The organism is Clostridium sp., assembly GCF_022482905.1.
Classification (GTDB): Bacteria; Bacillota; Clostridia; order Clostridiales; family Clostridiaceae; genus Clostridium_B.
Window position 1 is genome coordinate 2941246 of record NZ_JAKVOI010000001.1, and the last position, 461373, is coordinate 3402618.

Consider the following 461373-nt stretch of genomic DNA (forward strand, 5'->3'; position numbering starts at 1 on the left):
ATCACCATCTGATGCCTTGCTTTAAACGACTCAAGTATATCTTTCCATCTCTTTTTTACAATATCCAATGTCAGCTTCGAAGAGATATTGCCTTCATCTGATATATCTTTATCCTTAACAGTATTATTATCTTCAGATTCAATATTATCCATATTGTCGTTCAGTTTTGGTTTTGATTTAATATCTTTTACAGAATCGGACTTTATTTTTTTCTCTGGAACTACTTTTACATTTCCTCTTTTTATATACTCCTCAAGCCTGTTCAATCTTGCCAATATAACTTCTTTTGAGGTATCATATTCTATTTTGCACATTTTTATAACTGAAAGTTCCAGATATATCCTGTTCTGCTTCACCCACTTTGACTGCTCTTCTGCATCCTGAAGAATTCTTATATTTCTCATTATTTCTTCTACTCTTATTTTCTGGGACTGATCCTTGATCAATTTTATATTTTCTTCCGACATATCCAGTACTTCCTCTGGATCATTGGATACCTTTGCCATTAAAAGATTTCTAAAGTGAGTTATCATATCCCTTATAAAATTATATATATCCTTTCCACTCAGAACTATATCATCAATCACCTTCATACAGTCTTCCACATCTTTTTCTATTATGCTGTCTACAAGCCTGAACAAATTGTCATTTGTAACCAGTCCAAGCATATCAATTACATTTTCATATTTGACCTTGCTGTCTCCCATGGCTATTGCCTGATCAAGTATGCTGAGTGCATCCCTCATAGCTCCGTCACACATTCTGGATATTAAATTCAGACTTCTATCGTCTGCAAATACACCTTCACTATCTACAATATGTCTAAGTCTTTTAAATATATCACTACTTTTTATTCTCCTGAAATCAAATTTCTGACATCTTGATAGTATAGTAACCGGAAGCTTCTGGGGATCGGTAGTCGCAAGTATGAATATAACATTTTCAGGAGGTTCTTCCAATGTCTTCAGGAAAGCATTTACTGCTTCCTGGGTGAGCATATGTACCTCATCCATTATATAGACTTTGTATTTTCCCTCCTGCGGAGGGTACTTTACATTTTCTATTACATCTTTTATATCCTCAAGCCGTCTCTTTGACGCAGCATCCATCTCAATTACATCAATTGCAGTTCCAGAATTTATTTTCCTGCACATCTCACATTCATTGCAAGGCTCTCCATCTTGTAGATTTTCACAGTTTACTGCCTTGGCCAGAATCTTTGCCGTGGAGGTTTTTCCTGTTCCTCTTGTCCCTGAAAACAAATAGGCATGTGCTATTCTATTGTTTAATATCTGATTTTTCAGGGTTACCGTTATATGCTTCTGACCTACAACATCATTAAATATTTTAGGTCTCCATTCCCTATATAGTGTGGTATAAGCCATGTTATCACCCTCTTCTATATATTATAACCTTATAATATCTATAAAACAAAAAGATACCCTAAGGTATCTTTAAAAGCAATTAATTTATTAAAGTCGTGCACCTTGCTTCGTCTAACAAGCTATAGGCGTTACCCATATAGTTAACTCAAACCAGGTTTTTCCACGGCACACGAAAATTACCACTTACCGCTGCTTCCTTCCGGACCTGACGGGGTTCATGAGTTTCCGTTGCGTGGGACCCAGTTCTCAACGCCACTTTTATGGGCCAGACCCCACAGTTTGCAGCCTAGGCAAGGAATTAAATCCTGCTGTAGCGGATTGCAGGTACAGGGCACCGCTAACTCCCCATCTAGCACGACAAAGTTTAAATGGCGGAGAGAGGGGGATTCGAACCCCCGGTAGAGTTTCCCCTACACACGCTTTCCAGGCGTGCTCCTTCAACCTCTCGGACATCTCTCCACGGGTTTACTCATGAAATAACACAATATATTCAATTATGTTTAAGCTATAACACGAACAATCAATATTATACTAAACATACAACAATATTTCAATAGCTAAAAAAATTTTTTTTGTGGCTATCATTTTGTATATATTAAAAATTGCTGCCGTTCCAGCCCCAATGATCCACCTCTTCGTACTTAATATAAATCCATGATGGATCTATATCCAATTCTTCATTCAAAATTCCTGTAATTGCTGAAGTCAATTTATCATATGCAGTATTTTCTGCTTTCCCAAATATTTTAACTTCCACAAAGGCAATTTTCTGTTTATTGTCACCTTTGAAATACAAATTACATTCATCTTCAAAAGAAAGTATAAGCCAGTTCTCTGACTTTCCTGGAATAAGTTCTATAGCTTTACCAAGCTTATCTTTTATAATTTCTTCCTTATCTTTTGTTATTCTTACATTAACTCTCGTTTGAATACAAGGCATAATCATTCCTCCAAATCATTAATATTTACTTACCAAATCATTTTATCATGGCAAAACTTAAATATCAAAATACTTTCATATTCTAAAAGCCAATTGCCAATATAATTATTGAAGATGTATACTTTTTATAGGCCAAAAATTATTAAAACTTTACATAGGAGGAATGAAACTTGAAAAATTATAGTGAACTTCAGAGAATATTACATTCAATAGACGGAAATGGATATTCTTCTTATAAAAAAATAAAAGGGGCATATGACTTCGGGAAGTACATATTATTTATAGATCACGTCCAATCCGATCCATTTGCACCACCTTCCAGATGTCACATAAATATTTCCCGGAAAACAGCTGGTTTTCCTGATGAACTTATAAACTCAAAACACAAGATAACAGCAGTATGCGACTTTTTAACACGAACTTTTGAAAACAGCATGAAGCATTTAAACAATAAAAAAAATGGCTCTGGAAAAAGTAACTTGATAATTATAGATAAATGTAGTCAGGAAATGCTTGAAAGGACATCAATAATGATAAAAAGGGACTACATTGAAACCAGGTTTGAAATAGGTCTGCCTGCTGCAGGAAGAAGGGTTCTGGGGAAAACGGCAGACAATATTTTTTCTAATATTATACCTAAAATAGTTGATAATTCACTTGTCTACAAAAATATCAACCATAAACCCCTGAAAGATCAGGTAACCTTAATTCTGGATCAGGAATATATAAGAGATGAATTAATAAAAAGAAAACTTGTAGCTTTCATAGCCAATGGATCTATTCTGCCCCGTGAAAGCGGCGTATCAGATAAACCACTGATGAGTAAAGCGGTACCATTTAACAGTCCTGAGAATTTTGAAACGGAAATGCTGCTTCCAAGCAAAAAAACAATCAGAGGAATGGGAATTCCGGAGGGAATAACCTTGATTGTCGGTGGTGGTTATCATGGGAAATCAACTTTATTGAAGGCCCTTGAACTCGGCGTATACAATCATATACCAGGAGATGGCCGTGAACTTGTAATTACAAGGAACGATGCAGTTAAAATACGTGCGGAGGACGGACGCAGCATTAAAAAGGTAAATATAAGTCCATTTATAAACCACCTTCCAAATAGCAAGGATACCCTGAAATTTTCTACGGAAAATGCAAGCGGAAGTACTTCCCAGGCTGCGAATGTAATGGAAGCTCTCGAAGCAGGCACAAAGCTTCTTATGATAGATGAAGATACTTCTGCAACAAATTTCATGATACGTGACGGAAGAATGCAGAAACTCGTATCTAAAGAAAAAGAACCCATCACTCCTTTTATTGATAAAATAAGGCCATTATACAAGGAGCATGGAGTTTCAACTATTTTGATTGTAGGAGGATCTGGCGACTATTTTGATGAAGCGGATCATGTTATAATGATGGATGAGTACATTCCAAAAGATGTTACAAAATTGGCAAGGGAAATTACAAAGGCAGAAGGTTACAAAAGAGAAAAGTCAGGAGAAAATAACTTTGAGGATATTACGCAAAGAGTAATTGCCAAATGTGGATCAATTCATAAAGAAACCCATAATAAAATCAAAGCCAAAGGCAAACATCTTATTATATACAATAAATCTGCAATTGATTTAGGCGGATTGGAACAGCTTGTAGATGACAGCCAGACAAATTGCATCGCGGCAATGCTGGAATTTCTCGAAAAGAAAATAGTGGATGACAAGATAACAATTTCCCAAGCTGTAGATAAATTATTTAAACAGATAGATGATTTCGGAATGGAATCCATTTTCCCATATCAGAATTGTCCGGGTAATCTGGCATTACCAAGGAAATATGAAGTCCATGGGGCGATAAATCGATACAGAGAACTCAATATTAAATAACCTGCAATAATTTTACACTAACCTTTGACTTCGGAACTTAAGAATAAATTTTTTAATTCTTATCATAATCATTTTGCGTAGCAGGTACTTGCTGATGTTGTCCAGCACTGATTTACAGTAGCTATCGAACATTTCACAAAGCCGCTTTTCTCCATCCGAGAGAGTCGACATACTTGTTACCCCCTTCCGGTGCTAAATAACCGGTGCTTGCCCATTGCCCTCCTTATGTTTATATAGGTTGCAGCAGGCACCCGAAATCGGAAAGGTATTGTTTATATTTTTAGAAAATAAAGGCGACGAACTGAATCATCAGCCACCGCTTTTCTATCCCATAAAGAGTATTCTACAACTATGTCGATTACAAAGCACTTTTTGAAGCGATTACCTTGACCTTCCTATCGTTCTTTAATATTGCTTGTCCAGCGATTCGCTCTTTACAAGTGGTCAAATGACTTGTTTCAATTCTCTTTCTGTGGTGTCCGGATTTTTATCATCGTATTAGCGACTTCCTGTCCACTTATCAAAAGCACAATTCGATGATCGCCCGATAATGGCGACGGGTTGTCATATCTTACCAGTTGTGTGTTCACATTCCGGATCAGTGTGCGGCAGCCCTTGAGTGGCAGTTTGTCCCATGTTTCATCCATTACGGATGCGATAAAATCTGCCGTATGAAAAGCGCGGTATGCCGATTGAATTTTTCTACCAAAGTCCAACAAAAAATCTCTCGTATAAATATCTTTTAATCGTTCCACCAGCCTTATCGCTTCCCCTCAAACAACGATTGCATAGGTTACAGCAGCTTTACCGCTACAAATTAGGAATATCTCAGACCGAATGAGGCAGAAATAATCCTCATTCACGCTGTTTCATTATTGCCAGGTAATCTGCAGAGGATTTCTGTCTACCAACCGTTTAAAAGTATAGATCGGATATCCTACTAAAAAAGTACCCGTGATAGTTCTGTTTTCCGGAAGCTTCAAAAGTTCAAGAAGTGGTTCATATCCCGCTGCAGCGCAATATTCGAACAACCCTGACCAGCAGGTGCCAAGTCCGAGTGTCGGTGCGTAAAGCTGAGCATACGTGAGTGCAAAATGGGTGTTGTCTCGCCCGAGAGCGAACCTGTTTTTTTCCGCCGTGGAAATGGTCAGGCAAGGCGTGTCCCTTAGAATGGTATCCTCGCCGTTTTCACGGTAGCAACGGATAGTATTGGCGATATTCTGCGCCCACGGGGATTTTCCCAAGGCCCCGTGTTTCAGATCCTCCCCCGCCCAATCGGCGACTACGACCTTCGGGTCGTGTTCCCCCATGTCAAGGGTCCCCCGGCAGACTTCTACGCAGAGCTCGCATTGCGTGCATTTGTCCTGATCGACCTGTATGAAACTCTCTGTTTCCATCAACCTTATTCACCCGCCAATACAATATTTAACGCCTTGATTTTCCCGCTTTCGAGGGCAAAATGAAAATCCAGGGGAATTGGGCTGCCCTCGAAGCTGCCAGAAAGCGTGGCGGTGACAACCGTTTCGCCGTTTTTCTCCACACAGCCGGTGATTTCAGTCATGACCTGAGCACCCTTGTTTGCCTCCAGAATATGTCCACTGACGGCTTCGGGACCATGATATTCCTTTGCCTCGTCAACCAACACGACATCCGCTGCAAAGCAGCCTGCAAGCAGTGTGTCGTCATAAACATCGGAGGCATGATAAAAGGCTGCAATCGGTTGCGGCAACGGGATTGACCTGCCGTTGGAGGAAAGAACGATGCGCAGGCGCGTGACTTTATCCCCCTTCACCGTAAAGTGAAAATCAAGATATAGCGGGTCCGGCAGCCCGGTCTTGTCATAGTCTCCGTCTGATTTTGCAGTGACCACGATCTCTTCTGCATCCTGAACGGCATTCGTGACTTCCAGCATCAGATGGTCGCCGAAATAATCGCGGTCGCTCCACTCTTTGATGGCGGTTTTCCCTCGATATTCCCTCCCCTCATCTATGACGACAGCGTCCTCGGCAAAGGTTGAAAGGAAGGTCACAGAATCGCCCGTGTTTGTCGCCTGAAAATGTGTCTCTATCGGTTTTGGTAATTGAAATTTATTGTTTGTCATGATCATCATTCTCCTGTTTTCATGATTTATAGGGCTATCCACCACTATATTTCAAGTATACCGGCCATAACATGACGACATCGGGTCAAGTTATCATTTTTTATTTTTATATTTCCAAATGACTTCGTCCAGTTTATTCTGAATCATTTCGCGTATATTCTGTGGAGCCAGAACTTCAACATCAGCTCCAAAAGAAAGGATATAGTTAAACAGCCACTTACTTTCCGGCAAAGCGGTCACAATCGTAAAAGATCCGTCTTGATTTTTAGTGATCTCCTTTTCATTAAATTCATCAAATACCCGGTAGGCTCCATGGGGAGAAATCTGCAATTGTACATCGATCCACTTTTGGGTTCTCTGTTCCTTTTGATCTTCTGGCAACTCTTCCAGTAATCGATCTGCAAAAATCTCTTGCGTTATCTGGACATCGGACATACGTGAGATTTTGAAAGTTCTATATTCATTTTTGGATAGGCAGAAGCCTTGCAGATACCATGCATGAACCTTAAAAAGGAGTTTTACAGGTTCAACCTTCCTGTGACTTTTTTCCCCGGATGCATTAAAATAGTTAAATTCAATGATCTGGTGATTAAGGATGGCATTTTTGAGGATCGTAAATTCACATGTTTTATTTTTATCACTACCCCAGGGCGATCGATCTACCTCAATCCAATTGGTTTTGCTTTTATTAAACAGACTGCTTAATTTTGAGAGCACCCTGTCTGTTTCCGGATTCTGTGTTATGGTTAAACTCTGCAATGCAAATAGTATCTCATCCTGCTCAATTTCCGAAAGGACAGATTTATTAAGGACATAATCATCGAGCAACGATATGCCTCCACCTTTTCCCTGACTTGCATAAATGGGTATTCCCGCTGAAGACAGCGTATCAATATCTCGATAAATTGTTCTTACGGATACCTCAAAGCGTTCAGCCAGTTCTTTGGCAGTAGTTATTTTTTTCCCAAGCAGGATATATACAATTTCAAACAGCCTATTAATTTGCATATCATCACCTCAGCATTATTATAGATTTTATAACTTGACAATAATATGTCATGTTATAAAATTCAATATTATTCAAAATTACAGAATAAGCCAGAATAGTTTCTGCTTTTTTGATGCTTCTTAAACTTTTACACAAAAGGTAAGGTATTACCACAGGGGGTTGTGCATCTTATCACAATATGGGTTCAAAAAACAAAAAAGCCGCCTTTCGAGACGGTCTAAATTTTATATAGAATGAGAAAAAGCCAAGTAATACTCAACTTTTCTGCACATCAACATTGTATCAATATTAACGTTTGTTTTTGGTGGAGACAGGGGGGCTCGAACCCTCGACCTTACGGATGTGAACCGTACACTCTAACCAGCTGAGCTATACCTCCAAATACATCAATTTATCTTTTATTAATCAGAACTGTTTTACATCTGGCGGAAGCGGTGGGATTCGAACCCACGAGACGTTGCCGTCTACCTGATTTCGAGTCAGGCCCGTTATGACCACTTCGATACGCTTCCATATTTAATTTATTGCATAATTAACATTTCTGCAAAAATACTACTTATTTATTATACAGAAGAAAAGTAGATAAATCAAACTAATTATTTTATCCTCTTTGATTTAAAAAATTTTTCGAGAATCTCACTGCAACATTCACTATAAACCCATTTGACATCTACAAAACTATTTATACTATCATTTTGAACCAAATTTAAAATAGATCCACAAGATCCACAAGTCGGATTGAATGTTCCTATATAAAGTTTATTAATTCTGCATTGAACTATAGCTCCTGCACACATTGGGCATGGTTCTAAAGTTACGTACATGGTGCAACCACTTAATCTCCAATTTCCTATTCTTTTAGAAGCAGCTTTTATGGCAAGTATTTCAGCGTGACAGGTAACATCCTTTAATGTCTCTTTAAGATTATGAGCTCTTGATATTATTTTATTATCTCTGACTATAACAGCACCTACAGGAACTTCTCCCAACTTAAATGCACAATTAGCTTCCCTTATTGCTTCTTGCATAAAATCCATTTTATCTCCATATATTATTATAATGTTAACTTTCTATATATTATATTGAAACTTCTACCATTTTAATTTAAACTTAGGTTATGAGAACATTAATTTTGCATAAAAAATCCTGCAAAGTCAATTTACAGGAGTACAGTAGTTAATTTTATGTGGTGCACCCGAGAGGAGTCGAACCTCCGGCACGCGGTTTAGGAAACCGCTGCTCTATCCTACTGAGCTACGAGTGCATGGATGCTATTACTCTAATATTCTATTATATATTATTAACATTGTCAATTTTTTTGTAAATTTTTATTATTTTAAATACAATAAAGGAGGATTTAACCCATGTTAAATGAATTAAAAAGTCTGTTCCTAGCTGGTATTGGTTCTGCAGCATATACCTATGAAAAAGCAGTAAAATTAATTGAGGAAATGGTTAAAAAGGGGAAAATAACTGTAGAAGAGGGAAAGCAACTATCTGAGGAATTGAAGAAAAATGTTTCTGCAAAGAAAGAACAGATAAAACCTTTAAATAAAGAGGAACTTCTTTCTATATTAAACAACTTAAATTTTGCTTCAAAGGAAGACATAGCATCTATAGATGAGAGATTAAAAAAAATAGAGGAAAAAATAAATAATAACTAAAGTCCAGTTGGACTTTAGTTATTATCTTAAAAAATGCAAGAAAAATCATCCAAACGCTTTAAAGAAATTATGAAGGTATTAGGAAAATACGGATTCAAATTTGTAAGCACCAGGGGAAAAAAATCTCCTGAAAATTTAAGAATGGCCTTTGAAGAACTTGGCCCAACCTTTATAAAAATAGGCCAAATTCTTAGCTCAAGACCTGACATGCTACCTTCAGAATTTATCAACGAACTCTCAAAACTCCAAGATGATGTGCCACCTGAAAAATTTGAGGATATAAACAATGTTTTTTTCAGCGACTTCAATAAAAATATAGAAGAATGTTTTTTTAAATTTGATGAACATCCTTTTGCTTCTGCATCTATTGCACAAGTTCACAACGCAATTTTAAAGGATGGCAGACATGTAATAGTGAAAATTCAGAGGCCCAATATTAAAGAAAAAATGGAAACTGATATTTCTATACTCTACAAGATAATAAAATTTACTAAAAACAGATTTGAAGATTCAATAATTGATCCAGAAGAAGCACTTGATGAATTAAAATTTTCTACAAGCCAGGAACTTGATTTCAATCTGGAAGCAAAAAATATGATAAAATTCAAACGATTAAACAGCAATGTTGCATTTTGTCATGTACCTTATTTAGTAGAAAACTTATGTAAAAATAAAGTAATAACCATGGAAAAAATTAATGGATTTAAAATAAACAATATAGAACTACTGAATAGAGATGGTTATGATTTAAATGATCTTGGGAAAAAACTTGCTACTTCTTTTTTTAAACAAGTTTTTACAGATGGATTTTTCCATGCCGACCCACACCCTGGCAACTTATTGATACAGGAAAATAAAATATGCTTTTTAGATTTTGGAATAATGGGCAATTTATCTAATTACCTAAAAACATGTTTGAATAAAATAATCATCTCAATAGTATACAAGGATATTGACACACTTGTATCAGCAGTTATGTCCGTAGGTATAAAAAAAGGTATTGTAGATAGAAATAGATTATATGAGGATATAAAAACACTACTTGACAATTATCTGTCTACTTCACTTGAAAATATAAAAATTTCTGCTTTAATAACACACATTTTTGAATGTGCCAAAAATAATAATATAAGATTGCCAAAGGATTTAATACTTTTAGTAAAAAGTTTCATTATAGTAGAGGGAATAGTAAGTGAATTAGCTCCAGAAATTCAAATTCTGGACGTTGCAGTACCTTTTGTTAAAAATAGCAGCAAATCTTATTTTTTAGATAGCCTTAATTTAGATGATGCATTAATAAGCTATTATAACTTTACTAAGAATTCAGTAAAAATACCTACAAAAATAGTAGAATTAATCGACGGTATTTTAAATGGAAGAGCCAAACTTCAGCTCAAATTCAGTAAAATGGATAATTCTATAAAACAGTTAAATAAAATGACAAATAGGCTTTCCATTTCACTTATATCTTGTTCTATGCTAATAAGTTCATCTTTAATTTTAAATTCCAATATAAATCCTAAAATTTATACTATACCACTATTGGGGTTTATAGGGATAACAATTTCTCTAACTCTAAGCTTAATAATAATAATATCGATAATAAAATCTGGAAAACTCTAGGATAAATGCTGGTAAAACACTTTATCAGCATTCTTTCATCACTATAATGTATGTTTTATTATACCATTTAGTGCATAATTTATAATATTATCAGCCATATCATTATAATTTTTTCTATCACTGTTTAACTGTTCTTTGACACCATTCCCAAGTTCATATACAGCAAGAGAGCACACTGTACCAAATAATGAATATGCCATGGAATATGTATCTCCATCTTTTATAGATCCTTCATTTATACCATCATCCAAATACTTTTGTATATATAAGATATAACTATTTATAGCTTCTCTAAGTTCCTGCTGTCTTGTTTCCTGTCCCCAAAGCTGGCTCATTATTTGTTATGTCCTCTATTTCCTTCTTTACAATATTCATACCTTCCTGTATTATATACTTAAATATTTCTTCCTTACTCTTAAAATGATAGTATAAAGTTCCCTTGGCAACTCCAGCATCGGCAGCTATTGCATCCATAGTAGCCCCGTTATAACCATTTTTAGAAAATATCTTTATAGCTGATTTAAAAATCAAACTTTTAGTATTACTCATAGATATCACTCCAGATTTTATTATATTATACTAAAATGACTTATTTATCTTTTCCACTAACAATTTTAATATAAACAACTATTAAAATCTATATGAAAATTACAATAATACAAGAGGTTAACCATAATGATAAAATATTATAATAGAAAATCAAGAAAATACGAGGCAGAAAAAATTGCTGGCGATACATACCTAAAATGGACTTATTCCTCCCCTATTGGAATGAAACTTTTAGATATTATAATCAAGAAAAAAATTTTTTCCAAGTTATATGGATATTTTTGCAGCAGTATTTTCAGCAGAAAAAAAATAAATAAGTTTATTAATGATTTTCATATAAATATGAATGAATCTATTAAAAATAAAGATGACTTCAAAGATTTCAATGATTTCTTTACACGAAAATTGAAAAAATCGGCAAGACCTATTGATCAAAATAGTAGTAATTTGATTTCTCCTGGTGATGGCAGACTTCTAGCCTATTCAAATATAAATTTGAATAAAATATTGCAGATAAAAGGATTCACCTATAAACTGTATGACTTGATCGGAGATAAGCATAGTGCTGAAAGGTTTAACTCTGGAAATTTAATTGTATTAAGACTTGCACCTACAGACTACCATAGATTTCACTTTATAGATAGTGGTATGTGTGATCCTGTAAAAAAAATTGAAGGGAATTATTACTCAGTAAATCCTATAGCACTAAAAAAAATCCCAAATCTATTCTGCCAAAATAAAAGACACTGGAGTATTTTCCACTCCAGTAATTTTGGAGACGTACTTTATGTTGAAATAGGTGCAACCTGTGTAGGTTCTATAGTACAGACGTATAGTCCGGGCAAAAATATCTGCAAAGGTGATGAAAAGGGATATTTCAAGTTTGGTGGGTCGACTGTAATTTTATTTTTTGAAAAAAACAAAATCATAATTGATAGGGATATATTAGTGCAGAGCAAAGACGGTTATGAAACAAGGGTATTAATGGGAGAAAAGATTGGAACAAGGTATATATAATTTGAAAATCAATCTACGATTTTCTTTATATGCCTTTACAACCCCACCGTGGTGTTTGATTATTTCTCTTACAATTGACAAGCCCAAGCCGCTGCCTTCTTTTTTTCTGGACAAATCCCTTTTATATAGTCTTTCAAAGAAATTCTCCACATCTTCATGGTCAACTGGTGTTTCAGGAATATTTGAAACTGAAATCACTGCATAAAAATTGTCATTGTATTTTTCCTTATCTACATTGAATTCAACAGTCGTATCATTTTTAGAATATTTTAGGGCATTGCTTAAAAGATTATTTACCGCTCTTAAAAACAAATTTGGATCTGCCTTTATACCAATGGATTCCCTAGGTAATTTGAGAGAAAGCTTCAAACCCATCCGTATAAATTCTTCATCCTCTTCTTCATATACCTGCCTTGCAAGTTCATTTAACTGTAGATATTGTTTTTCCAGTATTATATCATTGGAAGACAACTTTGAATATTCAAAGAAATCATCCAGCATGTTCTTTAAATACAATCCTTTTTTGTGCATTATGTCTATATAATTATTGAACTCATTCTCTGAATTATATTTACCATTTTTAATCATATCTATATATCCCAGTATAGTGGTTAAAGGCGTTCTCAGATCATGAGATATATTTGTGAAAAATTCATTCCTGTTTTTCTCTTCTTTTTCTATTTTTGAAGCCATATAATTTATGTTTTCAGACAATTCCCTAAGTTCATTTTTATATTTAAGTGGAACTCTATCAGATAAATTACCCTCAGCAATACTTCTAACTGTTGATTTTATTTTTGATATATAAGATATACGTCTCCATATGAGCAGGAAAAACACAATTATGAAAATTGAAATTGCCATTACACCTACAATATTGCTATTATCCAATTTACCATAACCGATATATATATAATACAGATAATACCCGTCTTTTAGATAATCACATCTGGTTATTTTGACCAAATTATCCCTATCAGTATTTAAAAATTTGAAAGTGTTCTTACCATTCACAATCTGACGCTCATCTACACTTTTAATTTGCCTATTGTTGGAAGCTATTACATTTCCATCTTTTCTCACTATAAAAATAAAATAGGTCATACTAAACTCTCCATCCATGTATTCCTGTAATTTCCCAATGTCTTTCATATTCATATTTTTCAATTCATTCTCCGTTGGAGCAATCATATTCTCATACACATATTCAGGAGTATCATTATAGCTGTTCAAAAAAGAACCTAAAACAAATTCTCTCAAAAAAACTGCAAGTACAAGGGCTATAATTACTGAAATAACTGCAGAAAAAGCAAGCTCACTCCTTAGTTTAAATATTTTTTTCAATCTTATAACCCACTCCCCATATGGTTTTTATATATTTGCCCTGCTTCACACTGTCACCTAACTTTTCTCTCAGATTCTTGATATGCATGGTTACAGTGTTGTCATTTTCCAGAAAGGTATCTTTCCAGATTATCTCATAGAGCATTCTGGTGGAATATACCCTTCCTTTATTTGATGCCAGTGTGTACAAAATCTCATATTCCTTTGGAGTAAGCACAATTTCCACATTATCTTTTTTTACTGTATGTTCCAGGGTATTTATTTCTATATCCTTAATTTTCATCATGTGTTTTTGCAGTATATTATCGGACTTAGATCTTCTGAGTATAGCTAATACCCTTAGTGAAAGTTCTGTAAAATCAAAGGGTTTTACTATATAGTCGTCACATCCAGCTATGAATCCCCTTATCTTGTCCATTTGCTGGTCTTTTGCAGTGAGAAGTATAACAGGCAGGCTTGAGAATTCTCTGAGTTTAGACAGCATGGTATACCCATCCATCTTGGGCATCATAATGTCCAGAATTATCAGAGAAACTGACTTGGACTTTAAAATTTGCAGTCCTTCCTCTCCGTCAGAAGCATTATATACCGGATAACCTTCCTTTTGAAAATAATTTACAATCATATTCCTTATGTCATTGTCATCATCTATTATCAATATATTTTCCTTCACAACAATCACCTAACTTAAAATTATAGCACTTTGGACTCTCAATCAAAATCCCTTTTACCAAAAACGTAACCGCTTAAAAACAGCATAGCTAAAGTCCATGCCAAACAGATCATCAATACAAAAAACACATTTACAGTGCTGGTAAGCTGCACGGAAATGTCACCGCTTAAAGTTCCCACTGCATCAGCTATATATGGAACAGGCAGAAATTTTACAAAAGCTCCATATTTGGCTGATACAACGTATCTGCCTGCAAAACCAAAAAGATACCAGACAACTGTTCCTCCAATCAATATAAAACTTACAAGGGAGGAAACAAGCGAATTTCTGCAGAAAACTGATATGAATAAAACTATTGATATAATAGCCATTGATATAATTATTGCAATCAGCACCAATTCAATAATTGCACTCCAGAGAGGAATAATTGATCTGCTCCCATCTACATACTTCATCTGTGAGGTTATGGGAGTCAATGTTATGGATTTATCCATAACATATTTTGCACCTACGTCAAAAGGCAGTCTATGATCTGAAAGACCAAGATGAATGCCAGCTTCTACTATAAATATTATGGTACTCAAAATCAAAGTACCTGCACTTAAAATCATGGAGGCGGCAAATTTGGACATAATGATTTTCTTCCTTGAAATAGGCTTTGTAACTAAATTTTTAATTGTATTTGCGGAATAATCTCCCGACACTATATCGGATAAAAATACAATGAGGATAAGCAAAAAAAACATCGGTATAAAATACGCCAGAATTTCCATAGCCGAATACATCCCCTTTGGTATAAGCTCACTTTTTTCTATATTATATTTTTTTTCATATTTCAATTGGAGTATCTTATACTCATTTTCAGGATTATTTTCTTTTTCCAGTTTTTGAATTTGTTCACCTAATTTTGATCTATCATAATTGTTTATTTCGTTCAACTGTTCTTCTTTGTCCTTTATCTCTTTTTCAGTTCCAATTATATCTCTTGAAAAATCCGCCTTTTTAAATTGTGAAGCTGCTTTATCCCTTCCCATTTTCTGAATGTTAAGAAGCTCTTTATCTTTTTGAATTTGCACGTCCAGAGTATTTGTTTTTAAAGTACTTGCCAATCCGAAGATAACTGTAATCATAAGAATAATAACAATTGAAGATTTCTTTTTAATTATTATTCTTTTAAGTTCCTCCCATATATATTTATTCATCATCATTTTCCCCCATCATCTTTATAAATTTATCTTCCAGGTTTTGCTTTATTTCAAAGCATCCTTCTACAACTATTCCGCTGTCATGTAATTTTTTTAATATATCAAATGTATCATGCAACTCGGTATTTATTAAAATTGAAACCCCCTCATCTTTTACTTCCAACAACCTTACATCAGATATATTTTTTATAATTTCCCATGTTTTTTCAGGTAAATTTGTTTTTATAAACATGTTTTTTACACTACTGGCTTTGGAATTTCTGCCTATTTTTTCAACACCTGCAATTTTACCTTCATCTATAAAAACAACCTTTGTACATATACTCTCTATTTCACTCAAAATATGTGAAGATATAAAAACACTTACTCCCTTCTCTTCAGCCAAAACCTTTATAGTATTTTTAAGTTCCACAACCCCAATTGGATCCAAACCATTCGTAGGCTCATCCAATATCAAAAGAGATATATTGCCCATAAGAGCCTGTACAAGACCCAGCCTTTGTCTCATTCCCAGAGAATAGGTTTTTACTTTTTTATTAATTTTTGCACCTAATTTAGAATATTTTATAACGTCTTCTATCTTATCTTTTGTCACATTTTCCATCATGCTGGCTATATAATTTAGATTCTGTCTTCCTGTCATATAGCCGTAAAACTCCGGTGTTTCCACTATGGCTCCCACCTTCTGCAGTACTTCTTTTCTTTCGGTTTCAATGTTTTTTCCGTCTATTATAATTTCACCTTCATCCGGGAACAACATACTGGTTATAATTTTGATCAATGTAGTCTTTCCAGCACCATTTTTCCCTACAAGACCGCAGATTTCACCTCTACTTATAGAAAATGAAATATCTTTCAATACCTGAACTCTCCCTCTTTTTTTAGAAACATTCCTTAATTCCAGTACTTTTTGTATCAATGTTATCATCCCCTTTAATATAATCTATTTACTATATCCATTTAAAATTGTAAAATATAAAAGTATAATTAAAATATATTAAAAATAAAGAAAAAATAAATTTTGAATTTAACATGAATAACTTCCACTGAAAACTTTAGGAGGGAAATAACTGAAATCTCTAAAATTGAGCAAAATAATAGCCGCTGAAACTTAGTGTTTTCAACGGTTCACTAGAGAAGACTTAAATTTCCGGAACACCGGAATATTTTTAATAAATTTATATTGCAATGTCACTATGTCTGACCTTGTTCTTCCCATTTTGGTGCAGGTCCCCTAAGATATGATATGAAAGCTGCAATGAGACTAAATATAAATGAAATTGTAAAAGCTGTTCTAAGTCCACTCATAAACTGAATAGAAGCTATACCATTTGAAGATACATGAGAATGTACAAATAATGCCTGCATGACTGAAGGCGATATGCTCGAAGATATTATAGCCATCGATATGGCAATACTTAACACCATACCAGCATTCATAAACATTACCCTTACACCTGCAGCAATTCCTCTCTTATCCTCCGGTACATTTGCCATTATTGAACTCGTATTTGGAGAAAAAAACATTCCAGAACCTATTCCTGTGAATATCATACATACAACTAGGTAAAATATAGATGAGCTTGTCTTTATTTCCATAAATCCAAGCAAACCCACCGCGGATATAAGAAGTCCTATTGAGCTCAAGATTCTTGCACCATATCTGTCACACAATACACCACTTATAGGAGATACCGCCATCATCGCAGCAGCAAATGGACATAAAAGTATACCTGCTGTAATCGGATCAATCCCTCTATCACCTTCAAAATAAAATATTAAGAGAAAAGTAACAGCTCCTCTTGCAATGCCATTTAAAAGCGTGCTAATATAAGCAAATGAGAGAATTCTTGTTTTTAGAAGAGTCATATCCAGCATAGGAAATCTTGTATGATTTTCGATATATGCAAATGTTCCTATAAGTATTGCTGCAATCGTAAATAGTATTATTACAGTTCTGCTAAACCACTGGCCAAATCCACCTATAGTAAGTGCTACAAGTAATGCCAGCATTCCAAAAGTAAATGAAAAAGTACCTTTGAAATCAAATTTTTCATTACTACCAGATTTGTGGAGTTCAACAAGTGATATTGCAGCCCATATGGTTCCAAACAAACCTATAGGAATATTTATATAAAATATACTTCTCCAACTGAAATTTATAAGGATGCCACCTAAAATAGGACCTATGACTGCAGCTACACTTACAACCATAGCATTTATACCGAGAGCTTTTCCAAGCTGTGATTTAGGGAAGACATCTGTTATTATGACAGTACTATTTGCTATCATCAAAGATGCACCTATAGATTGTATCATTCTAAATACAAGAAGCTGTATTCCACTTTCAGACATTGCACAAAAAAGCGATGCAACAGTAAATACGGCAAAGCCTGAAACATACAGTTTCTTTCTTCCAAACATATCAGCTATTCTACCTATTGAAGGGACAAATATTGTAAGTGACAACATATATCCCATTATTGTCCACGTTATTATACCTATGCCTGCATTTAAATCCTTCATTATTACAGGAAGTGCAATCATAAGCGTACTTGCACTAAGTACCGAGAAAAGGACTCCTATGGTAGTACAGGATAGTGCAATCCATTTGTAATTTTTCTTTTTCACTAAAGTCATCTCCATTTAATTGATTTATTTTAATTTTAGTTCCTCCAACTTTTCAAAAACTTGGAAGCTCCAATCTTTTACCCTATTCAGAGTTTCCTGCTTTTTATTTATAAAATCTATCTGGGATTTTATCTGTTCTATATATTCTTCTATATTTGAAGTATTATTATTTTTAAACATGTTCATTATACATGTCCTTAAAATCAGAAAATTTTTTACTTCTTTTAAAGAAAACCCAAGGTTATCTTTCAAATTTTTTATTATTTTAATATTTTCCAAATCTTCGTCTGTATACAATCTGTAACTACAGGCAGTTCTCTTTGGGACTACCAGTCCTATATCTTCATAATATCTGATGCATCTTTTGGTAAGTCCTGTCCTTTTAGCTACTTCATCGATTTTGTAATAATCTTTCTTCATAGTTATAATCCACCTTTCTGCGAAAGGCACCGATGGGGTTATGAAACCCTTCAACTTCCATCTTCCTTTCGCTCTTTTTTGTGTTATTCTTCTCTTGTAGGTCGCTGGCACACTACAGAACCTGAGGAGGTGAGTGGCGAGGCTGTATAGCGGCAACCCCGTATAGTTATATAGGTCGGTCATCCGTTAAGGCATCAATGAATGGCGCAAAACAGTAGCCCGTAAACTTATCTCTTCCGAAGTTGACTCGATTTCGCCGGATGACCAGTCCCTGCCAGCCCTACCATTCTTTTTGTAGGAGGAACTCTATGTTTAAAATCTTTCGTAAAAACTGCTGTGGACTTGATGTCCACAAAACCTGGATCTATGCCTGCATCGGAATTACCGATACCAATGGACGTACTGAGTACAAACAGGCTCGTTTTTCTTCCTTTTCTAAAGGTCTAAAAGAATTAGCGGAATGGCTTGCTAAATACTCCTGTTTGGATGTCTGTATGGAATCCTCCGGCAAGTATTGGATTCCTGTATTCAACATCCTTGAGAAAACCTGTTTTGTTACCCTTGCACATCCGAAATATACAAAGCCTCAAAAAGGAAATAAAACCGATGTCAAGGATGCCAGATGGATCTGTGATCTTTTTATGTGCGATATGATCAAACCAAGCTTTATTCCTTCCCCTGAAGTTCGTCAGCTGCGTGACCTGATACGTTATCGCTTTAAGCTGACAAATATGCTGTCCGGTGAAAAGAACCGTGCCCAGAACTGTCTTACTGTCTCAAATCTAAAGCTTGATGATGTTTTCAGCGATGTATTTGGTAAATCTTCCAGATCTATCACCAACTACATGCTCGACCATCCGGGTGAACGCTTTGACGTTGCTCCTTTTGTCGATGGACGTTGTAAAACTCCGCTTGAAGAAATACAGTCAGCTGTCGATGGTGCCATTCTCTCTGAGATTGGTCCCGATATGTCGGTGTTCCCGTCATCCAAACATCTGGTTTCCTGGGCTGGTTGTTGCCCACGTAACGACCAAAGTGCTGGTAAAGTGAAATCCACACGTATTTCTCGTGCTGGTTGTTATTTGAAGCCTCTTCTTGTTCAGCTTGCCAGCGCATTAATAAAATCCAAAAAGCATCCTGAATTCAAAGAGAGGTATCACAGAATCAAAACCCACAGGGGACACAAAAAGGCTATCATTGCTGTTTGCAAGATGCTTCTGACCGCTATCTGGAACATCTTAAGCAAACTGGAGCCATATACTCCGGAAGGGTTTTTGGAGCATCGCCCTGTCAAGGAATCCAAGATTCTGACAAGGTCACAAGCTCTGGAACTGTTCAGGAAAAGAGGTTACACAATAATTGATGATCCTGTTGTGACTGCGTAAGCCTGATTTTATAATGGCAATTTATTCCATGCATTACTTGTGAATGGCTTGTTTGTTATGCACTTTTTTATTGGCCACCCACTACTTTTAGTTTCAAACTTAATACCTTCTTTTAGAATATATGCATTGTTTAGTAATAAAATATATTTTAGTCTACTATAACATTAACGTCAAGGTTAATCAATTTTAAAATCATAAAAGTTCAACAGTATGATTTTATGATTTAGAACAATCTATTTGTAAATCATAATAATGTGTAAAAAGATATTAAATTAAAAATATAAGCAAATTTCCAACTTTGGAAACCTGCTTATATCAATATTTTGGTGCGCTAGAGAGGATTCGAACCCCCGGCACGCTGGTTCGCTTTTAATAAATTAATATTTTTTATTATTTATTAAAATGGCTTAATATCAATACTTTACACTTTATTATGTATTATTTAAAATTAATATATTTTAAGTCCAACCAAAACTTTGGGGACAAAATGGGGACAATTTTTTATGTATACAACATAAGTAAAATCAATGTTTTAGGTGGGTAGTAAAATGCGACACACCTAAAGTATTTATGATTGAATTATATCTATATTAAAATTATGTATTTACATCTTCCGTATTGCCCGTATAATTAACTTTTCTATATCTAGAAATATAATTATATATTTAAATATAAAATGCTCTTAAAATAGCTTTATATCAAATATAAATGGTGGGTGGTATTTTGTCAAGTACGTAACATTTTGCTACCCCCCTACATAAGTGGAAATTCCCTTTTTTAAGTTTTCAGTAATCAAAGTATGTGATATAATCTAAAATATACAATTCAATAAAGTTGCGTGTGGGCAACTGGTATTGCCATCCCTTTAAGAAGGGAGGTGATACATATGTACGAAATGTTTATAGTAGTTTTTGCTGCTCTATCGTTTTTGATAGCTTTGATAAATTTAATTATCGTGCTTATAGATAATATAAAAAAGTAGCCCACCGACGCAATTGGTATGGCCACTTTCTTATAAGTTTAAGCTTTACTAGTTGCCTTAGCAACTGAATTGTATACTACAGGATGTTGACAGCATCCTGTTTTTATTATAGCTACTCTTTTACTGATATTATACCATAGAATTTAAAATTTATACAAATAAAATAAAAAAGAGGACAGCCAAATTTTTCGCCGTCGTCATAATACATATGTTGATGCTTAACCGAGATGACAAAGGAGTCGGTAAAATGCAGACCCCTGCCCTCATAATACATATGTTGATGCTTAACCCTTGATTTTATGCAATTCCCCTTTAAAAGGGTGTAACTTATAATTAACCTACACCATAATAAGTGGAGTTCTCCACCAACTGACTAATAGTAGGTTGGTTTTACATTCCCCGCTTTTGGGGAATCAGCCGACTATTAGTAGATAGGTTCTACATTTATGTCGAACCCTTCAAAATTGAGGACTCTCCAACTGTGGGTTGTCCTAATATACGAATAAGAAAGGCATGGCTATTTTAACCACACCTTTCTTTATCAAGCTGAACCATCAAAGTTTTCTCTACAAATTCTGGTACTCTGAATTTCCCAACTTTACGTATATAACCTTTCTTATAGTGTCTATATAGCTTCAATGCTTCTTCATAGTCAGCTATCATGTATATATCTTTAACTTTTCCATCACTTATATCAAATATCTTATGGCAAATGGTCTTAATCCTTACATTCGATACATCAAAAGTGTATCCTGATGCAAGTAAAAAGGCTTCATTTTCAGTTAAAACCATAGCATGCACCTTTTAACGATGTTTATTTAAGTAATCAATTATATCTTTTCTAAAATCAGTTAACATATAAAACATATTTCTACATATATTATCCAATTCATATCCATTTACAGGTCTTTTTTCAGATATAATTTCATCCGTTATATCATGTGCATCTTCTGAAAATTTATTTAACGCCAGCTCCAATTTTTCATCTAAACTTCTTAAATCATTCTTTTTATCTAAATTTTTAATATCCATTTTTATTCCTCCAATATTTATTATTCTATCGCTCTCAAGAATTCCTCATAATGCTCAAATAGTCCTGTATAAGCATCTAACATTGAGGCCATACCATCTATTCTCATTTTAGCAGCTTGATTTTTTATAGGAACTATATTACCATTTCTATCTGTCTGAACCCCTGTATTAGTCAGACACCATTTTAGCATTGGATTATTATTATAATTTATTTTCTTAGCCTGTAAATCAGCACCCATCATCTGCATTGGCAATGATAAAGTCTTTGCACCCTGGATACATCTTTCCATCTTAAAACCATTGTTTTTCATTTCTTCAACCCAGTATTTAGCTGAATAAGAATCGTAATATATCCACAATGGAGTTATTTCTTTATCGTTTAGCATTTCAAGGAACCATGCTGTAACATCTCTATAATCAATACTATTTCCTTCACATAGTCTCAACAAACCACGTTGAAGCCATTTATCATATGGTATTTTGTCATGCTGTACTCTTTCATTAAAGCTTTCTTTAGGAAGCCAATACATCTGAGTTACATATCTTTTTTGAGTTTCTGCATCCATCATCAATAATGTTGCTGCTGTTAAATCTGTAGTAATTGATAAATCTGCCCCACCTATAGCATAACAATTATGAAATTTACTTATATCAAATATTTCTTCATTATTTATAGCATCAAAAGTAAGCCATGCAGTAGATACGGTACATCTTATATTAAAATCTTTAGTAAGTATTCCAGATACATCTTTTGGATTATTCTTTGCTCTATCAACCTTAATCTCCAAATCATTAACTTTTTTAATACTTCCTAATCCCGGATTTGATTTTATCCAACATTCTGGATTTGTCCATTCTTCTTTCTTGTCAAGTTCATAAAGTATAGGTAAAAATGTATCATCTGGAAAATTACCATCAACTACATTGCAAGCATACTCGTATATATCATCAAATATATTCTCTCTTAATGTTCCTGCTGTAGTTATCATAATTAATAAGGGCTCACGTCTTGCACTCTGTGATTGCTTCATAACCTCATATAAATTTCTATCTTTAATTGAGTGTAATTCATCTATAATAACACAGTGGCTATTTAATCCATCTAGTGTATCTGAATTTTTTCCCAATGCCTGAAACTTGGACATTGTAGCAGGAAAATATAAATCTGTTTTACGTTTTTTTAAGTGTTTGGATAAATAGGGACTTTGCTTCACCATATTAAGAGTTTCATCAAAACATATCTTGGCTTGATCCTTCTTACTTGCACAAGAATATACCTCTGCTCCTGCTTCACCATCTGCAATAAGCATATATAATGCTATGGCTGATAACATTACAGTCTTACCGTTTTTTCTGGCCACATAAAACATAGCTTCACGGTAACGCCTTAGTCCTGTATCCTTATCAACAAACCCGAATAGAGCTGATATGAAAGCTTTTTGAAATAATTCTAATAGAACTGGCTTTCCTGCCCATTCGCCTTTGCTGTGTTTACAAAATCTTTCTATAAATTCTATAGGTCTGTTGGCTTTATCTTTATCAAAGATATATTTATCTGGATGCTTGATATCATGTATAAGCTTTTTATACTGCTTTTCTACTCTCTTAGATACAACATACTTACCTGATTTAATTCCTTTATAATATTCTTCTATATAATTCATATAATCACTTCTTTATAAAATCTAGTAATTCATCGTCTGTCTTGCCATCATCTTTAGGTAATAAACTCACTACTTGCTTATATACAAGAGCGTATCTTTGAATAGTGGTATTATAACCTTTCAATGCTGGGCTTTCCCTCAAGAACTCCTGTTTGCCTTGTTTAAACATTGCTGTAGGTCCTACCTCGTCAACTTCATTTTTTAATGTTCCTAGTGTTCTTTCCATAAACTCAAGTTCTTTAAATAATGGTTCTGCAACTGCTTTCTTTTCTTTTGGTAATTTTCTCAATATTGTTCTAAGTTTTTTCATATCTGTAGATATATCTATAACTTTTGTTTTTTCCATAAAACTTCACCTTTCTTTTATATGGTATTCAATAACTCTTTGTAAAGTTTCCCACCCTTCATATAAATACTACGGGAGGGGTTAAGAAAGCTCCCCCATGTGGTCTTAGCCACAACGTTACTTTTTTGGCTTATGGGGGGACTTTATAAGATCTCCATTTTCATCAAATTTTGTTTCTTTTGTGGTTATTTGATGGTTTCTATTGTGTATCTGGTCATGACAATCTATACATAGGGCTTCTAAGTTATCCCAGTTTAATGTTATTTCTGGATTATTTATATTTCCTGGATTTATGAACTTTTTATGATGAACTATTGTTGCAGGCCCTCCACATCTCTCACACAAGTAATATTTACTCTCCATATAACCCTTTCTACACTTAACCCATTCCTTACTATGATAAAATGCTCTACTAAATTCCCTAGCCATTTCCCATACTTCTTCCTATTGCCTCTAATGCAGTCAATAATGAATCTATTGCATTTCTTAACTTATCTATATCCCTATCCATTGGATCAAACCACAATATCAATATAAATTGTGCTGCTGTCTTTGCCATTGGATGTATTGTATCATCATCTACCCATGTCCTGCCTGTTGTTGCTTCTAGGTATGGTGGTATAGCATCTATCAATGCCTTTATCTCTATATCTAGTTCATCACCATCAACCCTCAATATGTTATGTGCTTCATCCATTGTAAGTATATCCATATATACATCACCTCTTATAGTAAAAGGTGTAGCACTAAATATTGTACTACACCAACTGTTAAGCCTCTATAAAAGCTACTGCCATTCAAGTGTTATACTCTTATCTGTTACAGAAGTAGCCTTTAATCCTTGAGGCACGTTAGGGTGTTACTGTCTTTGATAGTTTAAGAAATGCTTCTGGTACTATTGGCTTACAGTCAGCTATTGCTAACGCTCTATAATCTATAAGTCCAGACTTAAAGCTTGACTCCCTGCTTACTTCTAGCAATATACCCTCTGGTATGTTATATCCCATATAACTAAAGTCACCCAACAATATAGTATCATCTGGTATATTATCATCTACTATTATTGGTTTCCCTAAAATAAATCCTATCTGCTGTTGTTGTGGATCTGCTATAAATAAAGGTCTCTTATTATTATCAGTCAAGCTATATATAAGATTGTATAGACTAGCATTGTTCATAACAAACTTTGCATTAGCACCATATCCTCTTTTTAACATTCCCAGCATCTTAGTAAAATCTGTATATGCTGGCTTATCTGCATATGTGAAACTATTACTTCCATCCCATGTAATACCTGTAAGTAATCCTGTCCCTTGTCCTGAGCCTGTCCCATTTACAAGAGCATCATTTAATGTATCCATTACACAATTATTAAGTTCTGTTTCAAGATAACTTTCAAAGGCTTCTAATGTCATTTTATTTGATACTGCTGACATACTGAATATTTTGATTATTTCATATGCTGAAAAACTAACTGATGCAGTATCTACAGTTTCACTCTCAACATTTGCACCTTCTACATGCCAGCTTGCCTTCGAACTTGGTGTTCCCACTGGTACTTTTAAATTACTTGGTATATTGAAGTTTCTACAAGCTGATATTAAACCGCCCTGTTTACGTGCCTTTTCAATTATTTCATTTAATGTCTGTGTTGGTAATACCGCAGCACTATTTGTCATTGTTGAGAAACTATCTGCTCTTTTTTCCATTTTTGCCTTGTTATATATATTTTTTTCAGTTTCAGTTAACTTCTGACCTAACATTGACTTGAAGAAGGCACTTCTATATTCTTTTGCTTTAAATAAATCTGATCCTTCTGGAATTACTATCCCTTTATTAAAGTTCATTCCTGTTATAGGATTAAATCCTTTATTTGATTTACTTCTTTTTTCAATAATGTTTTCTTTGGCCTGCTTTAATCCATCAAGTTCAATGTTTAATGCTTCTATATTAGCACTTGGATCACTATCTATTAATTTTCCTATTTCTGATGCTCTTGTTTCAATTTCCTTGATTTCTTTAGTTCTATAATAATTAAATGCTTCCTGTACTGTTTTAAATTTCATTTTACATACCTCTTTTCAATATTTGATTTACTTTATTCTTTAACTGTGAACCTAAAATTTTATTTACTTTTGCTTTCGCCTTTTGAGCTTGTATATTTCTTTTACACATATATCCTGACCTTGCTTCAACACTTGTTTCTGCATATGCTGGAAATGGTGTAACGCTTACCTCATACAACTTTTCAATTTTATTTATTGTCCTTGTATTAGTTTCAGCATCATATTCATCTCCTCCGTTTGGAACCTGAAAGGCAAAACTCATACCTTTTATATCTCCCCTAGAAACACTTGAATATATTTCCTTTCCCGTTGGTGTATCTGAAAGTATAGCCCTCATCTCTATACCTACATCAGTTTTAATCAAATTCATCGTTTGTGGACTTCGTGCTAATGGAATTGAATTCACATCATGGTTATACAACAAAGGGATATCTCTTAAAAGCTCATTATTTATTGCATCTCTTTTAATAATCTCTGTGTAACTACCATATTTACTATTTATTACTGTTGGTTTATCAAATACTATTGGAATACCTATAAGTGTATTATTCTTGTCCTGTGTCCTATCGGTTCGTATCTCCGCCATTCTTATTTCCTTCAATATTCTTACCTCCCATCTGATATTTATTTACAATATTTGTGTCAGCAACATTCAAAGTCTGTAATCTCTTGTCACCATCTTCAATTCCAGGTAAGTTCAATATTTCAAGTGCCTGATTTATTGTAAGTAGCCCCAATGGCATCAATTCCTTAAGTGCTGTTATTTTAGTTGTATTTGATGTAAATTGAAGTTTATCACTTTCAAGTAATATTGAGTTTCCAAAGGCCTGTTCCCGTTGTGTGAATAACTTCCCTGTAAGTTCTAAGCTCATTTGAGTTGATAGAGGTTCTATTGTGCTTTCATAAAATGCTGACCACTCATCCTCTGTATATGTGCAATTTATAATACTTTCGCTTACACCTAGATATCCATATATTCTATTTTTAATTGCATCAAGCTGTTGTCCATTTATAAATGCAGGTTTGTTTTCTATTGGCTGGTAGTCCATTTTAGTATCTAGTGCAGCAATACCACCATTATTCTCAATGCTTAAATAGTCTTTTATAAAATCTTCTTTTGCTTCTTTCAATTTTTCACCAGATAGAACTTGATTATATTTCAACAATCCACGTATTTGTGCTGAATTCTTGATTGAATTCTCCATACCCTGGTTTTGAGTATGTGCCAAATCCAAAGTAGGCATTATTGCCCTGTTATCATCACCTAGCAAATCATTTGAATTATAAAACCGTCTTAATAATATTACTTGACTGTATTCAATTATAAATTGCCTACCTTTTGAAAATAAGAACTTACAATATACTGTACCTGTTGTATCCGTCATGAATTCCACACTTAATGGTGATAGTGGATATATGCCATCAAGGTTACCTTTATCATCTAATGATAGATATGCAAATGAATTGTTAAATAAAAAGTATCTTGTTGCCATTTTATATAAAAAATCATAGGTACTCATATATGGATTAGGTCTTGTTTGTAATATATAGTTTAAAGATGAATCACCATCTTTTCGTTGCCCTGCCTGTGTTACAACATGACTTGGAACTAGCTTTGCAAAGTTTTTTGCTATAGCGTCAACTGCACTTCTATATAGATCATTTGCATAAGCATCTCCTGAAAATGGTGTAAAAATCACAGGACTTCCACTCATAACGTCTATTCTCTGTATGTTTTTATCTGCTGGACTTTTATTTCTATGAAATAACTTATCTAATAAGTTCATATGTTCTCCTTTCATAATCTAAAAAAGGCACAAGAAATCCGATAGCCCAATTTTGGACTTTCAAAACTTCCCGTGCCTTTTACAGCTTCCACATTATAAAATGTAGGGTACTCTACTATATTTATCTATAATAATATTATACTATATCACTAATACAATAGCAACCCTCCCCTATAATATTTTCATAGTTTCTTCTGTAATTTCCTTTATTTTATAAATAAAACTTTTTAATCTAATATTCTCCATGATTGCTTTTTCAAGCTCTTTCTTATATCTTTCCCTTTCCTGACGCTTACCCAATATAACACCATAGTTAAAACATGATGTAGCTACTGTGAAACTATCTGTATTTTTAAATCTTTTCTTACAATACTTTCTTATGTCATTAATATACTCCATTGGTATATTTTGATGTTCTAATGCCTTTTCATCAACTTTATTCATAATATCAATCTCTCCTTATCTATGATTATATAATTTTTTCCATTGGTGTAACTCATGTAGGTTAGGCTTTTTATGGTGCATCCTGCAATAATCCATATAAGCTATAAATACTGGTACTGACACAATATCACCTCTTGACTTTCTATCTCTTGGAAGTTAAACTATAAATATATCTGTTTATTGTTAATATTCTGTACTCGATTTAAATAGCTTAGATTCTTCAGGGAAAGTTTTTAGTTTTTTACTCGAAGGTTCACGTAAATTCGTTTATGTGAGCCTTTTCCATTTACTTTTGATGCACTTAGTACAGTAAATCCTTTTTTAAGAGCATTAATAATACTTTCTCTTTCTAACTCAGGTGCAATGCCTGGCAAATCTACTCTAATTCTAAAATATCTAGCCTTTTTAATATATTTCATTACACTATTTGATAGCCTTTCAGCTTCTGACTTTGATAAAATTTCCACCTGCTTGTACCTCCTTATTATTTTTTAAAAGATCATCTAATTGTTTTAAAAATGATAGATTTGTTAGACCAGCTATTACACCTTTTTTAAAGAAATACTCTCTATAAGCAACTATTATGTTATCTTGAGCAGTAATTAAATCATCAATCAAACTATATGCTTCTTGTGAAATCTTATCTTTTAAGACATTTAAAATGAACTCAGTAAGTAAATTAGCTTCTTTGACCTCTTTAGAATTCTCCAACTCTTGTATCTCTTCAAAATCAGCAATACAATCTAATTTAAATCTTATAAGTTTATCAATAACTTTATCCATTATTTTCAACTCCTCCTATCAAATTCCCCATTGTCCTTTTAGTCTATTTATAAATTTCATCATATCGGCATCACCGTTATTTATATCCGGATGAAACTTCAATGCCAATACTTTATATATTTTTTTAAACTTAGCTTTTTCATCTTTTGTGTAGGTACTATGTCCAATATCAAAGTAACTACTATCATTATTACTTTTGTAGTTACTCTTAAAATTTTCATAGTAACTACTGTAATATTCTTGCCTGGTTTTATATTCTTCATGGAGCTGATTTAAGTATTCTTCATTCCTCAGAATTCCAAACACATCATAACAATAATCATAGGTGTCTTGTCCATATTTTGCTTCAAACTTTCCTTTAGCTGTAAAGTACTTTGACAATATTTTATTATTTTTTACTTTGGTTTTATATTCTTCTGTCTGCTCATACTCTTCAGTAATCTTTGAAATTATAGGATCTAATTTCTTATATACTATGTCATATATATCATCAGCACTAACTCCTGTCTCTTCTGAAACTCTATCTATTTTACCGCCAGCACAGTCATATAAAGACCAATCCAATAAATCATAATATCCCATGGTACATAATACCCGTTGTTTTTTGTTAACTTTGCCATTTTTCCTATAGCTTTTATGAATACTTATCTTAAATGCTTCCTTATGATTTCTAACAAAATGTCCAGTACATTTATAACCATAATGTATATTAGGTTTATTGTCTCCAATACCCCAGTTATACTCTGTTACCTCAATTTTTTTTGACTCTCCAAGTGAATTACACTTTTTATTAAAAACTTTCTGTATTACACAATACAATCATTCTCACCACCCTAATATAAATGTGGTTACTATATAATTTCACGGAGTAACTACAAACTATATATCTAATGTGCCTTTAGCAAATCTTACATTTATTTACTCCTTTCCTTTTGGTGTATCTATTATTTAAGGTCTACACCGTAAAATTGACGGGTTAGGTCAAAGTAGGAATGCTTTCGGTATATCTTTATTTAAGTCCTACACATTACCATGTTTAGTCCTTTTCTTCTCAAGTTCAAGTTCTACAGATGCATCTTTAAACTCTAATGCAAACTTAGTAGTCGAAATATTATTACTATTCCAATTATTGAAAGCCTGTGTCAGCTCCTTATTGCTTATAGATATATCACTCTGTAAAATACACTTTTCTTTTATAAACTGCCATATAGGGTCACTATTCTCTTTCAATTGTCTAGCCTTCTTTTCCCAGTAACGCTCTACATACTGTTTTACCCTATCTTTGTTTTCAGACCTCCATTTATTCTTATAGTCTCTGAGCTGCTGTCTATGTGTCTCTCGATATTTTCTATCATAGTTTCTCTTATATTCCCGTCTTGCTTTTTTAGCTTCTTTACTTAAAGCCATATTTCCACTCTCCTTTATCTAATATAATTCTTAAATATAGTAAGTAGTTGGTCAGTTACTCATACAAGTTCTATAATAAAGGTGCTATTTTAAAAACACTGGTATGGTAATAATTAATAGGTGTGTAATTCTGTCCCTAGCAGTAAACTTTTGGTAAATAGCTTATAAGTATTGATATTGCTAGTTTACAGTACAAAATCAGTATGTGTAATTTTGTCCCTAGCTCACAAATTTTAAGTTATTTTTATAGCCCAGTATGTGTAATTCTGTCCCATACTAGTGTGTGTAATTTTGTCCCTATGTTTCTATTTTCTTAGCTCTTCAGTCAGGTCTATAATTTTATTATGTTTATTAGGTTTAAGACTAAAATTCATATTACCTTTTCTAGTATTTTTAGCGGGTACATACAACTTAATAAATTCATCTAAGCTAAGATTACCTGTCCAGTTTCTCCATATATCAGTAGGTTTGAGACATACAGTAGGCTTAAATTCACTCATATACATATATCCAACAACTTTAATAAATCCATGATATATCAAGTCATCTAGTGCCCGTAAATAGGTTTTAGGGTTTATATGTACTTTTTTAAGTTCATTTCTATAAAAGAATACATAATCATCATCCATATTCATTTTTGCTATTAGTTGTAAATATACATCTTTACTGCTATCCTTTAGTGCATACCATGCCTGGCTAGTTATAAGACTTATATATATACCTGCATTTCTAGGATGCTGTTCTCCTGCATATTGATATGACCGTAAATAAGGACTTTTCCTTTTCCTGCTCATGTACATCACCTACTGACTGAAAATTCTGTATTTTATATTTGCTTCCCAATTAAACTCTCCATGAATTCATCAACTTTGCTACGAATAAATAATATCTTGCGACCATTGAATATTACAGGTGCCCCCTTTTTGTGAGCCAGGTTATACGCCGCCGACTTTCCTAACTCATATTCAGCTCTAAACTCGTCAATATCCATCACCTTCTTAGGGCTTGGCTTGCTCTGTAAAACCTTGTATTCCTCCATTGCAATTCCCCCTTACACCGATACTACATTTTTATTTTCCCTAAGATTAAACATTTTCTGTTCTAACTCTTTTATATCGCCCTCATACAACACGCAAGCTATTTCAAATAATTCGGGTATCATATCCAACACTTTATCAACGTAATCAAGCTTGTACTTTAATTTTGGCTTTTCATCAGCTTCAACATAATTTTTATATCTTTTCTTAACATCTATGCCATATTTATCTTTAAATTCTCCATATAATAAATTCCATCTTGCTTCAATCTGTGTACCATCAGAACAGCCATACCTTACAGCCTTATTTACAAGCTTTCTTTTACTCGCCAGTGGTATATCCTTTGTTAATCCGTCAATTATACTTTGTTTATGGGTATTTTCAATTTGTAGCTTTTCACTTCGCTCATATTCATCAGCATATAATCTTAAAGCTTCTGGATAAGTCGGTATCTTATATTGATTTTGCTCCATTTCATAAAATCTTTTTATATACGTTGCTGTAAATTCTGTTCCTTTAGTTCCATTCAGCTTATGGGCTATAAAATCACATCCCATTTTAGATATTTCATAACATGGTTGTCCTTTATTCTGAGAATTAACATAAGTACTCTCAACAAAGTAATCGTCAGGTTTTATAGGAGTGCTCACTTTTGAGCCGTCCTCATTTTTTGAGTTAGCCTTTAAAATTTCTTTATTGGCTTCTCCCATCTGTTTTATATAAGTATCAATATCTCTTAAAAGGTTCTTATGACTTTTCCCTACCATTTTCGCTACTTCTAGGCTGTCCAATGTTTCAGGCTTATTTTTATCTATTGGTTTGTCCATATATCACACCTCCTATTTGTTTAACAGCCTGTTTCGTTGCTTCAATAGCTTATCAAGTGCCATCCGATGTATTGCCTTATCTTTTGGATTGTCCTTTGGTAACACTGCTTTCAGTGCTTTTATAGAACGATTTACTTTTTTCAAATCATCTGGTGGTATAAATTCCAGCATTCTTATTCCTCCTCACTATTTAAAATCAACAATCTGTTCTACATCAACATTTAAAGCCTTAGCAAGCTTGCCTATTGTATCCGGTCTTGCACAAGCTTTATTATTTAAAATTCTTGATACTGTTGCTTTTGCTAGTTTCGATTTTTCAGCTAACTCAGTTACAGACATTCCTTGCTTTATTCTAATTAAATTAATTTTTTTGACATTAGATTCCATCTTATTTCACTCCTTATGTACCTATCTGGTACTTTTATTATAGCGTACCTATTCGGTACTTTCAATAGCTTTTTATAAATTTTTACGAAAAATGTTCCATTAGGGTACTTAATGTGATATTATCTTTAGAGAGGTGGTGGTTATGGAATCTATTTTTTCTAAAAGATTAAAAGAAGTAAGATTAAAAAATAATCTTACTCAACAGAAATTAGCCAATTTAGTAAATGAAGAACTTGAATCTTGTAATATGTCCGATAAAAAAGTATCTAGAGTTTCAATAACAAGATATGAAAATGGTACTCGTACCCCAGATTACGATACATTATGTATTATTTCACAGGTATTAGAAACTGACCTTGAATATTTATTAGGTAAAAGTAATAAAAAATATTATGTAGCAGCTAATGAAGAATTAAATAGTCTTATGGGAAAAATTACTGATGTTATCGAAGAAGATGATAAAAAAACAAATGACTTATTATGGAATATAACTTATACTTTTGAAAAACTAATAGATTATGGCATAGAGAATAACGCTTTAACTAATATTAGAAATATTTTTGATGCAATTGAAAGAATTGTAAATATGTCTATTAATGAAAATAAATCTAACATCGTAAAAGATGCTTATATAATGTTAATGTTATATGCTAAATATGTTTTTTACAATATAAATCCAGATTATTTGAAAAAGTTGATAGATAGATCTAAAAAGCATGAAGAATTTATAATTAAAAGTATATCACATGAGAAATATAGAAAAGATCATATAGAATTAGAAAATGAATTATTAAAAGAAAATCCTATATTAAAAAAAGTATTAGAAAATAATTCTGAATTTGGAGACACTTATGAAGAAAGATGTGCCAATCTAAAAAAAGAATTAGAAAATGATAAAAAAGAACAAATTAGATTAAAAAAACTTATACCATACATTGCTGAAGAACAAAAACTTATTTATAAATTACTTCATCATGATGAGCAGCATGAATAGTATTCCTATTGTACGAAATTCGTACTTCTGAGCCTGGGATTTCCCACCGTCAAATACAAGATACCTCGTTCAGTTTGAACTAGGTCATTATTTATTACTGACAACCAAATGGTGGTGGTTAATTGATTTAAAATCGACAAACCTAATAAATTACAAAATATATCAATAAGTATACCTCACTTTGAGGGGTACTGAACTCACTTTTGAGCTTAATATTAAGTTTTCTCATTTCAAATGAGTAAACCTAAATTTTCCATAAGGGTTACATTTGAAATGATACCCTACGACTCCGATATTATCGCATTCGTACTTAAAGACGAATCGAATAACTAGGGCTTTAAAAGTTCTGGCTATAAGTTTCTTGGAAAAATCCAATAAACTAGGTTTTACACAAATAAGTGATAAACTAACTGTACTACGTTTCCGCAGTATAACAAAATTATAGAAAGAGAGGACAAGGAAATTTTTCCCCGACCTCATACCAAAAAATTATGGAATGAAAGGAAGTGATACTATGGCAAATAAAACTAATTGTATACGTAACGGTAAAAAATATTATAGACTTCGTGTTGATCTAGGTAGAGATTCCAATGGAAAACGTATTAGAAAAACATTCTATGGTCAAAGTAAAAAAGATGCTGAGAATAAGCTAGAAAAATATAAGAATGGACTTAATAGTGGATTAACTAATGATTATGATAAACTCACCTTAGGTAATGTATGTAAATTGTGGCTATTTGAAAAGGTAAAAAATACCGTCAAGCCTAGCACTTTTGAAAGATATGAGGGCATTTACAGGCTTTATATTGAACCTTCACCATTATACCCTATAAAATTGAAAGACCTTAAATCACTAGATATACAGCGATATTACAATGATTTATTTAACTCTGGTAAAAGCAGCAGTGTAATCAAAAACTTGAATAAACTACTCAAGTCTTTTTTTAATTACTGTATTGATGAAGGATACATTGTAAGAAATTACTGTATAGGAAAATCTATAACTATACCTGAAAGCAGCTCCGTAAATGAAAATAAAAAAGATGATATAACTGTATTTACATTAGATGAACAAAACCAATTTATAAATGCAATACAAAATCATAGATTAAAAGCTTTATTTCTCCTGGATCTAGGAACTGGACTTCGTGAAGGTGAAATAATAGGTTTAAAATGGAATGATATAGACTTTAAGAATTGTACTGTATCAATAAAACGTGCTATAAAGGGTGTTACCCTTATTGAAGGGAATAAAAGACAATACCATCTTATAGAGCAAACTCCTAAAACTAAAAATAGTATCAGAACTATTCCTTTCCCTGAAAATTTAGTACCAATATTAAAAAAACATAAATTACAGCAAAAAGAAGAGCAAATCAAATCAGGATCAGCTTATACAAAGAATGATTATATATTCTGCACTGAATTAGGTTTGCCTATAGATCCACGTAATTTAAGACGTTCTTATGAAAGAGTATTAAAAAAATACAATATACCATATAAAAAATTTCATAGCCTGAGACATACTTTTGCTACACGTCTATTTGAAAATGGTGTACCTTTAAAAACAGTTCAAATGTTACTTGGCCATAGCAATATAAACATTACTGCTAATATCTACACTCATGTCATGCCTCCTGAAAAATTTAAAGCAATTGATAAGATAAACTCTATCTTTGATATGAAATAAGTGCTTATTGAAAACTTTGGGGACAAAATGGGGACAATTATCTAAAATCAAGCAAAATAATAACCGCTGAAACTTAGTGTTTTCAACGGTTCGTGGTGCGCCAGAGAGGATTCGAACCCCCGGCACGCTGGTTCGTAGCCAACTGCTCTATCCAACTGAGCTACTAGCGCATATTAAGTTATTTTTACCAACATTAATTATATATTATATAAATTACATAGTCAAATTATTTTAATGATTTGGATACATAAATTATTTTTTATACAGTATCACAAAGTTCTATCTAATACGTTTAATTAAAAATTTAAAAACTATTGTTAAAAGCACAAATATTATTAATACAACTATAAATGTAATAGTTCTCTCTTTAAATGATCCATCAGCTAAAATTACTGGACCAATACCAAAAAAAAACAGCTAAAATATAAAGTATAACAAAACTTATATACAATAAATATTTCATAAATTTATAGTTTTAGTAGAAATTATATCCACCTTTGTATTAAGTATGTTCTTACAAATTATATCCCCTATGTTTATAGGTATCCCTATATGAAGTCTACTTAATGCTTTAGAACATTCTATCCATAAATCTTTATTTATAGGCTTAGTACTTTTAACAGGAACTACATTACAATTGGCTCCTTTTATCCTTACAATGCTCGTAAATATATCATGTTTATCATTATCCATATTCTATTCCTCCCGACGTTAAATTTGATCAAACTCTTTTATTCTGCTTAATATTATTTTTGAATTTCTAGAATCTTTAACTATATCTGTTATATTTTTATTAGTTTCTCTCGCCAATATAGAACATATCTTATATAAACATTGCGATCCTAGACAATTTCCAGAAGTAGCTCCCGTTCTCCTTTTTATACCTTCTATAGTACGTGCACCGAGGGGTCTTCTGATTGAATCTATAATTTCACCTTCACTTACTTTCTGACAATAACATACTATTTTGCCATATTTTTTATTTAGTTTTATTAATTGATTTCTTTCCTCATTTGACATATCTTTAAATCTATAGAATTCTCTTCTCCTGTCTATAAAATCTTTTTTGGGAACACAATTTAAATTATTAACTATAGTTTCACAAACTATCCTTGCAATTGCTGGAGACATGGTTATTTGTCCCCAGTTTTTTTCAATAACTTTTATATATCCCTTATCTATCAAACTATCATCTATAATAAGATCATCATTATAATATTTGGATTTGTAGAATATACTTATTTTATTTTTGTCTATATTTCCAAAATACTTTTCTATTATTTTTAATCCTTCAGTATAATCTATATCACTATTTGTACTTATTTCCACCATTAATGAATCATTATCAACTGAAATAATATATATTCTCTGACCTTTTTCCCCTCTTCTAACTAAAATATTATGATATTTATTTCTTATATTTTCTATTAAGAAATAATTTATATATCCTACTTTTCTTTCTCTATTAATTCTATTATCTATATTATATCTGTTCCGTGGAATAGTATTTAATACCATACTACATGTAAACTTATTTTTATTTGTTACAACTTTAAATCCTTTAGACATAAATTGTATATCCAATACTTCCTCTTCAAGCTTAAAATTAACTCCATTATCAAATGCAACTTCACCATAAGATATAGCAAGATCATAAGGCGATATAATACCTACATTTTTAGAATATACAGCTCTTTTCTCTTTTATATTCAAATTAGGTTCAAGTGCTGAAACTTGTTTTTGATCAAGTATATGTATATTTTTTATTCCTCTTTCCAACGCTCTATCATATATTTTTATTAATTCTTGTTCATCTTTTTCATTGTCTGAAACTATAAGATAACCTTTTCTTGTAAAATTTATATTGAACTTAGGAGCAATTTCTCTTATAATGCTGTTCCCCATAGATTCAAGTCTTGACAACAGATTAGTTCCACATTCAATTCCATCATATACCACACATGGATTTATAAGAGCTACATCATCTGCTATATCATAATCCTTCTCTATTAAAGCTATATTTAAATTATACTTTGAAAGCTCATAGGCAACCGCACATCCTATTATACCTCCACCTAATATAAGTACATCGTAGTCCATAGCATAACATTCCTTTCAAAGAAATAAGCATAATTCTATCTTAAATTGCCAATGCAACACCTATATTATAGTACCTTTTACTAGCTAATCATAGATATATTTACAATTTTTCATAACTTAAAAAGCTGCCTTAAATTTCATAGACAGCTTTTTAAATTACACTATTTACTCAGTTCATCTATTAGCTTTCCAAGTTGGTTTATATAGTCACCATATTTAGACCAATCTCCATTTTTTTGTGAATCCAAAGCTTTGTTGTACAAGTCTTTTGCTTCTTTTAATTTTAAGGATTTATCACTTGTATTTTTTACATCTGATTCATTAGAATCTGAATTGTTCTGATTATCTTCCTGATTAATATCAAATATTTCTGATATTGCTGTATCAATATTTTGAGATAATAGTATTTTGTCACCATAGGAAACTATTACTCTTTTCATTTCAGGTATACTATCTTTCCCACTCGCCCTTAAATATACAGGCTCTATATATAAAAGAGAAGTATCTATTGGAACTATTATAGTATCACCAAACTGTACTTTAGAACCATCCTTATTCCAGAGAGATAATTCCTGTGATATTGTAGTATCTTGATTTAATCTCTGTTTAAACAAGTAAGGGCTATAAACAGTCTTTTCAGGTGGAAATTTATATAATACCATCTTTCCATAATTATCTCCATCCATTCTAGCTCCAAACAAAGCTGCCATATTATCTTTATTTCTCATGTTCAAATATTGAAGTAAAATCATCTCTTCTTTTTTCTCACCTGGAAGTTTCATTACAACATATGGAGATTCCATGGAATCTTTATTCCCATTAACTTGTTTTTGATTTTTAGCAATTTCCCATACATCTTCACCGTTATAAAATACACTTGGATCAGTAACATGGTATTTCCCAATAACATCACATTGTATGTTGAACATATCTTCTGGATATTTAAAATGCTTTTTTATATCAGGAGATAAACTGCTCAAATCTTTAAATAACCCAGGAAATATTTTAGAGTAACTTTGAGCTATAGGGTCATTTTTATCCATCATATAAAAATTTGTACTTCCATCAAAGGCATTCACAACTACTTTAAATGAATTTCTTATATAATTTATTCCATTACCCTGCGGCTGTGAATATGGATATCTATCAGAAACAGTATATCCATCTAATATCCAGTATAATTTCCCACCACTCATAACTATATAAGGATCTGAATCATAACTTAAAAATGGTGCTATTTTTTTAACTCTATCTTTGATATCTCTATTTATTAATATCCTACTCTGGCTGTCTATATCTCTTGAAAGTAGAAAATTTATACTCTTTTGGTTTAATGAGAACAATATTCTATTTAGAAAATTCATTTTTATTCCAGCATTGCCTTCATACTTATTAGTGGCATTATCACTACCTTTTGGATAATCAAATTCATTTATTTTAGTATTTACTACAGCATAATCATCAGTACTCTCTCCAAAATATATTCTTGGATTATCAAGTTTTATATCTGTAGAATTTTGAGGAGGCATATCCTTTATAACAAAATTAGGCTGACCTGATGAAGTAACAGAATTAACTTTGTTCATTACCAATCCATATCCATGTGTATAAATAAGATGTTTATTCTGCCATGTATTAGGATCTATAGAATTACTATTTATTTCCCTGGCACCTAAAAAAACCTGTGTGAACTTTCCATTTATATCATATCTATCTATATCTATATTATTAAAATTATAATAGTATCTTATGATTTGAACTTGATTGTAAAACTCAAGTGTTGGATCATATGAATTTACTCTTATATTATTTATGGTATCCATATTATTTTTTATATCATCTTTTGTCAGAGTATCTTTAACAGGAAAAAATTTAGAATCCGCATTTTCAATATTAAATGCTTTTCGTGTATAATCAATATTACGTTTTATATAAGGCTGCTCCAAAGTTTTCTGATTTGATTTAACTATAAAATTCTGAAATACAACAGAAGATATATTTTCAATAATAACTAAAGCTACAATAATCGATATGGATATTACAATAGGCTTAATTTTTAATTTGACTACGCTCACGAATATTACAATTGCAGAAATTATTGATACTACACATATAATTTTATAAAAAAGAAAACTTATATGTATATCTGTATAACCGGCTCCAAAAGTTACTCCTCTAGTACTGTAAACAAGATTTACTGACTTTAAAAAATATCCTATGGACACACATATCATTAGAAGTGCGGCTAAAACAGCTAATTGCTTTCCAGCAAATCTTGTAATGCCACTTCTAATGTCATAATCACTAAATCTATTTTTAAAATTCCTTTTAAATCCTTTTTGGGAAACAAATCTATCATTAAGACTTAGACCCATATAAATGAAGAAAGTTAAAATTCCAAGAAAAATAAGCAAACTTACTAAAGCACTGTATATTGATTGTATAAGTGGTAATCTAAATATATAAAATGATATATCTAAATGTAAAATTGGATCCTTTATGTTAAAAGGAACTGAATGTGTAAATTGCAAAATTCTATACCAATAAATGGATGAAAAAAAATAAGAAATAAAAAGAGAAACTATAATATTGAAAACTATAACTATTCTTTTCTGAATAATATCCTTATTCTTATTTACCTCAATAACTTTTTTATATTTCATTATACTTAATCTTATACTCTTGTAATAAAACCATATACATAAAAAACATATTATAAAAGACGGTATCATTAATTTTAATGTAGCTTTTATTTGTGTAAAGTAAATAGACAAATACCCTACTTCTTTAAACCACTCAATATTTATTATGAAATTTACAATTCTATCTAAAAATGCTGTAACTAATGCCAAAACTGCAAATATAATTATAAAGCTTGTAATTCCTTTTCTTTTCATAGATAATCACCTCTTTTAAATTTTATTTTAGTTGGAAATTAAATAATTTTTCTTTTTCAACTCTCTCCTTATATTATCTATAATAAAAGAATTTTCTGCAGAAATAGTATGAAGATGTATTCCTCCTGTCAATACTAAAAGAGGTTCTGATTTTGTCTCTCTAACCTTAGAAATAAAATTTTTAACATCATATATGGATTTTATCATAAGCATTCCCTTAATTTCACCATATATAGAATGTTCTATTATAACATCTTCAACAACTCCACCAAATTTAACTATAGTTGTCAATTCATCTTCCATTTCATCTGATTTATGTAAAACTGCAATTACCTGCTTGATTCTGTTGTGTTCACTTTTAGGAATTAAATATCCTTCTGGTGTTGCTATAATATCCTTACCCTCCGCCCTCAAAATAGCTATATCTTTAACTATAACCTGTCTTGTAACTCCAAGTTTTTCTGCTAAAACATGTCCCTTTTGAGGTTTATTATTACTTTTCAATATATTTTCTATATGTGTCCTTCTTTCTTCAGAATTCATAATTGCCTCCATTATCATATTTATAATTATATCATAAAGCTCAAAAAATTCCTTGTAAATTTACCATAAATTTACCACAAATCTTTTTTACAATTAGAATTTTATTTAATTATTATTATCACAATACTTAAGTATATCAAGATCGCTATTATGGTATGTATTTTTATTATCATGATTCTTTACCAGATAAATTAAATATTTATCGCAACCAATTTTGTTCAATAAATCAGCACCTAATGTAGCATGATGATAATATATTCCTATTTTAGAAATCTTAGATACATTACAGATTTTTTCCATTTTACCTCTTGTTAGCTTGTCTAGTAGAACCAATATAGATTTATCAATAATATTCAGTCTTTTATATATCTTACCTATATCATGCAAAAGTGCAGCTTTTATAAGTAACCCGGAATTTATATTTCTTTCAATGCACATTTTTTCTACACTATAAGCAACTTTAACAGAATGTTTTTGTTCGGAAATTGATAATCTATTAAATAACTTTAATTCTTTATCATTTAAAATATGATTTAAAAAAAACAAATCATATTCATCTAAATTAGAACTTAAATTCCAGTAAAACTGTTTTAATCTATAAAAAAACACTTTTACCCCTCTTTTTATATTTTATTTTGAACTTATTATATCATAATATAAAGATAATTTAAAAAGCGACTAACAATTTTATTGTTAGTCGCTTTGGTGGAGATAAAGAGATTCGAACTCTTGACCCTCTGCGTGCAAGGCAGATGCTCTCCCAGCTGAGCTATACCCCCATATGGTGGACCTTCAGGGACTCGAACCCCAGACCTACCGGTTATGAGCCGGTTGCTCTAACCAACTGAGCTAAAGATCCTAATTTAAAACCCGGCAGCAACCTACCCTGCCACAGGGCTTCCCCTGCAGTACTCTCGGCACAATGAAGCTTAACCATCCTGTTCGGAATGGGAAGGGGTGTTACCTTCACGTCATAACCACCAGATATTTGACATAAATCATTATCAGCTTCATATCTCTGCGTCAAAGTTCTCACTGCGGTGCTCATTTACGTAAGTAAATTCCGCTCCTCCTTCAAGCTTTTCCTTGATCTATTCGCTGCTAATAATTTATTTACTGTAAACTCTACAGCAAATATTGAAAACATGTGTATTCCATATGGAATACTGCTCTGTTCCCTGAAAATTGCACAGTAAGATGAATGTTTGGTCAAGCCCTCGACCTATTAGTATCAGTCAGCTGAACATGTTGCCATGCTTACACCCCTGACCTATCAACCTCGTGTTCTCCGAGGGGTCTTACCAGCTTACGCTGTGGGAAATCTAATCTTGAGGTGGGCTTCACGCTTAGATGCTTTCAGCGTTTATCCCTTCCCGACATAGCTACCCAGCCATGCTCCTGGCGGAACAACTGGTACACCAGAGGTCAGTCCATCCCGGTCCTCTCGTACTAAGGACAGCTCCTCTCAAATTTCCTGCGCCCGCGACGGATAGGGACCGAACTGTCTCACGACGTTCTGAACCCAGCTCGCGTGCCGCTTTAATGGGCGAACAGCCCAACCCTTGGGACCTACTTCAGCCCCAGGATGCGACGAGCCGACATCGAGGTGCCAAACCTCCCCGTCGATGTGAACTCTTGGGGGAGATCAGCCTGTTATCCCCGAGGTAGCTTTTATCCGTTGAGCGATGGCCCTCCCACGAGGTACCACCGGATCACTAAGCCCGACTTTCGTCCCTGCTCCACCTGTATGTGTCGCAGTCAGGCTCCCTTCTGCCTTTGCACTCTTCGAAGGATTTCCGACCCTTCTGAGGGAACCTTTGGGCGCCTCCGTTACTTTTTAGGAGGCGACCGCCCCAGTCAAACTGCCTGCCTAACAATGTCCCGTGACCAGTTTCATGGCCGCCGGTTAGAATTCCAGTACTGTCAGGGTGGTATCCCAACGTTGGCTCCGCCAGGGCTGGCGCCCCGGTTTCCATGCCTCCCACCTATCCTGTACAGACAATACCGAAACTCAATGCTAAACTGCAGTAAAGCTCTACGGGGTCTTTCCGTCCAATCGCGGGTAGCAAGCATCTTCACTTGCACTACAATTTCGCCGGATTTGTTGTCGAGACAGTGCTCAAATCATTACGCCATTCGTGCGGGTCGGAACTTACCCGACAAGGAATTTCGCTACCTTAGGACCGTTATAGTTACGGCCGCCGTTTACTGGGGCTTAAGTTCATACCTTCGCTTGCGCTTAGTATTCCCCTTAACCTTCCAGCACCGGGCAGGCGTCAGCCCCTATACTTCAGCTTTCGCTTTAGCAGAGACCTGTGTTTTTGATAAACAGTTGCTTGAGCCTATTCTCTGCGGCCCCTTTCGGGGCACTCCTTATCCCTAAGTTACGGAGTTAATTTGCCTAGTTCCTTAACAACAATTCTTCCGATGGTCTTAGGATTCTCTCCTCACCTACCTGTGTCGGTTTGCGGTACGGGCACAAACTTGCTCCATAGAGACTTTTCTTGGCAGTGTGAAATCGGATACTTCTCCTTAATTGGATCCCTGTAACACCTCAGCATTAACCGGATGGGTTTTCCTCCCCGGCCTGCCTCAGTGCTTAGACACACATCCAGTAGTGTGCACATCCTATCCTTCTGCGTCATCCCTTCTGTCAAACGCCAGTTTGCGGTATCGGAATATCAACCGATTGTCCATCGCCTACGCCTTTCGGCCTCGGCTTAGGTCCCGACTAACCCTGGGCGGACGAACCTTCCCCAGGAAACCTTAGGTCTTCGACCAATAAGATTCTCACTTATTTCTCGCTACTTATGCCAGCATACTCTCTCCTGTACAGTCCACAGCTCCTTACGGTACTGCTTCTATCCGTACAGGATGCTCCTCTACCACCCTTTCGGGTCCATAGCTTCGGTGGTAAGTTTTAGCCCCGGACATCTTCGGCGCAGGATCTCTCGACTAGTGAGCTGTTACGCACTCTTTGAATGTGTGGCTGCTTCTGAGCCAACATCCTAGTTGTCTTCGAAATCCCACATCCTTTTCCACTTAACTTACACTTTGGGACCTTAGCTGATGATCTGGGCTCTTTCCCTTTTGACCGAGGATCTTATCATTCCCGGTCTGACTGCCGTGATTCAAGTATATGGCATTCGGAGTTTGATAGGGTTCAGTAACTGTTGTCAGCCCCTAGCCCATTCAGTGCTCTACCTCCACTACTCATTCACGACGCTAGCCCTAAAGCTATTTCGAGGAGAACCAGCTATCTCCGAGTTCGATTGGAATTTCTCCGCTATCCACAGCTCATCCCATGGTTTTTCAACACCAACGTGGTTCGGTCCTCCACGGAATTTTACTTCCGCTTCAACCTGGCCATGGATAGGTCACCCGGTTTCGGGTCTACTGCATGCAACTAGACGCCCTTTTAAGACTCGGTTTCCCTTCGGCTCCGCACCTTAAGTGCTTAACCTTGCTGCATACCGTAACTCGCTGGCTCGTTCTACAAAAAGCACATCGTCGCACGTTAAAGTGCTTCGATCGGTTGTGGACACACGGTTTCAGGTTCTCTTTCACTCCCCTTCCGGGGTTCTTTTCACCTTTCCCTCACGGTACTTCTTCTCTATCGGTCACCAGGTAGTATTTAGCCTTAGGAGGTGGTCCTCCCTCTTTCCCACAAGGTTTCTCGTGTCTCGTGGTACTCTGGTACAGACTGGAACTTTTTCAGCTTTCACCTACAGGGCTTTTACCTTCTATGGCGGAGCCTTCCAGCTCTCTTCACTTAACCTATTGTTCTCTCTGTCTGCCCGAACCCCAGAAACAAGTTCCTGGTTTGGGCTCTTTCCCTTTCGCTCGCCGCTACTTGGAAAATCGATTTTTCTTTCTCTTCCTCCGGGTACTTAGATGTTTCAGTTCCCCGGGTTTACCTCTATAAACCTATGAATTCAGTTTACAGTTCAGTGCTTCCACTGTGGGTTTCCCCATTCGGAAATCTTCGGTTCTCAGACTATTTGCGTCTACCCGAAGCTTATCGCAGCTTATCACGTCCTTCGTCGGCTCCTGGTGCCAAGGCATTCACCATGCGCCCTTTGTAGCTTGACCTAAAGAAAATCCATATTAGCTTCGCATTTCATCGTCAAGTCTTTCGCTGTGGTGCTCACTTACACAAGTAAGCTCCGCTCCTCGCTCAAGCCTTTCCTCGAACTGCTTGCTACTATTAATTTTCCACATATATCTACAAAGGTTATTTCATTAACCTCAGCTTTACTTTACTTTCATGAAGTCTTTCGACTTCTCTTTTTTCTTACTGTACAATTTTCAAGGAACAATTTTGAAGAATATTGAATAACCTGATCCTTCAAAATTAAACAGAATAAAAAATTGTTATTAACTTCGCATCTTTTCGTCAAAATCACTCACTCCGGTGCTCATTTACATAAGTAAACTCCACTCCTCGTTCGCGTTTTTCCTCAATCTGCTCGTTACTATCAATTTTTCAAGTTACTTGCTCAAACAAAATACCAACTTTTATGGAACAGTGTCCTGTTCCTTTTCTCCTTAGAAAGGAGGTGATCCAGCCGCAGGTTCTCCTACGGCTACCTTGTTACGACTTCACCCCAATCACTAACCCCACCTTCGGCCGCGTCCTCCTAAGTTAGACTACGGACTTCGGGTGTTGCCAGCTCTCATGGTGTGACGGGCGGTGTGTACAAGGCCCGGGAACGTATTCACCGCGACATGCTGATTCGCGATTACTAGCAACTCCAGCTTCATGCAGGCGGGTTTCAGCCTGCAATCCGAACTGAGAGCAGTTTTTGAGTTTGGCTCCTCCTCACGGTCTTGCTTCTCTCTGTTCTGCCCATTGTAGCACGTGTGTCGCCCTGGACATAAGGGGCATGATGATTTGACGTCATCCCCACCTTCCTCCGCGTTAACCGCGGCAGTCTCGTTAGAGTGCTCATCTTTCATGTTAGCAACTAACAACAAGGGTTGCGCTCGTTGCAGGACTTAACCTAACATCTCACGACACGAGCTGACGACAACCATGCACCACCTGTCTCCCTGCCCCGAAAGGCTTCGCCTGTCTCCAGGCTATTCAGGGGATGTCAAGTCCAGGTAAGGTTCTTCGCGTTGCTTCGAATTAAACCACATGCTCCGCTGCTTGTGCGGGCCCCCGTCAATTCCTTTGAGTTTTAATCTTGCGATCGTACTTCCCAGGCGGAGTACTTATTGTGTTTACTGCGGCACAGAAGGGGTCGATACCTCCTACACCTAGTACTCATCGTTTACGGCGTGGACTACCAGGGTATCTAATCCTGTTTGCTACCCACGCTTTCGTGCCTCAGCGTCAGTTACAGTCCAGAGAACCGCCTTCGCCACTGGTGTTCTTCCTAATCTCTACGCATTTCACCGCTACACTAGGAATTCCGTTCTCCTCTCCTGCACTCCAGATATCCAGTTTGAAATGCAGCTCCCAGGTTAAGCCCGGGTATTTCACATCTCACTTAAACATCCGCCTACGCACCCTTTACGCCCAGTAATTCCGGACAACGCTCGCCACCTACGTATTACCGCGGCTGCTGGCACGTAGTTAGCCGTGGCTTCCTCTTCTGGTACCGTCATTATCGTCCCAGAAGACAGAGCTTTACAATCCGAAGACCTTCATCACTCACGCGGCGTTGCTGCATCAGGCTTTCGCCCATTGTGCAATATTCCCCACTGCTGCCTCCCGTAGGAGTCTGGACCGTATCTCAGTTCCAATGTGGCCGATCACCCTCTCAGGTCGGCTACGCATCGTTGCCTTGGTAGGCTTCTACCCCACCAACTAGCTAATGCGCCGCGGGTCCATCTCAAAGCGGATTTCTCCTTTTATCCTGAATTCATGCGAATTCAGGTCTTATGCGGTATTAATCTCCCTTTCGGGAGGCTATCCCCCTCTTTGAGGCAGGTTACCCACGTGTTACTCACCCGTCCGCCGCTAAGTCTCCCCCGAAGGGGTTCCTTCGCTCGACTTGCATGTGTTAGGCACGCCGCCAGCGTTCGTCCTGAGCCAGGATCAAACTCTCAATTTAAAAGTTTGCTTGCTCATCTAAAAATTGTCATCAGCTTCGCATTACTTCGTCAAAACTTTCACTTCGGTGCTCATTTACACAAGTAAACTCCGCTCCTCCTTCAAGTTTTTCCTCGTCCTGCTCGCTCCTGCCAATTTTGGCATGTTACAAATTGTAACATACTGGTTCGATTTCTTAATTACTGCATCTCTGCAGCTCAAAAAAATTGCTGGTTTATTTCTTCAAGTTTTCACTTGTTTCTATTCTGTTTAATTTTCAAGGATCATGTCTCTTCTTTGCTGTCGCAATTCCTGCGACTTTTATATAATATCACCATATAAGATTACTGTCAATACTTTATAATAAATTTTTTTACTTTATTTTAGAAATAAAAAATAGATATTGCAGTGAAAGTAGTTACTCTACTGCAATATCATAAGTAAGATCATATACTATTTTTCAGCTTCATCGCCTTCTATATCATCATTACAATTTATTTTAGCAATTGCGACTATCTTTTGCTCTTCTTCATTTTTCATAAGTGTTACTCCCATAGCATTTCTACTAGTTATAGATATATCCGAAACATTAATTCTTATTGCAACATTACTGTTGTTTATAAGCATCATTTCATCCTCATCTTTTACCACTCTTGCTCCTACAATAGGTCCTGTCTTATCTGTTATTTTATAGGTTATAATACCCTTGCCTCCTCTTCTGTGAAGGGTATATTCAGATATTGGCGTCCTCTTTCCAAAACCATTTTCACTTACTACCAGAACATCTGAATCCTTATCTACAATATCCATAGTTACTACTATATCATTATCCCTCAAAGTTATGGCCTTTACTCCAGATGCAGTTCTTCCCATAGGCCTTACATCTTTTTCACTAAACCTTATTGCGTAACCATTTCTTGTAAACATTGTAATCTCACTATCACCTGTAGTCATTCTGACACCTATAAGCTCATCCTCTTCTCTCAAATTTATGGCATTTAGTCCATTCTTTCTTATAGAGGCATATTTACTTATCTCAGTTTTCTTAATTATTCCTTTTTTTGTTCCCATTATAAAATAATTATTCTCATCAAAATTTTTAAAAGTTATAACTGCTTGAATTTTTTCATCTCTATCTATAGGTATCAAATTAACCAAATTAGTACCCTTAGCAGTCCTACCTGCTTCTGGAATCTCATATCCCTTTAATTTATATACTCTTCCCTTATTTGTAAAAAACAGTATATGGTTATGAGTTGATGTTATGAACATATGTTCCACAAAATCATTTTCTTTTGTAGTAATCGCCTGTATTCCTTTTCCACCTCTTCTTTGAGAAGAATAGGTATCTGCTGCAATTCTCTTTATATAGCCTGAATGTGTAAGCGTTATTACTACATCTTGCTCTTGAATAAGATCTTCAATGTCTATATCATCATTGCTTAATTGTATATCTGTTCTCCTGTCATCTCCATATTTATCTTTTATTTCATTTAGCTCACCTTTTATTATACCTAACAACAAATGATCATCTTCAAGTATATCTTTTAGATGCCTTATATTCTTAATAAGTTCATTATACTCATTCTCTATCTTTTCTCTTTCAAGACCAGTAAGTCTTTGTAGTCTCATATCCAAAATAGCCTGAGCCTGTTTTTCAGATAATTCAAATTTTGACATCAATCCATTTCTGGCATCTTCCGTAGTTTTTGATGATCTAATTAAGTTGATTACCTCATCTATATGATCAAGTGCTATCCGCAATCCTTCAAGAATATGTGCACGTGCTAAAGCTTTATCCAAGTCAAATTTCGTTCTTCTTCTTATTACTTCCTTCTGGAAATTCAAGTAGCACTCTAATATCTGTTTTAAATTCAATATACGGGGTACATTATCTACAAGAGCAAGCATTATAATTCCAAATGTATCTTGTAATTTTGTATGCTTATACAATTGGTTTAAAATTACATTAGAATTTGAATCTCTTTTCAATTCTATGACTATTCTCATGCCTTCTCTATCAGATTCATCCCTTATGTCAGATATTCCTTCAATTCTTTTATCCTTTACAAGTTCTGCTATACTTTCTATGAGTTTTGACTTATTTACCTGGTATGGAAGTTCATTTACTATTATCCTTTCTCTTCCCTTTTCCTCTTCAATTTCCGCTTTAGCTCTGACTAGTATCTTACCTCTCCCAGTCTCATATGCATCTTTTATTCCTGATGTTCCAATTATTATTCCAGCTGTAGGAAAATCCGGACCTTTAATTGAATTCATGATTTCAATTATGCTAGTGTCAGGATTATCTATAAGCATATTTACACCATCTATAACTTCTCTAAGGTTATGTGGTGGTATGTTAGTAGCCATTCCAACTGCTATTCCTGCAGATCCATTTACAAGAAGATTTGGAAATCTTGAAGGCAAAACTGATGGTTCTTTTTCTTCACCATCAAAATTTGGTACAAAATCAACTGTATTTTTATTAATATCTCTGAGCATTTCTATAGTTATTTTACTCATCCTTGCTTCAGTATATCTCATAGCCGCAGCACTATCGCCGTCAACTGAACCAAAATTTCCATGTCCATCCACCAATGTATATCTAATTGAAAAATCCTGTGCCATTCTAACAAGTGCATCATATACTGCTGAATCTCCATGAGGGTGATATTTACCTAAAACATCTCCTACTATTCTAGCACATTTTCTATAACCTTTATCCGGAGACAGTCCTAATTCGTACATTGAATAAAGTATTCTTTTATGAACAGGCTTCAAACCATCACGAACATCTGGCAGCGCACGACCTACAATTACACTCATGGCATAATCTATATAACATCTCTTCATTTCGCTACTTATATCTACGGGTAAAATTTTTCCTTCATCAAACATGAATTACACCTCTCTACTATATATCTAAGTTGACTACTTTCTTAGCATTCTCTATTATAAAATTCTTACGAGGCTCTACTTTATCTCCCATAAGTATAGTAAACATTTCATCTGCAATCATGGCATCTTCTACATTTACTTGAAGGAGAGTCCTTGTTTCAGGGTTCATTGTAGTATCCCAGAGTTGTGTGGAATCCATTTCTCCAAGTCCTTTATATCTTTGTATATTTACACTATTATCTTTTCCTCCCATGTCATTGAGAATCACATCCAATTCCTTGTCTGAATAAGCATAGATTTCTTTTTTCCCCTTGCTTATTCTATAAAGAGGAGGTTGAGCTATATAAACGTGTCCCTGCTCTATAAGTTCCTTCATATACCTGTAAAAAAATGTAAGCAGCAGGGTTCTTATGTGTGCACCATCCACATCCGCATCTGTCATTATTATTATTTTATAGTATCTTATTTTTGAAACATCAAATTCTCTTCCTATTCCACCACCAAAAGCAGTTATCATTGCTCTTATTTCTTCATATCCAAGTATTTTATCAAGTCTTTGTTTCTCAACATTCATTATTTTTCCTCTAAGAGGGAGTATAGCCTGGAATTTTCTATCTCTTCCCTGTTTTGCAGAGCCTCCTGCTGAATCGCCCTCTACCAAATATATTTCACATTCGGAAGGATGTTTAGAAGAACAATCTGCAAGTTTCCCGGGCAATGATGTATTTTCAAGTACAGATTTACGTCTTGTTATTTCCCTTGCTTTTCTGGCAGCCTCTCTTGCCCTGAATGCCATTAATGATTTATCAAGTATAGTCTTTGCTATCTGGGGATTTTCCTCAAGATAATTACTCAAGGTTTCTCCCATTATGCTGTCTACTATGCCACGGACTTCGCTATTTCCAAGTTTCGTCTTTGTCTGACCTTCAAATTGTGGATTAGCCAACTTTATTGATATAACTGCAGTAAGACCTTCTCTTATATCTTCTCCTGACAAGTTCTTATCATTTTCTTTTAAAACTCCATACTTTTTAGCATAGTCATTAAATACCCTTGTAAGCGCAGATTTAAAACCTGCTAAATGAGTTCCGCCTTCTACTGTATCTATATTATTCGCAAATGCAAATATATTTTCCGCATAACCATCATTGTATTGGATAGCAATTTCCAGAGAACAGTCTTCCTTTCTCCCTTCAACATAAATGGGTTCTTTTTGGATTACCTGTTTATTTCTATTAAGGTATTTTACAAAAGATTTTATTCCACCTTCATAGTGAAAAGTTTCATATTTTTCATTTCTTTCATCTTGCAAAACTATTTGTATTCCTTTATTTAAAAAGGCCAATTCCCTAATTCTATTTGCAAGAGTATCATAATCATATTCTATTTCGTCAAAAATATCAGAATCAGGTTTAAAATAAATTTTAGTACCATGCTCATCACTGTCACCTATAATATCAAGTCCAGTTACTGCCTTACCCTTTTTAAATACCTGCTTCCATATATGTCCTTCTCTTTTTACTTCTACTTCGCAAATTTCCGACAGAGCATTTACAACAGATGCTCCAACTCCGTGGAGACCTCCTGAAACTTTGTATCCACCTCCGCCAAATTTTCCACCTGCATGAAGAATTGTCATTATTACTTCCACTGTCGGTTTTTTCATTTTTGGATGAATACCTACGGGCATTCCTCTACCATTATCAGATACAGTTATTGAATTATCATTATGTATAACAACTTTTATTTTGCTGCAATAACCTGCTAAAGCTTCGTCTATACTGTTATCAATTATCTCATATACCAGATGATGCAAGCCTCTTGAACTCGTACTTCCAATATACATACCCGGTCTTTTTCTTACAGCCTCCAACCCTTCTAATACCTGTATTTGATTTTCATCATAAATTTGTTTATTATTTTCTGGCATTTATATCCTCCTATCCTTTAAGATTCGTAATATATAGCTTCTGATCTTTTAGTTAATGTGGACGAAGATATTGGAGATAAATAAACTTTACTTTTTTTATCTACTTCAGCAATAATAAATGATTTTGGTTTGTCTTTTGTAATTCTATGTACAAATCCATCTTCTTCAGCCATTCTTAAAAATTGGCTTGTATCAGAGCTATACATCGAGGCCTCGACATCAAATATGCCAATTATATCTTTTATAGGTACAACTATATTTTCACCTAAATGTAAAAACATAAATAATCTCCTTTCATCTGTTAAATCCTAAATATGCCGCCATTTCTAACTTTAAATAATTGGTTTTCTTTTTTTATATAATTTTTTATATCATTTATCCCTGTACATGTTATAAAGGTCTGAAATTTTTTTATTGAACTTAATATATATTTTTGTCTGCTTTTATCCAGTTCAGATAAAACATCATCAAGTAACAAAACTGGGTATTCACCTGTTTTGTCTTTTATTATTTCAAGAGAAGCAAATTTAATAGTTAAAACAGACGTTCGCTGCTGTCCTTGAGATCCATAATTTCTAACATCTACTCCATTTATACTGATGTTAAAATCGTCTCTGTGAGGTCCAGATGAGGTATTTCTTTTTTCTATATCATTTTCTCTATTTTTTACCAGATCACATAATAAATTTTTTCTGATATGGCTTAAATCTATTACTGAAGTCATGTATTTAAATTCTATCTTTTCAATTCCTGAAGTTATATCAAAGTGTATTATTTTACCTTTTTGGTTCAATTCACTTATATATTTATTTCTAAAAGCTATAATTACTTCTCCATATTTTGAAAGTTGTTCATCGTATATATCAAGAATACTTTTATCATTGTAATTTAATTTTTTAAGTAGGGCATTTCTTTCATTTAGTACTTTATTATATTGTATTAAATTAAAATAATATTTTCTGCTTAATTTACATAACTCCATATCTAAAAATTTTCGTCTGAATACAGGAGACTCCTTTACTATTTTTAAATCTTCAGGTGAAAACATTACTACATTAAAAATTCCCATCAAATCAGACAACTTATTTACTTTTATAGAATTTATATTTATCCCTTTTTTACCTTCTTTAAAAATTTTTATCTCTATTTTTTTATTTAATCCATTTCTAACTATGTAAGATTTTATATATGCTTCTTTCCCATTCCAATTTATAAGCTCTTTATCCTTGTTCGTTCTAAATGACTTACCTATGCTAAAATAATAAATACTTTCTAGTATATTTGTTTTTCCTTGAGCATTATCACCTATAAATATATTCATATTTTGGTTTAATTCAATGTTCAACTCTCTGTAGTTTCTAAAATTGATAAGCTGCAAATATTTTATATACATATAAAAACACCTAGTTTTAATTATATCACAATATAACTATTGCACAATTAATGATATTTTGCTGTTATATAATTTTATAGCATATACCGTTTATCTCAACTATATCTCCTTTGGATAATTTTTTACTTCTTCTATTTTCAACTATATCATTTAATTTAACTTTCCCGTTCTGTATGTAAAATTTTGCCTCTGAACCAGTAAAAACAGCACCACACCACTTTAAAAAAGAATCCAATTTTATTATATCAGTATTTACTTTTATTTCTTTCATTTTCTATTATCTCCAATATATTGATTTTTATTTTTATTAATTATTTAAAAGTCTAACTGGAAGAATTAAATAAATACAGTTATTTTTATTTTCATCCTTATTTTTGATAATACATGGACTCACATTACTTGAAAACTCTAACGAAATTTCTTCTTCCTGCATTATTTTCAATACATCCATAAGATATTTTGAATTAAATGCAATTTGTAATGGCTGTCCTTGCAAAATTATATTTGTTTCCTCTTTAACCATTCCTAATTGAGAATTAGAGGTTATTATAATACTTTCTTCATCTATGTTCAATTTTATAAGATTGGTATTACTATCTTTAGCTAAGAGTGATGCTCTTTCAATAGAATCCAAAAGTTCCTCTCTTTTAGCTATGACTTTTGAGTTAAATTCTTCAGGTATTATAGAATTATACTTTATAAACTCGCCTTCTAAAAGTCTTGAAACTATTTTTGTTTCCTCTAGGTTGAATAATATATGATTTGGTGTGAAGGTTATATTTACATTCTGTTCATTATCCTCTAATATTTTCGAAACTTCATTTAAAGTTTTTGCCGGAATAACGGCATTTATTTCATTTTCATTTTTTAGAATTTCTGACCTTAATGCCAATCTGTATCCATCCAATGCAACTAAATTTAAAGTTTCATTTTTTGTTTCAAATAAAACTCCAGTAAGAATTGGTCTTGTTTCATCTTGAGCTGTTGCAAATATAGTTTCTTTTATCATATTTTTAAGTATATTTTCAGATATTGAGAACATCATATTCTCATTTATCTTTGGAAGTTCCGGGAAATCTTCAACATTCATATTTATTATATTAAAATTTGATTTTTCACATAATATTTGAGTTGAATTATTTTCTGTAGTTTCTATATATATATCACTATTTGGCAATCTTCTAATTATTTCTCCGAATAATCGTGCGTTTATTACAATTGAGCCTTTCTCATGTATTTCAGCTGAAATTGTTGTTTCTATAGTTAAGTCTATATCTGATCCGGTCAATATAATTTTATTATCGATTGCTTCGATTAATATTCCATTTAAAATAGGCATTGAGGATTTCCCTGTAATTGCTTTTTGTACTGTGAAGATTGCATTTTGTAATTTTGATTTGGTACAATTAAATTTCATTTTTTCCTCCTGTATAATATATATTTTTTCTTTAAGAATAGATAATTTAGATAATTATCTTTAGTAGTAATAGTAGTAGGGCATGTGAATATGTTAATAACACTTGCAGGTGTTGATAAACAACAGAAAAACAAGAAAAATAATTGTGGATAAATAATTTAAAAAAATTGATTTTATCCACATATTAATATAAATAAACAAATATAATTTTTTATTAACAGGTATAGCTTGAAAAATTATTAACATATGTTTATAACTATGACTGATTTATTCTTTTTGTCAATTCATTTAGTGCATTTTGAAGGCTTTCATCTACTTTTAAATTTCCAGATATTTTTTCATAAGCATGAATTACAGTAGTATGATCTCTTCCACCAAATTCTTCTCCTATTTTAGGAAGTGACATATCAGTTAGTTTTCTGCTTAAGTACATTGCTATCTGCCTTGGAAAGGCAACATTTCTTGTACGTCTTGAAGATTTAAAATCATCCATTCTTAAATTATAATAATTTGCTACAACTTCTTGTATAAGTTCTATTGTAACTTGTTTGGATTGTTTATTTGAAATGATGTCTTTTAATGCTTCAACAGCTAAATCTATGCTTATTTCTTTATTTGTAAGAGATGAAAAAGCAACTATTCTTATAAGTGCACCTTCTAATTCTCTTATATTTGATTTAATTTTGGTTGCTATATATACCATTACTTCATTTGGTATTTTTAATTTTTCTACATCTGCTTTCTTTTTTAATATTGCAATTCTTGTTTCAAAGTCTGGTGCTTGTATGTCTGCTATAAGGCCCCATTCAAATCTAGAAATTAATCTATCTTCAAGGGTAGATATTTCTTTTGGAGGTCTATCGCTGGAAAGAATAATTTGTTTGTTCGCTTCATATAATGAATTAAATGTATGAAAAAATTCTTCCTGTGTTCTTTCTTTGCCTGCTATAAATTGAATATCGTCTATTAATAATACATCTATATTTCTATATTTATTTCTAAATTCAACATTTTTATCATCTTTTATAGAGTTTACAAGTTCGTTTGTAAATTTTTCTGATGAAACGTAAACTACTTTTGAAGATGGATTGCTTTTTAGTATGTAATGTCCTATAGCATGCATTAAATGGGTTTTTCCTAAGCCGACTCCTCCATATATGAATAATGGATTATATGCTTTTGCAGGGGATTCTGCTACTGCAAGTGATGCTGCATGAGCAAATCTGTTGCTGTTTCCTACAACGAACGAATCAAATGTATATTTGGGATTTAACATGTTTATAGATTCTTTTTTTATTTTTGATGTTTTTTTTGTATCATTTGATTCATCTAAAGTTAATGCTTCTTCTTCAGATACTAAGAATTCAATATTGTATTTTTTTGATGTAATAATTTTTAATGTCCTTATTATTTGATCTTTGTATTTGTTGTTTAGAACGCCTCGCGTTAAGTCATTTGGTACGCTTAATTTTATTGTATTGTTTTCTAATGATAATGGAGTAATGCTTTTTATCCATGTATTGAAACTTACTTCTGTAATACCATTTTTTATAATATTTAAAGTTTTGTCCCATAAATCTTGTAAGTAGGCATTCATCCTCTATCCTCCTGTCTTGCATAATAAAAGCACAATATATAAACAGTATATAAACAATTTATTATAATTACTTTCCATGTGTTTATAAAAATATTCACATGTTTATAACATTGGTAATATTTTTTTTGGATATTATATTATAAACAATGAAATAATAATAAAAATAACATTATCAACATAAATTATTAATATAATAAGCCTTGATATAACTGACATTAGAAAAGTGAAAAAAATATAAAAACATGTTATCCACATATTTATCCACAGCTGTGGATAAATATTATTAAAATTGACTTATACACAATTCTCTATTTATAATATCAAAATAAAGATACCTATTCAAGAAGTTATCCACAAAAATATATGCTATTGATAGTTTAAAAATTAACAATGATTTATTTTTAAGTGTTTATGGTTTATGAATGTTCAAGAAATTGTGTTGACATTAAAGAGTAGTGAATATATAATTTAATAGTAAAACTTTAAAAATTAATAAATAAAATAAAGTTTAAAACTGTTTTAGCAGATAAAAATAATACAGTAGTATATATGATATAGAAGGGAGGCAGAACTGCTGCTAATATTTATTTAAGTAGTAGTTAAATTGTTATGTGGATGACTTATCAGCCAAAGAAAAAACAGAGAAAAAGAGAACATGGTTTCAGAAAGAGAATGAGAACTTTATCTGGAAGAAATGTTATTAAAAGAAGAAGACAAAAAGGTAGAAAGAGATTATCAGCATAAGGGCCACTTTTTGGGGCCTTTTTCTGCAATGTAGAAAAAAGAGGAGTACAGTATATAATGATTTTTGGATTAAAAAAAAATGCAGAGTTTAGGGTCGTCTATAAAAGAGGCAAATCTTTTTCTAATAATTTATTAGTACTTTACATATATAGAAATAATAAGAGTTTTAATAAATTAGGTGTATCTGTAAGTAAAAAAGTAGGTAAGAGTGTCGTCCGAAATAGGATTAAACGATTAATAAAGGAAAGTATTAGGTTAAATTGTGATAATCTAAAAGTAGGATACAATATGGTTTTTATAGCTAGAAATGCATCAAATGATAAAAGTTACAGAGATATAGAGACTAGTGTTAAATATTTAATAAAAAAGGCAGGTTTGTATAAATAAATGAAAATACTTTTAATTTATTTGATAAAATTTTATATAAACTATATTTCACCTTTAAAAAGACCATGTTGTAGGTTTTACCCAACTTGTTCACAATATTCTTTAGAGGCTATTTATAAATATGGGGCTATAAAGGGTGGTTTTATGTCTATAATGAGAATAATAAGGTGCAATCCATTAAGTAAAGGTGGATACGACCCGGTTAAATAATTGCCAGGAGGTTAATATGCAATATCTATACAAGGCTTTTGTTCAATTTTTTGAGTACCTACATAGAGGAGTAGTTTCGGTAGTTCCAGATCAAAATATTTCTTATGGTTTGGCTATAATTTTAATGACTATAATAATTAGGGTGTTAATATTACCTTTAGGTGTAAAACAGATTAGATCTTCATTAGTAATGAATAAAATTCAACCTGAAGTTAAAAAAATGCAAGAAAAGTATAAGAAAGATCCCCAAAGAGCACAAAAGGAAATGATGAAACTTTACAAAGAAAAAGGTGCTAGTCCCTTTAGTGGATGTCTGCCACTTCTTATTCAATGGCCGATACTTTTAGCATTGTACTATGTATTTAATCATTTAACGGGAATAAATGGTATTGGTTTTCTATGGATAAAGGATTTAGGAAAACCTGATATGGTTCTTGCAGTTTTATCAGGATTGACTACATTTCTTTCAGGATGGTTAATAATGCCTTCTGATGATAGTGCCCAAGCGAATCAGAGTAGAAAAATGAACATAGGTATGGGAATATTTATGATTTTTATAAGTTGGAAGTTAAAATCTGCACTAGTACTTTACTGGGTAGTTAGTAACTTGATTCAAATTGCACAGAATTTTGTAATAAAGAGAATTGAAGAAAAAAGGGTTGGCTAGTAAGTTTAGGGGGTGACTGATTACGGCATGAAGGTTTTGGAAGTAACCGGAAAAACGGTAGAGGATGCTTTAAATAATGCATTATCAGATTTGAGGGTAACTAAAGATAGAGTTGAAATTGAAGTTTTGGATTCTGGTAATAAGGGTTTTCTAAATTTGATAGGCTCTAGGCCGGCTAGAATAAGGGTTAAGTTAAAGAGAGATTATATAAAAGAAGTCCAGGTTTTTATAAGAAATATTTTAGATTGTATGAAGATAGAAGCAGAGGTTATAATAAAAGAAGAAAACAATACAGTAAAAATAAATTTATCTGGATCGGATATGGGAATACTTATAGGATATAGGGGTGAAACATTAGATGCCCTGCAGTATATTATAAGTCTTATAGTCAATAAAGATCACAATATGGAATATAAGAGGGTAATTTTAGATACGGAAAATTACAGGTATAAAAGAGAGGAAACTTTAAAAAGACTTGCCAAAAGGGTTGCTGAAAAGGTAAAAAGGACAGGAAGAACTGTAAAGTTTGAACCAATGAATCCCTATGAGAGAAGAATAATTCATTCTACGCTTCAAAATGATTATTATGTTAATACTTATAGTGAAGGTCAAGAACCTTTTAGAAGAGTTGTAGTAAGTTTGAAGAAAGCCTAATTTGGCTTTCTTTTTGTTTAGATTCTAGTTTTAAAGGAGTGAAGTTAATGAGGGAGTTTGATACTATAGCGGCAATTTCCACGTCTCCTGGAGAAGGTGGTATATCCATTATAAGAGTTTCTGGAAGTAGAGCTCTTGCGATAGTAAATGATATATTCAAGAGTAAAAATAATAGAAAGTTACTAGATATAAAACCTTATTCCATGAGATATGGATTTATATTTGAAAAAAATACAGAGGAATTATTGGATGAAGTAATAGTAACATTTATGAAAGCTCCGAGAAGTTATACAACTGAAGATACTGTCGAAATAAATTGTCATGGAGGTATTGTAAGTACAACTAAAATATTGGATGAAGTTATCAAAAATGGAGCAAGGCTTGCGGAACCGGGAGAATTCACAAAAAGGGCATTTTTAAATGGAAGAATTGATTTAAGTCAGGCAGAGGCTGTTATAGACATAATAAGAGCTAAAACTGAAATATCAATGAAATCTGCACTTAATCAATCATTTGGAAGTATTTCAAAGAAAATAGATCCATTAAAGGAAAAGCTACTTAATTTAATTGCGAGTATTGAAGTTACAATTGATTATCCGGAGGAAGATTTGGAGGAAGTAACTTCTAATGAAGTTGATTCACAATTGAAGGTTGTTATATGTGAGTTGAATAACATTCTAAAAGGTGCAGATGAAGGAAAAATAATTAGAGATGGTCTGAGTACTGTAATAGTTGGAAAACCAAATGTAGGAAAATCATCTCTTTTGAATGCTCTTACAATGGAAAATAGAGCAATAGTAACAGACATTCCTGGTACTACAAGGGATGTTATAGAAGAACATATAAATATAGAGGGTATTCCAATTAAAATAATTGATACAGCAGGTATCAGAAAAACTGAAAATATAGTTGAAAAAATAGGTGTCAAAAAGTCTAAAGAGAAGATAAATGAAGCGGATTTGGTTATACTGATGTTAGATTCCAGCAAACCGCTAGATGATGAAGATAGGGAAATAATAGAGTATATAAAAAGTAAAAAATATATTATAATGTTAAATAAAAGCGATTTGGGCAATAAAATAGATTTACAATATATTCAAGGCCTGAATTCAAATTTTATAGTAAAGACGTCTTTGAAAACTGGTGAAGGTTTAGATAGTATAAGAACTTTTATAAAAAAATTATTCTTTAATGGCCAAGTAAAGTTTGATAGTTTTGTTGTAACAAATTCAAGGCATAAAGAAGCTTTAATTAAGGCTAAAAATAATTGTATTCAAGCGCTTGATACTTTAAAAAACACCAAGGCAATTGATCTTGCTTCTATTGATCTTAGAAATGCATGGTCAAGTCTTGGAGAGATAACTGGTGATACTCTTCAGGAGGATATAATTAATAAAATATTTTCAAAATTTTGTTTAGGAAAGTAGGTATATTGCATGGAATACTTTTCAGGGAAATATGATGTTATAGTAGTAGGTGCAGGTCATGCTGGATGTGAGGCAGGCCTTGCTGCAGCTAGAATAGGATGTAAAACTTTGGTTTGTACTATGAATTTGGACAGCGTGGGATTTATGCCTTGTAATCCAAATGTAGGAGGTACTGCGAAGGGACACCTTGTTAGGGAAATAGATGCATTGGGTGGTGAAATGGGAGTAAATATTGATAATACATTTATACAATCCAGAATGTTGAATATTTCCAAAGGACCGGCAGTACATTCTTTGAGAGCCCAAGCTGATAAGAAACGTTATTCAGAAAGAATGAAATTTGTACTTGAAAAGCAAGAAAATCTGTATTTAAGACAATTAGAGGTTATTAGTATAAGGACAGATGATAATAATAGAGTATGTGGAGTGCTTACAAAAAATGGTGCTTATTTTGAAACTAAAGCTGTTGTTTTGGCTACAGGAACTTATTTGAAAGGTAAAGTGATTATTGGAGATGTAAGTTATAGTTCTGGTCCAAATGGATTTATGCCAGCAAAGGATCTGTCACAAAGCTTAATAGATTTGGGTATAGAATTAAGGCGTTTTAAGACTGGTACACCTGCAAGAGTAAATAAAGAAAGTGTAGATTTTTCTAAAATGGTGGAGCAAAAAGGAGATAGAAATATAGTCCCATTTTCATTTATGAGTGATTCAATAGACAGGGAACAGATATCCTGTTATCTTACTTATACTACTCATGATACATTAAAAGTTATACGTGAAAATATAAACAGATCTCCACTTTATAATGGTTCTATTAAATCTGTAGGTCCAAGATATTGTCCATCTATTGAAGATAAAATTGTTAGATTTCCTGATAAAGAAAAACATCAAATATTTATAGAACCTGAGGGAGAGAATACGAATGAATTATATGTCGACGGGGCATCTACATCAATGCCTGAAGATGTACAAATTGACATGTATAGGACAATAACAGGGTTAGAAAATGTGGAATTCTTAAGGACCGGATATGCTATTGAATATGACTGTATAAATCCTCTACAGTTAAAACTTTCATTGGAATTTAAAAATATTGAAGGTTTATTTGGAGCAGGTCAGTTAAATGGAAGCTCAGGTTATGAGGAAGCTGCTTCCCAAGGATTAATAGCAGGAATCAATGCTGCTCTAAAGGCAAAAGTGGAAAATCCTTTTATTCTGAAGAGATCTGATGGATATATAGGAGTTTTGATAGATGATTTAGTTACTAAAGGTACAGAGGAGCCTTATAGGATGATGACATCAAGAGCTGAATACAGGCTAATACTTAGGCAGGATAATGCTGATTTGAGGCTGACACAGCTTGGATATGATATTGGGCTTGTAACTGAGTTGAGATATAAAAAATTTTTAGAGAGAAAAAAAGCTATATATAGAGAAATAGATAGAATTAAAAATGTAAGTATTACACCTAAAAAGTTTGTAATTGAATTTCTTGAATCATTAGGTTCATCTGAGCTGAAAAAGCCTGAGAGTCTATATGATCTTATAAAAAGACCAGAACTTGATTACTTTAAATTAAAATATTTGGATGAAGATAGAGAAAACCTGAATATAGATGTTCAGGAAGAAGTAAATATAATTTCAAAGTATGAAGGGTATATTACAAAGCAGATGGAACAGATAGCTCAATTTAAAAAATTTGAAAATAAGACTATTTCTCAGAATATAGATTACGATAAAGTAAAAGGTCTTAGAATTGAGGCTATACAGAAATTGAAAAAAATAAGGCCTGTAAGTATAGGTCAAGCTTCTAGAATTTCAGGAGTTTCACCAGCTGATATTTCTGTCTTGATGATTTATCTGGAAAAGATGAGGAGAAAAAACAATTAATATTGGAGAAAAGTATATTATGGATTATTTTAATGTTATGGAAAAGGCATGCTTGGATGTTGGTGTTGATTTTAATCTGCAAAAGTATAATAAGTTTATTAAATATAAAAATTTACTGCAGATGTGGAATAAAAAAATAAATTTAACAACTATAAGCGAAGATAGTGAAATAATAAAAAAACATTTTATAGATTGTATAAATGTTTTTAAGTTCGACCCTTTAAAAAGTGCATTGAATTTCATTGATGTTGGTACCGGAGCTGGTTTTCCCGGAATACCAATGAGTATAATTAGGCCGGAGGCAAATTTTGTTTTACTTGATTCTCTAAATAAAAGAATAAATTTTTTAAATCAGGTTCTGTGTGAATTGAATCTACATAAAGTTTATGCAGTTCATGGAAGAGCTGAAGATATGGCAAGAAAAAATGAATATAGAGAATGTTTTGATGCAGCAGTTTCACGGGCTGTAGGAAATTTGGCAATTCTAAGTGAATTATGTATTCCTTATATAAAAGTAAATGGTTATTTTGTGGCACTGAAAGGACCTTCTGTACAGGATGAAATTAAGGAAAGTGAAAATTCTATTGCCTTATTAGGTGGTAAATTAGAAGATATTATTAAAATAGAGGATAGTGAATTAAGGCATAATTTAGTAATAATAAAGAAAGTAAAAACTACATCCGTTAAATATCCGAGAAGATCAGGAGTTATTTCAAAAAAGCCGTTAAAATAAAAGTATTAATTTGTCGTACGAAAACTATAAAAATTAGAAGGATTTTAATAAAAAAAAGAGAAATGTTAACAATAGGAAGTGTAAGAGGGATGGTTAAGCATGCAAAAAAATATTAATTATATATCTGTTGATTTAATTTTACCTAATGTATATCAACCACGTAAATATTTTGATGAAGAAAGTCTATATGAATTAGCTCAATCTATAAAATCCTATGGTATAGTTCAACCGCTTTCAGTTAGAAAAATAAGTAATGATAAATATGAATTGGTAGCTGGTGAGAGAAGACTTAGAGCAGCAAAAAAAGCAGGTATTAAAGAAGTACCTGTTATAGTAGTTGATATAAGTGATGATGAATCAGCGGCTATAGCTTTACTTGAAAATCTTCAAAGAGAGAATCTCAATTTTTTAGAAGAAGCAGAAGCATACTATAATTTGATAAAAAATCATTCCTATACTCAAGAGAAATTGGCTGAAGTTATAGGAAAAAAACAGTCTACTATTGCAAATAAGATTAGACTTCTTAAATTGGATGAGGAAATAAGGTATATATTATTAGAAAATAATTTAACCGAAAGACATGCTAGAGCCTTATTAAAGCTTCCAACTGTTGAAATTCAAAAGAATGTGCTCAAAATTATATTGCAGAAGTCACTAAATGTGAAGAAGACTGAGGAATTAGTTGAAAGGGAACTTGAAAAATTAACGGAAGGACAATTGAAAAAGAAGAGAAAGAAAATAAAGGGAATATTTTCACCAAGGGTATATGTAAATACTGTTAGACAAGTATTTGACAAATATGGCTTAAAGGCTAAATATGCATCTAAGGAACTGGACAATGAAATACAAATAACTATAACAATTCCTAAAAAATAATATTATTTATAGAATGGATGTTTAACAATTTTTATGTGAACATCCATAATTTTTTTGCAATAATGTTTCATGTGAAACATTATTGCAAACATAATAAAGTTGTTTTATCAAAAACTCTTTAATTATGTCTAATAAAAATATATAATTAAGAATAAGTACTTCTAATAAGGATGGTGAATTATGTGAGAGTGATTTCTATATTTAATCAAAAAGGTGGGGTTGGAAAGACAACTACAAGTATTAATTTATCTACATATTTAGCTATTAAGGGATTTGATATATTAAATATTGATATTGATCCTCAAGGCAATACTACCAGCGGTCTTGGATTCGATAAGAATATTATTGATGAATCTATTTATGACATACTGTGTTCAAATATACAAATAGAAACAGTTATGAAAAAATATGAATTGATTGATAATTTCTATATAATTCCATCGAATATGGAATTAGCTGGTGCAGAAGTTGAATTGATTAATATGGAAAATAGAGAAAATATATTAAAACATAAAATTAAATCTATGAATAAAAAATTTGATTTTGTTTTCATAGATTGTCCTCCATCTTTAGGAATATTGACAATTAATGCTCTTGCATCATCAGATACAGTCCTGATTCCGATTCAGTGTGAATTTTATGCATTGGAAGGTGTTGGACAACTAGTAAATACGCTGCAGCTTGTAAAAAGGTCTTTAAATCCAGAGTTGAAGGTTGAAGGAGTAGTCATGAGTATGTATGATGGTAGAACAAAATTGTCCAATGAAGTATTAGCTGAGGTAAAAAAATATTTTAAGGATAAAGTTTATAATACTACTATACCAAGGAATATAAGATTGGCAGAAGCGCCTAGTTTTGGGCTTCCAATATCCCTTTATGATGATAAATGCAGAGGTGCTAAAGCATATGAAAAGTTAGCAGATGAATTTTTAAAGAGACAGGAAGGATGAGTTTGTTGAAAAAGAAATCTGGATTAGGTAGAGGACTTGGAGCATTGATACCAGAGAATATATCAGATAATTCTTTAGAAAATATAAAAAAAGTAAGGATTACTTCCATAATTCCAAATGAGGATCAACCCAGAAAAAAGTTTGATGAAAACAAAATTGCTCAACTGTCACAATCAATAATAGAACATGGGATAATACAACCTCTTATATTAAAAGAATATGGAGAAAAGTATATTATAGTTGCTGGTGAGCGGAGATGGAGAGCTGCTAAACTTGCAAATATTGAGGAAGTTCCTGCCATTATAATGGATTTATCTGACAGTGATATTCTTGAAATTTCTCTTATTGAAAATATACAAAGACAGGACTTGAATCCTATAGAGGAAGCAATTGCATATAAAAAGCTAATTGAGGATTTAGGACTAAAGCAGGATGAATTGGCTAATAGAATAGGAAAGTCGCGAACTGCCATAACAAATTGTATGAGACTGTTGAACCTGGATAATAGAGTTCAACAATATATAATTGATGGATTTATAACAGAAGGTCATGGTAGAGCTATTTTATCTTTAGAAGATAGTAATTTGCAGTATGAATTAGCCGGTAATATAATAAAAAAGGGCTTAAGTGTTCGTCAAACTGAGAAATATATAAAGAATATTAATTTGGATAATAAACATAATAACGAAAATGTAGAAAAATATAATTTATATTATAAAGATATACAGGAAAAATTAGAATATTTATTTGGAACTAAAGTTATATTAAATAATAAAAAAAACAAAGGTAAAATAGAAATAGAGTATTATTCCCAAGAGGATTTACAGAGAATAATAGATATTTTAAAGATATGAATTTACTATGATTTATACATTAGATGTTTCACGTGAAACATCTTGACGGAAGGAGAAAAATATATGCAGGATGTTTTAAAAATTGTAGAAGGATTTCAATTATACATTTTAGCTGCACTTTTTGTATTAATTATAATATTATTTATAATGATTATTACAGCATTTAAATCCCTGAATAGAGTAGAGAAGAAATATAGGAAGCTTATGAGAGGAGTAGATAATAAAAATTTAGAACAGCTTATAATGGGTTATCTTGATAATATAGATGATGCTAAAAAGGAAACTGATTTTATGAAACAAAAATTCGATGAATTAATCCTGGAGTCAAAAAAATGTATCCAGAAATTTGCTATTGTAAGATACAGGGCTTTTGAAGATGTAGGTAGTGATTTGAGTTTTTCTATAGCACTCTTAGATGGGAATAATAATGGAATTATAATTACAGGAATATATGGAAGAAATGAAAGTACAACATATGCAAAGCCTATAGACAAAGGAATGTCAAGGTACGAATTGTCAGAAGAAGAAAATCAAGTTTTACAGGAATGTATTAATAAAAAGATGTAATATATTATACATTAAACAACCTCCAGATGGGAACAATTATCCTTAAGGAGGTTGTTTTTATGAAGATTTATGTTTCAGAGGAACTTTGTAAATTAAAAAATGAATTAAAAGAACGAGGATATAATATAATATCTAAAGAAGAAGATACATTTGATGCAATTATCTGCAATTTAAAAGATGGTGAATTAAATAATCTAAATATAAATATAAAAATAGGAGAAACGATAATAATAGATTATGGCAGCAAAAAAATAGATGATATAGAATATATTCTTAACAACAGAACTTACAATAGTGAAATAAGTTAATTAAATATTTTCCATTATTTTATTTTTTGAATTTTCAAGTGATCTGCCGCCTACAGTTTTCAATATTGAATGATATACACCTCTGGATATTACTTCTGCAAGTTGCATAACTACGAACAAACGTGTGTTTTGTAAAACCATGAATTCCATAGTGCCGGATATATTTACTATTCCAGTTATGCTTAAATCTCCTACAGTTGGAAGGGATTTATTTACTGCTGAACCTGGATGGAGAGGTTTGTTTTCTATGATTATTTTACCAACGTTTTGGAGACTTCCTAAACAAGCATCTATTGCTATTATATAATTATTTTTATGTTTTAGATTTATTTCCTTAATAGTTTCGTTAAGATTTTTTGCATGTACTGGTGATTCAAGGTTACCATACACATGTATTTTATCTCTCACTAGAAATTTTAATTTATCACCTACTAAAGGTCCCAAACTATCACCTGTAGATCTATCCGTTCCAATACATAGTATTATAATGGTTTTACCTGATTTTATAATTGGATATATTATATTGCTCAAATTGTCTCTTAAAGTAAATATTGAATTTCTTGAACTTGAATCTATAATTATTTTCTTAAGCATCTGAAAACCTCCTATGTTACAAATTATAACCATAGGAGGTTTTATTATACGTCTCAAATGTAAAATTAATATTACAGTAAGTCTACTTTCTTGAAAATATTATAAAATACAACTAGAAATATACAAAATATCATTCCTATAATCCCATTTATTTTTAGACCGATAAAAAGAGATGCAAGTACGGCTACAGGATGTATTCCAAGTGAAGAAGATACGATCTTTGGCTCAATTATCTGGCGTACTACTGAAACTATAATATATGATATTATAAGACCTAAAGCAGTAACATAATTTTTAAATATTATTGAATAGATTAGTGCCAATGGTATGTATATGGTACCTATGCCCAGTATTGGCAATATATCTGCTATTGCGCATATTAAACTTAATACCAAAGAATATTTTACTTTGAATATCAGAAATACTATAAGTGTTTCTATAAATGTAACAGAAATTATTATAAGATATGATAAAAGATAATTTCCAAGCATTTTTTTAGATTCTGTATATATAGATATCAATTTATTTGTTTTACTAATTGGAAGAAAACTAAACAATTTACTTTTTACTTCAACAAAATCCTTCGTAAAAAAATATGTAGAAAGTAGTGTAAATAATATTACCATGATTGCGTATGGTATTATAGCTGCAAAATTTATTATATAAGATACCAGCTTTCTAGAAATAGATACAGTTATATTTGATATATTATTTAAAATACCGGAAATATTTTTATCTATTGTACTTATTATATATGGATCAAGGTTATTATAATATTTTTGTAGTTTATAAAATGAATTTATAATATTATCTGAATTGTTTGTTACATATATTTGAGTATTTTTACCAAATTGTATTAATTCATGTGATATATTTATTATTGCAAGTAAAATAACAAGTGTTATTAAAGTAAAAAATATTATTGTAGTAATCAAAGATGATATTGAAGAATTAATTTTAAATTTATTTGAAATATAAATTGTAGGTTTTTTCAATATGAAAGCGCATATTATTGCTAACACAAATGGAAGTGTATAATTAAGGGTTCCAAAAAAAATAATGAATACTGCAGTATATATAATAAAAAATAATAATATCTTATCTAATTTAGCTATTATTTTATCCATTTAGTATATGACAACTCCGTTCTTTATAAAATTTATTTTTAGCTTAAGTACATTATTATGTTATGATAGAGTATATAATACATATTATTGTTTGTCTACCTATAGAATTTTAAAATTTAAATTAAACTGTAAATCAAAATATTCGTATATGATATATTATATATCAAGTTATATTATATGTATACAATATATGGCAATTTCAAGAGGAGGATTCAGTTTTTAACTGTGATATGATTATGAGCAGATATTATATAATAACATTTAAGAATACTAATGATGCTATAAGTGGTGAAGAATTTTTAAGAAAAAGGAAAATAAAAATAGACGTTGTACCAACACCTGTTGTTATAACTCAAAGTTGCGGAATAAGTATAAGATTGAATTTAGAAGAAATGGATAAGATCAAATTGTTAATCTATAATAGTGAATTTTTATTTAAAAATATATATTTGAGAGAAGAAGATGGTTATAAATTAATCCATATTTAAGGGGCGGGAGAAATTAATGAAGGATGAGTTACTATCTATTTTTAATATAACTACCTTTGAAGGTGGAATAAAAATAGGAACTTTTTCAATATCTGAAGAAAAAGTGTATAATTTTATTTATAATATAATTACAGTGGCTGTTATAGTATTCTTGATGTATATTGTCATAAAAGTTGGAAATGTAATTATAAATAGATATGTAAAAAAACAGAAAAATTTTAGAATTTCTTTAGACGATAGAAAAGCAAAAACGATAGGTGCTATTTTAAAAAGTATATTGAAATATTCTGTATATTTTTTTGGCATATTTAGTATAGTTGCAGTTATATCACCCAAAATAGGGGCAACAGGCCTTACTTTTGCTGGAATCGGTGGTGTTGCATTAGGATTTGGTGCACAAAGTTTAGTTAAGGATGTAATAAATGGATTTTTTATATTATTTGAGGACCAGTTCTCTGTAGGTGATTATATAAGTATTGATGATAGAAGTGGAATCGTTGAGAGTTTTGAGTTAAGAATTACCAAGATAAGAGATTTTAATGGAGATTTACATATAATACCTAATGGGCTTATATCTAAAGTTACAAATCATTCAAGAGGAAATGTAAGAATGACAGTTGAGGTAGATATTTCCTATGATGAGGATTCAAATATGGTAATATCTAAGATTTCTGATTTGTGTAAAGAATTTGCACAAAATAATGAATTTATTACGGAAGGCCCAAATGTTTTGGGAATAACTGATATTAAAGACGGTGTTATTACAATAAGAATTATAGGAAAAACTAAACCAATGAAACAGCTGGATATGGAAATAAAGTTAAGAGAACAAGTTATGAAAGCTCTTAAAAAAGATAATATAAAAATACCATATAAGGAAATTAAAATTGTAAAGGGGGACTGACAATTGAAAAAAAATTTTTATATCGGCGACACAGTTGAAATGAAAAAGGGGCATCCTTGTGGAAGTAATAGTTGGGAGATTATAAGACTGGGAGCAGATATAAAGATAAAGTGCCTGGGTTGTGGCAGAATAGTAATGCTTCCCAGAAATAAATTTGAAAAAAGTGTAAAAAAAATTGTAAAGCAAAATATTCCAGAAAAAGATTAAAATATTATTGATTAAATTATAAATTTGTGATAAAATAAAGTCTTGTAATCCCTGCTGTGGAAATAATACAAATCACAGCCGTTAGTCCAGGGGGAGGAGGTGAAAATCTAATGAGAAAATATGAAACTATATTTATATTACAGCCATCATTAGACGAAGAAGCATTTAAATCTAATGTTGAAAAGTTTAAGGGTGTAATAGAAAATGGTGGAGGAGTAATAGATAACGTTGATATTTGGGGCAAGAGAAAACTTGCTTATGAAATAAATAAGGTCAATGAAGGATATTATACCTTGATAAATTTCAGTGCTGAACCTGAATTGCCAAAAGAATTAGACAGAGTATTTAGAATTACAGACAGTGTTATAAGACATATAATAGTAAATGATGATAAAAAATAGGTGGTGTTTTGATTGAACAGAGTTGTTTTAATTGGGAGATTGACTAAAGACCCCGAGTTAAGATTTACACCAGGAAACGGTACGGCGGTTACCACCTTTACATTGGCCGTTGACAGAAGATTTTCTAAAGCTAAGGATGGACAGAGAGAAGCTGATTTTATACCTATTGTTGTATGGGGAAAGCAAGCTGAATCTACCGCAAATTATATGAGTAAAGGTAAACTCATAGGTATTGGTGGCAGAATTCAGACTGGAAGTTATGAGGCTAAAGACGGCACGAGAAGATATACTACTGAAGTAATTGCAGATGAGGTGCAATTTTTGGAATGGGGAGATAAATCCCAAGGTGTTTCTGATAGTATGAAACCTTCTCAATCTGATAATTTTGGGAATACTCAAGGATTCAATAAAAGTTTCAATGAAGCTGATTATGGAGATGATATAACTCCAGTGGATGATGGAGATATACCATTTTAACATTTGTGGTAAGGAGGGAAAGGTATGCCTAATGGTAGAGAAAATGGTGGAAGAAGAAATTCAGGAAAAATGAGAAGAGCAAAAAGAAAAGTTTGTGCATTTTGTATGGATAAATCTGAATCTATAGATTATAAAGATATAAATAAGCTGAGAAAGTATGTAACTGAAAGAGGAAAGATTCTTCCAAGAAGAATTTCAGGTAATTGTGCTAAACATCAGAGAGAACTTACTGAAGCTATAAAAAGAGCAAGAAATATAGCATTATTGCCATTTACAACAGAATAACAATGTGTATTGTAATGGATCATTAGCTTACATGTATGCTAATGATCTTTATTTTTGTAATAAAGACTAAAAAATGGGTATAATTAACTATACAAATATTATAAATAGATGTAGTTTTGTTGCATAAAGCTGTAAAAATTATTAAAATGGATAATAAGAGAAAAAAGGGGATGATCAATATGAAGAGGGAAGATTTCAATATAATGTATAATGTAAAGATAATAGAAGAATTAAAGGCAGATCTTCTATGTACTATAGGAGATTTTTTTAAACTACTTACAAAAGGCAGTAATGTAATGAATCAAACTATACTTGACTGCATTTCCGGGGCAATAATATTATTGTATTTACTTTCAGATAGACTGGGATATTCACATACTGCAGTAGATGAAACAATGAAAAAGAAATTAAAGACTGGTATAATTGAAGAGGATGATATAGAAAAAAATGGAAAAGACCTTACTAAATTATATAATCATATCAAAGAAAGATAGCGGAGGTAGATATGCAAAATAAAAATTATAATGTAAAAGCCATAGCAGAAGCAGGATTGATTACCGCTTTTATAATAGTACTGATGCTTATATGTATATATATACCTGTATTTTCAATTTTTACGAATTTTATTCTTCCCATACCAATATCAGTATTATATATAAGACAAAATTACAAAGTTACTTTAGTTTCTATGGTAGTTAGTGCAATCCTTGTATCTATGTTATATAATCCAATATCGGCAATATCCACTATATTCCTTGTAGGCCTGGCAGGTATTACATTTGGATATTGTATTAAGAGTAAAAAAAATTTTACCATCACAATTTTATTGACATCCGCAGCCATTTTTGTGGGAATGATTATTTTTCTGTCAGTTTATATATTAATCATGAGCAACCATGGAATATACAGCTTTATAAGTGACAGTATAACAAAATTAATTATAAATCCTTTAAAAGAATCTATGGCAATGAATAAAGAAATATATGCTAAAATGGGAATATCTACAGATCAGCTCAGTTATATGGAAAGTATTGTGTCTTCAATTACCCCTGAATATATAATGAGAATCATTCCAGCATTTATACTGATAAATTCTGTTTTTACAGCTTATCTAGATTATTTAATAGGAACCAGTGTACTTAGAAAATTAAATTTTGATACCATACATATAAAACCATTTAAAAATATATACATGAGTACAAGAATAGGAACAGCAGCAGCAAGCATGCTTGTTATAGGCTTGATACTTGATAGAAATAATATGGAAATAGCACATTATTTTATAAATTCCTCAGCAATATTTCTACAATTTATATTTATGATAGATGGGCTTGCTTTAAGTGCATATTATTTTGCACATAAAACCAACATGTCAAATAAGGTTGTTATTATAATTCTAATAATAACATTGCTTATTGGAGCTTATTTTATTTATATAGTTTTGGGATTTATAGATATGATAATGGATTTTAGAAAGTTAGATCCTTATAGAGTTCAGAAAAAATAATAACAGGAGGCTTACCTTTATGGAAAGCGGTGATAATCATTTTATTAGGAATAATAGAATGTATATGATAATAATTGCAGTACTTGTAGTGATTATCATAATGTATAAGCATATATTTATTGGTATAGTGGCTTCAAGCCTGTATATGTTTCTTGTAGTTTATAATATAAAAAATACCGAGAAGAAAAAAAATGAATGGAGAACATTTATTGAAGATTTTTCTTCCAAGTTGGATATAGCTACAAGAAATATTCTTGTGAAATTACCATTCCCATTAATTATAATAAAAACAGATGGGGAAGTACTTTGGTATAATCAAAAATTTTCAGAGGTGCTGGAAGGTAGAGATATACTGGGAATAAATATAAATAATATTATAGAAAAATTCAGCCTAAACCAGGATGTATTTAGAAATGAAAAAATAATTAATAGATATTATGATATATATACACATGTAGTAAATACTTCAGAAGGACATAAAGATAACATCATATTGTTATATTTTTATGACACTACAGAATTAGTTAATGTCATGAATTCCATGGAAGAAGAAAAGTGTAATGTAATGTTAATCGAAGTTGATAATTTTGATGATGTGCTTAAAACTGTTGAGGAGGATAAGAAACCTCTTGTAATAGCAGAAATAGAAAGAACTATAAATACTTATGCCCAGCAGCTTCAAGCTATGATTAGAAAATATGAGCCGAATAAATATATACTTTCAGTTCAAAACAAACATATAAAGCAGCAAATGGAAAATAAATTCAAAATACTAGATGCTATGAGAAAAATAAATAAGGGAAACAAGATACCCATTACTCTCAGTATTGGTGTGGGATGCAAAGGAGAAACACCTTCTGAAAGTGAAAATTATTCTGTATCGGCAAAAGAGTTGGCTCTAAGTAGAGGAGGAGATCAAGCTGTTGTTAAAATTGAAGATAAGCTCCTGTTCTATGGTGGTAAAACTAAGGAAGTAGGAAAGAGAACAAAAGTAAAGGCAAGAGTTATAGCACATGCTCTTGTAGGAATAATAAATGACAGCAGCAATGTGTTTGTAATGGGACATAGAAAACCGGATATTGATTGTCTGGGAGCTGCAGTTGGAATTTATAATATAGTAAGTACTTTAAATAGAGAGTGTTACATTATATTGGATGATGTAAATTTGAGTATAAAACCTATATTTAATAAAATAAAAGATGATATGGATTATAAAAACGCATTTGTACATAGTAAAAGCTGTTATGAAAAAACAAGTAAAAGAAGCCTTCTAATAATAGTGGATGTTCACAGCAAAAGTTATGTTCAAGACATGAAATTGGTTGAAAAGTTTGATAGAATAGTTATTATAGATCATCATAGAAAAGCACCAGATTTTATTGAAAAGAATATAATCAGCTATATTGAACCATATGCATCATCTACTTCTGAAATGATTACAGAGATGCTTCCATATATGGTAAGCAGTCCTAAATTGAAAGTTATAGAAGCAGAAGCTCTTTTAGCAGGTATTTGTGTTGATACAAAAAACTTCTATTTTAAAACTGGAGTGAGAACTTTTGAGGCTGCTTCATTTTTAAGAGAAGCAGGAGCTGATACTATTGATATAAAAAAATTTTTTTCTTATGATCTGGAAACTTATCTAAGTAGAGCTGAAATTATACGTTCAGCTCAAATTTATAATAATATTGCTGTAGCTATATGTCCAATAAAAATAGAAGATACTGTACTAGCAGCACAAGCTGCGGATGAATTACTAAATATTACAGGTATTCAAGCATCCTTTGTTCTTGTTAAAATAAGAGATGAGGTATTCATAAGTGGAAGATCTCTTGGTGATGTTAATGTTCAGCTTATACTTGAGTCTTTAGGAGGGGGAGGACATATAACAATGGCTGGAGCAAGATTAAAATCTTCCAATACGGAGGAGGCTTTAAAAATATTGAAGAATGCTATTGATAATTATACTAGGGAGGTAAAAAAATAATGAAAGTTATACTGATAAAAGATGTAAAATCTTTAGGTAAAAAAGGAGATGTAGTGAATGCCTCTGATGGATATGTGAGGAATTTCTTATTTCCAAGGGGATATGCAATAGAAGCGAATCAAAAAAATCTTCATGTTTTAAATAATCAAAAAGAAGCAGAGAGGAAACAGAAACTTGAAGAAACGGAAGATGCACAGAAATTAGCTCACAGATTAAAGGGAAAGGAAATAAAGCTTCAAGTAAAATCTGGAGAGAATGGTAAATTATTTGGAGCCATAACTGGTAAAGATATAGCCGATAAGTTAAATGAAGAGTTTGGGATAGAAATTGACAAGAAAAAAATAGTTATGGATAATATAAAAAAAGTTGGAATTTATAATGTTGAAGTAAAATTATACCCTGAAATATCTGCTAAGATAAATGTAGTGATTGAAGGTAAATAAGGAGGAAATTGGTGAAATTGCAATCTATTGATGGATTAAATAAAGAGATAGAGGGGAATGATATACCCTTGGAAAGTCAAGTCAATATGCTGTATGATATAATGAGCCAGGTAATTAACGAAAGAACTATAAAATCTAGGATCGGTTTATATAAACTTCAAAATTATATAAAAAGTAATAATATATACAAAAAACTATATGCAATAAATAAAATAGCAAGTAATGGAAAAGGAATTTCAGAAATACCTGATGCATCCAGTATAGATATTGCTGTTGAAAATACCAATAAATTTTTGGCAGATCTTCTTACAAGGAGATACGTAAAAAATAGAATCGAGCAACAAGTAGAAAAAAATCTTGTTGAAAGACAGGAACAGTATATGGACGAGGTTAGACTCAATATAATAAAAAAACAAAAGGGCCCTGAAAATGCAAAAACATTGAAAAGATATGCCCAGCTTGAAGTGCTTGATGCAAAAACATTGAATAAAACTATACAGGAGCTTTTAAGACCTGAATCTTTTAATGAGATTGTTGGACAAAAAAGAGCGGTTCAATCTATATTGTCAAAAATAGCTTCGCCGTATCCACAGCATATAATACTATATGGACCTCCAGGAGTAGGAAAGACAACTGCTGCAAGGATTGCACTTCATGAAGCTAAAAAGTTGAAATATACTCCATTTAATAGAGATGCTAAGTTTGTTGAAGTTGATGGTACTACTTTGAGATGGGACCCGAGAGAAATTACCAATCCTCTTTTAGGTTCTGTGCATGACCCTATATATCAGGGTACAAAAAGAGATCTGGCAGAAACCGGTATACCCGAGCCTAAGCTTGGCCTTGTAACTGAAGCCCATGGTGGTATTTTATTCATTGATGAGATAGGAGAACTTGATGACATGCTTCAAAATAAGCTTTTAAAAGTTCTTGAAGATAAAAGAGTTGAATTTTCTTCCTCTTATTATGATCCAGATGATGAAAATACACCTAAGTACATAAAGTACCTATTTGAAAAAGGAGCTCCGGCGGATTTTGTACTAATAGGAGCTACTACGAGGGAACCGGGAGAAATAAATCCGGCATTAAGGTCAAGATGTACGGAGGTCTATTTTGAGCCGCTTACTGCTTTAGATATACAGACTATTGTAAAAAATGCAGCACACAAACTTAATATAAGCCTGGAGCCTGGAGCAGCTGAACTTATAAGCAGATATACCATTGAAGGAAGAAAGGCCATTAATATATTGTCTGATGCGTATGGATATGTTTTATATAAGCACAACTTAGACAATGATTTTAAAGTGGGTATGAATATAAAGATCTCTTTGGAAGATTTGGATAAGATTATATCCATAGGAAGGCTTGTGCCGTTTGACAGTATAAATATAGACAAGAAGTATGAAGTAGGACATATTTATGGATTGGGTGTAAGCGGGTATATAGGATCAACTATAGAAATAGAAGCCGTTACTTTTCCAGCAAAGGAGAAGGGAAAGGGAGTAGTTAGATTTAATGATACGGCAGGGAGTATGGCAAAAGATTCTGTATTCAATGCGGCATCAGTAATAAGAGAAATAACAGATAAGGATATAGGTGATTACGATATACATGTCAATGCTATAGGGGGAGGAAGGATAGATGGGCCTTCTGCTGGGGCAGCAATAACGATTTGTATTATAAGTGCACTTTTAAACAAGCCTTTGAGGCAGGATATGGCTATTACAGGTGAAATATCTCTAAGAGGCAAGGTAAAACCTGTAGGAGGAATATTTGAAAAAGTTTATGGTGCCAGAAGAAAGGGAATAAAATTAATAGTCCTGCCAAAAGATAACTTGAAGGAAGTGCCATCGGATATTACAGATATAAAGGTCAAAGCGGTAGACAATATTAATGAACTCATTAAAATAGTTTTTAAATAGCTAAGTTAGTATAACTGGGGAGAGATGTTTTTATGGATGCACCTTTTAGAAGTACGCCTCATAATATAGAAGCCGAACAGAGTGTAATAGGTTCAATGCTTATAGATAAAACGTCTATTGCACAGGTTGTGGAGATTTTAAGGCCCATAGATTTTTATAAGGATGCACACAAAGTTATATTTGAATCAATATTGGATTTATATCAGAAGGATACTGCTGTAGATATAATAACCCTGACTGAGAACCTTAAGTCTAAAAATAAGCTGGAAGATGCAGGAGGAATAACTTATATAAGTGAACTTGGAGGGTCGATTATTTCTACTTCTAATTTGCAGTCTTATATAAAGATTGTAAAAGACAAGTCGACACTTAGAAATCTTATTAAATCCTGTACCGGTATAATAGAGGAAAGTTATAAAAGTCAGGATGATGTGCCTGGCATTATCGATTTTGCAGAAAAATCTATTTTTGATTTGTCAAATGACAGGGATACTTCTGATTTTGAGCCTATGAATGTAGTACTCGAAAGAGGCTTTTTAGAAATAGAAAAACTATTTAACAACAAAGGTAAAACTACAGGTGTAGTATCTGGCTTCAGAGAGTTGGATGCCAAAACATCAGGATTTCAAAAGGGAGATATGGTGCTTGTAGCGGCAAGGCCTTCTATGGGCAAGACAACGTTTGCTTTGAACATAGCAGAATATGCGGCATTAAGGGAAGGAAAGAAGGTAGCTGTTTTTTCTCTTGAAATGTCAAAAGAGCAATTGGCCTATAAATTATTATGTTCTGAGGCACATGTTGATATGTTGAATCTTAGGACGGGAAATCTAAGTGACAAGGATTGGGAGAATATTGCAAGAGCATCGGGTCCTCTCGCATCAGCTGATATATTTATAGATGATACAGCAGCAATATCAATTATGGAAATGAGGTCAAAATGCAGAAGGTTGAAAATAGAACATGGAATAGATCTTATAATTATAGATTATCTTCAGTTGATGAGTGGTGGAAGGGGTTCTGAAAATAGACAGCAGGAAGTATCTGAAATATCCAGGTCGATTAAAGCACTGGCAAAGGAAATGCAATGTCCGATTATTGCACTTTCACAATTGTCCCGTGCTCCAGAAGCAAGAACGGATCACAGACCTATGCTGTCTGATCTTAGAGAGTCAGGTTCTATTGAACAGGATGCCGATATTGTAATGTTTTTATATAGGGATGAGTATTATGATAAGGAAACGGAAGACAGGAATGTGGCTGAATGTATTATTGCTAAACAGAGAAATGGCCCGACAGGAACTATAAAATTAGCTTGGCTTGGACAATTTAGTAAATTCGGAAATCTTGATGTAGTTCATCAGGAATAAATTCTAAAAATTAAAAGCTGCATATCACTGTAGAAAAATAGTATACAGTGATATGCAGCTCATTAGTAGATTTTCTAATTTATATTAATTTTAGTATTCTTTTTAGGACCTTTTTTAAGTTTTGGAAGATTAATTTTTAAAACTCCATTTTCAAAGGATGCAGATATAGTGTCTTTATCTACATTATCAACATAGAAACTTCTTTTGAATTCTCCATAACTTCTTTCACGTCTTACATAATTTTCATTTTTTTCTTCTTTAGAGTCATTTCTTTTAGCTGATATTGTCAAGTAATTGTTAGTGTAATCCAGATCTATAGCTTCTTTTTTTATTCCAGGAAGATCAGCTTCTACTAAATAGGCATCATCAGTTTCTTTAAGATCAACTTTAAATCCATTACCGAATCCATGTATATTTAGTGGTGCAAAGAAATCATTGTTGAAAAATGAGTTAACAAAATTGTCGAAATCAACTCCTTTTCTTAAAGAATTATCTTTTCTAAATGGAACCATATCAAACATATCAATTACCTCCTGAATTTTATTTTTTGTATTAATTAATTCTTATTACAGTATTATAGTACAATAATAGTCAAAGAAAGTCAAAGTCGATAAAGTGATGATCTGAGCTAAAATAAGACAATAACTTAAGTAATACGTATATAGTTTATTATTAATAAATTATATACGTATATATTGTAATATTCTTATAAATTTAAATATTATACATATTTTTAAGGTATAATTTATTAGGATTTAAAGAAATAATAATGTCATCTAAAAATTTTTTGATTAAAATCATTTTTTGTATTATAATTATAATGTTATTTGCTCCTATAGCTCAGTTGGTAGAGCAATTGATTCGTAATCAAGAGGTCGGAGGTTCGACTCCTCTTGGGAGCACCAGTTAAATCAACGGTTGTGGAATTTTAGATGTATGAGAATATCTCAAATACACCTAAAAATACACCTATTAGGATTTTTAGAGTTTAATTTATCAAAAAAATAAAGGATTGAGGATGCCTTTTTATAAAGTATATACTCAATCTTTTATTTTATCTAGTTTGCTATTTTAGTAATTTATCTAATAGCGCATTCATTTTGTTAGCTGCTTCTATATGTTTTTCTTCAGAAGGATGTACATATATATCCATAGTGGTTTTAATTGAGCTGTGTCCCATAAGGGTCTGAATAGTCTTAGGATCTGTATCTAAATCGTTCAATCCGCTTCCATATACGTGCCTGAGTGTATGAAAGGTTATACCTTTAGTATTAATTCCAGATCGTTTTAATATCCGCTTATATACTCTCATAAGGTTGCTTACATCTATTGGTTTCCCAAGGTCAGTGCAGAATACTAAATTATTGTCGTTATATAAATTTCCTGCTTTTAATTTTTCTTCAAGCTGTCTTTTTTTATGGTTATATAATTCTTGCATGGCTACTTTTGGTACATCTATTATTCTATTACTTGAAGAAGTTTTAGGCTTTTTAAATATAATCTTTGTTTTATTTCCTGAATTATTAAATGTCTTAACTCTTTTAACAGTTTCGTCAATACGTATTTTATTTTTTTCAAAATCTATGTCATCCCATTTTAAGGCTAATATTTCACCTTCACGAGCACCGCAGCTTGGTGCCAGCATAAATAGTGCTCTTAACCGTTCATTACCTATAGCATTAATAAATTTTTTTTGCTCTTCCAAGGAAAGTACCCTCATTTCTTTTCTGATTAATTTTGGTGGTGTCGTAGCTTCAGCCACATTTTTAACAAGTAATCCATTTTTTATTGCTTGTGCTAAAGCTTGTCTTATGATTATATGAATATATTTAACCGTTCTATTAGAAAGACCACCTTTTTTATCTATTCTTCCAGATTCAAGCTTATTATTGTAAAGTCTTTGAAGGTCATCTGCTTTTAACTTTGTTAATTGCTTTTTACCGATATATGGAATAATATGAATCCGTATTATTGATTCATAACTTTCAAATGTTGTGCTTTGTAATTTCAATTTTTTATAATTCCAAAGCCATATGTGAAGCCATTGTTCTAAGTTTAATTTTGATGGTTCAATATAATCTCCATTTTGAAGTTGTGATAAAATTTTTATTTTTTTATCTCGAACTTCCTTTTCAGATTTTCCGTAAAACCACTGCTTTTTCTGTTTTCCGGTTAAAGGATCTTTTCCTATTGTAATTGATGCACGCCATCTACCACTTTTATCTTTAAATATTGAACCTTCACCATTTGGACCTTTTCTTCTTGACATCTTACCATCTCCTTAAAAATACCTGCTATTTTGGTTGCAGGTATTTTAATATTTATCAGTGTTTAGTTGTTTGGATTATTTTTAATGTGAGCAAGTAGATAATTAAGTAAATCTTTTTTCCGAACCCTTAAAGATTTTCCGATTTTAAAGCTTGGGAATTCTTGCTTGCCAAAAATTTCGTAAGCCTTGGTGCGGCATATCTTTAAGAAAGCAGCAGTTTCTTTTACTGTTAAAATTTCATCATGATTTTCCTCCATAGATCTATATCCTCCTCCAGGTATATAATATATAAATAATTCAAAGTATTTTGCCAAAGTTAAAATGTCTATTGAATTTTTTTGTGCAATGTAAATACCTTGTCTTTGATTTCTATTTCGTAATTTAAATGATATTTAAAAAAAATTGCTCGCATTTTGGTTGCCTTATAGTTAGGTCTATCTGGGCGATCACCAAGTTGTTTACCATAACAATTGTTAGCTAAAATTTTAAATTGTTTCTCAAAATAGTCGAGTTCTTCACCAGATAATGTTCTATTGCAGTAACTATTTAGGAAGATTTCGAATTTGTTTTTGGTGTTATCTGAATTTATATGAGATATATCTAGATTGGGATTATATGATGCTTTTAAACCAAGCCAATCTAATTGTTGTAGTATAAATATATCCTTATTTCCAGAATTAAATTGTATTAAAAGTTTTTCATAAAATAGGTTAATATCTAATAATTCTGATCTAGATATTGGGTTAATAATAGGTTTTAAATATTGATCAAAATATAAAAGTCCTTTATAGATTTCACTATTAAAAAAATACTTATTTAAAAAGTTTATAGAGTTAATTTCAAATTCATTTATAGCATCAATTTGTTTTTTTATAATGTGTAAATTTCTATTAATTTCTATTGCATTACCGCTATATAGATACAAGTTGATTTTTTCACCATTTGAGATTCTTTTCCTACCAAGTACCTGTAAAAATTCGGTTTTACTATATGTGAAAATAACTATATTTTTTAAAAGATTGTCCTTGAAGTTTACTGAATTATCCATGACACTTGTAGTAATTAAGATTTTACAATTGAAAGATTCTTTATTTATTATTTCATTGTAGAATTTACCATCAGTACTATTTGAATTTTTTGATTCTGCCGAGATAAAAATAGTATGAGGTGAATGTAGCTTTTCTATCAATTTTTGTCCAGCATTTTTATTGTTCAAAAATATCATCCATTTCATATTTGAATTATCATTATTAATCAAATGCAAAATTTCTTCTTTTTTATGAAAGTATTTGATATTTATATATTCATAATTCCTTTTAAATCTATAGTATAAAAATTCTTTAGGATTGTAGTAATATTGGCTAAATATTAGATTATCATCAAATTTTTTTTCTTCATTTAAAATTAATGGAAAAACTTGATCAGGAGTTGAAGTCATAAAAATTCTGATACAATTTTTGAATAGTATAATTCCTTCATTTAGTATTTTATAGGTGAAATTATTGAATAAGAAGTCATTTGTAAAAAAATGGCATTCATCAAAAACCACTATATCATAGTTTTTTAATATGTTAGCTTCATTAAAAGAATTAATGTATTTTTCAAGTTTTTGATACGTCATTATTCGAACATTTTTAAAATATTCGATATCATCCAAACCGTAAGGCTTATGTTTTTTCAATATATCGGGACAGTTAGTAATTTTTATTATTCTGTATTTTTCTTGTCTACAGGCTGTAATTCTGTTGGTAATAATCAAAATTTTAAGATCATTTTCTATACAATATGGTATTATTTTATTTTCAATAAATGTATTTTTACCACTACCTGTCTGACTTGAAATGAAAATTGGATTTCTATGACACCAGTATTGATATTCATCCCCTATTCCATCACTAACATAGGTAGAGTCTAGATCTTTAAGAATTACCATATCATCCTTTAAAGCATCATGAATATCGTAAAATTTTATACGAGATTGTATTTCTTGATTCATTTTCTTAATCTCCTTTAATAAAGTTTTATTTTTGTTTATAATTATTACATAAAGGATGAAAAAAAAATAACATCTGTTAAACAAATGGGTTGCTTGACAAAATATAATATTTTTTTTTATAATGAAAGGATATGAAATTATGAAATTGTATGACATGATATTTAGATCTCAAAATGATTTTTCTATAAATGTGCCAAATGAAATAAAAAAAAAAATAGATTATATGAGCTTAGATAAATTAATTAATAAATATAATAGAAAAGAAGAATATTTTATTTTAGATGATATTTGGGAAAAAACTATTAATTTATATAAAGCTCATTTTAAAGAAGAGAATGAGTACTTGAAATTTAATGAATTAATAGATTATCAGAAAGATAAATTGTTTGAAGATGTAAAATTTCATAGTATTTTTATTATATATTTATCTATTGTATACAACAATAAGGATAAAATTTTAATAGAAAAATGTCCTGAGCTTTATTTGAATAATATCGAGCCAAATAGAGATACAAGAACTATATATAGAAATTTTAGTACAAATTGTAAAGACGCATTTGAAATTTATAAAAATAATAAAGAAAATATAGACTCATTATTTGAGTTTAATAAATGTTTTTTTGAAGAAACATCTACATTGAATAAAGGTAAAAAATATGATAAATATGAAACTAATTTAGATCCATATATTTTTTATATAACGTATAAGAATTGGAAGTATTGTCCTTATAATCCTAAATATAAATTTGGAATGAAGTTTACAGATATAATACAGTTTTATAATAAATGGAAAGTATTTATGAAAAAAATCTATGAAAATGAAAATTGTGATTTGCTTATGGACAAACTTATAAAGGCATACTTAATAGAAAGATTTTTTAGTATTTCCTTTTTATTTGAAGTAACCAGGAAAGTACGAGATTATGATAATTATGAATCAATGTGTAATAAATTAATGGATTTATGTCCAATAATAAATTTTCCCATGGTATTTTCTAGGAATAAGTATATAGAAAGGCTTGATTTATTAACAAATAGATATATTAGTGGTTATTATTATCTTTCAACTGAAGCAATTTTAATTTATTTAAGTAAAACAATTATTCCAATCCTCATAAAAATATTTTATAGTTTAATCTCAAGGTATATAAAAATTAAACTGAATTGTAAAAGTGAAAATGATATCATATCTTGTGTTAAGGATTTAATGAAGACATATATTTATAAAAATTTAGATGAATATGATTATCAGCAATTTTATAAATATAAAGGTGATGAAGAGTTTAAAGATACATTTGGTTTGGAGGCATTACAGATTAATATATCCTATGTTGTATACAAATATTGCAATAGTTATTTTAATAAAAGTCTAAATTATATAAATTCTGATATATTTAGAAAAGATATATTGAAAGAAGATACATTAAGGACTAGAATAAATAATAAGGATTTTCCTTTTAATGATATATATTTTACATATAAAAGATATAATAAGGATGGGGGTTTCAGGGGGAAGGGAAAATCGAAAAATCCATAGGATTTTGAGATTTCTTTCCCTTCCCCCTGAAAAAAAAGTAGAGGCTTCGCCTCTACTTAGTTATAAGTTTTATCTATATGTTAGTGTAGTAAAAAAATAAATAATGTATTTTAATCACAAATAATTATGATAAAGTTTAAATTAATTAGTTAACATTTTTTATTATATAGCAGTGTGACAAATTGATTTGTCATGACAAATCAGAAAACGATTTGCAGTAACAAAATGTTACTGCAAATTACTATTTTCTAATATATATTTTTCTACAGCTATTTTAGGTATTTTCCATATGCGCCCTATTCTAAAAGATTTAATTTTACCTGAATTTAGTATTTTGTAAGCTTTATTTTTGCCAATTACTAATATATCACAAAGTTCTTCTACACTTAATAAGTCATCGTATTGGTTAAACATAGTTTTTACCCTCCTTTACAAGTTATATTTATGTTCTTATATAAAAACGATAGATAACTTAATTAAGGGAATATTAATAATTTTAGTTTATATATTATATAATTGATATAGGCATTGTGAATGCATCACAAATGCACTGCAGGTTCATAAAAGTACTTAATTTTTATATGAGTTGTCCTATTTGTATAATATAGTAATTTCTATATTTTAAATACTAATCTTTTTAGCAGCTTTTGCACCTACTAGATAATCAGGATTAGTACGGTTATTTGAAAATTTAATAATAAAATTATTAAATTTTATTATGCATCACTATCTTTTTCTGTTTCATCAGCGTGTTCCAAGAAGAATTCAATTTCTTTTTTATCTTTTAATCCCCCATAAAATAATTTCTTAGATAAAATGGAATACATTGTTTCTACTTTGAATCCGTCTTTATAACAAAACTTTCTTGGTCTATTATCTTCATATAATATAACATTTGAAGATAATTGCATTATCTTCGTTTTGCCTTTCTTACGCTCAAAATATCTTTCTTCATTTTCCAAATTTTGAAATATATTTTGTCTACAATTTATAGATACATAATCAAGATCGTTTTCTATGCCGTAGAAAACTAATGCTGATTTATTGGATAACCAAAAATCATCAGCCTTTATTATATCTTTCTTTATAATATTATCTAGTGCTTTAATTATATCATCTTTGTTCATTTATTATTCTCCTATCTCAATAATTTTAAATTATAATATTTAATTATCTTAATTTTCCGATTAACTTTGCTATAATCCATACTGGAATAATGATCAATCCAAAAAATAATGAGATAACTAATTTCCCGAAGAAGTAATCGCTAAAAGTACCAAAATAGAAAACACCTGCTCTATTTTGTAGAGATGTAAGACAGCAATATGCAATGATTAAGTAGGCTATTACAAACATTCATTTATCTCCTTTTATTTTTTATATTTATAATTAGGCATTCCTTGTAAAGTATCATTAGTAGTATCAATGTCAACTGATATAGATTTATCAGAAGTCTTGTGTGAATACACATTATATAGTGAATCCAATTCCAATTTTATATCGTAAGCTTCTTTTAACGGTTTGTCATTAAGTTTTAAGAAAATAACTTTAAATGTGTTATCTTTGTGAACTTCAAATTGAAGACGAATTTTTGTAGTATATCCATAAAGAGATTCTTCCATATCCGCTTGTACAACATTCTTATTTTCTTGGGATTCGAAGCTTGTCCAAGTACACTTACTAAAATCAGTTTCTAATACTTTGGCTACAGTAACTGATTTATAATTTCCGAGATATCCTGTTTTTACTACATCAACTAAATCATCATTGTCAGAGCCTAAAGAACTTATAGCTGCGATAAATATTATAAAAATAATTGTAACTATACCAAATATTTTTAATTTTGACCTTTTATTTTTTGCGCCACAATAGGGGCAAACTTTTGCTGACTTAGCAATTTCTTTTTTACATGTTTTGCATAATTTCATTTTGGACATAATATCACTCTCCTTAATTCGTGAATTTTTGATGAACAATTTACCATTATATAAATAATATAACAATATACAACTAATAGTCAATATAAATAATACTAATAGCATATTAAACATACTACCAATTACCGCTAAATTATTAGGTGGAGGTATGCATATGGATCATGTTGCTTTAGGAAAAAGAATAAGAGAAGAAAGATTAAAGTTAAGGTTAACTCAAGAAAAACTTGCTGAAGATGTTGACGTGAGCAGTTCCTATATAGGCCAGGTAGAAAGAGGAGAGAGAAGTGTTACACTTGATACATTAATTAGAATTACAAGAAGGTTAAGTGTAACAATTGACTACCTCTTAAAAGATTCAATAGATATGGACAATGATACATATATAGACCAAATTAAACAATTATTACATGGTAGAAATGCAAAGCAGAAGCAAATGGCTTTGGATGTATTAAAAGTTATGTTTTCCAATATGGACAATGAATAAAGTTTTATATCTTAAGCAGAATAAATATATACTATCTCTCATTTTTATCAATGGATCTTATATTATGAACAAATTTTATATCATAAAGCAATTTATTAATGGCATAAGTAATAAATTGGTCTAAAGTTATAGAAAGTTCTATACATATTGTATTAATTTCCAGCAGTAATTCTGTATTTGTAATGTCTACTTTTATATTTACACTTGAATTTAAATTCTTCACATGAAACGCCTCCCAAATTTATTTTTTATTAAAAATAATCTTACTAAATTGCAGTATAAATTTTTAAGTACTTAATAAAATCATTTGACTGTATTGATGAGAGGTTCTTACCTTCTGAAATTTTATAACGTTTTTTCATAAGTTCTTTTACTTTATTAATTGGTATATTATTTTGTTTTATAATTGATATAAGTGTATATTGCTGATCCTTATTCATATATTTTTTTACATGAGATGAATTAGAATTTATTGTGTTGGAAGATTTATGTTCAGTATAAGGCTTTTTATTTTTAGCATCATTACCAGATGGAAAGTATGAATCTTCAATATCCTGAGTAAATAGTCCGCTTGAACGGGTAGCGGAAAGCACAGCATCAATGAAAGCTCTTTTCTTAGCCATTTTTAATATAGTATTTATAATGCTGTAACCATCTTGTGTTTTATATTTGCGTTCTCTGTTATTGCAGCTTCCTATTCCTTCAGCTTCAATTAAACCAGTTTTTTTATTAATAAGAGTAGTCTTTATTTCATAATGAAATAAAGATTTTTCCCAATTTTCAACTCGATTTATAACCTCAATCTTTTTTGAGAAACCAAAAATATCACAAAGTTTTTCAGCACCGGATTTGAATAGGGATGGTTTGGTACAGTTTGGTATAAAGCCATAATCTATATTTACAATCATCATTTCCTTAACAAAGTTCTGAAGCATTAATATTCTGTTTTTAGCTTCATTAAGTGATATAGCAAGGTCAGGTACAATAGAAATATTTTTATCACTTTCAGAATTATTAAGTAAAATTATATTATTGGAATTTTCTTTAGGTAGCTTATTGTTATCATTAGATTCAATTAAATTTATTTTCTTAGCTAATTTACCTTTAAGATCTGCCATCTTGTATATCTCCTTTTATTAGAATTTTTAAATAAAAAAATTCTGATTGTAAGATTTGAAACTTATAATCAGAATTTTCATGATACTTATTTTACAGTAAATCGTCTGAATGTGGATTTAGTAATGTATTTTTTATAAATTTCAGGTTCTGCATCTTTCAATTTTTTTGAGTCAAGTTTTTCAGAGAATATAGTTTTCCATGTAATAAGTCTATCTTCTATTACAGCAGTCTCGTTTTTGCCAATTAAAGATTTTAATTTATTTATTACAGTATTTTTTATCTGGCAAATTTCTTTCTCCTTTTCTTTATAAATGTCATATTGGTTTAACAAATCCAAAGATTCATTTGGAAGTGTTATTTTGCTTTTTTCATGACAATTGGGGTACAGTCTGTTTAGAAGTTCTGTAGAGGCTTTTGAACCATCAATTTCAAGAGGAACATTATCAATTACATGATTCCAGAAATTATTTTCTAGCTTTGTTATCATATTTATTAACTCATCATCTCTTTTTATAAATTTAAATTTAAAATGATTGCCTCCGATTAAAACTGCAATGTAGGCAGCTTTAAAACCTGTAACGGCCATATAGTGCTGAATTTGAAGCATGTATTCTTCTGGTATACTATTTTCCCATTGATTTTGTTTAAAGGCAGAAGCTGTTTTTGCTTCAAATATACAATTGCCGTAGTTATCATCATAAGTAATACCATCTACATTGGCAATCATAAAGTTGTACTTTTCATGTTTTAATATGGAATTGACAATATCTATTTTGAGATTAGTTCTGTCTGTAAATTCTTCACGTATTATAGGCTCCATTTTTGTGCCCCAATAGGCCGCTTCACCACTTTCAGCTGGTTTAATTTGTCCTGTTTTCTCCATCCAGAGTTCAACGGGGGATTTGTATTTATTTATACCACAGAGGGCGGCTACATCACTACCGCCGATACCTTTATTTCTAAAATTCAACCAATCTTTTTTTGAAATATTTTTAGTACTTATAAATAGTTCAGCCATAGTAAAAACCTCTTTTCTTATATAAATGAAATAGAACGCACCCTATATAACCTCTTTTATAAGTTCATATGCTTTATCTATTATAGGATTACCATCAATAGTTTTGTAAAATAAATTTCCTCTATAGTTCTTAGTTTTACGTAAAGGTTCAATATGAGTGGCAAAGTCGGATACGGCATTTATGAATCTCCATGGTGTTTTAGGTAAATCTATGAGATCAGGAGCGTCAAAATATCGCAGTTTCATATCATCTCTTAGCATATTTATATTTTTCTCCTGATTTTTACTTACAGCATCAGGTAAAGGTAAAAGTTCTTTTATAAATTCCAATGCCTTTTTATCACTTATGGTTTTCCTGCTTAGATAATGAGCTTCATAATCAAGATTTTTCATATAATTTTTTGCAAGAAATAGAGTCTTTACGGCTTCATTAAGTTTAGCATTAATGTCTCCTGTATGAATGACTGACCAAATTCTTTTGGCATTTGAAAGAGCTAGATTTAAAGTATTATTACATACAACTCTTATAGGGGTCATAGCAACTTTGATGGCACCAGTACCATCATGACAATTCGAGAATACTATATAAGGCATTATGTCATCATCAAGTATCTTATATTTGTCTGGCAAGATGGCAAGCAGCCACACCTTTCTGCCATTTTGTAAACTACCTGCCGTTTCATATTTGCAGCCTTCACCAATTAAACTGTCTGTGAAAGAAAAGGCTTCTTTATTCTGTACTATTTTGTATCTATTAGTTACAACGCCAAGTATTGAATTGTCACTTTCTCTAATATTAGCTTTATAATTGGGAATAGGTATATTGTCAATTGTACAAATAGGTTCTTGAATGACATTCCAATTAAGACCTGACAATTCAAGGGCCTTTTTTGATGATAGAGATTCATCTACCTTTGTTCCTAGCCCATGCCAAGGTGTCTGTCTTACATAAAACATAGTTTCTACGTCTGCTGACATAATAATCAACTTCCTTTCAAATATATTTATTAATTTTTATAAGTTATATAAGTATTCAAAGTTATAATATATATCTAAAATTTTTGAATAAGTCATTTGAATAAGTCTTATGTAAATTATTCTGGATTTATTAAAAATTTTGATATAATATGGAAATAGTAGTGATATTATATATAGATATTAATGATTAAAAATTATTTTTATTGGTGCTTAAATTTTTAATGTAATAATATAAAATGAAGTAATTAATTTTAGGGGTATTTTTATGAGTAATAATATTGATAAATTTAATTATTATATAGGCGAACTTAGAGGAAATGCAATATTATATTGATAACAATAAATATATATATTCTGACATAGTAGAAGATTGGGTAAGAAGATTAAATCAACTTATTTGGAAATATTCTTTGTTAATTAATATAAAATTAGACAAGTTCTATTTAAATTCATATGATTATTCTGATAGTAAAAAAACAATAAGAATGTCTTCAATTGAAAGGTTAAAAATTTTTATTAGAAAAATCATTAATTTAGTTATAGAACAAAAGGATTTTGAATTAAGCAAAATTGCTAATAAAGAAATACCCGTATATTAGATGAGAAAATGTTTAAAAGTAGGATCAAAAGGATGCCCGTTAAATCCAAATTTAGATAGTAGAGAAGTATTTATTGGAATGCCTTTCGATGATAAATACTTTGATAGCTATTAGTGGGGAATAAAAATTGTTTTAGAAAATTTAGGATTTAATATATATAAAGCAAATAAAGAAATTGAAAATAGAGATATAATGTGTAAAATATGCAATGAGATGCAGTCAAGTAAATATCTAATATTTAATATATCGGGAATGAATCCAAATGTTATGCTAGAATTAGGATTATCATATGGACTTGGTAAAGAAACAATAATAATTAGAGATAAGGAAACAAAAACAGTTTCAGATATAGCAGGTATTGAATATATAGAATATAATCATGCTTTTGATTTACAGAAAAAATTAGGTGAATATTTTGAAGAAAAATAAACAAACAAGAGGTGTATGGTTAGGATATATGGATAAACAAGATCTTGAAAAAGAGTGTAATGATTAATTTAATAATAATTTTTTATTTGATAATATTGTTTCATTTACAGAAGATGAATTAGAAAAATATATAAATGAGTTAGAGTTATCATTAATATATGAATTAGGACAATCTGTAGAATATTATATCTTGGTAAAGCAATACTATAATAAATCAATTACTAGAAAAAAAAGATTATCACTGATAAATTTGGTTAAAGAGAATTTTGTTAATAAATAGTTTAGGATGTATGTTTATATAAACTGGGATCATGATATAATATTAATAAAGGATACAGTGAGTATATAGTGAATGATAGATTTGTCATTAAATATAACACTGTAGTTTCAATATATAATCAAAGTGTTCAAGAATATGAAAAACAAATAAATGTATTGCCATTTTTGACGAATGTGGAGAGAAAAGGAATGAACGTACATTTTATAATTATGAAAGTAAAGAATGATTTGTAAACTTTAAAGAAGCTATTAAAAAATAAATTATAAGTATAATAATTTATTTAATCATAACTTTATTAATGAAAAGCAGTAACAGAAGAGAATATTATTTACTTAAGAGGAGAAATTATATTGGACCTTAATATATATAACATAAGACAACTTTTAAAATCTAATAAAGTACAATGGCGTGGTCATATACTTATCCGAATGCACCAAAGAAAAATAAAGATAAAAGATGTTATTGATTGTGTGATGAGTGGTGAAATAATAGAGTATTATGAAAGTGACTATCCATTTCCAAGCTGCTTAATATTGGGATTTAATGATAAAAAGAAAGGAATTCATGTAGTATGTGCCGTTGGCCAAGGATATGTTTGGATGATAACAACGTATTATCCAGATAGTGGTGAATGGTATGAAGATTTAAGAACAAGGAGGAGGTAATTTATATGAATTGCATTTTATGTAAGTCTAAATTAACTCGCGGCAAAGTTAATCATATTGTAGACTTAAATGGACATATTATTATAATTAAAGATGTTCCAGCAAATGTTTGTAAACAATGTGGTGAGTATTTCATTGAAAATGATGTAGCATTAAAGTTAGAAAAAATAATTGAAGAAGTTGTAAAAAATAAAGCTGAAATATTTGTTGTAAATTATTCAGAAATGGCAGCTTAATACACCTATTTATACACCTAATACGATTTATAATAATGTGATTTAATAATACTAGATATAATCTAAATAGGTATAATACTGAGGTAATATAACGAAATATAATTATAGATAATGCAATAAAACCTACCTTACCGGATTCGTAATCAAGAGGTCGCAGGTTCGACTCCTCTTGGGAGCACCAGTTATAGATATATGAATGGTTTATAAGCATTTCATAATATTGGAATGTAAAAATCACTCACTTGTTTACTATGAAAAATTTGGTAAATAGGTGAGCGATTTCTTTGTCAGAAAAGAAAAAATTGAATTAAACAAATGTTATTTAAAAAGGGGAGATAGATGGATGACTTATGCAACAAAAACAAGAACTGTCCTAAGTTTGTAAGATTACAAGCGGAGAATGTTGATTAAGTTTTGAAAAACAGAAAAAAAAAAAGGCCCTCGAAAGGGCAAATAAATGAATTTTACGTTAATAATTACGTCAACAAATGGTATGACATCATACTATCAAAAAATGAGGAATATGTCAAATAAGGATATAAAAATGCTTGTAGCAAAAGTAACAAGGTTAAAACAAGAATCCAAAAAAGATGAAATTCTTATGAAGTCAGAAGTACCAGTTCAATATAGAGCTGAAAAGCCCAACTATTTATTGTAGATTTTTTACGGTAAATAGCTGGGCTTTTTTTAATACAGTGCAGTTTTTTTAATTGTTCGATCAGAAATTGTTATTAGCAATGCTATTCCACTTACAATGATCATGATGACTGCAATGAGGTGGAGTCCGGAATCCGCAACTTTTGTATGAAATACTATACCTACTAAAGCTGAGGAGGCAATAGAGCCTATATATCCAAAAGTACGAAGAAGACCTGAAGCTGTGGCAATCTGCTCTGCAGTGACCTGAGTGTATAGAGCAATTGAGCTGCTGCTGGTCATTGTTCCCATAGTTATACCAAATATAAGGGTAATGATCATAATATAAATTATTGGTGTATCTGAATTTAAAAACAGAATACCAAAAGAAGCTGTAATTGAAGATACTGCAGATAAAATTAACGGGCCGCGTATAAGATTTCGTCTTGAAACAGGTGAAATCACTATTGCTGAAAGTATGCTCATAGGCAGCAGTAGCAATCCAGCTTCTGAAGAACTAATTCCATGATCGGCTTCAAGCCATTCGGTGAAACCATATAGCACTGTATAGATACATAGAGTAAGCAATGCAAGACGTATATAAGTACGAGTAAGTGCAGGATTTTTGCTAAGCATGCGTATATCAATAAATGGATGCTCTACTTTAAGCTCCCACAAAATTAAGCTTATGCTGCATATGATGACTATACCCAGTGCAATTAAATTCACTTTTGGTATAGAAAATAAAAACACAAGAAGAGAGATCATGGTTACTGCAAATGCAATAATACCAATACAGTCAATTCGTGATAATATTTTGATTGCATTTTTTTCGGCCTTTATTGGTGTATCCTTTGGTATACATAATACAGCCATTAAAAACGCAATAAATGTGACAGGAATATTGATGAAAAATGTTGAACGCCATCCAAATACCCCTACTAATACTCCACCTATTGGAAGCCCCACAACACTTGATGCTATTCCGGCAATTTGAAGTGCACCAAGTACGTTGCCGGGAGGTTCAGACAATTCAGCTTCATCAGCTCGACGTCGGATTAGCAGCATTGCAGATGGATAAGCAGTGGAAGTTCCTATACCTATGAAAACTCGTGCTGCAATCAACATGGTTAAGCTTTTGCCAAATCCACCAATTATTCCGCCCAATAGTACTAAAAAAATTCCAGTTAGGAATATGTGCTTTGGTCCGAATTCCTCTGACAATTTGCCTGAAGTAGGTTGAACTATTGAGCTTGCAAGGTAAAGTGCTGAAACTAGTATTGTGGTTTTAGCAGCAGATACATGCATGAATAAAGCAATCGGTACTAGTGCAGTTGCAAGCAGTGAACTATTTATCGGATTAAGTGTAGATCCCATATAAAGAGGGGCTACAAATCTCAATGGGAATGGATTTTTACCTTGCATTATTAATTAACTCCTTTCATTTTTGCAGTTTTTAATTGAGAGTACTTGTCCAGGAATCAACAGTAAGCACATCTGACTGTCTAGGAAATATTTTTTCCATGAGAATACGATGAACCTCGTTATCTGAATCAATGCATGCATCTGAAAGTACCTTGAGTTTATAGTCTTTATCTGAAGCTTCCCTCAATGTCGATAAAATAACACCGCTTGTAGCAGCTCCGCTTAAGACTAAAGTGTCAATCTGTTGTGAACGCAGTATGATTTCAAGATTACTCCCGGTAAAGGCACTGACTCTGAATTTTGTAACTATTGGTTCATTTGGCTTAGGTTTTAAAGATTCATGAATTTGTGCCGCGATATCATATACCGTCATTCTGCTGGATTCAGAAATTATTGAGAACGACTTGTTTTGAAAATTGATTTCCGGATATCCTTGACTGAATGCAACTCTCACGAAAATAATTGGAACAAGATGTCTTCGTGCGGCTTCGACAGCTTTTTGGAATGGAAGCACCACCTTCTCATCTTGTAAGAAACGTGATATTATACCATTTTGCATATCCATAACCAATAGTGCTTCTTTACTTTTATGATTTTGCATTGATTTTACAACTCCTTCTTTTTATGTTAGAATAAACGGAGAGCTCCCCAGTTATATATTAGTATAAGCGGAGACATCTCCATTTGTCAAGGGGATTTTATAATTAATTTTAGGAAGTGATGGTAAAATGAATTCTAAATCAACCAAATTTAAATTTTATTCCGAACGTCGTGATGCAGCCGAGAATCGCCAGCGAATATTGAATGCAGCTGTAAAATTATTTGAAGAATATGGTGTAGAACAAGTTAGCATGAATCAAATTGCCAATGAAGCAGGGGTTGGTTCCGGAACACTTTATCGACGCTATAGAAATAAAGGTGAATTGTGTCTTGATTTAATTAAAGACAATGCTGATTTACTTTTTGACGGCATTCAGGAATATCTGGATCAAAATCACTCTGATCCTCCAAATCAGCGGTTAAAAGAGGTGCTCAGATTATTTATCTGTTTTAGGGAGAAAAAAGCTCAATTGCTTACAGGAGTCGAGGCAGCGCCGTCAAATAATTCACTTAAATCAAAAATGACCAATCCTCTGTTTGATGAATTGCATCAAATATTAGTAAAATTATTTGATGCAATGAATGAGAATGATCATACGCATTTTGACAGTATATTTAGGGCAGACATGTTATTAATGGCTTTAAGCAGAGATTACTATTCATTTCAAAGAGATGTACGTCATTATACACCTGAGATGATTCTGAAACAGCTTTGTGAAATATTTATATAATTTCAGCTAATGGTATTTTAAGGGCATTGTCACTAACTTGACATATAGATGGGATAATATATAATTGCATGTATTACTAAATTACTTTTGTAAAATAACCAAGGAGATGCTGTAATTTGTATTTTAACTCAATACAATTTTTGATTTTTTTCCCTATTGTAACTATTATTTATTTTATTATACCGCATAGGATACGATGGATATGGCTTCTTATAGCAAGCTATTATTTTTATATGAGTTATAATCCTAAATATGTGGTTCTGATTGGTATATCTACAATAATTACATATGTGGGTGGGTTGTTAATAGAAAAAGCAAATGACATAAAGACAAGAAAGACATTGGTTTTTTTGAGTGTATCAAGTAATGTAGGTATTTTGGCGCTGTTTAAATATTATAATTTTTTTATTACAGCTACTGAAAGATTTTTTTCACATTTTAATATCATTATGGATGTACCGGAATTTGATTTTCTGCTTCCACTGGGGATTTCGTTTTATACATTTCAGGCTTTAAGTTATATAATTGATGTTTATAGAAAAGATGTCAAGGCAGAAAAAAATTTAGGAAAGTATGCATTGTTTGTATCATTTTTCCCCCAGCTATTATCGGGACCGATTCAAAAGTCAAAGAATTTTATACACCAAATTGATGAAAAGCATTATTTTGATTATAATAGAGTGAAAAATGGATTGCTTTTAATGCTGTGGGGATACTTTCAGAAAACTATAGTTGCGGATAGAATAGGTCAAGTAGTAAATACAGTATATAATAATCCAGGAAATTATAAAGGATTTCAAATAATAATAGCTACGATATTTTTTGCATTTCAACTCTATTGTGATTTTTCGTCATATTCCAATATAGCGATAGGTGCGGCAGAAGTTATGGGATTCAAATTATCAAAAAACTTTGAAAGACCATATTTTTCAAAATCAATAAAGGAATTCTGGAAGCGCTGGCATATGTCACTTACAGGCTGGTTTATGGACTATTTGTATTTCCCATTGGGAGGAAGCAGGTGTAGTAAACTAAGAACTTACTTTAATGTTATGGTTGTGTTTTTGGTAAGTGGTCTATGGCATGGTGCAGGTTTTACTTTTATAATTTGGGGATTCTTGCATGGCATGTATTATATTATTGGAAAAGTGCTTAATCCTGTAAAGAAAAAGCTGATCCATAAATTCAATATAAAAGTATATACTTTTACATATAAATTGACTCAAGTACTGATTAATTTTGTGTTGATTGATTTTGCATGGCTATTTTTTAGGGCAAATTCTTTTGAAAGTTCTATAATACTAATTAAAAATATGGCATATTTTAATCCATCGATATTTACAGATGGTTCATTATACAAACTTGGTTTGGATTCACCTAATTTTTTAATTGGAATATTGGGATTGATTGTAGTTTTAATAGTTGATTTAATGCAGAGAAAAGAAGATGTGAGAGATGAATTATTAAAAAAGAATGTTGTATTGAGGTGGTCTTTATATGTGACTTCAATAATAGTTATATTGATATTCGGTATATATGGAGATGGATATAATGTTCAAGAATTTATATATTCTAATTTCTAGGAGGCATATTTGTGATTAAAAAGGCAATTGTAAAAGCTCTGCTTCTATTTACTTTTTTAATGGTTATAATTAATCTTATTACTCCAATATTTATATTGAAAACAAATCATAGAGGTAAATTAATTGAAGGTTTATATAACCATACTGGAAATGAATATGATGTTGTCTTAATGGGAGGAAGCCATATGAATAGTGGCATAGATCCAAATGTATTATGGCATGACTATGGAATAACAAGTTTTAATTATGCTACAGGTGGTCAATCAATAGATATAACTTATTATATTTTAAAAGAAGTTTTAAAAAATCATAAAAATCCTATTGTAGTGGTTGATGCTTATTACTTGACAAGAATAGCAGAATATGGTGACAAAGGATATATAAGTAATGCCATTGACAATATGAAATTTTCTTTGAATAAATTAGATACAATTAAAAATTGTGTACCACCCAAAGATATAGTAAGCTATTTATTTCCGCTCTTAAAATATCATTATAGATGGAATGAATTAATATATAGGGATTTCAATTATAATAGTGCTGAGGAATATTATGCAAAAGGATTTGCTGCTGGAACTAAAAAATATGGAAAGGACAGTTCAACTTATAATCAAACTTCAAATACAATTTCTGGGACAGTAGATCTTGCACCTAAAGCATCACTTTATTTAGATAAGATAATAGACTTATGTAAAAAGAATAATTTGAAATTGATTTTAGTAAATACGCCCTGTGATTATAATGCGGATTCTAAATCAGATGCGTGGTCTAAGCAAAAAGCCAAATTGTTTAATAAAGTTGCAGAAGTTGCAAAGAAAAATCATGTTCAATTTATAAATTATAATGATAAAATGGATGAAATAGGATTTGATTTCAAAAATGAAATGTACAATTCAGGTCATTTAAATATTAGCGGTTCTACTAAGGTAAGTAAAGATTTTGGAAATTTTCTAAAAGAAAATTATAAACTGGAGGATCATCGCAGTGATAGCAGATATTCTCAGTGGAATACAGACTATAAGCGTTCACAAACGGCAAAATACATGTCAGATGAAATAAAGCAATAGAGAAGTAATTAATTTATTTAAATCAAAAAAAGGTTTTTATTGACATAAAAATTTATTTCATATATAATTAAGGCAAAAATTAATTGGCCTATGAAGAGTTCAGTAATAATACTACAAATTCAAGAGAATCAGTATTTTGGTGGAAACTGGTATTGTAATATTATGAATCCAGCTTGGAGGTAGCTGTCAAATTCAGTTCGGTATAACCGTTATATTTTAAAGAGAGTCAGATATTAGTCTGATTAATTAGGGTGGCAACGCGGAGATTTTCGTCCCTTTGGAGGGATAGAAGCTCCTTTTTTGTGTTTATAAAGTTAAGGAGGACTGTATAATATGTTGGATTTAAAGAGAATAAGAAATAATCCAGAAGAAATAAAAAAGCTTTTATCAAATAGAGGAGAGGATTTTGATCTATCTGATATAGATGAAGTTGTATCATTGGATCAAAATAGAAGAAATATCTTAGTTGAAGTTGAAGAATTGAAAAAAAATAGAAACGAAGCTTCAGCCAATATAGCCAAGATGAAAAAAAAAGGTGAAAATGCAGATAATCTTTTATCTGAAATGAAAAGGCTGTCTGAAAAAATAAAGGAATATGATGTGAGTCTTTCAAAAATTGAGGATAAAATACAGCATATAATGCTGAGAATACCTAATATACCTAATCCTCAAGTTCCAGAAGGAAAATCTGATGAAGATAATGTGGAAATAAGGCGATGGTCTGAACCAACTCAATTTGGTTTTGAACCTAAAGCGCATTGGGATATAGGTGTGGATTTGAATATATTGGATTTTGAAAGAGCCGGAAAAGTTTCAGGTTCAAGATTCACTTTTTATAGAGGATTGGGAGCAAGGCTTGAAAGGGCTGTTATAAGTTATTTTTTGGATGTTCATACTGTAGAGCATGGTTATGAAGAAATATTACCTCCATACATGGTTAATAGAACAAGTATGACAGGTACAGGTCAGCTTCCAAAATTTGAGGAAGATGCTTTTAGAATTGCAAACAATGACTATTTTCTAATACCTACGGCAGAAGTTCCAGTAACAAATTTATATAGAAATGAAATTTTAAAAGGTGAAGATTTACCTATAAAGCATGTGGCCTATAGTGCATGTTTTAGATCAGAAGCAGGTTCTGCAGGAAGAGATACCAGAGGACTTGTAAGACAGCATCAATTCAATAAAGTTGAGCTTGTTAAGTTCGCAAAACCGGAACAATCCTATGAGGAACTTGAAAAGTTAACAAGGGATGCTGAAGATGTACTTCAGGGATTGAAATTGCCATACAGAGTAGTAAGAATATGTAAAGGTGATCTTGGTTTTACAGCTGCACTTAAATATGATATAGAAGTTTGGATGCCAAGTTATAATAGATATGTAGAAATATCCAGTTGCAGCAATTTTGAAGATTTTCAGGCGAGACGTGCAAATATAAAATATAAGGAAACTCCAAAAGATAAACCAAAATATATTCATACCTTAAATGGTTCGGGAGTAGCTATAGGAAGAACCGTTGCAGCTATACTTGAAAATTATCAGAAACAGGATGGAACTGTTGAGATACCAGAAGTACTTAAGCCTTATATGGCAGGAAAAGAAATAATAAAATAAATTAATGAAAGTCCATTAAAGAGTAATACTTTTTTGGACTTTTTTTAAATTTGGATTTTAATTATCAGAAAACTACAGAAGAAGGTGATGGCAAATATAATACCGGGTACTCACCACTTCAATGGAACGGTGGTATTACGTAGTCCCTGCCTTATCTTACCTTCATTACTCCAGCCTGGCTTTTTAGTCTTGTAAAACGTCAAGGATGTCTGGTTTGGAGTGAATATTATATTACTGGAGTCAGGCTGTTCTGGCTCAAGTGGCGGTGTGCCTGGTGGAATACATTGGAAATTGCTGCCGATACTTTAATTTTGAATGATGTTGATTGTACTATACCTGGTGGTGTCACATATTGCTGTAAGCAAGAGTTTGGTGTTCCTCTTACTTCTGGTGCTTCTGGCAATGCACAGTAGTGTATATCCTGGCTTAGAAGCTCCGTTTGCAGGGTCTGATACCGTTATTTCCTTAACATATCCAATCTTAGCATCAGCTTCTGTTATATCAACAGTGGATTGCACACGTGAAAAGTAATCCACTCCAGCGTATGGTCCTGATGTTTTGTTAACCACTTTCATGGATTTAGGGTCTAATACGTGGTGGCCTGCTATTATAGTTACCTGATCAATTGGATTTGTAGGTTCGCTGTACTAAAAATAAACAGCCTTGCTCTCATTGCCAATTGTAACACTTACTGACTTATCTGCCCCTCTAATACTTTCATTCTCCTCGAATGTGTATCCTTGGTACACTTGATTAGTATTAGATGGTGAAGGTGCATTGACTGTCAATTTCTGTCCTGCCGATACCACCTGCGGTTCGTTGTGCCATCTTTATGAATAGTGCCAGCATAAACAATCAGAGTTAGGTTTGCGCTGGCTTTTGTATAATACATCATAGCTCTTACTGGGTTATAGACTGTGTTAGCTGAGGTTACTGTCACACTTAAAGATTCTGGTTGCCCTTTATTTGTACCGTCTACAGTAACATGTTCAATGATGTATCCGTCTATGCCTGGTACTGGTATATTGTAGTTGGCGGTGGTACCAACGTTTAAGTTAACAGGAATAGTCTTAAATTGGTATATATCTGTATCTTGGTTGTCTACATCTACACACCTGTAAACTATATATCCATATCCATATTCGCCTACAGCACTTACATTATCTAAAAATCCAGTCCCTACGAGCAGGACAACCAAGCTTAATATCCACAATCTTTCTTTGCTGACTTCATCTAAACCTGTTTACCGCATTGTCTAGAACTACTGCGGTACCTCCGAGCTTATAGACACCTTTTCCTGCACCTGTCTCTCTATATATGGATAAATAAGGACTCTCTCTGCTTCACTGGCAGTTTCTTTGTCTGCCATAATACCACCACTATATGGTATATTGAATGTATAGGTTTTTCTCATGTCTGTTCCAGTAAAAAGAATTGGTGCCTGTAGTTTTCCTGCTAGGGCTGCTCCGCCGAGGGCATCTGGGAAGTTTTGTCCGTTGGCTACTATGAAGGTCGATGTATCAATTATATTTGTAAAAGTTTTATTTATAACCAAGTTGCTCAAATACTTATCATGGTCTATATCACTGCTCTTACCGCCTGATTCAGACCTTGGCAATTTCTCATACAAACTATAGTTTATGTTTCCTGCCACGTATGTCGAATATCTATTGTCGCTAAGGTCTTTTGGCACATACTTATTAAGGTATTCCTGCAATCCTGGTGTATTAGATATTTTGGTTACATCTGACTTGACTAGAACTATTGGTGCGTCAAATCCACATGATACCGGTGCTAGGGAAAGGACATCTGTGTAACTTGGGTTGCTACCAGTGTAGGCTTCTACTTTCTCCGGTGTGGTTGTTGTATAATTATATCCTAGAATTGTTCCACAAACTGCTATATACATAATCGTCTACGGAGGAGGTAATCTTTATATTGCCTGACTTCAGAAGTTTAGATTTTTTTCTTGACAGTTTAATGTTTCTATATTATAATAATTCCTGTTGTGGCTGTTACAGTTGAAGTAGTCGGATTGTGTAAAACAAATGTGGAAAGATGGTCGAGTTGGTTTAAGGCACCGGTCTTGAAAACCGGCGTACGGGTGACCGTACCAAGGGTTCGAATCCCTTTCTTTCCGCCATTTAATTTATTTGTAGGACATGGAGAAATACTCAAGTGGCTGAAGAGGCGCCCCTGCTAAGGGCGTAGGTCGGGTGACCGGCGCGAGGGTTCAAATCCCTCTTTCTCCGCCATAGGTTTTATTAAGATTTATTAAGCTTCAAGAATGGCATAAAATCAATGGCTTAAGGAAATAACGTTTCATTAGGATTTATTAAAATGTAGTACAAATGTAGTAAAAACTGTAGTAAAATAAATGTAGTCAATCAAGGAAGTTATCCAGTAAACTGGTTGCTTCTTTTTTTCGTTCTTCAGATACATGAACATAAGTTTTTCGCGTAGTATCTATGTCTATATGTCCAAGTAAGGCTTGAATTACATTTAAGTCACCATTTTGTTCATAGAGCCTAGTTGCATATGTATGTCTTAAACTATGGAAAGTCAAATCACTAGATATATTTAATTCTTTATATATTTTTTTTACTGCTCTGAGAGGAGTCTTGTCATTTAAAAAATCTCCACCCTTATTGCAAAATACTAGATCCATTTTTTTATATTTTTTAGGATTTTTAACTTTCTCTTTTAAAAATTCTTTATATTTGAACTTTAATAAACTAAACAATTTTTTAGGAATTGGTACAGATCGCACTTCATCATTTTTGGTATCTGCAAGAGTTTTTACATAACCGGTAACTTCGTTATTTTCGTTATATATAGCTTGTTTACTATAAGTTGCAGGATATAAATTCATCATAGAGAGCAGGGAGTTCTGGATGGAGAGAATATCCAATGAACAGGTCATAGCACTAATATACAGCTGCTTAAGAAGAATAGAAGGAGACAACCTGATAGATCCTAATGTGAGATGATGGAAAGAGGTAATAGGAACATTGGGGTATGGATAGATACTGCCAAGAAGTTGAGAGATAAATATATAAAGGAAAATGGACTTGATAAGAAGGAGGATATAAGTAACTCAAATGGCAATATTATATAAAAATTCTACAATAACATTGTGCCAAGGACTTCACTCCCTGGCACAATGTTATTTGGTATAGGAACTATCAACGAAGGAAATTAGGTACTGGGGATTCATCATCCCCAGCATAAAGTAAGTATCAATGTACCGGGAGACAAAATATTCTAACTCACATAAACTTCCTATAGATTTATATAACTTTAAATATTCTAACTAATATCTTGAGTACATTGATATCCTTATATCAATAGGATGTGCAGAAATCAAATAATCATACTGGTAATTTTTAAAATAAAAAATAGCCAGGGATAAAAGTCCCTGGTAAAAATAAAATATAGAAATCATTGGAGTATGTCGAGTAGTATATACAGAAATTAATTTATTATACATGGAAAATCTTAAAAAGTAGGTGGTGAAATGCTTGAGAAAGTTCAAATTGAGATAATCACAGTACCCTCTTGTAGTTTTAAAGAGAAAATCAGGATTACCAGAAGATTCGAGAGAAGATACCACATAGATGATTTGGCAGGAGATGCAGTGTGCGGAGTTTTGTATATCGAGAGGAAGTTGCTAAATGAATGAACTAACTTGCAGAGAAAAGGCTATTTTGACATACTGGATTTTGCAGAGAAGGAAGGCCGGGAAAGCAAAGGACAAAGAAAATATGGTATTTGAAGTTGTGGACATGGCTGTGAACAGGTGCAGGAAGATGATTCTGTTAAGTAGGGAGGAAAGATATGCAGCAAAGTTTTTTATAGACATAAGTAATAAATAGGCGGGAGGGAATGTTGGTGCCTGATAAAGAGACATTTAAAAAGACTGAAGGAGAATTATATGGCTATTTTAGGGATCTTAAGGAAATGGAGCTACTAGAAATTGACTGCAGGGATCTTCAGGACCAAGTCGAAAGTATTGAAGGGACATAAAACACTGTAATGTATGTATCAGCTCAGACAGCCATATGAGTCCTACTTTCGGAGAAAAGGTACAGACGAGCTCTACAGGTGAAGAAGCGTCAGAAAGGGGCATTATATGGGAAATTGAAAAGCTGGAGTATATAGGTGGAAAGCTCAGCAGAAAGAGGGCTCGAATAAGGCAGCTGAAAAGAAATGATGGATTTTATTACTTATAAATACAAGCTGGATAAAGGCTTTGGATTGATAGCCAGTAAATGTATGGCGGTATCAGGAGTACTGCTTACAGGAGACGTGAGGACATATTAGAGGATATTGTGAAGTGGAAAAGTTTGTATGGTGATAGTTGTAAGTAGAAAGCTATCATTTTTTTTACTTAAAATATGTTGACATCATAATATATTAATAGGAGGTATATAAGAAATGCCAACATTTGATAAGCTGATAAAGGAAATAAAAAATATTTCAACTGATATGAGATTTTCAGAGTTGAAAAAAAGTTTTAGAAAGTTATGGCTATGAGGGAAAATCTCCTAAAGGTGGTAGCAGCCACTGAACATTCAGAAAAGATGGAAAGAACCCAATTACCATACCATACAAAAGGCCAATTAAAGTTACATATGTAAAACTGGTAAGGAACATAGTAGAATCCGAAGAGAGAAAAGCATAGAATATTACATGAATCTTAACTATAAAATTGAAATTATAAAAGATGAAGAGGGTGGATATGTATTAAAATATCCAGAATTAAAAGGATGCATTACTTGTGCAGATACAATTGACGAAGGGATAAATCTCTTAAATGATGCAAAAAGAAATTGGCTTGAAGCAGCGTTTGAAGATGGAATATTCATACCAGAACCATTGGAGGAAGAAAATTTCTCAGGACAGTTTAAATTAAGAATGCCTAAATCACTTCATAAAGAATTAATGGAGAGATCTAAAAATGAGGGTATAAGTATGAACTAATATTGTGTATATCTTTTAAGCAAAGGTACGGGAATTCAGAGTAAAAGTTAATTAGTAAAAAATCGTGAGACAAATTTGGGACAAAATCCATGTAAAAGTAGTATATACTATAGATAATCGATCGTGGCTAAGATGAAAGTTCTCTTTTATAACAGAACCCACCAGGCCTCCTGACAGTGCCTAAATGGGCAGGGGATTTATAAAGCAGTAGATTAATTCCGGGTGCCATCAATTTAACCTGAGGTTAATATGCTCTTAACAGCGCAAAGATAAAATAATAATCGAAGTTGTAATTCAGATAAGTTTAACACAATAGTTCCCTATATACAAATAAGCATTTTGAGCCAGCCCCTCAGGTGCTTATTTTGTTGTTCATAAAAATAATATATTTTGTTACAAATAATTAATGAATATGACATCAAATTTCAATAAATGACTTGTAAAATAATAAACATATTAAGAGATATCTTAAAAATAATAGTTCCCCCTATTATTACAATCAGGTGTCTGTGGTTGCGGGGCACTATAAACTTAAGTGCAACCACCACTGGGTTATGTTTTAATAGATCTCCTTTTTAAATAAGCATCCGTTATTTGGGGTGCTTATTTTGCGTGGGGAAAAGTTTAGAGTAATAAGCTTGAAACGTGATAAAACATACGGAGTTCATTTTTATGCTAATTTCCGTACTTATTTATTTAAGAATCTTTGTAGGAACCATAAACGTTGGCTCTGGTTACAGTATCGCCGGGAGCAAGTGGTGGTACTACAGGAATTGAGTATGTTTTGTTTATGTTAAGAGGTTCACGGGATGGATTCACGTATTCATCTGAAACATAATATTTGTCTATTGTGCCACTACTTCGAGTTACAATTACTTCTATCATTGCCACAAAGGTGGACTGGCTGGCAACTGTTCCTGTTACTGTAACTTCTACAAGGCTTGAATCTGGAGGAATTGGGGAAGTGCCTGTATTGCAGTTGTTAATTATTTGTAGTGCCAGATGAAAATTATAATCACAGTGAGATTTTTTGTTTTCAGGTGGCAAGGTGCACTTTTTATGTTTGGCCTTTATAGTTATAAACGGGACCATCTGTTGTTCTTTTGCAAGTTCCGATCCAAAACTTGCCATACAATTATTCCATATGTTATAGATTATTATACCCTTGTTAGATGAGATATTTTCAATCCATGAAGAAACTATATGTGTTATATCTATGACAATTGCTGCCTTTGATGTCATTGGGCAGAATTTGGCCTGGCTAAAATTATTGAATGAGGGAATTCTTGAATAGGTGGTGTATATGCTGAAATAATCATATATTGGAGAGATTGTAAATTCAACATTTTTATTATTGTGAAAACCATCGCATTTAAATAGTACTAATTCAGCCTTGTCTACTGTAATATTATTTGGTAATGAAGCAATGTTGAAATAAAGTAAACTATAATATTCAAACTGACCGTCACATCCTACTGTTAACTTGTAACTATGAATATTGCCATTTGAAATTTTATCTGTCACTGTAAGGCTGTTACTTGCTGGAATCATAAATGAATACAAATATATCACCCCAAATTAAATAATATAATAGATGACCAAGAGCATTTTCATGCTCTGGCCATCTGGTTTATATTATGCCTCAACTATTTGAGCTTCTAAAGCTCCATAGCTAGTTAATGTTACGGTTTCAGTTGCTTCTAATTTTGGAACTATAGCAAGATTTACGGTATCGTTAACTGCTAGTACAGCTGTGCCTGATGAATTGTCATAAACATTTGATATAGAAAAGTATTGATGACTAGAGTCAGCTCTGAGAACATCTAATTGGATAGCTTCAACGTAGATTGAACCTACAGGTACAGTTCCAGTTATATTAACCACTTGTCCAGAAGCTGTTTGTGGTGTATCAAAATCCACTGATAATGCAGCCATATATTATGCACTTCCTTTGTTTTTATTTATTATAGATATAATCTTCTGTCCAATAATTATAATATTCGGCACTCGTAAAATTGATACTATCTTTTAAAAACGTAAAAATATGTAAGATGATAATAATCAATAAATATGAGCAATACAGGATAATTGACAGTATGCCGGTTCCAGTTTGTGAATTTGGAAGAGCCCATTTCCATAGAGCATTTAAGCCGAAAGTTGCCTACAGCAGGTGTGCCTCTTCAAGAAGGAAACCTACTATGGCTTTAAATTGCATGCCCTCACAACACTTGATGGATATCTGACTGATTTTATTTTAACTCCTGTCAATATTGATGATAGGGCAGCAGTATGGGATTTAACATCCTATCTATCGCCAGTAACTATAATAGGTGATAAAGGATATATTGGAGATAAATTTATTTCAGAACTAAAATTTGAAAAGAAAGAAAACTGTAAATCAATTTTCAAAAGAATTCAGACAAACAATATTTAAAGCCAATGGAGTATATATCCTATTTATGAAAGTTTATCTTTTAGCACAACAGGTTAAGTTATGCACAATATACTGTTGATAATATGTGCATAACACGTGAATATTTTTAATAAGTATATGATTTGAATTAAAATCTGGCAAAGTATTTTTAACAATGTATCAATTTATTCAAAGCGGATACATTGTTAAAAATTAGGCAAATTGAGAAATCAATGGAATTGAGATATTTGCAGCATCATAATTCAGCTATGATGTTGCCTGTTTCCGTTAAATCATAACCACCTATTCCTAGTAACTCGGATTTGAATTCATCGGAACGTATTATATCTATTATTGTTTTGAATGGAGATTTATCTATATCTTCTTTTTTTATGACCAGTTCATATCTTTCTTTTTGAAGAGGTATGAAATCTACATTCTTGACTTGAAGACTTGTTTTTTCATTGCCTATGGCTAAATCTGCACCGCCTCTTGCCACAGTGCTTGCTACAGCAAGATGAGAAAAGCATTCCCGGTTGTATCCATTTATGGATTTTCCATCTATATTAAGTAGACGAAGATGTTCATCCAATAAAATTCGGGTGCCGCATCCTTTTTCCCTGTTTATTATAGTTAAGTCAGGCCTTTTTAAATCATCCCAGCTCTGAATTTTTTTAGGGTTTCCTTTAAGAACATAAAATCCCTGCATTCTACAGGCTAAATGAATTATTACTGTGGGAATACCGGGAATCAACCTTCTTACAAAAGGAATATTGTATTGTCCGGATTCTCCATCCCATAAATGGGCTGTAGCCACCTGTATTTTACCAAGATAGAGAGCCAATAGTCCATTGTAGCTTCCTACATATGAACGAAAAGTTCTAATATTTGGGGAGTAAAGTTCTATATATCTTGACAAAATATCGAGAAGTACATCCTGACCGCATATTATAAAATCATTATTGTTATTGACAATATTCTGCTGGGAAAAAATATCTATATATTCCAGACTGTCATTTTTGACGGGATTAAATTGAATGGACTTGGTATTTTTAGTTTTATTTTTATAATTTTCCACATCCTTTAAGTCTACTCTTATTTTTTTACCGACTTTGTACCCATTTAATTCGCCTCTTTTAATTAATTCATAAACTGTATTTTTAGCTATTTTAAGCATTTCAGCTACTTCTTGTGGAGTTAAAGCTGTATTATCTAACATAAAAAGTACCTCCTCTCATTTATGAGTGTGGTAAGAATCAATCATTATTTATAATGATTTTAATACACATTCCATAAAAATACAACTTTATTTAATTGAAGTTATATTTTTTATAATAAAAATAGTATCTACATATTATATATGTTATATAAGATTATAAAAAGTTATAAAACGTAATAATTTATGATTTTATCATTGTATAACTAAATATAACTAAACATATTTTAACATTCATCCACTGATAGCTGAGAACGATTATCAGTGGATGAATGTTAAAATAATAATTATCAGGGCTCTATTTAAAATAATAACATTTTCAATAGCATTATTTTAATAGATTACTAAAAAAGTGTTGTGTTTTTGAATTAAATGTGATATATTGTGTTATAAATTATTAAAGACTTGATTTTGAAATACGAAATTCAGGTCTTAAAAAATCTAAAAATAAGGGAGAATGGAAAATGAGACAAGTAGCTATTTATGGAAAAGGTGGAATTGGAAAATCCACAACGACACAAAATCTTACTTCAGGATTAGCAGAGATGGGAAAGCACATAATGGTAGTAGGATGTGATCCAAAAGCAGATTCTACCAGATTACTTTTAGGTGGACTAGCTCAGAAGACAGTTCTTGATACATTGAGGGAAGAAGGAGAAGATGTTGATCTTGAGTCGATCTTGAAGACTGGGTTTGAAGGAATAAAATGCGTTGAATCCGGTGGACCTGAACCAGGAGTTGGATGTGCAGGAAGGGGAATAATAACTTCAATAAATATGCTTGAACAGTTGGGAGCATATACTGATGATTTGGATTATGTATTCTATGACGTACTTGGTGATGTTGTATGTGGAGGATTTGCAATGCCAATACGTGAAGGAAAAGCGCAGGAAATATATATAGTAGCCAGTGGTGAAATGATGGCAATGTATGCAGCAAACAACATATCGAAGGGTATAAGCAAGTTCGCAAATGCAGGTGGAGTTAGATTAGGCGGTATCATATGTAACAGCAGAAAGGTTGCAAATGAGCAAGAATTGCTTGATGCATTTGCTAAAAAACTGGGAAGTCAGTTGATATACTTTGTACCGAGAAGTCCTGAAGTCACAAAGGCAGAAATAAACAAGCAGACTGTTATACAGTATGATCCAAAAGCTAAACAGGCAGATGAATATAGATCACTAGCCAAGGCTATAGATGGAAATGACATGTTTGTAATACCAAAACCTATGGCACAGGAAGAACTGGAAGCAATCATGATGGAATATGGTCTTATGGATGCATAAAATGAGTACAGAATGCGGAAAGGAAAAAATTAAGAAAGAGTGTATCTCTTAAAAACAAGCCAATTAAAGAGATACACACAAAAAATATTAGAATCGACTAAATTCTAATAATGTTTATATTTTAACATAAAAAAGGGGAGTGTTCAACGATGTTAATGGTAAAAGCTATCATAAGACCGGAGAAGGTTACAACTGTGCTTTCTGAATTATGCGATGCTGGATTTCCAGCAGTTACTAAATTTGATGTGGTTGGTAGAGGTAAACAAAGAGGAGTAAAAGTTGGTGAGATTTTTTATGATGAAATTCCAAAACAAATGCTGCTTATAGTAATAAAAGATGAGGATAAGGATGATATTGTAAAAATTATTACAAAAAACGCCAAAACTGGAAGCAAGGGAGCTTTTGGAGATGGAAAGATATTTATATCTCCTGTAGAAGAGGCATACACGATAAGTTCTGGTACAAGCGAATTATAATAAGGAGGAATGCAGTATGAAAGAAGTTGTTGCTATCATTAGAATAAATATGGTAGGCAAGACAAAAGATGCTCTTGCAGAAGCTGGGTTTCCTTCTATTACATGTAAACCGGTACTTGGACGTGGTAAGAAGAAGGTAGATTTTTCTGTAATAAAAAATTATATATCCGAAGAAGATACAGCAGTTGAAACTGATGAAAGAGTTATGGAACAGCTATCTGAAGTTCATAGATTGGTTTCAAAGAGGTTGATTGTGATATTGACAAAAGATGAAGATGCAAAGAAAGTTGTGGATACCATAATAGCTACAAATAGAACAGGAAATCCTGGAGATGGAAAAATATTTGTATCAAGTGTTACAGATGCTGTAAGAATAAGAACAGAAGAAACAGGAGACGCAGCTATTTAGTTTTTATGAAAGGATGATTTTATGAAAAAGGAATTGAATCAAATAATTGATGAAGTTTTGGAACCATATCCGGCTAAAACCTATAAAAAAAGAAAACAGCATATTGTTGTGAAGACAGAAGAAACACCTAATCCGGTTATTGCAGCCAATATAAGAACTATACCAGGAGTAATTACAGCAAGAGGCTGCTGCTATGCAGGGTGTAAGGGAGTTGTCATGGGACCTATCAAGGACATGGTTCATATAACTCACGGTCCGGTAGGATGTTCTTTTTATACCTGGGGCGGAAGAAGATTTAAGTCAAAAGCTGAAGAAGGCGGACAAAATTTCAATGAATATGTTTTTGGTACTGACATGCAGGAGCAAAATATAGTATTTGGCGGAGTTGGAAAACTACAGAAGTCTATAGACGAGGCAGTTGAAATTTTTCATCCAAAAGCCATAGGAATATATGCAACATGTCCTGTTGGACTTATTGGTGACGATATACAGGCAGTTGCAGCTGCATCGCAGAAAAAGTATGGTATACCGGTACTTGCTTTCAGCTGTGAAGGTTATAAAGGAGTAACACAGTCGGCAGGTCATCATATAGCAAACAATACTGTTATGAGTGACATAATTGGAACAGGGAATCATGAACACAAGAAATATTCAGTAAATGTGCTGGGCGAATACAATATTGGCGGTGATTCCTGGGAAATTGATAGAATACTTAAAAAAATAGGCTACAATGTTGTAGCAACACTTACCGGTGATGCAAGCTATGAGCAGATTCAGAATGCACATATGGCAGATGTAAATCTGGTTCAGTGCTACAGATCAATCAACTATATAGCCGGCATGATGGAAACAAAGTATGGAATTCCATGGATTAAGGCCAATTTTATAGGAGTTCAGGCAACAAGCAATACTCTGAGGGATTTGGCAAAAGTTTTTGACGACCCATATTTGTATAAGAAAACAGAAGAAGTTATTGCAGAAGAAGTGGGAGAAATTGATGCCGATATACAATATTATAGAGAAAAGCTCCAGGGAAGAACGGCTTGCCTCTATGTAGGTGGATTAAGAGCCCAGACTTATCAGGAACTGCTCAAGGATCTTGGAATAAAGACTATTCTTGCAGGTCATGAGTTCGGACACCGTGATGACTATGAAGGAAGTGATGTTATTCCGACGATAAAAGTAGATGCAGATAGTAAAAATATACCTGAAATAACTGTTCATAAAGATGAAGAAAAATATCGTGTTATATTGCCAAAAGAAAGGGCAGAAGCTCTTAAGGCAGAAGGTGTACAATTGGACAGGTATAATGGACTTGTAGCAGAAATGGAAGATGACACTATAATGATAGATGATATAAATGGACATGAATTGGAGAAATTTATAAGAGAATTGCATCCTGACATGTTTTTGACAGGAATAAAAGAAAAGTATGTTATTGAGAAAATGGGAGTGTTGTCAAGACAGCTTCATTCCTATGATTATACAGGTCCATATGCAGGATTTAAAGGTGCAGTAATATTTGCAAGAGAGCTTGCAAGAGGAGTTTATACACCGGCATGGAAGTATTTGACTCCACCATGGAAAAAGGAACCATTGATAGATGGAGAAGTAGCAGAAGAAGTAGCCGTTTCAGGAGGTGGAAAGTAATGTTAGATGCAACGCCAAAAGAATTAGTAGAAAGAAAGGCTTTAAGAATAAATCCAGCTAAAACCTGTCAGCCGGTTGGAGCTATGTATGCAGCTTTCGGAATTCACAACTGTCTGCCGCATAGCCATGGATCGCAGGGATGCTGTTCCTATCACAGGACGGTTCTTTCAAGACATTTTAAAGAGCCGGCAATGGCTTCTTCTAGCTCATTTACTGAGGGAGCTTGTGTATTTGGGGGAGGAGCCAATATCAAAACAGCTGTAAAAAATATATTTGCAATGTATAATCCGGATATAATAGCTATACACACAACATGCCTTTCTGAAACAATAGGAGATGATTTGCCTACCTATATGAGAGATATGCAAATACCTGAAGGAAAGCTTGTTATTCATACTAATACCCCAAGTTATGTTGGATCACATATTACTGGATTTTCAAATATGGTAAGAAGTATGGTTGAATATCTTTCAGTTAACAGCGGAAAGAAGAATGGTAAGATCAATATAATACCTGGATTTGTAGGACCGGCCGATATGAAAGAAATGAAGAGAATATTCAAGCTTATGGATATCCCATATATAATATTCCCTGATACCAATGGAGTATTTGATGTCCCAAATACAGGGGATTATAAAATATTTCCTAAAGGCGGAACAAAAATTGAAGATATAGTAGATACGGGAAATTCAGATATAACTATAGCTTTTGGAAATTTTGCTTCAGAGGATGGAGCCAAGAAGCTGGAAACCAAATGCAAGGTACCTTTTAAAACACTGGAGACTCCTATCGGAATTGATGCCATGGACGAACTCCTGATGACATTGGTCAAATTAACGGGGAAATCCGTACCTGAAGAGCTGGAGGAAGAAAGAGGGCAGTTGCTTGATTTGATGCTTGATAGTGCCCAGTATTTCAGTGGTAAAAAGATAGCTATAGCTGGAGATCCGGATGTCGTTATTTCGCTTACTCAATTTGTCATAGCATTGGGTATGATACCAAAGTATGTTATAACAGGGACCCCGGGTAAAGCGTTTGAGAAAAAAATCAAGGCAATGATGGATGAGGCCGGTATAGATGGGGTTGTGAAAGCCAATACCGATTTGTTTGAATTGCACCAGTTGATAAAAAATGAAGGAGTAGACTTGCTTGTTGCAAATACTTATGGGAAGTTCATTGCAAGAGAGGAAGATATACCGTTTGTCAGGTTTGGATTCCCGATAATGGATAGATATGGACATCAATATACTCCGAAAATCGGATATTCAGGTGCAATAAAGCTGGTTGAATCAATGTGTAATGCTATGCTTGACAAGGTAGAGAGAGAATGTGCAGAAGAAGACTTTGAAGTAGTAAGGTAGAGAAAATCAATTATTTTGAATTCAGGATGACTTCATCCTGAATTCACTTTAAATAAGGCTTTTGGAGGCGAGTTTATGGAAAATAGAAAAGCTGAAATTATAGAAGACAGAAAAGAGTTTGTCTGTTACAATTCCAAAGATAATGAAAATAAAATCAAATGTGATCAAAATAGTGTATCTGGTGCAGTAAGCCAGAGAGCCTGTGTGTATTGCGGTGCCAGAGTAGTTCTAAATCCTATAACTGATGCCTTCCATCTGATTCATGGACCAATAGGATGTGCAGCATATACATGGGATTTAAGAGGCAGCTTGAGCAGCGGTTCTGAATTGTTTAGAAACAGTTTCTCTACGGATTTAGGTGAAACGGACGTCATATTTGGAGGAGAAAAAAAGCTGAAGGATTCTCTGGACGAAATTGTAAAAAAGTTCAGTCCCAAGGTTATTTTCATATATGCAACCTGTATAGTTGGTGTTATTGGTGATGATATAGATGCAGTCTGTAAAATGGCCGAAAAAAAATATTCAATAAGAGTTATACCTGTAAAGTCCCCTGGATTTTCGGGAAACAAGTCAATGGGATATAGGGCTGCCTGTGATGCAATAATAAAACTTATAGGTGATAAGAAGAGCTCAAAAAAAGTAAATGGGATCAACTATCTTGGTGATTTTAATCTGGCAGGGGAAGTATGGGTGGTAGAAAATTACTTGAAAAGAATAGGCATTGATATTGTATCCAAGCTAACAGGTGATGGAAAATATGATGAGATAATAAAAGCTCCTGAAGCTAAACTGAATATAGTTCAATGTGCGGGCTCCATGGGATATCTGGCAAAGAGAATGGAAGAGTTGTATGACATTCCATTTATAAAAACAAGTTTTGTCGGATTGGAAGATACAGAGAACTCACTGCTTCAGATTGCAAGTATCATGGGTGATGAGAGTACAGTACGAAGAGCAGAAGAACTTATAAAATATGAAGAGGAAAAAATACAGCCTGAACTTGAATATTACAGAGGAAGGTTGAAAGGTAAAAAAGCTGCCATATATGTAGGGGGTGGTTATAAAGCCATATCTCTTATAAAACAGTTTAGGGATCTCGGAATGGAAACTGTCATGGTTGGAACCCAGACAGGTAAGCCTGAAGACTATGAAATAATTGAAAAGATTACAAATGAAGGTACTGTAATACTTGATGATGCAAATCCATATGAACTTGAAAAATTTATGGTTGAAAAAGGTGCGGATATTCTGGTAGGAGGAGTTAAAGAGAGACCTCTTGCATATAAACTCGGAGTTGCATTTTGTGACCATAATCATGAGAGAAAGCATATACTTGGAGGATTTCAGGGAGCAGTAAATTTTGCAAAGGAAATAGATTTAACTATAAACAGCCCTGTTTGGCAGTATATATAAAATAAATTTTTGAGGAGATGATTGGGAATGAGTAACAAGAAACTGGTAAATGTAGATATAAACCCATGTAAAATGTGTATGCCTATGGGCGGGGTCATGGCATTTAAAGGTATAGAAAACAATATGGTAATATTACATGGGTCCCAAGGCTGCAGTACTTATATTAGAAGACACATGGCTACCCATTACAATGAGCCTGTTGATATAGCATCATCTGCTCTTACTGAACAGGGTACTGTATATGGAGGTACTAAGAATCTAAAAAAAGGTTTAAAAAACATGATTAAAATGTATAATCCGTCTACTATTGGAATACTTACAACTTGTTTGGCAGAAACCATTGGAGAAGATACTAAGAGAATAGTAGAAGAATTCTATGAAGAAGAAAAGAATAATGAAAAAGTTAAAAATATAAGGATAATAACTGCACCTACACCTGGTTATGGTGCTACGCAGGCTGAAGGATATTTCGTTGTATTGAGAAAAATCGTAGAACAAATCTGCGAAAAGTCAGAAAAGAATGGAAAATTAAACATAATATGTGCTAATTTGAATCCAGGAGATGTAAGGAACATAAAGAGAATATTGGATGATTTCAAAATAGGATATACTATTTTGCCGGACGTATCAAATACGCTTGATTCCCCGCATAATGAAAAATATAGGAGAATACCTAAAGGTGGTACCAGGATAGATGACATAAAAAAAATGTCGGGAGCTTTAGCTACAATTGAAATGGGAAGTACAATATCAGATGAGAACTCACCGGGAGTATATCTTAGAGACAAATTCGGGGTGCCGCTTTACAAATGTGGAATACCAATAGGACTTAGGAATACAAATGAATTTGTTTCATTAATATCGAAAATAACAGGTTTTTCTATACCTGAGGATTATATAACTCAAAAAGGCAGATATTTGGATGCCATGATAGATAATCATAAATATACAGGTGAAGCACGGGTGATTTTATATGGTGAACCTGAACTTGTATATGCAACTGCAAGACTATGCTTGGAAAATGGAATACTTATCAAGATGATTGGAATGGGATCTAAAAATGAAGCTTTAAGAAAGAAGCTTAAAGAGGAACTAAAAGTTCAAAAAGAGGATTCTATTGTGCTGGATGATACTGATTTTGGAACTATGGAGAGTTATGCAAAGAAGTTACAGGTAAATCTATTGATAGGAAATTCTGATGGAAGAAGGATGGCTGGAAAATTAGGACTTAAAATAGTAAGAATCGGATTCCCAATTCATGATAGAGTTGGCGGACAAAGACAAATAATAACGGGATATAATGGTTCGGCTTTTTTAATAGACAGTGTGGCAAATATCATGCTTGAGCATACACAGGAGACCTATAGGCAAAAGGCATATGATGATTTTTATGCACCTATTGCAGAAATGAAAAATAAGGAGAAGGAAGAAATGAAGCCAGTAGCTGAAGTAAAGTTAAATAATGACAAGACCTGTACTCATCCGTGTTTTGGGGACAATGCACATAAATTTGCCAGGATGCATATACCTGTAGCCCCGAAATGCAACATAAGTTGTAATTATTGCAGCAGAAAATATGACTGTGCAAATGAGAGCAGGCCTGGAGTTACAAGTGAAGTTCTGAGTCCTCGACAGGCCCTTGAAAAATTCAAATTGGTAAAAAGCAGGATGAAAAATTTAACTGTCGTGGGGATAGCAGGTCCGGGAGATGCACTGGCAAACTTCGATGAGGTAAAAGAATCTCTTGAACTCATAAGAAAAGAATCACCTGAAACTACATTTTGTCTGTCCACTAATGGGCTTATGCTTCCTTTTTATGCAAACCAGCTTGTAGAGCTTGGAGTATCACATGTCACGGTAACTATGAATGCAGTAGATAAAAAAATAGGAGCTAAAATATATAGAGAAGTCAATTATCTGGGACATAAATATATAGGGGAAGAGGCAGCAGAGATACTTTTAAATAACCAGCTTACAGGACTCAAGTATTTGTGCTCGAAAGGTATAATTTGTAAAGTGAATATAGTTATGTTGAAAGGAATAAATGACAACCACATCAAGGAAGTTGTCCAGAAAGTAAAAGAATGTGGAGTATATATGACAAACATAATGCAGATGATACCGGTTCAGGGAAGTAAGTTTGAGGATCTGCCTCTCGTGTCGAATGTAGAATTGAATGAAATGAGAAAAAAATGTGAAATAGACGTGAAACAGATGTATCACTGCAAGCAGTGCAGGGCAGATGCAATAGGAACTCTGGCACAGGATTGTTCTATAGATTTTAGAAATATGGGATGCGGAAGCTGTGCAGGAAAATGTTCAAGTAAAATGGAGAAAAATACAGATGAAAATGTAAAATATAAATTTGCAGTTTCATCTAAATCCGGTGTCAATATAGACCAGCATTTTGGACATACTACAGAATTTTATATTTATTCTTATACTTCCGGGACCATAAGATTTTTAGAAAAAAGAAATGTTGATAAGTACTGTACAGGATCTGATGATTGTGATGAGCATGAAGACAAGATTTCAAAAATTATCAGAACCATAGGTGACTGCAATGCTGTACTTGCACTTCGGGCTGGATTTGAGCCAAAGGAAAAATTGGGGGCAAAAGGAATCAAGCTTATTGAAATGTATGACTCCATAAACAAGGGAATTTTGAAAGCTGTTAAAGAAATGAAAGAAAATAAAATATTAGAGGGAGAAATTAATGTGAGATAATGAATTGATTTTTTATCCTCTAGGATTGAGAAGGTGATATATATGTCCATTATTATTAAAAATAGTGAAAAAGTTATTATAGATAGGACTTTACCTGAGGTTGTAAAGAAATTAAAAGAAGTTGATGGCGGTATTTCAATAAAATTTCTGACAATGCTTAAAGATCTAGGAGTAAATATGATAGAGGTTGACAGGGATGTTTTAAATAAAATAAGAGATATTCCGAAAAACTTGGACTATATATACAGAATTGAGGATGCTTCAGACATATATTTTATGGATAAATATAAAATTGATATTAAATATGCAGCTATAGATTATAAAAAAAGTCTGACCTTAAATGAAAATGCCCTGAATATCTTAAAGGATAAAAAAATAATGCTTGAAGTGGATATTAAAATTTTAGACGAATTTTATGAAAGAGAAGATCCTTCAATTTTAGATAAACTTAACTTGGAATGTTTAAGAATAAAACATGTAGTAAAATATAATATTTGCGGTTGGAAAAGATTAATAAATAATATAAAAGAAAAATTTCATGTGAAGGTGGATATGTGTGCAGACAGCATATATTGCATGGCTACAGCCATAAGTATTGAGGCTTGTATGGACGGAGCGGATTCTGTAACTGCAGCTTTCAATGGACAGATCTACGGACTTGCATCTTTAGAGGAAGTTATTGTGGGGCTTAAAGTTATAAAGAACGGGAAAGTATCCGGAAACCTAAAATTGATAGGTGAAATAGCAGAAATCTATACTGAATTGACCCATGAAAAAGTATATCGCATGAAAGCAGTAATAGGAGAGGACATTTTTAAATATGAGTCTGGTATTCATGTAGATGGAATCGAAAAAAATCCAGTTACGTATGAACCCTACAATCCTTATGATATTGGAGAAAAGAGGACTATGTATATAGGCAAGCACTCCGGGAGAAAAGCTATAATAATCAGATTAAATGAATTAAATATAGATTGTGGAGATATAGATATGGATGCTTTTTTGAAGAAGGTAAGAGAATTGAGCATAAAACTGAAGAGAAATATTTTTGACGACGAATTAATCCAAATCTATAATGATTTTAAAAATACATGTTTGAGATGAGGTGATGAAGAATGGATATCAATATTGTAGATACAACTCTGAGGGACGGCGAACAAAAAGCCTGTGTTGCTTTAGGAGTAGATGAAAAGGTAAAAATAGCAGAAATTATAAATGATATGGGTATTAGTCAAATAGAAGCAGGCGTACCGGCCATGGGTGGAGATGAAAAGAAGAGTATAGAAAAGATTGTGGAATTGGGGTTAAATAGTAAAATATCCTCATGGAACAGAATGGATATTAAAGATATAGATGAATCTATAGATTGTGGAGTTGATATAATTCATATATCCATTCCGTCATCTGATATACAAATTAAATCCAAATTGGGAAAAGACAGAAGCTGGGTTATGAACACAATAAAAAGATGTGTTGCCTACACTGTAGATAAAGGATTTGAAGTAACCATAGGACTGGAGGATGCAAGCAGAGCAGATATAAATTTTTTGATTGAGCTGTGTCAGGTTATTTCCGAACTGGGAGTCAAACGGGTGAGATATGCAGATACTGTAGGAATTTTGTATCCGCGGAAAATATTTTATCATATAAAAAAGCTTATGCAGGAAGTGCCGGTGGAAGTGGAAATACATGCACATAATGATTTTGGTATGGCAATAGCGAATTCTCTGGGTGCCGCAGAGGCCGGAGCAAAATTTGTAAACTGCACCGTTACAGGAATTGGAGAAAGAGCGGGTAATTGTGATTTTATGAAATTTATTACGGTACTTGATAAACTGGACGGTGAAAAGGCATCTTCAAGGAGCTTCGAAGACTTGATCAGGATGGAGCAGGATATAAGACGGATAATAAATTGTGCTTAATACAATTGAATCTATAATCATATAATAAGGCTGTGGAAGAAATATTATCCACAGCCTTATTGTAGTGGTACGAATTTTAACATCAATTTTACAATAAACATTCGTATTTTTGTTGACGGAAATACTGACTTCTGATACCATATTAATGGAGTGATGCGTTTTGAAAGATAGATACGATATTATAATAGTCGGCGCGGGACCGGCAGGAATATTCACTGCTTTGGAAATCACAAAGCTGAATAAGGATTTGAATATAATTATAATAGATAAAGGTAGAAATATAGAAGAAAGAAAGTGTCCTGAACGAATAACCGGCAAGTGTCTTAGATGTAATCCATGTGCCATAACCTTTGGCTGGTCGGGAGCTGGAGCTTTTTCTGATGGGAAGCTTTCCCTGAGCCCTGAAGTAGGGGGCAGAATATTGGATTATTTTTCGGAAGATGACTGTAGAAAGTTGATAAAATATTGTGATGACATATATTTGAAATTTGGAGCCAATAAGACAGTATATGGCTTGAATAATGAAAAAGTGGATAAAATCAAGTATGAATCCAGTAAGCACAATATAAGGCTTATAGAATGCCCTGTCAGACATCTGGGAACAGAGCTTGCTTATGATGTTCTGAAAAGAATGTATCATCATCTATTGGGAAATACCAATACGGAATTCAGTGAACTTACAGATGTCCAGGAAGTGCTTGTAGAAGATGGAAAGGCAAGGGGAGTAAGAATTAAAAAGAAAGGTGAAATCAAGGACATAGAAGGCAGATATGTAATTGTTGCCCCTGGAAGGGGAGGTGCTGAATGGTGGAGTTCGGAATCAAAAAAACTCAACGTGAAGACCGTTAATAATGCTGTGGATATTGGAGTCAGAGTAGAAGTTCCCAATTCTATAATGGATCATCTTACAAAGGATTTATATGAAGCTAAACTAGTATATTATTCGGATACTTTTGATAATAAAGTCAGGACCTTTTGTATGAATCCGGGAGGAGTGGTTTCAGAGGAACATTATGATGATGGAAATATAGCAGTTGTAAATGGACACAGTTATTCAGAAGAAAAACTGAGAACAGACAATACTAATTTTGCAATGCTGGTGTCCACAGCATTTACAGAACCATTTGACAGACCGATAGCTTATGGAAAATATATTGCAGAACTTGGAAATATGCTGACCGGAGGCGGGATAATGGTTCAAAGGTTAGGTGATCTTTTAAATGGAAGAAGAACGGATTATTCAAGATTGAAAAAATCAACTACCATTCCCACATTGAAATCAGCGGTACCTGGAGATCTCAGTTTTGTACTTCCACAGAGACACCTTACATCCATAGTTGAATCATTAAAGGCTTTTGATAAGATAGCTCCAGGACTCTACAGCAAAAACACTCTTCTCTATGGAGTTGAAGTAAAGTTTTATTCAAGTAAATTTGAAACAAACAATAAGTTTGAAACCAAAATAGAAAATCTCTATACCATAGGTGATGGAGCCGGAATTACAAGAGGGCTTATGCAGGCATCTACCACAGGAGTAGTAGTAGCAAGGGACATATCGGAAAAGGAACAATAGAGTATGGTATAAAGATATATAAATCAATGAGGAGGAAATTTTATGTCGGCATTTATTGTTTTAGGATCCCAATGGGGTGATGAAGGAAAAGGGAAAATGACGGATTACCTAGCTGAAGGAGCAGATGTAGTTGTTAGATTTCAAGGAGGTAATAATGCAGGCCATACAGTTGAAGTAGATGATAAGCAGTATAAGCTTCACCTCATACCTTCCGGAATACTTTATAAAAACAAACTCAATATAATAGGAAATGGTGTGGTTTTAGATCCAAAGGCTCTTTTTGAGGAAATAGAGTACCTGGAGAAAAATGGAGTGGAAGTTACAAGCAAGAATCTTATGATAAGTGACAGAGCCCATCTTATAATGCCGTATCATAAAATACTGGATGGTGTCAAGGAAAAATCCAGAGGGAAAAGTGATATAGGAACTACAGGAAAGGGAATTGGTCCTTGTTATACTGACAAGATGGAAAGAAGCGGCATAAGAGTATGTGATCTGTTTCACAAAGATGTATTTTATGCAAATTTGGAGAAAAACATCCGTATAAAAAATGAAATAATATCCAAAGTATACGGCGGTGAGACACTTGATTTTGAATCCGTATACAATGAATATTCTGTTTATGCGGAGAAACTGAAACCTTTTGTCAAAGACATATCAGTGGAAGTATATAACAATATAAGGTCGGGAAAACAGATATTGTTTGAAGGAGCTCAGGGAACTTTCCTTGACATAGATTATGGTACATATCCTTATGTAACTTCTTCCAGTACAATTGCCGGAGGAGTTTGCATTGGAGCTGGGATCGGACCCAATATGATAAGTGGGGCCGTAGGTATAGCAAAAGCTTATACAACAAGAGTTGGAAAAGGACCTTTCCCGACAGAATTGAATGACGGCACGGGAAACTGGATAAGAGAACAGGGACATGAATATGGAGTGACTACAGGAAGGGCAAGAAGGTGTGGATGGCTTGATCTGGTAATACTCAAAACCAGCAGCAGGGTTTCTGGACTTACAAGCTTTGCGGTCACAAAAATTGATACACTTGCCGGACTGGATAAAATAAAGATATGTACTGGTTACAAATTCAATGGAGAGATTATAGACTATGTACCGGCAAGCCTTGAGGATCTTGCACAGTGTGAACCTGTATATGAGGAATTTGACGGTTGGGATGAGACCATAAAAGATGCAAGAGATTATGCGTCCCTCCCTGAAAATGCAAAGATATATATAAAAAAGATAGAACAATTCACAGATACGAAGGTTTCAATAATATCTGTAGGTCCTGGAAGAGATCAGACTATAAAAATATCTGAAATATAGAGATCGATTTTAAAGAAGTTTTTGGCATGAAATTTCAGCTGGAAGCTTCTTTAATTGTATATATAAAAATTTCATGATAAAATTATTATTATATTTTATTTAGGGGAGGTAGAAACTTTGAACACAACATATAAAGAAAAAGAATTTCAAGTTAACTACTATGAAATAGATTTTAAAAAAAGGCTGCTTATAACAAGCATCATGAATTATTTTGATGATGTTGCTACCGAGCAGTCACAGAATATGGGCGGAGGACTGGATTACATGGAGCAGCACAGAGTAGCCTGGGTAATCTACAAGTGGGATATATATGTGAATAGATATCCGAGTTTTCGTGAGAAGTTAAAAGTTAGAACCTATGCAAGATCGTTTCTAAAATTTTATGGTTACAGAACTTTTGAAATTATTGATAAAAATCAAGATATAGTCTGCAGGGCAAATTCGGTATGGTTGCTTATAGATATTGACAAGAGAAGAGTTAAAAGGATAAGCAGCGATATGTATTCTATATATGGGCTTACTAAAGAGGACAATGAACCTCTTGTAATAGATAATGTAAATCTGCCGGACAAATTTGATTTTGAAAAATACTTTGATGTAAGATACAGTGACATAGATACGAACAGGCATGTGAATAATGTGAAATATGTTGATTGGGCAATAGAAACAGTGCCTTTGGATATTGTAGAAAATTATTCAATAAAAAATATAAATATAAGTTATAAAAAGGAAGCAACTTATGGCGGGAAAATAAAGTCTTCAACAAAAATTGAAGAACAAAATGGCAAATACCTGGGACTGCACAAAATATCAGATAATGATGGAAATGAATTGTGTATTGTCCAAACATTGTGGGTAAAATAATTACATTGGAAGTTACAATTTCCTTGCAGCATTTCTAGCAGATATGACTCCAGAACTCCAGCACCATTGGAGATTGAATCCGCCGCAGTCACCGTCCACATCCAGAATTTCACCTGCAAAATATAGATCCTTCACTATATTTGATTCCAGTGTTAAAGGATTTACTTCAAGAGTATCTATTCCTCCGGATGTTACTTGAGAATTTTTAAAGGAATTGGTGTCATATACGATAAAGGTCCACGATTTCAACAGAGAATATATTCTGCTTTTTTCTTTCCAGGTTAGATCTGATGCAGGTTTATGTATATTATCCAACAGTGCTTCCTTTAAGATGACAGGTATCATCCTTTTATTTATGATTCCTATAAGGGAATCGCAGACACTTCTGTACCCGAGTATACCCCAATGGTTTTCAAAGAAAGATATCAGCTTATTTTCCGTTAAGTCAGGAAACATGTCTATTTTTAGTGATATATTTTTTTCCTGCAATAGGCCTCTTGAAGCAAGACCGCTTATTTGAAGTATTGGGGGGCCTGATATTCCATAGTCTGTGAAGAGTATTTCACCATAGTCTTTTCTCACTGATTTTTTGTCTATTGATAATTCGCAGGAACCATCAAATTTTATTCCAGACAGGGCTTTGAGGTGATTGTATTTCAATTTTAACTGTACAAGAGAGGGCACGGGAGTTATTATATGGTGGCCTAGTTTTTGTGAAAGTACAAAGCCAGAACCGTCTGAACCGGTATTGGCGGCAGATTTGCCTCCAGTACATAATATAAGTCCATTACATTCAAAATTTTGATTGTCACATATTACTTTGAATATATCTTTTCCTTTAATTATTGACTTAACTTTGGAATTCAGGTATACGGGAATTTCTCTATCTTCAATGGCCATTCTGAATATATCCAGTACAGAAGAAGCCTGCAGTGACATCGGGTATGTTTTGCCGTCATCCAATGTAATTAGCGGAAGGCCGAGTAAATTAAAGAAATCAATAGTATCCCTGTAATTGAATTCATCAAGTACATGCCTGAAAAAGCAGTTATTGAGGCTGTGATAGTTATTCATGGACAGATTTTTATTTGTTATATTGCATCTGCCGTTTCCGGTAGTCAGAATTTTTTTGCCGATCCTGTCTGAGCCTTCCAATACAGCGACATCCTTCCCCATATCATTTGCAGTAATTGCTGCTGTCAATCCTGAAGCACCGCCGCCGACTATGATTATTTCATGAAACAAATTGAACACTCCTTCCGTAGTATATTGTACTTTAATGTGTTTGATAAGTAAATATATCAATGGAATTTTCAAAACATAAGAGTTATATGGTATTATGTAATTAACTGTTTACTTAGGAGATGAATAATATTGTTGAAAATATATGCTGTGTCAGACTCTATTGGAGAAACTGCCGAGCAGGTGGCAAGAGCTGCTGCATGTCAGTTTTCTGAAAGTGTACAGGTTAAAAAAGTACCGTACGTTAAAAGCTATGAAAATGTGAATGATTTTATAGATGGTTTAGAGAGCAAGGACGGCATACTCATAATATCTACTATAGTTCTGGTAGATGTAAGGGAGTTTTTGACCCGCAGATGCATTGAGAGCGGTATACCTATAAACAATATACTCGGACCGTGCATAAGCATGGCTGCGAGAATTTTAAAAACAATACCTGACTATAGACCGGGAGCTGTCTGGCAAATAGATGCAAAATATTACAAGAAAATCAAGGCAATGGAGTTTGCAGTCCAGTATGATGACAGCAAGAATAATGCAGGTATAAAATATGCAGATGTCATATTGATCGGACTTTCCAGAACTTCCAAGACCCCTCTTTGCATGTATCTTGCAAATAAAGGAATAAAAGCTTTAAATATACCCCTTATGCCGGAAGTCCCAATTCCAAAAGAGTTGTTTGAAGTCAGTCGGAAGAAGATAGTAGCACTTACAATTGATCCAATACAGCTTATAGAAATACGAAAGCGCAGATTGGACAGCTATCATAGGTGTTTTATAAGTATAAAGTATGCAGATGAAGAAAGGATACTTCAGGAACTGGAGTTTTCCGATAAACTTATAAAAAGATTAAACTGTAAAGTAATAGATGTAACTAAAAGGGCAATCGAAGATACTGCATTGATGATAATGGATTATATAGGCTATGCAGATGAAAATTCCTATTAAATTCGAGTACTTTATACAAAATTTTAAGGAAATGATAAAAAAAAGTGTTGACACTTTAGAAAATATTTTGTATTATAAGATATGTCGGGTCACGAGAGAGGCTTGGCAGTAAAGGCCCCTTGGTCAAGTGGTTAAGACACCACCCTTTCACGGTGGTAACAGCAGTTCAAGTCTGCTAGGGGTCACCATTGTATGTGGGCGCATAGCTCAGCTGGGAGAGCATCTGCCTTACAAGCAGAGGGTCACAGGTTCGAGCCCTGTTGTGCCCACCACATAGCAATTATAATGGCTCAGTAGCTCAGCTGGTTAGAGTGCCGGCCTGTCACGCCGGAGGTCGTGGGTTCGATCCCCATCTGAGTCGCCATTTGTATTTTATGTTTGAAGTATAGATGTGTTAAGTAAGGGCCCCTTGGTCAAGTGGTTAAGACACCACCCTTTCACGGTGGTAACAGCAGTTCAAGTCTGCTAGGGGTCACCATTGTATGTGGGCGCATAGCTCAGCTGGGAGAGCATCTGCCTTACAAGCAGAGGGTCACAGGTTCGAGCCCTGTTGTGCCCACCACATAGCAATTATAATGGCTTAGTAGCTCAGCTGGTTAGAGTGCCGGCCTGTCACGCCGGAGGTCGTGGGTTCGATCCCCATCTAAGTCGCCAATATGCTGGCATAGCTCAGCTGGTAGAGCAACTGACTTGTAATCAGTAGGTCGTGGGTTCGATGCCTACTGCCAGCACCAGAGGTCACTTTATTTTAAAAACATTTTTTAAAATAAAGTGATTTTTTTATGTTGTTTTAAAATAAATATTGAAATAATCAAGCATATCACTTATAATTTAATAAAAAGTTATGAATGGGGTGAAATATTTATTAAATTTATAATATAAATTTAATAATACAACTATGAATAAGGAAATTGCGGTATTGGTGGACAATGAAGGAAAAGTAACATCATTTTTAGAACCTTCATTTGTGAATGTATATATAATGGAAAATGATGCCTGGAAAATAAAGAATAGAATAGTATATCAGATTGATAGTACATCTGATATAAACTTAATCAGACGAAGAATTGATAAAATGATTGAATCACTTGGAAACTGTAAAATTTTTGTGGCAACCGAAATCGCAGGGATACCTTACAACATTCTTGAAAGGTCCGGAATCAATTCATGGGAAATAAGTGGAAAACCTTATGAGTTTTTGGATTATGTAATTGAAAAAGAAGAAGAGGAGGAAAAAAAGTTAATAGAAAGATCCTTTAAAAGTAAAAATGATGAAATGCATTATATTGTTGAAAATGGTGGCGGCGGAAAGTATTTTGTAGATTTTATCGAAATACAAAATAGCAACTCCAACATTACTACTAAAAAAGTATTAATACCGTTTTTTGAAAAGAAGGATTTTTCCGAGTTGACCATAAACTGCAGCCACATCCCAGGATGGATGCAAAGAGAGCTCAATAGATTTAAATTAAAGTTAGATGTACAACAGAATGGTGTGAATAAATTTAAAGTTATCGTAACACATGAAAAATAGAGAATATATACAGGGCAGAAAGTAATTCTAGAGCTTCCTTCCCTGTATATTCTGCTTTATTCGTATATCTTCACCAAAAAATTTACATAGAGTAAAGTTCCCAAGAAGTCTTGAAGAAATTCTTTCAGAATATATCTTTAATATTTCTTCTAGGTCGCAATTTGTAGATATAAGTATTTTTTTTTCATTCAATAATCTGATATTCAATATGTTAAATAACTCAGTTTTAGAGAAATCAGTTATTTGTTCTGACCCGAGATCATCTATTATCAGAAGATCACAATCTAAGATGAGATCCTTAAGATCTCTGTTGTTTCCAAATCGTATATCTCTTAGATCCTGGATCAAGGTTTCTGCAGTCCTATATACAACTAGACAGCCTTTATCCAGCAGTTCTTTTGCTATACAATTTGACATAAAGCTTTTTCCAGTTCCGGCAGTTCCATAAAAGAACAGATTTTCTTTTGAAATATTAAAGTTTTCAATAAAGTTCCAGCATTTGGAGGCGATATTTTCCATGTTTTTTCTTGGACTTATATGTTCTCCAAAGCTTTTATCAGAAGAGAATAATTCCGGATTATAATTTTCAAAGTTGTTTTTTTGCAGCATATTTGTCAGATGAGAGTTTTTGTAGTATAGATTTACTAATTTTTGATTGTAGCACGTGCATTTTTTAGTACCTATAAAACCAGTGTCTTTACACTTTGGACATCTATAGTGGATTTCTAGATAGTCCATAGGATAGTTGTTTGCAACCAACAATTCAGATTTTTTTATTCGCAGCTCTGTAATTTTTTCTCTCATCTGCTTTAAGTGAAATTGGCTGCTCTCGGGAGTGTTTACAAGTTGTGTAGATAATTTGATTGAATATAAACCTATCTGTCTCTCTATATCCAGGATTTCCGGCAAATTTTCCTGTATTTCCCTTCTCCTGTTGTCCAGAAGTTTTTTTTCTTCACTCCTTATACTTTCATATATATTCATAATAGCAGAATGATAACCTTTAATCATTATTATCCCATCCTAACAATTTCTTTTCCAGGTCTTTGAAGTCGTAGCTTCTCTGTTTGAAGTTATTAAAAGTACTGTTTTTAGAATTAGTATTACTGGTATTTGAATAGTTTGACTTCTTGATTTTTTTCTTGTCCTTTTTGTCGATATCGTCCAGTGTCTTGATTTTTTCCTTGTTCCAGCTGCTGAGTATCCCATCTATATATTTGAAATCGGCTTTATTGATCCTTTTAAAACATATATCACAGGCTTTGAGTATGACTTCCACGGGAAACTTGTATGTATACAGCCATTTGGTGAAAATTTCTTCCTGAGGTTTCATTATTTCTGCATCCTTTATTCCTAAATAGTTAAGTATTTTGTGAATATTTATCCATTTATCTTCATGTTTCTTGATAAATGACTGTGCATCGTTTATATTTTTTATTTTTGCATCAAACCAGGAAATGGCAATTTTTTCAATATATCTGCTGTCGGATTTGCCTTTCAGGACACAGTATTGAATTAAAAGCAATATGATTTCGGGAGAAAAATTAAAATCCTTCAGCCAGCTTATGTACATTGTAATTTCTTTTGAGGAGAGAGGCCTTCCCAATAGTTTTTCTATATCATTAAGCATTTCTTTTGTAGAATTTCTATTTAATTCCTCAACTATATCAATACTGTCATTGGGTTTTTTATTGTTATATTCGCTGAGATCCAGAAATTCTATACTGTAATTTCCCATCTTGTCTACCGGGACTATTTTAACTACGTTTTCTTCATCCCAGTAATTCCATGCATTTATTACATCCGTTTCCAAAAGATGAAGTGCAGTTGCTATAACTTCGGAACTTACGCCCAATTCACCGGATTTACAATATTTTAGCCCCAGAAGATATACCTTTACAAATTCTCCCCGGGCTTTCGGCATAAATTTATCTATGAAAATGTTATTAACAGGAGTATAGTTTGAATCTCTGTTATTGAATATAAAAGTACTCATGTATTAATACCTGCCTTGTATGGTTTTTATACTTTACGATATATCCTAATAACTAATTATATCAAATCATGAAGGCTATAACAAATTATTTGAAGCATTTGACAGGTAAATTCTTTTAATATATACTTTGATTATCAAATTATTTGACAATCAAAAATTATTTCAAAGGAGAGGATCAAATGGGATTACCTCCGCTTATTATAGGAAATTTAATTGCGGATGTTCCAATCATACAGGGCGGCATGGGTGTTGGAATTTCGGGATACAGACTTTCCCAGGCTGTAGCAAATCAAGGTGGAATTGGGGTAATATCCGGAGTTCAAATAGGATACAGAGAACCTGATTTTGAGACGAATACAAAAGAAGCCAATGTAAGAGCTCTGAGAAAGGAAATAAGAAAGGCCAGAGAATTAAGTCCTGATGGTATAATTGGCGTAAATATAATGGTAGCCGTAAGTGATTATGATGAAATGGTCAGGACCTGTGTGGAGGAAAATGCAGATATTATAATATCCGGTGCGGGAATTCCTCTTAAATTGCCTGCACTTGTAGAAGGAAGCAGCATAAAGATAGCACCTATTGTATCTTCTGGAAAAGCTGCATCAATTATAATAAGGCACTGGATAAAAAAATATTCAAGGATACCTGATATGATAGTTGTAGAGGGACCTCTGGCAGGAGGACATCTTGGATTTCATATAGAACAACTGGAATCAGGAAATGAGAGTCTCGAACAAATTGTACCGGAAGTTATTGAGGTAGTAAAAGTATTTGAAAATAGATATGATAGAAAAATTCCAGTAGTAGCTGCCGGTGGCATATATACGGGAGAGGATATTGCAAAATTTTTAAAGCTGGGGGCATCAGGGGTTCAAATGGGAACACGCTTTGTAGCCACAGAAGAATGTGATGCAAGCATAGAGTATAAAAAAATGTATGTAAACTCCAGGAAGGAAGATATAAAGCTGATTAAAAGTCCCGTTGGTCTTCCGGGAAGGGCAATAGAAAATAAGTTTATTAAAATTGCGGAGCAGCATAGAATTGTCCCTGATAAGTGTTATAACTGCTTGAAGAAATGTAATCCTAAAAACACACCTTACTGTATATCAAGGGCTTTGATCAATGCTGTTGAGGGTAAGGTAGATGATGCACTTATTTTTGTAGGAAGCAATGCTTATAGAATAGATAAAATAGTAAAAGTGAAAGATCTTATTGAGGAACTGATTTTCGAGGCAGAGAAGATGTATAATATTTGAACTTGGAAAAGTAATGGCTGTGGGATATTTGAATCATTCGCTTAGAAAGGTGATTTGGTGAATAAAGATATAAATATTATAAATAAATTGTTGGTGGATATTTTTTATGACATATTACAGATAGAACAGAAATCTCTCCAGTATGCATCTTTTAAGGATCTGTCAATTTCAGAAATACATACTATAGCTGCCATAGGCATGTATGTACCAAGGCGAATGACGGAGGTTGCAGGTGATCTTGACATAACTTTGGGAACGCTGACTACGGCTGTAAAGCATCTTGTAAAAAAAGGATACGTAATTAGGGAACGGAGTGAATTGGATAGACGGATTGTGCGTATAAATCTTACAAAAAAAGGGAAACTTGCCTATAGAATCCATCAAAAATTTCATTCTGACATGGTTAAGGAATGTATAAGCGGTTTAAGTGAAGAAGAGAAAAAAGTTTTGAAACGATCTCTTGAAAAATTAAATGAATTTTTTAAATCGAAATATGATATTGATGTTAAGGTCAAGTAGTCATAATGAATCTATATGCGAAGAAGGGGAAAAATGAATAGCGTAGAAATCATTGGTACAGGGAGTTATCTGCCAGATAATATAATAACAAATGATGATTTGAGTAAAATCGTAGATACTAATAATGAGTGGATAAGGAATAGAACAGGTATAAGACAACGAAGGATATCACAGGGTGAAAACACGTCTGATATAGCAACTAAAGCTGCCCTTGAGGCGATAGAAGATGCAGGCATATCTGCAGATGAAATTGATTTTATAATAGTGGCTACAGCTACACCTGATAATTTTTTACCGTCTACAGCCTGTATTGTGCAAAAGAATATAGATGCGATAAATGCAGCGTGTTTTGATGTATCGGCAGCCTGCTCCGGATATATATATGCCATGGATATTGCAGCCCAGTTTATAAAATCCGGAAGGGCAAAAACTATTTTGATTATAGGTGCGGAAACTCTTTCAAAGATAATTGATTGGAAGGATAGAAGTACCTGTATTTTATTTGGTGATGGAGCATCAGCCGCTGTACTGAAAAAGGGGAAAAGGAACAGTATACTTGCAATTAATACAGGGGCTGACGGAAAATTGGGGCACTTTCTAACTTGTGCCGCAGTTCCTGTAAATAATCCATACAGCATTGACAAACCAAAATTGACCAGGTCCATAGTAAAGATGAATGGGAAGGAGATATTTAGATTTGCCGTAAAGATTATGGAAAAGTCCTTGAACAAACTTCTTGAGGAATCAGGTATTTCCATAGATGAAATAAAATTTGTAATACCGCATCAGGCGAATTACAGGATAATAGAAGCTGCTTCGAAAAGATTGAATGTATCATTGGATAAATTCTATGTAGATCTTGACAAATACGGAAACACATCTGCTGCTAGTATAGGCATAGCTTTTGATGAAGCAAGAAAAAAACAGCTGTTTAGAAGCGGTGACAAGATAATACTTATAGGTTTTGGAGGCGGCCTTACCTATGGCGGTGTAGTTATTGAAATTTAACGGGAGGATGCGAATGATATTTGAAAAGGTAAGGGACATAATTTCAGAACAGCTTGGAATAGATAGAGAGAGTATAACCATGAATACTTCCTTTAATCAATTAGGAATGGATTCACTTGAATTATTCCAGATAATAATTGAAATAGAAGAAGAATTTGAAGTCCAGATAGAAGATGAAGAATCAATAAAAACTGTAGAGGAAGCTGTAAATTTTGTAAGAGAATATAAAAGGAGGTACCATATGATTAATTCTACATTTTGTAAAATGCTAGGTATAAAGTACCCTATCATACAGGGAGGAATGGCATGGATTGCGGACAGTTCACTGGCGGCGGCAGTATCAAATGCGGGAGGACTGGGCATAATTACAGGAAATGCACCCCTTGACTGGGTAAGGTCTGAAATAAGAAAGGCAAAGGAACTTACAGACAAACCTTTTGGAGTGAATATAATGCTCCTTTCAGATACGGCGGAGGAAGTAGCAAAAATGGTCTGCGAAGAGGGAGTCAAGGTAGTTACAACGGGAGCAGGGAATCCAGGTAAATATATAGATATATGGAAGGAACATGATATAAAAGTGATACCTGTGGTAGCATCTGTAGCTCTGGCAAAAAGGGTTCAGAGATCGGGCGTTGATGCTGTTATTGCAGAAGGCTGTGAATCAGGAGGACATGTGGGAGAGTTGACAACAATGACACTTGTTCCACAAGTAGTAGATGCTGTAGATATTCCAGTTGTTGCTGCAGGAGGCATAGGAGACGGAAGAGGATTAGGTGCAGCTTTAATGCTTGGAGCTTCAGGAGTTCAGCTTGGTACTAGATTCCTGGTTGCAAGAGAGTGTACTGTAAGCCAGAATTACAAGGATAGGATTCTGAGGGCCAAGGATATAGACACACAGGTTACGGGCAGGGCTACAGGACATCCTGTAAGGGTAATTAGAAATAAGCTCACGAGAAAATTTCAACTTCTTGAAAAAAATGGAGCACCTTTAAGTGAGTACGACAAACTTGGGAGAGGTGCACTTTCAAAAGCTGCAAAAGAGGGAGATATAGAAAATGGATCTGTTATGGCAGGACAGATTGCAGGGCTTGTAAATAAGGAGCAAAGTGCAAAAGAAATAATAGAAGAAATTTTTAATGAATGTGAAAGTAATTTAAATAAATTGATAAATATGTTTGAGAATTGACATAGGGAGGATAAAATGGGAAAGGTAGCATTTTTGTTTTCGGGACAGGGAGCCCAATATGTGGGAATGGGAAAAGAACTTTATGACGAGGTAAAACCTGCAAGGAGGATATTTGAAGTTGCAGATGAAACTTTGGGAGTTTCTATAAGTGACATGTGTTTTTCAGGGCCTAAAGAGGATCTGGACAGAACTGAAAATACTCAGCCGGCAATTTTAACTACAAGTGTAGCTGCACTTAGAGCTTTGGAGGATCATGGCATAAAACCGGACATTACAGCAGGATTGAGTCTTGGAGAATATTCTGCACTTGTTTCAAGTGGTACACTTAAATTTGAAGATGCAGTTGTCTTGGTGAAAAAGAGAGGCAGATACATGCAGGAGGCCGTACCTGAAGGTATTGGAGCCATGTCTGCTATTATGGGCCTGGATACTGACAAGGTCCAGGATGTATGCAGCCGGTGTTCCAGTTTGGGAATCGTTGAAATAACCAATTTGAACTGTCCCGGACAGGTCGTAATTTCGGGAGAGAAAAAGCCGGTAAAAGAGGCTTCCGGATTGGCCCTGGAGAGAGGTGCGAGGAAAGTCATAGAACTTTCTGTAAGTGGGCCTTTTCATACTTCCATGATGAAACCTGCTGCAGAAAAACTTGAGAGACAGCTGGAGAGCATAACTTTTTCAAGCTTTGAAATACCGGTTATTACAAATGTAACAGGTGATATAATAGAAGATGAAGTCCACATTAAGGATTATTTGAAAAGACAGGTAATGAGTACGGTCTATTTTGAAAGAACCATACGCAATATGATTGATACCGGAGTAGACACTTTTGTGGAAATAGGTCCTGGAAGGGTACTAAGTGGTTTTGTGAGGAAAGTTGATAGAAAGGCTGCTGTATTGAATGTTCAGGATGTCAAATCTTTGAACTCTACTATAGAAAAATTAAAGGATAGAATAGGAGTAGATTGAATGAAGGGTATAGAGGGAAAAGTTGCTGTGGTTACAGGGGCATCAAGGGGAATAGGAAGATCTATTGCACTTAAACTTGCGGAAGAAGGGGCAGACATAGTAGTAAATTATAGAAAGGATTCAAGTCCCCTGGCTGAACTTGTAGAGCAGATTGAGAAATTCGGGCGCAGGGCTGTTGTGGTACAGGGCGACGTAAGCCTATTTGATGATGCCAGGAAGATAATTCAGGCAGCAGTTGAAAATTTTCAGACTGTGGATATACTTGTAAATAATGCGGGAATAACAAAAGATGGATTGATACTGAGAATGAAGGAATCGGATTTTGATAAGGTGATAGAAGTTAATTTGAAGGGAACATTCAACTGTATAAGGCATGTAAGTCCTATTATGGTAAAGAAGAGAAGCGGAAAAATAATAAATATATCTTCCGTAGTCGGCATAACAGGGAATGCCGGTCAGGCAAATTATTCTGCGGCAAAGGCAGGAATAATAGGATTGACTAAATCCGCAGCCAGGGAACTTGCAGTTCGAGGTATAAATGTAAATGCAATAGCTCCGGGCTTTATAAAAACAAGTATGACGGAAGTTCTTTCAGACAAGGTTAAAGAAGGTATATTGTCAGGCATACCTCTCAGAAGAATTGGAACTGCAGAGGATGTGGCCGAAGCAGCAGCATTTTTGGCTTCCGCAGGTTCTGATTATATTACAGGCCAGGTAATAAACATAGATGGTGGAATGGTAATGTAGGAATATAGGCTGTTTAAAATTGATTTAAGGTTGGTGAAATATATGAAAAATAGAGTTGTAATTACAGGACTTGGAGCAATTACACCTGTGGGAAATGATGCCAATACTTTTTGGCATAATATAAAAAGCGGAGTTTGTGGAATTGATTTTATCAAGGGATTTGATACGGAAGGCTTCAAGGCAAAATTGGGAGCAGAAGTCAAGGACTTTGATCCGATAGAAGCTTTGGGAAGAAGAGAAGCAAGAAGATTGGATAGATTTTCTCAATTTGCACTGGTTGCAGCAGATGAAGCGGTGAAAGACTCAAAGCTTGAAATAGACAATATGGATAAGAGCAGGATCGGGGTTGTAGTTGGTTCCGGAATAGGTGGAATAGGAACTATAGAAAAAGAAAATGAAACGCTTATAAAAAAAGGCCCAAATAGAATTCACCCACTTTTCATACCTATGATTATAGGGAATATGGCAGCAGGCAACATAGCTATAAAATATGGTACCAGGGGTATATGTACTACAGTTGTTACAGCTTGTGCTACAAGTACGAATTGTATTGGAGAAGCATACAGGATGATTCAAAATGGACTGGCGGATGTAATAATTGCAGGAGGTGCTGAGGCATCCATAACACCTCTGTCCATAGCGGGCTTCATATCCTTAACAGCACTCAGCAAAAGTACTGATCCCAAAAGGGCATCTATTCCCTTTGACAGGGAAAGAAACGGATTTGTCATGGGGGAAGGTTCAGGAATTGTAATACTTGAATCACTGGAGCATGCAAAAAATAGAAATGCACGAATATATTCGGAAGTAGCTGGATACGGCTCAACTTGTGATGCCTATCATATAACGGCGGTGGATCCTTCAGGAGAAGGAGCAGCAGCTGCAATGGAAGCTGCTATTAAAGAAGCAGGAATAGATAAAAGTGACGTATCATACATAAATGCACATGGAACAAGTACCGTATCCAATGACAAAGGGGAGACATTTGCCATAAAGAGGTTATTTGGAAATGTTTCCAAAAATATACCGGTAAGTTCAACCAAGTCCATGACGGGACACTTGCTTGGAGCAGCAGGTGCTGTTGAAGCAATAGTATGCGCCAAGTCACTTGAAGAAGGTTTTATTCCTCCTACTATCGGATATAGGGAAAAAGATGAGGAATGTGATCTTGATTATGTTCCCAATGTAGGTAGAAAGGCAGATGTTGAATATGCAATGTCAAACTCTTTTGGATTTGGCGGACACAATGCCGTAATTTTATTAAAAAAATGGAGTGAGTAATATGGATTTTAAGGCAATTGAAGATATGATACATGTAATGGATAATTCAAGCCTTGGATACTTGGAAGTTAAATGGGATGAAATCTCAATAGTAATGAAAAAGAAGGGTGAATCGGGAGTAGTTAAATCATCTGTCAGCGAAGCAACAAAAGTAAGGAATGATTCAGGCGAGGTTGAAATTTTCAATGAGACAGATGAAAAATTGGATCCGGCAGAGAAAAATTATAAGACTCAGGAGAAAGAAGAAGCTGAGGAAGACAAGAATATAAAAGAAATCACATCACCTATAGTCGGTACGTTTTACGATAAAGCAGCTCCTGATAAGCCTGAGTATGTAAATATTGGAGACAAGGTAAAAAAAGGTGATGTACTGTGTATAATAGAGGCAATGAAGATTATGAATGAAATACAAAGTGATGTTGACGGTGAAATTGTAGACGTACTTGTAAAAAATGAAGAAATGGTAGAATACGGACAGCGATTGTTCAAGATAAAGGTAAACAGCTGAATATGTGTTTATAAGGGTGTATATCATAAAACAAATAAATGGTAAAATCTATATTATGTCGGATTAAGCTTTCAGGAGGAAATTATGGAGAATACGGATTTTAATGTGAAGTTGGGTATGGAAGAAATCAAGAAGATTATTCCGCATAGATATCCATTTTTACTTATAGACAGGGTAACTTACATGGAACCAGGGAAAAAAGTAATTGCTTATAAAAATGTAACGGCAAATGAATATTTTTTTCAGGGACATTTCCCGGAGATGCCTGTAATGCCAGGTGTACTTATAATAGAAGCATTGGCTCAAGCAGGAGCTGTAGCTATATTGAGCAAGGATGAGTTTAAAAACAAGATAGCATTTTTCGGCGGCATAAATAAAGCTAAATTCAGGCATATGGTGGTACCGGGTGATACGTTGACTCTAACCGTTGAGATATTGAAGATAAAAGGGCCTGCAGGTATAGGAAAGGCAACTGCCTATGTAGAAGAAAAAAAGGCCGCTGAAGCAGAATTGATGTTTATGATAGGAGACAAAAACTAGAGTATTAGGAGTTGAATTTTTAAAGTGTTTAGTAAAATTTTAATTGCAAACAGGGGTGAAATAGCTGTAAGGATAATAAGGGCCTGCAGGGAAATGGGAATTCAAACTGTAGCTGTCTACTCGGAAGCCGATAGAAATGCCCTTCACGTCCAGATGGCTGACGAGGCAATCTGTATAGGGGCTGCTGCACCTAAAGACAGTTATCTAAACGTTCAGAACATAATAAGTGCTACTGTTTTATCAGGAGCCCAGGCAATTCACCCCGGCTTTGGATTCCTGTCTGAAAACAGCAAGTTTGCCAGAATATGCAGAGAGTGCAATATTACTTTCATAGGTCCAAGTCCGGAATGTATTGAAGACATGGGTAACAAGTCAAATGCCAGAGAGATAATGATAAAGTCAGGAATACCTGTTATACCTGGTTCTGACGGGGCTATTCTGGATGAAGAGGACCTTATTGAAACTGCAAGAAATATTGGTTATCCTGTTATGATAAAAGCGTCTGCAGGAGGTGGCGGCAGAGGAATAAGGATTGTATACAAAGAAGAGGATATTATAAAAAATTATCAAAATGCAAAAGCTGAAGCAAAGGCGGCGTTTGGTGATGATACTATATACCTGGAGAAATTTGTTGAAAAACCCAAGCATATTGAATTTCAGATACTTGGGGATGACTTTGGCAATGTAGTGTATCTTGGTGAGAGAGATTGTTCCATGCAGAGAAGAAACCAGAAGCTTATGGAAGAATCACCCAGCCCCATAATGACGGAGGAACTCAGAAAAGCAATGGGAGAAACTGCGGTTAAAGCTGCAGAGGCAGTGGGTTATAATAATGCAGGTACTATAGAGTTTCTTCTGGATAAAGATAAAAACTATTATTTCATGGAGATGAATACTAGAATTCAGGTGGAGCATCCCATAACTGAGATGGTAACGCAAATAGATCTTGTAAAGGAACAGATCAAAATCTCCGCAGGAGAACCACTCGGGTTCTCACAGGAGGAAATATGCATAAATGGTCATGCAATAGAGTGCAGAATAAATGCGGAAAATGTCAGCAGGGATTTTATGCCTTGTCCTGGCAGGATTACGGACATATATGTTCCAGGTGGATTTAATGTCAGAGTTGACAGTGCAGTTTATGCCGGCTATGAAATACCTCCATACTATGATTCTATGATAGCTAAGCTTATAGTATATGGAAAGAGCAGGCAGGAGGCAATTGCAATCATGAGAAGGGCTCTGGGGGAATTCATAATAGAAGGTGTCAGTACTAATATAGATTTTCAGTATGATCTTGTTAATAGTGAAGAATTTATAACTGGGACCTATGACACAAAATATGTAGAAAAGTTTATAGAGGAATTATCTTAGGAAATTGGTTCTCCGGGGAAGGAGTTGAGTAGGATTTGTTAAATAAATTTTTCAAGAGAACAAAATATATTACTGTAAGTCATGAAACTCTTAAAAATATTTCGGAAGATGAGGACAACAAGCCGTATATACCAAATGGCATGTGGATAAAGTGCAGTGAATGCAAGAGAGTGCTGTATAAACCGGATTTAGATAGAAACAATAAAGTCTGTCAGCACTGCGGACATCATTTTAGAATGAACGCATGGGAAAGAATAAGACTTATAATGGATAAGGACAGTTTTGAGGAATTTGATGCCGACATGCAGTCAGACAATCCAATAGAATTTGATGGCTATGAAGATAAGCTGGATAATATGAAGAAAAAAACAGGACTTAATGAAGCTGTAGTAACAGGCAAGGGTACCATAGGGAAAATGCCTGCGGTAGCATGTTTTATGGACAGTAATTTCATGATGGGGAGTATGGGTTCTGTAGTAGGAGAAAAGATAACAAGGGCGATTGAGAACTCAATAAAGCTGAAACTGCCCATAATTATATTTACAACTTCAGGTGGAGCCAGAATGCAGGAGGGCATATTTTCTCTTATGCAGATGGCAAAGATAAGTGCTGCACTGAGCAGGCTGGATAAAGAAGGACTCCTTTATATAACGGTACTTACAGATCCTACTACAGGTGGGGTTACTGCCAGTTTTGCAATGCTAGGAGATATAATACTGGCGGAACCGCATGCACTGGTTGGTTTTGCAGGCAAAAGGGTAATCGAACAGACTATACATCAGAAACTTCCTGAAGGTTTTCAGAGTGCCGAGTTTTTACTCCAACATGGTTTTATAGACAGAATAGTTTCAAGAGATAATTTAAAAAGTACTTTGAAGGATATACTTGTTATTCACGATAGGGGCAGATAATGTAACTATTTTGATTGAAAGGGGTGAAGTGTTGTGGAGAAAATAGGAAAACTCCAGAAGATTCTAAATCAAAAATTTGATTCCAGGACTGCATGGCAGAGAGTTACTCTTGCAAGGATGATTGAAAGACCTACTTCCCTTGACTATATAGACAGAATCTGTGATTCTTTCATGGAATTTCATGGAGATAGATATTTTGGAGATGATCTATCTGTAGTAGGTGGTATTGGAATGTTGAACGGGGAACCTGTTACAATAATGGGACAACAGAAAGGAAGAAATACCGCTGAAAATATAAAGAGAAATTTTGGAATGCCTGAGCCCGAGGGGTATAGAAAGAGTCTGAGACTTATGAAGCAGGCCGAAAAATTCGATAGACCGATTGTATGCTTTGTGGATACTCCGGGGGCATTTTGTGGAATGGAAGCGGAAGAAAGGGGACAGGGTGAAGCAATAGCCAGTAATTTGATGGAGATGTTTAATTTAAAAGTTCCTATAATATCTATAATAATAGGTGAAGGGGGAAGCGGCGGTGCACTTGCTTTTGCTGTGGCAAATTCTGTATGGATGCTTGAAAATTCAGTTTACTCCATACTTTCACCGGAAGGTTTTGCAGGAATATTGTGGAGAGATGCCTCACGTGCGGAAGAAGCAGCTGAGGTTATGAAATGTACTGCAGGAGATTTGAATAAATATGGAATAATAGATAAGGTTTTAAAGGAACCCCAGGGTGGGGCTCATAAGAACGTAGATAAAATGGCGGATGTTATAAAAAGTGAACTTATAGAAACTATAGGAATATTAAAGAAATACTCTCGGGAAGAGTTGTTGAACCAGAGATATGATAAGTTTAGAAGTATGGGAAAATATAAACAGCAGCTATAGATAGTGTTATCCATAGCTGCTGTTAAAGCATCTAATTTAAAGCTGTGGGAGCTGGAGGTACGAAGGTTCTTGACTGAAGTTCTGTATCCAGCATATAAAGGGCAGCTGAATTGTCACCTATTCTCTGTAGTTTTTTAATCAATTTTGTAAAAGTATCTTCCTCTTCAACCTGTTCGTCTATGAACCATTTAAGCAAACTCATTGTAGCGTGTTCTTTTTCCTCGGTTGCTATGTTCATCAGATTATAGATTCTTTTGGTAACTTTCTTTTCATGTTCCAGTGCTTTTTTAAAAGCATCTAAAAGTGATTCATAGTTGTTGCTCGGTGCATCTATGGCCCCAATATTTATTCTTGCATCGGTTTGATTCAAAAAATTATAGAATTTTGTTGTGTGAAAGTTTTCTTCCTGTATTTGGACTTTAAAGAAGTTGGAGAATCCATCCAGATCCAATGAATCACAATATGCCTGCATAGCAAAATATATGTTTGCTGAATACATCTCGAAATTTATCTGGTCATTTATAGCATCTACGAGTCTATTACTTAACATAAAAAATCCTCCCTTTATAATCTTTTGTAAAAAATAATAATCTATTAATATAGATTATTTGTTATCTAATATTATAATAACACACTTTATAGAAAATTTAAATAACTCTAGAATTATTTGTTATTTACAATGCAAATTTCTCAAAATCAATCATACCAGAACCCTGACACCATTTTGGGAGATTTAAAAATTTACAGGATATCCTGAGTAGTGAAACAAGATCGTTGAAGTTCAGATCAGGGTTATTTTCGTACAATAATGAACATATACCACTTATGTAGGCAGCTGCACAGGATGTACCGGTATAACAGGTATATGGTTCATTTAAAGCAGAAGGATATAATTTTTTTCCACCTTTTTCAGATATATAAGCTGTATTTGAATTTATGGAGCATATATCTACACAGGCGGCAACCAAATCCGGTTTCTGGATTTTGCAAAATGGACCGCAGGATGAATATTCATATAGCTCTATATTATGGGAAGTTGTATCTATTCCACCAACAGTTATGCAATTATTCAAAGTTGAAATGCCTTGAATACTGCCCTCAAAACTTCCGCTATTTCCAGAGGCTGTAATCACAGCTATGTTATTTTTTACAGCTATATCGAATAGTTTTTGAAATAGTGACAGAGTAAATTGATCTCTTGAATTTATTTCAAAAGGAAGACAGATTATTTTTAGATTTAGATCTTCTGAATCTTCAATTGCACATTGTATGCCGAATAATATATCTCCTATATATCCATATCCAATTGAATTGAAAGCCTTTATGGAATATATAGAACTGTTTTCTGCTATTCCGCAGTATGTTCCATTGGATAATTTCCCATTTCCTGATATTATTCCGCTCATGAAAGTACCATGTCCGTTATCATCATAAGGATATTTTAAGTTGTTTATTAAATCAAGGAATTTTTTTATCCTGTTTTTCCCGGATATTAGATCAGGATGAGGATAGGTACCCGAATCTATAAGTGCTATGCAGATATTTTTACCTGTAAGTTTATATTTATCGGAGAAACCCACTCTATTTGCAGAAAATACATTTTTGCCACATAAAGTTGCCTTGATATCCCAGGTTATATATTTTACTTCAGGAAATTCTATTAATCTGTCCAAAATGTGAGTGGATACTATAGCACATATGCAATTTACATAGGGAATGGAACGGATAACACTGCACCCTGATCTTTTTATCTTTTTTTCGATCTTTTCCATTATGGAATTGCACTGTATTATTATTCTGTAGTTTTTATAGTATTTTTTATTTAAAGCTAATTTTAAACTCGGTTCCAGCTTGCTTTTTATGGAAAACATTTTATTCTCCTAAAAATTTATCTCATTATATATTATATATTTAATATGCAAATGTGATATCTATATGTAGAAAATTATTTATATCAACCCTTCCATTTTAATATGACCATTCCTGCAATCAACATGAATATGCCTACTAATTCATGTAAGTTGAATTTTATATTTTTGGAATCAAATAGTCCGAATAGATCTATTAAAAAAGCCATTATAAGCTGGGAAACAAGTATTAAAGCTATAGAATGAGTGGGACCAAGTGATTTTATGCCGTACATTACAGTATAGGTTATTATTACCCCAAGCACACCACCTAACAGGTATATTTTCTTGCATATTTTGATGTTGTGTACATCGCCTTTCCCAAGGCAGAATGCTACTATTAAAGTTATTAAAAATGCAGTACCCTGAACTATTGCATTTGTTTCCGCAAGTCCTATTTTTTCTCCCAGTCTAGTATTGAATACACCTTGAATACTCATTGTCATTCCAGATATTATGGAGGATAAAATACCTAACATGTATAACACCTTCTTCCTTATTGAATATAAAGTAGTTTAACCGGAATAAGTGTATATTATAAGTAAAATCTAAGTACCCCTAAAACCGTAATTTTAGGGGTATAAAAAAACCAACTATGAGTATTGCTTCTCGCTTATATAGTGTGTATTCATATAAATTTTGTTATAGCACTTTTTTATTTCATTAGGGGTAAATCCAAGACTTGAACCAAGGCTCAGAAAATCTTCAAATAGAGTTATGTAATGATCCTTTGAAGAACAGACTAGAAAATCATTTATATCTACATAGAGATTTAAGAATTGTGAGGTTATATTGCATCGACTTTCTTTAAGCTTTATATCAACTATGTCATTGAATTTTTTCTCCAGACCTAAAGATAGCATGAAATACAGTGAATTAGCGAGTTGTTCTAAAATTATCTTATCATTTAAAATTTTATTATTACTCCAGAATTTAAAACATCGTGTTGCATTAGCCAGTTCGCCTATTTCAACTTGAAGTGCCAGTGTTTTTTGTGAAAGAAGGGATTCCCCTTCAAGACCATGCTCTTTTCTAATTACTTCATCTAAATTTTCTTGTAATTCAAATAAATTTATAAGATTCATTTATAGAGCCGCCCTTTCTATAACTTATAATTAAATAATTTTTATTACGGATTAAATCCGCTAATTACCCACATCTATATTTTAACTAAATTCAAAAGATATTGAAATAAGGTGCAATCCTTTACAGATAAATTTCTTTTAAAAAAGTTAAAAAAGTTTGTCTGTAAAGGATAATCAATAATAATAATTATTTTTTAGTTATGGCTGTTTTTACAGTTACCCCACTAATTTTACCAAGTTTGCCTGTCATTGCACTTATGTCATCTGAAGTTCCATCTACAATTACAGATATTATTGAAATATTTTTCTCCCTATATGGTATTCCCATTCTGCCAACTATTATGTGGGCAAAAGAATGAAGTATCTGATTAACGGTCTTTGAATTCTCAAGATCTCTCACTACTATTCCAACGACACCAATTCTTGTTTGCATACATTATTACCTCCAAGTTATTTTAAATATTTGAGCTTATAATTATATTTTCAATTATATCTAATATACTTTAATATATAAAATAAAATAATATGGGGTCCAAAAATTTTATGAAAATAATTTTTCCCGAGATGCACATTTTATGTATTTTTAGCAGGTGAAACCGAAAGTAATGTAGAATTATTTATACATATAGAAAGTTGTAAGAAGGTGGTGTATAGAGTGGTTGATAAAGACATAAGATCCTTCTATAAAGGTAAAAATTATAAGGCCTATAATCTTATGGGATCTCATTTTACAAAGGAAAGAGGAAGGCTTGGTGCAAGATTTACTGTCTGGGCACCTAATGCGAGGAGAGTCAGAGTATTAGGTGATTTCAACAATTGGAAATCAGAAAGCCAATTTGAATTAAAAAAAGTATTTGGAACCAACCTTTGGAGTATATTTGTAATGGGAATAAAAAAGGAAACATTGTATAAATATGAGATTGTAGATAAATCAGGAAATATAGTCTTAAAGAGTGACCCCTATGCAAGATATTCTGAAAGACGGCCAGGTAATGCTTCTCAAATAGTGCATGAAAAGATATTTAAATGGGGAGATCATAAATGGATAGCCAGACAGAAGAAACTAAATGTATATGAGAAGCCTATAAATATATATGAAATTCATCTTGGGTCATGGAAAAAAGAAAAAGATGGCGAGTTTTTAAATTACAGACAGATAGCAAAGCAGCTTGTAAAATATTTAAAAATCATGAACTACAATTATGTAGAAATAATGCCAATAATGGAGCATCCATTGGATGATTCCTGGGGATATCAGATTACAGGATACTATTCAGTAACAAGCAGATATGGGAGCATACAGGATTTCAAATATTTTGTGAATATGCTCCACGATAATGGTATAGGAGTTATATTGGATTGGGTACCAGGTCACTTTTGTAAAGATGAGCATGGCCTATATAAATTTGATGGCACTCCTACGTATGAATATTTAGACGAAAAGCAGTCGGAAAATAAAGGATGGGGAGCTGGAAATTTTGATTTGGGCAAACCTGAAGTAAGGAGCTTTCTCATATCAAATGCTGTTTTCTGGATTAAGGAATTTCATATAGACGGGCTCAGAGTGGATGCTGTTGCAAATACACTTTACCTTGATTATGACAAGGGACCGGGAGAATGGACACCAAATGAAAATGGGGGAAATAAAAATATTAAAGCTGTGGAATTCTATCAGCAGCTGAATGAGATGCTTTTTAAAAAGTTTCCCAATTTGTTGATGATTGCAGAAGAATCTACGGCGTGGCCTCTTGTTTCAAGACCTGTATATGCAGGAGGGCTTGGATTCAATTTCAAATGGAATATGGGATGGATGAATGATGTGTTGAAATACATTAAAATGTCACCAGAAGAAAAGAGGTGCAACCACAAATTAGTTACTTTTTCAATTATGTATAATTACTCCGAAAACTTCATACTCCCTATATCCCATGATGAAGTCGTTCACGGGAAAAAATCTTTAATAGATAAAATGTGGGGGGACTATTGGAATAAATTTGCCGGGTATAGAGTATTTATTACCTATATGTATACTCATCCGGGGAAAAAGCTTATATTCATGGGAACGGAATTTGCACAATTCTCTGAATGGGATAATTCTAAAGAATTGGAATGGGAACTTATAGACAAATTTCCAATGCATAATGACATATTGAATTTTTCAAAGAGTATTAATAAATTTTATATTGATGAAAAAGCTCTTTGGGAACTTGATTACGATGAAAAAGGTTTTACATGGATAGATGCAAACAATGCCGGGCAAAGTATACTGGTGTTTATGAGAAATTCAAGACAGAAGGAGGACACTCTTATAGTACTTTGTAATTTCACTCCAAAAGTATACTATGATTACAATATAGGGGTACCGTATCCAGGGGAATATAAAGAGGTATTTAATACAGATAAAAAAGAGTTTGGAGGTTCAGGAGAAACAATTCAGGGCATTTTGTATTCCAAAAGTAAAGCATATCATAATCAAAAATACAGTCTTACTATAAAAATACCACCTATGGCGGCTGTTATAATAAAACCTACGAAGATACTTGAGAATGTGGAGGAAGACACTGAACCAAATTCAAAGTTGCCTAAGATTAAATTAGAATAAATAATAATTGGGGGAGGGAAATTTTATGAATGTATTATTTGTTGCTTCTGAAGCGGAGCCATTTATAAAAACAGGAGGACTTGCTGATGTAGTTGGTACGCTGCCCAGGTATCTTAAAAAAATCGGGGTAAATGCGAGAGTAGTAATACCTAAGTATAAGAACATTAAGTCGGATTTGATCAATAAGCTGAATTTTATAAAGTACTTCTATGTTCCTGTAGGATGGAGAAGTAAATATTGTGGGATATTCCAGTATGAATATCAGGGTGTAATTTACTATCTTATAGATAATGAATACTACTTTTATAGAGATGACCTTTATGGATATTATGATGATGGTGAGAGATTTGCATTTTTCGACAGGGCGGTTCTCAATATGCTTTGGGAAATTAACTATAAGCCAGATATAATACATTGCAATGACTGGCAAACGGGGATGATACCAGTATTATACAAAATTGAATATAAAGAGGATGAGTTCTACAGGGGAATCAGATTTTTGTTTAGTATTCATAATCTTCTGTTTCAGGGTAACTTTGATAAAAATATTTTAGGGGAACTTTTCAATTTAGATAATATTTATTATGAAAATGGCAGTGTTGAACTGAACGGGGCTGTAAGTTTTATGAAAAGTGGAATAAATTATAGTGATAAAATTTCAACGGTAAGCTGTTCTTATGCCAAGGAGATACAGACATCATATTATGGAGAAAACCTTGACGGGCTTCTTAGAAGCAGGGGCAGTGATCTATGGGGGATATTAAATGGAATAGATTATAATGCCTATAATCCGGAAAATGACAGCATGATATTTAGAAATTACAGTAAAGAAAATTTAAGAAACAAGATGGTAAATAAATTGAAATTACAGAAGGATCTTAATTTAGATGTGGACAGGGAAATACCTATGTTTGCAATAATTTCACGATTTACACCGCAAAAGGGTATGGATATTATACAAAATATAGGAGAAAGGCTCGTCTCGAAACATATTCAGTTGGTAGTACTGGGAACAGGATATAAACAGTATGAGGATTATTTTAGATATCTGAGTTCAAAGTATCCAAGGACCGTATCTGCAAATATATATTTTGATGATATACTGGCACATAGGATTTATGCTTCATCTGATATATTTTTAATGCCCTCGCTTTTTGAGCCGTGTGGACTAGGACAGCTTATAGCTTTGAGATATGGGACAATTCCAATAGTAAGGGAGACCGGAGGACTTAAAGACACTATACAGCCGTATAATAAATATACAGGCGAAGGTAATGGATTCAGTTTCACAAATTTTAATGCAGATGATTTCTTTCATGTTATAAATGATGTTCTGGATTATTTTAGTGAAAAGGAAATATGGAGTAATATAGTAAAACATGCCATGGAAAGTGATAATAGCTGGGATAATTCAGCAAAGCTTTATAAATCGCTGTATGAAAGTTTGACATAGTTATTTAAGCAAAATGTAGTGATATCGTTAGGAGGAGTTTTATGCTAAATATAGACAAGGAAACTTTCAAAAAAGATTATAAGGAAAAGTTCATGGAGATTCATGGTAAGGAGCTGGAAGAGGGTACGGACTATAATAAATATGAAGCACTTGGAGGTCTTGTAAGAGATTATGTAACAAAAATGTGGATAGAAACCAACAATAGTTACAAGAAAACAAGTAAAAAACAAGTATACTATTTTTCCATGGAATTTTTGCTTGGCAGGCTTCTTGGAAGTAATCTTCTCAATCTAGGTATAAGAACTATATGTAAAGAAGCTTTGAGTGAATTGGGAATAGATCTGGAAAGATTGGAAGAGCTTGAAGAGGACCAGGGACTTGGAAATGGCGGGCTTGGAAGGCTTGCAGCATGTTTCCTGGATTCAATGGCAACTCTAAGTATACCTGGGCATGGATGCGGCATAAGATACAAGTATGGTTTTTTCGATCAAAAAATAATAAATAATTCCCAGGTGGAAGTTCCAGATGACTGGCTTAAAAACGGGAATATATGGGAAATAAAGAAATCAGATAAATCCCGGGTTGTAAAATTCGGAGGAGATGTAAAAATAGAATATATAGATGGGAATTTAAAATTTCGACATGTCAATTATGAAACAGTATTGGCTGTACCCTATGATATACCTATAGTGGGATATGACAACAATGTAGTGAATACATTGAGGCTCTGGAGTGCAGAACCACTGTCCAATGAGTTTGACTTTTCATCTTTTAACAGAGGGGATTTCAGAAAGGCTATGGAATATAAAGATTCTGTAGAATCCATTTCGCAAATTCTATATCCTGATGATAGTTTTTACGAGGGAAAGCTTCTAAGATTAAAACAACAGTATTTCTTCGTATCCGCCGGACTTCAGAGTATTATACACCATTTCAAAAGTTCAGGTGGCGATATTAAGGAGCTGGATGAAAAAATAGCAGTGCACATAAATGATACTCATCCTACGCTTGCTATTCCCGAATTGATGAGAATACTTGTAGATGAAGAAGGTGTTGGATGGGATGATGCATGGAGAATGACCCATAATATCATGTCCTATACAAATCATACAATAATGGCAGAGGCATTGGAAAAATGGCCTGTAGACATGTTTAAGAAGCTTCTTCCAAGAATTTTTATGATAGTACAGGAAATAGATAGGAGATTTTGTGAAGAATTAAAAGCTAAATATCCGGGACAATGGGATAAAATAAGGCGGATGACCATAATAGACGGAGGCTATGTCAAGATGGCTCATCTTGCCATAGTTGGAAGCCATAGTGTAAATGGAGTAGCCAAACTTCATACTGAAATATTGAAAAAGCAGGAGATGTCAGACTTTTACTACCATTATCCAGACAGGTTTAATAATAAGACAAATGGTATAACTCATAGAAGATGGCTCATGAATGCAAATCCAAGTTTGACAAATCTTTTAAAGGAAACTATAGGTGATAGTTTTATAACACATCCTACAGAGATGGAAAAGTTTGCGAAGTTTGCCGAAGACAAGAATGTTCAGGGGAAACTTGCGGAAATAAAATTAGCCAATAAAAGAAAGCTGGCAGATTATATATATAAAAATCAGGGTATAAGAATAGATGTCAATTCCATATTTGATGTACAGATAAAAAGAATTCACGCCTATAAACGGCAGACATTGAACTGCCTTCGAATAATGGATTTATATAACAGACTTATAGAAAATCCAAATCTGGATATTGTGCCGAGAACTTTTATATTTGCAGGAAAATCAGCACCCGCATATCATCTGGCAAAAGATATAATTACACTTATAAATGTAGTGGCGAATAGAATAAATAACGATGACAGGGTCAATAAAAAAATAAAAGTGGTATTTATGGAGAACTACAGGGTATCGCTTGCTGAAGTTATAATACCTGCCGCCGATTTGAGTGAACAGATATCTACAACTACAAAGGAAGCATCCGGAACCAGCAATATGAAATTTATGATGAATGGAGCTGTTACTATAGCAACATTAGATGGAGCCAATGTGGAGATAAAGGATGAAGTTGGGGATGATAATATAGTAATATTCGGACTTACGGAAAGAGAAGTATTGAACTATTATAAAAATGGTGGTTATAGTTCACAGGAAATTATAAATGGAGATTCCAGAATAAGAGGGATTGTAAATTCTCTGATAGATGGTACTTATTCCAGAGACGAATTTAGAGACATATATGAAAATCTGTTTACCTATAATGATGAATTCTTCGTATTAAAAGATTTCTATTCCTATCTGGAGGCCCAGGAAAGGGTTGATAGATTATATAGGGATAGTTCAAAGTGGCAGAAGATGTGCATTATAAATATAGCTCATTCAGGTATATTTTCCAGTGATAGAACTATAAGAGAGTATGCTACGGGAATATGGGGCTCCAAGTGTTTGTATAAAAATTTGCAGTAGAAATTTCTGGATTTCATTATCTGAGAAGAGGTGCAGGATGAATTTTGAATTAAAACATGATTCCAAGGATACTTATTATAGAAAGCCTTTTGGAGCAGTAGAAAAAGGAGAAACAGTATATATATCCATATCAGCAGACAGGCATTTGGAGGTATATCTTGATTTAATATATTTTGACTACAGTGAAAAAGCTGTAAAAATGGATATTTTAAAACGTACCGACAATGAATATATATATTATTATTATATAAATTTGCCAAAAAATTATGAGGGAATTATAAATTACTATTTCAAGGTACAGCTTGAGGAAGAAAGATATATTTACTACGGTAATAAATATGATGGATTGGGAGGGGAAGGGCAGATTTATCATAATAAACCCAAACCCTACCAGATAACAGTATATGAGCCATTCAAGGTCCCCGAATGGTTTAAAGAAGGTATTGTGTATCAAGTATTTGTAGACAGGTTTAAAAACGGGAATAAAGATGGAAAAGTACTGAGTCCCAAAAAAGATATTTTTATCCATGAGGATTGGAATGATGAACCTCACTATATAAGAGATTCATACGGCAGCATATTAAAGTGGGATTTCTTTGGAGGAAATTTGCAGGGAGTAATTGAGAAACTTGGATATATAAAAAGCCTGGGAGCAAATTCCATATATTTAAATCCTATATTCGAATCTGACAGTAACCATAAATATGATACGGGAGATTATAAGACAATAGATCAGATGTATGGAGATGAAAGTATATTTAAGAGGTTATGCCGGGAAGCTGAAAAATTGGGTATAAAAATTATTCTAGACGGGGTTTTTAGTCACACTGGGGATGACAGCATATATTTCAATAAATACGGTAATTACGATTCCCTGGGTGCATATCAGTCAAAGGATTCTCTCTATTATAACTGGTACAGGTTTAATGAATATCCAAACAAATATGACTGCTGGTGGGGAATAAGTAATATGCCGAATGTAAATGAGATGGAGAGCACCTATGTAGATTTCATTATTTCAAATGAGAATTCAGTATTGAAAAAGTGGATGGATAATGGAGCTTCTGGGTGGCGGCTGGATGTTGCGGATGAATTGCCTGATGAGTTTATACATAAGATAAAAAGCAGGATGAAGGATATTTCACCAGATTCCGTACTTATAGGAGAAGTATGGGAAGATGCATCCAACAAGGTAAGCTATTCAAAGAGAAGAAAATATGTATTCGGACGTGAACTCGATTCTGTAATAAATTATCCATTCAGAGACGCCTTGATAGATTTTCTGACAGGGAACACAGGGGCGGTAGCCTTTGAAAGAAAGATGTTGAGCTTGTATGAAAACTACCCCGGAGAAATATTTTACTCCAATTTAAACGTCATAGGAACCCATGATACAGAGAGAATTCTCACTTTATTAGGCAGAAATGGAAAAGATGGTATCAAGCTCTTGAATATCGCAGTAGCAATTCAAATGACAATGCCAGGTGTCCCTTTAATATATTATGGAGATGAAGCAGGAGTTTCGGGTGGAGATGATCCTGAAAACAGGAAAACCTATCCATGGGAGAATGAAAACAAATATATATTGAAGTTTTATAGGTGTATTGCTGATTTGAGGAATAAATTGGACTCATTGAAAAAAGGCGATATAAGATTTTATGACATAAATGAGGATGTATTGTGTTATGAAAGGGCTTTTAAGGATGAAAGAACTTTCATAATAATAAATAGGAGTGAAGATAAAACATTTGAGGTAAGAGTAAAGGAATTGTATATAAAAATTTTTCCTTATGGAGTAAAGATATTTAAGAAATAAGAATATCATTTAAAGGCTTTTAACAGAAAAGGGGGATGGGTTATGAAAAAAAAGGAAGTAGTATCAATGATATTGGCTGGTGGACAAGGTTCAAGATTGGGAATACTGACTAAGAGACTGGCAAAACCAGCTGTACCATTTGGCGGGAAATACAGAATAATAGATTTCGCTTTAAGCAATTGTTCTAATTCGGGTATTTATACCGTAGGAGTATTAACACAGTACAAGCCATTGGAATTAAATTCACATATAGGCATAGGAAGCCCCTGGGATCTAGATAGGAGAGATGGTGGTGTATACATACTCCCACCTTATCAAGAGGAAAATGGAGGAAATTGGTATAGAGGAACTGCAGATGCCATATATCAAAATATGTCATTTATAGATAACTACAATCCAGAATATGTTCTTGTACTTTCGGGAGATCATATATATAAAATGGATTATTCACATATGCTTAATTTTCATAAGGAAAAGGGTGCAGATGTAACTATAGCAGTAATTAAGGTGCCTATAGAGGAGACATATAGATTTGGAATAATGAGTACGAGAGATGACATGAGCATATATGAATTTGAGGAAAAACCTAAAGCTGCCAAAAGCACCAATGCTTCTATGGGGGTATATATTTTCAATTGGAAGCTGCTGAAGAAGTTTTTGAGATCGGATCATAATAACAAGAATTCCAGCAATGATTTTGGCAAAAATATTATACCAAACATGCTTGATTCAGGCTTGAATATATATGCATATCCATTTAAAGGATACTGGAAGGATGTTGGTACTGTAAAAAGTTTATGGGAAGCAAATATGGATCTTCTAAGAGAAGATAATGAGCTCAACTTGAGAGATCCCAAATGGAGAATATATTCAGTAAATCATATGGAACCGGCCCAGTATATAGGACCCAATGCAAATATTAAATCATCAATAGCAGTAGATGGTTGTGAAATCTATGGTAAAGTGCTTCATTCAATTATATTTTCAGGAAGTGTAATTGGTAAAAATTCTGAGATAATAGATTCAGTTGTAATGCCCAATACACGAATAGGAGATAATGTTATAATCAATAAGGCAATAATAGGAAGCAATGTAATAGTGAGAAGAGACAGTGTAATAGGAAATGGGAATGAAATTACTGTAGTGGGTTCGAATGTGGACGTGAAAGCAGGATCTATATTAGTAAATTCATGAAAGCGTAAGATAAGTTATGTATTGATGGGAGATGATATTTGTGTATGAAAATTTCATGGGTATAATAAATTTGGATGAGAATGAGGGTAATATAAGGGAACTGACAAGAAATAGACCTTTAGCGTCGGTGCCGATTGGAGGAAGATATAGAATTATTGATTTTATAATGTCAAATATGACCAACTCTGGTATAGAGAATATAGGCATATTTACAAAAATAGAGTCCAGGTCGCTTATAGATCATATAAGCAATGGAAGACCATGGGATCTGAACAGGAAGATAGAAGGTCTGAGGGTATTTAACTTTACCGATAGAAGTCCGAATTTTGACGATATATATAATTTTGCAAAGAATATGTCATATTTTAAAAAGAGCAAAGAAGAATATGTGATTATTTCACCGTCTTATATGGTGTGCAATGTAGACCTGGATGAAGCAATGAAATTTCATGTGAAATCCAAGAATGATGTTACTATAATATATAAAGAGGTGAAAAATGCAGATACAAATTACATCCACTGTGAAACATTGAATATAGACAGTAGTGGTAGAGTTGCAAGTGTAGGAAGAAATATAGGTATAAACAGCAAAGCCAATATATGTATGGAAATGTATATGATGAGCAAGAGTATATTCATGGATATAGTAAATGAGTGTATATCAATAGGAAGCTATAGAAAAGTGAAATGTCATATATATAACTGTCTTGACAGTTTGAAAGTAGGAAGTTTCAGATTTGATGGGTATTTGAGCTGCATAAATTCTATTAAGGAATATTATAGAACAAACATGGAGCTTTTGAAGCATAATGTAATGAAAGAATTGTTTTCAAGTGAAAGGCCCATATACACCAAGACAAACGATGAAGTGCCAGCGAGATATTCCCAATGGAGCGATGTAAAAAATTCTATAGTCGGGAATGGATGTTTTATAGAAGGTAAAGTTGAAAACAGCATAATATCCAGAAGAGTTACTGTATCTAAAAATGCAGTACTTGAGAACTGTATAGTACTTCAAAATTGCAATATAGGCAAAGGTGTAAAACTCCAACATGTAATTTTGGATAAGAATACATCTGTAAAGAATGGAAGAGAGCTTAAGGGCGATGAGGACATGCCCATCGTAATAGAGAATCAGGAAGTATATTGAGGAGATATTAAAGTATCTCCTTGTTAATTTACAACAGCTAAAAGAAGGGAATTGCGTAATATGAAGAATAGAAAAATTATAATCATGTTGTTTGTGTCTGTTATATTATTTACTTGTGTGATTATATATTTTCGAAGTCCACTTAGAGCTAACAAGAATTACCCTATACTGGCAGGTTCTTTTATCCAGATTGATTTGACCCAAAATTGGGATGAAGATAAATGGATGAGTGAATTAAAGTGCTTAAAAGAGAATAAAATGGAATATGTCATATTATCGGGAATAACTTTTACGGCAAATAATGTAACAAAAACGGCATACAGCAGCAATATACAAGGTACCGAAAAAGTTTATGGCAGCAGAGATGAAGTGGAACTGTGCTTGAAATCTGCGGAAAAGTTGGGCATGAAAGTATTTTTAAGTACTGATTTCAATAGTGAATGGTGGAATAAATCAGCCAATGATACAAACTGGTTGGATAACCAGATGAATCGTACAAATTTAATTTGTGATGAGGTCTATAGAAAATACCATTCTAAATATAAAAATTCTTTTTATGGATGGTATTTCCCATATGAAATAGACAATGTCAAATTTGATACTGATGAAAAGTTTGCCATTCTTGCCAATGCAATGAATATAACTTTAAACTACCTTGAAGCAAAAAAGGAAAGGCTGCCATTTTTGTTATCACCTTTTATGAATTCTGCATTTGGTACACCGGATAAATATGCAGATAACTGGAAATACTTTTTTTCAATTACCAATTTAAAAGAGGGTGATATACTATGTCCTCAGGATTCAGTTGGAGCTGGTGGACTTGATATAAGTGAGGTAAATCAGTGGTTTACTTCACTTAGGAAAGCGGTGGACAGCAAAAGTGGATTGAAACTCTGGGCTAATGTAGAAACATTTGACTATGTAAACAATTCTACCGTTACCTTGGACAGGCTTCTTCAGCAGATGGAAATGGAACAACCATGTGTAGATAAGATAGTAAGCTTTTCCTACAGTCATTATTACAGCCCCAATAATATTGATCCAGGTTTTAATCAAGCATATTCCGAGTATGTCAGGAAGGGAAAGCTTCCACATAATAAGATAAATACTCCTAAAAATCTAAGAGTACAAACTATAAATAAAGATGAATTCAAATTGATCTGGGATAAGCCCAAAAATGACAAGAATATATGCGGATATAAAGTATATAGAGATGGAATCCTTATATATAATCCCATGGTCCAGAGGAAATATGGAGGGAAGAAAAAGGAGTTCTATTTAAGTGTAATAGATAGGCCCATATTAAAAACCAATACTAAATCATATACATATGAGGTAAAGGCGGTTGATTTTTCAGGAAATATGTCTGAAGCCTCTGAAGCGGTAACTGTTAATGTAGATGAAATAAAAACTTTACCTGAAGTGTTGTCAGTAGGATGTAAATATAATTTAAGTCCAAGACCTGACTTTAACTATGACGATAATGGAGTTAAACTTACAGATGGCAGGTACGCACTTCATAATGTAATAAAGGACAAATCATTTTCAGCATGGTACAATGATCCTTTTAATGTGGAAATAGATTTGAAAAATGTAAAAAAGACTCGGCAGTTTATGATAGATTGCTATAGGAATCCGAGAGCATGGGCAATGCTGCCTAAAGCGGTGTCTGTTGCAGTATCACAGAATGGAATTGATTTTACTCCAGCAGGACTCTTCAGAATACCATCTGTTCCATTTTCAGATAGAAAGGGATCCAAGTATCCACTCTACATTATATTGGATAAATCAGTGGATGCAAGATATGTTAGATTTACCGTGATACCCGAACCTAATTATTATACTTTTATAGATGAAGTCCAGGTCAGGAATTAAAAAATGGCAGATAAAGCCATTCAATAAGTTAGATAATTATTGACATAAAATTATATAAATATTATAATTTTAAAGTATAGTCCTATGAATTGCAGCTCTTTTGTCCCATTATGGATAGAAGGGCTTTTTTACGAAAAAACATTACGGAGGGGTTTATTCATGGAAATAACGTTAGTTAGGTCTATTTATAAAGATATTGAAAAGTTTGCAGACAAAGACATAAAAATTTCAGGATGGATTAGAACGATAAGAGACTCAAAATCATTTGGATTTATAGAGATAAATGATGGAACATTTTTTAAGAATATCCAGGTAGTTTTTGATGCTGGTCTTGACAATTTTAAAGAGATATCAAAATTGCCCATAAGTTCTTCACTGTCAGTAGAAGGTAAGCTGGTAGTTACACCTAATGCAAGGCAGCCTTTTGAGATTAGAGCAAGTAAAATAAATATAGAAGGCAAATCGTCATTGGATTATCCTCTTCAGAAGAAAAGACACACTTTGGAGTACTTGAGAACTATTGCCCATTTGAGGGCAAGGAGCAATACATTTTCCGCAGTATTCAGAGTTCGTTCTCTGGCGGCTTATGCTGTACATAAGTTTTTTCAGGATAGAAATTTTGTATATGCCCAGACTCCCCTGATAACGGGAAGCGATTGTGAAGGCGCAGGAGAGATGTTTAAAGTAACAACTTTTGACTTGAATAATGTTCCTAAGAATGAAGATGGAAGCATAGATTATTCAAAGGACTTTTTTGGTAAAGAAACCAATTTGACAGTAAGTGGTCAATTATCTGCAGAGACTATGGCACTTGCGTTTAGAAATGTATATACTTTTGGACCTACTTTCAGGGCAGAGGAGTCAAATACTGCAAGGCATGCTGCAGAGTTCTGGATGATAGAACCAGAAATGGCATTTGCCGATCTGAATGATTATATGGATGTTGCAGAGGAACTGGTCAAATACATAATAAAATATGTTCTGGAAAATGCGCCTGAAGAGATGGAATTCTTTAATTCATTTATACATAAGGGGCTGTTTGAAAGATTAAACAATGTGGTAAATTCAAGTTTTGGAAGAATAACCTATACTGAAGCAGTAGATATACTTAGAAAAAGCGGGCAAAAATTTGAATATCCGGTAGAATGGGGAATTGACCTGCAGACGGAACATGAGAGATTCTTGACAGAAAAAATCTACGGGAAGCCTATATTTGTAACTGATTATCCAAAAGATATAAAAGCATTTTATATGAGAGCAAATGATGATGGCAAAACTGTTGCTGCAGCTGATTTACTTGTGCCAGGAGTAGGAGAAATAGTAGGAGGAAGCCAGAGAGAAGAAAGATATGATGTTCTCGAAAAGAGAATAGAAGAACTGGGGCTTAGCAAGGAAGACTATTGGTGGTATCTGGAATTGAGGAAATATGGAGAAACGAAACATTCTGGATTTGGGCTTGGTTTTGAAAGAATATTAATGTATATTACGGGTATGTCTAATATAAGGGATGTAATCCCATTCCCTAGAACTACAGGTTCTGCTGAATTTTAAGGTAACTTTAAAGAGACCTTATAGCTGTTTTTATATAAGGTCTCTTTTTATTGAGTATTTATACTAAGTTGTTTTTCCACAGCAGTTTTTATATTTTTTACCGCTCCCACAGGGACAAGGATCATTTCTACCAATTTTGTTTTTATTTATTATTGTTTTGGAAGAAACCCAGCTTTTATGTATGCTTTTCCTCTTTTCCTTTGAAAAAATCGATTCCCACTGTGGCAGTTTATAGAGATAATCCGCTTTGGCATCCAGCATATTGAAATACAGCTTTTCAAAATTGATTTTCACATCAATATTTGAATCCCGATCCAATTTTTCAAGCTCAATAGAAATTTCAAGACTATCATTTATTCCATCCAAAAAACCTATGAAAACTACTGGAGAAATATTAAATTCTTGTGATAAATTTTTTATGTTTCCATTTAAAGAAGTTCTATGATCTGTTAATATCTTAGTGTATATATTCTTCTCGATGGAACCGTATTCTTTCCAAAATTCAGCCTCACCTTTTGTTTTAACTAGCTTTACAACTGTATCTGTCCAATCTTTATATAAACTCATATTATGTCCTGTTAAAAAAACAGTACCTCCTTCATTTTTAGTTTAATATTAAGAATATTAAATTTATCTATTACCTGAATTATTATAATAAATATTGCAGTGGTTTGCAATATTATGGCTTTAGTTTTAAAATATAGACTGCATCCTTGGAGCAATAGCTGCACTTTGGTTTACTGCATTGATTATCTACATAAAACATATATGGAAAGGTTTCATTTTCCACTAAAAAGTCGTCAATAGCGATGTCTATATGGTCATTACAACTGTATTTAGTCTGCTTTGATATTTTTAAGATCCTCCTTTCCAATAGGTTTGGATAAATCAAAATTGTTTCCAAACAAATTAGTATCCTTATTATCTATAAATATCTTTACTTTGTCAACAGAGGATAGTTGGGTTAGAGATAAAACAATGCTTTTGATGCAGGCCTCTTCTTTCCTGGCATTCATTTTTTGATTTGTATCTTTGCTTAAATTTACATAGGCTATTTTGTCCTTTATAGATACACTGATAAGTCTTGCACTTTTATCAAATACAGGAGATAGATTACTTTTTACAGAAGGACCTTTTATAAGTTCATTTATTATAGTTTCGGCAAGAAGTTCATCTTTCTTTATTATTCTCTGCTCCTTTGATAATTCCAGCGCACCATCCTTTTTAGTAGAATCAAAATATATATTTAATTCTATTAAATTGTTTTTTTCCTGGGGGAATGCTATTTCTTTTTCCTTCTCACTATTATTTATACTCAGATTATCTTTTTTTTCACATGAAGTCAGTGATAAATTAAGAAACATGACTGTGGAGCACAGCAGAATACTAAAAATTTTTTTCATGACTTTATCACCTTTTCTATTAAAATTGTGTATAGTTACTTGGCATATTACGACTTGCCATTGATACACTTAAATCCTTATCAAGCTCTATTCCTTCTTTGGCTAAGACATTCAATACAGTTTTGTAGGCTAATTTTGGATAGTTGTTTATTTTGCTCAAATGTCCTAAGATTATTTTTTTGAATTTATTGGTCGAAATATCCAATATAGCTTTTCCACAATCATCGTTTGACAAATGACCAATTTTACTAAGTATTCTCCTTTTTAAGGCATACGGGTAAGGACCAAATTTTAACATCTCAACGTCATGATTACTTTCCAGTAGTATTATGTCTGCCTGACTTAAAATTTTCTTTATTTCTTCCGAGAAAAATCCCAGATCGGTTGCTATGCAGGCACATTTATCTTTGCTGAAGATTTTATATCCCCTGGGGTCTGCTGCATCATGAGATATTCTATAACTAGTTACAGCCATGTCATTGATTTCAATATAATCATTGGAAATTACTTTTATATTATGTTCCTTGATTTTACCTATGGATTTAGACATAGCATTCCATGTAGATTCATTGGTGTATATGGGTATATCATATCTCCTGGATAGTACACCAACACCTTTGATATGGTCAGTATGTTCATGGGTAACTAAAATGGCATCTATATCCTTTGGCTTTTGACCAATACTCAGTAGAGCATTTTCTATATTTTTACCGGCAAGGCCTGCATCTACTAAAATTTTTGTGTTGTCAGAAGCTATAAATGTACTGTTCCCGCTGCTTCCGCTAAATAAAGGGCAGAAAATCATGATAAATCTCCTTTAAATTAAAATTCAGAGGATCTATTCGGATACTTTGATTATGTCAGCTCCAAGATCCTTAAATTTATTTTCTATATTTGGATAACCTCTATATATGTGTTCAATGCTGAGAACTTCCGTAGTGCCCTCAGCTATAAGACCTGCTATAACCATTGCCGCACCGGCTCTTAAATCTGTGGCTTTTACCACTGCTCCTGTTAACTTATCTATTCCGTCAATTATAGCAGTTCTGCCTTCAACTTTTATATTAGCACCCATTTTTTTTAATTCATCTACATGTTTGAATCTGCTTTCCCATATGCTTTCATTTATTATGCTCCTGCCTTCTGCTATGCTCAAAAGAGCACTCATGGGCTGCTGGACATCCGTAGGAAAACCGGGATAAGGCTGGGTTTTTATGTTGATTCCCTTCAGGCGTCCCTCGGATTTTACAGTAATACAGTCACCATCTTCTTCTATTTCCACACCCATCTCTATCAACTTTGCAGATATGGATTCAAGATGTTTGGGTATGATATTTTTAATAGTAACTTTGCCGCCGCAGGCAGCTGATGCAATCATGTATGTACCCGCTTCTATCTGATCTGGTATTACGCTGTAGGAGCAGCCGCTCAAGCTGTCTACACCCACAATTCTTATGACATCTGTGCCTGCCCCTTTTATATTTGCACCCATACTGTTTAGAAAGTTTGCTACATCTACTACATGAGGTTCTTTTGCTACATTTTCAAGAGTGGTTACTCCTTTAGCCAATGTTGCAGCCAGCATTACGTTTATAGTTGCACCTACACTTACAACATCGAAAAATATATTTGTTCCTACTAGTTCCTTTGCTTGAACTACAACACATCCATGGACAATTTTTACTTCTGCACCTAGCGCTTCGAAACCCTTTATATGCTGGTCTATAGGTCTAACCCCTATAGGACAACCACCGGGTAACTCAACTTTTGCCTTTTTAAATCTTCCAAGAAGTGCTCCTATTAGATAATAAGATGCCCTCATTTTTCTGACATCATTTGTACTGGCACTTAAGCTGTCTATATTAGTACTGTCAATTACTGCAGAATTTTTGTTGGTTTTAATGTCACAACCAAGGCTTTTGAGTATTCTTTCAATACAATGGACATCTTCTATATCAGGAATATTATCTATTATGCATTTATTTTTACTAGCCATTATTGCTGCAGGTAGGATTGCAACAGCAGCATTTTTTGCACCATTTATTTCTATAGAACCAAACAGAGAGTTCCCTCCGTTAATTACTAATTTATTCATCTATGTACCATCCTTATCAATTTATATTTATATAAACTTTAGAAAATATCAAAATTAATTCATATTACACAAAATTTATTATATCATAAATCAATAACTTTTTAACATAAAATTGTTAAATAAAAGCCAGAAACCCAGTTCTATTGACAGAACTGGGTTTCTGGCTTTTATGGAAGGATAAAGCTATTGTTGTTTTGCAAAACTTCCACAGTCAGTACATTGTACATCCTTTGCTACAGATTCATGTTTGGTTACCTGTATCTTATCCAGTGTACAATAATTTTCATTACCTGAGTGGAATCTACACTCATTTACTATACATCCTATACTTTGATTTTTCTTATTGTTCATAATTTGTCTCTGCTGTTTTCGCAATTATTTTAATTTATACAATTGCATTCCGGCAGAATTCACCCCTTTCATGATTATTTATCAAATATATTATGTGTATGAAGAAAAAAATTATACTGGAGGTTTTTACAAACAAGTTAAAATACTAAGCGTGAAAATTATATGATATAATTAATAGAGGGATAAGTTATATGAATTGGAGGATTGAGCAATGAAATATTATTTAGTAGCATTATTTGATAGAAATTCCTATTCTTATATTGAACGTATCCAAAGAAATATGTGTAGAAAATATAGACTATACAAACATATGCCTGTTTTACATATAACTCTTTCGGTAATAGACAATCCAGATGTAGATAAGTTGGACAAAATAGTTTCGAAATTACTAAATCCGTATAAAAACTTTAAAGTAGAGATCAATGGTGCAATATGTTTTGAACCACCGTATAAGTCCGTTAATTTGAAAATAGAAAAAAAAGGATATATAATGAGACTTGCCAGACAGCTGAATGATCTTCTTATAATGCATAAATTTAACGTTGTGGAGAATATAGAAAAATGGGATCTTCATGTCTCACTTGCAAATACCAACTATGCAATAAGGGAATGGAGTAGTAAGGAATATTCTGCAGCCTGTGAAACGGCTAAAAGAGAGAATATACATAGAATGGCAACTATTGACAGGATAGCACTCTGGAAACCTATAAACAATAAAAAAGAAATGGTTGTAAAAAATTTTCAACTTAAAGATTATTAATTGAAAAACTCCTGAAAGTCAATTCATCTTTTCAGGAGTTTTTTAAATCCTTAGATTCTATATATCAAGTAAATTTTTCTTGTAATCGGAATACAGTGCTCTAAGTTCAGCTATATTATTTTCTATTTCAATCTGCAGCTTTGACACTTCTGCATAATCTTCTTTTTCAGTAGCTTCCTTTATTTTTGTAAACAGGCTCTTCTTTGTATAGGAATCCTTGATGAGATCATGTCTTAAAGCATCTATTTTCATCCATGTTGCCACATCGATGTCAAGTGCCTTTCCACTGCAGTGAAGCAGCTTGAAGCCTCTTATTTCCTCAGTGTACTGGTTTATGATTCTGTGGTTCAGTTCAACTATCCACTTCTCCAGGAATGCTTCCTTGAAGCTTTCTATATATTTATCCTTCAATATACCGCTGCCTGTAAGTACTGCAGTCTTCTCAGGATATTTTTCAAATGCAGACAGGTTGTCATATACTGTAGCCGGTGCCTTGCCGTAAAGTTTTTCCCTTTCCTCGTCCGTATAGGATTCGAATACGTCGATTTCACTTCTGTAAGCCCTGTCTTTTTCAAGGTAGTCTGCATCATCACCGTATTTCTTTGACAGCTCGGCAAGAAGATCATCTTCTGTTTTGCCGTTCTTTACTGCATATGCTATACCATCAACCATGGCAACATAAATTGCACCTACGGCAAGATAAGTGTTTGTTCCGGGATTTGGCGCCCTGAGTTCAAATCTTGTTGCAAGAGGGCTCTGAAGTTCCCTTACTACTCCGAGAAGTACCGACCTGTTCCTTGAAGGGACTTCTACAGAACGTCCTATTGAAGTTACTATGCAGACTGGAGCCTCAAAGCCCGGTTTCAATCTTCTGAGGGCATCTGTTGTAGATGAAACGAATGGGTTGAGGACTTCATAGTTCTTGAGTATTCCCATTATGGAAGCATATCCGAATATGCTGAGAAAGCTTTTCTTTGAGGAGAACAGGTTTATTCTCTTTCCCTCTTTAAGCTTCAATGCAATTCCAATATGTGTATGTTCTCCGTTGCCTGCTATACCCTCTACAGGTTTGGCCTTGAAGGTTACATTAAGTCCGTTTTCCTTGAAAGTCTCTTCTATTATGTTCTTTATGAAGGCCTCATTGTCGATTGCCTGTACTGCAGTAGAATACTTCCAGTCAATTTCAAGCTGCTCCATTATCTGATAGTCTCCATTTTCATCTACCTTTGCCTGTATGCCTCCAACTTCCTTGTGTCCCATCTCAGGCTCAAGCCCGTACAGGTCCATTACAAGCAGTGACTGCTCCAGTGCTGTCTTTACCGCACCTTTTGTTCTTGCCCAGTACTGCTCCTTGAGTACCTGTGAAGTTGAAAGTGCCTCCACCTCGGTCTTGTTGTTCGGGGTGTTGACCCAGAATTCAAGTTCTGTTGCGCATGTGCCTACTACATCTTCTATGTCATCATATTTTATTCCAAAGGAAGATAGTGATCCGGGGTACTGCTTGAACAGATCAAGAAGATTTGATTTGAGGTACTCTATGGAATGTTTCAATACATACCTGGAATCCACTGCTGCACTGCTGTGATACAGAAAGCAAGGTATTCTGAGTGTGCCTACAGGTTTTCCGGTTCCGGGGTCTATGTTATCCTTGTTGTAATCAACATACCAGTTTACGTCAGTATCAGGAAACATATCAACCTTGGCGTCATCCAGTGTTGCTATTCCCGGAAGTACTATTGATGAACCGTCTGTCTGAACTGATCCTTTGAGAAAACCTTCTATATCATCCAGAAATATTTTGATGGGAATTTTTTCGTCTGTATTGTTGCCAGAGAGATCGACACCTACAGCCGATACAAATTTTATTTCGGGATGGGAAGTTAAAATTTCCTTCAGATCTTTTTTGGAATGTTTGTTGTCAGGTATTGTGTAAACTAAATCTTTTGACATTTTGTTGCCCCCTTGTAAAATATAATAAAAAAATAGTAATTATCCAATATTTATAATTCTGATTTTATAATTTATGTCCATAGATGTCAATAAAATTAAATTTAAGTTTGTATAGTTTATTTTCATATTATATAATAATAATAAGGTTTTGTGCTATAGTTTAACGAGGTGATAGAATGGACTTTAAGGATAGACCGATAGGATTTTTTGACTCCGGGGTTGGGGGCATAAGTGTACTGAAACAGGCAGTGAGGATACTTCCAAAAGAAAATTTTGTCTATTTTGGGGATTCACTTAGAGCGCCATACGGAATAAGGACTTCCAGTGAAGTTGAGAAACTGACTTTTGATGCTGTAAAATTTTTACTTGAGAAAAATATAAAAGCATTGGTGATTGCATGTAATACAGCTACTAGTGTATCAATAGAAGATTTAAGAAGAAAATATGGCGGCTCAATGCCTGTAATTGGTATAGAACCGGCACTTAAACCGGCAGTTCAATATGGAAGGGACGGAAAGGTCGTAATAATGGCAACACCTGTGACCCTTGCTGAAAATAAGTTTGATAATTTAATGAAAAAATATGATCTTAATAACAATGTAGAGTCCATGCCTTGTCCTGGATTGGTTGAGCTTATAGAAAGTGGTATTATAAGAGGAGAAAGGGTGGAAATGTATTTAAAGGAAAAATTTTTACCACTCAAAGATGATAAAATAGCTGCCGTAGTTTTGGGATGCACTCATTATCCTTTTATAAAAGAAGCATTAAATAAAATACTGAATGAAATGAATAAAGATGTTGTAATAATAGATGGAAGTATTGGCACTGTGAATCAGCTTAAAAGACAGCTTCTAAAACATAATATGATGTCTTCCGCACATAGGGCTGGAAGGGTTGAAATGTTCAATTCGTTGAATACTCACGAGATAATAGAGTTAAGTTACAAACTTTTGAATACATGATGGAGGAGATGTTGGATGTGTGTCAGAAAGTTGACAGATGTATAGTAACTTACGGACTGGATGATGAAGAAAATAAATTTATAGATTCTGTGAAAGTTAATAGTTGTTTATTTAATCATATAGTTATTCGAAAATCCATGGTTAATATGAAGATAAAAAGTATAATAGATAAAAAAAGCGGCAGTTATAGTTCAAATGATTCATCAGATGAGAAAGTAATTTTATTTAATGGACTGGATGAGGGAGAGATAAGTTCTTTAATGAACTCTATTAAAGATAAATTTGACAGAATTCCTATATTTGCAGTGGTTACAGAGACATCTGCCAATTGGACATTTGATTATTTAATTGATCATCTTATTCAAGAGAGGGAATGGTTTAAGAAACAACAGAAAAATAGAAAATAATGTATTTGGAAAAGGATGATTAGAATGAGCAGAATAGGAGATAAAGTAAAAGCTGCACGACAGGCGAAAAATTTGAGTCAAAAGCAGCTTGCAAAAAAATTGGGCGTTTCAGAAAGCTTTATAAATGATGTGGAAATAGGAAGAAAAATAGCTAATCAAAGCATAATCGATAGATTGTCTAAAATTTTGGGCAAGGAAATGAATGATTTAACAATGTCCTTTGAAGAACAGGTTTATAAAAAAGAGGATAATAAAATCAAATATTCAGTTCTGGATGAAAAGAAAAAAGTAAATGAAATTTGGAGTGATGCATTTTCAGATGTGCTTAAAAATGTACCTGTATATAACTACGATTTAAATAAGCCGGCAGGTTTTAAAAAATTGCCTGTAATTGGTAATAAAATAGAAGGTCAACCTAAGGATAAAGTAGTATATTTAAATATAGAGGATGACGACATGATTGGATTCAGGATACAGAAGGGTGACATAGCTCTGGGTCATATGACCCAGCAAATTGACAACAATGGAATATTTCTTCTGGAATACAAAAATACAAGAGCTATAAGACAGGTCAAGAAGCTGGATAATAGCAAGGTACTGCTTGTAAGTAACAAAGGCAGCTTAAGAACTGAAACTGCTGAAATAAAAAACTTAAAAATAATTTTAAAGTTGGATAAGGTTACCCTGCTGTTGTAATTGAAAATATGTCCGATAATTATGTATGAAGGAGTGTGATGTTATGAAAGGAACTGTTGTTTCTACATGGATGAAGACATGCAGAAAATTGTATGGGGACGAAATTGTAGATAAAGCTATGAATTCAGTCGGATGGGAATCTTCAAAAATATTTTTACCGGTTGAAGATATAGATGACCAGAAAGTGAAAGACCTAATTGCCAATATATCAGGGGCGGCTGGTGAATCAATAAATGTATTGTGGAAAAAAATAGGACTTGACAATATAAATTCATTTCATAGTGATTATCCAGCATTTTTTAAACATGAAAATCTTTATTCATTTTTTAAATCAATGTTTGATGTACATGTAGTTATGACAAAAAAGCTCCCCGGTGCAAAGCCACCTATTGTAAGCATAGCTCCAATATCAAGCAGAGAGGCTGTATTTGAGTATAAGTCCCAAAGAGGTATGTTTGATTATCTTATGGGAATGATAGAAGGAAGCGCAAAATTTTTTAATGAAAAATTAGGTATAGAACAAATTGAAAAGACAGATACATCTGTAAAATTAAAGTTTGCATTTGAAAAAGATATATACTATAAAAAAGTATATAAATTTAATAAGTTACTCTCACTTGGATTTATAAAAAATGTAGGTGTAAAAATTGGAACTTTCAATTTTGTCTGTTGTTTTATAGTATCTACTCTGCTCTCGGGCTTGGACAATATAGTAAATAATATAATAATTTCAATTATAGCTTTTATTGCTTCTTACATATCGGCATCTTTGATTGTAAGACCAAAATCCATTATAATGGATAGTATTTCAAAAATAAATGAAAATAGTTATTTAGAAGATAGCGATATTGAAACCGGTGATTTTTTTGAAGATATATACAAGCTATTGAACCTTCACAAGAAATCAGTAAGAGCAGATTTTGTAGGATTTAATGGTATTACTGATGAAATGGGTACATTTGTAAAGAATATAGATAAGATAAGTACTTCGATGAGTAATACTTCAAGTGACATATCAGGTGTAGTGGAACAAGTAGCAGATTGTGCTGTAAGTCAGGCGGAAAATACTGAAAATGTAGCGTCAGTATTAAATGAAAACATAACTGATCTTAAAAACATAGTTGATAACGAAAATAGCAATAAAAAGGAACTTGAGGGAGCAATAGATAAAATAAACAACAGCTATGAAAATATAAATAGTACAAGCAAAAATATAGTCAATACACTTCAGCAATTTCAGGAAGTTAAAGATAAGGGAGTCAATCTCCAGTCAAAAGCAGCGGATATTACAGATATAGTTTCTATAGTATCAAGTATTTCGGAACAGACAAATCTGCTGGCTTTAAATGCTTCTATAGAAGCAGCTCGTGCAGGAGAACATGGCAGAGGTTTCGCTGTAGTTGCAGAAGAGGTAAGAAAATTAGCAGAACAGTCTCAAAGTTCGGTAGAGGAGATAAATTCCAACCTTGAAAAATTTGTTGAGGAAATAAAGGAACTTGTAGATAAAATAGAAGTACAATTCAATGTACTTAAGGGTGAAACTAAAAATCTAGAAGAAGTTAGAAATATAAGTTATGAGGCAACTACATCAATCGGTACTGTAGCATCATCCATGATAGAAACAATAAACAAACTCAATAATGAAGCAGAATCCATTTCCGGTATTTATAATAATGTAGAATCTCTGGCGGCTATTGCAGAAGAAAATTCAGCTTCTTCTGAAGAAGTAAGTGCAAATGTAGCCAATTATACAAACCAGATTAAAAAGCTTGTAAATGGGATCGGTGAGTTTAGGAAAATAACTAAAATATTTAAAAATGATCTGGAGAAGTATAAAATTTAATAATAAGTATGTCAGTAAGAGTAGAGAAAGTTCTACTCTTATTTTACACACCATCCAGATTAAAATCAGGTACAAAAGCTTCAGAGGAAGTGCCTGATTCCTGGATGAATCCATGGTTGAGTCCTATTGAGACACAATAATCTATCATGGAACTGTAATGTTTTGGATTTAAAGGCTTGGTCAGTTCAGGAAATTTATGGGCTTTATACATTGGAGTATATTGATTCATGAGACTTATATAAACTGAATCTGAAAAATTACTGCTTATATAATCCATTATTTTTTTAGAATCGAATAAAAGCCTCGGAAGCATCAAGTGGCGTATTATGACACCATGAGTGATAATACCGTCCTTGTTGAAAGTTGCTTTTCCCACCTGCTGTATCATTTCAGCAATATTTCTGGATGCATATTTGAAATAATCTGGTGCATTGGAGTATTTTATTGCGTATTTGTCATCAAAATATTTAAGATCGGGAAGATATACGTCTATATAGCCATTTAAGGATTTTATTGACTTAAGATTGGCATAACTGTTGGTGTTAAATAATACAGGTAGATTTAGTCCCCTGGATTTTGCCATATAAAGTGCACTTTTTATTTGAGGTATATAATGAATTGGACTTACTAAATTTATATTATGGGCACCCCTTTTCTGCTGTTCCAGAAATATATCGCTTAATCTTTCTGTTGAAATTTCCCTCCCAAAGTTTTCAGAGCTTATGGTATGATTCTGACAGAAAACACATTTTAAATTGCAATTTGAGAAAAATATTGTGCCTGAACCTCTGCTTCCCGATATGCAGGGTTCTTCCCATTTATGCAGAGATACTTTTGCTATCTTTATACCATTATTTGCTTCGCAGAAACCGAGTTCTCCCTTCAATCTATTTATACCACAATTTCTTGGACATAGTTTACAGCTTTTCAGTTCATCTAACATATAGAAACACCCCGAATAATTTCAAATTATCAACTACGATTTTTTATATAAAATATAATACAATTGAATATAAATATCAAGCTGACTATCCCGAAAGCAGGATATAGAAAAGAAATTAATTTTGTAAAGCCTATCTGGGATACGGGAATGGTTACAAGTATCACCAAGATTACAGATTTTTTATAAGATAAATTAAATATTTCCTCGAAATTTTTACCTATACTGTAGATGTTTGAGATTTCAGTTGAGAGCATTTCAAGCCATATGACCGCTAGAAGAACAATCTGAACAAGCTTGCCGAATCTATTTGAAATATATAGGAGAGGTATTTCATATTCAAATATGTAAGGTATGTTTAAAATCAGCATAAAGTTTATGATAAACGTGAGTATGGTCAGAACGCATGCTCCAAGTATAGCTCCACTTATAAGACAGCTCTTTTCTTTAATTTCCCTGCATAGAGGAACCAATACACCGCTGCAGCAAAGTATATTGAATCCTCCATATATAAGAGAAGAAAATATCCAGCTGTTTTTAATTGCAGGTATAGCTTTAATTTCAGATATACTTATACTTTTGTAGAAAAGAATATATAGTATAAACAGTGTAACTATAATGGTTATTAGACAGGGGACTATGAAAGAATTTATTTTTATAAGTCCCTTTGTATCCTTAAAAAGTATAAGTAAGGATATACATATCATAAATCCCATTCCTAGAAGGTTAGATACTTTGAAATATTGATGTATTAAAGCACCACTTCCAGCTAATATTATTGATGAGCTGCCAATTAGAAAAAATGTAGTCAAAGAATTTATCATAATTCCTAAAATTCCAGGATTTACAAGGGAAATTAAACCATCATATGAATTCAGGTTGTATTTTAAGCTTATATTTATTATGAACAATGATACAAATATGTATATAGATAAACAAATCAAAATACCAAAAAAGCTTTTGTAACCGTATATGGAAAAAAAGCTATTTATTTCCTGACCGGATGCCAGGCCTGCACCTACTATCGTACCTATAAATACGGCAGCTATCTGTAAGGACGTTGATAATTTTCTAATCAAGGTATTTCCTCCTGTAAATTACTAGTTAATTAAAGACCTTCTTATATAAATATATATGTCTAATCTGAAATTAATGTATTATAAATTAAATTTCTATTTAGGGGAAAAATAAAACTGATATGAATCTATTTTTAAAAAGCTGTATGGAAGAGGTGAAATTTAGATGAAAAAAAGAAGGGTATTTATATATGCGGCAATCATACTGTTGATTTGTGAAGCTTTGACAGGATGCAGATCCAATACAAACAATAGTTTACAACTGAAAGAAACATTTGATATGAAGGCAGCTTTGAATGTAGTTGATACTTATATGAATTATATGATAAAAGGACAGGTAGCAAATGCTGAAAAATTGTATTCAGAAGATCTTTTAAAATCACAGGTAAAAACTCAGGATAAAGATTTAAAAATTTTTGGGTACAATCTGGCCGATAGTAATCAAGTCGGTAAATCGGGGATATTTACACTCAATATTTCAAGAACAAATACGGGTAAACCTTTTGCAAGCTTGGATCAATATTCTTTGAAAGTCATAAAGAAAGACCATGAATATAAAATATCGGAAATTAAGAGTATAGTTCAAGAAGAAGCCTTTATATATAAAAATAAGATAAGAATGAAAAGCAAAGATAAAGCGGATACAAAATTAATAATGTCTTTTAGGTCATTCCCGGGTTATGTGTTTTCAAAAGATGATAAGGCGAGCATAGATAAATTGCCTGTACCTAGACGAAATGTGGGAATATTGAATTTTTCCTATGAAGGAAATATGCTTGCAGTTACAACTTGTGATAGTAATTGTTATATTGGAGTAATAAATATAGATCAATCACTGGCCGTTCAAGGCGGTCAGGATGCTCAAGGTCAAGGTGATGGAGGTACTGCTGGTGGAGGTATGGAAGATGAAAGCGAATCAGACTCAATTGTAGAAGTCCCCATTGGACAGGAAATAGTTACTCTGGATCTTCTAAAAGGTGGCAGGGTTGATTTCATGGAATTTTCCAAAGATGAAAAATTTTTGGCAGTTCAATATTCAAATGCTCAAGTAGACAACTGTATTAGAATGTATAAGGTTGATGGAGGAGATATGATAGATTATAAATTTGAGGAGAAGTTTCCTCTTGATAAAGTAAGTATAGTATTTTCATCTTTTGATGATGACATATTAAATTTTGATGTTATTGCGAAAAAAAGCCAGGATATGTCTCTTTCAAATGTTATAGGCAAGTGGCAGCTGGATCTGAAAAGTTTTGAGGCAGTAAGAATGTGATATAATATATTTATATTGAAAGGATTGATATTATTGCTTTGGGGTGATAAAAGATATTATAGTCTAAATTACTATTTGAGACATAAATTTGGATGCAAGGTATTCAAGATATCTCTGGATGCTGGTTTTTCATGTCCCAACAGAGATGGTACTATAGGAACGGGAGGCTGTATATTTTGCAGTGAAAGAGGATCGGGAGATTTTGCAGGCAGCAGGGAATTTTCTATCCACGATCAATTTCAGAGTATAAAGAAAATGATGAGTAAAAAATGGAGTAATGGAAAATGTATTGCCTATTTTCAGGCATATACAAATACCTACGCTCCTGTTTATGTATTAAATCAAAAATACAGGGAGGCAGTAGAGGAAAATGACGTAGTAGGCTTGGCAATAGCAACAAGGCCGGATTGTCTGGATGATGATGTACTTGATTTGATTTCAAAATTTAATGAAAAATTATATACATGGGTTGAACTTGGACTTCAAACCTCAAATGAAGATACTGCAATCAAAATAAACAGAGGGTATAAATTAAACGTTTTTGAAAAGGCAGTAAAAAATTTGAATGATAGGAATATTGATGTAGTTGCTCATATAATATTTGGACTCCCAGAAGAAAAGCATGAGGATATGATAAATACAGTGAGGTATGTGTCGGATATTAAGGTCCAGGGTGTAAAATTTCATCTGCTTCATCTTATGAAAAACACGCCTATGGTCCGTTTTTATAAATTAGGTCAGTTGAAATTTATGACAGAGGAGGAATATGTAAATTTAATATGCAGGGCAATTTCATATACCGATCCAGACATTGTGGTACATAGACTTACAGGGGACTCGCCCAGAGATACTCTGATAGGTCCAAAATGGAGTTTGAAAAAGTGGGAAATATTAAATGAAATAGATAAATCCCTGGCAGATAATAATATTTACCAGGGGATTAATTGCAGCTGATACATAGTAAAAAGCTATAATCAAGTAAAAACATAATCTACTGATGTATGTTTTTCAGCTTTTTCTTTAGTTTATTATTTTCATATTTTAAAAGTATAATTGTTTTCTTTTGAGCTGCAATTTCGCTTTTAAGCTTGTAAAAAGTTGCAAGAGATGCAGCTGTAATTGCAAATAATAGAAAAGCTATCATTGGCATGCTCCTAAAAATTTTACTCCTATATTATATTCATGATATGTAGAGATGTGACTACCTGATCTAATTGGATAATTACTCGAAGATAATTTCAGAAAAATCAGTAATACCTGCATCAGAATGATTGAGGATGCACTGCCAATCATGAGGACAATATTTGTCTTTTACGGCTATTACGTACATATTTGCCGACCTGGCTGCTTTTATAGCTGGTAGGGAATCTTCAAATACCACACATTTTTCAGGAGATATGCCAATTTTTTTGGAGGATAGAATGTAGATGTCGGGGAAATCTTTCCCTCGCGGGACTTCCTGGGTTGTAGTGATTGCATCAAATAGCTCATATATATTGTTCCTTTTTAAAGCAGCAATTGAAGTTTCCCTGTAATTGCTTGTAGCTAAAGCAATTTTTATATTTCTGGACTTCAATAATTTCAAAAGATTTTTTGCCTGAGGTTTTATCATTTTATTTTCTGCATATTTGTTAAAAGCCATATTGTACCAGTCTTTTTCTATAATTTCAATGCAGTCAGGTATATTGAATCTTGACTTAAAATATTCTGCTGTTTCCCTGAAGCTTAAATGTTCTATTTCAATTTTCAAATTCTCAGGTACTGGTATACCCCTGTTTTCCAGGTATTCTTTATCAATGTTGTCCCACATTCCCATGGAATCAAGCAGAGTTCCATCCATGTCAAAAATTGCACCATCTATATTTTTCAATATCTTGTCCCAAAAATTTTCCATAATAACCTCATCCCTGAATAATTAAAAGCCCTCCAACAAATTTGATGAAGGGCTTTTAATAGTATGTAGTAAATACCCGACAGTAATTAAAATTTTCTTTCGAATATATCTATTTTATTTTCATCTTTGAAATCCTCTATGGAGTTTATGCCTATTTTGTTCAATATACTATTCATACAGGCACTGTCTACGGCTACTTTAATATCAGAGTTTCCGGCAAATTCATTTACATGCTCTCTGCCTTCCTCTTTTGGAATTATGGCTTTTGGTCCACCAACGCAGCCACCAATACACCCCATGCCTTCTATAAAATTGGCATTTATTTCACCATTTTGAGCTTTTTCAAGTATGGCTTTACATTCTTTTATTCCATTGGCCTGAACTGCTTTTAAGAGATTATGTTTCTCGGGAAAAATTCTTTCCACTGCTTCGCTTACAGCAATAGATACTCCTCCTGTGCGGGCATAAAGTCTTCCACCTTTTGAAGCATATTCAGAGGACTCTTCATCTGGAAGCTCTGAAGGTTTTATATCCAGTGATTCAAATATATCTTTTACCTCCTGAAAAGTTAATACAAAATCTATGCTGCCTTCTATGTCCTTGTTTTTTGCTTCGGCTTTTTTTGCTATGCAGGGGCCTACAAATACAACTTTGCAATTGGGATTTAGCTTTTTAACAACTCTTCCTGCAGCTATCATTGGAGAAACGGATGGTGAAACATATTTTACAAGATCGTTGTAAATCTTTTTTAACATTCCAACCCACATAGGGCAGCAGCAGGAAGTTATCATAAGGTCATTTTCATTTTTGACATAGTGATCAAATTCTATAGCCTCTTTCAAAGTTAACATATCTGCAAAAAATGCGACCTCTATCATATCCGTAAAGCCTAGTTTTTTAAAGGAGGATCTCAGTTGACCGATTTTTACATCTGATCCAAATTGTCCTATTATAGCAGGTGCAACTACAGCTATTACGGGACGATCGTCTTTTAGAATATTTGCTAAAGGCAGAAACTGCACTGAATCCATTATTCCACCTGATGGGCAGGAATCTACGCATATGCCGCAGTCTGCACATTTATCGGCATCCAAAACAGTAGTATTGTTTTTTTTGTCAATTAGTATTGCATCAAAAGGACAGGATTTCTGACAGACAGTTTTCCCGTTTTCATCCACACAATCCAATGAGCAGTCTTTAACTTTATTGACTATCTTGCCACCTGAATTATATGATTTTATAGAGTTCTTTAATTCTGATATGAAATTGCTGCTGTTATAATCTATATCAACCCCACAGAGTAAGGAAACGATTGAGCATAATTCTTTCTTATCAATAGAATTTTCAGATAGAATTTCATTTACTTTTTTATCGAAATCACCATTATAATATGACTTTACAATAATCTTGAATAATTCCCTGTATTTTTCCTTCATTCCCACCAACTCCTTGAAAATTTGTTTTTACGCTATTATTATAGCATAGTAATTGTGAAATAATCTACAAGTATTGTAGATATCTCCTCTTAAGGAACAATCTATGGATTATACTTTATTGGGTGAATCGCCTGCACCCTTGGTAGGAACGGTTGATACAAGAAACCCTACAAGAATTGAAACCACAGCAGGAGCTATTATATTGATATAGGCTATGTACGAGGTCCTATACAGCAATATGGCAATAATAGCATTTATACCGATTGTTATTATAAATATATAGATTACAAATTTGGCAAAAGAACTGAACAACTTTTCATAGATTTTATGTCTGGTTGGTCCGCTCAATATGTTTTTAAATAAAAAATAGGATATAAAAATCAATATAATGTCTACTGAAGCTGATATCAAAAAGTTTCTCAAATTAAAAAACACCTCCGATGTAGTAATTATTTATAGTATTTACTATATTGGAGGATTTTACACATCTAACTATGATTATTTTTGAAGATACATTTCTCCTACTTTGAATACATCACCGGCACCTATTGTCAGGAGCAGGTCGCCATCTTTTAATGTGCTATTTAGATATGATACAATGTCATCGAAGTTATGGAAGTTTTTGCAATCTATACCTCTGGAGGAAATGCTTTTTGCAAGCATACTCGAGCTTACTTCATGTGTATCCTTCTCCCTTGCAGCATATATATCGGCCAGTATCAATTCATCTACGTTGTCAAATGCTTTTGTGAATTCATCATATAGATTCAATGTCCTTGAAAATGTATGGGGCTGAAATACACAGCATATCCTTTTATGTGGATAGTTTTGTGCTGCACTTAAAGTAGCCTTGATTTCAGTGGGATGGTGGGCGTAATCATCTATTATTGTAATTCCATCTTTTTCACCTTTGAGTTCGAATCGCCTGTGGGCACCTTTGAAATTGCCAAGACTTTCTATGATGTATTTATTGGATATATTCAAAATCAGGGAAACGGCTATGCTTGCCAGAGAATTCAATATATTATGTCTTCCGGGAATGTTCAAATTTACTGAAAACAGGAGTTTATCATATTTATACACGTCAAAACTTGCACATCCCTTTTCGTCATAATTGATATTTTTGGCTGTAATATCTCCGGTTTTAAGACCATAAGTAATTATATTGCAGTTCACGTTTGATATTACTTTGTTCATTTTGTCATCGTCACTGCAGCATACGAGATACCCGTCCCTTGGTATTAATTTAGCAAATTTTATAAAGGCATTTTGTATATCATAAATATCCTTATAGTAGTCGAGATGATCTGCATCTATATTCAGAATTACGCCTATATAAGGGAAGAACTTCAAGAAGGATTCCTTGTATTCACAGGCTTCGGTAATAAAGTACTGACTGTGTCCAACTCGCACATTCCCGTCTATTAGGTCCAGTTCACCGCCTACTAATATGGTAGGGTCCAATTCGGCTTTCAAAGATATGCTTGACAGCATTGAAGTTGTAGTAGTTTTGCCATGAGTTCCAGAAATGGCTATATTGTATTTGTGTCCTTTCATTATTTGCCCCAGAAATTCGGCTCTTACCATAAGGGGTATATTTAACTCTTTTGCCCTAACAAACTCAGGATTGTCTTTGGAAATGGCGGCCGTATACACTATCATATCTATATCTTCATCTATGTGTTCTTTAATTTGTCCTATAAATATCTCTGCGCCAAGGGATCTTAATTTGTCAGTTATAGGAGAAGCTTTTATATCAGATCCCGAAACATGAAATCCTTTTTTTATCAATATTTCTGCAAGTCCGCTCATGCTTATTCCACCTATACCTATGAAATATATGTTTTTGCTTTTATCTTTTATAAAATCAAATGACAATAAACTCACTCCTCATAAATTGCATTACTTTATCACCTAATAATTATATACAAAAATGGAGCAAAAAAACACAGGTTAAACTATATTTCCAAAACTTTTTGACTAATTTAATTGTTGATTAACTGCTTTTTTTAGAATACAATATGAATAATAGAATAAAATTTTAAGAAATTATTCGTAAATTTTAAAGTGATAGGTGATAAAATGCAGAAACTCAGTAGGAACCAGAGGATATCAGCTATAACAAAGATATTACTTGAAAATCCTAATAAAATAATAAGCCTGAATAGGTTCACAGAAATGTTCAATACTGCAAAATCAACTGTAAGTGAAGATATAGTCATGGTAAAGGATACATTTATCAGGCTTTACATGGGAAAGGTGGAAACTGTGTCGGGTGCAGCAGGAGGAGTCAAATATGTATGTGGTATATCAGCAGAAAAAAGCAGGGAGTTTGCCGAAGAATTATGTATTATTTTAAAAAATAGAGAAAGAATAATACCAGGTAATTTCCTTTATATGACTGATATAATGTTTAATCCTGAAATAATAAATACTGCTGGAATTATTCTCGCATCTGAATTTATACACAGCAATGTTGACTATGTAGTTACAGTTGAAACAAAAGGCATACCTCTTGCCTATGAAGTGGCAAGGATGCTTGGAGTACAGATGATAGTAGTAAGAAGGGAAACGAAATTTACCGAAGGATCAACCATCACTATAAATTATGTTTCAGGATCTACGGGAAGAATTCAGAATATGTCATTGTCAAAGAAAGCTATGAAGCCCGGCAGTAAGTGTATATTTATTGATGATTTTATGAAGGCTGGTGGTACGGCCAGAGGCATAATGAATCTCCTGAAAGAGTTTGAAAGTGAGTTGTTGGGAATTGGAGTACTTATGGATAATGTAGAAACTCCGAAAAAATTAGTGCAGGATTATATATCCATAGTTGACTTTAAAGGTATTATTGATGGAGAGAATGGTGCACGGTTATTTCCTTCCAAAAGATTTAACTAATAAAATTTTCAAAAAACTTAATGTTTTTTTAAAAATTAAGAAGGAAAAAAATAAATTTTAGAGAATAGTATATACATAAGCATCTTGGAGGTGGATTATATGCAAATTACAGACGTTAGAGTTAGAAAAATTGCTGCTGAGGGTAAAATGAAAGCTATTGTTTCCGTGACTTTTGATAACGAATTCGTTGTTCACGATATAAAAGTTATAGAAGGTCAAAATGGACTTTTTATTGCAATGCCTAGTAGGAAAACTCCTGATGGGGAATTTAAGGACATTGCACATCCAATCAATACTCAAACAAGAGAAAAAATTCAAAATGCAATTCTCGATGAGTATGAAAAAGTAAAGAACGAAGAAACTGTTACTAAAGATAAAGTACAGGAGTAATAAAAAGGAGTAGGAATACTCCTTTTTATTATTTTACTATAGTGTTGCAAATGCTTAATATATAAAATATAATATATAGTGGATATTTTATGTAATATAGGTTATAAAAATGTAGTTAATGCTATAAAGAGGTGTTAAAATGTATAATTGTGCTATAATATTAGCAGCAGGTGAGGGAAAAAGAATGAAATCTTCTACACCAAAGGTACTTCATAAAATATGCGGAAGAGAAATGGTCAACATAGTAATAGATGAAGTCAGAAAAGCACAAATAGATGATATAGATGTAGTTGTAGGGAAAGGTGCAGATGAGGTAAAAGAGGCTGTTAAATCAAGAAATGTTGAATTTTCGGTTCAGCATAAACAATTGGGCACAGGACATGCAGTTATCTGTGCTAAAAGTTTTTTGAAGGATAAAAGGGGAACTGTAGCCATATTTACAGGAGATGCACCTTTAATAAGAGAAAGTACCGTCAAAAAACTTGTGGATTTCCAAAATGATGGAGGGTATAGTGCAGTTGTACTGACTTCAATAGTTGAGGATCCCTATGGATATGGAAGAATTATAAGAGAAAAAAATGGAGATGTTTTAAAAATAATTGAACATAAAGATTGTTCAGAAGAAGAGCTGAAGGTGAATGAAATAAATTCATCTATGTACTGCTTTGATATAGAAAGCCTGGTTGAAAGTCTTGATAAGATAGACAACAATAATGCACAGGGGGAGTATTATCTTACGGATGTAATAGAAATATTGAAAAAATCAGGGAAAAAAATAGGGGCACTTCCAGTTCAATTTGATGAAACACTTGGAGTAAATTCTAGAAAGCAGCTTTCTCAGGCAGCAAGGATCATGCGAAAAAGGATAAATGATAAACATATGGAAAATGGAGTCACAATTATTGATCCGGATTCCACTTATATAGATATTGATGTAAAAATAGAAAATGATACTATAATATATCCTCAAAATGTTATTGAGGGTAATACTGTAGTAGGCAGAAATTGTATACTATATCCCGGTTCCAGAATAGAAAACAGTATTATAGAGGAAGGTGTCACTATTCAGAGTTCGGTTATATTGGAGAGCAGTGTAGGAAAGGGTACTACTGTAGGACCTTTTGCATATATAAGGCCTGAAAGTAAGATTGGAAATTCGGTGAGAATAGGTGACTTTGTAGAAGTTAAAAAATCTTTCATCGGAGATGGTACCAAAGTATCACATCTAACCTATATAGGTGATGCCGAGGTTGGTAAAAAGTGCAATTTTGGCTGCGGTACAGTTGTAGTCAATTATGATGGCAAGAAAAAGAATAAGACTTTAATCGGGGATAATTCTTTTATAGGATGTAATACAAATCTGGTGTCTCCGGTAAGAGTTGATGATAATACATATATAGCAGCAGGTTCTACTATAACAGATGAAGTTCCTGAAGGATCTCTGGCCATAGCAAGAGCAAGGCAGGTAAATAAAGAAGGCTGGGTATATAAAAGAGGAATGAATAAAAAAGATTGATAAAATAAAATTTAGGAGGGCTTAAAAAATGATAACCCATGGAAAAAGCATTAAAATCTTTACAGGCAATTCTCATCCGGATTTGGCTGAAGAAATAGCAGATATTTTAGGGATGAAAGTAGGAAATTCCAAAGTATCTACTTTTAGTGATGGGGAAATATCTGTGGATATTAATGAAACAGTACGAGGAAGAGATGTATTTATAATTCAATCAACAAATAATCCTGTAAATGACAATTTAATGGAAATTCTAATTATGATAGATGCATTTAAAAGAGCATCTGCAGGAAGAATTACAGCTGTAGTTCCTTATTATGGATATGCAAGACAGGATAGAAAGGCAAAGGCAAGAGATCCTATTACTGCAAAGCTTGTTGCAGATATATTGACTGCAGCCGGGGCAGACAGAGTTCTTACTATGGATCTGCATGCATCCCAGATTCAAGGATATTTTAATATACCGCTTGACAATTTGCTTGGAGCACCCATACTGGCAAAGTACTTTATTGACAAGGGATTTGACAGCAAAGAAGATGTAGTGGTAGTATCACCAGACCTCGGAAGTGTAACGAGGGCTAGAAATTTTGCAGATAAACTACATACTCAAATTGCAATTATAGATAAAAGAAGACCAAAGCCTAATGTATCAGAAGTAATGAACATAATTGGAGACATAAAAGGTAAAAGGGTCATACTGGTAGATGATATGATAGATACAGCAGGAACTATAACCAATGGTGCAAATGCACTGATGGAAAGAGGGGCAAAGGAAGTGTATGCCTGCTGTACCCATGCTGTTCTTTCGGGACCGGCAATTGAAAGAATAAAGGATTCTTCTATAAAGGAACTTGTCATGTTGAATACAATAAGACTTCCAGAGGAGAAAATACTTGATAAATTTACCATATTGTCTGTAGCACCTGTTTTTGCAGAAGCTATAAGAAGAATATATGAAGATAGATCAGTTAGCAAGTTATTTGAAAACTAATTTGAATCTGAATTCTGGCATGTAGAGAGCATTCTATATGCCTTTTAATTATTTGTAACTTATTTGTTACATTTTAAGATATATACTATTATGTTTTGTTAAGTATGTGGTAAATTAATATTATGTGGTGTCAGAGTTATTAATATATAGAGGAGAGGTAGCATATGGAAGGCTCGATTGGAAAAATATTAATTGTGGATGATGATGAAAATATATGTGAAGTTATAAAAATGTACGTTGAAAGCTCAGGGTATGATGTAAGAATAGCCAACGATGGAAAAGCTGCCGAAGAGGTTTTCTTAGAGTATAAACCGGATTTGGTGCTGCTTGATATAATGCTTCCAAATATAGATGGAATAGATGTATTGAAGTGGATAAGGAAAGATTTTGAAACACCTGTAATTATGCTTACGGCAAAAGGAGAAACTTTTGACAAGGTACTTGGACTTGAACTTGGTGCTGATGATTACATAGTCAAACCTTTTGAAGCAAAAGAAATGCTTGCAAGAATTAAAGCGGTGCTTAGAAGATATAATGTTGATAATGAAAACAAAGAGGTACTTAAATTTGAAGATCTAACAATAGATATAAATTCGTATACGGTTGTATATAAGGACAACGAAGTAAAAATGCCTCCGAAGGAATTTGAACTGCTTTATTATTTATCCAGCAACAAGAATAGAGTTTTTACAAGGGAGCAGCTTCTGTGTGAAGTTTGGGGATATGATTATCCCGGAGATTCCAGAACAGTAGATGTACATATAAAAAGGTTGAGAGAAAAACTTCAGGGAGGTCCAAACTGGCAGATAGAAACTGTATGGGGAGTAGGGTATAAATTTGAGGTGAAATAATATGAGGAGAAGCCTGTTTTCAAAGCTTGTGACAGCATTTACAGCAATTATTGTACTGAGCTTTGTCATGACATTTGCCTTTTTATCCTATTGGTTTGAGAGTTATTATTTTAATCAGAGGAAAGAGGAACTGCTGCGTGAATCTGAATTTATAAAAGAAAGGGCCATTCAATATTTAAATGGCAATATAACTTCTGATGATATAAATGATACTATAACGTACATAGGGAACTATTTATCGGCAGATATATGGCTTGTAGACAATTACGGTTATGTTTATTCTGTATCCTCAAGCAAGCATAAAAAATTAATAGCAACTTCCAAGCAGATAGTGACAAGTGACCTTAAAGAACTTAGAGAAAATAAAACAGTAGATAAAAGGGGAAATTACTCAGAGGTATTTAGTTCACCGGTACATACTTTTGAAATACCTATTTTTTCAAATGGAGTATTCAGAGGAGCAATAATGATGCATACGTCCATAAATGAATTGAAGGGTCCCCTAAAAAGGGTATACCAGATAATTTGGATATCCGCTGTGCTTGCAATTATAATTTCATGCATAGTCATATATTATTTGTCACAGAAGATAATTATAGAACCACTGGAGAAAATAAATTATGCGGCAGATAAAATATCCAAGGGAGAAGTACAAAAAAGAGTTCATATAAATTCTAAAGATGAAATTGGAGTACTTGCCAGATCTTTTAACAGCATGGCAGATTCTATAGAAGAAGTTGAGAAAAACAGAAGACAGTTTATATCAAATGTATCCCATGAGATAAGATCTCCTATAACATCTATAAAGGGCTTTATAGGTGGAATCCTGGATGGAGTAATTCCAGAACAAAAGGAAAACTACTATCTCTCTTTGACTTATTCGGAAATACAGAGGCTTACAAGACTTGTAAATGACCTTTTGGATTTATCTGCCATAGAAGCAGGCCAGTTTAAGATGAGGATTGAAGAAGTGGATATAAATGAAATTGTAAGATTATGTGTAATAAAATTTGAGCAGAAAATTAATAATAAAAAACTTAAAGTTGATGTAAATATGGAGGATGACAAATTGTATGTAGCTGCAGATAAGGACAGGATAACCCAGGTAGTTGTGAATTTGATAGATAATGCAGTAAAGTATGTTGGTTCAGGAGGAAATATAAAAATTGAAACGAAGACAAAATCAGATAAGGCTTTTATATCTGTATTTAATGATGGCCCGGGAATAGACAATGAAGACTTAAATCATATATGGGACAGATTTTATAAAGGTGATAAATCAAGAACTTCGAAAATAAGCACAGGCTTGGGATTGCCTATAGTAAGAAGCATATTGACCCAGCTTGGAGAAGATATATGGGTTAAAAACAGGGAAGGTGCTGGAGTAGAATTCACTTTTACTCTCAAAAGGATTTAATGGAATATTACAGTATTGTTCATATTTGCGTAAAAACTTGCTATTATAATGATGCTAAATTAAGTAATTATGAGGTGTAAATTTAATGGATGATAATAAAAATGACGGCGTAAGAGATGTTAAATGGCAAAGCGTTGACAATGGTATATCCAAGATAAAATTTGTGAATAACAGGAGAAAATCCAATATAAAAAAATTCTTTAAGCTGTGCTGTTTTATTTTGATAGCAGCATTTTCCGGTGGAGTATCAGGAGCTTATATAGCCAATAAGAAGGAAGTTAGTAAAGTCTATACGCCGAACGATCAGACATTAATGAATTCTAAAAAAAATGAAAGCGGCATTGTATCCGATATTCAAAGTTCATCTCAGGAAAAGGATTATGGAAAGCAAAATTCAATAACGAAAGTATCGGAATTAGTAGGACCTACAATAGTTGGCATAAGTAATAAAAGTCAAGGTTATTTTGGACTTCAGGATACGGGAAGTGGGTCTGGAATAATAATAGATTCGGAAGGATATATAGTTACAAATTATCATGTAATACAAAATGCAGATAAGGTGACGGTAAAACTCTCCAGCGGTAAAATATTGGATGCCTCTGTGAATGGGATAGATGAAGGATCTGATCTGGCAATAATAAGGGTGAGTGCAAAAAATTTACCTGTAGCCAAACTGGGGGATTCTTCAAAAATAAAAGTTGGAGATACTGCAATTGCCATAGGCAATCCTCTTGGCGAAGATTTTGCAGGGTCTGTTACAGCAGGAATAGTAAGTGCGCTGAACAGAAAGATATCCTATAATGGTATAGTATACAATAAATTAATACAGACTGATGCTGCAATAAATCCTGGCAATAGCGGTGGACCTCTTTGTAATGACAATGGTGAAGTCATTGGCATAAACAGTTTTAAGTTGAGTTCTTCAGGTAGCACGGAAGGTATGGGATTTGCTATACCTATAAATGATGCAAAAGATATAATAAAGCAGCTCATAAATACTGGTGAGGTTAAAAGGCCATATCTCGGCATATATGGTGAAAGTGTAATTTCAGAGAATGATAAAATTCAAGGCGTATATATTCAGGAGGTAAAAAAAGGAAGCGGGGCTTATCAGGCTGGTTTAAAGCCGACGGATATTCTTATGGAATTAGATGGGAAAAAGATTGCTCAGCTGCCTGATATTCAAGATATAATAAATTCACATAAAGTTGGAGATAAAGTTAAGTGTAAAATCTGGAGAGATGGAAATACTATAGAAACAACTGTAACTTTATTGGGTATTGAAGGTCAGAAATAAAATGGATATGGAAAAGAATCGAACTTGTAATTATGATTGTATAATGTTATCATAGTGCATATGTGAATACTAAGTGAAGATTTTGATGAGTTTTAACTCGGCAATGTTGTCGGGCTAAGACTTATATGTGCATATTTGTAAATTCAACTGGATAATTATACTTTATGTGCCAGATAATCACTTATATGAGCAAGTCATTTAGATGATTTCAGATTGGAGCAGAAATATGTTTTTAATAGTTGGATTAGGTAATATCGGTACTAAATATGAGCATACAAGACATAATGTTGGGTTCGATGCTGCTGATTTTATAGGCAGAAAGCATAATATAAATATAAATAAGCAAAAGTTCAAAGGCTTTTATGGAGATGGAATTATATGCGATAAAAAGGTAATTCTATTGAAACCTAGTACATATATGAATTTAAGCGGTGAGAGTGTAAAGGAAGCAGCTGCTTTTTATAAAATAGACAATAAGAATATAGTAGTAATTCAGGATGATATAAGTCTTCCAATAGGAAGAATCAGAATAAGGAGCAAAGGAAGTGCCGGTGGTCATAACGGCATAAAAAATATAATTTATAATTTAAACACAGATGAATTTGTAAGAATAAAAATTGGTGTTGGACATCCTGATAAGGATGTTATATCCTATGTACTTGGTAAATTTGAAAAAGAAAATAGCAATCATATAGAAAAGGTTTTTAAATTTGCATCAGATTGTGTTGAGTGTATTTTGAGCAAGGGCATATTTGAAGCTATGAATAGGTTTAATGGATTAAATATTTAAAAATCTTATTTTGTGCCGTAATCTCTTAAAGTAGAGATTAACGGTTATTGTGCGTTGATTTATATTTTTGGTTAGGGTGGTTATTGAAATGAGATTAAAGGGACTTATAAAACCTATTGAGGATAGTTCGGAATTTAAAGATATTATGGCTTCAGTGGAAAATAAAAAGTTTCCCATTGGAGTATACGGTCTTTCGGAATCAGGAAGAAGTTGTTTGATTGATACTGTATATGAAAATATGGATAAGTCTTTTTTGATTCTTACCCACAGTGATGTGGAGGCAAGAAAATTATATGAGGATTTATCATTATACGAAAACAAAGTATTTTATTTTCCATCAAAAGAAGTTGTTTTTTATAATATAGATGCAATATCAGGAGATTTAAGATGGGAAAGATTGAAAGTAATAAAACAGATGCTGAGCAGGGGCAAGAAGATTATAGTAACCTGTATAGAAACTCTGGCATCAATATACATACCGGTGGATCTGTATAAAAAGTATACTTTTAGATTATCTCCGGGAAAAAATATTGACTTGAATGAATTTGGAAAGAAATTAGTCCAGTGCGGGTATGAAAGAGTAGATATTGTGGAGTCCAAGGGACAATTCTCCATAAGAGGAGGGATACTGGACATATACTCGCCGGTTTTAGGTGAAGCCTATCGGGTGGAGTTATTTGGGGATGAAATAGAGTCAATAAGAAATTTTAATGTAGAATCCCAAAGGAGTATAGAGAAAGTAAAAAGTATAGAAATTTTTCCCGCAAAAGAAATTATACTGGATAGTCAAACCGTTGAAAGTGCATATGAAAGTATAAAAAGGGATAAAGATTTAATTATAGAAAAATTACGGAGAGGTAAAAATAACGAAGCTGCAGATAAGCTTGAGAAACTGATAGACAGGAATTTGGAGTTCCTCAAAGAAAGCTGGGGTTTTGAGACTATAGACAGCTTTATGCCGTACTTTTACGACAAGACTTCTTCATTTTTAGATTATGCAAAAAATTATTTTATAATAGTTGATGATGTTAAAAGGTGCAGTGGCAAGCTTGACAGTGTGTATTTTGAATTTGAAGAAAATTATAAAAGCTTTCTTCAACGAGGCGGTGTACTTCCCGGGCAGGCAAATCTTCTCATAAGTAAAATTCAAGTTATGAAATCTTTGGATTCAAGAGGAGTAATAATACTGGATTCAATTGCAAAATCCAGTGAGTATCTGAGGCCTAAATTCATAACGAAGTTTTCCCAGATAACGTTAAACAATTATAGTGGAAAAATTGACTTGTTAGTTGAAGAAGTAAAGGAGAAAAAAGATAATAGGTTTAAAGTTTTAATTCTTGCAGGAACAAGACCTAGAGGAGAAAGACTGGTTAAAAATTTAAGGGATATAGGAATAGAAAGCAGTTACAAAGATAATATAGATGAAATCATGAATGGAGAGGTTGTAGTAACTTTTGGAAATCAGCTGAACGGATTTCAATATACGGATCTTAGAATATGTATAATATCGGACAAAGAAGTTTTTGGATCGGCAAGAAGAAAAATGCTTAAAAGACATTCCAAAAAAGGCGTAGGCAAGATAAAAAGCTTTACGGAGTTAAAACCAGGTGATTATGTTGTTCATGTAAATCACGGCATAGGAGTATATAAAGGTATAAGGCAGCTTGAACTTCAAGGACATAAAAAAGATTATCTGGAATTGACATATTCGGGCGATGATAAACTGTATGTACCTGTAGAGCAGCTGGATATGGTTCAAAAATACATAGGAAGTGATGGAAAAACACCAAAGATCAATAAGCTTGGCAGTCCGGAATGGTCTAAAGCCAAGCGGAAGGTAAAAAAGTCCATAGAGGAAATAGCAGATGATCTAGTAAAGTTATATGCAGTAAGATCTACACTTAAAGGCTATAAATATTCAAAGGATACAATATGGCAAAAACAGTTTGAAGATGAGTTCCCATATGAAGAGACGCCAGATCAAATCACTACAATAAATGATATAAAGGCAGATATGCAGTCGGATAAAGTCATGGATAGACTACTGTGCGGTGATGTAGGATACGGAAAAACAGAAGTAGCAGTAAGAGCAGCTTTTAAAGCTGTAATGGATGGAAAGCAGGTGGCTTTTCTAGTACCTACTACAATACTTGCACAACAACACTACAATAATTTTATAAAAAGATTTTCTGATTTTCCAATAAAAATAGATATGATTAGTAGATTCAGAACGATATCTCAACAGAAGAAAACTATAAAAGCATTAAAAAATGGAGAAGTAGATATACTTATAGGAACACATAGAATACTCCAAAAGGATGTGCAGTTCAAAGATCTTGGACTTCTGATAATAGATGAGGAACAGAGATTTGGAGTTACCCATAAAGAAAAAATAAAGAAGATGAGGAAAAATGTTGATGTTCTTACTCTAAGTGCTACTCCCATACCTAGAACTCTTCATATGTCACTTGTCGGTGTCAGGGATATAAGTGTTATAGAAACACCACCAGAGCAGAGACATCCCATACAGACATATGTAGTGGAGTACAATGATCAATTGATAAGAGATGCCATATTGAGGGAGACTAACAGGGGAGGACAGGTATATTTTGTATATAATAGAGTAGAAAATATAAATAAGATGGCAGCTTATATATCCAAACTCATTCCAGAAGTAAAAGTTGCAGTGGCCCATGGGAAAATGCAGGAGAAAGAACTTGAAAATGTCATGGTAGCATTTATGAATAATGAGTGTGATATACTCCTATGTACAACTATCATAGAAACAGGTATGGACATACAAAATGTTAACACTATGATAATTTATGATGCAGATAAAATGGGATTGTCCCAACTATACCAATTGAGAGGAAGAGTTGGAAGAACAGATAAAATAGCCTATTGCTATTTAACTTATAGGAAGGATAAAATACTTACTGAAGTAGCAGAAAAACGTCTCAAGGCAATTAAAGATTTCACAGAATTAGGTTCCGGTTTCAAGATAGCGCTGAAGGATCTTGAAATACGTGGCGCAGGTAATATAATGGGATCATCGCAGCATGGTCATATGGCAGCAATAGGCTATGATCTTTACTGCAAGATGCTTGAAGATACTATAAAGACCATAAAAGGAGAAATAGAGGAAGAGCCAGTTGAAACTACTGTGGATCTAAAAGTGGATGCTTATATACCTAATGATTATATAGAAAATGAAGTCCAAAAGATAGAAATATATAAAAAGATAGCAGCTATTAATTGCTATGAAGATATGATGGATATAAAAGAAGAATTAGAAGACAGGTTTTCTACTATACCAAATCCAATATGTAATCTCATGAATATAGCATATATAAGGAGCATTGGCAAAAGACTCGGGATAGAAGAAATAAAAGAAAAAAAGGATGAAATTGTTTTTATTTTTAAAAGTAGAGAAAAAATCAACAATGATGTTTTAAAATTTGTTATAAAGAAATATGCGAGAAATATAGTCTTGAAAATGGATGATAAACCGGGATTTGGCTACAGGATCAAAGATTTAAAAAGAGACAATCTTCTAATAATTATAAAGGAATTAATGGAATTCATGATAAGTGTTCAAAAACAGGCACAATAATTTCCAGGGTATTACAAAAATATGAACAAAAATGGTTTTGTTATAAAATTGTGTTTGTGATAAAATGAATCTGTATTTTATGAAATACATACTGAATGATAAAAAATTCAATATACAAATAAGAGTGGAGGAATAACAGTGAATATAAAGAAAATCTTAGTTGCTGTTTTAGCATCTGCAACATTATTTTCCATTTCCGGGTGCAGTATGATAGAAAAGACACCAGAGGCTATAGCCAATAGTGCTGTAGCAATAGTTAATGGGGAGAAGATAACAAGGGCGGAATTAGATAAAGATCCTAATACACTTCAAGTGATTCAACAGGCAAAGCAGCAGTATGGAGACAATTATTCTCAAAATGAGGAGGCAGTAAGTGCAATAAAATCCCAAAAAGAGCAGATCTTAGACAACATGATAACTGAAAAGGTATTGAGTCAAAAAGCCAAGGAACTAAATATCCTTCCAAGTGATTCAAAAGTAAAAAGTGATGCAAAGGCACAGATAGACAAGATGAAGAAACAGTATTTTGGCGGTGACGAAACTAAATTTGCAGAAGCATTGAAACAACAGGGATTTACCGAGCAAGCTTTAACGGAAATGTATGTAGCTCAAATTAGAAATCAGGAAATACAGGAGAATATAGCTAAGAGTCTTACAAAAAATTTAAAGATTACTGATAAGCAGGTTAAAGATTATTATGATAAGAATAAAGATAAATTTACTGAACAGCCTACGAAAATGCATCTGGAACATATACTTGTAAAGACTGAAGATGAAGCTAAAAAGGTCAAGAAAAGACTTGATAGTGGTGAAAGTTTTGCTAAAGTAGCCAAGGAAGTTTCACAGGATACGTCAAACAAGGATAAAGGTGGAGATCTGGGAGAAATAAGTGTTGATGACACCAATTATGATGCACAGTTTATGGCTGGTGCCAAGGCATTGAAGGAAGGACAGATATCCAATCCTGTACAAAGCAGCTTTGGATGGCATATAATAAAATGTATAAAGAAAACAGAGTATCCTGTTAAAGAGTTTTCCAAAGTTAAATCACAGATAAAGAGTCAATTGGAAAATGATCAAAAGACTAAAATAATGAGCCAGAAAACCAGCGAATGGAAGAAAGCTGCAAAAATAGAGAAAAAGGAAAAGAATTTAATGTAAGTAAATTACATGTGAATAAAAATAACCTTAATTAGATGATTCTAATAAGGTTATTTTTTAATTTTTTCTAATTTTAATAACAATTGTGCATAAAATTTCATATTTAGAAAAATAATAATAATACAATTCATATAATTAAGGAGGAATACAGCATGAAAGCAACTGGAATTGTTAGACGTATAGACGATTTAGGAAGAGTTGTTATACCTAAGGAGATAAGAAGGACTCTTAGAATAAGAGAGGGAGATCCACTTGAGATATTTACAGATAGAGAAGGCGGGGTTATTTTAAAAAAATATTCGCCCATCGATGAATTGAGTGAAATATCCAAAGGATACACAGAGTCTCTTGAACAAACCATCGGAGATATTGTCTTGATATGTGATAATGATAGCTTGGTATCTGTGAGCGGTGCACCTAAAAAAGAGTATATAGACAAGAAAATAAGTGAGGAATTGGAGGAAATAATTGAAAATAGAAAATTGGTGTCACTAGGGGAAAAAGAGGTAATTGATTTATATGAAGACGAAGAAGCCGAAAAAAAATATAAAGCCCAAGTTATATCACCTATCATAGCAGGAGGAGATGCAATTGGAGCTGTTATAATAACTTCAAAGGAAGAAGTGGATTTTGGTGACGTAGAAGTTAAATTAGCGGAAACTGCATCATCATTTCTTGGAAAACAAATGGAGGAATAATGTAATGGCAGTTTTACTGCCATTACATTATTATAATTAGATTTCAAGTATAAACTTCATACTCATTAAATGATTATTGACAATAATAAAAAAAAATACTCACTGAAAGTAATAATAATTATAAATTTAAAGTAATTATAAATATGTATACTATATTGCAATGATTTATGATTATAGATATTCGGGGGTATTTTTATGATAAAGCAGTCACTTATGAAAGGTACTTTAATTTTAGGAATGTCGGGAATGCTCTGTAAATTCCTCGGGCTATTTTTTAGATGGCCACTGCAAATGCTTATTGGAGATGAAGGTGTAGGGTATTATCAGATGTCATTCCCACTATATATGTTTTTCATAGCAGCATCATCAGGTATACCTGTGGCAGTTTCTAAGATGGTATCAGAGAGTTATGCAACGGGAGATTATGTAAGAGTAATACAGATATTTAGAAAATCTATATTGCTGATGTTTATACTGGGCACAGGGTTTACTGCACTATTATTGATTTTTTCCAAACCGATAATATCATTTTTAAAATGGGACAGTAAATCGTATTACTCATTGATTGCTATTGCATTTGCACCTATGTTTATATCTATAATGAGTGCATTTAGAGGATTCTTTCAAGGACTGCAGAATATGAATTATACAGCAATATCACAAATAATAGAACAGATAGGAAGGGTTGTGGTGGGAGTTGGACTTGCTTATCTACTGCTGCCAAGAGGAATAGAATATTCAGCAGGAGGAGCAGCTTTGGGAGCTGCAGCAGGGGGATTGTTTGGTGGTATATATTTAATAAAGAAATATTTTGATATGAGACAGGAAATACATGTATATAATCCACCGGATAATCAAGACGTACTCACCACACTTTTATACATAGCCATTCCGGTATCAATAGGGGCCGCAGTAAGCAGCATAATGAGTCTTATAGATTCTGCACTTGTTCCACAGAAACTTCTGGAGGCTGGTTTTACATACAGGCAGGCCACTATACTGTATGGAAGACTTACGGGTAAAGCATTTATACTTATAAATGTACCTCTGACACTCTCTGTGGCACTGTGCTCTTCAATTGTCCCTATAATTGCCGAGTATCATATTTTAAATAGAAGGCTTGAATTGGAAGACAAGGTAGATCTTGCGTTTAAACTGTCTACAGTAATAGCGCTGCCGTCCATGCTTGGGTTATATACTCTGGCACATCCTATTTTGGAGCTTATTTTTCCTGGCCAGTCCCAGGGCTATGATATACTCCAGTATTCTGCATTATCTATTCCGTTTATAATAATTGCGCAGACTTCAACTGCAATATTACAGGGATCAGGTTATTATATCATGCCTGTTTTAAATCTGGCCGTAGGATGCGTCTTAAAAATAATATTTACGTTGTTATTAGTTCCGATTCCCGGTATAAATATATATGGAGCAATATTTGGCAGCACAGTTGGATATACAATGGCTGCAATTTTGAATGTTATTTTATTAAAACGAAAGTTGAATATAAGAATGAATTACTTTCAAACTGTAATAAAACCTGCTTTTGCTTCGATATTAATGATAATAGTGGTTGTAATTATCTATATTAATGTCTATAATTATACAATGAGCAGTAGATTTTCATGCTTTTTCTCCATATTAATTGGAATAATTGTGTACATTGTTCTTCTAGTTCTATTCAGGATATTTAAATATGGATATATTAAAAGCAGATTTTTAAGGAAATAGAGGAGAAGTTTCTATGATTAAGATAGTGGGGCTGGGACCTGGATCTATAGAATCCCTTACTTTAGGGACTGTAAATTTATTGAAAAGTTCGCCAAGAATTTATTTGAGAACTGAGAAACATCCTACAGTAAAATATTTGAGAGATTTAAATATAGAATTTGAAACATACGATATAACCTATGAGACAGAAAAAAGTTTTGAAGATGTATATGAAATCATATCCCATGACCTGATATTAAAGGAAAGTAAATATGGCGATATAGTATATGCAGTTCCAGGTCATCCTTTAGTAGCTGAGAAATCTGTAACCATTCTTCTTGACCTTTGCAGGGGAAATCATATAGAGACTAGAGTATATCCATCTGTAAGTTTTATAGATGCTATTTTTGAGGCACTGGGAATGGATATATTTGAAAATCTAAGAATTGTAGATGCGTTTGACATTAAGTCTCAGACTGTGGATAAAAGGTGTGGAATTATAATAACTCAAGTATATGATAAATTTATTGCTTCGGATGTAAAGTTAGCCTTAATGGATTATTATAAACAGGATATAAATATATATTTTATAAGGGCAGCTGGAATCAAAGGCTTGGAATCCATAAGAAAGATAAAATTATACGAGTTGGATAGACAATGCGATATAGATTATTTGACATCTATCTACATACCACGAAATTCAGAGGCCATATATAATTTCACAGATTTACTTAATATAATGGATACACTTAGAGGAGAAAATGGATGTCCATGGGATAGAAAGCAAAATCATGAGAGCTTAAAGAAATATCTTATAGAAGAAAGCTATGAAGTTTTAGAGGCAATAGAAGACAAGGATGATTCCGAATTGACTGAAGAACTTGGGGATGTATTGTTTCAGGTAGTTTTCCATTCGCAAATAGGAAAAGAAGAAGGCTTTTTTGATATAAATAGTGTAATCAATACTGTCTGCAAAAAAATGATAGAAAGACACCCACATGTATTTGGAAATGCTGAAGTGAAAGATTCAGAAGAGGTTTTGACAAACTGGGAGGAAATAAAGAAAAATCAGCAGGGCCTGACAACATATACACAACAACTAAAGCATATTCCGAAGATTCTTCCTGCTTTGATGCGGGCATATAAAGTTCAAGAAAAGGCTTCAAAGGTTGGATTTGACTTCAATTCAGTGGAAGACACGCTGGATAAGGTTGCAGAGGAATATCATGAACTCAGATATGTATATAATAGCAAGGAAAGGGTAAAAATAGTAGAAGAAATGGGAGATTTGATATTTGCATCAGTAAATGTTGCGAGATTCCTTGACATTGACCCTGAATTTGCATTAAATTATACTATAGAGAAGTTTATAAAACGATTTGCATATATAGAAAATAAAGCTAAATCAATGCAAATGAGTATGCAAGAAATGACATCTGAGGAGATGAATAAATTCTGGATAGAAGCAAAGAGTAAGTGATATGATTTTTTATATGCAAAAAAAAGGGTTTCTTTATACTGATGAAGAATATGCTAATATGCTAACTATATAAGCATGTTAATTATTTAAGGAGGTAAAAAAGGTGAACAAATCAGAATTAATTGCAAGTATATCAGAAAAATCTAAACTAACTAAAAAAGATGCAGAGGCAGCCTTAAAGGGTTTTATACAGAGCGTTGAGGAAACACTTGAACAGGGTGATAAGGTTCAATTAGTTGGATTTGGAACATTTGAAACAAGAAAAAGAGCTGCAAGAATTGGAAGAAATCCAAGAACTAAGGAAGAAATAAATATACCAGAATCAATAGTTCCAGTGTTTAAAGCAGGAAAGGAATTTAAGGATAAGGTAAATAAATAAAGTATCTTCAAGGAACCTGGGTGTAAATCTAGGTTTTTTGTTCTAGTAAGGAGAATTTTTATGAGATTGGATAAGTACCTCAAAGTATCTAGAATAATAAAAAGACGAACTATAGCAAAAGAAGCTTGTGAAAGTGGAAGAGTAAATATAAATGGCAAAATTGCAAAACCAGGTAGTGAAGTAAAAGAGGGAGATATAATAGAGATAAGATATGCAAATAATGTATTAAGTGCAAGAATTACAAATATCAAACAGCATGTTGTTAAAGAAGATGCCCAAAATATGTATGAAATAATTTCAAATACGAATATTAAGTAATAAGTATATATCCATCCACATATAATTAATACAGGTGGAGGGATGTTTTATGGAAAAGAAAGAAGCCAATTTAAGTGACAAAAAGAGTTCTTTAAATCTTGAAAACAGAAAAAAACTGGTTATAACTGGTATTATAGAGGTAATAAGTTTTAATGAGGATCATATAAGTTTAAATACAAATTTGGGTATGTTGGATGTTAAAGGTTCATCATTAAAAATGAATAAATTAGACGTACAAAATGGACAGGTAATTATTGTAGGGAGTATAGATTCATGCATATATACAAATAGCAAACCCAAGAAAAAGAAACGTAATATAATTTCAAAAATGTTCAAGTAGCAATTAAAGGTTAGGGTGAGTATAATGATTATGTCCATAGGTGCACAGATTAAGCTTATAGTATTTAGCATTGCGGCTGGGATTATAACGGGTATACTATTTGATATCTATAGAATTATAAGAGGATATACTAATATAAATAAGTTAGTTGTTTTTATAGAGGATATATTGTTTTGGATCTTTTCCGGAGTAACTGTTTTTGTATTTTTACTCTATACAAATTATGCATATACGGATATGTACGTATATCTATGGATAGTATTAGGAATAGTTCTATATTTTAAATTGGCCAGTAAGATATTTTCCAATTTAGAAAGGAAAATATTTAAAATTTTAGGAAGAATGTTTAGAATAACCTTGAACATAGTTCAATATCCTTTTCAATGTATTATCTATTATTCCAGAGCAAAAAATAATAAAAATTGCAAAAAATAGCTTGAATAAAACTAAAAAAAATTTTACAATATAAATGTATATATTTTTAAATGGTTTATTAATTTTTAGTTAATATGCCTATTGGTTATATTGATTTTATATTAGGAGAATAGGACTATGAGAAGAATAAAAATTAAGGTAAAAAATATAGCCGCACTTTTATTGACAATATATGTGTGCTATATATTTATAAATCAACAAATAACCATGTGGAATATAAAGAAACAAATAAATGATAAATATGCTGAAGAGCAAAAAATGAAAGAAAAAAACATAAAATTACAGGATGAAATTAAGATGTCTAAATCTGATATGTACATTGAAAAATTGGCAAGAGAAAGACTTGGTTTTATTAAACAAGGCGAAACTCCTGTAATAAACATCAAAAATTAATACTTAGCTTATAATTTATTATTATATATTATTTTTAAGGAGGAGTCTTTTTAATATGACCTTAAAGGCAGGAAGCATACTGGAGGGTACTGTAGTTAATATAACCAATTTTGGAGCTTTTGTTGAAGTAGATGGTAAGACTGGACTAGTGCATATCTCTGAGATATCTGATACTTATGTGAAAAATATAAGAGATTATTTGAAAGAAAAAGATAAAGTAACTGTAAAGGTAATTTCTATTGATGACAACGGTAAGATAAGTTTATCTATTAAACAAGCCAATATTGGTAAGAAAAGCTTTAAGCCGGTAGAAATAGATTGGCAGAAAGATCAAAATAAGCAAGTGCAGGGAAACTTTGAGGATAGGTTATCGAAATTTTTAAAGGATAGTGAAGAGAGATTTCAAGATATTAAAAAACATCAGGACTCAAAGGGAAGAGGATATAAAAAGTCTTCTAACTATTAAGTTATGAATTTAAAGAGGCTAATTAATTAGCCTCTTTAACTATATAAAAAATGCTTTATAAAATAGTTGACAGTAGTGTATTTATAATATATAATTGTTTATGTTGTCAAATCGGAAAGATTTAGGCAGATGCTGGAGTGGCGGAACTGGCAGACGCACAGGACTTAAAATCCTGCGGGCTTTAAAACCCGTACCGGTTCGATTCCGGTCTTCAGCACCAATAAAATATCGCGGGGTGGAGCAGTTGGTAGCTCGTCGGGCTCATAACCCGAAGGTCGTAGGTTCAAGTCCTGCCCCCGCAACCATTTGTTTATTGTGGCGGAATAGCTCAGATGGCTAGAGCATTCGGTTCATACCCGAAGTGTCATAGGTTCAATTCCTATTTCCGCTACCAATTTGTTTAAAGTGATTTTTAAATTGATAGATGTATATGATTTAAAATCTGTATCAGTTTGTTTCCGGTTTTCAACAATAATAGAGTGTCGCGGGGTGGAGCAGTTGGTAGCTCGTCGGGCTCATAACCCGAAGGTCGTAGGTTCAAGTCCTGCCTCCGCAACCAAATATATATGTGCTTGATTTAATATCCATGATTAGTTTCATGGATTTTTTGATTTTTTGAAGACTGTACTTTTGAAGTACAGTTTTTGTACAGCCTATTAAAAATAAGTCACATTGTGGATAATATTATATTGGATCTGTGTATAAAATGACATATAAAAATACAGAAGTTCATTTTTATAAGTATAATTGTCTAAAATAAAAATCATTAAAAATCATAGAAATAAATGTCCTAAAAAAAATAAAGGTACCCATCACCATATGACATTTATTTCCATAACAAATTGCTATAATAAAAGCAGTATTTTATAAGGTGGGTGATATGTATGCAATATGAATTAGAAGTGTTTCCTTATCAAAGGTCAGAAAAATTAAATAAGCAAGAAAGAAAGGGGAGGTTTAAAGACCCACAAGAAGTATTGAAGCTTGTATTTTACTTTTTGGCAGCATTTTTAGTAGCGAGAGTTATGATGGTAAATCTAATGGCACCTTTTGGAATAGCTTTTCTTACTGCTGTTGTAGTATCTGAAAAAAGGAAAATTGCATGTTTGTCAGCTTTGGGGACTATAATTGGTTATATTTCAATGTATGGTAATATAAAATATCCTGTCATGTACTGTACTATAAGCATAGTACTAATGGCTGTAAGCTACATATTGAAAGGGTTAGATAAAAGTAAAAAGCTGATTTTAATATTTGCATCTGTTTTGGCGGGAATACTTTTTTATAAGTTTTTAATAGTCAAACTTTCATTTTCAGTGGCGTTATTTAATGCCTTTTTTGAAATTTTATGTATATTCCCATTATATTTTATTATTAATTATTCTATAATATGTTTTAAAGAATTAAGAACAAGACATTTATACAGTAATGAGGAAATAATAAGCATGGCAGTTACTATATCATTTATAGTATCTGGCACCTGGGGGATTATGATATATGGAGTATCTTTTAGGAATATAATAGCGCTGACTTTTGTACTGATGCTTGGATATATAAAGGGAAGTGCACAGGGAGCTGCTTCCGGGGTAGCCATGGGAACTATTATAGGAATAACTTCAAATGAAATGCTTGTGTATATTGCAGTATATGGATTATGTGGTCTCATATCCGGTATCTTTAGAGAGACAGGGAAATGCATGAGTGCCTGCTCATATATGGTTGTTTTTATAATATTAAAATTATATTCTAATATAGGTCCACAATTTAAAGTTCCTGAAATACTAATAAGCTGTGCAATTTTTATAATAATACCCAAAACTATTTATAAACAGATGGAGACAGAACTGGATTGGCAGAAAAAAAGAGAAACTCAAAAAGAAAATTATGCTGATAAGATTAAATCCGTTCTAGTTGAAAGATTGGAAAATTTCGCCGAGGTACTTAGCAACATGTCACTGACGCTCGGAAAGTTGGCTGACAATGATAAGCTTGCTATGAAAAGTAAAAGTAGTGCTTTAGTTGAAAATCTTGCAGACAGGGTATGTTCGAATTGTTCCATGAGAGCGTTGTGCTGGAAAAGGGAAAGCTATAATACCTATAACACATTTGTTGAAATTATACAAAACTATCAAGAAAAGAAGGAGATCATCCCTCCGGAATTAGAGAGAAAGTGTATAAAGAGAACAATGCTTGTAGATAGTACTCATGATATCGTCAATAATTATGTTATAAATGAAATGTGGAGGGACAGGTTGAGCGAGTGCAGGGAACTGCTTGCAGACCAGATAGGAAATATGAGCAGATCTGTATCTGAGATTGTCAATGAATTCAATACGGATATAAAATTCAATACAGATATAGAAAATAAAATGAGAAGAATACTTACAAAAAATAAAATTCAATACAGGGATGTATTTTGTTTCAATGATAAGAATCAACATCTGATTATGAGAATGTCCATGGAGGCATGTGGAGGGGAACAGAAATGCATAAAACAAATACTTCCCCTTGTAAATAATGTTACTGGGAAACTTATGTGTGTAAGTGAAGACGGATGCAAAATAGACAAAAGTATGAAAGACTGCAGCATAACTTTTGAAGAGACTCCTAAATATCATATAGCTGCCTATGTAAGCAGAAAATGCAAAGATGGAGAAAAATACAATGGTGACAGTTATACTTATGGAAACTTGCCGGATGGAAGCTATATGACCATTATAAGTGATGGAATGGGCTCGGGACCGCAGGCATATAAAGAAAGCAGTGCATCAGTAGAACTTATAAAAAAATTTGCTGTAGCAGGGTTTAATAAATTAACAGCCATAAATACGGTTAATTCCATTATGAGTATAAAATTTACTCAAGATGAAAAATTTTCAACTCTGGACTTGAACAGTATAGATTTATATAAAGGTGAAGTGGACTTTATGAAAGTAGGGGCAGTTGCTAGTTTTATAAAAAGAGGAAATGAAGTGGATGTTATTAAGTCAAAAACACTGCCAATAGGTGTGCTTGATAAACCGGACATAGAAATAATAAATAGAAAAATTTTAAATGGAGATTTTATAATAATTGTCAGTGATGGAGTATTGGATTATAATGCAGAAGTTGCAGGCAGCTATGATTGGATGGTAAAATTCCTTAAAGAATTTAACTGTAATGATCCTAAAAAAATGGGTGAAGAGATTATAAGGAAGGCAGTGGAATTATCGGAGAATAAAGTAAAAGACGATATGACTGTAATAGTAGAAAAAGTTTATAGCCTGTATTGAAATAAGTTTATCTAGAGTGATGTTTGTGGTACAGTTATGCTATAATATAAATATTATTTCTAAAATAAATTATTTTTAGGAAGTGTTTGTTTTGCTTGAAACTGTACTGGATACTATAAGAAAAAATAATATGTTCAGCAGTATGGATAAGGTGATAGTTGCTGTATCTGGAGGACCGGATTCATTATGTCTTCTTCATATACTGTATACTCTCAGAGATGAACTGGGAGTATCATTATGTGCTGTACATTTAAATCATGGGTTAAGAGGAGAAGAAGCTGACAAAGACGAAGAATTTGTAAGAGATTTCTGTAGAAGAATAAATGTTGAATTCCGAAGCAGGAAAGTAGACATAAATGAAGAAGCAAAAAAATATGGCATTTCATCTGAGAGTGCCGGAAGAAAGGCAAGATATAAATTCTTTGATGAAGTAAAGAAAGAAATAGGAGCACATAAAATAGCTATAGCACATAATGCAAATGATCAGGCTGAAACTATTTTGATGAGAATTATGAGAGGTACCGGACTGGAAGGATTAATGGGTATAAAAGCAGTAAGAAACAATATATTTGTCAGACCGCTTATAAATAGTACGAGACATGAAATAGAACAGTACTGCAGCGAAAATAAATTAAACCCGCGAATAGATAAAACAAATTTCCAGGCTATATATTCAAGAAATAAAGTTAGATTAGAGCTTATACCATATATAGAGAGGAATTTTAACAAAGATATTATAAGAACATTAAACAGACTTTCTGATACTATTAAAGTGGATAATGATTATTTAAATAGAATTTCACGGGAAAAATTTAAAAAATATTGTGACATGACATCAGAAAAGGTTATAATATCTAAAGAGGCATTTTGTGAAGATAAATCAATATTATCTAGAATTTTGAGGCTGGCGCTTCAGAAAATAGCAGGTTGTCTGTATAATATTGAAAAAATTCATGTCATGGATATAATACGTATTCAAGCGTGTCCTACTGGAAAACAGATTATGCTTCCAAATAACATAATGGCATTAAATGACTATGGCAGCATAATTATAAAGAGGAATACAGAAACACATGTACAGGATATTGATAATTATGTACTGCACGAAGGTATTAATGATATTTCAGAACACAAATGCAGGGTATATATAAGAACTTGTTGTGGAAAATATAAAAAACATCACAATAAGTTTATTGAATATTTTGATCTGGATAAGATAAAAGGTGATATAACCATTAGAACCAGAAAGGAGGGAGACAGGTTCAAGCCATTGGGAATGAACGGAAGCAGAAAGTTAAAGAGTATGTTTATAGATCTTAAGATATCTAAAGATAAAAGAGAAAGTATTCCGCTCATATGTTTTGGAAAGGATATAGGATGGATAGTAGGATATAGAATAAGTGATCTTTTTAAAGTTGATGAAAATACTAGAAATATTCTAGCTATAAGTTTTGAAAGCGAGGAACTATGAGTTATGTATAATATGAGCGATGACATTAAGGAAGTACTTATAAGCAGCAATGAAATTGAAAAAAAGACTGAAGAACTGGGGGAAAAAATAAGTCAGGATTATAGAGGAAAGGATCTTATGCTGGTAGGTATACTGAAAGGTTCTGTTCCTTTTATGGCGGATTTGATGAGGAAAATAACTATTCCATGTACTATGGATTTCATGGCGGTTTCAAGTTATGGAAATTCAACCAAAAGTTCAGGAGTAGTGAGAATATTAAAGGATTTGGATTTTGAAGTTGAGGATAAACACATATTGATAGTTGAAGATATAATAGATTCAGGTACCACACTGGCATATCTTGTGGATTACCTCAAGGGAAGAAAGGTTGCAAGTATTGAGATAGCATGCCTTTTAAATAAGAAAGAAGCGAGAAAGATAAATATTAATGTAAAATACATAGGATTTCAGGTTCCTGATTATTTTTTGGTAGGATTTGGTTTAGACTATGCAGAGAAATATAGAAATCTTCCTTATGTGGGAGTATTAAAGGAGGAAGTTTATAAATAATGTCAAAATTTATTGTAAAGGGAAATTGCTTATGATACAATTTTACAGTGTAAAACTACAAAGAGAGGGGGGCCTTTAATGAAGAAATTTTCAAGTGCAACGGCCTGGGTGGTAATTTTTGTATTTGTAATTCTCGCAGCACTATTACTTGTAAGAACTAATCAGAGTTCGACTGCTATTAGCTTCAATGATTTTCAAAAATACTGGTTAAATAATAATATACAGAGTTTTCAACTTAGAGAAGATAAGATGACAGTACAGGGAAATTTAAAGAATGGTACCCAATACGAAACAATAGTGCCATCTGAAAGGTTATTTCAGTTTATAGGTCAGCATCCTAAAGATGGGCAGGTCAAGGAAATGTATGTTAAACCAGCTACAATTCCTATGTGGGTACAATATTTGCCTACAGTCCTATTGATATTGGTACTGGTGGCTTTTTGGTTTATGTTTATGCAGCAGTCTCAAGGCGGTGGAGGCAACCGGGGTGTTATGAATTTCGGTAAAAGCCGTGCAAAGATGGCTACACCAGATAAGAAGAAGGTTACGTTTAAGGATGTTGCTGGAGCAGACGAGGAAAAGCAGGAACTTGCAGAAATTGTTGACTTCTTGAAGCAGCCTAAAAGATACATAGAGATGGGTGCCAGGATACCTAAGGGAGTTTTACTTGTAGGTCCTCCTGGAACAGGTAAGACATTGCTTGCAAAAGCTATATCTGGTGAAGCTGGAGTTCCGTTCTTCAGCATATCCGGCTCTGATTTTGTAGAGATGTTTGTTGGTGTAGGTGCTTCCAGAGTAAGGGATCTATTTGAACAGGCCAAGAAAAATTCACCTTGTATAGTGTTTATTGATGAAATAGATGCTGTAGGAAGACAAAGAGGAGCAGGACTTGGAGGAGGACATGACGAAAGAGAGCAGACGTTGAATCAGCTTTTAGTCGAGATGGATGGATTTGGCCAAAACGTAGGGATAATTATGATAGCAGCTACAAACAGACCAGATATACTAGATCCTGCTCTGTTGAGGCCGGGACGTTTTGATAGACAGATACTTGTAGGTGCACCGGATGTAAAGGGCAGAGAAGAGATACTTAAGGTTCATTCTAGAAACAAACATCTGGCGGATGAAGTAAAGTTAGATGTATTGGCTAAGAGAACACCCGGGTTTACAGGTGCAGATCTGGAAAATTTAATGAATGAATCGGCACTTCTTGCCGTGAGAAAAAATAAAAATCTAATTGGAATGGAAGAATTAGAAGAAGCGGTAACGAGAGTGGTTGCAGGTCCTGAAAAGAAGAGCAGGGTAATTGATGATGATGATAAAAAACTTACTGCATACCATGAGGCAGGTCATGCGGTAGTCATGCAGCTGCTTCCAACAGCAGATCCGGTTCATGAGATAAGTATAATACCAAGAGGAATGGCTGGAGGATATACTATGCATCTTCCGGAAAAAGATACAGCTTATATGTCGAGGACCAAACTAGAAGAAGAGATTGTAGGACTTCTTGGAGGAAGGGTATCTGAAAAACTTATAATAGGAGATATAAGTACAGGAGCTAAAAATGATATTGAAAGAGCCACAACTATTGCAAGAAAGATGGTAATGGATTATGGGATGAGCGATCTTGGACCTATAGCTTTTGGATCTGGACATGATGAAGTATTTCTAGGCAGGGACCTGGGCAAGGGAAGAAATTTTAGTGAAGAAGTGGCATTTGAGATAGACAAGGAAATAAGAAATTTAATTGATGAGAGCTACAATAAGGCTGAAAAACTTCTGACTGAGAATATAAATAAATTACATGCTGTGGCAAGTAAATTAATAGAAAAAGAAAAGATAGACGCAGATGAATTCTTGAAAATATTTAATGAGGCTTAAAAGAAATCTACTTTATGGTAATAGGTACTGTAAAGTGGATTTTTTATTTGAGGTTTTACTTGAAAACTAAAATGATTTCTAGTACTATTAGAGTATGTTAAAAATTAAATAATTAAAAACTTGCAGATTTTAGATTTTAAATATTTTGTTGGAGGAAGTGAGATTATCAAATGGAATTTAATTTAAAAGAAGGAATATCTCTTATTAAAGAAATGAAGGTTACAAAAGATGATACAGCAATAAAGATGGGTTCAGGCACTTTAGAAGTTTATGCAACACCATCAATGGCTGCCCTTATGGAAAATGCAGCAAGTAATTCTGTGATAGAAGGACTCCCGGAAGGATATACTACTGTAGGTATTAGTATTGATATAAAACATATTAAATCATCTCCAGTTGGAGCAAATATAAAATGTAAAGCTACTCTTACAAAGGTTGAAGGCAAAAAACTGTTCTTTGATGTAGAAGCCAGCGATGATGCAGGTATCATAGGAAAAGGTTCGCACGTAAGATATATAGTAAATGCCAGCGATTTTATGAAGAAAACGAATAATGGATAAATAAAATTTTAACATATTCGCTAGATATGTGTATTATAGAGCTCTTGACAAATGAAATTTTATTGATACAATTAAGATATTAATTGACAGTATTGCAATCAGGGCAGCTTTAGAGCTGCTCTTTAATTATGTGATTCAAATTTGTATATTCTCAATTTAGTCTTGCTAAAGGTGGTGTTACCTTATGATTTTGGTTTTGGATGTAGGGAATACTAATATTGTTATTGGAATTTACGACGACAATGATTTAGTATCGGTATGGAGATTATCTACGGATTCAAAAAGAACTGCAGATGAATACGGCATTCAAGTTCTACAGCTTCTTCTTAGAAACAATTTAAATCCTCTTGACATCAAAGGTGCAATAATATCTTCTGTTGTTCCAAATATAATGTATTCTCTAGAACATATGATAATAAAATATTTCAAGGTCAAGCCCATTGTAGTTGGACCTGGAGTAAAAACTGGCATAAATGTAAAGTATGATAATCCGAGGGAAGTAGGTGCCGATAGAATAGTAAATGCAGTTGCAGCACATGAAATCTATAAACGGGCATCAATTATAATAGATTTTGGAACTGCAACTACTTTTTGCGCGCTTACAGAAGATGGTAACTATTTAGGCGGGACAATATGCCCCGGAGTTCAAATATCGTCGGATGCATTGTTTGAAAGAGCTGCAAAGCTTCCTAAAGTTGAACTTGTGAAACCTGACACTATCATATGTAAAAATACTGTTACAAGCATACAGGCAGGAATAATATATGGATATGTAGGACAGGTTGGATACATAATAAAGAAAATGAAACAAGAAATGATGGATTGTGGAGAAAAGGAACCCTTTGTTATAGCTACTGGAGGACTTGCAAAACTTATAAATGAAGAATCAGGCTCCATAGATATAATAGATCCAATACTCACACTTACAGGGCTTAGAATAATATATTATAAGAATAGGGAGCATATACTTAAATGCAAATAGGTAATTTGAAGTTTGAAAATAATGTATTCCTTGCTCCAATGGCAGGTGTTACAGATATTGCATTTAGAGAACTGTGCAGGGAACAGGGATGCGGACTTGTATATACGGAAATGATAAGTTCAAAAGCCTTGTTTCATGGGAGTGAAAGAACTAGAGACATGTTTGTCGTATCAAAAGCAGAGGCACCGGCTGCTGTCCAGATATTTGGCAGCGACTCCGTTTTAATGGCTCAAACCTGTGACTATTTCAATGATGTGGATAGCATATGTATGATAGATATAAATATGGGATGTCCTGCACCTAAAATAGTAAAAAATGGAGACGGATCTGCGCTTATGAAGGACCCAAAACTTGCAGAAGACATAGTGAAAGAAGTAAAAAGAGCTTCTTTAAAACCTGTTACAGTAAAAACGAGAATTGGATTTGACTCAGAGCATATAAATATATTGGACTTTGCCAAAAGGATGGAGCAGGTAGGTGCAGATGCAATAACGGTTCACGGCAGAACTAGCAAACAGATGTATATGGGCAAGGCAGACTGGAACGTTATAGGTAAAGTTAAAAAAGAAGTTGACATTCCTGTTATAGGAAATGGCGATATAAATAGTGCTGAAGAAGCTGAAAACAAGTTTAAAATGTATAAATGTGATGGGATTATGATTGGGAGAGGTGCACTGGGAAATCCGTGGATATTCAAGCAGATACGTCAGAGAAAATCAGGGCTGAATGTGCAATATCCTACAGATATTGAAAAAGTGGATATGTGCCTTGAACATTATAGTAAGACGGCGTTTTATAAGGATGAGAAAAGGGCTGTACTGGAAATGAGAAAACACATTGGCTGGTATTTAAAGGGAATCAGAGGAAGCAAGGAGATAAAGGATAAGATCAACTGTGAAAAGGATATAAAAAATGTTATTGAAATTCTAAGTATATACAAAAATTCTTTGTTACAACGGTAATGTTAATCTGATTAAAGTAATAATATATTTATGTAAGCAATTTATGGGAATAATTAAATGGAGCCAATTTTATACGCTAATGCTTATTCCAATGAAGTATACAGCAGCAGGAGTATTATGACAAAAATTAAGGATAGATTTAGCATAAGAATTAAAAAAAAGTATTTTATAGAGGATCTTGATTTAAAAATAACGGACGTTGCATTGCCACCTAATATAAACCAACTTTCATATCATAATAACTTGATGCGAGCTAAGAAAATATGTAGGTTTAAGGATTTAAAACTAGCTCCGAAGGTTTACAGATATCTGGATTACAATATGTATGATGAGTTTCAAAAAAAACTTATGGCATATGGAATTTGTAAGAGCACGGGTATGGTACTTAGAAATATCAAAAAAAATGTAAGAAGTAGCTGTATAGTAATATATGATGCAGCTGATAATATTCTTTTTGATATTATATGTTTTTTTGCCAGAGAGGCGAAATTTATTGTGCTTCTTTCAGAAAACATGCATAAGATAAATAAAATAAGGGAATATGTAATTGCAAATTATGGAGTGTCACCTGTCGTGACTTCAGATGAGGAATTCTTTTTTAAAATGTCAGATTTTATTATAACATCTAAAGACATGATTTTTTATAAAGACGCATGTGTGTGGTACGTTTGCAATAGTCCCATAGAAAATTTTGATCATGTAATCAATATCAATGATGTAAATTATAAAATTCCATGGAACTTTGAACGAGGAGAAATGTGTTTTGAAATTTTAGGTTCTATATTGAGCCAGATGGCTGAAAAAGATATAGTCAAGTCTTTAAAATATAATGGAGTATTTTTAAATGACATAAAATATAATGGACATATAATTAATTTTTGATATTGACATTAAAATAGGGCTGTCTTATAATTTATAGAAATCAAAGGGGTATGGTTTATAAATTTTTAAAGGGGAGAAGACATATGAGCAATCTGAATAAATATATAATGACTTATGATGGAGTAAAAAAGCTTGAGGATGAACTTGAATATTTAAGGACTGTTAAAAGAAGGGAGATAACGGAAAAGATCAAGTCTGCACTTTCTTTTGGGGACTTAAGTGAAAATTCAGAATATGATGATGCAAAAAATGACCAGGCATTTACAGAAGGAAGAATAGTACAACTTGAAAACATGTTAAAAAATGTTACTATAGTAGATGAAAATGAAATTCCACTCGATGTGGTAAGTGTAGGAGCAACTGTAAAAATAAAGGACTTTGATTTCGATGAAGAGGTCCAGTATACAATTGTGGGATCTGCAGAAGCAGATCCAATCAACAATAAAATATCAAATGAATCGCCTGTTGGCAAAAGCCTTCTAGGAAAGAAAATAGGAGATATAGTTGAAGTTCAAATTCCAGATGGACTCAGTAAATATAAAATACTCAGCATAGGAAGATAATTGGAGGATAAAGTTTAATGGCAAATGACAAGGAAAATTTTAATAAACTTGAGAAGAAGTTTAATGCACTTATAAATGAGAGAATAGATAAATTTAGACAGTTGAAAAATGATGGGAAAGACCCTTTTGAGATATATAAGGTTGATAGAACCCATACTTCAGATCAAATAAGGGATAATTATGATGAGCTTGAAGGCAGCACTGTTACTGTTGCAGGAAGGTTGATGTCAAAACGTGTGCACGGCAAGGCTGGATTTTCAGATCTGTATGATAGATATGGAAAAATACAGCTTTATATAAAAATAGATGATGTAGGGGAAGAAAAATTAAAGGAATATAAGACATATGATATAGGAGATATTTTATCAATAACGGGAAAGGTTTTTAAAACAAAAACCGGTGAAATTACAATTCACATTGAAAATTTCCAGTTAGTCTGTAAATCCCTGAGGCCTTTACCGGAAAAGTGGCATGGCTTAAAAGATCCCGACTTAAAATATAGACAGAGATATGTGGATTTAATAATAAATCAGGATGTAAGAGATACATTTATGAAAAGAACGGCTATAATAAAGGCTATGAGAGAGTTCTTAGACGATAAGAACTTTATTGAAGTAGAAACTCCAATACTGTCCACAATAGCAGGGGGAGCTGCAGCAAAGCCTTTTATAACTCATCACAATACATTGGATATGGATATGTATCTTAGAATTGCAACTGAATTGTATCTAAAGAGATTGATTGTAGGTGGATTTGAAAAAGTTTATGAAATAGGTAAGAATTTTAGAAATGAGGGAATGGATATAAGACACAATCCCGAGTTTACATCTATAGAATTATATGAGGCATTTGCTGATTATAATGATATGATGGAAATTACAGAAAATATGGTAGCTTATATATGCAATAAAGTTCTTGGTACTACTAAGGTTGTCTATGAAGACAAGGAAATAGATTTTAAACCTCCATGGGAAAGGATTACCATGGTTGATGCAGTCAGGGAATTTACGAATATAGATTTTAATGAAATAAAAGATGATGCAGAAGCACAGCAAATTGCAAGGGAAAAAAATATTCAGCTTAAAAAAGAATTGAAAGATTGTACAAAAGGATATATATTAGATATGATATTTGAAGAATTTTGCGAAGAGAAATTTGTTCAACCGACTTTTGTACTGGATTATCCAGTTGAAGTATCGCCTCTTACCAAGAAAAAAAGAGGAAATGATAACTTTACCGAGAGATTTGAGGGATTTGTATATGGAAGAGAAATATGTAATGCTTATTCTGAACTGAATGATCCTATAGCTCAGAAAGAGAGATTTGTCCAGCAATTGAGGGAAAGAGAACTAGGTGATGATGAAGCATATATGATGGATGCTGATTTTATAAACGCTCTTGAAATTGGAATGCCGCCAACAGGTGGCCTTGGAATAGGCGTAGATAGGCTTATAATGTTCTTGACTAATTCATCGTCAATAAGAGATGTTATATTGTTTCCTACTATGAAGCCGCTTTAATAGTAGAATTAAATTTATAATTTAATATTGCAGTAATGATGAAGATTAGTAGTAATGTGAAGATCAAAAGAGAGGCTGCGTTTGGTGGAAAACAGCTGAGATTCCATTGCGAAGGGAACTTTTAAACTGTTTATATTCAAAGATGAGCGTATGCTAAAAAGGGTGGAACCGCGGATAATGAATTCGTCCCTTTAGCTAGGCTCTTTTTTTATGTTTCAAAAAGAAGTATGGATAATTACAATAATAAAATTACAAAAGGAGATTAGCATATGGAAAAGAATATGGATAAAGTTGTTGCTTTAGCAAAGAACAGGGGATTTGTATATCCCGGCTCAGATATATATGGAGGACTTGCAAATACCTGGGATTATGGACCAATTGGAGTTGAACTCAAAAATAATGTAAAAAAAGCATGGTGGCAGAAATTTGTCCATGAGAGTAAGTATAATGTAGGAATAGATTGTGCCATACTTATGAATAATGAAGTATGGGTAGCTTCCGGGCATGTAGGAAATTTTTCGGATCCTCTTATGGACTGTAAAGACTGCAAATCAAGATTTAGAGCAGATAAATTAGTTGAAGAGCACATGACATCTCAGGGGGTTGAAAAGGCCAGCGCAGATGGGTGGAGCAATGAAAAACTTGAAAAGTATATAAAAGATAATGGAATAGTTTGTCCTAATTGTGGCAAAAGCAATTTTACAGATATAAGACAGTTTAATCTTATGTTTAAGACATATCAAGGGGTAACAGAAGATTCTAAATCGGAGATATATTTAAGACCGGAAACGGCTCAAGGCATATTTGTAAATTTTAAAAATGTTCAGAGAACAAGTAGAAAAAAAATACCTTTTGGAATAGCACAAATAGGTAAATCTTTTAGAAATGAAATAACTCCAGGCAATTTTACTTTTAGAACCAGGGAATTTGAACAGATGGAACTGGAATTTTTCTGTAAACCGGGAACCGATTTGGAATGGCATAGTTACTGGAAAGAGTACTGCTGGAATTTCCTGATTAACTTAGGATTAAATAAGGATAATATAAGATTTAGAGATCATGAGAAAGAAGAACTTTCTCATTATAGTAGTGCAACTTCTGATATAGAATATCTATTTCCATTTGGCTGGGGAGAATTATGGGGAATTGCAGACAGGACAGATTATGATTTAAAACAACATCAAAACCATTCGGGAAAGGATATGAATTATCTGGATCCGACGACTCATGAGAAATATATTCCCTACTGTATAGAGCCATCAGTTGGGGCAGATAGAGCAGTATTGGCATTTCTGGTTGATGCATACGATGAAGAAGAGCTTGAAGGTGGAGATATAAGAACAGTTATGCATTTTCATCCGGTAATAGCCCCATTCAAGGCTGCAGTACTTCCTTTAAGTAAAAAATTATCTGAACATGCTTTAAAAATATATGATTTATTGAGAGAAGAATTTAATGTAGATTATGACGAGGCGGGAAGTATTGGAAAGAGATACAGAAGAGAAGATGAAATAGGAACCCCTTACTGCATAACTGTTGATTTTGATACCCTCGAAGATAATACTGTTACAGTAAGAGACAGAGATACTATGAAGCAGTCCAGAATAAAAGTAGAGGAACTTAATAAATTTTTAAAGGAAAAGACGCGGTTCTAATTTAATATTCTTATAATAAAAGCATGCAGTTTGTGAAAATAACTGCATGCTTTTAATAACAATATATAAATAGAAATTTACCGGATACTTAAGTATCCGGTAAATTAGGGTTTAATCATGGGGATATGTTATATGTTTAATTAAAACTTGGGGAATTATATTAATGTTTCCTTACGGCATGTTTATAGTATAGCATATAGTATAAATGATTTTCAATAGTAAAAATAAAGTTGCTAAATTTAATATTTTCGCACAATTTTGATTTTATTCGTCATAAAATAGTATATTGTGTCATTGAAATTCTAAAAAAATTATCTCAATAGATGATTATAAGTGATATAATTGATTGGTAAAGATTATATACAGTTTATTGCGGAGGTTTTTCAATGAAAAATAATTTTGATACTTTCAAACAATTTATAAAAGGCAAAAATGTTGCTGTAGTAGGTATAGGAATTAGTAATAGGCCTTTAATAGACTTTTTATTGAGACTTGGTGCACAAATAAGTGCTTTTGATAAAAAGACTGAAAAACAGTTGGGTAATATTACGAACATATTAAGGAGTAAAGGAGTTAAACTTGTATTAGGAGATAATTATTTGGATAATTTAAATGGCTTTGATATGATATTTAAGACTCCATCTATGAGAATAGACAGTCCGGCACTTGTTAAAGCAAAAAATAGTGGTGCCTATATAACTTCTGAAGTTGAGGAATTTGTTAAATATTGTCCTGCTAAAATATTTGGTGTTACGGGAAGCGATGGTAAAACAACTACAACTACACTTATATATAATATATTGAAGGAAGAAGGCTTTAAAAGTTGGGTCGGAGGGAATATAGGAACTCCTCTTTTTGACAAAATAGAAAATATAGATCAAAATGACAGAGTTGTAATGGAACTTTCAAGTTTTCAACTCATGACTATGGAAGTTTCTCCACAGGTGTCCGTAGTCACAAATATAAGTCCCAATCATCTTGATATACACAAAGATATGAATGAGTATGTAAATGCTAAAAAAAGCATATTTAAATATCAGGACAAAGAGGACCTGTTAATATTAAATAGAGACAATGATTATACAAATAATATGGTAAAAGAAGCATTGGGAAGAGTGAGACAGTTTAGCATTAGAGAAAGGTTGGCTTCTGGAGGATGCTTGAAGAATGATGCTTTATATATTGACGATAGTGAAGTGTGTAAAATTGATGAAGTCAAGTTAATGGGAATGCATAATGTATCTAACTTGTTAGCTGCTTTTTGTGCTGTAAAAGATGATGCAGGTATTGACAGTATGAGAAAGATTGCCACTACTTTTAAAGGCGTGGAGCATAGATGTGAATTTATAAGAAGTCTGCATGGCGTTAAGTATTACAATGATTCAATAGCATCAAGTCCTACGAGAACCCTTGCAGGTCTCAAAGCTTTTAAAAAACCGGTTATACTTATAGCTGGCGGATATGACAAAAAAATTCCTTTTGATATACTTGCAGAAGAAGGGTATTCTAAAATAAAGACACTTATTCTGCTTGGGGCTACAAAAAATAAAATCAAGGCTGCATTTGAAAATCTACAGGCATCAAAAAATGTTCATGTTCCAATTGTTGAAGTTGATTCGCTTGAGGAAGCCGTCTTGAAAGCTGCAGAAATAGCTGCAGACGGAGATATTGTTACCCTTTCTCCTGCATGTGCTAGTTTTGATATGTTTGAGAATTTTGAAACACGGGGAAATAAGTTTAAAGATTTGGTGAAAGATTTAAAATAGAGTTAAATTTTTCATGTATGCGGATTGACTTTGTAAAAGTAATAATCTGCATATATGAAGAGTATTTTTATACAACCGTTAATTTAAAACTGTTTGCTTATTTTTCTGTTGAGATAGTACCTGGTTTCAAAAATGGTGGAAGTTCCTTAGCTGCATTCAGGTCAAATATCATGGCCTTATCCTTAGGGTGCCAAACTCCGGTAATATGATAGCGGTTTTTCTCTTGCCACTGTTCACACATGACGCCGCATATCATCCTGCGAATGGCACTGAAAGATGTGGCAATCGCATGTTTTTGCTCTCCTTTGGGTTTAGAAAAGCGAATGGTATGTTCGTTACCCACCTTGCAGGCTTTTATTGCAAATGCCTTTTTCTTGACATCAATCATAGGTATTATGTACTGAGGATATCCCATATCTTCAATACACTTAAGAGTAAAAGTAATACCGTTTTTTGTGATGTGTACGTCGGGAGTACCAGTAACGCAGACATCAATAACCTCAAAAGAAAAGTCCTCAAAATTCATTTCATCAATCATGTTATTATTCCTTTCCTATATCAATTTTTTAAGTACCTGAGTAATTTCTTTTTTGTTCCAGTTTGGATTAATATAAATAAATCCTCGTAAAGCACCTGTTTTCATTCGCTTTATAAAAATGCCAATATCCGGTTTCTCAGTCAGCTTTCTTGAAAAGTGGCATTCTTTGAGTGATTTCTGCACTGTCAGCCATTGGGTTTTCGGTATAATGGCTGGAATACCACCCTTTAAAAGATATTGAGGCCGTTGGCCTGTATTTCTCATCTTTTTATGCGTAAAGCAATCAACAGTAAATGTCTTTTGCATCAAAACATCACCGCAGTATTTCTCGTTCTTTAAAATACGAAGAATGCTGCTGCTTTTCCACATAGGTTTTCCAAGTACAGTAGGAATACAGGCATCTGTAAGGGCTTGCGCGATCTCACGAGCGTTAGAACCGCCTATATAGCTGTTATAAATATAGCGGATAATATTTGCTCCTTCCTCCACAACTATAATTTGCCCAAGATGGTCTTTACCAAAACCAAGAAGGTTGTGAGTAGGAATAATGGGTATGCCTTTTTTGAAGCGCTCAATGATGGACCATGTGACAGCAGCGCTTTTTTTGTTCGCTTTCACCCTGCGCCACTAAACTCATGACACCAAGGGTAAATTCATTTTTGTTTTCAAGTGTATTGAGGTTTTCAGCCTCAAAGAGGATAGCAATCTTACAGTTGATATGGACACTCATATTTTAGCGTGATAAATAGAGTTATTTTACAAATTTATAAAATTGTATAAAAATGAGTAGAATAGTTCAATAGTCTGATATAATGAATTTGCTACAAAACAATAATCAAACGTATTTTATTATTTATGATTTATTATAGCAGACTGTCATATTAAAATAAAAGAAAATATTAAACTTTTCAAATAAAACTTTAAAGAGAGTACCACGATTTATTTATAAATTTATTACATAGATGGGTCCATGCTTTTATCGTGAAGATATATGAAAAAAGTATTGACAGCCCCCAAAAAAGAAAGTATAATATGAAACTGTAGTAAAGAGGAAAAACCATGAAATCATCTGGTGATAATTATGTGAAGGTAACACCCCTTTCCATTTCGAACAGGCAAGTTAAGCTTCATTGTGCTGAGAGTACTGCAGGAGAAGTCCTGTGGCAGGGTAAGTAATTGCCGGGTAATATATAATGGATCTTTAGCTCAGTTGGTTAGAGCAACCGGCTCATAACCGGTAGGTCTGGGGTTCGAGTCCCTGAAGGTCCACCATATGGGGGTATAGCTCAGCTGGGAGAGCATCTGCCTTGCACGCAGAGGGTCAAGAGTTCGAATCTCTTTATCTCCACCAGGAAAGCCATGAATCGTTTATGATTATGGCTTTTTTTATAATAGAATATGATAACAACTATTCCCGGTGTATCATTATATGATAAATGTAGAAATATGGAGATTTATATAGAAAATAGAGAATACATTGGTGTATATTTATATTTAATCATGGAACAGTTTGTTTATTGATGATAGAATATCACTTGTTGTTTTGAGAATATATCGTAGAAATTAACTGTTATATAAAGAATTGTGTTGATTAGTATTGACATGTTTAGTATAATGTGTTAATATAAACGAGTTGTTGAAGTGAACAACATGATCCTTGAAAATTAAACAGAATAGAAACAAGTGAAAACTTGAAGAAATAAACCAGCAATTTTTTTGAGCTGCAGAGATGCAGTAAAGTAAAACAGTAATGAGTAGAGACAAACTTTTAAATTGAGAGTTTGATCCTGGCTCAGGACGAACGCTGGCGGCGTGCCTAACACATGCAAGTCGAGCGAAGGAACCCCTTCGGGGGAGACTTAGCGGCGGACGGGTGAGTAACACGTGGGTAACCTGCCTCAAAGAGGGGGATAGCCTCCCGAAAGGGAGATTAATACCGCATAAGACCTGAATTCGCATGAATTCAGGATAAAAGGAGAAATCCGCTTTGAGATGGACCCGCGGCGCATTAGCTAGTTGGTGGGGTAGAAGCCTACCAAGGCAACGATGCGTAGCCGACCTGAGAGGGTGATCGGCCACATTGGAACTGAGATACGGTCCAGACTCCTACGGGAGGCAGCAGTGGGGAATATTGCACAATGGGCGAAAGCCTGATGCAGCAACGCCGCGTGAGTGATGAAGGTCTTCGGATTGTAAAGCTCTGTCTTCTGGGACGATAATGACGGTACCAGAAGAGGAAGCCACGGCTAACTACGTGCCAGCAGCCGCGGTAATACGTAGGTGGCGAGCGTTGTCCGGAATTACTGGGCGTAAAGGGTGCGTAGGCGGATGTTTAAGTGAGATGTGAAATACCCGGGCTTAACCTGGGAGCTGCATTTCAAACTGGATATCTGGAGTGCAGGAGAGGAGAACGGAATTCCTAGTGTAGCGGTGAAATGCGTAGAGATTAGGAAGAACACCAGTGGCGAAGGCGGTTCTCTGGACTGTAACTGACGCTGAGGCACGAAAGCGTGGGTAGCAAACAGGATTAGATACCCTGGTAGTCCACGCCGTAAACGATGAGTACTAGGTGTAGGAGGTATCGACCCCTTCTGTGCCGCAGTAAACACAATAAGTACTCCGCCTGGGAAGTACGATCGCAAGATTAAAACTCAAAGGAATTGACGGGGGCCCGCACAAGCAGCGGAGCATGTGGTTTAATTCGAAGCAACGCGAAGAACCTTACCTGGACTTGACATCCCCTGAATAGCCTGGAGACAGGCGAAGCCTTTCGGGGCAGGGAGACAGGTGGTGCATGGTTGTCGTCAGCTCGTGTCGTGAGATGTTAGGTTAAGTCCTGCAACGAGCGCAACCCTTGTTGTTAGTTGCTAACATGAAAGATGAGCACTCTAACGAGACTGCCGCGGTTAACGCGGAGGAAGGTGGGGATGACGTCAAATCATCATGCCCCTTATGTCCAGGGCGACACACGTGCTACAATGGGCAGAACAGAGAGAAGCAAGACCGTGAGGAGGAGCCAAACTCAAAAACTGCTCTCAGTTCGGATTGCAGGCTGAAACCCGCCTGCATGAAGCTGGAGTTGCTAGTAATCGCGAATCAGCATGTCGCGGTGAATACGTTCCCGGGCCTTGTACACACCGCCCGTCACACCATGAGAGCTGGCAACACCCGAAGTCCGTAGTCTAACTTAGGAGGACGCGGCCGAAGGTGGGGTTAGTGATTGGGGTGAAGTCGTAACAAGGTAGCCGTAGGAGAACCTGCGGCTGGATCACCTCCTTTCTAAGGAGAAAAGGAACAGGACACTGTTCCATAAAAGTTGGTATTTTGTTTGAGCAAGTAACTTGAAAAATTGATAGTAACGAGCAGATTGAGGAAAAACGCGAACGAGGAGTGGAGTTTACTTATGTAAATGAGCACCGGAGTGAGTGATTTTGACGAAAAGATGCGAAGTTAATAACAATTTTTTATTCTGTTTAATTTTGAAGGATCAGATCCTTTCACAATAGTCAATTTAATAATTAATATAAGTTTTGGGGGTATAGCTCAGCTGGGAGAGCATCTGCCTTGCACGCAGAGGGTCAAGAGTTCGAATCTCTTTATCTCCACCATTGTATTTATGGGCTTATAGCTCAGCTGGTTAGAGCGCACGCCTGATAAGCGTGAGGTCGATGGTTCGAGTCCATTTAAGCCCACCATTATGTTCCTTGAAAATTGCACAGTAAGAAAAAAGAGAAGTCGAAAGACTTCATGAAAGTAAAGTAAAGCTGAGGTTAATGAAATAACCTTTGTAGATATATGTGGAAAATTAATAGTAGCAAGCAGTTCGAGGAAAGGCTTGAGCGAGGAGCGGAGCTTACTTGTGTAAGTGAGCACCACAGCGAAAGACTTGACGATGAAATGCGAAGCTAATATGGATTTTCTTTAGGTCAAGCTACAAAGGGCGCATGGTGAATGCCTTGGCACCAGGAGCCGACGAAGGACGTGATAAGCTGCGATAAGCTTCGGGTAGACGCAAATAGTCTGAGAACCGAAGATTTCCGAATGGGGAAACCCACAGTGGAAGCACTGAACTGTAAACTGAATTCATAGGTTTATAGAGGTAAACCCGGGGAACTGAAACATCTAAGTACCCGGAGGAAGAGAAAGAAAAATCGATTTTCCAAGTAGCGGCGAGCGAAAGGGAAAGAGCCCAAACCAGGAACTTGTTTCTGGGGTTCGGGCAGACAGAGAGAACAATAGGTTAAGTGAAGAGAGCTGGAAGGCTCCGCCATAGAAGGTAAAAGCCCTGTAGGTGAAAGCTGAAAAAGTTCCAGTCTGTACCAGAGTACCACGAGACACGAGAAACCTTGTGGGAAAGAGGGAGGACCACCTCCTAAGGCTAAATACTACCTGGTGACCGATAGAGAAGAAGTACCGTGAGGGAAAGGTGAAAAGAACCCCGGAAGGGGAGTGAAAGAGAACCTGAAACCGTGTGTCCACAACCGATCGAAGCACTTTAACGTGCGACGATGTGCTTTTTGTAGAACGAGCCAGCGAGTTACGGTATGCAGCAAGGTTAAGCACTTAAGGTGCGGAGCCGAAGGGAAACCGAGTCTTAAAAGGGCGTCTAGTTGCATGCAGTAGACCCGAAACCGGGTGACCTATCCATGGCCAGGTTGAAGCGGAAGTAAAATTCCGTGGAGGACCGAACCACGTTGGTGTTGAAAAACCATGGGATGAGCTGTGGATAGCGGAGAAATTCCAATCGAACTCGGAGATAGCTGGTTCTCCTCGAAATAGCTTTAGGGCTAGCGTCGTGAATGAGTAGTGGAGGTAGAGCACTGAATGGGCTAGGGGCTGACAACAGTTACTGAACCCTATCAAACTCCGAATGCCATATACTTGAATCACGGCAGTCAGACCGGGAATGATAAGATCCTCGGTCAAAAGGGAAAGAGCCCAGATCATCAGCTAAGGTCCCAAAGTGTAAGTTAAGTGGAAAAGGATGTGGGATTTCGAAGACAACTAGGATGTTGGCTCAGAAGCAGCCACACATTCAAAGAGTGCGTAACAGCTCACTAGTCGAGAGATCCTGCGCCGAAGATGTCCGGGGCTAAAACTTACCACCGAAGCTATGGACCCGAAAGGGTGGTAGAGGAGCATCCTGTACGGATAGAAGCAGTACCGTAAGGAGCTGTGGACTGTACAGGAGAGAGTATGCTGGCATAAGTAGCGAGAAATAAGTGAGAATCTTATTGGTCGAAGACCTAAGGTTTCCTGGGGAAGGTTCGTCCGCCCAGGGTTAGTCGGGACCTAAGCCGAGGCCGAAAGGCGTAGGCGATGGACAATCGGTTGATATTCCGATACCGCAAACTGGCGTTTGACAGAAGGGATGACGCAGAAGGATAGGATGTGCACACTACTGGATGTGTGTCTAAGCACTGAGGCAGGCCGGGGAGGAAAACCCATCCGGTCAATGCTGAGGTGTTACAGGGATCCAATTAAGGAGAAGTATCCGATTTCACACTGCCAAGAAAAGTCTCTATGGAGCAAGTTTGTGCTCGTACCGCAAACCGACACAGGTAGGTGAGGAGAGAATCCTAAGACCATCGGAAGAATTGTTGTTAAGGAACTAGGCAAATTAACTCCGTAACTTAGGGATAAGGAGTGCCCCGAAAGGGGCCGCAGAGAATAGGCTCAAGCAACTGTTTATCAAAAACACAGGTCTCTGCTAAAGCGAAAGCTGAAGTATAGGGGCTGACGCCTGCCCGGTGCTGGAAGGTTAAGGGGAATACTAAGCGCAAGCGAAGGTATGAACTTAAGCCCCAGTAAACGGCGGCCGTAACTATAACGGTCCTAAGGTAGCGAAATTCCTTGTCGGGTAAGTTCCGACCCGCACGAATGGCGTAATGATTTGAGCACTGTCTCGACAACAAATCCGGCGAAATTGTAGTGCAAGTGAAGATGCTTGCTACCCGCGATTGGACGGAAAGACCCCGTAGAGCTTTACTGCAGTTTAGCATTGAGTTTCGGTATTGTCTGTACAGGATAGGTGGGAGGCATGGAAACCGGGGCGCCAGCCCTGGCGGAGCCAACGTTGGGATACCACCCTGACAGTACTGGAATTCTAACCGGCGGCCATGAAACTGGTCACGGGACATTGTTAGGCAGGCAGTTTGACTGGGGCGGTCGCCTCCTAAAAAGTAACGGAGGCGCCCAAAGGTTCCCTCAGAAGGGTCGGAAATCCTTCGAAGAGTGCAAAGGCAGAAGGGAGCCTGACTGCGACACATACAGGTGGAGCAGGGACGAAAGTCGGGCTTAGTGATCCGGTGGTACCTCGTGGGAGGGCCATCGCTCAACGGATAAAAGCTACCTCGGGGATAACAGGCTGATCTCCCCCAAGAGTTCACATCGACGGGGAGGTTTGGCACCTCGATGTCGGCTCGTCGCATCCTGGGGCTGAAGTAGGTCCCAAGGGTTGGGCTGTTCGCCCATTAAAGCGGCACGCGAGCTGGGTTCAGAACGTCGTGAGACAGTTCGGTCCCTATCCGTCGCGGGCGCAGGAAATTTGAGAGGAGCTGTCCTTAGTACGAGAGGACCGGGATGGACTGACCTCTGGTGTACCAGTTGTTCCGCCAGGAGCATGGCTGGGTAGCTATGTCGGGAAGGGATAAACGCTGAAAGCATCTAAGCGTGAAGCCCACCTCAAGATTAGATTTCCCACAGCGTAAGCTGGTAAGACCCCTCGGAGAACACGAGGTTGATAGGTCAGGGGTGTAAGCATGGCAACATGTTCAGCTGACTGATACTAATAGGTCGAGGGCTTGACCAAACATTCATCTTACTGTGCAATTTTCAGGGAACAGAGCAGTATTCCATATGGAATACACATGTTTTCAATATTTGCTGTAGAGTTTACAGTAAATAAATTATTAGCAGCGAATAGATCAAGGAAAAGCTTGAAGGAGGAGCGGAATTTACTTACGTAAATGAGCACCGCAGTGAGAACTTTGACGCAGAGATATGAAGCTGATAATGATTTATGTCAAATATCTGGTGGTTATGACGTGAAGGTAACACCCCTTCCCATTCCGAACAGGATGGTTAAGCTTCATTGTGCCGAGAGTACTGCAGGGGAAGCCCTGTGGCAGGGTAGGTTGCTGCCGGGTTTAAATAAATTGTTCCGTGGTAGCTCAATGGTTGAGCATTCGGCTGTTAACCGAAGGGTTGGAGGTTCGAGCCCTCTCCACGGAGCCATTTTTATTTTTTGTTAGGTTAGACAGGAGCAGGGTAGACAATTTAGACTTCAATAAAAAATTAATTTTTTATTGAAGCTATTTTTTTTATTTGAAGAAAGCTTGAAATATGATACTATAAATTTAATATAACAGGTGTTATAAAAATTAATGATTAGTCGGTGATAATAATTATTATATATAAGAAAACTAAAGAAAAATTGCATTATATCGTGCTTTTATGATTAGAACACAAGATTCGGGATAATATAAGAGTTGAATAAAATAACAGGTAATAATATTATTTAAGTAAGGTCAAAGAAAGTCAAAGTGATGTTGTTGGTATTAAGAGGGTGATATGGTGGCAAGATTATCTGATATAATAGAAAATTTCATAAAGCAGATGATAGAAAGCAGTGATGAATCCCAGCTTCAGATTAGAAGAAACGAATTGGCTAACCACTTTAGCTGTGCTCCTTCGCAGATAAATTATGTTTTAACCACTAGATTTACTACAGATAAAGGTTATTATATAGAAAGCAGGAGAGGTGGCGGCGGATGTATAATAATAAGAAGAGTCGTTTGCAGCAGCAATAAGAATTTATTTGATATTATAATTGAAAAAATTGGGGATAGTATAACATATAATACTGCCCTCCAGGTTATAGATGGACTGTTCGAAGCTGATATTATTAGTGAGAGGGAAGCTAATATATTAAAAATAGCTATAAATGATAGAACTTTTAATGATTATGTTCAAAATAAAAACAAACTTAGAGCTTCTATACTTAAATCTATAATGATGGTGATATTTCATGATAGTTAGGTAAAATGAGAATCCTATGTATACAGAAAATTTTAATTTAAGAATTACGGGGTGATAAGATATTATGTTGTGTGATATATGTAAAAAAAATGAAGCCACTGTTCATATAACTAAGATAGTAAATGGGATAAAACAGGATCTTAATTTATGTGAAAAATGTGCTGTTGAAAATGGAGAATTGAGCTTTGTTCCAAAGATAAATTTTGTAGCCCCATTTAGCTTTCAAAATATTTTAAGTGGAATTATGGATTATATGAATAATTCAAATGAGGATACAGAAGATTTTGATATAATCTGTAAAAATTGCGGTACTTCTTATAGAGAATTTAAAAAAAGCGGATTTGTAGGATGCAGCGAATGTTATAAAGAATTTTCAAATATATTGCAGCCTGTTATAAAAAGAGTGCAGGCAAATTTGGAACATACGGGGAAAATACCTAAAAAGGCAGGAAAGGATATTATAGATAGAAGAAATCTTGTAAAATTGAAACAGGATTTACAAAAATCTATAGCTTTGGAGGAGTATGAGGAGGCTGCACGTATAAGAGATAAAATAAAGGAACTTCAAGCCGATAATAATCATGGCAATAAGGGGGAATAGGAATGGACAACTGGATAACAGCTCCTAAGGGAGATAATGAGGATCTGGTCATAAGCAGCAGAGTAAGGCTTGCCAGAAACTTGGCAAGAGTACCTTTCCCTCATAAATTAAGTGAGGAACAGAGTAAGAAATTAATAGAACTTGTAGATAAAGTTTTTTATGAAGATGATTGTACCACGAAGGAATTTACTACAAATTATTTGTGGGAGAAAAGTGAAAATGAAAGGGAAATGTTTTTGGAAAAACATCTTATAAGTAAAAACCTGATAGAAAATAGTAATAAGGCTGCATTTATATTGAACAAAAATGAAACAGTAAGTATAATGCTAAATGAGGAGGATCATATTAGAATTCAATGTATAACGTCAGGATTAAATTTGGAGGAAGTATATAATGTAAGTGATAATATAGATAATCTTTTGGAAGAAAATCTAGAATATGCTTTTGATGAAAGATTAGGATACTTGACTACCTGTCCAACGAATTTGGGTACAGGATTAAGGATGTCTGTTATGCTTCATCTTCCTGCAATATCCTTAAACAATCAAATAAATGGACTTTTAAATGCACTAAGTCAGGTTGGCATGACTGTTAGAGGTCTATATGGTGAAGGATCTAAAGCATTGGGCAATATATATCAGATTTCAAATCAAGTGACTTTAGGACGCAGTGAAGAAGAAATAATGATTAATTTAAAAGCTCTTGTATCACAGGTAATAAATGAAGAGAAGTTAGCACGCGAAAATCTCATAAAGAACTCAAGACATGAATTAGAGGACAGAATATATAGATCTCTTGGAATTTTAAGATATGCTGAACTTTTAAGTTCGAATGAGTGCCTAAAACTTTTATCTTATGTAAGGTTGGGAGTTGAAATGGGAATAGTTAAAGATATAAGCAAAGTTACGCTAAATAGTCTTTTGGTTGAAATACAACCAGCCACTATACAACAGAATCACGATAAAATTTTATCAAGCAGAGAAAGAGATTTTGATAGAGCAAAACTAGTAAGAAAGAAATTGGCAGAAACTACAGCCAAATAAAAAGGAAGGTGAAATATACTATGATGTTTGGAAGATTTACGGAAAGAGCTCAAAAGGTAATTATATATGCCCAGGAAGAAGCCCAGTCTCTAAAGCATGGTTATGTAGGAACAGAGCATATTCTGTTGGGAATACTAAGGGAGGAGGGTATATCCAAGAGCCTTTTGAATAGTATGAATATCACAGCTCAAAATGTAAAGGCTCTTATAGAAGAGTATGAAGGAAAAGGGGAAATAGAACTATACAATAATGAAATACCTCTTACACCAAGAACAAAAAGACTCTTAGAATTGAGTTTATTTGAGGCAAGGAATCTTAATCACAACTATATAAGCCCGGAGCATATACTTCTTGCACTTATAAGAGAAGCTGAGGGAGTTGCATTTACTATTCTAAATAATCTTGGCGCAGATTTTAATAAGTTGAGAAAAGAGCTGACAAATTCACTATCTGGAGAGCAGTCAGCAAATTCCAACAGTGGTAAAAAGGGTGCTGGAGAGCCAACTCCAACTTTGGACCAATTTGGACGTGACTTGACAGATATGGCAAGGGAAGGAAAACTTGACCCTGTAATAGGAAGGGAAAAGGAAACTCAGAGAGTGCTTGAGATATTGAGCAGAAGGACAAAAAACAATCCTTGTTTGATAGGAGATCCTGGTGTAGGTAAGACTGCCATAGCTGAGGGATTGGCTCAAAAAATAGTTTCGTCAAATATACCTGAACTCTTAAGGGGAAAGCGAGTTGTAACTCTTGATCTTTCTTCAATGATTGCCGGTTCCAAGTATAGAGGTGAGTTTGAGGAAAGACTCAAAAAAGTAATGGAAGAGATAAGAAAATCCGGTAATGTGATATTATTCATAGATGAAATCCATACAATAATCGGTGCTGGTGCAGCAGAGGGAGCTATTGATGCTTCTAATATACTTAAACCAGCTCTAGCTAGAGGTGAAATACAATGTATTGGAGCAACTACTATAGATGAATATAGGAAGTATATAGAAAAAGATTCAGCGCTTGAGAGAAGATTTCAACCTATAATGGTAGGTGAACCTACAAAAGAGGAAGCAGTGCTTATATTAAAAGGTCTCAGGGACAAATATGAAGCCCATCACAGGGTAAAGATAACAGATGAATCAATTGAGGCTGCAGTGAATATGTCAGATAGATATATAACTGACAGATATCTTCCTGACAAGGCAATAGATCTCATTGATGAAGCATGTGCTAAAATTAGGATACAAAATTTAATAGCACCGCCTGATGTAAAAAAAATAGAAACAGATCTTGAAAAGATAACGAAAGAAAAAGAAGATTCAATAAGGGTACAGGATTTTGAAAAGGCCGCTAAGCTTAGAGATAAGGAAAAAGCTTTAAAAGATAAGCTCGAAGGTATGAAAACTGATTGGAAAACCGAAAAGCAGGTATCTACCCTAAAAGTTACAGAGGAGCATATTGCATCTGTAGTATCACAATGGACTAATATACCAGTTCAAAAATTAACAGAAAAGGAATCCGAAAGGCTTCTTAAACTTGAAGATATACTTCATCAAAGGGTTATAGGCCAAGACGATGCAGTAAAATCTATATCCAGGGCAGTAAGAAGAGCAAGAGTTGGATTGAAAGATCCAAATAGACCTATAGGTTCATTTATTTTTCTCGGACCTACAGGAGTAGGAAAGACAGAGCTGTCCAAGGCATTGGCAGAAGCTATGTTTGGTGATGAGAATAATATGATAAGGATTGATATGTCGGAGTATATGGAAAAGCATACAGTATCAAGACTTATTGGATCGCCTCCTGGATATGTTGGACATGATGAAGGTGGTCAGCTCACCGAAAAAGTAAGAAGGAACCCTTATTCCGTAGTATTGTTTGATGAAATAGAGAAAGCAAACCCCGAGATATTCAATATATTACTTCAGATACTTGAAGATGGGAGACTGACAGATGGAAAAGGTAAGACTGTAAATTTTAAAAATACTATAGTAATAATGACATCAAATGTTGGTGCATCTACTATAAAGAAACAAAAATTTATGGGATTTACATCGGGAAGTGAGGAAAGTAATAGAGAAGATGATTACGAAAGAATGAAGGATAACATAATGGATGAACTTAAGAATTCTTTCAGACCTGAATTTTTAAATAGAATTGATGATATTATAGTATTTAGAAAACTTGAAAAAGATGATTTGAAGAAGATAGTAAAGCTTATGTTAAATGAAGTTTCTTCACGATTGAAAGAGCAGGATATAGAAATTGATTTTACAGAAAATGCACAAGAATATTTGACTAAGCAAGGATTTGATATAAATTATGGAGCAAGGCCGCTTAGAAGAGCTATTACTAAAACTGTAGAAGACAAACTTTCAGAAGAAATGCTAAAGGGAAACGTAAAGAAGGGAGACAAAGTAAAGGTAAGTGTAAATGATGATAAACTGGAATTTAGTAAAGTAGAATAGATTTTGGAATACCCCATGCTTTAGAGTATGGGGTATTCTTGATAATTTAAAAAGTTGGATAAACTACTGCAAAAGTTAGATTTTATAATGTATAATTATTGTTATATGGAGGAGATTATAAAGTGACAAAGATAAAAACTGTTTTTATCTGCCAGAATTGTGGATATGAATCATTAAAATGGCTAGGTAAATGTCCTAATTGTAATAAGTGGAATAGCATGGTAGAGGAAGTCAAAACCATTGATAAAAAAAGTAATCTTAGTGATTGCCATGGCATTGGAGGTAATGGCCAGCCTCAAAATATTAATAATATAAAGTCCGGAGAATATGCAAGGTTTGATACTGGAATAAATGAGTTAAATAGGGTATTGGGAGGAGGAATTGTTAAAGGTTCTCTAACTCTTATATCGGGTGCTCCAGGTATAGGCAAATCTACATTGCTTCTTCAAACGGCAAATAATATTGCAAAAAAATATGGAAAAGTGCTTTATATATCTGGAGAGGAGTCAGAAGAGCAGATAAAAATGAGGGGGGATAGATTGAATACTTTGTCAGACAATATCTATGTGCTTTCAGAAACAAATCTGGGGAAAATAGAGGAACATATAGAAAATATTAGACCCATATTTGTTATAATAGACTCAATACAGACATTGTTTAAAGATACTGTAGGATCAGCGCCTGGGAGCGTTTCCCAGGTTAGAGAAAGTTCTAATGATATTATGCGGATGGGAAAGGTGAATGATATATCTTTTTTCATAGTAGCGCATATTACGAAACAGGGAGAATTGGCGGGACCTAGGGTATTAGAACATATGGTGGATACGGTTCTTTTCTTTGAGGGAGAAAGAACTGAAGAATTTAGAATTATTAGGACTATAAAAAATAGGTTTGGTACCACAAGTGAAATTGGTGTATTTGAAATGAAAGAAAGTGGACTTTTAGAAATATCTAATCCATCCCAGGTGTTTTTGGAAGAGAAGAATTTTCAGCAGGAAGGTTCCATGGTTATTGGTATTATGGAAGGAACGAGACCAATACTTATAGAAATACAGGCATTGGTTAGTCAAACCAAAGCTGTAATGCCAAGAAGAACTGCTGTTGGTATTGATAATTCACGGCTAAATCTTATTTTAGCTGTACTTGAGAAAAAATTAAAAATTCCTTTTTATAATTGTGATGTTTATGTCAATGTAGTTGGAGGACTTGAAATAGAAGGTACCTATGGGGATTTAGGACTTGCGCTTTCGCTTATTTCAAGTGCAAAGTCTGCAGAATCGAGATTGAAAAATCTTCTTGTTGTCGGAGAAGTTGGACTTACAGGTGAGGTACGACCGGTATCATTTTGTGATAGAATTATTAATGAAGCTATGAAAATGGGGTTTAAAAACATATTAGTTCCAAATAGAAATAAAGAGAAAATAAATAGTAGCGAAATAAATATTATGGGTGTGTCTTCCCTTAAAGAGGCATTAAATAAAGTCTTTTGATTTAAGGTGATAATTTTGAGAATAGAAAAAAATAGAGAATTAAAAAGTATGCTTAAACTTCTTGCACCAGGTACACAACTTAGAGATGGGCTTGAAAATATACTTAGGGCAAAGACTGGGGGGCTTTTGCTTCTTGGAGATAGTGAGCAAATATTAAAAGTTGTAGATGGAGGATTTACTATAAATTCTGATTATAGTTCTTCATATGTCTATGAACTTGCAAAAATGGATGGAGCCATAGTTTTAAGCAGTGATCTCAAGAAGATATTATGTGCAAATGCACAGCTTATTCCTGATTCAGGTATTGTTACCTTTGAAACAGGAACAAGACATAGGACTGCGGATAGGGTGGCAAAACAAACAGGAGCCATAGTAATTGCAATTTCCCAAAGAAGAAATATAATAACCATATATAAGGGATATATAAAATATGTGCTAAGGGATAGTAGTATAATATTGGCGAGAGCAAACCAGGCGCTTCAGACATTGGAAAAGTATGTTTCTGTATTAGAAAGAGTTATAAATAATTTAAATATATTGGAATTTCAGGACATGGTCACATTGTTTGATGTTATGACAGCTATTCAGAGGACTGAAATGGTAATGCGTATAGTATCTGAGATTGAAATATATATATGTGAACTTGGCAATGAAGGAAGACTTATATCGATGCAGCTAAATGAATTAATAAAAGATATTGAGCAGGATGGAATATGGATGATAAGAGATTATTGCCAAAAGGATATTGATTACGATGAAATTTACAAGCAAATACAAGGAATGTCTCAAGATGAGATTTTAAATTTGGATTGTATTGCAAGGACTTTGGGATATACAGGTGTACCCCTTGTGGATACGTTAATTTCACCAAGAGGATACAGGATGTTGAATAAGATACCTAGAATACCAACGAATGTAATAGAAAATCTGGTGAAGAATTTCAGAGAATTGAAAGGTGCCATAGAGGCATCTTATGAAGAACTGGACAGTGTTGAGGGAATTGGAGAAGCAAGGGCCAGGGCTATAAAAAATGGACTTAGAAGATTGAGAGAACAGATGCTAGTAGATGACAACTTTAGCACAAAATAATAATACATAATTATTTTGTGCACAAGTTCACCTAAAGGAGTATTTCCCTAAAGTACTTATTTTATCGTGTTCCTTCAATAGTATATCATATAAATTTAGATTTAATATATTGCATAAAGAAGTTAAATAAAAAAGGTTATTACCTATTTCATCTGTGATAATTTCCCGGCAGGTATCACATAAATTACCATCCAAGTGGGTTTTTAGGCAATCCTTTAGGGAATCTATGTCAAGATTATCTTTATCACAAGGTAAATGTTGCTTTTCAGCAGAAATTTTTATGCATCCACAATTTGTAACTGATTTTGCTATTGCTCTGTTTATTCTTCCATTGGATTCCTGAAGTTTAGTTATTATATCTAAAATACTTTTATGTCTCAGTAATGATTCATTAACTGCATTTTGAAAATCGTCAAAGATTATATCCTTCATTCAGTTCAACTCCTTATTTAGAATTAGCGTACTTATCTATAGGTTAATTATAATTTTCGTTAGATAATTTTGTCAACAAGGCATATAGACATTTCCTTTTATAGATACATGATAATCTAATTATGGTATTATGAACAGGGGGATATTTACAAAGTTTTATTTAAGCATAATTACGATATTCTGATTAAAATAAGAAATTTTAGTAAATAATTTATTAAAAGAATGGAGTTTTATTGAAAAAAATATTTTGTTAATATATATTAGTATTAACGATGTATTAGCGATATAAACACATTTAATAGAGAAAATTTTATAAGGAGGTGAGTCTATTGCTAAAAAAAATACTGAGAGGACTTTTTACAATAATAGGCTTGATAATTGGATATTTGCTTGGAGAAGCTTTAATTCACAGTCATTACTTTGGTAGATTGGGTTATTTAAGTAATGGACCTGTAGGCACAGCTTTGTTTTTAATTATAATAACTGCAATTTTTGGAATTATATTATTTTTAATATCGCCGTGGATTAATTTGCTTATAATGAAGATTATGGATTACATTGAAAGAAGCCTTCAAAAACTTCCTGCAGTTGAAATCCTGATTGGACTTGTAGGTGCACTTTTAGGATTGCTTATATCAGCTCTGTTTGTAAATTTACTGGCTAGAATACCAGTTATAGGGACAATACTTGCAGTAGTAGTAGCTGTACTTATGGCTGCTCTAGGAGGAAATCTCGCAATAAAGAAAAAAGAAGAACTGATAAGTCTATTTGGAAGTATATCTATAAAAAGATCCCAAAATACTAAGGATAAGAAGAATAAAGGAGAGTTTGGTAGTGTATGTCCTAAGGTACTTGATACATCTGTAATAATTGATGGAAGAATATTTGATATATGTCAGACTGGTTTTATAGAAGGGCCGTTAATAATTCCAACTTTTGTACTGGCAGAACTCAGACATATAGCGGATTCTTCAGATGGCTTGAAGAGAACTAGAGGAAGAAGGGGGCTTGATATACTCAACAAGATACAGAAGGAATTGAATATAGCTGTAAAAATATATGAAAAAGATTTCCCTGATATAAAGGAGGTTGACAGTAAACTTTTGAAACTTTCCCAGGTATTAAATGGGAAGGTTATAACAAATGATTATAATTTAAACAAAGTGGCTGAATTCCAGGGTGTGCCTGTCTTAAACATAAATGAACTTGCAAATGCGGTTAAGCCAGTTGTACTCCCGGGTGAAGAGATGAAGGTACAGATAATTAAAGATGGTAAGGAGTCGGGACAGGGGATAGCCTATCTTGATGATGGTACTATGATAGTTATAGAAGGTGGAAGAAAATATATAGGGGATACAAAAGATGTAGTTGTGACTTCTGTATTACAAACGGCGGCAGGAAGAATGATATTTGCAAAACAAAAAGAGGAGTTCTGATATGGAAGGAAATTATGCTATTATAGTAGCGGCAGGAAAAGGAACTAGAATGCATGCTGATATAAATAAGCAGTTTATAAATATAGATGGGAAACCAATTCTTTATTATTCTGTAGATACGTTTTCTAAAAATAAATTTGTTGACGGCATAGTACTGGTTTGTTCAAAAAGTGAGATTGAATATTGTAGACATGAAATAGTTGAGAAATATAATTTTACAAAGGTTTTGGATATTGTTGAAGGTGGAGATGAACGACAGAATTCAGTTCTAAATGGACTTAATGCCTTGGAAAAATATAAATGTAATATAGTATTAATTCATGATGGAGCAAGGCCTTTTGTTACAGATCGAATGATAAATGATGGTATAAAGTTTTCTAAGCTTTATAGTGCATGTGCTTGTGGTGTAGAGCCTAAAGACACTATAAAAATTAAAAATAGAGAAGGGTTTTCCATAAGTACATTAGATAGGGGAAAACTCGCAATGGTACAGACACCTCAATGCTTCCACTATAAGCTTATTCTGGAATGTCATAGAAAAATTTTGGAGGAAGGCCTTAAAGTTACGGATGATACAATGGTAGTTGAGCACTATGAAAATAAAGTGTATTTATATAGAGGAAGTTACAATAATATAAAGATAACTGTACCTGATGATCTCAATACTGCTAAGATGATAGTTAAAAGTTTTATATAAGCTGAGTTTGGCTCCCCTGTCTCAAATACATGCGGCAGGGGATTTATTTTAAATGAAAATGAAATTTACAGACTTTATATTATATAATAATATGATAAAATGAATACTGACTATATATTAAAATTAAAACTGAATAGGGAGTGCAGATGTCTATGAAAATTTATAATACTATGACTAATAGAAAAGAGGAATTTATACCTCTGGTTCCCGGGGAAGTTAGCATGTATGTATGTGGACCCACGGTATATAACTTTTTTCACATAGGGAATGCGAGAACTTTTGTAGTATTTGATACAGTGAGAAGATATTTTGAATATAGGGGATATAAAGTAAAATTTGTACAAAACTTTACTGATATTGATGATAAAATGATTAGAAGGGCAAATGAAGAAGCTATAACAGTAGAACAGCTTGGAGATAAATTTATAGAAGAATACTATAAAGATGCAGATGCCCTGAATATAGAAAGAGCTACTGCTAATCCACGGGCTACAGCATATATAGATCAAATAATTTCATTTGTAAAAGATCTTATAGATATAGGATATGCATATGAAGTAGATGGAGATGTGTATTTTAGTACTAAGAAATTTAAAGAGTATGGCAAGTTATCCGGACAAAATATTGAAGATCTCCAAGCAGGAGCAAGGATAGATATAGATAAAAGGAAACAGGATCCTATGGATTTTGCAGTATGGAAGAACCAGAAACCTGGTGAGCCTGCATGGAAAAGTCCATGGGGTATGGGAAGACCAGGTTGGCATATAGAGTGTTCATGCATGGTATATAATTTATTGGGGGATACAATAGATATTCATGCAGGAGGAGCTGACCTGATTTTTCCGCATCATGAAAATGAAATAGCACAGAGTGAGAGTAGAACAGGAAAACCTTTTGCAAAGTATTGGATGCATTCTGCCTTTGTAAATGTCAATAATCAGAAGATGTCAAAGTCGCTCAACAATTTTTTTACAGTAAGAGAAATACTTCAAAAATATGATCCAGATGTAATAAGAATGTTCATGTTATCCGGACACTATAGAAATCAGATAAATTTTAATTTAGAACTTCTGGATTCAACAAAATCTGCTTTAGATAGGGTGTATAATTCTATTGCAAATTTAGAGAATCTTTTAGAAGAGACTTCAGTAGAAAATCTAATTGAAACTGAAAAAAATTACAAAAATAAATTGAATGAATATAGAAGCAAATACATAGAAAAAATGGATGATGATTTCAATACCGCTGACGCAATATCTGTTATATTTGATCTCATAAAGGACATAAATATTAATGTAAATAATAAGTCTTCCAAACAACTAATAAATTATTGCTTAGATATTATTAAAGAACTTGGTGCTCCTCTCGGAATCCTGCAGAAATCAAAAAAAGGTAATATTGAAGATTATATACAGCAGTTGATAGAACAAAGACAGCAGGCAAGAAAAGACAGGAATTGGGCTGTGGCCGATAAAATAAGAGATGAATTAAAAGATGAAGGAATAATTCTTGAAGATACACCTCAGGGAGTGAGATGGAAGAAAATATAAGATGGAAAATTTTTTGTATAACGGCGTATTTACCGAAAAAGAAGTTAAAAATCTTAACCCGCTTGTTTTGGCATTTGTAGGAGATGCAGTATATGAAGTCTTTATAAGATCTTATTTGGTTAGTAAAAATAGAGATATGCCAGTTCATAAACTTCATGTTAAAGCTGTGCAATTTGTAAAAGCACATTCTCAAAGTGAAATTATAAAAAGATTGTCCAGTGAACTTTCAGATGAGGAATTGTATTTTTTCAAACGAGGTAGAAATACAAAATCTGGCACTATTCCTAAAAATGCAGATGTTCAGGAATATAAATTTGCTACGGGTTTTGAAGCTCTTATTGGATATCTATATCTAACTAAAAAAATAGATAGATTAAAATATCTTCTGGATTCTATAATCAGTTTGAAGATTTAAAAGGGGTTGAAATTTTACAGCATGAAAAGAGATGGATTTATAAAAGAAAAAGGTACTAAAGATAATTTTGCAGAAGATATAATAGAAGGAAGAAATGCAGTTATTGAAGCATTGAAATCTGATAAAACAATTGAGCAAATTTTTGTTTCAAATGGTGAAATTACAGGATCGCTAAACAAGATACTTGCAATGGCTAAAGAGAAAAAGCTTGCAGTAAAAAAGATTGACAAAAGAAAGTTAGACCAAATGTCATATACAGGAGTGCACCAGGGTGTAATTGCAAAGGTTACTCCTTATAAATATTGTGAGGTTGAAGATATACTGCAATATTCAATGCAAAAGAAAGAAAAACCCTTTATATTAATATTGGATGAAATAGAAGATCCACATAATTTTGGCGCTATAATAAGGACTGCAGAGGTATTTGGCGTACATGGAATAATTATACCCAAAAGGCGTAATGTGGGAGTTACGCCTATAGTATACAAGGCATCTGCCGGGGCGGTTGAACATATGAAGATATGTAAAGTAACTAATATAAGTTCAACTATTGATAAATTGAAAAAGAGCGGAATATGGGTATATGGTGCAGATATGGAAGGTGAAGAATACTGTTTTAATACGGATTTCGCAGGGAATACTGCCTTGGTCATAGGAAATGAAGGAAATGGCATTTCAAAATTAGTTAAAGAAAAATGTGATGTACTTGTAAGAGTACCAATGATAGGCAATATATCATCATTGAATGCTTCAATGGCAGGGGGAATAATAATGTATGAAATTTTAAAGCAAAGGTTAAAAGAGAATAAAAAGTGAGAAATATTTTTGTAGACGGATATAATGTAATAAATAGCTGGTCTGTATTAAAGCAAACTAAAAATTATAGTTTTGAATCGGCAAGACAACATCTTATAGAACTTTTGACAAATTATGCTGCTTTTAATGGATATAAAATATTTATAGTTTTTGATGCACAGCTGGTTACTGGAAGTATGGAAAAAAAAGAAAAGGTTAGTGATAATGTAACCATAGTATTTACTAAGGAAGGTGAAACTGAAGATGCATATATAGAAAAAACTGTAAATAATATAGGGCGTAAAAATGAGGTGTTTGTAGTAACTTCAGATAAATTGGAGCAACAGCTTGTTTTTCAAAGAGGAGCAGTTAGGATGTCTTCTTTAGAATTTTGCAAGGAAGTTGAGGCCATAAATCATAAAATTCACAGTAAAATTGAAATTAATTACTCAGACAAAAAACATGCCTTAGAAGATAGAATAGATAAGAAGATATTAGATGAACTAGAAAAAATTAGAAGAAGTGAATAAAATCTATTGACTATGAATTTATTTCTAATGTATAATCAATATGTGGTGTATATTTGTTTTGGGGGGATAGGCTTGGAGAATAGGGGTTATATTAGTAAGAAAATTTCCTCCTTTAAAGAAAGTTTGGATGAGGAAGTAGTTGCTGAAGCTAAAAATGGAAATAAAAGGGCTCAGGAATATTTGATTAATAAATATGAGAACTTTGTTAAATCGAAAGCAAAGTCTTATTTTTTAATCGGAGCAGATAAAGAAGACATATATCAAGAGGGAATGATTGGCTTGTATAAAGCCATAAGAGATTTTAAGGCGGATAAATTATCATCTTTTAAGGCATTTGCTGAATTGTGTATAACACGTCAAATAATAACAGCTATAAAAACAGCTACAAGACAGAAACATATTCCGTTGAATACATATGTTTCCCTTAATAAACCTATATATGACGAGGAATCTGACAGGACTTTGTTGGATGTCTTATCAGAAGCAAAGGTAGCTGATCCTGAGGAACTCATAATAAGTAGAGAGGAATTAAACCATATACAGAGAGAAATAGGGGGTATACTTTCAGATCTGGAAATGGAAGTGCTTATGTCCTATTTAGATGGTAAATCCTATCAGGAAATTGCGTGTGATTTAGATAGGCATGCAAAATCTATAGATAATGCGCTGCAAAGAGTTAAAAGAAAATTAGAGAAATGTTTAATCCACAAATAAAATTAATATTGACAAAGAAATGCAGATGTATTAAAATTGATAATCGGTATGTAACTCATAGTTGTATATTTATAGGCGGGAGTAGTTCAGTGGTAGAACACTAGCTTCCCAAGCTAGTTGTCGCGGGTTCAATCCCCGTCTCCCGCTTCCAACTTAGATTGCCCATGTAGCTCAGTTGGCAGAGCGTCACCTTGGTAAGGTGGAGGTCACCAGTTCAATCCTGGTCATGGGCTCCAATAGAGTATAAAATTATATAAATGACATTGCAACACACCAGGGTGAGTTTACTTAATTAAAACTTAAAATTTTGAACAAACAGGGAGGAAGAAAATAAAATGTCAAAAGAGAAGTTTGAGAGAACGAAACCACATGTAAACATAGGGACAATAGGACACGTAGACCATGGTAAGACAACACTGACGGCAGCAATAACGACAGTATTGGCAAAAGAGGGGAAAGCAGCAGCAACAAAATATGATGAAATAGATAAGGCACCAGAAGAGAAAGAAAGAGGAATAACAATAAATACAGCACACGTAGAGTATGAGACAGACAAGAGACACTATGCACATGTAGACTGTCCAGGACATGCAGATTATGTAAAGAACATGATAACAGGAGCAGCACAGATGGATGGAGCAATCCTGGTAGTAAGTGCAGCAGATGGACCAATGCCGCAGACAAGAGAGCATATACTTCTGGCAAGTAGGGTAGGAGTACAGTATATAGTAGTATTTTTGAATAAGTCAGATCAGGTAGATGACCCTGAATTAATAGAATTGGTTGAGATGGAAGTAAGGGAATTGTTGAGTGAGTATGGGTTCCCAGGAGATGACGTTCCAATAATAGTAGGAAGTGCATTGAAGGTACTGGAAAATCCAGATGATCCAGAAGCAACAAAGTGTATACATGAGCTTATGGATGCAGTAGATAATTATATACCGACACCGGAAAGACCAATAGATAAACCATTCCTAATGCCAATAGAGGATATATTCACAATAACAGGAAGAGGAACAGTAGCAACAGGAAGAGTAGAGACAGGAGTGCTCAAGATAGGAGACGAACTTGAGATAGTAGGACTTAGTGAAGAGAAGAAGAAGACAGTATGTACAGGAGTGGAAATGTTCAGGAAGCTTCTTGACCAGGCAATGGCAGGAGACAACATAGGGGTACTGTTGAGAGGAATACAGAGAGAAGAAGTAGAGAGAGGCCAGGTATTGTCAAAACCGGGAACAGTACATCCGCACAAGAAATTTGTAGGGCAGGTTTATGTATTGAAGAAAGAAGAAGGAGGAAGACATACTCCGTTTTTCAATGGATACAGACCGCAGTTTTATTTCAGGACAACAGATGTAACAGGCTCGATAGCCCTTCCAGAGGGAGTAGAGATGGTAATGCCTGGAGATCATATAGACATGAATGTAGAGCTTATAACACCGGTAGCAATGCATGAAGGACTGAGATTTGCAATAAGAGAAGGCGGAAGAACAGTTGGCTCAGGTGTAGTTACTAAAATTGTAGAGTAGCTTTTTGGGAAAAGAGGACTGGGTTTCTTGGATCTGGTCCTTTTCAAAACTTATAGAAATATAAATTTTTCATTGACATAAAAACTAAGCTGTGATAAAGTATATAAGTAATGCGTAATTTTAGAATTATTAAGATACATATGGTTTAATTGTTTATGGATTCTAAATTAGGAACATAAATTTTTATTAAATGCGGTGTTGTCAATCATCGTCATAAACTATGTGAAGTTTTTGATATGTTTTAAAAAATAATTTTGTTAAACCCCATCTTCTATGGGGATTAATTGACATACATCAACGATATTAGGAGGTGTGATGGCAGTGAGAGTTAAAGTGACATTAGCATGTACGGATTGTAAGCAGAGAAATTATAGTACGATTAAAAACAAAAAAAATAATCCTGATAGACTAGAGTTGAAAAAGTATTGTCCATTTTGCCATAAACATACAGTTCATAAGGAAACAAAGTAAAATGGCATAGATAAATTAAATGTATGAAATATTTCAAGGGTGTGAATATAATGGCAACAAGCAATAGAAAGACTAAAAAAAATGCAGTTTCATCTAATAAAAAGTCCAATTTTTTTAAGGATTTAATTTTAGAATTTAATAGAATAACTTGGGCATCAAAAGAAAATGTAAAAAAAGCATCCATATCTGTTATTGCATTTTGTGCTGTATATGCCGTTATTGTTGGAATATTGGATTTTGGATTCAATTTTATAGTTCAAAACATGTTGAAATAATAGTAAAAGGAGGTAGGGACTAAGAAATATCATGTCCCTGAGATTATGGCAGATAAAGCTAGATGGTATGTAGTTCATACATATTCTGGTTATGAAAATAAGGTTAAAGCTAACCTTGAGAAAACCATAGAAAATAGAAACCTCTATGAGTGGATAGATGATGTTCAAGTTCCTATGGAAGAGCAGGTTGAAATTAAAGATGGAAAGAAAAAAATAACCCTTAAGAAAATTTTCCCAGGATATGTTTTGATACATATGGTTATGAGTGATGATTCTTGGTATATAGTTAGAAATACTAGGGGTGTTACAGGCTTTGTCGGACCTGGATCTAAGCCCGTTCCCCTTACAGATGAAGAAGTTAGAACCATGGGAATAAGTGAAAAGCCTGTAAATGTAGATGTATCAGTAGGAGAAAATGTAAAAGTTAAGTCTGGCCCTCTTGAAAATTTTTCGGCTGTTATCCAGGAAATTAATACTGAAAAGAAAAAGATTAAGGCATTAGTAAACATGTTTGGCAGGGAAACTCCTGTTGAACTTGATTTTAATCAAATAGAAAAGTTAGACTAAGGAGGTGTTATTATGGCTAAAAAGGTAGTAGGAATGATAAAGCTTCAGCTTCCTGCAGGTAAGGCAAGTCCAGCACCACCAGTTGGTCCGGCACTTGGACAGCATGGTGTAAATATCATGGGATTTTGTAAAGAATTCAATGCTAAAACTAATAATCAGGCTGGGTTGATTATTCCAGTGGTAATTACTGTATATCAGGATAGATCATTCAGCTTTATATTGAAAACTCCACCAGCAGCAGTATTACTTAAAAAGGCTGCAGGAATTGAAAGTGGTTCCGGAGTACCAAATAAGACAAAGGTTGCCAAGGTAACAAAGGAACAGGTTAAGCAGATAGCAGAAACAAAAATGCCTGATTTGAATGCAGGATCAATAGAGGCTGCTATGAGAATGGTGGCAGGAACAGCAAGAAGTATGGGAATAACTGTGGAAGAATAGCATGGATCAAAATAGTGGGAGGCAAAAGCCGTTAATTACCACAGAGGAGGATTTTAAATGGGAAAAAATTATGTAGAAAGTGTCAAGCTTATTGATAAAAATGTATTGTATTCACCAGAAGAAGCAATAGATATAGTTTTAAAAACAGCAAAGGCTAAATTCGATGAAACTATAGAAATTGCATTAAAACTTGGTGTCGATCCAAGACATGCAGATCAGCAAGTTAGAGGAGCTGTTGTGCTTCCAAATGGAACCGGTAAACAAGTTAGAGTTTTAGTGTTTGCAAAAGGCAGTAAAGTTGATGAAGCAAAAGATGCGGGAGCAGATTTTGTAGGAGCAGAAGAATATGTGGAAAAAATCCAAAAAGAAAACTGGTTTGATTTTGATATCGTTGTTGCAACACCGGATATGATGGGTGTTGTAGGCAGATTGGGTAGAGTGCTTGGACCGAAAGGCTTAATGCCAAACCCTAAATCAGGTACCGTAACTTTTGATGTAGCAAAAGCTATAAATGAAATTAAAGCTGGAAAAGTTGAATACAGGGTGGATAAGACTTCTATAATACATGTTCCAATAGGTAAGAAATCTTTTGAGTCAGGAAAATTGGTAGAAAATTTTCATGCACTGTTGGATGCTATTATAAAAGCAAAGCCATCAGCAGCTAAGGGCCAATATTTAAAATCTGTAGTATTGTCAAGTACTATGGGGCCTGGAGTAAAGGTAAATCCAACTAAAGTTTTGGATTAGTATTAAAATAAATTGATATTTTATTAAATAAGTAAATATTCCATAGACAGTAGGTGCGTGAGCATAACGGTTATCAACCTACCCAGGGTTCCAATATAAGAAAAGTAATTGGTCTCTCTTTTGTCTATGGAGGGATCATTTTTATAGTTGTAGTATAACCGTGAGGAGGTGTAATGCGATGACAAAAAATAGAGAATTAAAGGAAGCTAAGGTCCAAGAGATAAAAGAAAAGATGGAAAAGTCTAAAAGTATAGTATTCTCTAAATACCAGGGATTAACAGTAGAGCAAGATACAGAACTTAGAAAGAGTCTAAGAGAAGCAGGTGTAGAGTATAAAGTTTACAAGAATACATTATCTACATTGGCTGCGAAGGAATTGGGATATAATGATGCAGAACAAATCCTTAAAGGACCAATATCAATAGCATTTGGATATGAGGATGTTACTGCTCCAGCAAGAGTAATTAATAATTATGCAAAGGATCATAAAGCTTTAGAGTTAAAAGGTGGAATTGTAGATGGAGAATTCTTTGATGAGGATAAAATTAAAAAACTTGCCACTGTACCATCAAAGGAAATACTTATTGCGAAGTTGCTTGGAAGTTTCAAGGCTCCAGTATCAAAATTTGTATATTTATTAGATGCAATATCAAAACAGAAAGATTCGGCTTCAGAAGAAGCATAATTAAAGGAAGAAATTTCGGAGGTGTATATTAAATGAGTAAAGAAGAAATCATTCAGGCTATAAAAGATATGAGTGTTTTAGAATTAAACGAATTAGTAAAGGCATGTGAAGAAGAATTTGGTGTAAGCGCAGCAGCTCCAGCAGCTGCTGCAGGTGGAGCTGCTGCTGGAGATGGAGCAGGCGCTGCAGAAAAAACTGAATTTGATGTAGTTTTGAAAGAAGCAGGAGCACAAAAAATAAAAGTTATAAAGGTAGTTAGAGAAGCAACTGGCTTGGGATTAAAAGATGCTAAAGCTTTGGTTGACGGAGCTCCTAAGACAATAAAAGAAGCTGTAAGTAAAGAAGATGCAGAAGCTATGAAAGCAAAATTTGAGGAAGTTGGAGCTACGGTAGAATTAAAGTAGTATAAAAGTTATAGAATGAAGTTTATAAAAGGAACGCTTTAGTTTTAAAGCGTTCCTTTTATAAACCTTCAGATAATTTTTAAAAACCTTTAATTCATTGTTGACAAAAATTTGGTATTATGCTAATATAATAAATTGCATTGATTAATTAAAAATCAATAGGATAATTGCAAATTAGTATAATTTGAATTAATTATAAAAAGTAGGTTATACTAATTTGATATTAGTATGAAGAATCCATAAACATATGTAGATGTTTTTGGCTATTTTTAGTTTATGCAAGGGGTGAAAGTCAATGGTACATCCTGTCCAGGTTGGTAAAAGAACTAGAATGAGCTTTTCCAGACTTAAAGAAATAGGTCATATGCCTAATCTAATTGAAGTACAGCTAGATTCATATAATTGGTTTCTAAAAGAAGGCTTGCAGGAAGTATTTGATGATATTAATCCTATTCAAGATTATACTGCAAATCTTAATCTAGAATTTGTAGGCTACAAACTTGATATGGATAACATCAAATACTCGGTAGAGGATTGTAAAGAAAGAGATGCTACTTATGCGGCACCTTTAAAGGTGAAAGTTAGGTTATTGAATAAGGAAACTGGAGAAGTTAAGGAGCAAGAGGTTTTTATGGGGGATTTCCCTCTCATGACGGAACAGGGAACTTTTATAATTAATGGAGCGGAAAGAGTTATAGTAAGTCAGCTTGTAAGATCACCAGGGGTATATTATGATATGTCTTTAGACAAGACAGGTAAGAAGCTTTTCTCATCAACGGTTATTCCTAATAGGGGGGCCTGGTTAGAGTATGAGACTGATTCAAATGATATAATATATGTAAGAATTGATAAGACAAGGAAACTTCCCATAACTATTTTAGCTAGAGCAATGGGCTATGGTACAGATAATGAAGTTATTGAGTTTTTTGGAGAAGATGAAAGATTAAAAGCTACGATTGAGAAGGATAATACTAAAACTCATGAAGAGGCCCTGCTTGAGATTTATAAAAGGTTGAGACCGGGAGAACCACCTACAGTAGACAGTGCGCAGTCACTTATTGATTCTTTGTTTTTTGATGCAAAGAGATATGATCTCTCTAGAGTTGGAAGATATAAGTTCAATAAAAAGTTGGCGCTTTATCTTAGAATTGCCAATCAAATAGCAGCTAAGGACATAGTAAACCCACAGACGGGGGAGATACTGGTTCAAAAAGGTGATAGGATTGATAGAGATAAGGCTGTTGATATACAACAATGCGGTATAAATATAGTAGACATTCAGATAGAAGACGCAACTTTAAGAATAATAGGTAACAATTTTGTGAACATACATAATTTTGTTGACTTTAATATAGATGATTTGAATATAAAAGAAAGTGTTCATTATCCGGTATTAAAAGAAATATTGGATAATTACAGTGATGAAGAAAGTATTAAGGATCAGATAAAAAAGCATATGCATGAGTTGATTCCCAAACACATAGTCAAAGATGATATATATGCCACAATCAGCTATGAACTGGGATTGGCTTATAATATAGGTCATACAGACGACATTGATCATCTTGGCAATAGAAGACTTAGATCTGTAGGTGAATTGCTTCAAAATCAATTTAGAATAGGTCTTTCAAGGATGGAAAGAGTAGTAAAAGAGAGAATGACCATACAGGACCAAGAGGTAATAACGCCTCAGGCACTTATAAATATAAGACCTGTAGCAGCATCAATAAAAGAGTTTTTTGGAAGTTCACAGCTTTCGCAGTTTATGGACCAGACTAATCCACTATCCGAACTCACGCATAAGAGAAGACTCTCAGCATTGGGACCGGGAGGGTTGTCACGAGAAAGAGCCGGATTTGAGGTTAGAGATGTTCACAATTCTCATTATGGAAGAATGTGTCCTATAGAAACTCCAGAAGGACCTAATATAGGTCTTATTAACTCTCTTGCAACCTATGCAAAGGTGAATGATTACGGCTTTATTGAAGCTCCTTATAGAAAAGTGGATAAATCAACTGGAGTGGTTACTAATGAGATTGTATATATGACAGCAGACGAAGAGGATGAATATCTAATAGGTCAGGCGAATGAACCTCTTGATGAGGAAAGCAAATTTATTGATACTAGAGTTACAGTTAGAGATAAAGGTGAGGTTATAGTAGTACCTCGTGAAGATGTTGATTTTATAGATGTTTCACCGAGACAAATTGTTTCAGTAGCTACGGCCATGATACCTTTTCTTGAAAATGATGATGCAAGCCGTGCGTTAATGGGCTCAAACATGCAGAGGCAGGCTGTACCACTTTTGAAACCTCAGGCGCCTATAGTAGGTACAGGTATAGAATATAAAGCAGCTGTAGACTCAGGAGTCCTTCCAAAGGCAAGAAATGCAGGAACTGTAGTATATGTAAGCGCAAATGAAATCAGGATAAAGAGAAATTCAGATGCAGGAATAGACACCTACCGACTGATTAAATTTAAAAGATCAAATCAGGGAACTTGTATAAATCAAAGGCCTATAGTTAAAACAGGTGAAAAAGTTGACAAGGGAACTGTAATTGCAGATGGACCTTCAACAGACTTAGGTGAAATAGCTCTGGGAAAGAATATAAGAATGGGGTTTACAACCTGGGAGGGCTACAATTATGAAGATGCCATGCTTATATCTGAGGAACTTGTCAGGGATGATGTATTTACATCTATTCACATAGAAGAATATGAATCCGAGGCAAGGGATACAAAACTTGGACCTGAAGAAATTACAAGAGATATACCTAATGTTGGTGAAGATGCCCTTAAAGATATAGATGATAGAGGAATAATAAGAATAGGAGCAGAAGTAAGAGCAGGAGACATATTAGTTGGAAAGGTAACTCCCAAAGGCGAAACTGAACTTACAGCAGAGGAAAGGCTTTTAAGGGCTATATTTGGAGAAAAAGCTAGAGAAGTCAGGGATACGTCGCTTAGAGTTCCTCATGGAGAATACGGAATAATTGTTGATGTGAGAGTATTTACTAGGGAAAATGGAGATGAACTTCCACCTGGTGTAAATAAACTTGTTAGATGTTACATAGCTCAGAAAAGGAAAATATCCGTAGGTGATAAAATGTCGGGCAGACATGGTAACAAGGGTGTTATCTCAAGAGTGCTTCCAGAAGAGGATATGCCGTTTTTACCAGATGGAAGACCCCTTCAGATATGCCTGAATCCTCTTGGAGTTCCATCGCGTATGAATATAGGTCAGGTACTTGAAGTTCATCTGGGGTGGGCGGCAAGCAAACTTGGGTGGCATATAGCGACGCCTGTATTTGATGGTGCCAGAGAGGAAGATATTTTGGAGTGTCTTCAGAAAGCAGGCTATAAATCCCACGGTAAAACTGTACTGTATGACGGAAGAACAGGAGAACCTTTTGATAGGCTTGTAACAGTTGGATACATGTACATTCTAAAATTAGCACATTTAGTTGACGATAAAATTCATGCTAGATCTACAGGACCGTATTCACTTGTTACCCAGCAGCCTCTTGGAGGTAAGGCCCAATTTGGAGGCCAGAGATTTGGTGAGATGGAAGTATGGGCACTTGAAGCATATGGTGCGGCTCATACCCTTCAGGAAATACTTACAGTTAAATCTGACGATGTAGTAGGAAGGGTAAAGACCTATGAAGCTATAGTAAAAGGTGAAAATGTGCCGGAACCAGGAGTTCCAGAATCGTTTAAAGTTCTCATAAAGGAACTTCAGGCACTTTGCCTTGATGTAAAAGTCCTCAATGACAACAATGAAGAGATAAAGATAAAAGAGTCAATAGATGATGATGTTGAAGATTTGGGTGTTAATATAGAAGGAAATGAAGATTCAGTTCCACAGGAACAGAAGGTTGTAAAAGATGAACCTGAAGATATTAATGACGATGAAGAAGATGAATCTGAAGATGATTTGAATTTAGATGATCTTGATATAGACGATTTCAGCGATGAACATTAGGAAGGGAGGATTTACCCTTGTTTGAATTAAATAATTTTGATGCAATGCAAATAGGTCTTGCTTCTCCGGAAAAGATAAGAGAGTGGTCTAGAGGTGAAGTTAAAAAGCCTGAAACTATAAATTATAGAACTTTAAAACCAGAAAGAGATGGGTTGTTCTGTGAGAGAATATTTGGACCTACAAAAGATTGGGAATGCCATTGTGGAAAATATAAAAGAATAAGATATAAGGGAATAGTATGTGACAGATGTGGTGTCGAGGTAACCAAGGCAAAAGTAAGGCGTGAAAGAATGGGCCATATTGAACTTGCAGCGCCAGTATCTCATATTTGGTATTTTAAGGGTATTCCATCAAGAATGGGACTTATACTGGATATGTCACCACGATCATTGGAGAAGGTGCTTTACTTTGCATCTTATGTGGTTCTGGATCCGAAAGAAACTCCACTGTTAAAAAAGCAACTTTTAAATGAAAAAGAATATAGGGAAGCTGCTGATAAATACGGCGAAGAATCTTTTGTAGCAGGAATGGGGGCTGAGTCTATTAAAAAACTATTAGAGGAAATAGACCTAGAGCAGCTTTCATTGGAACTGAAGGAAAACTTTAAAAGCAGCACGGGACAGAAAAAGGTTAGAATAATAAGAAGGCTTGAAGTGGTAGAATCCTTTAGAAAGTCAGGCAACAAGCCAGATTGGATGATAATAGACGTGATACCTGTAATTCCACCTGATTTAAGACCTATGGTTCAGTTGGATGGAGGAAGATTTGCTACATCAGACTTAAATGACCTTTACAGAAGAGTTATAAATAGAAATAATAGACTTAAAAAACTTTTGGATCTTGGGGCACCAGACATAATAGTTAGAAATGAGAAGAGAATGCTCCAGGAGGCAGTTGATGCTCTTATAGACAACGGAAGACGTGGAAGACCGGTAACAGGCCCTGGAAATAGACCATTAAAATCATTATCGGATATGCTGAAGGGAAAACAGGGTAGGTTTAGACAGAATTTGCTTGGAAAGCGTGTTGATTATTCAGGACGTTCGGTTATAGTTGTAGGCCCTGAACTAAAAATGTATCAATGTGGTCTTCCTAAAGAAATGGCTTTAGAACTTTTTAAACCATTTGTGATGAAAAAGCTGGTTGAAAGCGGCCTTGCTCATAATATCAAGAGTGCCAAGAGAATGGTGGAACGAATTCAAACTCAGGTATGGGATGTATTGGAAGAGGTAATATCGGATCATCCAGTACTTTTGAACCGTGCACCTACACTTCACAGATTAGGTATTCAGGCTTTTCAGCCGGTTCTTGTAGAGGGAAAGGCAATAAAGCTGCATCCACTTGCTTGTACAGCATATAATGCAGATTTTGATGGGGACCAGATGGCAGTTCATGTTCCTCTTTCTGTTGAAGCTCAGGCAGAAGCTAGATTTTTAATGCTTGCTGCACATAATATATTAAAACCATCGGATGGTAAGCCGGTAGTTGTACCTACACAGGATATGGTTCTCGGTTCTTACTATCTCACTATAGAAGAAGATGGTGCAGAAGGTGAAGGAAGGATTTTTTCTAGTCAGGATGAAGTAATAATGGCATACCAGCTTAAACAGATAAGCATACATGCTAAAATCAAGGTAAGGATGACTAAGATAAAAGATGGAAAACTTATAAACGGCATAATTGAAACAACTCCAGGTAAGCTCATATTCAATGAATCGGTACCGCAGGATCTTGGCTTTGTAGATAGAAGCAAACCTGAAAATGAATTTAAGCTGGAAATTGATTTTTTGGTTGCAAAGAAAAATCTTGGCAAAATAATAAATAAGTGCTATATGAAGCATGGTGCCACTAAAACATCTATAATGCTTGATAAGATAAAGGCAAGGGGATATCATTATTCTACTATAAGCGGTATAACAGTCTCGACTTCTGATATGGTTGTACCTGAAGCTAAGAAACGACTTCTTAGTGAATCAGATGCAGCTGTTGATAAAATAGAGAAGATGTACAGACGAGGATTTATATCGGAAGATGAAAGGTATCAGAGAGTTATAGAGAAATGGACCAAAACTACGGAAGATGTCGCAGATGAACTTATGAACAATCTTGATAAGTTTAATCCAATATTTATGATGGCTGATTCTGGAGCCAGAGGTTCCAAGAGTCAGATCAAACAGCTTGCAGGTATGAGAGGGCTTATGGCAAATCCTTCAGGAAAAATAATAGAACTCCCAATAAGGGCATCGTTTAGAGAAGGATTGGATGTACTTGAATATTTTATATCTACCCATGGAGCTAGAAAAGGTAATGCTGATACGGCACTTAAGACGGCAGATTCAGGTTATCTTACAAGAAGGCTTGTAGATGTAAGTCAGGATGTTATAGTAAGGGAAGAAGATTGTGGAACACATGAGGGATATGAAGTATCTGAAATAAAAGAAGGAAATGAAGTTATAGAAAGTTTGTCAGAAAGATTAACCGGAAGATATTCGGCAGAAGATATTAAAGATCCAAATACAGGAGAACTCATAATTGCTAAAGATAGCTACATGGATTCAAAGATAGCTGAAAAAATAGAGAATACAGGTATTAAAAAGGTTAAGATAAGATCAGTATTTACCTGTAGATCTAAGCATGGAGTGTGCTCAAAATGTTATGGAATGAATATGGCTACTGCCAAAAAAATTGATATAGGTGAATCTGTAGGAATAATAGCGGCACAAAGTATAGGTGAGCCAGGTACGCAGTTGACAATGAGAACCTTCCACACAGGTGGAGTTGCAGGTTCGGATATAACTCAGGGACTTCCAAGAGTTGAAGAATTATTTGAAGCAAGAAAACCAAAAGGTCTTGCTATAATAAGTGAAGTATCTGGTACTGTAAAAATGGAAAAAACCAAGAAGAAAAGAACTATATCTGTTATTACGGATAGTGGTGAAGAGGTTACTTATGATATTCCATTTGGATCAAGAATTAAAGTATCCGATGGTGATGTTATAAGTGCTGGAGATGAAATAACAGAAGGATCTGTAAATCCTCATGATATTTTAAGAATAAAAGGAGTTCAGGGAGTTAAAAATTATTTGCTTTCTGAAGTTCAGAAAGTTTATCGGCTGCAAGGTGTTGATATAAATGACAAACATCTCGAGGTCGTTATAAGACAAATGACAAGAAAAGTAAAAATAGAAGATTCAGGAGATACGGAGTTGTTACCAGGAACTATGATAGACATATTTGACTTTGAAGAAGAAAATGATAAGGTGATTTCCAATGGAGGTAAGCCTGCACAGGGAAGAATAACGCTTCTTGGTATAACCAAAGCTGCACTTGCAACGGATTCATTTTTATCAGCTGCTTCTTTCCAGGAGACAACAAGAGTACTTACTGATGCAGCTATAAAAGGCAAGATTGATCCTTTGCTTGGATTAAAGGAAAATGTAATTATAGGTAAACTTATACCGGCAGGAACTGGTATGATGAGATATAGATCTATAAAGCTTGATACGGCAAATGACGCGGGAAATACTGATAATGACATTGTAAACAGTGAGGATAAAAAGGAAGCCTGAATATTGACATAACAGTACTAAAATGATAAAATACAGCTATGTGTTTTTAAAGAGGCAAAGTTTAAGAGCTTTGTCTCTATAACACTGTAAGGGAGGAAATAGGTTTATGATTTACAGACTTAAGGGAAAAAAGGTTGTTGGTATAAAGCAGACTGTTAAGGCCATTAAAAATGATGAGGCTAAAACTGTATATATAGCTAAAGATGCTAACGAGAGTCTGATGAAACCGGTAGAGATATTAGCTAAAGATAATTCCTTAGAAGTTGTATATATAGATACCATGAAAGAATTGGGTAGGCTATGTGGAATAAATGTAGGTGCGGCTACTGCTGCTCTGCTTAAGTAAGTTGTTAGTCAGCTTTTATGATATTTAATATAAATTTTATAGTTGTTTATATCTAATATTTTAATTTATAGATATTAGTTTAATAGTAAAAAGGAGGTGTAAAGATGCCAACAATAAGCCAGTTAGTTAGAAAAGGAAGAAAAACTTCAAATTTAAAATCACAGGCACCAGCATTAAGGGAATGTCCTCAGAAAAGAGGGGTTTGCACAGTAGTAAAAACAACTACTCCTAAAAAGCCTAACTCCGCACTTAGAAAAATAGCCAGAGTTAGATTGGTAAATGGTTATGAAGTTACTTCTTACATTCCTGGTATAGGACATAATCTTCAGGAACATAGTGTTGTTCTTATAAGAGGTGGAAGAGTAAAAGATCTTCCAGGTGTAAGATATCATATTGTAAGAGGAGCTTTAGATTCAGCAGGAGTAGCTGATAGATTGCAGGCAAGATCAAAATATGGTGCAAAAAAACCAAAGCAGAAATAGCATTGGTTATAACAATGAATTTAGTGCTATGTATTCAGCATTCATTATAAATTGATAGATATTTTTAACATTGATAAATTATTTTGCAGGAGTACAAAGCGCTTTGCGGTTATTGATTAAATATAATCGAGTACCTATGAACTTAAATTTTGAATTGTTAAGGAGGGAAGAAAAGTGGCAAGAAAAGGACATATAGGAAAAAGAGATGTATTGCCTGATCCAGTATATAATAGTAAGGTTGTTACTAAACTGATTAACAATATAATGGAAGATGGTAAGAAAGGTGTGGCTCAAAAAATATGCTACAGTGCTTTTGACATAATTCAAGGAAAAACTAATAAAGAGCCAATTGAAGTATTTGAAGAGGCTATGAACAACATAATGCCTTTACTCGAAGTAAAAGCTAGAAGAATTGGTGGTGCAACCTATCAGGTACCAATAGAAGTTAGACCAGAAAGAAGACAGACATTAGGTATCAGATGGCTTCTTATTGCATCAAGAAAAAGAAATGAAAAGTATATGAGGGAAAGGCTGGCTTCAGAAATCATAGATGCATCTAATAATACAGGAGCTGCTGTTAAAAAGAGGGAAGAAACTCATAAAATGGCTGAAGCAAATAAAGCTTTTGCACATTATAGATATTAATAATATTCAAAACTGTTTTGGTGGGTTTGCTAAAACAGTTTTGTCGAATTAAATTTACAGTTGCAAGGAGGAAGAGCAAGTGGGAAGAGAATATCCATTAGATAAATTCCGTAATATTGGAATAATGGCACATATAGATGCTGGAAAAACTACCACTACAGAACGTATACTTTTCTATACGGGAAGAACCCATAAAATAGGAGAAGTACACAATGGTGAAGCTACAATGGACTGGATGGCACAAGAGCAGGAAAGAGGAATAACAATAACTTCAGCAGCTACATTCTGTCAGTGGAAAGGTTATGCGATAAATATAATAGATACACCAGGACACGTGGATTTTACTGTAGAAGTTGAAAGATCATTGAGAGTTTTAGATGGTGCGGTTACTGTTTTAGATGCAAAAAGTGGAGTGGAGCCTCAGACAGAGACTGTATGGCGACAGGCAGATAATTATGGAGTTCCAAGAATGGTGTATGTAAATAAAATGGACTCTGTTGGAGCAGATTTTTATATGTGTATAAATACATTGAGAGAAAGACTTCATTGTAATGCAGTACCTATCCAGATTCCAATAGGAACAGAAGATCAATTTAAAGGTATAGTTGATCTCATAAAAAATGAAGCTATAATATATGAAGATGATTTGGGTACCGTTATGGATGAAGTGGAAATACCTGATGATTTGAAGGATAAGGCAAGTGAATACAGGACTGCATTAATTGAGGCAGTAGCTGATTTTGATGAAGATTTAATGATGAAATATCTGGATGGAGAAGAGCTGACTGAAGAAGAAATAATATCTACTCTTAGGAAAGGTGTTATTGCAAATGAAATAGTACCTGTTTTGTGTGGATCTTCATATAAAAACAAAGGCGTACAACCAATGATAGATGCTGTAGTCAATTTCATGCCATCACCTCTTGATATACCGCCTGTAAAGGGAAAAAATCCTGAAACTGGTGAAGATGATGAGAGACCTGCTGATGATAATGCACCTCTGTCTGCACTGGCATTTAAAATAGCAACTGATCCATTTATAGGAAAGCTAGCATTTACAAGGATATATTCTGGCATCATGAAAAGCGGTACTTATGTTTATAATTCAACTAAAGGTAAAAAAGAGAGAATTGCCAGACTTGTAAAAATGCATTCAAACCACAGACAGGAAATTGATGAACTCTATGCAGGAGATCTTGGTGCAATAGTAGGGCTGAAAGAAACAACTACCGGTAATACTCTTTGTGATGAAAATGATCCTATAGTACTTGAGAGCATGGAATTTCCAGAGCCAGTTATAGATGTAGCTATAGAACCTAAAACAAAAGCAGATCAGGAAAAGATGGGTATAGCTCTTGCGAAACTTGCAGAAGAAGATCCAACTTTTAAAACTTATACAGATCATGAAACCGGCCAGACAATAATAGCTGGAATGGGTGAACTTCATTTGGAGATAATTGTTGATAGACTCCAGAGAGAATTTAAAGTGGAATGTAATGTTGGTAAACCTCAGGTTGCGTATAAAGAAACCATTAAGAAGACTGTTAAGGCGGAGGGAAAATTTATAAGACAATCTGGTGGACATGGACAATATGGACACTGCTGGATAGAAATGTCTCCTTCAGGAGATGGATATTCCTTTGAAAATGCCATTGTAGGTGGAACTATACCTAAAGAGTATATCGGACCAATTGACAATGGAATACAGGAAGCTGCACAGAGCGGTGTAGTAGCTGGATATCCGGTTATAAATTTTAAAGTCAAACTTTATGATGGTTCATATCATGATGTAGACTCTTCTGAAATGGCATTTAAGATAGCGGCTTCCATGGCATTTAAAAATGCCATGAACAAAGCGGATCCTATTTTACTTGAGCCTATGGAAAAAGTTGAAGTTACAGTACCGGAAGAATATATGGGAGATGTAATGGGAGACATAAATTCCAGAAGAGGAATTATTGAAGGAATGACTCAGAGATCGGGTGCACAAGTTATAAGGGCATTTGTACCTCTTTCTGAAATGTTTGGATACGCCACAGTTCTTAGATCAAGGACACAGGGTAGAGGCGTGTATTCTATGTCATTTGACCATTATGAAGAAGTTCCAAAGAGTATTCAAGAAAAAGTTACAGGCGAAAGAAACGGTTAAATTTATTTATAATTTTAATTTGTGTTGAGGAGGAAGAAAATAAAATGTCAAAAGAGAAGTTTGAGAGAACGAAACCACATGTAAACATAGGGACAATAGGACACGTAGACCATGGTAAGACAACACTGACGGCAGCAATAACGACAGTATTGGCAAAAGAGGGGAAAGCAGCAGCAACAAAATATGATGAAATAGATAAGGCACCAGAAGAGAAAGAAAGAGGAATAACAATAAATACAGCACACGTAGAGTATGAGACAGACAAGAGACACTATGCACATGTAGACTGTCCAGGACATGCAGATTATGTAAAGAACATGATAACAGGAGCAGCACAGATGGATGGAGCAATCCTGGTAGTAAGTGCAGCAGATGGACCAATGCCGCAGACAAGAGAGCATATACTTCTGGCAAGTAGGGTAGGAGTACAGTATATAGTAGTATTTTTGAATAAGTCAGATCAGGTAGATGACCCTGAATTAATAGAATTGGTTGAGATGGAAGTAAGGGAATTGTTGAGTGAGTATGGGTTCCCAGGAGATGACGTTCCAATAATAGTAGGAAGTGCATTGAAGGTACTGGAAAATCCAGATGATCCAGAAGCAACAAAGTGTATACATGAGCTTATGGATGCAGTAGATAATTATATACCGACACCGGAAAGACCAATAGATAAACCATTCCTAATGCCAATAGAGGATATATTCACAATAACAGGAAGAGGAACAGTAGCAACAGGAAGAGTAGAGACAGGAGTGCTCAAGATAGGAGACGAACTTGAGATAGTAGGACTTAGTGAAGAGAAGAAGAAGACAGTATGTACAGGAGTGGAAATGTTCAGGAAGCTTCTTGACCAGGCAATGGCAGGAGACAACATAGGGGTACTGTTGAGAGGAATACAGAGAGAAGAAGTAGAGAGAGGCCAGGTATTGTCAAAACCGGGAACAGTACATCCGCACAAGAAATTTGTAGGGCAGGTTTATGTATTGAAGAAAGAAGAAGGAGGAAGACATACTCCGTTTTTCAATGGATACAGACCGCAGTTTTATTTCAGGACAACAGATGTAACAGGCTCGATAGCCCTTCCAGAGGGAGTAGAGATGGTAATGCCTGGAGATCATATAGACATGAATGTAGAGCTTATAACACCGGTAGCAATGCATGAAGGACTGAGATTTGCAATAAGAGAAGGCGGAAGAACAGTTGGCTCAGGTGTAGTTACTAAAATTGTAGAGTAGCTTTTTGGGAAAAGAAGGATAAGACTTGCTTAAAAAGTTTATAAGTTAAAGGGGAAGGGGACGCCCTTCTCTTTTTACGTGCATTTAAAAATTAGTTTTTATTTTGCTTGTAAAATAAAAATATTTATAGTATAATTAAGAAGTTGTGTTGTTATAACAGTGATGAAGTGAGAGGTTGCCGGGCTTCCGGGGAATTCTTGACTGAACAATCTAGGTCTTTGAACCAGATGACGGTGGTTCTGTATGTGTATTATTAGGCGAAATAAGATGAAACGCCAGGAACAGTTTACAGAATATATCCGCTGTTGTACGTAAGAAGCAAAGCGTGCATGAAAAGGAGGGAATATAAATGGCAAAACAGAGAATAAGAATAAGATTAAAGGCTTTTGATCATAGCATATTGGATCAGTCTTCAGAGAGAATTGTAGAAACAGCCAAATCCACTGGAGCAAAGGTGGCAGGTCCAGTACCATTACCTACTGAGAAAGATGTTGTCACAATACTTAGAGCTCCGCATAAATACAAGGATTCAAGAGAACAATTCGAGATAAGAACACATAAAAGACTTATAGATATTATAAGCCCATCACCAAAGACGGTAGATGCTCTTATGAGATTGGATCTTCCAGCAGGTGTTGATATAGAAATCAAGCTTTAGATTGTTGTAATAGATTTGACTATTACAAACTATTATGATTGCAATATGTGATCCGCTAATATGTTGAGGAGGTGTGTAAAATGAAAAAGGCAATAATGGGTAAAAAACTTGGCATGACCCAGATATTTGATGAAAACAGAAAGGTAGTACCGGTTACAGTTATTGAAGCAGGTCCTTGTGTGGTTTTACAGAAGAAAACTTCAGAAAAAGATGGTTATGAGGCTATTCAGGTAGCTTTTGATGATATGAGGGAAAAACTTGCAGGAAAACCTATGAAGGGACACTTTAAAAAGGCAGGAGTAGCACTGAAAAAATTTATAAGGGAATTTAGAATTGACGATATAACTTCTTATGAAGTCGGTCAGGAAATAAAGGCTGATGTTTTTGAGTCAGGTGAAAGAGTTGATATTTCAGGAGTTTCAAAAGGTAAGGGATTTCAGGGAACTATAAAAAAATGGAATGCACAGAGAGGTCCTATGTCCCATGGTTCAAAATTTCATAGAGCAGTTGGTTCAATGGGTGCAGCATCAGATCCATCGAGAACATTCAAAAACATGAAGATGCCTGGACATATGGGTAATGTAAATTCAACAGTACTAAATTTACAAGTTGCAAAAATTATTCCTGAGAAAAATCTTATATTGATAAAAGGTGGAGTACCAGGTCCTAATAAAGGATTAGTAATAATAAGAAATACTATAAAAGCGTAATATTTTTTTAGAAAGGAGGATACAGAATGCCTACAGTAGGATTATTTAATAAAGATGGTAAAAAAATTGGAGATTTGGACTTATCAGATAAGGTATTTGGAGTTGAAGTTAATGAATATGCAGTCCATGAAGTAGTTGTTGCACTGCTTGCTAATAAGAGACAGGGAACTCAATCAGCTAAGACCAGATCTGAAGTTTCTGGAGGTGGAATTAAACCTTGGAGACAGAAAGGAACGGGTAGAGCAAGGCAGGGATCAATAAGAGCTCCACAATGGATTCATGGTGGTATGGTTTTTGCAGTAAAACCTAGAAGTTACAGAATTTCTGTGCCTAAGTCCACTAGAAAAGTTGCAATGAAGTCTGCACTTACAAGCAAGGTTAAGGAAGATGAGATAATTGTTTTAGACAATTTAACTCTTGATGCTCCAAAAACAAAAGATATGGTAAGTATCTTGAATGCAATCAATACTCAAAAGACATTGATTGTTACAGAACAATCCGATCAGAATGTATATAAATCAGCACGAAATATAAAAGGTGTAAAAGTGATCCCCGTTAATAACTTAAATGTATATGATCTGCTGAAATTTGATAAACTTGTGATAACAAAGGATGCTGTATCAAAGATTGAGGAGGTGTATGCATAATGAAATATACAAATTATGATATCATAAGAAGACCTGTTATAACTGAAAAAACAATGGCTTCCATGAACAATAAAAAATACACCTTTATAGTTGATATACGTGCTACGAAAACAATGATTCGCACGGCTATTGAAGATGTGTTTGATGTTACTGTAGAGGACATCAAGACAGCTAGATATGTAGGAAAGCCTAAAAGGGTTGGAGTACATTTGGGAAAAAGACCGGATTATAAAAAGGCAATTGTCAAGCTTACAGGAGACAGCAAGACAATAGAGTTTTTTGAAGGAATGCAGTAGAAATAAAGCAGTTATTGGTTTGTAGACCAGATAAGCGATAAATAAGGAGGAAATACGGTAATGGCAGTTAAAGGATTTAAACCAACCACTCCATCAAAAAGAAATATGACAGTTAGTACATTTGAAGAATTAACTACAGATGTACCTGAAAAATCACTTCTTGCAACATTAAAGAAGAGTGGTGGTAGAAATGCCAACGGCAGAATAACAGTTCGACACATAGGCGGAGGAGAAAAAAGAAAATATAGAATAATTGATTTTAAAAGAGATAAAGATGGTATACCAGCTAAAGTTGCCACTATAGAATATGATCCTAATAGATCTGCATATATAGCTCTTGTGAATTACACAGACGGAGAGAAAAGATACATAATAGCTCCAGTTGGATTGAAAGTTGGAGATGTTATAGTTTCTGGATCTGATTCAGATATAAAAGTTGGAAATTGTCTTCCGCTTGTAAATATACCAGTTGGTACTATAATTCATAATATAGAACTTCAAAAAGGAAAGGGAGCTCAGCTTGTAAGATCGGCTGGAGCATCAGCACAACTTATGGCAAAAGAGGGAGAGTATGCTACTCTTAGATTGCCAAGCGGTGAAATGAGATATGTTAGAATCGAGTGCAGAGCTACTATTGGTACAGTTTCAAATTTAACTCATGAGATAATTAGCTTGGGTAAAGCAGGCAGAAAGAGGCACCTGGGTGTTAGGCCAACGGTAAGAGGATCTGTCATGAATCCTAATGACCATCCACATGGTGGTGGTGAAGGTAAATCACCAGTAGGTCATCCAGGACCACTTACTCCTTGGGGTAAACCGGCTTTAGGATATAAAACTCGAAAAAACAAAAAATATTCCGATAAGTTTATAGTTAAGAGGAGAAATAGTAAGTAGTTTGAAGAGAATGTACATTCTCTTCCATAAGCTATAGGGTAATGAAAGGAGGACAATAAGTTGAGTAGATCGGTTAAAAAAGGACCTTATGTTCAAGAAGCTCTTTTAAAGAGAATAAATGAAATGAATAAAAAGGGTGAAAAGAAAGTAATAAAGACTTGGTCAAGGAGTTCAACTATATTCCCACAGATGATAGGTCATACCATTGCAGTACATGATGGAAGAAAGCATGTACCTGTATATATATCTGAAGATATGGTAGGACATAAATTAGGAGAATTTTCATTGACTAGGACATATAGAGGACACGTTCAGAAATCAGAAAAAACAACTAGTGTTGCTAATAATGTTGCTAAGCCAGCTGCTAAATAGCAATGAAAGGAGGTACGAAAATGGAAGCCAAAGCAATAGTTAAATACGTAAGAATGTCTTCAAGCAAGGTAGAAATAGTTCTTGACTTGATAAGAGGCAAAAATGTAAATGAAGCCTTTGCTATATTAAAATATACTCCGAAAGATGCAGCTGTAGTGGTTAATAAATTGCTTAAATCAGCAGTTGCCAATGCGGAAAATAATTTGGATTTGGACGCAAATGATTTATATGTATCGGAAGCATATTCATGTCAGGGCCCAACTTTAAAGAGATTTCAGCCGCATGCTCAGGGCAGAGCATTTGGTATAAAAAAGAGAAGCAGTCATATAACTTTGGTAGTTAAAGAGAGAGAAAATTAAAAGGAGGGAAATAGATGGGACAGAAAGTACATCCACATGGTCTCAGAGTTGGTGTCATTAAAGAATGGGATGCTAAATGGTATGCAGACAAAAAGAACTTTGCGGATAATTTGATTGAAGATAATGTCATAAGAAATTTTGTAAAAGATAAAACTAGGATTGCAGGAATTTCTAAGATTCAAATTGAGAGAGCAGCTAAGAGAGTCAAGTTGAATATATTTACAGCAAAACCAGGCATGGTTATAGGAAAAGGCGGACAGGGAATAGAAACCTTGAAATCAGAACTTCAAAAGATAATTAAAGCAAAAACAATATTGATAAATATAGTTGAAGTTAAATCCCCGGAAGCAGATGCTCAGCTTATGGCAGAAAATATAGCAACGCAACTTGAAAAGAGGATTTCATTTAGAAGGGCAATGAAGCAGACAATACAAAGAGCAATGAAGACAGGAATTAAAGGAGTTAAAACGACTTGTGCAGGAAGACTTGGCGGTGCAGAAATTGCAAGAACTGAATCTTATCATGACGGAACAATTCCACTTCAGACTTTGAGAGCTGATATAGATTATGGATTTGCCGAAGCAAATACAACTTACGGAAAAATTGGAGTTAAAGTTTGGACTTATAAGGGAGAGATACTTCCAACTAAGAAAAAGGCTGAGAGTAAAGAAGAAGTTAACGCTTAGGAAAGGAGGAATAGAACATGTTAATGCCTAAAAGAGTTAAACATCGTAAGGTACAGCGTGGTAGAATGAAAGGTAGAGCTACAAGAGGTAATTTTATATCATATGGAGATTATGCTATACAGGCTACTGAATGCGGATGGATTACAAGCAATCAAATAGAGGCTGCCAGAATAGCTATAAATAGATATATTAAAAGAGGAGGAAAACTTTGGATAAAGATTTTCCCGGATAAACCAGTTACTGAAAAACCAGCGGAAACTCGTATGGGTTCCGGTAAAGGAACACCAGAATACTGGGTAGCAGTTGTAAAACCTGACAGAGTATTATTTGAATTATCGGGTGTTGGTGAGGATGTAGCTAGAGAAGCTATGAGACTTGCTGCATATAAGTTGCCTATAAAGACTAAGTTTGTAACAAGAAAAGATTTTGAAAAAATGGGTGGTGAAAGCAATGAAGGCTAAAGAATTGAAAGAATTAAGAAATGATAGCCCTCAGGACTTACAGACAAAATTAGCTGATTTCAAGTCTGAATTGTTTAATTTGAGATTCCAATTGGCTATTGGTCAGCTGGAGAACCCAATGAGAATAAAAGAAGTAAAAAAATCTATAGCTCAAGTTAAAACCATCCTTAGAGAGAATGAACTAAGGGCTTTGGAACAATAGACTGAAAGGAGGTTGCCATATGGAAAGAAATTATAGAAAAACCAAAATCGGAAGAGTTGTTTCTGATAAAATGGATAAGACAGTAGTTGTGGCTGTAGAAACGAAAGTACGTCATCCGTTATATGGTAAAATAATGAATAGAACCACTAGATTTAAAGCTCATGATGAAAATAATGAAGCTAAAACTAATGATAGAGTATTAATAATGGAAACCAGACCTCTATCTAAAGACAAAAGATGGAGACTTGTTGAAATAGTAGAAAAAGCTAAATAGTATAAAGCTGAAAGGAGGGTATTTCAATGATTCAACAACAAACATTGTTGAAAGTTGCAGATAATTCTGGTGCTAAAGAGGTTATGTGTATAAGAGTGTTAGGTGGTTCCAAAAGAAAATGGGGAAACATCGGAGATGTAATAGTTGCTAGTGTTAAAAGCGCAACACCTGGCGGTGTTGTTAAAAAGGGAGAAGTTGTAAAAGCAGTTATAGTAAGATCTGTAAAGGGATTGAGAAGAGCGGATGGTTCATACATAAGATTCGATGAGAATGCTGCAGTTCTGATAAAGGAAGATAAGCAGCCGAGAGGAACTCGTATTTTTGGACCAGTTGCAAGAGAGCTAAGAGATAAGGATTTTACAAAAATATTATCATTAGCGCCTGAAGTTCTATAAGATAAGGAGGTGGCTATAATGGCAAAAGTGCATGTAAGAAAGAAAGATACTGTTATGGTTATATCAGGAAAAGATAAGGGAAAAATCGGAGAAGTATTATCAGTAAATCCCAAATCAAGCAAAGTTATTGTTAAAGATGTAAATATTATTACAAAACATCAAAAACCTAACAGAGAAAACATGGAAGGCGGAATAATTCATAAAGAAGCGCCTATATATAGTTCTAAAGTAATGTTATATTGCAATAAATGTAAAGGTGTTACAAGAATAAGCCATAAAATATTAGATGATGGAACAAAGGTAAGAGTATGTAAAAAGTGCGGAGAGACATTTTAATCTTTGAAAGGAGGGCAAAATATGAGTTCAAGATTACAAGAAAAGTATAATAACGAAGTGATTCCTGCTTTAGTAGAGGAATTCAAATACAAAAATGTAATGCAGGCACCGAGATTAGAAAAGATAGTTATAAATATGGGTGTCGGAGAAGCTAAAGATAATCCAAAAGTTTTAGAATCGGCAGTAAATGATTTGACTATAATTACAGGACAAAAGCCTGTATTGACAAGAGCTAAGAAATCAGTAGCAAATTTTAAAATAAGAGAAAAAATGCCTATAGGCTGCAAGGTTACCTTGAGAAAACAGTATATGTATGAATTTGCTGATAAACTGATGAATGTTGCTCTTCCGAGAGTAAGGGATTTTTCAGGGGTTCCTGATAAATCTTTTGATGGAAGAGGAAATTACTCACTGGGAATTAAAGAACAATTAATATTTCCTGAAATAGAATATGATAAAATAGATAAAGTAAGAGGTATGGATATAATTTTTGTTACAACTGCCAATACTGACGAAGAGGCAAAGGAACTGCTTAAATTTCTTGGTATGCCGTTTGCTCAAAGATAAGGAGGGAAAAACGTGGCACGTAAGGCTTTGATTGAAAAATACAAGAAAGAACCTAAATATCCAACTAGAGCTTATACCAGATGCAGAATATGCGGGAGACCACATTCTGTATTAAAAAAATATGGTATATGTCGTATTTGCTTTAGAGAACTTGCATATAAGGGAGAAATACCTGGCTGTAAAAAGGCAAGTTGGTAATTAGTAGTTATAGATGAAAGGAGGCACACATAAATGGTAATGACTGATCCTATCGCAGATTTACTTACACGTATAAGGAATGCAAATATTGTTAGACATGAGACAGTGGAAGTACCTTCTTCAAACATTAAGAAGGCAATATTAAATATAATGCTTCAAGAAGGATATATTAAGGATTTAGAAGAATATACAGATGGTTCTGTTAAAATGATAAGATTTTCTATGAAATATATTGAAAATAAACAGAGAGTTATAACAGGTCTCAAAAGAATTTCAAAACCGGGTTTGAGAGTTTATTGTAGAAAAGAGGAAATTCCTAAGGTATTGAATGGTCTTGGGGTTGCCGTAATTTCGACTTCAAACGGAATTGTTACCGATAAAGAGGCGAGAAAATTAGGAGTAGGTGGAGAAGTACTTTGTTACATATGGTAATAACCTACGAATACCACAGGAGGTGTAATAATGTCAAGAATAGGAAGACTTCCAGTAGCTATTCCAAGTGGCGTGACGGTCACAGTAACGCCAGACAACGTTGTTACTGTTAAGGGGCCTAAAGGTCAGCTTGTTAAAGCTATGAGAAAAGAAATGAATATATCTATTGAAGATAATTCAATAATAGTTAAGAGAAATAATGATGAAAAAGAAATGAAGGCACTGCACGGATTAACTAGAGCACTTATAAATAATATGGTAGTTGGAGTTACGGAAGGATATTCTAAAGCCTTGGAACTTGTAGGTGTTGGATACAGGGCCCAATTACAAGGTAAAAAATTAGTAATGCATCTAGGATATTCACATCCAGTTGAAATAGAACCTGCCGAAGGAGTAACTTTTGAGATACCAAGCGCTACACAGGTTGTGGTAAAAGGAATTGACAAAGAGGTAGTCGGAGATATAGCAGCTGATATAAGAAATTGGAGAAAGCCGGAACCTTATAAGGGAAAAGGAATTAAATATGAAAATGAACATATAAGACGTAAAGAGGGTAAAACTGGTAAGAAATAATGGAAAGGAGTGAATATTTATGTTCAAAAAAGATGACAAGAAAAAGTTGAGATCAAAACGTCATCTGAGAGTTCGAAAAAAGATTTTTGGAACCTCTGGAATACCAAGACTTGCAGTCTATAGAAGTGAAAAGAACATATATGCTCAGATAATAGATGATATTAAAGGAATAACTTTGATTTCAGCATCTACGTTAGATAAAGATTTTGAAGGAGTAGGAAGTAATAAAGAGGCAGCTAGAATTGTTGGCGGAAATATTGGAAAGAAAGCTGTTGAAAAGGGAATTAAAGAAGTAGTATTTGATAGAGGCGGATATGTATACCATGGAAGGATACAAAACCTTGCAGAAGGAGCAAGGGAAGCTGGCTTGAAATTTTAAAGAAGGAGGAAAATTGATGAGAATTGATCCTAGCACTTTAAATCTTAAAGAGAAGGTTGTGTTTATAAATAGGGTTGCTAAGGTTGTCAAAGGTGGTAGAAACTTTAGATTCAGCGCACTTGTTGTTGTTGGAGATGAAGCCGGGCATGTAGGTGTTGGAACTGGTAAATCTATAGAAATACCTGAGGCAATTAGAAAAGGAATAGAAGATGCTAAAAAGAATTTAATTAATGTTGCGATTGTTGAAACTACGGTACCACATGATATTGTTGGTGAGTTCGGCACAGGAAGAGTACTTATAAAAACCGCTTCAGAAGGAACGGGAGTTATAGCAGGAGGTCCAGCTAGGGCAGTACTTGAACTTGCCGGTTTGAAGGATGTCAGAGCAAAATCACTTGGAAGCAATAATCCAACAAATATGGTAAATGCTACTATTGACGGTTTGTCTAAATTGAGAACGGCAGAACAGATTGCTGCTCTTAGAGGTAAAACTGTTGAAGAGATTTTAGGTTAGGAGGTAATACCTTTGGCTAAACTTAAAATAACTTTGGAAAAAAGTTTAATAGGAAGAAAAAAAGATCATATAGCTACAATTGAAGCTCTTGGATTGAGAAAAATAAGAAGTGTAGTAGAAAAAGAAGATACTCCTCAGATAAGAGGTATGATAAAAAAAGTTAGTTATCTTTTAAAAGTTGAAGAAGCACAATAAGAGGAGGTGTAAGAAAATGAAACTTCACGATTTGAAATCTGCAGCAGGATCAAGAAAATCACCTAAGAGAGTTGGTAGAGGTACCGGTTCAGGGCTAGGAAGAAATGCTGGTAGAGGTGAAAATGGACAGAAAGCCAGATCTGGCGGCGGAGTAAGGGTAGGATTTGAAGGTGGGCAAATGCCTTTATTCAGAAGAATTCCTAAAAGAGGATTTACTAATATATTTGCAAAACAGTATTCACAAATCAATGTGGAGAGATTAAATATATTTGAAGATGGAACAGAAGTAACACCACAATTGCTTCTGGAAAAGAAAATAATTAAGAAATCCAAAGATGGTGTGAAAATACTTGGAAATGGCGAGTTGAATAAAAAACTTACAATAAAAGCAGCTAAATTTACAAAAGCTGCAGCTGAAAAAATAGAAGCTGCTGGAGGAAAAGTTGAGGTGATATAAGATGTTATCAACCTTATTAAATGCCTGGAAAGTTCCAGAGTTAAGGAAAAGATTGCTATTCACTCTGTTTATGATAATAATTTTTAGAATGGGAAATTTTATACCTGTTCCAGGGATAGATACTTCAAAGCTAGCTAATCTGACTAGCGGAGGATCGTTGATTGGTTTTTATGATCTTATATCAGGCGGAGCGTTTAGTAGGTTTAGTATATTTGCAATGGGTGTTATTCCCTTTATCAATTCTTCTATCATAATGCAATTGCTTACAGTAGCAATACCACGTTTAGAGCAATTGTCCAAAGAAGGAGAAGAAGGAAGAAAGAAAATACAGGAGTATACAAGATATGCATCTGTTCCATTAGGATTGATACAGAGTTTTAGCATATATGCTATAATAGCTAGTGCAGGTGCTTTGACAGAGACATCAAAGTTGAACATTTTCATAATAATGCTGACTGTTACAACAGCTTCCACTTTTCTTATGTGGCTTGGAGACAAAATTACTCAACATGGTGTTGGAAATGGAGTTTCTCTTATAATATTTATAAATATTATTTCAGGTTTTCCGTCTACACTTGCTGGCATTTTTAAGTTGCAACAGACTCAAATAGTAAATTTTGTTGAAGTAATAGGATTTGCAGCCATTATAGTGTTACTTTTTGTAGTAGTGGTAATTACTAATCTATCTGAAAGAAGAATTCCTATTCAATATGCAGGTAAAACTGCTGGTGGAAGAATGTATAAAGGACAATCAACTAATATTCCTATTAATGTAAATGGTGCTGCAGTCATTGGAATAATATTTGCCATATCTGTTATGCAATTTCCAACGACTATAGGACAATTTTTCCCTGAATCAAGCTTTTATAAGTTTGTAGTTGCAAGTAAATTTAGTCCTTTTAAGGGAAGTGGCTGGGAATATGCGTTGCTGTATTTTGTATTGACAATCTTTTTTACATGGTTTTATACTCAGGTAACTTTAAAACCGGACGAAATGGCAGAGAATATGCATAAATCTTCTGGATTTATTCCGGGAATAAGACCAGGTGAGCCAACGGCAGTATATATAGAAAAAGTTTTGACACGAGTATCAATTTTAGGTGGAGGATTTGCAGGAATAATAGCAATTGCACCTATAATAGCAGAAACCTATACTAATTTTAAGGGAATATATTTTGGTGGAACCGGGTTGCTTATAATAGTAAATGTTGCAATTGAAACCATCAGGCAGTTGGAATCTCAATTAGTAATGCGTCATTACCAGGGATTTTTAAAGTAAAGATAATTTGGAGATGATTTAGTTGAAAATAGTTTTGTTAGGCCCTCCAGGAGCTGGAAAAGGAACTCAGGCTAAATTTATCAGTGATAAGTTTTGTATACCTCATATATCCACAGGAGATATTTTCAGAAAAAATATCTCAGAAAAAACTCCACTTGGAGTAAAAGCCAAAAGTTATTTGGATGAAGGCAAATTAGTACCGGATGAAGTAACTATAGACATAGTTAAAGATAGATTAAGCATGGAAGATTGCAAGAATGGATTTCTATTGGATGGGTTTCCAAGAACAGTAAATCAGGCAAATGCACTTGATGCTTTTTTAAATGATAATTCACAAAGTATAGACAGGACATTACTTATAGATGTACCTAGAGAGTTGATTCTTGAACGAATGACTGGAAGAAGAGTTTGTTCCGCATGCGGGGCAAGTTATCATATTAAATTCAATCCTACCAAGATTGATGGCAAATGTGATATCTGTGGTGGAAAGGTAGTTCAGAGAAAAGATGATACAACCGCCACTGTGAAAGATAGACTGGATGTATATGAAGAACAGACACAGCCTTTAATAGGTTATTATAAAAATCGAAATAAACTTTCAACAGTAGATGGAACTGGAGAAATAAATCAGGTTTTTGAAAGGGTAAAAAAATCCCTGGGTGCTGCATCTTAATGATAGATATTGGAAAATGCGATTGCTATATTGGAAGAGTAGTTTCATCAAAAGCTGGAAGAGATAAAGGAAAATTTTTTATAATAGTGGGAATTTTAGATGAAGGTCATGTATATATAAGTGATGGCAAGCTTAGAACTATTGAAAAACCAAAGAAAAAGAAACTCAAACATTTAAATTTTATTGACTGTGAATTTAAAGATATGGGAGATCTTCTAAGCAGACATCGACAAATCGATAATTCCATCATAAAGAGTTTTTTAGAGCCTTACGACAAGAAATAAGGAGGTTTGATTACCTTATGTCAAAAGATGATGTGATAGAAATGCAGGGTACTGTTTTAGAAGCTTTACCTAATGCAATGTTCGAAGTAGAATTAGAAAGCGGACATAAAATATTAGCACATATATCAGGCAAATTAAGAATGAATTTTATAAGAATACTCCCAGGTGATAAAGTTACAGTAGAACTTTCTCCATACGATTTAACTCGTGGAAGAATAACCTGGAGAGCAAAGTAATTAAGGAGGGTTAGCTATGAAAGTAAGACCGTCAGTTAAGCCTATGTGTGAAAAGTGCAAAGTAATAAAGAGAAAGGGAAAAGTAATGGTAATCTGTGAAAACCCTAAGCACAAGCAAAAACAAGGCTAACTTAATAAGGTATTTGGTTAATGATGTTTTAAGGTACGGCTGCAGCGGAACATTTAGTTCTGCTTGCCTTAAGGCTTTATATAAAAATTATTTAAATAATCCTTAACAAGCAGATATTAGGAGGTGTAATTTAATGGCAAGAATATCAGGTATTGATTTACCGAAGGAAAAACGAGTAGAAATAGGTCTAACATATATATTTGGTATAGGGTTACCGACTTCACAGAAAATATTAAGAGAAACTGGTGTGAATCCGGACACAAGGATAAAGGACTTAACAGAAGAAGAAGTCAACCTTTTGAGGGATTATATCAAGAACTTGAAAGTCGAAGGTGACTTGAGAAGAGAAACTGCTCTTAACATAAAGAGATTGATAGAAATAGGTTCATATAGAGGAATAAGACATAGAAGAGGTCTTCCGGTTAGAGGACAAAAGACAAAGACAAATGCAAGAACTAGAAAAGGTCCTAAGAAATTAGTGGGAGCTAAGAAAAAGAAATTAGTATAAGGAGGTAAATAGATGGCAGCAGTATCGAAAGCTAAAAAGTCAAAAAGAAAAAAAGAAAGAAAAAATGTTGAACATGGCTGTGCACATATAAAATCAACTTTTAATAATTCAATAGTTACTATAACTGACGCCGTTGGTAATACATTATCCTGGGCTAGTGCAGGCGGCTTAGGCTTTAGAGGTTCAAGAAAAAGTACTCCATTTGCTGCTCAGATGGCAGCTGAAACTTCAGCAAAAGTAGCTATGGAGCATGGATTAAAAAGTATAGAAGTATATGTTAAAGGGCCAGGATCTGGAAGAGAAGCAGCAATAAGGTCACTTCAGGCTGCAGGTTTGGAAGTTACATTGATAAAAGATGTAACACCTATACCACATAATGGTTGTAGACCACCAAAGAGAAGAAGAGTTTAGTAATAGGAGGTGTAATTTTAATGGCAAGATATACTGGATCAGTATGCAGACTTTGTAGAAGAGAAGGTTTAAAACTATTTCTTAAAGGGGATAGATGTTATACAGATAAATGTGCAGTTTCAAGAAGAGGATATGCACCAGGACAACATGGTCAGGGAAGAAAAAAAGTCTCTAACTATGGTTTACAGCTAAGGGAAAAGCAAAAGGCCAGAAGAATATATGGAATACTGGAAGGACAATTTAGAAAATACTATGACAAGGCTGACAGAAAAAGGGGTATAACAGGTGAAAACTTGCTTAAATCTCTTGAATTGAGACTCGATAATGTAGCTTTTAAACTTGGTTATGGGCAGTCAAGAGCAGAGGCTAGGCAATTGGTAACCCATGGGCATTTTTTAGTGAATGGTAAAAAGGTTGATATTCCTTCTTATGAAGTATCAGTTAATGATGTTATATCTGTTTCTGATAAGAGCAGATCATCGGAAAAATTTAAAACTTTTGCAGAAAACCCCAAGACTCTTCCTACATGGTTAGAGGGAACTGCAGAAAATTTTGAAGGAAAAGTTGTCAGGGAACCTTTAAGAGAAGATATAGATATTCCTGTTAATGAAACATTAATAGTAGAGTATTATAGTAAATAAGTAATATAAGAATCAGTTGCCCTCAAAATAAATTATAATATAAATAAGAAGGAGGGTTATATTCATGTTAGAAATAGAAAAGCCCAAAATAGAGTGTGTAGAGGTAAGTGAAGACGGTAAGTACGGAAAATTTGTGGTAGAACCATTGGAAAGAGGTTATGGTATTACTCTTGGAAATGCACTCAGGAGAATACTTCTTTCTTCATTGCCTGGAGTAGCTGCTAATCATATTAAAATTGATGGTGTGCTTCATGAGTTTTCTACTGTTCATGGAGTGAAGGAAGATGTTGCGGAGTTAATTCTAAATATAAAATTATTAGCTCTGAAGATGAATGGCGATGAGCCTAAAATAATATATATAGATGCAGAAGGACCAGGAGAAGTAAAAGCAGGGGATATAAAAACTGATGGTGATGTTGAAATAGTAAATCCGGATTTACATATAGCTACTTTAGATGATGACGGGAAATTATATATGGAGATCATGGTAAATACAGGAAGAGGATATGTATCTCAAGCAAGAAACAAGAGTGAAGATATGCCAATAGGTACAATTCCTGTAGATTCTATATATACACCAGTAAAAAGGGTTAATTTTAACATAGAAAATACAAGAGTTGGTCAAATTACTGATTATGATAAGTTATCTCTTGAGGTATGGACTAATGGAACTATAATGCCAGATGAGGCTATAAGTTTATCAGCAAAAATATTAATAGAACATTTTAAGCTGTTTATGACTCTCACAGATCATGCTAACAATGTAGAAATAATGGTTGAAAAAGAAGAGGATAAAAAGGAAAAAGTTCTTGAGATGACTATTGAAGAACTTGACCTTTCTGTTAGAAGTTATAATTGTTTGAAGAGGGCTGGTATAAATACAGTTCAAGAATTAACTGAAAGAACTATGGATGATATGATGAAGGTTAGAAACTTAGGTAAAAAATCCTTAGAAGAAGTCGAACAAAAACTAGAGGCTTTGGAATTGTCATTGAAGCAGAACGAAGAATAATAGAGTATTAAATCAATAGAAAATCAATAGAATTTTCGTGGACAGATAGGAGGGATATAGATGGCTTCACATCGTAAATTAGGTCGCCCAACTGACCAAAGAAAGGCAATGCTCAGAAATCTTGTTACAAGTTTTTTAAAGCATGAAAAAATTCAAACTACATCTACAAGGGCACAGGAAACTAGAAGCATAGCTGAGAAAATGATAACATTGGCTAAAAGAGGAGACCTTCATGCTAGAAGACAGGTGCTTTCATTTGTAACAGAAGAAGAAGTTGTAAAAAAATTATTTGATAATATAGCTCCTAAATATAATGAAAGAAATGGCGGATATACAAGAATGTATAAGATGGGACCAAGAAGAGGAGACGGAGCTGAGGTAGTTATACTAGAGTTAGTATAAAACCCAGGGGGATTAAGTTAACTTAATCCCCATTTTAACATATTATTCTTTAATTTGAATTTTAAACGTGGTATATTTAATATTAATATAGTGCTAAAAGTATTTTTGCTTCTCTGTAGTGAGGTGTTTATATGGAAAAAAAGATGATAGACTGCAAAAATTTAAGCTTTAGTTATAATGCCAGTAATGAAAATAGCAATAAGTTAGCTGTAGACGATGTTACTTTTAATATTAAAAAGGGCGAATTTTTGGCCATTCTTGGTAGAAACGGTTCTGGGAAATCTACCCTGGCTAAGCATATGAATGCATTATTGGTGCCAACCAGTGGAAAAATGTACGTAGAAAATTTAGATACTTCTGATGAAAAAAATGTATGGAATATAAGAAATAAGGCGGGCATGATATTTCAGAATCCAGACAACCAAATAGTTGCTACTATTGTAGAAGAAGACGTAGCTTTTGGACCGGAAAATTTGGGAATTGATCCACAGGATATAAGAAACAGAGTTGATGACTGCTTAAAAAAAGTAAATATGTATGAATACAGGAAACATGCACCACATTTACTTTCAGGTGGACAAAAGCAAAGAGTGGCTATAGCGGGTGTTCTTGCTATGAGGCCTCAGTGTATAATATTTGATGAATCCACTGCAATGCTTGATCCATCAGGAAGACAGGAAGTAATGAATACTATAAGGGAAATAAATCATAGTTATAATATGACAGTGGTTTTAATTACACATTATATGGAGGAAGCTGCCAGGGCTGATAGAATAATTGTTATAGATGAAGGTAAAATTGCCATGGAAGGTACTCCTAGGAATATATTTAGCCAGGTTCAAAAAATGAAAAGTTTGGGGCTTGATGTGCCTCAAATGACTGAGTTGGCCTATGAACTAAAGAAGTCAGGAGTTAATATACAATCAGATATATTAACTATAGATGAGATGGTGAGAGAATTATGTCGATTGAAATAAAAAATTTGACTCATATATATATGAAGGGATCTCCTTTTGAGAAAAAAGCAATAGATAATGTTACCGTTGAAATACAAGAAGGAGAATTTGTAGCCCTAATAGGACATACTGGTTCTGGAAAATCAACGCTTATTCAACATATCAATGGGCTTCTGAAACCAGATTCGGGAAGTATAATAATAGATGGAGTTGATATAACAGATAAAAGTACAAATCTCAATTTTATAAGAAAAAAAGTAGGACTTGTATTTCAGTATCCAGAATATCAGTTGTTTGAAGAGACTATTGAAAAAGATATTGCCTTTGGTCCTAAAAATTTGGGACTAAAGGATGATGATATAAATAAAAGAGTAAAAAGAGCTATGAATATGGTTGGACTTGAATATGAAAAATACAGGAATAAATCTCCTTTTGAAGTAAGCGGTGGACAAAAGAGAAGGGTAGCCATAGCAGGTGTGGTTGCAATGGAACCTAGAGTTCTGATTCTGGATGAACCTACAGCAGGATTGGATCCAAAAGGCAGGGATGAAATTCTAGGTAAAATAAAGGACTTACATAGAGAATATAATATGACTATAATACTGGTATCACATAGTATGGAAGATGTTGCAAAGCTCGCAGACAGAATACTTGTTATGCATAAGGGGAAATGTATACTTGATGGTGCTCCGCAGAAAGTATTCTCCGAAGTTGATACATTGGAAAGTGTAGGCCTGGCGGTACCACAGGTAACTTATCTTGTAAAGAAACTAAAGGATAAAGGATTTAATATATCAACTAATATATTTACAGTAGATCAGGCTAAAAATGAAATACTTAGAATATTAAACGAAGGATAGGTAAGTCGTTATGATTAAAGATATTACAATAGGACAATATATACCTGGAGATTCTTTTGTTCATAAATTGGATCCACGAGTTAAAATATTGATTTCCATAGTCTATATTATAGACCTGTTTATAATAAATAGTTTTAGAGGATATATATTTATAGTGCTTTTTACATTTCTAGCCATAATCATATCAAGGGTTAAATTTGTATATATTTATAAAGGATTAAAGCCAATTTTGATTCTGGCACTCATAACAGCGATTTTAAATATATTTATGACTACAGGGGCAAATCCACCTTTATTTAAATGGAAATTTATATCTGTATATAGTGAAGGATTGATATTAGCTGCATTTATGGTTATAAGGCTTGTATTTTTGATAGTGGGTACATCTCTTTTGACACTTACTACATCACCTATTGAACTTACGGATGGAATAGAGAAATTGTTGAATCCCATGAAAAAAATAGGGGTCCCAGCTCATGAATTAGCTATGATGATGACTATAGCCCTTAGATTTATACCTACCCTTATGGATGAAACTGATAAAATAATGAAAGCACAGATGGCACGTGGAGCAGATTTTGAATCTGGAAATTTGATACATAGAGCCAAAAGTCTCATACCCATTCTAGTACCTCTTTTTATAAGTTCTTTTAGACGTGCGGATGAACTGGCTATGGCCATGGAAGCGAGGTGCTATAGAGGCGGTGAAGGAAGAACCAGAATGAAGCAATTGAGACTTACAAATAAAGATTTTATAGCATCCTTAAATATAGCAGCTTTGGTTGTAGTGTCAATACTCGGCAGAGTCTGGTGGAGCTAATGAAGAATATAAAGCTTATTCTTGAATATGACGGAACAAATTATTCAGGATGGCAGAGACAGAAAAATGCAATGACTATACAGGAAAAACTGGAGAAGGCAATAAGAAAAGCTACAGAAGAAGTGTGTGGGACAATTGGCTGCAGCAGAACTGATGCAGGAGTTCATGCAAGAGGTTTTGTCTGTAATTTTTTAACAAACAGTAAAATACCACCTGACAATTTTAAAATGGTATTAAATAAATTACTACCTGATGATATAGTTATTCTTAAGTCCAAAGAGGTTGATATCGGATTTCACTCCAGGTATGATAGTACAGGTAAAAAATATACTTATACGATTATAACTGGAAACAACAGACCGGCTATTGGGAGAAGTTACATGTACTGGTTTTATAGAAGATTAAATATTGAAGATATAAAAAGGGCATGCAAGTATTTTATAGGAACACATGATTTTTCAGCATTTAAATCCAGCGGAAGCTCAGTTAAAACTTCAGTGAGATGTATAACTGAATTTACAGTTGTTAAAGAAGAAAATTTCATAAGATTCAGTGTTATAGGCAATGGCTTTCTATACAATATGGTAAGGATCATGGTTGGTACTGTGCTTGAAGTTGGAGTAGGAAGATTTAAACCGGAGTATATAGAATCAATACTAGCTTCTAAGGATAGATCTAAAGCAGGGAAACCAGCACCTCCACATGGCTTGTGCCTTGAAGAGGTGTTTTATTGAAGCATCTGAATTTTTTGTTTTAGAAAATATTGACACGCCAGGATCGTTGTATTATAATATAAATGTTTGTATCTAAGCATAAAGGGTCCACTAGCCCCGGATCTTTATATAGATAAATACAATTATAGTAAAAAGTTCGAGGAGGAAAACCGGGATGAAATCATATATTGCTAAGCCGCAGGATATTGAAAGAAAATGGTACGTTGTTGATGCAGCTGGGAAGCCATTAGGAAGAGTGGCAAGTCAGATTGCTTCTATATTAAGAGGAAAAAATAAACCTATATTTACACCGCATGTAGATACAGGAGATTTTGTCATAGTAATAAATTCAGAAAAAGTAGTTTTAACTGGTAAGAAATTAGATCAGAAATTATTAAGACATCATTCGTTATATGCAGGTGGATTAAAGGAAACTCCATATAGAGAGGCGTTACAGAAGAAACCGGAATTTGTGTTTCAGGAAGCTGTTAGGAGAATGCTTCCAAAGGGAGTACTGGGAAGACAGATGCTTAAGAAATTAAAGGTTTATAGAGGATCGGAACATAACCATGAAGCTCAAAAACCAGAATTGTTGGAATTAAGATATTAATGGAAGTTGGAAGGAGGATAAATAATGGCTAAGGTTCAGTATTTGGGAACAGGAAGAAGAAAGAAATCAGTAGCAAGAGTTAGACTTGTACCAGGAGAAGGTAAAGTCACAATAAATAAAAGAGATATTGAAGATTATTTTGGATTGGAAACATTAAGGGTTATAGTTAATCAACCCCTGGAATTGACTTCAACAAAGGGAAAATTTGACGTACTTGTAAATGTCTTTGGCGGAGGATTTACTGGTCAGGCAGGAGCTATAAGACATGGAATATCAAGGGCACTTTTAAAGGCAGATGAAAACTTGAGACTTGAACTCAAAAAAGCTGGGTTTCTGACTAGAGATCCAAGAATGAAGGAAAGAAAGAAATACGGTCTTAAGAAAGCAAGAAGAGCTCCTCAATTTTCAAAGAGATAGTTTATATGTTTTGCATATATGTTTTACTATAGATTATTTTAAGTTTGAGAATTTGTGTTGGCAAGAGCAGAAAGATTTTAATAGTCTTTCTGCTCTTTTTTGTATATTTTTGTGGAATTGAGACAAAAATAATCTCTAGAATTGATGAGAGGAAGTGATTATTAATTTATGATAAAAAAGATACGTATAAAAATTGCTGCAATAATGATGATATGTATTTGTACTACGGTGATTTTTCAAGATAAAGTATATTCAACTGCATCTTCTAGTAGTATAAATGACAGACAAAAAACTATTATACTTGTAGATCCAGGACATGGCGGTATAGATGGTGGTGCTGAGGCTAAAGATGGTACTATGGAGAAAAATATAAATTTGAAAATAAGTAGCAAACTTAAAAATAACCTGAAAAAACAGGGATATACTGTACTTATGACAAGAGAAAGCGACAAAGGACTGTATACTCAAGGAGGAAAAATAAGAAAGAAAAAGGTGGAGGATTTGGGAAACAGGGCCAGGATGAAAAATGACACCAATTGCAATATGTTTATAAGTATACATCTAAACAAGTTTCCACAATCCAAATATTATGGTGCGCAGGTGTGGTATTCTAAAAATCAAGACAGCAAACAACTGGCTAAAATTATACAGGATAATTTAATAAGGGATTTGGATTCAAGTAACAACAGACATGAAAAAGCAGCCCTTGATTTATACAAAATATTAAGGGAAAATGATGATATGCCTTCTGTCATAGTAGAATGCGGATTTTTGTCCAATGATCAAGAAAGAGAAAAATTGAAATCAGATGACTACCAAAACAAAATAGCAGACTCTATAGCCAAATCAGTTAATGAATACTATAAGTGCTTTGATAAGTAAAGTTTGTTGCATATGCATGACTGATTGTGATACTATTAATTTGCAATAGTACTAATTGATACTTTTTGGGGTGGTTAAAATAGACATTAAATTGGATAAGGCAAGCAATATCCCTCTTTATTTACAGGTAAAAAAGCAGATAATATACTTGATAAGAAATAATATTTTAAGAGTTGGAAACAAAATGCCTACTGAAAGAGAATTGTCTGAAAGTCTTAAAATAAGCAGAAACACTGTAAGCTCGGCATATAACGAATTGGAAGAGGAAGGCATTTTGAAGTCCTATCAAGGGAGAGGTACGTTTGTAGCAGAGGATATGAATTTATGGAAAATACAGAATGTAAAAGAGAAGATACTAAAATTTATAGATCTTGCCTTTGAAGAAGCCATAGAAACTGGAATGAGCCCAGATGAATTTTTGGAAATTATGGTAAATAGAATAAAAGAAAAAAGAAAGATCATGAGCAGGATAACTGCAGTATATGTGGAATGTAATATAGAACAATCCAGAATGTTTAGCAAGCAGCTTATGGAAAGTACGGATATAAACGTAATTCCCCTTACTATAAATGATTTAAAAAACTCAGATAAAAAGGTCAAGAATATTATACAACATTGTCAGGTTATAATAGCTACATTCAACCATGTTAATGAAGTTGTAAATATTACGAGTAATTTTAGCAAAGAAGTAATTGGAGTTGCAATTAATGTGGATTTAGAGACAATAGTTAAAATTGCCAGATACCCTGATGGAACTAGATTTGCATTTGTGTGTATTTCCAATGAATTTATTTTTAAGGCACGTGGTGCTCTGGAAAAAGCAGGGCTTGGCAATATAAATATTCAATACACAAATACTACTGATGATAATGAATTGAAAAAGATTGTAGGCAGCGTGGATGTAATAATAGTTTCACCTGGTAGATATGAGAACGTAAAAGAGATTTCAAGTGGAAATAAGCGCATATTAAAGTTTGTATATAATTTGGATGATGATTCTGTAAAAGCATTGAAATCAAAAATAATTGAGTTGAAATATCAAAATTAATCATGGAGGATAATGCTTACTATGAGAGAAATAAATGTTATGGATATAACTGAATGTATAAAAAGATTATGTATAGAGGCTAATTATTATCTTTCAGAAGATGTTGTAGATAGAATAAAATCTTCTGAAAAAAAAGAGAGCTGGCCTATGGCAAAGGATATATTAAACAAGATATTGGATAATGTAGATATTGCAAGGAGTAATGATATGCCTATCTGTCAGGATACAGGTATGGCCTGTATATTTTTAAAAGTTGGACAAGATGTTCACTTTACAGGCGGCTGTATAGAAGATGCAATCAATCAGGGGGTTAGGGAAGGATATACAGAAGGCTATCTTAGAAAATCCGTTGTGGAGGATCCTCTTAGAAGGATAAATACAAAGGACAATACACCCGCTATTATAAATTATGAAATAGTTCCAGGGGACAAGGTAAATATAATTGTTGCACCAAAGGGGTTTGGATCGGAAAATATGAGTCGGATAAAAATGCTTAAACCTTCAGATGGCATAGAAGGGGTAAAGAGATTTATAATTGATGTTGTGAAAGATGCAGGGCCAAATCCATGTCCTCCTATCGTTGTAGGCGTTGGAATCGGTGGAAATTTTGACAGGGCCGCAGGTTTGGCCAAGAAGGCCCTGATAAGATCCTTAGACAAGAGAAATGAAGACGAATTTTACAGGAATATAGAGATAGAATTACTTAACAAGATAAATTCACTTGGCATCGGTCCTCAGGGGTTGGGCGGCAGGACAACTGCATTGGCAGTGAATATAGAAACATATCCAACTCATATAGCAGGACTTCCTGTAGCAGTAAATATAAATTGTCATGTTACGAGACACAAAGAAATTGAAATTTAAATAAAATTTATAAGATAAGGAGTTGAGTAACTGCATTATTGCGGTGAATGATGGATAAGATAATAGAGACTCCTCTTACGGGAGATAAAATAAAGACATTACAGGCAGGAGATACTGTGCTTATTTCCGGTATAATATATACTGCCAGGGATGCTGCACATAAAAGGCTCATACAATTGCTTGATGAAGGAAAGAAGCTGCCATTGGAAATAAAGGATCAGATAATATACTATGTTGGCCCAACTCCAGCTAAACCTGGCTATCCCATAGGATCAGCAGGACCTACTACAAGCTATAGAATGGACAGCTTTACTCCAAGGCTGTTGGATATTGGGCTGAAGGGAATGATAGGCAAGGGCGCTAGATCAGGTGATGTAATAGAATCCATGAAGAAGAATAATGCAGTATATTTCGGTGCTATAGGTGGAGCAGCGGCACTTATAGCCAGGTCAATAGAAAAAGCTGAAGTTATAGCCTATGAAGATTTGGGTTCAGAAGCTATAAGAAAACTTACAGTTAAGAATTTACCGGCCATTGTAATAATAGATTCTGAAGGAAATAATTTATATGAAATGGGACAAAAAAGCTACCTGGAAAGTTTGTAGCCATTATATGTTTTATAGGAGATATTTGATATGGTATTAAAGAAAAATAGAGTTCCTTTAAAAATCAAGGCAGTAATATTTGCTCTATTAAGCGTTGCTGCAATTATAATATATGTGAATGCAGCTGTTGAAAACAGGAGAAACAATGCTAAAACCGGTCAACAGGTTCAAAAGTACTCAATAGAGGCTAAAGAAAAGAAGGATGACAAAAATGTACAGTTGGAAGAACAGTATAAACAGGCAGAAAGCCTGTTCAGAAATAAGCAGTATGCAAATTCTATAGAGAAGGCAGATAAAATTATAGAACAGGATGTAAAATTCTATAAGGCCTATAACATAAAGGGAATAGCACTGTGCTACAGTAATAATTATGAGGAAGGAATGAAAAACATAGACAAATCCCTTGAATTAAATCCAGACTATGGATATGCTAGATTCAACAAGGCGCTTGCATATGAACTCTATGGGAAATATGATGAGGCCTTGTTATGGTATGACAAGGATCTGGAGATAGAAAATTATGTATGGAGTTATTATGGCAAAGCAAGTATTTATGGAAGAAGAGGTGACGTTCCAAATACTGTTAAATATCTTAAGACAGCTTTGGATATATCACCGGAGATAAAAAGTACAGCTAGGGAAGAAAGAGACTTTGATCCCGTAAGAGCTTCGGAAGAATTTCAGGATTTAGTTAAATAAAATTTTTATCTATACCATATTTTTTACACTTTAGGGAGATGGTTCTATGGGTTAATCCCAGTATTTTACCTACTTTATTATAACTCCCGTATTTTTTCATAGCCTTTGATATGATTTCCCTTTCGTATTCTTCAATAGTAGCCAGTTCTCCATCTTTTAGATTTATTAGACTTTCTGCATCCTGACTGTCATTTTTTATATAGAAGGGTAAATCATCTGATCTTATTGCATGTCCGTCGCACATATTTATTGCCCTTTCTATTATGTTCTCCAATTCTCTTATGTTTCCAGGCCAGTGATATTCCCTTAAATAATTTAGGGATTTCTTGTCTATTCGAGAAACGCTCTTGTTTAGTTTTTTATTTATTTTCTTTATGAAATGCTCCACCAGGAGATTTATATCTTCTTTTCGATCTCTTAAAGGAGGAAGTATTATACTTATAACATTTAATCTATAATATAAATCTTCTCTGAACTTATTGGATTTTAACATTGCCTCCAGATTTTTATTGGTAGCGGCTATTATTCTTACATCTACCTTATGGGTGGTGAGTCCGCCTACGCTTTCAAATTCTTTCTCTTGAAGTACTCTCAGCAGTTTGACCTGCATGGATACAGGCATATCACCTATTTCATCCAGAAATATAGTTCCCCTGTCTGCAAGATCAAATTTACCGGGTTTACTCTTTACAGCGCCGGTAAAAGCACCCTTTTCATATCCAAAAAGTTCGCTTTCAAATAAATTCTCTGGTATTGCAGCGCAATTTATTCTAATTAAAGGTTCATTTCTCCTGTTGCTGTTATTATGTATGGCTTTTGCTATAAGCTCCTTACCTGTACCACTTTCACCTCTTATAACTACAGTGGAAGTGGATTTGGATGCTTTTTCAGCAATTACAAGACATTCCTTCAAAGAACCGCTGTTGCCTATTATGGAATTGAAAGAACCGGCCAATCTGTTTTGTCTATTTAATTCCTCCTTATAATAATTTAGTTTTTCTTCTGAGTTCTCTAGTTTTTTAAGAAGGTCTTTTAATTCATCGGCAGTTCGTGATATTGACATTACCCCTTTGAATTTTTTATCTGCATATATTGGAGTCACTGTTGAAATTATTGTTTTATTGTCTTTATGATAAACTTTGTTTTTAATGGAAATCTTGGAATTGAATACTTTTATTCTCAAGCCGTGTGGAGAAATATTTATTAAGTCCTTTCCCACGATATCCGGGCTTTTTATATTATAGTGATTTTCATATGCCGGATTTACATAACTCACAATTCGCCTGTCATCTATAAAGCAGATTAGTTCATGAGATGCTTCAAGTATTTTTTTGAAACGTTCATTTAGTTCCTTTATACCTACAAGATCGGAAATATCCTGAAATATACCCATGGCACCTATTACCTTGTCATTTAAAAATATGGGAGATCTATTGGTTATTACAAGATTTTTGTTTATATACTGGGTTTCACCTACTTTTTTTCTCTTTATTTTAAGCAGATTTGGGAGATCTGAAGTTGGGATTATATCTTTTACAAACCTTCCCGTTACTTCCTGTAAGGTCTTATTTACAATTTTTAGGGCATAATCATTCATTGTGGTGATACAGGCATTCTCATCTATGACAACTATACCGACAGGTATATTTTTAACTATTTGTTCGTAAGCTATTGTATTTTCTTCCATTATGTCATCTATTTTTGACGCAGTAGGATTATCTTTTGACAGGTCATTGATTATGAAATTGCATAGTTTGTGCACGGCTTTTTTGCCGGTTTCGGTATCTTCCAGACAGGATACCTCGATTTTTTCATTTTGTTTTATTTTAAGAGATACGAGAGCCAGCATGCTTACAGCAAGAGGTTCTTTTGCTGCAAGATTTTTTATATACAAATTTATTCCGTATTTATTTTTAATCTGTACTGCCATATGGACAATTAAGGCTGCAATTCTTATATGAATTCCGTTTGGGATTGGTACTGTAATTATATTTTTATACATATAATCATCCTTTCTGATAAAAAATATCAATATCAAAATAAAATATGATAAAAAGTATCAACTATTATGTTACAGCTAAAATGGCCTGAAGTCTAGTTTATGTAATTTGAGATCTTGTAAATATAATAATATGTAAAATAATGCTTGATAAAAAGTATCAAATATTTAATCCTCAAATTTTTATTGCATTATAAAATAAAATTTTATTTAAAAAGTCTTATTGCAGGAATTCAGGGGCTTGATCGGATATGAAAAATATGTGCCATAAAAAATTTTCAACATCAGCTTGATTTGGCATAAAAATTGCTATAATAAATAATACACAGAAGGGGGAATATTAATGAAGAAAGGTATTGCAGCTTCAAAAGGATATTCGATAGGCAAAGTATATTTAAAAAAAGATAGAAAAATAAAAATAGAAGATAGAAAAGTAGATGATGTAAAAGGAGAAATTTCAAGATTCAAGACTGCCCTTGAAGCCTCCAAAAAGCAGCTTGAAAACATAAAAGCCAAGGCTGAAAAAGAACTGGGTGCTGATAAAGCGGCAGTGTTTGACAGTCATATTATGCTTTTGGATGATCCGGAATTTGCAGGCTCAATAGAAGGAGAAATTGAAAGCAATAGTGTAAATGCGGAAAAGGCACTTTCTGATATGGTAAAAACGTATATGGCAACATTTGCAGCAATGGAAGATGAATATCTGAGGGAAAGGGGAGCAGATGTAAAAGATGTAGGAAAGAGAATACTGGATAATCTTACAGGCAATGTATCAGGAATTTCAGAAGTAGCGGAAAATACAGTAATAGTGGCCCATGATTTAACTCCATCTGATACGGCGCAGCTTGATAAAAGTAAGGTTACAGCGTTTTTGACTGATATAGGTGGGAGAACTTCCCATAGTGCAATTATGTCAAGAACTCTGGAAATACCGGCAGTAGTTGGCATGAAGGATATAACTTCCTCAGTTAAAGATGGAGATATAGTAATTGTTGATGGAATTGAAGGTATTGCTATAATAAATCCTGATGAAAGAACCATAAGCGAGTATGAATTAAAGAAGGAAAATTATGAAAAGGAAAAAGCCAAACTTAAAAAGCTTATAAGTGTAGAGACAAGGACTAAAAGTGGAAAGCGTGTATTGGTGGCAGGAAATATAGGAAAACCCAAGGACGTAGATCAAGTTATAGAAAATGGTGGAGATGCCATAGGATTGTTCAGAACGGAATTTTTATATATGGATAGAGATGAGATGCCAGGCGAAGATGAACAGTTTGAAGCTTATAAATATGTTCTTGAAAAGATGGGAAACAAATCTGTAGTTATAAGAACACTTGATATAGGTGGAGATAAAAAACTCTCATATCTTCCATTACCTGAAGAAATGAATCCCTTCCTCGGATACAGAGCTATAAGACTTTGTCTTGACAGGCAGGACATATTCAAAGTACAGCTTAGGGCATTGCTTAGAGCATCAATTTATGGCAATCTCAAAATAATGTTTCCTATGATATCTTCTCTGGAGGAAATACTTCAGGCAAAAAATGTAATCGAGCAATGTAAAGAAGAACTTAAAAATGAAGGCAAACAGTATAAAGATGACATAGAAGTTGGTATAATGGTTGAGATACCTGCCGCTGCTGTGAATTCTCAGGAACTTGCCAATTATGTAGATTTCTTTAGTATAGGGACTAATGATTTGATTCAATATACCTTAGCTGCAGATAGAATGAATGAAAAAGTATCATACTTGTATAATCCAATGCATCCAGCAGTGCTGAAACTTATAGAGATGACAATACAATCTGCACACAGGGCTGGAAAGTGGTGTGGAATGTGCGGTGAGATGGCTGGTGATGAGAGGGCTATTCCTACATTGGTAGAATATGAACTGGATGAATTTTCAATGAGTGCATCTTCAATACTGAAAGCAAAACAACTCATAATGGAGAAATAAAATAACTGAGTTTTAAAATCCCCCGATAGTGATATTGTGGGGATTTTGTATTTGAAGCATTGAAAAAATTCAGATTTATTGGTAATCTATAGATATAGTGTAATTACCTTGATAGGAGGGGTTTTATGAAAAGTTTTAAGATGGTTAAGAGTATATCCATAGGTGTTCTCTTTTTGATTTTGGCATTGGGATTTACTGCGTGCAGCAAAAATAATACAAGTACTTCACAAGTTCCTTCGGATAATAATTCTGCGGATTCACAAAAATCAACTCAAAAGTCCAGTAGTGAAACTAAAGACAAAAAGGAAGAAGTCAAGCAGGAAGAAGTCAATACAAAAGTTAAGACTTCAGGTGGAATTGAGTTTACCAAGAAGGAATTGGACAGCAATACCAAGGTTGAATTCAATACTCCCTGGGAAAGCTCCGAAGGTGGTACATATAGTGCAACTATAGAGGGAAAAGGTGAAGAGGCAATAGAAGAGGGACAGGGCAAGATAATATTGAAAGGCAATGATAAAGTTTATTCTTTTGAACTTATAAATAATTCACAAAAATCCCCTAAATCAATTGAATGGGCTGATGATGAAAATTTGCTCGTTGTTATTGGAATGTCAATGGGTACGGTTTCAAAAGGCGGAAACCTGTATATGCTGAATGTGAATACAGGGAAAGTATTTTTGGTTCTGGATACACCAAGTGACAAACAGCAGGTTATGTCTGCGGAGAAAAATGGAAATAAGTTAAATCTAAAGGTAAATGTATATGATGACGATGTCTATAATAAATCCCATATAGAAAATTGGGTGATTGAGCCTTTTGATCCAAGCCTTAATAGTGATATGAAAGTTAGAGACTCTAGCGGAAAATTAATTTCAGAAATATAATGATTATGTAAATGCTTTTGAATTACTGAAGGAGTAAATTTTATGGATAAGTCTCGAAAAATATATACAAAAGCTTTGGACAAGTATAATGACGGTTACATAGATAAGGCTGTAGAATTGTGTGAAAAAAGCATATCTATTGATTTACACAATGCGGCCGCTATTAATCTAAAGGGACTTCTCATGTATTTAAAAGGTGATATTGAAACGGCCCGTAAATTATGGAAGATGAATGCACAGACAAATAAAGACGGAGTTTCAGAAAAATACCTTGAGAATTCAAATGGAGATGTAAGCAGGAAGATACTATATAATAAGGCAATATCCTTTATAAAAAAATTAAAAATCAATGAGGCGATTCCATTACTTGAACAATGCAGTGAAAGTGATTTCAATATGATTGATGTAAACAACTATCTGGCACTATGTTACATAAAAAAAGGTAAATATTCCAAGTCAATTGAACTTTTGGACAAGGTTTTTCAAATTGACAGAAATAATAAGATGGCAAGACAAACCAGAAAATCTCTTCAGGATATGAAGATGGTTAAAAAACAGGTAAATTTAAAAAGAAAAATTTGTATATCTATAATAATTGTAATTGCAATAATCTCTGTATTATATTTTTTGTTAGTTGGGAAAAATAATTATGGAAAGCTGCAAAATATAAAAGGAATTAACTTGTTAAGTTTAATAAATGGTCAGAAACATTATAAAGATGAAGTAGTACATAATGACAAAAAAAGTCAATCTTCAAAAGTTCCTAAAAAAGAAAAAAATATTAAAAAAAGCAATTTCCCTTATAATGACATTAAAAGTTATATGGGTAATAGAGATTATGATAAATTATACAGTGAACTTATGAATTTTAAAGAAGAAGATGATTCTCTGACTATTAATGAAAAGGTGATTCTAATAAAAGCCAAACAGCTTCTTGTTTCAGATGGAGTTGATTACTTCTATAATAAAGGGTGCAGTTACTTGAACAACAGGGATTACACAAAAGCAAAAGAATATCTTCAAAAGGCTTTCCGGTATGGTTTAAGTAGTTCTATATACCCGGATATAATCTACATGCTGGGTTATAATCTTGAACTATCCGGTGATATAGAAAATGCTATAAGTTACTATGACAAATATGACAAGAATTATAAAGATGGATCATATGAAGAAACGGTAATTTACAGACTTGCACTTATTTACAGAGATCTGGATAAATCTATGGCTAAAGCGTATGCACAGAGATTGGTAGATAAATATCCAACTTCCATATATAATAATTCTGTGATACATTCTATAATAGGAAGTTGAATATGCGTAAAAATATTGACTAAGTAAATAATAGAGTATAGAATATAATTAAAAGATATACCCTTATAGGGTATAAGGAGGTTGGAAAGAATGATAGAAGAAATAAAAGATGAAAATTTTTCACAGTCGGTCAATGAGTCATCTGCTCCTGTAGTTGTGGATTTTTGGGCTTCATGGTGTGGACCATGTAAAATGCTGTCACCTATAATGGATGAGGTGTCCGAAGAAGTTGGATCAAAGGCCAAATTCTTCAAGGTGAATGTAGATGAAAACCCTAATACAGCTTCCCAATTCAAAGTTTCAAGCATTCCTACTGTAATGGTATTTAAGGATGGAAATGTAGTGGATAAGTTTGTTGGATTCAAACCTAAAGAGGCCGTAAAACAAGTACTGGAAAAGCATATATAATTTTGATAGTCATAGATTATCCATTATGGAATTGAAATGGCAGATTGACTGTTATGTTGATTTGCCATTTTATTATAAACTTTTAAATGGAGATGGTAACCAAATGGAAGGTACAAGGTACGATATAGCTGTAGTTGGCAGCGGGCCGGCAGGTCTTGCAGCGGCAATTAATGCAAAGATAAGAAATAAGAATATAGCTTTGTTCGGGATAGAAGAATTAAGCAACAAGCTGGTAAAAGCACCTATAATAAATAATTATCTTGGCTTTTACAACATGACGGGACAGCAGTTTAAAGAAAAATTTAAAGAGCATATAAAATTTCTCGATATATCCATAATTACGGAAAAGATAAATACTATTTATGCCATGAGAGACTATTTTGCGCTGGATTCAAATGGGAAAATGTATGAAGCAAAATCCGTTATAATTGCAACGGGTGTCGAATATACAAAACCTCTAAATGGAGAAGAGAAGTTTTTGGGCAGGGGCGTAGGTTATTGTGCTACTTGTGATGCGCCGCTTTACAAAGGTAAGAGGGTATGTATAATAGGATATAACAAGGAAGCAGAAACTGAAGCAAACTATGTTAGTGAGCTTGCCGGCAAGATATATTACATACCAATGTATAAAGGTGAATTAAAATTAAATGAGAATATAGAAATTATAAGGGAAAGAGCTGTAGAAATACAGGGTAGTGATAAAGCAGAAAAGGTTATACTTAAAAATGGAGAAATTGAGGCAGACGGTATATTTGTCTTAAAAGACAGTATATCACCAGGCCAGCTTGTGCCTGGACTCGACATGGAAAATAATCATATAAAGGTAGATCTTGATATGAAGACGAATATAAAAGGTTGTTTTGCAGCAGGAGACTGTACCGGGAAACCTTATCAATATATGAAGTCAGTTGGCCAGGGACAGGTGGCAGCTTTGAGTGCGGTTGCCTATCTGGATTCAATTGAGTAAATAGAAAAAGTAGGGGATGTCACACTGATTTTTTAGTGCGACATCCCCTTTTTACTAACTGCCAGGCGTATTAATCCGCTGCAAAGAAAACATGATGACCTATGGATTTAACATTTCTCTTGCCTATATCTTTCATCCATGTTGATGTAGCTATTCTTGGATTATAGAAAAATACTGCCTTATTTGTGGGGTCTACCCCTTTTAATGCCTGTGATACTGCATTGTAGTTATTTTGGTTTGGAACTGCGGGTACATTTCCATTTCTAACGCAGGAAAAAGCGCCCCTTTGATTTATTACTTCCTGCACGGTTTTCGGGAATTCCGGGTATTTCAATCTGTTCAGTATAACAGAAGCTACAGCAACCTGCCCTTCAAAGGGCTCGCAATTGCTTTCTGCATATACGACTTTTGCCATTAAATCTACGTCTTTTTGAGTTATATATAATTTTTGATTTGAGTAGTTAAATACCTGGACTATCTCTTCCTCTTCATTGAAAAGATTGATATCTTTTTTTATTATGGAATTTGCTGATATCTTTTCCAATGGAGTAAATAGCATGAATAATAAACTTACAAAGCAAAAAAATTTTTTCAAATAAAATCCTCTCCTTGTTACCTGCGGGGTTAGCTGACGGGTTCGGTAAAGGCATAACCTACGTATAAATACGATTCACCCCAAGTGTTTTTTGGTTTCCCCGTGTTTTTTTGTTAAACTTAGGCTAATGATATTGTGTCCGTTTTATAAAAAAAAATACGGATTTTATTAAAATTTTATAAAATACTTTTTAGCTCTGATATAAATAATATTAAATAGTGTATAATTGTAAATAGATATTCTGTAAGGGATGGTGGGATACTTGGAGCTGCTGCAAATACTTATTAATTCGATAAAATACATGAGTTTGTCATCTGTAATGGATATACTTGTAGTATCCTATATTTTATATAAAGCATATATGCTTCTAAAGGAAACGAGAGCAGAACAGCTTTTAAAGGGAATAATACTTTTAATACTATTGATACCCATAAGCAGTTTTTTTAATCTGACAATGTTAAACTGGATACTTACAAAGACATTGACAATAGGTGTTCTTTCAATTATCATCATATTTCAGCCTGAAATCAGAAGTGCACTCGAGCATTTGGGCAGGACTGCTTTTACTGACAAGCATATTTTCGATGACGAAGAAACCATGCGGAATATTATAACTGAAATTGTGAATGCGGTGGATAATTTATCCAAAAGCAAAACAGGGGCACTTATTATAATAGAACAGGTTACGGGGCTGCAGGATATAATAAAGACAGGGACAAGACTCGATGCCATACTATCTTCTGCACTTCTGGAGAACATATTTGTAGTTAATACCCCTCTTCATGATGGAGCCGCTGTTGTAAAAAACAATAGAATAGTAGCTGCAGGATGTTTCCTACCACTTACCGATAATGGGGATTTGAACAAGAAGTTAGGTACAAGACATAGGGCAGGACTTGGAATATCTGAAAAATCAGATGCACTGGTGATTATTGTATCTGAGGAGACCGGGGTTATTTCACTTGCGGTGCATGGCCGAATTACACGGGACTATACGAAAGACCATCTTAGAAATTTATTGATACGTATAATGAAAAGCAGATCTGAAAAACAGTCGGGATTTAGGGGGAAAGTAAATAAATGGAAGCGAAAATTTCAAAAAACCAAATCCTTGTAAGGGCCTGCTGTATTATTATATCTTTTATCTTGTGGCTTTACATATTTAATGTAGAAAATCCAATGAGGGAAAGGAAGATTTCTGTTCCAGTGAAAATAGTAAATGAAACTGCACTCACCCGGTCAAATCTTATAAAGGTAGGAGACGATAATTACAAAATATCTCTTGATGTAAAAGGGAATGCTTCGGAGGTGTTTTCAATAAATCCTGATGATTTTGAACTGGAATGTGATTTGAGTTCTTATGTCATGAAAAAAGGGAAAAACAATGTACCTGTGAAAGTTAAAAAGCGCCCGAAGAATATAAGTATATTAAATGAAGAAAATTTATGGATGACCATAGAACTGGATGATATTTTTAAGAAGACGGTTCCAGTAAAACTTATCATAGAGGGTGAAACCAAGAATGGACTTCATGCAGTAAATCCTGTGCTGAATATAAAAAATGCTCAGATATCCGGTCCGTCAAGCATAGTCTACAATTTGAATTATGTAGTTGCAAGATATAATATAAAAAATATCAGCAAAAATACAAAAGTAAAAGTTGCTCTTGAAGCAGAGGATTCATCTGGAACTATTGTAAAAAATGTAAATATAAGTCCGAAATATGTCAACATAGATATACCTGTTGCTTATATCAAGAGTGTACCTGTTCAAATAAAGACTGTAGGTAAGATTCAGGATAATATGATACTTAGATCAGTAGTATCTCTGCCTGATAAAGTATATGTATCAGGCGAACGCAAGCTTGTTTCCAGTCTGGATGGGTTGGATACGGAACCATTGGATTTAAGCCCGATTTCAAGCAGCAGGAGTGTGGATGTAAAATTGATAATACCTGATGGAATAAAGCTTGTAAATAGCAATGGATATGTAAATTTGAAAGTTGAAGTAACCAAAAGTGGTGAATCAAATGGGGTTGAAGAGAAGAGCTTTAATCTTAACATAGAAATGAGAAATCTGAATAACAATTATACGGCTCAACTTTCAAACAATAGTTCTTCAATTGTAGTTTCCGGGAATGAAAGTATTTTAAGCAATTTGAGCGAGAATGACATATCTTGCTTTATAGATCTATCTTCCGTGTCCCAGGGTGAGGAAAGCGTTCCTTTAAATGTGATACTTCCTGAAGGTGTATCTCTTATATCAAAGAATCCACAGAACGTGAAAGTTATTATCAGCAAAAAAACATCGGAGGGTGAAAATGCCAATTAAAATAAATAGCTTGACTATAAATCTTGATGAAGATTTAAAAACTCTAAAGACCAAGGCAGCTAAAAAATTGAATATAGATGAAGAGAGTATAAAAAGATTTAGAATATTGAGAGAATCTGTAGATGCCAGGCGAAAAAACAAAATAAGGTTGAATTATATAGTAGAAATTGAAACTGAAGACGAAGAGAGATTGATGTCAAGAATACATGATAAAAATATAGTATTTTATGAAAGACATCAGTATAACGTTAAACTTGGGACACAAAAACTCATTAATAGACCAGTTGTAATAGGGATGGGACCTGCTGGAATGTTTGCAGGTCTTCTACTGGCCAAATTCGGCTATAAACCTATTATAGTGGAAAGAGGTGAGAAGGTAGAGGATAGAACAAACACCATAGAGAGATTTTGGAAAACCGGACAATTGAATACCGAATCAAATGTACAATTTGGGGAAGGTGGTGCAGGCACTTTTTCAGATGGGAAGCTTACTACGCGAACAAAAGACGGCAGATGTAGAATTGTACTTGAGACTTTTGTCAGGCATGGAGCACCTGAAGAAATATTGTACAGCGGCAAGCCACATATTGGAACTGACATACTTAAGAATGTTATAAAAAATATAAGATGTGAAATAGAAAAAAATGGAGGAAAAATATTATTCAATACGAAGTTAAACGATCTTAATGTCAGAAACGATAAACTTGAGTCAATTACAATAGGTAGTGAAGAACTGCCATGTGATGATCTTGTGCTCTCCATAGGGCACAGTTCAAGAGATACATATGAGATGTTGCTTGAAAAGAACATATTTATGGAGCAGAAGCCTTTTGCCATTGGGGTAAGAGTTGAACATCTCCAGCACATGATAGATGTAAATCAATATGGAAGATATGCCGGACATCCAAGGCTTGGTGCATCGGATTATAGACTTACTTCAAAAAGTAAAAATGGAAGAGGTGTGTACAGCTTCTGCATGTGTCCTGGAGGAGAAGTTGTAGCAGCATCTTCCGAAAATGGCATGCTGGTTACAAATGGAATGAGCAACTATAAAAGAGATGGAAGAAATGCCAATTCCGCTGTAGTTGTAACTGTAGACAAAAATGACTTTGAAGATAATCTTCCTCTCAGCGGTATGGAATTCCAGAGACATTATGAGAGTATGGCATATAAAGTTGGAGGAGAAAGCTACGAAGCACCAGTTCAATTAATAAGGGATTTTTTGGAAGATAGTGTATCGCATGAATTTGGAAGTGTAAAACCAAGCTACAGACCCGGGTATAATTTTGCAGATTTAAGGAGGTGTCTTCCTTCGTCTGTCATTGAGGCACTTAAAGATGGATTTGTGAATTTTGAAAGGAAAATAAAGGGGTTTTCAAGTGGAGATGGTGTTATAACCGGAATAGAGACTAGAACTTCAGCACCTGTCAGGATACCGAGGAATGAAAATCTTGAAAGCATATCTGCAGGGGGAATTTATCCATGTGGTGAAGGTGCGGGATTTGCAGGAGGTATAATATCTTCGGCAGTTGATGGAATAAAAGTAGCTGAAAAAATAATGTGTAAATACAAGCCTTTTTAAATAAATAACATTTGAATAAATATTCACAGTATAATATAATGTGATTTGTGTATTTGATTTTAAGATTAACAATTGATAAGAGAGGTATTTTTAATGCATAGAATGTTTGGAACTGATGGAGTCAGAGGGATTGCAAACAAGGAATTGACATGTGAACTGGCGTACAAGCTGGGGAAGGCCGGGGCCTGTGTACTGACGGAAGGAGCCGGAAGCCCTAAAATACTTGTTGGAATGGATACGAGAATATCTGGAGACATGCTTGAAGGGGCATTGGTTTCAGGAATACTTTCAGTTGGAGCAAAAGCCATATGTGTAGGGGTCATACCAACACCTGCAATAGCATATCTCACAAAAAAATACGGTGCAGATGCGGGTGTTGTAATATCGGCATCTCATAATCCTGTAGAATACAATGGAATTAAATTTTTTAATGGACAGGGATATAAGCTTTCAGATGAACTGGAAGATAAAATACAACGACTTATTGAAAGTGAATTTAAGGGAATAGATGTACTGACAGGTGAAAAAATAGGAGCCAAGACAAATAAAATATACAAGGCTCTTACTGACTATATAGAATTTGCCAAATCAACTATAGATGTAAATTTAAAGGGGCTCAGGGTAGCACTTGATTGTGCAAATGGAGCATCATCCAAGACATCGGTCAAAGCCTTCAAGGAGATGGGTGCAGACGTTTATGTAATAAACAATGATCCTGATGGAATAAATATAAATAAAAATTGCGGTTCTACGCATCCAGAGGAACTTATGGATTATGTAGTGAAAAAGAAATGTGATTTGGGACTTGCTTTTGACGGCGATGCAGACAGGTGCCTTGCTGTAGATGAAAATGGAAATTTGATAAATGGTGATTTTATAATAGGAATAATAGGAAAGTACTTGAAATCCAGGGGAAGATTGAATAAAAATTCTGTAGTTGTTACTGTTATGAGTAATCTTGGACTGGATATAGCATTGAGAAATGAAAATATAAATACTGTAAAGACAAAGGTTGGAGATAGATATGTTCTGGAAGAAATGAAAAAGAATGGGTATGTACTGGGCGGCGAACAGTCAGGACATATAATTATGCTGGATTATAATACGACAGGTGACGGACTTGTTACAGCACTTCAAATAGCTTCCATAGTAAAAGAGAGCGGCAGGACTCTTTCGGAACTTGCATCCTTTATAAAGGAGCTGCCGCAGGTACTTGTAAATGCCAGAGTACCCAATGACAAGAAAAATATATATAATGAAGATGAGCAGATAATGTCTGAAATAGAAAAAATGGAGAAAAAATTGGATGGGTGCGGGAGAGTCCTTATAAGGCCATCTGGAACAGAACCGCTTGTCAGGGTAATGCTGGAAGGAAAGATACAGTCTGAAATAGATGACATGGCGAGTAATCTTGCAAGTTTGATTGAAAAAAAGGCCAATTTATAATTGATGTTTTTGTATGCAAGGTATAGATGCCGGATGGGTATTTATATCTTGTTTGATTATAAAATATAGACATGTTAATATAAAGTTAATAGTGTTAATAGTTGACAAAGAATGATTTTAAATCATATAATGTATTGACGGAATATTTAAAGCTGTTAATTTCGGGAAGGAAGGTGATTATAAAGAAATTATTTCATAAAAGCGCCAGGACTTAAGTGAAATTCAAGTTCCACTAACCCAATCATAGATTTGGAGTGTCACTTAAGTTGACGAGGATGGGGAGTATCGAATTCTTCGGCGGGTGCCCCACGGTATGTCGCACTACCGTTAACGGCTGATAAACTCAGAAAGTGATTTCTGAAACAACATCAGTCTGGTGTTGAAACCTCAATATTCATTGAGAAGCTGGGATAATTCTTGTATCCCTTATATCAATCACAATTATGTCCTGTTAAAAAAAGAATATCAATAGGCTCATTTCTTATACTCTTTTTTAGATGTTGGAGTATGGGGATTTTGTTTGTGTATCTAAAATATAGTTTTATAACAGGATAAATCCAAATTATCAAATTTTGAGAGGAAGATTAGTATGTGCGGAATAGTTGGGTTTGTTGGTAATGAGAATGCAACACCTATATTGGTGAATGGCTTGAGTAAGCTTGAATACAGAGGATATGATTCAGCAGGTGTTGCGGTAATTGACAATGATCATATAAATGTAACTAAATGCAAGGGAAGACTTTCAAATTTAGAGGGTAAATTGAAAGACAAACCTTTGAAAGGATATATAGGAATAGGGCATACAAGATGGGCAACACATGGTGAGCCGTCAGATGTAAATGCACATCCACACAGTAATGGAGATGGAACTATAAGTGTAGTTCACAATGGCATAATAGAAAATTATGTTGAATTGAGACAGATGCTTAAATCCAAAGGCTATAAATTTGTTTCAGATACAGATACGGAAGTTATTCCACAGCTTGTAGATTATTTTTACCATGGCGATCTGACAGATGCTGTAATGAAGGCGGTTTCCAGACTGAAAGGAAGCTACGCCATAGGGGTGATTTCATCCAGGGAACCAGACAAGATTGTTGCAGCAAGGAAGGACAGCCCTCTTGTAGTTGGTACCGGAAACAATGAATATTTTATAGCTTCTGATATACCTGCCATATTGAATTATACAAGAGATGTATATCTGTTGAATGACAACGAGTTTGTAGTACTTGATAAAACAGGTGTAAAGATTTTAGACGGCAGCAAGAATCAGATCAATAGGGATATATTTCATGTAACATGGAATGCAGATGCTGCTGAAAAGGGCGGATACGATCATTTCATGATAAAGGAAATACACGAACAGCCAAAGGCAATAAAGGATACAATGACTTCACGAATTATGCCGGGAAAACCTGTTACTCTTGATAATATAAAACTGACAAAAGAACAGATAGATGATATAGATAAAATATATATTGTAGCTTGTGGAACAGCATATCATGCTGGAATTATAGGGAAATATGCAATAGAAAAGCTTGCAAAAATGTCTGTAGAAGTAGATGTAGCATCGGAATTCAGGTATAGAGATCCTATAATAGATAACAGAACCTTGATGATAATAGTGAGTCAGTCCGGTGAGACGGCTGATACCCTAGCAGCACTTAGAGAAGGAAAAGAAAAGGGCGCAAGAGTAATAGCTGTAACAAATGTTGTAGGCAGTACAATATCAAGGGAGGCTGAAGATGTTCTTTATACCTGGGCCGGACCTGAAATTGCAGTTGCATCTACTAAAGCCTATGTGACACAACTTATCGTAATGTATACATTGGCTTTGTTTCTTGCACAAAATAAAGGTACTTTAAATGAAGAAGAAATTGAAGAATTGAAATCAGAGATGCTTACTCTTCCAGAAAAAGCTGAAAAAGTATTGAAAAATGAAAATATTGTTGAAGATTTTGCAGCCGGAAATTATACTCACAGGGATATGTTCTATATAGGAAGAGGACTTGATTATGCTGTTGCCATGGAGGGATCGTTAAAGGTAAAAGAAGTATCATATATCCATTCAGAGGCATATGCTGGTGGAGAGCTGAAGCATGGACCTATAGCTTTGATTGAAAATGGAACCATAGTTGTAGCAGGAGCAACTCAACAGAAGCTGGTTGAGAAAATGATAAGTAATATTAAGGAACTGACTACGAGGGGTGCGAAAGTGCTTGGCCTTGCAATAGAAGGAAGCAAGGATGTAGAGGATTCAGTGGATTCAATAATTTATCTTCCTAAAATAATGGATGTATTTGCACCTGTACTTGAAGTAATTCCTCTTCAGCTTCTAGGATATTATATGGCTATTAAAAAAGGCTGCGATGTAGACAAGCCGAGGAACCTGGCAAAATCAGTCACAGTGGAATAGAGTTAAAAATCTTAAATAAAACCTGTAATTTTGAAATAAAGTTTAACCATTTGAAAAAAAGTCGCACCATTTGTAAAAAAGTTTAATCATTTGAAAAAAAGATGAATCAAAAAAATAATAAAGTATATACTACTATACGTAAGACGTATAGGCAAAACAATGAAATATAAATTTATAGTAGTAAGGCTATACATTCTTATGCGAAAGAGTGTATAGCCTTTACTTTTAGGTGGTGTAAGTTGAATGTCAAAAAGAAAAAGAAACATTAATGTAGAAAAAATGATTAAAGAAGGAAGAGGCCAAGGAATAGGCTTTGAATATAAGCCTTGGATTAACATTCAAGATGTGCCGTCTTTAGGGAGGAGTACTAGATTAAAAGGAATAAAGACAGGAAGAGAACATCAATTTTTATCCGATATGGAAAGAAATTATTTTTATATTCTTGAATATTCAGAACAGGTTGTTGATATTAGGTAACAATTTCCACTTTTACCTTTAGAGGATACCCTTCTTATTGCAAATGAGCTTGGTTTAGAACATCCTAAAAACCCTAAAACTGGTGAATATGTTGTAATGACAACAGATTTTTTAATAACTAAAAATGATGATAATAAATTAACTGAAGTAGCTAGAACAATAAAAGCTAAGGACAAATTATTTAATAAAAGAATACTTGAAAAATTTGAAATTGAGAGAGTGTATTGGGAGAAAAGAAAAATAGATTGGGGAATTGTAACGGAAAATGAAATAGATAAAACTATTGCAACTAATATAAGCTTTGCATATGGATATAAAAATATTAAAGACCTAGATTGTTTTGAGGGTATTGAAAAGCTTGAATTTATTGATTTAATCTATGAATTTATAAAGAGAATAGTAGGAAGTAATAAAACTATGAGAACTATATGCAATACCTTTGACAAAGATATGAGTCTTGAAATAGGAAGCGGTTTGAGTATATTTAAGTATTTGATTATAAATAAAATTATCGAAGTTAATATTGTTGAGAAAATAGATGTTAATAAAGTAATACCAATTACTAATGTAATTGAAAAGTCTATTAATAAGTTGGAGGCAATATGATTACAATTAATACTGTCTTTAAATATACAGATACAGGTACTAGAATTAGAATCATACATGTTTCAAAAGAAAATGTTTATTATGTAAACATCGATTCAGTTACATCTATGCCTAAAAAGGAACTATTACGAATCTTACAGGATGAAGTAGATGCAAATAGGTTAATGGTTATAAAAGATCCTTTTGCAAGATTAATTGATGAAAGTAAACTTTCAAAAATTCAAATAGATAAAAGAAATATGGATTGGGAATTTATTTCAAAGTATTGGGAAGAGAAGAAACATGATATTTTAAATGTAAGCACTAGGAATAAAACGCTTAAAGAAATGGCAGATGAAAGCCATTTAAGTTTAACAAAGGTGAAAAAAATACTAAGTAGATACTGGCAAAGAGGGTTAAGTAAAAATTCGTTGCTACCCGACTATATAAATTCTGGAGGAAGAGGAAAAGAAAAGAAGTTAACTGAAAATAAAGTAGGTAGACCTAAGAGAGCTGATTATAATGGCAATATAATACAAGGAATAAATATAACAGAGAATATAAAAAAACAATTTAGTTTTGCCATAAATAAATATTATAGAAATGCAAATAAAATATCATTAAAAGAAACATATGAGCTAATACTAAGAGATTTTTATTCTGATACATATAAAGAAAATAATGAACTTAAATATAAAGTATGGGATAAATCAAGAATACCTACTTATGACCAATTTTATTACTGGTTCAAAAAAAATGAAGATCCAAAGAAGGATATAGTTTTAAGAGAAAGCGCGAAGGAATTTGAATTAAAAAATAGAGAACTGCTTAGTAACTCAACAATTGAAACAGATGGACCGGGTACAAGATTTCAGGTGGATGCTACAATTGCAGACATTTATTTAGTTAGTTCTTTAGATAGAAACAGGATTATAGGTAGGCCTGTAGTTTATGCCATAATTGATGTTTTTTCAAGACTTGTAACAGGTATTTATGTTGGTTTAGAGGGACCATCATGGCTTGGAGCTATGATGGCACTGAATAATATGATTACAGATAAGGTTGAATTTTGTAAGAGTTATGGTATAGAAATAGTGGAGGAGCAGTGGCCAGCTAAACATATTCCAGATATTATAATAGCTGATAGAGGAGAGTTTGAAGGGTATTCGGTAGAAAATTTGATAAATAATTTAAATATTAAAATAGAAAACACACCACCATATAGAGGAGACTTAAAGGGAATAGTTGAGAGAAGTTTTAAAACTACTAATGAGAAAATCAAGCACAAGACCCCTGGTGCAATCCAAAAGGAATATAGGAAAAGGGGAGATAGGGATTATAGGCTGGATGCAACCCTTACTTTAGAAGAGTTTACAAAGATATATATAAACCTTGTATTGGAACATAATAATAAACAAATTGACAAGTATCCAGTAGAAATTGAAATGCTTAAGGATAACATAGCTCCAATTCCATCAGCACTTTGGAATTGGGGAATAGAAAATAAAAAAGGAAGACTTAGAACTGTTGATAGAGAGGTTTTAAGATTAAATGTACTTCCGAGGGGCAGAGCTAATGTTTCAAGAGCAGGTATAAGATTTAAGGGATTATATTACGGTTCACAAAAAGCACTGGAGGAGCAGTGGTTCATAAAATCAAAGGTTAGAAGTATAGAAATACTGTATGATCCAAGGAATATGAATAATATTTACATTTCCTATGAAGAAGGCAAAAGCTTTGAAACGTGTTATTTACTTGATCCAAGTAAACAGTATGAGGATTGCATTTTAGAGGAGATTATATTTAATTTTGAACTTATTTCAGAGTTAAAGGAAGCACAAAAGAATAGGCAAAATCAGCTAAAAGTTGATGTCGATTTAGAAATAGATAAAATAGTCAAAGCTGCTAGAAAGAAAAAGTCTATAGAGATTAATGGTGAAAGTAATAATAAAAAGCTTAAAGGAATCAAAATAAATAGAGCAGTTGAAAAAGAGCTTAATAGAGAAAAAGAGGCCTTCAAGTTGGGAAAGGAAACTATTTCGGCTGAAGGCGCAGAAGTAATAAAATTAAATGCAAGTAGTGGATAGGCTACAATAAATAAAACAACTTTTTTAGGAACATGATATAATAAAATAATTATAGAAAAGGGGAAATTAATCATGTCTGAAAAAAAGGAAACAAAAAAGAGACATAATTATACAACGGAATTTAAGAATCAAATAGTAGAACTTTATCATAATGGTAAGATGAAAAGTGAGATTGCCAGGGAATATAGTCTATCATTATCAATGGTGAGTAGATGGATAAGGCAGTCTGAAAATACGGGGTCATTTAAGGAAAAGGATAATCGAAGCAGGGAAGAACAGGAACTTATAGAACTGCGCAGGAAGAACAAACAACTTATGATGGAGAATGATATTTTAAAACAAGCTGCGCTGATTTTGGGACGAAAGTAAATGTGATAAGGAAGAATTCCCACAAATACTCTGTATCAGCAATGTGCAAAGTCCTCCAGATTTCAAGAAGTACCTATTACTATAAAAGTAGAAAGAAAAACAGTGAAGATGCTCTTATATCTATGATTAAGGACATATTTAACTCAAGCCGGAATAATTATGGAACACGAAAAATCAAGGTTGAGTTACAGAAAAAAGGATACAGAGTTTCAAGGCGGAAAATAGGCAGAATAATGCAACAAAATACTCTTGTATCCAGTTATACAAAATTAAAGTTCAAACCACATGTGGATAAATTCAATGAATCAAAAATAGATAATCTGGTTAAACGGGAATTTAAGAATCAACCATACAGGAATGTTGTAGTAAGCGATCTTACATATGTCAGAGTTAGAGACAGATGGGAGTATATCTGCATACTTGTTGACCTTTTTAACTGTGAGATTATAGGTTACAGTGCAGGGAACCATAAAGATGCAGCATTAGTAAGAAAAGCTTTTGCAAAAGTAAATGGCAATCTAAGGAATATTGAAATTTTTCATACAGATAGAGGTAATGAGTTTAAAAACAAAATTATAGATGAGGCAATGCTGGCCTTTCAAATTAAACGTTCACTTAGTATGAAAGGATGTCCTTATGATAACACAGTTGCAGAAGCAGCATTTAAAATTATAAAAACAGAATTTGTACGTGGAAAAGTATTTGAATCACTTGATGAGTTGAAATGGCAGCTAGCAGATTATGTTAACTGGTTCAATAACCATAGAATTCATTCATCTCTTGGATATGTAACTCCATATCAATTTAAGTTAAATAACCTTAAAAAAGTTGTCTAGAAAAATGTTGACATTCCACATATATCATCCAAGCTTGGAGGAAACTAAAGTTAGCAATCAAGCAAAGATAAGAAAATATGTTAATAAGAACTCCAATTCAAACAGAGAATTAACCTCAGAAGGTAATGGGTCAACGAGAAATTCAGAAGAAATAGACACTTCATCAATAGAACATGAATATGAAAGACTTCCTCAAATAAATAAAAAGAAAAAAGGTCTTAGAATAACAAGAAAAGTTGAAGATGAAAATACCAAGAAATATATTTTAGAAGATGATCATTTAAGAACAACAGCAGATGCCGGTGGAGAAGAAGTAATTAGAGGATTAGAATTTAAGAATGTAGATAAAGTTGAAGAAAAAGGTGAATTGACAGAGTTTATTGATATTTTAAAGCTTTTACAAAAACGACATAACATAAAAACAGTTGAGGTAATTACGGGAGAACTCCCTGAGGGAAAAAAAGGCAAGAGATTTGCAAGACTTAGTGATGGAGTTACTAGGAGAAGGTATGCTATAGGGAAGGTTGCTATGATGGATGGTAGAGAATGCAGTTTGATTGAGGCTGAAAGGGAAGGTAGGGCTTTGTCAATGCTGATACTAAAATCTCAAAAATTAATGAATTGGAAAGCGATTTATAGTATACTATTATTGGGAGTTGTTAATGAAAGTGGAAAATGGAGTAATGGTGCTATTAAAGAAGTTGAAGCATTGGAAGTTCAAGTTATAAGAAATAAACATATTAATAAAGAATTATATAATAAAGTAATTTTTATATACAAAAAATTATAGAATGTTAAATAAATTATACAATATAAAACATATAATAAATAGTTTATGTGTTATTTATATGAAAATGATACATTAGTATAAATTTGTAAAATATTTATTGAATGGGTATATATTTTAAAAATAATACATTATAATATAATTCTTTGAGAGGTATTGTACTATGAACAATAAATATAAAATTTTTATAGAGAATTTAAATAATAATGAATATTATACCAGTTCAAATATATTTGAAGAGTTAATATCATTATTAGAATATAAGGATTCTATAAATTTTAAAATTAATAATGGATCCGGAGATTTATATGATGCAACTTATAGTATATCATTGGATGGCAAAAATTACACAGTTTTAGGTATAAAAAAATTGAATTTTATAGATGAAAGAGAAATAGTAAAAAATCATCTAAAATATTGGAATAAGAATGATATACCGTTTTCTATAATTATTTTACCTAATGAAATAAGAATATATAACAATTTTGCAATAGATGAAAGTAAGATGTTGTTTTCTTCGAAGAAAAATAATAATATTGATTTATTAGAATTATTGAGTAATGAGAACATTATATCAGGATTAGTGTTAGAAAAATTAAATTTATATATTAATAAAAAAAATCGTGTTGATACAAGGCTTTTAAGCAACCTTAGGGAGACAATAAGAAGGTTGTACAATAAATGCCATATGCCATTAAAAAATGCGTATGATTTTTTAGCACAATGTATATTTATAAAGTACCTGGAAGATAGAGGAATGATAGGCGAAAGTGCCTTTTTGCCTTATAAAGCAAGCAATTTTGTAATGTTACTAAAAAATAATGACACGGAAAAAATAAAAAAATTTTTTAGATATATGAAAAAAAGATTTAATGGAGATTTGTTTGATATAAGTGATAAAAGTCCTTTTCCTAACAAAAATGAAATTAATGTTGTATATGATTTTTTTCTTGGTGATGATATTTACATTGATGGTAATTGTCAAATTACGATGTTTTATTATGATTTCGCTATAATTCCTATAGAACTTATAAGTAATATATACGAAACATTTTTTGATTTAGGTGATGAAATTTTAAAAACTAATACTGCAAATACTAATGGAGCTTATTACACACCTTATTTTTTAGCAGATTTTATGATTGATAAATGTTTTAATCAAGTTGAAATGTTGGATGGTAAAAATTTAATTAAAGTACTTGATCCTGCATGTGGTTCTGGAATATTTTTGGTCGAAGCCTTTAAAAAAATGGTTAATTATTACATAGGAGAACATGGCACAATAGATGGAAATACATTAACTGATATTTTAACTAATAATATATTTGGAGTCGACATTAATGAAGAGTCGTTGAAAATAACATGCTTTAGTTTATATATAGCGTTATTGGAATATTTAAAACCAAAAGATATTATGGAGAATAGGTTTAAATTTCCAAACCTTATAGGAATAAATTTACATAGGTGTAGTTTTTTTGATAGTGAACTTAATGAAATTAATATAAAAGCTGATTTAATTATTGGAAATCCACCTTGGGTAAGTAAAAATGAAGGAGATCATATAGATTATTGTAAAAAAAGAAGTATACCTATATCTGATGGACAATTGGCACAAGCTTTCTTATGTAGGGTTGAAGATTTTTGCAATAAGAATACGATTATAACATTAATAGTACCAAATAGCATTTTTATTAATCATAATGCAAAAGAATATAGACGATTTTTTTATGAAAATTATGAATTGCTTGAAATTTTCAACTTAAACAGATTAAAGAATATGCTATTTATAAATGCTAGTGCACCATGTTCAATTGTGTGTTATAAAATACTTAGAATGAATAAAAACAATTATAATTTTAATTATTATTCATTTAAACCTAATTTGTTTTCAAAATTATTCAATAAAATAGTTTATGATAAGGCCGAAATTATTAAAATAAATAGAAATATTGTAGAAAAATATGATTATATATGGAGAGTATTGACTTATGGAGATGAATTTGATTTTAGGGTAATAAAGAAGTTATATATGAATAACTGTACATTAGGAGAATTGATTAATAGCAAAGAAAGTAAGCTAATGTGTGAACGTGGATATGTAGTTGGAAATAAGAAATATGAAAGAAAAGAATTTCTTAAATTTCGCGGAGGAAATCTAAAAAATGCATTCGGAAAGTATATTATAGATTATAAAAATTTGCCTAAAATAACACAAGAATACTATGAAAGACCTAGAAAAACGGAAATGTACAAATATAAAAACAAAATATTAATTAAACGTACATTCAATAGAAAAAATTGGGGAGCTGCTTATTGTGAAAATCCTATATTGTTTACAGATGATTTCCATTGTATTGCAGATAAATCGGGTAATAATAAATTGATAATAAGATACTTGGAGGCAGTTATTAATTCAAAATTATTTCATTATTATTACATTCATACTACTAAGATTATGTCTTCTATTAAGCCTGAATTAAGTAAAGTAGATCTGTGTAATTTTCCTATTGTAGATGTAAAAGGTAATAAGGAACAAATTATAAAAATTTGTGATAAGACTATTAAAATAGAAAAATTATTAGGTGAGATACAAACAATGGCTATTGAAGACATACAAAAGCAAGAAAAGGCTATGATAATAGAAGATATTCAAAAAGACATAGACAATATGATTTATGATTTATATAAATTAAATGATATAGATAAAGAAACGATAAAGTATACATTTAATGACATTGAACCTGAGATTTACAAGAAAACATTAAAAAAGGAGATAGCTACTACGAAGGATTATAAAATATATTCTAAATATATTTGTGATTATTTTAATAGATTATTGAAAGGTCAAGATATTAATGTAGTTGCATCTAAAAATTATTCAAAACAATTGTATACAATTGTTTTTTTTAGGATAAGTAATTGCATTAATGATAATTCAGATGATTGTTTAACTGAAAAAATTTTAGAAAAAATACCTGATTTATTGGGAATAATGAGTTTAGAAAATCTAAATACAGAAGTGATTGTTAAAAATAATATTAGCGGTTTTTTACAAGAAGGTTTTTTTGTTATAAAAACAAAAGAATATAAAAATTGGACCAAGATGAGTGCAATAAAAGATGCAAATTATTTTGTTGACTGCATTTTTAATTCTTTTGAGGGGGCGGAAAATTTATGATTGATAAAACATCGCAAGATTCTCCCTGGTGGTTTAGAAAAGTAAAAACAGGGGTAATAACTAATTATATTAAATTGATAGTATATAGCTATAATGAAATAAAAAATCATAAATTTTCTAAAACTCCAATAGAAGATACTAGACGAAATTTATTAGTTGAAAGTATGTCTAAAAACAAAAGTATGTTTGGAATAATCTTTAATATATCTACTGAAAATGGAACATATGATAAAGAAACTTATAAAGATACTGGTCGTATTGATATATGTTGTTATATTAGTGAATTACAAGATAAATATATTGCATTTGAATGTAAAAGATTTATAAAAAATAACATGACCGCAAGTCATTTTAAAGATCAGTATTTAAATGAGGGTATGAAGAGATTTTTTGATAACATTTATTCAGAGAATATGGATATAGGTGGAATGATTGCGTTTGCAGAGACAGGTGATTTTACGAAACTGGACAGGCTTCTTTCGTTAAATCTTAATAATATAGCATTAGATGGATCATTTAAAGATATATCCTCAAAATATGAGCATAATAAAGTTTTTGAAACAAAACATAAAAGAATTAACGGTAATATTATTACGTTGTCACATATTATAATGGATTTTACATGAGTGTAAAAAACGATTAATTAAATATAGATACCGCATTTTTCTTAATATAATTGAAATTTATTGAGATAACTATTGTGAATCAATGGTTTGATTCAGCAAGTTTTTGCATACAAAATTTTATTTTAATTATAATATCTTTAATATTAAAAGAGTTCAGATAAAAGCATATTAAAAAATATTAAATGATTTTATTCTATAACAAAAATAAAACTTTATAATTAATTAGAAATTAAAGATTTTGTGAAAGATAAAATATTGTAAAGCTTAAAAGCGCACAAATTGTTTGAATTATAGGAATAAAACAAATTAAGTAAAAGATATAATCTATGTATATATAAGATAATTTAATATTAACTTTATATATTTATTAGTAATTAATATAATGTTTGGGGGAGAATGAGATGGTTGATTTCAAAAAATTGAGAGAAAAGAGAAAAACTGCAGATCCAATTAAACCATATGATATTTTTAAAAGACTAGCACCAGAAGGAATAAATGACTTGTGGCATAGCCAACAAATAATATTAGATGAATGGTTTCAAAGAAGGAATGAAAAAGATCTAGTAATAAAACTAAATACAGGTGGAGGCAAAACAATAATAGGATTGCTAATAGCACAATCTATTGTTAATGAAACTAAAGGCTCAGTTCTTTACTTGTGCCCAACAAATCAACTTGTAAGCCAAACATTTGATAAAGCAAAACAATATGGAATAAAGGTGGCTAAGTATGTTTCAGGAAAAGGAATACCGATAGGATTTAAAAGTGGAAATTGCATAATGGTTGCTACATATAGTGCACTATTCAATGGTATGTCTACATTTGGCTTGGAAGGTGATGTAGATATTACTTCAGTAGAGGGTATTATTTTTGATGATGCTCATACTTCTGGATCTATAGTGAGGGATCAGTTTACTTTGAAAGTAGAGTATAATGATAAAAATAGTGAACTTTACGATGAAATAGTAGGAATATTTAGGAATGATTTTAAAGATATTGAACGAATTGGTATATTCGATGATGTTACAGGTGGTAAAGATAGTAAAGTACTAGAAGTACCATATTGGGCATGGAAGGCAAAAGAAATTCAAATTAGAAATTTATTAAAAGACAAATCTGATCAATTTAAATTTCAATGGAAACTATTGAGAGATAACTTAAAATATTGTCATTGCTTAATTGATACAAAAGAAATAAGTATAACGCCTATATATCCACTAGTTAACTTGTTTCCAACATTTATAAATTGCAAAAAGAGGATTTATATGTCGGCTACTTTAGCTAATGATAGCACCATTATTACAACCTTTGATGCGGATTATAATTCAGTATTAAATCCTATAGAGGTAGATAGTAATGTTAGTATGGGAGAACGAATGATATTAGCACCAGCATTAATGAACATAAACGCTGATATAAAACAATTGGTAAAAGATCTGTGCAAGGTAATATCAGAAAAATATGGAGTTATAATTTTAACACCATCGTCAATAGCTTCAAATCAATGGACTGAAATAGGAGAATTTGCAGCTAAAAGTGCAGAGGTATTAGCACAAGTGGAAAAAATGACGAAACATGATAGCAAGGGCCCCTTTATTTGGGCTAATAGATATGATGGTATAGACTTACCAGCAGATACTTGTAGATTATTAATTATGGCAGGAAAACCTGGAGTTATGAATGCATATGATAGATATATCGCATCTGTATTAAATGGTAGTCAGTTAATAAATTCAATTGTTGCACACAGAATCGAACAGGGAATAGGGAGAGCGACTAGGGGAGCCGGAGATTATTGCGTTATTTTACTTGAAGGTGATGATATAATAACTTGGATAAGTGAGCGCTCAAATTTAAATTTACTCAGTCCATCTACAAGAGCACAGCTAGAACTTGGCAATGATATAAGTAAAGAAATAACAAATGTAGATGAATTATATTCAACTATTAAGAGGTGTTATGTTAGAGACCCAGAGTGGACTTCACTTCATGCGGAAATGTTAGCAGATATAAGTAATGATAAAATAAGTTATGAAAAAACTATTAAAGAAGCAGCGGCAGAAAGAAGATTTTTTAATTATTACTTAATTGGTGATCTAAATCTTGCAAAACAAGAATTAAATAATTTAATTAAGGACGTATTGGATATCAAGTTGAAAAGTTGGTTAAAACAAATATTAGCTAAGATTTATAATGATTTAGGTGAAAGAGATAAAGCTAGGATTTTACAAAAAGAAGCTTATAAAGGAAATAATCAATTATTTAAGCCACTTTCTGATATACCATATGAATATTTACAAGAGCCATCTAATCAATCAAAAAAAATAGTGGATAGTTTAAAAAAATATTCCTATAGGAAGGGGCTTATAAGCGAAATTAGTAACATAACATCTAAATTAACACCGAGTTCATCAGCAAATCAATTTGAAAATTCTATGAAGCAGTTAGGAAATTTAATTGGTTTTGAATGTCAAAGACCAGAATATGTATATGGAGAAGGTCCTGATGTATTATGGAGAATAGAAAGTAAAAAGTTTTTAATAATAGAATGCAAAAGTAAGAAGAAAACAAAAAATCCATTAAATAAAAAAGAACATGGTCAGCTATTAGAGTCATTTGAATGGTTTAAGGAAAAGTATCCAGGATGTAAAGGAGAAAAAGTATCATTACATCCTACAGATTTTGTCACAGAAGGTGCACATACTAATGAAACTTTGGTATTTACATTAAAATCTTTAAATAAATTAATAGTTAATGTTAACAGTCTTTTTAATGAATTGTGTTATTTAGATTTTGATGAAATTACTATGAACAGAAAATGCGATGAGTTGTTAAAAAAATTCAAGCTTTTACCAGATAGCTTTATTAATGAGTATTGCGAAAAATTTAAATCTGTATAATTTTATGTTAGGTATGTAGTTTGTATTAAATATAATTTATTTGATTTTGAGTGGACTTTCTATTGAATTCAATAAACATTTATCCTCAAATTTTAGTTTGAAGTATAGTTTTAAAGGAGTGTTTTTGATGAGGATAATATTTATAGGCTTTTTGCTGGGAAATAGTGTTTATGGGGAGAATATCTCATCTAAAGAGTGAGTTTTCGTAATTAATACAGTTTGAATATTTTGTCATATCGGTATACCAATTATTATAGAATATTGTGGTTAATTTTAATTGTTGTAATTTTAATAATGATTTACACTGGGAGTCAATGTTTTGAAACTTGCGATTTGCCAAAAATACATTTTGCTTTTTTAATGTGGCACCTTTAGGATTTCCCAATAAATACTGTACTATTGGTAAATTGGTTTTTTTGTAAATTAATATTAAATTTGAAGTGTCAGATTTATTAAGGTTGTTTGGAATATTAATGTTTTCCATATAAATCACTACTTTTATTTACAATGTTTTAGGCAAATACTGTAAATAAGTTTGTAATAATAAAAATTTATTTGTGAACTTAATATATAAATAAAATATGATCAAACTTTATTTCAAAAATAAAACATCAAAAAAATAAAAGCAGCCAAGTTTTGCTCAAACTTTATTTTAAAATTTATTTTATGTTCCAACGAAGTTAAGCTATTTCTTAAAGATAATTTGATCAAACTTTAATAATAAGTTAATACTAAAATTGGTGTTAACTAAAATTAAAGCATAGAAAACTAGGCATTTTAAGAAAGTCAAAATGTCTAGTTTTTTATTATTTCCCCTAAAATCAACTGTGATGCCATTAAAATCTTAAGTTTTTTCCTAAACTCGAATGCTATCTTTATAACTACTTGCCTGATTCCTGAGCTGGTTACAGTTACCTTTGCAGCTCATACTGCATACTATTTTATATATGTTTTTATTTATATTGTAATTTAACTTAACGCAACTATAATTGCACCTATTGCTATTAATCCAACACCCAATCCGTTTAATTTACTTATTTTTTCTCCCAAGAAAAGAATAGATAATACAGTTGCAATTACTACGCTAAATTTATCTATTGGAGCTACTTTAGCAACTGTACCGAATTTTAATGCTAAAAAATAGAATAACCATGAGAGTGCTCCAGCAACTCCACTTAATATTATGAATGAAAATGCCTTTTTGTTCGAAATTATTTGAGGTATCTTATTGAGATTTCCTTGGAAAAAAATAACAGCCATAAGAAAAATAGCCATGATAACAGCTCTTACTGCAGTTGCAGTATTGGCATCAACTGATTTAAGACCTATTTTGCCAAATATTGCTACTAGTTAAGCAAATACAGCAGAACATATAGCAAATAAAAACCATAAATTATTCATATATAATAACTCCTTATACTTATAAAATTTTAAATTCTTCTCTTTGAGGCCAATATATTTTAAATTCAAGTTTTTCAATATCTCGTTGTTGTTTATAATTTACTCTGAGGTTGGAATTCTCTGGTATAGTTATACCTTTCTCAATTTTTAGAAATTGAGCTATATTATTTGAATCTTTTAATGAGGATATCTTTTCACATATGCTATTCAATAGATTTTCAGATTTTCCTTTTTCATCTTCAGAAACTTGATAAAACTCATTTTTATTAATGTAATTGGTAGAATCACCTGTAGAAAGCCAATTGATTAAAGCATCTTTACTAAATCGCCATTACCTCCCAATCTTTCTTGCTGGAATATGTTCCTCAAAACTTACAAGCTTGTTCAACATTTAATATATTGCTATCCAAAATAGCACCTCCCTTAATAATATTTATAATACTGATTAATATAAAAATCAATACATAAAAGTAAATAATAGTATTTTAACATTATTTAAATGTATTTTAACTGTATTAAGTGCTGCGTTAACATAGTCATAACTGTATTTTTAATTTGATTTTAATCTTATCTTTAGTTTTTTTAATTTACCTAATATAAAAATATTAATAAATAAAGAGATTATAGAGGGAGGAATAGAATTTTGATTAAAACAGAAAAACTTGCAATGTTGAAATCAATAGAGTTATGAATGCAGCAGTATTTATTACAGCTCATTTACTAAAGGATATAGAAGTTCTTTAACGATTGGAGAAGAAAAATGAAAAATATTTTTGTCGATTTAAAGGAATTCTGCAAAAAATATAAAAAGAGAATAATAGCTATTTCATCAATTAGTCTATTAACTGTGATAATTGTGGTAGGAGCAGTAGGGGGGGGATAATATATTCAAAGGCAAAAACGAATATAAAATATAGTCAGGAACAACTTCAACAAATTGCTTTAGGGAAAATACCTGGTAAGGTATTAAAGGTAGAAAAGGAGTTGAATTTTGAAGAAGCAACTTTTGAATACAAGTTTAATATTAAAGATAAAGAGAATATGCTTCAAGTAGTTAAGTTAGACTCTCAAAATGGTGTTATATTAGGAATAAATAATAAAAGTTCCGTAAAGGAAAATAAAGAAGGCCATGACAATGAGAGAGGTGGCCATGGCAAGAACTAAGAAAATAGTATATATTGATATTATATAGTGGGCTAATAGCTCACTATTATTTTATGGAGGTGGTAATGTGAATGACTATAAAATACTTTTAGTAGAAGATGAAAGACAAATGGCAATGTTTATTGAAATGGAACTTACACATGAAGGATATAAAGTTGATGTAGCATATGATGGAAGGGAAGGATTAAAAAATTTAGAAAATAAAGAATACGATTTAATCCTTCTTGATGTTATGTTACCAGGCTTAAATGGAATTGAAGTCTGTAGAAGGATCAGACAATTTTCTTATGTGCCTATTATAATGTTAACAGCTAAAAGTGACATACCTGATAAAGTATTGGGGCTTGATGCTGGAGCTAATGACTATTTAACGAAGCCTTTTGCAATAGAAGAATTATTAGCAAGAATTAGGGTATACATGAGAAACAAAATATTAAAAAATAAACTTGATGAAATCAAAGTAAAAGATGTAGTCATGGATAATAAAACACATCAGGTATGGAGAGCTGGTAAAGAAATAGGACTTACAAAAAAAGAATTTGACATTCTTGAAATGTTGCTAATCAATAAGAATATTGTACTTACAAGAGAACAATTAATTGAAAAAGTATGGGGATATGATTATGTGGGAGATACAAATGTAGTAGACGTATTTATAAGATATTTAAGAAGTAAAATTGATGATGATTTTGAAGATAAGCTTATAAGTACAATAAGAGGTGTAGGATATGTTATTAAAGAAAATTAAGAATACTTTCAATAATATGATAAATAGACTTCAAGGAGCATTTGACAGGCAAGTACAGTTTGTATCGGATGTATCCCATGAACTTAAAACTCCTATTGCAATTATTCAAGGATATGCTAATTTACTTGACAGGTTGGGAAAAGATGATAAAGAAGCTTTAGAGAAGTCAATTCATGCAATTAAATTAGAGTCGACTAATATGGCTAATTTGGTTGAGAGATTATTATTTATTGCTAAAGGTGATAGTGGAATACAAAAAATAGAAAAAAAGAATTTTGGCTTAATGAGCTTATTTCTGAAGTAGTTAGAGAAAGTAAATTGATAGCCTCGAATCATATAATATCAAATGATAGGAATGATACTGTTAGTATTATTGCCGATTACAAAATGATAAAGCAGATGTTGAGAATATTTATTGATAATAGTATTAAATTTTCACCAGGGCAGAGTACAATAGATATAAGTTCAAAAATATATAATAATAAGATAAGGATAACTATAAGTGATAGGGGTATTGGGATACCCCAAAATGAAGTTGAAAAGATATTTGACAGATTTTACATTGTTGATAAATCCAGGTCTAAAGAAAAGGGAGGAACAGGTCTTGGATTATCTATAGCAAAGTGGATTGTTGATATGCATCATGGGACTGGAATGTCAACATTTTTCTAGACAACTTTTTTAAGGTTATTTAACTTAAATTGATATGGAGTTACATATCCAAGAGATGAATGAATTCTATGGTTATTGAACCAGTTAACATAATCTGCTAGCTGCCATTTCAACTCATCAAGTGATTCAAATACATTTCCACGTACAAATTCTGTTTTTATAATTTTAAATGTTGCTTCTGCAACTGCGTTATCATAAGGACATCCTTTCATACTAAGTGAACGTTTAATTTGAAAGGCCCTCATTGCCTCATCTATAATCTTATTTTTAAACTCATTACCTCTATCTGTATGGAAAATTTCAATATTCCTTAGATTGCCATTTACTTTTGCAAAAGCTTTTCTTACTAATGCTGCATCTTTATGGTTCCCTGCACTGTAACCTATAATCTCACGGTTAAAAAGGTCAACAAGTATGCAGATATACTCCCATCTGTCTCTAACTCTGACATATGTAAGATCGCTTACTACAACATTCCTGTATGGTTGATTCCTAAATTCCCGTTTAACAAGATTATCTATTTTTGATTCATTGAATTTATCCACATGTGATTTGAACTTTAATTTTGTATAACTGGATACAAGAGTATTTTGTTGCATTATTCTGCCTATTTTCCGCCTTGAAACTCTGTATCCTTTTTTCTGTAACTCAACCTTGATTTTTCGTGTTCCATAATTATTCCGGCTTGAGTTAAATATGTCCTTAATCATAGATATAAGAGCATCTTCACTGTTTTTCTTTCTACTTTTATAGTAATAGGTACTTCTTGAAATCTGGAGGACTTTGCACATTGCTGATACAGAGTATTTGTGGGAATTCTTCCTTATCACATTTACTTTCGTCCCAAAATCAGCGCAGCTTGTTTTAAAATATCATTCTCCATCATAAGTTGTTTGTTCTTCCTGCGCAGTTCTATAAGTTCCTGTTCTTCCCTGCTTCGATTATCCTTTTCCTTAAATGACCCCGTATTTTCAGACTGCCTTATCCATCTACTCACCATTGATAATGATAGACTATATTCCCTGGCAATCTCACTTTTCATCTTACCATTATGATAAAGTTCTACTATTTGATTCTTAAATTCCGTTGTATAATTATGTCTCTTTTTTGTTTCCTTTTTTTCAGACATGATTAATTTCCCCTTTTCTATAATTATTTTATTATATCATGTTCCTAAAAAATGTTTTATTTATTGTAGCCTATCCAGACTATAGATGTAGAAAGTGAGGAAGGTAAATATACAAACATAACGGTTGCGTTGGATTTAGATAAATAAAGAAAATATAGGGCATTCCTTAAGGTAAATCTAAGTTTATTTTAATATAATTTTAATCTTAAGTATAGATAATTTATATCATATATTTATTATATTTTATTTATCTGTTGTAACTGGAGATATTATTAATTGTCATTATAATAATATCCATTATTTCAGGAATAGTTGCATTTATTGAAGAAAAGAGAAATGGAGGTGATAGCGAAGATGATATCATTAATACAGAATCTTGATAATTCTATTCTCGTATATATAAAGAATAATATGCATGGATATATAATGGATAAAGCTATGCTCATAATAACCTCTTTAGGCAACGTAGGAATTATATGGGCTGTGATCTCCATCTTACTAATGAGTAATAAAAAATATAGAAACATAGGTTTTATGGCTTTAGGAGCTTTAATATTAAGTACGATTTTAGGGGAAGGAATATTGAAACATGTAGTTAAACGCATAAGACCGTCAGCAGATATACCAGCAGTTAATCTTCTGATTTCAAAACCTTTATCATATTCATTCCCGTCAGGACATACTACTTCTTCGTTTGCAGTTGCAGGAGTATTAGCAAAATATTTTAAACCATATTCAGTTGAGTTTTTCAGTTTGGCAACTTTGATAGCTTTTTCAAGATTGTATCTATATGTTCATTATCCTACAGATGTTTTAGCTGGTATAGTTTTAGGGTTAATTTGCAGTAAAATGACTATTTATTTTTTCAATAGAATGAGTCAATCAAAGCAGTTAATATGTAAAAAAGGTGATTAGATGTATTTAAGTATTTTCAGAAGAATAAATATATTTGATAATTATATTTTATTTGCTATTAAAAAATATATGCAAAATAAGTATTTAGATAAATTAATGCCTATAATAACAAGTATGGGAAATTTAGGAGCTATTTGGATTATGATGGCTGTAGTTTTAATCTTAGATAAGCCATATAGATTAATTGGTAATATGGTAATACTTACAATAATAATAAGCACCATTGTTGGGGAAGGAATAGTAAAACATATAGTGAGGCGAGTTAGACCATGTAATAATGAAAATAATGTTAGTCTCTTGATTTCGAAGCCAATATCATATTCATTTCCCTCTGGACATACTGTATCATCTTTTGCTGTTGCTGAAGTGCTATCCATGTATTTTAGTCAATATAAGCTGATATTTATAGGTATAGCATTTTTAATAGCTTTATCGAGGCTATATCTATATGTTCATTATCCAACAGATGTTATAAGGAATCATAATTGGAATACTTTGTTCTAAGTTAATCTTTATAATTTTACGAGGAGGATATTTAGCAAAGTTTGATATCCTTTTTTGCTCATTTATCTTGTAATACTTTTATTCCAGCACTATTTATAGATATTATTTTGATTAAATTCTGTTTCAAGATTAAGTTGTGTTTGAAAACTAAATATTGCACAGAAGCTGAGTTTTAGTTAAAATATAATAAAAAAACTTGTGAGATTGTAAATATGGCACAAAAGTTCATCAACATAGGGCCGATGATATATTGCTTTGAGATATATCATAGTTCCTTTTGTTTATGAAAAATCAACGTTTGTAGGAGTATAATTTTTATGAAAGACAGAATATCGATAACAGATTTAGCAAGACTTAGAAATGTAACTACTGAAACTCTAAGACATTATGATAGAATAGGACTTTTCAAACCAATATATGTTGATCCGAGAACCAATTATAGATATTATTCTATTTTGCAGTACGAAAAACTCGGCACGATAAAAGAACTACGCCAACTCGGAATGTCACTTAAGGAAATAAAAGAATATTTCGATAACAGAAGTGCAAATAAATCACTTTCAATATTGAAGAAAAGACATATAGAACTGAAAGATAGAATAAGAAATCTCAGTGTATTGGAAAAGAATATATCGGAGAAAATTGAGTTTTTAGAATCTGTAATTAAAGAGTCAAATACAGATGAAGTTGTACTGAAAAAATTCCCGGATAGAAAGATAATTACCTTTGGCAGGGTAGTTAAGAATAAAATTGACTTAAGTTATGAATTTCTTGAGCTCGAAAATAGTCTTCAGGAGATTTCACCTATTTTGGCAAGTAATAGACTGGGATTTATAATACCTGAGAAGAATATTCAATCCTTGAATGACATGAATTCAAATAGAGTATTTGTATTTTCAAAGGGTAAATCAAAAATTGATGAAAGCTGTATTAAAACTGTAGAGGGAGGAACTTATGCCTGTATATATAACATTGGAAAGCCATGGCATAGAGAAAAAAGTATAAATAAATTAATCGAATTTATTAAAAATGAAGGATTTGTGATATCTGGAGATGCACTTCGGGTTGCACAAATTGATATAACAGTGACTGATATTCTAGATGAAGAGTGCTTTGAAATACAAATTCCAGTTAGATAACCTATTGATATGAAAATATTGATAGGTTATTTTTGATTATTAATATTGACATTTGTGTAACACAAAAGTTTATAATTATAACAAATATTTTTAAGGGAGGTGTGAAAATTGGAAAATAACATTTATCAAGATATAAAGTTGATTTCGCAGGAATTAAAGTCGGAGGTTGTGTCATTTGCCCGGAAGTTGATTCAAACTCCAAGTATCAGCGGATCAGAATATGAGCTGAGCTGTATCCTGCTGGACGAAATGAAAAAACTTGGTTATGATGAATATTTTAGAGATGATCAGGGCAATATTGTGGGTATTATAAATGGAGAAGAGGATGGACCGACTATAATGTACAATTCCCACATGGATCATGTTGGTGAAGGGAATCTTGAAAACTGGAGAGGATATGATCCCTATGGTGGGAAAATTGACATATGTGAAGTAGATGACAGTGACGGGACAAAAAAAGAAATGACTGAGTGCATCCATGGTAGAGGCGCCTCTGATGTAAAGGGAGGAGAGGCGTCCCAGGTTTATGCAGGAGGAGTACTTGTAAGATTAAAAAAGATGGGATATAAATTTAAAGGAAAATTCATGTTTACAGGTGTTGTTATGGAAGAACCTGCAGAAATGGTTGGAATGAAACATCTCATAGAAAAAACACTTCCATCCCGTGGTTTGACTTATGATGCCATGATTACATCAGAGGCTTCTTCATTAAAAATATATTGTGGGCATAGGGGTAGAGTTGAAATACTTGTTACCGTCTATGGCAGGACTTGTCATGGCAGTACGCCCTGGTCCGGAATAAATGCTATATATAAAGCAATACCACTGATATGTATGATCAAAGATGATCTTTCAAAATCACTTCCAGAGGATGAGAAACTTGGCAGGGCATCAATATCACTTAATATAATAGAATGCAGCCCGGGAGCTCTTTCTATTGTACCGGATAAGTGCATGCTCTCTATCGACAGACATCTCATACCTGGTGAAACTCCAAATATGGCATTAAAACAAATTCAATCGTTAATTGATGAAATATCGTCAAATGATGCAGGATTCAAAGCAGATGCTGTAATAAAATCATCACTTGAAAAATCATATACAGGAGTAGAATATGAAGTGCCTAAAATAATGGAACCATGGAAAATTTCACAGGGCCATGGATTTGTAAAATCTGCTGCAGCTGCAATTGAATCGGTTGGGCAGAAAGTAAAGTATGGCTATTGGTATTTTGGAACGGATGCGAGTAAAACTGCTGGCATCGATAAGAAACCCACTATTGGATATTCACCTATGCAGGAACAGTATGCACATAGTCCGTATGATAAAGTGAGGATTGACTATATTGTAAAATCCATTGCAGGGAATACTGCTATTTTTATAAAGGCTTCGGAAGGTGATTCTGAAATATTTAAATTATTATAATCGATTGTCCATTGTAAGGAGGAAATGGTTGTGAAAAAAACTTATGTTAAAAAAACTTATGTTAAAAACTCAACTGGAGTTTTAAAGAAAGTATTATTGTGTCCACCCACATATTTTGAATTTGAACCAATTAACGTGATAACTGAGGACTGGCTTGACAAGGGGGAAATATCGGATAAAAAAGCTTGCTTGAGAGAACATGCTGAATTAGTACAGGCTTATAAAGAAAATGGAGTAGAAGTTGTAATGATGGAACCTGATCCAGATTTACCCTATGAGGTCTTTTCAAGGGATTTTGGAGGATGTGTATCTGAAGGATTTATAATGGGAAGGTTCAGAGAACCTGTACGTCAGGGAGAAACTGCCAGATATGAAGCGAAGATGAAGGAACTTGGAATACCATGTGTTGCAAGATGTACATCAGGTGCATATGAAGGAGGGGATTTTTGGTTCCTCGATGATTATACATTAGCGCATGGAGTTATAGCAAGGACTGATTTTGATGGTGCCGAAAATGTAAGAAGGCAGTTAAATGAATTGGGATATGAAATGATTATCGTACCTGCCTTAAGGCAGAATCTTCATCTCGATATGTGTTTCAATATAGTTGCTGAAAAAACAGCTGTAGTATGTAAGCAAGCACTACCTTATAATTTTTTAAAATGCTTGAAAAGAGAAGATTTACATTAATAGATGTACCACAGGAGGGAGTATTCAGACATTATTGTAATCTTCAAGCTCTTGGAAATGATAGGGTAATAAGTTTTAAAAATAATAAAAGGGTAAATGAACAGCTTGAAGCTCTTGGAATAAAAACTGTGAAGCTTGATCTCGTTGAGATACTTAAAGGTGGAGGTGGACCACACTGTATGACATTTCCATTGGAAAGAAAATAGATATTCTATAATGAACATAAATGTGATATTATTATAAAATACAATAAAAATCTATTTAATTTTCAATGAAAGGGAATATATATTATGAAATCGAAGCTGATTGGTTTTTTATGTTTATTTTTAGCAGCGACTATATGGGGTGGAATGTATGTAGTCAGCAAATATATACTGGAATTTGTATCATCTATTACATTGGTGTGGATCAGATATTTTATTGCATGCATAATATTATTTCCGGCTTTAATAGTGGTCAATCACCGTAAAGGAAATTACAATAAAATGGGTAAGAAAGATTGGCTGCTTGTAATATGGATAGGGTTTATAGGATATTTTGTTTCAATAGTTTGTCAATTTATAGGGACAAGCTTGTCTGATGCGCATACGGGATCTTTAATTACAGCAGCTTCTCCTGTGTTTGTAGTGTTGTTTGCAAGATTTATACTTGGAGAGTCTCTTACAAAAAGAAAAGTTGTATCACTTTTTCTGTCAGTGATAGGTGTCATTATAATTGTAGGATTTGACAGTACTGGTACAGGCCATTTTCTGGGAAGTATAATACTTGTAGGTGCAGCTGTAACCTGGGCGCTTTTATCAGTATATGTGAAGATTGCGTCCAGATATATGGATGCAATTACTATAACTGCATATGCAATGCTGGCTGCTTTAATATTTACTACACCATTTATGATTTCAGAGAATAATAATTTTATTCCAATTTTAAATAATAACAGGGTTTTAATCGGTATAATTTATCTTGGAATTGTATCTACTGCAGGAGCATTCTTCTTATGGAATAAGGGTATTGAAATGGTTGAAGCAGGTACAGGGTCATTGTTTTTGTTTTTTCAGCCTATTACAGGTTCTTTTCTAGGATGGCTTTGCCTTGGAGAACAATTGACAAGCAGCTTTTTTATCGGTGGAATTTTGATAATATTTGCAGTTGTTATAGCTTCTAAAAGCGAGAGTTATACTGAAATTAATAATGTTAAATGAGGTATATTAGTTATTATAATATACCTCATTTAATTAGAATAAACCTTTTTCACAATAGCCATAGGGAAACCACTTGCATTTGGAACATGTTTTTTGAAATGTTTCTAAAGTTAAAGTTTGTTTTATTGCTTTAACTGTATTTGAATAATAATATATGTTATTGTATTTGATATTTAAAATCTTTAATGCACGGGCATCAAGGTATGATACTTTATCTTGAAATACACAGTCACCATTCCTCAAATTGTTAGGGCATGCTGCACAGATATTATCACAGCCATGTGTTATTATTATCAGTGATTTATCTTCCAGCGCATTTGTTATTTTATCCATGTTTTTAATGAAAATTTCACTATATCCATGGCCTGTGTAACCTTGGATACATAACAAATGATGAGGTCTTAGCATTAACATTTAATTAGTTTCGCCCTTAGGAGAGCTTGTCTAACATTGTATCCGAGTATATAGGCAACTATAATTTTTACTATATCCAAAGGAATATACGGAAGCACACATAGAGCTATGGATTTTTGTATTGACATATTTGTTATAAAAATAAATTGTAAAGTTCCTATAAAGTAGCAGACCATCAAAGAAAATATAAGTCCAAGAATTTTGAATATAAAATTCAAATCATTTTCTGCAGTTTTTCCAATAATAAATGCAATTATAGGAAAACTGATCAAGAATCCCCCTGTAGGCCCAACGAGCACACTTAATCCACCAGAGAAATTGGCAAATACAGGTATTCCGACTATTCCCAAAAGTATGTATATTATTTGAGATAAAGTACCAAGTTTACTTCCCAATATTATGGAAGACAAATATATGGCCAATACCTGCATGGTAATAGGAACAGGACTGAAAGGCAATGGTATGGAAATTTGTGATAAGACGGCGGTTATAGCTGTAAATATAGCAACGGTACACATTTCTTTAATTGAAAAATGACTATTCATGTTTTTAACCTCCTTAAATATAATCTTATTGTTAACTAATTAAATAAAACAAGTTAACAATAAGATTATATTTGTATCAGGGGATTTTGTCAAGATATAAAGTTATATTTCAGAAGATTTGTTAGTATAGCAGGTTTTATAAAAATTAAAGTACTAATTTTAATATTGACAATTTAATAAAATTATAATACTATTGTATTAAAATAATATATTTAGTAAAATATATAGCTTCATATTTAAAAATTGATCAATTAGTATATCTCGGAATTCATTAAAATATTCGTGGTTTTGTAAGTTGAAATCAGGAGTATTTTATAGAATACTGGATATAAATAAATGTTTCCTGCTATAGAAAGGTGGATATGTGATGGAGAAAGTCGTTGTCAATGTTATAGAATCTAAATGCGATTGTTACAAAAAGGGAGATAAAATATATATAGAGGACATGTTAATTAACATGAAGAAAACAAGTAATGTTTGCGTTACGGCTCTTCAGGCCATTTTTCCGTTTATATACGCATCTAGAAAGGGGATTACACCAGAACAGATGGGTTATGGGGAGAAACTTATAGTTCAATGTCCTGATTATTGTGAACCGGTGGTATTTGAAATAAAAAAAATGGGTTGATCTGATGAATAAAAAAGCATTTTCATCATTAACAGAATTAGCTGCTGTTATAATAAAAATGCTTTTGTAAATATTGTTTAGGATATCTCAAACTGTTTTTTTATTATTTCGGAAAGTATTTGGGCGGTTTCGTGTACTCCAAATAAACTACTGTCAATCATCAGATGCTTATTTTTTATACTTTCCAGTGAATAGCCGGCATAGTTTTTATAATAGTTGTCTCTTGCCTTGTCAACATCTCTAATCATCTTGCGGGCTTCCTCCGGCTGCATGTGTAATGTGCCTATACAATTTTCAAAACGTGCTTCTTTTGGAGCATATATAAATATATTCATGCAGTTTTTATGATCTTTCAAGATGAAATCGGCACATCTGCCGACGATAATACAGGATTCTTTATCTGCCAGGTCAAGTATTATCTGCCTTTCTACATCAAATATTTTATCCTGATTATATTTTGGAGAATCTCCCAAAGGAAAAAGCATATTGAAAAAATTTGATTTGGACCCCGTTTCTTCATGATTGCTTATAGTTGATACGGGAAGGTTCAATTTCCTTGAGGTTTGCTCTACTATATCCCTGTCATAGTATTCTATTCCAAGCATTTCGGATATCTCTCTTGCTATTGGTCTTCCCAAGCTTCCAAACTGTCTATTGATTGTTACACAATATTTCTTCATAAATTCAATATCACCCCACTATTCGTGCAAGAAAAGTTCTTGTACGCTGATTTTTTGGATTTGTAAAGATTTCTTCAGGCTTGCCTTCTTCGACAATATATCCATCTGCCATAAAAATAACCCTGTCAGAAACATCCCTGGCAAATTCCATTTCATGAGTTACTACTATCATTGTCATACCATCATCAGCCAGTTGTCTCATGACGGCGAGTACATCACCGACAAGTTCAGGATCCAGTGCTGAGGTAGGTTCATCAAAAAGAAGAGCCTTGGGTTCCATTGCCAGTGCACGGGCTATGGCAACTCGCTGCTGCTGGCCTCCTGATAATGTGGCAGGCATTGCATTTGCCTTGTCTGCAAGTCCAACTTTTTCAAGCAGTTCGAGAGCTTTCTTTTGAGATTCATTTTTTGATTTTTTCTTGGTCAGAACTGGGGCAAGCATAATATTTTTCAGAACACTTTTCATGGGAAACAAATTAAATCGCTGGAATACCATACCAACCTCTTCGCGATATTTTCGTAGATCATTACTTTTTTCACGTATATTTTTATTACTGTAATAAATATTTCCACCAGACTGAGTTTCAAGTTGGTTGATGCAGCGGAGCAGTGTACTTTTACCAGATCCGGAAGGACCAATTATACATATGACTTCTCCTTCTGAAACTTCAAGATTGATATCTTTAAGTACTTCAAGATCACCAAAATTTTTAGATAAATTTTCTACACGTATCAGGCTGTTCATACTTTCACCCTTCTTTCTATCTGTTTTTGAATAATAATTAGAATTGAAATTATCACTAGATAGAACACAGCACCTGCAGTATAGGCTTCTATTGTATTGAAAGTAACTGCAGCATAATTTTGAATCTGCTTTGTTATTTCATTTACTACTATTACAGAAAGTATTGCTGTATCCTTAACTGTAATTATAAACTGATTGAATAAAGCGGGTAGCATTGAGCGAAAAGCAGGTGGCATAATTATATGCCATAAAGTCTGAAAGGGTGTTAGACCAAGTGATAATCCAGCCTCTTTCTGACCAGGGTCAATTCCCTGCAATGAACCACGTACTATTTCCGCAATAAATGCACCTGAATTCAAGGATATTACTATAATTCCTGCCAGATTGCTTCCAATATCATGTCCGATAATTTTAGGAACAACAAAGTATACATATAAGGCTTGAACGATCAGAGGTGTTCCTCGAATAATCCATAAGTATACATCGGCGACAGCTACTGCAATCTTGATTTTATAGTGAAGTACAAAACCGGAAATGCATCCCAGCAAAAATCCAAATAAAATACCAAATATTGAAACCTCCAGTGTCACTTTTAATCCATCTAAAAGCATAGGCATCAATACTTTGAGAAAACTCAAATCCATAATATCATCCTTCCTTAAAGTACAACCTTTGTATTGATTGTCATAGTTTTATAAAATTAAAGATTTCTTCTGACAAATCTATATTCCAATGATAAAATTCTGCTATTGAAATTGCCAGAAGAATCTGTCTTAATTGGTTATACTTTTACACCATTTTTGCTCGATTTTATCCAATGTTCCATCCTGCTGCAGTTTTTTGATTGCTGCATTCAAAATACCGACTAACTCGGGATTCTTTTTGGAGGCATTAAAAGAAACTGCAATTGCATATGGAGACTGATCCTGTGCAAATTGTTCACCGACCATCTTGAGCTTTGAATTCTTTTTATTTGCTATATAGTATGTAGTACCGGGTGCATCATAAATAAGGCAATCTACCTTGCCACTTTCAAGTGCTTCGTGTGCTGTTGTAATAGAATCATATATTTGGAGATTATTTGAAGGAATACCAGCTTGAACTGCATACAAATTGCCGGCAGTTCCCTTTTCTACAGCGACTTTATATTTACCACTCTTGAGACTTTCAATTCCTGTTATTTCCTCTGGACTGGTTTCTTTATTTGTAATAACTGTAAGACCTGCCTTATAGTAAGTATCACTGAAATTCATGGCTTTTTTTCTCGAATCTGTAGCACAAAGAGCAGCCATGGCAATATCCAATTTTCCTCCAGATACGGATGTGGTCAACGGACTGTAATCCATAGCCTGTACAGTATTACCGTCAATTTTAAAACCAAGAAGCTTCTGAAGTGCATTTAAAAGATCAATGTCAAATCCTATTAAAGTTTTTCCGTCATTGTCGTAGTAGCTGAAAGGAGCATAAGTACCAGAAGTTCCAACTTTAAAAGTGTAATCCTTCAGAGCTCCTTCAAGTTTTCCTGTATAAGTTTTCGATGAATTTTTGGAATCTGTACTGTTCTTTGAAGCAGTACTGCCGCATCCTGACAGTGATCCTACCAGGGTTATTATCAATAATGCGGTTAATAATTTTTTCATTTTTATTCCCCCTTTGAATTTTTTATTTCTTAAGTCATGAAGATTATAAAGAGAAACATTCATATAACCTGAATTTGAATGTCTCTGATTAACATTTTACCGTTAATGAGTTATAACAATCAATCTTTTTATACACAGTATCATCTGTTTGTAATTTTGTCAATAATTTATTTATTTTTTTACCAGGTTGATAATTTATCATGATTTAGAATATGCGGTTTCTAAAATCCTTTCTGTATACTCAATAAATTTTTTAGAAGCAGGAGAAATGTGTGCTAGTGATTTTATTCCAATTCCCAAACTTCGAAAGGAATATGGTTCAAGTGGCAAAGTAGTAACCTGGCTTGACCACTCTTGGATGATTAAGTTTGGCAGTATGCTTATGCCAAGATGGTTCGCAACCATTGAAATAATAGCATGGTCATCTGTTGATGAAAAGCGTATATATGGTTTTACACCTGATTTTGTCAATAAAAGGTGTATATCATAGTCAATACCAAATGCAGACATGATGAAAGGTTTGTCCTGAAAGTTTGAAACTGCATAAGTACCATTTACGGGAGCTTTAAAATCTTTCGGCAGTATTGCCATAAGAGGATCGTCATGGAGCGGTATCCAGTCGAATTTCTGGGAAGGTCTGTGACTGCAGAAACCAAAATCTACAGTGCTGTTTTCAATCCATGATTCTATTTCATCAATTCCGCCTTCTTTCATGTGAATATCAATATATGGAAAATCATTTTGAAATTCATATATGATCTTTGGAAGCCAGTTTATGGAAATACTTGAATATGTTCCAATGTTGATGGAACCGGTTTGGAGACCGTTTAAAGCACTTATTGTCTGTTCAAGACGGGAGTTCTCGGATAAAAGCTGTCTCACAAGCGGGACAATTTTCTTTCCGTTGTCTGTAAGAGATACACCGCGTCTTGTTCTGACAAACAGTGGAAAACCCATTTCATTTTCCAGACTTTTTATTATATGACTTACTCCGGATTGAGTGTATCCAAGTTTATTGCCGCTCAAAGTAAAATTTTCAGTTTCTGCTACATCAGCAAGAAGTTCGTATTTTTTTAAATCCATTTTAATGCTTTCTCCTTTCAAAATAGGATTAATGAATGAGACATGATAAAAATTAATGTCTGATATTGAAAATTGTAATTTTACTATTTTCATAATATGAATTATTATAGTGTAAACAGATAAAAAAAACAAATTATCAATTTTAAGCACATGTAGTAAACAATCCGGCAATAGGAAGGAGAGATAGCGTGGAGAGGTACAGATTTTTAATGAATCAGCATATTGGGAAACCATCCGTTCCTCTGGTTGAAAAAGATGAAACGGTAAAGAGAGGAAGACTTATAGCCGGAAAGATGCCGGGAGTGATGGGAAGCAATATCTATTCAAGTGTAGATGGAAGAGTTGTCTGTGCAAATGATACTTATATTGAAATTGAAGAGCAGGAGAAAACTGATATGGATCAATATGAGAAACTGTATGGTACGGCACCACAGGAACTGGTGGAGGAATCCGGACTTGTAGGGCTGGGCGGCGCAGGCTTTCCAACATATGTAAAACTTTCAAAGCCTCTGGATAAAGATGGTACGTTAATAATAAATGCAGCAGAATGTGAACCAATTTTAACCCATAATATTTTGATGATAGAAAAGAAATCAAAAGAAATTGTCCGCGGTATTGAGATAGTTATGGGTATGGTTCATGCTCAGAGGGCCATAATCGGTATAAAAGAAAAAAATAAAAGAGCAGTGAAAGCACTTGAGAAATGTGTTGATAATTATAAAATAAAAGTTTGTTTACTGCGTGATATGTATCCAATGGGAGAGGAAAGGGCAATTATTAGAGAAACAAAAGGCATACTCCTGGATGTTGATGAACTTCCTTCCAAAGCCAATACTGTTGTGATCAATGTGGAAACAGTCTACAGAATTTATGAAGCGGTGGATAAAAAGAAACCATTTATTGACAAAGACGTTACAGTGGCAGGAAAACTTAAAGGTGATCTGATTCAAGTATTTGAGGATGTTCCTATTGGTACAAAAGTCAGCTCACTAATAGAAAAAGCAGGTGGATGCTATCCAGATTATGGTGAAATCATTATGGGAGGACCATTTACAGGTAAAAGAACATCCTTGAACTCACCGGTAATCAAAACAACAGGAGGAATAATTGTTACAGAAACCTTCCTCAAGGCTCCGGATAAAATAGGTCTTCTTGTATGTGCCTGTGGAGCAGATGAGAAAAGACTTGTACAAATAGCAGAAAGCATGGGCTCGGAGGTGACGGGTATAGAATATTGCAAGCAGGCCCGCAAGGTCAAAAGTAGTTATAAGTGTGAAAATCCAGGAATATGCCCCGGACAGGTTCAGAAAGTAATGGCCCTTAAAAAGACAGGTGCCAAGGCGGTATTGATAAGCAACTGCAGTGACTGTACAAATACGGTAATGTCCTGTGCTCCAAAGATTAAGCTTCCCGTATATCACTGTACTGACGGTGCACTCAGGGCTGTCAATCACAGATTGATACGAAAGTTGAATTCTGATAACAAATATTAAGAAAATATAGAAAGTTATGAAATAGGAGGAAATAAATATGTCAATTACTAACGAAACAATAAAAAATCATTTAAAAGATCCAGCAATCTTTTGCTGTCAGAGAAAAAAAGGATTGGTAATCAGTGAGCATGATTTAGAGGATCCTACATTATTTGATGATATGGTGGAGGCAGGTCTCATGACATTGAGTGATGACGGGCTTACAATTGAACAGGTACTTGGAAGGACATTGACATCGGATGCAGATGCGCTTACTCCAATAACTGCGGATATGCTGGATGGTATCAATGAAACATCAGAAGCCTCAGACCAATCCAAAACATGTAATGGAAAAGAAAAGGTTGAAGCACAGAAAACGGAAAATAACAAGATGCTGCACATTGAAATATCAAAGCTGGAAGGGCTTAAGCTGGATATACCTGCAGGTATGTTGATAAACCAGTCACCTGAACTGGAAAAAGAACCGGCAGAAGATAAAGTTATAAGAACTCTTGTCAAAAAGTACTACAAGGTCAATGAAGTAAAACTTGGATTGGAAACATCGTTTGAAGGTGGAGTATTGACTATAGATAAAAATATTGTGGATAAGGCAATTAAGGCGGATCCTCTTGTAAAAGAATTGAAAATGGACATTATTACACCGGATAACAGGCATGTTTATACAGAAACTATCATGGATGTGTGTCCAATATCTACTAAAGCAGAGGGAAAGATTGGAGAAGGAATTTCACATATACTGGATGGTGCTGTATTTATGCTTACTGGTGTTGATGAAGATGGGGTACAAGTTCACGAGTTTGGTTCCTCGGAGGGCTATCTTGACGAAAAGATGAAATTTGGAAGACCTGGCTGTGCAGATGAGAATGACATAATCATCCGTGTACATGCAGTTATTCAGAAAGGCACAGGAATGGAAAGAAGGGGCCCTTTTGCAGCACATGCTGCAGAAGATGTAATTATTCAGGAAGTTAGAAATATAATCAAGAAGACGTCAGAACCTGTAGAGAAAGAAAAAGTATGCAGGGATGTAAAAAAGTATGGCAGACCAAGAGTGGTTCTGGTCAAGGAAATCATGGGGCAGGGTGCTATGCACGATAATGTTCTTTGTCCGACGGAACCGGCAGGTATACATGGTGGGCAGAAAAATGTAGATCTTGGTAATGTACCTATTATGATGACACCGAATCAGGTACGTGACGGAGCAATTCATGCATTGACATGCATAGGACCTGCGACAAAGGAAATGACAAGGCATTATTTTCGTGAACCTCTAGTTGAAGGACTGGCAGAAGATGATGAAGTGGATTTGATTGGAGTCATATTTGTAGGAAGTCCTCAGGTCAATGATGAAAAGTCTTATGTTTCAGAACGTCTTGGAACACTTGTGGAAACTCTGGAGGTAGAAGGAGCCATAGTTACTACTGAAGGTTTTGGAAACAATCATATTGACTTTACATCACATATTGAGCAGATTGGGATGAGGGGAATTCCTGTGGTTGGTGTATCTTTCTGTGCATACCAGGGACAGCTTGTTGTAGGAAATAAATATATGGATGCAATGATAGAGATCAATAAAGACAAGGATGGATTTGAGAATGAAATTGCAGGATGCAGTTCTATTACAAAGGAAGATGCAGATAGGGCAATTCTCATGTTAAAGACGAAAATGGCTGGAACTCCTATTGAGCCTGCTGATCGTAAATGGAAGCAGGAGGTAATTGACAAAAATCAAAAAATTGTTGACGAGGTACTTGGAAAATGATTGAGCTGAATCCAATATTGACTGAGGGAAAAATTGTTGAAGTAAATGATACTGCAGTAAAAGTGGATGTCCGGGGAAGACTTGGAGTAATATGTGTACCACTTAGATGGGTATTTACAGATAAAAAGCTTGAAGCGGGTCAAACGGTGCAATTTTACTTCAGCTACATGCAGACTATTTAATGAAGATAAAAATAAATAATAAAATCAAGGAGGAAGATAAAATGAAATTGACAACAGCACCAGGATTAAAATCAGAAATATTTGTTCCAATTACACCTAAGCCCGTTTGGACACCGCTGAAGAAATCTTTGAATGAATGTAAGGTAGCATTTATAACAGCTGGAGGTATTCACAAAAAAGATCAGGTTCCTTTCAATACAGCAGGTGATTACACCTATCGACCAATTCCATCGGATACACCGACTTCAGAGCTGATGGTTACGCATGGTGGATTTGACAATTCAGATATCAATAAGGACGTAAATGCAATGTTCCCATTAGATAGGCTTCGTGAACTTGTTGAGGAAGGATTTATAGGGAGTCTGGCAGAGGAAATGTACGGTTTCATGGGAGGCGGCGGAAATGTGGACAAATTCAAGAATGAAACGGGGCCTGAAATTGCTTCCAAGCTTAAAGCCCAGAATGTAGACATTGTACTTTGTACTGGAGGCTGTGGTACCTGCCATCGTTCAGCCACTATTGTAACAAGAGCTTGTGAAGAGGCGGGAATGTCTTGTATTGTAATTGCTGCATTGCCTCCAATTGCCCAGCAGCAGGGAGCCCCACGTATTGCGGCAGCTCACGTGCCTATAGGTTCAAATGCCGGTGAACCAAATAACATAGAAATGCAAACAGGCATTCTAAAAGATTCACTTAAATGTATAGAAGAATTTGATCACTTTGGACAATTAAAGTTATTGCCATATGAATACAGACACAATGTTTAACTAGGAGGCAGTTATGGATTATTTACCGAAATTACCAAACGCCGAAAAAGTATTTCTCGCAGTGGACTCCCATACTATGGGAGAACCAACGAGAATTGTATTGCAGGGTTTCCCGGAACTGCAAGGTAAAACAATGATGGAACGTAAAAATTTTCTCAAAAAGAATTATGACCATTACAGGACAGCCCTCATGCTTGAACCACGAGGACACAGAGATATGTTCGGGGCTGTTGTTACAGAACCAATCAGTGAGGAAGCTGATTTGGGAGTAATATTTATGGACAGCGGTGGATACTTGAATATGTGTGGACATGGAAGTATAGGAACAGCTACTGTGGCAGTCGAGACTTCATTGGTTGAAGTTAAGGAGCCTTATACAGATGTAGTTCTGGAAGCTCCGGCAGGTATAATCAGAACCAAAGTGAAAGTTGAAAATGGAAGAGCAGTGGAAGTAAGCATTTTAAATGTTCCCGCTTTTTTATATAAAGAGGACGTAGAAGTGGAAATTGATGGTTATGGAAGAATTCAATTTGATATTTCCTTTGGAGGCAGTTTTTTTGCACTGGTTGATACGGAAAAAATCGGCATTGCAATTAAACAGGATAATTTGCCACTATTAAAAGATATGGCCATGAAGCTTATAAGAAAGATAAATGAATCAATGAGAATTGTTCACCCGTATTTGGATATAACATCTGTGGATCTTGTTGAGTTTTACGGAAAATCAGATAATCCACGGGCAGATTTGAAAAATGTTGTTATCTTTGGTGAATCACAGGTGGATCGCTCGCCCTGTGGTACAGGAACCAGTGCTAAACTGGCCTATCTCTATTCAAAAGGAAAGATAAGTCTTGGAGAAGAGTTTTGCTATGAAAGCATCACAGGTTCTATATTTAGAGGATCTGCAGTGAAAGAAGTTAAAATTGGAGGAAGAAAGGCTATTATTCCACGAATTACAGGAAGTGCGTATATTACAGGATTGAATAAATTGATATTGAATGATTATGATCCTCATGAGTATGGTTTCATTATTGGGAAAAAATATAAAAGGGAAAAATCAAGCACTATATAATAGGTAGGGAAAGGATATTAATAATATGAAGTTTAATTATTATTTACCGGTAAATCTTGTTTTTGGATCCGGAAAAATAGAAGTGCTGGGTGAAGAAACAGCGAAATATGGTAAAAAGGCTTTTATTGTTACAGGAAGAAACAGCACCAGGAAGACCGGTCTGCTTGATAGATCGATCAAACTCCTGGATAAGGCTGGAATTGAATATGTAGTATTTGATAAAGTAACCAATAATCCCTTGACTACAACAGTTGAACAGGGTGCGGGTTTAGCTGTTGAAGCTGGATGTGATGTTGTAGTTGGCATTGGCGGCGGAAGTATCATGGATGCCGCCAAGGCCATTGCATTCAGTGTAAAAAACAGAGGCGATATTTCCGATTATATTTTTGGAAGAATATATGGTAAAACTGCACTTCCGATTGTACTTGTGCCCACAACTGCAGGTACAGGAAGTGAAGGCAATAATTTTGCTGTATTGACCAATCCTGAAAATGGAGATAAGAAATCCCTTAGAACCGGAGCAATTTATGCAAAAGTATCGATTATTGATCCTGAACTTATGATGACAATGCCAAAGTCAATTATTGCCTCAGTGGGATTTGATGCATTGACTCATAATATAGAGGCATATGTTTCAAGAATAAGTCAGCCTATTACTGATATGCAGGCTCTTTATGGAATGAAGCTTTTGTCGGAGAATCTGGTGAAAGTTTATAATGACCCTGAAGATATTGAGGCATGGGAAAAGGTTACACTAGCTTCTACACTCGGTGGAATGGTTATCGGGGTATCGGGAGTTGCGGCTGCCCATGCACTGGAGCATCCCGTAAGTGGTTTAAAAAATGTAGTTCATGGCAGAGGGCTTGCGGCTTTGATGCCGGATGTAGTTAAAAGATCGTTTGAATATGCACCTGAAAAATTTGGTGTTGTTTCTAAAATTCTAGGTGGGAAGAATGAAAGTGATTGTTCAGAAGTCATTCGAAAATTGCTTGAAAAAATAGAATTGAATGTCAACCTTTCTGACCTGGGAGTAAGTTCCGATGACGTAGAGTGGATGGCTGAAAATTGTATGAAGGTTTCCATGGCATCATTGAAGAATAATCCGAAACAGTTTGATTATGAAGAGATTAAAGAAATTTACTATGCTTGTATATAAATTTATGTAGATAAAGGAGATCGTAGATATGAGATTAAAAGATAAAGGACTAGCTGCACAAGATGTAAAATCCTTAGTTAAAAAATATATGATTGAAACATATGAACGCTATGATTTTGTATGTGAACGTGCAAAGGGTATGTATCTTTATGATGAAAAGGGGGAAGGCTATCTCGATTTTTATGGTGGTATTGCTGTAAACAGTGCAGGAAACTGCAATGACAAAGTTATTGCTGCTGTAAAAGAACAGATTGAAGATGTAATGCATACATTTAACTATCCCTATACTATTCCACAGGCACTCCTGGCAGAGAAAATATGTGAAACCATTGGAATGGACAAGATATTCTACCAAAATACAGGTACCGAAGCAAATGAGGCAATGATCAAAATGGCCAGAAAGTATGGTGTAGAAAAGTATGGACCCAACAAATATAATATTGTAACGGCCAAACAGGGCTTTCACGGAAGAACTTACGGTTCATTGACTGCTACAGGACAACCTGACAATGCATGCCAGATTGGTTTCAAGCCCATGGTTCCAGGATTTTCCTATGCGGACTTCAATGATCTGGAATCATTCAAATCCTTAGTTACTGAAAATACAATTGCCATTATGATTGAACCGATCCAGGGTGAAGGAGGGGTTATTCCGGCTACACAGGAGTTCATGAAAGGAATTAGAAAACTTTGTGATGACAAAGGTATGCTGCTTTTAATAGATGAAGTACAGACAGGATGGTGCAGAACTGGAAAGGTTATGGCATATATGCATTATGGTATAAAGCCGGATATCGTATCCATGGCAAAAGCTATGGGTGGAGGAATGCCTATTGGAGCAATTTGTGCAACTGAAGAGGTATCAAAAGCTTTCACTATGGGATCTCATGGAACCACTTTCGGAGGGAATCCTTTATGTTGTGCCGGTTCACTTGCTGAAATAAATGAATTGCTGGATAATGATCTGGCTGGAAATGCTGAAAAAGTGGGAAATTATTTCATGAATAAATTGAAGACACTTCCACATGTGAAGGATGTACGTGGCAAGGGACTGATGATAGGCATTGAATTTGATGCACCTTTGGGTAAAGACATAAAGCATGGCTGTTTTGATAGAAAGCTTCTTGTCACCTTGATAGGAACTTCTGTAATTCGTGTACTGCCGCCGCTTATTGCAGCTAAAGAAGATTGTGACAAGGCATACGAGATTTTAAGGGCAGCAGTAGAAGAAGCATATAAATAAATTTTCATACATTCGTTTGCGGTTTTCTGTGATGAAATTTAATCATTACAGAAAACCGCTTTTCTTTTATATGTACTTAAGGTACAAACAAGTATATATATAATTGTTTGTTTTGTATATATGAATATTATTAGTAATATGTTAAATTATATATAATTAATTTATTAAATTAGCAATATGTCAATTTAAATATTATAAATATTATAAATATTATAATGGATAAGGGGGAAGAGGAATGACTGTAATTGGCGCAGATTTATTAGTGGACAAAGTAGAAAAATATTATAAAAGTTTTAAAGCTGTTGATAAAGTAAGCTTCAAAGTCAATAAAGGAGAATTCTTAACTATATTGGGGCCAAGTGGTTCAGGTAAAACATCATTATTAAAACTAATTGCGGGGTTTGAAAAAATAAATTCAGGTCAAATCCTTTTGAATAATGATAATATCGAAAAGAAGAAACCTTATGAAAGAAATATTGGAATGCTGTTTCAAAATTATGCCCTATTTCCACATATGACTGTTTTTGATAATATTGCCTATCCTCTTAAGATTAGAAAGGTCAACAAAGACGACATAAAAAAAAGAGTCAATGATATGTTAAAAATGATTGATCTGGAGGAGGTAGCAAAGAGATATCCTAAACAGCTGAGTGGAGGTCAGCAGCAAAGAGTTGCTTTAGCCAGGGCTATAGTGTTCAACCCTCCGCTGCTTTTGCTGGATGAACCATTGGGGGCATTGGATAAACACCTGAGACAAAAGATGCAGTTGGAGATCAAGCATATACAGCAAAAGATCGGTATTACAACTATAAGTGTTACCCATGATCAGGAAGAAGCACTTACAATGTCGGATAAAGTATGCATTATGAATAAAGGACAGCTGGAGCAAATAGATACTCCGGAAAATATATATCAAAAACCAAAGAGCAGGTTTGCAGCAGAATTTATTGGTGAAATAAATCTTATAGATGGAAAAATAATTGAAACAGAAGGGAAATTGGCAACTGTAGAAATATTCAATAAAAAAATTGTGAAGGCGGAAATGGAGGAACCAGATCAGTACCTACAGGGCAAGGCAGTTTCCATAGCATTAAGACCAGAAAACATAGTTGTCAGTAAAGGTGAAGCAAAATATGATAATAACATCAGTGTTGTTGTCAAAGAAGTCATTTTTGTTGGAGATTCATTAAAAGTAAAAGTAGTTAACAAGAAGGAGCAGGAGATGATAGTAAAAGTAGATGTAGAGGATTCTATAAAGAATTTATTGACTGAAGGTCAGGAAATAATATTGAATTGGGAGACAGACAAATGCTCCTTGATAGGAAATTAATATATAAAATCTGTGTGAATCGGATGAGGAGGAATAAATTATGAAGAAAAAATTACTATCTTTAATAGGAATAATGTTAATATTGTTTAGTTTTTCAGGATGTGGGAATTCTTCAAAGACTTCAGGAAATGATGATAAACAGCTTGTTGTTGTTGATTGGGGAGGGGCATATTCTGACGCCAGGAAAAAGGCAAATTATGAGCCGTTTGAGAAAAAATATGGAGTTAAAATAGTTGTAGTAAATCCTACCGACTACGGTAAACTGAAAGCTATGGTTCAATCGGGAAATGTTGAATGGGATGTAGTAAATGTAGATTCTGATTTTTCATTAAGAGGTGGAAAACAGGGACTGCTTGAAAAATTGGATTATAACTTAATAAAGACAGATGGAATTGATAAAAAATTTATAAATCCATATGGTGTAGGATCAGATACCTTCAGTGTTGCTATTTGTTACGGTACAAATACTTTTTCAAAGGATAATCATCCTAAGAATTGGGCTGAATTTTGGGATACAGCCAAATATCCTGGAGCACGTACTATGTGGAAGTATCCTCTGGGAACATTGGAAAGTGCGCTTTTGGCAGATGGAGTTAAGCCTGAAGATTTATATCCTTTGGATGTAGACAGGGCTTTTAAGAGCCTTGACAAGATAAAGAAGAATGTTAAACTCTGGTGGACTAGCGGGGCACAGACACCTCAGGCTCTTTCAAGTGGAGATGTTACTTTGGCAGCATCATGGAATAGTAGGATTGCAGAAGCCAAAAGAGAAGGAGCACCGGTAGACTTAGAATATAATCAAGCCTTAATAGGCGGAGATTCATGGGTAATACCAAAAGGAGCAAAACATAAGGATCTTGCCATGAAGTTTATTGCATATGTAACTACTCCAGAGCAGCAGGCAGCATTTTCGAAATTAATCGATGATGGACCAGCAAGTTCAAAAGCAGTTGATTTATTGCCGGAAGATAGAAAAAAGGCACTTGGTAAAACTGACGAAGATGCTAAAAAACAGATAATTGTAGATGTCAACTGGTGGGCTGACAATTATGAAGCTGTGGATAAGAGGTTTCAAGAATGGTTGATTCAGTAAAATGTATCAGTACTTTGAGATTATATAATCTCAAAGTACTGAGTATAGAAACAATCAACCGATGAATGGAGGGATAAAATTGATGGATGAAAATTTAAAAGGACAAAAATATGGATTAGAAAATAATTTTTTGTGGTCCAGATTCAGGAATTTACTGAATCCAAAATGGACGTTGATCTGGATTCCAGGATTGTTTGTACTGCTGTTTACGTTTATTCCTATATTGAAATTATTCAAATTGAGTTTTGTAGATCAGGATGGGTTTACATTAAAGTACCTATCTATGGTTTTTACACAGAAAATATATTTTCAGGTTATATTGCTTACGTTGAAAACTGGATTTTTAATAACAATAATATCCATTTTACTGGCATATCCTGTAGCTTATTTTATTGTGAAGACAAAATCTTCCAGAGCAAAAAGATTGGTTCTTCTTATAATTATGATACCATTTTGGATTAGCTTGCTGGTTCGTACTTTTTCATGGATAATAATTCTTCAGGATCAGGGCATATTGAATTCCTTTCTTATTCATATCGGATTGATAGACAAGCCAATGCATCTGCTGTACAATACTATATCTGTAACAATTGGTATGGTTCATGTTTTATTTCCATTTATGGTCTTGAATATTTATTCTTCCATGGAGAATATAGACATGCAATTGGTTCAGGTAGCAGAAGTCATGGGAGCAAAGCCGATTAGAGCTTTTTGGCAAATATTTTTTCCGCTGTCAGTTCCAGGGATATTGTCGGGCTCGATACTTGTATTTGTTCTATCATTAGGGTACTTTATAACCCCTTCATTATTGGGTGGATCAAAAAACATGCTGATTTCGACACTTATACAAAATAATATAAGTGCTACGTTGAACTGGCCTCTGGCATCTTCACTTGCACTGGTATTGTTTATAATCACCATGGCACTATTGTCCGTACTTGGGTTGCTGATGAAAAAATATCATATGATTGGAGATGAGTAGTAATGTGGTTGCCTATAGTTGTAATTGTCGTATTGTTCTTTCTTATAGCACCTGTATTTGTACTTATACCATTATCATTTACTTCTTTGACTTATTTTAAGTTTCCACCTCCAGGTTTTTCAACACAATGGTATAGAGCATTTTTCGACAACAGTCAATGGATGGAATGCTTTGGAAGAAGCATCGAAATATCCATACTGACGGTAATACTTTCGCTTGTTATAGGTACTATGGCTGCAGCGGCAGTTACTAGAATAGAATTTAAATATAAAGAAATTTTTATGGCATTTATGGTCATGCCTATGGTTATTCCTGTAATTATAATAAGCATAGCATTGTATAATGCTTTTTCTCCCCTAAGATTGACTGATACTATACAGGGTATAGTGCTTGCGCATACACTACTTTCCATACCAATGGTATTTGTAACTGTGATGACAGGTCTCAAAGGGGTTGATAGAAATATAGAACTGGCTGCCATGGGTTTGGGTTCCAGGTATATTGGCGTATTTTTTCATATAACACTGCCTCAAATAAAGGCCAGTATGCTGTCTGCGGCAATATTTGCCTTCAGTACCTCAATAGATGAAGTAACTGTAACTATGTTTATAGCCGGTGCAAATACCAAGACTCTTCCTGTTGCAATGTGGGAGAGCATGAGAAACAATATAGCTCCGGATATAGCTGCAGTATCAACAATATTGATAGGTATAACATTGTTGATGCTTGGTATACAGGGAATCATGAAGAGCAGAGTTGCCAAAATAAAACAGAATTAAATTCAACTTTTAAAACTGATGCATGGGCATCAGTTTTTTCATGCAGCCACAATTTTCTATCATGTTGTGTTAAAATTTTAATATAGTAGGATTATATATGAGGGTGTGTATGAATTATGATAGTTAATTGTGGAAATGTAAACACGTTGCCTTATGCTGATAAGTTGAAACTTGTAGCCGGTAAAAACGGATTGGATAGAGTAATAAAGTGGGTTCACTACCTTGAAAATCCAGATTACATTATGTGGTTGAAAGGTGGAGAATTAGTCTTAATAACAGGTATACTTATACAAGACAAGCCTAATGAACTTGTAAAGATTGTAAATGATTTAAATAGTAAAAATGTAGCTGGTCTTGTTATAAATGTAGGTCCATATATTGACAGAACTCCGAAGGAAGTAATAGATGCTGCAAACTCCTTTGATTTTCCAATATTTGAACTGCCTTTTAATATAAGGTTTATTGATATAAGTCAAAGTATATGCAAGGCTATTTTTATGAGCAGAATTGAGCAGGAATCCATGAACAATTTTATGAAAAAGATAATTTATGGTGATGTAGACTTCAACAGTCAGGAGATTGTAAACAGAGCGGTTTTTTATGGATATAGCCCCCGATCGGCTTATTGTACATTTGTCATATTGATAAATAATTTTACTGATTTTATTATAAAAAGTGGAACCTGGGATGAAGAAATTGCATATAGATTTGTACAGCAAGTTAATCAAATAATAGCTGATGTCATGGATATATATGATAAAAATACAATCCGGATAGTTGAAAATAATTCTATAATAGTAATGTTTGCTGTTGATAATATTAAGAAGGACAAGATTAATTCCATTGCATATGAATTAATCAAGAGAATATCTTACAAAATAAAAGATATTGATATAAACATTGGTATAAGCAATTTGTGGATTAATTTAAAAAATCTTAGAAACAGTGTGGATAATGCACAGAAAGCTTTAAAGATTTTAAGAATAGTTAAAAACAAAGATGGAATACTTAACTACAATAATATAGGAATATACAGATTGTTGTTTGAAATAGAAAAGAAGAATGAAATGAAAATATTTTATAAGGAGACACTTGGAAAATTAATTGATTATGATATGAAAAATTCTACAAGATTGGTTGAAACTCTTAAGACATATATAGACAATAACTGTAACTTATTAAATACTGCTAATTGCCTTTTTATACATAAAAATACATTAAAGTACAGAATCAAAAGAATAGAGGAAATTTCTGGATGCAATCTTAAAAGTATAGACGATTTATTAAATTTTGATATGGCTTTTAAAATAAACGATTTTATAACATGTATCTAAAAGAACAAATAGAATACTTTATAATTGTCTCCTAGGTATATATTAATATCAATGACAATGTGTTAAATTATATATGAAGTAATTAATAAATTAATAAATTATAACACTGTTAAGAAACAATTTATTAATTATAAAATTATAAGGTATGATATTTGGAGGGATTAGAAATGATTGAGGAAAGTAATGCAAAAATCGTAACGGAGATTCCAGGTCCTAAATCGAAGAAATTAATAAAAAAGAGGGAAAAATATGTAGCTAAAGGGGTTAGTTGTTCTGCACCCATATTTGTAGATGAAGCAAAAGGAGCGCTTATAAAAGATATAGACGGAAATGTGTTTGTTGATTTTGCAGGAGCTATAGGAGTGCAGAATATTGGACATAGGGACGATGGAGTAGTTGAAGCTGTAAAAGCACAGCTTGACAAATATATTCACCCATGTTTTCATTCAAATATGTACGAGCCATATATTGCACTTTCAGAAAAGCTTGTAGAAATTACTCCAGGCAATTATCCGAAAAAGGCAATGCTTTCAAATAGTGGTGCCGAGGCCGTAGAAAATGCTATTAAAATAGCAAGGGCATACACAAAAAAAACCGGTATTATTTCACTTAACGGATCTTTTCATGGCAGGACTAATCTCACAATGTCCATAACAAGTAAATATAAGCCATATAAAAATGGGTTCGGGCCTTTTTCAACAGAAACTTATAAGACTGAAGCTGCGTACTGCTATAGATGTCCACTTGGATGTAAATATCCTGAATGTGGTATAGCTTGTGCAGAAAAATTGAGGACCATGTTAAAAACTGTTGTATCAAAAGATATGATAGCTTGTCTTATAGCAGAACCCGTACAAGGAGAAGGGGGTTTTTTAGTACCGCCGAAAGAATATTTCCAGAAGCTTCAAGAGATATGCAATGAAAATGATATAGTGTTTATAATTGATGAGGTACAGGCTGGGTTTGCAAGAACGGGTAAATTGTTTGCACATGAGCATTTTGATGTTGAGGCTGATATAATAACTATGTCCAAATCCATAGCAAATGGAATTCCGCTGAGCGCAGTTGTAGGAAAAGCTGAAATTATGGATGCTGCATGTGTTGGAGGAATTGGAGGAACATACGGAGGCAGTCCGCTGGGATGTGTTGCGGCACTCAAAGTTATAGAAAAAATAAAAAAAGATAGCCTTTGTGACAGGGCCAATGAAGTTGGTAAATATATATTAGATAAACTTAATGAAATGAAAAAAGAGTATGGTGTAATAGGAGACGTAAGAGGTCTTGGAGCCATGATTGGTCTGGAATTTGTAAAGGATAGGAGCACAAAGGAACCTTATGGAGAAATTGTAAAGAATATCGTAGATTATTGCTTTAAACATGGAGTTATATTTTTAAATGCCGGATTGTTCGGCAATGTAATCAGATTTCTTCCACCGCTTGTGATAACACATGATCAACTTGAATATGGACTCAAGGTGCTTGAAGATGCAATTGGCAAATTCAGTATACAAGAACAAGTAAAATATAAAAGTATTGTTTAGTAGTTTTGCCTTGTAAAATTTTAGATAAAAAAGAAGTACATTTAATCTAATAGGTGTACTTCTTTTTATACTATAAATAATCAAGGCTTATTTTGGCAAATGAGAAGTATCATTTATGGTATATATCATTGGACTTAAATTATCATCAAAAATTATTTTGGACACAGAGGTATTTAAAAGTACAATTTTATGGTACATTGAAAGTTCCCAGTCAAATAATGCCACTAATCCGGCTTTTATTATTCCGCCGTGGGCTACTACTGCGATCTTTTTATGGCTATTTTTGTTCACAATATCCATTAAAACACCTCTGGCTCTTTTGCAGGCATTTTTCAGACTTAAGTCTCCACCGCATAATGGTGCTTCTTCGGTATCGGTTTTCCACCTTATGTATTCTTTTTCGTAATTAGTAAGAATTTCTCTGGAAGTTAGTCCTTCCCATTTGCCATAATTGATTTCGCGTAAGTTATTTGCTATCATAGGCTGTTTACCAGTATTTTCTGAAATTATTTCAGCAGTTTTTCTGGCACGTTTTAATGGACTTGAATAAATATAATCAAAATTTCCATTTAGATGCCTGGCAAGATATTCAGCTTGAGTTATTCCATCCGGTGCAAGCTCTATATCTGAGCATCCCTGAAATTTACCAAGTGTATTCCATTCTGTTTGACCGTGTCTTATCAATAATAATTCAGTTTGCATTGCTACATCTCCCACGTATTTTATGATTAAATACTAGAATATTTTATACTGCAAGTCAATAAAAATAAACATATAATTCGAATGCTTGATCATTTTGTTGACAAAATCAATTTTAATATGTTAATATTTAAATTAATTGAATATTTGATTCTTATCAAGAGAGGCAGAGGGACTGGCCCTATGATGCCCGGCAACCTGAACATGGTTTTCAACGGTGCCAATTCCAGCAGGTACATACCTGAAAGATGAGAAAGTGTATAAAAAAACTTTCTTGTAATTTTAAGCAGGAGGTTTTTTATTTTATAATCAGATTAGTTCTTTTTAGGTGTGAAATGATAATTTGTAAGTTGTAGTATATTATTAAATTTAGCTTAATTGACTTTTCACCATAAAAGTTAAAAGATTATAAAAGATTGGAATTAAAAATCATCCTGCAGAAAAATATTTAGATAATTATATTTTAGGAGGACGTTATGAATATAAAGGTAAATGGAGAAGACAAGAATATAAAGGATGGAGTAACAGTAACTGAAATTTTGAAAATTGAAAATGTTGAAATGCCTGATATGGTTTCAGTACAATTGAATGATGAATTTGTAGATAGAGATAAATTTTCCGATACTGTATTAAAAGAAAATGATAAGATAGATTTCTTGTATTTCATGGGAGGTGGAGCTCTTGGATTTTAATGAAGAGCAAATCGAAAGATATTCAAGACATATAATATTGTCTGAAGTTGGAGTAGAAGGACAGGAAAAGCTCCTCAATTCAAAAGTACTCATCATAGGTACAGGCGGACTTGGAGCACCTGCGGCAATGTATCTTGCTGCTGCAGGTATAGGAACTATTGGACTTGTAGATGGAGATGTAGTTGATTTGTCCAATCTTCAAAGACAGATAATACATCAGACGAAAGATGTAGGGAAACCTAAAGTGCAATCCGGGAAGGAAACCATAAACGAGTTAAATCATGATGTAAATGTAATAACCTATGATGAACTTGTAGATTCACACAATATTTTGGATATAATAGAGGATCAGAACTATGATTTTATAATAGACGGTACAGATAATTTTCCAGCCAAATTTTTGATAAATGATGCCTGCGTACTTTCCAAGAAGCCATTTTCGCATGGCGGCATAATAAGATTTCAGGGACAACTAACTACCTACATACCTGACAATGGGACTCCTTGCTACAGATGTATTTTTCAATCACCACCTCCAGCTGGTGTAGTACCTACATGCAGGGAGGCAGGAGTACTTGGTGTTATGGGTGGAGTGATAGGATCGCTTCAGGCAACCGAAGCTCTTAAATATATCCTTGGACTTGGAGGTAATCTTGCTGGATATCTTCTAACGTACAATGCACTGACAATGCAGTTCAGAAAAATAAAAGTCGGTAAAAATAAAAAATGTGGAATATGTGGCGAGCATCCTACTATAAAAAATCTTATAGACTATGAGCAGGCTGCTTGTGATCTAAAAACCGGAAGTTTAAAAGGGTGATAAATTATGATTTATATAGATAGATTGGAGTATGAAAAAATTATAGAGCAGGCAAGAAGAGAATTACCGGATGAATGCTGTGGTTATCTTGCTGGAAATAAGTCCGGAGCAGATATATTTATAAAAGAGGTATATGCTCTGACCAATATAGACCACAGTAATGAACACTTTTCAATGGATCCAAAAGAACAGTTCAATGTTATAAAGTCCATTAGAAAAAAAGGATTGGAGGTGATAGGAAACTACCATTCCCATCCTGAATCTCCATCCAGGCCTTCTGAAGAGGATAAAAGGCTTGCATTTGACCCTAATATACTCTATGGGATTTTATCACTGCAAAAGCAGGAGCCTGTATTTAACTTATTTAAGATAAGTAAAGATAAAATTGTTGAAAAACTTGCGTACAAGGTCAGTTAATTATTAATATAAATTTTGGGAGGTGTATTTTATATGATAGATATAAGTCAGGATAATTATAAGGCAATAGAAAGTATAAAAGACAAGTCTGAGCAATATGAAAGAAAAGATATAGATCCAGTCAGGTTCAAGGCATTCAGAGTGTCGATGGGAGTATATGAACAGAGAAAAAAGGAAACTTACATGGTAAGAACTAGAATACCAGGTGGGGTTATAAGCCTAAAGCAATTTCAATGTCTAAGTGAACTTGCCAAAAAATATGCAGGAGGAAAGTTGAAATTTACATCGAGGCAGGATATTCAGTTCCATAGTGTTGACCTGAAAGATGCATATCCGATAATGAAATCTCTCATAGATGCAGGTATAATAACAAAAGGTACAGGAGGAAATACTGTAAGAAATATCGAGTGTTCACCGTTGTCGGGAGTTTCACTTGATGATGTGTTTGATGTAACGCCATATATGAAGGCTGCTACCAACTATCTGATAAAGGATCCTACTACCATGAATATGCCGAGAAAGTACAAGATAGCCTTTTCCAATAGTCCGGCTGATACAGGCAATGCAACAATATCGGATCTTGGATTTATTGCCAGGATTGTAGACGGAAAAAGAGGATTTGAGTTGTATGGAGGCGGCGGATTCGGCGGAAGCCCGAGGGTATCACTCAAGCTTAGAGATTTTGTGAATGCAGAAGATATTCTCTACTATATTCAGGCAATGAAGAATTTATTTGAGGCAGAAGGGGACCGAACCAACAAGAATAAGGCTAGAATAAGATTCATAGTAATGAGACTTGGTGAGAAGAAATTTATAGAAAGATTCGATGAAGAAGTAGACAAATTGAAATCGACAGGTGGCCTGGATGTTCATGTAGATGAAGATGAATTCATATTGAATCATACATCACAGGTTGTGGAGGATGTCAAAATATCTGGAGAACTTGGCAATATACTGTTTCCTCAGAAACAGGCTGGATATTACTCGGTTTATGTACATCCACAGAGCGGGAACCTGAATGCCGGCAATTTGGATGAGGTTCTGGATTTTGTCAAAAACCTGGACTATGAAATATCAATCAGGGTAACAAACACGCAGGGATTTTTTATAAGAGATTTAAAAGAACAGGATGCACAAAAACTTATTCCTGTGATAGATAAATTTACTTCAAGATATAACATGGATAATTCACTGACCTGTGTTGGTGCATCTACCTGTCAGCTTGGACTTTGTCTTTCCCAGAATTTATTGAAGGGAATCAAGGAAAGATTTAAAGAAGCACCATCAGATATAAAAGCTGCGCTTCCAAGGATGTACATATCAGGATGTCCAAATTCATGTGCACAGCATGAAAAAGGGGCAATAGGACTTCATGGAAGAGCCAAGAGAACAAAAGAAGGACTTATACCAATGTATTCAGTATCACTTGGAGGAAAGGTTGGATCAAATTCAGCCAGAATGGGTGAAGACTATGGAGATATTCCGGCCAAAAAAATTCCGGATTTCCTCTATGAACTTGCAGGTTTAAAGGTGAACTCTGGATATGAGGATTTTTATAAGTTTTTAAACGGCAAAGCATCAGATATAAAGGAACTTATAGGCAAATATACTAATATAGATGAGTTTATCAACGAAATTGACATCTATTTTGACTTTGGTTCTTGTGAGAGATTTTCCTTAAAAGGACGTGGTCCGGGAGAATGCAGCAGCGGTGTCATGGATGTTATAAGACTTGATCTTTCCAATGCAGGAGATTATCTTGAAAAATACAGAAAAACGAACAAGAACTTGGATTTGTACTCTTCAGCGGTATCTTCAGCACGAACTCTTCTGGTTTTAAGAGGTGTAGATACTAACAAGGACAGAGAAATATTTGAGCAGTTCATAAAGAATTTTGTAGATGAAGGATACTTGAAAGCTTCCATAAAGGAATTGTTCCAGAGTCTTATAGATTACAAGATGGGTGACCTGGACAATTTACACGATAAACTGCCGGAGGTGGAATATCTGTATAATAAAGTCAAGGCAATGTATGAGTCCTTAAATGGCAAATTGGATATAACTCTTCCCAAAGAAGAGAGTGTTCAGCTGAAGGATGAAAACAAAAATGATGGTGAAAAAGGTTATAAGATAATTGATTTCAGGGGAGTAAAATGTCCTATAAATTTTGTAAAGGTAAAAATTGAACTTTCCAAAATCAAGTCAGGAGAAACAAGAGGATTTTACCTTGATGACGGGGAACCGATAAGCAATGTTCCTCAAAGTGTAAAGAAAGAAGGACATAAGATAATTTCGATAGATACAAATTATGATGGATACAATTTACTCGTTGTAGAAAAGAAGTAGTAGGGGGTAATTATGAAGTTTAATACCAAACTCATACATGGAAATTTAAATATAGATGGAACGGGAGCCACCAACGTTCCTGTATATCTTTCAAATGCCTATGCCCACAGTAGTGCGGAAGAGCTTGAAAATATATTTAGTGGCAGAAATATGGGGTATGCTTATACCAGAATATCAAATCCTACTACTACTTCTTTTGAAAGAAGAATGGCCAGTGTAGAAGAAGGTGTCGTTGCTACCTCGGCAGCATCTGGCATGAGTGCTATCTATCTTGCCATAATGAATGTATTGCAGCCGGGAGATGAAATAATTGCTTCAACCGGTCTTTATGGCGGAACGTATACCTTGATAAGAAATCTCAAATCTTTTGGAATAAAGGTAAAGTTTCTTGATAATATGGATGAAATTTCTTTAAATAATGCAATAACTGAAAATACAAAGCTGGTGTTTACGGAAACCATAGGCAATCCAAAACTTGATGTCCTTGATATAGAATCTGTTTCAAAAATTTGCAGGGACAACGATATTATTTTGATTGCAGATTCTACAATGACTACACCATACCTTATAAAACCTCTGAAATATGGAGTTGATATAGTCATACATTCTACATCCAAATATATAAATGGTACATCAAATTCCATAGGAGGAATTATAATAGATGGAGGGAGCAGCAAGTATTCTAATCCCAAATATGACAATTTCAAGTCATATGTAAAAAAATACGGCAAGATGGCATTTACGGCCAAGCTTAAGGATACAATAGGTAGAGATATAGGGGCAGCTTTATCGCCAATGAGTTCATTTTTAAATCTCACGGGATTGGAGACTTTGTCTCTAAGAATGAGAGAGCACTGCAGGAATGCTTTGACTATTGCCCGATATCTAGCCGACAATAAAAAAATAGTTGAAGTAAACTATCCAGGACTTGAAACTTCAAAATACAATAACTTAGTTAAAAAGTATTATAAAAATGAAGCTGGAGGAATTTTGACGTTCAGATTGGGAAGCAAGGAAAAAGCATTTAATTTCTTAAACAGCTTAAAACTTGTATTGAATCTTACGAATATAGGAGATACAAAGTCCATAATAATTCATCCATCTTCCACAATATGTTCAAATAATACCGAGAAAGAAAAAATACAAATGGGAGTATATGATGATTTGCTTAGATTATCTGTGGGAATAGAAGATGTTGATGACATAATAGAAGATATTGAGCAGGCACTTGATATCCTATAATTTAATTTATAAAAATAGAGTACAAGTTAACTTGCACTCTATTTTTAGTTGATTACTTATTTGGATAAAGTATTATTTTGTTGGCTTCCTTGGACATACTTAACTTAAAAGCTTCTTCCCATCTGTTTAAAGGAAACTTATGGGATATAAGATCTTCTACATTCAATTTTTTTTGTTGGAGTAATTTTATAGCTGTATTCCAGGATGTGGGCTTGGATGAGATAAAGCTTATTAAATCAAGTTCTTTAAGAAGCAGCTCATCCCATAAATTTATAGTAGCTTTGGAAGGGGCAGATACAAGGACTATTTGTCCTAGCTTTTTTACTATATCAAAAGCGGTATCTAATGCTGAGTTGGACCCTGAACATTCAAAAACTATATCGGCACCAAGTCCATCAGTTAGATTATATATGTGCTTCCCGATGTTATCCTGTCCGACTATAAGTATATCTTTTATTCCCATCTTCTTAGCAAGTTCGAGCCTTTTTTTGCTGTGTGCTGTTCCTATTAAAATGACTCTTGCACCTGCAATTTTGACAAGCTGTGCAGTTATAATTCCAATAGGTCCAGGACCTGAAACAACACAGGTATCACCAGGCTTTATGCTTGATCTTTCAAATACACCATGCACACAACAACTTATTGGTTCCACCATTGCACCTTCTTCAAAAGAAACATTGTCAGGAAGCTTGTGTATTCTATTTGAGTCACATACTACATATTCTGCAAAAAAACCATTCACCTTTGATCCGAGACTTGTTCTATTTATGCATAAATTGTAATAGCCTTCTATACAATATTCACATTTCCCGCAATGTGTAAATGTGGTCTCAGTTACAACATGATCACCTACTTTTAGATCTGATACACCTTCACCAATTTCTGATATGATCCCACTTCCTTCATGCCCTATCACTACAGGTGTCTTGAGTTTTGTTTTTCCTTCATCGGTTTTATAGAATCTTATATCCGTACCACATATTCCTGCAGCCATGACCTTTATTACTACTTGTTTATATCCTGCTTTTGGTATTGGCAATTCCCTCAATTCGGTATTTTGCGCTTCTGGAGATGTTTTAACTAGAGCCTTCAATGGAAATCATCTTCTTTCTATATTGAAGTTTGGCTGGTATGAAGATATAAAGTTACAGAACTACCTGTCGAGTTCAGGCAATATGGCATATTTAATGCCTTCCTGCCTTCCAATGCTCTCAAGTGCATCTATGGTTTTTGAAAGAGGATATTCTCCCGTTATAAACATGCTGCCGTCAATCTCCTTGGTTGCAAGAAGGTGCAGGGCCTGCTGTATATGATATGGTGTATGGTGATATACTGCCTTTATCTGTATTTCCTCGTAGTGGAATTTCTGGCAGTCAATTGTTATCTGTGATCCCTTTTTAGTTCCGCCGAAGGCCAGTACAAGTCCCCGGGGTCTTATCATGTTTATTGCATTTTCCCATGCTTGTGGGAAACCTGTAGCCTCAATTGCAACGTCCACACCTTTTCCTTCCTGTGAGAGTTTTCTTACTTTTTCTATATGTTCCGGTGAGGATGCATTTACCGTGTATACAGCCCCAAATTTCTTCGCCTGTTCAAGCCTGTAATCTGACAGATCCACGGAAATTACCCTTGCACCTTTCAAAGTGGCAAGCTTTACAAACATGAGGCCTATTGGACCGGCACCTATTACTGCCACGGTTTCACCAACTTTTATCGGGGTTCTGTCTATACCATGGACGGCACATCCGAGCGGTTCTACAAGGGCGGCCTCCCTATAATCAAGCCCCTCGGGAATCTTGTAGTAGTTGTAATTGAGTATTCTCTCGGGAACCACAACGTATTCTGAAAAAGCTCCATTTAAATACTGAAGGTCTTCACATAGGCTGAACATTCCTCTTTTGCAGAAATAACAATGGTAGCAGGGAGCTGTATTGGCGCCTACAACTCTGTCGCCAAGCTTGAATCCGGTAACGTTTTTACCGGCCTCGACAACATCACCTGCGAATTCATGTCCAAAGGTTGAAGGTGTTTTTGTAACTATAGTGGGATGTCCTCTTCTATAGGTCTTGAGATCGGTACCACAGGTCAGGGCAGCTTTGACTTTTACAAGTATCTCGCTGTCGCCGGGTGTAGGTATGTCCACCTCTTCAAATCTTACATCTCCTGGTGCATAGAACATCTGTGCTTTCATTTTTCCTTTCATGCTTATTCCTCCTAGTTTTATATAAACTTATTTTATTGTCCATACTTTTCGATAATAGACTGTCTTGCTTCTTTGCAGACTTGTTCGGGCAGAGGAGAAAGAGTGCCTATTATTTTTGCACCAATGGCTATTTTAGCAGCCTCCTCAATAACTATCGCATTATTTAGTGCTATATCTATATTTGTTCCTACTGATAAGGCTCCGTGTTTTTCCATGAGTATGGCATCATCATTTTTTAATGATTCAGCTGTAACTTCAGCAAGTTCTTTGCTGCCCATAGGTCTGTAAGGAGCACATCTTACAGGTCCCCCTACTAATCCAGCTAATTCTGCAAGCAGACATGGAATTTCCTGATTGCAGCAGGCCCAGGCTGTAGCCCATGGAGAATGTGTGTGTACGACTCCGCTGACATCAGATCTTCTTCTGTAAACTGCACAGTGCATTCCAGCTTCAATAGAAGGTTTCCTTTTCCCATCTATGATGTTGCAATTTTCATCTACTACAACAATGTCTTCTGGGAGTAATTCTTCATATTTCATTCCGCTGGGGGTGACACAAATATAACCGGTTTTATTATCCCTAAGGCTAAAATTACCGAAAGTTAATGCTACAAGTTTTTGCCTTTGGACTTCTAATGCAATTTCTATGACCTTTTTTCTTTGAATGTCTAGTAACATTGAAATCTCTCCTCAAATTTTATTTTGTTGTAACATGTAAAAGTTAAGGTATTTAATATTACTTTTACATATGTTCATTACAATGATTTATGTAAAATTAATTTTGACATTATAGTATCATTGAGATGATAGTTTGTCAATAAATAAATTTTGTCTTTGGCAGCAGCTAAAAAATAGTACTCTATAGACTATTGACTTATAAAATAAAAATGCATATAATCGTTTTGAACATAAATAAACATATAGAACACATGTAAAAGTAGTAAAAGTAAATTTTTATTTGGCGCCGCATTAAATATTTACGCGTACTTTTTTGACTTAATTTTAAATTATGGAGGTTGAAAATATGCTGGGATTAAATTATAAGCTGGAAGACTTAGAAAAAAGAGGACAAGCTATATATACTGCCATTATAGGAGCAGGACAGATGGGAAGAGGTATGACAAGCCAGATGATACTCATGAAAGGAATGACTCCTTCAATTGTAGTTGACATAAATCTTGATAATGCAAAAAAAGCGTTCCTGAATGCAGGGATACCTGAAAAGGATATTTTGATTGCGACAAATCAAGAAGAGGCAGATGAATGGATGAAAAAAAAGAAATATGTTGCTGCATCAGATAGTCATTTTGCAACACAATCCAAGGTTATTCAAGCTGTCATAGAAGCAACAGGTATAACTGAAGTTGGTGCTGAAATAGCACTGGATACCATATTGAATAAGAAACATATTGTGATGCTCAATGCCGAAACGGATGCAGTAGTGGGGCCTATACTGAAAAAATTTGCAGATAATGCAGGAGTAGTATTTACGGGAGCAGCAGGAGATGAGCCGGGAGCAGTCAAGGAGCTCTATGATTTTGCCATAGCTGCTGGATTTGAAGTCAGAGTTGTAGGAAAAGGCAAAAATAACAAGGTTGATCTTGACTGCAATCCTGATACTGTAAAAGAGGAAGCAGTGAGAAGAGGTGTTAGTCCGCATATGCTTGCAGCGTTTAAGGAAGGAAGCAAGACTATGGTTGAAATGGCACTGATGTCAAATTCAACAGGCTGTGTTCCTGATATAAGGGGAGCACATGGAATAAGTGGACAAGTAAATGATTTACCTAAGATACTGAGCCTGAAAGAAGAAGGTGGAGTACTAAATAAATATGGTGTTGTTGAGTATGTCGATGGAATAGCACCTGGAGTGTTCTTGATTGTGACAAGTAAATTACCTGAAGTAAGAAATGAAATGGAGTATTTGAGTATGGGAAAAGGACCAAATTATATACTTTATAGACCATATCATTTATGCAGCCTGGAAACTCCTTTATCAGCAGCAAAAGCAGTATTGGATCATCAGGCTACCATAGCTCCATTGGCTGGTCTTGTATCGGAAGTAGTAACTGTTGCAAAGAAAGATCTGAAAGCAGGGGAAAAATTAGATGGAATTGGTGGCTATACCGTTTATGGGACAATTGAAAAAGCCGATATAGCCAGTAAGCTGGGGGCCATACCCGTAGGATTGATAAATACTGATACTGTATTGACCAAAGATGTTAAAAAGGGTGATATTATTACTTATGACATGGTTGAATTCAAGAGAGAAACAACACTTATGCAGTTAAGAAAGATGCAGGATAAGATCTTTTAGTAGAATTTAAGATAAATTATACAAATAATTTGGTTTTGATTGTGATGTTTTTAAAACCAAATTATTTGTATTTTATAATTAATAAGTTTTAAAGTAATTAAATTGTTGTGGCCTGGTTTCTTTGATGGTATAATTCAATATGTTATCAAATGTTCAACTTGTGAAAAATGATAATATTGAGAGGAGATTGAGTGCTATTATGAGAAAAATTGTAGGTACAACAAGTTTAATAATTAAATGCTGTAAATTATATTATGAGGATTCACTGACTCAGGATGAAATAAGTAAAAATCTAGGAATTTCAAGACCTACAGTATCCAGATTGCTTGATGAAGGTAGAAAGCAGGGAATAGTAAAAATTGAAATATTAAATCCTTTAAAAAATAATTATGAAGATTTAGAGAGAGATATAGAAAAAAAGTATAATATCAGGGAAACTATTATAGTTGATGATAATGATGATGAGAATATACAAAAAAAAGTTGCTGCCAAAGCTGCTGCACAATACTTGCAGCGTATTGTAAAAAAAGATAATAAAATAGGTGTCTCAATGGGAACAACAATAAAAAACATTTCAAAATACATTACTCAAAATCAAAGATTGCAGTTACAATTTATACCTCTTGTAGGAGGAATCGGACAGATTCAAATTGATATCCACCCTAATCAGATAGTTATGGACCTGGCTAGGGCATATAATGGTGAATTTAAATTGCTGCATGTCCCTGCAGTGGTATCAAATGCTGATATAAGGGATAATTTCATAAAAGAGAAGAGTATAAATGAAATATTGATGATAGGAAAAAGTGTGGATATTGCAGTTGTTGGAATTGGTTCTCCAGTAATAAAAAGGTCTACTATGATGAAAAGCGGATATTTTGATATAGAAGATATAAGAAAATTTAAAAAAGAAGGGGCAGTAGGAGATATATGCCTGCAATTTTATAATATAAATGGTGAATTTAAAAACTTTCAATTTAATAAACGAGTTGTAGGAATTACATTGGAGGATATTAGAAATATTAAAACTGTCATAGGAGTTGCATGCGGAAATGATAAAGTTCAAGCTATTAAGGGAGCGCTAAAGGGCAATTTTTTAGATGTACTGATTACTGACTACAGTACTGCAAAGATTATTTATGAAAATACAATATGAAAATATACTATTAAAGTTTTATTTATTAGTATTATAAATTATTCTATTATAAAAAAGAAGACGAAATACAATAAAAAGAAAATAAAAGAAAATAAAAGAAAAAACAATTTGAAGTGGAATTAATCATTTAATAATTTAATATACTAGGTTTGTATATTAAATAAAAAGAATGTATTATTAAATAAAAGTCATAAGAATTTAAATATAAGTAGATTTTCTATAAAGGGGGGATAAATTATGTTTAAGTTTATTTGTATAATTATAGGCTTGATGTTAATACAGACTTTTATGGCACACTTCCAAGCCAAAAGTTATAGGGACGTTGTTAGAAAACTTCGAGGGAAGGGAATAATAGGAATAGGAGTCAAGAAAGGTAGAATAAAGGCTGGAACTATAGTAATACTTGTGAGTGACAACAAAGGTAGGATTATTGAAGGCGAGCAAATGAGAGGTTATACTATTTTTGCAAGGTTTAAAGTAATTGATGGAATTGAAGGACAAGATATTTTAGAGTTAAAGAATAAAGTGATTTTACAAAAAAGAAATAAAGCTTTTTTAGATGCAATTGAACGAATAGAAGATGTATTATCGAAAAAAAGCAGCAATATTAATGAAATTGAAAATATAAAATAAGTTTTTATATTTATGAAAAGGTTTTAATAATTATGGATTAAGTTTAAATATTTTAGGAGGAATGTTTTGTGAAATATAAAGCTAAAGTTACTGGTATAGGGGATTCTGCGTTTGAATTATTTGAAGCATGTAATAGTCTTGTTATTTTTAATGATAATGCTCCAGCTGAATTGGCCGAAATTTCTATATTGCATACTATTGAAAACTTTAAAGAAAATATAGCTGTTGGGGATAAACTTATATTAGGAAATCAAACTTATATAATAACTTCAATAGGTGATGAAGCCATACATACCTTGAAGGAAATGGGACATTGTACACTTAAGTTTTCAGAAGATGAAGAAGTTGACTTACCAGGTCAAATTGCATTGAAGGGTTCATCTTCTCCTGATGTAAACGTTGGTGATATTATTGCATTTGTATAGTAGTTAGTACACTCCTTAGCAATACGAAAAAAAACGATAAATAGTAAAAATAAAAGAAATTGAGAGCATATTTAAGAAAAGGTATACAATATTTAAGAAAAGAAATAAACAATCAATTTGAATAAAATATGATATGTTAGTATTATTAAATAAAAGGTAAGTAGACAAAACTCATATAGAAAGGAGTAAAAAAGTAAGCAAACAATAAAATAGTATAAAATTTAGCTTAACAAAATCAGAATCTATGCAAATGGACATGTTGTGAATATCAAAAAGGGGTGTTAGATATGAAATTAAGCGTAAATAACATTAAAAACTTAACAATTGATGATCTTCTAGGTGGAAAACTAGAATGTGAATGTGGAAAAAATCATGAATGTAATGTAAAAAGTATGATAATTGAAAATAGTGCTATTAAGAAAATACCTGATTTATTAAAAAAATTAGAATTTAAAAATATATTGATGATAGCAGATACTAATACTTATAAAGTTGCAGGGAAAAATGTAGAAACTATTTTGGATCAAGAGAAAATAAATTATAAAAGATTCATATATAGAACGAAGAAGGATGAATTGCTGGTTCCGGATGAAAATGCCATAGGCAGTCTTTTTACCAAGGTTGAGAAAGGTATGGATTTAATTCTTGCAGTAGGTTCAGGAGTATTAAATGATCTATCCAAATTTGTAAGTTACAGGCTTGGTATTGATTGTATTATTGTAGCTACAGCACCTTCAATGGATGGATTTATATCAGATGGTTCTTCACTTATAGTAGATGATCTTAAAAGTACATTTGTATCGCAACCTCCGAAAGCTGTTGTTGGAGATATAGACATTTTAAAAGAAGCCCCTATGGATATGATTCTGGCCGGTTTTGGAGACATAATAGGGAAATATTCTGCTCTGTGTGATTGGAAATTAAGCAAAATAGTAAATGATGAATACTATTGTGATGTTGTTGTAAAGATGGTAAAAGATTCATTGAATAAATGTGTTGGAAGTACAGATGGAATAAAAAAGAGAGAAGACAGTGCAATAAAGAATTTAATGGAAAGTTTGCTGCTTACAGGAATTGCCATGAGCTATATAGGTAATTCAAGACCGGCTTCTGGAGCCGAACATCATATGTCGCATTATTGGGAATTGATGTTTCTATTCCAGGGAAAAAAGGCCTTATTTCATGGAACAAAAGTGGGAATTTCTACAGTTTTAATTACAAAATTAAGAGAATTATTAGAAGAGGAAAAATTGAATTTTGATAAAGCTGTAGATAACATAGGTTCTTTTGATGAAAAGGAATGGGAATCAGAAGTTACTAAATTATATGAAAAAGCTGCTCCGGAAATTATAGCTGTAAGTAAAAAAGAAGGGACAAACTCTACTGCGACAAGATTGAAAAGAGTTGGTGTAATAAGAAAAAAACTTGATGAAGTTATAGAAAGTATGAAAGACACACCTTCCTCCGAGGAAATAAAGTCAATTTTAAGGAGAGCAGGTGCACCTGCATTACCTAATGAAGTAGGTATAAGTGACAAAATAGTTTTTAACAGTGTGTTAATGGCAAAGGAAGTTAGAATAAGGTATACTGTTTTACAGCTTTTAGGAGATTTTGGACTGCTGGAGAAATTTGCACACGAGATTATGAATTATTTAAAAGAGGAGAAATAATATGTATGATTTAAGCAAAAGAGAGTCTGCATTTAAGAATAAAGATGAAGTGAAAAAGATACTTGAAAATGTCAAGTGTTATGTTATGGATTTAGATGGTACTGTTTATTTGGGAGATAAAATTTTAGAGGGTTCTATAGAATTTTTTAGAACTCTCCAAAAATATAATATCAAGTTTAAATTTTTTACCAACAATTCATCTAAAAACGCACAGATTTATGTTGATAAAATTACAAAAATGGGTTATCCGATAACAGAAGATATGATGCTTATTTCTAACCATGTTATTATACAGTATATAAAGAAAACGTTACCCAATAAAAAAGTATTTGTTTTAGGCAACAAATACTTGAAAGAAGATTTTATAAAAGCAGGAATCAATATCGTGGAAAAAGATGCTGATGTTGTAGCAGTAGGGTTTGATACATCCTTATGTTATGAAAATGTTTCAAAAGCGTGTGATTTTATAAGAAATGGAGCAATATTTTTAGGAGTAAATCCAGATTTCAATTGTCCAACTGAAAATGGCTTTATACCGGATTGTGGTTCAATTTGCAAGATGATTACAGCATCAACGGGAGTTTTACCGGAATTTTTCGGAAAACCAACACATCATACTCTAGAGTATATATTGAATTATACAGGTTTGAGGGAAAGCGAAATAGCGATGATAGGAGATAGATTATATACAGATATTGCAATTGCTAGAGGAAATGATCTGATAAGTATTCTTGTATTGACAGGAGAGACCAAACTAGAGGATTTAAAGGATTCTGACATACAGCCAAGATTAATATTTAATTCATTAAAAGATTTAAAAGACACTTTAGAAAAAATATTCTGAATTAAATGATAATGATGGATTAATATTCATTATATATAAAAAAGAATTGGGGGTTTGAATTATGTTAACTACTTTAGCAAATGCTGCGCAGGGATTTATAGGACTGTTTCAAGAAGGAGGAAAAAGCTTTACCGGGATGGTTACCGGAATATTGCCAACACTAGTTGTACTCATCACAGCTGTCAACTCTCTCATCAAAATAATAGGTGAAGAAAAAGTCAACAATTTGGCAAAAGCTTCATCCAAATATCTCATAACAAGATACACGATATTCCCTATTATAGCTACTTTCTTTTTGACAAATCCTATGGCGCAGACTTTTGGACAATTTTTAGATGAAAAGTACAAACCTGCTTATTATGATTCAACTATTTCTTTCTGCCATGCAATTACAGGACTATTTCCGCATGCAAATCCTGCCGAATTGTTTGTATACATGGGTATAGCACAGGGAATAACAAAACTTGGACTGCCTGTAGGTGAACTTGCAGTGAGGTATTTTCTAGCCGGCATTATAGTTATATTGATCAAGGGCATACTTACAGAGAGAATTACATTCTACCTTCTCAATAAGAAAGAAAGAGAAAAGGCTGAGCTGGCATGAAATTAATAAAATTGTATGAATCCATAAAAATAGGAGGGTTATCATGTATAATACAGTAAAAGTTGAAAAAGGAAGAAGTGGCTGGGGAGGACCTCTCTATATAAAACCGGAAGGAAAAAGGAATAAAATTGTATGTGTAACGGGACAGGACATGCATCCTGTAGCATATAAGCTTGCCCAAATGACCAATGCAGAACTGGTAAATGGATTTGCTACTGGAGTTCCTGATGCGGAGATAGCTGCAGTTGTCATAGATTGTGGAGGTACTGCAAGATGCGGAGTTTATCCAAAAAAAGGTATACTTACTATAAATGTAAAATCTGTTGGACAGTCAGGTCCTCTTGCAAAATTTATGACGGAGCAGCTGTATGTATCTGATGTAAATGAATCCTGTATTTCCATCCATGAGGGCAATTCACCGGTATCATCAGCTCCAGAAGTGGAAAAAGCAAAAACAAATATTCCTGATGATAAGGCAAAGAAAAGTGTGGCGGCAGCTGTTGAAGCGGCACCAAAGAAGAAAGAGAATTTTATAGTAAGGCTTGGGAAAGGTGTTGGAGATGTAATAGGAAAGTTCTATGAAGCAGGAAGAGAGACGATTGATTCAATAATAAAAAACATACTTCCATTCATGGCTTTCGTATGTATGATAATTGGAATTATAAACAAGACAGGTATAGGAAATATTATTGCAAAGGCAATCTCACCGGCAGCAGGTTCTCTTGTAGGGCTGATCATAGTGTCAATTATCTGTACACTGCCCATACTTTCACCTATACTCGGACCTGGAGCAGTTGTGGCTCAGGTAGTGGGAGTTCTTGTAGGAACGGAAATAGGCAAAGGACATATACCACCGCATTTTGCACTTCCAGCATTGTTTGCAATAGATGCACAGGTAGGATGTGATTTCATACCTGTTGGATTGAGCCTTGCAGAAGCGGAACCTGAAACAGTGGAAGTGGGGGTTCCGGCAGTTCTATTCTCAAGAGTTGTAACAGGACCTCTATCTGTTATAATAGCTTATTTTGTAGGAGTTGGTTTGTATGAATAAATGCAGCTTTGGTAGAAAACGTTTTTTCAGCGAGATATACTAAAATGCACAATGTTTCTATGTAATATGTATGGGTGGAAGAGTTATTGGAGATGGACTTGCCGTAATGTTATTTGATGAATGGTATAATGCTAAGTTTTAAGGAGGCAGACACAAAGAAAGAATTGATATGATAAATAATTATGAAAATTTTCGATTTTAGGTATTGACAAGTTTATTAAAAGATTATATAGTATATGTAAATCAATTGAATATTTAACTTCTTATCAAGAGAGGCAGAGGGACTGGCCCTATGATGCCCGGCAACCTGAATGAATTTTGTTCAACGGTGCTAATTCCAGCAGGTAAAACCTGAGAGATGAGAGATACTAAGAATTTTGACTTCTTACAGTTTCTCTGTAAGAAGTTTTTTTAGTTTTTAAAGGAATGACATAATAAAATATTAAATTTTAGATTGGATGTGATTATAGTGAAGATAACGTGCAATTGCTGTTGCAGATAATTAAAGTAATAAATTGTTATTGTAAAAAATTTTAATATATAAATGTTAGGAGCGATAAAAATGAGTGAAGAGAGAAAATTAGGATTTGAAACATTACAGGTACATGCAGGACAAGTACCAGACCCAACAACGGGAGCAAGAGCTGTTCCAATTTATCAGACTACGTCTTTTGTTTTTAAAGATGCAGATGAAGCAGCAGACTTTTTCCAACTTAAAAAACCAGGAAATGTTTATGCCAGAATAATGAATCCAACACAGGATGTATTTGAACAGAGAGTAGCAGCACTTGAAGGTGGAAGTGCAGGACTTGCAACTTCATCAGGACTTTCAGCAATATTATATTCAATACTAAATGTGGCAAATTCAGGGGATAATATAGTTTCAGCAAGCACTCTTTATGGGGGCACATATGAATTGTTTTCAGTAACATTAAAGAAATTAGGAATTGACGTAACGTTTGTAGATCCTGATGATCCTGAAAATATTAGAAAGGCTATTACAGACAGAACAAAGGCAGTTTATGCCGAGACATTAGGAAATCCAAAGATTAATGTATTGGATATAGAAGCTGTAGCAAATATAGCACATGAAAACAAAATACCTCTTATAATAGATAATACTTTTGGTACTCCATATCTTGTAAGACCAATAGAATATGGTGCAGATGTAGTTGTACATTCAGCAACAAAATTCATTGGTGGCCATGGGACAACCATTGGTGGAGTTATAGTAGACGGAGGAAAATTTGACTGGGCAGCAAGTGGAAAATTCCCTGACTTCACTACACCTGATGAAAGTTATAACGGTCTTGTTTACGCAGATCAGGGACCAATTGCCTTTGCTTTAAAAGCCAGGGTTCAGCTTCTTAGAAATACAGGGGCAACATTAAGCCCGCAAAGTGCATTTTATTTCCTTTTAGGATTGGAATCACTTTCACTCAGGGTTGAAAGACATGTAGAAAATACAAGAAAAGTAGTTGAGTTTTTAACTAAGCATCCAAAGGTTTCATGGGTAAACTATCCTGAACTTGAAAGCAGTCCGTATCATGATCTGGCAAAAAAATATTTTCCAAAAGGAGCAGGTTCTATATTCACATTTGGAATAAAGGGAGGACTTGAAGCAGGAAAGAAGTTTATAAATAGTGTTAAATTATTTTCATTGCTTGCAAATGTAGCAGATGCCAAATCTCTTGTAATACATCCTTCCAGTACAACACATGCAGAATTAAATGAAGAACAGCAAAAAGCTGCCGGGATAACTCCAGATCTTATAAGGCTCTCAATAGGTGTAGAGAATATTGATGATATTATATACGATTTGGATCAGGCTCTTGCCAAAATTTGATATTGTGAAATTAATATAAAATATGAAAATCAAGTTTCTTTGATATAATTGTTGAAGAAACTTGATTTTTTATTTTGATGATTTTATAGAATGGTATAATATGTTTAAATATATTATTTTGGAGGAAGCGGCATGTTTAATCTATCGGAGATTAGCAATATAATAAGACAGTCACATTTAAGATGTGAAAACGAGTACAAAATTCCAAAGGGAAGGGTTTTTCCGCTGAAAATCGTGAAAGGTTTGGAGTTTCAAAGATTATGTAAAAAAAATTATGAAGTCATAAAAGTTGCCAGGCCATTTATGGAAATATTATATGATTTTCTAAGAGGTTCGGGCTTTTTCCTCGATCTTACTGATAAGGACGGAGTTATATTGATAGCTATTGGTGATAGAGATGTGATAGAAGAAGCCAAAAAGATGAAGATGATAGAAGGCTCGGATATGAGTGAAAAAAGTACAGGTACAAATGCGATTGGAACATCCATATATATGGATCAACCTATGCAGATGGCGGAGAAACAGCATTATTTGAATGCATATCATATTTGGACATGCTCTGCAGATACTATACATGATAAATACGGAAATGTGATTGGATGTCTTAATTTAACAGGTAAGTATCAATTGGTGCATCCGCATACACTGGGACTTGTAGTAGCTGCCGTAAAATCAATAGAAAATTATATAGAGATGGAAAAGTCCCAAAATAAATTGTTTGAAGCATATCAATATCTTGATACTATAATAAATTCGATGGATGTGGGCATCCTGACTGTAGATTCTTATGGGAAGATAAAATCAATAAATGTTGTAGCCTGCAAAATGCTTCAAGTGAATAAAGATTCTGTAATAAGCAGCAATATATCAAATCTAATAGAAAACTGGGAGCATATATATGAGCAGATGGATAATTATAAATATGAAAATAATGACTACACCGTGTATTTAAATAAAAAAAATTTTAATTTAAATGTTTCTCCAATAAAAGATAAAAATAACAGAATACTCTCTATAATCGTAATGCTCAAGGATATACAGAAGGTTTACAATATGGTAAATAAGTATACTGGTATGCGAGCAAAATACAGTTTTTCGGATATAATTGGCAAAAGCAGTGCTGTTACAAGGATGAAAAGATATGCTAAGAGTATTTCAGATAGTCCATCCACTGTCTTAATAGAAGGAGAAAGCGGAACTGGCAAGGAGTTGATTGCCCAGGCTATTCATAATGACAGTTCAAGGAGAAATTATGGATTTATAGCGATAAATTGTGGAGCCATACCAAAGAATCTAATTGAGAGTGAATTATTTGGATATGAAGAGGGAACTTTTACAGGAGCAAAAAAAGGTGGACAGCTCGGTAAGTTTGAACTTGCAAACAATGGTACTATATTTTTGGATGAAATAGGTGAAATGCCTCTGGATATGCAGATTAATTTACTTAGAGTTTTACAGGAGGGGTGCATTATGAGAATAGGTGGAAGCAGATATATAAAAATAAATGTTAGAATAATTGCAGCTACAAATAAAAACTTAAAAGAGGAAATAGCGGAAGGAAACTTCAGAGAAGATTTATATTATAGATTATGTGTTATACCAATTCATGTGCCACCATTGAAGGAACGAGAAGGAGATATAAAATTGCTTATAGATTATTTTCTGAAATTGAAATCTTCTAAATTAAAAAAAGAGACACCATGTATAAAACCCTCTTTATATAGTAAATTGCTGAATTATGATTGGCCTGGAAATGTTAGAGAACTTGAAAATTGTATTGAGAATATAGTAAATATGAATGGAAAAACATCCTTTGATTTTGATAAACATATCTCAAACAATAATTATGAAAATACTAAATTAAAGTATGAATACAACATGTGCTCGTTAAACCAGTGGGAGAAAGTAGCTATTATAGACTGCATAAAAAAATGCAGCGGTAATTTATCCAGGGCGTCTAAGATTCTTGGAATAAATAGAACTACTTTGTACAATAAAATAAACAAATATGATATCAAGATTTAAATTTATGTTGATTATCAGTAATGATATAATTGTATAAATAATGGACAATGTATAAAAAAACAACAGATTGCTTTTTAAAACTGTTGTTTTTTTATACGCTAATTATAAGCCAATTGCAAAAAACAACGGAGTTTCAGTATATGAGGGAGATCATATAATGTGGCATGAATATTGCTCTTACTAATAAATTGTAATCAAGTGTTAATTTAATAACAACTGGTATATTAATCTGCTTTTTAATAATTGTATAAGGAGGAATATTTGTGAAAGGTTTTGCAATGATTGGAGTAAACAAGGTGGGGTGGATTGAAAAAAAGAAACCGGAAATAGGACCATTTGATGCCTTGATCCATCCACTTGCTGTATCGCCGTGCACTTCAGATATACATACTGTATTTGAAGGAGCTCTTGGAGAAAGAAATGACATGATATTAGGGCATGAGGCAGTTGGGCAAGTTGTTGAGGTAGGCAGTGAAGTCAAGGATTTTAAGGTAGGAGATAAAGTAGTTGTACCTGCAATAACTCCCGATTGGCGTTCGATAGATGTACAAAGAGGATTTCCGCAACATTCGAATGGAATGCTGGCCGGATGGAAATTTTCAAATTTTAAGGATGGAGTTTTTGCAGAATATTTTCATGTAAATGATGCTGATATGAATCTGGCATATTTACCTGATGAAATTCCAGTTGAAGTTGCCGTAATGATAAGTGATATGGTTACAACTGGATTTCATGGATCAGAACTTGCTGATATTGAAACGGGATCAAGTGTTGTTGTCATAGGAATTGGAGCGGTAGGACTTATGGCAATTGCCGGTGCGAAACTGCATGGTGCAGGAAGGATAATAGGGGTTGGCAGCAGACCCGTATGTGTTGAGGCTGCAAAGTTTTATGGGGTTAACGATATTGTAAATTATAAGAACGGAGACATAGTCAAACAAATATTTGAACTTACGGATGGAAAAGGTGTAGACCGCATAATAATGGCAGGAGGAGGAACTGATACATTGGCTCAGGCAATAAAAATACTTAAACCGGGCGGAGTAGTATCGAATGTAAATTATCATGGAAGCGGAAATCTCGAAATACCAAGGGAAGAGTGGGGATGTGGTATGGCACATAAAACCATTAAGGGAGGATTATGTCCTGGAGGAAGGCTCAGAATGGAAAGACTTATAGACCTTGTAAAATATAATCGCCTTGATCCGGCAAAATTAGTTACCCATGTGTATCATGGATTTGATCATATTGAGGAGTCTCTTCTTCTAATGAAGAATAAACCTCGGGACCTGATAAAACCTGTTGTTGTCATAGACTAGATAAAATGAATTGCCAATAGATTTCAGTAAAATGAATCTATTGGCAATTTGTTTCTATGGCATATAGGAAAAACTAACCCTGTGCATATAGACATTTATCATTTTGTGCTATTATTAAATTCACATTGTTTCTTTTGATAAATTGTATATATTCCTCTGGTGGTTTTTTATCGGTTATCAGATAATCTATATCTTCCATTGAACAGTAAGTCATTAAAGAAGAAATTCCAAATTTTGAATGATCTATCAATACATATACTAAGTTGCTCTTACTTACTACAAGTTTTTTTATCTCACACTCCTGTGGAGAACCATTTGTAACGCCGCTTGCTAAAGATATTCCTGTAGAAGCCATAAAGGCTTTATTTATATTATATTTTTTTATCATATTCAACGTATCCGTACCTACAAGTGAATTTGTCTTTCTTACTAGGCTGCCTCCTGTAGAAATTATATTTAAATTATTATATTTGATGCATTTGTTGATAAAGTTGAGATTATTGGTTATTATTGTTATATTTTTTTTATCCTTAAGAAAATCTGCAAGATTCAATGTAGTTGTTCCAGAGTCTACAAATATTATATCTCCATCTTCAATCAGTTTAGCCGCTTCCTCAGCTATTAGAGATTTTGAATAGATATTCTTTATCTGCCTTTTATCAAAAGGAACTAGTGGATTTGAATTTACTGATACACCTCCATATACCTTCTTTATCGTACCCTTTTCAACCAGTTCATTTATATCTCTTCTAATTGTATTTTTGGAAACATTAAATACATCAGCTAATTTATCCAATGTTACAGTATTGTTGTCCAGTATATATTCTTCTATTTTTTGTATCCTTTTTAATTTCATAATTGCCTCCCCACGTTAAAATACAACTAATATGTTCGTATCATAAAATAATAGATTGCAATTATTTATAAGTTTTAGTTATATTAGTATATTCACTGTGTTCTTATATATAATTATATATAAGAATTCAAATATTTACAATGATATAATCAAAAAATATGCAAAAAATAATATTACAATATTGTTAAGCAAATATATTGACATATATATAGTATAAGTGATAATATATAACCAAAAGATAATTATAATATAATAAATATATAATCAAAAAATATTAAGAAGGTGAAGCTTTGAGTAATTTATTTTTAATGCCAAGATATGTTTTCACAGGTCAGGGATCTTTGAATAAAGCTGGTGGAAATATAAAACTGTTAGGTAAGAAGGCACTTATAGTTACAGATGATGTAATGATTAAATTGAAGAGCATAAACAATGTTACTAATTTATTGGATAAGTTGGGAGTAAATTATTCCATTTATCACGAAGTCAATGGAGAACCTACAGATATTATGGTCAATAATGGAATCAGGCAGTACAAAGATGACAACTGTGATTTTTTAATAGCACTGGGTGGTGGAAGTCCTATTGACACAATGAAAGCTATAGGAGCCATGATAACGAATTCAGGAGAGATAAATGATTATCTTGGAAAGGTAATTGAAAGAGAAACTCCTCCACTGGTCGCAATACCAACTACAGCTGGAACTGGATCGGAGGCAACTCAGTTTACTATAATAACGGATACTAAAAGGAATATAAAAATGTTATTAAAAGGATCTTATCTAATACCAAATATTGCAGTAATAGATCCTGTTTTTACAATTACATCACCAAAAAGTGTTACTTCTTCTACGGGTTTGGATGCATTGACACATGCTATAGAGTCCTATACATCAAAACTTGTCCAACCTATGTCAGAAATATTTTCTCTATCTGCAGTCAAAAAAATATTTGCCAATTTGCTGGAAGCTTATGATAATGGCGAAAATGTCAAAGCAAGAACAGAAATGTCTATAGCTGCACTTCAAGCGGGAGTAGCATTTAACAATTCCTCTGTTACCATAGTACATGGTATGAGCAGGCCTATAGGTGCATTGTTTCATGTACCTCATGGATTATCAAATGCAATGCTTTTAACAGATTGTCTTGAGTTTATTTTGCCTGGTGCATCTGATAGATTTTGTGATCTGGCCAAGACAATCGGAGTATATGAAGAAAATATGAGTGATATACAGGCAGGAGAGGCATTCATACAGGCGGTTAGAAATCTTTGTACAAGTTTAAATGTACAGACATTACGAGAATTTGGAATTGAAAAAAATATTTTTCTTGGAAATTTGGACAAGATGGCGGAAGATGCACTTCAAAGTGGAAGCCCTCAAAACACAAGAAGAGAAGTCAAAAGGGAAAATATAATAGAAATATATAAAGGACTATGGAAGTAGGTGAAGGTATGGCACTGACGAGATTAAGAGAATTACTGGCTGAAGCTGAAAGTGGAAAGTATGCGGTAGGTGCTTTTAGTATTGCAAATATGGAAATGATAATAGGAGCCGTCAAGGCTGCAGAAGAATTGAAATCACCTATAATATTGCAGATTGCAGAAAGCAGGCTGAAGCATTCACCGCTGTATATGATAGGTCCTGTAATGATGGCTGCAGCTAAAAAAGCAAAAGTTCCCATAGCAGTGCATCTGGATCATGGTTTGACTATGAATTGTATAGATGAGGCACTTGATTTGGGATTTACCTCTGTTATGATAGATGGCTCCAGATATCCTCTGGACAAAAATATTGATTTAACTAAAAGTGTTATAAAAAAAGCTCAAAAATACGGTGCTTCAGTAGAAGCTGAAATTGGTAGAGTTGGAGGCAGCGAAGATGGTTCGGAAAATATATCCTCAATGTATACAGATACAGGCGAGGCATGTGAGTTCTATAGAGAAACGAATGTTGACGCACTTGCAATCGGCATAGGGAATGCCCATGGTGTTTATAAAGGCTCACCAAATTTGAATTTTGATGTGTTGGAAAATGTCAATAAAGAAGTTGATGTCCCCCTTGTTTTACATGGAGGATCCGGTATAAGCGATGATGATTTTAGAAAGTGTGTTTCATATGGAATGAGGAAAATAAATATAGCTACTGCTACGTTTATGTCGGTTGTTCAGAAGGTAGAAGCATTATGTAGAAAAGAGGAGTATATAGACTATTTCAGGCTCCATGAAGCTGAAATAGAAGGTGCATATTTGAATGTTAGAAAGCATATAAAAATTTTCGGAAGCAATAATAAAGCCTAGGGGGAGAGATAAAATGCAGTATATTGAATTTGACAATAGCAGAAAATTTGATGTTGTACCTTTGGGAAGGGCAACTATAGATTTAAATCCGGTAGAAATAAACAGAACTTTGGCGGAAAGTGTAACTTTCAAGAAATACCTTGGAGGATCTCCTGCAAATGTAGCTGTAGGGCTTGCCAGACTTGGGAAAAAAGTTGGATTTATAGGCAAAGTATCAGATGATAGATTTGGGGACTTTATTATTGACTATTTTAAAAGGGAAGGTATAGATACCTCACAAATTTATAGGGCAAAAAATGGTGAGTCTCTAGGGCTTACTTTTACTGAAATACTCAGTCCTACAGAAAGCAGTATATTGATGTATAGAAATAGTATTGCAGATTTAAGTCTGAATGTAGATGAAATTGACGAGAACTATATCAAGAATGCAAAAGCAATTTCCATATCAGGGACAGCTCTTGCCCAAAGTCCTTCCAGAGAAGCTGCTCTTAAAGCGATGGAATATGCGAAAAAACATAATACAGTTGTAGTCTTTGATATAGATTATAGAAAGTATAATTGGAGAAATAAAGATGAAATAGCAATTTATTATTCCATGGTGGGGAAAAACAGTGATCTGGTGATAGGCTCCAGAGAAGAATTTGACCTTATGGAAGGTCTTGTTGCAAAAAACAGCAGTGATATTGATACAGCAGACAGGTGGATTGGATATGGAAACAAGATAGTTGTTATAAAGCATGGCAAGGATGGATCTACAGCCTATACGGAAGACGGGAAAAAATACAGCATCAAGCCGTTTCCTGTTAAACTGATGAAATCCTTTGGAGGTGGGGATGCCTATGGGTCAGCCTTCATATATGGACTTCTTGAAGGATGGGACATAATAGATGCTCTTGAGTTTGGAAGTGCTTCAGCTGCAATGCTTGTTGCAAGCCACAGCTGTTCAGATGCAATGCCTAAAGTTGAAGAAATAAAAAAATTTATAGAAAAAGAAAAAGCTGAATATGGTGAAATGGTGGCAAGAAATTAAGATTGGGAGGAATTAGTATATGAGTTTAAGTGAATTTGGTAATTTGGGTTCTCTAAAATTTGGTGAAAATAAAATATGTGGAGTAAACGGCCCGCATAAAGAAATGCTTATGGACATTTCAGTAAACAGGATCGAAAAAAATTCAGAAGAATTTTATGAAGAAAATAATAAGGAAATGGCTGTTCTTCTTTTAAAGGGCAAAATTGAAGTAGGCTGGCTGGGCAATAGACAAATTATGGAGAGACATTCAGTATTTGATGAAAATCCCTGGTGTATTCATGTTCCACATGGTGTGAAAGTAACAGTAAAGGCTCTGGAAGAAAGTGAAATAATATTTCAGGCTGCTGAAAACAGAAATGATTTTACTTCAAAATTGTATTCTCCAAAAGATTGCCAAAGTGATATATTTGGCAAGGGAGTATGGAATGACACTGCAAGAAGGACCGTCAGAACTGTATTTGACTATCATAATGCTCCTTATTCCAATATGGTAATGGGTGAGGTTATTACTTTCCCTGGAAAGTGGTCAAGTTATCCTCCACATTATCACCCGCAGCCGGAAGTTTATTATTATAAATTCAACAAACCTCAGGGCTTGGGATTATGCCTTACTGGAGATGATGCCCATAAAATATCGGACAACAGCTATGTTGCCATTCATGGGGGAGATGTTCATCCTCAGACTTCAGCACCTGGATATGCCATGTATTACTGTTGGATGATAAGACATCTTAAAGATAACCCTTGGACAGATAGAATTGATGTTGAAGAACATAAATGGTTATGGGAAAAAGATGTAAAAATATGGCCTGAAAAGTGAGAGGGAGGTTAAAGTATGAAAAAAGTAAGACTTACGGTTGCACAGGCACTGGTGAAATTTCTTGACAATCAATATGTTGAATTTGATGGTATTGAAACTAAATTCGTCAAAGGAATATTTACGATTTTCGGACATGGAAATGTAGTAGGACTTGGACAGGCATTGGAGGAAGATCCTGGGGATTTAATAGTACATCAGGGCAGAAATGAGCAGGGAATGTCCCATGCTGCCATAGGATTTGCAAAACAAAAATTGAGAAAACAGATATATGCATGTACATCATCGGTTGGCCCTGGTGCTGCAAACATGGTAACAGCAGCTGCTACAGCAAGCGCAAACAGAATACCCGTTTTGTTTCTCCCAGGGGATGTATATGCTACAAGACAGCCTGATCCAGTACTGCAGCAGATGGAGCAATTCAACAATCTTACAATAAGTACAAATGATGCTTTTAAGGCTGTAAGCAAATATTGGGATAGAATTTCAAGACCTGAACAGCTTATGACAGCTTGTATAAATGCAATGAGAGTTTTAACAGATCCTGAAAATACAGGAGCGGTTACCATAGCTCTGCCTCAGGATGTTGAAGGTGAAGCATATGATTATCCAGAGTATTTTTTTCAGAAAAGGGTACACAGAATAGAAAGAAGACCTGCAACAAAACAAATGATAAAAGATGCAGTTGAACTTATATTGAAGAAAAAGAAGCCTATGCTTGTATGCGGTGGTGGAGTAAAATATTCTGAAGCTGCAGAGGCCTTTAAAAACTTTGCAGAAAAATTCAGCATACCATTTGGAGAGACTCAGGCCGGCAAAAGTGCAATAGTGTGGGATCATAAATTGAATCTTGGTGGAATAGGGGAAACAGGAAGTCTGGCTTCTAATATGATTGCCAAAAAAGCAGATCTTATAATTGGTGTTGGTACAAGATATACGGATTTTACAACATCATCAAAATGGCTGTTTCAAAATCCTGAAGTCAGTTTCCTCAATATAAATATAGCGGAATTTGATGCCTATAAGTTGGACGGGATTAAGGTCGTTGCCGATGCTAAAGCGGCATTGGAAGATTTGACAAATGAACTTGAAAAAACTGAATATAAATCCTCATACAAAAATGAAATAGAAGAAGCCAGGGATAAACTGAATGCAGAAGTAAAGAGAGTATATAGTACAGAGTACACAAGCAAGGATTTTGTACCTGAAATACAGGACCATCTTGACCCGTCAGTATTTGAAGAGTTCAGGGAAATAACCGGTTCATGCCTCACACAATCAAGAGTTGTAGGAGTCTTTAATGAAATGCTTGCTAATGATGATATTGTAGTTGGTGCATCAGGAAGTTTGCCTGGAGATCTGCAGAGAATATGGAGACCAAAGGGTGTCAATACCTATCATGTAGAATATGGATTTTCATGCATGGGATATGAAGTAAATGCATCACTGGGTGTAAAACTTGCAGAACCTGACAGGGAAGTTTATGCATTTGTTGGAGATGGTTCTTATATGATGCTCCATTCTGAACTTCCAACCTCTATTCAGGAAGGGAAAAAGATAAATGTAGTATTGTTTGACAACATGGCTTTTGGATGTATAAACAACCTTGAGATGGAACATGGAATGAACAGTTTTGGAACAGAATTCAGATTCAGGAATCCAAAAACCGGAAAGCTGGATGGAGGTCTTGTCCCAATGAATTTTGCCATGAATGCGGCTTCCTATGGATGCAAGACCTATATTGTAAAGACAATAGAGGAATTGAAAGAAGCAATAGTAGATTCAAAAAAACAAAAGTTATCTACACTTATAGACATAAAAGTATTGCCAAAAACCATGGTCCATAAATATGGCTCCTGGTGGAGAGTAGGGTTGGCTCAGGTATCCAGGAGCAAGAGAATTCATGATGTGTATGAAAGTGTAATAAAGAAAAATCTTGGTGAGGCACGTCAATATTAGTTAAAGGGACTTTTGCAAAGTGAAAAATTTGCAGCAGTTCCTTTGGCTTTAGCATATGTTTTGTTGGTATCTATAGTGACCTATTAATTTTATTGTTATATAGGGAGGTTTTAATATGAGTATTAGAATAGGAATCGGTCCATGTTGTTGGGGCGTAGATGATGTTAAGAATCCATATCTTCCAGATTGGAAACTTGTACTAAAAGAAGCTGTAGAAGCAGGATATAAGGGTATAGAATTAGGACCCTACGGGTATCTTCCTTTAGATATAGATATAGTGAAAAGAGAGTTGGAAATAAATGGCCTTACTGTAATTGCAGGAACTATATTTGATGATCTGGTAAGTCAAGAAAATAAAGATATGCTTCTGAAAATGACTGATGATATATGCAGTTTAATTACTAAGCTTCCGTGTGACTATAAATCACAGAAGCAGCATTTTAAGACACCATATCTTACTATTATGGATTTTGGTCATAAGGAACGCAGTTTTTTAGCAGGACATTACAATAAAGCTCCCCGTTTATCTAAACAGAAATGGTATGGAATGATAGAGAATATTAGAGCAATTTCGAAGTTAGCCTGGAAAAAATATGGAGTCAGACCTGTTGTCCACCCTCATGCAGGAGGATATATAGAATTTGAAGATGAAATAAAACAGATGCTTAACGATATTCCGTATGATATTGCCGGTCTTTGTTTAGATACAGGTCATCTTTATTATTCAGGTATGGATGCAGTAGAATGGATTAGAAACAATATAGATAGATTAGATTATATTCACTTCAAAGATATTGATAAAAAAATATATGATCAAATGATGAATAAGAAAATAGATTTCTTTGATGCTTGTGCTAAAGGGGTAATGTGCCCGATAGGAAAAGGGATTATTGACTATAGTAGTATAAATAGACTTTTAAGCAAAATTGATTATCAAGGTTGGATTACGATAGAACAGGAGAGGGATCCTAGAAATTCAAGGACAAGTTTGGGCGATGTATCAGAAAGTTTCAATTATTTGAAAAGTGTAGGATATTAAAAGGAGTTGTTTCTTATGATTTTAAGGGCGTTACAGAACCAAATAATTGGCTCTGTAACACCATACTTGTTTTTGAGTAATCTGTGACTGTCATCATAATTAAAAGTTATAATTCTATTTTACTGGCTGATTGTTTGCTTCAATGCATCAACAGATGTTTTAATTCCAGCTTCTACAGACATTGTTAAATCTTCCATTTCAAGTGAAACAGGACCATCATAACCTACCATCTTTAAAACTGAAAAGAATTCCTTCCACCACTGAAGGTCATGTCCGCAGCCTACTGCTACGTAATTCCATGCTCTCGATGCCACATCAGTAACAACTTTTGTCTCCATAATGCCATTGGTATCTACGATTCCACGTTCCATTCTAACGTCTTTTCCATGTACATGATAAATAGCATCACCAAGTTCTCTTGCAGAGGCAATTGGATCTGCTCCCATCCACAATAAATGACTTGGATCTAAATTTAATCCCACCATTGGTCCAACTGCATTACGTAATTTGAATAAGGTCTCTGGATTGTACACTAGTTGGGAACTGAAATTTTCTAATGCAATTTTTCCAACACCACACTCTTCAGCTTTTTTAACAAGTTCCTTCCAATAAGGAATTGCTACTTCATTCCACTGATAGTCTAAAATATCTTGAAGTGATTCAGGCCAGCTTACAGTGTATGTTATCCAATTAGGTATTTTATCTTCGGGACTGGCAGCTGGAAGTCCGCTCATCATGACAATTTTCTTGACTCCAAGAAGTTTGGCAAGTTTCATAGTCTTCTCTGTAATGGATCTATGTTGTCTTCCAAGTTCACCAGGGTCCAATGGATTACCTGAACAGTTAAGTGCACAAATTTCAATATTCCTCTTTTTTAGTGCCGCTGTAAATTTTTCCCGCAATGAATCGTTTTCAAGAAGCTCATCAAGATTTATATGCGGTGCGGGAGACCATCCGCCTGTTGCCATTTCTACATAGTGTATTCCGAATTCTGATACTTTGTCCAACATTTCTGCAAAAGCAAGATTACCCATACTATCTGTACAATATGATAATTTCATAAGAACACCTCCAAATTTTAAATTGCTTTAATTAATATGTCCATGATTTATTCCAAAGTTATTTAAAATCTACCCATATGCCCCCGGCATTAGCTGATTTAACACAGTTTTGAACCCAACGAATGCCGTTGATTCCAGCATCAATATCTGGATATACTAAATTTTTTAAAGTTTGTTCATCATTATGTTTTTTAGCATCAATAGCAATGGCAAATTTCAAGTATATATTTGCCCATGATTCTGGAAGACCTTCTGCATGAAGTGCACCTAAACGTTCATCAGCATTACATTCATCATAAAGGTAAGGCATTGCCCGAATAAGTTTTTGAATTGGTTTGCCCTGAACTTCATATAATAACTCATTTGGCTGGTTATCTCTAAATTCTACACTGGCTTTAGATCCTACAATACGGATTCGATGACCATCTATACAGCCTGCATTTACTGCTGATACCCACATTCTCCCTACTGCACCATTATTATATCTCATAAGACAGTATGCGTTATCTTCTAACGGTTTGCGGCTTTTAACAAAGCTTTGACGGTCACAAAGTACTTGTTTTATTTTCATGTCTGGGCAAATTAACTGTGACATATAATAGGTGTGTGTAGAAAGATCTCCCAAAACGAAGGATGGGCCTGCTATTTTAGGATTTACTCTCCATTTTTGACCTTCGTTAATTTTATCTGCTTCAAAGTCACATCCAAAACCATGAGTATATTGCAGCTCTACCATGTGAATTTCTCCTAGATTCCCATTTTGAACCATGGAACGCATTTGAAGCAATAATTGGCTGCCAGAAAATCCATAAGTTACTCCGACAATTTTTCCTTTCTTCTCTGCAAGAGCTTTAATTTCTTCTCCCTGTTCTACTTCAAAAAATAATGGCTTTTCACAGATTACATGTAACCCAGCGTTGAGAGCTGCCTTACAAATTTCGTAGTGTGTTGCATTTGGTGTAGCAATAGAAACCACCTCAATGCCATCTTTACGTTTAACTTCTTCCTCGAACATTGTTTTGTAATCTGGATAGCATCGTTTAGGATCAACCCCAAGGTTTGTACCAAAATCTTTGCCTCTAGATGGATCTATGTCGAATGCACCTGCTAACAACTGGAATGCTGTATTATCTCTGAGAGCACCTAGACGATGCTTGTATCCAACATTTCCTGTTCTACCACCACCTACCATTCCCCAACGAAGGGGACTTTCTATTTTTTTCTCTCCGTTTAACATAAGAAATCATCCTCCTATAATTTATTGTTGTCGTTTTCAATAAGACACTTATAGTGTAATCTAGATATAAAAATACGTAAATATTGTATCTTGCTGTGTTATTCATGTATCTTGTTATGTTAGGCATTTTATATTATACTTTTTTTGAAAATATTTATAATTTTATAATTTTATACTAAATAAATCTTTGGAGGAATATATATGAAAAGTATTGATCCTGGAGTTCTATCCAATTCTTCTTGTTTTTCCTTTACCCCATCTCAAACTGCAAAAAAGTTTTATTTTTATCTAATCTGGTGTGGACATTATTTTTGTACCCAGAAGTATTTTATAAAGCGTGATTTTTTCCCGTATATATTATTGGTATATGTTCGAAAAGGTGAGCTGATATTAGAATATAAGGAACATTGTTATACAGCTGGAAAGGGAAATGTAGTATTAATTGACTGTCAGGAGCCACATTATTATCGTGCTTCAAATGGACTGGAATTTCTATATATTCATTTTGACGGAGTGAATTCTCATGACCTATGTCAGTATATTATGAATCAACGTGGAATTGTATTTCAGGGGAAAAATATAGTTACTATTGGTGAATTGCTATATCAAATAGTAAAAGGATATGAAGGTGGTAAGGTTTTATCATCTTCCGAAATTTCTCTGATTATTTATGAGATGTTGTGTACTTTGACTATCAAAATAAATCAAGACAACACTCAATGCTCGCCTGTAAATACAGCTGTAAATTATATACGCAATAACGTTGGCAGAAAAATTTTACTTGAAGATCTTGCCAGTATTACAAATTTAAGCACTTATTACTTTTCTCATATTTTTAAAACTGAAACAGGTTATTCTCCCATAGAATATGTGATTAGTACTCGTCTGGATACAGCCAAAGTATTATTGAAAACTACATCGTTTTCAATTGAAGAGATTGCTTTTCGTGTAGGTTATAAAAATACAGGGAGCTTTATTAATTTATTTATACAGAAAGTAGGCTGTTCTCCAAAACAATTCCGCAAAACTCATATTTAATTTCTGATTTAAGTATAGTAATTTATTAATTAGAAATATATATTGCAAATATTATGCTTATATTTGATAAAACATATTGACATTTATAACCTGAAAGTGATAATATTTAATCATAAAATAATCATAATTTAACAAACAGATATGACAATTATATATAATAAACTTATAATTCAAATTTATAATTCAGGAGGTATCAAGTTATGAAAATTGCATTTGATCCAGATGTACTTTTTAAGCAGAATATGTCTGTTGCGGAGATGGTTCATCAGGTTGCAGACTGGGGTTTTGAATATATTGAACAATCCCCGCACCCACATATTTTACCGTTTTATAAACATCCCAAAGCAAGTAGAGAAATTATTAAAGAATATAAGGATGCACTTCGGGAAACAGGAGTTAGGATTTCTTCCATGATTCCAATCTATCGTTGGTCAGGTCCTGATGAAGAACGCCGTGAAGCGGCAGTCCGAAATTGGAAAAGGGCTATTGAGATTGCTGTTGAGTTAGATGTTAACGTTATTAATACAGAGCTTTCCGGAGATCCTAATCAACCGGAAATTTGTGAGGAAATGTGGTATCGTTCTATGGAAGAATTACTTCCAATTCTAGAGCGTGAAGGAATAAGAGTAGACATACAGTCACATCCATATGATTTTTGCGAGAATAACTATGAAACCGTTGACATGGTAAAATCTCTGCGTAGTGACAATGTAAAGTATTTGTACTGCGCTGCACATACATTCTTTTATGATGATGGTGTTGGTGATATAAGGAAAATGCTTGCATATGCAGGAGATGATCTTTCTCATGTTATAGTAGCTGATACAATGAACCATACGAAGGACTGCCGTTATATTGTAAATCCTCCTGGGGTGAACGCTACAATTCACCAACATTTGGGGATAGGAGAAGGGGAAGTTGACTTTGATGCCTTTTTTAGACAGCTTCGCTCAATGAATTTTGGAAAGAAAGAAGATACTATTGCCTGTGTTTCTCTCTTTGGATATCCTGAAAGAATGTCCAGGCTTGCACTTGAGGCCAAAGATAGAATATCAAAAGAACTCTTGAATAGTTAATTATTAAATTTGAAGTGAAATTTAATATAAAATACTAGAATTTGTTGTAATATTTAGGAGGAGTTATAAATGTTTAGTAAGGATAAAGTTAAAATAGGAATCTGTCCTATAGGCTGGACCAATGATGATATGCCGGATTTAGGAAAGGAAAATACTTTTGAACAAGCTATAAGTGAAATGGCATTAGCAGGCTTCAAAGGTACTGAAGTGGGAAATAAGTATCCCAAAGATATAAAAGCTTTGAAAAAAGCACTCGATTTAAGAGGATTACAAATAGCTAGTGCATGGTTTAGTGCATTTTTAACAACTAAACCATATGAGGAAACGGAAAAGGCATTTATTGAACATAGAGATTTTCTACATGCTATGGGAGCTAAAGTAATTGTTGTTTCAGAACAGGGGCACAGTATACAAGGGCAAATGGATACTCCTATATTTGAGGGTAAATATCATATGAATGAAGAAGAGTGGAGGATACTGGCAAATGGTCTTAACAAATTGGGAGAGCTTGCAGAAGAAAAGGATATGAAATTAGTTTACCACCATCATATGGGGACTGTAGTTCAGACTACAGATGAAATAAACAAGCTTATGGATATGACTGATGGTAAATTGGTGTACTTGTTATTTGATACTGGTCATTTAGTATATTCAAGTGAAGATCCTGTAGCAATAGCAAGGAAATATGCAAATAGAATAAAACATGTACATTTGAAAGATATACGACCTGAGATAGCACAGAAGGTAAAAAAAGACAAGCTAAGTTTCTTGAAGGGAGTCAGATTGGGTGCATTTACAGTGCCCGGGGATGGATTTATAGATTTTGAACCAATATTTAAAGTTTTATCTGAAAATAATTATGAAGGATGGATGTTAGTCGAGGCGGAACAAGATCCAGCCAAGGCAAATCCTTTTGAATATGCATTAAAAGGAAGAAAATATATAGCAGATAAAATAGGATTTTAGTTAGTTATAAAAATATTTATATAAATACAGGGAGGAAAAATTATGACTTTAAAAATAGGTGTTATTGGAACAGGTGCGATTGGACAGGAGCATATTCACCGAATAACAAATGTGTTGTCTGGGGCTGAAATTGTGGCTGTAACTGATATAAACAAGGATCATGCGAAAGAAGTTGTTAAAGTTGAAAACCTGAATGCCGAGATATATGAAAATGGAAATGAACTTATTAAATCTCCAGATGTCGATGCAGTAATTGTAACATCCTGGGGACCTGCACATGAGGAATCTGTTCTAGCGGCAATTGATGCTGGCAAATATGTTTTTTGTGAAAAACCATTAGCTGCTACAGCAGATGGTTGCATGAGAATTGTCGATGCTGAAGTAAAATATGGCAAGAGACTGGTACAAGTAGGTTTTATGAGACATTATGACAAGGGATACAATCAATTGAAAGACATAATTGATTCTGGCAATATTGGACAACCATTAATAGTACATTGTGCACATCATGCTCCTGAAGTTGATGATAAATATACTACCGATATGGCAATTACAGATACTGTAATTCATGAAATCGATATACTAAGGTGGCTTCTGGATGATGATTATGTTTCAGTTCAGGTACTTTATCCAAGAAAGACTAAGTATGCACTAAGCCATCTACAGGATCCGCAAATTGTGCTGATGGAAACTAAAAAAGGTATAAGGATTGATGTTGAAGCATTCGTCAACTGTCAATATGGATATGATATTAAGTGCGAAGTAGTTGGAGAAACAGGTATAGCTCTTTTGCCTGAGCCTGCTAGTATACTTATGAGGAGCAAGGCAAAAAAATCAGTAGAAATTCTCATGGACTGGAAAAAGAGATTCAAGGATGCTTATGATATTGAAATCCAGGGATTTATAAATTCAGTTAATAATAATAAATTAACTGGTCCTTCAGCATGGGATGGTTATGCAGCAGCGGTGACTGCAGATGCATGTGTTAGAGCTCAGCAAACTCGTGGAATAGTTCCAGTGGTTATGAAAACACGTCCTGAATTTTATGATAAGCTGTAGGATTTAGAAGCAAGTATAGTTGTTAGTATGTATGTATTGAATTTTAAAAATAAAAAATAAATATGGAGGGGAAATATGAAAATATGTTTTAATGAAGCAACGACTATGAAAAAATCAACATTAGAAAAAGATCTGGAGCTATGTGAAAAACATGGATATGAATTGATTGAAATTAGGACGATGGATAAATTAAAAGAGTACTTGAAGAATCATAGTGTTGATGATCTAGCAAGATTTTTTGAAACTCATAGAATCAAACCATTTGCATTTAATGCATTAGTATTTTTCAACAATAGAAGTGTGGCTGAATATCAAGAAATAAAAAAAGAATTGCAATGTATGTGTGAAATTGGACAGAAGATTGGATGCAAAAACATAGTAGTTGTTCCACTTGTAGGAGAACAAAAATTCACAAAGACTCAAATCAAGAAAAGTTCAGTTAAGGTATTAAATGAACTAGCTGATATTGCAGATAAATATGGGATTAGGCTTGCTATAGAATTTGTAGGACATCCTCAATGCACAATAAATACTTTTGGACAGGCATATGATATCGTGAAAGCTGTAAATAGGGATAATGTCGGTTTGGTTTTGGATTGTTTTCATTTTCATGCCATGGGATCAAGAATAGAGGATTTACAAAAAGCTGATGGGTCTAAGATATTTATACTTCATATTGATGATACAGAAGATTTCCCTATTGGCTCTCTAGTTGATGAAGACAGATTGTGGCCTGGAGAAGGTGCTATAGACCTTGATTCAATATTGAGTACGTTAAAGAAGATTGGTTATTCCGATATGGTATCCATAGAAGAATTTAGACCTGAATATTATGAATTGGATATAGAAGATGCAATAAAGATTGGAAAAGAAAAGACAGAAAGAGTTATAGGAAAATATTTTAGTATTGATTAGTATATTTCTATAAAGTAAAAAGCTGTAAAGTGGTGGATACCTAAGTATCTACCCTTAAATTTTATTTATAAAAATATGACTTTGGAATGTGTGAGATTCTGAGTAAGAGTGAACAGGAGGAAGTTGAAATGCTCAAGATCAGACAGAATGAACAATTTAAGCTTGGATACAACTCCATAATTAAAATAGATGAAATTGAAGATAATGCACTTGTTGATTTTGGTGTATTGAGATTGGGAAAAAATCAAGCTGAAATTTTTAAGGAGGATAAAAAAGAAATGGCATTTCTTCTTATACAAGGGGAAATTATATTTGAATTAGAGGGGAACAAAAAAACGGTGAAGAGAACGAACTGCTTTGATGAAGAACCATGGGTACTTCATGTTTCAAAGGGAGTAAATGTAATAATTACAGGAGCATGTGACAATTCAGAAGTTGGTGTAATCATGACATATAATAATAAAGTATTTAAATCAAAACTGTACACACAGGAAGATTGCAAACCTGAAATAAGAGGAAAAGGTACTATGAATGAATGTTCAACTAGAATAGTCAGGACGGCATTTGATATTGCAAATGCACCATATTCAAATCTTGTTCTGGGAGAAGTTGTTAATTTCCCCGGAAAATGGTCAAGTTTTCCACCACATTACCATCCACAACCAGAAATATATTTTTATAAATTTACGCCAGAAGGAGGATATGGTTTTTCACAATTAGGAGAAAATGTTAATATAGTTAGAGAAAACGATACAGTAAAAATATTGAATCAAAGAAGACATCCACAGGTTGCGGCACCGGGATATGCAATGTATTATATCTGGATTATAAGAAATTTGGATGGTAATCCATATAGAGGTCCCGTTTTTAATAAGGAATATGAATGGACTAATGACAAAAATGCAAGAATATGGCCTGAAAAATAAAACTATTTATATATTACAAAAAACACAAAACTCCAAATAACATTAGAATATGAATTTAATTATAAAAATGGAGATATGGGGGAATCAAAATGGAACAAAGTATTGAAAAAAAGAGGTTTCTGAAAAGAATATCTATCATATCGACTTTTGGTGGGCTTTTATTTGGATATGATACTGGTGTAATCAATGGTGCTTTGACTTTTATGACAAGATCAGATCAGTTAAACTTAAATTCTTTGACGGAGGGACTTGTTACTAGTGCTCTGTTGTTTGGTGCAGCTTTAGGAGCAGTATTTGGAGGACATTTATCAGATAGATATGGAAGAAGAACAATACTTAAACTTCTTGCTATTATTTTCTTTTTGGCTACTATAGGGTGCTCTATTTCACCAAATGCATCAGTTATAATTAGTTGTAGATTTATATTGGGATTAGCAGTAGGTGGGGCATCAGTGATTGTACCTACATTTTTATCCGAGATGGCACCAACAGATAAACGAGGAAGTATTGTATCACAAAATGAATTGATGATTGTTAGTGGACAACTTTTGGCATATGTATTCAATGCTATCTTGGGAAATTTATTCTCCGACCCAGGAATATGGCGTTATATGATAGCAATAGCTACTATTCCTGCGGTTGTATTATGGTTTGGGATGATGGTGGTTCCTGAGACACCAAGATGGCTGGCTGCTAATGGAAAAAACCAAAAGGCATTGGAAATTTTAAAAAGACTTCGTAGTGAAACAGAAGCAGAAATTGAACTTAAAGGAATACAGGAAAATATTCAAAAAGAAAAAAATCTAAATCGTGCTACTTTTAAGGATTTAAACATTCCATGGATTCGACGTCTTATATTGATTGGAATAGGAATAGGTATTATACAACAAATAGCAGGAATTAATATAATGATGTATTATGGAACAACCGTTTTGGAAAAGGCTGGATTTGGAGTTGGGGCAGCATTGATTGCCAATATAGGTAATGGATCTATGGCAGTTATAGCCACAATAGTCTATATGAGATTTTTTGCAAATAGAATTAAACGTAGATCCATGTTGCTTATTGGATATACAGGAAGTACGTTGTCTATGTTGTCAATAGCTGTGCTTACAAATTTATTAGAAGGATGGAGTATACTCCCATATTTAGTAATTATTCTAACCATGTCATTTCTGGCCTTTTTCCAAGGGACTGTTGGACCAGTAATTTGGCTTGTATTATCTGAAATATTTCCACTTAGATTAAGAGGATTTGGCATGGGGATATCTGCATTCTTCTTATGGACAGCTAATTTTTGTGTTGGACTTGTATTTCCTACGTTGTTGTCAACATTTGGATTATCAGGTGCGTTTATTATATTTGTTATACTTGGAGTTATAGCCTGGATATACACATACAAATTTGTACCAGAAACACTTAACAAATCACTGGAAGAAATAGAAGAATCCTTTAGAAATTATAAAACAGATAATTCAGAATTGCCATTAAAAAATTAGATTAAAAATTTTCAGTTAAGTAAAATAGAAGATAATTTATAGGTGCAGTATATTTTTATAAATTTAAGGTAAGAAAATTTCTTTTATAATTTACTTTCTTCTAATTTTGTTTGAACTGACTAATCCTACTACTTAGAAAGATATTGTTCTTTATTATATAAAAATTATACAATAAAGAGCAATATTTTATTATAAGGTGTTTGATTTTCCTATTAAAAAATGTCCTGTTTTGAGCGAAATGTAAATACAAATTAACCTGTTGTGCTAAAAGATAAATTTTGATAAATAGGATATATACTCCATAGAAATAAGCTAAAGTAACCCTAAAAACTTTATCATATGCTTTTAAGAAAAATTAACCAATTCATGGCGATAAGATTGATTTTTGTTTTAGATTTTAGTTCTGAAATAAATCTATCTCAAATATATCCTTTATCCCCTATTATAGTTACCGGGGATAGGAATGATGTTAAATCCCATACTGCTGCGTGATCATCAATATTGGCAGGAGTTAAGATAAAAAACGAAATAATTATGCTGATTCCTAAAAACTGTGTCAGAAATAATTTATGCACCCTAAAGCATGCTTTTTATTTGCTTGTTGACAAATGATTCTAAATTATAATATAATAATACCTATTAACTAAAAATGAGAGGTTTCTAATATGGAATTGAACGAATGTATAAACTTTTTATTGACAAAGGCACAGCACAATGTATTCCAATATTTAAAATCTGATCTTGCAAAATTTGATGTCACCCCGGTCCAATACGGAATATTGAAATGTCTTTGGACCCAAAGTGGTCAGACCCCTAAACAAATGGCGGACGTTTTGGGATTGGATGGATCTACTATTACTGGAATACTTGATAGAATGGAGAACAAGAAACTTTTAAAAAGAACTGAAAATCCTGAAGACAGGAGGACACTCAAGGTTGTTATTACAGACAAAGGGCTCGAACTACAAAAACCGATAGAGGGGGTAGTGGATAGATTTAACGAATACATGCTTGGAATATTCCCAGAAAAAGATAGGGAAAAGTTTAAAGAATTTTTGAGATTAATAGCAAATAGATAATTTTCTATGTTCTGGGATATCTTGATCTAACTTTTAAAATGTTAATTGCTGGTACACAATTTGATATGCTCCCTTCTAAGTGGACAAGTGAAACAATAAAAACTTGTGTATTTGGAAGGGAGCATTTTCATGCCATTTAAACATAGAATTATTATCTATAAAATTCATATAATTTCTCCATAAACCATATTTCAATATATAGTGCCAGCAATTCTTGTATACAAATTATTAGTTGACAAATAATTTGTATACAAGGTAAAATAATATAAGAATATATATTAAGTGTTATTTGAATTGTAAAGGTTTAAAAAATTCAAAAGGGTGGAGGTATATAAAATGATTGGAATTGCTATTAGTTGGTGGGGTGCTGTACTTGGTTTGGTTCTTGCAATAGTATTGATTCTAAAAAAAGTAAATGCTGTATATGCTCTTTTTGCAGGTTCACTTATAGGTGGAGTCGTAGGTGGTGCAAGTTTAAATCAGACAGTTACAGTCATTATCAATGGTACCAATAGTGTAATGCCTGCTGTAGTACGTGTATTAACTGCTGGAATATTGGCAGGGGTGCTTATTGAATCTGGAGCAGCTGAAAAGATTGCTGAAACCATAGTGGAGAAACTTGGCGAGAAAAAGGCGTTATTGGCTATTGCTCTTGCAACTTTGATAATAACTGCCGTGGGAGTGTTTGTAACTGTTGCAATTATTATAGTAGCACCTATTGCATTATCTGTAGCCAAGAGAGTCGGTATTTCAAAGACTGCAGTACTTTTGACCATGGTTGGTGGAGGAAAAGCCGGTAATGTAATGTCACCAAATCCAAATACTATTGCAGTGGCCAAAGGTTTCAATCTGGAATTGACCCAGGTTATGATTGCAGGATTTATACCTGCCTTAGTTGGTTTAATAGTAACTTGTATTGTTGGTAAATTGCTGAGTGAAAAGGGTACACAGATTAAGGACTCTGATTTAGTTGTAAAGAAAACATCGGATAATGATAATGAAGAAAAACCAAGCTTTTTAAAGGCTATGGTTGCACCTATAGTGGCAATTGTATTATTAGGTATAAACCCCATTGGCAGCATTTTGAATATAGAATTTCTCAAGAAGATCAGCATAGATTCCATGATAATTCTTCCTGTAGCTGGTCTGGTTGGATTGGTAGCCATGGGAAAAGCTAAAAATATCCTTAAATATACTGCATCAGGATTGAATATGATGTCCAGTACAGCAATTCTACTAATTGGAGCAGGATCTATAGCAGGTATTATTTCCAATTCTAATTTAAGTTCAATTGTAGTAAATATTATTAAGACATCAGGTATATCCGGAACATTGCTGGCTCCAATTTCAGGTATATTAATGGCGGCTGCTACTGGTTCCACATCTACCGGTGCAATTTTGGCCACAGGATCATTTGAAAAGGCAATTTTGGCAATGGGTGTAGCGCCTATAAGTGCAGCAGTAATGGTCCATACTGGTGCTGTAGTAATAGATCACCTGCCACATGGAAATTTTTTCTTGGTATCTGCTCAGTCAGTCAAAATGGATATATCGGATCGTATGAAACTTATACCTTATGAGTCAATAGTTGGAGGAAGTATATGTCTGACGGCTACTGTCATATATGGGTTTCTAATGTAATATAATAAATATGTAATCCATGTAAATTAATTATTTTTATAAAATTTTCTAAAATACTTGTTGACAAATAGTTTGCATACAAGTAAAATTAAATTAAACGTTAACATAAATAAATTTACTGAATTAATAAAATAATTGCCATCTAAATGGCATAAAGTGGGGGTAATATAATGGAAAATGTTCTTTTTAAAGAGGAAAGCGGTATAGCTTATGTTACTATCAACAGACCTAAGGCACTCAATGCACTCAACAGTGATACACTGACAGAACTTGGCTCAGTTGTGGATGAAATATCCAAGAAACAGGATATTAAAGCAGTAATAATAACCGGAGCTGGAGAAAAGTCTTTTGTAGCAGGAGCAGATATAGCTCAGATGAGCAAGCTTAATTCCATAGAAGCAGCGAATTTTTCAAGACTGGCACAAAGAGTATTTTCGGAAATAGAAAATTTACCTCAAGTTGTCATAGCAGCTGTTAATGGATTTGCACTTGGAGGTGGCTGCGAACTTGCTATGGCTTGTGATGTAAGATTTGCTTCCAGGAAAGCTAAATTTGGACAGCCAGAAGTTAACCTCGGCATACTACCTAGTTTTGGAGGTACTCAGAGGTTGCCGAGACTGGTAGGAAAAGGTATAGCAAAAGAATTGATATTTTCCACTGACATGATAGATGCTCAGGAAGCATATCGTATAGGACTTGCAAATAAAGTTTTTGAGCCTGATGAATTGATACAGAAATCCGAGGAATTTGCAAAGAAAGTAATGAGCAAATCACCGTGGGGGGTTAGATTGGCCAAGGCTTCAATAAATAATGGCCTTGATGTAGATTTAGAGGCCGGACTTAAATACGAAGCAAATTCATTTGGATTGTGCTTCTCTACAGAAGATCAAAAAGAAGGTATGAATGCTTTCCTGGAAAAGAGAAAAGCCAACTTCAAAGACCGTTAAGTTAAATCATGTACTTTCAATATTTGTTTGTTAACTTTGCGAAATTGTAAAAGGAGTGGTTTATAATGGGATTAAAATTTTTAAAATCTTCTGAAGCAGCTGAATTGGTTAATGATGGAGACTTGATCGTTACCAGTGGATTTGTAGGAAGCTTACAAGCTGAGGCACTTACGATAGCACTGGAAAACCGTTTTAAGGAGACAGGTCATCCAAGAGATTTGACTTTAGTGTATTCAGCTGCCCAGGGAGATGGTAAAGGCAAGGGTGCTGATCATTTTGCACATGAAGGGCTTATAAAAAGAGTTGTTGGTGGACACTGGAATCTGTCACCTGCATTGGGAAAAATGGCAGTTGAGAATAAAATAGAAGCCTATAATCTGCCTCAAGGTACAATATCTCAGCTGTATAGAGATATTGCGGGAAAGAGAATTGGAACTATAACTCATGTTGGTTTGAATACGTTTGTGGATCCAAGAATTTCAGGAGGAAAATTAAACGATATAACCAAGGAAGATATAGTAAAACTCATAAATATAGAAGGAGAAGAAAAGCTGCTTTATAAATCCTTCCCTATTGATATATGTTTTCTGAGAGGATCATATGCAGATGAGAATGGCAATATTTCGCTGGAAAGAGAAGTAGCTACCATAGATGTACTTTCAACAGCACAGGCCTGCAAAAATACAGGTGGAATTGTAGTAGTGCAGGTTGAAAAAGTAGTAGCATCAGGTATATTGGATCCTAAACTTGTAAAAATACCGGGTATATATGTTGATGTGGTTGTAGTCGCCGAACCTGAATATCATGAACAATTTTTCGGTTGTAAAGGATTTGATCCTGCGTTGACAGGTGAAGTAAAAATACCTGTTGGGAACATAGAAAGCCCTAAGCTAAATGCAAGAAAAATAATAGCAAGAAGGGCAGCTATGGAACTTAAGCCGGATGCAGTTGTAAATCTTGGTATAGGAATACCGGAGGTTATATCTCTTGTAGCCAATGAAGAAGGAATAGGCGGGTATATGACTATGACTGTAGAGGCAGGACCGATAGGAGGCGTTCCTGAAGGAGGATCGGCTTTTGGAGCAAGTATAAATGCAGAGGCGATTATAGATGAGGCTTACCAATTTGATTTCTATGATGGTGGCGGAACTGATCTCGCATTTTTAGGCCTGGCGCAGGCAGATAAATATGGAAATATAAATGTAAGTAAATTTGGACCACGTATAGCCGGCTGCGGAGGATTTATAAATATAACCCAAAATGCAAAAAAAGTATTTTTCTGCGGTACATTTACCGCAGGTGGATTGAAGATAGAAACAGGAGATGGAAAACTGAAGATAACTCAAGAAGGAAAGGTATCCAAGTTTTTAAGTGAAGTTGAGCAAATTACATTCAGTGGGGAATATGCAAGAAAGACAGAACAGCCTGTTATGTATATAACTGAAAGAGCTGTATTTGAATTGAAAAGTGACGGATTGTATCTTACCGAAGTGGCTCCGGGAGTGGATATTGAAAAGGATATACTTAGACTGATGGAATTCAAACCTAAGATAGACAAGGTAAAGACAATGGACGAAAGAATTTTTTATGATAAATTGATGGGATTAAAAAAATAAATTATAAATTTTAGGAGGATACACATATGAATTTTGAATTATCGGAAGATCAGAAGCTTATACAGAAAAAAGTTAGAGATTTTGCTGAAAAGGAATTGAAACCGATAGCAATTGAGAACGACCGGACTAGTGAATTCCCTGTAGATGTATACAAGAAGATGGGTGAACTTGGATTTATAGGACTTCCTTATCCAAAAGAATATGGTGGTTATGGAGCAGATTATTTATCTTATGCAATTGCAGTAGAAGAGGTATCAAAGGTACATGCCTCCATGGGAATATCCTATTCAGTTACAACATCTTTGTGTGCAGGTGGAATAATTAATAATGCATCGGAAGAACAAAAGAAAAAATATCTTCCGGATTTATTGACAGGCAGGAAATTTGGTTCTTTTGGAATGACGGAACCAGGGGCCGGTTCAGATGCGTCTGCGGCAGTAACAACAGCTGACAGAAAAGGGGATTACTATATATTAAATGGTACTAAGTGCTTTATAACAAACGGACCTCTTTCAGAAACATTCCTGGTATTTGCAATAACTGACAAGAGCAAGGGACCTAAAGGTGTGTCGGCATTTATAGTAGAAAAAGGATATCCTGGATTTTCAATAGGAAGAATTGAGGATAAATGCGGAATAAAAGCAGCACAAGTATCAGAATTATTATTCGATAACTGCAAAGTACCTGCAGAAAATCTGGTATCTGAAGAAGGAAAAGGACTTAAAATAGCATTGAGCACACTGGACGGAGGAAGAATAGGTGTAGCAGCACAGGGACTTGGAATAGCAGAGGGAGCCTTCGAACTTGCAAAACAATATATGAAAGAGAGAATTCAGTTTGGAAGACCACTGTTCAAACAGCAGTATCTAGCATTCAAGATGGCAGAGTTGGATCTTGAAATAGAACAGGCTAAATATATTCTCTACAAGGCAGCTATAGACAAACAGGAGGGAAGACCGTATGGTGTACCTGCAGCAAAGGCAAAAATAGCATGCACGGATGCAGCCATGCACGTAACAACTGAAGCAGTTCAGATGTTTGGTGGAAATGGATACATGAGAGAGTATGAAGTTGAGAGAATGATGAGGGATGCCAAGATAACTCAGATATATGAAGGAACAAATGAAATACAGAAACTGATAATAAGTGGACAGCTTTTCAGATAATCTTGTGTTTTAAAATTATTTGTTGAATTTAATGAGTTGATAAGTAATAAATTATATCCTGTAAGATGGGCACGGGAGATAGCGTGCATCATCTTACAGGGTGTTTTTCGTAATAATATTTTTCAAATATTATGTTAAAAAATTTACAATGATTGTTGACAAATTTTTTGTATGCAAGTAAAATTAAATTAAACGTTAACACAAACAAATTCATTCAATCTACATAATAATTGCCACTTGAATGGCATAAAATAGAGGGGTGATATAAGGAGGTGATGTAGAGGACGATATAATGAAAAAATGTTCTTCCTAGAATAAAAAATATTGAAATTCTCTGGAGAGCTGACAAATTATTAACACATAGTTGTCAATTAAAAGATATAAGGAGGTAAAATGAATGGATTTTACATTGACTAGGGAACAGGAACTTGTAAAACAAATGGTAAGAGAATTTACAGAAAATGAAGTCAAACCCCTGGCTGCCGAAATAGACGAGACAGAAAGGTTTCCAAGAGAAACAGTAGAAAAGATGGCCAGATACGGCATGATGGGGATACCTTTCCCGGAGGAATATGGCGGGGCGGGTGGAGACACCCTGTCTTATATAATAGCTGTGGAAGAACTTTCCAAGGCCTGCGCCTCAACGGGAGTCATACTCTCGGCACACACATCGCTCTGTGCATCGCTTCTCGAACAGTTCGGCACGGAAGAACAAAAACAGAAATATCTGGTTCCCCTTGCAAAGGGAGAAAAGATAGGTGCATTTGGACTTACAGAACCCAATGCAGGTACGGATGCATCCGGACAGCAGAGTCTGGCTGTACTTGAAGGAGACCATTATATACTGAACGGTCAGAAAATATTCATAACAAACGGTGGAGCTGCAGACATATTCGTGGTATTTGCAATGACAGACAGGAGCAAGGGAAATCATGGCATATCAGCATTCATACTTGAAAAGGGAATGCCGGGCTTTTCAATAGGAAAACTTGAAAACAAAATGGGAATAAGGGCATCATCAACTACGGAGCTGATATTCGAGGACTGTATAGTTCCAAAGGAGAATCTTGTAGGAAGAGAAGGAAAAGGTTTTGGAATAGCAATGAAGACTCTTGATGGAGGAAGAATCGGTATAGCAGCACAGGCACTTGGAATAGCAGAAGGCGCCCTGGAGGAAGCAGTTGAATACATGAAAGAAAGAAAACAGTTTGGAAGATCACTTAGCAAGTTCCAGGGGCTGGCATGGACTGTTGCCGATCTGGATACTGAAATACAGGCTGCAAAATACCTTGTGTACAAGGCAGCATTGAGCAAGGATGCACATGTATCCTATACAGTAGATGCAGCAAGAGCCAAGCTTATGGCAGCAAATGTTGCCATGGAGACTACAGCAAAGGTTGTACAGCTCTTTGGAGGATATGGATATACAAAGGACTATCCAGTAGAGAGAATGATGAGAGATGCAAAGATAACTGAAATATATGAAGGAACCTCGGAAGTACAGAAAATGGTCATTTCAGGAAATATATTTAAATAGGAGGAACGCCTAATGAATATTGTTGTTTGTTTAAAACAGGTACCGGACACAAATGAAGTCAAAATAGATCCAAAAACAGGAACGCTTATAAGAGAAGGTGTTCCTTCGATAATAAATCCAGATGACAAGAATGCACTTGAGGAATCAATTGCAATTAAAGAAAAAACAGGTGGAAAGGTTACAGTAATAAGCATGGGACCACCCCAGGCAGAGTCGGCACTGAGGGAAGCACTTGCAATGGGTGCAGACGAGGCAATACTCATATCTGACAGGGCTTTTGCAGGAGCAGATACCTGCGCCACAGCATATGCACTTTCAGGAGCACTCAGGAAACTGGACTACGATATAATTTTTGCAGGAAGACAGGCAATAGACGGAGATACCGCACAGGTTGGACCTGAAATAGCAGAATTTCTGGGAATACCGCAGATAACTTATGTAGAAAAGGTCGATGTGGATGGAAGTACGGTTACAGTTAGAAAAGCATGGGAAGACGGGTATGAAACAGTGAAAGTCAATACGCCGGTACTGCTTACTGCTATAAAAGAATTGAACAATCCAAGATATATGCATATGAAGAATATATTTAAAATCTTCAACAAGGAAGTAAAAGTGTGGAGCGCTGCCGATCTTGAAGTTGACAGGGAACGTCTTGGACTTAAAGGTTCTCCTACGAAGGTAAAGAGATCAGCTACAAAAGAAGCAAGAGGGGCAGGAGAGATTGTCAACAAGCCGGTAAAAGAAGCAGCAGCATATGCAATTTCAAAATTAAAAGAAAAGCATGTTATTTAATTGGGGGGGATTCGTAATGAATATAGCAGACTACAGAGGTGTATGGGTATTTGCTGAACAGAGAGACGGTGAACTTCAAAAAGTAGCTCTGGAATTATTGGGAAAAGGAAGAGAACTTGCAGACAAATTAAAGGTTGATCTGACTGCAGTACTTCTCGGAAGCGATATAGATGATGCCGCAGAAGAATTGACTGCGTATGGAGCAGACAAGGTGCTGTATGCAGACAGTCCGCTATTGAAACACTATACTACGGACGGATATACAAAGGTAATTGCAGACCTTGTAGAAGAGAAAAAACCGGAAATAGTACTTATAGGTGCAAGCTTCATTGGAAGAGATCTGGGACCAAGACTGGCAGCCAAACTCGTTACGGGACTTACAGCCGATTGTACCGGACTCGACATAGATGCGGAGACGAACAATCTCATGATGACAAGACCGGCTTTTGGTGGGAATCTTATGGCAACAATAGTTTGCGGGGACCACAGACCGCAGATGTCAACAGTAAGGCCGGGGGTTTTCGATAAACTTGAGAAAGCCGATGTGAAGGCTGACAGGATAGAAAAAGTGAGCGCAGATGTTTCAGAGGACGACATAAGGATAAAGGTACAGGAAGTAGTGAAACTTGCAAAGGACGTAGTGGATATTGGAGAAGCAAAGGTAATTGTATCCGGAGGAAGAGGGCTTGGAAGCAAGGAAGGCTTTGAAGTTCTGAAGGAACTGGCAGATGTGCTTGAGGGAACTGTAGGTGGTTCCAGAGCTGCTATTGACAATGGCTGGATAGACAAGGCATATCAAGTTGGACAAACCGGGAAGACGGTAAGGCCGGCACTCTATATAGCAGTTGGAATATCAGGAGCAATACAGCACCTGGCAGGCATGCAGGACAGTGGATATATTGTGGCTGTAAACAAGGATGAAAATGCTGCAATAATGAAGGTGGCTGACCTTGCCATTGTAGGAGACTATACCAAGGTCATACCTGAACTTGTAACTCAGATTAAAGCTTTGAATGAGTAATTGTTGTTGAATTTAATAATTTAGAGGTAATAGACTACACCCTGCAGGATGATATGCATCTGTCTTGCAGGGTGTAGTCTGTTACTTCCTAAAATATATAACATTTGTAAAGAGTAAGGAAAGTATTGAATAGCACAGGGAGGCACTACAATATTGACTGAAGTTCCTGAAATGTTTGGTGCAGAGACAATATTTATGAATAGGGCGGAAAATAATGGTGTGTTTGAAAAGACAGTTCACTTGATAAATGATTTTAAAGAGTATTTTATTAGGTACAATCAGCCTATATATGAAAATCCTTCGCCTGGAAATAAGGTAGGTGGTATAACTACGCTTGAGGATAAATCACTTGGATGCACTCAGAAATCAGGGACTGCTACAGTTGTAGATGTGCTGAAATATGGGGAGACACTCAAAATTAGGGGACTGAATCTTTTAAGTGCACCTGGAAATGACCTGGTTGCGGCATCAGCTCTTGCAGCAGCTGGCTGCCAGTTGGTTCTGTTTACTACAGGCAGAGGAACTCCATTTGGAAGTTTTGTACCAACGATGAAGATATCTACAAATTCAGCGCTTTTTAAGAAGAAACCTCACTGGATTGATTTCAATGCAGGGGTTTTGGTTGAAGATTCATCAAGAAAAGATGTTCTTGAAAATTTTATCCAGTATATTATCAAAGTTTCTAGTGGAGAAAAGGTAAATAACGAAAAGAATGATTTCAGGGAAATAGCAATATTTAAAACTGGTGTAACATTGTAATGTGAAAGGACTTGACTTTTCAGTCAAGTCCTTTTTATCTTTCATGCTGACTGCTCATACCCTCATTGACACCTTTTCTCACTGTCACTGCTAGGGCTTCTTTGAACACGAGTTTAGCATGACGGTATATTACAATATAGATGATAAAATTTTAATTCCTTTCTCCATTTCCCCAATTTTAGTATTTCCGTAGCCAAAAATCAGAGAATGGTCATATGGCGTATAAGGTTTCGTGGATAAATAGTGTTTATTAATTGCAGCAATCTGTATTTCTTTGTTTTCAATTTTATGCATAAGGATATTGTTGAAACATGTATCATCAAAAGATGCCACAAAATGCAGACCTGCTTCTGCACCAGAGATTGCCACATGACTATCAAATGTATGGTTAAGGCAGAAAATTAAATGATTTCTTTTTTTTAGATACAATTTTCTCATTTTTCTAATATGATGTTCAAAAAGGCCGGTTTCAATAAACTCTGCCAATGTCAATTGTTCAAGGATCGGAGAGTGCAGGTCTGCTACAAATTTTGCATCTTTCATTTGCTTGCAAAGGCAATTGGGTAAAACCATATATCCTATACGTAACGCTGGCATGAGGGTCTTAGAAAATGTTCCTACGTAGACAACCCGTTCAGGATCCAAATACTGCATCGATTGTATTGGATTACCATCAAAACGGAATTCGCTATCATAATCATCTTCTACAATGTAGGCATTGTGTTTTTGAGCATATCGTATCATTTCAATTCTTCTTCCAACAGGAAGAATGACACCTGTTGGAAATTGATGACTTGGGGTAGTGAAAATAAGTCTGGGGGGATTATCTGGTAATTCGGATGTAACCATACCATGTTCATCAAGTCTTATCGGCTTTATTTGTATATGATTACTTTCCAAAGTATGAAGAATACCATAGCTCAAGGGGTTTTCAACTAAAGCATAGCAATCAGGAGGTACTAGTTGGCACAATAAGCTAAACGATTGAGCAGCACCATTTGTTATTAAAATATTCTCAGGAAATGTGCAGGCACCTCTGGCGCGATTCAAGTAAAGCGAAATTTGTGTCCTTAATTCATAATCACCAAAGGGATTTTGATAATCCATTTGAGATGGTTTTATGTCAAGGGCAATATTATGATACATTTGTGCCCACTTTTTTATTGGAATCTCATCTAAATCTGGAATACCTGTACGAAAAGATATGATGTTGGAGCTTTGGTGCTTTTTATTATTCTTCTCTTTTTGTATATTTCCTATTCCTACTCTTTGAAATTGAATACCGTCAGAAACATATGTGCCAGAACCACTTTTGGAATAAGCATATCCTTCGGATATCAGTTGTTCATAGCTTTCAACCACCATATTTCTTGCTATATTTAGATATTTAGATAATTCCCGTGATGATGGTAGCTTTTCTCCCGGCTGTAATGTACCACAAAGTACAGATTCTTTAATGAAACTATATATCTGCTTTGCAAGAGAATCCTTTGATTCTCTATCAATATTTATGTAAATCATGTATAATCTTCTCTCTAAAGTGGTTCTATAAAAATATCTAAAATGTGGAACTTATCAGAACCAATATTTTATGATAAATTATACTACAGAATGAAACTAAAGTAAAATCAGGAGGACAAAAATGATTGAAATACATCCCAATATGAATAACCAATATCAGAATACATTTTTCGGAATACTTGTTTTGCAAAACTTTTATGGGCAGCCTGGCAGGAAAGATGTTTTTAGCAGATTTACTTATGACGAATTGGAGAGTATTCGAAGTTCCCATTCAAATTATGACAGAAAAGCTTTTTGTAAAACTGATGAAGTAGTAAATCCTTATGTCCGGTATTACAAGAAATTTAAAAAAACATATCATGTGCTGCTCCAGCTCGAATCCATTCTAAATGGTAAAGATTTTCCGGATGCAATCCCACTGGTTCAGGCCCTGTTTATGACAGAGTTGAAAACATCCTTGCTCATTGCAGGTCATGATTTAAAAAAATGTCATCTTCCTCTCACAATACAGATGTCAAAAGGTGGTGAAACCTGTTTGGGTGCAGGAAACCGTGGTATCGTATTAAAACCAAAGGATATTTGCCTTAGAGACCAGAAGAATTATATATTGAGCATTATTTATGGTCAGGATGATACTACACGCATAACAGAAAAAACAACGGATGTACTTTTTTTAATTGATGGGGTTCCCGGGCTGGACAAATGCCATATAGAAAAAGGGCTTGAAACTCTGTTGAGATATGTTCGTGTATTTGCACCTGATACAGTTCCTATAGATATGAGAGTAATAGGTACGTCAGCTATGCAAGGCGGCGAAAATCAATGAATACATATACTTTTTTTATTACGTCATTTATTATTATTTTAATCCCTGGTGCAGGGGTCATATATACAATTTCTGTTGGGATTTCTAAAGGTAAAAAAGCAAGTATGATTGCTGCATTTAGCTGTACAGTAGGAATTGTTCCACACCTGTGTATAAGTATTGCTCTCTCTTCATTACTTGTAAAAATGAGCAGTGAAGCATTTACGATTATGAAATTACTTGGCGCATTATATTTACTGTACCTTGGTGCCGGTATGATGCTTTCCAAGACAAAGCTAAAATTGGAAAATACAAAAATGGAAGATAGGCCTATTTCCATAGTTTATCGCGGAATACTGATAAATCTTTTAAACCCGAAGTTGACATTGTTCTTCTTTTCGTTTTTACCGCAATACGTAAATTCATACGGAATGAATTATGTCATTGAGAGTTTGATATATGGACTTTCTTTTATGATTCTCACACTTATCGTTTTTATTGGTTATGGAATATTGGGTGGAACTGCAAAGAAGTTGATAATCAACTCTCCAAAAAGAATAAATTTGTTACAGAAATTCTTTGGTATTATCTTCGTTATTTTTGCAGTCCAGCTTACATTAAGTCCATTTTAATTTACAAATTAAAATAAGAAGTATGTGCAGTTGATTAGTACAATTTCAAAAAATTATGTCAATCTGGGCCCGAAGCGTCGTACTGCCCTGGTTGTCGTTTGCTGCCGTTTCTATAACAAGGTAAAACCACTAGTTTGGCTAGTGGTTTTTTATTATGGAATTTTACTGGCAGATTTATTGAAAGAAATATATAATATTTGTAAAGAGTAAGGAAAGGAAGGTATACTAATATGGATTATAGCTTATTGATTTCCAAGGCTTTGCAGGGAAGAGAAAATGCCTATGCTCCTTATTCCAACTTCAAGGTTGGAGCGGCTGTACTTACTGAGGATGGAAAAATATATACAGGATGTAATATAGAAAATGCATCCTATGGGGCAACAAATTGTGCAGAGAGAACCGCCATATTTAAAGCAATATCCGATGGATACAGAACCATAGCTGCCATTGCAATAGTGGGTGATGATAATAAGTACATCTATCCATGCGGCATTTGCAGACAGGTAATATCGGAATTCGCTTCAAAAGATACAAAAATAATTCTTGGCAAGAATGAAAATGAGTATATTGTTAAAACATTGGATGAAATTCTACCGGGAGCCTTTACTAAAAATGATCTTTTAAAATAGTTATTGTGAAAGAAGGAGTTATTTATGAAACCATTTGAAAGAATACATATTATAGTCATGGATTCCGTTGGTGTTGGAGAGGCGCCGGATTCACATAAATTCGGTGATTTTGGGGTAAATACGCTAGTGCATACGGCTCAGAGAAAAGATGGTTTGAATATGCCCAATATGGCAGGGCTTGGATTGTCAAATATATGTGAAATAAAGGGTATAGAAAAGGCTCGAAATCCTAAAGCGTACTTTGAAAAGATGCAGGAGGCGTCCTGCAGCAAGGATACTATGACAGGACACTGGGAAATGATGGGCCTGTACGTTGATAAACCTTTTCATGTATTTCCGGATGGGTTTCCTGAGGAATTGATTGAAAAGATACAGAAATTTTCCGGTAGAAAGGTCATAGGAAACAAACCTGCCAGTGGAACTGAAATTATAAAAGAGTTAGGGGAAAGACAGCTTGAAACAGGTGAGCTTATCGTTTATACGTCTGCGGACTCCGTGCTTCAAATTGCCGCACATGAAGAAATCATACCATTAGATGAGTTATACAAGGTTTGTAAATACTGTCGTAGTATTACACTTCATGAACCGTATAAACTTGGGAGAATTATTGCAAGACCGTTCGTAGGAGAAACCTCAGATACCTTCAGGAGAACTCCCAATCGCCATGATTATGCTTTGAGACCTTTTGGAAAAACTGTAATGGATTATTTGAAAGAGAATGATTTTGACTGTATTTCAATTGGAAAGATTGTGGATATTTTTGATGGAGAAGGTATTACAAGATCTATCAGAACGAAATCAAATATGGATGGAATGGATAAGCTCGTTGAACTAATGGATGGAGAATTCCATGGGATAAGTTTTACAAATCTAGTTGAATTTGATTCAGCTTATGGACATCGACGTGATCCAATCGGCTATGGAGATGCATTGGAAGCGTTTGACGGAAGACTCGCCGAAGTCTTAAAAAAAGCTCGGAAAGATGATCTGATAATGATTACGGCAGACCACGGGAATGATCCTACATACAGAGGAACGGATCATACGAGAGAATTTGTTCCATTGCTTGTTTACTCAAGACGATTCAAGGTGGGAAAAGACCTGGGTATCCGCAGGACATTTTCAGATATTGGTGCAACGATTGCAGATAATTTTAGTGTGAAGATGCCTGAATATGGTAAAAGTTTTTTGAAACAATTACTGTGAAAGGAAGATAAAAATGAGAATGGTGGATATAATATCGAAAAAACGGGATGGAAAAGAATTAAGCAGGGAGGAGATAAACTTTTTTATAGAAGGTTATACTGGAGAAACAATTCCGGATTATCAGGCAAGCTCCCTTGCAATGGCCATATACTTTCAAGGTATGAATTATAGCGAAATGTCGGATCTCACCATGGCAATGGTAAAATCGGGAGAGACAATTGATTTATCTGAAATCGCGGGAATAAAAGTGGATAAACATTCTACAGGAGGTGTGGGCGATAAAACAACTATTGTACTTGCACCTCTCGTTGCATCATTAGGTGTACCTGTTGCAAAAATGTCAGGACGGGGTTTAGGATACACCGGTGGTACTATTGATAAACTTGAATCAATTAGCGGGTTTCGGACTGAAATCATGACGGATAAATTTATAGATCTTGTTAAGGACAATGGAATTGCTATTATGAGTCAAACCGGGAATCTTACTCCAGCAGACAAAAAATTGTATTCTCTTAGAGATGTAACTGGTACGGTAAATTCAATACCATTGATAGCAAGTTCTGTAATGAGCAAGAAGATTGCAACAGGAGCAGATGCAATAGTATTGGATGTAAAGGTAGGTTCAGGAGCCTTCATGAGGACATATGAAGATGCTGAAAAACTGGCTCATTCAATGGTCAGAATAGGAAATAGTCTAGGAAGGAGGACCATGGCTGTAATTTCAGATATGTCACAGCCTCTTGGATTTGCAATAGGAAATGCACTTGAGATAAAAGAAGCCATCGATACATTAAAGGGAAATGGCCCAGGTGATTTAACAGAACTTGTTTTAACTATCGGAAGTCAGATGGTTGTATTGGCTAAAAAAGCGGACACCCTTGGTGAGGCCAGAGCAAAACTTGTCGAATCCATAAAAAGAGGGGCGGCTCTTGAAAAATTCAAGGTATTTGTTAAAAGTCAAGGTGGAGATCCGTCTGTTGCAGATAATCCTGCAAAATTGCCACAGGCAAGATATGAAATTGATGTACCGGCACAAAAAAGTGGAATTGTATCTCATATTGCAGCTGATGAGATTGGAGTTGCAGCAATGCTTTTGGGTGCAGGCAGGGCTGTAAAAGGAGATAGCATTGATCCAGGTGTCGGACTTGTTCTACATAAAAAAATAGGTGACAGGGTCAAAAAGGGTGATACCGTTGTTACTGTTTATGCAGAGAGTGAAGACGTAGATGATATAAAAGACAGGATTTATAGAAATATTTCTATTGGAAGTTGTGCTGAAAAATTGTATCTTATACACAAGATGATTATAGAATAAATATCCCACTACAGAAAGGGGAATAATCTATGCAGAATTTAAGTAATAGCCTTAGTAGAAAAGAGAGGGTATACTTTAAGTTAAAGGAACTTAGCGCTGCTCTATCCAGAAATGAAATTACTTCTTCTGAAAGAATTGGATTTGAAACCAGATATGTAGCACAGCAATTAAATATAAATAGGAATAATGCCAGTAAGGAACTGAACGTTCTTGTAAAAGAAGGTAAAGTGATTAAGATTCTGGGCAAACCTGTATTATATATGGATAAAGAATATATAGAAAAAAAGTTGAACATAAGAATCAAGAATCCCATAATAAAAAATTTCGGCGATATTGTAAATAAGAAATCTGTTGCCTCAAAAGGCAGTAAACATAGTGACGGATCTTTATATAATAAATCAATTAATAATATATTTGATAATCTCATTGGTTCGAATGAAAGCTTGAGGTCTCAGGTAAAACAGGCAAAGGCAGCTATATTATACCCTCCAAAAGGATTACATACTCTGCTTATAGGTCCTACAGGAGTAGGAAAGACTACTTTTGCTGAAGTAATGTACAGATATGCAATAGAGAAAGGAAGATTGAATGGGAATTCTCCCTATGTAGTTTTTAATTGTGCTGATTATGCTGAAAATCCACAATTGCTTTTATCACATCTTTTTGGACATTCAAAGGGAGCTTTTACAGGGGCAGATACGGATAAAAAAGGACTGATAGATAAATCAAATGGTGGAATATTGTTTTTAGATGAAGTTCACAGACTTCCTGCTGAAGGACAGGAAATGCTTTTTTCCATAATGGATAGAGGTACTTATAACAGATTGGGTGAATCTGAAAATACAAGAAGAGCTGACGTGCTTATTATTGCTGCTACAACTGAAAATCCGGAATCCGTTATGTTGAATACATTTTTGAGAAGAATTCAAGTTGTTATAAAGCTTCCAAGCCTGGAGAACAGAACTTTAAGAGAAAGAATGGATTTTATATGTCAGTTTTTTAGCGAAGAGTCTATAAAAATAAAAGCACCGGTAAAGATACCCAAGGAAGTTTTAAAAATACTTTTATTATATAAATGTTCAGGAAATATAGGACAGTTGAAAAATGATATAAAGCTCATATGTGCAAATGCATTTTTGGATTATATTACGGAAAACAAGGATTATGTGGAAGTAAAAGTATCCCAGCTATCTGACAGGTTTAAAGATGGCTTGTTTTCAATTGATAATAAGCGATATGAATTGGCTCAGAATTTCAATCTTAACGATTTTGGTAACATAGTATTTGAGGGAAAAAATGATAAATCGAATGCAAAGATAAATAATATCTTTGTATATGATGACTATAAAATCAAGGATGATTTATATGAAACCATGCTGCAGAATGCACAGAAGTTTTATGAAAGTGGTATGCCTACCAGTGAGATCAAACAGAATATGAATAAAAAAATAAAAGAGTATTTCACTAATAATCAAGGGAATAATATGTCGGAAAAAGTTACTTTAAAAAAAGAAATACTTTCTAAAATAGTGACTCCTGAAATTGTAGATATTGTACAAAAATCCTTTGAAGAAAACGATTATAAATTTGATGGGGCAGATTCTAAAATAATATATAGCCTGGCACTCCATATAGAGACTCTTTTGGAGAGAATTAATCTAAATCAAATTGTGATATACCCGAATATAGAAAAGGCATATAGTGAACATGAGAAAGAATACGGCGTAGCAGTTACCATAAAGAAAAAACTTGAAGAAAAATTTTCAGTTGAAATTCCAGAAGATGAAATAGCATTTATTACCATGTTTATATATTGGGTGAATGAGAGCAGGGCTAAAGGAAACATACAGGTCTTGGTTATAGCGCATGGATACGGTACTGCTACAAATATGGTAGAAGTTACAAAAACACTTTTGGGATATAATTGTATCCATGCGCTTGATATGCCATTGGAGGAAAAAGTTGAAGTGATTTTGGAAAAGGCAATTCAAACTGTAAAGAAAATAGATAAAGGCAAAGGTGTATTGCTTCTAGTAGATATGGGTTCTCTCACTACTTTTTCCGATATAATTACAAATAAAACAGGGATACCGACAAAATATGTAAAGATGGTAAGTACACCCATGGTTATTGAAGCGGCTAGAAAAGCCATGGAACCTAATATGAACCTGGATGTACTGGTAGACAGCGTAAAAAATATGAGTCAGCTTATAGGAGAAAGAGTGAAGATTGACAATCCTCCTGTCCAAATTGATAATTTCAAAATTGGATATCATGATAGAACAATCAATATGCTTGAAGGTATGCTGACTTTCCTTGATGTAAAAAAGGTATCTGAGGTTATGGATAAAGTTATCAGAAATATAGCGCAGGATATTCATAAAAATGTAGATGATATATTATATATAAAATTTTTATTCCACTGCTCATGTATGATAGAGAGAGTCATAAGAAATTATCCTCTGCCGTATAAAAATGTCTTGAGTATTAAAAATGAAAATAGGAATCTTTTTTCTGTAGTTAAAAGTAGATTTAGTTTAGTAGAAGAAGTTTTTGGAATACAGGTTCCTGACTCAGAATTTGCGTATATAGTCGAGATGCTGAATTCCGGATTTAATTAGAAGTTTATATAGAATATGAAGTATATGCAGACCATGTTATAAAATATAAATGGTCTGCATATTTTTTTTGATACAGTTTTGATACAGTTTTGATACGCATCTTTGATACACATTGCAATTTAATACACATTTGCAATGATAAATTTTTACTTAAAGAATATTACTGCTTGTTAAAGACAAAAGTTCCTTTGAGAATGTGCTTTGATACACATGCTATTTAAATCTTTGGCACAAATATTGCTTTTAAAGAATATCGAGATTAAAAATATATCTAGCTTTTATAAATAACTATATAGGAAGTGGTGATTTGATGATTGGGGTACTGGTAATAACACATGGTAACTTTGCAACCGAGATTTTGAAAACAGCTGAATTAATTATAGGAGAACAGAAACAGGCAGCTTCTTTAGGACTGCATTATGGTGACAGTATTGAAGATTTTTCTTTGAAGGTTAAAGACAGTATAGAAAGTCTTGATGATGGAGAAGGAGTGCTGGTATTTGCAGATCTTTTTGGTGCCAGTCCATATAATGCTGCAGCATTTAGTGCGAATAAAGTAAAAGATACTGATTTTAGGTGTATAACTGGAGTTAATCTACCGATGCTTTTGGAAGCACTTACTAGCAGAAATGGATCAAATCTAAATGATCTGACGGAATTATGTATTAAATCAGGAAATGAGGGAATAAAAGAATTATTTAATCAAATTAAAATAAATAGGGAGTGAAGTATTATGTTGAATATTGTTCTTGCAAGAATTGATGACAGACTAATCCATGGACAGGTGGCCACGGCGTGGTCAAAGGTTACTAAAGCCAATAGAATTATTGTAGTAGATGATGAAGTGGCAAAAGATTCATTTATGGAGATGGTTTTAAAGTCTGCAGCACCAAGTTCTCTGTCCGTTGATGTACTTACAGTAAACGATGCCGCAAAAGTGATAAATGGTGATGATACAGGAGAAAAGGTAATTATACTTGTAAAGACACCATTGACCGTTGTTTCCCTTATAAATTCCGGTGTTGATATAAAAGAACTTAATTTGGGAGGCATTGGAGCAAGACAGGGCAGAAAACAATTATATAAAAATATTTCTATTTCGGAGGAAGAAAGAGCAGCTTTCAAACAACTTATTGACAAAGGTGTAAACGTATTTTTGCAAATAGTTCCTGATGCAAAACAGATAGCTGTAGCTAAACTTCTTTAACATAGATATAAAATAAATTTGAGGAGATGAATAGTATATGCATATTTCTTTGCTACAGGCAATACTAATCGGTATATTTTATTATATTTCATGGAGTCCATGGTTTACTTATGTTGGATTCTTTACATTTAACAGGCCGCTGCTTGCCGGATTCATAACTGGAATAATACTGGGACAACCGCTTGAAGGTGCATTGATAGGAGCTGGAATAAATGTTATCTATCTTGGATTTATATCTGCAGGAGGAGCTCAAATGGGAGACCCATCTTTTGCAGGTTATATTGGTACAGCATTGGCTATAGCATCCAATCTGGATGTGAAAACTGCTATGGCAATATCGGTTCCTCTTGGAACTATTGCAACTGTATTGTGGATAGGAAAAATGACGATCAATTCATTCTTTGTTCACTGGGCTGACAAGGAAGTTGAAAAAGGTAATATTGACAAGTTGCCTTTTATAAATGTAGTACCTCCACAAATTGTGCTGTTTTTACTTAGTTTTATTCCTGCAATGCTAGTAGCTTATTATGGCCCGACTGCAGTAGATGGAATGCTGAAGGTTCTAAGTCCGAATGTATTACATGTGTTTAACGTAATAGGAGCTATGTTACCTGCACTGGGAATCGCAATGAACCTGAAGCTAATAGGAAACTCTTTTACAATGCCATTCTTTGTTTTGGGAATATTGATGTCCGTATACTTCAAGCTGGATATAGTCATTATTTCTATAATAGGTGTTGTGCTTGCACTGACTATAACTTCTATAAAAAATACCAATTCGGCCGCAAAGGCATAGAAATCAATGTAAGGAGGAATATTGATGAAGGATGCAAATATTGCAGTTGACAGTAAAAATGACAATACAGAAGGTGAAAAAAAACTTAACAGAAAAGATATAATCAAAAGCTGGCTTAGATGGTTTATGTTTGCCCAATCCAATTACAACTATGAAAGATTGCAGGCTACAGCCTTTGCTCACTCAATGCTGCCTGTTATAAAAAAATTATATAAAGATAAAGATGAAAGGAAAGCAGCTGTTCAGAGACATCTTTCATTTTTCAATACAGAACCAATCTGTGGCTCTGTAATACATGGCGTAACTATAGCCATGGAAGAGGAAAAATCCAATAACAAGCCAATAACCGATGAAAGTTTGAATGCTATAAAGACAGGACTTATGGGACCTCTTGCAGGAGTTGGTGATACGCTTACCCAGGGTGTTATAACCCCTATTGTTCTTGCAATATGTATTGGTATAACAAATACACAGAATATACTGGGACCTATAATATTTTTGGCAGCCCAGTATGCCATAATGACGACTATTTCCTTTACTATGTGGACAAATGGATATAAGTTTGGTAAAAAGGCAGTCGAGGAAATATTAAAAGGAGGCAAAATCAACAAGGTAATTGAAGCAGCATCTCTTTTGGGAACTCTTGTAATGGGGGGACTTGTTGGTAGATTTGTAAATTTACAGACTTTTATAACTTTCAAAATGGGTAAAGTAAATTTCAGTCTTCAAAAAGATCTTTTGGATAAGTTGATGCCGGGTCTTATACCACTTGTATTGACACTATTGGTTTTGCATCTGGTAAAAAAAGGTGTTTCACCAATAAAATTGATGGGAATTCTTATAGTTCTTGGAGCAGCTACCGGAATATTGGGAATATTCTAAAATATAGTACAAGGAAGTGTTTGCTATGGAGTTAACAATAGAAAATGTGAGTAAATTACAGTTGAATGACTTTTTAAGAGATGACCTGAATTGCCAGTGTGGAAAAAAGCATTCAATTGCGCTGGAGGATGTAATAATTGAAGAAGATGCCATAAAAAAGATTCCGGATTTATTAAAAAAATATGGATTCAAGAAAGTACTTTTAGTTTCAGATGAACATACTTATGATGCAGCAGGAAAACTTGTAGCAGAAACTCTGGATAAAGTTAATTTTGGGTATAAAGAGTTTATATTCAAAATCAAAGAGGACCTTGTACCAGATGAAGAAGCTGCAGGAAAACTTCTTATACAGACAGATGAAGATATAGATGCCATGGTTACAGTTGGTACTGGAACTTTAAATGATTTGGCTAAATTTGTAAGCCATAAATTGAGAATACCATCTATTATTGTTGGTACAGCTCCATCTATGGATGGATTTGCATCAAATGGTGCAGCACTTATAGTTGGAAATTTGAAAATAACTTATGATGCTGCAGTGCCAAAGGCAATTATTGGTGATGTAAATGTATTGAAGAGATCACCGGAAGATATGATATTGGCTGGCTTTGGTGACATAGTCGGCAAGTATTCGGCTCTGAACGATTGGAAATTGAGTAAGATTATAAATGAAGAATACTATTGTGATGTTACAGTTAAAATGGTTGAGGATTCTTTAAAAAAGTGTATAGAAAATGCAGAGGGAATAAAAAACAGAGAATCCGAAGCAATAAAAAATCTAATGGAGGCGTTGGTCTTGACAGGTATAGCCATGAGTTTTGTAGGAAATTCAAGACCGGCTTCAGGTTCTGAACATCATTTGGCCCATTACTTTGAGATGATGCTTTTATTTGAAAACAAGAAAGCAATACTTCATGGAAGAAAAGTAGGAGTCAATACAGTCATAACTACAAAACTCAGAGATATGCTTGCTAACAGCGATATTGATTTTGACAAATCCATATCTGATGCAAAGTCTTTTGATATGGATAAATGGACGAAAGACGTTAATTCTACTTTTAAAGAAGCTGCCAAGGGAATTATTGAAATAAGTGAAAAAGACAAGACCACATCTATTCCAGAAAGACTTAAAAGAATTAAGAGGATCAGGGAGCATCAGGAGGAAATTAAAAAAGTATTGAAAGAAGTTCCATCTACTGAAGAAATAAAGGATATTTTAGTAAAGGCAGGGGCACCAACTTTGCCTGAACAAATAGGAATAAAAAATGAAGCTATTTTAAATGCTGTATTGATGTCCAAAGAGATAAGAACAAGATATACTGTGCTGAGTTTGTTGTCCGATCTTGGACTGCTTGAAAAATTTGCATATGGAATAGAAAAATATTTAGATGAGGTAAGTGATTGAATGAATGATAAATCAATGGCAAATTTACTGAGAAGGATAAAATGTTTTATATTTGATCTCGATGGAACAGTTTATCTCGGAAATAAACTTCTTGACGGCTCCATAGACTTCTTTAAACTTCTGGAAAAAGATAATATAAAATTCAAATTTTTCACCAATAATTCCTCTAAAAATGCAGGGGTGTATATAGAGAAGATAAGAAATATGGGATACAATCTGACAGATGATATGATGTTGATTTCAAATCAGGTCATAATAAATCATCTAAAAGAAAAATTCCTTAATAAAAATGTATTTGTACTGGGAAATAATTATCTAAAAGAAGATTTTAGAAGAGCAGATATAAAACTTACAGAAAAAGATGTTGATATAGTTGTGGTTGGATTCGATACTTCTCTGGCATATGAAAATGTATCCAAGGCGTGTGAGTTTATAAGAAACGGGGCTGTATTTTTGGGAGTTAACCCTGATTTCAATTGCCCTGTGGAGAATGGTTTTATTCCCGATTGCGGTTCAATATGTGCCATGATAACTGCATCTACCGGGGTAAAACCTGAATTCTTTGGTAAACCGTCCAGATATACATTGGAGTATATAATCAAGGATACTGGGCTTGACGAAAGTGATATAGCCTTTGTAGGAGACAGGCTGTATACGGATATTGCAATAGGAAAAGGAAATAATGCAATTACAATACTTGTGCTAACAGGAGAGGCTAAAAAAGAGGATCTACAGAATTCAGATGTAAAGCCAACTCTTATATTTGATTCTCTCGCACAGTTAAAAGATGTATTTGAAAAGTTATACTGAAAAGGGAGCCTTTTATTAGGTTCCCTTTTATTGTATGTTTATTTTCAAAATAACTGCACATAGCATAAAAATTTAGAATAATTTTCTTGAATGTGAAAATAAATCATTGTATAATAAGTAATGTTAATATACGAACAATATTTATAAAAATGGTTTACATAGGGAGGACTTTCAATGAAAAAGGTTACTTTATTTTGTTTGGCTGCAATAATGCTTCTAAGTGGATGCGCTTCTTCCAAAAATACGGCCAAAACTATAAACAACATCCCACAGACTGCTGATGAACAATTTATATTAGGAGGAAAAATAGCAACGAATGAGAAAGCTGATATAAGTTCAAAAGTTTCTGCAAAAATTGATCAGATATCTGTGGATGTAGGGTCAAAAGTAAAGGAAGGGGATATTTTGGCAAAGTTGGATACAAAAGATCTTCAATCCCAGGTAGATGAAGCGCAAGCAGCAGTAAATACTGCAAAAGCGAATCTATCAAATGCACAAAATAACACACGTCCTGAACAAATTTCACAGGCTCAGATTTCTGTGGACAGTGCATATCAAAACTACCAGACTGTTAAGAAAAACTATGACCGTGTACAAGCTTTAGTAAAATCAGGTGCTGCAGCTCAGCAGGAGCTTGATTCTGCAAGTCAGCAAATTACTACTTCACAGGCACAATATAAAACGGCTCAAGAACAACTTGATATGCTGAAAAACGGTCCTACCAAATCAAGTATAGATGTTTTTAAAGCACAGGTGGATCAATCGGAAGCAGCTTTAAAAGCAGCTGAAACTATGCTAAGCAATGCTGTAATAACTGCACCTATTTCAGGTACAGTAAGTTCAAGAAATGTAAATATAGGTGATACAGTTTCTCCTGGATCAGTTATAGTTTCCATAGTCAATCCTACAAATTTATTTATAAATGCATATGCACCTCTGGATGTTGTAAGCCAGCTGTCAGTAGGACAGGCTGTTGATATAAAGATATCTGAAATACCTGACAAAGAATTCCATGGAAAAGTATCTGTTATAAATTCACAAGTCAATGCTCAAAGCAGAGATGTATTAGTAAAAGTTACACTGACAGATAAATATTCCAATCTAAAACCTGGAATGTTTGCAGAAATTGCATTACAAAAGTAAAGAAAGAAGGTTTTGAGCAGCATGAAAGATAAACGAAAAATATTAATCATTGCGATTTTAGTCGCAATTGTGGTAGCATTAATTAGTATAGCCTTTTACTATTGGTATCAAAATACATATTATGTTTCAACTGATGATGCCCAGGTTAGTGCTGATTTTGTAAGTGTAACTCCTCAAATAAGCGGTAAATTATTAGAGCTCAATATGGAAGAAGGAGATACGGTTGTAAAAAATCAGATATTGGCCCGTCAAGACTCAACAAGCCTTCCTGATTCCAATATAGATGAATCTCTAATAAGAGCACCTATAAGTGGAAGAATAGTTAAGAAGCAAGGTACAATAGGTGAAATATGGTCTCTAGGTCAGACTCTTGCAACCATGATAGATCCAAATAATCTTTATATAACAGCTAATATAGAGGAAACTAAACTTGGCAGAATAAGAATAGGACAACCGGTTGATATTACTATAGACCAATTTGGATCACAGAAATTTACGGGTAAAATCAAATCGGTGGGTGAAGCAACTCAATCGGCATTTTCACTTCTTCCATCTTCAGCAAGTGGAACATTTACAAAAGTAGTACAAAGAATACCTGTAAAAATACAATTGAATAAATTTAACAGTAAGATACTTCCAGGAACCAATGCAGTTGTGAAGATTCATGTCAAATAACGAGGTGATAGTTTATGGAACAAAATAATAATGATTCCATATACAGCTGGTTATCTTTAATAGTAGTAGTAATAGGTACGTTTATGTCTATACTTGACAGTAGTATTGTAAACATTGCTATTCCTAAAATCATGACTGTATTTGGTGTATCAATGGATGATTCAAAATGGATACTTACATCATATACCCTGGCACTTGGTGCAATTATACCCCTAACGGGATATCTGCAGGATGTATTTGGATCCAAAAGAGTATATATGTTTGCACTAACGATGTTTACAATAGGATCTATGTTATGCGGCCTATCATGGAATAATACTTCCATGATATCATTCAGGATACTTCAGGCTATAGGTGGAGGAATGATAATGCCAGTTGGAATGTCAATAGTGTATGAAGTATTCCCAAGAGAAAAAATAGGACTTGCACTTGGTATTTGGGGAATAGCTTCCATGGCAGCTCCTGCAATAGGTCCTACACTTGGAGGATATATAATTGGAAAGTTGGACTGGAGACTTATTTTCAATTTAAATGTACCTCTAGGTATAATAGGTGTAATTCTGGCGGCAATTTTATTGAAGGATCCAAAAGTAAAGAAATCGAAATCATTTGACATGATAGGATTTTTATCATCTACTATAGGTGTAGTCAGTATACTATATGTTCTTGGAGAATGGTCTTCAATTGATTGGTCAAAAGCAAGATATCCAATATTATTGGTTCTTGGGTGTTTGAGTTTATTACTGTTTGTAGTAAATGAGCTTACCCATCCTGAGCCTTTACTGGACCTCAGTGTGTTCAAGTTATTCAATTTTACAGTAAGTCAGGTTATAACTTGTGTTTTAACTCTTGCATTGATGGGTGGAGTTTATGTAATACCTTTATTTCTTCAAAACATAAGAGGATATACGGCAATGGAAACCGGACTAATTATGTTTCCTGCAGCAATTGTCGTAGGTATACTTATGCCGATAAGTGGAACCTTATTTGATAAAATAGGAGCCAAACCAATTGTAATACCGGGTCTTGTAATACTTGCCATAAGCTCATATATACTTTCAACGTCTATAAGCATGAATTCCACTAGAGAATTTATAACTATGATTTTATGTGTTAGGTCGGTTGGACTGGGGCTTGCCATGATGCCAATAAATACTGCAGGGATGAATGCAGTACCTACAAAATTGATTGGAAAAGCATCTGCCCTTTCAAATGCTATAAGACAAATATCGAGTTCTTTAAGCATAACAATAATGACTGTAATAATTCAAAATAGAACAAACTACAATTATCTGAAATTATCGGGGCAAATAAATGTTTATAATGAAACTGTCAATAATACTATAAATTATTTAACAAGTGCATATATACACTCAGGTCTGCCCGGTGCCGCTGCAAAAATATCAGCTGTATCTAAATTAGCCGCAATGATTCAAGGCCAATCTATGCTGGATGCCATGTCATATGCTGTAGTTGTAACTTCTGTCATAGTAATTGCAGCTATATTGTTGGCTTTTGTAATGAGAAATGGAAAAGGAATAGCATAAAATAAACAAAACAAGGTAGGTGATTAAACTAAGATGAATCTAAAAAAGGATTCGTTTGCTGGAGATGATAAATTGTTATCGGATCAGGCAGAAAGAATAATTGCTGCATTCAAGAATATCCATAAGCTACTGTGTATCAAATTCAAGGAGAATGCTGATAAATACGGTCTGACGGTACAACAACTTACTGTCATATTTTATCTGTATAAACATCCCGATATAACCTTGAACCAGCTAAGTGAGCACATGATGCTTACAAAAAGTACAGTTTCAGGAATAATAGATAGATTGACTAAACAGGGCATAGTAGCAAGGAAAATACCGGAAGACAACAGAAGAATCGTAAAGCTGTCGCTTTCAGAAGATTTTAAGACGAGTCATGATATACCCATCATGAAACAGAAGTTTATTTCGAATTTTATATTTGATACTATAAAAGATATGGAACGTTCAGAAATAGAAAAATTCATTTCATCTTTAGAGTATTTTGCCTCTCTTATAAAAAAGTGATCAATTGAAGTCAATAAAAAATGATATGCTCCCTTTAAATAATGTTTTTTAACTAGCTGCTGCATAAGGAGCATATCAACTTCATTTATAGTTTTCTATTATTGTACAGTATCTTTGAGATCATATAATGTTTGGGACTCCATTCCCATTCTATTGTCAGAACTATTTCCCTGCGAATTTTTTTCTGAAGTTTCGCTCCACTCGCTTTGATCGACTTTTTTGCCATTTTTCTGAACCCAGGACATAATATCATTTGATTCTCTTCCGCCCATTCCTCCTCCTGAGAGAACATATCTGACTTCACCTTTTTTAACGAGCTCCTTGAACTGACTTAAGGTCAATATCTTGTCGGAACCTGAGAATCCACCAAGTGCCATTACACTTTGACCGCTTTCAAGTATTATGCTCTGGGCTGTATTTGAACTGGATACAACAAGGGCATATTTTACATTGGAAGCATTGGACTTGAGAAATTTTACAAGTTTGCTGTTTTTGCTGCTGTTTATTCCACTGCCATTTCGGCCCATCATAGGATTTTGGGAATTGCCGCTTGACAGAAGTTCAAGCCCGGCTGCAGGTATTGTTCCGCTGACTGCATGATTTATAGCAGCTGAAGACCCTATTGCAGGTGTAATCAGAATTCCTGCAAGTGCAACTGCAGTAAGTATTTCAGTAAAGATTTCTTTCTTTATCAGTTTCAATATTATAAGCAGTGCAGAGGAAATAAAACACATTACTACAGCAGCCGTAATTATTATTCTTATTGTAGAAGATATACTGCTTGTGAAGTATGAAAGCATAACAAGGTGTACGATACCTTCCATAATAAAACTTAGAGGAAGCAGCCATGCTTTTATGCCTCCATTTTTGTACAGTTTCCACATTGACGTTATTCCAATTCCTGACAGCGCTGCAATTGGAGGAGCCATCATAGTCAGATAATAAGGATGGAATAATCCAGTTGTATAGCTGAAATATATGAATTCAGGCAGCAGCCATAAAATCCATAATGCCAGATCCAGTTTTTTTCTGCTGTCTAACGGTAGACGAAATTTTTCTAACATTAATGAAGCTATAAATCCCAAGATGGCCAGTGGGATGAACCAGACTATCTGATCAGACAAAACATTTTTCGAGAATAATCTTGTGATACCCGCTGGAGTTTGACCTCCAAAAGTTCCGGAAAGACCTGAAGAACCGCCAGGACCACCCTGTCCTTTAAAAGATCTATTTTGGAAACCATTTTTTGCATAAGAATCAGGACTTTGTCCTGGAAATCCCTGTCCGCCATTAGGAGGCTGCATATTTTGTGAAAATTGAGAGGAACCATTACCTGAATTAGTTCCATTGCCGTTAGATGCTGGTCTTTCAAAGTTTCTAAATTTTTCATTGCCAGAATTTCCATTGTTTCTCCCTGGGGTTCCACCAGGCCCCATTCCTCCATTTGAACTGCCCAGCCTTTCAAGGCCGTTATGACCGAATATTAGCTCCATCACAGTATTGTTTGAGCTGCTGCCAACGAAAGGCCTGTTCTGCGATGGAATCATGTCAACTACAAAAGCCCAGGACAGTGACACAACAGCAAGTACAACTGTTCCTGCTATCAAATGGAGTATCTTCTTCTTTACAGGTGCAGCTGATGATATTAAATAGGTTATATATATAGCAGGACCTACCATATAAGCTTCCAGCATTTTTATATTGAATCCTATGCCTACAAGCACAAGACTTATTATCAAATACTTGAATTTGCCTTTTTCTGCTGCTTTGGATAAAAACATGCATGCAAACAGTAAAGTCATAACCAAAAGATTATCTACAGTATTATTCCTGCTTGCAGCAACAAAAACGGGTGTTACAGCAAGGCATAGGGCAGATATTATTCCGGCAGCAGTTCCAAAGGATCTTTTAACCATATAGTATAATACTCCCACCGATATAACTCCAGCAAGTGCCTGGGGAAGAATTATGCTGATTCCACTGAATCCAAATATTTTTGCAGATATGGTCTGTACCCAAAATCCCAGAGGTGGTTTGTCTATGGATACGAAACCTGCAGGATCAAAAGATACGAAAAAAAAGTTTTTAAAGTTCATCAGCATACTTTTTACTCCGGAAGCATAATACTCATTTCCATAATTCTCTATAGACAGATTTGCAAAGTTAAGTATTGCTGATAACAACAGTATTGCGGTTATCGCAATCTTTTCTTTTGTAAATTTTATTTTTTTCATAACTTTCCTCCTTAGTTGAAAACCCAAATCTTATACAATATGAAATTTACTGCCTGGGCCATAAGTGTTACAATTATTTTTGCCAGGTATATATTTGAATTAAAATTGCTTATCAGTATTTTCATAAAAACCAATGTAACAGAAAGGGAAATTATATTGACTACTGTAAATTGAAATAATTCATAATATAGTTTTTTCCTGGAGTTGCCTGCTTCAAAGGTCCATTTTTTATTAAATATGAAGCTATTTGCTATACCAAAGCTGTAGCCTATAATTTGGCTTATTGTGTAATATAAACCTATTATGCTTTGGCATATTGTAAAGACAATAAAATCTATAAGTGTATTAAGTATTCCTGTTGCAGAAAAACGACTTAATAGTTTGAGTCTGCCGTTGAAAATGAAATCCATTGTCTTAGTTAGAGAATTCATTTTTATCACGTTCCTTATTTTTATTTATTATACTTTCAATAATATAATTTGGACGATTTTTGCTTTCGTCAAAAATTCTCCCTATATATTGCCCTATTATACCAATGCACGCAAGTATAATGCCAAACATTATAAAATCAATTCCTATAATGAGTCCGAAATTTATTATGCCAGTATTGTCGGACATATGCTTTATAATAATTACGATTAAACAGATTATTCCTATAAATAAAGAAATACAGCCTAAATATCCTGAAAGCAGCAGAGGCTTGTATGAGAAAGATGTTATTCCATCAAGGGCAAGTTTGAGCATTTTTTTAAGGGGATATTTGCTGTCGCCTGCAAGTCTTTCATGTCTTATAAACTCTACTGATGTCTGCCTGTATCCAACCCAGCTTACAAGGCCTCTTACATATCTATTTCTTTCAGGCAATGATTTTAGAGTATCACATACTTTTCGGTCTATAAGCCTGAAATCGCCAGTATCTACAGGAATTTTTATACTTGTAATACTGTCCAGCAACCTGTAAAATGTCTTTGCTGTAAGTTTTTTAAAAAAGGTTTCCCCTTTTCTTTGGGCCCTTTTCCCATAAACTACATCATAGCCTTCCTTCCATTTTTCAATCATCCGTAAAATAACATCCGGAGGATCCTGAAGATCTGCATCTATTACCACGATTGCTTCCCCGGAAGCATATTCCATTCCAGCGGTTATTGCACATTGGTGTCCAAAATTTCGCGAAAAATTGATAAGCTCTATATTTTTATCTTTGCGGCATATTTTTTCTGTCTTGATTCTCGTTCCATCCGAACTTCCATCATTTATAAATATGATTTCGTAATCTTCACCTGTAGAATCCATTACTGATTTCAATTGTGAATAAGTTTCTTCAATTACAAGTTCTTCGTTGTATAAAGGAACTACTATGGAATAAATTATATCGTCATTCATTTTAGTCACCTCGATTTGATTATTAATTATATATATTATTTTGGGAGTTGAACCTTAAAAAATACTTAAAAAATACTTAAAAAAATGAACAATAAATGTAAATTAAATTTAAACACTGCAATTTATAATATATAATTTATAATAGGAGGTAAAGTTTATGAGATTACTTTTGATTGAAGATGAAATTATGCTTTCTGATGCACTTGCATACATTCTTAGAAAGAATAATTATAATGTGGATGTTGCCAATGATGGAATTGAGGGCCAGGAAATGGCTGAAACAGAAATATACGACATAATAATACTCGACAGGATGCTTCCAGGAAAAGATGGACTGGATATTCTGAAAGGATTGAGGAAGAAGGGAATTGAAATTCCGGTAATCATACTTACGGCTATGGATTCTGTTGAAAATAGAGTGGAAGGTTTGGATAATGGAGCGGATGATTATCTTATAAAACCTTTTTCCAAGGAGGAACTTCTTGCAAGGATAAGAGCACTTGGAAGGAGAAACATGAATTATATCCAGGATGGAAATATTAAATTGAATTCTTTGTTATTTGATCCGCTTAAAGGAGAAATTGAGTATAATGAGAACAAGGTAAAGCTCACTTCTAAAGAATCTCAGCTTTTGGAACTATTAGCGAGGAATAAAAATCAGGTTATAACCAGGGATCAGATATTGGATAGAGTATGGGGAATTGATTCTGATATAGAAATGAACAATAATATTGAGGTATATTTTTCACACCTGAGAAAAAAACTCAAGTGCATAAAAAGTGGTGTTGTTATAGAAACAGTTAGAGGTGTAGGATATTGTTTAAAAGAGATTTGACTATGTTCCGCAAATTAAAATTAGAGCTCATTTTAATTAATTTGATATTAACCGGGCTTGTACTTATTACTATATTTTCAGGTATATATATTTTAATGCAGAGAAGTTTTGATAATTCAGCCTATATGAGAATGTCTAAGACGGCCCACATGGGGAATATACCTCCATTAATGGAGCCTCCTCCAGAGAAAAGACTTAATTCGTCAGAAGATTTCTTTATAAAAGTAGATGGAAATGGAAACATCATAGATATGTCTTTGAATTCCACATTGTCAAAAACAGAATCACAAAGTTTAGTAAAGAAAGTGTTTGATATGGAGGAAGACAAGGGTACTGTAAATTATAATGATATTGCCCTGAGATATATCAAGGTTCCTAAAAGTTATGGGTTTATTGTAGTACTCCTGGATAAATCTGTTGATAGTGAAGTGCTGAGACGTCTGATAATTATATCTGCAGTAATATGTATTATAAGTCTTGTACTTGTATTTATAATAAGTTTATTTCTCGCCAATATATCACTTAAACCTGTGATAGGTGCATGGGAGAAGCAGAAGGCTTTTGTTGCCGATGCATCTCATGAACTCAGAACGCCGCTTGCAGTTATTACTACAAACCTTGATATAGTTCTTGACAATGATGATGAGCTGGTATCAGGTCAGAAAAAATGGTTGGGGAATATTAAATTGGAAACGGACAGGATGACCAAACTCATAGAGAGTCTTTTGTTTCTTGCAAGATCTGATTCCAATAAGAGTCAGGTTTCATTTATGAAATTTGATTTAAGTAATGCTGTTATAAAATCAGTAGTCCCATTTGAAGCAGTCTGCATAAAAAATGGAATAAACCTTAAATCCAATATTGAACCTGACATAATTTTTATGGGAAATGAAGGACGAATTAAGCAGCTTATAGCTATCTTGATTGATAATTCGCTAAAACATACTCCGGAAGGAGGCTCGATAAAGGTTAAAGTACATAGAGTTAAAAATGGAATCGAAATATTGGTATCTGATACTGGAGAGGGAATACCCGAAAATCATCTAAACAAGATTTTTGACAGGTTTTATAAGGTCGACAAATCAAGAGCCAAAAGAGAAGGTAATTTTGGACTTGGGTTGGCAATTGCAAAGACAATAGTTGAGGAACACAGGGGTAATATAAGTGTATCAAGCACTGTGGGAAAGGGATCCACGTTTAGAATTGTGTTTGTAAATTAAAAATAACTTGGCAGAGAGTGTGCATCTGCCAGATGCTGAAGAGACATCTGGTAAATGCAGGCTCTTTTATCATGGCCTGATTTTGACAATAAGTAAAGCTTTTCTGGACAGTGTGATAACGATTAAGCTGCTATATAATTTTATTAAGGAAGAAGAACATAAAATATATGAATTTTGGTTAGTATAATTCAGAGTATGTTTATTAATAAGGCAATTAATAAATTTTAGCAAGGAGATACAGATATGGAATATTATTTGGGCATAGATATTGGTGCCTCAAGTGGAAGGCATATTTTAGGCCATGTGGAAAATGGAAAATTAAAGATTGAAGAAATTTATAGATTTGAAAATGGAATAGGCAAAATAAATGATGAATACTGCTGGGATATTGAAAATTTGTTCAATGAAGTTAAAAATGGCATAAAAAGATGTCGGGAAATAGGTAAAATTCCAAAGAGCATAGGAATAGATACATGGGGTGTGGATTTTGTACTGCTTGATGAAAAGGATAAAGTGATAGGAAATGCAGTATCCTATAGAGATAATAGGACAGAGGGGTTTATGGAAAAAGCCTTTGAAAAGATACCAAAGGATATGCTGTACTTGTATACTGGAATTCAATTTCAAAGATTTAATACCTTATACCAGTTACTTTCTATAAAAGAGAAACACAAGGATTATCTAGAAAAAGCAAAGACATTTTTGATGATACCTGATTATTTGAATTTCCTGTTAACCGGGAAAAAGACAGCAGAATATACAAATGCTTCCACCACCCAGCTTTTGAATTCTTTTGATAGAACGTGGGATGACAAGATTTTGAATACTTTTGGTATAAATAAAAGTATTTTTCAAGAAATAAGACTGCCTAAAACAAAATTAGGCAATTTAAGAAATGAACTGGTAGATGAATTTGGTTTTGACACGGAGGTTATTTTAGTGGCATCTCATGATACAGGATCAGCTTTTATAGCTTCAGTTTGCAATGATGATGAAAGCATATTTTTAAGTTCCGGAACATGGTCCTTGATTGGTGTTGAAAATCGTTTCCCGATATGTGTTCCTCAAGCCATGAACTACAATTTTACCAATGAGGGAGGAATAGATTATAGATACAGATTCTTAAAAAATATAATGGGGCTTTGGATTATTCAAGAAGTTAGAAGAAATCTTGACAATAAATATTCTTTTGCAGAAATTGCGGATTTGGCAAGAGATTATATGGACTTTCCTTCAATAATTGATGTAGATGATGACAGATTTTTGAAACCTGAAAATATGATCCAGGAAATTAAAAACCATTGTATTGAAACAAATCAAAAGGTCCCGGAAGAAGTTGGGGAGATTGCAATTTGTGTCTTTAACAGTTTGGCTTATAGTTATAAAAGTTCAGTTGAATCTCTTGAAGAGATATTTGAAAAACCATTCAAAAAAATAAATATCTTTGGTGGGGGATGCAAAAATGATTTATTAAATGAAATAGTTGCAAAGGTTACCGGAAAAACGGTATTTGCCGGTCCATCAGAAGCAACAGCTATAGGTAATATTTCAGCTCAGCTGCTAAGCTCAGGAGCATGCAAAGATCTGGGCGAGGTAAGAAAATTGATAGGTAATTCTTTCAATATCAAAGAATTTAAATAAATTAAAGTGAGGTAAAGCAAATGAGTGTTAAAGAAAAATATGAATTGGCAAAAAAGGAATATGAAAGATGGGGAATAGATGTCGACAAGGCTTTGGAAGAACTTAAAAAAGTTAGAATATCCATACACTGTTGGCAGGGTGATGATATTGCAGGATTTGAGGTGGATCAGAAGGAACTGTCTGGAGGAATTGCTGCTACGGGAAATTATCCTGGAAAGGCAAGAAATCCAGAGGAGCTTAGAAAAGATCTGGATAAAGCATTAAGTCTTATTCCAGGGAAACACAAGGTAAATCTTCATGCCATATATGCTGAAACTGCTGGAAAATTTGTAGAAAGAGATGAAATAAAACCTGAGCATTTTGAAAATTGGGTATCCTGGGCAAAGAAAAATGACCTGGGCTTGGATTTCAATCCTACAATATTTTCTCATGACAAAGCAAAAGATGGACTTACACTTTCCAATCCCGATAAAGAGATTCGTGATTTTTGGATAAGACATTGTATTGCTTCAAGAAAGATTGGAGAGTATTTTGGAAAGGAACTTGGAAAGACTTGTCTGACAAACCTTTGGATACCAGATGGTTATAAGGACATTCCAAGTGACAGGCTCGGACCAAGACAGCGTCTGAAAGACTCTTTGGATGAAATATTTAAAGAAAAGATAGATAAAAAATATAATTTGGATTCTGTGGAATCAAAAGTTTTTGGAATAGGTGCTGAATCATACACAGTTGGTTCCAGTGAGTTCTATCTCAATTATGCAGCAAAAAATGATGTGTTGTGCCTGATGGATACAGGACATTATCATCCAACAGAGGTAGTATCGGACAAAATTTCATCAATGCTTCTGTTTTCAGACAAAGTTGCCCTTCATGTAAGCAGACCGGTTCGTTGGGACAGTGACCACGTTATAATTCTGGATGATGAACTTAAAGAGCTTGCAAAGGAAATAGTAAGGAATAATGCACTTGACAGAGTAATAATAGGTCTTGATTTCTTTGATGCGAGCATCAACAGGGTAGCGGCATGGGTTATCGGTACGAGGAACATGATAAAGGCGCTTTTGAATGCAATGCTTCTGCCGAATGAAAAATTGAAGGAACTCCAGAATGAAGAGAACTATACTGACAGACTTGCCCTGCTGGAGGAATTCAAAACATATCCGTTTGGTGCCGTATGGGATTACTATTGTGAGATAAACGATGTTCCTGTAAAAGAAAAATGGCTTGATGAAGTAAAAAAATATGAAAAAGAGGAATTATCAAAAAGGGAGTAGTGATAAAAGTGAAAGTAGAAGAAGCGGAATTTGTAAAGGACTATATAAAGATAACCTATGATGCCTGGCTCAAGGGATGGCACGAGCGAAACGGCGGCAACCTGAGCTACAGGATAGCAGAAGACGATGTAGACGGCATAAGAGGGGAACTTGACGAAAGTTCAGAGTTCAAGCCAATAGGAGTCTCAGTTCCGAATCTTGCAAATGAATATTTTCTTGTAACCGGCAGCGGAAAATACATGAGAAATATAAAACTTGATCCTGAAGCCAATATAGGTGTGGTGAAGATAGATGAAAAAGGTGAGAACTACAAGATAGTATGGGGACTTTTAAATGGAGCAAATCCTACCAGTGAGTTTCCATCACATCTCATGAGCCATTCGGTTAAAAAAGAAGTTACAGCAGGCAGAAACAGGGTCATATATCACTCGCATACTACCAACCTGATTGCGCTTACCTTTGTTCTGCCCCTTGACAGCAAGGTATTTACGAGGCAGCTCTGGGAGATGGCAACGGAATGTCCTGTAGTATTTCCATCAGGAGTTGGAGTTGTACCGTGGATGGTACCGGGAGGAGCAGCCATTGCAAAGGAAACCAGCAAGCTTATGAGAGAATTTGATGTAGTAATATGGGCACATCATGGAACTTTTGTCTCGGGAGAGACGCTGGATCTTGCCTTCGGACTTATGGACACGGCAGAAAAATCAGCTGAAATTCTTGTAAAAGTACTGTCCATGGGTGGAAAGAAACAGACTATAACAGCAGATAACTTCAGAGATCTTGCAAAAGAATTCAAAGTTACCCTGCCTGAAAAATTCTTATATGAATAATTGATTTGACAAGGAGAGATTGCAGATGATAAATCGTATAGTTCTTAATGAAACTTCCTATTTTGGCAAGGGAGCCATAAGCATAATTCCGGAGGAAGTAAAAAAAAGACAGTTCAAGAAGGCATTTGTCGTTACAGACAAGGATCTGATCAAATTCAATGTAGCACAAAATGTAACGAAGAAGCTCGATGAAGCGGGAATACCTTATGAGATCTATGACAATGTAAAACCGAACCCTACAATAGAAAATGTACTTACAGGAGTTAAAAATTATGCCCAGTCGGGTGCGGATTTTATTATAGCAATAGGTGGAGGATCTTCCATAGATACCTCGAAAGCAGTGGGAATAATAACAAACAATCCGGAATTTTCAGATGTAAAATCCCTTGAGGGGGAAGCAGAAACAAAGAACAAGTCCGTTCCTATAATTGCAGTGCCGACTACGGCGGGAACAGCTGCAGAAGTTACAATCAACTATGTAATAACTGATGAAGAAGCTACCAAGAAGATGGTATGCGTCGATCCGAAAGACATTCCAATAATGGCAGTAATCGATCCTGAAATGATGGCTTCAATGCCAAAGGGACTTACGGCATCAACGGGTATGGATGCACTTACCCATGCAATAGAAGGATATACGACAAAAGGAGCATGGGAACTTACCAACATGTTTGAACTAAAAGCAATAGAACTTATATCAAAGAATCTTGAAACTGCAGTTTTCGAACCAAAGAACATGGAGGCGAGAGAGGCAATGGGAGTTGCCCAGTATATTGCAGGTATGGGATTTTCAAATGTAGGACTTGGAATAGTTCATTCCATGGCACATTCACTCGGTGCATTCTACGACACACCGCATGGAGTTGCAAATGCCCTTCTTCTTCCGTATGTAATGGAATATAATGCACCTTCAACTGGAGAGAAATACAGAGAGATAGCCCGCCAGATGGGGGTTGAAGATGTAGATGGAATGAGTGCTGACGAGTACAGAAAGGCAGCAGTTGATGCAGTCAGGAATTTATCAAAGAAGATAGGAATTCCACAGACGCTATCTGAAATTGGAGCAAAAGAGGAGGATCTTCCAAGACTTTCGGAAATTGCCTTCAAGGATGTATGTACACCTGGAAACCCGAGGGATACTTCTGAAACTGAAATTCTTGACATATACAAGAAAGCCTTCAAATAAATGATTTGATTTGTTAATTCATGGTTTTGTTATTCTGCATCATTCAGTGATGCAGAATACTGAATCATCTACAGTACAATTTACATAATTGTATTTTGTATATGTTGAAATCGTATATATGTATTTTTATAAAATGAAATTTAGGAGGGATAAAATGATTAGAAAAGGAATTGTAATGAAGGTTTATGAAGGTTTCCATGATGAATATCAAAAAAGGCACAGTGAAATTTGGCCTGAGATGGTTGATATGATACATGAATATGGAGGAAAAAATTATTCAATATTTTTAGACAAGGAAACTAATACTTTATTTGGATATCTGGAAATAGAGGATGAAGAAAAGTGGAACAAGAGTGCAGAAACAGAAATTTGTCAAAAGTGGTGGGCCTATATGAAGGACATAATGCAAACGAATCCAGACAATAGTCCTGTATCAGTGGATTTAAAAGAAGTATTTCATATGGATTGATGAACATATAAAAGATTGGAGGAATTCAAATGTCTGATAAACAAGGTAATTTTAAAGAAACTTTGACGGTTTCAATGTCGAATTTCCTGGATGCAGGTGCAATTGTAGCAGGTGCAAGTGGATTGACATTGTGGATGAGCTTTCTGAATTTGGACGATATGGCTTTGGGACTTCTTGGAGCAGTTAGTGCCAATGGTTTTGGTGCAGCACTTGGAGCATTGATAGGCGGTCCTTTAGCTGATAAGTATGGAAGAAAATTTATTTATAGGTATGATTTATTGTTTTATATGCTTGGTGTTGCACTTATAGCGTTATCATTTAATTTTCCTATGCTTTTAGCAGGTTATATCATCACAGGTATAGCAGTAGGTGCGGTAGTTCCTGCATCATGGAGCTATCTGGGAGAACAGGCTCCAGCGGGAAAACGTTGCGCAAACATTGGATGGGGCCAATTTTCCTGGGGATTTGCTCCTATGACTATATTTGTTCTATCCATTTTTTTAAATAGATTGGGACTTTTAGGAAATAGAATCATGTTTGGAATGTTGTTTGTCATAGCATTGATTACGTGGATTCTGCAGCAGCAGATTCAGGAATCAAAAATATGGGAGGAGCAGAAAGAAAAGGAAAAGGCAGAGGACTTTGTAAAGGCTCCAACTAGTGAGATATTTACAATTAAGGCAAACAGGCATGCATTTATTCTCTCCGCAGGGATTTACACTTTGTGGAACCTGGTTGCTGGATTACAGGGATATTTCTTACCATTCATCTTTACTAAAATAGGTAACTTGAACAATCTACAATCCAATGGTTTAAATGCAATTATATGGTTTATGACGATTTTGTTTACTTATCTGGTATTCATAAGAAAGGGAGATGTATGGAATCGTAAGGCAGTATTTGCAGTAGGATGTGTTATGGAAGTTGCGGCATGGCTTGTTCTTGTCTTTGCACCTGTAGGATTGGTTTCACTTATAATCTTTGATATGTTGTGGGGAATTTCAGCAGGCTTTAGTGCACAGTGCTTTTTCGCTCTTTGGAGTGTGGAACTCTTTAAAACGCAGTATAGAGGCAAGGCACAGGGAATCATATTTTTCCTGGTACGTGCCGGAGTTGGAATAATTTCTTTGGTTTTCCCTACTATGTTGACGGCGCTTGGTTTCCAAAAGACAGGATTATTCCTTGTAGCAGTTTTGGCCATTCAGTTAGTTATAGGACTTATATATACGCCTGAAACAAGGGGAATGAGTGTTTACGAAATAGAAAAGCAAAGATATGGGAATGACTATTAATAATCTGTTTAGTTGTAAATATAGAAGTATTATTTCTATAAAATAAAAATTAAGTATGGCATACTGTGCCCGACCATGTTATAGAGAATTTATTACGAGAAATATGCATGGAGGTGATCATGGTATGCCAATTAACATATTAAAGATCAAATAAAAAACACCGATTAATATAAATAAATATACCTTTAGAGAAGGTGATGCACATGAATATTAGGGATTTGGATAAAAAGCTCAGGGAAATGAGTCCCAGTGAAGAAAAACTGAAAAAATTATCGGGATTTAAAAAAGATAAAAGCTATGATATGGAGCTGGAAAGGCATTTTTCAAACAGGATTATAAAGAACAGCTGGGTTATAAACAATGAAAAGCTTATGAAAAACTCAGAGGATATATCCATCCGTAAGCATGACAGATTTGTTAAATTCAACAAGCATAAGCATGATTATCTTGAACTGGTCTTTGTTTATTCTGGAAGTATAAGACAGACTGTTGATGACAAGTCCATTGAAATAAAAAAAGGTGAAATTTTAATTATGGATATGAATGTGGAGCATAGTATTGAAGAGTCGGGAGAAGATGACATAGCCATAAATGTACTTATAAAAAAGGAGTTTTTTGACTGGGTATTCATGCACCAAATTGCAGATAATGATTTGATGTCAAATTTTATTGTCAAATCATTGTATGAAAAAAATAAATTCAAACAGTTTTTGTATTTCAAAACATCAAAAAACAAAAAAGTATGGAATTTTATGATCAGCATATTAATGGAATATCATGATAATAAAAATGGTATGGAAACTGCAATAAGGGCATATATGATACTGTTGTTCAATGAACTGCTGAGAGACTATAACAAATATCTGCCCCATAATGTAGTATACAAGATAGATTCAAGCATAGCTGTTGAAATTATGAAATATATAGGAAATGATTATAAAAATGCAAATCTCAAGGATTTAGCTGAACACTTCAATTATAGTACTGATTATATGGGAAAACTGGTTAAAAAAGTTACAGGAAAAACATTCAAGGAACTTCAAAAAAATATAAAGATAGAGCGTGCCAAGTATCTGCTTAAAAATTCAAACACATCAATATCTGATATCGTTTCAAAAGTTGGATACTCAAATTTAAGCTATTTTTACAAACAATTTAAGGAAGATACAGGTATTACTCCTGATGAGTATAGAAAAAACTTATAAATCAAATCCAGTAATATTATACAAAGGACTGTAAAGGATTACCTCCAAGGTTAATCTTTTACAGTCCTTTGTACTTATTTTCTACAAAATCGGCTAAAATTATTGGAGCCGAATATATAATAATAATATGGTACAAATTCTGCCGCTGTTTGGAATAAATATTGCAGTAATAAAATCAGGGGGTGCTTATTTTGTATAATAATGAAAAAAGAGATATATTCTCAATAATAGGAGGTGAAGATAAAAAAAATCCACTTACAGACGAAAAAATTGCAAAATTATTAAATACTACAAGAGAAAAAGTAACTGAAGCAAGACTTTCCAATAATATACCCGATTCGAGAGAAAGAAGAAAAGCATTTATATTAAAGGATATTTTACACTTATTGAAAAGATATAAAAATATATCAGACAGGAAATTAACAGGTTACTTGAATGATATGGGATATAACGTATCTAGATTTACCGTGACTCAGCTTAGAGATGAGGTTAAAAACAGCGAGGAATTCAATAAAATGATGGTTGAAAATGTAGAGAATATGGATAAACAAACTGGTGATAATATGGGTTTTGATGTCCATGATCCCCATTTTTTCAAAGAACTTATAGGATCAAATGGAAGCTTGAAGCTTCAGATAAATCAGGCAAAAGCGGCAATACTGTACCCACCACATGGTCTTCATACACTTTTATTGGGACCATCGGGGGTAGGTAAAAGTTACATGGCCGAGGCCATGTATAATTTTGCGGTAGCATCGGGAACCTTTACAAAGGATGCCCCATTTGTAATATTCAATTGTGCCGACTATGCTGATAATCCGCAATTGCTTCTATCTCAATTATTTGGACATAAAAAAGGTGCTTTTACCGGTGCAGATTCTCAAAAAGAAGGATTGGTAGAAAAAGCAGATGGAGGAATACTGTTTTTGGACGAGGTTCACAGGCTGCCAAATGAAGGACAGGAGATACTATTTAATCTACTGGATAAGGGGAGCTACAGAAGGCTGGGTGAAACTGAAAATCTTAGAAAAACCAATGTCATGCTTATTGCTGCTACTACAGAAAATCCGAAATCATCTCTTCTTATTACCTTTAGAAGAAGAATCCCAATGGTTATAGAAATGCCTTCACTTGAAGAAAGACCGATAATGGAAAGATATTATATAATAAAAGAGTTTTTTTTGAAAGAAATGCACAGGCTTCAAAAGAAGATTATTGTAGAAACTGATTCAATAAAAGCACTTATGTTTTATGATTGTCCAGGTAATATAGGACAGATAAGGAGCGATATACAGGTAGGATGTGCAAGAGGTTTTTTAAATTGCATGGCGGTTAAAACAGATGAAGTCATAATAACTATTTCTGATTTTCCCAATTATGTAAAAACAGGACTTTTAAGAGTAGATAAAAGGGGACCTGAGATAAATAATATTTTGAATAAAGATCTTGTAATAAATGAAGATAAAACTTCTACAATAAATGCCATAAATGATAGATATGTTATGACGGAAAATATATATCAGTTTATAGAGGAAAGATACAATGAATTGGAAAACAAAGGATTTTCGAAATCGGAAATAGAGGGCGTAGTTGGAAATGAAGTTGAGGAAGAATTAGAAAATTTCGCTAAAAATATAAATCATGGTACGGCTATATCAAAGGAGGAACTAAGAGAGATTGTAGGTGTTGATATAATGAAAACTACAGAACAGGCAATTTCTATAGCACAGACTGAAAACCTAAACATAAAGGGTAATTTATTTTATTCGCTTGCAATACACTTAAGTTCTACTTATGAAAGAATTGTCAATAAAAAGATCATAAAAAATCCTCACCTTGAAAGCATAATTAAAAACAATCCCAGAGAGTTTAATATAGCAAAAAAGATGTCACGTGTAATTGATGATAATCTGCATATAATAATTCCAGAAGATGAAATAGCATTTATTGCAATGTATCTAAAAACATTTTCAAACGAGGAGATTATTGGGAAAGGGAAAGTCGGCATTATTGTAATTACACATGGACATGTAGCTGGAGGAATGGTGGAAGTTGCAAATAAACTTCTGGGAGTGAATCATGCTGTTGGTGTGGAGATGGCATTGAATGAAAGTCCAAAAGCTGTGCTGGATAAAACTATAAAATTAGTCGAGAGAATAGATGAGGGAAGAGGATGTTTGATACTTGTCGATATGGGATCTCTTGTAACTTTTGGTGAAATAGTAACGGAAAAGACAGGTATTCAGACAAGAGTTGTAGGCAGAGTTGATACAGTTATGGTTCTGGAGGCATTGAGAAGGGCAATAATATTAAACAGCGGCCTGGATGATGTGGCCAATAATCTGGATGAAGATAAGAGATATGTGGCCAGGGTACAGGGAATACCAAATGGAAAAAAATTATCTAAAGCGATAATTACCATGTGTATTACCGGGAAGGGAACTGCCATTAAAATAAAGTCTTATATACAGGAAGTAATTTCTTCATTTGACGAAGACATAAATTTGATTCCGTTGGGTTTTATAGACGAAAATGACATCCAGGATAAAATAAGAAAGATAAGAGAGACAAATGACATAATAGCATTTGTGGGAAGCATAAATCCTGAAATAGAGAATATCCCATTTATTTCTGTGGAAGAGATTCTTGGAGAGAGTGGAATAAGCAAATTGAGAAATCTTATAAATAGTGAAAAGGTTATATATAATCCCATAAGAGAAATTTTAGATGAAAATCTTGTAGTAGTCAATCTTAAAGCTGATACTAAGAATCAGGTAATAGACAGTCTGGTTGAAATTCTGGAAAAAAACAGCTATGTAAACGATAAGTTTATGTTAAGTGTTTACAAACGTGAAGCCCTAGGTAATACCTATTTGGAGGGAGGAATTGCAATACCTCATGGTGAATCAATTTATACCACTAAACCTGCCATTGCTGTAGCAATACTTTACAAGCCTGTGGAGTGGGAGAGGGAATGTAAGGTGAAAATTGCATTTATGCTGGCACTGAATGAAGATTCAAAATCCTATATAGATGGGCTCTATAGTATTATAAGAAACAAAGAAATATTAAATAAAATCAAGAATACAGTGGATAAAAGGGAATTAATAGATTTGCTGAGTTCAAGGTAATACATTTTCAGCCTTACTTTTGGCATGGCATTTGCTTTAGTAAAATGGTGAAAAATGAATGACGATTAAGGAGGTTTTCCCAGATGGTTTTTGATTTAGAAAAATTCAAAGTAGATAAAAAAGTTGTATTGATAAATTTGGAAGATACCGACAAAATTGAAGTGCTCAAGAAAATGGCAGATAGGCTTTGTAAAGAAGGGTATGTAAAAAAATCGTATATACAAGGTATTTTAAAAAGAGAGAAAGTATTTCCGACAGGCTTACAGGCGGAAGGGTGTGGAGTAGCCATTCCACATACTGATGTCGAACACGTAAACAGTCCAATGATAGCTGTGGCAACTTTGAAGAATACAGTTGAATTCAACATGATGGGAGGTGAACGCGATGACAAGGTCGATGTAAAAATAATATTCATGCTTGCCATGAAGGATGGAAATGCACAATTGGCATTACTTCAAAAATTGATGGAAATTATACAGGATCGTGAGTTGCTTGAGAAGATATGCAGGGAGGATGAAATCGATAGCTTAGTGTCATTGATAAATAGTGTATTTACAAGTAAGAATTAAATAAAATAATATTTTATAGTTGGGAGTGTGTAATTATGAGTAAATTTAAAATTTTGGCTGTGTGTGGAACTGGAGTAGCTACATCTACCGTAGCTGCAGAGAAATGCAAGGAAATGCTTATCAAAAAAGGTCTGGATGTTGATGTTACAGAATGTAAAGCTATTGAAGTGGCTTCAAAGGTGGACATGTTCAAGCCAGATGTAATAGTTCACACTACACCTGTAAATGATGAAGCTGCAAAGGGAGTAAAAAAATTTGCAGGACTGCCGTTTCTGACAGGAATAGGAATCGATAAGCTTACAGATGAAATCGTTGTATATCTGACAAATAAGTAAAACAAGGAGGAATAAGCATGAAAGGAAAAATGAAAGCACAGATGTTCTATGCACCAGGAGATGTAAGATTTGAAGAGGTGGACATACCCACTCCCGGAGACAACGAGATACTGGTAAAAGTCAAAGCTGCCCTTACCTGTGGTACCGATCTCAAGACCTACAGAAGAGGACATCCCACTATAATTACAAAAACACCTTCAACCTTTGGACATGAATTCGCAGGTGATGTTGTCGAGGCCGGTAAAAACGTTACCGGATTTAAGCCTGGCGACAGGGTCGTAGGTGCAAATACCGCGCCCTGCTACCACTGTTATTTCTGCAAAAGAGGAATGTTCAGCCTATGCGAGGACCTTCAGTATTTAAATGGAGCTTTTTCGGAATACGTTGTGGTTCCCGAGAGAATACTCAATTACAACTACTACAAGATTCCTGAAGGACTTGATTATAGGGAGGCCGCCCTTGTAGAGCCACTTGGATGTGCCGTCCATGGTATAGATAGAACCCCGATAAAAGTTGGTGAAACCATAGCAGTAATAGGTGCCGGTCCAATAGGCCTCATGTTTGTAAAGCTTGCCACTTTGAAAGGTGCAAGGGTAATCTCTGTAGATCTGTCAGATTACAGGCTTGAACAGGCGAAGAAATTTGGGGCTGTATACACGGTAAATGCATCCTCACCGGAACATATAGAAAAAGTAAGAAAACTCTCACAGGAAGGAAAAGGTGTGGACGTTGCAATTGAGGCTACAGGTTTCCCCCAGGCATGGGAAAATGCAATAAACATGATAAGACCTCGGGGACTTGTACTGGCCTTCGGCGGAACTAAAAAGGGATCACAGATAACAATTGACTGCCAGAAATTCCACTACGAGGAAATACAGATAAAGGCAGTATATCACCATACACCATATCATATACAGCAGGCCCTGCACCTTCTTGCAACCAAGGAGATTGACGGCAGTATGTTTATAACGGGAGAATATCCTCTTTCAAAAACCATAGATGCACTTGAGAGCATTGGAAGGCAGGAAGGCATTAAATATGCCATATTGCCTGAACTCGACAGGTAGATTTGTAAACTCATAATAAAATAATGATTAAGGGGTGGAGATATGAATTTTTTAGAACTAATTAAAACGGGAGTTAATTGGGTATTAAATTTAGGTGCAGCTACAATGCTACCGATTATAATGATTATCTTCGGGCTGATTTTAGGACAAGGATTTAAAAAGTCATTCAAGTCAGGGGTAACCATAGGCATTGGATTTGTCGGACTTAATCTTGTTATTCAATTGCTGACTAATTCTGTAGGAGCAGCAGCCCAGGCATTGGTCAAAAATCTGGGCGTACATTTAAGCATAATAGATGTAGGGTGGCCTGTGGGAGCGGCTATAACATTTGCAACACCTATAGCAGCTTTGCTGATTCCAGCTATTTTCATATTCAACATGATACTGCTTTATTTTAATATGACCAAGACTATGGATGTCGATATATGGAACTACTGGCATTTGATATTCCCAGGTGCAATGGTTTACTATGCTTTTGATAAGAATATAGTCTTGGCTATAGTTGTAGCCCTGATTAATACATTTGTTATTTTCAAACTTGCGGATTGGACGGCACCTGTTATTGAACACTATTTTGGACTTCCAGGTATATCATTGCCTCATGGTGAAACTGTAAACTTTGCTCCAATTATGTATACATTGAATAAAATTGAAGATAAGATTCCTCTTTTAAACAAGGTTGTAATCAATGAAAAGATAATTGAGCAGAAAATGGGAGTATTTGGTGAACCCCTGACTATAGGGCTGATATTGGGACTGATATTAGGGGCATTGGGAAGATATAATGTGGCAAATACATTGACATTAGGAATTCAAATGGCTGCGGTAATGGTTTTAATGCCTAAGATGGTAGGGCTGCTCATGGAGGGTTTAATGCCTATATCGGAAGGTGCAAGGGAATTCATATCCAAAAAATTTCCAGGTAAGGAGGTTTATATAGGATTAGATGCCGCAGTTGTTGTAGGAAATCCTTCAAATATGGCTGTTGCACTTATAATGATACCCATTACTATAGTATTATCAATTATATTGCCTTATAATAGATTGCTTCCTTTTGCAGATTTGGCTGCATTGCCGTTTACTGTTATTTGGGCGGTAGCAGCTACCAAAGGAAATATATTCAGAGGATTGATTAATTCTATTATAACCATGTGTGGAGTATTCTTTATTGCAACAAATTTAGGTGCACTTACTACGACATTAGGTCATGCGGTAGGTTTTGCTTTTCCTAAAGGAGCAACTATGATTTCAGGTATAGATATGAGCTGTCATGTTACGTTATGGATACTGCTGAAGATTTTTGATATTAAAAATTTACCTGTGTTTTTAGTTGGATTAATTGCTTTAATCGCTTATGCAGGAATGTGGTTCTGGGTTAGAAATGATATTAAAAAGCAATACAATTTAGATGACAATTTCAATAAGATAGAGGGGAAGCTTGAAAAATAAATTCTACTGAAAGAAGGGACAAATATATGAGTAAAAAGATAGTGGTTGCAACAGGTACGTCACAGCATAAAATGGAATTTGCTGTAAATTATATAATGGAATATTGCAAAAAGAAAGGATTGGATGTGGAAGTCGAAGGAGTCAATGTGTATAAAGCAGATATTCAAGCATTAGATCCTAGTGTTGTTGTATTAATAGGACCCAATAGTTCTAGAATAGATAAACCTGTCGTTATGGGTACAGCATTTGTCACTAAAATAGGTATGGAAAAAACATGTGAAGATATTATTAAATATTTAAAATAGATTAGAGATGTATCAATATGGCAAAAGTGACTATAATAGGCGCAGGAGCGATGGGTAGTGCTTTAACTGTTCCATTGGTTGAAAATGGACATACGGTTAATCTATGGGGAACGGAGTTGGACAAAAAAATAATCGATAATCTGAAAGATGGAATGAAGCATCCAAAACATAAATGCAGGCTTCCTTCAGAAATAAACACTTTTTATGTTAATCAGCTTGATAAGGCCATGGAAAATACGGATCTTGTGATAATGGCTATAACATCAGATGCATTTAGAAAAATTTTCGTGAGGGTTATACCATATTTGCATGAGAGTATGATAGTTGGAAGTGTATCAAAAGGTTTTGAGAGGAATAGCAAAGGAAAAGTAATAATACTTCCGGAAATGATGAAAGAAGCTCTTCCTGATAAAATGAAAAATAAAATTTCATTTGTAGCAGTTGGTGGACCATGCAAAGCAATTGAGGTTATATGGAAATCTCCTACATGGGTTACTTATTCAAGCGAAAATATAGAAAGCGCCAAATATATGCAGAATATTCTAAATACTACAGATTATAGAGTTCAAGTGAATGATGATGTAATTGGAACTGAGATATGTGCGGCAATGAAAAATGCATATGCGATATCCCTTGGAATAGCAGAAGGATTTAAAAACAGAACAGGCTTTTTTCATAAAAATGCAAAGGGAGCATTGTTTACTGCAGCTATAAAAGAAATGATGATACTTGTAGAAGCTCTTGGAGGAAATACTGAATCTGTTATTGGACTCCCGGGTATAGGAGATCTTGAACTTACAGGTGAGGCAGGTAGAAACAGAGTCATAGGTGAAGCTATAGGTGGAGGTTTAAGCGGAAAAGCTGCTATGAAAAAGATGGATGATGAAGGCATAACTGTAGAAGGATGCCAGGCTGTGAAGCTGGGCTTTGATCTAGTAAAGCAGTTGGAAATAGATCAAAAATTAAGTGCTGAGGATATGCCACTTCTCAACAATTTATATGAAATACTTTATAAAGATAAATCAGGCTATGAAGTCATGACTAAATTATTACAATAATATTTTAGATATGGAGGAAGATAATTATGTTGGAAAAATTAAAGAAGGAGTTAGTAGAGATAGCGAAAGAGGCGGACAGCTCAGGGCTGTGCAGGCATAAATCAGGAAATTTCAGCATAAGGGACAGGAAAACGGGATATGTGGTTGTAACACCCACAGGTGTGGACAGAAAGGAATTGAGTTATCACGACATATGTGTGGTGGATATGAATGCAAGTGTAGTTGAGATAGAGACAAATGTAAGACCCACAAGTGAATTCCTGATGCACATTGCAGTATACAGGACAAGAAAAGATGTGCATTCTGTAATCCATACACACTCCAAATTTGCAACGGCATTTGCGGTACTTGGCAAATCAATACCGTCAATAGTCTATGAGTGTGCAAACCTTAAGCTGAAGGATGGAATAATTCCTGTTGCGCCTTATGGCACACCTGGTACCACCGAGCTTTCAAACAGTGTAGTAGAGCCTATACAGAGAGCTGATGCAATACTTCTTGAAAGCCATGGAGTATTGACGGTGGATGAAGATCCGAAGGAAGCTCTCCTGAAGGCGCATTATGTAGAAGAGCTTGCTGAAATATATTATAGAGCTCTTATAATAAATGGAGGAAAGGAACCAAAGGTAGTTCCTGTTGAAGAAATTCAAAGATGGAAGTATCCTTCTCAGATAAAAATGAACAAGTAGAATAATATTATTTTGGAAGTGGTGGGGATGAAAGGTAAATTTAGTGGAAAGGTAGTGCTTGTTACTGGAGCAAGCAGGGGAATAGGAATGATCACATCCCGAACCTTTGCAGAAAAAGGAGCTTCCGTGTATATGCTGGCCCGTAATGATAATTTGGGAATTGGTCTTCAAACTGAATTTAGAAACAGGGGACTTGATGTAAGGTACCTTCACATGGATATCACCGACAAAAACAATGTTGATTCAGTAGTAGATAAAATTATAAAAAAGGAGGACAAAATTGACATACTTGTTCATAGTGCAGGTCAATCCATGAGAACCAGGTTTATAGATATGTCATATGAGGAATGGGCAAAAGTTATAAATGTAAATTTGAATGGAAGTTTTTTGATATGCAAGGCAGTTGGACAGCACATGATAAAACGCAAATATGGAAAGATTGTCATAATTTCGTCAGGTTCAGCTTTAACAGGCACTGGAGGGGGCGCTCATTATGCTACGTCTAAAGCTGGACAGATTGGATTTACAAGGGCACTTGCAAATGAACTGTCTAGGTACAATATAAATGTAAATTCTATAGCGCCAAGAAGTATTAATACAGAGTTGTTAAATAAATTATATCCTACTCAAGAAAAAAGAAAGATACTTATAGATAAGATACCTATTGGTAGAATTGGAGAACCAGAGGATATAGCAAATATTGCGTTATTTTTGTCTTGTGAAGATAGTAGCTTTATATCTGGGCAGTATATACTCGCTGATGGAGGAAGAACATTTTCATAATCTAAACGAAAATAAAATTTTGTAGGAGGAATAAAAAATGACAGAAAAAATGAAAGCATTGGTACTCGAGGGACCTGATGATATTTCACTGAAGGAAGTTGATAAACCTATATGTGGAGACAATGATGTGCTGCTCCGTATCAAGGCTATAGGACTGTGCGGTTCCGACATGAGGACAATTACCTTTGGACATTATAAAGTGAAATATCCACAGATAATCGGGCATGAGATAACTGGACAAGTTGTTGAAACAGGAAAAAATGTAGCCAAATTTAAAAATGGAGACAGACTATTTGTTTCACCAATTGTACCCTGCCATGATTGCAGGCCTTGTAAACTTGGCCTGGACGGTTTATGTGACGATCTCGTTGTCATTGGTACTCAGATACAGGGAGACTATGCAGAATACATGCTTCTCACTGAAAAGATATTAAGCAAGGGGCTTCCACTGCTTATTCCGGATGATCTTTCCTATGAAGAAGCCGTTATGACCGAGCCGCTGTCATCAGTATATGCCTGCCAGGAAAATGTGAATGTAACTTTGGGGGATACTGTAGCTATTATTGGAATGGGGCCGATAGGCAGCCTTCATACCGAACTGGCTAAAATAAGGGGGGCAAAAACAGTAATAGCAATTGAACAGTCTGAGAGCAGACTTGAAATGGCAAAGGAATTTGGAGCCGATTATCTTATAAATTCAAGTAAAGATGACCCGGTTTCCAGAGTCAGAGAAATAACAGGCGGCTGGGGAGCAGAAAAGGTAATAGTGGCCTGCCCGTCAACGGATGCACAAAAGCAGGCGGTATCAATGGCATGCAAGGCAGGTACGGTTGTATTCTTTGGAGGAGTTCCAAAGGGAAAACTGACTGAAATTGATACAAATATTGTACATTATAATCAATTGTCATTGGTCGGGCATTATGGATATAGTAATTTGCAGGCCAGCAAGGCTTTTTCCCTTATAGCCTCCCACAGATTGAAGGCAGGAAGATATGTGACTCATGAACTGCCGCTGGAGGATATAAGAAAGGGTATAGAGCTTACAAGATCAGGAGAAGCAATAAAAGTAGTACTAAAACCTTAGAAATATTATATATGGAAGTTTAATTTTTTAAGAAGAGGCAATGAAATATGTTTGCCTCTTCTTTTGTTATACAAAATGTTAATTGAATTTCTAAAATTGTATTGTGATTTTAAATAAAGTATATATTATAATAGATAACGTTTGCGTATACATGTTTTAAAGAGAATTAATAGTTAAATTTTTTGTATGGCATGAAAGTTGCTGATTAATAAAAGTGATAGGGGTGAAGTTATGAGTTTGGCAGACAGACTTTTGGACTTGATAAGTGTTGAAAACAAGAAGGATCCGCATACGGATATGAAACTTGCAAAAATGCTATCTACTACGCGCGAAAATGTTACTGCTGTAAGAAAAGAACTTAACATACCTAATTCAAGAGAAAGGAGGAAACCGTATTTAGAAAATGCACTTGAAACGATACTGAGCCGAAATGATATGATATCAATTTCAGATATTACAAAACAGCTCATGAGCTATGGATTCAACATATCAAGACATATAGTTGAAGAAATGTTGAAGGAAAAGAAAACAGACAATAGATCCATTGAATTGAATTCAGATCCTTTTCAAAACTTGATTGGATATAATGGGAGTTTAAAAACCTGTATAACTCAAGCCAAGGCGGCAATATTGTACCCACCTCTGGGACTGCCCACCTTGATTATTGGAGAAAGTGGTGTAGGAAAGACTCAATTTGCCGAAACAATGTATAAATTTGCATCACAGAGAGGTGCATTGACAAGTAATCTGCCTTTTGTAGTTTTCAATTGTGCAGATTATGGAGATAATCCACAGCTGCTGCTCTCCATATTATATGGTTACAAAAAGGGAGCATTTACAGGGGCAGACAATGATAAGGAAGGAATTGTTGAAACTGCAAATAATGGAATATTATTTTTAGATGAAATTCACAGGCTCCCTCCAAAAGGTCAGGAAATGTTATTTTCGATACTGGATAAAGGAACATTCAGAAGATTGGGTGAAACGAATGTAGAAAGAAAAGTGAACATAATGTTGATAGGAGCAACTACTGAAGATATTCAATCCAATTTGTTGTTGACGTTTAGAAGGCGTATACCAATGATAATAACAATACCGGCATTGGAGCAAAGATCTGTTCTGGAAAAGGTTCAGCTCATACAATATTTTTTCCAGCGGGAGTGTAACAGAATAAACTTGAAAATTTTTGTCGAAGCAAAGGTTATTGAGATATTTGCCGTGGAAAAATTTAATGGAAATATTGGTGAATTGAAGAGTAAAATACAAGTCACCTGTGCCAGGGCATTCATGAAGTACATCAATAAATTTGATGAAATTATAAATATAGGTACCAGTGAAATTTTTGAAATAACCAGAGATTACGAGGATATCAATATAGAAAATTCAAATATAATTCAGGCCAAAAATTATGTTAGGGATACGTTGTTTGTTCCCTTTGTGGATAATGAATTCAAATCTGTAAGATATATAGAAAATGATGAATATTCGCTTCCAAAGGATTTTTATAGACAGATAGAACAGAAATATTATGAGTTAAAGAAGTCACATAAGGATTTAAAAGATATAGAGAAAATATTGTGGCAGTTTATCAACAAACAATTTAAAAGACTGCAATTTACAGACAATAAAGGTAATATTTTTTCACTGGATGAACTGGCAACAATTGTGGACAAGGATATATTGGAGAATATCAGAAAGCTGAGAAATGCAATGAAGGGAAAATACTCCAATTGTCATTTTAATGAAAATGTTTTCCTGTATTTAGGTATACATCTGCAGGAAACTGTAAACAGGCTTAAACTGAGAAAACCCATAATAAATATGAATTTATCCAAAATAAAAGAGGAGCTTCGTAAAGAGTATGAATTAGCTTTGGAATTCAGCATATCACTTGCAAAAGTAAAAAATATTTCAATACCTGAAGATGAAGTCGGATTTATAGCATTGTATATAAAGACGGCAATACAGGACAAACTTGTTAAAAATCATGTCGGGATAATAGTTATATCACATGGGAAAATAGCCACTGAGATAGTGAATGTGGTAAAAGAACTTTTGAATATAAATTTTCCGGTAGCAATTGACATGCCCCTGACTGAAAATCCTTCAGTAACCTATCAGAAAATCCTTCAAGTATCAAAAAAGTTAAATGAAGGAAAAGGCATACTGTTTCTTGTGGATATGGGATCTCTCGTAAATGTGGGAAATATGGCAAGTGAAAATCTTGGGATAGATACCAGAACTATTGATAGAGTTGATCTGCTTACAGTGCTTGAAGCGGTCAGAAAAGCATCCATACCGGAAAATGATCTCGATAGTATATATTTTAGTTTGGTCAAATCAAGATATGGATATTATCCTTTACCATTGAATATAAAGGAAAATGACAAACCGCCGGTAATAATTTCACTTTGCCTCACTGGAAAGGGAATGGCAAAACATATAAGTGAACAACTTTCAAAAAGGTACAGGGATGTAAAAATATTTCAGATTGGAATTATGGAGGAAATGATTTCGGAAAAAATAAAGAAACTTCAGAATAGTTATAAAATAATTGCGGTTGTAGGAACCATAAATCCTGAGATCAGCGGTATAAATTTTATACCATACGAACCCAATCTGTTTAATGAAGAACTTAAAAGAATTGATGTGTTTTTAGAATCAAAAAATAAAAACATTCTTGCAAATGTTATAAATGAAGATTTAATATTATTCGAACCCTGTGTGGAACACAAGCGGAAAGCCATCGAGCTTGGTTGTTCACTGTTAGTCAATAAAGGATATGTAGACAGGAAATTTCTTGATTGTGTTTTGCAGAGAGAAAAAATATCATCAACTTTTTCAAAGGGAGGCGTAGCGCTTCCACATGGAGATTTCTCTCATGTTATAAGATCGTCAATTGTGTTTGTCAAACTTAAAGATCCTATTGACTGGGGGAAAGGCAAAGCACAGATCATATGTCTTCCTGCGTTGAAAGTAAATGATAAAAGGATTGTTACTGGACTTCTGAAGTTGTTTTTAAATATGAATTTTATAAACACATTAAAAGAAGCAAAGGATGCTGTGGATTTTAAAAATATAATACTGGAAGGACTAAAACAGTAAATAATTATTTATGTAACTAAGGAGTGATTGTTAAATGTTAGATCCAGATTTGATTTTATTAAATGTAGAAGCAAAAAAATCGGAAGATGTTATAAACATGTTAGGAAAAATTATGCTGTCAAAGAACTATGTAAAAGATAATTATATAGATGCAGTATTGGAAAGAGAGAAAAGTCTGCCTACCGGGCTTGATACTAAAGATATATGTGTTGCAATTCCTCATACGGATTCTGGACATGTCAATGTATCCAGTATAGGTATAGCAACTTTGAAAGATCCGGTTCAATTCAGTATGATGGTAGATCCTGAAAAGAAATTGAATATAGATATAGTGTTTCTACTGGCAGTCAAAGATCCAAATTCTCAAATAAAGCTTCTAAAGAACCTTATGTCGGTTTTCCAAAATGAACAGCTGCTAAAAAATTTGAAATCAGCAAGAAATAAAAAAGAAGTTATAGACTTGTTAAGCTTTATAGCTGTATAGATCAAATTTATATAGCTTAAGTATAAATATTTATATGAAAAGGGGTTTTAATTATGAAAAAGGCTTTTAATGTTTTGTCGGTATGTGGTTCAGGAACTGTAACTTCATCTATGATTGCAGAAAAATTAAAGGATGCCATGGAGGAAAAAGGTATTAGAATTACTGCAACTGAGGCCAAGCCAACAGAGGCACTTAATCTTGCACAGGGAGGAGGATTTGATTTTATTACTCATACAAGTCCGTTGCCAAAAGCCGATTATGGCATACCAACTATAAATGCAGTAGGATTTCTTACAGGCTTTGGAGAAGAAGAGTTTCTGGAGGAAGTTATGAAAGTAATAGAAAAGTTGAACAGCAAGTAAAAAATTTTACAGGGGGAATATAAATGTTTTTACAAGATCTAAAATATATTTTTGATACATTTGGTGCTCCGGTTTTTGTGCCTATAATAATATTCATTATATGTAAGGTTTTGAAGGTTACAACAAAAAAGTCATTTTTTTCAGCTTTATATGTAGGTGTGGGCTTAGAAGGATTTAATCTGCTTATAAATTCTTTTACGCCGATTATAACACCTGTTGTCAGACAAATGGTAAAGGGGACAGGAATTGATCTTCCTGTATTTGATGTCGGGTGGCAGGCTACGGCATTGGTTGCCTATTCGACAAATGTCGGAATGATTTTCCTGTGCCTGGGTCTGGTTTTACAGATAGGATTGTTCTTGATAAAGTGGACGGATATATTTCAGCCCTCGGATCTGTGGAACAATTACTCATACATGGTATGGGGGTCCATGGCCTATGCAGTCACCAAAAATATGTTTTTGGCCCTGGGACTTATGATATTTTTGAACTTGATTAGTTTATTGATATCTGAAGTCATGGCTAATAGGTGGTCAAACTATTATAAATATCCTAACTGTACGATAATAGCACTTCACAATATAGAGCCGGCGATTTTTGCGGTAGTATTGGACCCGCTGCTTAATAAACTTGGTTTGAACAAGGTTAAACTGAATCCGGAAGAATTGCAGAAGAAGCTGGGATTTCTGGGCGAACCGGTTTCACTTGGCTTAATACTCGGTCTGCTAATTGGAATACTGGGAAATATATCACGAATAGGTACCGTTGCAGGATGGGGACAAATTGCAATAACAGGTGTTGCTACAGCCGCAATAATGGCTATATTTCCGAAGGTTGCAGGTATATTTGCCCAGGCTTTTCTTCCTATATCTCAGGCTGCAAGCAAGGCGGTAAAAGGTGAATCTGGAAACGGCCGTAAATGGTTTCTTGGAGTTAATGATGCAGCAGGGTATGGTGAGCCGGCTACGTTGATATCGGGTATTGTTTTAATACCTATAATGGTAGTCATAGCTATGATTCTGCCTGGAAACAAGACTTTGCCTGTAGTGGATCTTGTAGCAATACCATTTATGGTGGAAGGTATAGTGTGTCTTGTAAATGGGAATATATTGAAAGTATTGATTACGGGAATTATATGGTTTTCCATTGGCTTATTGATGTGTACGCATACGGCTTCATTATTTACTCAAATAGCTGCCTCTGTTGGTGTAAAATTACCTGTTGGGGCACTTCTAATAACCAGTTTTAATATATTGGGTAAACCTCTGGTCGGTCTTATATTTATGGCATTTCTTACAGAATCACCTGTGCTTATAGGTATCTGTATAGCTGTATATTTGATAGTGTATGTCTTGTTTAAAAAGAATAAAGTTGCTGTATATGACTATCTGGAAAGGACTGCAGCCAAAAATGAAGAGGTAGAAGAGAAATTGGAGTCATAAGTTTTGCAAATTTCAGAAAGGAGAATATGTAAGAATGCTGGAAAAGTTAAAAGATGAAGTACTTCAGGCAAATTTGGATCTGCCGCGGTATAATCTTGTAAAGTTTACCTGGGGAAATGTAAGCGGTATAGATAGAAAATCAGGACTGTTTGTTATAAAACCAAGTGGTGTGGACTATGACAAACTTTCACGAGATGATTTGGTAGTCATGGATCTGAAGGGTAATATAGTTGAAGGAAGTTTAAAACCATCGTCGGATACACCTACACATTTAGTACTTTATAATAGTTTCCCGGATATAGGGGGTGTAGTTCATACACATTCTACCTGGGCTACAATAATGGCACAGGCAGGTGTTGGAATACCGGCATTTGGAACAACTCATGCCGATTTCTTTTACGGGGATGTTCCCTGTACTAGAAAGTTAACTCAAGCTGAAGTAGAAAATGATTATGAGAAAGAGACAGGCAATGTTATAGTTGAAACGTTTGAGCATGAAAATGAAAATAAGATTCCAGCTGTTCTTGTAAGGGGACATGGACCTTTTACATGGGGAAAAGACGCTTCTGATGCAGTTCATAATTCTGTAGTTCTTGAGGAAGTAAGTAAAATGGCCTACTATAATTTAAATATCAACAGTCAACTTGATAAGTTAGATAGCTATATACTTGACAAGCACTATTTTAGAAAACACGGTAAAAATGCATATTATGGACAAAATATATGAAATTATGTTCTTAAGGAGGGTAATAAATGAAGGATTTAGCAAGCTTCAGTGTAGAGGAAATGACAGGACTTGAGTACAAATGTTCATGTGGAAGGACTCACAGGGTGGAAATAGATGATATAAAGGTGGGCAGTGGTGTCATAGATGAACTCCCAAATATAATAAAGGATTATGAAGGAAGAAGAATATTTATTGTAGAGGATGTCCATACCTTTGAAGTGGCAGGGAGAAAAGTCCAAGAGCTGTTAAAGAAAGAGTTCAAAGTAAGCAGATATTTGTTTGACAATAAACATCTGGTACCCGATGAGACAGCCCTTGGAAGGCTGCTCTTTGAAATACCGAAGGATACGGAACTTGTTGTTGCAGTAGGTTCAGGGGTTATCAACGATGTTTCAAGATTTTTGAGCTACAAGGTGGGGATACCCTATGTAATTGTTGGGACGGCACCCTCCATGGACGGATATGCTTCAGTAGTTTCACCTCTCATATGCGACAGCGTGAAGGTTACCTATGATGCAGCATATCCAAGGGCCATAATCGGTGACACAGATATAATGAAAGAGGCACCCATGCAGATGCTCCAGGCGGGACTCGGAGATATACTTGGCAAATACACTGCACTTGCAGACTGGCACATTGCAAATGTATTAAATGGAGAATACCTCTGCAGTGAGGTGGAAAATCTGGTCATGACCTCTCTTAAAAAATGTGAAGAGGCTGCCTCCGGCTTGACAGGCAGGAGGGCTGAAACTGTGAAGAATATAACGGATGCACTGATTATGTCTGGAATTGCCATTGGTATGGTGGGTGCATCAAGGCCGGCCTCCGGCGGAGAACATCAGCTTTCACACTGTTATGAAATGATTTTTATGAACAGGGGTGAAGAAGAAAAGTGGACCCACGGCAATACCGTAGGTGTGGGCGTTGGAATTGTGGCTTATGCATACAAATATGCAGCAGGAATTGACATCAATAAAGTACTTGAAAAAGGCGATTACCTGCATCTTGACAGAGACAGGTGGACGCAGAATATAAAAGATGTGTTCACAAGAAGTGCCGAAAACATCATTGAATTCAAACAGGACAGCATCAATTTTGAACCCGAAAAGAGAAAGGCTCAAATGGACAGGATACTTGAGAAATGGGAGGACATAAAAAAGATATGCAGTGTCAACGTTCCAGAGCCGGAAAATATAATCGGAACCCTGAAAAAATGCGGTGCCGTATGGAATCCACGGGATATAGGAATAGACAGGGAACTGTTTATAAAAAGTTTTGCTGCTGCAAAGGACATGCGCAAGAGATACGGCATCTTTCAACTCCTTGAAGATATAGGCAAGCTGGATGAGGCAGGCGGCTGTGTAGCAGATATTTATTACAATTGAATTCTGTTTCAGAAACAGTTTGAATAAAAGGTTGTATTGAAAGGGGGAGGTAGTATATATGGCAGACAGGACGCAAGATATTTTGAAAAAGGTAAAATGCTTTATCCTCGATCTTGATGGAACTGTTTATCTCGGAGATAAAATACTGGAAGGTTCCATGGAATTTCTTGAAGAACTGACGAAAAACGATATCGAGTTCAAGTTTTTCACGAATAATTCTTCTAAAAATTCACAATTTTATGTAAACAAGATCAGGAAAATGGGGTATGAGCTAACGGACGACATGATGCTCACTTCAAATCAGGTAATAATAAATTATATAAAACAGAACATGGCGGACAGGAGGATATTTGTCCTTGGCAATGAATACCTGAAAGCCGATTTCAGGGAGGCAGGAATAAATCCCGATGGAGATGATGCAGAGGTGGTTGTTGCGGGATTTGACACATCACTTGTATATGAAAATATATCCAGGGCCTGTGAATTTATAAGAAATGGAGCTGTATTTCTTGGAGTGAATCCCGACTTCAACTGCCCTACTGAAAATGGTTTTATACCGGACTGCGGTTCCATATGTGCAATGATTACAGCTTCAACAGGAAGAGTTCCTGAATTTTTCGGAAAGCCCTCCCGTCATACCTTGAAATATATTCTTGAAGACACAGGATTCAAGGAAGAGGAAATTGCCTTTGTAGGAGACAGGCTTTACACCGACATAGCCATAGGGAAGGGAAACAATTCTGTAACCATCCTTGTATTGTCGGGTGAAGCAAAGCTTCATGATCTGGATGATTCTGAAATACAGCCTACGCTTGTTTTCAGTTCACTGGGTGATGTGAAAGATGTATTGAGACAAATTTATAAGTAATTTAGTAGGAAATGGAGATGGGTCTTATATGAAAATTGTGGTTGTAGGGGATACTCTGGTAAGTTCGGACTATATGGCAGAACAAGCCAAACTGCTTTTGCCCGGCAGGCAAAAAGAAATTATAAAATATGACTGGGAAATGACTTCAAAAGAAAAGTTCCAGCAAGTGATGTTGAATATAGAAAAAAATGGACCATATGCTGAAGCAGTTCCTGAAGATATTGAAAAAGCTATTGTTGAAGATGCAGATATATTTATAGGGCATTTTTGTCCTCTTTCTGGTGAAATCCTGAAAAAGTGTAGAAAGCTTAAACTGATAGGAACCTGCAGGGGAGGTGTTGAGCACATAGATGTAGACACTGCTACAAAAATGAATATCCCTGTTATACATGTAATTAGAAATGCTGAACCTGTAGCTGAATTTGCAATAGGACTTATGATTGCTGAATCTAGAAATATAGCAAGGAGCTATCTGGGAATAAAAAATGGAATCTGGAAAAAAAAATTCCCAAACAGTAAATATACTTCCTGTCTTAAGGACAAAAAGGTTGGAATTCTTGGCTTGGGCTATATAGGGAAACTGGTTGCCAAAAAGTTGACAGAACTTGGCGTGGAAGTAATAGGGCATGATCCATATGTATCCCAGGATATGTTGGATTCTCAAGGAATTAAAGTAAAATTGGTGCCTTTGGATCAATTGTTCAGTCAATCTGACATAGTATCCCTTCATATCAGATTTACAGAGGAAACAAAAAATTTTGTTGACATGAAACTCCTTTCTAAAATGAAGCCAAGTTCTTATCTGATTAATACAGCCAGGGCAGGAATACTTGACCATGATTCCATAGTAAAAGTACTTCAGGAAAATAGAATAGCTGGAGCTGCAATAGATGTGTTCTGGGATGAACCTATCAAAAAAGAAGATCCAATATTAGAGCTGGATAATTTGACCATGACGTCCCATATAGCAGGGGATACTGTAGACGCAATATCTAAAGCACCAAGACTTCTTATAAATGTTATGAATGAATTTTTTAATGAAGGCAAAATGGACATGTTAGTAAATAAAAGTACGGCAGAATATTTAAATATATAGATGATTGGGAGGAAACACTTATGTTGGAAGAATTAAAAAAGGAATTGGTAAATATAGCAAAAGAAGCGGACAGCTCAGGACTGTGCAGGCATAAATCAGGAAATTTCAGTATAAGGGACAGAAAAACGGGATATGTGATTGTAACCCCAACAGGTGTGGACAGAAAGGAATTGACCTATCACGATATATGCGTGGTGGATACGGATGCAAATGTAGTTGAAATAGAGACAAATGTAAAGCCTACAAGTGAATTTCTGGTGCATATTGCAGTGTACAAGACAAGAAAAGATGTGAATTCAGTAATTCATACCCACTCCAAATTTGCAACTGCATTTGCGGTACTTGGCAAAGCAATACCGTCAATAGTTTATGAGTGTGCAAACCTCAAGCTGAAGGACGGGATAATTCCTGTTGCGCCTTATGGAACACCAGGTACCACTGAACTTTCAAACAGTGTGATAAAACCTATACAGAGAGCTGATGCAATACTTCTTGAAAGCCATGGAGTAGTGACGGTGGATGAAGATCCGAAGGAAGCACTGCTGAAGGCACACTATGTGGAAGAACTTGCCGGGATATACTATAGAGCTCTTATGATAAACGGGGGAAAGGAGCCAAAGGTAGTTCCTATTGAAGAAATTCAAAAATGGAAATATCCTTCCCAGATAAAATTTTAATATATGCAAAAAGAAAATCCCTCACATTATAGTGGGGGAACTTTTCCTTTTATTCTGAATATCCATCAGGATGATTTTTATGCCATTTCCATGCGGTATCGATAATTGTTTCAAGTGAATTGAATTTAGGTTTCCATCCCAATTCTTCAATGGCTTTATCTGAAGAAGCTATTAGAATTGCAGGGTCTCCGGCACGTCTTTCTGCAATTTCGGATTTAATGTTTATTCCGGTAACTCTTCTGGCAACTTCCACTACTTCTCTTACTGAAAAACCTTTTCCGTTTCCCAGGTTGTAAATCCTGCTTTCACCTCCAGATTGAAGTCTTTTCAATGCCAGCAAGTGGGCTGATGCAAGGTCCGATACATGCACATAATCTCTTATGCAGGATCCATCTGGAGTATTGTAATCATCGCCAAAAATCATTATTTTATCTCTTTTACCTGAAGCAGCCTGCAGTATTATAGGTATCAGATGAGTTTCAGGATTGTGATCCTCACCGATTTTACCATTTATATGTGCTCCACAGGCATTGAAGTATCTCAGAGCCGTATATTTTATGCCATGGGCCCTGTCGCACCATTTCAATATTTTTTCGACTGCAAGCTTTGATTCACCATATGGGTTTGTAGGAAGTGTTCTGTCTTTTTCCATTATAGGCACGTTTTCAGGTTCACCATAGGTCGCAGCAGTTGAAGAAAATACAATATATTTTACATCATATTTTTTCATTGCTTTCAAAAGCTTTATAGTTGAGTATATATTATTTTCAAAATACTTCAAAGGATTCTGGACGCTTTCTCCAACAAGTGAATTTGCTGCAAAATCTATTACTGCGTCAATATGATTCTCAGTAAAAACCCTATTCAATATTGAATCATCTCTAAGATCACCAATATAGAGTTTACCTCCTAAGAGAGATTCTCTGTGACCGGTCTGGAGATTATCAAGTACTATAACATTATGATTATTTTCTAATAAATGTGCTGCCATGTGGCTCCCTATGTAACCGGCGCCACCGCAAACTAGTATATTCATTTTAAATTCCTCCTGTCTGTAATTTAACAACTATATAAATTATAGCAGGACATAGTGAATAAGTTAGGATATAATTGTTAACTGATTTTGAATTTATTTATCATACCTGCAAGCTTTTCTGCAAGTTCCGCCTGATTCTGAGAGGATGTAGATATATCTTCAATTGCCTTGGTTACTTCATTTATACTGCTTAATATTTCTTCTGATCCAGAAGAAGATTCTTCCGCCGTAGATGCGGCATTTTGAATTGCAGCATTTAATTGAGATATTATGGACTTCATCTGTTTTGATGAAGTATCTATTTCCTGTGATATGGAGTTCATAAATTCTGCATCTTTCTCGTATTGCACCCCTGTATCCATGAGAAGCTGGTAACTTGGATTCACATTGTTTGCTATATAATCGAGAATCTCTTTGCTGCTTTGGGATAGGTTTCCAAAAGCGCTTTCCACTTCAAGAACCATTTTATTTATACTTTCTACAGCACTGGAAGACTGTTCCGCCAGTTTCCTAACTTCATCGGCTACAACTGCAAATCCCTTTCCATGTTCTCCTGCACGTGCAGCCTCGATAGCTGCATTCAATGCCAGAAGATTTGTCTGCTCGGCTATATTTCCTATAGAGGCTGACATTATTTTAACTTCCGAAACAACTTTGCCGTGCTCGATTGTTTTTACGATATTGGTTTTCTTCTCATTATATATAAGTTCACCTTCACGTATATTCTTGGAGGCCGTTTCCTTTATATTTGCTGCACGATCTTTTATTTCCAGTGAGGATTTTGTAGACTCATCAGCCTTGTTCGATAGATCATATATATTGTTCTTCATATCTTCTGAAGCTGAACTTATTTCTTCTGTGATACTGCTCAGGTTTTGAGCACCATTTGCTATTTGATCCGTAGCCTGATTTACAGATAACATCATTGACGAAATTTCTTCAGTAGTAGCAGAAAGCTCTTCACTGGATGCACTCATGTCTTCAGTGGAATGCATTATTTCGCTCACTAACTTTTTTGTATTTATATTTGCAGCATTTAATTCCTGTCCTATCAGAGATAATTCGTTATTTCCATACATTTGCAGGTTTTCACTTAAATCGCCTTTGCTTAACAGGTCTGTAAAGGAAAGTATTTTATCAACACTTGATGATATTGAATTACTTATTTTAAGTCCCAACACTAGACTTAAAACCAACCCAAATATGGATACTATAAGTATTGAGTAAAAAGAACTCTTATATATCAACATATTTTGCGAATTAGTATTGTCAGCTTTTTGGTTTACAATTTTTATTAATTCATCTGTAGTATTTGTTAAGTTATTTCTATAATGAGCAGCTTCTTTGTTTAAAATCATTGCCTCATCATATTTACCTTCAGACATCAGGTCTGTAATTTTAGTACATATATTTCTCCAATCCGTAAGTTGACTTTCTAATTTAGGCAGTATAGCTTTTTCCTGAGAATTCAAATTTCCATTTTTGTATGAGCTCAATATTGCATTATTGGATTGTTTCAGAGGTTCAATAGTTTTTAAAGCATCTGGAGTTTTATTCTTATTTCTGCTCTCTACCAGATTTATTATTTCAAGCCGTAAATTCAATGCATTGGAGTCAAATTTGTTTAAGGACTGTATTGTCCTTAGGTTGCTGCTGTAAAGTTGATTTGAGCCTGAATTTATTCTGTTCATGCCAAGTATACCTATAATTCCAGCTATTATTATAAATAAGGATATTACAAAAAAACTTGACTTCAGGATAGTTTTTAATTTCAAGTTGCTGATAAATTGAGACATGTATATTCCCCCTGTATAATTGATTTTTAATTACAATATTTATCTAATAATATATATTATTAGCTAATAATATATTGTGTTAATAATATAACACGATAATAACTTTTTTACAATATAAAAAACCAACAATTAATAAATAAAAATTATATAATATATTTATACAAGGGAGATGATTTTATGTATCCAATAAAATTTAAAAATCTGTATTATGAAAAAATATGGGGGGGAAGGGATTTTGAATTATTTAGAGATGATCTTCCTGAAGGCAAAATAGGAGAAAGCTGGGATGTAGCATGCCATCCAAATGGCATAAGTATAGTTTCAAATGGAAAGTTCAGTGGAATGAGATTTGATGAGCTCATCAGAAATGAGGGAGATAAACTTTTGGGAACAAAGATTGATAAGAATAGATTTCCACTGCTTGTAAAATTGATCAATGCTACTGACAAGTTGTCTATTCAAGTTCATCCCGATGATGAATATGCAGACAGGGTTGAAAAGCAAATGGGCAAGACTGAAGCATGGTATGTTATAGAAGCATTTCCAGGTGCCAACCTGATAGTAGGTGCTAAAGAAGGGTGTACTTATGAACAGTTTAAAAATGGGATAGCTGAAGGAAATCTGGAGGCTTGTATGAATAGAATACATGTAAGAAAAGGGGATGTATTCTTTATTAAGAGTGGTATGGTACACGCTATATGCGAAGGCGTAATTCTGGCTGAAATACAGCAGAATAGTGATGTTACCTATAGGGTATATGACTATAATAGAGGAAGAGAGCTGCATGTAAAAAAGGCCCTGGATGTGGTTAACTTAAAGTTAAAGGCAAAAAATAGTACCGGTATTAGAGTTTTGAGGAATGGATATTCTGAAACCTATTTGTGTCTTTCAGAAAAATTCTCCATGGAATTGTATGATATATGGAGTGAAGCTGAAGAATCCAGTGATGAAGAGAGATTTCATATATTTACTTGTGTAGATGGTAGAGGAGATGTAGTTTATAATAATGGTGCCGAACCGATAAAAACTGGTGATAGTATTCTTATTCCCGCAAGCATGGGAAAATATAAGCTAAAAGGGAAATTTAAACTCATAAAAAGTTACGTACCCGATATCCATAAAGTTGAGAGGGAAATACTGGATGAAGTCGAGAAATAACACAAAATAAAAAAATTTTCAATAAACACTTGATTTATAATAATAATTATTATATAATAAAAACTGTTGAAACAAACGATAACAGTTATAAATAGATTAACCAATAAAAAGATATTATAGGAGGATGATTTTATTATGAAAAAATTTGTATGTTCTGTCTGTGGTTATGTATATGAAGGGGATAAGGCACCGGAGAAATGTCCTGTATGCGGTGCATCTTCTGACAAATTTCAGGAAAAGACCGACGATAATGAATCCTGGGCTGATGAACATAAGGTTGGAATTGCACAAGGTGTTGACCCTGAAGTATTACAGGGCCTGAGAGATAATTTTACTGGTGAATGCTCAGAAGTAGGAATGTATCTTGCAATGGCACGTCAGGCTGACAGAGAAGGATATCCGGAAGTTGCGGCAACTTATAGAAGAGCAGCTCAAGATGAAGCAGATCATGCATCAAGGTTTGCAGAACTTTTAGGTGAAGTGCTGACAAATGATACAAAGAAAAATTTGCAGATGAGAGTAGATGCTGAAAGAGGTGCCTGTGCCGGAAAGAAAAAGCTGGCAACTCTTGCGAAAAAATTGAATTATGATGCAATTCATGATACTGTACATGAAATGTGCAAAGATGAAGCTAGGCATGGAGCAGCTTTCCAGGGAGTATTGAATAGATATTTCAAATAATCATATAAAAACAATCTGTACTTTAAATTAAAGTACAGATTGTTTTTATGCAGTTGGATATAGAAAATAACTTATCTTGTCTTTTGTAGCTGTCTGAAAATTAATGTTCCTTTCGTGATATGCATCATTTCCATATTCATTGCCTTGATTGTCACATATGTAGGCATAATTAAAGCTTTTAGGATCTACCCATTTCATAAAAGTATAAGTATGAGTTGGACCGTTTCCATATCCAATTGTGAAACATATGTCCCCGGGAAGGAGAAGAGATAGATCGGAAGATTTTTTCCAGCCCATGTTTAAAAGTGTATTTGTAAGGCCAACGGTATTTGCAGTCCCGTTTGGTATATTGACACCAATACTTCTCAGTGCTTCACTTTGATAGAATGCACAATTATTGGCATTAGGATCGTCCCCGTAACCCTGGGCAGCATGTACTTTTATTGCTCTTGTCAAAACGTCATTTCTGTTTTCATAGTCCATCAGGTAGTTGTACAATTTAACTCCTGTACTTGATTGAGTTATTTTCCCATTTGATATGGTGTTTGCCGGTTCACCGGGTTTTATAGTAAGATTCAGTGTTATAGTTCCATAATCCTTTATGGTACCTTTAAATGTATAGTTTCCAGAAATATTTGTATTGACAGAAGGCTTGTCCCATGAAACAGCCACTTGGGAAGTTGTACCGTCAGACATATTTGCACTTACAGTAGTGTATAGATTGAAATTGTCGCCCTGGTTTATAGTTATATTTATATCATCTACTGAGGATATAACTGCAGCTGTTTTAAAATCCACTATAGTCGGATTTGAAAGCTGTTTTCCGAATTTTGAAATTATATCCTTTGATATTGACAAAACATATTCTGTCTGAGGATTTAATTTATCCAATGATGTTACAGTAATTGTCTGGCATAAACTATCGGATGTCATGTTAATTGGAATCTCTATAGTGTCTTCTTTGTTGGTCAATTTTATTTTGTCATCCAACGTGGCGATATCAACGGGTTCATTAAACTTTATTTTCCATGATTTAGTTACGGGAATATCTTCCTTTGTAACTATGGTACTTTCCGTATCGGAAGAAGTACTTGAATTAGTTGTTGCCTTAATTGACTCATTTTGCTTGATTTGTGTAACTGCTGGTTTATCAGTAAGCTTGTCTATAGAATTGGATGCAGCAAATGTGGTTGTATTTCCAGTTAATTGAATTGCAGCATATATTCCACAAAATATTAAGAAATTTTTTGTGAAGTTTTTCATTTTAACCCTCCCCTGTTTTTTATTTATAGTTTAACCTTTTTTTTAATTCATTTCAATAAGATGTTCATATAGTAAGGGTATTAATTATATTCAATTGAATAAGATAGGTATATATAATTGTAAAGGTGGATATATTTATGCATAAAAAAATTTTTTATTGTTTAAAGTGTATTGTGATAAGGTTCATAAAAGATGATATTATGGCACTGTCTTCACAGCTTGCATATAGTTTGATATTCTCTTTTTTCCCGTTCTTGATCTTTGTTATAAGTATTATAGGATATATTCCGCTGGAAAGTGGTGATGTACTCACCATGCTGAATGGAATACTGCCATCAGACATATTAAATCTCATAGATGATACTGTTATAAATATAGTAGATACTAAAAACAGCCGCATATTGTTTTTAAGTTTGATTTTTACAATATGGACTGCTTCAAGCGGATTCCAGGCCGTTATAAGAGGGCTGAATATGGCGTACAATTTGGAAGAGAATAGAAGCATATTGAAATTATATATTGTATCAATACTATGTACTTTAGGATTTATAGTTATAATTTTTATTACTGGTGTTCTTCTGGTTTTTGGGAGGTTGTTAGGTGAATTTTTGGTGTACAGATTACAGCTCCCCGGAGAATTTAATTTTGCATGGAATATTTTAAGATATATAGTTATGCTTCTGGCCATAAATGTTATTTTTGCTGCAGTTTACAAATACACTCCGAACATTAAACTCAAGTGGAGGGAAGTAATATTAGGTACATGTGTATCCACAATCAGTCTTGTTCTAGTATCCATTTGTTTTGCATTTTATGTAAATAATTTTTCGAATTATTCAGTTATTTATGGAAGTATAGGTGCAGTAATAGTTCTATTAACATGGCTTTTTATTCTTTCGAATATAATAATAATAGGTGGGGAGATTAATGCAATAATGTACAGAAAGAGGTAAATTGTAAAAAGACCCTCTATATTGAATATTAATATAGAGGACTTTTTCTGGCTCCGGTTATGTTAAAAAATTATCTTTTAATATATCTGCAAGTATTCTGCCATTTTGTATTGCGAGCATTATTTTACCAGATTTGCTTGTGTCCCCCAAAAGTATTCCACCTGCTAATTTGTCATCGTCAAAGAATAATTTTAAATATTCTCCTTTAGATTGATCGGAATATGAAATATTTTTCAATTCTGGTGAAAATATTCCACAGGAAAATAGATTTGAATTCATTGAAGAAAAAATAACCGATGATACAAATGAAGAAAAAATGGATTCCTCACCTGAAGAATTTGCACCGGCAATTTTGCCCATTTCAACAGCAGCAGGCCAGTTTCCATAAACCTTACCGTTGTATTCACATATATCACCACATGCATAAATGTCTTTTAAAGAAGTTTCCATTTTATCATTTACCATTATACCCTTGTCTGTCTTTATACCTGCGCTTTCAGCAAGCTGTTTATTTGGACGTATGCCAACGGAAAATAGTACAATGTCTGCAGCTATTGATTTGCCGCTTTTTAATCTTACTCCGGAAACTTTTTCACTGCCGGTTATTTCTTCTACACTGTCTCCAAGTATTATCTCAACTCCAGATTTATCAATGGATTTTTTAAATATTACAGCGCCTTCATCATCAAGTTGTCTGGGTAATAGTCGGTTGGAAAATTCCACAACTGTTACAGAAAGTCCTGATTTTTTAATTTCCCAGGCAGCTTCAAGTCCCAGCAGTCCGCCGCCTACTATTACAGCACTTTTACTTTTATCTATATATGATCTTATGGTGTTGGCATCTTTTATAAATTTTAAAGTGAATACACCTTCTTTGTCGGTTCCGTTTATAGGCGGGATAAAACTTACGCTCCCATTTGCAATAATTAATTTATCATAGCTGAGTTCTTCGTTATTTTGAAGCAGTATTTTTTTTGAGGTTGGAAATATATTTTTTACTGAGGTGTTTAAAATAAGATCAATGTTATTATCAGCATACCATTTTTCATTTTTTACATAGAATTTGGCTTCCTCCATATCTGTAGAAAGACATTTTGACAGTTCAGGCCTGTAATAGGTAATGCAGTTTTCTTCCGATACTATTTTTATATCGGCTTTTTCATTTCTGTTTCTTATGGATTCGGCAGCATTTAATCCAGCAGCTCCATTTCCTATTATCACAAATTTATTTGAACTGGAATTTTTGAAGCCATCAGTAGTTTCTTTTACTTCTATAAATTGACTGGAATCTGCCCCGCATACAGGACAGGTACTTGGAGGTTCAGGTCCTTCAAATATCACCCCGCAGATCAGACATTTCCACTTTTTTATTTCAGTTGATTCAAGTATAGAACTATCCATGCTAAACCCCCTATCATTAGATAATAATTATTATTTAATACAATTATATTATATGACATATTGAAAATCAATTCTATTGACAAAAATTTATGGAATATATATACTTGAAATTAATAGTACAACTCTTTAAAGTGGCTTAGTTGACATAAGTATTTAACTTATGTCCTTTTATTTTCAATATAATTTAGGAGTGAATTAGCCTATGTTTAATTTTTCAGAAGACAGTCTTGTATTGGCTGCACCAGTTGACGGTAAAGCTGTGAATTTATCGGAGGTTGAAGATGAAGTGTTTTCACAGAGAATAGTTGGTGATGGAGTAGCCATTCAGCCTTCAGGAGAACTGATTGTTTCTCCGGCTTGCGGGAAAGTTGCTATTATATTTAAAACAAATCATGCTTTTGGTATAGAACTTGAAAATGGAATTGAAGTTTTAGTACATATAGGAATCAACACTGTAGAGTTGGATGGAAATGGATTTGAAAGATTGATAGAGGAAGGGGCGGATGTTAAGCAGGGTGATGCGATTATAAAAATAGATAAAAAATACATAGAACATAGAGGATACTCTCTTATAACATCTGTAATAATTACCAATACGGATAATGTAGATTATATAGATTATGTAAACCTGGGTTCAGATGTAAAAGCAGGAAAAGATACTATTATAAACTATAAAATGAAATGATGAAGTGTGAATAAGGAAACAAAAAAGCAGTTTACAATATAAAATAATTTCTGACAATGTTTGACAATAAAAAAATCAATATTGATTTTTTATTATCTAGTGTATTGTTTTTTATGGAATTAGCTAATTTATGTTGTCATATAAAAGGGATAATTTATGATTCCAATTATCAGAAAGTGACAGGATTTTTTTATAATATGTGCTAACATTATCTTTATAAAAAAAATATATTAATTGTTTTATAGGGGGAGTAGCACATGATAATAGAGAATTTACTGAGAACAGAGGGAGAAGATTTAGAAGGTTCCATGAAAAGGGTTTACTCTTATAGACTTATTAAGAATCAGATGGATATTATCTGTGATTGGAATACTGTTCCATTGCAATCCTATGGCATTGAGATAGAAAGACAGGATATATTGAATGATCACTTAATAGATGTATGCAGGGATTGTGTGAAAAATATAAGTCCGAACAGGTATAAAGTACATAACCTGCTCAAATTATTGTATGATAGTCAGGTATCACCTATTTATCTGGTTGATGTAATTGGTGATTATGTGGATGAATATATTTTAGACTTTGACAAGCAGCTTAAATCAATGGCATATTAGAGGTTTGGTGGAATAAATATTGTTAATATTTATTCCGCTTTTCATTTAAAAATACATATTTTGCATTATTATATATATTGAAGTTTAAATTGATATGGAGGTGTTGTATTGATTATAGGTATCGGAACGGATATAGTTAAAATAGATAGAATAAAAAGTGCAGTGTTCAGGCATCCCAATTTTATTAATAGATTTTTTGACGAGCAGGAAATTGAGTATTTTAACAGCAGAAATTTAGCACCGGAATCTATAGCAGGCAGGTTTGCAGCGAAAGAGGCTGTTTCAAAGGCACTTGGAACTGGTTTCAATGGATTTGGGTTTAAAGATATATCAATAGCCAGGAATACTTCGGGAAAACCTATAGTAATTTTAAGAGGTGAGGCAAAGTTCCTGGCGGAGAAATATGGTAATTATAAAATACATTTGAGTATATCGCATGAATTTGACAATGCTGTGGCATTTGCAGTAATGGAGGTTGATAAGATTGAAAATTGCCAGTGTGGAGATAATGAGAAATATTGATAGTTATTGTATAGACGAACTAAAAATACCAGGTATAATACTTATGGAAAATGCTGCTTTAAAAGTAATAAAAAATATTGATATGAAAAATTTCAATTCTTTTTGTGTATTCTGTACCAAAGGAAACAATGGTGGTGATGGATTTGCCGTTGCAAGACATTTGTATAATTCAGGAAAATCAATAAATGTATTTCTGATTGGAAATGAAAATAATATGAGTCATGATTGCAAGGTAAATTATGACATATTGAAAAAACTGGGTATAAAGATAAACAAAATAAATGATTATACACAAATCGAGTCTTTAGAGCGATATATAAAATTCAGTGATATGATTATCGATGCTGTTTTCGGTACAGGACTTTCCAGGGATGTTGAAGGTATATATGCAGAAGTTATAAAATCCATAAATGATAACAGCAAATATACACTTTCCATAGATATACCATCAGGATTGAATGGAAATACAGGAAGTGTTTTAAAAAATTGTATCAGAGCTGATAAAACAGTTTCTTTCCAGATGTACAAAAGTGGATTTTTCAAGTATGGGGCAGATAAATTTATCGGAGAACTGATAGTTGAAGATATAGGTATTCCCGATTCTGCAATTGAGAAGTTTGATATTGGAGAGTTTATAGTGGATAACTGCTATATAAGAGGTGTACTTAAAAAAAGAAATAAATATTCTCATAAAGGAGATTTTGGAAGAGTACTTGTTGTTGCAGGATCAGATGGTTTTTCAGGTGCAGCTTATATAAGTACCCAATCTGCAGTAAAAAGTGGTGCAGGACTTGTAACTCTGGCCTGCAGAGAAAACATACAGAAAATCATGAGCCAAAAACTTACTGAGGCAATGACCTTCAAGCTGGAAGAGGAAAAAAAATTGGAGAATTTTATTGAAAGGTCTGCTTCTATAGGGATAGGGCCAGGTATGGGAAATAATAAAGTTACTCTGGATATTTTAAAAAAAGTTGTAAATAAGGCAAGTAATACTGTAGTGATTGATGCAGATGGTATCAATGTATTGAGAGATAACCTGGATATCTTGAAAAATAGAAACTGCAATATAATAATGACGCCCCATCCAGGAGAAATGTCCAGGATTACCGGCTTGGATATAGATTATATAGAGGACAACAGGATTGAAGTTGCAAAGAAATTTGCCAGAGATTATAATGTAATTCTCGTATTGAAAGGATACAATACTGTTATTACAGATGGATATACTACAGCTTTAAATTCCACAGGAAACAGTTCAATGGCTTCTGGGGGTATGGGAGATTGTCTGACGGGAATTATTGCATCATTTGCAGCACAAAAATATAAGGCTTTTGAAGCTGCTTGTATTTCTGTATATATCCATGGGATCTGTGGAGACAGGCTCTCGAAGAATATGTTTTGTGTAAGTGCTTCTGATATAATAAATGAAATTCCATATGCCATAAAAGATATATTATGTAATACAAATTAATGTAATGGAATAGTATTAGTAGTGAAATACATGAATTTGGAGGAATATAATGTGTAAAAAGCTGCTGATTATTTTCATTATGTGTTTTGCTGCAATATGTGTTCTTGCATCCTGTAATAAAAGAATGAAGAATACGGAGGATGTAATAAATTACCTTAAAGATTTGGACAGCTACAGCTGCAATGTAAAAATCCAGATAAAAAATGATAAACAGAATATAGAATATAATGGAACACAGTTTTATAGCAGGGAATATGGCAATAGATTCGAGATCGGAAAAGACAGAATAATGATATATAAGAAAAATAAAATATTTGTGCAGGATTTGAAAAACGGAAGTGTGTATAATACTGAGGATGACTTTGACAGCTTGTTTAAATTGTGCTTTATAGATGAATATGTATATTTGATTTATACGAATGAAAAAGTTGATAATTCATTCAAAAAAATATATAATGAGGAATATCAAGTTATAAGTTTGGATATTCCCGGCAATAATAAGAATATATGCAAAGCTCGACTATATATGAATTCAGAAACTGGTTCTCCAGGGTATCTGATAATCTATGATTCTCTTGGAGATGAAAAGGTAAAAGTCGAGTACAGCAATTTTAAACAAAATGTAAAACTTGAAAAAAAATTATTTGATATAGGCGGTGTAGATAAGCAGTAAGACGCATTTTGTGAAATAATTTCTAATTACAGGGGATAAAGGTTATTATTGATATTTATCCATCAAGCTAGATGGACAAGAGCAGTTCATTGCAGGTAAAGCCCATAGCAATTTTTTAAAATATTTAAAAATTAATATTTTCCTAATACATAAGATTTTAATAATATTGTAGAAATACATACTTTTATTTTAAATTTCCATAAATTGAGGTTATGTATAAACAATGGATGTTTGTAAAAGATATCATGTCAAAAAATAGTAGAAAAATGAATGAATATGAAATTTTTTTGACATATGTGCCTAATATGACTATAATTATTTTATGTTATTATCTTTTGCTTACGTCAATAGGAGGTATTAATTTTTAAATGTCAAATTCGAAAAGGTTAGTAGTGAGTCTTTCAGGAACGCTGTATGATGAATTTAATAGGGCACTTAAAGAAGATTGCAAAAAAAGAAGTGAATTTATTAAGGAAGCTATCATATTATATATTAAGGAGAAAAAAAGGTTAAATAATATATCAGCAATGGAAAGAGGATATAGGGAAATGGCACAACTTAATCTTGAGTTTGCGGAAATGGGCTTTGCATGTGACATAAAGGAATTTAAAGAATATGAAGCGAAGCTTTCGGAGAGTGATTTGCCAAATGACAACGGTAGTGAAAAGAGGAGATATATTTTATGCTGATCTAAGCCCCGTTGTGGGTTCTGAACAGGGAGGAATCAGACCTGTTATCATTATCCAAAATGATGTTGGTAACAAATATAGTCCTACTGTTATAGTTTCAGCTATTACTTCTCAGATAAATAAGGCGAAACTTCCGACTCATGTAGAAATTTCATCAGAGGCCTATGGACTTAACAAGGATTCGGTAGTATTGCTTGAACAGATAAGAACTCTAGATAAAAGAAGATTGAAGGAAAAAATTGGCCATATGACGGATATAGATATGAAAAAAGTAGATAATGCTCTTTTGGTAAGTATAGGTATTCAATAGGCTGTTCAATATTATTGATAAGGGTAGGTTAAACCCTTATTTTTTTTATTCATAATAAATTAATAGTTTAATTTTCAATTATTTATCGGGGTATGTTATAATGAACAATGTAATGCAAGAAAACATTAATTTAGGGAGAGGTACACAATGATAGAATTTAGAAACGTGAGTAAGGTTTATAACAACAACATATTTGCGTTATCCAATATAAATATCAAGATTGAAAAAGGAGAATTTGTATTTCTGGTAGGGCCAAGCGGAGCAGGGAAAAGTACATTTGTGAAGATGATGCTGAAGGAAGTTGAACCTACAAATGGGAGTATATTGATAAATGAAAATGATATAACGAGTCTGCCTAGAAAAAAAATCCCTATGTATAGAAGAAAAATAGGAGTAGTTTTTCAGGATTTCAGGTTGATACCTACATTAAATGTATATGAGAATGTGGCATTTGCCATGAGAGTTATTGAAGCTCCACCAAAAGAAATAAGAAAAAAAGTGCCTGTTGTACTTTCACTAGTAGGACTGGCTAAAAAATATAAATCTTTTCCCCATCAATTATCGGGAGGAGAGCAGCAGAGAATATCACTTGCAAGGGCAATTGTAAATAACCCATCCATTTTAATAGCAGATGAACCTACAGGAAATTTAGACCCTGATACTGCTATGGACATAGTGGATACAATAAGTGATATAAATCGTGCGGGAACTACAGTGCTCATGGCAACTCATGCAAAGGATATAGTAGATAATATGAGAAAAAGAGTCATAGCATTGGAAAAGGGAGTAATAGTAAGAGATGAACAGAGGGGTGCATATGGCTATGAGGATTAGTACCATAAGATTTTTCATAGAAAATTCTTTTAAAAGTTTAAAGAGAAATAAAACAATAAGTATTGCGTCGGCAGCGACGGTTGCAGCAACTCTTTTCATACTTGGCATATCACTTCTCGCCATGTTGAATATACAGCAGGGTATATTGGAAGTGCAGTCAAAGGTTGAAGTGAAAATTTATTTGAAGGACAATATAACTTCAGGACAGAAATCGGATATAGAAAATAAAATAAAGTCTGTAGATGGAGTCGTATCCGTGGATTATGAGACTAAAAAGGAAGCGGTAGACAAGTTCAGATCCCAATTGGGTGATCAAAATAAATCTCTCGTAAACGGGCTTGAAAAAGACAATCCACTTCCTAATTCTTACATAATCAAGGTCAGAACCCCGGAGACCGTTTCAGAAGTAGTTAATAATATAAAGGGTATGCAGGGCATTGAAAGCATTCAGGATGGAAGAGGCATAGTAGATAAAATTATAAAGATAACCAGAACTATAAGGTGGATAGGAACAATCATATTGGTCATATTGGTGGGAGTTTCATTGTTCCTGATTGGAAATACCATAAAGCTTACGGTATATTCAAGGAGAAGAGAAATTGGAATAATGAAATATATAGGAGCCACAGACTGGTTTATAAGGTGGCCTTTCATAATTGAGGGTATGATAATAGGGCTGGCAGGTGCAATTTTTTCAGATATAATATTGTACTATTTATACAAGGTTATATATATGAAGGTATCTTCTTCATTTTTGCTGATGCAGCTTGTAAGTCCGCAGTATGTTTATACCAGCATACTTGGCATATTCATTATTGCCGGTATTTTGATAGGTGCATTAGGCAGTATACTCTCCATAAGAAAGTTCCTCATTGTTTAATTTGTGATTTTGGTGTAAGGCATGCAGTGTATTCTGCATGCTGCTTTTTATAGTTTTTGCATAATTGAATTTTTTAGTGTTATAATTATTGAATACATACATAAAAGTAATTATATAGAGCGTTATTTGAAAGAGGTGGAATAGTTTTGAATAAAAAGAAAAAATGGATTCTCGCTACCATACTGATTATTGTAGTGACAAACATTGCAACTATGATTGGTACTTATAGTTTTTGGAATGTGAGAAGAGGAAGCATAGTAAATAAGTTCGAAAAGATATTTGAGGTAAGGGATACGTTGTATAAATACTATGATGGTAAAATAAGCGATGATGTTCTTCTAGAAGGAGCATTGAAAGGTATGACATCATCACTAAAAGATCCATATACTGTGTTTATGGATAAAAAGGAATTTGAAGAATTCAATACTGAAACAGAAGGCAACTACAGTGGAATAGGAGTTCAGGTTACTTCAAACAACAACAAGATTGAAATAACAAAGGTATTTGAAGGGACACCTTCCGAGAAAGCCGGACTCAAGCAGCATGATATAATAGAAAAAGTAAATGGAACTGCTGTAAGTGGAACTGAGCTTGACAGGGCAGTTTCAATAATGCGCGGTGAGACAGGGACAGAGGTTACACTTACTATTTTCAGACAGGACAAAGGTACTTTTGAGACAAAAGTAAAAAGAGCCAAGGTAAATATGGTAACTGTAACTGGAGAAATGCTTGATAAGAATGTGGGATATATTCAGGTGTCCATGTTCGATGAAAATACATCGAAAAATTTTCAGAAGCAGCTGGTTGAATTGAAAAATAAAGGCATGAAATCCTTGATAGTAGATCTTAGGGATAATCCAGGAGGATTGCTCGATCAATGTGTAAACATGGTTTCAAATTTTATTCCAGATCAAAAGGTAATTGTTTCTACCGTTGACAAGTATGGAAACAAGAAGGAATACAAGTCAAAAGGCGGTGATTTCTATAATTTACCTATAACTCTGCTGGTAAATGGAAATACTGCAAGTGCTTCAGAAATATTCGCGGGTTCCGTACGTGACTATAAAATAGGAACTCTTGTAGGAGAGAAGACCTTTGGCAAGGGTGTAGTTCAGACTATGTTTGATACTGGAGATGGAACTGCCCTGAAGGTTACTATATCCAAGTATTACACTCCAAATGGTGAAAATATACACAAGAAAGGCATAAAGCCGGGTGTAAATGTAGCATATCCTGATAGTCTCAAGGGAAAACCATATGATAGGAATAAGGATCCGCAGTTTAAAAAAGCGCTTGATATTGCTGAAAGCAAGGCAAAGTAAAATATGATATAATATATTTGAAATTTAAATTAGACAGACAAAATTCTGTCTAATTTAATTTATGTATAGTTGAGGAGAGGGGCATTGACTTTTAATGAATATATTGATATACACTTTGAAGTCTGTAGCTTATGCGCTTACGGAGCCTTATCTGATAATGCTGCTGGCTATCATGGCTTTTGTACTATATAGAAAAAATATTCAAACTGCTGTTATGCAGAAGATGATAATTGGGGAAAGAATTAATTCACCACTTGAGTTGACTATATCTCAGGTTGTAATAGGAATTTTTGCAGGTACCATGGCGAGTATTATAATGTCCTGCCTGGGAATAGTTTTCGAACAGAGCTCAGCTGTGGAACTGGTGTTTCTGACATCCATAGTATTCATGTTTTTTAATTCAAGATTTATATGTTTTTCCTATTCTGGTGCGGTGATCGGCCTTTTAAGTGTGCTGCTTGGTAGTGCAGCTGTACATTTCAAGATGCCGGAATTGAATTTTTTAAATATAGATATAGTGTCACTTATGAGTATGATTGCGGTACTTCATTTTATGGAAGGCCTGCTTGTAATGATTGACGGAAAAACTGGAAGTATACCAGTATTTACAAGCAAAGACGGGGAAATAATCGGAGGCTTTGCACTTCAGAGATATTGGATAATACCTGTGGCTATATTTTTTGTACTTCAGAACAAGTCCCTTGTATCTTCCTCCTGGCAGTTAACGTCGCCTCCATATTGGTGGCCTATTTTAAGAAGTTCCGCAATAATGAATATTTTAAGAGATGCAGTATTGATACTTATGCCATTTTATGCCGTAGTTGGATACAGTTCCGTAACATTTACAAGAGATACAAAAGGGAAATCTTTTACTTCAGGCATAATAATAATGGCCTATAGTGCTGTCATATTTGTGCTGGCACAGCTGGCGGTCCTGAATATGTTCTTTAAAATATTTGTTCTGGTAGCGGCACCCGTTGCCCATGAAGGTATTATATTTTTACAGAGATATATTGAAACCGTTGGAAAACCAAAATACATAAGCAGTAATGAAGGCATTATGGTACTCGCTGTTGCACCGAACTCACCGGCTAACGAGATGGGTATAAAGAGCGGAGACCTTTTAGTTGAAATAAATGATACCAAAATTGAAAATGAAGAAAAAATAAGCGAAATAATAAAGGAATGTTCAAATTTTATATGGCTTAAAGTCAAAAGAGTTACAGGCAATTTTGAACAGTTGAGCTACAATAAGATGAATGGAAACAAGAAATTAGGCATAGTTTTTGTACCCAGGAACCTTCCTAAGAACAGCACCATAGTGAAGTTGGACAAAAATAAATTTTCAGATGTACTGAACAAAATAAAAAATAATGATAAGGATGATTAGAAAATGGGAGTTTTCAAAATACATTCTAAATTTAAACCCAAAGGGGATCAACCACAGGCTATAGATAGTATAACAAAGGGAATTCTAGAGGACGATAAATTCCAAACACTTCTGGGAGTAACTGGTTCCGGTAAGACTTTTACCATGGCCAATATAATAGAAAAGATTCAAAAGCCTACCCTTGTGCTTGCCCATAATAAAACGCTGGCAGCACAGCTCTGTTCTGAATTCAAGGAATTTTTCCCTGAAAACAGTGTGGAATATTTTGTTTCCTACTATGATTATTATCAGCCGGAGGCTTATGTTCCCCAGACAGATACCTATATTGAAAAAGATGCATCCATAAACGATGAAATAGATAAACTGAGGCATTCGGCCACATCGGCTCTCTTTGAGAGGAAGGATGTAATTGTGGTTGCTTCAGTTTCATGTATATATGGACTTGGAAATCCGGAAGAATATAAAAAATTGACTGTATCACTTAGGCCCGGTATGGTAAAGGATAGAGATACCATTATCAAAAAATTGGTGGAAATACAGTATGAAAGAAACAATATTAATTTTGTAAGGGGTACTTTCAGAGTTCAGGGAGATACTCTGGATATATTTCCAGCGTCATCTACAAATCATGCCATAAGAGTTGAATTTTTTGGAGATGAAATAGATAGAATAAAGGAATTTGACGCTTTGACCGGAGATACTGTGGGTATTAGAAATCATGTTTCCATATTTCCGGCATCGCATTTTGCCACTTCAAAAGAGAAACTTGAGGCAGCCATAGAGAAGATAGAGCAGGAACTGGAGGATAGGTTGAATGAGCTGACTGCCCAGGATAAACTCCTTGAAGCACAGAGAATCAGACAGAGAACCAATTTTGACATAGAGATGATGAGGGAAGTCGGATACTGCAGCGGTATTGAAAATTATTCAAGGATATTGGATGGAAGGGCAAAGGGAAGCCCGCCCCAAACGCTTATCGACTATTTCCCGAAAGATTTTCTGATGTTTATAGATGAGAGCCATGTTACGCTTCCACAGGTAAAAGCTATGTATGCAGGTGATAAATCCAGGAAACAGTCCCTTGTGGACTATGGTTTCAGATTAAAATCAGCTTTTGACAACAGACCTTTAAAATTTGAGGAATTTGAGAAAAAGATAAATCAGGTTGTATTTGTAAGTGCTACTCCTGCAGATTATGAAAAAGAACATTCGCAGAATACGGCGGAACAGATACTTAGACCTACAGGACTCTTGGATCCTGAAATTATAGTAAAGCCCATAAAGGGACAGATAGATGATCTGTTTGCTTCAATAAATGAAACTGTCAAGAAGGGATACAGAGTCCTTGTAACTACACTTACCAAGAAGATGGCGGAAGATTTGACTGATTATTTTAAGGATATAAATATAAAAGCCAGATACATGCATTCAAGTGTGGTTACCATAGAAAGGATGAAAATAATAAGAGATCTCAGAAAAGGCGAATTTGATGTACTTGTCGGAATAAATCTTCTGCGTGAGGGACTTGATATACCTGAGGTTGCCCTGGTTGCAATACTGGATGCCGACAAGGAAGGCTTTTTGAGGTCTGAAAGGTCTCTCATACAGACTATTGGAAGGGCAGCCAGAAATTCAGAGAGCAAAGTTATAATGTATGCAGATAAAATTACCGATTCCATGAATAGAGCTATTACTGAGACAAACAGGAGAAGAAAAATACAGATGGAATACAATAGGAAGCATGGAATAGTTCCAAAGACTATAAGTAAAGGAATAAGAGAAGTTATAGAAGCGACTACGGTATTGGAGGAAAAAGGGGAATATGGCAGTTTAAATGAAGCCATAGCAGGCAATAATGAAAATATAGATAAGTTGATAGAAGAAAATTCAAAATATATGAAACAGGCTGCCAAGGAGCTTAGATTTGAAGAGGCCGCACGATTGAGAGATATTATATTGAAACTGAAGAAGGAAAAGAAGCAATAATTACTAAGGAGTTATAAATATGAAAAACAGCATAATTATAAAGGGTGCTAAAGTTCACAATTTAAAAAACATAGATTTGACTATACCAAGAGACAAACTTATAGTATTTACAGGACTCTCTGGATCGGGAAAGTCTTCTCTTGCATTTGATACATTGTATGCAGAAGGTCAGAGAAGATATGTTGAATCATTGTCTGCCTATGCAAGACAATTCCTGGGACAGATGAACAAACCGGATGTAGATTATATTGAAGGACTGTCTCCAGCTATATCAATAGATCAGAAGACAACCAGTAAAAATCCACGTTCAACTGTGGGAACTGTTACGGAAATATATGATTATTTAAGACTTCTCTATGCCAGAATAGGTGTTCCCCACTGTCCTAGGTGTGGAAGAAGGATAAGTCAGCAGACAGTGGATCAAATGGTGGATAGGGTGTTTTCCCTGCCGGACAGGACAAGAATACAGATACTTGCTCCGGTCGTAAATGGACGAAAAGGCCAGCATGTGAAAGTACTTGAAAACATAAAGAAGAGTGGCTACGTGAGAGCCAGAATCGACGGTGAAATTTTAGACCTGGAAGAAGAGATAGCTCTGGATAAGAATAAAAAGCATACTATAGAAGTAGTAGTCGACAGGTTGATTGTAAAAAACGAAATTGAAGGAAGGCTGGCAGATTCTATAGAAACTTCTCTTAAATTATCAGATGGAGTAGTTATTATAAATGTTTTAGACGGGGAGGATATGCTTTTTAGTGAAAAATTTGCCTGTGTTCACTGCGGTATAAGCATAGGAGAAATTACTCCAAGAACATTTTCATTTAATTCCCCATATGGGAAATGCGATACTTGTGACGGGCTCGGCAGTCTTTTGGAAATAGACGACAAACTTGTAATACCGGACAGAAGCAAGAGCATAATGCAGGGGGCCGTACTTCCCTGGGGAAGCGGAAGTTTGAAGGAAGGTTCATGGACATTCAGTATATTGAGGGCACTTTCAAATAAATACAAGTTTGGTTTAGATACTCCAGTAGAAAAACTTGGTGATAAAGTTCTGAACATACTTTTATACGGCATGAAAGGCGACAAGATAAAAGTCAAATATGAAAAGGAAGGCAGATTGATGGAATTCAGCCATTCCTTTGAAGGGATAATAAATAATCTTAAAAGAAGATACTTTGAGACCAATTCAGATTACATAAAGAGTGAAATAGAAAATTATATGAGCAACAATCCATGCCCTGATTGTAAGGGTGCAAGATTGAGACCTGAAGTCCTTGCAGTTACGGTGGGAGAGAAAAATATACATGAGTTGTGCAGCATGTCTATAAAGGATGAACTTAAATTTTTTCAGGAATTGACTCTGTCTCAGAGGGACAGTATAATAAGCGATCAGGTACTCAAGGAAATAAATGCAAGACTCAAGTTCTTGGTTGATGTAGGACTTGACTACTTGACCCTGTCCAGAAGTTCAGGTACTTTATCCGGCGGAGAAGCCCAGAGGATAAGGCTTGCTACGCAGATAGGCTCAGGTCTGGTAGGAGTACTATACATACTTGATGAGCCAAGTATAGGACTGCATCAAAGAGATAATGACAGGCTCATAAAAACCCTGGAGCATCTGAGAGATATAGGGAATACCGTGATTGTAGTAGAGCATGATGAGGATACCATGAGAGCTGCGGATTATATAGTCGATATAGGACCTGGAGCAGGTGAGTATGGTGGTGAAGTTGTCGGATCAGGTACAATGTCCGATATAATAAATAGTAAAAGATCAATAACGGGACAGTATCTGAGCGGGAAGAAAAAAATAGAGGTACCTGAATCCAGAAGGAGTGGAAATGGCAATTGTATAGATATAAGGGGTGCATGTGAAAATAACCTCAAGAATATAGATGTAAATATACCACTTGGAGTTTTTAATTGTATTACGGGAGTTTCCGGTTCAGGAAAGAGTACCCTTGTGAATGAAGTGTTGTATAAAGGACTCAATAAAAAAATAAATGGTTCTAAAGATATGCCCGGTAAGCATAAAGATATATTTGGAACGGAAAATATAGATAAGATCATAGACATAAACCAAAGTCCCATAGGAAGGACTCCAAGGTCAAACCCGGCTACGTATACAGGTGTATTTGACATAATAAGAGATGTTTTTTCAAATACTCCGGAAGCTAAAATGAGAGGATACAAACCGGGAAGATTCAGCTTCAATGTAAAAGGTGGAAGATGTGAAGCCTGCAGAGGTGATGGAATAATAAAAATCGAGATGCAGTTTTTATCAGATGTATATGTTCAATGTGAAGTGTGTAAGGGAAAAAGATACAATAGAGAAACTCTCCAGGTAAAATACAAAGGAAAGAACATAGATGATGTTTTGAATATGACAGTGGAAGAGGCTCTGGATTTTTTCAAGAACTTACCTAGAATACACAGCAGACTTCAGACGTTGTCAGATGTGGGGCTCGGGTATGTTAAACTTGGACAGCCGTCAACGCAGCTGTCTGGCGGAGAAGCTCAAAGAGTCAAACTGGCATATGAACTTTCCAAAAGAAGTACGGGCAAGACACTTTACATACTTGATGAGCCAACTACAGGCCTTCATACTGACGATGTGAAGAGACTCATAGATATACTCCAGAGAATTGTGGATACAGGCAATACGGTTGTAGTTATAGAACATAATCTAGATGTTATAAAATGTGCAGATTATATAATAGATCTTGGACCGGAAGGTGGCGAAAGAGGCGGGGAAGTGTTGTGTACAGGTACGCCTGAGGAAGTGGCTCAAAATAAAGATTCATATACGGGACAATATCTAAAAAAAATGTTATAATCTACATAAAGACTAGCATAATCAGACTCATAGTGCTAGTTTTTTCATCTTTAGGGGAGGATATTTAAAATGGATCTGAGTAAATTGAGTTTGGTTTTTAAGATTGTGATTATAGGTATAGTATATATTATAATATTCTGGTCATTAAGGATAATGTATAAAGATGTAAAAAATGGTGGGAAAAAGTCCAAAATATCTAATAGAAGATCTTTTGGACTGGAAGTAATGATGCCTGGAGATAATTCAAACCTTCGAAAGGGAGCGGTTATTCCTATAAGAAGGGAAATAACCATAGGCAGGAAAAATGACAATATGCTTAAGCTTGAAGATCCATATGCTTCATCCCATCATGCGAGATTGTATATAAAAAATGGAAAAGACTGTGTTATAGAAGATCTTGGAAGTACTAATGGAACACTGTTAAATGGAAAAAAATTGAATGGACGCCAGTATCTGAGCTCTGGAGACGAGATAAAGATTGGCAATACTTGTTTTAAAGTTATATGATATGTGAATTTTTATGATCAAATAATTTAATAGGCGGTGGATGCATTGGATACTACTCGAGATGAGAAAAAATTACTTAAGTATACATATTTTTTATGTTTGGTTTGTTTTTTCAATTTGGCTGTAATAAAGCAGCCATTTGACAAGGGAGCTATGATAATGGCTGTGGTTACATGCCTGCTCATAGGTTATTCATACTTTGTAATAAGAAAATTCTTTTCAGATGGTGATAAGTATATATTTATATTTTCAAGTATTTTAGCCGTTATAGGGATGGTTATGCTTTACAGAATGAATATGGCAGTTTCAATCAGGCAAATCATATGGTTTGCAGTTGGGGTTACAGGATTCATATTGATTGTAGTTCTAATGCCGGATACTGTAAGCTTCAGCAAATATAGATATATATATATTGCACTCACATTGATATTTATGGGAATGGGTACATTCCACGGCATTGAAATAAATGGTTCAAAGAACTGGGTAAATATAGCAGGAGTCCAATTTCAGCCTTCTGAATTTGGAAAATTGACATTGGTTGCTTATCTCGCATCGGATTTGAAAAATTACAGGAACTTTAAACATCTTATAATACCTGGAATTGTCGTAATGGTCTGCCTGGGTTTTATGGTAGTTCAAAAAGATCTTGGTTCTGCACTTATAATTTTTGGAATATCCATAACTATGCTGTATATAGCTACATCAAAATTTAAATATGTTATAATCTGTTTTGTGCTGGCAGCAGTTGGCGCCGTTTTTAGCTATCATATGTTTGGGCATGTAAGGACAAGGGTTATGATATGGCAGAATCCATGGCCCTATGCAAATAATCAGAGTTACCAGATAATCCAGTCAATGTTTTCAATAGCTTCTGGAGGACTTACAGGATCAGGCCTTGGGTTGGGGCATCCTGAATATGTCCCAATAAATACTACTGATTTCATATTTGCAACGCTGTGTGAAGAACTTGGTATATTGATGGGATTTGCAATTATAATACTGTATTTCCTGCTTTTCTACAGGTGCATGAGGGCGGCAGTATATTGCAATGATGAGTTTTCAAGGCTTTTAGCAGTAGGATACAGTGCAATGATTGCATCACAGGTGCTGGTTATAGTAGGAGGGGTTATGAATGCCATTCCACTTACAGGAGTAACTCTTCCACTGGTAAGTTATGGTGGAAGTTCTATGCTGATAACATTTTTTTCTCTGGGTATAATTCAGAAAATATCAGAAGAGGGTAGGTAGCATGAATAACATACTAAACAATATAAAAAAGGTAATGCTTGTATTTCTGCTGTGCTTTATAGGATTGATTTCATATATGACATATTTTGAGATGCTTGTAGGTCCCAATATAGTCAACAGCAGTTACAATAGGAGAATGTGGATCAAGAGAAATGAAGTGCTTAGGGGTACTATATATGATAGAAACGGGAATCCTCTCACTAAAAGTGAGCCCATAAATTCAGAAACACAGAAGAGGGAATATACTGGAGGGGAAGTATTTTCCCATGCACTTGGGTATGTAGATGAAAAGTATGGGATAACCGGTTTGGAAAGAAAATATGATGATGAGCTCATGTCAACGGATGTCAAGGATAACTTGAAGAGCCTTATTGAAAACAAGGGGAAATCCATAAAAAAGGTTGGAAATGGAGTCAAGACAACACTCGATACGGCAACACAGAAAAAAGCCTATGATCTTTTGGGAGAGAACAGGGGTGCCGTAGTGGCGCTGAATCCAAAGACGGGAGAGGTAATAGCAATGGTTTCAAAGCCTTCTTTTGATCCAAATAATTTAAAAGACAGCTGGGCGGATATAAATAAAAATTCCAGCAGACCACTTCTCAACAGGGCAACCGCCGGTTTGTATCCTCCAGGATCTACTTTTAAAACTGTTACAGCTATAAGTGCTCTTGAAAATATAAGCGGTGTAAGAAGCAAGACTATCAATGATACAGGGTCTGTCCAGATAGGATCTGATTATGTATTGCACAACTACAACGGCGAGGTTCTGGGAAGCATAAATTTTGAAGAAGCTTATGCACATTCAAGCAATGTATATTTTGGAACGCTTGGATTGGAACTTGGAAATGACAAATTGAAAGAGACTGCGGAAGAATTTTACTTTAATAAAAGTATTCCTACAGATGGTATACCTGTGGAGCCAAGTCATTTTCCAGCATTGAAATCTTATGAAAGAGGCAGTATAGCACAGAGTGCCATAGGGCAGAGCAGCGATCTTGCAAGTCCCCTTCAAATGGCAGTTCTGGTAAGTACCATTGCCAATGGAGGAGTCATGATGAAACCGCATCTTGTAACTTCCGTAGTTACGAGTAAAGGGGAATTGGTAAAGACAATATCACCTGAATCCATAGGACAAATCATATCTCCAGATATTGCAAATACGATGAAAAACATGAT

450 protein-coding genes, 28 tRNA genes, 7 rRNA genes, 1 other RNA gene, 7 pseudogenes, 3 riboswitches and 2 other annotated features (2 of these 498 cut by a window edge) are annotated in these 461373 nt (G+C 34.0%); of the genes and pseudogenes, 360 read left to right on the top strand and 133 right to left on the bottom strand.

Annotated elements, in window-relative coordinates:
• The 4 genes from dnaX to LKE46_RS14450 form a co-directional block, all read right to left on the bottom strand.
• On the bottom strand, positions 1-1385 hold the 5' portion of the coding sequence (gene dnaX, locus LKE46_RS14435) for a DNA polymerase III subunit gamma/tau (protein WP_291723795.1). The gene continues 271 nt to the left of window position 1, outside the view; 1385 of the gene's 1656 nt are visible here — the first part of the coding sequence; the start codon lies at positions 1383-1385; the stop codon falls past the left edge of the window.
• A 93-nt stretch (positions 1386-1478) separates the two neighbouring features.
• Positions 1479-1743, bottom strand: an RNA gene (ffs, locus tag LKE46_RS14440) — signal recognition particle sRNA large type.
• 11 nt (positions 1744-1754) lie between these two features.
• A tRNA-Ser gene (locus tag LKE46_RS14445) sits at positions 1755-1844 on the bottom strand.
• Positions 1845-1980: 136 nt separating this feature from the next.
• Complete coding sequence (locus LKE46_RS14450) at positions 1981-2325, bottom strand: phenylpyruvate tautomerase MIF-related protein (protein WP_291723798.1); 345 nt, start codon at positions 2323-2325, stop codon at positions 1981-1983.
• Positions 2326-2495: 170 nt separating this feature from the next.
• Here LKE46_RS14450 and LKE46_RS14455 point away from each other — a divergent pair, with 170 nt between their 5' ends.
• Entirely contained in the window at positions 2496-4202 is a 1707-nt protein-coding gene (locus LKE46_RS14455; RefSeq protein WP_291723802.1) for an ABC-ATPase domain-containing protein, read from the top strand.
• Between the two features lie 872 nt (positions 4203-5074).
• Here the strand turns inward: LKE46_RS14455 and LKE46_RS14460 are convergent.
• The 7 genes from LKE46_RS14460 to LKE46_RS14490 form a co-directional block, all read right to left on the bottom strand.
• On the bottom strand, positions 5075-5599 hold the full coding sequence (locus tag LKE46_RS14460; protein ID WP_291723805.1) for a nitroreductase family protein: 525 nt from the start codon (positions 5597-5599) through the stop codon (positions 5075-5077).
• A 5-nt stretch (positions 5600-5604) separates the two neighbouring features.
• Positions 5605-6303 carry a nuclear transport factor 2 family protein gene (locus tag LKE46_RS14465; protein WP_291723808.1) on the bottom strand — a complete coding sequence of 233 codons (699 nt, stop codon included), beginning with the start codon at positions 6301-6303 and terminating at the stop codon, positions 5605-5607.
• Between the two features lie 93 nt (positions 6304-6396).
• Complete coding sequence (locus LKE46_RS14470; protein WP_291723811.1) at positions 6397-7311, bottom strand: helix-turn-helix transcriptional regulator; 915 nt, start codon at positions 7309-7311, stop codon at positions 6397-6399.
• A gap of 303 nt (positions 7312-7614) precedes the next feature.
• A tRNA-Val gene (locus LKE46_RS14475) sits at positions 7615-7691 on the bottom strand.
• Positions 7692-7735: 44 nt separating this feature from the next.
• Positions 7736-7824, bottom strand: a tRNA-Ser gene (locus tag LKE46_RS14480).
• A gap of 84 nt (positions 7825-7908) precedes the next feature.
• A complete protein-coding gene (locus tag LKE46_RS14485; protein WP_291723814.1) occupies positions 7909-8349 on the bottom strand; it encodes a nucleoside deaminase in 441 nt (146 codons plus the stop codon).
• Between the two features lie 150 nt (positions 8350-8499).
• Positions 8500-8576, bottom strand: a tRNA-Arg gene (locus tag LKE46_RS14490).
• 100 nt (positions 8577-8676) lie between these two features.
• Between LKE46_RS14490 and LKE46_RS14495 the strand changes: the two genes are divergently transcribed.
• On the top strand, positions 8677-8976 hold the full coding sequence (locus tag LKE46_RS14495) for a phasin family protein (protein WP_291723817.1): 300 nt from the start codon (positions 8677-8679) through the stop codon (positions 8974-8976).
• 33 nt (positions 8977-9009) lie between these two features.
• Positions 9010-10599 (top strand): ABC1 kinase family protein, encoded by a 1590-nt coding sequence (locus LKE46_RS14500; protein ID WP_291723819.1) that lies wholly within the window; start codon positions 9010-9012, stop codon positions 10597-10599.
• Between the two features lie 41 nt (positions 10600-10640).
• Here LKE46_RS14500 and LKE46_RS14505 read toward each other — a convergent pair.
• Positions 10641-11148: pseudogene (locus LKE46_RS14505) on the bottom strand (TetR/AcrR family transcriptional regulator).
• A 126-nt stretch (positions 11149-11274) separates the two neighbouring features.
• Here LKE46_RS14505 and LKE46_RS14510 point away from each other — a divergent pair.
• On the top strand, positions 11275-12165 hold the full coding sequence (locus LKE46_RS14510) for a phosphatidylserine decarboxylase (RefSeq protein WP_291723821.1): 891 nt from the start codon (positions 11275-11277) through the stop codon (positions 12163-12165).
• Here the strand turns inward: LKE46_RS14510 and LKE46_RS14515 are convergent.
• The 6 genes from LKE46_RS14515 to LKE46_RS14540 all read right to left on the bottom strand — a co-directional run bounded on the left by LKE46_RS14515 (position 12130) and on the right by LKE46_RS14540 (position 18438).
• Positions 12130-13509 carry a HAMP domain-containing sensor histidine kinase gene (locus LKE46_RS14515; RefSeq protein WP_291723823.1) on the bottom strand — a complete coding sequence of 460 codons (1380 nt, stop codon included), beginning with the start codon at positions 13507-13509 and terminating at the stop codon, positions 12130-12132. The genes LKE46_RS14510 and LKE46_RS14515 overlap by 36 nt on opposite strands.
• Positions 13493-14182 (bottom strand): response regulator transcription factor, encoded by a 690-nt coding sequence (locus LKE46_RS14520; protein WP_291723825.1) that lies wholly within the window; start codon positions 14180-14182, stop codon positions 13493-13495. The genes LKE46_RS14515 and LKE46_RS14520 overlap by 17 nt, the downstream gene beginning before the upstream one ends.
• Positions 14183-14220: 38 nt before the next feature.
• Complete coding sequence (locus LKE46_RS14525) at positions 14221-15384, bottom strand: ABC transporter permease subunit (protein WP_291723827.1); 1164 nt, start codon at positions 15382-15384, stop codon at positions 14221-14223.
• Positions 15377-16315, bottom strand: coding sequence for an ABC transporter ATP-binding protein (locus LKE46_RS14530; protein ID WP_291723829.1), 939 nt, complete (start codon positions 16313-16315; stop codon positions 15377-15379). Before LKE46_RS14530 ends, LKE46_RS14525 begins: the two co-directional genes overlap by 8 nt.
• A 266-nt stretch (positions 16316-16581) precedes the next feature.
• Positions 16582-18018: an MFS transporter gene (locus LKE46_RS14535; RefSeq protein WP_291723831.1), complete on the bottom strand. Its 1437-nt coding sequence runs from the start codon at positions 18016-18018 to the stop codon at positions 16582-16584.
• A gap of 24 nt (positions 18019-18042) precedes the next feature.
• A complete protein-coding gene (locus LKE46_RS14540; protein WP_291723833.1) occupies positions 18043-18438 on the bottom strand; it encodes a MerR family transcriptional regulator in 396 nt (131 codons plus the stop codon).
• Positions 18439-18746: 308 nt separating this feature from the next.
• Here LKE46_RS14540 and LKE46_RS14545 point away from each other — a divergent pair, with 308 nt between their 5' ends.
• Positions 18747-19823, top strand: a complete 1077-nt coding sequence (locus tag LKE46_RS14545; RefSeq protein WP_291723835.1) for a transposase — start codon at positions 18747-18749, stop codon at positions 19821-19823.
• A 1504-nt stretch (positions 19824-21327) separates the two neighbouring features.
• Here LKE46_RS14545 and LKE46_RS14550 read toward each other — a convergent pair.
• From LKE46_RS14550 to LKE46_RS14640, 19 genes are all read right to left on the bottom strand, one after another.
• Complete coding sequence (locus LKE46_RS14550; protein WP_291723837.1) at positions 21328-21597, bottom strand: hypothetical protein; 270 nt, start codon at positions 21595-21597, stop codon at positions 21328-21330.
• A gap of 12 nt (positions 21598-21609) precedes the next feature.
• Entirely contained in the window at positions 21610-21837 is a 228-nt protein-coding gene (locus LKE46_RS14555; protein WP_291723839.1) for a hypothetical protein, read from the bottom strand.
• A gap of 20 nt (positions 21838-21857) precedes the next feature.
• Positions 21858-23501 carry a terminase large subunit gene (locus LKE46_RS14560; RefSeq protein ID WP_291723841.1) on the bottom strand — a complete coding sequence of 548 codons (1644 nt, stop codon included), beginning with the start codon at positions 23499-23501 and terminating at the stop codon, positions 21858-21860.
• A 4-nt stretch (positions 23502-23505) separates the two neighbouring features.
• Positions 23506-23847: a hypothetical protein gene (locus LKE46_RS14565; protein WP_291723843.1), complete on the bottom strand. Its 342-nt coding sequence runs from the start codon at positions 23845-23847 to the stop codon at positions 23506-23508.
• 117 nt (positions 23848-23964) lie between these two features.
• Positions 23965-24276: an HNH endonuclease gene (locus LKE46_RS14570; RefSeq protein ID WP_291723846.1), complete on the bottom strand. Its 312-nt coding sequence runs from the start codon at positions 24274-24276 to the stop codon at positions 23965-23967.
• Positions 24269-24559, bottom strand: a complete 291-nt coding sequence (locus tag LKE46_RS14575; RefSeq protein WP_291723850.1) for a head-tail connector protein — start codon at positions 24557-24559, stop codon at positions 24269-24271. Before LKE46_RS14575 ends, LKE46_RS14570 begins: the two co-directional genes overlap by 8 nt.
• Positions 24560-24698: 139 nt before the next feature.
• Positions 24699-25913: a phage major capsid protein gene (locus tag LKE46_RS14580; protein ID WP_291723853.1), complete on the bottom strand. Its 1215-nt coding sequence runs from the start codon at positions 25911-25913 to the stop codon at positions 24699-24701.
• Position 25914: 1 nt separating this feature from the next.
• Entirely contained in the window at positions 25915-26514 is a 600-nt protein-coding gene (locus LKE46_RS14585) for an HK97 family phage prohead protease (RefSeq protein ID WP_291723856.1), read from the bottom strand.
• The gene (locus tag LKE46_RS14590; RefSeq protein WP_291723859.1) at positions 26477-27700 is read right to left on the bottom strand and encodes a phage portal protein; all 1224 of its coding nucleotides are present in this window, start codon (positions 27698-27700) and stop codon (positions 26477-26479) included. Before LKE46_RS14590 ends, LKE46_RS14585 begins: the two co-directional genes overlap by 38 nt.
• Positions 27701-27871: 171 nt before the next feature.
• On the bottom strand, positions 27872-28144 hold the full coding sequence (locus LKE46_RS14595) for a hypothetical protein (protein ID WP_291723862.1): 273 nt from the start codon (positions 28142-28144) through the stop codon (positions 27872-27874).
• Between the two features lie 233 nt (positions 28145-28377).
• Positions 28378-28611 (bottom strand): hypothetical protein, encoded by a 234-nt coding sequence (locus tag LKE46_RS14600; protein WP_217814566.1) that lies wholly within the window; start codon positions 28609-28611, stop codon positions 28378-28380.
• A complete protein-coding gene (locus LKE46_RS14605; protein ID WP_291723869.1) occupies positions 28583-28927 on the bottom strand; it encodes a hypothetical protein in 345 nt (114 codons plus the stop codon). The genes LKE46_RS14600 and LKE46_RS14605 overlap by 29 nt, the downstream gene beginning before the upstream one ends.
• A gap of 18 nt (positions 28928-28945) precedes the next feature.
• A complete protein-coding gene (locus LKE46_RS14610; protein ID WP_291723872.1) occupies positions 28946-29746 on the bottom strand; it encodes a hypothetical protein in 801 nt (266 codons plus the stop codon).
• 201 nt (positions 29747-29947) lie between these two features.
• The gene (locus LKE46_RS14615; protein ID WP_291723874.1) at positions 29948-30334 is read right to left on the bottom strand and encodes a hypothetical protein; all 387 of its coding nucleotides are present in this window, start codon (positions 30332-30334) and stop codon (positions 29948-29950) included.
• 305 nt (positions 30335-30639) lie between these two features.
• Positions 30640-31128: a hypothetical protein gene (locus LKE46_RS14620; RefSeq protein WP_291723877.1), complete on the bottom strand. Its 489-nt coding sequence runs from the start codon at positions 31126-31128 to the stop codon at positions 30640-30642.
• A gap of 32 nt (positions 31129-31160) precedes the next feature.
• Positions 31161-31373, bottom strand: coding sequence for a DNA-binding protein (locus LKE46_RS14625; RefSeq protein WP_291723879.1), 213 nt, complete (start codon positions 31371-31373; stop codon positions 31161-31163).
• Positions 31374-31385: 12 nt separating this feature from the next.
• Positions 31386-32198 (bottom strand): Rha family transcriptional regulator, encoded by an 813-nt coding sequence (locus LKE46_RS14630; protein ID WP_291723882.1) that lies wholly within the window; start codon positions 32196-32198, stop codon positions 31386-31388.
• 12 nt (positions 32199-32210) lie between these two features.
• On the bottom strand, positions 32211-32369 hold the full coding sequence (locus tag LKE46_RS14635) for a hypothetical protein (protein WP_291723885.1): 159 nt from the start codon (positions 32367-32369) through the stop codon (positions 32211-32213).
• Positions 32370-32384: 15 nt separating this feature from the next.
• A complete protein-coding gene (locus tag LKE46_RS14640; RefSeq protein WP_291723887.1) occupies positions 32385-32585 on the bottom strand; it encodes a helix-turn-helix domain-containing protein in 201 nt (66 codons plus the stop codon).
• Between the two features lie 142 nt (positions 32586-32727).
• Between LKE46_RS14640 and LKE46_RS14645 the strand changes: the two genes are divergently transcribed.
• Positions 32728-33579, top strand: a complete 852-nt coding sequence (locus tag LKE46_RS14645; RefSeq protein ID WP_291723890.1) for a helix-turn-helix domain-containing protein — start codon at positions 32728-32730, stop codon at positions 33577-33579.
• Positions 33580-34093: 514 nt separating this feature from the next.
• On the top strand, positions 34094-35269 hold the full coding sequence (locus LKE46_RS14650) for a tyrosine-type recombinase/integrase (RefSeq protein WP_291723893.1): 1176 nt from the start codon (positions 34094-34096) through the stop codon (positions 35267-35269).
• Between the two features lie 93 nt (positions 35270-35362).
• Here the strand turns inward: LKE46_RS14650 and LKE46_RS14655 are convergent.
• The 20 genes from LKE46_RS14655 to dnaA form a co-directional block, all read right to left on the bottom strand.
• Positions 35363-35439, bottom strand: a tRNA-Arg gene (locus tag LKE46_RS14655).
• 109 nt (positions 35440-35548) lie between these two features.
• Positions 35549-35686, bottom strand: coding sequence for a DUF6954 family protein (locus tag LKE46_RS17800; RefSeq protein WP_434735220.1), 138 nt, complete (start codon positions 35684-35686; stop codon positions 35549-35551).
• Between the two features lie 42 nt (positions 35687-35728).
• Positions 35729-35962 carry a DUF1667 domain-containing protein gene (locus tag LKE46_RS14660; RefSeq protein ID WP_291723896.1) on the bottom strand — a complete coding sequence of 78 codons (234 nt, stop codon included), beginning with the start codon at positions 35960-35962 and terminating at the stop codon, positions 35729-35731.
• Between the two features lie 18 nt (positions 35963-35980).
• Positions 35981-37369, bottom strand: coding sequence for an NAD(P)/FAD-dependent oxidoreductase (locus LKE46_RS14665; RefSeq protein WP_291723899.1), 1389 nt, complete (start codon positions 37367-37369; stop codon positions 35981-35983).
• A gap of 161 nt (positions 37370-37530) precedes the next feature.
• Positions 37531-40266 carry a UPF0182 family protein gene (locus LKE46_RS14670; RefSeq protein ID WP_291723902.1) on the bottom strand — a complete coding sequence of 912 codons (2736 nt, stop codon included), beginning with the start codon at positions 40264-40266 and terminating at the stop codon, positions 37531-37533.
• Between the two features lie 27 nt (positions 40267-40293).
• Positions 40294-40809: a transcription repressor NadR gene (locus tag LKE46_RS14675; RefSeq protein WP_291723905.1), complete on the bottom strand. Its 516-nt coding sequence runs from the start codon at positions 40807-40809 to the stop codon at positions 40294-40296.
• A gap of 105 nt (positions 40810-40914) precedes the next feature.
• Positions 40915-41418: an HDIG domain-containing metalloprotein gene (locus LKE46_RS14680; RefSeq protein WP_291723908.1), complete on the bottom strand. Its 504-nt coding sequence runs from the start codon at positions 41416-41418 to the stop codon at positions 40915-40917.
• Between the two features lie 94 nt (positions 41419-41512).
• Positions 41513-41588, bottom strand: a tRNA-Ala gene (locus LKE46_RS14685).
• A gap of 3 nt (positions 41589-41591) precedes the next feature.
• Positions 41592-41668, bottom strand: a tRNA-Ile gene (locus tag LKE46_RS14690).
• 9 nt (positions 41669-41677) lie between these two features.
• Positions 41678-41794: ribosomal RNA gene (rrf, locus tag LKE46_RS14695) — 5S ribosomal RNA — on the bottom strand.
• A 63-nt stretch (positions 41795-41857) separates the two neighbouring features.
• Positions 41858-42022 (bottom strand): hypothetical protein, encoded by a 165-nt coding sequence (locus LKE46_RS14700; protein ID WP_291722585.1) that lies wholly within the window; start codon positions 42020-42022, stop codon positions 41858-41860.
• A 23S ribosomal RNA gene (locus tag LKE46_RS14705) occupies positions 42015-44901 on the bottom strand. The genes LKE46_RS14700 and LKE46_RS14705 overlap by 8 nt, the downstream gene beginning before the upstream one ends.
• 460 nt (positions 44902-45361) lie before the next feature.
• Positions 45362-46871 (bottom strand): 16S ribosomal RNA (locus tag LKE46_RS14710).
• Positions 46872-47302: 431 nt separating this feature from the next.
• Positions 47303-49750: a DNA gyrase subunit A gene (gene gyrA / locus LKE46_RS14715; RefSeq protein WP_291723911.1), complete on the bottom strand. Its 2448-nt coding sequence runs from the start codon at positions 49748-49750 to the stop codon at positions 47303-47305.
• 16 nt (positions 49751-49766) lie between these two features.
• Complete coding sequence (gene gyrB / locus LKE46_RS14720; RefSeq protein WP_291723913.1) at positions 49767-51680, bottom strand: DNA topoisomerase (ATP-hydrolyzing) subunit B; 1914 nt, start codon at positions 51678-51680, stop codon at positions 49767-49769.
• Positions 51681-51697: 17 nt separating this feature from the next.
• On the bottom strand, positions 51698-51961 hold the full coding sequence (gene remB, locus LKE46_RS14725) for an extracellular matrix regulator RemB (RefSeq protein ID WP_291723916.1): 264 nt from the start codon (positions 51959-51961) through the stop codon (positions 51698-51700).
• A 20-nt stretch (positions 51962-51981) separates the two neighbouring features.
• Positions 51982-53073: a DNA replication/repair protein RecF gene (gene recF / locus LKE46_RS14730; RefSeq protein ID WP_291723919.1), complete on the bottom strand. Its 1092-nt coding sequence runs from the start codon at positions 53071-53073 to the stop codon at positions 51982-51984.
• 64 nt (positions 53074-53137) lie between these two features.
• A complete protein-coding gene (locus tag LKE46_RS14735; protein WP_291723922.1) occupies positions 53138-53344 on the bottom strand; it encodes an RNA-binding S4 domain-containing protein in 207 nt (68 codons plus the stop codon).
• A 36-nt stretch (positions 53345-53380) separates the two neighbouring features.
• Entirely contained in the window at positions 53381-54490 is a 1110-nt protein-coding gene (dnaN, locus tag LKE46_RS14740; protein WP_291723925.1) for a DNA polymerase III subunit beta, read from the bottom strand.
• Between the two features lie 256 nt (positions 54491-54746).
• Positions 54747-56087, bottom strand: a complete 1341-nt coding sequence (gene dnaA, locus LKE46_RS14745) for a chromosomal replication initiator protein DnaA (protein WP_291723928.1) — start codon at positions 56085-56087, stop codon at positions 54747-54749.
• A gap of 609 nt (positions 56088-56696) precedes the next feature.
• On the opposite strand from dnaA, the gene rpmH reads away from it, so the two are divergent.
• The 13 genes from rpmH (at position 56697) to LKE46_RS14810 (ending at position 66357) form a co-directional block, all read left to right on the top strand.
• A complete protein-coding gene (rpmH, locus tag LKE46_RS14750; protein ID WP_182089634.1) occupies positions 56697-56831 on the top strand; it encodes a 50S ribosomal protein L34 in 135 nt (44 codons plus the stop codon).
• Positions 56832-56888: 57 nt separating this feature from the next.
• Entirely contained in the window at positions 56889-57218 is a 330-nt protein-coding gene (gene rnpA / locus LKE46_RS14755) for a ribonuclease P protein component (protein ID WP_291723938.1), read from the top strand.
• The gene (gene yidD / locus LKE46_RS14760) at positions 57219-57428 is read left to right on the top strand and encodes a membrane protein insertion efficiency factor YidD (RefSeq protein ID WP_291723940.1); all 210 of its coding nucleotides are present in this window, start codon (positions 57219-57221) and stop codon (positions 57426-57428) included.
• Positions 57429-57444: 16 nt separating this feature from the next.
• On the top strand, positions 57445-58095 hold the full coding sequence (locus LKE46_RS14765) for a membrane protein insertase YidC (RefSeq protein ID WP_291723944.1): 651 nt from the start codon (positions 57445-57447) through the stop codon (positions 58093-58095).
• Between the two features lie 27 nt (positions 58096-58122).
• Positions 58123-58749: an RNA-binding cell elongation regulator Jag/EloR gene (jag, locus tag LKE46_RS14770; RefSeq protein WP_291723947.1), complete on the top strand. Its 627-nt coding sequence runs from the start codon at positions 58123-58125 to the stop codon at positions 58747-58749.
• Positions 58750-58796: 47 nt separating this feature from the next.
• Positions 58797-60176, top strand: coding sequence for a tRNA uridine-5-carboxymethylaminomethyl(34) synthesis GTPase MnmE (gene mnmE / locus LKE46_RS14775; RefSeq protein ID WP_291723950.1), 1380 nt, complete (start codon positions 58797-58799; stop codon positions 60174-60176).
• Positions 60177-60185: 9 nt separating this feature from the next.
• Positions 60186-62069, top strand: coding sequence for a tRNA uridine-5-carboxymethylaminomethyl(34) synthesis enzyme MnmG (mnmG, locus tag LKE46_RS14780; protein ID WP_291723953.1), 1884 nt, complete (start codon positions 60186-60188; stop codon positions 62067-62069).
• 19 nt (positions 62070-62088) lie between these two features.
• A complete protein-coding gene (gene rsmG, locus LKE46_RS14785; RefSeq protein WP_291723956.1) occupies positions 62089-62802 on the top strand; it encodes a 16S rRNA (guanine(527)-N(7))-methyltransferase RsmG in 714 nt (237 codons plus the stop codon).
• A gap of 99 nt (positions 62803-62901) precedes the next feature.
• The gene (noc, locus tag LKE46_RS14790; RefSeq protein WP_291723960.1) at positions 62902-63678 is read left to right on the top strand and encodes a nucleoid occlusion protein; all 777 of its coding nucleotides are present in this window, start codon (positions 62902-62904) and stop codon (positions 63676-63678) included.
• A gap of 182 nt (positions 63679-63860) precedes the next feature.
• Entirely contained in the window at positions 63861-64628 is a 768-nt protein-coding gene (locus tag LKE46_RS14795; protein ID WP_291723964.1) for a ParA family protein, read from the top strand.
• 5 nt (positions 64629-64633) lie between these two features.
• Positions 64634-65482 carry a ParB/RepB/Spo0J family partition protein gene (locus tag LKE46_RS14800; protein WP_291725715.1) on the top strand — a complete coding sequence of 283 codons (849 nt, stop codon included), beginning with the start codon at positions 64634-64636 and terminating at the stop codon, positions 65480-65482.
• 63 nt (positions 65483-65545) lie between these two features.
• Positions 65546-66049: a DUF4446 family protein gene (locus LKE46_RS14805; protein ID WP_291723968.1), complete on the top strand. Its 504-nt coding sequence runs from the start codon at positions 65546-65548 to the stop codon at positions 66047-66049.
• Between the two features lie 59 nt (positions 66050-66108).
• Positions 66109-66357, top strand: coding sequence for a YkuS family protein (locus LKE46_RS14810; RefSeq protein ID WP_291723971.1), 249 nt, complete (start codon positions 66109-66111; stop codon positions 66355-66357).
• Here the strand turns inward: LKE46_RS14810 and yyaC are convergent, their stop codons facing one another.
• The gene (yyaC, locus tag LKE46_RS14815) at positions 66358-66951 is read right to left on the bottom strand and encodes a spore protease YyaC (protein WP_291723973.1); all 594 of its coding nucleotides are present in this window, start codon (positions 66949-66951) and stop codon (positions 66358-66360) included. It lies immediately after the preceding gene.
• Positions 66952-67022: 71 nt separating this feature from the next.
• Positions 67023-68078 carry a sporulation integral membrane protein YtvI gene (gene ytvI / locus LKE46_RS14820; RefSeq protein ID WP_291723976.1) on the bottom strand — a complete coding sequence of 352 codons (1056 nt, stop codon included), beginning with the start codon at positions 68076-68078 and terminating at the stop codon, positions 67023-67025.
• Positions 68079-68314: 236 nt separating this feature from the next.
• On the opposite strand from ytvI, the gene LKE46_RS14825 reads away from it, so the two are divergent.
• The 12 genes from LKE46_RS14825 to LKE46_RS14880 all read left to right on the top strand — a co-directional run bounded on the left by LKE46_RS14825 (position 68315) and on the right by LKE46_RS14880 (position 78066).
• A complete protein-coding gene (locus LKE46_RS14825) occupies positions 68315-68566 on the top strand; it encodes a DUF3343 domain-containing protein (RefSeq protein ID WP_291723979.1) in 252 nt (83 codons plus the stop codon).
• Positions 68567-68582: 16 nt separating this feature from the next.
• Positions 68583-69470 (top strand): mechanosensitive ion channel family protein, encoded by an 888-nt coding sequence (locus tag LKE46_RS14830; protein WP_291723982.1) that lies wholly within the window; start codon positions 68583-68585, stop codon positions 69468-69470.
• 3 nt (positions 69471-69473) lie between these two features.
• Entirely contained in the window at positions 69474-69677 is a 204-nt protein-coding gene (locus LKE46_RS14835; RefSeq protein ID WP_291723985.1) for a DUF951 domain-containing protein, read from the top strand.
• 110 nt (positions 69678-69787) lie between these two features.
• Positions 69788-70078, top strand: coding sequence for a 30S ribosomal protein S6 (gene rpsF / locus LKE46_RS14840; protein ID WP_291723988.1), 291 nt, complete (start codon positions 69788-69790; stop codon positions 70076-70078).
• Between the two features lie 12 nt (positions 70079-70090).
• Complete coding sequence (locus LKE46_RS14845; RefSeq protein WP_291723991.1) at positions 70091-70555, top strand: single-stranded DNA-binding protein; 465 nt, start codon at positions 70091-70093, stop codon at positions 70553-70555.
• A gap of 24 nt (positions 70556-70579) precedes the next feature.
• Entirely contained in the window at positions 70580-70840 is a 261-nt protein-coding gene (gene rpsR / locus LKE46_RS14850; RefSeq protein WP_291723992.1) for a 30S ribosomal protein S18, read from the top strand.
• 179 nt (positions 70841-71019) lie between these two features.
• Entirely contained in the window at positions 71020-71334 is a 315-nt protein-coding gene (locus LKE46_RS14855; RefSeq protein WP_291723995.1) for a MazG-like family protein, read from the top strand.
• 11 nt (positions 71335-71345) lie between these two features.
• On the top strand, positions 71346-72347 hold the full coding sequence (locus LKE46_RS14860) for a YybS family protein (protein ID WP_291723998.1): 1002 nt from the start codon (positions 71346-71348) through the stop codon (positions 72345-72347).
• 19 nt (positions 72348-72366) lie between these two features.
• Complete coding sequence (locus LKE46_RS14865) at positions 72367-74334, top strand: DHH family phosphoesterase (RefSeq protein WP_291724001.1); 1968 nt, start codon at positions 72367-72369, stop codon at positions 74332-74334.
• Positions 74334-74777, top strand: a complete 444-nt coding sequence (rplI, locus tag LKE46_RS14870; protein WP_291724005.1) for a 50S ribosomal protein L9 — start codon at positions 74334-74336, stop codon at positions 74775-74777. The genes LKE46_RS14865 and rplI overlap by 1 nt, the downstream gene beginning before the upstream one ends.
• An 11-nt stretch (positions 74778-74788) precedes the next feature.
• Positions 74789-76699: a Lon family ATP-dependent protease gene (gene lonC / locus LKE46_RS14875; protein ID WP_291724007.1), complete on the top strand. Its 1911-nt coding sequence runs from the start codon at positions 74789-74791 to the stop codon at positions 76697-76699.
• Between the two features lie 32 nt (positions 76700-76731).
• Complete coding sequence (locus LKE46_RS14880) at positions 76732-78066, top strand: replicative DNA helicase (RefSeq protein ID WP_291724010.1); 1335 nt, start codon at positions 76732-76734, stop codon at positions 78064-78066.
• Between the two features lie 74 nt (positions 78067-78140).
• Here LKE46_RS14880 and hsp18 read toward each other — a convergent pair whose 3' ends face one another.
• Positions 78141-78587, bottom strand: a complete 447-nt coding sequence (gene hsp18, locus LKE46_RS14885) for a heat shock protein Hsp18 (protein WP_291724013.1) — start codon at positions 78585-78587, stop codon at positions 78141-78143.
• 308 nt (positions 78588-78895) lie between these two features.
• On the opposite strand from hsp18, the gene LKE46_RS14890 reads away from it, so the two are divergent.
• Positions 78896-78971: transfer RNA gene (locus LKE46_RS14890), tRNA-Thr, on the top strand.
• 161 nt (positions 78972-79132) lie between these two features.
• On the opposite strand, the gene LKE46_RS14895 is transcribed toward LKE46_RS14890, so the two are convergent.
• From LKE46_RS14895 to LKE46_RS14905, 3 genes are all read right to left on the bottom strand, one after another.
• A complete protein-coding gene (locus LKE46_RS14895; RefSeq protein ID WP_291724016.1) occupies positions 79133-80335 on the bottom strand; it encodes a tyrosine-type recombinase/integrase in 1203 nt (400 codons plus the stop codon).
• 62 nt (positions 80336-80397) lie between these two features.
• The gene (locus tag LKE46_RS14900; protein WP_291724019.1) at positions 80398-80592 is read right to left on the bottom strand and encodes a helix-turn-helix domain-containing protein; all 195 of its coding nucleotides are present in this window, start codon (positions 80590-80592) and stop codon (positions 80398-80400) included.
• Positions 80593-80660: 68 nt separating this feature from the next.
• Positions 80661-82331 (bottom strand): DEAD/DEAH box helicase family protein, encoded by a 1671-nt coding sequence (locus tag LKE46_RS14905; protein ID WP_291724022.1) that lies wholly within the window; start codon positions 82329-82331, stop codon positions 80661-80663.
• A gap of 121 nt (positions 82332-82452) precedes the next feature.
• Here LKE46_RS14905 and LKE46_RS14910 point away from each other — a divergent pair, with 121 nt between their 5' ends.
• Positions 82453-83868, top strand: coding sequence for a hypothetical protein (locus LKE46_RS14910; protein ID WP_291724025.1), 1416 nt, complete (start codon positions 82453-82455; stop codon positions 83866-83868).
• A gap of 228 nt (positions 83869-84096) precedes the next feature.
• Here LKE46_RS14910 and LKE46_RS14915 read toward each other — a convergent pair whose 3' ends face one another.
• The 3 genes from LKE46_RS14915 to LKE46_RS14925 all read right to left on the bottom strand — a co-directional run bounded on the left by LKE46_RS14915 (position 84097) and on the right by LKE46_RS14925 (position 85805).
• Complete coding sequence (locus tag LKE46_RS14915; RefSeq protein ID WP_291724028.1) at positions 84097-84282, bottom strand: helix-turn-helix domain-containing protein; 186 nt, start codon at positions 84280-84282, stop codon at positions 84097-84099.
• A 302-nt stretch (positions 84283-84584) separates the two neighbouring features.
• Positions 84585-84995: a hypothetical protein gene (locus tag LKE46_RS14920; protein WP_291724031.1), complete on the bottom strand. Its 411-nt coding sequence runs from the start codon at positions 84993-84995 to the stop codon at positions 84585-84587.
• A 243-nt stretch (positions 84996-85238) separates the two neighbouring features.
• Positions 85239-85805, bottom strand: coding sequence for a hypothetical protein (locus LKE46_RS14925; RefSeq protein ID WP_291724034.1), 567 nt, complete (start codon positions 85803-85805; stop codon positions 85239-85241).
• A gap of 154 nt (positions 85806-85959) precedes the next feature.
• Here LKE46_RS14925 and LKE46_RS14930 point away from each other — a divergent pair, with 154 nt between their 5' ends.
• Complete coding sequence (locus LKE46_RS14930; RefSeq protein ID WP_291724037.1) at positions 85960-86289, top strand: helix-turn-helix domain-containing protein; 330 nt, start codon at positions 85960-85962, stop codon at positions 86287-86289.
• A 31-nt stretch (positions 86290-86320) separates the two neighbouring features.
• Here LKE46_RS14930 and LKE46_RS14935 read toward each other — a convergent pair whose 3' ends face one another.
• From LKE46_RS14935 to LKE46_RS14950, 4 genes are all read right to left on the bottom strand, one after another.
• On the bottom strand, positions 86321-86512 hold the full coding sequence (locus LKE46_RS14935) for a hypothetical protein (RefSeq protein ID WP_291724040.1): 192 nt from the start codon (positions 86510-86512) through the stop codon (positions 86321-86323).
• 43 nt (positions 86513-86555) lie between these two features.
• Entirely contained in the window at positions 86556-87407 is an 852-nt protein-coding gene (locus LKE46_RS14940; RefSeq protein ID WP_291724043.1) for a hypothetical protein, read from the bottom strand.
• An 86-nt stretch (positions 87408-87493) separates the two neighbouring features.
• On the bottom strand, positions 87494-88426 hold the full coding sequence (locus LKE46_RS14945) for a YqaJ viral recombinase family protein (RefSeq protein ID WP_291724045.1): 933 nt from the start codon (positions 88424-88426) through the stop codon (positions 87494-87496).
• A gap of 42 nt (positions 88427-88468) precedes the next feature.
• Positions 88469-89404, bottom strand: a complete 936-nt coding sequence (locus tag LKE46_RS14950) for a DUF932 domain-containing protein (RefSeq protein WP_291724047.1) — start codon at positions 89402-89404, stop codon at positions 88469-88471.
• 812 nt (positions 89405-90216) lie between these two features.
• Here LKE46_RS14950 and LKE46_RS14955 point away from each other — a divergent pair.
• From LKE46_RS14955 to LKE46_RS14970, 4 genes are all read left to right on the top strand, one after another.
• Positions 90217-90432: a TIR domain-containing protein gene (locus tag LKE46_RS14955; RefSeq protein ID WP_291724050.1), complete on the top strand. Its 216-nt coding sequence runs from the start codon at positions 90217-90219 to the stop codon at positions 90430-90432.
• Positions 90433-91062: 630 nt separating this feature from the next.
• On the top strand, positions 91063-91377 hold the full coding sequence (locus LKE46_RS14960) for a DUF4258 domain-containing protein (protein ID WP_291724052.1): 315 nt from the start codon (positions 91063-91065) through the stop codon (positions 91375-91377).
• A gap of 5 nt (positions 91378-91382) precedes the next feature.
• A complete protein-coding gene (locus LKE46_RS14965) occupies positions 91383-91613 on the top strand; it encodes a type II toxin-antitoxin system MqsA family antitoxin (RefSeq protein ID WP_291724054.1) in 231 nt (76 codons plus the stop codon).
• A 457-nt stretch (positions 91614-92070) separates the two neighbouring features.
• Complete coding sequence (locus LKE46_RS14970; protein ID WP_291724059.1) at positions 92071-92271, top strand: hypothetical protein; 201 nt, start codon at positions 92071-92073, stop codon at positions 92269-92271.
• A 29-nt stretch (positions 92272-92300) separates the two neighbouring features.
• On the opposite strand, the gene LKE46_RS14975 is transcribed toward LKE46_RS14970, so the two are convergent.
• Positions 92301-93674, bottom strand: a complete 1374-nt coding sequence (locus tag LKE46_RS14975; RefSeq protein WP_291724064.1) for an MFS transporter — start codon at positions 93672-93674, stop codon at positions 92301-92303.
• A 31-nt stretch (positions 93675-93705) separates the two neighbouring features.
• Positions 93706-94275, bottom strand: a complete 570-nt coding sequence (locus tag LKE46_RS14980) for a cysteine hydrolase family protein (protein ID WP_291724066.1) — start codon at positions 94273-94275, stop codon at positions 93706-93708.
• A gap of 127 nt (positions 94276-94402) precedes the next feature.
• On the opposite strand from LKE46_RS14980, the gene LKE46_RS14985 reads away from it, so the two are divergent.
• The 4 genes from LKE46_RS14985 to serS all read left to right on the top strand — a co-directional run bounded on the left by LKE46_RS14985 (position 94403) and on the right by serS (position 99269).
• Positions 94403-95005 carry a TetR/AcrR family transcriptional regulator gene (locus tag LKE46_RS14985; RefSeq protein WP_291724068.1) on the top strand — a complete coding sequence of 201 codons (603 nt, stop codon included), beginning with the start codon at positions 94403-94405 and terminating at the stop codon, positions 95003-95005.
• A gap of 116 nt (positions 95006-95121) precedes the next feature.
• Positions 95122-96588, top strand: coding sequence for an MBOAT family O-acyltransferase (locus LKE46_RS14990; protein WP_363316089.1), 1467 nt, complete (start codon positions 95122-95124; stop codon positions 96586-96588).
• An 11-nt stretch (positions 96589-96599) separates the two neighbouring features.
• The gene (locus tag LKE46_RS14995) at positions 96600-97655 is read left to right on the top strand and encodes a hypothetical protein (protein WP_291724074.1); all 1056 of its coding nucleotides are present in this window, start codon (positions 96600-96602) and stop codon (positions 97653-97655) included.
• A gap of 81 nt (positions 97656-97736) precedes the next feature.
• Positions 97737-97935 (top strand) — a binding site (T-box leader).
• Between the two features lie 53 nt (positions 97936-97988).
• On the top strand, positions 97989-99269 hold the full coding sequence (serS, locus tag LKE46_RS15000; protein ID WP_291724076.1) for a serine--tRNA ligase: 1281 nt from the start codon (positions 97989-97991) through the stop codon (positions 99267-99269).
• A 305-nt stretch (positions 99270-99574) separates the two neighbouring features.
• Here the strand turns inward: serS and LKE46_RS15005 are convergent, their stop codons facing one another.
• From LKE46_RS15005 to LKE46_RS15015, 3 genes are all read right to left on the bottom strand, one after another.
• A complete protein-coding gene (locus LKE46_RS15005) occupies positions 99575-99787 on the bottom strand; it encodes a hypothetical protein (RefSeq protein WP_291724080.1) in 213 nt (70 codons plus the stop codon).
• A gap of 266 nt (positions 99788-100053) precedes the next feature.
• Complete coding sequence (locus LKE46_RS15010; RefSeq protein ID WP_291724084.1) at positions 100054-100482, bottom strand: hypothetical protein; 429 nt, start codon at positions 100480-100482, stop codon at positions 100054-100056.
• A gap of 48 nt (positions 100483-100530) precedes the next feature.
• Entirely contained in the window at positions 100531-101178 is a 648-nt protein-coding gene (locus LKE46_RS15015; protein WP_291724087.1) for a cell wall-binding repeat-containing protein, read from the bottom strand.
• A gap of 143 nt (positions 101179-101321) precedes the next feature.
• On the opposite strand from LKE46_RS15015, the gene LKE46_RS15020 reads away from it, so the two are divergent.
• Both LKE46_RS15020 and LKE46_RS15025 read left to right on the top strand, forming a co-directional pair.
• A tRNA-Ser gene (locus LKE46_RS15020) sits at positions 101322-101412 on the top strand.
• A gap of 21 nt (positions 101413-101433) precedes the next feature.
• A tRNA-Ser gene (locus LKE46_RS15025) sits at positions 101434-101524 on the top strand.
• Between the two features lie 128 nt (positions 101525-101652).
• Here the strand turns inward: LKE46_RS15025 and LKE46_RS15030 are convergent.
• A complete protein-coding gene (locus tag LKE46_RS15030; protein WP_291724090.1) occupies positions 101653-102144 on the bottom strand; it encodes a tyrosine-type recombinase/integrase in 492 nt (163 codons plus the stop codon).
• 111 nt (positions 102145-102255) lie between these two features.
• Between LKE46_RS15030 and LKE46_RS15035 the strand changes: the two genes are divergently transcribed.
• The 5 genes from LKE46_RS15035 (at position 102256) to LKE46_RS15060 (ending at position 104252) form a co-directional block, all read left to right on the top strand.
• Positions 102256-102387: a hypothetical protein gene (locus tag LKE46_RS15035; RefSeq protein WP_291724093.1), complete on the top strand. Its 132-nt coding sequence runs from the start codon at positions 102256-102258 to the stop codon at positions 102385-102387.
• 399 nt (positions 102388-102786) lie between these two features.
• Entirely contained in the window at positions 102787-102951 is a 165-nt protein-coding gene (locus LKE46_RS15040) for a flavoprotein (RefSeq protein ID WP_291724096.1), read from the top strand.
• Positions 102944-103144, top strand: a complete 201-nt coding sequence (locus LKE46_RS15045) for a hypothetical protein (protein ID WP_291724099.1) — start codon at positions 102944-102946, stop codon at positions 103142-103144. The genes LKE46_RS15040 and LKE46_RS15045 overlap by 8 nt, the downstream gene beginning before the upstream one ends.
• 16 nt (positions 103145-103160) lie before the next feature.
• Positions 103161-103295 (top strand): hypothetical protein, encoded by a 135-nt coding sequence (locus tag LKE46_RS15050; RefSeq protein ID WP_291724102.1) that lies wholly within the window; start codon positions 103161-103163, stop codon positions 103293-103295.
• A 666-nt stretch (positions 103296-103961) separates the two neighbouring features.
• Complete coding sequence (locus tag LKE46_RS15060) at positions 103962-104252, top strand: type II toxin-antitoxin system HicB family antitoxin (protein WP_291724106.1); 291 nt, start codon at positions 103962-103964, stop codon at positions 104250-104252.
• Between the two features lie 696 nt (positions 104253-104948).
• Here the strand turns inward: LKE46_RS15060 and LKE46_RS15065 are convergent.
• Complete coding sequence (locus LKE46_RS15065; RefSeq protein WP_291724109.1) at positions 104949-105803, bottom strand: DNRLRE domain-containing protein; 855 nt, start codon at positions 105801-105803, stop codon at positions 104949-104951.
• 84 nt (positions 105804-105887) lie between these two features.
• Complete coding sequence (locus LKE46_RS15070) at positions 105888-106187, bottom strand: hypothetical protein (protein WP_291724113.1); 300 nt, start codon at positions 106185-106187, stop codon at positions 105888-105890.
• A gap of 134 nt (positions 106188-106321) precedes the next feature.
• Here LKE46_RS15070 and LKE46_RS15075 point away from each other — a divergent pair.
• Positions 106322-106690: pseudogene (locus LKE46_RS15075) on the top strand (transposase); the annotation flags it as partial.
• Positions 106691-106921: 231 nt separating this feature from the next.
• Here LKE46_RS15075 and LKE46_RS15080 read toward each other — a convergent pair.
• Entirely contained in the window at positions 106922-107884 is a 963-nt protein-coding gene (locus LKE46_RS15080) for a helix-turn-helix transcriptional regulator (protein WP_291724117.1), read from the bottom strand.
• Positions 107885-108345: 461 nt separating this feature from the next.
• Between LKE46_RS15080 and nifH the strand changes: the two genes are divergently transcribed.
• The 12 genes from nifH to LKE46_RS15140 all read left to right on the top strand — a co-directional run bounded on the left by nifH (position 108346) and on the right by LKE46_RS15140 (position 122891).
• The gene (gene nifH / locus LKE46_RS15085; RefSeq protein ID WP_291724120.1) at positions 108346-109167 is read left to right on the top strand and encodes a nitrogenase iron protein; all 822 of its coding nucleotides are present in this window, start codon (positions 108346-108348) and stop codon (positions 109165-109167) included.
• 149 nt (positions 109168-109316) lie between these two features.
• Positions 109317-109643 (top strand): P-II family nitrogen regulator, encoded by a 327-nt coding sequence (locus LKE46_RS15090; RefSeq protein ID WP_291724123.1) that lies wholly within the window; start codon positions 109317-109319, stop codon positions 109641-109643.
• A 16-nt stretch (positions 109644-109659) separates the two neighbouring features.
• Positions 109660-110052: a P-II family nitrogen regulator gene (locus tag LKE46_RS15095; protein ID WP_291724126.1), complete on the top strand. Its 393-nt coding sequence runs from the start codon at positions 109660-109662 to the stop codon at positions 110050-110052.
• 21 nt (positions 110053-110073) lie between these two features.
• Positions 110074-111702: a nitrogenase molybdenum-iron protein alpha chain gene (gene nifD, locus LKE46_RS15100; RefSeq protein ID WP_291724129.1), complete on the top strand. Its 1629-nt coding sequence runs from the start codon at positions 110074-110076 to the stop codon at positions 111700-111702.
• Positions 111702-113063, top strand: coding sequence for a nitrogenase molybdenum-iron protein subunit beta (gene nifK / locus LKE46_RS15105; protein ID WP_291724132.1), 1362 nt, complete (start codon positions 111702-111704; stop codon positions 113061-113063). Before nifD ends, nifK begins: the two co-directional genes overlap by 1 nt.
• A gap of 75 nt (positions 113064-113138) precedes the next feature.
• Complete coding sequence (nifE, locus tag LKE46_RS15110) at positions 113139-114476, top strand: nitrogenase iron-molybdenum cofactor biosynthesis protein NifE (protein ID WP_291724135.1); 1338 nt, start codon at positions 113139-113141, stop codon at positions 114474-114476.
• A gap of 27 nt (positions 114477-114503) precedes the next feature.
• Positions 114504-117203, top strand: coding sequence for a nitrogenase cofactor biosynthesis protein NifB (nifB, locus tag LKE46_RS15115; protein WP_291724138.1), 2700 nt, complete (start codon positions 114504-114506; stop codon positions 117201-117203).
• Between the two features lie 42 nt (positions 117204-117245).
• The gene (locus LKE46_RS15120; RefSeq protein WP_291724141.1) at positions 117246-118307 is read left to right on the top strand and encodes a homocitrate synthase/isopropylmalate synthase family protein; all 1062 of its coding nucleotides are present in this window, start codon (positions 117246-117248) and stop codon (positions 118305-118307) included.
• Positions 118308-118318: 11 nt separating this feature from the next.
• Positions 118319-119125: a homocitrate synthase gene (locus LKE46_RS15125; protein WP_291724145.1), complete on the top strand. Its 807-nt coding sequence runs from the start codon at positions 118319-118321 to the stop codon at positions 119123-119125.
• A gap of 160 nt (positions 119126-119285) precedes the next feature.
• A complete protein-coding gene (locus LKE46_RS15130; RefSeq protein ID WP_291724150.1) occupies positions 119286-120698 on the top strand; it encodes an NAD(P)/FAD-dependent oxidoreductase in 1413 nt (470 codons plus the stop codon).
• Between the two features lie 42 nt (positions 120699-120740).
• Positions 120741-122027, top strand: coding sequence for an adenylosuccinate synthase (locus tag LKE46_RS15135; protein ID WP_291724153.1), 1287 nt, complete (start codon positions 120741-120743; stop codon positions 122025-122027).
• Between the two features lie 117 nt (positions 122028-122144).
• Positions 122145-122891 carry an acyl-[acyl-carrier-protein] thioesterase gene (locus tag LKE46_RS15140; protein ID WP_291724155.1) on the top strand — a complete coding sequence of 249 codons (747 nt, stop codon included), beginning with the start codon at positions 122145-122147 and terminating at the stop codon, positions 122889-122891.
• 12 nt (positions 122892-122903) lie between these two features.
• Here the strand turns inward: LKE46_RS15140 and LKE46_RS15145 are convergent, their stop codons facing one another.
• Positions 122904-124136 (bottom strand): NAD(P)/FAD-dependent oxidoreductase, encoded by a 1233-nt coding sequence (locus LKE46_RS15145; RefSeq protein WP_291724158.1) that lies wholly within the window; start codon positions 124134-124136, stop codon positions 122904-122906.
• 129 nt (positions 124137-124265) lie between these two features.
• Between LKE46_RS15145 and LKE46_RS15150 the strand changes: the two genes are divergently transcribed.
• The 9 genes from LKE46_RS15150 (at position 124266) to anfO (ending at position 126615) form a co-directional block, all read left to right on the top strand.
• On the top strand, positions 124266-125081 hold the full coding sequence (locus LKE46_RS15150) for a pyruvate, water dikinase regulatory protein (protein WP_291724162.1): 816 nt from the start codon (positions 124266-124268) through the stop codon (positions 125079-125081).
• A 113-nt stretch (positions 125082-125194) separates the two neighbouring features.
• A tRNA-Glu gene (locus tag LKE46_RS15155) sits at positions 125195-125269 on the top strand.
• Between the two features lie 8 nt (positions 125270-125277).
• Positions 125278-125353: transfer RNA gene (locus LKE46_RS15160), tRNA-Val, on the top strand.
• Positions 125354-125368: 15 nt separating this feature from the next.
• Positions 125369-125445 (top strand) — tRNA-Asp (locus tag LKE46_RS15165).
• Between the two features lie 39 nt (positions 125446-125484).
• Positions 125485-125559 (top strand) — tRNA-Glu (locus tag LKE46_RS15170).
• Positions 125560-125567: 8 nt separating this feature from the next.
• Positions 125568-125643: transfer RNA gene (locus LKE46_RS15175), tRNA-Val, on the top strand.
• Positions 125644-125658: 15 nt separating this feature from the next.
• Positions 125659-125735: transfer RNA gene (locus LKE46_RS15180), tRNA-Asp, on the top strand.
• Positions 125736-125739: 4 nt separating this feature from the next.
• Positions 125740-125815: transfer RNA gene (locus LKE46_RS15185), tRNA-Thr, on the top strand.
• Positions 125816-125979: 164 nt separating this feature from the next.
• On the top strand, positions 125980-126615 hold the full coding sequence (gene anfO / locus LKE46_RS15190; protein ID WP_291724166.1) for a Fe-only nitrogenase accessory protein AnfO: 636 nt from the start codon (positions 125980-125982) through the stop codon (positions 126613-126615).
• 27 nt (positions 126616-126642) lie between these two features.
• Here the strand turns inward: anfO and LKE46_RS15195 are convergent, their stop codons facing one another.
• Both LKE46_RS15195 and LKE46_RS15200 read right to left on the bottom strand, forming a co-directional pair.
• Entirely contained in the window at positions 126643-127626 is a 984-nt protein-coding gene (locus tag LKE46_RS15195) for an ATP-binding protein (protein ID WP_291724169.1), read from the bottom strand.
• Positions 127619-128611, bottom strand: coding sequence for a DnaD domain protein (locus LKE46_RS15200; protein WP_291724172.1), 993 nt, complete (start codon positions 128609-128611; stop codon positions 127619-127621). Before LKE46_RS15200 ends, LKE46_RS15195 begins: the two co-directional genes overlap by 8 nt.
• A 179-nt stretch (positions 128612-128790) precedes the next feature.
• Here LKE46_RS15200 and LKE46_RS15205 point away from each other — a divergent pair, with 179 nt between their 5' ends.
• From LKE46_RS15205 to LKE46_RS15260, 12 genes are all read left to right on the top strand, one after another.
• On the top strand, positions 128791-129867 hold the full coding sequence (locus LKE46_RS15205; RefSeq protein WP_291724175.1) for an NAD(P)H-dependent flavin oxidoreductase: 1077 nt from the start codon (positions 128791-128793) through the stop codon (positions 129865-129867).
• A 57-nt stretch (positions 129868-129924) separates the two neighbouring features.
• A complete protein-coding gene (locus LKE46_RS15210) occupies positions 129925-130386 on the top strand; it encodes a MarR family winged helix-turn-helix transcriptional regulator (protein WP_291724178.1) in 462 nt (153 codons plus the stop codon).
• Positions 130387-130419: 33 nt separating this feature from the next.
• Complete coding sequence (locus tag LKE46_RS15215; protein ID WP_291724180.1) at positions 130420-131394, top strand: beta-ketoacyl-ACP synthase III; 975 nt, start codon at positions 130420-130422, stop codon at positions 131392-131394.
• A gap of 13 nt (positions 131395-131407) precedes the next feature.
• Positions 131408-132580: an enoyl-[acyl-carrier-protein] reductase FabK gene (gene fabK, locus LKE46_RS15220; protein WP_291724182.1), complete on the top strand. Its 1173-nt coding sequence runs from the start codon at positions 131408-131410 to the stop codon at positions 132578-132580.
• A gap of 15 nt (positions 132581-132595) precedes the next feature.
• Positions 132596-133546: an ACP S-malonyltransferase gene (fabD, locus tag LKE46_RS15225; RefSeq protein ID WP_291724185.1), complete on the top strand. Its 951-nt coding sequence runs from the start codon at positions 132596-132598 to the stop codon at positions 133544-133546.
• Positions 133547-134293, top strand: coding sequence for a 3-oxoacyl-[acyl-carrier-protein] reductase (gene fabG, locus LKE46_RS15230; protein ID WP_291724188.1), 747 nt, complete (start codon positions 133547-133549; stop codon positions 134291-134293). It abuts the gene before it with no gap.
• A 42-nt stretch (positions 134294-134335) separates the two neighbouring features.
• Complete coding sequence (gene fabF, locus LKE46_RS15235; protein WP_291724191.1) at positions 134336-135574, top strand: beta-ketoacyl-ACP synthase II; 1239 nt, start codon at positions 134336-134338, stop codon at positions 135572-135574.
• 1 nt (position 135575) lies between these two features.
• Complete coding sequence (accB, locus tag LKE46_RS15240; protein WP_291724194.1) at positions 135576-136082, top strand: acetyl-CoA carboxylase biotin carboxyl carrier protein; 507 nt, start codon at positions 135576-135578, stop codon at positions 136080-136082.
• Between the two features lie 84 nt (positions 136083-136166).
• On the top strand, positions 136167-136622 hold the full coding sequence (gene fabZ / locus LKE46_RS15245; protein ID WP_291724197.1) for a 3-hydroxyacyl-ACP dehydratase FabZ: 456 nt from the start codon (positions 136167-136169) through the stop codon (positions 136620-136622).
• Positions 136623-136646: 24 nt separating this feature from the next.
• Complete coding sequence (locus LKE46_RS15250) at positions 136647-137996, top strand: acetyl-CoA carboxylase biotin carboxylase subunit (protein ID WP_291724200.1); 1350 nt, start codon at positions 136647-136649, stop codon at positions 137994-137996.
• A gap of 35 nt (positions 137997-138031) precedes the next feature.
• Complete coding sequence (gene accD, locus LKE46_RS15255; RefSeq protein WP_291724203.1) at positions 138032-138907, top strand: acetyl-CoA carboxylase, carboxyltransferase subunit beta; 876 nt, start codon at positions 138032-138034, stop codon at positions 138905-138907.
• A 33-nt stretch (positions 138908-138940) separates the two neighbouring features.
• On the top strand, positions 138941-139792 hold the full coding sequence (locus tag LKE46_RS15260) for an acetyl-CoA carboxylase carboxyltransferase subunit alpha (RefSeq protein ID WP_291724206.1): 852 nt from the start codon (positions 138941-138943) through the stop codon (positions 139790-139792).
• A 31-nt stretch (positions 139793-139823) separates the two neighbouring features.
• On the opposite strand, the gene LKE46_RS15265 is transcribed toward LKE46_RS15260, so the two are convergent.
• From LKE46_RS15265 to LKE46_RS15285, 5 genes are all read right to left on the bottom strand, one after another.
• Positions 139824-140342 (bottom strand): ferritin, encoded by a 519-nt coding sequence (locus LKE46_RS15265; RefSeq protein WP_291724211.1) that lies wholly within the window; start codon positions 140340-140342, stop codon positions 139824-139826.
• A gap of 124 nt (positions 140343-140466) precedes the next feature.
• Complete coding sequence (locus LKE46_RS15270) at positions 140467-141663, bottom strand: S8 family serine peptidase (RefSeq protein ID WP_291724214.1); 1197 nt, start codon at positions 141661-141663, stop codon at positions 140467-140469.
• Positions 141664-141746: 83 nt separating this feature from the next.
• Positions 141747-142178, bottom strand: a complete 432-nt coding sequence (locus tag LKE46_RS15275) for a DMT family transporter (protein WP_291724217.1) — start codon at positions 142176-142178, stop codon at positions 141747-141749.
• 114 nt (positions 142179-142292) lie between these two features.
• The gene (locus LKE46_RS15280) at positions 142293-142784 is read right to left on the bottom strand and encodes a dUTP diphosphatase (protein ID WP_291724220.1); all 492 of its coding nucleotides are present in this window, start codon (positions 142782-142784) and stop codon (positions 142293-142295) included.
• Positions 142785-142971: 187 nt separating this feature from the next.
• Complete coding sequence (locus tag LKE46_RS15285) at positions 142972-143217, bottom strand: TM1266 family iron-only hydrogenase system putative regulator (RefSeq protein WP_291724223.1); 246 nt, start codon at positions 143215-143217, stop codon at positions 142972-142974.
• A gap of 222 nt (positions 143218-143439) precedes the next feature.
• Between LKE46_RS15285 and glgB the strand changes: the two genes are divergently transcribed.
• From glgB to asnS, 8 genes are all read left to right on the top strand, one after another.
• The gene (glgB, locus tag LKE46_RS15290; RefSeq protein WP_291724227.1) at positions 143440-145386 is read left to right on the top strand and encodes a 1,4-alpha-glucan branching protein GlgB; all 1947 of its coding nucleotides are present in this window, start codon (positions 143440-143442) and stop codon (positions 145384-145386) included.
• Positions 145387-145411: 25 nt separating this feature from the next.
• Positions 145412-146839 carry a glycogen synthase GlgA gene (glgA, locus tag LKE46_RS15295; RefSeq protein ID WP_291724230.1) on the top strand — a complete coding sequence of 476 codons (1428 nt, stop codon included), beginning with the start codon at positions 145412-145414 and terminating at the stop codon, positions 146837-146839.
• A 41-nt stretch (positions 146840-146880) separates the two neighbouring features.
• Positions 146881-149313, top strand: a complete 2433-nt coding sequence (locus LKE46_RS15300) for a glycogen/starch/alpha-glucan phosphorylase (protein ID WP_291724233.1) — start codon at positions 146881-146883, stop codon at positions 149311-149313.
• Between the two features lie 37 nt (positions 149314-149350).
• Positions 149351-151129 (top strand): glycoside hydrolase family 13 protein, encoded by a 1779-nt coding sequence (locus LKE46_RS15305; protein WP_291724236.1) that lies wholly within the window; start codon positions 149351-149353, stop codon positions 151127-151129.
• Positions 151130-151171: 42 nt separating this feature from the next.
• Positions 151172-152323 carry a glucose-1-phosphate adenylyltransferase gene (locus LKE46_RS15310; RefSeq protein WP_291724239.1) on the top strand — a complete coding sequence of 384 codons (1152 nt, stop codon included), beginning with the start codon at positions 151172-151174 and terminating at the stop codon, positions 152321-152323.
• A 55-nt stretch (positions 152324-152378) separates the two neighbouring features.
• A complete protein-coding gene (glgD, locus tag LKE46_RS15315; RefSeq protein WP_291724242.1) occupies positions 152379-153473 on the top strand; it encodes a glucose-1-phosphate adenylyltransferase subunit GlgD in 1095 nt (364 codons plus the stop codon).
• Between the two features lie 60 nt (positions 153474-153533).
• Complete coding sequence (locus LKE46_RS15320) at positions 153534-155348, top strand: DUF4434 domain-containing protein (RefSeq protein ID WP_291724245.1); 1815 nt, start codon at positions 153534-153536, stop codon at positions 155346-155348.
• A gap of 159 nt (positions 155349-155507) precedes the next feature.
• On the top strand, positions 155508-156899 hold the full coding sequence (gene asnS / locus LKE46_RS15325) for an asparagine--tRNA ligase (RefSeq protein WP_291724248.1): 1392 nt from the start codon (positions 155508-155510) through the stop codon (positions 156897-156899).
• Between the two features lie 63 nt (positions 156900-156962).
• Here asnS and LKE46_RS15330 read toward each other — a convergent pair whose 3' ends face one another.
• The 6 genes from LKE46_RS15330 to LKE46_RS15355 all read right to left on the bottom strand — a co-directional run bounded on the left by LKE46_RS15330 (position 156963) and on the right by LKE46_RS15355 (position 160748).
• Positions 156963-157466: an SEC-C metal-binding domain-containing protein gene (locus tag LKE46_RS15330; protein ID WP_291724251.1), complete on the bottom strand. Its 504-nt coding sequence runs from the start codon at positions 157464-157466 to the stop codon at positions 156963-156965.
• A 112-nt stretch (positions 157467-157578) separates the two neighbouring features.
• Positions 157579-157803: a CxxH/CxxC protein gene (locus LKE46_RS15335; RefSeq protein ID WP_363316196.1), complete on the bottom strand. Its 225-nt coding sequence runs from the start codon at positions 157801-157803 to the stop codon at positions 157579-157581.
• A complete protein-coding gene (locus tag LKE46_RS15340; RefSeq protein ID WP_291724257.1) occupies positions 157736-158302 on the bottom strand; it encodes a GerMN domain-containing protein in 567 nt (188 codons plus the stop codon). The genes LKE46_RS15335 and LKE46_RS15340 overlap by 68 nt, the downstream gene beginning before the upstream one ends.
• Positions 158303-158321: 19 nt before the next feature.
• Entirely contained in the window at positions 158322-159107 is a 786-nt protein-coding gene (locus tag LKE46_RS15345; protein WP_291724261.1) for an MBL fold metallo-hydrolase, read from the bottom strand.
• Positions 159108-159140: 33 nt separating this feature from the next.
• Entirely contained in the window at positions 159141-160397 is a 1257-nt protein-coding gene (locus tag LKE46_RS15350) for a UDP-N-acetylglucosamine 1-carboxyvinyltransferase (RefSeq protein WP_291724264.1), read from the bottom strand.
• 183 nt (positions 160398-160580) lie between these two features.
• Complete coding sequence (locus tag LKE46_RS15355; RefSeq protein ID WP_291724267.1) at positions 160581-160748, bottom strand: DUF1540 domain-containing protein; 168 nt, start codon at positions 160746-160748, stop codon at positions 160581-160583.
• Between the two features lie 211 nt (positions 160749-160959).
• On the opposite strand from LKE46_RS15355, the gene LKE46_RS15360 reads away from it, so the two are divergent.
• Positions 160960-161508, top strand: a complete 549-nt coding sequence (locus tag LKE46_RS15360; protein WP_291724270.1) for a 2'-5' RNA ligase family protein — start codon at positions 160960-160962, stop codon at positions 161506-161508.
• Between the two features lie 57 nt (positions 161509-161565).
• Here LKE46_RS15360 and LKE46_RS15365 read toward each other — a convergent pair whose 3' ends face one another.
• Positions 161566-163458 carry a glutamine synthetase gene (locus LKE46_RS15365; RefSeq protein ID WP_291724273.1) on the bottom strand — a complete coding sequence of 631 codons (1893 nt, stop codon included), beginning with the start codon at positions 163456-163458 and terminating at the stop codon, positions 161566-161568.
• Between the two features lie 176 nt (positions 163459-163634).
• Between LKE46_RS15365 and murI the strand changes: the two genes are divergently transcribed.
• Genes murI through LKE46_RS15385 form a run of 4 tightly spaced genes read left to right on the top strand, consistent with a single transcriptional unit; the run spans position 163635 to position 167366 of the window.
• Positions 163635-164420, top strand: a complete 786-nt coding sequence (gene murI / locus LKE46_RS15370) for a glutamate racemase (RefSeq protein WP_291724276.1) — start codon at positions 163635-163637, stop codon at positions 164418-164420.
• Positions 164421-164428: 8 nt separating this feature from the next.
• A complete protein-coding gene (locus tag LKE46_RS15375) occupies positions 164429-164827 on the top strand; it encodes a DUF3783 domain-containing protein (protein WP_291724279.1) in 399 nt (132 codons plus the stop codon).
• 24 nt (positions 164828-164851) lie between these two features.
• Entirely contained in the window at positions 164852-165523 is a 672-nt protein-coding gene (locus tag LKE46_RS15380; RefSeq protein WP_291724282.1) for a helix-turn-helix domain-containing protein, read from the top strand.
• A gap of 43 nt (positions 165524-165566) precedes the next feature.
• Positions 165567-167366 carry a heme NO-binding domain-containing protein gene (locus LKE46_RS15385; protein ID WP_291724286.1) on the top strand — a complete coding sequence of 600 codons (1800 nt, stop codon included), beginning with the start codon at positions 165567-165569 and terminating at the stop codon, positions 167364-167366.
• A 43-nt stretch (positions 167367-167409) separates the two neighbouring features.
• Here the strand turns inward: LKE46_RS15385 and LKE46_RS15390 are convergent, their stop codons facing one another.
• Entirely contained in the window at positions 167410-168309 is a 900-nt protein-coding gene (locus LKE46_RS15390) for a radical SAM protein (protein ID WP_291724289.1), read from the bottom strand.
• Positions 168310-168338: 29 nt separating this feature from the next.
• Positions 168339-169385, bottom strand: a complete 1047-nt coding sequence (locus tag LKE46_RS15395) for a YkvI family membrane protein (protein WP_291724292.1) — start codon at positions 169383-169385, stop codon at positions 168339-168341.
• Positions 169386-169548: 163 nt separating this feature from the next.
• Here LKE46_RS15395 and LKE46_RS15400 point away from each other — a divergent pair, with 163 nt between their 5' ends.
• A complete protein-coding gene (locus tag LKE46_RS15400) occupies positions 169549-170655 on the top strand; it encodes a hypothetical protein (RefSeq protein ID WP_291724295.1) in 1107 nt (368 codons plus the stop codon).
• Positions 170656-170688: 33 nt separating this feature from the next.
• Positions 170689-171609 carry a TIGR01212 family radical SAM protein gene (locus LKE46_RS15405; RefSeq protein WP_291725717.1) on the top strand — a complete coding sequence of 307 codons (921 nt, stop codon included), beginning with the start codon at positions 170689-170691 and terminating at the stop codon, positions 171607-171609.
• Between the two features lie 37 nt (positions 171610-171646).
• Here LKE46_RS15405 and LKE46_RS15410 read toward each other — a convergent pair whose 3' ends face one another.
• The 5 genes from LKE46_RS15410 to murC form a co-directional block, all read right to left on the bottom strand.
• The gene (locus tag LKE46_RS15410; protein WP_291724298.1) at positions 171647-171799 is read right to left on the bottom strand and encodes a hypothetical protein; all 153 of its coding nucleotides are present in this window, start codon (positions 171797-171799) and stop codon (positions 171647-171649) included.
• Positions 171800-171877: 78 nt separating this feature from the next.
• Positions 171878-172549: an HAD family hydrolase gene (locus LKE46_RS15415; protein ID WP_291724300.1), complete on the bottom strand. Its 672-nt coding sequence runs from the start codon at positions 172547-172549 to the stop codon at positions 171878-171880.
• 86 nt (positions 172550-172635) lie between these two features.
• Positions 172636-173985 (bottom strand): [Fe-Fe] hydrogenase large subunit C-terminal domain-containing protein, encoded by a 1350-nt coding sequence (locus LKE46_RS15420; protein ID WP_291724302.1) that lies wholly within the window; start codon positions 173983-173985, stop codon positions 172636-172638.
• A 108-nt stretch (positions 173986-174093) separates the two neighbouring features.
• Positions 174094-174408: a hypothetical protein gene (locus tag LKE46_RS15425; RefSeq protein ID WP_291724305.1), complete on the bottom strand. Its 315-nt coding sequence runs from the start codon at positions 174406-174408 to the stop codon at positions 174094-174096.
• A gap of 75 nt (positions 174409-174483) precedes the next feature.
• The gene (gene murC, locus LKE46_RS15430) at positions 174484-175863 is read right to left on the bottom strand and encodes a UDP-N-acetylmuramate--L-alanine ligase (RefSeq protein ID WP_291724308.1); all 1380 of its coding nucleotides are present in this window, start codon (positions 175861-175863) and stop codon (positions 174484-174486) included.
• A gap of 204 nt (positions 175864-176067) precedes the next feature.
• Here murC and purR point away from each other — a divergent pair, with 204 nt between their 5' ends.
• The 35 genes from purR (at position 176068) to murD (ending at position 211191) form a co-directional block, all read left to right on the top strand.
• Positions 176068-176886 (top strand): pur operon repressor, encoded by an 819-nt coding sequence (gene purR, locus LKE46_RS15435; protein WP_291724310.1) that lies wholly within the window; start codon positions 176068-176070, stop codon positions 176884-176886.
• Positions 176887-176985: 99 nt separating this feature from the next.
• Complete coding sequence (gene spoVG / locus LKE46_RS15440; RefSeq protein WP_291724313.1) at positions 176986-177276, top strand: septation regulator SpoVG; 291 nt, start codon at positions 176986-176988, stop codon at positions 177274-177276.
• A gap of 139 nt (positions 177277-177415) precedes the next feature.
• Positions 177416-178792, top strand: coding sequence for a bifunctional UDP-N-acetylglucosamine diphosphorylase/glucosamine-1-phosphate N-acetyltransferase GlmU (gene glmU, locus LKE46_RS15445; protein WP_291724316.1), 1377 nt, complete (start codon positions 177416-177418; stop codon positions 178790-178792).
• A gap of 28 nt (positions 178793-178820) precedes the next feature.
• Entirely contained in the window at positions 178821-179780 is a 960-nt protein-coding gene (locus tag LKE46_RS15450; RefSeq protein ID WP_291724319.1) for a ribose-phosphate diphosphokinase, read from the top strand.
• A 164-nt stretch (positions 179781-179944) separates the two neighbouring features.
• Positions 179945-180631, top strand: coding sequence for a response regulator transcription factor (locus LKE46_RS15455; RefSeq protein ID WP_291724322.1), 687 nt, complete (start codon positions 179945-179947; stop codon positions 180629-180631).
• A 1-nt stretch (position 180632) separates the two neighbouring features.
• Complete coding sequence (locus LKE46_RS15460) at positions 180633-182048, top strand: sensor histidine kinase (protein ID WP_291724324.1); 1416 nt, start codon at positions 180633-180635, stop codon at positions 182046-182048.
• Positions 182049-182133: 85 nt separating this feature from the next.
• Complete coding sequence (locus LKE46_RS15465) at positions 182134-183345, top strand: S1C family serine protease (RefSeq protein WP_291724327.1); 1212 nt, start codon at positions 182134-182136, stop codon at positions 183343-183345.
• A 226-nt stretch (positions 183346-183571) separates the two neighbouring features.
• The gene (gene pth / locus LKE46_RS15470; protein WP_291724331.1) at positions 183572-184135 is read left to right on the top strand and encodes an aminoacyl-tRNA hydrolase; all 564 of its coding nucleotides are present in this window, start codon (positions 183572-183574) and stop codon (positions 184133-184135) included.
• Between the two features lie 88 nt (positions 184136-184223).
• Positions 184224-187748, top strand: coding sequence for a transcription-repair coupling factor (mfd, locus tag LKE46_RS15475; protein WP_291724334.1), 3525 nt, complete (start codon positions 184224-184226; stop codon positions 187746-187748).
• Positions 187749-187886: 138 nt separating this feature from the next.
• Positions 187887-188909, top strand: coding sequence for a peptidylprolyl isomerase (locus LKE46_RS15480; protein ID WP_291724338.1), 1023 nt, complete (start codon positions 187887-187889; stop codon positions 188907-188909).
• 152 nt (positions 188910-189061) lie between these two features.
• Positions 189062-189607, top strand: coding sequence for a stage V sporulation protein T (gene spoVT, locus LKE46_RS15485; protein WP_291724340.1), 546 nt, complete (start codon positions 189062-189064; stop codon positions 189605-189607).
• Between the two features lie 195 nt (positions 189608-189802).
• The gene (locus LKE46_RS15490) at positions 189803-191338 is read left to right on the top strand and encodes a putative polysaccharide biosynthesis protein (protein ID WP_291724343.1); all 1536 of its coding nucleotides are present in this window, start codon (positions 189803-189805) and stop codon (positions 191336-191338) included.
• A gap of 13 nt (positions 191339-191351) precedes the next feature.
• Entirely contained in the window at positions 191352-192797 is a 1446-nt protein-coding gene (gene mazG / locus LKE46_RS15495) for a nucleoside triphosphate pyrophosphohydrolase (RefSeq protein WP_291724346.1), read from the top strand.
• A 103-nt stretch (positions 192798-192900) separates the two neighbouring features.
• On the top strand, positions 192901-193176 hold the full coding sequence (locus LKE46_RS15500; RefSeq protein ID WP_291724349.1) for an HU family DNA-binding protein: 276 nt from the start codon (positions 192901-192903) through the stop codon (positions 193174-193176).
• Positions 193177-193236: 60 nt separating this feature from the next.
• The gene (locus LKE46_RS15505; RefSeq protein WP_291724352.1) at positions 193237-193494 is read left to right on the top strand and encodes an RNA-binding S4 domain-containing protein; all 258 of its coding nucleotides are present in this window, start codon (positions 193237-193239) and stop codon (positions 193492-193494) included.
• A 49-nt stretch (positions 193495-193543) separates the two neighbouring features.
• Positions 193544-193834, top strand: a complete 291-nt coding sequence (gene yabP, locus LKE46_RS15510) for a sporulation protein YabP (RefSeq protein WP_291724355.1) — start codon at positions 193544-193546, stop codon at positions 193832-193834.
• Between the two features lie 24 nt (positions 193835-193858).
• Positions 193859-194269, top strand: a complete 411-nt coding sequence (gene yabQ, locus LKE46_RS15515) for a spore cortex biosynthesis protein YabQ (RefSeq protein WP_291724358.1) — start codon at positions 193859-193861, stop codon at positions 194267-194269.
• Positions 194270-194386: 117 nt separating this feature from the next.
• Complete coding sequence (locus LKE46_RS15520) at positions 194387-194662, top strand: FtsB family cell division protein (protein ID WP_291724361.1); 276 nt, start codon at positions 194387-194389, stop codon at positions 194660-194662.
• Positions 194663-194717: 55 nt separating this feature from the next.
• Entirely contained in the window at positions 194718-195128 is a 411-nt protein-coding gene (locus tag LKE46_RS15525) for a S1 domain-containing RNA-binding protein (RefSeq protein ID WP_291724364.1), read from the top strand.
• A 131-nt stretch (positions 195129-195259) separates the two neighbouring features.
• Positions 195260-195348, top strand: a tRNA-Leu gene (locus tag LKE46_RS15530).
• Positions 195349-195357: 9 nt separating this feature from the next.
• Positions 195358-195433: transfer RNA gene (locus tag LKE46_RS15535), tRNA-Met, on the top strand.
• 12 nt (positions 195434-195445) lie between these two features.
• Positions 195446-195522: transfer RNA gene (locus tag LKE46_RS15540), tRNA-Met, on the top strand.
• Between the two features lie 89 nt (positions 195523-195611).
• A tRNA-Met gene (locus LKE46_RS15545) sits at positions 195612-195687 on the top strand.
• Between the two features lie 325 nt (positions 195688-196012).
• Positions 196013-198400 (top strand): stage II sporulation protein E, encoded by a 2388-nt coding sequence (spoIIE, locus tag LKE46_RS15550; protein WP_291724367.1) that lies wholly within the window; start codon positions 196013-196015, stop codon positions 198398-198400.
• A 91-nt stretch (positions 198401-198491) separates the two neighbouring features.
• Positions 198492-199871, top strand: coding sequence for a tRNA lysidine(34) synthetase TilS (tilS, locus tag LKE46_RS15555; RefSeq protein ID WP_291724371.1), 1380 nt, complete (start codon positions 198492-198494; stop codon positions 199869-199871).
• 3 nt (positions 199872-199874) lie between these two features.
• On the top strand, positions 199875-200420 hold the full coding sequence (hpt, locus tag LKE46_RS15560; protein WP_291724374.1) for a hypoxanthine phosphoribosyltransferase: 546 nt from the start codon (positions 199875-199877) through the stop codon (positions 200418-200420).
• A 78-nt stretch (positions 200421-200498) separates the two neighbouring features.
• The gene (ftsH, locus tag LKE46_RS15565) at positions 200499-202301 is read left to right on the top strand and encodes an ATP-dependent zinc metalloprotease FtsH (RefSeq protein WP_291724377.1); all 1803 of its coding nucleotides are present in this window, start codon (positions 200499-200501) and stop codon (positions 202299-202301) included.
• Positions 202302-202471: 170 nt separating this feature from the next.
• Positions 202472-202861, top strand: coding sequence for a thioesterase family protein (locus LKE46_RS15570; protein ID WP_291724380.1), 390 nt, complete (start codon positions 202472-202474; stop codon positions 202859-202861).
• Positions 202862-203045: 184 nt separating this feature from the next.
• Positions 203046-203843: a type III pantothenate kinase gene (locus tag LKE46_RS15575; RefSeq protein ID WP_291724384.1), complete on the top strand. Its 798-nt coding sequence runs from the start codon at positions 203046-203048 to the stop codon at positions 203841-203843.
• Positions 203834-204805: a tRNA dihydrouridine synthase DusB gene (gene dusB / locus LKE46_RS15580; protein ID WP_291724387.1), complete on the top strand. Its 972-nt coding sequence runs from the start codon at positions 203834-203836 to the stop codon at positions 204803-204805. The genes LKE46_RS15575 and dusB overlap by 10 nt, the downstream gene beginning before the upstream one ends.
• A gap of 117 nt (positions 204806-204922) precedes the next feature.
• Entirely contained in the window at positions 204923-205687 is a 765-nt protein-coding gene (locus LKE46_RS15585) for a hypothetical protein (protein WP_291724390.1), read from the top strand.
• Positions 205688-205770: 83 nt separating this feature from the next.
• The gene (gene greA, locus LKE46_RS15590; protein WP_291724393.1) at positions 205771-206250 is read left to right on the top strand and encodes a transcription elongation factor GreA; all 480 of its coding nucleotides are present in this window, start codon (positions 205771-205773) and stop codon (positions 206248-206250) included.
• 17 nt (positions 206251-206267) lie between these two features.
• Positions 206268-207770, top strand: a complete 1503-nt coding sequence (gene lysS / locus LKE46_RS15595; protein ID WP_291724397.1) for a lysine--tRNA ligase — start codon at positions 206268-206270, stop codon at positions 207768-207770.
• 269 nt (positions 207771-208039) lie between these two features.
• Positions 208040-209425: a glycine--tRNA ligase gene (locus tag LKE46_RS15600; RefSeq protein WP_291724400.1), complete on the top strand. Its 1386-nt coding sequence runs from the start codon at positions 208040-208042 to the stop codon at positions 209423-209425.
• 386 nt (positions 209426-209811) lie between these two features.
• On the top strand, positions 209812-211191 hold the full coding sequence (gene murD / locus LKE46_RS15605; RefSeq protein WP_291724402.1) for a UDP-N-acetylmuramoyl-L-alanine--D-glutamate ligase: 1380 nt from the start codon (positions 209812-209814) through the stop codon (positions 211189-211191).
• A 97-nt stretch (positions 211192-211288) separates the two neighbouring features.
• On the opposite strand, the gene LKE46_RS15610 is transcribed toward murD, so the two are convergent.
• Both LKE46_RS15610 and LKE46_RS15615 read right to left on the bottom strand, forming a co-directional pair.
• Positions 211289-211729 carry a hypothetical protein gene (locus LKE46_RS15610; RefSeq protein WP_291724405.1) on the bottom strand — a complete coding sequence of 147 codons (441 nt, stop codon included), beginning with the start codon at positions 211727-211729 and terminating at the stop codon, positions 211289-211291.
• A gap of 15 nt (positions 211730-211744) precedes the next feature.
• A complete protein-coding gene (locus tag LKE46_RS15615) occupies positions 211745-212347 on the bottom strand; it encodes a recombinase family protein (RefSeq protein WP_291724408.1) in 603 nt (200 codons plus the stop codon).
• Between the two features lie 450 nt (positions 212348-212797).
• Between LKE46_RS15615 and rrf (LKE46_RS15620) the strand changes: the two genes are divergently transcribed.
• From rrf (LKE46_RS15620) to disA, 16 genes are all read left to right on the top strand, one after another.
• Positions 212798-212914 (top strand): 5S ribosomal RNA (gene rrf, locus LKE46_RS15620).
• A gap of 10 nt (positions 212915-212924) precedes the next feature.
• A tRNA-Ile gene (locus LKE46_RS15625) sits at positions 212925-213001 on the top strand.
• 3 nt (positions 213002-213004) lie between these two features.
• A tRNA-Ala gene (locus LKE46_RS15630) sits at positions 213005-213080 on the top strand.
• A 418-nt stretch (positions 213081-213498) separates the two neighbouring features.
• Positions 213499-215008 (top strand): 16S ribosomal RNA (locus LKE46_RS15635).
• Positions 215009-215261: 253 nt separating this feature from the next.
• Positions 215262-215337, top strand: a tRNA-Ala gene (locus tag LKE46_RS15640).
• A gap of 10 nt (positions 215338-215347) precedes the next feature.
• Positions 215348-215424: transfer RNA gene (locus LKE46_RS15645), tRNA-Ile, on the top strand.
• Between the two features lie 229 nt (positions 215425-215653).
• Positions 215654-218540: ribosomal RNA gene (locus LKE46_RS15650) — 23S ribosomal RNA — on the top strand.
• Positions 218533-218697 (top strand): hypothetical protein, encoded by a 165-nt coding sequence (locus LKE46_RS15655; protein ID WP_291722585.1) that lies wholly within the window; start codon positions 218533-218535, stop codon positions 218695-218697. Before LKE46_RS15650 ends, LKE46_RS15655 begins: the two co-directional genes overlap by 8 nt.
• A gap of 63 nt (positions 218698-218760) precedes the next feature.
• Positions 218761-218877, top strand: a 5S ribosomal RNA gene (gene rrf, locus LKE46_RS15660).
• A gap of 13 nt (positions 218878-218890) precedes the next feature.
• A tRNA-Asn gene (locus LKE46_RS15665) sits at positions 218891-218965 on the top strand.
• 336 nt (positions 218966-219301) lie between these two features.
• Positions 219302-219769, top strand: coding sequence for a CtsR family transcriptional regulator (locus tag LKE46_RS15670; protein ID WP_291724411.1), 468 nt, complete (start codon positions 219302-219304; stop codon positions 219767-219769).
• Positions 219770-219833: 64 nt separating this feature from the next.
• On the top strand, positions 219834-220370 hold the full coding sequence (locus LKE46_RS15675; protein ID WP_291724415.1) for a UvrB/UvrC motif-containing protein: 537 nt from the start codon (positions 219834-219836) through the stop codon (positions 220368-220370).
• Between the two features lie 2 nt (positions 220371-220372).
• The gene (locus LKE46_RS15680; protein ID WP_291724418.1) at positions 220373-221413 is read left to right on the top strand and encodes a protein arginine kinase; all 1041 of its coding nucleotides are present in this window, start codon (positions 220373-220375) and stop codon (positions 221411-221413) included.
• Positions 221414-221433: 20 nt separating this feature from the next.
• A complete protein-coding gene (locus LKE46_RS15685; RefSeq protein ID WP_291724422.1) occupies positions 221434-223875 on the top strand; it encodes an ATP-dependent Clp protease ATP-binding subunit in 2442 nt (813 codons plus the stop codon).
• Between the two features lie 122 nt (positions 223876-223997).
• On the top strand, positions 223998-225365 hold the full coding sequence (radA, locus tag LKE46_RS15690; protein WP_291724425.1) for a DNA repair protein RadA: 1368 nt from the start codon (positions 223998-224000) through the stop codon (positions 225363-225365).
• A gap of 15 nt (positions 225366-225380) precedes the next feature.
• Positions 225381-226454, top strand: coding sequence for a DNA integrity scanning diadenylate cyclase DisA (gene disA, locus LKE46_RS15695; RefSeq protein WP_291724428.1), 1074 nt, complete (start codon positions 225381-225383; stop codon positions 226452-226454).
• A gap of 27 nt (positions 226455-226481) precedes the next feature.
• Here disA and LKE46_RS15700 read toward each other — a convergent pair whose 3' ends face one another.
• Positions 226482-226886, bottom strand: a complete 405-nt coding sequence (locus tag LKE46_RS15700) for a DUF1573 domain-containing protein (RefSeq protein WP_291724432.1) — start codon at positions 226884-226886, stop codon at positions 226482-226484.
• A gap of 329 nt (positions 226887-227215) precedes the next feature.
• Between LKE46_RS15700 and LKE46_RS15705 the strand changes: the two genes are divergently transcribed.
• The 66 genes and pseudogenes from LKE46_RS15705 (at position 227216) to LKE46_RS16030 (ending at position 274208) form a co-directional block, all read left to right on the top strand.
• Positions 227216-228322 carry a PIN/TRAM domain-containing protein gene (locus LKE46_RS15705; RefSeq protein WP_291724435.1) on the top strand — a complete coding sequence of 369 codons (1107 nt, stop codon included), beginning with the start codon at positions 227216-227218 and terminating at the stop codon, positions 228320-228322.
• 1 nt (position 228323) lies between these two features.
• Positions 228324-229019 (top strand): 2-C-methyl-D-erythritol 4-phosphate cytidylyltransferase, encoded by a 696-nt coding sequence (gene ispD / locus LKE46_RS15710; RefSeq protein WP_291724438.1) that lies wholly within the window; start codon positions 228324-228326, stop codon positions 229017-229019.
• Between the two features lie 152 nt (positions 229020-229171).
• Complete coding sequence (cysS, locus tag LKE46_RS15715) at positions 229172-230569, top strand: cysteine--tRNA ligase (RefSeq protein WP_291724441.1); 1398 nt, start codon at positions 229172-229174, stop codon at positions 230567-230569.
• 1 nt (position 230570) lies between these two features.
• Positions 230571-230984, top strand: coding sequence for a Mini-ribonuclease 3 (locus LKE46_RS15720; RefSeq protein ID WP_291724444.1), 414 nt, complete (start codon positions 230571-230573; stop codon positions 230982-230984).
• A 21-nt stretch (positions 230985-231005) separates the two neighbouring features.
• Positions 231006-231800 (top strand): 23S rRNA (guanosine(2251)-2'-O)-methyltransferase RlmB, encoded by a 795-nt coding sequence (gene rlmB / locus LKE46_RS15725; protein WP_291724447.1) that lies wholly within the window; start codon positions 231006-231008, stop codon positions 231798-231800.
• Entirely contained in the window at positions 231797-232309 is a 513-nt protein-coding gene (locus LKE46_RS15730; RefSeq protein ID WP_291724449.1) for an NYN domain-containing protein, read from the top strand. The genes rlmB and LKE46_RS15730 overlap by 4 nt, the downstream gene beginning before the upstream one ends.
• 72 nt (positions 232310-232381) lie before the next feature.
• On the top strand, positions 232382-233023 hold the full coding sequence (gene sigH / locus LKE46_RS15735) for an RNA polymerase sporulation sigma factor SigH (protein WP_291724452.1): 642 nt from the start codon (positions 232382-232384) through the stop codon (positions 233021-233023).
• 75 nt (positions 233024-233098) lie between these two features.
• A tRNA-Gly gene (locus LKE46_RS15740) sits at positions 233099-233170 on the top strand.
• 13 nt (positions 233171-233183) lie between these two features.
• Positions 233184-233259 (top strand) — tRNA-Thr (locus LKE46_RS15745).
• A 99-nt stretch (positions 233260-233358) separates the two neighbouring features.
• Positions 233359-234552 carry an elongation factor Tu gene (gene tuf, locus LKE46_RS15750; protein WP_291724456.1) on the top strand — a complete coding sequence of 398 codons (1194 nt, stop codon included), beginning with the start codon at positions 233359-233361 and terminating at the stop codon, positions 234550-234552.
• Between the two features lie 321 nt (positions 234553-234873).
• On the top strand, positions 234874-235023 hold the full coding sequence (rpmG, locus tag LKE46_RS15755; protein ID WP_291724460.1) for a 50S ribosomal protein L33: 150 nt from the start codon (positions 234874-234876) through the stop codon (positions 235021-235023).
• A 50-nt stretch (positions 235024-235073) separates the two neighbouring features.
• Entirely contained in the window at positions 235074-235298 is a 225-nt protein-coding gene (gene secE, locus LKE46_RS15760; RefSeq protein WP_291725719.1) for a preprotein translocase subunit SecE, read from the top strand.
• Positions 235299-235343: 45 nt separating this feature from the next.
• A complete protein-coding gene (gene nusG / locus LKE46_RS15765; RefSeq protein WP_291724463.1) occupies positions 235344-235865 on the top strand; it encodes a transcription termination/antitermination protein NusG in 522 nt (173 codons plus the stop codon).
• A 12-nt stretch (positions 235866-235877) separates the two neighbouring features.
• On the top strand, positions 235878-236303 hold the full coding sequence (rplK, locus tag LKE46_RS15770; RefSeq protein ID WP_291724465.1) for a 50S ribosomal protein L11: 426 nt from the start codon (positions 235878-235880) through the stop codon (positions 236301-236303).
• A gap of 57 nt (positions 236304-236360) precedes the next feature.
• Positions 236361-237050, top strand: a complete 690-nt coding sequence (gene rplA / locus LKE46_RS15775) for a 50S ribosomal protein L1 (RefSeq protein ID WP_291724468.1) — start codon at positions 236361-236363, stop codon at positions 237048-237050.
• 22 nt (positions 237051-237072) lie between these two features.
• Positions 237073-237203, top strand: a sequence feature (ribosomal protein L10 leader region).
• A 25-nt stretch (positions 237204-237228) separates the two neighbouring features.
• A complete protein-coding gene (gene rplJ / locus LKE46_RS15780; protein ID WP_291724471.1) occupies positions 237229-237735 on the top strand; it encodes a 50S ribosomal protein L10 in 507 nt (168 codons plus the stop codon).
• A gap of 32 nt (positions 237736-237767) precedes the next feature.
• Positions 237768-238139: a 50S ribosomal protein L7/L12 gene (gene rplL / locus LKE46_RS15785; protein ID WP_291724474.1), complete on the top strand. Its 372-nt coding sequence runs from the start codon at positions 237768-237770 to the stop codon at positions 238137-238139.
• A gap of 295 nt (positions 238140-238434) precedes the next feature.
• Positions 238435-241993, top strand: a pseudogene (gene rpoB, locus LKE46_RS15790) (DNA-directed RNA polymerase subunit beta); the annotation flags it as partial.
• Between the two features lie 148 nt (positions 241994-242141).
• The gene (gene rpoC, locus LKE46_RS15795) at positions 242142-245693 is read left to right on the top strand and encodes a DNA-directed RNA polymerase subunit beta' (protein WP_291724480.1); all 3552 of its coding nucleotides are present in this window, start codon (positions 242142-242144) and stop codon (positions 245691-245693) included.
• A gap of 106 nt (positions 245694-245799) precedes the next feature.
• Positions 245800-246039 carry a ribosomal L7Ae/L30e/S12e/Gadd45 family protein gene (locus LKE46_RS15800; RefSeq protein WP_291724482.1) on the top strand — a complete coding sequence of 80 codons (240 nt, stop codon included), beginning with the start codon at positions 245800-245802 and terminating at the stop codon, positions 246037-246039.
• A gap of 104 nt (positions 246040-246143) precedes the next feature.
• Positions 246144-246521: a 30S ribosomal protein S12 gene (gene rpsL / locus LKE46_RS15805; RefSeq protein ID WP_291724485.1), complete on the top strand. Its 378-nt coding sequence runs from the start codon at positions 246144-246146 to the stop codon at positions 246519-246521.
• A 174-nt stretch (positions 246522-246695) separates the two neighbouring features.
• Positions 246696-247166, top strand: coding sequence for a 30S ribosomal protein S7 (gene rpsG, locus LKE46_RS15810; protein ID WP_291724488.1), 471 nt, complete (start codon positions 246696-246698; stop codon positions 247164-247166).
• 79 nt (positions 247167-247245) lie between these two features.
• A complete protein-coding gene (gene fusA / locus LKE46_RS15815) occupies positions 247246-249315 on the top strand; it encodes an elongation factor G (protein ID WP_291724492.1) in 2070 nt (689 codons plus the stop codon).
• A gap of 44 nt (positions 249316-249359) precedes the next feature.
• The gene (gene tuf / locus LKE46_RS15820; protein ID WP_291724456.1) at positions 249360-250553 is read left to right on the top strand and encodes an elongation factor Tu; all 1194 of its coding nucleotides are present in this window, start codon (positions 249360-249362) and stop codon (positions 250551-250553) included.
• A gap of 349 nt (positions 250554-250902) precedes the next feature.
• Positions 250903-251211, top strand: a complete 309-nt coding sequence (gene rpsJ / locus LKE46_RS15825; RefSeq protein WP_291724495.1) for a 30S ribosomal protein S10 — start codon at positions 250903-250905, stop codon at positions 251209-251211.
• 80 nt (positions 251212-251291) lie between these two features.
• Entirely contained in the window at positions 251292-251921 is a 630-nt protein-coding gene (gene rplC / locus LKE46_RS15830; protein WP_291724498.1) for a 50S ribosomal protein L3, read from the top strand.
• A gap of 26 nt (positions 251922-251947) precedes the next feature.
• Positions 251948-252568 carry a 50S ribosomal protein L4 gene (rplD, locus tag LKE46_RS15835; protein WP_291724499.1) on the top strand — a complete coding sequence of 207 codons (621 nt, stop codon included), beginning with the start codon at positions 251948-251950 and terminating at the stop codon, positions 252566-252568.
• Positions 252568-252864 carry a 50S ribosomal protein L23 gene (rplW, locus tag LKE46_RS15840; protein ID WP_291724502.1) on the top strand — a complete coding sequence of 99 codons (297 nt, stop codon included), beginning with the start codon at positions 252568-252570 and terminating at the stop codon, positions 252862-252864. The genes rplD and rplW overlap by 1 nt, the downstream gene beginning before the upstream one ends.
• Positions 252865-252924: 60 nt before the next feature.
• A complete protein-coding gene (gene rplB / locus LKE46_RS15845; protein ID WP_291724506.1) occupies positions 252925-253758 on the top strand; it encodes a 50S ribosomal protein L2 in 834 nt (277 codons plus the stop codon).
• A gap of 60 nt (positions 253759-253818) precedes the next feature.
• Positions 253819-254130 carry a 30S ribosomal protein S19 gene (gene rpsS, locus LKE46_RS15850; RefSeq protein ID WP_291724509.1) on the top strand — a complete coding sequence of 104 codons (312 nt, stop codon included), beginning with the start codon at positions 253819-253821 and terminating at the stop codon, positions 254128-254130.
• A 20-nt stretch (positions 254131-254150) separates the two neighbouring features.
• Positions 254151-254489: a 50S ribosomal protein L22 gene (rplV, locus tag LKE46_RS15855; protein WP_291724511.1), complete on the top strand. Its 339-nt coding sequence runs from the start codon at positions 254151-254153 to the stop codon at positions 254487-254489.
• Positions 254490-254503: 14 nt separating this feature from the next.
• The gene (gene rpsC / locus LKE46_RS15860) at positions 254504-255175 is read left to right on the top strand and encodes a 30S ribosomal protein S3 (RefSeq protein ID WP_291724515.1); all 672 of its coding nucleotides are present in this window, start codon (positions 254504-254506) and stop codon (positions 255173-255175) included.
• Positions 255176-255192: 17 nt separating this feature from the next.
• The gene (gene rplP / locus LKE46_RS15865; protein ID WP_291724518.1) at positions 255193-255636 is read left to right on the top strand and encodes a 50S ribosomal protein L16; all 444 of its coding nucleotides are present in this window, start codon (positions 255193-255195) and stop codon (positions 255634-255636) included.
• Positions 255626-255838 (top strand): 50S ribosomal protein L29, encoded by a 213-nt coding sequence (rpmC, locus tag LKE46_RS15870; protein ID WP_291724522.1) that lies wholly within the window; start codon positions 255626-255628, stop codon positions 255836-255838. Before rplP ends, rpmC begins: the two co-directional genes overlap by 11 nt.
• A 19-nt stretch (positions 255839-255857) precedes the next feature.
• Positions 255858-256112 (top strand): 30S ribosomal protein S17, encoded by a 255-nt coding sequence (gene rpsQ, locus LKE46_RS15875; protein ID WP_291724525.1) that lies wholly within the window; start codon positions 255858-255860, stop codon positions 256110-256112.
• A gap of 26 nt (positions 256113-256138) precedes the next feature.
• Entirely contained in the window at positions 256139-256507 is a 369-nt protein-coding gene (gene rplN, locus LKE46_RS15880) for a 50S ribosomal protein L14 (protein WP_291724528.1), read from the top strand.
• A gap of 18 nt (positions 256508-256525) precedes the next feature.
• Positions 256526-256843 (top strand): 50S ribosomal protein L24, encoded by a 318-nt coding sequence (gene rplX / locus LKE46_RS15885; RefSeq protein WP_291724532.1) that lies wholly within the window; start codon positions 256526-256528, stop codon positions 256841-256843.
• A gap of 21 nt (positions 256844-256864) precedes the next feature.
• Positions 256865-257410: a 50S ribosomal protein L5 gene (gene rplE, locus LKE46_RS15890; protein ID WP_291724537.1), complete on the top strand. Its 546-nt coding sequence runs from the start codon at positions 256865-256867 to the stop codon at positions 257408-257410.
• Between the two features lie 12 nt (positions 257411-257422).
• Positions 257423-257608, top strand: a complete 186-nt coding sequence (locus LKE46_RS15895; RefSeq protein WP_291724540.1) for a type Z 30S ribosomal protein S14 — start codon at positions 257423-257425, stop codon at positions 257606-257608.
• 33 nt (positions 257609-257641) lie between these two features.
• Positions 257642-258040 carry a 30S ribosomal protein S8 gene (gene rpsH / locus LKE46_RS15900; protein WP_291724543.1) on the top strand — a complete coding sequence of 133 codons (399 nt, stop codon included), beginning with the start codon at positions 257642-257644 and terminating at the stop codon, positions 258038-258040.
• Positions 258041-258070: 30 nt separating this feature from the next.
• Positions 258071-258613 (top strand): 50S ribosomal protein L6, encoded by a 543-nt coding sequence (gene rplF / locus LKE46_RS15905; RefSeq protein ID WP_291724546.1) that lies wholly within the window; start codon positions 258071-258073, stop codon positions 258611-258613.
• Positions 258614-258632: 19 nt separating this feature from the next.
• A complete protein-coding gene (rplR, locus tag LKE46_RS15910; protein ID WP_291724549.1) occupies positions 258633-258992 on the top strand; it encodes a 50S ribosomal protein L18 in 360 nt (119 codons plus the stop codon).
• A 16-nt stretch (positions 258993-259008) separates the two neighbouring features.
• Complete coding sequence (gene rpsE / locus LKE46_RS15915; protein WP_291724552.1) at positions 259009-259506, top strand: 30S ribosomal protein S5; 498 nt, start codon at positions 259009-259011, stop codon at positions 259504-259506.
• A gap of 12 nt (positions 259507-259518) precedes the next feature.
• Positions 259519-259701 carry a 50S ribosomal protein L30 gene (gene rpmD, locus LKE46_RS15920; protein ID WP_291724556.1) on the top strand — a complete coding sequence of 61 codons (183 nt, stop codon included), beginning with the start codon at positions 259519-259521 and terminating at the stop codon, positions 259699-259701.
• Between the two features lie 16 nt (positions 259702-259717).
• Positions 259718-260158 (top strand): 50S ribosomal protein L15, encoded by a 441-nt coding sequence (rplO, locus tag LKE46_RS15925; protein WP_291724560.1) that lies wholly within the window; start codon positions 259718-259720, stop codon positions 260156-260158.
• Position 260159: 1 nt separating this feature from the next.
• Positions 260160-261437 carry a preprotein translocase subunit SecY gene (secY, locus tag LKE46_RS15930; RefSeq protein WP_291724564.1) on the top strand — a complete coding sequence of 426 codons (1278 nt, stop codon included), beginning with the start codon at positions 260160-260162 and terminating at the stop codon, positions 261435-261437.
• A 22-nt stretch (positions 261438-261459) separates the two neighbouring features.
• Positions 261460-262110 (top strand): adenylate kinase, encoded by a 651-nt coding sequence (locus LKE46_RS15935; protein ID WP_291724567.1) that lies wholly within the window; start codon positions 261460-261462, stop codon positions 262108-262110.
• Positions 262110-262394 (top strand): KOW domain-containing RNA-binding protein, encoded by a 285-nt coding sequence (locus LKE46_RS15940; RefSeq protein WP_291724570.1) that lies wholly within the window; start codon positions 262110-262112, stop codon positions 262392-262394. Before LKE46_RS15935 ends, LKE46_RS15940 begins: the two co-directional genes overlap by 1 nt.
• Positions 262395-262411: 17 nt before the next feature.
• Entirely contained in the window at positions 262412-262630 is a 219-nt protein-coding gene (gene infA, locus LKE46_RS15945; protein ID WP_011988826.1) for a translation initiation factor IF-1, read from the top strand.
• A 16-nt stretch (positions 262631-262646) separates the two neighbouring features.
• Complete coding sequence (gene rpmJ / locus LKE46_RS15950; protein ID WP_017753001.1) at positions 262647-262760, top strand: 50S ribosomal protein L36; 114 nt, start codon at positions 262647-262649, stop codon at positions 262758-262760.
• Between the two features lie 133 nt (positions 262761-262893).
• On the top strand, positions 262894-263268 hold the full coding sequence (rpsM, locus tag LKE46_RS15955) for a 30S ribosomal protein S13 (RefSeq protein ID WP_291724589.1): 375 nt from the start codon (positions 262894-262896) through the stop codon (positions 263266-263268).
• Positions 263269-263280: 12 nt separating this feature from the next.
• On the top strand, positions 263281-263679 hold the full coding sequence (gene rpsK / locus LKE46_RS15960) for a 30S ribosomal protein S11 (protein ID WP_291724592.1): 399 nt from the start codon (positions 263281-263283) through the stop codon (positions 263677-263679).
• 20 nt (positions 263680-263699) lie between these two features.
• Positions 263700-264320, top strand: coding sequence for a 30S ribosomal protein S4 (gene rpsD, locus LKE46_RS15965; protein WP_291724595.1), 621 nt, complete (start codon positions 263700-263702; stop codon positions 264318-264320).
• A gap of 64 nt (positions 264321-264384) precedes the next feature.
• A complete protein-coding gene (locus LKE46_RS15970; RefSeq protein ID WP_291724598.1) occupies positions 264385-265332 on the top strand; it encodes a DNA-directed RNA polymerase subunit alpha in 948 nt (315 codons plus the stop codon).
• Positions 265333-265392: 60 nt separating this feature from the next.
• Positions 265393-265734, top strand: coding sequence for a 50S ribosomal protein L17 (gene rplQ / locus LKE46_RS15975; RefSeq protein WP_291724601.1), 342 nt, complete (start codon positions 265393-265395; stop codon positions 265732-265734).
• Positions 265735-265865: 131 nt separating this feature from the next.
• Positions 265866-266711 (top strand): energy-coupling factor transporter ATPase, encoded by an 846-nt coding sequence (locus tag LKE46_RS15980; RefSeq protein WP_291724604.1) that lies wholly within the window; start codon positions 265866-265868, stop codon positions 266709-266711.
• Entirely contained in the window at positions 266696-267550 is an 855-nt protein-coding gene (locus LKE46_RS15985) for an energy-coupling factor transporter ATPase (protein ID WP_291724606.1), read from the top strand. The genes LKE46_RS15980 and LKE46_RS15985 overlap by 16 nt, the downstream gene beginning before the upstream one ends.
• Before the next feature lie 10 nt (positions 267551-267560).
• Complete coding sequence (locus tag LKE46_RS15990; RefSeq protein WP_291724609.1) at positions 267561-268370, top strand: energy-coupling factor transporter transmembrane component T family protein; 810 nt, start codon at positions 267561-267563, stop codon at positions 268368-268370.
• Positions 268370-269104, top strand: coding sequence for a tRNA pseudouridine(38-40) synthase TruA (gene truA / locus LKE46_RS15995; RefSeq protein ID WP_291724612.1), 735 nt, complete (start codon positions 268370-268372; stop codon positions 269102-269104). The genes LKE46_RS15990 and truA overlap by 1 nt, the downstream gene beginning before the upstream one ends.
• A 154-nt stretch (positions 269105-269258) precedes the next feature.
• Complete coding sequence (gene rplM / locus LKE46_RS16000; protein ID WP_291724615.1) at positions 269259-269693, top strand: 50S ribosomal protein L13; 435 nt, start codon at positions 269259-269261, stop codon at positions 269691-269693.
• A 24-nt stretch (positions 269694-269717) separates the two neighbouring features.
• The gene (gene rpsI / locus LKE46_RS16005; RefSeq protein WP_291724619.1) at positions 269718-270110 is read left to right on the top strand and encodes a 30S ribosomal protein S9; all 393 of its coding nucleotides are present in this window, start codon (positions 269718-269720) and stop codon (positions 270108-270110) included.
• A 168-nt stretch (positions 270111-270278) separates the two neighbouring features.
• Complete coding sequence (gene cwlD, locus LKE46_RS16010; RefSeq protein ID WP_291724622.1) at positions 270279-270992, top strand: N-acetylmuramoyl-L-alanine amidase CwlD; 714 nt, start codon at positions 270279-270281, stop codon at positions 270990-270992.
• A 58-nt stretch (positions 270993-271050) separates the two neighbouring features.
• The gene (locus LKE46_RS16015) at positions 271051-272040 is read left to right on the top strand and encodes a GntR family transcriptional regulator (RefSeq protein WP_291725721.1); all 990 of its coding nucleotides are present in this window, start codon (positions 271051-271053) and stop codon (positions 272038-272040) included.
• Between the two features lie 21 nt (positions 272041-272061).
• On the top strand, positions 272062-272904 hold the full coding sequence (locus tag LKE46_RS16020; protein ID WP_291724625.1) for a fumarate hydratase: 843 nt from the start codon (positions 272062-272064) through the stop codon (positions 272902-272904).
• Between the two features lie 50 nt (positions 272905-272954).
• Positions 272955-273509: a Fe-S-containing hydro-lyase gene (locus LKE46_RS16025; protein ID WP_291725723.1), complete on the top strand. Its 555-nt coding sequence runs from the start codon at positions 272955-272957 to the stop codon at positions 273507-273509.
• A 30-nt stretch (positions 273510-273539) separates the two neighbouring features.
• Entirely contained in the window at positions 273540-274208 is a 669-nt protein-coding gene (locus tag LKE46_RS16030) for a tetratricopeptide repeat protein (protein WP_291724630.1), read from the top strand.
• On the opposite strand, the gene LKE46_RS16035 is transcribed toward LKE46_RS16030, so the two are convergent.
• Positions 274201-276210 carry a sigma 54-interacting transcriptional regulator gene (locus LKE46_RS16035; protein ID WP_291724633.1) on the bottom strand — a complete coding sequence of 670 codons (2010 nt, stop codon included), beginning with the start codon at positions 276208-276210 and terminating at the stop codon, positions 274201-274203. The genes LKE46_RS16030 and LKE46_RS16035 overlap by 8 nt on opposite strands.
• 340 nt (positions 276211-276550) lie before the next feature.
• On the opposite strand from LKE46_RS16035, the gene ptsP reads away from it, so the two are divergent.
• From ptsP to LKE46_RS16060, 5 genes are all read left to right on the top strand, one after another.
• Positions 276551-278164 (top strand): phosphoenolpyruvate--protein phosphotransferase, encoded by a 1614-nt coding sequence (ptsP, locus tag LKE46_RS16040; RefSeq protein WP_291724636.1) that lies wholly within the window; start codon positions 276551-276553, stop codon positions 278162-278164.
• Between the two features lie 125 nt (positions 278165-278289).
• Entirely contained in the window at positions 278290-279048 is a 759-nt protein-coding gene (locus LKE46_RS16045) for a DUF4652 domain-containing protein (RefSeq protein ID WP_291724640.1), read from the top strand.
• A gap of 42 nt (positions 279049-279090) precedes the next feature.
• Entirely contained in the window at positions 279091-280359 is a 1269-nt protein-coding gene (locus LKE46_RS16050; RefSeq protein WP_291724644.1) for a tetratricopeptide repeat protein, read from the top strand.
• Between the two features lie 90 nt (positions 280360-280449).
• Positions 280450-280767 carry a thioredoxin gene (trxA, locus tag LKE46_RS16055; RefSeq protein ID WP_291724647.1) on the top strand — a complete coding sequence of 106 codons (318 nt, stop codon included), beginning with the start codon at positions 280450-280452 and terminating at the stop codon, positions 280765-280767.
• A 103-nt stretch (positions 280768-280870) separates the two neighbouring features.
• On the top strand, positions 280871-281734 hold the full coding sequence (locus tag LKE46_RS16060) for an NAD(P)/FAD-dependent oxidoreductase (protein ID WP_291725725.1): 864 nt from the start codon (positions 280871-280873) through the stop codon (positions 281732-281734).
• Between the two features lie 70 nt (positions 281735-281804).
• On the opposite strand, the gene LKE46_RS16065 is transcribed toward LKE46_RS16060, so the two are convergent.
• Complete coding sequence (locus tag LKE46_RS16065) at positions 281805-282329, bottom strand: cell wall hydrolase (protein ID WP_434735200.1); 525 nt, start codon at positions 282327-282329, stop codon at positions 281805-281807.
• Positions 282330-282332: 3 nt separating this feature from the next.
• Positions 282333-282465, bottom strand: a riboswitch (cyclic di-AMP (ydaO/yuaA leader).
• A gap of 126 nt (positions 282466-282591) precedes the next feature.
• Here LKE46_RS16065 and cdaA point away from each other — a divergent pair.
• The 13 genes from cdaA (at position 282592) to LKE46_RS16130 (ending at position 301949) form a co-directional block, all read left to right on the top strand.
• Positions 282592-283446, top strand: coding sequence for a diadenylate cyclase CdaA (gene cdaA / locus LKE46_RS16070; RefSeq protein ID WP_291724650.1), 855 nt, complete (start codon positions 282592-282594; stop codon positions 283444-283446).
• On the top strand, positions 283410-284660 hold the full coding sequence (locus tag LKE46_RS16075; RefSeq protein WP_291724653.1) for a CdaR family protein: 1251 nt from the start codon (positions 283410-283412) through the stop codon (positions 284658-284660). Before cdaA ends, LKE46_RS16075 begins: the two co-directional genes overlap by 37 nt.
• Positions 284650-286242 (top strand): NAD(P)/FAD-dependent oxidoreductase, encoded by a 1593-nt coding sequence (locus LKE46_RS16080; RefSeq protein WP_291724656.1) that lies wholly within the window; start codon positions 284650-284652, stop codon positions 286240-286242. Before LKE46_RS16075 ends, LKE46_RS16080 begins: the two co-directional genes overlap by 11 nt.
• 93 nt (positions 286243-286335) lie before the next feature.
• Positions 286336-287688, top strand: coding sequence for a phosphoglucosamine mutase (glmM, locus tag LKE46_RS16085; RefSeq protein ID WP_291724659.1), 1353 nt, complete (start codon positions 286336-286338; stop codon positions 287686-287688).
• Between the two features lie 589 nt (positions 287689-288277).
• On the top strand, positions 288278-290104 hold the full coding sequence (glmS, locus tag LKE46_RS16090; protein ID WP_291724661.1) for a glutamine--fructose-6-phosphate transaminase (isomerizing): 1827 nt from the start codon (positions 288278-288280) through the stop codon (positions 290102-290104).
• Positions 290105-290347: 243 nt separating this feature from the next.
• A complete protein-coding gene (locus tag LKE46_RS16095) occupies positions 290348-290581 on the top strand; it encodes a hypothetical protein (protein ID WP_291724664.1) in 234 nt (77 codons plus the stop codon).
• 36 nt (positions 290582-290617) lie between these two features.
• Positions 290618-291187, top strand: coding sequence for a TnsA endonuclease C-terminal domain-containing protein (locus tag LKE46_RS16100; protein WP_291725729.1), 570 nt, complete (start codon positions 290618-290620; stop codon positions 291185-291187).
• Positions 291184-293253, top strand: a complete 2070-nt coding sequence (locus LKE46_RS16105) for a transposase (protein WP_291724667.1) — start codon at positions 291184-291186, stop codon at positions 293251-293253. The genes LKE46_RS16100 and LKE46_RS16105 overlap by 4 nt, the downstream gene beginning before the upstream one ends.
• A 72-nt stretch (positions 293254-293325) precedes the next feature.
• Positions 293326-294458 (top strand): IS3 family transposase gene (locus LKE46_RS16110; protein ID WP_291724670.1). Its coding sequence is split into 2 segments (ribosomal slippage): positions 293326-293593 and positions 293593-294458, totalling 1134 coding nucleotides; the frame shifts between segments, so codons are not numbered across the junction.
• A 34-nt stretch (positions 294459-294492) separates the two neighbouring features.
• Positions 294493-295248 carry a Tn7-like element transposition protein TnsE gene (locus LKE46_RS16115; RefSeq protein WP_291724675.1) on the top strand — a complete coding sequence of 252 codons (756 nt, stop codon included), beginning with the start codon at positions 294493-294495 and terminating at the stop codon, positions 295246-295248.
• Between the two features lie 160 nt (positions 295249-295408).
• Positions 295409-298423: an Eco57I restriction-modification methylase domain-containing protein gene (locus LKE46_RS16120; protein WP_291724679.1), complete on the top strand. Its 3015-nt coding sequence runs from the start codon at positions 295409-295411 to the stop codon at positions 298421-298423.
• Positions 298420-299049 carry a hypothetical protein gene (locus tag LKE46_RS16125; protein ID WP_291724682.1) on the top strand — a complete coding sequence of 210 codons (630 nt, stop codon included), beginning with the start codon at positions 298420-298422 and terminating at the stop codon, positions 299047-299049. The genes LKE46_RS16120 and LKE46_RS16125 overlap by 4 nt, the downstream gene beginning before the upstream one ends.
• A gap of 401 nt (positions 299050-299450) precedes the next feature.
• Positions 299451-301949 carry a DEAD/DEAH box helicase family protein gene (locus LKE46_RS16130; protein WP_291724685.1) on the top strand — a complete coding sequence of 833 codons (2499 nt, stop codon included), beginning with the start codon at positions 299451-299453 and terminating at the stop codon, positions 301947-301949.
• A 184-nt stretch (positions 301950-302133) separates the two neighbouring features.
• Here LKE46_RS16130 and LKE46_RS16135 read toward each other — a convergent pair whose 3' ends face one another.
• The 3 genes from LKE46_RS16135 to LKE46_RS16145 all read right to left on the bottom strand — a co-directional run bounded on the left by LKE46_RS16135 (position 302134) and on the right by LKE46_RS16145 (position 303561).
• Entirely contained in the window at positions 302134-302433 is a 300-nt protein-coding gene (locus LKE46_RS16135; RefSeq protein WP_291724689.1) for a hypothetical protein, read from the bottom strand.
• Positions 302434-302918: 485 nt separating this feature from the next.
• The gene (locus tag LKE46_RS16140; protein WP_291725731.1) at positions 302919-303290 is read right to left on the bottom strand and encodes an EamA family transporter; all 372 of its coding nucleotides are present in this window, start codon (positions 303288-303290) and stop codon (positions 302919-302921) included.
• A gap of 79 nt (positions 303291-303369) precedes the next feature.
• The gene (locus tag LKE46_RS16145) at positions 303370-303561 is read right to left on the bottom strand and encodes a hypothetical protein (RefSeq protein WP_291724693.1); all 192 of its coding nucleotides are present in this window, start codon (positions 303559-303561) and stop codon (positions 303370-303372) included.
• A 549-nt stretch (positions 303562-304110) separates the two neighbouring features.
• Here LKE46_RS16145 and LKE46_RS16150 point away from each other — a divergent pair.
• From LKE46_RS16150 to LKE46_RS16170, 5 genes are all read left to right on the top strand, one after another.
• A complete protein-coding gene (locus tag LKE46_RS16150) occupies positions 304111-304233 on the top strand; it encodes a hypothetical protein (protein ID WP_291724696.1) in 123 nt (40 codons plus the stop codon).
• A 23-nt stretch (positions 304234-304256) separates the two neighbouring features.
• Entirely contained in the window at positions 304257-304514 is a 258-nt protein-coding gene (locus LKE46_RS16155; protein WP_366847226.1) for a PepSY domain-containing protein, read from the top strand.
• Between the two features lie 67 nt (positions 304515-304581).
• Complete coding sequence (locus LKE46_RS16160) at positions 304582-305262, top strand: response regulator transcription factor (RefSeq protein ID WP_291724703.1); 681 nt, start codon at positions 304582-304584, stop codon at positions 305260-305262.
• A 16-nt stretch (positions 305263-305278) separates the two neighbouring features.
• Positions 305279-305566 (top strand): histidine kinase dimerization/phospho-acceptor domain-containing protein, encoded by a 288-nt coding sequence (locus tag LKE46_RS16165; RefSeq protein ID WP_291724706.1) that lies wholly within the window; start codon positions 305279-305281, stop codon positions 305564-305566.
• A gap of 83 nt (positions 305567-305649) precedes the next feature.
• Positions 305650-305934 carry a sensor histidine kinase gene (locus LKE46_RS16170; protein ID WP_291724710.1) on the top strand — a complete coding sequence of 95 codons (285 nt, stop codon included), beginning with the start codon at positions 305650-305652 and terminating at the stop codon, positions 305932-305934.
• On the opposite strand, the gene LKE46_RS16175 is transcribed toward LKE46_RS16170, so the two are convergent.
• Positions 305931-307063, bottom strand: a protein-coding gene (locus LKE46_RS16175; RefSeq protein ID WP_291724714.1) for an IS3 family transposase whose coding sequence is annotated in 2 segments (ribosomal slippage) — positions 305931-306796 and positions 306796-307063 — 1134 coding nt in all. Because the reading frame shifts where the segments join, the coding sequence is not laid out codon by codon here. The two genes, LKE46_RS16170 and LKE46_RS16175, sit on opposite strands and share 4 nt — an antisense overlap.
• A 354-nt stretch (positions 307064-307417) precedes the next feature.
• On the opposite strand from LKE46_RS16175, the gene LKE46_RS16180 reads away from it, so the two are divergent.
• The 6 genes and pseudogenes from LKE46_RS16180 (at position 307418) to LKE46_RS16205 (ending at position 312935) form a co-directional block, all read left to right on the top strand.
• Positions 307418-307978: a phosphatase PAP2 family protein gene (locus tag LKE46_RS16180; protein ID WP_291724717.1), complete on the top strand. Its 561-nt coding sequence runs from the start codon at positions 307418-307420 to the stop codon at positions 307976-307978.
• Positions 307979-308555, top strand: a pseudogene (locus LKE46_RS16185) (phosphatase PAP2 family protein).
• Between the two features lie 244 nt (positions 308556-308799).
• On the top strand, positions 308800-309621 hold the full coding sequence (locus tag LKE46_RS16190; RefSeq protein WP_291724720.1) for a MerR family transcriptional regulator: 822 nt from the start codon (positions 308800-308802) through the stop codon (positions 309619-309621).
• A gap of 108 nt (positions 309622-309729) precedes the next feature.
• Entirely contained in the window at positions 309730-311046 is a 1317-nt protein-coding gene (locus LKE46_RS16195) for a M20/M25/M40 family metallo-hydrolase (protein ID WP_291724723.1), read from the top strand.
• A 24-nt stretch (positions 311047-311070) separates the two neighbouring features.
• Positions 311071-311942, top strand: a pseudogene (locus LKE46_RS16200) (dimethylarginine dimethylaminohydrolase family protein).
• An 84-nt stretch (positions 311943-312026) separates the two neighbouring features.
• Positions 312027-312935 (top strand): DMT family transporter, encoded by a 909-nt coding sequence (locus LKE46_RS16205; protein ID WP_291724726.1) that lies wholly within the window; start codon positions 312027-312029, stop codon positions 312933-312935.
• A 33-nt stretch (positions 312936-312968) separates the two neighbouring features.
• Here LKE46_RS16205 and LKE46_RS16210 read toward each other — a convergent pair whose 3' ends face one another.
• Both LKE46_RS16210 and LKE46_RS16215 read right to left on the bottom strand, forming a co-directional pair.
• On the bottom strand, positions 312969-313349 hold the full coding sequence (locus tag LKE46_RS16210; RefSeq protein WP_291724729.1) for a DUF1284 domain-containing protein: 381 nt from the start codon (positions 313347-313349) through the stop codon (positions 312969-312971).
• Entirely contained in the window at positions 313343-313894 is a 552-nt protein-coding gene (locus LKE46_RS16215) for a biotin transporter BioY (protein ID WP_291724732.1), read from the bottom strand. Before LKE46_RS16215 ends, LKE46_RS16210 begins: the two co-directional genes overlap by 7 nt.
• A 367-nt stretch (positions 313895-314261) precedes the next feature.
• Between LKE46_RS16215 and LKE46_RS16220 the strand changes: the two genes are divergently transcribed.
• Positions 314262-314522, top strand: a complete 261-nt coding sequence (locus tag LKE46_RS16220) for a TIGR04076 family protein (RefSeq protein WP_291724735.1) — start codon at positions 314262-314264, stop codon at positions 314520-314522.
• Positions 314523-314599: 77 nt separating this feature from the next.
• Here the strand turns inward: LKE46_RS16220 and LKE46_RS16225 are convergent, their stop codons facing one another.
• From LKE46_RS16225 to LKE46_RS16245, 5 genes are all read right to left on the bottom strand, one after another.
• Positions 314600-315202, bottom strand: a complete 603-nt coding sequence (locus tag LKE46_RS16225; RefSeq protein WP_291724738.1) for an AAA family ATPase — start codon at positions 315200-315202, stop codon at positions 314600-314602.
• Between the two features lie 10 nt (positions 315203-315212).
• Positions 315213-315947 (bottom strand): amino acid ABC transporter ATP-binding protein, encoded by a 735-nt coding sequence (locus tag LKE46_RS16230; protein ID WP_291724741.1) that lies wholly within the window; start codon positions 315945-315947, stop codon positions 315213-315215.
• Complete coding sequence (locus LKE46_RS16235; protein ID WP_291724746.1) at positions 315944-316591, bottom strand: amino acid ABC transporter permease; 648 nt, start codon at positions 316589-316591, stop codon at positions 315944-315946. Before LKE46_RS16235 ends, LKE46_RS16230 begins: the two co-directional genes overlap by 4 nt.
• A 129-nt stretch (positions 316592-316720) precedes the next feature.
• Positions 316721-317587 carry a substrate-binding periplasmic protein gene (locus LKE46_RS16240; protein WP_291724749.1) on the bottom strand — a complete coding sequence of 289 codons (867 nt, stop codon included), beginning with the start codon at positions 317585-317587 and terminating at the stop codon, positions 316721-316723.
• A 198-nt stretch (positions 317588-317785) separates the two neighbouring features.
• Entirely contained in the window at positions 317786-318670 is an 885-nt protein-coding gene (locus tag LKE46_RS16245; protein ID WP_291724752.1) for a LysR family transcriptional regulator, read from the bottom strand.
• Positions 318671-318840: 170 nt separating this feature from the next.
• On the opposite strand from LKE46_RS16245, the gene prdC reads away from it, so the two are divergent.
• From prdC to gabT, 13 genes are all read left to right on the top strand, one after another.
• A complete protein-coding gene (gene prdC / locus LKE46_RS16250; RefSeq protein ID WP_291725733.1) occupies positions 318841-320163 on the top strand; it encodes a proline reductase-associated electron transfer protein PrdC in 1323 nt (440 codons plus the stop codon).
• A 37-nt stretch (positions 320164-320200) separates the two neighbouring features.
• On the top strand, positions 320201-321925 hold the full coding sequence (gene prdA / locus LKE46_RS16255; protein WP_291724754.1) for a D-proline reductase (dithiol) proprotein PrdA: 1725 nt from the start codon (positions 320201-320203) through the stop codon (positions 321923-321925).
• Positions 321922-322107 carry a CBO2463/CBO2479 domain-containing protein gene (locus LKE46_RS16260; protein ID WP_291724757.1) on the top strand — a complete coding sequence of 62 codons (186 nt, stop codon included), beginning with the start codon at positions 321922-321924 and terminating at the stop codon, positions 322105-322107. The genes prdA and LKE46_RS16260 overlap by 4 nt, the downstream gene beginning before the upstream one ends.
• Before the next feature lie 41 nt (positions 322108-322148).
• Entirely contained in the window at positions 322149-322874 is a 726-nt protein-coding gene (gene prdB / locus LKE46_RS16265; protein WP_291724760.1) for a D-proline reductase (dithiol) protein PrdB, read from the top strand.
• Positions 322875-322887: 13 nt separating this feature from the next.
• Positions 322888-323946, top strand: a complete 1059-nt coding sequence (locus LKE46_RS16270; protein ID WP_291724764.1) for a proline racemase family protein — start codon at positions 322888-322890, stop codon at positions 323944-323946.
• Positions 323947-323971: 25 nt separating this feature from the next.
• Positions 323972-325102 (top strand): iron-containing alcohol dehydrogenase, encoded by a 1131-nt coding sequence (locus LKE46_RS16275; protein ID WP_291724769.1) that lies wholly within the window; start codon positions 323972-323974, stop codon positions 325100-325102.
• Positions 325103-325130: 28 nt separating this feature from the next.
• Positions 325131-326345: an aspartate aminotransferase family protein gene (locus LKE46_RS16280; protein WP_291724772.1), complete on the top strand. Its 1215-nt coding sequence runs from the start codon at positions 325131-325133 to the stop codon at positions 326343-326345.
• Between the two features lie 235 nt (positions 326346-326580).
• Complete coding sequence (locus tag LKE46_RS16285; protein ID WP_291724775.1) at positions 326581-327675, top strand: ABC transporter ATP-binding protein; 1095 nt, start codon at positions 326581-326583, stop codon at positions 327673-327675.
• Positions 327676-327715: 40 nt separating this feature from the next.
• Positions 327716-328768 (top strand): ABC transporter substrate-binding protein, encoded by a 1053-nt coding sequence (locus LKE46_RS16290; RefSeq protein ID WP_291724781.1) that lies wholly within the window; start codon positions 327716-327718, stop codon positions 328766-328768.
• An 82-nt stretch (positions 328769-328850) separates the two neighbouring features.
• On the top strand, positions 328851-329750 hold the full coding sequence (locus LKE46_RS16295) for an ABC transporter permease (protein ID WP_291724784.1): 900 nt from the start codon (positions 328851-328853) through the stop codon (positions 329748-329750).
• 2 nt (positions 329751-329752) lie between these two features.
• Positions 329753-330529: an ABC transporter permease gene (locus tag LKE46_RS16300; protein ID WP_291724787.1), complete on the top strand. Its 777-nt coding sequence runs from the start codon at positions 329753-329755 to the stop codon at positions 330527-330529.
• A 116-nt stretch (positions 330530-330645) separates the two neighbouring features.
• Positions 330646-331863 (top strand): PucR family transcriptional regulator, encoded by a 1218-nt coding sequence (locus tag LKE46_RS16305; RefSeq protein WP_291724790.1) that lies wholly within the window; start codon positions 330646-330648, stop codon positions 331861-331863.
• A 167-nt stretch (positions 331864-332030) separates the two neighbouring features.
• Positions 332031-333404, top strand: coding sequence for a 4-aminobutyrate--2-oxoglutarate transaminase (gene gabT, locus LKE46_RS16310; RefSeq protein ID WP_291724793.1), 1374 nt, complete (start codon positions 332031-332033; stop codon positions 333402-333404).
• 87 nt (positions 333405-333491) lie between these two features.
• Here the strand turns inward: gabT and LKE46_RS16315 are convergent, their stop codons facing one another.
• Complete coding sequence (locus tag LKE46_RS16315) at positions 333492-334106, bottom strand: histidine phosphatase family protein (protein WP_291724795.1); 615 nt, start codon at positions 334104-334106, stop codon at positions 333492-333494.
• Between the two features lie 148 nt (positions 334107-334254).
• A riboswitch (SAM riboswitch) is annotated at positions 334255-334358 on the top strand.
• A 221-nt stretch (positions 334359-334579) separates the two neighbouring features.
• Between LKE46_RS16315 and thiS the strand changes: the two genes are divergently transcribed.
• Genes thiS through LKE46_RS16340 form a run of 5 tightly spaced genes read left to right on the top strand, consistent with a single transcriptional unit; the run spans position 334580 to position 339620 of the window.
• Complete coding sequence (gene thiS, locus LKE46_RS16320; RefSeq protein WP_291724798.1) at positions 334580-334795, top strand: sulfur carrier protein ThiS; 216 nt, start codon at positions 334580-334582, stop codon at positions 334793-334795.
• Positions 334785-335615 (top strand): HesA/MoeB/ThiF family protein, encoded by an 831-nt coding sequence (locus tag LKE46_RS16325; protein ID WP_291724801.1) that lies wholly within the window; start codon positions 334785-334787, stop codon positions 335613-335615. Before thiS ends, LKE46_RS16325 begins: the two co-directional genes overlap by 11 nt.
• Before the next feature lie 6 nt (positions 335616-335621).
• Positions 335622-336032 (top strand): M67 family metallopeptidase, encoded by a 411-nt coding sequence (locus LKE46_RS16330; RefSeq protein ID WP_291724804.1) that lies wholly within the window; start codon positions 335622-335624, stop codon positions 336030-336032.
• A 33-nt stretch (positions 336033-336065) separates the two neighbouring features.
• Positions 336066-338378 (top strand): sulfurtransferase TusA family protein, encoded by a 2313-nt coding sequence (locus tag LKE46_RS16335; protein ID WP_291724806.1) that lies wholly within the window; start codon positions 336066-336068, stop codon positions 338376-338378.
• A gap of 12 nt (positions 338379-338390) precedes the next feature.
• Positions 338391-339620, top strand: a complete 1230-nt coding sequence (locus tag LKE46_RS16340) for an O-acetylhomoserine aminocarboxypropyltransferase/cysteine synthase family protein (RefSeq protein WP_291724808.1) — start codon at positions 338391-338393, stop codon at positions 339618-339620.
• Positions 339621-339672: 52 nt separating this feature from the next.
• Here LKE46_RS16340 and LKE46_RS16345 read toward each other — a convergent pair whose 3' ends face one another.
• From LKE46_RS16345 to LKE46_RS16355, 3 genes are read right to left on the bottom strand one after another with little or no spacing between them, the layout of a single operon-like run.
• The gene (locus tag LKE46_RS16345; protein WP_291724812.1) at positions 339673-340713 is read right to left on the bottom strand and encodes a zinc-dependent alcohol dehydrogenase; all 1041 of its coding nucleotides are present in this window, start codon (positions 340711-340713) and stop codon (positions 339673-339675) included.
• Between the two features lie 60 nt (positions 340714-340773).
• Positions 340774-341823 carry a zinc-dependent alcohol dehydrogenase gene (locus LKE46_RS16350; RefSeq protein WP_291724814.1) on the bottom strand — a complete coding sequence of 350 codons (1050 nt, stop codon included), beginning with the start codon at positions 341821-341823 and terminating at the stop codon, positions 340774-340776.
• A gap of 32 nt (positions 341824-341855) precedes the next feature.
• Positions 341856-342500, bottom strand: a complete 645-nt coding sequence (locus LKE46_RS16355; RefSeq protein ID WP_291724818.1) for a class II aldolase/adducin family protein — start codon at positions 342498-342500, stop codon at positions 341856-341858.
• Between the two features lie 346 nt (positions 342501-342846).
• Here LKE46_RS16355 and LKE46_RS16360 point away from each other — a divergent pair, with 346 nt between their 5' ends.
• The 11 genes from LKE46_RS16360 to LKE46_RS16410 all read left to right on the top strand — a co-directional run bounded on the left by LKE46_RS16360 (position 342847) and on the right by LKE46_RS16410 (position 355709).
• Complete coding sequence (locus LKE46_RS16360) at positions 342847-344136, top strand: NAD(P)H-dependent oxidoreductase (RefSeq protein WP_291724822.1); 1290 nt, start codon at positions 342847-342849, stop codon at positions 344134-344136.
• A 199-nt stretch (positions 344137-344335) separates the two neighbouring features.
• Positions 344336-345292 carry a sugar-binding transcriptional regulator gene (locus LKE46_RS16365; protein WP_291724825.1) on the top strand — a complete coding sequence of 319 codons (957 nt, stop codon included), beginning with the start codon at positions 344336-344338 and terminating at the stop codon, positions 345290-345292.
• Between the two features lie 237 nt (positions 345293-345529).
• The gene (locus tag LKE46_RS16370) at positions 345530-345925 is read left to right on the top strand and encodes a transcriptional regulator GutM (RefSeq protein WP_291724828.1); all 396 of its coding nucleotides are present in this window, start codon (positions 345530-345532) and stop codon (positions 345923-345925) included.
• Between the two features lie 68 nt (positions 345926-345993).
• Positions 345994-346350, top strand: a complete 357-nt coding sequence (locus tag LKE46_RS16375) for a PTS glucitol/sorbitol transporter subunit IIA (protein WP_291724831.1) — start codon at positions 345994-345996, stop codon at positions 346348-346350.
• 287 nt (positions 346351-346637) lie between these two features.
• The gene (locus LKE46_RS16380) at positions 346638-348020 is read left to right on the top strand and encodes a sn-glycerol-1-phosphate dehydrogenase (RefSeq protein WP_291724834.1); all 1383 of its coding nucleotides are present in this window, start codon (positions 346638-346640) and stop codon (positions 348018-348020) included.
• 1 nt (position 348021) lies between these two features.
• Positions 348022-348864: an HAD-IIA family hydrolase gene (locus LKE46_RS16385; protein ID WP_291724837.1), complete on the top strand. Its 843-nt coding sequence runs from the start codon at positions 348022-348024 to the stop codon at positions 348862-348864.
• 61 nt (positions 348865-348925) lie between these two features.
• On the top strand, positions 348926-349468 hold the full coding sequence (srlA, locus tag LKE46_RS16390; protein ID WP_291724840.1) for a PTS glucitol/sorbitol transporter subunit IIC: 543 nt from the start codon (positions 348926-348928) through the stop codon (positions 349466-349468).
• Between the two features lie 43 nt (positions 349469-349511).
• Positions 349512-350519 (top strand): PTS glucitol/sorbitol transporter subunit IIB, encoded by a 1008-nt coding sequence (srlE, locus tag LKE46_RS16395; RefSeq protein ID WP_291724845.1) that lies wholly within the window; start codon positions 349512-349514, stop codon positions 350517-350519.
• A 260-nt stretch (positions 350520-350779) separates the two neighbouring features.
• A riboswitch (SAM riboswitch) is annotated at positions 350780-350884 on the top strand.
• Positions 350885-351081: 197 nt separating this feature from the next.
• Positions 351082-352365 (top strand): O-acetylhomoserine aminocarboxypropyltransferase/cysteine synthase family protein, encoded by a 1284-nt coding sequence (locus LKE46_RS16400; RefSeq protein ID WP_291724848.1) that lies wholly within the window; start codon positions 351082-351084, stop codon positions 352363-352365.
• 132 nt (positions 352366-352497) lie between these two features.
• Positions 352498-354390, top strand: coding sequence for a sigma-54-dependent Fis family transcriptional regulator (locus tag LKE46_RS16405; protein ID WP_291724851.1), 1893 nt, complete (start codon positions 352498-352500; stop codon positions 354388-354390).
• A gap of 263 nt (positions 354391-354653) precedes the next feature.
• On the top strand, positions 354654-355709 hold the full coding sequence (locus tag LKE46_RS16410; protein ID WP_291724854.1) for an NAD(P)-dependent alcohol dehydrogenase: 1056 nt from the start codon (positions 354654-354656) through the stop codon (positions 355707-355709).
• Positions 355710-355782: 73 nt separating this feature from the next.
• Here LKE46_RS16410 and LKE46_RS16415 read toward each other — a convergent pair whose 3' ends face one another.
• Positions 355783-356565 carry a DeoR/GlpR family DNA-binding transcription regulator gene (locus LKE46_RS16415; RefSeq protein ID WP_291724857.1) on the bottom strand — a complete coding sequence of 261 codons (783 nt, stop codon included), beginning with the start codon at positions 356563-356565 and terminating at the stop codon, positions 355783-355785.
• A 290-nt stretch (positions 356566-356855) separates the two neighbouring features.
• On the opposite strand from LKE46_RS16415, the gene LKE46_RS16420 reads away from it, so the two are divergent.
• The 6 genes from LKE46_RS16420 to LKE46_RS16445 all read left to right on the top strand — a co-directional run bounded on the left by LKE46_RS16420 (position 356856) and on the right by LKE46_RS16445 (position 363709).
• Entirely contained in the window at positions 356856-358010 is a 1155-nt protein-coding gene (locus tag LKE46_RS16420) for an iron-containing alcohol dehydrogenase (protein WP_291724860.1), read from the top strand.
• A gap of 8 nt (positions 358011-358018) precedes the next feature.
• Complete coding sequence (locus LKE46_RS16425) at positions 358019-358864, top strand: class II fructose-bisphosphate aldolase (RefSeq protein WP_291725735.1); 846 nt, start codon at positions 358019-358021, stop codon at positions 358862-358864.
• A gap of 13 nt (positions 358865-358877) precedes the next feature.
• Positions 358878-359894: a 5-dehydro-2-deoxygluconokinase gene (gene iolC / locus LKE46_RS16430; protein WP_291724863.1), complete on the top strand. Its 1017-nt coding sequence runs from the start codon at positions 358878-358880 to the stop codon at positions 359892-359894.
• Positions 359895-359913: 19 nt separating this feature from the next.
• Positions 359914-360714 (top strand): 5-deoxy-glucuronate isomerase, encoded by an 801-nt coding sequence (locus LKE46_RS16435; protein WP_291724866.1) that lies wholly within the window; start codon positions 359914-359916, stop codon positions 360712-360714.
• Between the two features lie 15 nt (positions 360715-360729).
• A complete protein-coding gene (iolD, locus tag LKE46_RS16440) occupies positions 360730-362670 on the top strand; it encodes a 3D-(3,5/4)-trihydroxycyclohexane-1,2-dione acylhydrolase (decyclizing) (protein ID WP_291724868.1) in 1941 nt (646 codons plus the stop codon).
• Positions 362671-362785: 115 nt separating this feature from the next.
• Complete coding sequence (locus LKE46_RS16445) at positions 362786-363709, top strand: TIM barrel protein (RefSeq protein ID WP_291724871.1); 924 nt, start codon at positions 362786-362788, stop codon at positions 363707-363709.
• 119 nt (positions 363710-363828) lie between these two features.
• Here the strand turns inward: LKE46_RS16445 and LKE46_RS16450 are convergent, their stop codons facing one another.
• Positions 363829-364770 (bottom strand): sugar phosphate isomerase/epimerase family protein, encoded by a 942-nt coding sequence (locus LKE46_RS16450; RefSeq protein WP_291724874.1) that lies wholly within the window; start codon positions 364768-364770, stop codon positions 363829-363831.
• Between the two features lie 58 nt (positions 364771-364828).
• Positions 364829-366007 (bottom strand): Gfo/Idh/MocA family protein, encoded by a 1179-nt coding sequence (locus LKE46_RS16455; RefSeq protein ID WP_291724879.1) that lies wholly within the window; start codon positions 366005-366007, stop codon positions 364829-364831.
• 201 nt (positions 366008-366208) lie between these two features.
• On the opposite strand from LKE46_RS16455, the gene LKE46_RS16460 reads away from it, so the two are divergent.
• From LKE46_RS16460 to LKE46_RS16490, 7 genes are all read left to right on the top strand, one after another.
• Positions 366209-367045: an AraC family transcriptional regulator gene (locus LKE46_RS16460; protein ID WP_291724882.1), complete on the top strand. Its 837-nt coding sequence runs from the start codon at positions 366209-366211 to the stop codon at positions 367043-367045.
• Between the two features lie 200 nt (positions 367046-367245).
• Entirely contained in the window at positions 367246-368121 is an 876-nt protein-coding gene (locus LKE46_RS16465) for a sugar phosphate isomerase/epimerase family protein (protein WP_291724890.1), read from the top strand.
• Between the two features lie 69 nt (positions 368122-368190).
• A complete protein-coding gene (gene iolE / locus LKE46_RS16470; protein ID WP_291724897.1) occupies positions 368191-369087 on the top strand; it encodes a myo-inosose-2 dehydratase in 897 nt (298 codons plus the stop codon).
• 42 nt (positions 369088-369129) lie between these two features.
• Positions 369130-370146 (top strand): Gfo/Idh/MocA family protein, encoded by a 1017-nt coding sequence (locus tag LKE46_RS16475; protein WP_291724904.1) that lies wholly within the window; start codon positions 369130-369132, stop codon positions 370144-370146.
• A 75-nt stretch (positions 370147-370221) separates the two neighbouring features.
• A complete protein-coding gene (locus LKE46_RS16480; RefSeq protein WP_291724912.1) occupies positions 370222-371061 on the top strand; it encodes a sugar phosphate isomerase/epimerase family protein in 840 nt (279 codons plus the stop codon).
• Positions 371062-371189: 128 nt separating this feature from the next.
• Positions 371190-371987, top strand: coding sequence for a 5-deoxy-glucuronate isomerase (locus LKE46_RS16485; RefSeq protein WP_291724914.1), 798 nt, complete (start codon positions 371190-371192; stop codon positions 371985-371987).
• Positions 371988-372076: 89 nt separating this feature from the next.
• The gene (locus LKE46_RS16490; RefSeq protein WP_291724916.1) at positions 372077-373486 is read left to right on the top strand and encodes a sugar porter family MFS transporter; all 1410 of its coding nucleotides are present in this window, start codon (positions 372077-372079) and stop codon (positions 373484-373486) included.
• 422 nt (positions 373487-373908) lie between these two features.
• Here the strand turns inward: LKE46_RS16490 and LKE46_RS17805 are convergent.
• Positions 373909-374007: pseudogene (locus LKE46_RS17805) on the bottom strand (IS982 family transposase); the annotation flags it as partial.
• A 144-nt stretch (positions 374008-374151) separates the two neighbouring features.
• Here LKE46_RS17805 and LKE46_RS16495 point away from each other — a divergent pair.
• The 9 genes and pseudogenes from LKE46_RS16495 to LKE46_RS16535 all read left to right on the top strand — a co-directional run.
• Entirely contained in the window at positions 374152-374565 is a 414-nt protein-coding gene (locus LKE46_RS16495; protein WP_291724919.1) for a MarR family winged helix-turn-helix transcriptional regulator, read from the top strand.
• 336 nt (positions 374566-374901) lie between these two features.
• Entirely contained in the window at positions 374902-376206 is a 1305-nt protein-coding gene (locus LKE46_RS16500) for a GntP family permease (protein ID WP_291724922.1), read from the top strand.
• 170 nt (positions 376207-376376) lie between these two features.
• Entirely contained in the window at positions 376377-377153 is a 777-nt protein-coding gene (locus tag LKE46_RS16505; protein WP_291724925.1) for a short-chain-enoyl-CoA hydratase, read from the top strand.
• Between the two features lie 65 nt (positions 377154-377218).
• Complete coding sequence (locus LKE46_RS16510) at positions 377219-378769, top strand: acyl CoA:acetate/3-ketoacid CoA transferase (RefSeq protein ID WP_291724928.1); 1551 nt, start codon at positions 377219-377221, stop codon at positions 378767-378769.
• Between the two features lie 26 nt (positions 378770-378795).
• A complete protein-coding gene (locus LKE46_RS16515) occupies positions 378796-379935 on the top strand; it encodes an acyl-CoA dehydrogenase family protein (protein ID WP_291724931.1) in 1140 nt (379 codons plus the stop codon).
• Between the two features lie 397 nt (positions 379936-380332).
• A complete protein-coding gene (locus LKE46_RS16520; protein WP_291718319.1) occupies positions 380333-381472 on the top strand; it encodes an acyl-CoA dehydrogenase in 1140 nt (379 codons plus the stop codon).
• 12 nt (positions 381473-381484) lie between these two features.
• Positions 381485-382264 (top strand): electron transfer flavoprotein subunit beta/FixA family protein, encoded by a 780-nt coding sequence (locus LKE46_RS16525; protein ID WP_291724933.1) that lies wholly within the window; start codon positions 381485-381487, stop codon positions 382262-382264.
• A 16-nt stretch (positions 382265-382280) separates the two neighbouring features.
• Complete coding sequence (locus tag LKE46_RS16530) at positions 382281-383285, top strand: electron transfer flavoprotein subunit alpha/FixB family protein (RefSeq protein WP_291724935.1); 1005 nt, start codon at positions 382281-382283, stop codon at positions 383283-383285.
• Between the two features lie 129 nt (positions 383286-383414).
• A pseudogene (locus LKE46_RS16535) lies at positions 383415-384044 on the top strand (altronate dehydratase); the annotation flags it as partial.
• 129 nt (positions 384045-384173) lie between these two features.
• Here the strand turns inward: LKE46_RS16535 and LKE46_RS16540 are convergent.
• On the bottom strand, positions 384174-385565 hold the full coding sequence (locus LKE46_RS16540) for a PLP-dependent aminotransferase family protein (RefSeq protein WP_291724937.1): 1392 nt from the start codon (positions 385563-385565) through the stop codon (positions 384174-384176).
• Between the two features lie 121 nt (positions 385566-385686).
• Between LKE46_RS16540 and LKE46_RS16545 the strand changes: the two genes are divergently transcribed.
• The 16 genes from LKE46_RS16545 to LKE46_RS16620 all read left to right on the top strand — a co-directional run bounded on the left by LKE46_RS16545 (position 385687) and on the right by LKE46_RS16620 (position 401748).
• Positions 385687-386391: a phenylalanine--tRNA ligase beta subunit-related protein gene (locus tag LKE46_RS16545; protein WP_291724940.1), complete on the top strand. Its 705-nt coding sequence runs from the start codon at positions 385687-385689 to the stop codon at positions 386389-386391.
• Positions 386388-387002 (top strand): LysE family translocator, encoded by a 615-nt coding sequence (locus LKE46_RS16550; RefSeq protein ID WP_291724943.1) that lies wholly within the window; start codon positions 386388-386390, stop codon positions 387000-387002. The genes LKE46_RS16545 and LKE46_RS16550 overlap by 4 nt, the downstream gene beginning before the upstream one ends.
• Before the next feature lie 230 nt (positions 387003-387232).
• Complete coding sequence (locus tag LKE46_RS16555; protein WP_291724946.1) at positions 387233-387631, top strand: cytidine deaminase; 399 nt, start codon at positions 387233-387235, stop codon at positions 387629-387631.
• A gap of 24 nt (positions 387632-387655) precedes the next feature.
• Complete coding sequence (deoB, locus tag LKE46_RS16560) at positions 387656-388837, top strand: phosphopentomutase (protein ID WP_291724949.1); 1182 nt, start codon at positions 387656-387658, stop codon at positions 388835-388837.
• A gap of 13 nt (positions 388838-388850) precedes the next feature.
• Positions 388851-390152, top strand: coding sequence for a pyrimidine-nucleoside phosphorylase (locus tag LKE46_RS16565; protein WP_291724951.1), 1302 nt, complete (start codon positions 388851-388853; stop codon positions 390150-390152).
• 29 nt (positions 390153-390181) lie between these two features.
• Positions 390182-392773, top strand: a complete 2592-nt coding sequence (locus tag LKE46_RS16570; protein ID WP_291724955.1) for a sigma-54-dependent transcriptional regulator — start codon at positions 390182-390184, stop codon at positions 392771-392773.
• Between the two features lie 310 nt (positions 392774-393083).
• Positions 393084-393500 carry a PTS sugar transporter subunit IIA gene (locus LKE46_RS16575; RefSeq protein WP_291724957.1) on the top strand — a complete coding sequence of 139 codons (417 nt, stop codon included), beginning with the start codon at positions 393084-393086 and terminating at the stop codon, positions 393498-393500.
• Between the two features lie 6 nt (positions 393501-393506).
• Positions 393507-393980, top strand: a complete 474-nt coding sequence (locus LKE46_RS16580; protein ID WP_291724960.1) for a PTS system mannose/fructose/N-acetylgalactosamine-transporter subunit IIB — start codon at positions 393507-393509, stop codon at positions 393978-393980.
• A gap of 37 nt (positions 393981-394017) precedes the next feature.
• Positions 394018-394776, top strand: coding sequence for a PTS mannose/fructose/sorbose/N-acetylgalactosamine transporter subunit IIC (locus LKE46_RS16585; protein ID WP_291724963.1), 759 nt, complete (start codon positions 394018-394020; stop codon positions 394774-394776).
• 24 nt (positions 394777-394800) lie between these two features.
• Positions 394801-395658 carry a PTS system mannose/fructose/sorbose family transporter subunit IID gene (locus LKE46_RS16590; protein ID WP_291724966.1) on the top strand — a complete coding sequence of 286 codons (858 nt, stop codon included), beginning with the start codon at positions 394801-394803 and terminating at the stop codon, positions 395656-395658.
• Positions 395659-395683: 25 nt separating this feature from the next.
• Positions 395684-397063 (top strand): sn-glycerol-1-phosphate dehydrogenase, encoded by a 1380-nt coding sequence (locus LKE46_RS16595; RefSeq protein ID WP_291724969.1) that lies wholly within the window; start codon positions 395684-395686, stop codon positions 397061-397063.
• Complete coding sequence (locus LKE46_RS16600) at positions 397064-397873, top strand: HAD-IIA family hydrolase (RefSeq protein ID WP_291724972.1); 810 nt, start codon at positions 397064-397066, stop codon at positions 397871-397873.
• A gap of 174 nt (positions 397874-398047) precedes the next feature.
• Positions 398048-399016: an HlyD family secretion protein gene (locus LKE46_RS16605; RefSeq protein ID WP_291724975.1), complete on the top strand. Its 969-nt coding sequence runs from the start codon at positions 398048-398050 to the stop codon at positions 399014-399016.
• 21 nt (positions 399017-399037) lie between these two features.
• Positions 399038-399691 carry an HlyD family efflux transporter periplasmic adaptor subunit gene (locus LKE46_RS16610; RefSeq protein ID WP_291724978.1) on the top strand — a complete coding sequence of 218 codons (654 nt, stop codon included), beginning with the start codon at positions 399038-399040 and terminating at the stop codon, positions 399689-399691.
• 14 nt (positions 399692-399705) lie between these two features.
• Positions 399706-401238: a DHA2 family efflux MFS transporter permease subunit gene (locus LKE46_RS16615; RefSeq protein WP_291724981.1), complete on the top strand. Its 1533-nt coding sequence runs from the start codon at positions 399706-399708 to the stop codon at positions 401236-401238.
• 33 nt (positions 401239-401271) lie between these two features.
• Positions 401272-401748 (top strand): MarR family winged helix-turn-helix transcriptional regulator, encoded by a 477-nt coding sequence (locus tag LKE46_RS16620; RefSeq protein WP_291724984.1) that lies wholly within the window; start codon positions 401272-401274, stop codon positions 401746-401748.
• A gap of 98 nt (positions 401749-401846) precedes the next feature.
• On the opposite strand, the gene LKE46_RS16625 is transcribed toward LKE46_RS16620, so the two are convergent.
• From LKE46_RS16625 to LKE46_RS16635, 3 genes are read right to left on the bottom strand one after another with little or no spacing between them, the layout of a single operon-like run.
• Positions 401847-403982 (bottom strand): glycosyltransferase family 39 protein, encoded by a 2136-nt coding sequence (locus LKE46_RS16625; RefSeq protein ID WP_291724987.1) that lies wholly within the window; start codon positions 403980-403982, stop codon positions 401847-401849.
• Between the two features lie 11 nt (positions 403983-403993).
• Positions 403994-404413, bottom strand: coding sequence for a GtrA family protein (locus LKE46_RS16630; RefSeq protein WP_291724991.1), 420 nt, complete (start codon positions 404411-404413; stop codon positions 403994-403996).
• Complete coding sequence (locus LKE46_RS16635) at positions 404397-405365, bottom strand: glycosyltransferase family 2 protein (RefSeq protein WP_291724994.1); 969 nt, start codon at positions 405363-405365, stop codon at positions 404397-404399. The genes LKE46_RS16630 and LKE46_RS16635 overlap by 17 nt, the downstream gene beginning before the upstream one ends.
• 157 nt (positions 405366-405522) lie before the next feature.
• Between LKE46_RS16635 and LKE46_RS16640 the strand changes: the two genes are divergently transcribed.
• The 28 genes from LKE46_RS16640 (at position 405523) to LKE46_RS16775 (ending at position 435936) form a co-directional block, all read left to right on the top strand.
• On the top strand, positions 405523-406200 hold the full coding sequence (locus LKE46_RS16640; RefSeq protein ID WP_291724997.1) for a response regulator transcription factor: 678 nt from the start codon (positions 405523-405525) through the stop codon (positions 406198-406200).
• Positions 406201-406202: 2 nt separating this feature from the next.
• Positions 406203-407420: a sensor histidine kinase gene (locus tag LKE46_RS16645; protein ID WP_291724999.1), complete on the top strand. Its 1218-nt coding sequence runs from the start codon at positions 406203-406205 to the stop codon at positions 407418-407420.
• Between the two features lie 243 nt (positions 407421-407663).
• Complete coding sequence (gene rhaB, locus LKE46_RS16650; RefSeq protein WP_291725002.1) at positions 407664-409061, top strand: rhamnulokinase; 1398 nt, start codon at positions 407664-407666, stop codon at positions 409059-409061.
• A gap of 20 nt (positions 409062-409081) precedes the next feature.
• Positions 409082-410338: an L-rhamnose isomerase gene (rhaA, locus tag LKE46_RS16655; RefSeq protein WP_291725005.1), complete on the top strand. Its 1257-nt coding sequence runs from the start codon at positions 409082-409084 to the stop codon at positions 410336-410338.
• An 8-nt stretch (positions 410339-410346) separates the two neighbouring features.
• Positions 410347-411168, top strand: coding sequence for a rhamnulose-1-phosphate aldolase (gene rhaD / locus LKE46_RS16660; RefSeq protein WP_291725008.1), 822 nt, complete (start codon positions 410347-410349; stop codon positions 411166-411168).
• A gap of 25 nt (positions 411169-411193) precedes the next feature.
• On the top strand, positions 411194-412354 hold the full coding sequence (gene fucO, locus LKE46_RS16665; RefSeq protein WP_291725011.1) for a lactaldehyde reductase: 1161 nt from the start codon (positions 411194-411196) through the stop codon (positions 412352-412354).
• A 154-nt stretch (positions 412355-412508) separates the two neighbouring features.
• Positions 412509-412823, top strand: coding sequence for an L-rhamnose mutarotase (rhaM, locus tag LKE46_RS16670; protein WP_291725014.1), 315 nt, complete (start codon positions 412509-412511; stop codon positions 412821-412823).
• 29 nt (positions 412824-412852) lie between these two features.
• Complete coding sequence (locus LKE46_RS16675; RefSeq protein WP_291725016.1) at positions 412853-414115, top strand: MFS transporter; 1263 nt, start codon at positions 412853-412855, stop codon at positions 414113-414115.
• A 203-nt stretch (positions 414116-414318) separates the two neighbouring features.
• Entirely contained in the window at positions 414319-415320 is a 1002-nt protein-coding gene (locus LKE46_RS16680; protein WP_291725019.1) for an AraC family transcriptional regulator, read from the top strand.
• Positions 415321-415511: 191 nt separating this feature from the next.
• The gene (locus LKE46_RS16685; protein ID WP_291725022.1) at positions 415512-418451 is read left to right on the top strand and encodes a sigma 54-interacting transcriptional regulator; all 2940 of its coding nucleotides are present in this window, start codon (positions 415512-415514) and stop codon (positions 418449-418451) included.
• Between the two features lie 83 nt (positions 418452-418534).
• The gene (locus LKE46_RS16690) at positions 418535-419020 is read left to right on the top strand and encodes a PTS sugar transporter subunit IIA (RefSeq protein ID WP_291725026.1); all 486 of its coding nucleotides are present in this window, start codon (positions 418535-418537) and stop codon (positions 419018-419020) included.
• 35 nt (positions 419021-419055) lie between these two features.
• Positions 419056-419355, top strand: a complete 300-nt coding sequence (locus tag LKE46_RS16695) for a PTS sugar transporter subunit IIB (protein ID WP_291725028.1) — start codon at positions 419056-419058, stop codon at positions 419353-419355.
• 17 nt (positions 419356-419372) lie between these two features.
• Entirely contained in the window at positions 419373-420422 is a 1050-nt protein-coding gene (locus tag LKE46_RS16700) for a zinc-dependent alcohol dehydrogenase (protein WP_291725031.1), read from the top strand.
• A gap of 42 nt (positions 420423-420464) precedes the next feature.
• Entirely contained in the window at positions 420465-421871 is a 1407-nt protein-coding gene (locus tag LKE46_RS16705) for a PTS galactitol transporter subunit IIC (RefSeq protein WP_291725034.1), read from the top strand.
• Positions 421872-421897: 26 nt separating this feature from the next.
• Complete coding sequence (locus tag LKE46_RS16710) at positions 421898-422176, top strand: hypothetical protein (RefSeq protein WP_291725037.1); 279 nt, start codon at positions 421898-421900, stop codon at positions 422174-422176.
• Between the two features lie 17 nt (positions 422177-422193).
• Positions 422194-423234, top strand: a complete 1041-nt coding sequence (locus LKE46_RS16715) for an NAD(P)H-dependent glycerol-3-phosphate dehydrogenase (RefSeq protein ID WP_291725040.1) — start codon at positions 422194-422196, stop codon at positions 423232-423234.
• Positions 423235-423260: 26 nt separating this feature from the next.
• Positions 423261-423923, top strand: a complete 663-nt coding sequence (locus LKE46_RS16720) for a class II aldolase/adducin family protein (RefSeq protein ID WP_291725043.1) — start codon at positions 423261-423263, stop codon at positions 423921-423923.
• A gap of 27 nt (positions 423924-423950) precedes the next feature.
• Positions 423951-424706 carry an SDR family NAD(P)-dependent oxidoreductase gene (locus tag LKE46_RS16725; protein WP_291725046.1) on the top strand — a complete coding sequence of 252 codons (756 nt, stop codon included), beginning with the start codon at positions 423951-423953 and terminating at the stop codon, positions 424704-424706.
• 37 nt (positions 424707-424743) lie between these two features.
• Positions 424744-425790 carry an alcohol dehydrogenase catalytic domain-containing protein gene (locus tag LKE46_RS16730; protein ID WP_291725049.1) on the top strand — a complete coding sequence of 349 codons (1047 nt, stop codon included), beginning with the start codon at positions 424744-424746 and terminating at the stop codon, positions 425788-425790.
• Between the two features lie 231 nt (positions 425791-426021).
• Positions 426022-428895 (top strand): sigma 54-interacting transcriptional regulator, encoded by a 2874-nt coding sequence (locus LKE46_RS16735; RefSeq protein ID WP_291725051.1) that lies wholly within the window; start codon positions 426022-426024, stop codon positions 428893-428895.
• 34 nt (positions 428896-428929) lie between these two features.
• Positions 428930-429379, top strand: a complete 450-nt coding sequence (locus LKE46_RS16740) for a PTS sugar transporter subunit IIA (protein ID WP_291725054.1) — start codon at positions 428930-428932, stop codon at positions 429377-429379.
• 53 nt (positions 429380-429432) lie between these two features.
• On the top strand, positions 429433-429741 hold the full coding sequence (locus LKE46_RS16745; RefSeq protein WP_291725057.1) for a PTS fructose transporter subunit IIB: 309 nt from the start codon (positions 429433-429435) through the stop codon (positions 429739-429741).
• A 23-nt stretch (positions 429742-429764) separates the two neighbouring features.
• Positions 429765-431183: a PTS galactitol transporter subunit IIC gene (locus LKE46_RS16750; RefSeq protein ID WP_291725059.1), complete on the top strand. Its 1419-nt coding sequence runs from the start codon at positions 429765-429767 to the stop codon at positions 431181-431183.
• Positions 431184-431217: 34 nt separating this feature from the next.
• On the top strand, positions 431218-431910 hold the full coding sequence (gene araD, locus LKE46_RS16755) for an L-ribulose-5-phosphate 4-epimerase (RefSeq protein WP_291725062.1): 693 nt from the start codon (positions 431218-431220) through the stop codon (positions 431908-431910).
• Positions 431911-431936: 26 nt separating this feature from the next.
• Positions 431937-433295 (top strand): sn-glycerol-1-phosphate dehydrogenase, encoded by a 1359-nt coding sequence (locus LKE46_RS16760; RefSeq protein WP_291725065.1) that lies wholly within the window; start codon positions 431937-431939, stop codon positions 433293-433295.
• Between the two features lie 58 nt (positions 433296-433353).
• Entirely contained in the window at positions 433354-434163 is an 810-nt protein-coding gene (locus LKE46_RS16765; RefSeq protein ID WP_291725068.1) for an HAD-IIA family hydrolase, read from the top strand.
• A 28-nt stretch (positions 434164-434191) separates the two neighbouring features.
• Positions 434192-435259, top strand: coding sequence for a 2-hydroxyacid dehydrogenase (locus LKE46_RS16770; protein WP_291725072.1), 1068 nt, complete (start codon positions 434192-434194; stop codon positions 435257-435259).
• A 20-nt stretch (positions 435260-435279) separates the two neighbouring features.
• Positions 435280-435936, top strand: a complete 657-nt coding sequence (locus LKE46_RS16775; protein ID WP_291725075.1) for a class II aldolase/adducin family protein — start codon at positions 435280-435282, stop codon at positions 435934-435936.
• Between the two features lie 49 nt (positions 435937-435985).
• Here LKE46_RS16775 and galE read toward each other — a convergent pair whose 3' ends face one another.
• A complete protein-coding gene (galE, locus tag LKE46_RS16780) occupies positions 435986-436972 on the bottom strand; it encodes a UDP-glucose 4-epimerase GalE (RefSeq protein WP_291725077.1) in 987 nt (328 codons plus the stop codon).
• Between the two features lie 77 nt (positions 436973-437049).
• Positions 437050-438768, bottom strand: coding sequence for a HAMP domain-containing methyl-accepting chemotaxis protein (locus tag LKE46_RS16785; RefSeq protein ID WP_291725080.1), 1719 nt, complete (start codon positions 438766-438768; stop codon positions 437050-437052).
• 177 nt (positions 438769-438945) lie between these two features.
• Between LKE46_RS16785 and LKE46_RS16790 the strand changes: the two genes are divergently transcribed.
• Both LKE46_RS16790 and LKE46_RS16795 read left to right on the top strand, forming a co-directional pair.
• On the top strand, positions 438946-439926 hold the full coding sequence (locus LKE46_RS16790) for a type I phosphomannose isomerase catalytic subunit (RefSeq protein WP_291725084.1): 981 nt from the start codon (positions 438946-438948) through the stop codon (positions 439924-439926).
• A 135-nt stretch (positions 439927-440061) separates the two neighbouring features.
• On the top strand, positions 440062-440607 hold the full coding sequence (locus LKE46_RS16795) for an NADH peroxidase (RefSeq protein ID WP_291725086.1): 546 nt from the start codon (positions 440062-440064) through the stop codon (positions 440605-440607).
• A gap of 45 nt (positions 440608-440652) precedes the next feature.
• Here the strand turns inward: LKE46_RS16795 and LKE46_RS16800 are convergent, their stop codons facing one another.
• Positions 440653-441870: an Ig-like domain-containing protein gene (locus LKE46_RS16800; protein WP_291725090.1), complete on the bottom strand. Its 1218-nt coding sequence runs from the start codon at positions 441868-441870 to the stop codon at positions 440653-440655.
• Positions 441871-442007: 137 nt separating this feature from the next.
• Here LKE46_RS16800 and LKE46_RS16805 point away from each other — a divergent pair, with 137 nt between their 5' ends.
• On the top strand, positions 442008-442823 hold the full coding sequence (locus LKE46_RS16805; protein WP_291725092.1) for a YihY/virulence factor BrkB family protein: 816 nt from the start codon (positions 442008-442010) through the stop codon (positions 442821-442823).
• A gap of 57 nt (positions 442824-442880) precedes the next feature.
• On the opposite strand, the gene LKE46_RS16810 is transcribed toward LKE46_RS16805, so the two are convergent.
• The gene (locus LKE46_RS16810; RefSeq protein WP_291725095.1) at positions 442881-444224 is read right to left on the bottom strand and encodes an FAD-dependent oxidoreductase; all 1344 of its coding nucleotides are present in this window, start codon (positions 444222-444224) and stop codon (positions 442881-442883) included.
• A 202-nt stretch (positions 444225-444426) separates the two neighbouring features.
• Between LKE46_RS16810 and LKE46_RS16815 the strand changes: the two genes are divergently transcribed.
• The 16 genes from LKE46_RS16815 to LKE46_RS16890 form a co-directional block, all read left to right on the top strand.
• Positions 444427-444909, top strand: a complete 483-nt coding sequence (locus tag LKE46_RS16815) for a PTS sugar transporter subunit IIA (RefSeq protein ID WP_291725098.1) — start codon at positions 444427-444429, stop codon at positions 444907-444909.
• Between the two features lie 257 nt (positions 444910-445166).
• A complete protein-coding gene (locus LKE46_RS16820; protein WP_291725101.1) occupies positions 445167-445523 on the top strand; it encodes a DUF6514 family protein in 357 nt (118 codons plus the stop codon).
• Positions 445524-445631: 108 nt separating this feature from the next.
• Positions 445632-446045 (top strand): holo-ACP synthase, encoded by a 414-nt coding sequence (locus LKE46_RS16825; RefSeq protein WP_291725103.1) that lies wholly within the window; start codon positions 445632-445634, stop codon positions 446043-446045.
• On the top strand, positions 446008-447516 hold the full coding sequence (locus LKE46_RS16830; protein WP_291725106.1) for an NAD(P)H-hydrate dehydratase: 1509 nt from the start codon (positions 446008-446010) through the stop codon (positions 447514-447516). The genes LKE46_RS16825 and LKE46_RS16830 overlap by 38 nt, the downstream gene beginning before the upstream one ends.
• A 49-nt stretch (positions 447517-447565) precedes the next feature.
• A complete protein-coding gene (locus LKE46_RS16835) occupies positions 447566-448189 on the top strand; it encodes a germination lipoprotein GerS-related protein (protein WP_291725110.1) in 624 nt (207 codons plus the stop codon).
• A 368-nt stretch (positions 448190-448557) separates the two neighbouring features.
• Positions 448558-448878: a CopG family ribbon-helix-helix protein gene (locus LKE46_RS16840; RefSeq protein ID WP_291725113.1), complete on the top strand. Its 321-nt coding sequence runs from the start codon at positions 448558-448560 to the stop codon at positions 448876-448878.
• Positions 448838-449188, top strand: a complete 351-nt coding sequence (locus LKE46_RS16845; RefSeq protein WP_291725116.1) for a type II toxin-antitoxin system PemK/MazF family toxin — start codon at positions 448838-448840, stop codon at positions 449186-449188. Before LKE46_RS16840 ends, LKE46_RS16845 begins: the two co-directional genes overlap by 41 nt.
• A 147-nt stretch (positions 449189-449335) precedes the next feature.
• Positions 449336-450022: a cell division ATP-binding protein FtsE gene (ftsE, locus tag LKE46_RS16850; protein ID WP_291725119.1), complete on the top strand. Its 687-nt coding sequence runs from the start codon at positions 449336-449338 to the stop codon at positions 450020-450022.
• A complete protein-coding gene (ftsX, locus tag LKE46_RS16855) occupies positions 450012-450902 on the top strand; it encodes a permease-like cell division protein FtsX (RefSeq protein ID WP_291725737.1) in 891 nt (296 codons plus the stop codon). Before ftsE ends, ftsX begins: the two co-directional genes overlap by 11 nt.
• 146 nt (positions 450903-451048) lie before the next feature.
• The gene (locus LKE46_RS16860; RefSeq protein ID WP_291725122.1) at positions 451049-452224 is read left to right on the top strand and encodes a S41 family peptidase; all 1176 of its coding nucleotides are present in this window, start codon (positions 451049-451051) and stop codon (positions 452222-452224) included.
• Positions 452225-452318: 94 nt separating this feature from the next.
• A complete protein-coding gene (locus tag LKE46_RS16865; RefSeq protein WP_291725125.1) occupies positions 452319-453614 on the top strand; it encodes a PDZ domain-containing protein in 1296 nt (431 codons plus the stop codon).
• 3 nt (positions 453615-453617) lie between these two features.
• On the top strand, positions 453618-455600 hold the full coding sequence (gene uvrB / locus LKE46_RS16870; RefSeq protein ID WP_291725128.1) for an excinuclease ABC subunit UvrB: 1983 nt from the start codon (positions 453618-453620) through the stop codon (positions 455598-455600).
• 19 nt (positions 455601-455619) lie between these two features.
• Entirely contained in the window at positions 455620-458439 is a 2820-nt protein-coding gene (gene uvrA, locus LKE46_RS16875; RefSeq protein ID WP_291725130.1) for an excinuclease ABC subunit UvrA, read from the top strand.
• Between the two features lie 69 nt (positions 458440-458508).
• A complete protein-coding gene (locus LKE46_RS16880) occupies positions 458509-458946 on the top strand; it encodes an FHA domain-containing protein (RefSeq protein ID WP_291725132.1) in 438 nt (145 codons plus the stop codon).
• A 45-nt stretch (positions 458947-458991) separates the two neighbouring features.
• Positions 458992-460194 carry an FtsW/RodA/SpoVE family cell cycle protein gene (locus LKE46_RS16885; RefSeq protein ID WP_291725134.1) on the top strand — a complete coding sequence of 401 codons (1203 nt, stop codon included), beginning with the start codon at positions 458992-458994 and terminating at the stop codon, positions 460192-460194.
• A 1-nt stretch (position 460195) separates the two neighbouring features.
• On the top strand, positions 460196-461373 hold the 5' portion of the coding sequence (locus LKE46_RS16890; protein ID WP_291725137.1) for a peptidoglycan D,D-transpeptidase FtsI family protein. Its footprint extends 250 nt past the window's final position; the window shows 1178 of its 1428 coding nt (coding positions 1-1178); it begins with the start codon at positions 460196-460198; its stop codon lies off the right edge, out of view.

Coding starts and splice junctions, on each gene's coding strand:
- LKE46_RS14450 (WP_291723798.1), bottom strand. CDS start 2,325: ATGCCTTGTATTCAAACGAGAGTTAATGTAAGAATAACAAAAGATAAG.
- LKE46_RS14460 (WP_291723805.1), bottom strand. CDS start 5,599: ATGGAAACAGAGAGTTTCATACAGGTCGATCAGGACAAATGCACGCAA.
- LKE46_RS14465 (WP_291723808.1), bottom strand. CDS start 6,303: ATGACAAACAATAAATTTCAATTACCAAAACCGATAGAGACACATTTT.
- LKE46_RS14470 (WP_291723811.1), bottom strand. CDS start 7,311: ATGCAAATTAATAGGCTGTTTGAAATTGTATATATCCTGCTTGGGAAA.
- LKE46_RS14485 (WP_291723814.1), bottom strand. CDS start 8,349: ATGGATTTTATGCAAGAAGCAATAAGGGAAGCTAATTGTGCATTTAAG.
- LKE46_RS14495 (WP_291723817.1), top strand. CDS start 8,677: ATGTTAAATGAATTAAAAAGTCTGTTCCTAGCTGGTATTGGTTCTGCA.
- LKE46_RS14500 (WP_291723819.1), top strand. CDS start 9,010: ATGCAAGAAAAATCATCCAAACGCTTTAAAGAAATTATGAAGGTATTA.
- LKE46_RS14510 (WP_291723821.1), top strand. CDS start 11,275: ATGATAAAATATTATAATAGAAAATCAAGAAAATACGAGGCAGAAAAA.
- LKE46_RS14525 (WP_291723827.1), bottom strand. CDS start 15,384: ATGAATAAATATATATGGGAGGAACTTAAAAGAATAATAATTAAAAAG.
- LKE46_RS14530 (WP_291723829.1), bottom strand. CDS start 16,315: ATGATAACATTGATACAAAAAGTACTGGAATTAAGGAATGTTTCTAAA.
- LKE46_RS14540 (WP_291723833.1), bottom strand. CDS start 18,438: ATGAAGAAAGATTATTACAAAATCGATGAAGTAGCTAAAAGGACAGGA.
- LKE46_RS14545 (WP_291723835.1), top strand. CDS start 18,747: ATGTTTAAAATCTTTCGTAAAAACTGCTGTGGACTTGATGTCCACAAA.
- LKE46_RS14550 (WP_291723837.1), bottom strand. CDS start 21,597: ATGGTTTTAACTGAAAATGAAGCCTTTTTACTTGCATCAGGATACACT.
- LKE46_RS14555 (WP_291723839.1), bottom strand. CDS start 21,837: ATGGATATTAAAAATTTAGATAAAAAGAATGATTTAAGAAGTTTAGAT.
- LKE46_RS14560 (WP_291723841.1), bottom strand. CDS start 23,501: ATGAATTATATAGAAGAATATTATAAAGGAATTAAATCAGGTAAGTAT.
- LKE46_RS14565 (WP_291723843.1), bottom strand. CDS start 23,847: ATGGAAAAAACAAAAGTTATAGATATATCTACAGATATGAAAAAACTT.
- LKE46_RS14570 (WP_291723846.1), bottom strand. CDS start 24,276: ATGGCTAGGGAATTTAGTAGAGCATTTTATCATAGTAAGGAATGGGTT.
- LKE46_RS14575 (WP_291723850.1), bottom strand. CDS start 24,559: ATGGATATACTTACAATGGATGAAGCACATAACATATTGAGGGTTGAT.
- LKE46_RS14580 (WP_291723853.1), bottom strand. CDS start 25,913: ATGAAATTTAAAACAGTACAGGAAGCATTTAATTATTATAGAACTAAA.
- LKE46_RS14590 (WP_291723859.1), bottom strand. CDS start 27,700: ATGAACTTATTAGATAAGTTATTTCATAGAAATAAAAGTCCAGCAGAT.
- LKE46_RS14595 (WP_291723862.1), bottom strand. CDS start 28,144: ATGAATAAAGTTGATGAAAAGGCATTAGAACATCAAAATATACCAATG.
- LKE46_RS14605 (WP_291723869.1), bottom strand. CDS start 28,927: ATGGATAAAGTTATTGATAAACTTATAAGATTTAAATTAGATTGTATT.
- LKE46_RS14615 (WP_291723874.1), bottom strand. CDS start 30,334: ATGGCTTTAAGTAAAGAAGCTAAAAAAGCAAGACGGGAATATAAGAGA.
- LKE46_RS14620 (WP_291723877.1), bottom strand. CDS start 31,128: ATGAGCAGGAAAAGGAAAAGTCCTTATTTACGGTCATATCAATATGCA.
- LKE46_RS14625 (WP_291723879.1), bottom strand. CDS start 31,373: ATGGAGGAATACAAGGTTTTACAGAGCAAGCCAAGCCCTAAGAAGGTG.
- LKE46_RS14630 (WP_291723882.1), bottom strand. CDS start 32,198: ATGGACAAACCAATAGATAAAAATAAGCCTGAAACATTGGACAGCCTA.
- LKE46_RS14635 (WP_291723885.1), bottom strand. CDS start 32,369: ATGCTGGAATTTATACCACCAGATGATTTGAAAAAAGTAAATCGTTCT.
- LKE46_RS14640 (WP_291723887.1), bottom strand. CDS start 32,585: ATGGAATCTAATGTCAAAAAAATTAATTTAATTAGAATAAAGCAAGGA.
- LKE46_RS14645 (WP_291723890.1), top strand. CDS start 32,728: ATGGAATCTATTTTTTCTAAAAGATTAAAAGAAGTAAGATTAAAAAAT.
- LKE46_RS14650 (WP_291723893.1), top strand. CDS start 34,094: ATGGCAAATAAAACTAATTGTATACGTAACGGTAAAAAATATTATAGA.
- LKE46_RS14660 (WP_291723896.1), bottom strand. CDS start 35,962: ATGGATAATGATAAACATGATATATTTACGAGCATTGTAAGGATAAAA.
- LKE46_RS14665 (WP_291723899.1), bottom strand. CDS start 37,369: ATGGACTACGATGTACTTATATTAGGTGGAGGTATAATAGGATGTGCG.
- LKE46_RS14670 (WP_291723902.1), bottom strand. CDS start 40,266: ATGAAAAGAAAAGGAATTACAAGCTTTATAATTATATTTGCAGTTTTG.
- LKE46_RS14675 (WP_291723905.1), bottom strand. CDS start 40,809: ATGAATTCTGAAGAAAGAAGGACACATATAGAAAATATATTGAAAAGT.
- gyrA (WP_291723911.1), bottom strand. CDS start 49,750: ATGTTTGATGAAGGAAAAATTTTACCCGTAGATATAAGTAGCGAAATG.
- gyrB (WP_291723913.1), bottom strand. CDS start 51,680: ATGCCAGAAAATAATAAACAAATTTATGATGAAAATCAAATACAGGTA.
- remB (WP_291723916.1), bottom strand. CDS start 51,961: ATGTTTTTACATTTAGGTGAAAATATAGTTGTACCTATAAAAGATATA.
- recF (WP_291723919.1), bottom strand. CDS start 53,073: ATGTATATAAAATATTTGCAGCTTATCAATTTTAGAAACTACAGAGAG.
- LKE46_RS14735 (WP_291723922.1), bottom strand. CDS start 53,344: ATGAAAGAAATAAAAGTAAATACTGATATAATAAAATTGGATTCTTTT.
- dnaN (WP_291723925.1), bottom strand. CDS start 54,490: ATGAAATTTAATTGTACCAAATCAAAATTACAAAATGCAATCTTCACA.
- dnaA (WP_291723928.1), bottom strand. CDS start 56,087: ATGAATGCCTACTTACAAGATTTATGGGACAAAACTTTAAATATTATA.
- rpmH (WP_182089634.1), top strand. CDS start 56,697: ATGTGGATGACTTATCAGCCAAAGAAAAAACAGAGAAAAAGAGAACAT.
- rnpA (WP_291723938.1), top strand. CDS start 56,889: ATGATTTTTGGATTAAAAAAAAATGCAGAGTTTAGGGTCGTCTATAAA.
- yidD (WP_291723940.1), top strand. CDS start 57,219: ATGAAAATACTTTTAATTTATTTGATAAAATTTTATATAAACTATATT.
- LKE46_RS14765 (WP_291723944.1), top strand. CDS start 57,445: ATGCAATATCTATACAAGGCTTTTGTTCAATTTTTTGAGTACCTACAT.
- jag (WP_291723947.1), top strand. CDS start 58,123: ATGAAGGTTTTGGAAGTAACCGGAAAAACGGTAGAGGATGCTTTAAAT.
- mnmE (WP_291723950.1), top strand. CDS start 58,797: ATGAGGGAGTTTGATACTATAGCGGCAATTTCCACGTCTCCTGGAGAA.
- mnmG (WP_291723953.1), top strand. CDS start 60,186: ATGGAATACTTTTCAGGGAAATATGATGTTATAGTAGTAGGTGCAGGT.
- rsmG (WP_291723956.1), top strand. CDS start 62,089: ATGGATTATTTTAATGTTATGGAAAAGGCATGCTTGGATGTTGGTGTT.
- noc (WP_291723960.1), top strand. CDS start 62,902: ATGCAAAAAAATATTAATTATATATCTGTTGATTTAATTTTACCTAAT.
- LKE46_RS14805 (WP_291723968.1), top strand. CDS start 65,546: ATGCAGGATGTTTTAAAAATTGTAGAAGGATTTCAATTATACATTTTA.
- LKE46_RS14810 (WP_291723971.1), top strand. CDS start 66,109: ATGAAGATTTATGTTTCAGAGGAACTTTGTAAATTAAAAAATGAATTA.
- yyaC (WP_291723973.1), bottom strand. CDS start 66,951: ATGCTTAAGAAAATAATTATAGATTCAAGTTCAAGAAATTCAATATTT.
- ytvI (WP_291723976.1), bottom strand. CDS start 68,078: ATGGATAAAATAATAGCTAAATTAGATAAGATATTATTATTTTTTATT.
- LKE46_RS14825 (WP_291723979.1), top strand. CDS start 68,315: ATGAGCAGATATTATATAATAACATTTAAGAATACTAATGATGCTATA.
- LKE46_RS14830 (WP_291723982.1), top strand. CDS start 68,583: ATGAAGGATGAGTTACTATCTATTTTTAATATAACTACCTTTGAAGGT.
- rpsF (WP_291723988.1), top strand. CDS start 69,788: ATGAGAAAATATGAAACTATATTTATATTACAGCCATCATTAGACGAA.
- rpsR (WP_291723992.1), top strand. CDS start 70,580: ATGCCTAATGGTAGAGAAAATGGTGGAAGAAGAAATTCAGGAAAAATG.
- LKE46_RS14855 (WP_291723995.1), top strand. CDS start 71,020: ATGAAGAGGGAAGATTTCAATATAATGTATAATGTAAAGATAATAGAA.
- LKE46_RS14860 (WP_291723998.1), top strand. CDS start 71,346: ATGCAAAATAAAAATTATAATGTAAAAGCCATAGCAGAAGCAGGATTG.
- LKE46_RS14865 (WP_291724001.1), top strand. CDS start 72,367: ATGGAAAGCGGTGATAATCATTTTATTAGGAATAATAGAATGTATATG.
- rplI (WP_291724005.1), top strand. CDS start 74,334: ATGAAAGTTATACTGATAAAAGATGTAAAATCTTTAGGTAAAAAAGGA.
- LKE46_RS14880 (WP_291724010.1), top strand. CDS start 76,732: ATGGATGCACCTTTTAGAAGTACGCCTCATAATATAGAAGCCGAACAG.
- hsp18 (WP_291724013.1), bottom strand. CDS start 78,587: ATGTTTGATATGGTTCCATTTAGAAAAGATAATTCTTTAAGAAAAGGA.
- LKE46_RS14895 (WP_291724016.1), bottom strand. CDS start 80,335: ATGTCAAGAAGAAAAGGTCCAAATGGTGAAGGTTCAATATTTAAAGAT.
- LKE46_RS14900 (WP_291724019.1), bottom strand. CDS start 80,592: ATGGAGGAAAATCATGATGAAATTTTAACAGTAAAAGAAACTGCTGCT.
- LKE46_RS14905 (WP_291724022.1), bottom strand. CDS start 82,331: ATGAATCAAGAAATACAATCTCGTATAAAATTTTACGATATTCATGAT.
- LKE46_RS14910 (WP_291724025.1), top strand. CDS start 82,453: ATGAAAGGATATGAAATTATGAAATTGTATGACATGATATTTAGATCT.
- LKE46_RS14915 (WP_291724028.1), bottom strand. CDS start 84,282: ATGTTTAACCAATACGATGACTTATTAAGTGTAGAAGAACTTTGTGAT.
- LKE46_RS14920 (WP_291724031.1), bottom strand. CDS start 84,995: ATGAACAAAGATGATATAATTAAAGCACTAGATAATATTATAAAGAAA.
- LKE46_RS14925 (WP_291724034.1), bottom strand. CDS start 85,805: ATGTCCAAAATGAAATTATGCAAAACATGTAAAAAAGAAATTGCTAAG.
- LKE46_RS14930 (WP_291724037.1), top strand. CDS start 85,960: ATGGATCATGTTGCTTTAGGAAAAAGAATAAGAGAAGAAAGATTAAAG.
- LKE46_RS14940 (WP_291724043.1), bottom strand. CDS start 87,407: ATGGCAGATCTTAAAGGTAAATTAGCTAAGAAAATAAATTTAATTGAA.
- LKE46_RS14945 (WP_291724045.1), bottom strand. CDS start 88,426: ATGGCTGAACTATTTATAAGTACTAAAAATATTTCAAAAAAAGATTGG.
- LKE46_RS14950 (WP_291724047.1), bottom strand. CDS start 89,404: ATGTCAGCAGACGTAGAAACTATGTTTTATGTAAGACAGACACCTTGG.
- LKE46_RS14955 (WP_291724050.1), top strand. CDS start 90,217: ATGCAGTCAAGTAAATATCTAATATTTAATATATCGGGAATGAATCCA.
- LKE46_RS14965 (WP_291724054.1), top strand. CDS start 91,383: ATGAATTGCATTTTATGTAAGTCTAAATTAACTCGCGGCAAAGTTAAT.
- LKE46_RS14970 (WP_291724059.1), top strand. CDS start 92,071: ATGAATTTTACGTTAATAATTACGTCAACAAATGGTATGACATCATAC.
- LKE46_RS14975 (WP_291724064.1), bottom strand. CDS start 93,674: ATGCAAGGTAAAAATCCATTCCCATTGAGATTTGTAGCCCCTCTTTAT.
- LKE46_RS14980 (WP_291724066.1), bottom strand. CDS start 94,275: ATGCAAAATCATAAAAGTAAAGAAGCACTATTGGTTATGGATATGCAA.
- LKE46_RS14985 (WP_291724068.1), top strand. CDS start 94,403: ATGAATTCTAAATCAACCAAATTTAAATTTTATTCCGAACGTCGTGAT.
- serS (WP_291724076.1), top strand. CDS start 97,989: ATGTTGGATTTAAAGAGAATAAGAAATAATCCAGAAGAAATAAAAAAG.
- LKE46_RS15015 (WP_291724087.1), bottom strand. CDS start 101,178: ATGTATATAGCAGTTTGTGGAACAATTCTAGGATATAATTATACAACA.
- LKE46_RS15030 (WP_291724090.1), bottom strand. CDS start 102,144: ATGATGAATTTATATCCTGCAACTTATAGTAAACAAGCTATATATAAC.
- LKE46_RS15035 (WP_291724093.1), top strand. CDS start 102,256: ATGATGGAAAGAGGTAATAGGAACATTGGGGTATGGATAGATACTGCC.
- LKE46_RS15040 (WP_291724096.1), top strand. CDS start 102,787: ATGCTTGAGAAAGTTCAAATTGAGATAATCACAGTACCCTCTTGTAGT.
- LKE46_RS15045 (WP_291724099.1), top strand. CDS start 102,944: ATGAATGAACTAACTTGCAGAGAAAAGGCTATTTTGACATACTGGATT.
- LKE46_RS15060 (WP_291724106.1), top strand. CDS start 103,962: ATGAATCTTAACTATAAAATTGAAATTATAAAAGATGAAGAGGGTGGA.
- LKE46_RS15065 (WP_291724109.1), bottom strand. CDS start 105,803: ATGATTCCAGCAAGTAACAGCCTTACAGTGACAGATAAAATTTCAAAT.
- LKE46_RS15070 (WP_291724113.1), bottom strand. CDS start 106,187: ATGGCTGCATTATCAGTGGATTTTGATACACCACAAACAGCTTCTGGA.
- LKE46_RS15080 (WP_291724117.1), bottom strand. CDS start 107,884: ATGTTAGATAATACAGCTTTAACTCCACAAGAAGTAGCTGAAATGCTT.
- nifH (WP_291724120.1), top strand. CDS start 108,346: ATGAGACAAGTAGCTATTTATGGAAAAGGTGGAATTGGAAAATCCACA.
- LKE46_RS15090 (WP_291724123.1), top strand. CDS start 109,317: ATGTTAATGGTAAAAGCTATCATAAGACCGGAGAAGGTTACAACTGTG.
- LKE46_RS15095 (WP_291724126.1), top strand. CDS start 109,660: ATGAAAGAAGTTGTTGCTATCATTAGAATAAATATGGTAGGCAAGACA.
- nifD (WP_291724129.1), top strand. CDS start 110,074: ATGAAAAAGGAATTGAATCAAATAATTGATGAAGTTTTGGAACCATAT.
- nifK (WP_291724132.1), top strand. CDS start 111,702: ATGTTAGATGCAACGCCAAAAGAATTAGTAGAAAGAAAGGCTTTAAGA.
- nifE (WP_291724135.1), top strand. CDS start 113,139: ATGGAAAATAGAAAAGCTGAAATTATAGAAGACAGAAAAGAGTTTGTC.
- nifB (WP_291724138.1), top strand. CDS start 114,504: ATGAGTAACAAGAAACTGGTAAATGTAGATATAAACCCATGTAAAATG.
- LKE46_RS15120 (WP_291724141.1), top strand. CDS start 117,246: ATGTCCATTATTATTAAAAATAGTGAAAAAGTTATTATAGATAGGACT.
- LKE46_RS15125 (WP_291724145.1), top strand. CDS start 118,319: ATGGATATCAATATTGTAGATACAACTCTGAGGGACGGCGAACAAAAA.
- LKE46_RS15135 (WP_291724153.1), top strand. CDS start 120,741: ATGTCGGCATTTATTGTTTTAGGATCCCAATGGGGTGATGAAGGAAAA.
- anfO (WP_291724166.1), top strand. CDS start 125,980: ATGAATAAGGAAATTGCGGTATTGGTGGACAATGAAGGAAAAGTAACA.
- LKE46_RS15195 (WP_291724169.1), bottom strand. CDS start 127,626: ATGATTAAAGGTTATCATTCTGCTATTATGAATATATATGAAAGTATA.
- LKE46_RS15200 (WP_291724172.1), bottom strand. CDS start 128,611: ATGAGTACTTTTATATTCAATAACAGAGATTCAAACTATACTCCTGTT.
- LKE46_RS15205 (WP_291724175.1), top strand. CDS start 128,791: ATGGGATTACCTCCGCTTATTATAGGAAATTTAATTGCGGATGTTCCA.
- LKE46_RS15215 (WP_291724180.1), top strand. CDS start 130,420: ATGAATAGCGTAGAAATCATTGGTACAGGGAGTTATCTGCCAGATAAT.
- fabK (WP_291724182.1), top strand. CDS start 131,408: ATGATATTTGAAAAGGTAAGGGACATAATTTCAGAACAGCTTGGAATA.
- fabD (WP_291724185.1), top strand. CDS start 132,596: ATGGGAAAGGTAGCATTTTTGTTTTCGGGACAGGGAGCCCAATATGTG.
- fabG (WP_291724188.1), top strand. CDS start 133,547: ATGAAGGGTATAGAGGGAAAAGTTGCTGTGGTTACAGGGGCATCAAGG.
- fabF (WP_291724191.1), top strand. CDS start 134,336: ATGAAAAATAGAGTTGTAATTACAGGACTTGGAGCAATTACACCTGTG.
- accB (WP_291724194.1), top strand. CDS start 135,576: ATGGATTTTAAGGCAATTGAAGATATGATACATGTAATGGATAATTCA.
- fabZ (WP_291724197.1), top strand. CDS start 136,167: ATGGAGAATACGGATTTTAATGTGAAGTTGGGTATGGAAGAAATCAAG.
- LKE46_RS15265 (WP_291724211.1), bottom strand. CDS start 140,342: ATGTTAAGTAATAGACTCGTAGATGCTATAAATGACCAGATAAATTTC.
- LKE46_RS15270 (WP_291724214.1), bottom strand. CDS start 141,663: ATGTTTTCCATAAAAAGCAAGCTGGAACCGAGTTTAAAATTAGCTTTA.
- LKE46_RS15275 (WP_291724217.1), bottom strand. CDS start 142,178: ATGTTAGGTATTTTATCCTCCATAATATCTGGAATGACAATGAGTATT.
- LKE46_RS15280 (WP_291724220.1), bottom strand. CDS start 142,784: ATGAATCTTATAAATTTATTTGAATTACAAGAAAATTTAGATGAAGTA.
- LKE46_RS15285 (WP_291724223.1), bottom strand. CDS start 143,217: ATGCAAACAAGAATTGGTGTCGTTGGAATAGTAGTGAGAGATCTTGAG.
- glgA (WP_291724230.1), top strand. CDS start 145,412: ATGAATGTATTATTTGTTGCTTCTGAAGCGGAGCCATTTATAAAAACA.
- LKE46_RS15300 (WP_291724233.1), top strand. CDS start 146,881: ATGCTAAATATAGACAAGGAAACTTTCAAAAAAGATTATAAGGAAAAG.
- LKE46_RS15305 (WP_291724236.1), top strand. CDS start 149,351: ATGAATTTTGAATTAAAACATGATTCCAAGGATACTTATTATAGAAAG.
- LKE46_RS15310 (WP_291724239.1), top strand. CDS start 151,172: ATGAAAAAAAAGGAAGTAGTATCAATGATATTGGCTGGTGGACAAGGT.
- glgD (WP_291724242.1), top strand. CDS start 152,379: ATGGGTATAATAAATTTGGATGAGAATGAGGGTAATATAAGGGAACTG.
- LKE46_RS15320 (WP_291724245.1), top strand. CDS start 153,534: ATGAAGAATAGAAAAATTATAATCATGTTGTTTGTGTCTGTTATATTA.
- asnS (WP_291724248.1), top strand. CDS start 155,508: ATGGAAATAACGTTAGTTAGGTCTATTTATAAAGATATTGAAAAGTTT.
- LKE46_RS15330 (WP_291724251.1), bottom strand. CDS start 157,466: ATGAGTTTATATAAAGATTGGACAGATACAGTTGTAAAGCTAGTTAAA.
- LKE46_RS15340 (WP_291724257.1), bottom strand. CDS start 158,302: ATGAAAAAAATTTTTAGTATTCTGCTGTGCTCCACAGTCATGTTTCTT.
- LKE46_RS15345 (WP_291724261.1), bottom strand. CDS start 159,107: ATGATTTTCTGCCCTTTATTTAGCGGAAGCAGCGGGAACAGTACATTT.
- LKE46_RS15350 (WP_291724264.1), bottom strand. CDS start 160,397: ATGAATAAATTAGTAATTAACGGAGGGAACTCTCTGTTTGGTTCTATA.
- LKE46_RS15355 (WP_291724267.1), bottom strand. CDS start 160,748: ATGAACAATAAGAAAAATCAAAGTATAGGATGTATAGTAAATGAGTGT.
- LKE46_RS15360 (WP_291724270.1), top strand. CDS start 160,960: ATGAAATATTATTTAGTAGCATTATTTGATAGAAATTCCTATTCTTAT.
- LKE46_RS15365 (WP_291724273.1), bottom strand. CDS start 163,458: ATGTCAAAAGATTTAGTTTACACAATACCTGACAACAAACATTCCAAA.
- murI (WP_291724276.1), top strand. CDS start 163,635: ATGGACTTTAAGGATAGACCGATAGGATTTTTTGACTCCGGGGTTGGG.
- LKE46_RS15375 (WP_291724279.1), top strand. CDS start 164,429: ATGTTGGATGTGTGTCAGAAAGTTGACAGATGTATAGTAACTTACGGA.
- LKE46_RS15380 (WP_291724282.1), top strand. CDS start 164,852: ATGAGCAGAATAGGAGATAAAGTAAAAGCTGCACGACAGGCGAAAAAT.
- LKE46_RS15385 (WP_291724286.1), top strand. CDS start 165,567: ATGAAAGGAACTGTTGTTTCTACATGGATGAAGACATGCAGAAAATTG.
- LKE46_RS15390 (WP_291724289.1), bottom strand. CDS start 168,309: ATGTTAGATGAACTGAAAAGCTGTAAACTATGTCCAAGAAATTGTGGT.
- LKE46_RS15400 (WP_291724295.1), top strand. CDS start 169,549: ATGAAAAAAAGAAGGGTATTTATATATGCGGCAATCATACTGTTGATT.
- LKE46_RS15410 (WP_291724298.1), bottom strand. CDS start 171,799: ATGATAGCTTTTCTATTATTTGCAATTACAGCTGCATCTCTTGCAACT.
- LKE46_RS15415 (WP_291724300.1), bottom strand. CDS start 172,549: ATGGAAAATTTTTGGGACAAGATATTGAAAAATATAGATGGTGCAATT.
- LKE46_RS15420 (WP_291724302.1), bottom strand. CDS start 173,985: ATGAAGGAAAAATACAGGGAATTATTCAAGATTATTGTAAAGTCATAT.
- purR (WP_291724310.1), top strand. CDS start 176,068: ATGCAGAAACTCAGTAGGAACCAGAGGATATCAGCTATAACAAAGATA.
- spoVG (WP_291724313.1), top strand. CDS start 176,986: ATGCAAATTACAGACGTTAGAGTTAGAAAAATTGCTGCTGAGGGTAAA.
- glmU (WP_291724316.1), top strand. CDS start 177,416: ATGTATAATTGTGCTATAATATTAGCAGCAGGTGAGGGAAAAAGAATG.
- LKE46_RS15450 (WP_291724319.1), top strand. CDS start 178,821: ATGATAACCCATGGAAAAAGCATTAAAATCTTTACAGGCAATTCTCAT.
- LKE46_RS15455 (WP_291724322.1), top strand. CDS start 179,945: ATGGAAGGCTCGATTGGAAAAATATTAATTGTGGATGATGATGAAAAT.
- LKE46_RS15460 (WP_291724324.1), top strand. CDS start 180,633: ATGAGGAGAAGCCTGTTTTCAAAGCTTGTGACAGCATTTACAGCAATT.
- LKE46_RS15465 (WP_291724327.1), top strand. CDS start 182,134: ATGGATGATAATAAAAATGACGGCGTAAGAGATGTTAAATGGCAAAGC.
- pth (WP_291724331.1), top strand. CDS start 183,572: ATGTTTTTAATAGTTGGATTAGGTAATATCGGTACTAAATATGAGCAT.
- mfd (WP_291724334.1), top strand. CDS start 184,224: ATGAGATTAAAGGGACTTATAAAACCTATTGAGGATAGTTCGGAATTT.
- spoVT (WP_291724340.1), top strand. CDS start 189,062: ATGAAAGCAACTGGAATTGTTAGACGTATAGACGATTTAGGAAGAGTT.
- LKE46_RS15490 (WP_291724343.1), top strand. CDS start 189,803: ATGATAAAGCAGTCACTTATGAAAGGTACTTTAATTTTAGGAATGTCG.
- mazG (WP_291724346.1), top strand. CDS start 191,352: ATGATTAAGATAGTGGGGCTGGGACCTGGATCTATAGAATCCCTTACT.
- LKE46_RS15505 (WP_291724352.1), top strand. CDS start 193,237: ATGAGATTGGATAAGTACCTCAAAGTATCTAGAATAATAAAAAGACGA.
- yabP (WP_291724355.1), top strand. CDS start 193,544: ATGGAAAAGAAAGAAGCCAATTTAAGTGACAAAAAGAGTTCTTTAAAT.
- yabQ (WP_291724358.1), top strand. CDS start 193,859: ATGATTATGTCCATAGGTGCACAGATTAAGCTTATAGTATTTAGCATT.
- LKE46_RS15520 (WP_291724361.1), top strand. CDS start 194,387: ATGAGAAGAATAAAAATTAAGGTAAAAAATATAGCCGCACTTTTATTG.
- LKE46_RS15525 (WP_291724364.1), top strand. CDS start 194,718: ATGACCTTAAAGGCAGGAAGCATACTGGAGGGTACTGTAGTTAATATA.
- spoIIE (WP_291724367.1), top strand. CDS start 196,013: ATGCAATATGAATTAGAAGTGTTTCCTTATCAAAGGTCAGAAAAATTA.
- hpt (WP_291724374.1), top strand. CDS start 199,875: ATGTATAATATGAGCGATGACATTAAGGAAGTACTTATAAGCAGCAAT.
- ftsH (WP_291724377.1), top strand. CDS start 200,499: ATGAAGAAATTTTCAAGTGCAACGGCCTGGGTGGTAATTTTTGTATTT.
- LKE46_RS15570 (WP_291724380.1), top strand. CDS start 202,472: ATGGAATTTAATTTAAAAGAAGGAATATCTCTTATTAAAGAAATGAAG.
- LKE46_RS15575 (WP_291724384.1), top strand. CDS start 203,046: ATGATTTTGGTTTTGGATGTAGGGAATACTAATATTGTTATTGGAATT.
- dusB (WP_291724387.1), top strand. CDS start 203,834: ATGCAAATAGGTAATTTGAAGTTTGAAAATAATGTATTCCTTGCTCCA.
- LKE46_RS15585 (WP_291724390.1), top strand. CDS start 204,923: ATGACAAAAATTAAGGATAGATTTAGCATAAGAATTAAAAAAAAGTAT.
- greA (WP_291724393.1), top strand. CDS start 205,771: ATGAGCAATCTGAATAAATATATAATGACTTATGATGGAGTAAAAAAG.
- lysS (WP_291724397.1), top strand. CDS start 206,268: ATGGCAAATGACAAGGAAAATTTTAATAAACTTGAGAAGAAGTTTAAT.
- LKE46_RS15600 (WP_291724400.1), top strand. CDS start 208,040: ATGGAAAAGAATATGGATAAAGTTGTTGCTTTAGCAAAGAACAGGGGA.
- murD (WP_291724402.1), top strand. CDS start 209,812: ATGAAAAATAATTTTGATACTTTCAAACAATTTATAAAAGGCAAAAAT.
- LKE46_RS15610 (WP_291724405.1), bottom strand. CDS start 211,729: ATGATTGATGAAATGAATTTTGAGGACTTTTCTTTTGAGGTTATTGAT.
- LKE46_RS15670 (WP_291724411.1), top strand. CDS start 219,302: ATGGTGGCAAGATTATCTGATATAATAGAAAATTTCATAAAGCAGATG.
- LKE46_RS15675 (WP_291724415.1), top strand. CDS start 219,834: ATGTTGTGTGATATATGTAAAAAAAATGAAGCCACTGTTCATATAACT.
- LKE46_RS15680 (WP_291724418.1), top strand. CDS start 220,373: ATGGACAACTGGATAACAGCTCCTAAGGGAGATAATGAGGATCTGGTC.
- LKE46_RS15685 (WP_291724422.1), top strand. CDS start 221,434: ATGATGTTTGGAAGATTTACGGAAAGAGCTCAAAAGGTAATTATATAT.
- LKE46_RS15700 (WP_291724432.1), bottom strand. CDS start 226,886: ATGAAGGATATAATCTTTGACGATTTTCAAAATGCAGTTAATGAATCA.
- ispD (WP_291724438.1), top strand. CDS start 228,324: ATGGAAGGAAATTATGCTATTATAGTAGCGGCAGGAAAAGGAACTAGA.
- cysS (WP_291724441.1), top strand. CDS start 229,172: ATGAAAATTTATAATACTATGACTAATAGAAAAGAGGAATTTATACCT.
- LKE46_RS15720 (WP_291724444.1), top strand. CDS start 230,571: ATGGAAAATTTTTTGTATAACGGCGTATTTACCGAAAAAGAAGTTAAA.
- rlmB (WP_291724447.1), top strand. CDS start 231,006: ATGAAAAGAGATGGATTTATAAAAGAAAAAGGTACTAAAGATAATTTT.
- tuf (WP_291724456.1), top strand. CDS start 233,359: ATGTCAAAAGAGAAGTTTGAGAGAACGAAACCACATGTAAACATAGGG.
- secE (WP_291725719.1), top strand. CDS start 235,074: ATGGCAACAAGCAATAGAAAGACTAAAAAAAATGCAGTTTCATCTAAT.
- nusG (WP_291724463.1), top strand. CDS start 235,344: ATGGCAGATAAAGCTAGATGGTATGTAGTTCATACATATTCTGGTTAT.
- rplK (WP_291724465.1), top strand. CDS start 235,878: ATGGCTAAAAAGGTAGTAGGAATGATAAAGCTTCAGCTTCCTGCAGGT.
- rplA (WP_291724468.1), top strand. CDS start 236,361: ATGGGAAAAAATTATGTAGAAAGTGTCAAGCTTATTGATAAAAATGTA.
- rplJ (WP_291724471.1), top strand. CDS start 237,229: ATGACAAAAAATAGAGAATTAAAGGAAGCTAAGGTCCAAGAGATAAAA.
- rplL (WP_291724474.1), top strand. CDS start 237,768: ATGAGTAAAGAAGAAATCATTCAGGCTATAAAAGATATGAGTGTTTTA.
- LKE46_RS15800 (WP_291724482.1), top strand. CDS start 245,800: ATGATTTACAGACTTAAGGGAAAAAAGGTTGTTGGTATAAAGCAGACT.
- rpsL (WP_291724485.1), top strand. CDS start 246,144: ATGCCAACAATAAGCCAGTTAGTTAGAAAAGGAAGAAAAACTTCAAAT.
- tuf (WP_291724456.1), top strand. CDS start 249,360: ATGTCAAAAGAGAAGTTTGAGAGAACGAAACCACATGTAAACATAGGG.
- rpsJ (WP_291724495.1), top strand. CDS start 250,903: ATGGCAAAACAGAGAATAAGAATAAGATTAAAGGCTTTTGATCATAGC.
- rplC (WP_291724498.1), top strand. CDS start 251,292: ATGAAAAAGGCAATAATGGGTAAAAAACTTGGCATGACCCAGATATTT.
- rplD (WP_291724499.1), top strand. CDS start 251,948: ATGCCTACAGTAGGATTATTTAATAAAGATGGTAAAAAAATTGGAGAT.
- rplW (WP_291724502.1), top strand. CDS start 252,568: ATGAAATATACAAATTATGATATCATAAGAAGACCTGTTATAACTGAA.
- rplB (WP_291724506.1), top strand. CDS start 252,925: ATGGCAGTTAAAGGATTTAAACCAACCACTCCATCAAAAAGAAATATG.
- rplV (WP_291724511.1), top strand. CDS start 254,151: ATGGAAGCCAAAGCAATAGTTAAATACGTAAGAATGTCTTCAAGCAAG.
- rpsC (WP_291724515.1), top strand. CDS start 254,504: ATGGGACAGAAAGTACATCCACATGGTCTCAGAGTTGGTGTCATTAAA.
- rplP (WP_291724518.1), top strand. CDS start 255,193: ATGTTAATGCCTAAAAGAGTTAAACATCGTAAGGTACAGCGTGGTAGA.
- rpmC (WP_291724522.1), top strand. CDS start 255,626: ATGAAGGCTAAAGAATTGAAAGAATTAAGAAATGATAGCCCTCAGGAC.
- rpsQ (WP_291724525.1), top strand. CDS start 255,858: ATGGAAAGAAATTATAGAAAAACCAAAATCGGAAGAGTTGTTTCTGAT.
- rplN (WP_291724528.1), top strand. CDS start 256,139: ATGATTCAACAACAAACATTGTTGAAAGTTGCAGATAATTCTGGTGCT.
- rplX (WP_291724532.1), top strand. CDS start 256,526: ATGGCAAAAGTGCATGTAAGAAAGAAAGATACTGTTATGGTTATATCA.
- rplE (WP_291724537.1), top strand. CDS start 256,865: ATGAGTTCAAGATTACAAGAAAAGTATAATAACGAAGTGATTCCTGCT.
- rpsH (WP_291724543.1), top strand. CDS start 257,642: ATGGTAATGACTGATCCTATCGCAGATTTACTTACACGTATAAGGAAT.
- rplF (WP_291724546.1), top strand. CDS start 258,071: ATGTCAAGAATAGGAAGACTTCCAGTAGCTATTCCAAGTGGCGTGACG.
- rplR (WP_291724549.1), top strand. CDS start 258,633: ATGTTCAAAAAAGATGACAAGAAAAAGTTGAGATCAAAACGTCATCTG.
- rpsE (WP_291724552.1), top strand. CDS start 259,009: ATGAGAATTGATCCTAGCACTTTAAATCTTAAAGAGAAGGTTGTGTTT.
- rplO (WP_291724560.1), top strand. CDS start 259,718: ATGAAACTTCACGATTTGAAATCTGCAGCAGGATCAAGAAAATCACCT.
- secY (WP_291724564.1), top strand. CDS start 260,160: ATGTTATCAACCTTATTAAATGCCTGGAAAGTTCCAGAGTTAAGGAAA.
- LKE46_RS15940 (WP_291724570.1), top strand. CDS start 262,110: ATGATAGATATTGGAAAATGCGATTGCTATATTGGAAGAGTAGTTTCA.
- infA (WP_011988826.1), top strand. CDS start 262,412: ATGTCAAAAGATGATGTGATAGAAATGCAGGGTACTGTTTTAGAAGCT.
- rpmJ (WP_017753001.1), top strand. CDS start 262,647: ATGAAAGTAAGACCGTCAGTTAAGCCTATGTGTGAAAAGTGCAAAGTA.
- rpsM (WP_291724589.1), top strand. CDS start 262,894: ATGGCAAGAATATCAGGTATTGATTTACCGAAGGAAAAACGAGTAGAA.
- rpsK (WP_291724592.1), top strand. CDS start 263,281: ATGGCAGCAGTATCGAAAGCTAAAAAGTCAAAAAGAAAAAAAGAAAGA.
- rpsD (WP_291724595.1), top strand. CDS start 263,700: ATGGCAAGATATACTGGATCAGTATGCAGACTTTGTAGAAGAGAAGGT.
- LKE46_RS15970 (WP_291724598.1), top strand. CDS start 264,385: ATGTTAGAAATAGAAAAGCCCAAAATAGAGTGTGTAGAGGTAAGTGAA.
- rplQ (WP_291724601.1), top strand. CDS start 265,393: ATGGCTTCACATCGTAAATTAGGTCGCCCAACTGACCAAAGAAAGGCA.
- LKE46_RS15980 (WP_291724604.1), top strand. CDS start 265,866: ATGGAAAAAAAGATGATAGACTGCAAAAATTTAAGCTTTAGTTATAAT.
- LKE46_RS15985 (WP_291724606.1), top strand. CDS start 266,696: ATGTCGATTGAAATAAAAAATTTGACTCATATATATATGAAGGGATCT.
- LKE46_RS15990 (WP_291724609.1), top strand. CDS start 267,561: ATGATTAAAGATATTACAATAGGACAATATATACCTGGAGATTCTTTT.
- truA (WP_291724612.1), top strand. CDS start 268,370: ATGAAGAATATAAAGCTTATTCTTGAATATGACGGAACAAATTATTCA.
- rplM (WP_291724615.1), top strand. CDS start 269,259: ATGAAATCATATATTGCTAAGCCGCAGGATATTGAAAGAAAATGGTAC.
- rpsI (WP_291724619.1), top strand. CDS start 269,718: ATGGCTAAGGTTCAGTATTTGGGAACAGGAAGAAGAAAGAAATCAGTA.
- cwlD (WP_291724622.1), top strand. CDS start 270,279: ATGATAAAAAAGATACGTATAAAAATTGCTGCAATAATGATGATATGT.
- LKE46_RS16020 (WP_291724625.1), top strand. CDS start 272,062: ATGAGAGAAATAAATGTTATGGATATAACTGAATGTATAAAAAGATTA.
- LKE46_RS16025 (WP_291725723.1), top strand. CDS start 272,955: ATGGATAAGATAATAGAGACTCCTCTTACGGGAGATAAAATAAAGACA.
- LKE46_RS16030 (WP_291724630.1), top strand. CDS start 273,540: ATGGTATTAAAGAAAAATAGAGTTCCTTTAAAAATCAAGGCAGTAATA.
- LKE46_RS16035 (WP_291724633.1), bottom strand. CDS start 276,210: ATGTATAAAAATATAATTACAGTACCAATCCCAAACGGAATTCATATA.
- ptsP (WP_291724636.1), top strand. CDS start 276,551: ATGAAGAAAGGTATTGCAGCTTCAAAAGGATATTCGATAGGCAAAGTA.
- LKE46_RS16045 (WP_291724640.1), top strand. CDS start 278,290: ATGAAAAGTTTTAAGATGGTTAAGAGTATATCCATAGGTGTTCTCTTT.
- LKE46_RS16050 (WP_291724644.1), top strand. CDS start 279,091: ATGGATAAGTCTCGAAAAATATATACAAAAGCTTTGGACAAGTATAAT.
- trxA (WP_291724647.1), top strand. CDS start 280,450: ATGATAGAAGAAATAAAAGATGAAAATTTTTCACAGTCGGTCAATGAG.
- LKE46_RS16060 (WP_291725725.1), top strand. CDS start 280,871: ATGGAAGGTACAAGGTACGATATAGCTGTAGTTGGCAGCGGGCCGGCA.
- LKE46_RS16075 (WP_291724653.1), top strand. CDS start 283,410: ATGGAAGCGAAAATTTCAAAAAACCAAATCCTTGTAAGGGCCTGCTGT.
- LKE46_RS16080 (WP_291724656.1), top strand. CDS start 284,650: ATGCCAATTAAAATAAATAGCTTGACTATAAATCTTGATGAAGATTTA.
- glmM (WP_291724659.1), top strand. CDS start 286,336: ATGCATAGAATGTTTGGAACTGATGGAGTCAGAGGGATTGCAAACAAG.
- glmS (WP_291724661.1), top strand. CDS start 288,278: ATGTGCGGAATAGTTGGGTTTGTTGGTAATGAGAATGCAACACCTATA.
- LKE46_RS16095 (WP_291724664.1), top strand. CDS start 290,348: ATGTCAAAAAGAAAAAGAAACATTAATGTAGAAAAAATGATTAAAGAA.
- LKE46_RS16105 (WP_291724667.1), top strand. CDS start 291,184: ATGATTACAATTAATACTGTCTTTAAATATACAGATACAGGTACTAGA.
- LKE46_RS16120 (WP_291724679.1), top strand. CDS start 295,409: ATGAACAATAAATATAAAATTTTTATAGAGAATTTAAATAATAATGAA.
- LKE46_RS16125 (WP_291724682.1), top strand. CDS start 298,420: ATGATTGATAAAACATCGCAAGATTCTCCCTGGTGGTTTAGAAAAGTA.
- LKE46_RS16130 (WP_291724685.1), top strand. CDS start 299,451: ATGGTTGATTTCAAAAAATTGAGAGAAAAGAGAAAAACTGCAGATCCA.
- LKE46_RS16135 (WP_291724689.1), bottom strand. CDS start 302,433: ATGGAAAACATTAATATTCCAAACAACCTTAATAAATCTGACACTTCA.
- LKE46_RS16150 (WP_291724696.1), top strand. CDS start 304,111: ATGAAAAATATTTTTGTCGATTTAAAGGAATTCTGCAAAAAATATAAA.
- LKE46_RS16165 (WP_291724706.1), top strand. CDS start 305,279: ATGATAAATAGACTTCAAGGAGCATTTGACAGGCAAGTACAGTTTGTA.
- LKE46_RS16170 (WP_291724710.1), top strand. CDS start 305,650: ATGATAAAGCAGATGTTGAGAATATTTATTGATAATAGTATTAAATTT.
- LKE46_RS16180 (WP_291724717.1), top strand. CDS start 307,418: ATGATATCATTAATACAGAATCTTGATAATTCTATTCTCGTATATATA.
- LKE46_RS16190 (WP_291724720.1), top strand. CDS start 308,800: ATGAAAGACAGAATATCGATAACAGATTTAGCAAGACTTAGAAATGTA.
- LKE46_RS16205 (WP_291724726.1), top strand. CDS start 312,027: ATGAAATCGAAGCTGATTGGTTTTTTATGTTTATTTTTAGCAGCGACT.
- LKE46_RS16210 (WP_291724729.1), bottom strand. CDS start 313,349: ATGTTAATGCTAAGACCTCATCATTTGTTATGTATCCAAGGTTACACA.
- LKE46_RS16215 (WP_291724732.1), bottom strand. CDS start 313,894: ATGAATAGTCATTTTTCAATTAAAGAAATGTGTACCGTTGCTATATTT.
- LKE46_RS16220 (WP_291724735.1), top strand. CDS start 314,262: ATGGAGAAAGTCGTTGTCAATGTTATAGAATCTAAATGCGATTGTTAC.
- LKE46_RS16225 (WP_291724738.1), bottom strand. CDS start 315,202: ATGAAGAAATATTGTGTAACAATCAATAGACAGTTTGGAAGCTTGGGA.
- LKE46_RS16230 (WP_291724741.1), bottom strand. CDS start 315,947: ATGAACAGCCTGATACGTGTAGAAAATTTATCTAAAAATTTTGGTGAT.
- LKE46_RS16235 (WP_291724746.1), bottom strand. CDS start 316,591: ATGGATTTGAGTTTTCTCAAAGTATTGATGCCTATGCTTTTAGATGGA.
- LKE46_RS16240 (WP_291724749.1), bottom strand. CDS start 317,587: ATGAAAAAATTATTAACCGCATTATTGATAATAACCCTGGTAGGATCA.
- LKE46_RS16245 (WP_291724752.1), bottom strand. CDS start 318,670: ATGGATTTAAAAAAATACGAACTTCTTGCTGATGTAGCAGAAACTGAA.
- prdA (WP_291724754.1), top strand. CDS start 320,201: ATGTCAATTACTAACGAAACAATAAAAAATCATTTAAAAGATCCAGCA.
- LKE46_RS16260 (WP_291724757.1), top strand. CDS start 321,922: ATGATTGAGCTGAATCCAATATTGACTGAGGGAAAAATTGTTGAAGTA.
- prdB (WP_291724760.1), top strand. CDS start 322,149: ATGAAATTGACAACAGCACCAGGATTAAAATCAGAAATATTTGTTCCA.
- LKE46_RS16270 (WP_291724764.1), top strand. CDS start 322,888: ATGGATTATTTACCGAAATTACCAAACGCCGAAAAAGTATTTCTCGCA.
- LKE46_RS16275 (WP_291724769.1), top strand. CDS start 323,972: ATGAAGTTTAATTATTATTTACCGGTAAATCTTGTTTTTGGATCCGGA.
- LKE46_RS16280 (WP_291724772.1), top strand. CDS start 325,131: ATGAGATTAAAAGATAAAGGACTAGCTGCACAAGATGTAAAATCCTTA.
- LKE46_RS16285 (WP_291724775.1), top strand. CDS start 326,581: ATGACTGTAATTGGCGCAGATTTATTAGTGGACAAAGTAGAAAAATAT.
- LKE46_RS16290 (WP_291724781.1), top strand. CDS start 327,716: ATGAAGAAAAAATTACTATCTTTAATAGGAATAATGTTAATATTGTTT.
- LKE46_RS16295 (WP_291724784.1), top strand. CDS start 328,851: ATGGATGAAAATTTAAAAGGACAAAAATATGGATTAGAAAATAATTTT.
- LKE46_RS16300 (WP_291724787.1), top strand. CDS start 329,753: ATGTGGTTGCCTATAGTTGTAATTGTCGTATTGTTCTTTCTTATAGCA.
- LKE46_RS16305 (WP_291724790.1), top strand. CDS start 330,646: ATGATAGTTAATTGTGGAAATGTAAACACGTTGCCTTATGCTGATAAG.
- gabT (WP_291724793.1), top strand. CDS start 332,031: ATGATTGAGGAAAGTAATGCAAAAATCGTAACGGAGATTCCAGGTCCT.
- LKE46_RS16315 (WP_291724795.1), bottom strand. CDS start 334,106: ATGCAAACTGAATTATTATTGATAAGACACGGTCAAACAGAATGGAAT.
- thiS (WP_291724798.1), top strand. CDS start 334,580: ATGAATATAAAGGTAAATGGAGAAGACAAGAATATAAAGGATGGAGTA.
- LKE46_RS16330 (WP_291724804.1), top strand. CDS start 335,622: ATGATTTATATAGATAGATTGGAGTATGAAAAAATTATAGAGCAGGCA.
- LKE46_RS16335 (WP_291724806.1), top strand. CDS start 336,066: ATGATAGATATAAGTCAGGATAATTATAAGGCAATAGAAAGTATAAAA.
- LKE46_RS16340 (WP_291724808.1), top strand. CDS start 338,391: ATGAAGTTTAATACCAAACTCATACATGGAAATTTAAATATAGATGGA.
- LKE46_RS16350 (WP_291724814.1), bottom strand. CDS start 341,823: ATGAAAGGAAAAATGAAAGCACAGATGTTCTATGCACCAGGAGATGTA.
- LKE46_RS16355 (WP_291724818.1), bottom strand. CDS start 342,500: ATGTTACTAGACATTCAAAGAAAAAAGGTCATAGAAATTGCATTAGAA.
- LKE46_RS16360 (WP_291724822.1), top strand. CDS start 342,847: ATGCTGGGATTAAATTATAAGCTGGAAGACTTAGAAAAAAGAGGACAA.
- LKE46_RS16365 (WP_291724825.1), top strand. CDS start 344,336: ATGAGAAAAATTGTAGGTACAACAAGTTTAATAATTAAATGCTGTAAA.
- LKE46_RS16370 (WP_291724828.1), top strand. CDS start 345,530: ATGTTTAAGTTTATTTGTATAATTATAGGCTTGATGTTAATACAGACT.
- LKE46_RS16380 (WP_291724834.1), top strand. CDS start 346,638: ATGAAATTAAGCGTAAATAACATTAAAAACTTAACAATTGATGATCTT.
- LKE46_RS16385 (WP_291724837.1), top strand. CDS start 348,022: ATGTATGATTTAAGCAAAAGAGAGTCTGCATTTAAGAATAAAGATGAA.
- srlA (WP_291724840.1), top strand. CDS start 348,926: ATGTTAACTACTTTAGCAAATGCTGCGCAGGGATTTATAGGACTGTTT.
- srlE (WP_291724845.1), top strand. CDS start 349,512: ATGTATAATACAGTAAAAGTTGAAAAAGGAAGAAGTGGCTGGGGAGGA.
- LKE46_RS16400 (WP_291724848.1), top strand. CDS start 351,082: ATGAGTGAAGAGAGAAAATTAGGATTTGAAACATTACAGGTACATGCA.
- LKE46_RS16405 (WP_291724851.1), top strand. CDS start 352,498: ATGTTTAATCTATCGGAGATTAGCAATATAATAAGACAGTCACATTTA.
- LKE46_RS16415 (WP_291724857.1), bottom strand. CDS start 356,565: ATGAAATTAAAAAGGATACAAAAAATAGAAGAATATATACTGGACAAC.
- LKE46_RS16425 (WP_291725735.1), top strand. CDS start 358,019: ATGGCACTGACGAGATTAAGAGAATTACTGGCTGAAGCTGAAAGTGGA.
- iolC (WP_291724863.1), top strand. CDS start 358,878: ATGCAGTATATTGAATTTGACAATAGCAGAAAATTTGATGTTGTACCT.
- LKE46_RS16435 (WP_291724866.1), top strand. CDS start 359,914: ATGAGTTTAAGTGAATTTGGTAATTTGGGTTCTCTAAAATTTGGTGAA.
- iolD (WP_291724868.1), top strand. CDS start 360,730: ATGAAAAAAGTAAGACTTACGGTTGCACAGGCACTGGTGAAATTTCTT.
- LKE46_RS16445 (WP_291724871.1), top strand. CDS start 362,786: ATGAGTATTAGAATAGGAATCGGTCCATGTTGTTGGGGCGTAGATGAT.
- LKE46_RS16450 (WP_291724874.1), bottom strand. CDS start 364,770: ATGAAATTATCATATTGTACAGATAGTATGGGTAATCTTGCTTTTGCA.
- LKE46_RS16455 (WP_291724879.1), bottom strand. CDS start 366,007: ATGTTAAACGGAGAGAAAAAAATAGAAAGTCCCCTTCGTTGGGGAATG.
- LKE46_RS16460 (WP_291724882.1), top strand. CDS start 366,209: ATGAAAAGTATTGATCCTGGAGTTCTATCCAATTCTTCTTGTTTTTCC.
- LKE46_RS16465 (WP_291724890.1), top strand. CDS start 367,246: ATGAAAATTGCATTTGATCCAGATGTACTTTTTAAGCAGAATATGTCT.
- iolE (WP_291724897.1), top strand. CDS start 368,191: ATGTTTAGTAAGGATAAAGTTAAAATAGGAATCTGTCCTATAGGCTGG.
- LKE46_RS16475 (WP_291724904.1), top strand. CDS start 369,130: ATGACTTTAAAAATAGGTGTTATTGGAACAGGTGCGATTGGACAGGAG.
- LKE46_RS16480 (WP_291724912.1), top strand. CDS start 370,222: ATGAAAATATGTTTTAATGAAGCAACGACTATGAAAAAATCAACATTA.
- LKE46_RS16485 (WP_291724914.1), top strand. CDS start 371,190: ATGCTCAAGATCAGACAGAATGAACAATTTAAGCTTGGATACAACTCC.
- LKE46_RS16490 (WP_291724916.1), top strand. CDS start 372,077: ATGGAACAAAGTATTGAAAAAAAGAGGTTTCTGAAAAGAATATCTATC.
- LKE46_RS16495 (WP_291724919.1), top strand. CDS start 374,152: ATGGAATTGAACGAATGTATAAACTTTTTATTGACAAAGGCACAGCAC.
- LKE46_RS16500 (WP_291724922.1), top strand. CDS start 374,902: ATGATTGGAATTGCTATTAGTTGGTGGGGTGCTGTACTTGGTTTGGTT.
- LKE46_RS16505 (WP_291724925.1), top strand. CDS start 376,377: ATGGAAAATGTTCTTTTTAAAGAGGAAAGCGGTATAGCTTATGTTACT.
- LKE46_RS16510 (WP_291724928.1), top strand. CDS start 377,219: ATGGGATTAAAATTTTTAAAATCTTCTGAAGCAGCTGAATTGGTTAAT.
- LKE46_RS16515 (WP_291724931.1), top strand. CDS start 378,796: ATGAATTTTGAATTATCGGAAGATCAGAAGCTTATACAGAAAAAAGTT.
- LKE46_RS16520 (WP_291718319.1), top strand. CDS start 380,333: ATGGATTTTACATTGACTAGGGAACAGGAACTTGTAAAACAAATGGTA.
- LKE46_RS16525 (WP_291724933.1), top strand. CDS start 381,485: ATGAATATTGTTGTTTGTTTAAAACAGGTACCGGACACAAATGAAGTC.
- LKE46_RS16530 (WP_291724935.1), top strand. CDS start 382,281: ATGAATATAGCAGACTACAGAGGTGTATGGGTATTTGCTGAACAGAGA.
- LKE46_RS16540 (WP_291724937.1), bottom strand. CDS start 385,565: ATGATTTACATAAATATTGATAGAGAATCAAAGGATTCTCTTGCAAAG.
- LKE46_RS16545 (WP_291724940.1), top strand. CDS start 385,687: ATGATTGAAATACATCCCAATATGAATAACCAATATCAGAATACATTT.
- LKE46_RS16550 (WP_291724943.1), top strand. CDS start 386,388: ATGAATACATATACTTTTTTTATTACGTCATTTATTATTATTTTAATC.
- LKE46_RS16555 (WP_291724946.1), top strand. CDS start 387,233: ATGGATTATAGCTTATTGATTTCCAAGGCTTTGCAGGGAAGAGAAAAT.
- deoB (WP_291724949.1), top strand. CDS start 387,656: ATGAAACCATTTGAAAGAATACATATTATAGTCATGGATTCCGTTGGT.
- LKE46_RS16565 (WP_291724951.1), top strand. CDS start 388,851: ATGAGAATGGTGGATATAATATCGAAAAAACGGGATGGAAAAGAATTA.
- LKE46_RS16570 (WP_291724955.1), top strand. CDS start 390,182: ATGCAGAATTTAAGTAATAGCCTTAGTAGAAAAGAGAGGGTATACTTT.
- LKE46_RS16575 (WP_291724957.1), top strand. CDS start 393,084: ATGATTGGGGTACTGGTAATAACACATGGTAACTTTGCAACCGAGATT.
- LKE46_RS16580 (WP_291724960.1), top strand. CDS start 393,507: ATGTTGAATATTGTTCTTGCAAGAATTGATGACAGACTAATCCATGGA.
- LKE46_RS16585 (WP_291724963.1), top strand. CDS start 394,018: ATGCATATTTCTTTGCTACAGGCAATACTAATCGGTATATTTTATTAT.
- LKE46_RS16590 (WP_291724966.1), top strand. CDS start 394,801: ATGAAGGATGCAAATATTGCAGTTGACAGTAAAAATGACAATACAGAA.
- LKE46_RS16595 (WP_291724969.1), top strand. CDS start 395,684: ATGGAGTTAACAATAGAAAATGTGAGTAAATTACAGTTGAATGACTTT.
- LKE46_RS16600 (WP_291724972.1), top strand. CDS start 397,064: ATGAATGATAAATCAATGGCAAATTTACTGAGAAGGATAAAATGTTTT.
- LKE46_RS16605 (WP_291724975.1), top strand. CDS start 398,048: ATGAAAAAGGTTACTTTATTTTGTTTGGCTGCAATAATGCTTCTAAGT.
- LKE46_RS16610 (WP_291724978.1), top strand. CDS start 399,038: ATGAAAGATAAACGAAAAATATTAATCATTGCGATTTTAGTCGCAATT.
- LKE46_RS16615 (WP_291724981.1), top strand. CDS start 399,706: ATGGAACAAAATAATAATGATTCCATATACAGCTGGTTATCTTTAATA.
- LKE46_RS16620 (WP_291724984.1), top strand. CDS start 401,272: ATGAATCTAAAAAAGGATTCGTTTGCTGGAGATGATAAATTGTTATCG.
- LKE46_RS16625 (WP_291724987.1), bottom strand. CDS start 403,982: ATGAAAAAAATAAAATTTACAAAAGAAAAGATTGCGATAACCGCAATA.
- LKE46_RS16630 (WP_291724991.1), bottom strand. CDS start 404,413: ATGAATTCTCTAACTAAGACAATGGATTTCATTTTCAACGGCAGACTC.
- LKE46_RS16635 (WP_291724994.1), bottom strand. CDS start 405,365: ATGAATGACGATATAATTTATTCCATAGTAGTTCCTTTATACAACGAA.
- LKE46_RS16640 (WP_291724997.1), top strand. CDS start 405,523: ATGAGATTACTTTTGATTGAAGATGAAATTATGCTTTCTGATGCACTT.
- LKE46_RS16645 (WP_291724999.1), top strand. CDS start 406,203: ATGTTCCGCAAATTAAAATTAGAGCTCATTTTAATTAATTTGATATTA.
- rhaB (WP_291725002.1), top strand. CDS start 407,664: ATGGAATATTATTTGGGCATAGATATTGGTGCCTCAAGTGGAAGGCAT.
- rhaA (WP_291725005.1), top strand. CDS start 409,082: ATGAGTGTTAAAGAAAAATATGAATTGGCAAAAAAGGAATATGAAAGA.
- fucO (WP_291725011.1), top strand. CDS start 411,194: ATGATAAATCGTATAGTTCTTAATGAAACTTCCTATTTTGGCAAGGGA.
- rhaM (WP_291725014.1), top strand. CDS start 412,509: ATGATTAGAAAAGGAATTGTAATGAAGGTTTATGAAGGTTTCCATGAT.
- LKE46_RS16675 (WP_291725016.1), top strand. CDS start 412,853: ATGTCTGATAAACAAGGTAATTTTAAAGAAACTTTGACGGTTTCAATG.
- LKE46_RS16680 (WP_291725019.1), top strand. CDS start 414,319: ATGAATATTAGGGATTTGGATAAAAAGCTCAGGGAAATGAGTCCCAGT.
- LKE46_RS16690 (WP_291725026.1), top strand. CDS start 418,535: ATGGTTTTTGATTTAGAAAAATTCAAAGTAGATAAAAAAGTTGTATTG.
- LKE46_RS16695 (WP_291725028.1), top strand. CDS start 419,056: ATGAGTAAATTTAAAATTTTGGCTGTGTGTGGAACTGGAGTAGCTACA.
- LKE46_RS16700 (WP_291725031.1), top strand. CDS start 419,373: ATGAAAGGAAAAATGAAAGCACAGATGTTCTATGCACCAGGAGATGTA.
- LKE46_RS16705 (WP_291725034.1), top strand. CDS start 420,465: ATGAATTTTTTAGAACTAATTAAAACGGGAGTTAATTGGGTATTAAAT.
- LKE46_RS16710 (WP_291725037.1), top strand. CDS start 421,898: ATGAGTAAAAAGATAGTGGTTGCAACAGGTACGTCACAGCATAAAATG.
- LKE46_RS16715 (WP_291725040.1), top strand. CDS start 422,194: ATGGCAAAAGTGACTATAATAGGCGCAGGAGCGATGGGTAGTGCTTTA.
- LKE46_RS16720 (WP_291725043.1), top strand. CDS start 423,261: ATGTTGGAAAAATTAAAGAAGGAGTTAGTAGAGATAGCGAAAGAGGCG.
- LKE46_RS16725 (WP_291725046.1), top strand. CDS start 423,951: ATGAAAGGTAAATTTAGTGGAAAGGTAGTGCTTGTTACTGGAGCAAGC.
- LKE46_RS16730 (WP_291725049.1), top strand. CDS start 424,744: ATGACAGAAAAAATGAAAGCATTGGTACTCGAGGGACCTGATGATATT.
- LKE46_RS16735 (WP_291725051.1), top strand. CDS start 426,022: ATGAGTTTGGCAGACAGACTTTTGGACTTGATAAGTGTTGAAAACAAG.
- LKE46_RS16740 (WP_291725054.1), top strand. CDS start 428,930: ATGTTAGATCCAGATTTGATTTTATTAAATGTAGAAGCAAAAAAATCG.
- LKE46_RS16745 (WP_291725057.1), top strand. CDS start 429,433: ATGAAAAAGGCTTTTAATGTTTTGTCGGTATGTGGTTCAGGAACTGTA.
- LKE46_RS16750 (WP_291725059.1), top strand. CDS start 429,765: ATGTTTTTACAAGATCTAAAATATATTTTTGATACATTTGGTGCTCCG.
- araD (WP_291725062.1), top strand. CDS start 431,218: ATGCTGGAAAAGTTAAAAGATGAAGTACTTCAGGCAAATTTGGATCTG.
- LKE46_RS16760 (WP_291725065.1), top strand. CDS start 431,937: ATGAAGGATTTAGCAAGCTTCAGTGTAGAGGAAATGACAGGACTTGAG.
- LKE46_RS16765 (WP_291725068.1), top strand. CDS start 433,354: ATGGCAGACAGGACGCAAGATATTTTGAAAAAGGTAAAATGCTTTATC.
- LKE46_RS16770 (WP_291725072.1), top strand. CDS start 434,192: ATGAAAATTGTGGTTGTAGGGGATACTCTGGTAAGTTCGGACTATATG.
- LKE46_RS16775 (WP_291725075.1), top strand. CDS start 435,280: ATGTTGGAAGAATTAAAAAAGGAATTGGTAAATATAGCAAAAGAAGCG.
- galE (WP_291725077.1), bottom strand. CDS start 436,972: ATGAATATACTAGTTTGCGGTGGCGCCGGTTACATAGGGAGCCACATG.
- LKE46_RS16785 (WP_291725080.1), bottom strand. CDS start 438,768: ATGTCTCAATTTATCAGCAACTTGAAATTAAAAACTATCCTGAAGTCA.
- LKE46_RS16790 (WP_291725084.1), top strand. CDS start 438,946: ATGTATCCAATAAAATTTAAAAATCTGTATTATGAAAAAATATGGGGG.
- LKE46_RS16795 (WP_291725086.1), top strand. CDS start 440,062: ATGAAAAAATTTGTATGTTCTGTCTGTGGTTATGTATATGAAGGGGAT.
- LKE46_RS16800 (WP_291725090.1), bottom strand. CDS start 441,870: ATGAAAAACTTCACAAAAAATTTCTTAATATTTTGTGGAATATATGCT.
- LKE46_RS16805 (WP_291725092.1), top strand. CDS start 442,008: ATGCATAAAAAAATTTTTTATTGTTTAAAGTGTATTGTGATAAGGTTC.
- LKE46_RS16810 (WP_291725095.1), bottom strand. CDS start 444,224: ATGGATAGTTCTATACTTGAATCAACTGAAATAAAAAAGTGGAAATGT.
- LKE46_RS16815 (WP_291725098.1), top strand. CDS start 444,427: ATGTTTAATTTTTCAGAAGACAGTCTTGTATTGGCTGCACCAGTTGAC.
- LKE46_RS16820 (WP_291725101.1), top strand. CDS start 445,167: ATGATAATAGAGAATTTACTGAGAACAGAGGGAGAAGATTTAGAAGGT.
- LKE46_RS16835 (WP_291725110.1), top strand. CDS start 447,566: ATGTGTAAAAAGCTGCTGATTATTTTCATTATGTGTTTTGCTGCAATA.
- LKE46_RS16840 (WP_291725113.1), top strand. CDS start 448,558: ATGTCAAATTCGAAAAGGTTAGTAGTGAGTCTTTCAGGAACGCTGTAT.
- LKE46_RS16845 (WP_291725116.1), top strand. CDS start 448,838: ATGACAACGGTAGTGAAAAGAGGAGATATATTTTATGCTGATCTAAGC.
- ftsE (WP_291725119.1), top strand. CDS start 449,336: ATGATAGAATTTAGAAACGTGAGTAAGGTTTATAACAACAACATATTT.
- ftsX (WP_291725737.1), top strand. CDS start 450,012: ATGAGGATTAGTACCATAAGATTTTTCATAGAAAATTCTTTTAAAAGT.
- LKE46_RS16865 (WP_291725125.1), top strand. CDS start 452,319: ATGAATATATTGATATACACTTTGAAGTCTGTAGCTTATGCGCTTACG.
- uvrB (WP_291725128.1), top strand. CDS start 453,618: ATGGGAGTTTTCAAAATACATTCTAAATTTAAACCCAAAGGGGATCAA.
- uvrA (WP_291725130.1), top strand. CDS start 455,620: ATGAAAAACAGCATAATTATAAAGGGTGCTAAAGTTCACAATTTAAAA.
- LKE46_RS16880 (WP_291725132.1), top strand. CDS start 458,509: ATGGATCTGAGTAAATTGAGTTTGGTTTTTAAGATTGTGATTATAGGT.